406 protein-coding genes, 4 tRNA genes and 10 pseudogenes (1 of these 420 running past the window's edge) are annotated in these 461373 nt (G+C 64.0%); 201 read left to right on the top strand and 219 right to left on the bottom strand.

What is annotated here, in order from left to right; all coding sequences use genetic code 11:
* The first annotated feature begins 334 nt into the window (after positions 1–334).
* Positions 335–1480, top strand: coding sequence for an alpha/beta hydrolase (locus K2U94_RS11720; RefSeq protein ID WP_243067381.1), 1146 nt, complete (start codon positions 335–337; stop codon positions 1478–1480).
* A gap of 145 nt (positions 1481–1625) precedes the next feature.
* Here the strand turns inward: K2U94_RS11720 and K2U94_RS11715 are convergent.
* Positions 1626–1958: pseudogene (locus tag K2U94_RS11715) on the bottom strand (IS66 family transposase); the annotation flags it as partial.
* Between the two features lie 305 nt (positions 1959–2263).
* Between K2U94_RS11715 and K2U94_RS11710 the strand changes: the two are divergent.
* From K2U94_RS11710 to lon, 3 genes are read left to right on the top strand one after another with little or no spacing between them, the layout of a single operon-like run.
* A complete protein-coding gene (locus K2U94_RS11710; RefSeq protein ID WP_243067380.1) occupies positions 2264–3652 on the top strand; it encodes a nicotinate phosphoribosyltransferase in 1389 nt (462 codons plus the stop codon).
* A gap of 59 nt (positions 3653–3711) precedes the next feature.
* Complete coding sequence (locus tag K2U94_RS11705) at positions 3712–4113, top strand: Hsp20/alpha crystallin family protein (protein WP_243067379.1); 402 nt, start codon at positions 3712–3714, stop codon at positions 4111–4113.
* 10 nt (positions 4114–4123) lie between these two features.
* Positions 4124–6529: an endopeptidase La gene (gene lon, locus K2U94_RS11700; RefSeq protein WP_272884857.1), complete on the top strand. Its 2406-nt coding sequence runs from the start codon at positions 4124–4126 to the stop codon at positions 6527–6529.
* Here lon and K2U94_RS11695 read toward each other — a convergent pair.
* The 6 genes from K2U94_RS11695 to K2U94_RS11675 all read right to left on the bottom strand — a co-directional run bounded on the left by K2U94_RS11695 (position 6514) and on the right by K2U94_RS11675 (position 11094).
* Positions 6514–7080 carry a nicotinamidase gene (locus K2U94_RS11695; protein WP_243067378.1) on the bottom strand — a complete coding sequence of 189 codons (567 nt, stop codon included), beginning with the start codon at positions 7078–7080 and terminating at the stop codon, positions 6514–6516. The genes lon and K2U94_RS11695 overlap by 16 nt on opposite strands.
* 71 nt (positions 7081–7151) lie before the next feature.
* Entirely contained in the window at positions 7152–7280 is a 129-nt protein-coding gene (locus tag K2U94_RS20785) for a hypothetical protein (RefSeq protein ID WP_425332520.1), read from the bottom strand.
* Positions 7277–7552, bottom strand: a complete 276-nt coding sequence (locus K2U94_RS20780) for a hypothetical protein (protein ID WP_425332519.1) — start codon at positions 7550–7552, stop codon at positions 7277–7279. The genes K2U94_RS20785 and K2U94_RS20780 overlap by 4 nt, the downstream gene beginning before the upstream one ends.
* A 33-nt stretch (positions 7553–7585) precedes the next feature.
* Entirely contained in the window at positions 7586–9190 is a 1605-nt protein-coding gene (locus K2U94_RS11685; RefSeq protein WP_252393810.1) for an arylsulfatase, read from the bottom strand.
* A 460-nt stretch (positions 9191–9650) separates the two neighbouring features.
* Positions 9651–10667: a TonB-dependent receptor plug domain-containing protein gene (locus tag K2U94_RS11680; protein ID WP_243067377.1), complete on the bottom strand. Its 1017-nt coding sequence runs from the start codon at positions 10665–10667 to the stop codon at positions 9651–9653.
* A gap of 16 nt (positions 10668–10683) precedes the next feature.
* The gene (locus K2U94_RS11675) at positions 10684–11094 is read right to left on the bottom strand and encodes a di-heme oxidoredictase family protein (protein ID WP_243068856.1); all 411 of its coding nucleotides are present in this window, start codon (positions 11092–11094) and stop codon (positions 10684–10686) included.
* A 504-nt stretch (positions 11095–11598) separates the two neighbouring features.
* Here K2U94_RS11675 and K2U94_RS11670 point away from each other — a divergent pair.
* Together K2U94_RS11670 and K2U94_RS11665 are read left to right on the top strand one after the other, a co-directional pair.
* On the top strand, positions 11599–11760 hold the full coding sequence (locus K2U94_RS11670) for a hypothetical protein (protein WP_243067376.1): 162 nt from the start codon (positions 11599–11601) through the stop codon (positions 11758–11760).
* A gap of 120 nt (positions 11761–11880) precedes the next feature.
* Positions 11881–12333 carry a hypothetical protein gene (locus K2U94_RS11665; protein ID WP_243067375.1) on the top strand — a complete coding sequence of 151 codons (453 nt, stop codon included), beginning with the start codon at positions 11881–11883 and terminating at the stop codon, positions 12331–12333.
* Between the two features lie 115 nt (positions 12334–12448).
* On the opposite strand, the gene K2U94_RS11660 is transcribed toward K2U94_RS11665, so the two are convergent.
* From K2U94_RS11660 to ssb, 3 genes are all read right to left on the bottom strand, one after another.
* Positions 12449–13198 carry a class I SAM-dependent methyltransferase gene (locus K2U94_RS11660; RefSeq protein ID WP_243067374.1) on the bottom strand — a complete coding sequence of 250 codons (750 nt, stop codon included), beginning with the start codon at positions 13196–13198 and terminating at the stop codon, positions 12449–12451.
* Between the two features lie 4 nt (positions 13199–13202).
* Positions 13203–15944: a DNA gyrase subunit A gene (gyrA, locus tag K2U94_RS11655; protein ID WP_243067373.1), complete on the bottom strand. Its 2742-nt coding sequence runs from the start codon at positions 15942–15944 to the stop codon at positions 13203–13205.
* A 342-nt stretch (positions 15945–16286) separates the two neighbouring features.
* Complete coding sequence (gene ssb, locus K2U94_RS11650) at positions 16287–16784, bottom strand: single-stranded DNA-binding protein (RefSeq protein ID WP_243067372.1); 498 nt, start codon at positions 16782–16784, stop codon at positions 16287–16289.
* A 200-nt stretch (positions 16785–16984) separates the two neighbouring features.
* Between ssb and uvrA the strand changes: the two genes are divergently transcribed.
* On the top strand, positions 16985–19972 hold the full coding sequence (gene uvrA, locus K2U94_RS11645; RefSeq protein ID WP_243067371.1) for an excinuclease ABC subunit UvrA: 2988 nt from the start codon (positions 16985–16987) through the stop codon (positions 19970–19972).
* Between the two features lie 332 nt (positions 19973–20304).
* On the opposite strand, the gene K2U94_RS11640 is transcribed toward uvrA, so the two are convergent.
* From K2U94_RS11640 to yajC, 4 genes are read right to left on the bottom strand one after another with little or no spacing between them, the layout of a single operon-like run.
* Positions 20305–20694, bottom strand: coding sequence for an Mth938-like domain-containing protein (locus tag K2U94_RS11640; RefSeq protein WP_243067370.1), 390 nt, complete (start codon positions 20692–20694; stop codon positions 20305–20307).
* Positions 20694–21659, bottom strand: coding sequence for a protein translocase subunit SecF (gene secF, locus K2U94_RS11635; RefSeq protein ID WP_243067369.1), 966 nt, complete (start codon positions 21657–21659; stop codon positions 20694–20696). The genes K2U94_RS11640 and secF overlap by 1 nt, the downstream gene beginning before the upstream one ends.
* A 12-nt stretch (positions 21660–21671) precedes the next feature.
* A complete protein-coding gene (gene secD / locus K2U94_RS11630; protein ID WP_243067368.1) occupies positions 21672–23252 on the bottom strand; it encodes a protein translocase subunit SecD in 1581 nt (526 codons plus the stop codon).
* A 27-nt stretch (positions 23253–23279) separates the two neighbouring features.
* On the bottom strand, positions 23280–23621 hold the full coding sequence (gene yajC / locus K2U94_RS11625; RefSeq protein ID WP_243067367.1) for a preprotein translocase subunit YajC: 342 nt from the start codon (positions 23619–23621) through the stop codon (positions 23280–23282).
* Positions 23622–23781: 160 nt separating this feature from the next.
* Here yajC and K2U94_RS11620 point away from each other — a divergent pair, with 160 nt between their 5' ends.
* Positions 23782–24657 carry an ATP-binding protein gene (locus tag K2U94_RS11620; protein WP_243067366.1) on the top strand — a complete coding sequence of 292 codons (876 nt, stop codon included), beginning with the start codon at positions 23782–23784 and terminating at the stop codon, positions 24655–24657.
* On the opposite strand, the gene K2U94_RS11615 is transcribed toward K2U94_RS11620, so the two are convergent.
* The gene (locus K2U94_RS11615) at positions 24654–25067 is read right to left on the bottom strand and encodes a hypothetical protein (protein WP_243067365.1); all 414 of its coding nucleotides are present in this window, start codon (positions 25065–25067) and stop codon (positions 24654–24656) included. The two genes, K2U94_RS11620 and K2U94_RS11615, sit on opposite strands and share 4 nt — an antisense overlap.
* Positions 25068–25343: 276 nt before the next feature.
* Between K2U94_RS11615 and K2U94_RS11610 the strand changes: the two genes are divergently transcribed.
* The 4 genes from K2U94_RS11610 (at position 25344) to K2U94_RS11595 (ending at position 28830) form a co-directional block, all read left to right on the top strand.
* Positions 25344–25419 (top strand) — tRNA-Asn (locus K2U94_RS11610).
* 87 nt (positions 25420–25506) lie between these two features.
* Entirely contained in the window at positions 25507–26409 is a 903-nt protein-coding gene (locus K2U94_RS11605; protein WP_243067364.1) for a class I SAM-dependent methyltransferase, read from the top strand.
* Complete coding sequence (locus tag K2U94_RS11600) at positions 26406–27149, top strand: pseudouridine synthase (RefSeq protein WP_243067363.1); 744 nt, start codon at positions 26406–26408, stop codon at positions 27147–27149. Before K2U94_RS11605 ends, K2U94_RS11600 begins: the two co-directional genes overlap by 4 nt.
* 619 nt (positions 27150–27768) lie before the next feature.
* On the top strand, positions 27769–28830 hold the full coding sequence (locus tag K2U94_RS11595) for a calcium-binding protein (RefSeq protein WP_243067362.1): 1062 nt from the start codon (positions 27769–27771) through the stop codon (positions 28828–28830).
* A 109-nt stretch (positions 28831–28939) separates the two neighbouring features.
* Here K2U94_RS11595 and K2U94_RS20775 read toward each other — a convergent pair whose 3' ends face one another.
* Complete coding sequence (locus K2U94_RS20775) at positions 28940–29413, bottom strand: hypothetical protein (protein WP_425332518.1); 474 nt, start codon at positions 29411–29413, stop codon at positions 28940–28942.
* Positions 29414–29473: 60 nt separating this feature from the next.
* On the opposite strand from K2U94_RS20775, the gene K2U94_RS11585 reads away from it, so the two are divergent.
* Complete coding sequence (locus K2U94_RS11585) at positions 29474–29749, top strand: YiaA/YiaB family inner membrane protein (protein ID WP_243067361.1); 276 nt, start codon at positions 29474–29476, stop codon at positions 29747–29749.
* Between the two features lie 33 nt (positions 29750–29782).
* On the opposite strand, the gene K2U94_RS11580 is transcribed toward K2U94_RS11585, so the two are convergent.
* Entirely contained in the window at positions 29783–30199 is a 417-nt protein-coding gene (locus K2U94_RS11580) for a c-type cytochrome (RefSeq protein WP_243067360.1), read from the bottom strand.
* Between the two features lie 153 nt (positions 30200–30352).
* Between K2U94_RS11580 and K2U94_RS11575 the strand changes: the two genes are divergently transcribed.
* From K2U94_RS11575 to glnA, 5 genes are all read left to right on the top strand, one after another.
* On the top strand, positions 30353–31786 hold the full coding sequence (locus K2U94_RS11575) for a cryptochrome/photolyase family protein (protein WP_243067359.1): 1434 nt from the start codon (positions 30353–30355) through the stop codon (positions 31784–31786).
* Between the two features lie 67 nt (positions 31787–31853).
* Positions 31854–32864 carry a cysteine synthase A gene (locus K2U94_RS11570; protein WP_243067358.1) on the top strand — a complete coding sequence of 337 codons (1011 nt, stop codon included), beginning with the start codon at positions 31854–31856 and terminating at the stop codon, positions 32862–32864.
* A gap of 166 nt (positions 32865–33030) precedes the next feature.
* On the top strand, positions 33031–33897 hold the full coding sequence (gene sseA, locus K2U94_RS11565) for a 3-mercaptopyruvate sulfurtransferase (protein ID WP_243067357.1): 867 nt from the start codon (positions 33031–33033) through the stop codon (positions 33895–33897).
* Between the two features lie 211 nt (positions 33898–34108).
* Positions 34109–34447 carry a P-II family nitrogen regulator gene (locus tag K2U94_RS11560; protein WP_243067356.1) on the top strand — a complete coding sequence of 113 codons (339 nt, stop codon included), beginning with the start codon at positions 34109–34111 and terminating at the stop codon, positions 34445–34447.
* Between the two features lie 59 nt (positions 34448–34506).
* Positions 34507–35916 carry a type I glutamate--ammonia ligase gene (gene glnA, locus K2U94_RS11555; RefSeq protein ID WP_243067355.1) on the top strand — a complete coding sequence of 470 codons (1410 nt, stop codon included), beginning with the start codon at positions 34507–34509 and terminating at the stop codon, positions 35914–35916.
* Positions 35917–36000: 84 nt separating this feature from the next.
* On the opposite strand, the gene K2U94_RS11550 is transcribed toward glnA, so the two are convergent.
* Positions 36001–36228 carry a hypothetical protein gene (locus K2U94_RS11550; protein WP_243067354.1) on the bottom strand — a complete coding sequence of 76 codons (228 nt, stop codon included), beginning with the start codon at positions 36226–36228 and terminating at the stop codon, positions 36001–36003.
* Between the two features lie 105 nt (positions 36229–36333).
* Positions 36334–37542, bottom strand: coding sequence for an MFS transporter (locus tag K2U94_RS11545; protein ID WP_243067353.1), 1209 nt, complete (start codon positions 37540–37542; stop codon positions 36334–36336).
* A 671-nt stretch (positions 37543–38213) separates the two neighbouring features.
* Here K2U94_RS11545 and K2U94_RS11540 point away from each other — a divergent pair.
* Complete coding sequence (locus K2U94_RS11540; RefSeq protein WP_243067352.1) at positions 38214–40895, top strand: PAS domain-containing protein; 2682 nt, start codon at positions 38214–38216, stop codon at positions 40893–40895.
* A gap of 3 nt (positions 40896–40898) precedes the next feature.
* Here K2U94_RS11540 and K2U94_RS11535 read toward each other — a convergent pair whose 3' ends face one another.
* On the bottom strand, positions 40899–41267 hold the full coding sequence (locus K2U94_RS11535) for a response regulator (RefSeq protein WP_243067351.1): 369 nt from the start codon (positions 41265–41267) through the stop codon (positions 40899–40901).
* Positions 41268–41462: 195 nt separating this feature from the next.
* On the opposite strand from K2U94_RS11535, the gene parE reads away from it, so the two are divergent.
* From parE to K2U94_RS11515, 4 genes are all read left to right on the top strand, one after another.
* Complete coding sequence (gene parE / locus K2U94_RS11530) at positions 41463–43529, top strand: DNA topoisomerase IV subunit B (RefSeq protein ID WP_243067350.1); 2067 nt, start codon at positions 41463–41465, stop codon at positions 43527–43529.
* 96 nt (positions 43530–43625) lie between these two features.
* On the top strand, positions 43626–44159 hold the full coding sequence (locus K2U94_RS11525; protein ID WP_243067349.1) for a cytochrome b: 534 nt from the start codon (positions 43626–43628) through the stop codon (positions 44157–44159).
* Positions 44160–44232: 73 nt separating this feature from the next.
* Positions 44233–44496, top strand: coding sequence for a hypothetical protein (locus K2U94_RS11520; RefSeq protein WP_243067348.1), 264 nt, complete (start codon positions 44233–44235; stop codon positions 44494–44496).
* Positions 44497–44838: 342 nt separating this feature from the next.
* A complete protein-coding gene (locus K2U94_RS11515; protein WP_243067347.1) occupies positions 44839–46296 on the top strand; it encodes a DEAD/DEAH box helicase in 1458 nt (485 codons plus the stop codon).
* Between the two features lie 89 nt (positions 46297–46385).
* Here K2U94_RS11515 and K2U94_RS11510 read toward each other — a convergent pair whose 3' ends face one another.
* Together K2U94_RS11510 and K2U94_RS11505 are read right to left on the bottom strand one after the other, a co-directional pair.
* A complete protein-coding gene (locus K2U94_RS11510; protein WP_243067346.1) occupies positions 46386–47069 on the bottom strand; it encodes an HAD-IA family hydrolase in 684 nt (227 codons plus the stop codon).
* Between the two features lie 96 nt (positions 47070–47165).
* Positions 47166–50624 (bottom strand): hypothetical protein, encoded by a 3459-nt coding sequence (locus K2U94_RS11505; protein WP_439329679.1) that lies wholly within the window; start codon positions 50622–50624, stop codon positions 47166–47168.
* Between the two features lie 292 nt (positions 50625–50916).
* Here K2U94_RS11505 and bcp point away from each other — a divergent pair, with 292 nt between their 5' ends.
* Both bcp and K2U94_RS20535 read left to right on the top strand, forming a co-directional pair.
* Positions 50917–51387 (top strand): thioredoxin-dependent thiol peroxidase, encoded by a 471-nt coding sequence (gene bcp, locus K2U94_RS11500; protein WP_243067345.1) that lies wholly within the window; start codon positions 50917–50919, stop codon positions 51385–51387.
* Between the two features lie 90 nt (positions 51388–51477).
* The gene (locus K2U94_RS20535) at positions 51478–52866 is read left to right on the top strand and encodes a M23 family metallopeptidase (RefSeq protein WP_272884855.1); all 1389 of its coding nucleotides are present in this window, start codon (positions 51478–51480) and stop codon (positions 52864–52866) included.
* Positions 52867–52870: 4 nt separating this feature from the next.
* On the opposite strand, the gene K2U94_RS11490 is transcribed toward K2U94_RS20535, so the two are convergent.
* The gene (locus tag K2U94_RS11490) at positions 52871–53095 is read right to left on the bottom strand and encodes a DUF6489 family protein (RefSeq protein WP_243067344.1); all 225 of its coding nucleotides are present in this window, start codon (positions 53093–53095) and stop codon (positions 52871–52873) included.
* Positions 53096–53197: 102 nt separating this feature from the next.
* On the bottom strand, positions 53198–54835 hold the full coding sequence (locus K2U94_RS11485) for an acyl-CoA synthetase (protein ID WP_243067343.1): 1638 nt from the start codon (positions 54833–54835) through the stop codon (positions 53198–53200).
* A gap of 305 nt (positions 54836–55140) precedes the next feature.
* Between K2U94_RS11485 and K2U94_RS11480 the strand changes: the two genes are divergently transcribed.
* The 4 genes from K2U94_RS11480 to K2U94_RS11465 are packed head-to-tail and all read left to right on the top strand — an operon-like array spanning position 55141 to position 61881.
* Positions 55141–56190, top strand: coding sequence for a patatin-like phospholipase family protein (locus K2U94_RS11480; protein WP_243067342.1), 1050 nt, complete (start codon positions 55141–55143; stop codon positions 56188–56190).
* A gap of 20 nt (positions 56191–56210) precedes the next feature.
* On the top strand, positions 56211–57668 hold the full coding sequence (locus tag K2U94_RS11475; protein WP_243068854.1) for a GntP family permease: 1458 nt from the start codon (positions 56211–56213) through the stop codon (positions 57666–57668).
* A gap of 47 nt (positions 57669–57715) precedes the next feature.
* Complete coding sequence (locus K2U94_RS11470; RefSeq protein ID WP_243067341.1) at positions 57716–58828, top strand: efflux RND transporter periplasmic adaptor subunit; 1113 nt, start codon at positions 57716–57718, stop codon at positions 58826–58828.
* Complete coding sequence (locus K2U94_RS11465; protein WP_243067340.1) at positions 58825–61881, top strand: efflux RND transporter permease subunit; 3057 nt, start codon at positions 58825–58827, stop codon at positions 61879–61881. Before K2U94_RS11470 ends, K2U94_RS11465 begins: the two co-directional genes overlap by 4 nt.
* Here K2U94_RS11465 and K2U94_RS11460 read toward each other — a convergent pair.
* From K2U94_RS11460 to K2U94_RS11425, 8 genes are all read right to left on the bottom strand, one after another.
* Positions 61873–63492 (bottom strand): proton-conducting transporter transmembrane domain-containing protein, encoded by a 1620-nt coding sequence (locus K2U94_RS11460; RefSeq protein ID WP_243067339.1) that lies wholly within the window; start codon positions 63490–63492, stop codon positions 61873–61875. The genes K2U94_RS11465 and K2U94_RS11460 overlap by 9 nt on opposite strands.
* Positions 63489–64982: a complex I subunit 5 family protein gene (locus K2U94_RS11455; protein ID WP_243067338.1), complete on the bottom strand. Its 1494-nt coding sequence runs from the start codon at positions 64980–64982 to the stop codon at positions 63489–63491. The genes K2U94_RS11460 and K2U94_RS11455 overlap by 4 nt, the downstream gene beginning before the upstream one ends.
* The gene (locus tag K2U94_RS11450; RefSeq protein ID WP_243067337.1) at positions 64979–65317 is read right to left on the bottom strand and encodes an NADH-quinone oxidoreductase subunit K; all 339 of its coding nucleotides are present in this window, start codon (positions 65315–65317) and stop codon (positions 64979–64981) included. Before K2U94_RS11450 ends, K2U94_RS11455 begins: the two co-directional genes overlap by 4 nt.
* Positions 65314–66267, bottom strand: a complete 954-nt coding sequence (locus tag K2U94_RS11445) for a hydrogenase subunit MbhD domain-containing protein (protein ID WP_243067336.1) — start codon at positions 66265–66267, stop codon at positions 65314–65316. The genes K2U94_RS11450 and K2U94_RS11445 overlap by 4 nt, the downstream gene beginning before the upstream one ends.
* Positions 66264–66551: a cation:proton antiporter gene (locus K2U94_RS11440; protein ID WP_243067335.1), complete on the bottom strand. Its 288-nt coding sequence runs from the start codon at positions 66549–66551 to the stop codon at positions 66264–66266. Before K2U94_RS11440 ends, K2U94_RS11445 begins: the two co-directional genes overlap by 4 nt.
* Positions 66548–66820 (bottom strand): MrpF/PhaF family protein, encoded by a 273-nt coding sequence (locus tag K2U94_RS11435; RefSeq protein WP_243067334.1) that lies wholly within the window; start codon positions 66818–66820, stop codon positions 66548–66550. Before K2U94_RS11435 ends, K2U94_RS11440 begins: the two co-directional genes overlap by 4 nt.
* Complete coding sequence (locus K2U94_RS11430; protein ID WP_243067333.1) at positions 66813–67301, bottom strand: Na+/H+ antiporter subunit E; 489 nt, start codon at positions 67299–67301, stop codon at positions 66813–66815. Before K2U94_RS11430 ends, K2U94_RS11435 begins: the two co-directional genes overlap by 8 nt.
* A gap of 290 nt (positions 67302–67591) precedes the next feature.
* Positions 67592–68059, bottom strand: a complete 468-nt coding sequence (locus K2U94_RS11425) for a YaiI/YqxD family protein (RefSeq protein ID WP_243067332.1) — start codon at positions 68057–68059, stop codon at positions 67592–67594.
* A gap of 304 nt (positions 68060–68363) precedes the next feature.
* On the opposite strand from K2U94_RS11425, the gene K2U94_RS11420 reads away from it, so the two are divergent.
* Positions 68364–69479, top strand: coding sequence for an AI-2E family transporter (locus K2U94_RS11420; protein WP_243067331.1), 1116 nt, complete (start codon positions 68364–68366; stop codon positions 69477–69479).
* A gap of 802 nt (positions 69480–70281) precedes the next feature.
* Here the strand turns inward: K2U94_RS11420 and K2U94_RS11415 are convergent.
* The gene (locus K2U94_RS11415) at positions 70282–70809 is read right to left on the bottom strand and encodes a hypothetical protein (RefSeq protein WP_243067330.1); all 528 of its coding nucleotides are present in this window, start codon (positions 70807–70809) and stop codon (positions 70282–70284) included.
* A gap of 133 nt (positions 70810–70942) precedes the next feature.
* Between K2U94_RS11415 and K2U94_RS11410 the strand changes: the two are divergent.
* Positions 70943–71269 (top strand): annotated as a pseudogene (locus K2U94_RS11410) (transposase); the annotation flags it as partial.
* A 52-nt stretch (positions 71270–71321) separates the two neighbouring features.
* Here the strand turns inward: K2U94_RS11410 and tnpC are convergent.
* The 3 genes from tnpC to tnpA form a co-directional block, all read right to left on the bottom strand.
* The gene (tnpC, locus tag K2U94_RS11405; RefSeq protein ID WP_252393806.1) at positions 71322–72875 is read right to left on the bottom strand and encodes an IS66 family transposase; all 1554 of its coding nucleotides are present in this window, start codon (positions 72873–72875) and stop codon (positions 71322–71324) included.
* Between the two features lie 120 nt (positions 72876–72995).
* Complete coding sequence (tnpB, locus tag K2U94_RS11400) at positions 72996–73343, bottom strand: IS66 family insertion sequence element accessory protein TnpB (RefSeq protein ID WP_243067328.1); 348 nt, start codon at positions 73341–73343, stop codon at positions 72996–72998.
* A complete protein-coding gene (gene tnpA, locus K2U94_RS11395; protein WP_243067327.1) occupies positions 73340–73717 on the bottom strand; it encodes an IS66-like element accessory protein TnpA in 378 nt (125 codons plus the stop codon). Before tnpA ends, tnpB begins: the two co-directional genes overlap by 4 nt.
* A gap of 81 nt (positions 73718–73798) precedes the next feature.
* Here tnpA and K2U94_RS11390 point away from each other — a divergent pair.
* Positions 73799–74716: pseudogene (locus K2U94_RS11390) on the top strand (IS3 family transposase); the annotation flags it as partial.
* Positions 74717–74911: 195 nt separating this feature from the next.
* Positions 74912–75751 (top strand): IS5 family transposase, encoded by an 840-nt coding sequence (locus K2U94_RS11385; protein WP_243065792.1) that lies wholly within the window; start codon positions 74912–74914, stop codon positions 75749–75751.
* Here the strand turns inward: K2U94_RS11385 and K2U94_RS11380 are convergent.
* The 5 genes from K2U94_RS11380 to K2U94_RS11360 form a co-directional block, all read right to left on the bottom strand.
* Positions 75711–76763, bottom strand: coding sequence for a hypothetical protein (locus tag K2U94_RS11380; RefSeq protein ID WP_243067326.1), 1053 nt, complete (start codon positions 76761–76763; stop codon positions 75711–75713). The two genes, K2U94_RS11385 and K2U94_RS11380, sit on opposite strands and share 41 nt — an antisense overlap.
* A 217-nt stretch (positions 76764–76980) precedes the next feature.
* Positions 76981–77056: transfer RNA gene (locus tag K2U94_RS11375), tRNA-Glu, on the bottom strand.
* 97 nt (positions 77057–77153) lie between these two features.
* Positions 77154–78956: a single-stranded-DNA-specific exonuclease RecJ gene (recJ, locus tag K2U94_RS11370; RefSeq protein ID WP_243067325.1), complete on the bottom strand. Its 1803-nt coding sequence runs from the start codon at positions 78954–78956 to the stop codon at positions 77154–77156.
* On the bottom strand, positions 78946–79545 hold the full coding sequence (locus K2U94_RS11365) for a glutathione S-transferase family protein (RefSeq protein ID WP_243067324.1): 600 nt from the start codon (positions 79543–79545) through the stop codon (positions 78946–78948). The genes recJ and K2U94_RS11365 overlap by 11 nt, the downstream gene beginning before the upstream one ends.
* A gap of 66 nt (positions 79546–79611) precedes the next feature.
* Positions 79612–80907 (bottom strand): homoserine dehydrogenase, encoded by a 1296-nt coding sequence (locus K2U94_RS11360; RefSeq protein WP_243067323.1) that lies wholly within the window; start codon positions 80905–80907, stop codon positions 79612–79614.
* A gap of 165 nt (positions 80908–81072) precedes the next feature.
* Between K2U94_RS11360 and K2U94_RS11355 the strand changes: the two genes are divergently transcribed.
* Positions 81073–81408: an EthD family reductase gene (locus K2U94_RS11355; protein ID WP_243067322.1), complete on the top strand. Its 336-nt coding sequence runs from the start codon at positions 81073–81075 to the stop codon at positions 81406–81408.
* A gap of 19 nt (positions 81409–81427) precedes the next feature.
* Here the strand turns inward: K2U94_RS11355 and K2U94_RS11350 are convergent, their stop codons facing one another.
* Positions 81428–82645: a deoxyguanosinetriphosphate triphosphohydrolase gene (locus K2U94_RS11350; protein WP_243067321.1), complete on the bottom strand. Its 1218-nt coding sequence runs from the start codon at positions 82643–82645 to the stop codon at positions 81428–81430.
* A 773-nt stretch (positions 82646–83418) separates the two neighbouring features.
* Here K2U94_RS11350 and K2U94_RS11345 point away from each other — a divergent pair.
* The 12 genes from K2U94_RS11345 (at position 83419) to lpdA (ending at position 100638) form a co-directional block, all read left to right on the top strand.
* Positions 83419–86619 (top strand): type ISP restriction/modification enzyme, encoded by a 3201-nt coding sequence (locus tag K2U94_RS11345; protein ID WP_243067320.1) that lies wholly within the window; start codon positions 83419–83421, stop codon positions 86617–86619.
* Between the two features lie 487 nt (positions 86620–87106).
* Positions 87107–87448 carry a HesB/IscA family protein gene (locus K2U94_RS11340; protein WP_243067319.1) on the top strand — a complete coding sequence of 114 codons (342 nt, stop codon included), beginning with the start codon at positions 87107–87109 and terminating at the stop codon, positions 87446–87448.
* Positions 87449–87576: 128 nt separating this feature from the next.
* Complete coding sequence (locus K2U94_RS11335) at positions 87577–88680, top strand: OpgC family protein (protein ID WP_243067318.1); 1104 nt, start codon at positions 87577–87579, stop codon at positions 88678–88680.
* A complete protein-coding gene (locus K2U94_RS11330; protein WP_243067317.1) occupies positions 88629–89462 on the top strand; it encodes an SGNH/GDSL hydrolase family protein in 834 nt (277 codons plus the stop codon). Before K2U94_RS11335 ends, K2U94_RS11330 begins: the two co-directional genes overlap by 52 nt.
* Positions 89462–91015, top strand: coding sequence for a bifunctional aminoglycoside phosphotransferase/ATP-binding protein (locus K2U94_RS11325; protein WP_243067316.1), 1554 nt, complete (start codon positions 89462–89464; stop codon positions 91013–91015). Before K2U94_RS11330 ends, K2U94_RS11325 begins: the two co-directional genes overlap by 1 nt.
* A 113-nt stretch (positions 91016–91128) precedes the next feature.
* Positions 91129–91899, top strand: a complete 771-nt coding sequence (locus K2U94_RS11320) for an FCD domain-containing protein (protein ID WP_243067315.1) — start codon at positions 91129–91131, stop codon at positions 91897–91899.
* A gap of 79 nt (positions 91900–91978) precedes the next feature.
* On the top strand, positions 91979–92758 hold the full coding sequence (locus tag K2U94_RS11315) for a (Fe-S)-binding protein (protein ID WP_243067314.1): 780 nt from the start codon (positions 91979–91981) through the stop codon (positions 92756–92758).
* On the top strand, positions 92755–94170 hold the full coding sequence (locus K2U94_RS11310; RefSeq protein ID WP_243067313.1) for a lactate utilization protein B: 1416 nt from the start codon (positions 92755–92757) through the stop codon (positions 94168–94170). The genes K2U94_RS11315 and K2U94_RS11310 overlap by 4 nt, the downstream gene beginning before the upstream one ends.
* Positions 94167–94817, top strand: a complete 651-nt coding sequence (locus K2U94_RS11305) for a LutC/YkgG family protein (RefSeq protein WP_243067312.1) — start codon at positions 94167–94169, stop codon at positions 94815–94817. The genes K2U94_RS11310 and K2U94_RS11305 overlap by 4 nt, the downstream gene beginning before the upstream one ends.
* Before the next feature lie 103 nt (positions 94818–94920).
* Positions 94921–97581 carry a pyruvate dehydrogenase (acetyl-transferring), homodimeric type gene (aceE, locus tag K2U94_RS11300; RefSeq protein WP_243067311.1) on the top strand — a complete coding sequence of 887 codons (2661 nt, stop codon included), beginning with the start codon at positions 94921–94923 and terminating at the stop codon, positions 97579–97581.
* A gap of 38 nt (positions 97582–97619) precedes the next feature.
* Positions 97620–98903, top strand: coding sequence for a dihydrolipoyllysine-residue acetyltransferase (aceF, locus tag K2U94_RS11295; protein WP_243067310.1), 1284 nt, complete (start codon positions 97620–97622; stop codon positions 98901–98903).
* A 13-nt stretch (positions 98904–98916) separates the two neighbouring features.
* Positions 98917–100638 (top strand): dihydrolipoyl dehydrogenase, encoded by a 1722-nt coding sequence (lpdA, locus tag K2U94_RS11290; RefSeq protein ID WP_243067309.1) that lies wholly within the window; start codon positions 98917–98919, stop codon positions 100636–100638.
* 7 nt (positions 100639–100645) lie between these two features.
* Here lpdA and K2U94_RS11285 read toward each other — a convergent pair whose 3' ends face one another.
* The 8 genes from K2U94_RS11285 to K2U94_RS11250 form a co-directional block, all read right to left on the bottom strand.
* Entirely contained in the window at positions 100646–101152 is a 507-nt protein-coding gene (locus K2U94_RS11285) for a Rab family GTPase (protein ID WP_243067308.1), read from the bottom strand.
* Positions 101149–102897, bottom strand: a complete 1749-nt coding sequence (locus K2U94_RS20645; RefSeq protein WP_243067307.1) for an OmpA family protein — start codon at positions 102895–102897, stop codon at positions 101149–101151. The genes K2U94_RS11285 and K2U94_RS20645 overlap by 4 nt, the downstream gene beginning before the upstream one ends.
* A 20-nt stretch (positions 102898–102917) precedes the next feature.
* Positions 102918–103975 (bottom strand): IS630 family transposase gene (locus tag K2U94_RS11275; protein ID WP_243066496.1). Its coding sequence is split into 2 segments (ribosomal slippage): positions 102918–103489 and positions 103489–103975, totalling 1059 coding nucleotides; the frame shifts between segments, so codons are not numbered across the junction.
* A gap of 84 nt (positions 103976–104059) precedes the next feature.
* Complete coding sequence (locus tag K2U94_RS11270) at positions 104060–104392, bottom strand: hypothetical protein (protein WP_243067306.1); 333 nt, start codon at positions 104390–104392, stop codon at positions 104060–104062.
* A 154-nt stretch (positions 104393–104546) separates the two neighbouring features.
* Positions 104547–105974: a cytochrome c oxidase accessory protein CcoG gene (ccoG, locus tag K2U94_RS11265; protein WP_243067305.1), complete on the bottom strand. Its 1428-nt coding sequence runs from the start codon at positions 105972–105974 to the stop codon at positions 104547–104549.
* A 187-nt stretch (positions 105975–106161) separates the two neighbouring features.
* On the bottom strand, positions 106162–108900 hold the full coding sequence (locus tag K2U94_RS11260; RefSeq protein ID WP_243068853.1) for a heavy metal translocating P-type ATPase: 2739 nt from the start codon (positions 108898–108900) through the stop codon (positions 106162–106164).
* Positions 108901–108931: 31 nt separating this feature from the next.
* Positions 108932–109348 (bottom strand): hypothetical protein, encoded by a 417-nt coding sequence (locus tag K2U94_RS11255; protein ID WP_243067304.1) that lies wholly within the window; start codon positions 109346–109348, stop codon positions 108932–108934.
* 48 nt (positions 109349–109396) lie between these two features.
* Complete coding sequence (locus K2U94_RS11250) at positions 109397–110134, bottom strand: hypothetical protein (RefSeq protein ID WP_243067303.1); 738 nt, start codon at positions 110132–110134, stop codon at positions 109397–109399.
* 227 nt (positions 110135–110361) lie between these two features.
* Here K2U94_RS11250 and K2U94_RS11245 point away from each other — a divergent pair, with 227 nt between their 5' ends.
* Complete coding sequence (locus tag K2U94_RS11245; RefSeq protein WP_243067302.1) at positions 110362–111099, top strand: amino acid ABC transporter ATP-binding protein; 738 nt, start codon at positions 110362–110364, stop codon at positions 111097–111099.
* A 27-nt stretch (positions 111100–111126) separates the two neighbouring features.
* Here K2U94_RS11245 and K2U94_RS11240 read toward each other — a convergent pair whose 3' ends face one another.
* From K2U94_RS11240 to K2U94_RS11230, 3 genes and pseudogenes are all read right to left on the bottom strand, one after another.
* Positions 111127–111858 (bottom strand): competence/damage-inducible protein A, encoded by a 732-nt coding sequence (locus tag K2U94_RS11240; protein WP_243067301.1) that lies wholly within the window; start codon positions 111856–111858, stop codon positions 111127–111129.
* Positions 111851–112714, bottom strand: coding sequence for an FkbM family methyltransferase (locus K2U94_RS11235; RefSeq protein WP_243067300.1), 864 nt, complete (start codon positions 112712–112714; stop codon positions 111851–111853). Before K2U94_RS11235 ends, K2U94_RS11240 begins: the two co-directional genes overlap by 8 nt.
* A 61-nt stretch (positions 112715–112775) precedes the next feature.
* Positions 112776–113563: pseudogene (locus K2U94_RS11230) on the bottom strand (COG4705 family protein).
* A gap of 167 nt (positions 113564–113730) precedes the next feature.
* Here K2U94_RS11230 and map point away from each other — a divergent pair.
* From map to pcaD, 3 genes are read left to right on the top strand one after another with little or no spacing between them, the layout of a single operon-like run.
* Entirely contained in the window at positions 113731–114561 is an 831-nt protein-coding gene (gene map, locus K2U94_RS11225; RefSeq protein WP_243067299.1) for a type I methionyl aminopeptidase, read from the top strand.
* A gap of 12 nt (positions 114562–114573) precedes the next feature.
* Positions 114574–115266: a RadC family protein gene (gene radC / locus K2U94_RS11220; protein WP_243067298.1), complete on the top strand. Its 693-nt coding sequence runs from the start codon at positions 114574–114576 to the stop codon at positions 115264–115266.
* Between the two features lie 11 nt (positions 115267–115277).
* Positions 115278–116057 carry a 3-oxoadipate enol-lactonase gene (gene pcaD / locus K2U94_RS11215; RefSeq protein WP_243067297.1) on the top strand — a complete coding sequence of 260 codons (780 nt, stop codon included), beginning with the start codon at positions 115278–115280 and terminating at the stop codon, positions 116055–116057.
* Here the strand turns inward: pcaD and K2U94_RS11210 are convergent.
* Entirely contained in the window at positions 116054–116437 is a 384-nt protein-coding gene (locus K2U94_RS11210; RefSeq protein ID WP_243067296.1) for an Hpt domain-containing protein, read from the bottom strand. The genes pcaD and K2U94_RS11210 overlap by 4 nt on opposite strands.
* Before the next feature lie 343 nt (positions 116438–116780).
* Here K2U94_RS11210 and K2U94_RS11205 point away from each other — a divergent pair, with 343 nt between their 5' ends.
* Complete coding sequence (locus tag K2U94_RS11205; protein ID WP_243067295.1) at positions 116781–124151, top strand: apolipoprotein A-IV repeat region-like domain-containing protein; 7371 nt, start codon at positions 116781–116783, stop codon at positions 124149–124151.
* Positions 124152–124237: 86 nt separating this feature from the next.
* Here K2U94_RS11205 and K2U94_RS11200 read toward each other — a convergent pair whose 3' ends face one another.
* The 4 genes from K2U94_RS11200 to K2U94_RS11185 are packed head-to-tail and all read right to left on the bottom strand — an operon-like array spanning position 124238 to position 127790.
* The gene (locus K2U94_RS11200) at positions 124238–124861 is read right to left on the bottom strand and encodes an ABC-type transport auxiliary lipoprotein family protein (protein WP_243067294.1); all 624 of its coding nucleotides are present in this window, start codon (positions 124859–124861) and stop codon (positions 124238–124240) included.
* 43 nt (positions 124862–124904) lie between these two features.
* Positions 124905–125822: an MlaD family protein gene (locus tag K2U94_RS11195; protein WP_243067293.1), complete on the bottom strand. Its 918-nt coding sequence runs from the start codon at positions 125820–125822 to the stop codon at positions 124905–124907.
* A gap of 13 nt (positions 125823–125835) precedes the next feature.
* Positions 125836–126636, bottom strand: a complete 801-nt coding sequence (locus K2U94_RS11190; protein WP_243067292.1) for an ABC transporter ATP-binding protein — start codon at positions 126634–126636, stop codon at positions 125836–125838.
* Between the two features lie 8 nt (positions 126637–126644).
* A complete protein-coding gene (locus K2U94_RS11185) occupies positions 126645–127790 on the bottom strand; it encodes an MlaE family ABC transporter permease (RefSeq protein WP_243067291.1) in 1146 nt (381 codons plus the stop codon).
* A gap of 144 nt (positions 127791–127934) precedes the next feature.
* Here K2U94_RS11185 and dgcA point away from each other — a divergent pair, with 144 nt between their 5' ends.
* The 3 genes from dgcA (at position 127935) to K2U94_RS11170 (ending at position 130964) form a co-directional block, all read left to right on the top strand.
* The gene (dgcA, locus tag K2U94_RS11180) at positions 127935–128930 is read left to right on the top strand and encodes an N-acetyl-D-Glu racemase DgcA (RefSeq protein ID WP_243067290.1); all 996 of its coding nucleotides are present in this window, start codon (positions 127935–127937) and stop codon (positions 128928–128930) included.
* Positions 128931–129007: 77 nt separating this feature from the next.
* A complete protein-coding gene (locus K2U94_RS11175; protein ID WP_243067289.1) occupies positions 129008–129562 on the top strand; it encodes a hypothetical protein in 555 nt (184 codons plus the stop codon).
* Positions 129563–129659: 97 nt separating this feature from the next.
* Positions 129660–130964: a chloride channel protein gene (locus K2U94_RS11170; RefSeq protein ID WP_243067288.1), complete on the top strand. Its 1305-nt coding sequence runs from the start codon at positions 129660–129662 to the stop codon at positions 130962–130964.
* A gap of 205 nt (positions 130965–131169) precedes the next feature.
* Here the strand turns inward: K2U94_RS11170 and K2U94_RS11165 are convergent, their stop codons facing one another.
* The 5 genes from K2U94_RS11165 to K2U94_RS11145 all read right to left on the bottom strand — a co-directional run bounded on the left by K2U94_RS11165 (position 131170) and on the right by K2U94_RS11145 (position 138984).
* Positions 131170–133512 (bottom strand): HAD-IC family P-type ATPase, encoded by a 2343-nt coding sequence (locus K2U94_RS11165; RefSeq protein ID WP_243067287.1) that lies wholly within the window; start codon positions 133510–133512, stop codon positions 131170–131172.
* A 253-nt stretch (positions 133513–133765) separates the two neighbouring features.
* A complete protein-coding gene (locus tag K2U94_RS11160; protein WP_243067286.1) occupies positions 133766–134098 on the bottom strand; it encodes a hypothetical protein in 333 nt (110 codons plus the stop codon).
* A 215-nt stretch (positions 134099–134313) separates the two neighbouring features.
* A complete protein-coding gene (locus tag K2U94_RS11155; RefSeq protein ID WP_243067285.1) occupies positions 134314–137037 on the bottom strand; it encodes a YncE family protein in 2724 nt (907 codons plus the stop codon).
* A 10-nt stretch (positions 137038–137047) separates the two neighbouring features.
* The gene (locus K2U94_RS11150) at positions 137048–138028 is read right to left on the bottom strand and encodes a hypothetical protein (RefSeq protein WP_243067284.1); all 981 of its coding nucleotides are present in this window, start codon (positions 138026–138028) and stop codon (positions 137048–137050) included.
* Positions 138029–138366: 338 nt separating this feature from the next.
* The gene (locus K2U94_RS11145) at positions 138367–138984 is read right to left on the bottom strand and encodes a helix-turn-helix domain-containing protein (RefSeq protein ID WP_243067283.1); all 618 of its coding nucleotides are present in this window, start codon (positions 138982–138984) and stop codon (positions 138367–138369) included.
* 782 nt (positions 138985–139766) lie between these two features.
* Between K2U94_RS11145 and K2U94_RS11140 the strand changes: the two genes are divergently transcribed.
* Positions 139767–140243: a phosphatase PAP2 family protein gene (locus K2U94_RS11140; protein ID WP_243067282.1), complete on the top strand. Its 477-nt coding sequence runs from the start codon at positions 139767–139769 to the stop codon at positions 140241–140243.
* Between the two features lie 412 nt (positions 140244–140655).
* Here the strand turns inward: K2U94_RS11140 and K2U94_RS11135 are convergent, their stop codons facing one another.
* On the bottom strand, positions 140656–141636 hold the full coding sequence (locus K2U94_RS11135; protein WP_243067281.1) for a DMT family transporter: 981 nt from the start codon (positions 141634–141636) through the stop codon (positions 140656–140658).
* Between the two features lie 84 nt (positions 141637–141720).
* Between K2U94_RS11135 and K2U94_RS11130 the strand changes: the two genes are divergently transcribed.
* Entirely contained in the window at positions 141721–142614 is an 894-nt protein-coding gene (locus tag K2U94_RS11130; RefSeq protein WP_243067280.1) for a UDP-2,3-diacylglucosamine diphosphatase, read from the top strand.
* A gap of 176 nt (positions 142615–142790) precedes the next feature.
* Here the strand turns inward: K2U94_RS11130 and K2U94_RS11125 are convergent, their stop codons facing one another.
* A complete protein-coding gene (locus tag K2U94_RS11125; protein WP_243067279.1) occupies positions 142791–143105 on the bottom strand; it encodes a rhodanese-like domain-containing protein in 315 nt (104 codons plus the stop codon).
* 182 nt (positions 143106–143287) lie between these two features.
* Here K2U94_RS11125 and K2U94_RS11120 point away from each other — a divergent pair, with 182 nt between their 5' ends.
* From K2U94_RS11120 to K2U94_RS11105, 4 genes are all read left to right on the top strand, one after another.
* Positions 143288–144559: a hypothetical protein gene (locus tag K2U94_RS11120; RefSeq protein ID WP_243067278.1), complete on the top strand. Its 1272-nt coding sequence runs from the start codon at positions 143288–143290 to the stop codon at positions 144557–144559.
* Between the two features lie 99 nt (positions 144560–144658).
* Positions 144659–146962 (top strand): NADP-dependent malic enzyme, encoded by a 2304-nt coding sequence (locus K2U94_RS11115; RefSeq protein WP_252393675.1) that lies wholly within the window; start codon positions 144659–144661, stop codon positions 146960–146962.
* Between the two features lie 52 nt (positions 146963–147014).
* Positions 147015–148463, top strand: coding sequence for a sensor histidine kinase (locus K2U94_RS11110; protein ID WP_243067277.1), 1449 nt, complete (start codon positions 147015–147017; stop codon positions 148461–148463).
* Positions 148464–148895: 432 nt separating this feature from the next.
* The gene (locus K2U94_RS11105) at positions 148896–149561 is read left to right on the top strand and encodes a response regulator (RefSeq protein WP_243067276.1); all 666 of its coding nucleotides are present in this window, start codon (positions 148896–148898) and stop codon (positions 149559–149561) included.
* A gap of 108 nt (positions 149562–149669) precedes the next feature.
* Here K2U94_RS11105 and K2U94_RS11100 read toward each other — a convergent pair whose 3' ends face one another.
* Entirely contained in the window at positions 149670–152792 is a 3123-nt protein-coding gene (locus K2U94_RS11100) for an Rne/Rng family ribonuclease (protein ID WP_243067275.1), read from the bottom strand.
* 811 nt (positions 152793–153603) lie between these two features.
* On the opposite strand from K2U94_RS11100, the gene K2U94_RS11095 reads away from it, so the two are divergent.
* The 3 genes from K2U94_RS11095 to prfB all read left to right on the top strand — a co-directional run bounded on the left by K2U94_RS11095 (position 153604) and on the right by prfB (position 158680).
* Positions 153604–154926 carry an N-acetylmuramoyl-L-alanine amidase gene (locus tag K2U94_RS11095; protein ID WP_243067274.1) on the top strand — a complete coding sequence of 441 codons (1323 nt, stop codon included), beginning with the start codon at positions 153604–153606 and terminating at the stop codon, positions 154924–154926.
* A 174-nt stretch (positions 154927–155100) separates the two neighbouring features.
* The gene (locus K2U94_RS11090) at positions 155101–157497 is read left to right on the top strand and encodes a penicillin-binding protein 1A (RefSeq protein ID WP_243067273.1); all 2397 of its coding nucleotides are present in this window, start codon (positions 155101–155103) and stop codon (positions 157495–157497) included.
* Positions 157498–157548: 51 nt separating this feature from the next.
* A protein-coding gene (gene prfB / locus K2U94_RS11085) for a peptide chain release factor 2 (RefSeq protein WP_243067272.1) occupies positions 157549–158680 on the top strand; the annotation gives its coding sequence in 2 pieces (ribosomal slippage) (positions 157549–157617 and positions 157619–158680; 1131 coding nt in all).
* A gap of 41 nt (positions 158681–158721) precedes the next feature.
* Here the strand turns inward: prfB and bioD are convergent.
* Positions 158722–159384: a dethiobiotin synthase gene (gene bioD / locus K2U94_RS11080; RefSeq protein ID WP_243067271.1), complete on the bottom strand. Its 663-nt coding sequence runs from the start codon at positions 159382–159384 to the stop codon at positions 158722–158724.
* On the opposite strand from bioD, the gene K2U94_RS11075 reads away from it, so the two are divergent.
* The gene (locus K2U94_RS11075) at positions 159377–160642 is read left to right on the top strand and encodes an adenosylmethionine--8-amino-7-oxononanoate transaminase (RefSeq protein ID WP_243067270.1); all 1266 of its coding nucleotides are present in this window, start codon (positions 159377–159379) and stop codon (positions 160640–160642) included. The genes bioD and K2U94_RS11075 overlap by 8 nt on opposite strands.
* A gap of 17 nt (positions 160643–160659) precedes the next feature.
* Here K2U94_RS11075 and bioB read toward each other — a convergent pair.
* Positions 160660–161640: pseudogene (bioB, locus tag K2U94_RS11070) on the bottom strand (biotin synthase BioB); the annotation flags it as partial.
* Between the two features lie 161 nt (positions 161641–161801).
* On the opposite strand from bioB, the gene K2U94_RS11065 reads away from it, so the two are divergent.
* The 3 genes from K2U94_RS11065 to K2U94_RS11055 are packed head-to-tail and all read left to right on the top strand — an operon-like array spanning position 161802 to position 164351.
* Positions 161802–162995: an aminotransferase class I/II-fold pyridoxal phosphate-dependent enzyme gene (locus K2U94_RS11065; RefSeq protein ID WP_243067268.1), complete on the top strand. Its 1194-nt coding sequence runs from the start codon at positions 161802–161804 to the stop codon at positions 162993–162995.
* A complete protein-coding gene (locus tag K2U94_RS11060; protein ID WP_243067267.1) occupies positions 162992–163618 on the top strand; it encodes an alpha/beta fold hydrolase in 627 nt (208 codons plus the stop codon). Before K2U94_RS11065 ends, K2U94_RS11060 begins: the two co-directional genes overlap by 4 nt.
* A complete protein-coding gene (locus K2U94_RS11055) occupies positions 163608–164351 on the top strand; it encodes a methyltransferase domain-containing protein (RefSeq protein WP_243067266.1) in 744 nt (247 codons plus the stop codon). Before K2U94_RS11060 ends, K2U94_RS11055 begins: the two co-directional genes overlap by 11 nt.
* Before the next feature lie 60 nt (positions 164352–164411).
* On the opposite strand, the gene K2U94_RS11050 is transcribed toward K2U94_RS11055, so the two are convergent.
* Positions 164412–164789, bottom strand: a complete 378-nt coding sequence (locus K2U94_RS11050) for a HesB/IscA family protein (RefSeq protein ID WP_243067265.1) — start codon at positions 164787–164789, stop codon at positions 164412–164414.
* A gap of 338 nt (positions 164790–165127) precedes the next feature.
* On the opposite strand from K2U94_RS11050, the gene K2U94_RS11045 reads away from it, so the two are divergent.
* The 5 genes from K2U94_RS11045 to K2U94_RS11025 all read left to right on the top strand — a co-directional run bounded on the left by K2U94_RS11045 (position 165128) and on the right by K2U94_RS11025 (position 169547).
* Positions 165128–165727 carry an anthranilate synthase component II gene (locus tag K2U94_RS11045; RefSeq protein ID WP_243067264.1) on the top strand — a complete coding sequence of 200 codons (600 nt, stop codon included), beginning with the start codon at positions 165128–165130 and terminating at the stop codon, positions 165725–165727.
* Positions 165728–165822: 95 nt separating this feature from the next.
* Positions 165823–166866: an anthranilate phosphoribosyltransferase gene (gene trpD / locus K2U94_RS11040; RefSeq protein ID WP_243068851.1), complete on the top strand. Its 1044-nt coding sequence runs from the start codon at positions 165823–165825 to the stop codon at positions 166864–166866.
* A 16-nt stretch (positions 166867–166882) separates the two neighbouring features.
* Positions 166883–167695 carry an indole-3-glycerol phosphate synthase TrpC gene (gene trpC / locus K2U94_RS11035; RefSeq protein ID WP_243067263.1) on the top strand — a complete coding sequence of 271 codons (813 nt, stop codon included), beginning with the start codon at positions 166883–166885 and terminating at the stop codon, positions 167693–167695.
* Complete coding sequence (gene moaC, locus K2U94_RS11030) at positions 167692–168180, top strand: cyclic pyranopterin monophosphate synthase MoaC (RefSeq protein ID WP_243067262.1); 489 nt, start codon at positions 167692–167694, stop codon at positions 168178–168180. Before trpC ends, moaC begins: the two co-directional genes overlap by 4 nt.
* A 146-nt stretch (positions 168181–168326) precedes the next feature.
* Entirely contained in the window at positions 168327–169547 is a 1221-nt protein-coding gene (locus K2U94_RS11025; protein ID WP_243067261.1) for a molybdopterin molybdotransferase MoeA, read from the top strand.
* A 93-nt stretch (positions 169548–169640) separates the two neighbouring features.
* Here K2U94_RS11025 and K2U94_RS11020 read toward each other — a convergent pair whose 3' ends face one another.
* The 3 genes from K2U94_RS11020 to surE form a co-directional block, all read right to left on the bottom strand.
* Positions 169641–171230 carry a peptidoglycan DD-metalloendopeptidase family protein gene (locus K2U94_RS11020; RefSeq protein WP_243067260.1) on the bottom strand — a complete coding sequence of 530 codons (1590 nt, stop codon included), beginning with the start codon at positions 171228–171230 and terminating at the stop codon, positions 169641–169643.
* A gap of 112 nt (positions 171231–171342) precedes the next feature.
* Positions 171343–172035: a protein-L-isoaspartate O-methyltransferase family protein gene (locus tag K2U94_RS11015; protein ID WP_243067259.1), complete on the bottom strand. Its 693-nt coding sequence runs from the start codon at positions 172033–172035 to the stop codon at positions 171343–171345.
* A 7-nt stretch (positions 172036–172042) separates the two neighbouring features.
* On the bottom strand, positions 172043–172795 hold the full coding sequence (surE, locus tag K2U94_RS11010; RefSeq protein WP_243067258.1) for a 5'/3'-nucleotidase SurE: 753 nt from the start codon (positions 172793–172795) through the stop codon (positions 172043–172045).
* A 214-nt stretch (positions 172796–173009) separates the two neighbouring features.
* Here surE and K2U94_RS11005 point away from each other — a divergent pair, with 214 nt between their 5' ends.
* From K2U94_RS11005 to K2U94_RS10935, 15 genes are all read left to right on the top strand, one after another.
* Positions 173010–174317 carry a WcaI family glycosyltransferase gene (locus K2U94_RS11005; RefSeq protein ID WP_243067257.1) on the top strand — a complete coding sequence of 436 codons (1308 nt, stop codon included), beginning with the start codon at positions 173010–173012 and terminating at the stop codon, positions 174315–174317.
* A 92-nt stretch (positions 174318–174409) separates the two neighbouring features.
* The gene (locus K2U94_RS11000) at positions 174410–174982 is read left to right on the top strand and encodes a polysaccharide biosynthesis/export family protein (RefSeq protein ID WP_243067256.1); all 573 of its coding nucleotides are present in this window, start codon (positions 174410–174412) and stop codon (positions 174980–174982) included.
* 17 nt (positions 174983–174999) lie between these two features.
* Positions 175000–176334 (top strand): outer membrane beta-barrel protein, encoded by a 1335-nt coding sequence (locus tag K2U94_RS10995; protein WP_243067255.1) that lies wholly within the window; start codon positions 175000–175002, stop codon positions 176332–176334.
* 42 nt (positions 176335–176376) lie between these two features.
* Positions 176377–178605, top strand: a complete 2229-nt coding sequence (locus tag K2U94_RS10990; protein WP_243067254.1) for a GumC family protein — start codon at positions 176377–176379, stop codon at positions 178603–178605.
* A gap of 294 nt (positions 178606–178899) precedes the next feature.
* Positions 178900–179994, top strand: coding sequence for a GDP-mannose 4,6-dehydratase (gene gmd / locus K2U94_RS10985; protein ID WP_243067253.1), 1095 nt, complete (start codon positions 178900–178902; stop codon positions 179992–179994).
* Between the two features lie 8 nt (positions 179995–180002).
* Positions 180003–181319, top strand: coding sequence for a lipopolysaccharide biosynthesis protein (locus K2U94_RS10980; RefSeq protein ID WP_243067252.1), 1317 nt, complete (start codon positions 180003–180005; stop codon positions 181317–181319).
* On the top strand, positions 181316–182431 hold the full coding sequence (locus tag K2U94_RS10975; protein ID WP_243067251.1) for a glycosyltransferase family 4 protein: 1116 nt from the start codon (positions 181316–181318) through the stop codon (positions 182429–182431). Before K2U94_RS10980 ends, K2U94_RS10975 begins: the two co-directional genes overlap by 4 nt.
* Positions 182432–182439: 8 nt before the next feature.
* Positions 182440–183408, top strand: coding sequence for a DUF6625 family protein (locus K2U94_RS10970; RefSeq protein WP_243067250.1), 969 nt, complete (start codon positions 182440–182442; stop codon positions 183406–183408).
* Positions 183405–184493: an acyltransferase family protein gene (locus K2U94_RS10965; protein ID WP_243067249.1), complete on the top strand. Its 1089-nt coding sequence runs from the start codon at positions 183405–183407 to the stop codon at positions 184491–184493. Before K2U94_RS10970 ends, K2U94_RS10965 begins: the two co-directional genes overlap by 4 nt.
* Positions 184490–185539, top strand: coding sequence for a glycosyltransferase (locus K2U94_RS10960; protein WP_243067248.1), 1050 nt, complete (start codon positions 184490–184492; stop codon positions 185537–185539). The genes K2U94_RS10965 and K2U94_RS10960 overlap by 4 nt, the downstream gene beginning before the upstream one ends.
* Positions 185536–186897, top strand: a complete 1362-nt coding sequence (wzy, locus tag K2U94_RS10955) for an O-antigen polysaccharide polymerase Wzy (protein WP_243067247.1) — start codon at positions 185536–185538, stop codon at positions 186895–186897. The genes K2U94_RS10960 and wzy overlap by 4 nt, the downstream gene beginning before the upstream one ends.
* Entirely contained in the window at positions 186894–189209 is a 2316-nt protein-coding gene (locus tag K2U94_RS10950) for a glycosyl hydrolase family 28-related protein (RefSeq protein ID WP_243067246.1), read from the top strand. Before wzy ends, K2U94_RS10950 begins: the two co-directional genes overlap by 4 nt.
* Positions 189206–189787 (top strand): LbetaH domain-containing protein, encoded by a 582-nt coding sequence (locus K2U94_RS10945; protein WP_243067245.1) that lies wholly within the window; start codon positions 189206–189208, stop codon positions 189785–189787. The genes K2U94_RS10950 and K2U94_RS10945 overlap by 4 nt, the downstream gene beginning before the upstream one ends.
* On the top strand, positions 189784–190752 hold the full coding sequence (locus K2U94_RS10940; protein WP_243067244.1) for a glycosyltransferase family 2 protein: 969 nt from the start codon (positions 189784–189786) through the stop codon (positions 190750–190752). The genes K2U94_RS10945 and K2U94_RS10940 overlap by 4 nt, the downstream gene beginning before the upstream one ends.
* Complete coding sequence (locus K2U94_RS10935; protein ID WP_243067243.1) at positions 190749–191990, top strand: glycosyltransferase; 1242 nt, start codon at positions 190749–190751, stop codon at positions 191988–191990. The genes K2U94_RS10940 and K2U94_RS10935 overlap by 4 nt, the downstream gene beginning before the upstream one ends.
* Here K2U94_RS10935 and serS read toward each other — a convergent pair.
* The 4 genes from serS to K2U94_RS10915 form a co-directional block, all read right to left on the bottom strand.
* Positions 191954–193411 (bottom strand): serine--tRNA ligase, encoded by a 1458-nt coding sequence (gene serS, locus K2U94_RS10930; RefSeq protein WP_243067242.1) that lies wholly within the window; start codon positions 193409–193411, stop codon positions 191954–191956. The genes K2U94_RS10935 and serS overlap by 37 nt on opposite strands.
* Positions 193412–193438: 27 nt before the next feature.
* Positions 193439–194209, bottom strand: a complete 771-nt coding sequence (gene tatC, locus K2U94_RS10925; protein WP_243067241.1) for a twin-arginine translocase subunit TatC — start codon at positions 194207–194209, stop codon at positions 193439–193441.
* A complete protein-coding gene (gene tatB / locus K2U94_RS10920) occupies positions 194206–194637 on the bottom strand; it encodes a Sec-independent protein translocase protein TatB (protein ID WP_243067240.1) in 432 nt (143 codons plus the stop codon). The genes tatC and tatB overlap by 4 nt, the downstream gene beginning before the upstream one ends.
* A 104-nt stretch (positions 194638–194741) precedes the next feature.
* Positions 194742–194978, bottom strand: a complete 237-nt coding sequence (locus K2U94_RS10915; RefSeq protein WP_243067239.1) for a twin-arginine translocase TatA/TatE family subunit — start codon at positions 194976–194978, stop codon at positions 194742–194744.
* A gap of 302 nt (positions 194979–195280) precedes the next feature.
* Here K2U94_RS10915 and accB point away from each other — a divergent pair, with 302 nt between their 5' ends.
* From accB to K2U94_RS20765, 5 genes and pseudogenes are all read left to right on the top strand, one after another.
* A complete protein-coding gene (gene accB / locus K2U94_RS10910) occupies positions 195281–195802 on the top strand; it encodes an acetyl-CoA carboxylase biotin carboxyl carrier protein (protein ID WP_243067238.1) in 522 nt (173 codons plus the stop codon).
* Complete coding sequence (accC, locus tag K2U94_RS10905; protein WP_243067237.1) at positions 195802–197163, top strand: acetyl-CoA carboxylase biotin carboxylase subunit; 1362 nt, start codon at positions 195802–195804, stop codon at positions 197161–197163. The genes accB and accC overlap by 1 nt, the downstream gene beginning before the upstream one ends.
* A complete protein-coding gene (locus K2U94_RS10900) occupies positions 197164–197592 on the top strand; it encodes a hypothetical protein (protein WP_243067236.1) in 429 nt (142 codons plus the stop codon).
* 188 nt (positions 197593–197780) lie between these two features.
* Positions 197781–198257 (top strand): annotated as a pseudogene (locus K2U94_RS20770) (pyridoxal-dependent decarboxylase); the annotation flags it as partial.
* 61 nt (positions 198258–198318) lie between these two features.
* A complete protein-coding gene (locus K2U94_RS20765; protein ID WP_425332550.1) occupies positions 198319–199134 on the top strand; it encodes a pyridoxal-dependent decarboxylase in 816 nt (271 codons plus the stop codon).
* Here the strand turns inward: K2U94_RS20765 and K2U94_RS20760 are convergent.
* Entirely contained in the window at positions 199091–199279 is a 189-nt protein-coding gene (locus tag K2U94_RS20760) for a cytochrome P450 (RefSeq protein ID WP_425332549.1), read from the bottom strand. The genes K2U94_RS20765 and K2U94_RS20760 overlap by 44 nt on opposite strands.
* 76 nt (positions 199280–199355) lie before the next feature.
* Positions 199356–200459, bottom strand: a pseudogene (locus K2U94_RS10890) (cytochrome P450); the annotation flags it as partial.
* Between the two features lie 159 nt (positions 200460–200618).
* Between K2U94_RS10890 and K2U94_RS10885 the strand changes: the two are divergent.
* Positions 200619–201299, top strand: coding sequence for a hypothetical protein (locus K2U94_RS10885; RefSeq protein ID WP_243067234.1), 681 nt, complete (start codon positions 200619–200621; stop codon positions 201297–201299).
* Between the two features lie 59 nt (positions 201300–201358).
* On the top strand, positions 201359–202027 hold the full coding sequence (aat, locus tag K2U94_RS10880; protein WP_243067233.1) for a leucyl/phenylalanyl-tRNA--protein transferase: 669 nt from the start codon (positions 201359–201361) through the stop codon (positions 202025–202027).
* A 90-nt stretch (positions 202028–202117) separates the two neighbouring features.
* On the opposite strand, the gene K2U94_RS20755 is transcribed toward aat, so the two are convergent.
* The gene (locus tag K2U94_RS20755; protein WP_425332517.1) at positions 202118–203044 is read right to left on the bottom strand and encodes a DUF2155 domain-containing protein; all 927 of its coding nucleotides are present in this window, start codon (positions 203042–203044) and stop codon (positions 202118–202120) included.
* Between the two features lie 41 nt (positions 203045–203085).
* A complete protein-coding gene (locus tag K2U94_RS10870) occupies positions 203086–203493 on the bottom strand; it encodes an NADH:ubiquinone oxidoreductase subunit NDUFA12 (RefSeq protein WP_243067232.1) in 408 nt (135 codons plus the stop codon).
* Between the two features lie 155 nt (positions 203494–203648).
* Between K2U94_RS10870 and K2U94_RS10865 the strand changes: the two genes are divergently transcribed.
* From K2U94_RS10865 to K2U94_RS10820, 10 genes and pseudogenes are all read left to right on the top strand, one after another.
* Entirely contained in the window at positions 203649–204005 is a 357-nt protein-coding gene (locus K2U94_RS10865; protein WP_243067231.1) for a CidA/LrgA family protein, read from the top strand.
* Positions 204002–204736: an LrgB family protein gene (locus tag K2U94_RS10860; RefSeq protein ID WP_243067230.1), complete on the top strand. Its 735-nt coding sequence runs from the start codon at positions 204002–204004 to the stop codon at positions 204734–204736. The genes K2U94_RS10865 and K2U94_RS10860 overlap by 4 nt, the downstream gene beginning before the upstream one ends.
* A 435-nt stretch (positions 204737–205171) precedes the next feature.
* Positions 205172–208873, top strand: coding sequence for a vitamin B12-dependent ribonucleotide reductase (locus tag K2U94_RS10855; RefSeq protein WP_243067229.1), 3702 nt, complete (start codon positions 205172–205174; stop codon positions 208871–208873).
* Positions 208874–209038: 165 nt separating this feature from the next.
* A protein-coding gene (locus K2U94_RS10850) for an IS3 family transposase (protein ID WP_243065398.1) occupies positions 209039–210297 on the top strand; the annotation gives its coding sequence in 2 pieces (ribosomal slippage) (positions 209039–209378 and positions 209378–210297; 1260 coding nt in all).
* Between the two features lie 285 nt (positions 210298–210582).
* A complete protein-coding gene (locus K2U94_RS10845) occupies positions 210583–211671 on the top strand; it encodes a hypothetical protein (RefSeq protein ID WP_243067228.1) in 1089 nt (362 codons plus the stop codon).
* A 360-nt stretch (positions 211672–212031) separates the two neighbouring features.
* On the top strand, positions 212032–212361 hold the full coding sequence (locus K2U94_RS10840) for a hypothetical protein (protein WP_243067227.1): 330 nt from the start codon (positions 212032–212034) through the stop codon (positions 212359–212361).
* A gap of 432 nt (positions 212362–212793) precedes the next feature.
* Positions 212794–213096, top strand: a complete 303-nt coding sequence (locus K2U94_RS10835; protein ID WP_243067226.1) for a hypothetical protein — start codon at positions 212794–212796, stop codon at positions 213094–213096.
* A gap of 370 nt (positions 213097–213466) precedes the next feature.
* Positions 213467–214075, top strand: coding sequence for a GNAT family N-acetyltransferase (locus K2U94_RS10830; protein ID WP_243067225.1), 609 nt, complete (start codon positions 213467–213469; stop codon positions 214073–214075).
* A 5-nt stretch (positions 214076–214080) separates the two neighbouring features.
* A pseudogene (locus K2U94_RS10825) lies at positions 214081–214668 on the top strand (IS66 family transposase); the annotation flags it as partial.
* 375 nt (positions 214669–215043) lie between these two features.
* On the top strand, positions 215044–220035 hold the full coding sequence (locus K2U94_RS10820; RefSeq protein WP_243067224.1) for an NF038122 family metalloprotease: 4992 nt from the start codon (positions 215044–215046) through the stop codon (positions 220033–220035).
* A gap of 225 nt (positions 220036–220260) precedes the next feature.
* On the opposite strand, the gene K2U94_RS10815 is transcribed toward K2U94_RS10820, so the two are convergent.
* A complete protein-coding gene (locus K2U94_RS10815) occupies positions 220261–220488 on the bottom strand; it encodes a hypothetical protein (protein WP_243067223.1) in 228 nt (75 codons plus the stop codon).
* Positions 220489–220887: 399 nt separating this feature from the next.
* Here K2U94_RS10815 and K2U94_RS10810 point away from each other — a divergent pair, with 399 nt between their 5' ends.
* Together K2U94_RS10810 and K2U94_RS10805 are read left to right on the top strand one after the other, a co-directional pair.
* Entirely contained in the window at positions 220888–222075 is a 1188-nt protein-coding gene (locus K2U94_RS10810; protein ID WP_243067222.1) for a serine hydrolase domain-containing protein, read from the top strand.
* A 146-nt stretch (positions 222076–222221) separates the two neighbouring features.
* Entirely contained in the window at positions 222222–222485 is a 264-nt protein-coding gene (locus K2U94_RS10805) for a hypothetical protein (RefSeq protein WP_243067221.1), read from the top strand.
* 193 nt (positions 222486–222678) lie between these two features.
* Here K2U94_RS10805 and K2U94_RS10800 read toward each other — a convergent pair whose 3' ends face one another.
* Entirely contained in the window at positions 222679–223644 is a 966-nt protein-coding gene (locus K2U94_RS10800; protein ID WP_243067220.1) for a lytic transglycosylase domain-containing protein, read from the bottom strand.
* Between the two features lie 304 nt (positions 223645–223948).
* Here K2U94_RS10800 and K2U94_RS10795 point away from each other — a divergent pair, with 304 nt between their 5' ends.
* Entirely contained in the window at positions 223949–224725 is a 777-nt protein-coding gene (locus K2U94_RS10795; RefSeq protein WP_243067219.1) for a sulfotransferase family protein, read from the top strand.
* Between the two features lie 8 nt (positions 224726–224733).
* Here the strand turns inward: K2U94_RS10795 and hflX are convergent, their stop codons facing one another.
* The 8 genes from hflX to K2U94_RS10755 all read right to left on the bottom strand — a co-directional run bounded on the left by hflX (position 224734) and on the right by K2U94_RS10755 (position 233547).
* Entirely contained in the window at positions 224734–226140 is a 1407-nt protein-coding gene (gene hflX / locus K2U94_RS10790) for a GTPase HflX (RefSeq protein WP_243067218.1), read from the bottom strand.
* 29 nt (positions 226141–226169) lie between these two features.
* Positions 226170–226421, bottom strand: coding sequence for an RNA chaperone Hfq (gene hfq / locus K2U94_RS10785; protein WP_243067217.1), 252 nt, complete (start codon positions 226419–226421; stop codon positions 226170–226172).
* 165 nt (positions 226422–226586) lie between these two features.
* Positions 226587–227447, bottom strand: a complete 861-nt coding sequence (locus tag K2U94_RS10780; RefSeq protein ID WP_243067216.1) for a D-amino-acid transaminase — start codon at positions 227445–227447, stop codon at positions 226587–226589.
* Between the two features lie 91 nt (positions 227448–227538).
* Positions 227539–228078 carry a chromate transporter gene (locus tag K2U94_RS10775; RefSeq protein WP_243067215.1) on the bottom strand — a complete coding sequence of 180 codons (540 nt, stop codon included), beginning with the start codon at positions 228076–228078 and terminating at the stop codon, positions 227539–227541.
* Positions 228075–228596, bottom strand: a complete 522-nt coding sequence (locus K2U94_RS10770) for a chromate transporter (protein ID WP_243067214.1) — start codon at positions 228594–228596, stop codon at positions 228075–228077. Before K2U94_RS10770 ends, K2U94_RS10775 begins: the two co-directional genes overlap by 4 nt.
* Positions 228597–228602: 6 nt before the next feature.
* A complete protein-coding gene (ntrX, locus tag K2U94_RS10765; RefSeq protein ID WP_243067213.1) occupies positions 228603–229970 on the bottom strand; it encodes a nitrogen assimilation response regulator NtrX in 1368 nt (455 codons plus the stop codon).
* A 13-nt stretch (positions 229971–229983) separates the two neighbouring features.
* The gene (locus tag K2U94_RS10760) at positions 229984–232149 is read right to left on the bottom strand and encodes a sensor histidine kinase NtrY-like (protein WP_243067212.1); all 2166 of its coding nucleotides are present in this window, start codon (positions 232147–232149) and stop codon (positions 229984–229986) included.
* A 198-nt stretch (positions 232150–232347) separates the two neighbouring features.
* Positions 232348–233547 (bottom strand): NAD(P)/FAD-dependent oxidoreductase, encoded by a 1200-nt coding sequence (locus K2U94_RS10755; protein ID WP_243067211.1) that lies wholly within the window; start codon positions 233545–233547, stop codon positions 232348–232350.
* Between the two features lie 129 nt (positions 233548–233676).
* Between K2U94_RS10755 and K2U94_RS10750 the strand changes: the two genes are divergently transcribed.
* Positions 233677–234630, top strand: coding sequence for a D-2-hydroxyacid dehydrogenase (locus tag K2U94_RS10750; RefSeq protein WP_243067210.1), 954 nt, complete (start codon positions 233677–233679; stop codon positions 234628–234630).
* Positions 234631–234651: 21 nt separating this feature from the next.
* Here the strand turns inward: K2U94_RS10750 and K2U94_RS10745 are convergent, their stop codons facing one another.
* Positions 234652–235749, bottom strand: coding sequence for a glycosyltransferase family 2 protein (locus K2U94_RS10745; RefSeq protein WP_243067209.1), 1098 nt, complete (start codon positions 235747–235749; stop codon positions 234652–234654).
* Between the two features lie 142 nt (positions 235750–235891).
* Here K2U94_RS10745 and K2U94_RS10740 point away from each other — a divergent pair, with 142 nt between their 5' ends.
* On the top strand, positions 235892–236638 hold the full coding sequence (locus K2U94_RS10740) for a glycosyltransferase family 25 protein (RefSeq protein ID WP_243067208.1): 747 nt from the start codon (positions 235892–235894) through the stop codon (positions 236636–236638).
* Between the two features lie 17 nt (positions 236639–236655).
* Here the strand turns inward: K2U94_RS10740 and K2U94_RS10735 are convergent, their stop codons facing one another.
* Together K2U94_RS10735 and K2U94_RS10730 are read right to left on the bottom strand one after the other, a co-directional pair.
* Positions 236656–236862 carry a hypothetical protein gene (locus tag K2U94_RS10735; protein WP_243067207.1) on the bottom strand — a complete coding sequence of 69 codons (207 nt, stop codon included), beginning with the start codon at positions 236860–236862 and terminating at the stop codon, positions 236656–236658.
* 121 nt (positions 236863–236983) lie between these two features.
* On the bottom strand, positions 236984–237862 hold the full coding sequence (locus tag K2U94_RS10730; RefSeq protein ID WP_243067206.1) for a lysophospholipid acyltransferase family protein: 879 nt from the start codon (positions 237860–237862) through the stop codon (positions 236984–236986).
* A gap of 530 nt (positions 237863–238392) precedes the next feature.
* On the opposite strand from K2U94_RS10730, the gene K2U94_RS10725 reads away from it, so the two are divergent.
* From K2U94_RS10725 to bfr, 12 genes are all read left to right on the top strand, one after another.
* The gene (locus K2U94_RS10725; RefSeq protein WP_243067205.1) at positions 238393–239919 is read left to right on the top strand and encodes an efflux transporter outer membrane subunit; all 1527 of its coding nucleotides are present in this window, start codon (positions 238393–238395) and stop codon (positions 239917–239919) included.
* A 102-nt stretch (positions 239920–240021) separates the two neighbouring features.
* Positions 240022–241365 (top strand): efflux RND transporter periplasmic adaptor subunit, encoded by a 1344-nt coding sequence (locus K2U94_RS10720; protein ID WP_243067204.1) that lies wholly within the window; start codon positions 240022–240024, stop codon positions 241363–241365.
* Positions 241362–244487 (top strand): multidrug efflux RND transporter permease subunit, encoded by a 3126-nt coding sequence (locus K2U94_RS10715; RefSeq protein ID WP_243067203.1) that lies wholly within the window; start codon positions 241362–241364, stop codon positions 244485–244487. Before K2U94_RS10720 ends, K2U94_RS10715 begins: the two co-directional genes overlap by 4 nt.
* A 112-nt stretch (positions 244488–244599) precedes the next feature.
* Positions 244600–247935, top strand: a complete 3336-nt coding sequence (locus K2U94_RS10710; RefSeq protein ID WP_243067202.1) for an efflux RND transporter permease subunit — start codon at positions 244600–244602, stop codon at positions 247933–247935.
* 213 nt (positions 247936–248148) lie between these two features.
* Positions 248149–248637 (top strand): NAD(P)H-dependent oxidoreductase subunit E, encoded by a 489-nt coding sequence (locus K2U94_RS10705; RefSeq protein ID WP_243067201.1) that lies wholly within the window; start codon positions 248149–248151, stop codon positions 248635–248637.
* Positions 248634–250190, top strand: coding sequence for a formate dehydrogenase beta subunit (locus tag K2U94_RS10700; RefSeq protein ID WP_243067200.1), 1557 nt, complete (start codon positions 248634–248636; stop codon positions 250188–250190). The genes K2U94_RS10705 and K2U94_RS10700 overlap by 4 nt, the downstream gene beginning before the upstream one ends.
* Positions 250191–250199: 9 nt before the next feature.
* Complete coding sequence (gene fdhF, locus K2U94_RS10695; RefSeq protein ID WP_243067199.1) at positions 250200–253043, top strand: formate dehydrogenase subunit alpha; 2844 nt, start codon at positions 250200–250202, stop codon at positions 253041–253043.
* Positions 253030–253872: a formate dehydrogenase accessory sulfurtransferase FdhD gene (gene fdhD / locus K2U94_RS10690; RefSeq protein ID WP_243067198.1), complete on the top strand. Its 843-nt coding sequence runs from the start codon at positions 253030–253032 to the stop codon at positions 253870–253872. The genes fdhF and fdhD overlap by 14 nt, the downstream gene beginning before the upstream one ends.
* Positions 253869–254123, top strand: a complete 255-nt coding sequence (locus tag K2U94_RS10685) for a formate dehydrogenase subunit delta (RefSeq protein ID WP_243067197.1) — start codon at positions 253869–253871, stop codon at positions 254121–254123. The genes fdhD and K2U94_RS10685 overlap by 4 nt, the downstream gene beginning before the upstream one ends.
* Positions 254124–254196: 73 nt before the next feature.
* Positions 254197–255840 carry an OFA family MFS transporter gene (locus K2U94_RS10680; RefSeq protein WP_243067196.1) on the top strand — a complete coding sequence of 548 codons (1644 nt, stop codon included), beginning with the start codon at positions 254197–254199 and terminating at the stop codon, positions 255838–255840.
* A 199-nt stretch (positions 255841–256039) separates the two neighbouring features.
* Complete coding sequence (locus K2U94_RS10675) at positions 256040–256222, top strand: hypothetical protein (RefSeq protein ID WP_243067195.1); 183 nt, start codon at positions 256040–256042, stop codon at positions 256220–256222.
* 56 nt (positions 256223–256278) lie between these two features.
* Positions 256279–256758 (top strand): bacterioferritin, encoded by a 480-nt coding sequence (bfr, locus tag K2U94_RS10670; RefSeq protein WP_243067194.1) that lies wholly within the window; start codon positions 256279–256281, stop codon positions 256756–256758.
* A gap of 34 nt (positions 256759–256792) precedes the next feature.
* Here the strand turns inward: bfr and K2U94_RS10665 are convergent, their stop codons facing one another.
* From K2U94_RS10665 to K2U94_RS10655, 3 genes are read right to left on the bottom strand one after another with little or no spacing between them, the layout of a single operon-like run.
* On the bottom strand, positions 256793–257341 hold the full coding sequence (locus tag K2U94_RS10665) for a YceI family protein (protein ID WP_243067193.1): 549 nt from the start codon (positions 257339–257341) through the stop codon (positions 256793–256795).
* Entirely contained in the window at positions 257338–257925 is a 588-nt protein-coding gene (locus tag K2U94_RS10660) for a cytochrome b (RefSeq protein WP_243067192.1), read from the bottom strand. Before K2U94_RS10660 ends, K2U94_RS10665 begins: the two co-directional genes overlap by 4 nt.
* Before the next feature lies 1 nt (position 257926).
* Positions 257927–258541, bottom strand: a complete 615-nt coding sequence (locus K2U94_RS10655; RefSeq protein WP_243067191.1) for a YceI family protein — start codon at positions 258539–258541, stop codon at positions 257927–257929.
* A gap of 136 nt (positions 258542–258677) precedes the next feature.
* Between K2U94_RS10655 and K2U94_RS10650 the strand changes: the two genes are divergently transcribed.
* The 6 genes from K2U94_RS10650 (at position 258678) to K2U94_RS10625 (ending at position 264512) form a co-directional block, all read left to right on the top strand.
* Positions 258678–259577: a LysR family transcriptional regulator gene (locus K2U94_RS10650; RefSeq protein WP_243067190.1), complete on the top strand. Its 900-nt coding sequence runs from the start codon at positions 258678–258680 to the stop codon at positions 259575–259577.
* Positions 259578–259735: 158 nt separating this feature from the next.
* Positions 259736–260632 (top strand): transporter, encoded by an 897-nt coding sequence (locus tag K2U94_RS10645; RefSeq protein ID WP_243067189.1) that lies wholly within the window; start codon positions 259736–259738, stop codon positions 260630–260632.
* A gap of 26 nt (positions 260633–260658) precedes the next feature.
* Positions 260659–260991 carry a cupredoxin domain-containing protein gene (locus K2U94_RS10640; RefSeq protein WP_243067188.1) on the top strand — a complete coding sequence of 111 codons (333 nt, stop codon included), beginning with the start codon at positions 260659–260661 and terminating at the stop codon, positions 260989–260991.
* Between the two features lie 281 nt (positions 260992–261272).
* Positions 261273–261725: a host attachment protein gene (locus tag K2U94_RS10635; protein ID WP_243067187.1), complete on the top strand. Its 453-nt coding sequence runs from the start codon at positions 261273–261275 to the stop codon at positions 261723–261725.
* A gap of 114 nt (positions 261726–261839) precedes the next feature.
* Positions 261840–263543 (top strand): methyl-accepting chemotaxis protein, encoded by a 1704-nt coding sequence (locus K2U94_RS10630; protein ID WP_243067186.1) that lies wholly within the window; start codon positions 261840–261842, stop codon positions 263541–263543.
* A gap of 324 nt (positions 263544–263867) precedes the next feature.
* On the top strand, positions 263868–264512 hold the full coding sequence (locus K2U94_RS10625) for a DsbA family protein (RefSeq protein ID WP_243067185.1): 645 nt from the start codon (positions 263868–263870) through the stop codon (positions 264510–264512).
* A 44-nt stretch (positions 264513–264556) separates the two neighbouring features.
* Here K2U94_RS10625 and K2U94_RS10620 read toward each other — a convergent pair whose 3' ends face one another.
* Together K2U94_RS10620 and dsrA are read right to left on the bottom strand one after the other, a co-directional pair.
* The gene (locus K2U94_RS10620) at positions 264557–265684 is read right to left on the bottom strand and encodes an Mrp/NBP35 family ATP-binding protein (RefSeq protein WP_243067184.1); all 1128 of its coding nucleotides are present in this window, start codon (positions 265682–265684) and stop codon (positions 264557–264559) included.
* A 186-nt stretch (positions 265685–265870) separates the two neighbouring features.
* A complete protein-coding gene (gene dsrA / locus K2U94_RS10615; protein ID WP_243067183.1) occupies positions 265871–267151 on the bottom strand; it encodes a dissimilatory-type sulfite reductase subunit alpha in 1281 nt (426 codons plus the stop codon).
* A 311-nt stretch (positions 267152–267462) separates the two neighbouring features.
* On the opposite strand from dsrA, the gene K2U94_RS10610 reads away from it, so the two are divergent.
* On the top strand, positions 267463–267819 hold the full coding sequence (locus tag K2U94_RS10610) for a gamma-butyrobetaine hydroxylase family protein (protein WP_243067182.1): 357 nt from the start codon (positions 267463–267465) through the stop codon (positions 267817–267819).
* Positions 267820–267927: 108 nt separating this feature from the next.
* Complete coding sequence (locus tag K2U94_RS10605; protein WP_243067181.1) at positions 267928–268746, top strand: DUF2189 domain-containing protein; 819 nt, start codon at positions 267928–267930, stop codon at positions 268744–268746.
* Positions 268747–268881: 135 nt separating this feature from the next.
* On the opposite strand, the gene K2U94_RS10600 is transcribed toward K2U94_RS10605, so the two are convergent.
* From K2U94_RS10600 to K2U94_RS10565, 8 genes are all read right to left on the bottom strand, one after another.
* A complete protein-coding gene (locus K2U94_RS10600) occupies positions 268882–269229 on the bottom strand; it encodes a hypothetical protein (protein WP_243067180.1) in 348 nt (115 codons plus the stop codon).
* Positions 269230–269338: 109 nt separating this feature from the next.
* Positions 269339–271459, bottom strand: coding sequence for a phage tail tape measure protein (locus K2U94_RS10595; RefSeq protein ID WP_243067179.1), 2121 nt, complete (start codon positions 271457–271459; stop codon positions 269339–269341).
* A 16-nt stretch (positions 271460–271475) separates the two neighbouring features.
* A complete protein-coding gene (locus tag K2U94_RS10590) occupies positions 271476–272414 on the bottom strand; it encodes a Mu-like prophage major head subunit gpT family protein (RefSeq protein ID WP_243067178.1) in 939 nt (312 codons plus the stop codon).
* The gene (locus tag K2U94_RS10585) at positions 272411–272824 is read right to left on the bottom strand and encodes a hypothetical protein (RefSeq protein ID WP_243067177.1); all 414 of its coding nucleotides are present in this window, start codon (positions 272822–272824) and stop codon (positions 272411–272413) included. Before K2U94_RS10585 ends, K2U94_RS10590 begins: the two co-directional genes overlap by 4 nt.
* A gap of 329 nt (positions 272825–273153) precedes the next feature.
* On the bottom strand, positions 273154–273501 hold the full coding sequence (locus K2U94_RS10580; protein WP_243067176.1) for a hypothetical protein: 348 nt from the start codon (positions 273499–273501) through the stop codon (positions 273154–273156).
* 43 nt (positions 273502–273544) lie between these two features.
* Positions 273545–274084: a hypothetical protein gene (locus K2U94_RS10575; protein ID WP_243067175.1), complete on the bottom strand. Its 540-nt coding sequence runs from the start codon at positions 274082–274084 to the stop codon at positions 273545–273547.
* Positions 274085–274108: 24 nt separating this feature from the next.
* Positions 274109–274852 carry an AAA family ATPase gene (locus K2U94_RS10570; RefSeq protein ID WP_243067174.1) on the bottom strand — a complete coding sequence of 248 codons (744 nt, stop codon included), beginning with the start codon at positions 274850–274852 and terminating at the stop codon, positions 274109–274111.
* Positions 274852–276843, bottom strand: coding sequence for a hypothetical protein (locus tag K2U94_RS10565; protein ID WP_243067173.1), 1992 nt, complete (start codon positions 276841–276843; stop codon positions 274852–274854). The genes K2U94_RS10570 and K2U94_RS10565 overlap by 1 nt, the downstream gene beginning before the upstream one ends.
* Before the next feature lie 295 nt (positions 276844–277138).
* Between K2U94_RS10565 and K2U94_RS10560 the strand changes: the two genes are divergently transcribed.
* The 3 genes from K2U94_RS10560 (at position 277139) to cynS (ending at position 279392) form a co-directional block, all read left to right on the top strand.
* Positions 277139–277591: a helix-turn-helix domain-containing protein gene (locus K2U94_RS10560; RefSeq protein WP_243067172.1), complete on the top strand. Its 453-nt coding sequence runs from the start codon at positions 277139–277141 to the stop codon at positions 277589–277591.
* 363 nt (positions 277592–277954) lie between these two features.
* Positions 277955–278659, top strand: coding sequence for a transcriptional repressor LexA (lexA, locus tag K2U94_RS10555; protein WP_243067171.1), 705 nt, complete (start codon positions 277955–277957; stop codon positions 278657–278659).
* Positions 278660–278903: 244 nt separating this feature from the next.
* Positions 278904–279392 carry a cyanase gene (gene cynS / locus K2U94_RS10550; protein ID WP_243067170.1) on the top strand — a complete coding sequence of 163 codons (489 nt, stop codon included), beginning with the start codon at positions 278904–278906 and terminating at the stop codon, positions 279390–279392.
* Positions 279393–279401: 9 nt separating this feature from the next.
* Here the strand turns inward: cynS and K2U94_RS10545 are convergent, their stop codons facing one another.
* Positions 279402–281666 (bottom strand): ComEC/Rec2 family competence protein, encoded by a 2265-nt coding sequence (locus tag K2U94_RS10545; protein WP_243067169.1) that lies wholly within the window; start codon positions 281664–281666, stop codon positions 279402–279404.
* Positions 281667–281780: 114 nt separating this feature from the next.
* Here K2U94_RS10545 and gltX point away from each other — a divergent pair, with 114 nt between their 5' ends.
* From gltX to K2U94_RS10530, 3 genes are all read left to right on the top strand, one after another.
* Positions 281781–283229 (top strand): glutamate--tRNA ligase, encoded by a 1449-nt coding sequence (gltX, locus tag K2U94_RS10540; protein ID WP_243067168.1) that lies wholly within the window; start codon positions 281781–281783, stop codon positions 283227–283229.
* A 148-nt stretch (positions 283230–283377) separates the two neighbouring features.
* On the top strand, positions 283378–284664 hold the full coding sequence (gene gltA, locus K2U94_RS10535) for a citrate synthase (protein WP_243067167.1): 1287 nt from the start codon (positions 283378–283380) through the stop codon (positions 284662–284664).
* A gap of 44 nt (positions 284665–284708) precedes the next feature.
* The gene (locus K2U94_RS10530; protein ID WP_243067166.1) at positions 284709–285206 is read left to right on the top strand and encodes a hypothetical protein; all 498 of its coding nucleotides are present in this window, start codon (positions 284709–284711) and stop codon (positions 285204–285206) included.
* Between the two features lie 89 nt (positions 285207–285295).
* Here the strand turns inward: K2U94_RS10530 and lpxB are convergent, their stop codons facing one another.
* From lpxB to pyrH, 12 genes are all read right to left on the bottom strand, one after another.
* On the bottom strand, positions 285296–286426 hold the full coding sequence (gene lpxB / locus K2U94_RS10525; protein WP_243067165.1) for a lipid-A-disaccharide synthase: 1131 nt from the start codon (positions 286424–286426) through the stop codon (positions 285296–285298).
* Positions 286423–287268 (bottom strand): LpxI family protein, encoded by an 846-nt coding sequence (locus tag K2U94_RS20635; protein WP_243067164.1) that lies wholly within the window; start codon positions 287266–287268, stop codon positions 286423–286425. The genes lpxB and K2U94_RS20635 overlap by 4 nt, the downstream gene beginning before the upstream one ends.
* The gene (lpxA, locus tag K2U94_RS10515; protein WP_243067163.1) at positions 287265–288065 is read right to left on the bottom strand and encodes an acyl-ACP--UDP-N-acetylglucosamine O-acyltransferase; all 801 of its coding nucleotides are present in this window, start codon (positions 288063–288065) and stop codon (positions 287265–287267) included. Before lpxA ends, K2U94_RS20635 begins: the two co-directional genes overlap by 4 nt.
* 3 nt (positions 288066–288068) lie before the next feature.
* Positions 288069–288545: a 3-hydroxyacyl-ACP dehydratase FabZ gene (gene fabZ, locus K2U94_RS10510; protein WP_243067162.1), complete on the bottom strand. Its 477-nt coding sequence runs from the start codon at positions 288543–288545 to the stop codon at positions 288069–288071.
* Positions 288546–288677: 132 nt separating this feature from the next.
* Complete coding sequence (lpxD, locus tag K2U94_RS10505) at positions 288678–289724, bottom strand: UDP-3-O-(3-hydroxymyristoyl)glucosamine N-acyltransferase (RefSeq protein ID WP_243067161.1); 1047 nt, start codon at positions 289722–289724, stop codon at positions 288678–288680.
* Positions 289725–289929: 205 nt separating this feature from the next.
* Entirely contained in the window at positions 289930–292386 is a 2457-nt protein-coding gene (gene bamA, locus K2U94_RS10500) for an outer membrane protein assembly factor BamA (protein ID WP_243067160.1), read from the bottom strand.
* Positions 292387–292756: 370 nt separating this feature from the next.
* Positions 292757–293902, bottom strand: a complete 1146-nt coding sequence (locus K2U94_RS10495; RefSeq protein ID WP_243067159.1) for a M50 family metallopeptidase — start codon at positions 293900–293902, stop codon at positions 292757–292759.
* Positions 293903–293974: 72 nt separating this feature from the next.
* Positions 293975–295180: a 1-deoxy-D-xylulose-5-phosphate reductoisomerase gene (dxr, locus tag K2U94_RS10490; RefSeq protein ID WP_243067158.1), complete on the bottom strand. Its 1206-nt coding sequence runs from the start codon at positions 295178–295180 to the stop codon at positions 293975–293977.
* Between the two features lie 6 nt (positions 295181–295186).
* Positions 295187–296077, bottom strand: a complete 891-nt coding sequence (locus tag K2U94_RS10485) for a phosphatidate cytidylyltransferase (RefSeq protein WP_243067157.1) — start codon at positions 296075–296077, stop codon at positions 295187–295189.
* 39 nt (positions 296078–296116) lie between these two features.
* The gene (locus K2U94_RS10480; protein WP_243068850.1) at positions 296117–296887 is read right to left on the bottom strand and encodes an isoprenyl transferase; all 771 of its coding nucleotides are present in this window, start codon (positions 296885–296887) and stop codon (positions 296117–296119) included.
* A gap of 205 nt (positions 296888–297092) precedes the next feature.
* A complete protein-coding gene (frr, locus tag K2U94_RS10475; protein WP_243067156.1) occupies positions 297093–297653 on the bottom strand; it encodes a ribosome recycling factor in 561 nt (186 codons plus the stop codon).
* A 69-nt stretch (positions 297654–297722) separates the two neighbouring features.
* Complete coding sequence (gene pyrH, locus K2U94_RS10470) at positions 297723–298451, bottom strand: UMP kinase (protein ID WP_243067155.1); 729 nt, start codon at positions 298449–298451, stop codon at positions 297723–297725.
* A gap of 153 nt (positions 298452–298604) precedes the next feature.
* Here pyrH and K2U94_RS10465 point away from each other — a divergent pair, with 153 nt between their 5' ends.
* The gene (locus tag K2U94_RS10465) at positions 298605–300068 is read left to right on the top strand and encodes a hypothetical protein (RefSeq protein WP_243067154.1); all 1464 of its coding nucleotides are present in this window, start codon (positions 298605–298607) and stop codon (positions 300066–300068) included.
* Between the two features lie 45 nt (positions 300069–300113).
* Here the strand turns inward: K2U94_RS10465 and tsf are convergent, their stop codons facing one another.
* The 9 genes from tsf to K2U94_RS10420 form a co-directional block, all read right to left on the bottom strand.
* The gene (tsf, locus tag K2U94_RS10460) at positions 300114–301043 is read right to left on the bottom strand and encodes a translation elongation factor Ts (protein WP_243067153.1); all 930 of its coding nucleotides are present in this window, start codon (positions 301041–301043) and stop codon (positions 300114–300116) included.
* Positions 301044–301198: 155 nt separating this feature from the next.
* Complete coding sequence (locus K2U94_RS10455; protein ID WP_243067152.1) at positions 301199–302203, bottom strand: 30S ribosomal protein S2; 1005 nt, start codon at positions 302201–302203, stop codon at positions 301199–301201.
* A gap of 688 nt (positions 302204–302891) precedes the next feature.
* The gene (locus K2U94_RS10450) at positions 302892–303302 is read right to left on the bottom strand and encodes a TusE/DsrC/DsvC family sulfur relay protein (RefSeq protein ID WP_243067151.1); all 411 of its coding nucleotides are present in this window, start codon (positions 303300–303302) and stop codon (positions 302892–302894) included.
* A 249-nt stretch (positions 303303–303551) separates the two neighbouring features.
* Positions 303552–304631 carry a 2-oxo acid dehydrogenase subunit E2 gene (locus K2U94_RS10445; protein ID WP_243067150.1) on the bottom strand — a complete coding sequence of 360 codons (1080 nt, stop codon included), beginning with the start codon at positions 304629–304631 and terminating at the stop codon, positions 303552–303554.
* Positions 304632–304644: 13 nt separating this feature from the next.
* A complete protein-coding gene (locus K2U94_RS10440; protein ID WP_243067149.1) occupies positions 304645–304932 on the bottom strand; it encodes a DUF5076 domain-containing protein in 288 nt (95 codons plus the stop codon).
* 43 nt (positions 304933–304975) lie between these two features.
* A complete protein-coding gene (locus tag K2U94_RS10435; protein ID WP_243067148.1) occupies positions 304976–306268 on the bottom strand; it encodes a pyruvate dehydrogenase complex E1 component subunit beta in 1293 nt (430 codons plus the stop codon).
* A 126-nt stretch (positions 306269–306394) separates the two neighbouring features.
* Positions 306395–307381 carry a pyruvate dehydrogenase (acetyl-transferring) E1 component subunit alpha gene (gene pdhA / locus K2U94_RS10430; RefSeq protein WP_272884853.1) on the bottom strand — a complete coding sequence of 329 codons (987 nt, stop codon included), beginning with the start codon at positions 307379–307381 and terminating at the stop codon, positions 306395–306397.
* Between the two features lie 332 nt (positions 307382–307713).
* Positions 307714–308466 (bottom strand): hypothetical protein, encoded by a 753-nt coding sequence (locus tag K2U94_RS10425; RefSeq protein WP_243067147.1) that lies wholly within the window; start codon positions 308464–308466, stop codon positions 307714–307716.
* Positions 308467–308560: 94 nt separating this feature from the next.
* Positions 308561–308884 (bottom strand): septum formation initiator family protein, encoded by a 324-nt coding sequence (locus tag K2U94_RS10420; RefSeq protein WP_243067146.1) that lies wholly within the window; start codon positions 308882–308884, stop codon positions 308561–308563.
* Between the two features lie 149 nt (positions 308885–309033).
* Here K2U94_RS10420 and K2U94_RS10415 point away from each other — a divergent pair, with 149 nt between their 5' ends.
* The gene (locus K2U94_RS10415; protein ID WP_243067145.1) at positions 309034–309261 is read left to right on the top strand and encodes a hypothetical protein; all 228 of its coding nucleotides are present in this window, start codon (positions 309034–309036) and stop codon (positions 309259–309261) included.
* On the opposite strand, the gene K2U94_RS10410 is transcribed toward K2U94_RS10415, so the two are convergent.
* Both K2U94_RS10410 and eno read right to left on the bottom strand, forming a co-directional pair.
* Complete coding sequence (locus K2U94_RS10410) at positions 309245–310477, bottom strand: anion transporter (protein WP_243067144.1); 1233 nt, start codon at positions 310475–310477, stop codon at positions 309245–309247. The genes K2U94_RS10415 and K2U94_RS10410 overlap by 17 nt on opposite strands.
* Positions 310478–310480: 3 nt before the next feature.
* A complete protein-coding gene (gene eno / locus K2U94_RS10405) occupies positions 310481–311764 on the bottom strand; it encodes a phosphopyruvate hydratase (RefSeq protein WP_243067143.1) in 1284 nt (427 codons plus the stop codon).
* A 172-nt stretch (positions 311765–311936) separates the two neighbouring features.
* Between eno and queF the strand changes: the two genes are divergently transcribed.
* On the top strand, positions 311937–312398 hold the full coding sequence (queF, locus tag K2U94_RS10400) for a preQ(1) synthase (RefSeq protein WP_243067142.1): 462 nt from the start codon (positions 311937–311939) through the stop codon (positions 312396–312398).
* Here queF and K2U94_RS10395 read toward each other — a convergent pair.
* Positions 312380–313576, bottom strand: a complete 1197-nt coding sequence (locus K2U94_RS10395) for an MFS transporter (RefSeq protein WP_243067141.1) — start codon at positions 313574–313576, stop codon at positions 312380–312382. The genes queF and K2U94_RS10395 overlap by 19 nt on opposite strands.
* A gap of 319 nt (positions 313577–313895) precedes the next feature.
* Between K2U94_RS10395 and K2U94_RS10390 the strand changes: the two genes are divergently transcribed.
* Positions 313896–314327, top strand: coding sequence for a hypothetical protein (locus K2U94_RS10390; RefSeq protein WP_243067140.1), 432 nt, complete (start codon positions 313896–313898; stop codon positions 314325–314327).
* 128 nt (positions 314328–314455) lie between these two features.
* Here K2U94_RS10390 and K2U94_RS10385 read toward each other — a convergent pair whose 3' ends face one another.
* From K2U94_RS10385 to rfbD, 4 genes are all read right to left on the bottom strand, one after another.
* Positions 314456–315157 (bottom strand): NUDIX hydrolase, encoded by a 702-nt coding sequence (locus tag K2U94_RS10385; RefSeq protein ID WP_243067139.1) that lies wholly within the window; start codon positions 315155–315157, stop codon positions 314456–314458.
* Positions 315145–315585: a DUF983 domain-containing protein gene (locus K2U94_RS10380; RefSeq protein WP_243067138.1), complete on the bottom strand. Its 441-nt coding sequence runs from the start codon at positions 315583–315585 to the stop codon at positions 315145–315147. The genes K2U94_RS10385 and K2U94_RS10380 overlap by 13 nt, the downstream gene beginning before the upstream one ends.
* Entirely contained in the window at positions 315582–317918 is a 2337-nt protein-coding gene (gene rnr, locus K2U94_RS10375; protein ID WP_243067137.1) for a ribonuclease R, read from the bottom strand. The genes K2U94_RS10380 and rnr overlap by 4 nt, the downstream gene beginning before the upstream one ends.
* Before the next feature lie 100 nt (positions 317919–318018).
* The gene (gene rfbD, locus K2U94_RS10370) at positions 318019–318906 is read right to left on the bottom strand and encodes a dTDP-4-dehydrorhamnose reductase (protein ID WP_243068848.1); all 888 of its coding nucleotides are present in this window, start codon (positions 318904–318906) and stop codon (positions 318019–318021) included.
* Positions 318907–319265: 359 nt separating this feature from the next.
* On the opposite strand from rfbD, the pseudogene K2U94_RS10365 reads away from it, so the two are divergent.
* The 3 genes and pseudogenes from K2U94_RS10365 to K2U94_RS10355 form a co-directional block, all read left to right on the top strand.
* Positions 319266–319808, top strand: a pseudogene (locus tag K2U94_RS10365) (IS21 family transposase); the annotation flags it as partial.
* A 19-nt stretch (positions 319809–319827) separates the two neighbouring features.
* Positions 319828–320091 carry a glycoside hydrolase family 15 protein gene (locus K2U94_RS10360; RefSeq protein WP_243067136.1) on the top strand — a complete coding sequence of 88 codons (264 nt, stop codon included), beginning with the start codon at positions 319828–319830 and terminating at the stop codon, positions 320089–320091.
* A 219-nt stretch (positions 320092–320310) separates the two neighbouring features.
* The gene (locus tag K2U94_RS10355; protein WP_243067135.1) at positions 320311–321441 is read left to right on the top strand and encodes an alpha/beta hydrolase family protein; all 1131 of its coding nucleotides are present in this window, start codon (positions 320311–320313) and stop codon (positions 321439–321441) included.
* Here the strand turns inward: K2U94_RS10355 and K2U94_RS10350 are convergent.
* Positions 321392–322033, bottom strand: coding sequence for a MarC family protein (locus K2U94_RS10350; RefSeq protein ID WP_243067134.1), 642 nt, complete (start codon positions 322031–322033; stop codon positions 321392–321394). The two genes, K2U94_RS10355 and K2U94_RS10350, sit on opposite strands and share 50 nt — an antisense overlap.
* A 137-nt stretch (positions 322034–322170) precedes the next feature.
* On the opposite strand from K2U94_RS10350, the gene amrB reads away from it, so the two are divergent.
* The 5 genes from amrB (at position 322171) to K2U94_RS10325 (ending at position 326430) form a co-directional block, all read left to right on the top strand.
* A complete protein-coding gene (amrB, locus tag K2U94_RS10345) occupies positions 322171–322977 on the top strand; it encodes an AmmeMemoRadiSam system protein B (protein WP_243067133.1) in 807 nt (268 codons plus the stop codon).
* 7 nt (positions 322978–322984) lie between these two features.
* Positions 322985–323548 carry an AmmeMemoRadiSam system protein A gene (gene amrA, locus K2U94_RS10340; RefSeq protein WP_243067132.1) on the top strand — a complete coding sequence of 188 codons (564 nt, stop codon included), beginning with the start codon at positions 322985–322987 and terminating at the stop codon, positions 323546–323548.
* A 2-nt stretch (positions 323549–323550) separates the two neighbouring features.
* A complete protein-coding gene (gene amrS, locus K2U94_RS10335) occupies positions 323551–324624 on the top strand; it encodes an AmmeMemoRadiSam system radical SAM enzyme (protein ID WP_243067131.1) in 1074 nt (357 codons plus the stop codon).
* Between the two features lie 35 nt (positions 324625–324659).
* Complete coding sequence (locus tag K2U94_RS10330; RefSeq protein WP_243067130.1) at positions 324660–325301, top strand: hypothetical protein; 642 nt, start codon at positions 324660–324662, stop codon at positions 325299–325301.
* Between the two features lie 67 nt (positions 325302–325368).
* Entirely contained in the window at positions 325369–326430 is a 1062-nt protein-coding gene (locus K2U94_RS10325) for a hypothetical protein (RefSeq protein WP_243068847.1), read from the top strand.
* 11 nt (positions 326431–326441) lie between these two features.
* On the opposite strand, the gene prs is transcribed toward K2U94_RS10325, so the two are convergent.
* The 13 genes from prs to K2U94_RS10260 form a co-directional block, all read right to left on the bottom strand.
* Positions 326442–327971: a ribose-phosphate diphosphokinase gene (gene prs / locus K2U94_RS10320; protein ID WP_243067129.1), complete on the bottom strand. Its 1530-nt coding sequence runs from the start codon at positions 327969–327971 to the stop codon at positions 326442–326444.
* Positions 327972–327989: 18 nt separating this feature from the next.
* On the bottom strand, positions 327990–329753 hold the full coding sequence (polX, locus tag K2U94_RS10315) for a DNA polymerase/3'-5' exonuclease PolX (protein ID WP_243067128.1): 1764 nt from the start codon (positions 329751–329753) through the stop codon (positions 327990–327992).
* Complete coding sequence (locus tag K2U94_RS10310) at positions 329750–330208, bottom strand: YbhB/YbcL family Raf kinase inhibitor-like protein (RefSeq protein WP_243067127.1); 459 nt, start codon at positions 330206–330208, stop codon at positions 329750–329752. Before K2U94_RS10310 ends, polX begins: the two co-directional genes overlap by 4 nt.
* A 30-nt stretch (positions 330209–330238) precedes the next feature.
* Positions 330239–330802, bottom strand: coding sequence for an HPF/RaiA family ribosome-associated protein (locus tag K2U94_RS10305; RefSeq protein ID WP_243067126.1), 564 nt, complete (start codon positions 330800–330802; stop codon positions 330239–330241).
* Positions 330803–331517: 715 nt separating this feature from the next.
* Positions 331518–331844, bottom strand: coding sequence for a hypothetical protein (locus tag K2U94_RS10300; RefSeq protein ID WP_243067125.1), 327 nt, complete (start codon positions 331842–331844; stop codon positions 331518–331520).
* Entirely contained in the window at positions 331841–332056 is a 216-nt protein-coding gene (locus K2U94_RS10295; protein WP_243067124.1) for a hypothetical protein, read from the bottom strand. Before K2U94_RS10295 ends, K2U94_RS10300 begins: the two co-directional genes overlap by 4 nt.
* Before the next feature lie 199 nt (positions 332057–332255).
* Positions 332256–332333, bottom strand: a tRNA-Pro gene (locus tag K2U94_RS10290).
* A 71-nt stretch (positions 332334–332404) separates the two neighbouring features.
* Positions 332405–332890, bottom strand: a complete 486-nt coding sequence (locus tag K2U94_RS10285) for a MerR family transcriptional regulator (protein ID WP_243067123.1) — start codon at positions 332888–332890, stop codon at positions 332405–332407.
* Between the two features lie 14 nt (positions 332891–332904).
* Positions 332905–333267: an integration host factor subunit alpha gene (locus K2U94_RS10280; RefSeq protein ID WP_243067122.1), complete on the bottom strand. Its 363-nt coding sequence runs from the start codon at positions 333265–333267 to the stop codon at positions 332905–332907.
* Positions 333268–333428: 161 nt separating this feature from the next.
* A complete protein-coding gene (locus K2U94_RS10275) occupies positions 333429–334418 on the bottom strand; it encodes a beta-ketoacyl-ACP synthase III (protein WP_243067121.1) in 990 nt (329 codons plus the stop codon).
* A 22-nt stretch (positions 334419–334440) separates the two neighbouring features.
* Positions 334441–335553 carry a phosphate acyltransferase PlsX gene (gene plsX / locus K2U94_RS10270; protein ID WP_243067120.1) on the bottom strand — a complete coding sequence of 371 codons (1113 nt, stop codon included), beginning with the start codon at positions 335551–335553 and terminating at the stop codon, positions 334441–334443.
* A 157-nt stretch (positions 335554–335710) separates the two neighbouring features.
* Positions 335711–336283: a YceD family protein gene (locus K2U94_RS10265; protein WP_243067119.1), complete on the bottom strand. Its 573-nt coding sequence runs from the start codon at positions 336281–336283 to the stop codon at positions 335711–335713.
* Between the two features lie 96 nt (positions 336284–336379).
* Positions 336380–336898: a ubiquinol-cytochrome C chaperone family protein gene (locus tag K2U94_RS10260; RefSeq protein WP_243067118.1), complete on the bottom strand. Its 519-nt coding sequence runs from the start codon at positions 336896–336898 to the stop codon at positions 336380–336382.
* A 180-nt stretch (positions 336899–337078) separates the two neighbouring features.
* Between K2U94_RS10260 and K2U94_RS10255 the strand changes: the two genes are divergently transcribed.
* The 4 genes from K2U94_RS10255 (at position 337079) to K2U94_RS10240 (ending at position 339114) form a co-directional block, all read left to right on the top strand.
* Positions 337079–337576 (top strand): outer membrane protein assembly factor BamE, encoded by a 498-nt coding sequence (locus K2U94_RS10255; protein ID WP_243067117.1) that lies wholly within the window; start codon positions 337079–337081, stop codon positions 337574–337576.
* A 144-nt stretch (positions 337577–337720) separates the two neighbouring features.
* Positions 337721–338617, top strand: coding sequence for a DnaJ C-terminal domain-containing protein (locus K2U94_RS10250; protein WP_243067116.1), 897 nt, complete (start codon positions 337721–337723; stop codon positions 338615–338617).
* Between the two features lie 2 nt (positions 338618–338619).
* Entirely contained in the window at positions 338620–338907 is a 288-nt protein-coding gene (locus K2U94_RS10245) for a MerR family transcriptional regulator (RefSeq protein ID WP_243067115.1), read from the top strand.
* A gap of 12 nt (positions 338908–338919) precedes the next feature.
* Positions 338920–339114 (top strand): DUF4175 domain-containing protein, encoded by a 195-nt coding sequence (locus K2U94_RS10240; RefSeq protein ID WP_243067114.1) that lies wholly within the window; start codon positions 338920–338922, stop codon positions 339112–339114.
* 68 nt (positions 339115–339182) lie between these two features.
* Here the strand turns inward: K2U94_RS10240 and K2U94_RS10235 are convergent, their stop codons facing one another.
* The 5 genes from K2U94_RS10235 to K2U94_RS10215 form a co-directional block, all read right to left on the bottom strand.
* A complete protein-coding gene (locus K2U94_RS10235; RefSeq protein ID WP_243067113.1) occupies positions 339183–341321 on the bottom strand; it encodes a sodium-translocating pyrophosphatase in 2139 nt (712 codons plus the stop codon).
* Between the two features lie 195 nt (positions 341322–341516).
* The gene (gene thiL / locus K2U94_RS10230; protein WP_425332516.1) at positions 341517–342554 is read right to left on the bottom strand and encodes a thiamine-phosphate kinase; all 1038 of its coding nucleotides are present in this window, start codon (positions 342552–342554) and stop codon (positions 341517–341519) included.
* Entirely contained in the window at positions 342527–342982 is a 456-nt protein-coding gene (gene nusB, locus K2U94_RS10225) for a transcription antitermination factor NusB (RefSeq protein WP_243067111.1), read from the bottom strand. Before nusB ends, thiL begins: the two co-directional genes overlap by 28 nt.
* Positions 342982–343464, bottom strand: coding sequence for a 6,7-dimethyl-8-ribityllumazine synthase (gene ribH, locus K2U94_RS10220; RefSeq protein WP_243067110.1), 483 nt, complete (start codon positions 343462–343464; stop codon positions 342982–342984). Before ribH ends, nusB begins: the two co-directional genes overlap by 1 nt.
* A 135-nt stretch (positions 343465–343599) precedes the next feature.
* Positions 343600–343857 (bottom strand): GlsB/YeaQ/YmgE family stress response membrane protein, encoded by a 258-nt coding sequence (locus K2U94_RS10215; protein WP_243067109.1) that lies wholly within the window; start codon positions 343855–343857, stop codon positions 343600–343602.
* Between the two features lie 186 nt (positions 343858–344043).
* On the opposite strand from K2U94_RS10215, the gene K2U94_RS10210 reads away from it, so the two are divergent.
* A complete protein-coding gene (locus K2U94_RS10210) occupies positions 344044–344577 on the top strand; it encodes a YidB family protein (protein ID WP_243067108.1) in 534 nt (177 codons plus the stop codon).
* Between the two features lie 190 nt (positions 344578–344767).
* Here K2U94_RS10210 and K2U94_RS10205 read toward each other — a convergent pair whose 3' ends face one another.
* The 3 genes from K2U94_RS10205 to nrdR are packed head-to-tail and all read right to left on the bottom strand — an operon-like array spanning position 344768 to position 346976.
* Positions 344768–345388: a riboflavin synthase gene (locus K2U94_RS10205; RefSeq protein ID WP_243067107.1), complete on the bottom strand. Its 621-nt coding sequence runs from the start codon at positions 345386–345388 to the stop codon at positions 344768–344770.
* Positions 345389–346492, bottom strand: coding sequence for a bifunctional diaminohydroxyphosphoribosylaminopyrimidine deaminase/5-amino-6-(5-phosphoribosylamino)uracil reductase RibD (gene ribD, locus K2U94_RS10200; RefSeq protein ID WP_243067106.1), 1104 nt, complete (start codon positions 346490–346492; stop codon positions 345389–345391).
* Between the two features lies 1 nt (position 346493).
* On the bottom strand, positions 346494–346976 hold the full coding sequence (gene nrdR, locus K2U94_RS10195; RefSeq protein ID WP_243067105.1) for a transcriptional regulator NrdR: 483 nt from the start codon (positions 346974–346976) through the stop codon (positions 346494–346496).
* Positions 346977–347190: 214 nt separating this feature from the next.
* Between nrdR and mgtA the strand changes: the two genes are divergently transcribed.
* The 3 genes from mgtA to K2U94_RS10180 all read left to right on the top strand — a co-directional run bounded on the left by mgtA (position 347191) and on the right by K2U94_RS10180 (position 351472).
* Positions 347191–349767 carry a magnesium-translocating P-type ATPase gene (gene mgtA, locus K2U94_RS10190; protein ID WP_243067104.1) on the top strand — a complete coding sequence of 859 codons (2577 nt, stop codon included), beginning with the start codon at positions 347191–347193 and terminating at the stop codon, positions 349765–349767.
* Between the two features lie 163 nt (positions 349768–349930).
* A complete protein-coding gene (locus K2U94_RS10185) occupies positions 349931–350917 on the top strand; it encodes a hypothetical protein (protein WP_243067103.1) in 987 nt (328 codons plus the stop codon).
* 93 nt (positions 350918–351010) lie between these two features.
* Positions 351011–351472 carry a Spy/CpxP family protein refolding chaperone gene (locus K2U94_RS10180; protein WP_243067102.1) on the top strand — a complete coding sequence of 154 codons (462 nt, stop codon included), beginning with the start codon at positions 351011–351013 and terminating at the stop codon, positions 351470–351472.
* A gap of 13 nt (positions 351473–351485) precedes the next feature.
* Here the strand turns inward: K2U94_RS10180 and K2U94_RS10175 are convergent, their stop codons facing one another.
* From K2U94_RS10175 to K2U94_RS10165, 3 genes are read right to left on the bottom strand one after another with little or no spacing between them, the layout of a single operon-like run.
* Positions 351486–351740: a hypothetical protein gene (locus K2U94_RS10175; protein ID WP_243067101.1), complete on the bottom strand. Its 255-nt coding sequence runs from the start codon at positions 351738–351740 to the stop codon at positions 351486–351488.
* Position 351741: 1 nt separating this feature from the next.
* The gene (locus K2U94_RS10170; RefSeq protein ID WP_243067100.1) at positions 351742–352011 is read right to left on the bottom strand and encodes a hypothetical protein; all 270 of its coding nucleotides are present in this window, start codon (positions 352009–352011) and stop codon (positions 351742–351744) included.
* 36 nt (positions 352012–352047) lie between these two features.
* The gene (locus K2U94_RS10165) at positions 352048–352578 is read right to left on the bottom strand and encodes a flavin reductase family protein (protein WP_243068846.1); all 531 of its coding nucleotides are present in this window, start codon (positions 352576–352578) and stop codon (positions 352048–352050) included.
* Between the two features lie 73 nt (positions 352579–352651).
* Between K2U94_RS10165 and chrA the strand changes: the two genes are divergently transcribed.
* The 7 genes from chrA to K2U94_RS10130 all read left to right on the top strand — a co-directional run bounded on the left by chrA (position 352652) and on the right by K2U94_RS10130 (position 363515).
* A complete protein-coding gene (chrA, locus tag K2U94_RS10160; protein WP_425332515.1) occupies positions 352652–353872 on the top strand; it encodes a chromate efflux transporter in 1221 nt (406 codons plus the stop codon).
* Positions 353873–353888: 16 nt separating this feature from the next.
* A complete protein-coding gene (locus K2U94_RS10155) occupies positions 353889–355136 on the top strand; it encodes a NupC/NupG family nucleoside CNT transporter (protein ID WP_243067098.1) in 1248 nt (415 codons plus the stop codon).
* Positions 355137–355312: 176 nt separating this feature from the next.
* Positions 355313–356482, top strand: coding sequence for a patatin-like phospholipase family protein (locus tag K2U94_RS10150; RefSeq protein WP_243067097.1), 1170 nt, complete (start codon positions 355313–355315; stop codon positions 356480–356482).
* A 32-nt stretch (positions 356483–356514) separates the two neighbouring features.
* On the top strand, positions 356515–357252 hold the full coding sequence (locus K2U94_RS10145; protein ID WP_243067096.1) for an acetoacetate decarboxylase: 738 nt from the start codon (positions 356515–356517) through the stop codon (positions 357250–357252).
* 244 nt (positions 357253–357496) lie between these two features.
* On the top strand, positions 357497–359146 hold the full coding sequence (locus K2U94_RS10140) for an efflux transporter outer membrane subunit (RefSeq protein WP_243067095.1): 1650 nt from the start codon (positions 357497–357499) through the stop codon (positions 359144–359146).
* 5 nt (positions 359147–359151) lie between these two features.
* Positions 359152–360318: an efflux RND transporter periplasmic adaptor subunit gene (locus K2U94_RS10135; RefSeq protein ID WP_243067094.1), complete on the top strand. Its 1167-nt coding sequence runs from the start codon at positions 359152–359154 to the stop codon at positions 360316–360318.
* A 20-nt stretch (positions 360319–360338) separates the two neighbouring features.
* Entirely contained in the window at positions 360339–363515 is a 3177-nt protein-coding gene (locus K2U94_RS10130) for an efflux RND transporter permease subunit (RefSeq protein ID WP_243067093.1), read from the top strand.
* Between the two features lies 1 nt (position 363516).
* On the opposite strand, the gene K2U94_RS10125 is transcribed toward K2U94_RS10130, so the two are convergent.
* Positions 363517–364362: a tRNA nucleotidyltransferase/poly(A) polymerase-related protein gene (locus K2U94_RS10125; protein WP_243067092.1), complete on the bottom strand. Its 846-nt coding sequence runs from the start codon at positions 364360–364362 to the stop codon at positions 363517–363519.
* A 130-nt stretch (positions 364363–364492) separates the two neighbouring features.
* Here K2U94_RS10125 and K2U94_RS10120 point away from each other — a divergent pair, with 130 nt between their 5' ends.
* Positions 364493–365176: an ion channel gene (locus K2U94_RS10120; protein WP_243067091.1), complete on the top strand. Its 684-nt coding sequence runs from the start codon at positions 364493–364495 to the stop codon at positions 365174–365176.
* Positions 365177–365232: 56 nt separating this feature from the next.
* Complete coding sequence (locus tag K2U94_RS10115) at positions 365233–366330, top strand: NAD(P)/FAD-dependent oxidoreductase (RefSeq protein ID WP_243067090.1); 1098 nt, start codon at positions 365233–365235, stop codon at positions 366328–366330.
* Positions 366331–366426: 96 nt separating this feature from the next.
* On the opposite strand, the gene K2U94_RS10110 is transcribed toward K2U94_RS10115, so the two are convergent.
* The 3 genes from K2U94_RS10110 to K2U94_RS10100 form a co-directional block, all read right to left on the bottom strand.
* On the bottom strand, positions 366427–367497 hold the full coding sequence (locus K2U94_RS10110; RefSeq protein WP_243067089.1) for a hypothetical protein: 1071 nt from the start codon (positions 367495–367497) through the stop codon (positions 366427–366429).
* Positions 367498–367624: 127 nt separating this feature from the next.
* A protein-coding gene (locus K2U94_RS10105) for an IS3 family transposase (RefSeq protein ID WP_243065398.1) occupies positions 367625–368883 on the bottom strand; the annotation gives its coding sequence in 2 pieces (ribosomal slippage) (positions 367625–368544 and positions 368544–368883; 1260 coding nt in all).
* 42 nt (positions 368884–368925) lie between these two features.
* A complete protein-coding gene (locus K2U94_RS10100) occupies positions 368926–369765 on the bottom strand; it encodes an IS5 family transposase (RefSeq protein WP_243065792.1) in 840 nt (279 codons plus the stop codon).
* Positions 369766–369996: 231 nt separating this feature from the next.
* On the opposite strand from K2U94_RS10100, the gene K2U94_RS10095 reads away from it, so the two are divergent.
* Positions 369997–370971 (top strand): hypothetical protein, encoded by a 975-nt coding sequence (locus tag K2U94_RS10095; RefSeq protein WP_243067088.1) that lies wholly within the window; start codon positions 369997–369999, stop codon positions 370969–370971.
* A gap of 22 nt (positions 370972–370993) precedes the next feature.
* On the opposite strand, the gene K2U94_RS10090 is transcribed toward K2U94_RS10095, so the two are convergent.
* The 12 genes from K2U94_RS10090 to K2U94_RS10035 all read right to left on the bottom strand — a co-directional run bounded on the left by K2U94_RS10090 (position 370994) and on the right by K2U94_RS10035 (position 386442).
* Positions 370994–372988: a glycosyltransferase family 2 protein gene (locus K2U94_RS10090; RefSeq protein ID WP_243067087.1), complete on the bottom strand. Its 1995-nt coding sequence runs from the start codon at positions 372986–372988 to the stop codon at positions 370994–370996.
* 23 nt (positions 372989–373011) lie between these two features.
* Complete coding sequence (locus K2U94_RS10085) at positions 373012–374382, bottom strand: class I SAM-dependent methyltransferase (protein WP_243067086.1); 1371 nt, start codon at positions 374380–374382, stop codon at positions 373012–373014.
* A 19-nt stretch (positions 374383–374401) separates the two neighbouring features.
* Complete coding sequence (locus tag K2U94_RS10080) at positions 374402–375328, bottom strand: NAD-dependent epimerase/dehydratase family protein (protein ID WP_243067085.1); 927 nt, start codon at positions 375326–375328, stop codon at positions 374402–374404.
* Complete coding sequence (gene rfbC, locus K2U94_RS10075; RefSeq protein ID WP_243067084.1) at positions 375325–375891, bottom strand: dTDP-4-dehydrorhamnose 3,5-epimerase; 567 nt, start codon at positions 375889–375891, stop codon at positions 375325–375327. The genes K2U94_RS10080 and rfbC overlap by 4 nt, the downstream gene beginning before the upstream one ends.
* A 74-nt stretch (positions 375892–375965) precedes the next feature.
* Positions 375966–377030, bottom strand: coding sequence for an NAD-dependent epimerase/dehydratase family protein (locus K2U94_RS10070; protein ID WP_243067083.1), 1065 nt, complete (start codon positions 377028–377030; stop codon positions 375966–375968).
* A 42-nt stretch (positions 377031–377072) separates the two neighbouring features.
* Complete coding sequence (gene rfbF / locus K2U94_RS10065) at positions 377073–377843, bottom strand: glucose-1-phosphate cytidylyltransferase (protein WP_243067082.1); 771 nt, start codon at positions 377841–377843, stop codon at positions 377073–377075.
* On the bottom strand, positions 377840–379039 hold the full coding sequence (locus K2U94_RS10060; RefSeq protein ID WP_243067081.1) for a glycosyltransferase: 1200 nt from the start codon (positions 379037–379039) through the stop codon (positions 377840–377842). The genes rfbF and K2U94_RS10060 overlap by 4 nt, the downstream gene beginning before the upstream one ends.
* A gap of 6 nt (positions 379040–379045) precedes the next feature.
* On the bottom strand, positions 379046–382288 hold the full coding sequence (locus K2U94_RS10055; protein ID WP_243067080.1) for a rhamnan synthesis F family protein: 3243 nt from the start codon (positions 382286–382288) through the stop codon (positions 379046–379048).
* Positions 382266–382532 (bottom strand): hypothetical protein, encoded by a 267-nt coding sequence (locus K2U94_RS10050; protein WP_243067079.1) that lies wholly within the window; start codon positions 382530–382532, stop codon positions 382266–382268. Before K2U94_RS10050 ends, K2U94_RS10055 begins: the two co-directional genes overlap by 23 nt.
* Before the next feature lie 13 nt (positions 382533–382545).
* Positions 382546–384972, bottom strand: a complete 2427-nt coding sequence (gene clpA / locus K2U94_RS10045) for an ATP-dependent Clp protease ATP-binding subunit ClpA (RefSeq protein ID WP_243067078.1) — start codon at positions 384970–384972, stop codon at positions 382546–382548.
* 10 nt (positions 384973–384982) lie between these two features.
* Positions 384983–385369, bottom strand: coding sequence for an ATP-dependent Clp protease adapter ClpS (clpS, locus tag K2U94_RS10040; protein WP_425332548.1), 387 nt, complete (start codon positions 385367–385369; stop codon positions 384983–384985).
* Positions 385370–386100: 731 nt separating this feature from the next.
* Complete coding sequence (locus K2U94_RS10035; protein WP_243067076.1) at positions 386101–386442, bottom strand: phasin family protein; 342 nt, start codon at positions 386440–386442, stop codon at positions 386101–386103.
* 256 nt (positions 386443–386698) lie between these two features.
* Between K2U94_RS10035 and K2U94_RS10030 the strand changes: the two genes are divergently transcribed.
* The gene (locus K2U94_RS10030; RefSeq protein ID WP_243067075.1) at positions 386699–388348 is read left to right on the top strand and encodes a D-alanyl-D-alanine carboxypeptidase family protein; all 1650 of its coding nucleotides are present in this window, start codon (positions 386699–386701) and stop codon (positions 388346–388348) included.
* Positions 388349–388422: 74 nt separating this feature from the next.
* Here the strand turns inward: K2U94_RS10030 and K2U94_RS10025 are convergent, their stop codons facing one another.
* The gene (locus K2U94_RS10025) at positions 388423–389139 is read right to left on the bottom strand and encodes a J domain-containing protein (RefSeq protein WP_243067074.1); all 717 of its coding nucleotides are present in this window, start codon (positions 389137–389139) and stop codon (positions 388423–388425) included.
* A gap of 131 nt (positions 389140–389270) precedes the next feature.
* Positions 389271–389987: a VWA domain-containing protein gene (locus tag K2U94_RS10020; protein ID WP_336606158.1), complete on the bottom strand. Its 717-nt coding sequence runs from the start codon at positions 389985–389987 to the stop codon at positions 389271–389273.
* A 92-nt stretch (positions 389988–390079) separates the two neighbouring features.
* Here K2U94_RS10020 and K2U94_RS10015 point away from each other — a divergent pair, with 92 nt between their 5' ends.
* The gene (locus K2U94_RS10015) at positions 390080–390502 is read left to right on the top strand and encodes a DUF1489 family protein (protein ID WP_243067073.1); all 423 of its coding nucleotides are present in this window, start codon (positions 390080–390082) and stop codon (positions 390500–390502) included.
* Between the two features lie 56 nt (positions 390503–390558).
* Here the strand turns inward: K2U94_RS10015 and K2U94_RS10010 are convergent, their stop codons facing one another.
* The 6 genes from K2U94_RS10010 to K2U94_RS09985 form a co-directional block, all read right to left on the bottom strand.
* Complete coding sequence (locus tag K2U94_RS10010; protein WP_243067072.1) at positions 390559–391374, bottom strand: arylamine N-acetyltransferase family protein; 816 nt, start codon at positions 391372–391374, stop codon at positions 390559–390561.
* A gap of 69 nt (positions 391375–391443) precedes the next feature.
* Positions 391444–391857, bottom strand: a complete 414-nt coding sequence (locus K2U94_RS10005) for a globin family protein (protein ID WP_243067071.1) — start codon at positions 391855–391857, stop codon at positions 391444–391446.
* A 53-nt stretch (positions 391858–391910) separates the two neighbouring features.
* Entirely contained in the window at positions 391911–392807 is an 897-nt protein-coding gene (locus K2U94_RS10000; RefSeq protein WP_243067070.1) for an ion channel, read from the bottom strand.
* A complete protein-coding gene (locus tag K2U94_RS09995) occupies positions 392804–393445 on the bottom strand; it encodes a glutathione S-transferase family protein (RefSeq protein ID WP_243067069.1) in 642 nt (213 codons plus the stop codon). Before K2U94_RS09995 ends, K2U94_RS10000 begins: the two co-directional genes overlap by 4 nt.
* A 7-nt stretch (positions 393446–393452) precedes the next feature.
* A complete protein-coding gene (locus K2U94_RS09990; protein ID WP_243067068.1) occupies positions 393453–393872 on the bottom strand; it encodes a rhodanese-like domain-containing protein in 420 nt (139 codons plus the stop codon).
* 222 nt (positions 393873–394094) lie between these two features.
* Entirely contained in the window at positions 394095–395318 is a 1224-nt protein-coding gene (locus tag K2U94_RS09985; protein WP_243067067.1) for a cyclin-dependent kinase inhibitor 3 family protein, read from the bottom strand.
* A 293-nt stretch (positions 395319–395611) separates the two neighbouring features.
* Here K2U94_RS09985 and K2U94_RS09980 point away from each other — a divergent pair, with 293 nt between their 5' ends.
* Both K2U94_RS09980 and K2U94_RS09975 read left to right on the top strand, forming a co-directional pair.
* Entirely contained in the window at positions 395612–395884 is a 273-nt protein-coding gene (locus tag K2U94_RS09980; protein ID WP_243067066.1) for a DUF3253 domain-containing protein, read from the top strand.
* Positions 395885–395913: 29 nt separating this feature from the next.
* Positions 395914–396702 (top strand): YdcF family protein, encoded by a 789-nt coding sequence (locus K2U94_RS09975; protein WP_243067065.1) that lies wholly within the window; start codon positions 395914–395916, stop codon positions 396700–396702.
* 15 nt (positions 396703–396717) lie between these two features.
* On the opposite strand, the gene K2U94_RS09970 is transcribed toward K2U94_RS09975, so the two are convergent.
* Positions 396718–397536 carry a glycoside hydrolase family 25 protein gene (locus K2U94_RS09970; protein ID WP_243067064.1) on the bottom strand — a complete coding sequence of 273 codons (819 nt, stop codon included), beginning with the start codon at positions 397534–397536 and terminating at the stop codon, positions 396718–396720.
* A gap of 205 nt (positions 397537–397741) precedes the next feature.
* On the opposite strand from K2U94_RS09970, the gene K2U94_RS09965 reads away from it, so the two are divergent.
* Positions 397742–398620, top strand: coding sequence for a polysaccharide deacetylase family protein (locus K2U94_RS09965; RefSeq protein ID WP_243067063.1), 879 nt, complete (start codon positions 397742–397744; stop codon positions 398618–398620).
* Between the two features lie 28 nt (positions 398621–398648).
* Here K2U94_RS09965 and K2U94_RS09960 read toward each other — a convergent pair.
* Positions 398649–398735: transfer RNA gene (locus K2U94_RS09960), tRNA-Leu, on the bottom strand.
* 117 nt (positions 398736–398852) lie between these two features.
* Here K2U94_RS09960 and K2U94_RS09955 point away from each other — a divergent pair.
* Positions 398853–399734 carry an alpha/beta hydrolase gene (locus K2U94_RS09955; RefSeq protein ID WP_243067062.1) on the top strand — a complete coding sequence of 294 codons (882 nt, stop codon included), beginning with the start codon at positions 398853–398855 and terminating at the stop codon, positions 399732–399734.
* A gap of 194 nt (positions 399735–399928) precedes the next feature.
* Positions 399929–400651, top strand: a complete 723-nt coding sequence (gene lipB, locus K2U94_RS09950) for a lipoyl(octanoyl) transferase LipB (protein WP_243067061.1) — start codon at positions 399929–399931, stop codon at positions 400649–400651.
* A gap of 2 nt (positions 400652–400653) precedes the next feature.
* Here lipB and K2U94_RS09945 read toward each other — a convergent pair whose 3' ends face one another.
* The 3 genes from K2U94_RS09945 to K2U94_RS09935 form a co-directional block, all read right to left on the bottom strand.
* A complete protein-coding gene (locus K2U94_RS09945) occupies positions 400654–401259 on the bottom strand; it encodes a DUF805 domain-containing protein (protein ID WP_243067060.1) in 606 nt (201 codons plus the stop codon).
* 286 nt (positions 401260–401545) lie between these two features.
* Positions 401546–402400: a pantoate--beta-alanine ligase gene (gene panC / locus K2U94_RS09940; protein WP_243067059.1), complete on the bottom strand. Its 855-nt coding sequence runs from the start codon at positions 402398–402400 to the stop codon at positions 401546–401548.
* Between the two features lie 7 nt (positions 402401–402407).
* Positions 402408–402890 carry a gamma-glutamylcyclotransferase family protein gene (locus tag K2U94_RS09935; RefSeq protein WP_243067058.1) on the bottom strand — a complete coding sequence of 161 codons (483 nt, stop codon included), beginning with the start codon at positions 402888–402890 and terminating at the stop codon, positions 402408–402410.
* 106 nt (positions 402891–402996) lie between these two features.
* Here K2U94_RS09935 and K2U94_RS09930 point away from each other — a divergent pair, with 106 nt between their 5' ends.
* On the top strand, positions 402997–403356 hold the full coding sequence (locus K2U94_RS09930) for a DUF2147 domain-containing protein (RefSeq protein WP_243067057.1): 360 nt from the start codon (positions 402997–402999) through the stop codon (positions 403354–403356).
* 65 nt (positions 403357–403421) lie between these two features.
* Here the strand turns inward: K2U94_RS09930 and K2U94_RS09925 are convergent, their stop codons facing one another.
* The 3 genes from K2U94_RS09925 to K2U94_RS09915 form a co-directional block, all read right to left on the bottom strand.
* Positions 403422–405428 carry an acetyl-CoA carboxylase biotin carboxylase subunit gene (locus K2U94_RS09925; RefSeq protein WP_243067056.1) on the bottom strand — a complete coding sequence of 669 codons (2007 nt, stop codon included), beginning with the start codon at positions 405426–405428 and terminating at the stop codon, positions 403422–403424.
* 130 nt (positions 405429–405558) lie between these two features.
* Positions 405559–406026 carry a hypothetical protein gene (locus K2U94_RS09920; RefSeq protein WP_243067055.1) on the bottom strand — a complete coding sequence of 156 codons (468 nt, stop codon included), beginning with the start codon at positions 406024–406026 and terminating at the stop codon, positions 405559–405561.
* Positions 406027–406126: 100 nt separating this feature from the next.
* A complete protein-coding gene (locus tag K2U94_RS09915; protein WP_243067054.1) occupies positions 406127–406618 on the bottom strand; it encodes a flavin reductase family protein in 492 nt (163 codons plus the stop codon).
* Between the two features lie 418 nt (positions 406619–407036).
* On the opposite strand from K2U94_RS09915, the gene K2U94_RS09910 reads away from it, so the two are divergent.
* The 8 genes from K2U94_RS09910 to K2U94_RS09875 all read left to right on the top strand — a co-directional run bounded on the left by K2U94_RS09910 (position 407037) and on the right by K2U94_RS09875 (position 413725).
* On the top strand, positions 407037–407948 hold the full coding sequence (locus K2U94_RS09910) for a branched-chain amino acid ABC transporter permease (protein ID WP_243067053.1): 912 nt from the start codon (positions 407037–407039) through the stop codon (positions 407946–407948).
* Positions 407949–407951: 3 nt separating this feature from the next.
* On the top strand, positions 407952–409271 hold the full coding sequence (gene livM, locus K2U94_RS09905) for a high-affinity branched-chain amino acid ABC transporter permease LivM (protein WP_243067052.1): 1320 nt from the start codon (positions 407952–407954) through the stop codon (positions 409269–409271).
* 50 nt (positions 409272–409321) lie between these two features.
* Positions 409322–410194, top strand: a complete 873-nt coding sequence (locus tag K2U94_RS09900; RefSeq protein ID WP_243068844.1) for an ABC transporter ATP-binding protein — start codon at positions 409322–409324, stop codon at positions 410192–410194.
* Positions 410191–410913 (top strand): ABC transporter ATP-binding protein, encoded by a 723-nt coding sequence (locus K2U94_RS09895; RefSeq protein ID WP_243067051.1) that lies wholly within the window; start codon positions 410191–410193, stop codon positions 410911–410913. The genes K2U94_RS09900 and K2U94_RS09895 overlap by 4 nt, the downstream gene beginning before the upstream one ends.
* The gene (locus K2U94_RS09890; protein WP_243067050.1) at positions 410910–411218 is read left to right on the top strand and encodes a DUF6867 family protein; all 309 of its coding nucleotides are present in this window, start codon (positions 410910–410912) and stop codon (positions 411216–411218) included. The genes K2U94_RS09895 and K2U94_RS09890 overlap by 4 nt, the downstream gene beginning before the upstream one ends.
* Before the next feature lie 104 nt (positions 411219–411322).
* Positions 411323–411883: a hypothetical protein gene (locus tag K2U94_RS09885; protein WP_243067049.1), complete on the top strand. Its 561-nt coding sequence runs from the start codon at positions 411323–411325 to the stop codon at positions 411881–411883.
* Between the two features lie 158 nt (positions 411884–412041).
* Positions 412042–412470, top strand: coding sequence for a hypothetical protein (locus tag K2U94_RS09880; RefSeq protein ID WP_243067048.1), 429 nt, complete (start codon positions 412042–412044; stop codon positions 412468–412470).
* Positions 412471–412609: 139 nt separating this feature from the next.
* Positions 412610–413725: a branched-chain amino acid ABC transporter substrate-binding protein gene (locus K2U94_RS09875; protein WP_243067047.1), complete on the top strand. Its 1116-nt coding sequence runs from the start codon at positions 412610–412612 to the stop codon at positions 413723–413725.
* Positions 413726–413808: 83 nt separating this feature from the next.
* On the opposite strand, the gene K2U94_RS09870 is transcribed toward K2U94_RS09875, so the two are convergent.
* On the bottom strand, positions 413809–414540 hold the full coding sequence (locus K2U94_RS09870) for a cytochrome c biogenesis CcdA family protein (RefSeq protein WP_243067046.1): 732 nt from the start codon (positions 414538–414540) through the stop codon (positions 413809–413811).
* 113 nt (positions 414541–414653) lie between these two features.
* Between K2U94_RS09870 and K2U94_RS09865 the strand changes: the two genes are divergently transcribed.
* From K2U94_RS09865 to K2U94_RS09855, 3 genes are all read left to right on the top strand, one after another.
* Positions 414654–415643 carry a P1 family peptidase gene (locus K2U94_RS09865; RefSeq protein WP_243067045.1) on the top strand — a complete coding sequence of 330 codons (990 nt, stop codon included), beginning with the start codon at positions 414654–414656 and terminating at the stop codon, positions 415641–415643.
* Between the two features lie 188 nt (positions 415644–415831).
* Positions 415832–416245 (top strand): hypothetical protein, encoded by a 414-nt coding sequence (locus K2U94_RS09860; RefSeq protein ID WP_243067044.1) that lies wholly within the window; start codon positions 415832–415834, stop codon positions 416243–416245.
* A gap of 314 nt (positions 416246–416559) precedes the next feature.
* Positions 416560–417303 (top strand): hypothetical protein, encoded by a 744-nt coding sequence (locus tag K2U94_RS09855; RefSeq protein ID WP_243067043.1) that lies wholly within the window; start codon positions 416560–416562, stop codon positions 417301–417303.
* 27 nt (positions 417304–417330) lie between these two features.
* Here the strand turns inward: K2U94_RS09855 and K2U94_RS09850 are convergent, their stop codons facing one another.
* From K2U94_RS09850 to K2U94_RS09805, 10 genes and pseudogenes are all read right to left on the bottom strand, one after another.
* Positions 417331–417711, bottom strand: a complete 381-nt coding sequence (locus K2U94_RS09850) for a hypothetical protein (protein WP_243067042.1) — start codon at positions 417709–417711, stop codon at positions 417331–417333.
* Positions 417712–417853: 142 nt separating this feature from the next.
* Positions 417854–418222, bottom strand: coding sequence for a cytochrome b5 domain-containing protein (locus K2U94_RS09845; protein ID WP_243067041.1), 369 nt, complete (start codon positions 418220–418222; stop codon positions 417854–417856).
* On the bottom strand, positions 418222–419475 hold the full coding sequence (locus tag K2U94_RS09840) for a ferric reductase-like transmembrane domain-containing protein (RefSeq protein WP_243067040.1): 1254 nt from the start codon (positions 419473–419475) through the stop codon (positions 418222–418224). Before K2U94_RS09840 ends, K2U94_RS09845 begins: the two co-directional genes overlap by 1 nt.
* A 17-nt stretch (positions 419476–419492) precedes the next feature.
* Positions 419493–419807 carry a hypothetical protein gene (locus K2U94_RS09835; protein ID WP_243067039.1) on the bottom strand — a complete coding sequence of 105 codons (315 nt, stop codon included), beginning with the start codon at positions 419805–419807 and terminating at the stop codon, positions 419493–419495.
* Complete coding sequence (locus K2U94_RS09830) at positions 419755–420015, bottom strand: universal stress protein (RefSeq protein ID WP_272884910.1); 261 nt, start codon at positions 420013–420015, stop codon at positions 419755–419757. Before K2U94_RS09830 ends, K2U94_RS09835 begins: the two co-directional genes overlap by 53 nt.
* 6 nt (positions 420016–420021) lie before the next feature.
* A pseudogene (locus K2U94_RS09825) lies at positions 420022–420174 on the bottom strand (IS3 family transposase); the annotation flags it as partial.
* 8 nt (positions 420175–420182) lie between these two features.
* Positions 420183–420815: a transglutaminase-like cysteine peptidase gene (locus K2U94_RS09820; RefSeq protein WP_243067038.1), complete on the bottom strand. Its 633-nt coding sequence runs from the start codon at positions 420813–420815 to the stop codon at positions 420183–420185.
* Between the two features lie 179 nt (positions 420816–420994).
* Positions 420995–421333: a cupin domain-containing protein gene (locus K2U94_RS09815; protein ID WP_243067037.1), complete on the bottom strand. Its 339-nt coding sequence runs from the start codon at positions 421331–421333 to the stop codon at positions 420995–420997.
* Between the two features lie 7 nt (positions 421334–421340).
* Positions 421341–422600 carry an NRAMP family divalent metal transporter gene (locus tag K2U94_RS09810; protein ID WP_243067036.1) on the bottom strand — a complete coding sequence of 420 codons (1260 nt, stop codon included), beginning with the start codon at positions 422598–422600 and terminating at the stop codon, positions 421341–421343.
* Between the two features lie 35 nt (positions 422601–422635).
* Positions 422636–423427 (bottom strand): TOBE domain-containing protein, encoded by a 792-nt coding sequence (locus K2U94_RS09805; RefSeq protein ID WP_243067035.1) that lies wholly within the window; start codon positions 423425–423427, stop codon positions 422636–422638.
* A gap of 722 nt (positions 423428–424149) precedes the next feature.
* Here K2U94_RS09805 and K2U94_RS09800 point away from each other — a divergent pair.
* The 3 genes from K2U94_RS09800 to K2U94_RS09790 all read left to right on the top strand — a co-directional run bounded on the left by K2U94_RS09800 (position 424150) and on the right by K2U94_RS09790 (position 425639).
* Entirely contained in the window at positions 424150–424317 is a 168-nt protein-coding gene (locus K2U94_RS09800) for a Flp family type IVb pilin (RefSeq protein WP_243067034.1), read from the top strand.
* A gap of 774 nt (positions 424318–425091) precedes the next feature.
* On the top strand, positions 425092–425427 hold the full coding sequence (locus K2U94_RS09795) for a YbjQ family protein (protein WP_243067033.1): 336 nt from the start codon (positions 425092–425094) through the stop codon (positions 425425–425427).
* Positions 425424–425639: a hypothetical protein gene (locus K2U94_RS09790; RefSeq protein WP_243067032.1), complete on the top strand. Its 216-nt coding sequence runs from the start codon at positions 425424–425426 to the stop codon at positions 425637–425639. The genes K2U94_RS09795 and K2U94_RS09790 overlap by 4 nt, the downstream gene beginning before the upstream one ends.
* A gap of 81 nt (positions 425640–425720) precedes the next feature.
* Here K2U94_RS09790 and rpsD read toward each other — a convergent pair whose 3' ends face one another.
* Positions 425721–426338, bottom strand: a complete 618-nt coding sequence (gene rpsD / locus K2U94_RS09785; protein ID WP_243067031.1) for a 30S ribosomal protein S4 — start codon at positions 426336–426338, stop codon at positions 425721–425723.
* A 425-nt stretch (positions 426339–426763) separates the two neighbouring features.
* Here rpsD and murI point away from each other — a divergent pair, with 425 nt between their 5' ends.
* Positions 426764–427588 carry a glutamate racemase gene (murI, locus tag K2U94_RS09780; protein ID WP_243067030.1) on the top strand — a complete coding sequence of 275 codons (825 nt, stop codon included), beginning with the start codon at positions 426764–426766 and terminating at the stop codon, positions 427586–427588.
* A gap of 11 nt (positions 427589–427599) precedes the next feature.
* On the opposite strand, the gene K2U94_RS09775 is transcribed toward murI, so the two are convergent.
* Positions 427600–428076, bottom strand: a complete 477-nt coding sequence (locus K2U94_RS09775) for a hypothetical protein (RefSeq protein ID WP_243067029.1) — start codon at positions 428074–428076, stop codon at positions 427600–427602.
* Between the two features lie 85 nt (positions 428077–428161).
* A complete protein-coding gene (gene parC / locus K2U94_RS09770) occupies positions 428162–430408 on the bottom strand; it encodes a DNA topoisomerase IV subunit A (RefSeq protein WP_243067028.1) in 2247 nt (748 codons plus the stop codon).
* A 252-nt stretch (positions 430409–430660) separates the two neighbouring features.
* Here parC and K2U94_RS09765 point away from each other — a divergent pair, with 252 nt between their 5' ends.
* On the top strand, positions 430661–430900 hold the full coding sequence (locus K2U94_RS09765; protein ID WP_243067027.1) for a hypothetical protein: 240 nt from the start codon (positions 430661–430663) through the stop codon (positions 430898–430900).
* A gap of 377 nt (positions 430901–431277) precedes the next feature.
* On the opposite strand, the gene recO is transcribed toward K2U94_RS09765, so the two are convergent.
* The 6 genes from recO to K2U94_RS09735 all read right to left on the bottom strand — a co-directional run bounded on the left by recO (position 431278) and on the right by K2U94_RS09735 (position 435992).
* Positions 431278–431988 carry a DNA repair protein RecO gene (gene recO / locus K2U94_RS09760; RefSeq protein ID WP_243067026.1) on the bottom strand — a complete coding sequence of 237 codons (711 nt, stop codon included), beginning with the start codon at positions 431986–431988 and terminating at the stop codon, positions 431278–431280.
* Between the two features lie 13 nt (positions 431989–432001).
* The gene (era, locus tag K2U94_RS09755; protein ID WP_243067025.1) at positions 432002–432913 is read right to left on the bottom strand and encodes a GTPase Era; all 912 of its coding nucleotides are present in this window, start codon (positions 432911–432913) and stop codon (positions 432002–432004) included.
* Positions 432910–433641 (bottom strand): ribonuclease III, encoded by a 732-nt coding sequence (gene rnc, locus K2U94_RS09750; RefSeq protein ID WP_243067024.1) that lies wholly within the window; start codon positions 433639–433641, stop codon positions 432910–432912. Before rnc ends, era begins: the two co-directional genes overlap by 4 nt.
* Positions 433638–434423: a signal peptidase I gene (gene lepB, locus K2U94_RS09745; RefSeq protein ID WP_243067023.1), complete on the bottom strand. Its 786-nt coding sequence runs from the start codon at positions 434421–434423 to the stop codon at positions 433638–433640. The genes rnc and lepB overlap by 4 nt, the downstream gene beginning before the upstream one ends.
* A 104-nt stretch (positions 434424–434527) precedes the next feature.
* Positions 434528–435358, bottom strand: coding sequence for a nucleoside triphosphate pyrophosphohydrolase (mazG, locus tag K2U94_RS09740; protein WP_243067022.1), 831 nt, complete (start codon positions 435356–435358; stop codon positions 434528–434530).
* 151 nt (positions 435359–435509) lie between these two features.
* The gene (locus K2U94_RS09735; protein ID WP_425332514.1) at positions 435510–435992 is read right to left on the bottom strand and encodes a cold-shock protein; all 483 of its coding nucleotides are present in this window, start codon (positions 435990–435992) and stop codon (positions 435510–435512) included.
* A 676-nt stretch (positions 435993–436668) separates the two neighbouring features.
* Here K2U94_RS09735 and K2U94_RS09730 point away from each other — a divergent pair.
* Both K2U94_RS09730 and K2U94_RS09725 read left to right on the top strand, forming a co-directional pair.
* A complete protein-coding gene (locus K2U94_RS09730; protein ID WP_243067020.1) occupies positions 436669–438621 on the top strand; it encodes an autotransporter assembly complex protein TamA in 1953 nt (650 codons plus the stop codon).
* Positions 438621–442982 (top strand): translocation/assembly module TamB domain-containing protein, encoded by a 4362-nt coding sequence (locus K2U94_RS09725; protein WP_243067019.1) that lies wholly within the window; start codon positions 438621–438623, stop codon positions 442980–442982. The genes K2U94_RS09730 and K2U94_RS09725 overlap by 1 nt, the downstream gene beginning before the upstream one ends.
* Before the next feature lies 1 nt (position 442983).
* Here the strand turns inward: K2U94_RS09725 and K2U94_RS09720 are convergent, their stop codons facing one another.
* The 6 genes from K2U94_RS09720 to K2U94_RS09695 form a co-directional block, all read right to left on the bottom strand.
* Complete coding sequence (locus K2U94_RS09720) at positions 442984–443772, bottom strand: ABC transporter ATP-binding protein (protein WP_243067018.1); 789 nt, start codon at positions 443770–443772, stop codon at positions 442984–442986.
* Positions 443769–444821 (bottom strand): FecCD family ABC transporter permease, encoded by a 1053-nt coding sequence (locus K2U94_RS09715; RefSeq protein ID WP_243067017.1) that lies wholly within the window; start codon positions 444819–444821, stop codon positions 443769–443771. The genes K2U94_RS09720 and K2U94_RS09715 overlap by 4 nt, the downstream gene beginning before the upstream one ends.
* Positions 444799–445824, bottom strand: a complete 1026-nt coding sequence (locus K2U94_RS09710) for an ABC transporter substrate-binding protein (protein WP_243067016.1) — start codon at positions 445822–445824, stop codon at positions 444799–444801. The genes K2U94_RS09715 and K2U94_RS09710 overlap by 23 nt, the downstream gene beginning before the upstream one ends.
* Before the next feature lie 21 nt (positions 445825–445845).
* Complete coding sequence (locus tag K2U94_RS09705; protein ID WP_243067015.1) at positions 445846–446391, bottom strand: DUF2478 domain-containing protein; 546 nt, start codon at positions 446389–446391, stop codon at positions 445846–445848.
* Positions 446388–447257 carry a xanthine dehydrogenase gene (locus K2U94_RS09700; protein ID WP_243067014.1) on the bottom strand — a complete coding sequence of 290 codons (870 nt, stop codon included), beginning with the start codon at positions 447255–447257 and terminating at the stop codon, positions 446388–446390. Before K2U94_RS09700 ends, K2U94_RS09705 begins: the two co-directional genes overlap by 4 nt.
* 204 nt (positions 447258–447461) lie before the next feature.
* Complete coding sequence (locus tag K2U94_RS09695; RefSeq protein ID WP_243067013.1) at positions 447462–448478, bottom strand: AraC family transcriptional regulator; 1017 nt, start codon at positions 448476–448478, stop codon at positions 447462–447464.
* A gap of 265 nt (positions 448479–448743) precedes the next feature.
* Between K2U94_RS09695 and K2U94_RS09690 the strand changes: the two genes are divergently transcribed.
* The 6 genes from K2U94_RS09690 (at position 448744) to K2U94_RS09665 (ending at position 456031) form a co-directional block, all read left to right on the top strand.
* Positions 448744–451245: an arylsulfatase gene (locus K2U94_RS09690; RefSeq protein WP_243067012.1), complete on the top strand. Its 2502-nt coding sequence runs from the start codon at positions 448744–448746 to the stop codon at positions 451243–451245.
* Positions 451246–451365: 120 nt separating this feature from the next.
* The gene (locus K2U94_RS09685; protein ID WP_243067011.1) at positions 451366–451557 is read left to right on the top strand and encodes a hypothetical protein; all 192 of its coding nucleotides are present in this window, start codon (positions 451366–451368) and stop codon (positions 451555–451557) included.
* A gap of 255 nt (positions 451558–451812) precedes the next feature.
* Positions 451813–453318 carry a DUF1254 domain-containing protein gene (locus K2U94_RS09680; protein WP_243067010.1) on the top strand — a complete coding sequence of 502 codons (1506 nt, stop codon included), beginning with the start codon at positions 451813–451815 and terminating at the stop codon, positions 453316–453318.
* A 216-nt stretch (positions 453319–453534) separates the two neighbouring features.
* Positions 453535–454371, top strand: coding sequence for a hypothetical protein (locus tag K2U94_RS09675; protein WP_243067009.1), 837 nt, complete (start codon positions 453535–453537; stop codon positions 454369–454371).
* A gap of 301 nt (positions 454372–454672) precedes the next feature.
* Positions 454673–455464 carry a DUF2092 domain-containing protein gene (locus K2U94_RS09670; RefSeq protein ID WP_243067008.1) on the top strand — a complete coding sequence of 264 codons (792 nt, stop codon included), beginning with the start codon at positions 454673–454675 and terminating at the stop codon, positions 455462–455464.
* A 30-nt stretch (positions 455465–455494) separates the two neighbouring features.
* Entirely contained in the window at positions 455495–456031 is a 537-nt protein-coding gene (locus tag K2U94_RS09665; protein WP_243067007.1) for a hypothetical protein, read from the top strand.
* A gap of 35 nt (positions 456032–456066) precedes the next feature.
* On the opposite strand, the gene K2U94_RS09660 is transcribed toward K2U94_RS09665, so the two are convergent.
* Positions 456067–458256: a putative bifunctional diguanylate cyclase/phosphodiesterase gene (locus K2U94_RS09660; protein ID WP_243067006.1), complete on the bottom strand. Its 2190-nt coding sequence runs from the start codon at positions 458254–458256 to the stop codon at positions 456067–456069.
* 409 nt (positions 458257–458665) lie between these two features.
* Here K2U94_RS09660 and K2U94_RS09655 point away from each other — a divergent pair, with 409 nt between their 5' ends.
* From K2U94_RS09655 to fabI, 4 genes are all read left to right on the top strand, one after another.
* Positions 458666–459334, top strand: coding sequence for a CoA transferase subunit A (locus K2U94_RS09655; protein WP_243067005.1), 669 nt, complete (start codon positions 458666–458668; stop codon positions 459332–459334).
* Entirely contained in the window at positions 459321–459977 is a 657-nt protein-coding gene (locus K2U94_RS09650) for a 3-oxoacid CoA-transferase subunit B (protein WP_243067004.1), read from the top strand. The genes K2U94_RS09655 and K2U94_RS09650 overlap by 14 nt, the downstream gene beginning before the upstream one ends.
* Before the next feature lie 135 nt (positions 459978–460112).
* Positions 460113–460976: a 3-hydroxybutyryl-CoA dehydrogenase gene (locus K2U94_RS09645; RefSeq protein ID WP_243067003.1), complete on the top strand. Its 864-nt coding sequence runs from the start codon at positions 460113–460115 to the stop codon at positions 460974–460976.
* Between the two features lie 32 nt (positions 460977–461008).
* Positions 461009–461373, top strand: partial view of an enoyl-ACP reductase FabI gene (gene fabI, locus K2U94_RS09640; protein ID WP_243067002.1) — the 5' end (the start) only. Its footprint extends 463 nt past the window's final position; 365 of the gene's 828 nt are visible here — the first part of the coding sequence; the start codon lies at positions 461009–461011; its stop codon lies beyond the right edge, outside the window.

Below are 461373 nucleotides of genomic sequence, written 5' to 3'. Positions count from 1 at the left end.
GCCGGGATGCGTCCGGCCGACGAACTCCCGATCAAAACGTAGTTATTTCCGTCGCTTGGATGGGGAGTGGCGGGTGACGCCGCCGCAACGGCAGACGCGGCGCGGCTGCTGTCGCGGCGGCGATTTTGCGGAGGGAATCGGGATGGCGCGGACTTTCGCCGCCACCCCGCCGATGGCGCCGGCCAGGGCATTCGTATAGCTTGAGCCCATCATCTCAGCCGTTGCGAGGGCCGGGGCAGGGGCCCGTATGCGCCGTCCACCCCGGGGAGGAATTGGTTTGCGTCCGACGTCATTGGTTTCAGTTTCGGTTCCGCCGTCGATCGCCTGGCGGCGCATGCGCGCTTACCTCCTTGTCCTGATCCTTCCGGCCCTGCTCGCCGCTTGCGCCCGCCCCGGCGTCGATCCCATGTATCCGCCCGTGGCCGCCCGCGCGCCGGGCGCGACCGACCACACCATTCTCATTGCGACGACGCGCAAGCGTTCGCCCGATCCCGGCGCGATGTTCAGCGGCGAGCGCGGCAAGGGGATCGAATATGCCGAGGCCGTGGTCAGCGTCCCGCCGACCCATGTCTCCGGCAATATCGAATGGCCGTCGCAGCGCCCCGGCAATCCCAACACCGATTTCGTCACCCGCGAATCCTCCTATCTCGACAGCGAAAAGGCCTTCGTCGCGGCGGTCAACCAGCAGTTGGCGCAGCGGCCGCCCGGACATCGCGACGTGATGCTGTTCGTCCACGGCTACAACACCCTGTTTCCGGAAGGCCTTTATCGCCTGGCGCAGGTTGCGCACGATTCCAAGGCGCAGGGCGTGCCCGTCTATTTCAGCTGGGCCTCGCGCGGCGAGCTGGCGGGCTATGTCTATGACCAGAACAGCGCCACCATCGCGCGCGACGCTCTGGAGCATATCCTGGTCCTGCTCGCGAAAAGCAACGCCGAGAAGATCAACGTCCTCGCCCATTCCATGGGGAATTGGGTGACCGTCGAAGCCTTCCGCAACATTGCGATGACGAGGGAGTTTCGTGGTTATGGCCATAAACTCGGCGCGATCATCCTCGCCTCGCCGGACATTGACGTCGATGTGTTCCGCTCGCAGATGGCGCGCATCGGAACGCCGAAAAAGCCCTTCCTCATCGTTTTGTCGCGCGACGACCGCGCGCTTGCCGTGTCCCGCTTCATCGCCGGCGACAAATCGCGGCTGGGCGATTACAAGCACGCCGCCAATCTGACCAAATATAACGCGATCGTCGTCGATCTGAGCGATGTGAAGGGCGAAAATCCCCTTAACCACGATAAATTCGCGGAAATCGCGAAGATCGCGCCCCAGCTCAGGCAGGTGCTCGCCGAGGGGGTCGGCAAGAAGGGTTCAGTGGACCAGCTCAATCCGGTCGAGGATGCGCCCGGCGTCGTCAAGACCGCGCTGACGCTTCCAATCGCCATGGTGGCCGCCCCGATCGTCATCATCGCCCGCCAGGCGCAATAAAGGGCGTTTCGACGCCGGAGCGCGTGTTTACGCCAGATCCGCAAATATAGATCAAGCACTGAGGGCAATTACCCACCTCCGATTTTTGAGCGGGGGCGTTGCGATTTTTGTGGTGTTCAAGTGACTGTGGCGAGGATGACGTTGAAGGGTTGGCGCCTTTGATGCGTGCGGTGTCGACGGTCGTTCGCACGTCCGCTTCAGCTTCGGCGGCCCACATGGCGCGGTAGCCGTTGGTGACTTTTCTTTGGATCACGCATGGGCGGAGTTTTCGCTCCGAGGTGTTGTTCGTGGGGTCGACCTCGCCGGGATAATCGCAAAAGATGAGAAGCTGGCCGCGCGCGCGCCCGATTTTGGCTTGCAGCTCTCGGGCGACATCGCATCTCGTCGGCGCGGCCAGAAGGGCTCCGAGCTGTTTTTCCAACGCTCGCTTTTTTCTCGCCAGGGTTGAAGCCGCGAGGTCCGCTATGCCTCGGGCCAGATCTAACGCCTTTCCCTGGTCATTGCACGACGTTTATTTGTCTGGGATTTGTCGGATATTTTTCTAGCTCGGGCGGGAGTTTGGCGTGAATGGGCTTTTTTAGCAAGGCCGTAGCGCGTTCGCCGGCGGCGCCATGGCGGGGCAGGGCATGGCGACGGCGCGAACCGGTCCGCGACCGAGCGGCGACGGTCAATTTTCCATATCCGAATAGCGCCATGCGCCTTTTCCTGGCCCAGGAGCGCGAAGCGCATTGCCGGCGTCGCGAAAAGCCTCCAAGCTCCAGCCTCTGAACGAGGCGTTTGATCATGCCCCTGCCTGAACCGCAGCCGTCCCGCGAGGGCGGCGGCCTTTTTGCCGACCTTTACGAACTGACTATGATGCGCGCCTATGCGGCGCTCGGCATGGAGGCCGAGGCCGTGTTCAGCGTCTTCGTCCGCAAGCTGCCGAAAGAGCGCAATTTTCTCATCGCCTGCGGGCTCGACGAACTGCTCGACGAGATCGAGCGCTTTCATTTCTCGCCGGACGATATCGTCTATCTTCGCACGCTCAACCTTTTCCCCGAGGATTTTCTCGACGAGCTTCGCCGCTTCCGTTTCGCCGGCGACATTTTCGCGCTGCCCGAAGGAACGCCGTTCTTCGCCGGCGAGCCCATTCTGGAAATCCGCGCGCCGATCGGTCAGGCGCAGGCGCTGGAGACCTTGATCCTCAACCGCATCGGCTTGCAGACGCTGCTCGCGTCGAAAGCCTGGCGGGTCGTCAATGCGGCGGCGGGGCGGCGGGTGATGGATTTCGGCGCCCGCCGCGCCCAGGGCGGCGACGCCGCGCTCCACGGCGCCCGCGCCTTCGCCATCGCCGGGATCGAGGGAACCTCGCTGCTGGAGGCGGGCGCGCGCTATGGGCTCCCGGTGGCGGGAACCATGGCCCATAGTTTCGTCGAAGCTTTTTCGCGCGAGGAGGAGGCTTTCGACGCTTTCGCCACGCTCTATCCGCAAACGGTTCTGCTGGTGGACACTTATGACACGCTGCAGGGCGTGGGCAATGCTGTTCGTCTGGCGCAAAAGCTCGGACCGGAGCGCCGGCCGATGGGAATCCGTCTCGATTCCGGCGACCTGCTCGCCCTTTCGCTTTCGGCGCGGGCCTTGCTGGACGATGCGGGACTGGGCGATATGAAAATCATCGCCAGCGGCGGTCTGGACGAGGCGAAAATCGACGCCTTGGTCAAAGGCGGCGCCCCCATCGACATTTTCGGGGTGGGAACGGACATGAGCGTTTCGGCCGACGCGCCTTCGCTCGATATTTCCTACAAGCTGACTGAATATGCCGGCGCCGGCCGCATGAAGCTCTCCGCGGCCAAGGCGACCTTGCCCGGCCGCAAGCAGGTTTTCCGCCGCGAAGCCGACGGCGTCGTGACGGATGACGTCATCGCCCGCGTCGACGAGCTTTTGCCGGGGACGCCGCTGCTGGTCCAGGTCATGCGCGGCGGCAGGCGGATCGCGCCGCCCGCGGTCGATCTTTCGGTTCTGCGCGCGGCGGCGGCCCGGGCCATCGCCAGGCTGCCGCCGGATCTGCGCGCGCTGTCCCCAGCGCCGAAGCCATTTCCGGTCGCGATATCGCCGCGGCTCGAAGCCGATGCGGACGCCTTGCGCGCCCGCCTGAGCGGCGCCCAGGGATCCGCGCTTCGAACGGCGCTGTAATTTTGCCTCTGGACCTTTTGCAGCGGTCGGCAATAATCCGACCGGCGGAGGGCGTTCCGATGACGACAGACGACCGGATGACCTGGATGTGGTCGGAAGCAATGGCCATTTTTTCCCGCGCCGAGCGGTTGCGCGACGCGGCGCCCGCGCGGCGGAGCGCGGGAAGCGCGACCTGGGAGCCTGCGGTCGACGTCGTTGAAACGGAGGCCGAAGTCCTCGTCCTCGTCGCTCTGCCCGGCGTTCGTGAACAGGACGTCGAGGCCGCGATCGAAGGCTCCTCGCTCGTCGTGCGGGGCCGGCGCGGCTTCCCGCCGGAATTGCGCGCGGCCTTCGTCCACCGCCTGGAACTGCCACGCGGCGCGTTCGAACGGCGCATCTCTTTGCCCGCCAGCCGTTACGAGGCAGTCGTCCGCGCCATGCGCGAGGGGCTGCTGATCGTCAGCCTGCGCAAATCCGTCTGAGGAGGCGAAAATGGCCGACGAATCCGAGCCGACCCCGGTCGCCGCCGAAGCCGGACCCGAAGCGGGAGGGCAGGGCGCCCAGCCCGGGGAACTGATCGTCATACCGGTGCGCGACGTCGTTCTGCTGCCGGGCACGGTGATGCCGATCGGCATCGGGCGCGCGGTTTCGATCGCCGCCGCGCAGCAGGCCGTGCGCGAGGAACGCCAGATCGGCGTGCTGATGCAGCGCGATCCCAAACAGGAGGATCCGACCGCGCTAGACCTGCACCGCACCGGCGCCGTCGCCAATATTCTGCGCTATATCAGCGCCCCCGACGGAACCCATCATATCGTGCTGCAGGGCGAGCAGCGCTTTCGGGTGATCGATTTCGTCTCGGAGCGCCCGGTCATCGTGGCGCGCGTCCAACGCTTCGCCGACCCGGAGACGCTTACCCCGGAAATCGAGGCGCGGTTTCGGTTCCTGCAGCAGCAGGCCGCCGAAGCCTTCCGCCTCATGCCGCAGGCGCCGCGGGAGCTGATCGAGACGGTGGAGTCGATCCCTTCGCCCGGCGCTCTGGCGGATGTGGTCGCCGCTTATCTCGATATTGGGGCCAACGCCCGCCAGGAATTGCTCGAAACTTTCGATGTCGTGGCGCGCATAGAAAAGGTGACCAAACTCCTCGGCGAGCGGCTGGAAGTGCTGCGGCTTACCCATGAAATCGGCCAGCAGACCAAGGCCGCCTTCGACGAGCGCCAGCGCGAGGCCATATTGCGCGAGCAGATGGCGGCGATCCAGCGCCAGCTCGGCGAAGGCGACGGCCGCGCCGACGAGGTCCGCGAGATCGGCGAAAAGATCGCCAGGGCCAACATGCCGAAGGAGGTCGAGGATCAGGCGCGCAAGGAGCTGGCGCGCTACCAGCGCATGTCGGAAGGCTCCGGCGAGGCCGGGCCGCTGCGCACTTATCTCGACTGGCTGACCGAACTGCCCTGGGCCCTGCCCGAACCCAAGCCGATCGATATCGCCGAGGCGCGCCGCATCCTCGACGCCGATCATTTCGGGCTGGCGAAGATCAAGCAGCGGATCGTGGAATATCTCGCGGTGCGCAAGCTCGCGCCGGGCGGCAAGGCGCCGATCCTTTGTTTCGCCGGGCCGCCAGGCGTAGGCAAGACTTCGCTCGGCCAGTCGATCGCGCGGGCGCTCGGGCGCGCCTTCGTGCGGGTGAGCCTTGGCGGCGTCCATGACGAGGCCGAAATCCGCGGCCACCGCCGCACCTATATCGGCGCCATGCCGGGCAATATCATCCAGGCGATCCGCAAGGCTGGATCGCGCGATTGCGTGCTGATGCTCGACGAAATCGACAAGATGGGCGCCGGAATCCATGGCGACCCGGCGGCGGCCATGCTCGAAGTGCTCGATCCCGAACAGAATTTTTCTTTCCGCGACAATTATCTTGGCCAGCCCTTCGATCTCTCCCACGTCGTTTTCATCGCCACCGCCAATATGCTGGAGTCCATTCCCGGCCCCTTGCGCGACCGCATGGAGATCATCACGCTCGCCGGCTATACCGAGGACGAGAAATTCGAGATTGCGCGGCGCTATCTCGTGGCGCGCCAACTCGAAGCCAATGGCCTGACCGCCGAGCAGGTCCGCATCGACGACGAGACGCTGAAGCGCATCATCCGCGATTACACCCGCGAGGCCGGCGTGCGCGGTCTCGAACGCGAGATCGGCCGGGCGTTGCGCCATGCGGCGATGAAGATCGCCGAAGGCAGCGCGGAGCATGTCGAGTTCGGGGCCGGCGATCTGGCGGCGATCCTGGGTCCCGCATTGTTCGAGAACGAAACGGCGATGCGGACCAGCGTGCCGGGCGTGGCGACCGGGCTCGCCTGGACGCCGGTCGGCGGCGACATATTGTTCATCGAGGCGGCGCGCGCGCCGGGTAGGGGCGGCCTGACCCTCACCGGCCAGCTCGGCGAAGTGATGCGGGAGAGCGCCCAGGCCGCTTTGACGCTCGTGAGGAGCCAGGCGGCGTCCTTCGGCGTTGCGCCGGACATTTTCGAAAAAAGCGACATCCATATCCATGTGCCGGCCGGCGCCACGCCCAAGGATGGCCCGAGCGCCGGCGTCGCCATGTTCATTGCGCTCGTCTCGCTGCTGAGCAATCGCACGGTGCGCAGCGACACGGCGATGACCGGGGAGATTTCCCTGCGCGGCCTGGTGCTGCCGGTCGGCGGCATCAAGGAAAAGGTCACGGCGGCGGCGCGCGCGGGGCTCAAGCGCGTGATGCTGCCCGCGCGCAATCGCCGCGATTACGACGATATCCCGGAGGACGCGCGCAAAAGCCTCGAATTCGTCTGGCTGGAGCGTGTCGAGGACGCGGTCGCGGCGGCCTTTGAAAGCGACGTCGCGCCGGAAGCCGCTCACGCTACGAATTGAACGCCCGCGCGCGCCAACTCATCGAGCGCATCCGCTCCGTCTTCGGCAGTGACAGGCGCGGTGGCGGAGGTCACGAGAAGGGTCGGAAATCCGGCGGCGACGCTGTCGAGCGCCGTCGCTTTGACGCAGACATCGAGCGCCAGGCCGCAGACCCAGACGCGCCTCGCCTTGCGCCGCCGCAATTCGTCGGCGAGGCCGGTGCGGTCGAAGGCGGAATATTGATCCGAATCCAGGCGGTCGCCCTTGGTGACGATCATGGTGGAGGCGGGGAGCTTGAGGTCGCGATGGAACGCGGCGCCGCTTTCGTCCTGCAAGCAATGGCGCGGCCACGGCCCGCCGCGGGCGGCAAAGCTCACATGGTCCGCCGGGTGCCAGTCGCGCGAGGCGACGACGAGCGCGCCGGCGCGCGTCGCCTCGTCGATCAACGCATTGACGCGCGGCAGAATGGCGTCGCCGCCGGCAATCGGCAAAGCGCCGCCGGGACAGAAATCGTTCTGAACATCGACGATCAGCAGAACGTCGCCTTGGCCGATATGATTGCCGCCGCTCATGAGGCGTCCCGTTTCCAGATCGGACACAGAACGCCCGGATCCGGAAACGGGTTGCAATGGCGAAGGCGCGTTCAGAAGGTCGCTGAAGCGCCCACGTAGAGGGTGCGGCCGGCGGTGCAGGATTGCTGGCCGCAATAATCGGTGAAGGTCGCCCCTTCATTGGCGATGCGGTCGATGTTGGGCGTGCGGTAGCCCATCATCCAGCGATTTTGTCGGCGCTGATGTTCCGGTAGCCGATGTCGTCAGCCATGATCACGAGAATATTGGGTCTATTGGATTCGGTGGGCTCCGCTTCCGATGGGCCGGAAAATGCGGCAGCGCCGAGGGTCAGACCGATCAATGCGCATTTCAGCATTTGCAACGCCATGTCGCCCTCCCAATCGGAAACAAAGCGATCTGACAGAGCGCATGTTTCTCCTGTATCCGCTGGCGCGGAATCAGCTGAGGAGCGGTGGGAATCCCGGCGCGCCATATTGGCGCGCCGGTCTTGTTGTGCCCGGCGAATTTACTCGCCCGAGTGACTGATAGTGCTGGCCGCCTTGACCTGGGCAATAATCTGATCGAGGTTGTAGCTTTCCGGCGCCTGCAACGGCGGAAACTCTTTGTACGACTCGAGTTCTTTCAGCCACAATTGCTGGCCGATCGGCAGCATGTTCCAATCATATTGGAAGGCAGTGACAGGGCCGCCAAGCGCGCCGCCGAGGGCCATCGCGCTTTTTTGCTCGATGCCGACCGACGTCTCGAATGGATCACGTTTGATGTTCTGGACGAGCGTGAAGTGGAATGGGATGAGCGGCAAGATCCAGCCGGCCGGCCCGGGCTGCGACATCGTATAGTACATCTTCCAGTTCTTGTAGCGCACCGCCGACGGGGTCGCGCCCGAGTAATAGAAGAAGTAATCGCGCGCCGACTTGTCGGACTTGCCTTCGAGGTAGTCGCGCTGATCAAAGCCATCGAGCTTCGTCTTGACGATGCCGGGATATTGGCCGGCTTCGATCTCCTTGTTTAGCCTATCGCCTTTCGCCCCGCCGGCGATGTCGACGAAGGTCGGCAGCCAGTCGAGCGCCGCGAACAGCTGGTTCTTGACCGTGCCTGGCTTGACGTGACCCGGCCAGCGAATGACCAGAGGCGCCCTATAGCCGCCTTCCCAGGCCTCGCCCTTCTGTCCCTTGAAGGGGGTGACGCCGCCGTCCGGGAAAGAAATCGCTTCGGCGCCATTGTCGGTGGTGAAGACCACGATCGTATCGTCGAGCTGGCCCATGTCCTCGAGTTTCTTCAGCACATAGCCGATGTTGTCGTCCAGCTGCTTCATGCCGGCTTCGTTGACGCCCCAGTCCTTGCCGCCTTTCGTGCCCACCATGTCCATGTACTTTGGCGGCAGCACGGTCGTCACGTGCATGCGCGCCGGGTTGTACCAGACAAAGAACGGCTTGTTGGTTTTCTTCGGGTCGTTGCGGTCGAGGAAGTCGATCACCTTGGCCGAGATCTCTTCGTCCACTGTCTTCGACCGCTCCAAAGTCAACGGCCCTTCGTCCTTGCATGTCTGATTCGCCTGCGTTCCGTCCGAGGAGTGGCACCACAAGATCGGGCGCGGCGGGGTCAGGCAGGTTGTGGTCTTGGGGTCGACGGCGCCGGGCACGTCTGGCACGCCGGGAATCAGCGTGTTTTTGCATGGCGGCGCGACGACTTGATCGGTCGGCGTCTTGTTGATGTCGGGGAAGCTCACCCCCTGCATCGCATCGAGATGGTAGAGATAGCCCCAATATTCCTGAAAACCATGCGCCGTCGGCAGCGCTTCCGTGTGGTCGCCGAGATGGTTTTTGCCGAACTCGCCGGTCGTGTAGCCGAGGTCGTGCAGGAATTTGGCGAGCGCCGGGGTGCCAGGCCGCAGATAAGACGGGCTGCCCGGCAATTGCGGCGGGATCAATCCGGTGCGCAGCGGGTACATGCCGGTGAAGAACGCGTTTCGGCCGGAGGTGCAGCTCTGCATGGCGACATAATCCATGAAGATGGCGCCCTCCTGACCAATCCGATCAATGTTGGGAGTCTCGCCGACCATAAGGCCGCGATGGTAAATGCTCGGCTGCATCCAGCCGATGTCGTCGCCCATGATGAACAGGATGTTGGGCTTCTTTTCGTCCGCCGCGGCGGCGCTCGACACCGGCAGCGCCGAAGCTGAAGCGATGAGGGCAAGCGTCCCTCCGATAGACCAAAATTGTCTGCCTAAATGCATTGCAACCTCCTGATTCATCTTAAATGTCGACGACGTGTTGCTTTCCATTCGGTCTTATTCGCCGGGCCGCGAAAACAATTCGCACCACTGGCCTCCATGGCCGATTCGTCAGCGATTGAGGCGCCCCGAGGCGTCGGCCGAAGCCGCGCCTGTCGGCGCCGCCCCCCGAGGGTCGTTGTCATTGTTCCTTCATTGTTCCTTGGCATCAGCAAAAACGGCCCGCCCGCCACGCGTCGTGGATCGACGCGTGGTCGACGCCAGTGAAAACGCGAATGAAGCGTCGCTGTTCCTCGCACCAGCGCAAATGATTTCGCCGAAGGCTTGACCTTGTGACGGTTCAAAGGCTTGTCAGAAATATTATTGTGCCCTGGCTGTTGATATAGGTCGTCTCGTCGAGAACCGTATGGGTGTTGAGGGCGAGGCTCTGCACGTTCCAATATGGCCATACCCAATTGCGCTGCGAGGCGATCGGCCAGGTGACGGAATAGGGGACGCCTTTGGCGACGTCCTGGCGGACGAAATTGATCGAATATTCGTCGGTGGCGTTGGGCGTATAGCCGCCCTTGACGTTCACGCTGGTGTCGGCGGCGTTGGAATGTTTGCGCAGCCCCGATCCCTGTGTGGCGGTGGGCGTGAAGCTTCCGGGAAGGTCGTAGCCGAGAGTGGAATCCCAGACGCCCGAGGCCAGCAGGTAATAGAGGTTCTGTTTCGTGCCGATCATCGCGAAGGAGCGCTGGCCGAGATAGCCGCTCGCCCCCGCGTCGATCTGCGTGCCGATTTCCGCCTGGACCGCCTTGGTCGGCTTGCGGGTCACCAGATTGATTTGGCCGCCCATGCGTCCGGGGCCGTCGAGCACTGAGGAATAGCCTTTGGAAATCTGGATTTCCGAGAGGTCGCCGGTGAGAAAGCGGCCGAAGTCGAGACGATTGTCGGCCGGCAGATAGATGCGCACGCCATCGAGATAGATCGGCGCCTGCCAGCGGTCGAAGCCGTGGACATAGATGTTCTGCTCGTTGCGCGGCCCGGCGAGATTGTCGGAGACGACGCCCGGCGTCAGCTCCGCCGCCTTGTCGAGCGTCGCCTTGTCGAAGGCTTTGATCTTTTGCGAAGTGATCGTGTCGCCGCCGAGCGGCGGCGTCGTCTTGGGCTGAAAGGGAATGCCCGAGGTCGCCGCGTCGTGCGCCGCGCCCCGGCTCGACCGCGCGGTCACGCTGAGCTGGCCGAGGTCATAGACGCCATTGTCCTGCCGCGCGGCCGACGCCTCGGCGCCATTGCCGCCGCTTTGCGCCATTGCGAAACCGGCCGGCGCCACGAGCGCGCCCGTCAGAGTGATCGTCGCCAAAGTCCTGTTCATTCTTACCCCACCAAGTTCAAAGAGAGGAAAGAAAGGCGCGCAGCGCCTCGTGTTGCGCCTTGTCGAGGGCGCGAAAAGCTTCCGCCGAGGCCTCGGCTTCGCCGCCGTGCCTGAGGATCGCCTCGGCGAAGGAGCGGGCGCGGCCATCGTGAAGGAAATTCGCCGTGTCGCCGACCTTGCTGGGGAGGCCCAGGCCCCACAGCGGCGGCGTCCGCCAATCGCGTGGTCCGGCCTCGAAATCGCGACGGCCGTCGGCGAGGCCGTCGCCCATGTCGTGCAGGGCGAGGTCCGTAAAGGGCGCGATCTCGCCGCCGCCCGCGAGGGGAAGCTTTTCGCGATGGCAACGGGCGCAGCCGATCCGCTCGAAAATCTTCTGCCCCGCGAGCGCCTGGGGATCCTCGGCGTTGCGGAGCGGCGGCGGGGCCAGGCTGTCGAGGTAAAAGCGATCGCCTCGAACTGAGCGTCGCTGAGCTCCGGGCTTTTTTCCCGCGCGGCCCGGGCGAGACAGGCTTTACATCGAAACCATCGTGCGGCGTTCGTCCGAGCGGCGGGGTCGTTGGACGGCGCTGGCAAAACGATTCCCGTCCGTCCATGGATTCCGACCACCCTCCAACGAAACGCAGCAATCGGACGGCGCGGCGCTCATCCAATTGTCCGCCAAGATTTTCCGCACTTATGTTCGGCCGATTTGCCGTATGCGGGGGGAAAAGAGATGGAGGCCACATCGAGAGAACCAGCGGCGTCAGCCGCAACCGGCCCATGCGGACCTGATTGCGAGTTCCATAATATTGATTATGCGAATCGCGGATGTGGGCGCAATCGGCAAACCGCGCACCTCTGCCCCGATCCATTATGTTGACTTGCGAATGAATTGGCGCTTCGAGTTCCCGCCTTGAGCGCGGCGGCGCCGCGCGCCAATGGAGGGCCGGTTATGAACGCCAGGATTTTGCGCGCGACGCTCGCGCTTTTCGCCACGTTCGCTTTGGCCCCGGCGCCGGCGGCGGCGGAAGACGCGGTCACGCTGCGGCCTCGACCGGCGATCGCGAATGGTGTTGCGGCCTTTCCGCGCCTCGAGGCCGGCGCGCCGCCCTAGGTCGTCGCCAGGATCAACAAGGCTCTGGACGGTGAAGAGGCCCGCCTGCGCGCGACCCGCAAGGAGTGTTTCGCTCAAGCGAAGGGTCAGGCCGACTGGACGCGCAAGATCGCCGTCACCATGGCCGGGCCCGGCTTCCTCAGCCTGGTCGCGCGCGACGACTATTTCTGCGGCGGCGCCCACCCCGATGGCGGCGCGCTCGCCCTTGTCTTCGACCTGCGCGCAGGCAGGTCGGTCGATCTCGTCAAGCTGCTGCCGGGCCTGAACCTGAAGGGAGGCCTCGATACGGCCGCAGACGGCGCCAGGGTCGGAACCATCGCCTCGGCGGAATTGTCGGCGCTTTATCGCAAAGCGCCCAAGCGCGGTCTCGATCCCGAATGCAAGGGCGCGCTTGACGGCCAAGATCAGACGTTCATCGCCTGGCCGGACGCGCAATCCGGCGGGCTCGTCATCGAGCCGGAAAACCTGCCGCATGTCATTGCCGCCTGCGGCGCCGATGTGACGCTCGACACGGATGCGCTAAAAGCCGCGCAGGCGGCGCCGGAGCTTTCGCAGGCGCTGCGCAGGAAATAGGACCTGCCGAGACAGGCCAATCGGGCGTGCGCAATTGACGAGCCAGGTCGCATTTTGTCTGAGCGCCCTGCCCGACATTTTCGACATCCCTGCAAGCAACTGAAGAATTTTGCGACTATGCCCGGTGGCCGTCCGTTGAAGGCGGCTTGCGAAACAGCGCGCGCCAATGACGGCTGGCCACCAGTCCCGGCGGCAGGTCTTCAAGCTTGTCCAGCACGAGGCCGCATTGAGCGAAGGCTTCAATGCTCGTCCGGGCCAGCGGCCACGGCGGACCGTCGATCTCCTGACCCTCGTCGCGGGCGCGGCTGAGCACGAGCAGCCGTCCGCCCGGCTTGACGAAATGCGCCAGCGCCTGCCGCGCGGCGGGCAGAAGCTCCGACGACAGCGCCTGCAAGGTGTAGGTCTCGTGGACAAAATCAAAAGCCTCGCGCCATTCGGGCGGCGGCGCGAAAAGGTCGGCGACGCGGAAATCGATTTGTTGGCCGGCGAAGCGGCTTCGCGCCCATTCCACCGCGCGCGGCACGAAATCGAAAGCCGTCACCTCGGCGCCCCGATCGGCCAGAGCGGCGGCGTTGTCGCCCAGGCCGCAGCCGACGTCGAGCGCCGTGAGGCCGGCGAGCCCCGGGTCTTGGGCGAGCCATTCCACCAGCAAGGGATGGGCGGCGAGATTGCCCCACGGCACATTGGCGGCGTCGCCATCGGCCGTGGTGTAAACCGCCTCGAACCATTCGCGCCGTTGCGGGTCTTTCAGCGCGCCGCCTTTTTGCCGCGCGGGATCGATGGCGTCGAGGCGTTTGCGAGCGGCGTCGCGGCGGCGGGTGAAATCCTCGTTAAACAGGTCGTTATGCTGCGGTTTTTCAACCATTGTCTCAAATCCCGGCGTCAGGCGCCTCGTCTTCCTCGCCCTCGTCCTCGCCATTCTCGACTTCGCTGACGCGCTCGACCGAGACGACCTTTTCCGTCTCCGCCGTGTTGAATACGATGACGCCCTGCGTTCCACGGCCGACGACGCGGATGCCCTCGACCGGGCAGCGGATGAGCTGGCCGCCGTCGGTCACCAGCATGATCTGGTCCTTGGCCTCAACCGGCATCGAGGCGACGAGTTGGCCGTTGCGGACGTTGACCGCCATGGCGACGATGCCTTTGCCGCCGCGTCCGGTGACCCGATATTCATAAGACGACGTGCGCTTGCCATAGCCGTTCTCGGAAACGGTCAAAATCAGCTGCTCCGCCGCCACCATCTTCTCATAGGCCTCGGCGTCGAGCGGCGCGGCGCTCTCGCCGCCCTCCTCCGTCTCCTCGGCCTCCGGCTCGACCGGCTCGTCCGCGGCGGCGCGGCGCATTTTCAGGAATGCGGCGCGCTCGGCCGGCGTGGCGTCACTGTGGGTCAGGATCGACAGCGCGATGACGCGATCGCCTTCGGCCAGGCTTATGCCGCGCACGCCCATGGAATCGCGGCCCTTGAAGACGCGCACGTCATCGACCCGGAAGCGGATGCACTGGCCCTTGGCCGCGGTCAGCAGCACGTCCTGAGCTTCCGTGCAGATCTGGACGTCCACAATGCCTTCGCCGGGATCGAGCTTCATCGCGATCTTGCCGGCGCGGTTGACCTGGGTAAAATCGGACAATTTGTTGCGCCGGACGGTGCCGCCGGTGGTGGCGAACATCACGTCAAGAGTTTCCCACAGAGCCTCGTCCTCGGGCAGGGCCATGATCGAGGTGATGCGTTCGCCCTGCTCCAGAGGCAGCATATTGACCAGGGCCTTGCCGCGCGACTGCGGCGCGGCGAGCGGCAGCCGCCACACCTTTTCCTTGTAGACCTGACCAAGCGACGAGAAGAACAGCACCGGCGCATGGGTCGAGGCGACGAAAAGCCTTTGGACGAAATCCTCCTCGCGGGTCTGCATGCCGGAGCGGCCCTTCCCGCCCCGCCTCTGCGCCCGATAGGTCGAGAGCGGCACCCGCTTGATATAGCCGGCATGGGAAACCGTGACGACCATCTCCTCGCGCTGGATGAGGTCCTCATCGAGCATATCGCCTTCGACATCGAGGATCTGCGTGCGGCGCGGGACGGCGTGGGCGGCCTTCACGGCGAGCATCTCGTCCTTCACGATACCGAACAATTTTTCGCGGGAGCGAAGGATTTCCAGATATTCGGCGATTTCGCCGGCGAGCTTGTTGAGGTTTTCGGCGATTTCGTCGCGGCCGAGCGCGGTAAGCCGCTGGAGGCGCAAATCCAGAATGGCGCGGGCCTGCGCCTCCGACAGCCGGCAATTGCCGTCCTCGTCGATCGAATGGCGCGGGTCGGCGATCAGGGCGACGAGCGGCGCCATGTCATGAGCCGGCCAGACCCGGCCCATCAAGGCCTCGCGCGCTTCCGTCGCGTCGGCGGAGGTGCGGATCAGGCGGATGACCTCGTCGATATTGGCCACTGCAATGGCGAGGCCGACCTGAATATGCGCGCCGTCGCGCGCCTTGTTCAGCTTGAATTTGGTCCGCCGGCTGACGACCTCCTCGCGGAAGTCAATAAAGGCCTTGAGGCAGTCGATCAGGTTGAGGCTCTCGGGCCGGCCGCCGTTGAGCGCGATCATGTTGACGCCAAACGAGCTTTGCAGCGCGGTGAAGCGGTAGAGCTGGTTCAGGACAACGTCGGCCACGGCGTCGCGCTTGAGCTCGATGACGATGCGCATGCCTTCGCGGTCGGATTCGTCGCGCAGATCCGAGATGCCCTCGATCTTCTTGTCGCGCACCATTTCGGCGATCTTCTCGATCAGCGTCGCCTTGTTCACCTGATAGGGAATCTCGGTGAAGACGATCGCCTCGCGGTCCTTGCGCAGGGTCTCGATGGTCGCGACGCCGCGAATGACGACGGAGCCGCGACTGGTCTCATAGGCCTGCCGGATGCCGGCGCGGCCCATGATCGCGCCGCGTGTGGGGAAATCCGGCCCGGGCACGATCTGCATCAATTCGGAGAGCGTCATGTCGGGCCGGTCGATCAGCGCAACGCAGGCGTCGATGACCTCGCCCAGATTGTGCGGCGGGATATTGGTCGCCATGCCGACGGCGATGCCGCCGGCCCCGTTGACCAGCAGATTGGGAAAGCGCGCCGGCAGAACCGTCGGTTCGCGCTCCTTGCCGTCATAATTGGCCTGGAAATCGACCGTGTCGGAATCGATGTCCTCAATCAGAGCCAGAGCCGGCCTCGCAAGGCGCGATTCGGTGTAGCGCATGGCCGCGGCGCGGTCGCCGTCCACCGAGCCGAAATTGCCCTGCCCGTCGATGAGAGGCAGACTCATCGAGAAAGGCTGCGCCATCCGCACCAGCGCGTCATAGATCGCCGCATCGCCATGCGGATGGTACTTGCCCATCACCTCGCCGACGATGCGGGCCGATTTGACGTAAGGGCGGTCGGGCAGAAAATTGTTTTCCTGCGCCGAATGCAGGATGCGCCGGTGAACGGGCTTCAGGCCATCGCGGACGTCCGGCAGCGCGCGGCTCACGATCACGCTCATCGCATAAGCGAGATAGGAGCTTTTCATCTCCTCCGTGATGGAGACCGGACGGATGTCCGAGGCGGGCGGAACCGGATTGTCGTCGTTTTGATCGGCCAAAATGCGCTCGCGTGCTGGGGAATTGAGCCGGTTCTTTCTAGGCGATTCTTCCCGCAAAAGCCAGCGTCGCCCGGCTTCCAGGCGGCGAAGAAATCATCGTTGTTTCAATGTGTTGATCGATAGTTTCTGCGGGCTGGCGAAAGCTGGGCGATAAATTCGCCATGAAGCCGCCGGTCTGAGCCAACGAAATTGGCGGCCGTGGCGAAAGATGGAGCGCGCATCGCGCGCGTCTCTGCGGGATGGCCGACGTCCTGCGCCGGGTCATGGCGAGCGACCCGCCTCCGGAGTCGCGGGCGTGCATTGCTCCACGCCCGCGACTCCCCGCAATGCGGGGCGAAAGCCTTAAAACGGAATGTCGTCGTCCAGCGTGGCCGACACGCGACCGCCGCCCATGTCGCCAGATGCGGGGGCGCGCTCCATCGGCGACTGGCGGCCGAAGCTTCCGCCAGACGACGCGCCGCCGAAGGCGGCGTCCTCGCCGCCCCTGCCCCGGCTGTCCAGCAGCGTCAGTTCGCCGCGGAAGCGTTGCAGCACGACTTCGGTGGTCTTGCGCTGGTTGCCGTCCTTGTCGGTAAATTCGCGGGTCTGAAGCTGGCCCTCGAGATAGATTTTCGAGCCCTTCTTGCAATATTGCTCGGCGATCTTGCCGAGATTCTCGTTGAAAATCACGATATTATGCCATTCAGTGCGGTCGCGGCGCTCGCCTGTCGCCTTGTCGCGCCAGGATTCGGTCGTCGCCAGCGAGAAGGTCACGACCGGGTCGCCTGAGCCCATGCGGCGAACTTCCGGATCGCGACCCAGATTTCCGACCAAGATCACCTTATTCACGCTGCCCGACATGGCGCCCTGCTCCCGTTTTCTTGCGAAGGCGCATCCTATACGCCCGACCCCGCCCGCGCGCGGCTCAAAATCCCTTATCCACAAGCCCGCGCCTGTTCTATTTATGTTCTAGCGCTTTGGTTCGAATCGTGCAAGGGTTTCGAGGTGAAATTCGGCATGAAGGGCGCTAAATAGGCCTCGATCCGCCGCGGAAAGACAACATGGACTTAAGCCCCGCCAAGCCGAAAAGGCCCAGGAAGACGCCTTCGCCACAACCAGCGCAACCAGCGCGAGAAACGGCGGAAGATTTGGCGCGACGCATCGGCGAGGGGCGCGTCATCGCGTTGCGGGGCGCGCGGGAGCACAATCTCAAGAATATCGATCTGACCATTCCCCGCGACAAGCTCGTCGTGTTCACCGGCCTGTCCGGCTCGGGGAAATCGTCGCTGGCCTTCGACACGATCTATGCCGAGGGCCAGAGGCGCTATGTCGAAAGCCTGTCTGCTTACGCCCGGCAATTTCTGGAAATGATGCAGAAACCGGACGTGGACCATATCGAGGGCCTGTCGCCGGCGATTTCGATCGAACAGAAGACCACCTCTAAGAACCCGCGCTCGACGGTCGGCACGGTCACCGAAATCCATGATTACATGCGCCTTTTATGGGCGCGGGTCGGCATTCCCTACTCGCCCGCCACCGGTCTGCCGATCGAAAGCCAGACCGTGAGCCAGATGGTGGACCGCGTGCTCGCCCTGCCCGAGCGGACGCGGCTCTACCTGCTCGCGCCGATCGCACGCGGCCGCAAGGGTGAATATCGCAAGGAAATCGCCGATTACATGAAACGCGGCTTCCAGCGCCTCAAGGTCGACGGCCAGTTCTACGACATCGCCGACGCGCCGGCGCTCGACAAGAAATTCAAGCACGACATCGACGTCGTCGTCGACCGGATCGTCGTCCGCCCGGACATTTCCGCGCGCCTTGCCGAAAGTTTCGAGACCGCGCTCGATCTCGCCGACGGCGTCGCCGTGATCGAATTCGCCGACAGCGGCGAGGACCAGGAAAAGGCAAAAGATCCGGAGAGAATCGTCTTTTCGGAGAAATTTTCCTGTCCGGTTTCCGGTTTTTCCATCGCCGAGATCGAGCCGCGCCTGTTCTCCTTCAACTCTCCGCATGGCGCCTGCCCGAAATGCGGCGGCATCGGCTCGGAGCAGAAGGTCGACGCCGACCTGATCGTTCCCAACCCCAATCTGACCTTGCGCAAGGGCGCCGTGGCGCCCTGGGCCAAGTCGCCGTCCCCCTATTACGGCCAGACGCTGGAGGCGCTCGGCAAGGCGTTCAAATTCCGCATGGAAGACCGCTGGGCGGACCTGCCCCAAGTGGCGAAGGACATCATCCTTTACGGCTCGGGCGCGCAGGAATTGCTGTTCTCCTATGCCGACGGCGTGCGCTCCTATGAGGTGAAAAAGCCGTTCGAAGGCGTCATCCGCAATCTGGAGCGGCGCTATGTCGAGACCGAGAGCGATTGGGCGCGCGAGGAAATTTCGCGCTTCATGTCGGCGCGGCCGTGCGACGCCTGCGCCGGATTCCGCCTCAAGCCCGAGGCCCTTGCGGTTAAGATCGACCACCGCCACATCGGCGAGATTTCCGAGCTTTCCGTGCGCGAGGCGGCGGCCTGGTTCAAGTGTTTGCCGGAAAAACTCGACGCCAAACGACAGGAGATCGCGGCGCGAGTCTTGCGCGAGATCGACGAGCGTCTGAAATTCCTGGTCGATGTCGGCCTGGATTACCTCACCCTGTCGCGCGGCTCCGGCACGCTTTCGGGCGGTGAGAGCCAGCGCATCCGGCTGGCCTCGCAGATCGGCTCCGGCCTCACCGGCGTGCTTTACGTGCTCGACGAGCCCTCCATCGGCCTGCATCAGCGCGACAACGCCCGTCTGCTCGAAACGCTTCGGCGCCTTCGTGACCTCGGCAATTCGGTGATCGTCGTGGAACACGACGAGGACGCCATCCTCACCGCCGATTATGTGGTCGACGTCGGCCCCGGCGCCGGCATCCATGGCGGCCAGATCGTGGCGCAGGGAACGCCGGGCGACATCATGGCCGCCGAGGAATCCCTCACCGGCGCCTATCTCACCGGCCGCCTGCAGGTCGCGGCGCCGAAGAAGCGCCGCAAGCCGGAAGCGGGGCGACGCTTGCGGCTGGTTGGCGCGCGCGGAAACAATCTGCAAAATGTGAGCGTGGACATCCCGCTCGGGCTCTTCACCTGTATCACCGGCGTTTCGGGCGGCGGCAAATCGACCCTTATCGTCGACACGCTCTACAAAGCGGTGGCGCGGCGGCTCAATGGCGCGCTGGAGCACCCTGCCCCGTTTGACGCGCTCGAAGGGCTGGAGATGATCGACAAGGTCATCGACATCGACCAGTCGCCGATCGGACGCACGCCGCGCTCCAATCCCGCCACCTATATCGGCGCCTTTACCCCGATCCGCGACTGGTTCGCCGGCCTGCCCGAGGCCAAGGCGCGCGGCTATGGGCCCGGCCGTTTCTCCTTCAACGTCAAGGGCGGTCGCTGCGAGGCCTGCCAGGGCGACGGCGTCATCAAGATCGAAATGCATTTTCTGCCCGACGTTTATGTCACCTGCGACGTGTGCAAGGGCAAACGCTACGACCGCGAGACCCTGGAGGTTCGCTACAAGGACAAGAGCATCGCCGACGTGCTCGACATGACGGTGGAAGAGGGCGCCGAACTGTTCAAGGCCGTGCCCGCGATCCGCGACAAGCTTCAAACGCTCGCGCGCGTAGGCCTCGGCTATGTCAAAGTTGGCCAGCAGGCGACGACCTTGTCCGGCGGCGAGGCGCAGCGGGTAAAATTGTCCAAGGAATTGTCGCGCCGTTCGACCGGCGGAACCCTTTATATTCTCGACGAGCCGACCACCGGGCTGCATTTCCATGATGTGAAGAAGCTGCTGGAAGTGCTTCACGCCCTGGTGGAGCAAGGCAACAGCGTCGTGGTCATCGAGCATAATCTCGATGTGATCAAGACCGCGGACTGGATCATCGACCTGGGGCCGGAAGGCGGCGACGGCGGTGGGCGAATCGTCGCGCAGGGACCGCCCGAGGCGATTCTGCGCGAGCCCGCCTCGCATACCGGCAAATTCCTCAAGGAAGCGCTGGAGCGCCGCCCCGCCTCCGGTTCGGCGACGCGATGATTGCGCCGTCCTGGCTTCCCCGTGGATTGACCGAAAAGTACGATCGCCCTTTTTCGTAATCCCGCATAGCCTGATTCGCGAGACTGGCGCGGGAGCCCTGAGCTATGCAAAAACGCATTGCTGCTTTGCAAGAAACGCGGCTTCACTTATGCCGCAACTGCGCACAATATCCGTTCATAGACGAACGACTAATGCCCCCGCGATTAATGTTCCGAAGCGAGATTTTTCGTGTGATTTCAATTAGTTAGCTGAACGGGCGCGGAAAATCCCCCCGTTCAACATTGCGCCCGCCGGTTCCTCCCCCCGGCGGGCGCTTTTTCTTTTTCATGCGCTTACAGCGTGGCGATCAGGGCCGCGCCGACCAGTCGCCGTTCGCCGAGCAGGATGTTGTATGTTTGGCACGCGGCGCCGGTATCCATCGGATCGCAGGAGATTCCCGCTTCCCGCAATTTCATTCGCAGCGCGGGCGGAACCGGCTGAAGCGCCGGGCCGCAGCCGAACAGGATCAACTCGACCGCGCCGCGCGGCAACGCGAAGAGCGGCGCGAGCGAAGAATCGTCGATTTCGGCGAAGCTTGTGGGCGCGAAGGCGTGGATTCCGGACGGCAAGGCCAGAATTGAACCGCGATGCGACATGCCGGCGAACTCGAATCCGCCAGAGCCGTAGCCGTCGATCGAATGGCGGCCCGGCACGAAGCCTTCATATTTCAGTTCGCCCGCCATCACGCGCCCGAAAGGGGCCGCGCGCTGGTTTTGGCGCCGACGCCGGTGACCTCGTCGGCGGCCGCGCGCGCCTCGTTGCGCAGGCCGAGATAGATCAGCGTCGGCGAACAGATGAAGATCGAGGAATAAGTCGCGACGAAAATGCCCCACATCATGGCGAGCGAGAAAGAACGAATCACATGGCCGCCGAATACGACCAGCGACAGCAGCGCCAGAAAGACCGTGGTCGCGGTCATCAAGGTGCGCGGCAGCACCGCGTTGATCGACAGGTCGATCAGCTGGTCTGTCGGCATTTTCTTGTATTTTCGCATATTCTCTCGGATTCGGTCGAGCACGACCACGGTTTCGTTGAGCGAATAGCCGATGATCGTCAGGATCGCCGCGATCGAGGTGGTGTTGAATTCGAGCTGGGTGATCGAAAAAAAGCCGACCGTGAGCAGCAGGTCGTGCATGGTGGCGATGATCGCGGCGATGGCGAACTGCCATTCGAATCGGAACCAGAGATAGGTCAGGACCGCGAAGATCGAGATGACGACGCCCAAAGTGCCCTGCTGCACCAATTGGGCCGAAACGCTCGGGCCGACGACGGCGATGCTGCGGAAGTCGTATGATCCGCCCAAGGCCTGCTTGACCTTCTCGACCGCCGCCTGCTGCGCGGTGTCGCCGCCGGGCTGCATGCCGAATCGGATCGCGGCTTCGGCGGCGTTGCCGAAGCCCTGCACCTGGAGCTCGCCGAGGCCGAGGTGGCTGGACAGGTCGCGGATATAGGAGAGATCGGCCGTTCCGCTCTTCGCCTTGACCTCTATCATGGTGCCGCCGGAGAAGTCGATGCCGAAATTCATGCCGACGAAGAGGAAAAGCACGACCGAAATGATCGAGAGCACGGCCGAAAAGGGATAGGACACGCGCCGGAAGCGCATGAACGGAAATTTGGTGTTTTCGGGCGCGAGGCGCAGCAGTTTCATCGCAAGTCCTCGTCAGATCGGCAGCTTGCTCGGACGCGCGTAGCGGTACCACAGCGCGATCATCATCCGGGTCATGGTGACGGCGGTGACGATGGTGGTCATGATGCCCAGCGCCAGCGAAACCGCGAAGCCGCGCACCGGGCCCGAGCCCAGGAAATAAAGGATCGCCGCGACCACGAACATGGTGACGTTGGAGTCGACGATGGTCGCGAAGGCGCGCTTGAAGCCGGCGTCGAGGGCGGAAATGAGCGATCGGCCGGCGTGGGATTCCTCGCGGATACGCTCATAAATCAGCACGTTGGAGTCGACGGCCATGCCGATGGTCAGCACGATGCCGGCGATTCCGGGCAAGGTCAGGGTCGCGCGCAGCAGCACCAACGCCGCGAAGATGAAGGAAATATGGATCATCAGCGCGATATTGGCGAAGACGCCGAACACGCCATAGGTGATCAGCATATAGGTCAGGACCAGGGCCGCGGCCCAATAGGCGGCGCGTTTGCCCGCATTGATCGAATCCTGTCCCAGACCGGGGCCGACGGTGCGCTCCTCGACGATGCTGAGCTTGGCCGGCAGCGCGCCGGCGCGCAGCAGGATGGCGAGATTGTTGGCCTGCTCAACCGTGAAATGGCCGGAAATCTGGCCCGATCCGCCGGTGATCGGCGTGAGGATGCGCGGCGCGGAAATGACCTTGTTGTCGAGCACGATGGCGAAAGGCCGGCCGACATTGGCGGAGGTCACCTGGCCGAATTTCTGACCGCCGCGGATGTTGAAGCGGAAATTGACGACCGGTTCGCCGGTGCGCTGATCGAAGCCGGGCTGGGCGTCGGTAAGGTCCTCGCCCTCAACCATCACCTGTTTTTCGACCGGCAGCTTGCCTGGCGAGTCGGCCTGGGGAAGCATGTCCACGTCGGCGGAATTGTAGCCGGGTTCGGCGACGAGGCGGAATTCGAGCTTGGCGGTGGTGCCGACGATTTCCTTGAGCCGGTCGGTGTCCTTGAGGCCGGGCACTTCGACCAGGATGCGGTCGGAGCCCTGGCGCTGGATATTGGGCTCGGTGGTGCCGAGGCCGTTGACGCGGCGGTTCAGCACTTCGATCGTCTGCTCGACGGCGCGGGCGATTTTGGAACTGATGGCGGCGTCGGTCAGGTTGAGCTTCAGCAGGCCGTCGCCGGCGTTCACGACGTCGAGGCCGGAGCCGCCGGGCCCGGCGGAAAGCTGCACCAGCCCATAAATCTTGGGCATGATTCGAGTCCGCTCCTCGGCGTTGGGGATGCGGACCTGAACGCCGCGGGCATTGACGCCGATGCCCCCGGAAATTCCGATTTTTTCCTCGCGCAGCTGGCGGCGCAGATCGTCGCGCAGATTGCCGACCATGGTGTGAATGACGTCGGCGCGATCGACCTCATAAAGCAGATAGGCGCCGCCCTGGAGGTCGAGGCCGAGCACGATGGATTCGGGCTGCAGCCAGGACGGCAGGGTTTCCGCCAGTTTCGCGCGATTCGCCGGCCCGATCATGCTCGGAATGCAAATCAGGATCGCCATCAGAGTGGCGGCGAGGGTGAGGGCGATTTTCCAGGGGGCGTAACGCATCATGGCGGGCGGCAGTCCAACCTTTGGCCGTCAGGCGCTTTCCTTGACCGGCTCGCCCTTGGCGCGCACTTCGGCAATGGCCGACCGGCTCTGCCGGACGCGGACATTGGGGGCGATTTCGATCTCGATTTCGCCGTCGTCGATCGTTTTGGTCACCTTGCCGATCAGCCCGCCATTGGTGACCACGGTGTCGCCGCGGCGAATGTTCGAGATCATGTCCTGGTGCGCCTTGGCGCGCTGCTGCTGCGGCCGCAGAATCAGGAAATACATGATGATGAGGATGATGCCGAACGGCGCCATCTGGATGAGGAAGTCGGCGCCGTTCGCGCCGCCCGAGGCCGTTTGCGCAAAGGCCGGGGTGATGAAACTCATGTCTTGTTTCCGCGTGGTGGGCGCAATTCGGTGCGCCGGGTGAAAACGCGGCGGACTATAGCGGCTGAAAATCCGAAAGCAATCGTTGCGGGCTGGAAAGCCTTGAGTCTTTTGCGGCGAAGCCCTAAACGCGCGGCTCAACCAGCCCGGATCGACGCCGATGTCCCAAATAGACGACCTTCAACCCCTGCTGGCGCGCATCGCCGAGGCGCTTGAGCGGATGAGCCCCCCGCCCCCGCCGCCGCCGGACTTTTCCGCGGCGCCGGCCTTCGTCTGGCGCGCGGAGGACCAGCTTCTCGCGCCGGTGAAAAAGGTCAGCCGCGTCGATCTCGCCCTGCTGCGCGGCGTCGATTATCTCCGCGATCAACTCCTCGGCAACACCGAACGTTTCGCTCGCGGCCTGCCGGCCAATAATGTCCTGTTGTGGGGCGCGCGCGGCATGGGCAAATCGTCGCTCGTCAAGGCGGCGCATGCCGACGTCAGCGCGCGCCTCGCGGCAACGCCGGATTTCCAGGGCCTGAAGCTGATCGAAATCCACCGCGAGGACATCGAATCGCTGCCCGCTCTGATGGCTTTGCTGCGCGACGCCGCAGAGCGTTTCATCGTCTTCTGCGACGACCTCTCCTTCGACGGCGGCGACGCCTCTTATAAATCTCTGAAGGCGGCGCTGGAGGGCGGCGTCGAAGGCCGTCCGGCCAATGTGCTGTTCTATGCGACCTCGAACCGCCGCCATCTGCTGCCCCGCGACATGGTCGAGAACGAGCGCTCCACCGCGATCAATCCGGGCGAGGCGGTGGAGGAAAAGGTGTCGCTGTCCGACCGTTTCGGACTGTGGCTGGGCTTCCATAAATGCAGTCAGGACGACTATCTCGCCATGGTCTTCGCCTATGTGAAACATTACGGACTGGAGGCGCCGGAGGCGCAGATTCGCGCCGAGTCGCTGGAATGGGCGATAACCCGGGCGTCGCGCTCCGGTCGCGCCGCATTCCAATATATCCAGGACCTCGCCGGACGGCTCGGCCACAGGCTGGATTAGCGGCTTTTCTCGCCCGTCTTGGGGCGGCCGGGCTGCGGCGGCGCGCTGGCGTTGCGCTCCTTTTCGCGGATCCATTCGAGATCGTTTTGCGCGCGCGCCTCCAGCACCGCCCGCAATTCGCTTTGAATTGTGGGGAGCTCGGCTTTCAGCGCGTCGCGTTCGTCCGCGGTCGCGCCAAGCTCGCCCAGAATATTGTCATAGAAACTGGAGAGACCCTGCAAGACGTTGCTAGGCCCATTCGCGAGAAGCGCTTTGAGTCGCTCGGCTTCGGCCAGACGGGCCTTCACACGCTCGCGATGACGGCGCTGCTTTTCGGCGCCCGTAAGGGGCTGCGGGCCTAGTCTGCGCATGTGGCCCCCTGTATGTTGACTGCCACTATGTTGCCGCAATTGATGCAAAAGGTCAATCAAATGACGTAGGCCCCTGGTCGGCGCGAGTGGCGAGACTCGATTTGGCGAATCGAAGAACCTCTCGGCAGCCAATGGCTTAGGCGCGATGTGCGCCGCCGGTGGCGGCTTTGTGCGGCGCCGGTGCCGGCTTTTTGCGGCGCGAGGGAAATTCCATCAATTTTTTCGCACGGCGATGGCAAGGTTCGCCGCACCTTTCCCGCGCTTGTCGTGAAAAGTTCGTTTTCGGTCTTTTCAATCGGATTCTGCGCTGCTATACGGCCGCCATCGCAAGCGCGATCCCTGATAGCTCAGCCGGTAGAGCAAGCGACTGTTAATCGCTGGGTCGCAGGTTCGAGTCCTGCTCAGGGAGCCACCTCTTCCCCACGATGGCGTCGGTTCTGTCCCGGCTGGCAACGATTTTGCGACGAGGACGCGCCCATACGGATCGTCCGGGATGAGAATGACTTACGACAATTTGTTCGGCGCGCCGCCGCCGGAACTCGCCGAATCCGCGCTCGATTCGCGCCAATTTTCGCCCACATGCCCGGGCGCCGAGGACCTGGCCGCCGTCGCGCCGGGCTCGCTCGCCAATCTCGCCATGCTCGCCCCGCCCGGGGCCATCGAGCGGCGCAGCGCCATCGCCCTCGCTTTGCGGGCCCTGGCGACGGGCGCGCCTTTTCTCGTCATGGCCCCCAAGGACAAGGGCGGCGGCCGCATCGCCAAGGAGCTCGCCGAACTCGCCTGCCCATGCCAGGAAAGCTCCAAACGCCACCATCGCATCTGCGCCGCGAACGCGCAGGGCGACATCGCGGCGATCGAGGCCGCGATCCACGCCGGGGCGCCGCGCTTCTCCGAATCGCTTGGTCTGTGGACCCAGCCCGGGGTCTTTTCCTGGGACCGAATCGACCCCGGCTCGGCGTTTCTGATCCGCCATCTGCCGGAATTTTCCGGCCGGGGCGCCGATTTCGGCTGCGGCTTCGGCCTGATCGCCCATAGAATTCTGGGCTCGCCCCGGGTGAAGTCGCTCCTCATGGTCGATATCGACCGCCGCGCCATCGAGCTTTGCGCCCGCAACGTCGATGATCCGCGCGTGGCGATCCTGTGGGCGGACGTGCGCGCGCTCTCGCTCGGACCGTTCGACTTCATCGCCATGAACCCGCCCTTCCACGAGGCCGGCAGGGAGACCAAGGAACTCGGCCGCAGCTTCATCGCCAGCGCGGCGGCGAATCTGCGGCCTGGCGGCCAGTGCTGGCTGGTGGCCAATCGTCACCTGCCCTATGAGGCCGCGCTGGAGCAAACATTCCGCTCGGTCGCGCCGATCGCGGCGGAGGGCGGCTACAAGGTGATCGAGGCGATCAAGTGAGCGCCAGATCGGCGCGGCTCGACCGCCTGCTCGCCAATCTCGGCTATGGCTCGCGGCGCGAAATCCAGATTCTGGCGCGCACGGGGCGGATTCGCCTCGATGGCGAGGTTTTGCGCGACGTCGAGAAGCGGGTCGTCGCCGACGCCGATCTCGCCGCGCGGCTGACGGTCGACGGCGAGACTCTCGACCCCCTGCCCGGCCTCGTGCTGATGATGAACAAGCCGGTCGGAGTCACCTGCTCCCATAAGGAAGCCGGCCCGCTGGTCCATCGCCTGCTCCCCGAACGCTGGCGCCGGCGCGATCCGGCCATTTCCACGGTCGGACGGCTCGACAAGGACACTTCCGGCCTTTTGCTCCTGACCGACGACGGCGCGCTGCTGCACAGAATCATCTCGCCGCGCTCTTCGCCGCCCAAAACCTATCGCGCCACTCTCGACCGCCCCTTGCGCGGCGACGAGGCGGCGGTTTTCGCCTCCGGAACGCTGATGCTGGAGGGCGAGGACAAGCCGCTGCTGCCGGCGCATATGGAGATCCTTGACGAAGGCGCGGCGCTGCTGACCTTGTCCGAAGGCCGCTACCATCAGGCCCGGCGCATGTTCGCGGCGGTCGGCAATCATGTGACGGCGCTGCATCGCCTCTCGATCGGCGACCTGACGCTGCCCGACGATCTGGCGCCGGGCGCGTTCGCCGTGCTCGACGCGGAGGCAATCGCGCAAATTTTTTGTCGAAAAAATAACTAAGTCGATCGTTCCCGAGGCGAAATCGACGATTTGGCTCTTGAGACAGGCCGCCGAGGCCTGTGGGACGCCGTTTCGTAGCGTCCGACCGCGATTTGGCGCGGCTCCAGGAATTTTCGCGCCTGAATTCGCGGGACAAACCGCCGCCAAATCGTTTCCGCTCTGCCCCGGGACTTGGCCCCGGCGCCGCGACGCGAAACTCGCGCCTCCCGTTATAATGCGCTGCGACAGCGTTTACGGATTTTCGTTCATCGCGACGGTTAAACAGGCGGGCCTTGGTCTATGCCGCGCTTTTCAAAGGCAAAATCACGGCCAAACGCCATAAAACTCGGTAATTTTTAGTTAAATTTCGTGTTTTTTCGGCTATTTATGGCGGTGTTAGCCACTGAAATAGAATAAATATCATTAATATTTTATTTATCCCATTAATATGTAAGCCATTTCGTTACGTCAATATGCAGTCAATCGAGGTTGTAACAAATTCGTCAACCAATCTTCCTCGACGCAACTGCGAAATAATGGTATGCGGTGACCTTGTAGAAAATTTCTGACGTAAGACGCGTGCGTCTTGCAGAAGTCAAGTGTTAGTTCGCATTCGAGACCCGTAAATTCGGAGACATCTATGGCGACCTATAATCTAGACCAGTGCCAATTGGATTCGCTGCTTGATCGCTACGTGTCGCGTGGAACGGAAGACGCGATATTCCAAGCACTGAAAGGCGCCGACCTGCTTCCCCACGGGCATGGAACCCTCGGCGTCGAAACCCAGTCGGACAGCGGCACATATAAAATTCCGATGGGGGACGACTTTTTCCTCGATGTCGGCCAGTCGAATTCAATAATTTTGAAATCGCACGGCGGCGTCGTCATCGGCGCCGGTGACGGCGCGAACTCGATCCTCGACAAGGGTCCGGGCGGCGACACCCTCGTCGGCGGCGCGGGGGCCGAAAAGCTCGAGGTCACGCGGGGCGACAATGTGCTCATCGGCGGCGGCGGCCTCAACACCTTGATCGGCGGGACAGGCGACGACGTCTTGATCGGTGGCGGGAAAAGCCTGCTGGAGGCGGGCTCCGGCGACTCGACGCTGATGGGCGGCTCGAATTTCGATTATTCTCAAGGCGCCGGAGACGATCACGGGCGCCATCACGGCGGCAGTGACGATCATGGGCGCCATCGCGACGGTCGCGGCGGCGACGACGACCGGCGGGGGGGCGACCATGGGCGCGGCGATGACCACCACCAGGGGCAGACCTTCTCGATGGATACGCTGGTGGGTGGTTCCGGCGACGACCTGATGAAGGTTTACCATGGCGACAATGTGATTTACGCCGGGACCGGCCACGACACCATCTACGCGGGCGACGGCTCCGACACGATCTACGGCTCGACCAATCCGACCGCCACCCACGCCATGGACACGATCTACCTTGGGACGGGAGACACGTCGATCCAGGGCGGCGCGGCGGGAGCCGCGACGATTTTCGCCGGAATGCACGGCAACGACACGGTAACCGGATCCGCGCATGGTCAGGCTTTGTCGCTCTATTCGGAGCAATCCACCGCAGGCATCAAATCCATGACCGAAAGCGGCGGCGTGACCACGATCACCTTCAAGGACCATCAGAGCCTGTCGCTCGATCATGTCACGGTCCATTTCTCGAACGGGCCCATTATGAAGGTCTAACGGACGCCCTGCCCGTCCTGGCGGCCAGTTCACGCGCGCGGCCGAAACGCAAAGCCGGAGGTTTCAGCCTCCGGCTTCGCGCTTTTGGGGCTCCCCATGCGCAACGACCTCAATGGGGCCCCGCAGCCTCGATGCCGGCGCAGATCGCGTGGACGAAACGTTCGATCTGCTCGTCCAGACGTTCCGGCGGCACGGCGACGAATTTCCTTTCGAGGCCGAGCGCGACCACGCCGTGGACGGCGCTGAACAGGCTTTGCGCCCAATATTGGCGCTCTTCCTCCGCCGTCTCCGGAATGAGCGCGCGCAAAGGTTCGAGAATGAAACGGAACAAGGCCAACTGATCGGCCGCGGCCGTATCGATCCCGCCTGGCCGCAAGAGGCGACCCTTTCGGAGGCCGAAACCACCCTCGCCCGCCTGCGCCAGCGTCAGACGGAAGCCGTCGCGGCCGAGAAAGCTTTGGACGAAATCGATGCTTCCGTCGCGCCGGCGCGCGTCGCGGAACAGCTCGCGGCCGCCGGCTTCGGCCCGAAAGTTAAGACCACAGCGGACGATGTGCTCGCCCGGCTGAAAGCCAAGACCCAATCCGGCGCGGCGGCGTGACGCCAGGCTTTCCCTTCAATCGAAACGCAATGGAGACTTCACATGAACAATCCGGTCGAAACCCATAGCCAGGCCTGGAAAAGCTTTACCGTCGCGTCCTTCGCCGTCTCCCTGATCATGGTCTGCGGCGGCATCCTTTATCTGCCGGTCGATATCTGGATGAAGGGCTATCTCGCCATGGGCGTGGTGATGCTGGTTCAGACCTGCGTGACGCTGACCAAGACCCAGCGCGACATCCACGAGGCGGCCAAGCTCGTCAACCGCATCGAAGACGCCCGCACCGAGCGGCTGCTGATGGAAGTCGGCAAGGCGGCGTGAGCCGAGCGGGGACGCCTCACTTGGCGAGATTATTCACTTGGGGGCGCCGCCGATGTCGATCTTTTGGCCTTTGGCGATCGATCCGAGATAAGCGGTGATCGCGACCAGCTCGGGACTGCCGAGTTCGGGCGGCGTCCCGCGCAGGCCGTTCTTGATGCAGGACTGCACCTGGCCTTCGAGCGTGACCACCTTGCCGGCGCCGCGGCTGAAGCGGGGATAAATGGCGGCGGCGTTGACCAGGCTGGGCAATTGGCGGTCTCCGATCTGGCCCGGCCCCTTGCCTCCATTCTGGTGGCAGCTTTCACAGGTGTGTCCATTGCCGCCGAAAGTCGCCGTGGCGAACAGATGGGCGCCCGTGGCCACGGCGGAGTCCAGCGGGGTTTCCGCGGCGCCGGCGGATGAGGCGGCGGACAGCAGCAGGGCGGCGGCCAATATGCGGACGGGCGACATCGGAATCTCCTCAAAAGCCAATTTGATCCCCCGGAAGCGAACCTAGCTCAACCGATGTGGCCGAGGAACCCGTAACTGCCGCAACAGATCGCAGTGAACTTGCGCGCTATTTCTGCGTAACAGCAAAGTCGACCTCTCCGCTTCGCCCGCCTTATGCCCCAACCCTGCGCGCTCGTCTGGTTCCGCAACGATCTCCGCGTCTCCGACCATCCGACCCTCGCCATGGCGGCGGCGAGCGGCCTGCCCCTGCTCTGCCTTTATATACTCGACGCCGAAAGCCCGGGCCTGCGCCCGCCCGGCGGCGCCAGCCTTTGGCGGCTGGACCGCGCCCTGGCGGCGCTGGAAAGGGAGCTGGCGTCGCGCGGCGGCGAGTTGCATTTTCTGCGCGGCCCTGCCGAAACGCTGCTTCCGGAAGTCGCGCGCGCCGCAAACGCGCAGCGCATTTTCTGGAGCCGCCGCTATAGCGGCGCGGAAATCGCGCTCGACATCCGGCTGAAACAGGCTCTGCGCGAACAGGGCCGCGAGGCATACAGCTGCAACGCCTCCCTGCTTGCCGAACCGTGGCAGGTCATTTCAAAATCGGGCGGCGCTTTCAAAGTCTTCACCCCGTTCTGGCGCGCGCTGCGCGAAAAGATCGCGCCGCCGCCGCCCCTGCCCGCGCCGGAACGGCTTTCGGCCGCGCCCTGGCCAGCCGGCGCGCCCCAGAGTCTCGCCCGGGAGGCGCTGCGCCTCGCCCCGAGCCGGCCGAACTGGGCGGCAGGCTTTCCCGACCCCGACGCCGGCGAGGCCGGTGCACGGAAAAGGCTCGGCGAATTCCTCGACCATACGGTCGAACATTACGCGACGAATCGCGACCGCCTCGACCGCGACGCCACGTCGCGTCTCTCGGCCCATCTCCATTTCGGCGAGATTTCGCCGCGCCAGATTATTTCCGCCGCCCCGCCGCATCCGGGCGCGGACAAGTTTCTGGCCGAACTCGGCTGGCGCGAATTTTCCTGTCATCTGCTCTATGCCAATCCCGACCTCGCCTGGCGCAATTTCAACCCGCGCTTCGACGGCTTTCCCTATCGCGCGGACGATTCGGCGCAAAAAGACCTCCCGGCGTGGCGGCGCGGCGAAACCGGCTATCCGGTGGTGGACGCCGCCATGCGCGAATTATGGACCACGGGCTTTATGCACAACCGCGCCCGCATGGTCGTGGCCTCTTTTCTCACCAAACACCTGCTGATCGACTGGCGCGAGGGCGAAAGCTGGTTCTGGGACACGCTCATCGACGCCGACGAGGCGAACAACGCCGCGAGCTGGCAATGGGTTGCCGGCTGCGGCGCCGACGCCGCGCCTTATTTCCGCATCTTCAACCCCGTGCTTCAGGGCGAGAAATTCGACCCCGACGGGGCCTATGTCCGGGCTCACTGCCCCGAACTGGCCGGACTTCCGATGTCCTGCCTCCACAAGCCCTGGGCCGCGCCGGCATCTGTGCTCGCCGAAGCCGGCCTGCGGCTCGGCGAGACCTATCCGCGCCCAATCGTCGATCACGACTTCGCCCGCCGCCGCGCGCTCGACGCCTTCACTATGATGACCGCCTGACCGGCGCCACCCTTGCAGGCCGCTCGCCGCGCCGCTAGCTTGGCGACAAAATTTGGTCGGGATTGTCATGAAGGTCACGCAATCGGTTCTCGAAGCCATCGGCGACACGCCGCTTATCAAATTGCGCGCCGCCTCCGAGGCGACCGGATGCGCGATCTACGGCAAGGCGGAATTCATGAATCCTGGCGGCTCGGTCAAGGACCGCGCGGGGCTCGCCATCATCCGCGACGCCATTCAATCCGGCGCGCTCAATCCCGGCGGAACCATTGTCGAGGGCACGGCGGGCAATACCGGCATCGGCCTGGCTCTGGTCGCCAATGCGCTCGGCTATCGCACTGTCATCGTCATTCCCAACACCCAGTCGGAAGAGAAGAAAAGCCTATTGCGCCTGCAAGGCGCCGAGCTGATCGAGGTTCCGGCCGTCCCCTATTCCAACCCCGACAATTACGTGAAATATTCCGGCCGTCTCGCGGCGGAGCTCGCGGAAAAGTCGCCCGGCGGCGCGATCTGGGCCAACCAGTTCGACAATGTCGCGAACCGGCGCGGCCATGAGGAGACCACCGGCCCGGAAATTTACGACCAACTCGGCGGCAAGATCGACGGCTTCATCTGCGCCGTCGGCACGGGCGGGACGCTCGCCGGCGTCGGCCGGGCGCTCAAGGCCCGCAATGCCGACATCAAAATCGGCCTTGCCGACCCGATGGGCGCGGCGCTCTATTCCTATTACACCACGGGCGAGTTGAAATCCTCGGGCTCCTCGATCACCGAGGGGATCGGCCAGGGCCGCGTCACCGCCAATCTTGTCGACGCGCCGATCGACGTCGCCTATCAGATCCCCGACGAGGAGATGCTGCCGATCCTGTTCGACCTCGCCCAGAACGAGGGCCTGCTGCTCGGCGGCTCGTCGGGCGTCAATGTCGCCGGGGCGATCCGCCTCGCCCGCGACCTCGGCCCCGGTAAGACCATCGTGACGGTGCTGTGCGATTCCGGCGCGCGCTACGCCTCGAAACTATACAATCCCGCCTTTCTGCAGGGGAAGGGCCTGCCGGCCCCAGGCTGGCTCGCGCAATCGGCCTGAACAGGGTTTCGGATAAAAATCCTGCTCGCTCAAATGAATCCAAGCCTCGAAAAGCGGGTCGTTGCGAGCGCGGCAATCCGCCCGCGCAACCGGCTCTTTTTCCCGCGGGCGCGGATTGCCATCGTTCGGCCAATGCCTCTAATAAAAGCGCAAATAGGGGGCGCGCATGGCGGGTTTGAACGACAATCATTTCGTCTCCACCGATTGGCTCGCCGAACATCTCGGCGCGCCGGGAATCGCCATCGTGGACGCCTCCTGGCATCTGTCGGCGGCCAATCGCAACGGAGCCGACGAATTTCTCGCGCGCCACATTCCCGGCGCGGTCTATTTTGATATCGACGCCATCGCCGACCGGACCAGCGACCTGCCGCATATGCTGCCCGATCCGGTCGCCTTCTCCAGCGCCATGCGCGCGCTCGGGATCGGCGACGGCATGAGAATCGTCGTCTATGACAGCCTCGGCCTTTTTTCCGCGCCGCGCGTGTGGTGGACCTTCCGCGTCTTCGGCAAGCGTGACGTCGTTATCCTCGACGGCGGCCTGCCCAAATGGATGGCGGAAGGACGTCCACTCGCCGAAGGCGGCGTCACGCCGCAACCGCGCCACTTCACCTGCCGGCTCGATCACACCCTCGTCGCGTCGAGGGACGACATGATGGCGGCGAGCGCAAAGGCCGGGGAAGTCGGCGTTCCGCAGATCCTCGACGCGCGCTCGGCCGCGCGTTTTCGCGGCGACGAGCCGGAAACGCGCCCCGGCTTGCGCGCCGGCCATATTCCCGGCTCGCGCAACCTGCCGTGGGAGTCCCTGCTCGCCGAAGGCCGGCTGAAGCCGGCGCCCGAGCTTGACGCGGCCTTCGCCGAGGCCGGCGTCGATCTTTCCCGGCCGATCGTGACCACCTGCGGCTCGGGCGTCACCGCCTCTCTCCTCGCGCTCGCCCTCGCCGTGCTGGGGCGCGACGCCACGCCAGTTTACGACGGCTCGTGGTGCGATTGGGGCGCCCGCGCCGACCTGCCGCTCGCCCGAGGGCCTGCATGACCTCCCGGCCTGACGCGTTTATCGTGCGTTTACCGCTTTTCGGGTCGACAAAGGTCGAAGTTGCCGCCCGATGAAGCAATTTGACGCCAAATGCGCCGCCTGGACGCTGGCTTGTCTTGCGCCGCAGTGCTAAGAGGCTAATGTTGAGCGCCGACCGGAGGCCACGCCGGCGCGCGCGAGGCCGGAGAAACGTCCGGGGAAACGTCCGAGAATGAAAAAAGTCGAAGCGATCATCAAGCCGTTCAAGCTCGACGAAGTGAAGGAAGCTCTTCAGGAAGCCGGGCTTCATGGCATCACCGTCACCGAAGCCAAGGGGTTCGGAAGGCAAAAGGGCCATACCGAACTTTATCGCGGCGCCGAATATGTCGTGGACTTCCTTCCCAAGGTCAAAATCGAACTGGTGCTGACGGACGACGCCGTAGACCGCGCCGTTGAAGCGATCCGCAAATCCGCTCAGACCGGCCGAATCGGCGACGGCAAGATCTTTATTTCCAATATTGAAGGCGCGATCCGAATCCGCACCGGCGAATCCGGGCCCGACGCGGTCTGACGCCCCCCTTCCCAGCTCTTCCTCGCTTTTAACGTCATCTAAAATCAAGAGGCGCTTCAATGACGACTGCCAAGGACGTTCTGCAAAAGATCAAGGACGAAGACATCAAATATGTCGATCTTCGCTTCACCGACCCGCGCGGCAAATGGCAGCATGTGACCTTCGACATCGCCCTCGTGGACGAGGAGATGTTCTCGGAAGGCACGATGTTCGACGGTTCGTCCATCGCCGGCTGGAAGGCGATCAACGAATCCGACATGAAGCTCATGCCCGATCCGGCCACCGCGACGATCGACCCCTTCTTCTCGGCTTCGACTCTCTCGATCGTCTGCGACGTTCTCGAACCGATGACCGGCGAGCCCTATAACCGCGATCCGCGCGGCATCGCCAAGAAGGCGGAAGCCTATCTCAAGAACACCGGCATCGGCGACACCGCTTTTTTCGGCCCGGAAGCCGAATTCTTCGTCTTCGACGACGTGCGTTTCAAGGCCGACCCCTACAACACCGGCTTCGTCCTCGATTCGGGCGAACTGCCGTCGAATGCCGACACCCCCTATGAAGGCGGCAACCTCGGCCACCGCGTCCGCACCAAGGGCGGCTATTTCCCGGTCCCGCCGGTCGATTCCGCCCAGGACATGCGCGGCGAAATGCTTGCGGCCATGGCGGCGATGGGCGTCAATGTCGAGAAGCACCACCACGAGGTCGCCTCGGCCCAGCACGAACTCGGCATGAAGTTCGGCACCCTGACGACCATGGCCGATCATCTCCAGATCTATAAATACGCCATCCACCAGGTCGCCAATTCCTATGGCAAGACCGCGACCTTCATGCCGAAGCCGGTCTATGGCGACAACGGTTCGGGCATGCATGTCCACCAGTCGATCTGGAAGGCCGGCAAGCCGGTGATGGCGGGCGACAAATACGCCGACCTCAGCCAGGAATGCCTGTACTATATCGGCGGCATCATCAAGCACGCCAAGGCGCTGAACGCCTTCACCAACCCGTCGACCAATTCCTACAAGCGTCTGGTCCCGGGCTTCGAGGCGCCGGTTCTTCTGGCCTATTCGGCCCGCAACCGCTCGGCGTCCTGCCGCATTCCGTGGACCAACAATCCCAAGGCCAAGCGCATCGAGGTTCGCTTCCCCGATCCGACCGCCAATCCCTATCTCGCTTTCTCGGCCATGCTGATGGCCGGCCTCGACGGCATCGTGAACAAGATCGATCCCGGCGCCGCGATGGACAAGGACCTCTACGACCTGCCGCCGCGCGAACTGAAGAAAATCCCGACGGTGTGCGGCTCCTTGCGCGAGGCGCTCGCCAGCCTCGACAAGGACCGCAACTTCCTGAAGGCCGGCGACGTGTTCAACGACGACTTCATCGACAGCTATATCGAGCTGAAGATGCAGGACGTCTATCGCATGGAAATGACGCCGCACCCGGTCGAATTCGACATGTATTATTCCTACTGAGCTAGAGCACAGTAAAAGGAAAGGGCGGCCTCGGGCCGCCCTTTCTTTTTTCGCGACGGACGACGCGACCCTGCTTCGGGCGGCCTATTGCGCGGCGGCGGGCTGCTGCCGCTGTTCCCGCGCCTTCTGCTTGTAGTAATGCCGCGCGGCAAGGCATCCGGCGACTGCGCCCGTGATCGTGTGATGCACCATATGGCCGGCGACGCCGCCCGCGATCGCGCCGCGAATGCAGCCCTTCGCCTCGGCGGCGGGCGCTGCGAGCGCGGCCACGCCGCAAACGGCGAGAACCGCGCCAAAAAATTGCCGTTTCATCAGCCAGCCATCACCCTTGGCCGCGCGGAATTTCGCGCGAACAAGATATGGGAGAGCCGTGCGGCGACGCCAGCGGCAAAAATTCCTTCGTGCTTTTGCCGGGCGTCAGGCCTTTTCGACCCCCGCCTGGACGGCGCCCGTCCGGCTCTTCTGGCGCGGCGCGGGGCCGCGCATGCCGGCAGCAACCGCCAGCCAGATCAGCGCCAGCGCGATGGTCATGGCGAACACGCCGAAAGCGCCCGTCGTCGCGAGCATCCAGCCGCCGGCGGCGCCGCCGACGAAAATTCCGATGAACTGCGCGCTGGAATAGACGCCGGTGGCGGCGCCCTTGGCGGAGGCGGGCGCGAATTTCGTCACCAGCGACGGCAACATGGCCTCCATGGCGTTGAAGGCGGTGAAAAACACGGTCAGAGCGATCACAGCCGCGGCGCCGCTCGACGGGGCCGCGGCGAGCGCCACCAGACTCGCCGTGATCGCCGCGACCGCGGCGACGAAAACCTCTTTCATCCGACCGCGGGTCTCCGCGACGATGATTGCCGGAACCATCAGCGCCATGGCGACGATCATGACCGGCAAATAAAATTTCCACTCGCTTCCGACGTTCAGGCGCAGCGCGTGATCCAAAACCGATGGGATGACCAGGAAGCTCGCCGTCAGAATGGCGTGGAGCGTGAAGACGGCGAAATCGAGCCGCAGCAACTCGCCGTCATGCAGCACCTGCTGGAACGTCGGCCAATTGACGCCGCGCGGAACGGCGTGATCGGGCGTCGGCGCCAGCAGAAGCATGATCGCGATGCCGACGAGGGCGAAGACGGCGGTGAGCCAGAACATGCCGGACAGACCGGCGACCGCGGCGAGCGGCGGACCAACGAGAACGGCGATCGCGAAGGAAAAACCAATGGTGATTCCGACCACGGCCATCGCGCGGGTGCGCGTCTCTTCGCGGGTGAGATCCGCCACCATGGCAAGGATCGAGGAGCCGACGGCGCCGGCTCCCTGCAGGATGCGGCCGAGCAAAACGCCGCCGATGGAGGTGGAAAGAGCCGCCACGACGCTGCCCAGGCCGAACACCACCAGACCGCCGACGATCACTTTCTTGCGGCCGATGTGGTCGGAGAGCAGCCCAAGCGGAATCTGGAGAAGGCCCTGCGTCAGCCCATAAGCCCCAAGCGCCAGGCCGATCGTCCGCGCGTTCGCGCCTGACAGGCCGCGAGCGTAATGCATGAAGATCGGATAGATCATGAACAGGCCAAGCAGCCGCGCGGCGAAGACGGCTGCAAGCGAAATCGTGGCGCGAAACTCGGTCTTATTCATAAGATTGTCCCTATCTGCGCGCGCATTATCGGCTCCGCCTCGGCGATCCGACCGTTGCGCGCCGCCATGAGCGCTCATCGGGAATTCGTCGGCGCGCCAACGACTTCGCACTTACGATTCCGGATTTCAGCGACGCTGGGTTTTAGCGAAATTTTTGTCCGAAAAGCGGCGATCGCTTTACGAAATCTGGCTGGCTTCCTCTCGAACTTTTAGCGCGCAAGCATAGGATTAGGCAAAGGAATTTCCTGTCAATTTTGTCGCACCCCCTTTTCAGGCGCGCGCGTCCGCGTCGCCCGGCCCGGCTACCGCTGGCGGGAACGCGCCGGAACGGCCGAACGGGTCCGACGGCGAGCCTGGCGCCATCCCGCCGTTTGCCACGAAAAAATTCGGCTCCAGCAGGCAATGCGGCGCAGGCCATAAGGAAAATATTGGCTCTCTGGCAAAAGTTTATCGCATTTTCTTGCCCGTGGAGCGACCGATTGGGCTTTGGGCGCGTTTAGTGTAGAAATGGATTTTCCAGGACGATGGGCCGCGCCAATCGCGACATGACGTCTCCCTTCCGGTAGCGCGGCGATTTAAGGCACTTCGGGGGTTGCAACGTGCGGCATGAGGCGCAATCGGAATTCGCCGCCGACGACCGTGACGATTCTGAACCGGCCGCCGCGGATTGGATGTCCGCGACGCGGTCTCTACTCGCCCGGATCGTCGCGCTTCGCCGGCGTTCGCCGCTCGCTTTTCCGTCGGGGGTCGGGCTGCTCGGCGCCGCCGCGGGTCTTGCGGCCCAGGCGGGGCTGATCGCGGCGCAGGCGGCCACTTCGCCCTTTCTCGCCCTTTATCCGGCGACGATCGGCGCCGCGTTGGCCGGCGGCTTCCGCGCCGGGCTCGTCACGCTTGTCCTTGGCGCCGCCGGCGCGGAAGCCATGGCCAATGCGCTGGACGCGCCCTTCGACGGCCCGGCCCTCTTCGTTTTCGTTCTATCGAGCCTCGTCGTCGCCTTCGCGGCGGAAGCGCTGCACCGGTTCTTCGGCGAGCTCCACGCGGCCCAGGCGCGGCTGGAGCTTCAGGCGCGCATTTCCGCGCTCGATGAACACGCCATCGTCGAGGTGACCGACCGCCGCGGCGCGATCACCTACGCCAACGACAAATTCTGCGCCATTTCCCATTATTCGCGCGAGGAACTGCTTGGCCACGACCACCGGATCGTCAATTCGGGCGTTCATTCCAAGGATTTCTTCCGCCAGATGTGGAGCGTGATCGCAAGAGGCGACGTCTGGCGCGGCGAAATCTGCAACGCGGCCCGGGACGGCTCGCATTTCTGGGTGGACACGACGATCGTGCCCTTTCTCGACGAAAAGCGCCGCCCCATGCAATATGTGGCGATCAGCACCGATATTACCGAGCGTAAGCGCGCCGAAATCGCGCTGTTGGAGAGCGACGCGGCCTTGCGGCAAAGCCAGAGGCGCCTGCGCCACGCGGCTGACGCCGGCCGCCTGACCTATGCCGAATTCGAACTGACCGACGGCCGCATCCATGTCGCCGACAATTTCGCTCATGTCGTCGGCTATTGCCCAACGACTCCGCCGGAGGGCGGCCCGATCGAGGACGGCGTCAGCCGGCTGCTCGAGCATGTCCCTTCGGAGGATCGCCACCGGCTCAACCTGGCCATCCAGCAGTGCCTAGGCGGCGCCGCCAACGGCCGCATCGAATATAGGGTGATCGGCGACGACGGTCAGGAGCGCTGGATCGAAAGCGTCTGGAACGCCGAAAACGGCGAGAACGACAGGCCGGAGCGGGTCTTCGTCACCGATCTCGACATCACCCGGTTGCGCGCGGCCGAAAACGCCGTGCGCGAGAGCGAAAAAAACTTCCGCTCGCTCGCCAACGCCATTCCCCAGCTCGCCTGGATCGCCTCGCCCGAGGGCGAAATCACCTGGTTCAACGAACGCTGGTACGACTATACCGGCGCGCCGCTCGACCAGCCTGCCGACATGGGCTGGAAAACCTATATCGATCCCGAGAGCCTGCCCGCGATTTTCGAACGCTGGGCGGATTGCGTCGCGACCGGACAGCCGCTGGACATGACCATTCCCCTGCGCGGCGCCGACGGCGTGTTCCGGCCCTTCCTCACCCGCGTCATGCCGCATCGGGACGCCGAGGGCCGCGTGCTGCAATGGTTCGGCACCGGCACCGAAATCACCGAGCAGAAGGAGATGGAGGAAGCCCTGCGCGCGGCGACCAACGAAGCCGAGCGCGCCAACAAGGCCAAGTCCAAGTTTCTCGCCTCCGCCAGCCACGATCTGCGCCAGCCGGTGCAATCGCTCGTGCTGCTCCTCGCCCTGATCGAACGCCAGGTCGCGACCATTCCCAAGGCGGTGGAGACGGCGCGGATGATGAAACAGGCGCTTGGCGGGCTCAATGGCCTGCTGACGGCGATTCTCGACATCTCGCGCCTCGACGCCGGCGTGGTGGAGCCCGCCATCGATTCGGTCGATCTCACCGCTTTGCTGGACCGCCTGTCGTCCGAATATGAAACCAAGGCCGCGGACAAGGGCCTGGAGCTGCGCGTGGTCAAGCGCTCGCTCTATGCCCTCGCCGATCCGTCCCTGCTCGAGCGCGCCCTGCGCAACCTGATCGAAAACGCCATCCGCTACACCCCGAGCGGCGGCGTGCTGATCGGCCTGCGGCGCCGCGGCACGAAGGTGCGGATCGACGTGGTGGACACCGGCGTCGGCGTGCCGGAGGAAAAACAGAAGGAAATTTTCGAGGAATTCATCCAGCTCAACAATCCGGGCCGCGATCTCGGCAAGGGCCTCGGCCTGGGCCTGGCCATCGTCGCCCGCCTCGCCAATCTGCTCGAAGCCCAGATCGAGGTCAGCTCCCGGGTCGGGCGCGGCTCACGCTTCTCGCTCGCCCTGCCCGCCGCCGAGGCGGCCCAGGCGACCGAAGCGCAGTCGGCGCATCTTGCCGACCCGCGCGGTCGCATCCTCATCATCGAGGACAATCTGATCCTGCGCCGCGGCCTGGAAAGCATTGCGCGCAAATGGGGCTGCAAGACCCTCTCGGCGGCGAGCGGCGAGGAGGCGCTCGATCTGGCCTTGGCGCGGCGCTGGCGCTTCGACGCCGTGGTCAGTGATTACAGGCTCGGCGCGGGCCTGAGCGGCGTCGACGCGGCCAAGGAGATCGCGCGCCGATCGGGACGGGACTACCCGACCCTGATCCTCACCGGCGACACCGCGACCGAACATATTGCGGAGATCGCGGCGAGCGGCTTCGAACTGCTTCACAAACCGGTGAGCGCCGAACAATTGCGCCGCAAGCTCTCGCGCCTGCTGGCGCGCGCGGCGGCGCATTAATCATCATTTGCGACCGCGCACGGCGACAAGGCGGTCGATTATGCGTTGCAAATCGTCGAACTGGAACGGCTTGGTCAGAATCGGCGCCTCGCGGTAGGCCGGCGCGAGGCCGCCGAGCCCATGGCCGGTGACGAAGGCGAAAGGGACGCCATAGAGCGCCAAGGCGTCGGCGACGGGATAGGAATTGCCCCGATCGAGGGCGACATCGAGCAAGGCGGCGTCGAGCGCATCGCGTTCCTTTTCGACCAGATCCAGCGCCGCCTTGACCGTCCGCGCCGGGCCGACGACCTCGCAGCCGCTTTCGCTCAGCCAATCAGCGACGAGAAGGCCGAGCATCGGATCGTCGTCCACGAGCAGCAAACGCACCGCCATCGTACCTCCCATGCGGGATCGCACATTGAAATCGTTAGCAGGCTTTCTCCATCGCGGCCATGCTTTGGCTTCCAATTTCGGTGAAATAAGAAAAATTGTTTTCGTTCTGTTCCCTTCCGGGGTACTTTCATGGTAGTCACACGGGCGACCGCAGCGGACGGCGATTCGTCCATTCCGACAATCTTCAGCAGGTTCATGGCCAAACACGATCTTTTTGGCGCGCCCGAATCGGCGCCGGACAGCAAATCGACGCCGGGCGGGAAAGCCGCCACGACCAAAAAGCCTCAGATTGGCGTGTCCCTGGGATCGACGCCGGGGGAAGCGGGCTATACGGCGGCGTCGATCGAAGTTCTCGAAGGTCTGGAGCCGGTGCGCCGCCGCCCGGGGATGTATATCGGCGGCACGGATGAAACCGCGCTCCATCATCTCTTCGCCGAAGTGCTCGACAATTCCATGGACGAGGCGGTCGCCGGTCACGCCACCCGGATCGAGGTGGCGATGGACGAGGACGGCTACCTGTCGGTTTCCGACAACGGGCGCGGGATTCCGATTGACCCGCATCCCAAATTCCCAGCCAAATCTGCGCTGGAGGTCATCATGACGACGCTCCACGCCGGCGGCAAATTCGATTCCGGCGCCTATCAGACGTCTGGCGGCCTGCATGGCGTCGGCGTGTCGGTGGTCAATGCCTTGGCCGAAAGGCTCGAAGTCGAAGTGGCGCGCGGCCAGACGCTTTACCGTCAGGTTTTTTCGCGCGGGCTGCCGATCACTGGGCTCGAAACGATCGGCCGCGCGCCGAACCGGCGCGGCACCAAGGTCCGGTTCAAGGCCGATCCGCAAATCTTCCGCGATAAGACGACCTTCTCTCCGGCGCGCATTTTCAAAATGGCCCGCGCCAAGGCCTATCTGTTCGGCGGCGTCGAAATCCGATGGAAATGCGCGGAATCCCTGCTTGATGCCGGTGGCAAGACGCCAGCCGAGGCCGTGTTCCATTTTCCCGGCGGGCTCAAGGACTATCTCGCCGCCGACATCGAGGGCAAGACGCTCGTCGCCGAGCAGTTCTTCACCGGCCGTGTGGAAAAGCCGGAGCGCCACGGCTCGCTCGAATGGGCGGTCGCCTGGCTCGCCCACGAAGACGGCGCCGTCCATTCCTATTGCAACACCATTCCGACTCCGGACGGGGGAACCCATGAATCCGGCCTGCGTCTGGCGCTGCTGCGCGGGCTCAAGGACCATGCCGAGCGCATCGGCCAGGGCAAGCGCGCTTCGGCGGTCACAGCCGAGGACCTGATGGCCGGCTGCGCCGCGATGATTTCGGTCTTCATCCGCGAGCCTGAATTCCAGGGGCAGAACAAGAGCCGGCTGATGAGCGTCGAGGCGTCGCGCATCGTCGAAAGCGTGATGCGCGACGCCTTCGATCATTGGCTTGCGGGGTCGCCCGCCCAGGCCAAGGCTCTGGTTGAATGGGCCATAGAGCGCGCCGAGGAGCGCCTGCGCCGCCGCGCCGAAAAGGATGTCGCCCGCAAGAGCGCGACGCGCAAGCTACGCCTGCCCGGAAAGCTCGCGGATTGCACGTATAATTCGGCGCAAGGTTCTGAATTATTTATCGTTGAGGGCGATTCGGCGGGTGGCTCCGCGAAGCAGGCGCGCGACCGCGCCAATCAGGCGGTGCTGCCCCTGCGCGGAAAGATCCTCAATGTCGCCAGTTCGTCGCGCGAGAAAATGGCCGCGAACCAGCAGCTCGGCGATCTGATTCAGGCGCTCGGCGTCGGCACGGGCTCGCATTATCGCGCCGAAGACCTGCGCTACGACAAAGTCGTCATCATGACCGACGCCGACGTGGACGGCGCCCATATCGCATCGCTGCTCATCACCTTCTTCTACCGGCAGATGCCCAAGCTGATCGACCAGGGCCATCTTTATCTCGCCGTGCCGCCGCTCTACAAACTCAGCCAGGGCGCGAAGGTCGCCTATGCGCGCGACGATTTTCATCGCGACGAGCTGCTGGGCAAGGAATTTTCCGGGCGCGGCAAGGTCGAGATCAGTCGATTCAAGGGCTTGGGAGAAATGATGCCGGCCCAGCTCAAGGAAACCACCATGGCGCCCAGCTCGCGCACCCTGCTCCGCGTGGGAATCGTCGAGGAGGATCGCGAGGAGACGGCGGATTCGGTCGAGCGCCTGATGGGAACCAGGCCGGAGGCGCGTTTCGCCTTCCTGCAGGAGCGCGCCGCCTTCGCCGCCGCCGAACTGTTCGATCTCTGACGGAAAGCCGACGGAATCGACGCCTTACGGTCGCAATGCTTTGCCAAACTGAGGCGCCTTTGGGTTCATGCGACGCATTTGAAACTGGAGCCAATCATGTCAAATATTGCGGAAAAGAAGAAATTCGTGGCGCCCGTTATCCTGCTGCACTGGCTCATGGCGCTGATGATTTTCGCTCTTTACGCCGTCGGGCTGAGCGTCGATTCGTTCGACAAGCCATTGCGCCCGTCGATCGTCAACGCCCATGTCATCGTCGGTCTGCTTCTTCTCGTGCTGCTGGTTTTCCGGGTCGTCGCCCGTGTGAGCAACGAAACCCCCGCCTATCCCGCCAGCATGGGGCCGATGTTTCGCCGCGCCGCGGCGGCCGGCCACGGGGTTCTCTACTTGCTGATGCTCGCCACGCCGATCGCCGGCATCGCCACCTTCCTGCCCCGCGGCCGTCCGCTCAGCCTCGGCCTGTTCGAGATTCCCTCGCCCTTCGAGGCCAATCGCGATCTCGCTCATCAGTTCGGCGAAATCCACGAGTTGCTCGCGCATCTGCTGATCGCGACCGTCGTCGCCCATGCGCTCGTCGCGCTCTACCATCAATTCGTGCTTCGCGACGGAATATTGGAGCGGATGAGGCCTTGAATCGCGCGAATATGCTAACCGCCCATTTACCTTGATGATCCATAAGGAAGCCGGGTCAGGTCGGGAGCATCGCATGTCGATCAAGAGATATCTCGGAGAAAGCAATCGTGGGTCGGCCGTCGATAGGCTCGCGCTGTTTTGCGCCGTCGTCTCGGTCGTCAGCGTGCTGGGCGCCCATGGGCTGGACAAGCTGGCGCAGAATGGCGACCTGCCGGTGATCGCCTTCTCCCATTCCGGCGCCCGCCCCGACATCGATTATTCGGCGACAGCCTCGATCCCCAACCGCGCCGCGCGGACCCAGCTCAACCCCTGCGGTCAGACTTTCGAAAATCGCTGACCGTCGGCTGCGCGAGCTTGACGCGGAAAAGCGGAATCCGCTCATCGGAAAAGATCACGCTCAAACACACGGATCGCCAGAAATTCGTTGACTTTAACGCCACTTCGCCTAATGGTCCGGGTGGCGCTTTGGATTCGCGCGCGCCCGCCGTGACAGTTGCAGGTCCGCCAGGCAATGGCGCCATGCTTCCGACGTGGAAAACATGGCTCCGCTTGGGATGGCCCCGCTTCAGATAAACGGCGTCATGATCTGAACGGCGGCGTTGGACCGCCATTCGCTCCGGCGCATTGCCCGGCGCCTATGCCAGACGCGATCCGCCTGAACCCAATTTTGGAACCTTTAATGCAATTTTCTGAACTCGGCCTCAGCGAAAAGGTGCTGCACGCCGTAGAAGACGCCGGTTACAAGACGCCCACGCCCATCCAGGCGCAGGCCATCCCCCATGTGCTCGCCGGCCGCGACGTTCTCGGCATCGCCCAGACCGGCACCGGCAAGACCGCGGCCTTCACCCTTCCCATGCTCTGCCGCCTCGAGCAGGGCCGCGCCCGCGCCCGTATGCCGCGGACCCTCATCCTGGAGCCGACCCGCGAACTTGCCGCCCAGGTCGAGGAGAGCTTCAACAAATATGGCGCGCAGCACAAACTGAACGTGGCCTTGCTGATTGGCGGCGTGGCCTTCGGCGACCAGGAGACCAAGATCATGCGCGGCGCGGACGTGCTGATCGTGACGCCCGGCCGCCTGCTCGACTTTTTCGAACGCGGCAAGCTGCTGCTGAACGGCATCGAAATCCTGGTCATCGACGAAGCCGACCGCATGCTCGACATGGGCTTCATTCCGGATATCGAAAAAATCTGCAAACTGGTGCCCTTCACCCGGCAGACTCTGTTCTTCTCCGCGACCATGCCCCCGGAAATCACCCGGCTGACCGAGCAATTTCTCCACAATCCGGCGCGGGTTGAGGTCGCCCGGGCCGCTACGACCGCGTCGACCATCATCCAGGCCCTGGTCGCCTCGCATGGCGGCGGCGACAAGCGCGAGACCCTGCGGCGCCTGCTGCGCTCCGCCGAGGGCCTGAAGAATGCGATCGTGTTCTGCAACCGCAAGCGCGACGTCGCGATCGTTTACAAGAGCCTGGAAAAGCATGGTTTCCCCGTCGGCGCGCTGCATGGCGACATGGACCAGCAGGCGCGGATGGCCTCGCTCGACGCGTTCAAGAACGGCGCCGTGGACATTCTGGTCTGTTCCGATGTCGCCGCCCGCGGCCTCGACATTCCCGACGTCAGCCACGTCTTCAATTTCGACGTGCCGACCCATTCCGAAGATTACGTCCATCGCATCGGCCGCACCGGCCGGGCCGGCCGCGCCGGCCACGCCTTCACGATCGTGACGGAGCATGACCGGAAATATGTCGCCCAGATCGAGGATCTGATCAAAGAGCAGATAGACTGGGCGGGCCCGCGCCTCGACGAACTGGCGCCGGCCGAATATGTCGAGCGCGACCGCGGCCGCGCGGCCCACGCCGGCGAGCGGTCACGACGCAACACGCGCGGCCGCGCCGAGAGGGACACTGCGGGGCGGCCCGCGCGCGAGCGCAAGCCGAAGGTCGAAGAGGCGGCCCGCGAGACGCGCGAGGCCGCGCCGCGCCAAAGGACCGCGAATCGGTCCATGACTGAAGAGCCTCGGCGCAAAGCCGCCCGCCGGCCTGTCGAGGACGACGCGCCGGTCATCGGCATGGGTGACCACGTCCCAAGCTTCCTGCTCCGCCCGGTGCGGACGAAGAACGTCAAGACAGCCGAGTGAGCCGCGCAAGCGCAAATTCGTCGGCGAGCCGACGAATTCGCAGTTGATATGTTCGAGTTGGCCGGCTTTCGTTCGAAAGCCGGCGTGCTTTAACTGGAAATCCTGCTGAGCAGATCAATGCTCAGCGCCTCGCAGTTCGGCAGTTCGACCGCGGCGCCGCTGAGGTCGTCGTCGCTGGAATAGGTCGAGCGCACCGCGATGACCGGCAGCCCCGCGCTGCGCGCCGCCAGGACGCCGTTACGCGAATCCTCGATCGCCACGCAATGTTCCGGCGGCTTGCCCAATTCGCGGAGGGCGAGTTCATAGACGTCCGGCGCCGGCTTCTTTTTGCTGACCATGTCCCCGGCCCCGACGACGGGAAAAATCTCCCGCCAATTCCCGCCGAGGGTGGAATTGAGCAGCGCCTCGATATTGGGCATTGAGGTGGTCGTCGCAATGGCGAGGGTAATGCCCTGCTTTCGCGCCGCCTCGATGAATTCCTTGATTCCCGGCCGCAGCGGCACGGCGCCCGCATCCACCATCGCGGTATAGATTTCGGTTTTGGCCTTGTGGAGCCTGGCGACGAATTCCGGGTCGGCGACGCCGCCCTGGAGCGTGATGAAATGGGTGATCCGCTCCTTGCCGCCGGTCACTTTTAGCAATTGGCGGTAGAGCGCGACGTCCCAACTCCAGTCCAGGCCGACATCCGAGAAGGCCTGGTTGAAGGCGAGGCGATGAACCTCCTCCGTCTCGGCCAAAGTGCCGTCCATATCGAAAATGACCGTGTCGATCACGTGGGCCTCCTCCAAAGTTTCGGCGAAAGTGACGAAGCCGGGTCGAAAAGGAAATTAAAAAAGGCGCAATGTATGTTAAGATAATGTTTATCGCCCTCAATGCGGCAGGATGCCGAAAATTTTCCGCAAGAATCCGGGGGCGATGGCGGACAGCGGATTGACCGACAGAACCGGCGCGCTCGTCTTGCCGGAAATGCGGTAATTGACCCCGATCAGCCCTTCCTCCTGCCCGCCGCCGAGCACCAGGCCGATGACGGGAAGCTGGCCGAACAGATTGTTGACGCCATAGGCCGGCACGAATGTGCCGGAAAGATCGAGGGTATTCTGGTCGAAATTGATCCAGCCTTCGATGGTCGAGCCGACGCTCGAATTGGCGATGATTCCGTCGCGGACGGTCAGGCGCCCGTCGGACTTCTCAAGCTCCGCGTGCAGTCGGGCGAAGGACACGGAATTGGGGTCCAGCTTCACCTTATTGGCGATTTTTCCGGCGTTGGGCGCGTTGGCGAAGCTTTTCAGCGCCGGCTCGCCCCGCAACATAAAATCCTTAATGTCGAGCGTGCCCGAGAAGCCGCCGTCGGCGAGATGCAGTTCGGCGTCGAGCTGGCCCCTTTCCATATGGCTGTATAGATCGAAAAAGGCGAGCAGCGCGCCGCCATCGGAGGTCTTGAGAGAAAATACGGGCGCCCCGCCGTCGCGGGTCAGAACGCCTTTGACCGGATCGCCGCCGAATTTCCCGGAGAGGCTCAGGGCCTGGTATTGCCCGTTCTTCTTGCGCGCCAGGCGCATTTCGGCGTTGGAGATGATCTGGCGATTGGCGCCGGTCAGGAGAGTGGCGTTGAGGCTCAGATCGAAATCGGTCGAGGGGCCGCTTCCCGAGCCTCCGCCGGTGAGATCGCCCAGGAAGGGACGCGCGTCCACCGCCGCCCCGCGCGCGACGATCTTCATCACATCGCCCGATTTCTCGGCGTCGATGCGCAGGTTGTCGCCGGGCGAGAATTTTACGTCCGACAGCTTCGCCCCGGCAAGACTTCCGTCCGGCGCGAGCTGCAGCACGCCTTTGGCGCTCTGGCCGGCGCCGTCGTAAACGAAATTGTCCAGCGCAGCGGCTCCGCGACCATCCTCGCGATAGGTGAAAGCGGCCTTGGCCGGGCGTCCGGCGGGTTTGTAGAGCCCTGGAACGGGATAGATCAGCCCGGTCTTGGCGAGATCGAGCTCGACCAGCGCCTGGGGATGGGCGGCGCCGACCTCGCCGACAATCTTCACGGCGATGGGTCCGACGACGGTCGAGCCGAAGTTCAGGCCGGCCTTGGCGCGCGCCGCCTCGTCCATCGGGAAGGTTATGACGCCCTTGGGCGGTTCGGTCGCGTTGCGGGTGAATTCGAGCGTGGCCGGGGCGCCGAACAATTTTCCCGTTCCCGTGACATGGGTGACGCCGTTCTGGAGGGTCACGGCGAGAGAGCCCTGCTCCAGACTGGCCTTGCCGACCAGATGCTCGGCCGAGAAATTGGCGACTGTGGCGTTGACCTCGATGCTGGCGAGCTTCGGGTCGTAAACCGGCTGAAGTTTGGTGCGGAAGGTGAAATCGCCCGAGAACTGCCCCTTGGTGGTCTTGGCGTCGAGCGGCAGGCTCGCCACCTTGGCGAAGCCGGGCGTGGCAAGGACCGAGCCCAAAGTGTCGAGCGCGCCCTGGCCATGGGCGCTGATGCTCAGCGCGATCGGCTTGGTCTCCAGATCCGGCATGGAGAGCACGCCGTTCGACAGGTCGATCCGGCGCCCCCCGCTTCCCTCGATATAGCCGGAACTCGCCTCGATGCGCGCCGTGCGGCCGCTGGAATGGCCGACAGCATTCACCCCTCGCACCGGCGGCGCGCCGTCGAGGAAGGTGAAGGCGGCGTCGCGGATCGTGTAGTCCATCGACACGCGGTCGTCCATCGGCGCATGCTGGGCGCGCATCATGCGCAGGTCGAGGTCGTCGAGATCGACCGCCATGCGGAAATTGACCAGGGTTCCGCTGATGAGATGGTCGCCGACCCAGCCGCGCACCGGCGCGCCGAAAGCGTTGGGCCACACGGCGAGCACGCCGGCGGCGGTCATGTTGCCGGCGGACAGACCCATCCGCATATGCAGGCCGTTGACCCAGTCGATCGTCCCTTGCGCGGCGGCCGCCACTTCGGGGCCGACCAGTTCGACACGGTTGATTTTCAGGGTCTTGCTCATAAGATTGAGGGCGAGATCGGCGACGATCTTGTCAAGGGCGACCGATTTCTCGCCCTTGCGATCCGGTCCGACCACGCAGGACTCGACCTGTTTGAAAACGATGCTCCAGGGCGCCGCCTCGTGCTCCGGCGGCGCGATGACGCCGCTGAAGGAACAATGCGAGGCGCCGGAAAAGATCTGCGCCTGATCCACCACCGCGCGGTGGGCCGACGCGTCCCAATGGGCGGCGGCGAAAAATTCGTCGAGGAAGACCGGCGCGAATTCGGGATCGTCGAAGCGCCAGAAGCCCTGCCCCAGGGCGAGGCGGGCGTTGGCGTCGAGCACATGGCCGTCGCCCTGGAACGAGGCCGAGGCCTTGAAGGAAATCGGAATGTCTGAATCGATCGGCAGGCTGGTCTTGCCGGCCATCAGCGCGATCTCGTCGATCGAAAAGCCGCTGCCGCGGATCGCGAGTTCATGCGCCTGATCGCGGGCGCCGCGCGCGACGCCTTCGACAGTCCAGCGTCCGCTGGGGCCTTTCGCCGACATTTTGACGTCGGCGACGCCGCGCTTGCCGGCATTGGAGCGGTCGAGCGAGAATTCGAAGGCCTCGAATTCGCGCTTCTGGCCGGCTTCGCGATCGTCGATGATCAGCCGCCCGTTCCTGATCCCGAAATGATCGAGCACGGCGATCGGGCTGTCGCGGCCCTGGCCGATGTCGAAGATCAAATTGATCGCCCTGGCCGCCTGCCGCAGAACCTTGGCGCGGGTCGCGGGCGGCGGGGCGCTGGTGGGCGCCGCCACGCTCGGCTCGGGCGCCGCATCGGGCGCGATTTGGGGCGCCGCCTGTGGCGCGTTCGGGCCCGGCGCGGGAACGGGCTCGCCGCCGGCCGAGAGGTCGAGCCCGCCGTCAGGTCGCACGCGAAGTTCGACTTTCAGCCGGTCGATATCGACCCGCGACGGCTTGACCTGCCCGGCGAGCAGCGACAACGGATCGAAAATGATGTCGGCCTTGGGCGCGGACAGCAGGCGGCGGCCGTCCGCCCGACGGATCGAGAGGCCGTCCACCGCCAGGGCGACGCCGTGCTCCTGGCGCTCGATCGCGATGGTCGAGATGGCGAGGATGTAGTTCGGGCCAAGCCGGTCCTGGAGCACCGAGACCACCATCGGCTTGAACGCGTCGAGGTTGACCCGGCCGACCGCCAGCGCGACCATGCCCGCGGCCAAAGCGACGAGCACGGCCATCAGGGCGAAGGAAAGCCCCGCGCTCGCGGTTCGTCGCGCCCGGCGGAAGCGTCGCGGCGGCAGCGGCGGCGGCAGCGGCCCTTCGCAAATGTCCGGCTCTCTCATTTCGATCAATGCGGTCGCTTTCCTCGCCGATTCGCGTGTCTGTCGATATGCGACGCGCTCGATCGCCACCGCTTTCGGACGCCACTTTTCGGATTCATGATCAAGCCTGGCGGCTGACCGGCTGGCGAGGCCAACCGAATCGCTATTCTATAGCAAATCCGGGCCCTCTCCGACCAACGGTCAGGGGCCTTCGCCGTCCGTCGATGGCGTGAAAAATGCAGACATTTACGACGGAATTAAGCAAGAATGGCGACATCGCGCGGCCGTGCGGCCGCAAGCTGCTCCCATGAAAGGATTTGCGATGACGGAACGTGTGCAGGCGGGCGATGCGGCGCCGGATTTCACCCTGCCCCGCGACGGCGGCGACCGGATGTCGCTCGCGGATTTCCGGGGCAAGAAGCTGGTGCTTTACTTCTACCCCAAGGACGACACCTCCGGCTGCACCATGGAGGCGCAGGACTTCAACCGGCTGGCGGGCGATTTCGCCGCGGCGGGAGCCGTCGTCGTCGGCGCGTCGCCCGATCCGGTCAAGCAGCACGACAAGTTCCGCGACAAATATGAGCTGACCTTTCCACTCCTGGCCGACGAATCGAAGGAGATTCTCGGAGCCTATGGCGTCTGGGTCGAAAAGAGCATGTATGGCCGCAAATATATGGGGGTCGAACGCTCGACCTTTCTGATCGGCCCGGACGGCAAGATTGCGCAGGTCTGGCGCAAGGTGAAGGTTCCCGGCCACGCCCAGGCGGTCCTCGCGGCGGTCAAGTCGCTGTAACGGAGCCATTTTCAAAACGTTAACCACGTCCGTTTACCTTGACCTGAAATCGGCCGCGCCTTCCCGGCGCGTCCTTTCGGAAGGTAAGACATGCGTGGCGCTTTTTCCGCGAGGGCCCTGAAGCCCGGCCTGACCCTTCACCTGGTTTCCCACATTTCGAGCCGCCAGATTTTCCTGCCCACGCCGCTCGCGGCCGGCCTGTTCGGCGCGGTTCCGCTGCTGCTGCTTGGATGTCTCGCGATCGGCTCCTATTTCATGTTCCGCGACGACATGCTGGCTTCGCTGATGCGGCGGCAGGCGAACATGCAATTCGCCTATGAGGACAGAATCGCCGCCCTGCGCGCGCAAATCGACACGCTCGCCTCGCGGCAGATGATCAACCAGGACACATTCGAGGGCAAGGTGGCCGAACTCGCGGTGCGCCAGGCCCGGCTCGAATCGCGGTCGGCGCTGCTCGCCTCGCTCGCCGCCAAGGTCGATCCGGACATGACCTCGGTCGCGGCGACGCGGCCCGCCGCCGCCGAGGCCTCCCCCCAGATCGCGCCCCAAGCCGCCTCCGGCCCGATCCAAACGCTCGAACCCAAGCCCTCCCTCGCCAAGGACGATTTCAAGCCGGTTCCAGAGGGCTTCGACCTGCGCCGCACCCAGGGCGGCGACGCGCCCGGCCCCAACCTTTCCGACAATTCCGACCCGGCCTCGCCGCAGCAGCGCCTGCACAGTCTCGCCGCGCGTTTCGATCGGGTCGAGCGCCGCCAGATCGCCGTGCTCAACGGTCTGAAGGCGCCCGCCGCCGCCGAGGCGGAGCATCTGCGCGAAGCTTTCGAGGAAGCCGGCCTACCGGTCGATCGCATGATCCGCCACGCCGAATCGCTTGGCCGCTCCGAATCCATTGGCCACGACGAATCCCTTGGCCACGACGAGAGCGGCGTGACCAGGGCCGCCATGGGCGGACCCTTCGTCCCCGCCGACGCGCCCCAGCGCGGCGGCGAATTCGATCGCGCCTACGCGAGCCTCGCCAGTTCGATCGACACGATGAACGAATTGCGCCAGGCCCTGCCCTATGCGCCGGTGCGTCAGCCTCTGCCCGGCCAGCTCGAAGTCACTTCACCATTCGGTTATCGCATCGACCCCTTCTTCGGCCGCCCCGCCCTCCATACGGGAATGGATTTCCATGGCGCCTATGGCGAGCCGGTTCACGCCACCGCCGCCGGGCGGGTGGCCTTTGCCGGGGTCGCCGGCGGCTATGGCAATATGGTGGAAATCGACCACGGCGCCGGCCTCGCCACGCGCTACGGCCATCTGTCGCGGATCGATGTCAGGCAAGGGCAATCGGTCAAGGCGGGAGAGGAAATCGGCGCGATCGGCTCGACCGGCCGCTCGACCGGACCGCATCTGCATTACGAGGTCCGCGTCGACGGCGCGCCGGTAAATCCGAGCCGCTATATCAAGGCGGGACGCCTGCTCAGCGCCGGGCTTTAAATTCCTATTTGCGCCCTTGGCGCAAGATATCCTGGAACCAGCCGGTGTCGAGCGTCGCCGGCTGGAGCCACATTTTCAGCAGGGCTTCAGGCGAATACCGATCCACCGCGTCCATCATGCGCTTTTCGAGTTCCTCCATCGCGCGCTTCTGCATCGGCTCGAAATCCGGCAGGCCCATGAAAGCCCGCGCCTCGGCGGGCGTGCAATCGATGTCCACGGTGATCTTCATGCGCGCGCCTCCGGACGAAATTCACAAATATCCTTCCCAAACATAATGGTGGGACGCCAAAAGGCCAATTCTTTCCGCCCTGACGTTTAAAATTGGCTTTCATCACCCGATGGCCCCGGCCGAGCGCGCCTTTTCGCGCAGGATGAACTTCTGGATCTTGCCGGTGGAGGTTTTGGGCAGCGGGCCGAAGATGAAGGTTTTCGGAACTTTGAAGCGCGCCAGATGCCCGCGGCAATGTTCCAGAAACTCCTCCTGGGATGGGCTCGCGCCCTCGCGCAATTCGATGAAGGCGCAGGGAACCTCGCCCCATTTCTCGTCGGGCGTCGCGACCACCGCCGCCGCCAGCACGTCCTTGTGGCGGTAGAGCACGTCCTCGACTTCGAGCGAGGAAATGTTTTCGCCGCCGGAAATGATGATGTCCTTGGAGCGGTCCTTGATCTTCACATAGCCGTCGGGCTCGATCACCGCGAGGTCGCCGGTGCGGAACCAGCCGCCGGCGAAACATTCCTGTGTCGCCCGCTCGTTCTTGAGATAGCCCTTCATGACGATATTGCCGCGGAAGACGATCTCGCCCATGGTCTGGCCATCGTGGGGCACGGGCTTGAAATCGACCAGATCGACAACGTCGATCGCCTCCTGCAACAGCGACCGCACGCCCTGGCGGGCGTTCAGCTCGGCGCGTTTCGCCAAAGATTCGTTCGCCCATTCGTCCTGCTTGGCGCAGACCGAGGCCGGGCCATAGGTTTCGGTCAGGCCATAGACATGGGTGATCGCGAAGCCCATTTTCTCCATGCCCTCGATGATCGCCGCCGGCGGCGCCGCCCCCGCGACGAGGCCCTCGACCCGGTGGGAAATCCCGGCCCGGTCGGCCGGATCGGCGTTGATGAGCAAACCGTGGACGATCGGCGCGCCGCAAAAATGGGTGACCCCGTGTTCGCGGATCAGGGCAAAGATCGTCTTGGGATCGACGCGGCGCAGGCAGACATTGACCCCGGCGTTGGCGGCCATGGTCCAGGGAAAGCACCAGCCGTTGCAGTGGAACATCGGCAGGGTCCACAGATAGACCGCGTGCGGCGGCATGCCCCAGCTCAGGATGTTGTTGACCGCGTTCAGATAGGCGCCGCGATGGTGATAGACGACGCCCTTGGGGTTGCCGGTGGTGCCGGAGGTGTAATTGAGCGAAATGGCGTCCCATTCGTCTTCGAGCGGCGCGGGGACGAAAGCGGGGTCGCCTTCGGCGAGAAAGGATTCATATTCAATCGCGCCGAGAAAATTTCCGCCCGAAAAGCTCTGGTCGTCCACGTCGATCACCAGCGGCTTTTCGCCCTTCATCAGGTCGAGAGCCTTGGCGATGACTTTGGAATATTCGCGGTCGGTCAGCAGAACTTTCGCCTCGCCATGGTCGAGCATGAAGGCGATGGCCTCGGCGTCCAGCCGGGTATTGAGCGTGTTGAGGACGGCGCCGGCCAGGGGGACGCCGAAATGGGCCTCGAACGTGGCCGGGACATTGGGCAGCATCGCCGCCACGGTGTCGTTCTTGCCGATGCCGCGCCTGGTCAGCGCCGAGGCTAGCCGCCGGCAGCGCTCGGCGGTCTGCGCCCAGGTCAATCGCCGGTCGTTGTATATGGTCGAAAGCTTGTCCGGGTAAACGTCGGCGGCGCGGAAGAGGAAGCCCAAGGGGGTGAGCGGCGCATAATTGGCGCGGTTGCGGTCAAGACCGGTCAGATAAGCGTTCCCCATTGTTACCTCCCACGGCCCGGCGTTCTCGACCGCCGATTCCATGGCGATTCTATACCAAGTCTCGACGATCGCGACTCGTCGCAAATGATTATACAAAGGGAATGGCGGCAAGCAGTTCGCCGGGCGGCCGCGGCTGAGCTGAAGTATTTTCAGTTGACTGTCATCGTAGCGCTTGCGAAATATGCGCGAGCCATGGTGCGGCGCAAACAGCTGCCGGACCCGCGATTTGATTGTGTTTTGACCCGAATTCCTCGACCATTTTCGTCATTTACGGAATTTTCCTCATTCACTGAAATGGAGCGCGTATGGCAGGGAAACCGTCTCGCAAATCCGAGGGCCCGCGCGAAAGCGTTCTCATCGATTTGGCGTTACAGGGCGGCGGCTCGCATGGCGCCTTCACCTGGGGGGTGCTCGACCGGCTGCTCGAAGAATCCTGGCTGAAGATCGAAGCGATTTCCGGCACGTCGGCCGGGGCGATGAACGCCGCCGTCCTGGTCAGCGGCTATATGAAGGGCGGCGCCCCGGGCGCGCGCGAGGCGCTCGACGCCTATTGGGGCCGCGTCGCGGAAGCCGCGCGCTTCAGCCCGATCCAGCGCTCGCCGTTCGACCGCCTGATGGGCCGCTGGTCGCTCGACACCTCGCCCGCCTATATCATGCTGGACATGATGAGCCGGCTGGTGTCGCCTTACAATCTCAATCCGACCGGCCATAATCCGATCCGCAAGATCCTCGAGGACAGCATCGACTTCGCCCATCTCAACGAGGCGGAGATCAAGCTGTTCATCACCGCGACCAATGTCCATACCGGGCGCGGGCGGGTGTTCCGGAACCGGGAGATCACGCCGGAGGTTCTGCTCGCCTCCGCCTGCCTGCCGACCATGTTCCAGGCAATCGAGATCGACGGCGAGCCCTATTGGGACGGCGGCTACGCCGGCAATCCGACCATTTCGCCCCTGGTGCGCGAAAGCGACGCCCATGACGTCATTCTGGTGCAGATCAACCCGCGCGAGCGCCGCCAGACGCCGCGAACGGCCGGCGAAATCCTCGACCGGCTCAACGAAATCTCCTTCAACGCGCCGCTGATGAAGGAATTGCGCATGATCGCCCTGCTGCGGCAGGCGGCCGATCCCGGAACCGGCGAAGGCCGGCGCTGGGCGGAAATGCGCACCCATCGCGTCCTGACCGACAAGCTCGCGGAATTCGGCGCCTCGTCCAAGCTCAACGCCGAAGGGCCATTCCTCGAAATGCTCAAGCGCGAGGGCCGCTTGGCAGCGGAGGCCTTCCTCGCGGAACACGGCGCGGATCTGGGCGTCCGCTCCACCGCCGATCTCGACGTACTTCTTCAGGAGTGCTGACCATGAGCGGTTCCGAACTCATCGGCCTCCTGGGCATCCTCGTTGGCCTGAGCCTGCTGATCTGGCTGGCGTTCAAAGGCTGGAGCGTGCTGCTGCTCGCGCCGATCGCGGCGGTCGTCGCCGCCTTTTTCTCCAGCGAGCCGCTTCTCGCCCACTGGACCCAGACGTTCATGCGCAGCGCCTCGGGTTTTCTGGCGCAATTCTTCCCGATCTTCCTGCTCGGCGCCCTGTTCGGCAAGCTGATGGAGGACACCGGCTCGGTCTCGGCCATCGCCGATTACATGACCGAGAAACTCGGGACAAAGCGCGCCATTCTGGCGGTGGTGCTCGGCGGCGCGGTGGTCACCTATGGCGGCGTCAGCCTGTTCGTCGCCTTTTTCGTGATCGCGCCCATGGCCCAGGGCCTGTTCCGGGCCGCGAGCATTCCCCGCCGGCTGATGCCGGCGGCGATCATGCTCGGCACCTCGACCTTCACCATGTCGGCCATGCCGGGCACGCCGTCGATCCAGAACACCATTCCGATGCCCTTCTTCGGCACCACGCCTTTCGCGGCGCCGGGGCTCGGAATCATCGCCTCCGCCATCATGCTCGCCTTCGGCCTGTGGTGGCTGGCGCGCGAGGAGGCCGCCGCGAAGGCGCGCGGCGAAGGCTTTGGCGACGACGACGCGCTGAAGTCGGCCGCCGATCTGGCCGACGACGAGACTTTGCGCGAGCGCGCGACCGCCTCGCACGAATTCGACCCGGCCGAAATCGCCCATGGCGAAGTCGCCGCGACCCGCCCGCCGTTCTGGTCGGCGGCGGCGCCGATCGTGGTCGTCATTCTCGTCAATCTGATCCTCTCGCTGATCGTTCTGCCTCGCCTCGACCTGAGCTTCCTGTCCAAGCCGGAATGGGGCGGCGTGTCGCCGGCCGCCGTCACCGGCGTGTGGTCCGTGCTGACCGCGCTGACGCTCGCCATCCTCACCGTCCTCGCGCTCAACGGACGGCGCCTGCCCGACCTGCGCGGCACGATGGACGCCGGCGTCAACGCTTCGGCGCTGCCGGCGATCAGCGTCGCGAGCCTCGTCGGCTTCGGCGCGGTGGTCGCGGCGCTTCCGGCCTTCGCCATGGTCCGCGACGCGGTTCTCGGCATCGGCGGCGGCCCTTTGGTTTCGCTGGCGGTGGCGACCAATACGCTGGCCGCGCTCACCGGCTCGGCCTCGGGCGGCCTGACGATCGCGCTCGACGCGCTCGGCTCGACCTATCTGCAGCGCGCGGCCGAGATCGGCATGGATCCGGCCTTGCTGCATCGCGTCGCGGTGATCGGCTCGGGCACGCTCGACAGCCTGCCGCATAATGGCGCCGTGGTGACTTTGCTCGCCGTCTGCGGCTCGACCCACGGCAAGAGCTACAAGGACATTTTCATGGTCGGCATTCTCGGGGCGATCATCGCCCTGGTCGTCGTCATCGTCCTCGGCTCTCTGGTCGGATCGTTCTGAACTTGTCTCGCGGCTTCGCTCGAAGCGCCCAATCCGGGGTTCGCAACTTGTCCTTCAAAGGCTCCCTCCCCCACGCCCCGCGCCTGTCCCGTCTGCTGCTCGCGGCCGCGCCGGCGCTGCTCCTCATCCTTTCGGGCTGCAAGCGCGAAACCGCCGAGGAGCCGCCGCCGCCGCGCCCCGTACGCACCGTCGTCGTCGAAAAGGCGGGGCTGGGGCAGACCATCTCGCTGACCGGCCAGATTCAGGCGGAAAAGGAAGTCGCGCTGGCTTTCCGCATCGGCGGCCGGATCATCGAACGTAAGGTGGACACAGGCGACCACGTGACTCCGGACGAGGTCGTCGCCAAGCTCGATCCCCAGAACGAACTCAACGCCCTGCGCTCGGCCCGCGCCGCCCTTGCCGCCGCCAAGGGCCGTCTTGAGCAGGATTCCAACCATTTCGACCGCCAGCAGACCCTGCTGCGGCAGGGCTGGACGACCCGCGCCAATTTCGATCAGGCCCAGCAAGCCCTGCGCTCCGCGCAAGCGGCGGCGGACGACGCCAAGGCGCAGGTCGAAATCGCCGAGGATCGCGTCAGCTACACCGAACTCAGGGCCGGAGTGATCGGCACGGTGACCCACCGCGCCGCGGAATCGGGCGAGGTGGTCCAGGCCGGACAGACGGTCTTCACGGTCGCGCGCGATCACGGCTGGGACGCCGTCTTCGACGTTCCCGCCCAGGTGCTGCGCACGGCGCCGCCCGACGCCGACGTGATCGTCGCCTTGACCGACGATCCTTCCGTCACCGCCAAAGGCCGGGTGCGTCAGGTCTCCCCCCAGGCCGATCCGGTCACCCGTACCTTCAAGGTCCGGGTCGCGGTCAATAATCCGCCGCCCGCCATGCGTCTCGGCGCCACCGTGACCGGCCGGATGGAGGTCGATCACGGCCATGGCCTGTCGATCCCCGCTAGCGCCCTGACAGCGTCGGGAACCAGTCCGGCGGTCTGGGTGGTCGATCCCAAGAGCCTGACCGTGGCTTTGAAGCCGGTCGAAGTCCTGCGCTACGACCCCGGGACCGTCGTGCTCTCCGGCGGGCTCGACGCCGGGGCGATCGTGGTCACGGCGGGCGTCCAGGCGCTTCATCCCGGCCAGAAGGTGCGGCTGCTCGGAGCCCAGTCATGACGGGGCCCAATCTCTCCGACTGGGCGCTCAAACACCGATCCTTCATCGTCTTCGCAATGATCGCGATCGTCGTCGCCGGTCTGTCGTCCTATTTCGGGCTCGGGCGCAGCGAGGACCCGGCTTTCACTTTCCGCACCATGGTGGTGCAGGCGGCGTGGCCGGGCGCGACCCTCAACGAGACGCTCGATCAGGTGACCGAGCGTCTCGAACGCAAATTGCAGGAGACCAAGGGCCTCGATTTCCTGCGCTCCTATACGAGCCCCGGCCGCGCCACGATCTTCGTCAATTTGAAGGGCTCGACTTCGCCCAAGGACGTGCCGGACATCTGGTATCAGGTGCGCAAGAACATCGGCGACATCAGGCGGACCCTGCCCCAGGGCGTGGTCGGCCCCTTCTTCAACGACGATTTCGGCGACACCTATGGCCTGATCTACGGCTTCACCGCCGACATCGGCTTCAGTCAACGCGAATTGCGCGATTATGTCGAGGACGTGCGCTCCAAGCTGCTCCATGTTCCCGACGTCTCGAAGATCGAGATTCTCGGCGCGCAGGACGAGCAGATCTATGTCGAATTCTCGACCAGCCAGCTTGCGGGGCTCGGGATCGACCGCGCCGCCCTGATCGCCGCGATCCGGGCCCAGAACGCGGTGATTCCCGCCGGGGCGATCCAGACCGGCAACGAGAAGATTTCGATCCGCGTCACCGGCGCGTTCAAATCGGCAAACGACCTCCTCGACGTCAATTTCCTGTCCAACGGCCGCCTGATCCGCCTGCGCGACATCGCCGAGGTTCGCCGGACCCTGGTCGATCCGCCTCAGCCGATGTTCCGCGTGAATGGCAAGCCGGCGATCGGCCTCGCCATCGCCATGCGCGACGGCGGCGACATTCTCGCGCTCGGCAGGAACGTCAAAAAGACGCTCGACGCGGCGGTCGCCGACCTGCCACTCGGCATAAATGTCGCCCTGGTCTCCGACCAGCCGGTGGTGGTCCAGAACGCCATCGGCGAATTCATGGAATCTTTGTGGCAGGCGATCGCGATCATCATGGCGGTGAGCATCGTCAGTCTCGGATTCCGGCCCGGCGCGGTGGTGGCGCTGTCGATCCCGCTGACGGTCGCGATCATTTTCCCGATCATGCAATATTTCGACATCGACCTGCAGCGCATCTCGCTCGGCGCGCTGATCATCGCCCTCGGCCTGCTGGTGGACGACGCCATGACGACGGTCGACGTGATGATCTCGCGCATGGCGGCAGGCGACAGCAAGGAGAAGGCCGCGACTTTCGCCTATGAATCGCTCGCCTTTCCCATGCTCACCGGCTCCTTCATCACCGCCGCCGGCTTCGTGCCGATCGGCTTCGCCAAGTCCTCGGCCGGCGAATATACATTTTCGATCTTCGCGGTGGTGTCGATCGCTCTGATCGTCTCCTGGTTCGTCGCGGTTTTGTTCGCGCCTCTGCTCGGCGTCTGGCTGCTCAAGGCGCCGGAGAAGAAACAGGACGACAAGCCCAGCCGGATCATGGCCGCCTTCCGCTCCCTCCTCCTCCTCGCCATGCGCCGGCGCTGGATGACGGTCGCGGTCACGCTCGCCTGTTTCGTGGCCTCGCTGCTGGCGCTGCCGCTCGTGCCGCGCCAGTTCTTCCCGGCCTCGGACCGGCCGGAACTGGTGGTCGATCTCACCTTGCCGCAGAGCGCCTCGATCTTCGCCACCGACCGCGCGGCGAAAAAGCTCGACGCCATGCTCAAGGGCAATCCCGACGTCGCGAGCTGGAGCACCTATGTCGGGCGCGGCGCGATCCGCTTCTATCTTCCGCTCAACGTGCAGCTCGCCAATGATTTCTTCGCCCAGGCGGTGGTCATCGCCAAGGACGTTGCCGCGCGTGAACGCTTGCATGCGGCGCTGGAAAAGAAGCTGGCCGACGAACTGCCGGGCGTCGTCTCCCGCGTCTCGCCGCTGGAGCTGGGCCCCCCGGTCGGCTGGCCGGTGCAATATCGGGTCAGCGGTCCGGATCTGAGCCAGGTGCGCATGATCGCCCTGCAGCTCGGCGCCATTCTCGGCGCGAACGACGATCTGCGCCGCGTGAATTACGACTGGATGGAGCCCGCGCGCCAGGTTCGCGTGGTGATCGACCAGGATCAGGCGCGGCTGCTGGGCTTGAGCTCGCAAGCGCTGTCCTCCTTCCTCAACACGGTGATGACCGGCGCCCCGATCACCCAGGTTCGCGACGACATCTATCTCGTCGACGTCGTCGCCCGCGCCCAGGACGAGCAAAGGGTTTCGCTCGACACCTTGCAATCCTTGCAGGTTCCGCTGCCGAACGGACGCACCGTGCCGCTTAGCCAGATCGCGCGCTTCGAATATCAGCAGGAATATCCGCTGGTGTGGCGCCGCGATCGCGTCCCGACCCTGACCGTGCAAGCCGACGTCGTTGCCGGGGCCACGCCCGAGGCGGCGGCAGCCGCACTCGCGCCGGCGGTGCAAAAGCTCGGCGCCGGCCTGCCCAAGGGCTATCATATCGCGGTCGGCGGCACGGTCGAGGAAAGCGCCAAGTCGCAGGCCTCGGTTTTCGCCAAGCTCCCGCTGATGCTGTTCCTGATGCTCTTGTTCCTGATGGCGCAGCTCCATAGTTTCAGCCGTCTCGCCATGGTCCTGAGCCTCGTGCCGATGGGCCTCGTCGGCGTCGTCCTCGCTTTGCTGATTTCCGGGCGGCCGCTCGGCTTCGTCGCCATTCTCGGCATATTGGCGCTGATGGGCATGATCGCGCGCAACGCCGTCATCCTGATCGAACAGATCGAGGCGGAGCGCGCGCAGGGCCTCGATCTGTGGAACGCCATCGTCGAAGGCGCGATGTCGCGCTTCAGGCCGATCATGCTGACCGCGATCTCGACGGTTCTCGGCTTCATTCCCATCGCGCCGACGGTGTTCTGGGGACCGATGGCCTTCGCCATCATGGGCGGCCTGTTCGTGGCGACGATCCTGACCCTGCTCGTGCTGCCCGCGCTTTACGTGATCTTCTTCCGCGTCAAGGAGCCGACGAAGACGGTCTCAGCGTAACGCCGCCGCCAGCAGGGCGAGGACGATCAGCAGCAGCGACGCGCCCGCCGCCGGCCATTGCCGCAGGCGGGCGTCGAGCCATTCGAAATCCGGACCCAGGGCCACGAAGCGCGCGAAGGCGCGCTCATAAAGACCGATGCTGTCGCCGGCGGGAATTTGCGGCGCGGAAAGGCCGCTGCGCTGAAAGCCGAAAGCCAGCGCGACGCCGGTCGCGACCGGCCACAGCCCGTCCCAGATTTTGTCGAGTTTCAGCGCTTCGCCGGGATGGGCGGCGAAGAACCAGGGCAGAAGAAGCGCGCCAAGCCCCAGCGCCGGCCAGAAGCGCACGAGAGCGGCAGGCGTTTCTTGAGCCGTATCTCGGGCGCCTTCCGGCGTCGGCGATGCGAGGCGCGTCACGAAATGGGTCATCAGGATCGCACTGCCGATCGAGGAAAGCGCCGCCAGAAAGGCCGGCCAGCCGGTGACGAATTGCGCTTTCGACGCGAGCTTGGCCAGGGCGCCCCCGGTGAAGGGCAGGCCGGCAAGGCTCAAGGCGAGCGCGCCGGCCAGAGCAAGCGGCCAGCCGGACAAGGGCTCCGTTCCCGACTTTTGGCGCGCGGCGAGGGCGCCGATGGTCAGGAACAGAGCTGCTTTCACCAGCAGGTGATTGGCGCCATAGAAGGCCATGTCGCCGGCCGCCGATGGCGCTCCCGCCGCGAGCCCGAGGCCGAGCGCGGCGGCGACGACCCCCATCTGGCTGATGCTCGAATAGGCCAGGATGGTCTTGGGATTGTGCTGGGTCAGGCCAACGGCGACGCCGTAAAAGGCGGACAGGAATCCCAGCGTCGCCAGCGCCTCGCCCATGCCCGCCATCGGAGCGCCGAGCGGCAGAAAGCGGATGAGGCCGATGACGCCGGCCTTGACGCCCGCGCCGCTGAGCACCGCGGCGACGGGGATCGGGGCCGCGCCATAATTGAGCGGCATCCAGCCGTTGAACGGGATGAGGCCCATTTTCATCCCGAAACCGGCAACGATCAGGACGCCGACGGCGTCGCGATAGGGCGAAGACGGCAAAGCCGCCGTGATGTCGGCGATCCGCGCGCTCCCATGTGGCTCGCCCGCCGCAAGGAGAGCGAAAGCCAGCAGCAGCAAAGCCTCGCCGAAAAGCGCGAAGGCCATATAGATCGCGCCCGCGCGCTTCTTTTCCGGATCGTCGGAAAAAGCGAACAGCCCAAAGGCCGGGATACTGACCAGGGCGTAGAGCAAATAGAATGAAACGAGATCGCCGGCGACGAAGACGCCGAGGCTGCCGGTCATGGTCAAAAGCCAGGAAATCCCGAAACGCTCATCGGACGCCTTGTCGCGACGCAGCGCCGCGCCGACGACGATCCACAGCAAAGCGGCAAAGACCAGCAACAGCGCACCGGGAGGATCGAGCCGCAGGGTGACGCCCAGCCACGGCAGATCGAGCGAAACCGGCGCGCCGCGAAGGCCAAGGAGGCCGGCGGCGAGACCCGGCGCGGGCGCCAGAAATTGCCAGGCGAGCGCACGCGGCCGCCAATCCTTGACGAAACAGGCCGCCAACAGCGCCAGAGGCGCGGCGAGGGTCGCGGCAAGGAGGAATTCCGTCAAGGCGCGCCTCCCGCCGCGAGCGGGCGGCCGATTTCGAGGAAATGAAAAAAGCTCTGCGGCGCGAAGGCCAGCGCCAGCGCAATCACGGCGAGGCCAAGGGCGATCGCCTCGCGCGAACGCTGCGGAGGCGCCTTGATTTCGACCGCGCCATCGGCGAGCGCCGGCGCGAGGATGCGATAGACATAGCCCGCCGCGAGCAGCCCGCCGGCGAGGATCGGCAGCGACCATATCCATTGGCCGGACGCGATCGAGGCCCGCAGCATCAGCCATTTGGCTTCGAATCCGCCGCTCGGCGGCAGGCCCGTCAGCGACAGGCCGCCAAGGCCGAGCGTGAGAAAGGTCAGCGGCAGAGCGCGCGCCGCGCCCTTGAATTTCGCGATCTGGTCATGGCCGAGCGCCTCGGCGAGCAGGCCGGCGGAAAGGAACATCGCCGCCTTGGCGAAGGCATGGGCGAGAACCTGCATCATGCCGCCGCTCCATCCGGTCGCGCTCCAGGCATGGCCGCCGGCGGCCAGGGGGAACACGAGAAAGAGATAGCCGATCTGCGCCACCGTCGAATAAGCGACCAACAGTTTCAGCCGCGCCTGCCGGAGCGCGAGGACGCTGCCGACGATGGCGGCGAAAGCCCCGAGCGTCCCGAGAACCGCGCTCGGCGCGGCGGTCGGCAGCGCCGGCAGGACATAGAACCACAGCCGCAAGGCCAGGAAGAAAGAGCCCTTGACGACCAGGCCCGACAGCACGGCGCTGGCGGCGGCCGGCGCATTGGCGTGCGCGGGAGGCAGCCAGATGTGGAGCGGGAACAAGGCCGTTTTAGCGATCAGGCCCGCGGTCATCAGCGCGGCGGCGGTCCAGACGACCGGCGTGGGCGCGACCCGCTGCGCGAGCAGGACAATGTCGAGCGTCCCATAGGCGCCATAGAGCAGCGCGACCCCAAGCAGATAGATGATCGAGCCGAACAAAGCGAACAGCAGGTAGCGCAAGGCGGCGGCGAGCGTTTCCGGGCGGCCGTCGATGCAGACCAGCGGCACGGCCGCGAAAGTCAGAAGCTCCAGCGCGACATAGAGATTGAACAGGTCGCCGCCGAGGAAAATGAGGATCAGCGCCGCCCAGATCGCCTGCAGCATGAGCCAGAAGGTCAACGCGCCGCGGCTTTCCCCCTGCCCTTCCGGCGTGGCGAATTTGGCGCGGGCGTAAAACGCCGCCGCGGCGACGATCACCGCCGCGACGAGCAGCATGACCGCCGATACGCCATCGGCGCGCAGGGCGATTCCGAGCGGCGGCGGCAGGCCCGCGATCGTGTAGACGATCGGCGCGCCGGTCGCCGCGACCTGCATTGCGATGAGCCAGGCCAAAGCGAAACCGAGCGGCGCGAGGGCGAGCGTGACCTTTTCGGCGACGCGGCCGCCGAGCGCGAACGAGACGAGGATTCCCGCAACCGGCAGCAGGACCGCAAGAACGAGCAGCGCGCCGCCCGGGGTGGCCGCCATCATTTCGCGCCGCCGTCGTCCGGCCCGGACCAGGCTTCCGGGTCGAGCGTGACCTTGCCGCTCGCGGCGGCGAGGCGCAGGATGAGCGCGACCGCAAGCGCGCTGGCGGCGAAGGCGACGACGATGCCCGTGATGACCATGGCCTGCGGGACGGGATCGAAGGCGAATCGCGCCGCCGCGCCGCGCCGCGCGACAATCCCGAAAACGAGGAAGACTCCGCTGCCGATGAAATTGAAGGCGAGCAATTTACGCAAGGGATGGGGGTGCAGGATCAGGCCGTAGAGCCCGAGCCCGACCAGCGCGGCGCCGACCAGTCCGGCGAGTATCGACGGGCTCATGGCTCGGAACTCCCGTCCGGCGGGCCGGCGACGAGCATAGGCAAGGCGACTGCGATCGACAGGACCATGAAGGCCTCGATGAAGAGAATCAACGGCTTGGCGAAAGCGGACGGGAATGCGAAGAAATTGCCCGCCAGCAACAGGCCGGCAAGGCCGACGACCAGGAAAACCGCCGGGCCGGCGATCAGCGCCAGACGCAGGATGCGCGAGTCGATGCGCGGCGGCTCGGTCAGACGGGCCATCATCGCGACCATCCACATGGCCGCGAGCAAGGCGCCGCCCTGGAAGGCGCCGCCGGGCGCGTCGGCCCCGACCCAGAAGATGTGAACGCCGATCAGCGCGCCGGCCGGCGCGAGAAGCTGGGCGAGAAAGACCATGGCGCCTTCGGCCTTCGCCTTGCGCAGGGGCGCCGGCGCCGTTCCCCAGGCCTTGTCGGGGCCGACCGACCAGACGCCGAGCACGGCCAGGATCAGCACGACCTTTTCGAGCATGGTGTCGAAGGAGCGGTAGGACATGAGCACCGCGGTGATCGGATTGCCGAGCCCCGCGCCGGGACCGTCGGCGGCCGCGGCGGCCGCCGGCGCCAGACTTGGCGCGGGCGTCGGCAGCGTCACGACGACCCAGGCGAGCGCGCCGGCGACGAGAACCGCGAGCGCGCCGACGAAAATCCTGAGCGCCAGCCCGGGCGGCGCGCCGGTTTCCGCCGCCTTGATGGCGTCGAGCCTCTTGCCCGCCGTGACCAGCAGCACGCCGGTCACGCCGCTGCCGACCGCGGCTTCGGTCAAGGCGATGTCCGGCGCATAAAGCCGGATCCAGACGATGGCGAGCAGCAAGCCATAAGCGACATAGCCGACGACCGAGGCGAAGAGATTCCGGGCGGCGATGGTCCAGGCCGCGACGCCCACGACCAGAAGGGCGAGGCCGAGGTCGAGCGCGGGCAGGACGCTCATTTGCGCCCCCGGCGCAGGGCGCGGCCGATCAGCTGGGCGGTCGAGGCCCCCGACAGCAGGACCAGCGCCCAGACCACGACCAGCTTGAAAGCGGCCAAGGGGTTTTCCGCACGGGGAAGGAGGCCCAGAACGACCAGTCCGAGGCCGAGATTGTCGGCCTTGGACAGAGCGTGCAGGCGCGAGAGCGAATCCGGAAAGCGCAACAATCCGACGGTTCCCGCGAAAAAGAAGAACACGCCCGCGCCGATGGCGGCCAGGCTGAAGAGATCGATCAAAACGCTCACGGCTCCGAGCCCCCTTCCTCGGCGTCGAGGTGGTTCAGGAAGGCCATGGTCGCGAAGGCGGCGAGCAAGGCGAGGCCGAGCGCGACGTCGTCGACGCCGGGAACCTGGGTCGCATAGGCGGTGAGCAGCAGGGCGGCGATGCCGCCCGTGCCCAGAAGCTGGACCGCCATCAGCCGGTCGACATCGTCGGGGCCGCGCAGGATGCGCGCGAGGCCGACGGCGACCGTCAGGACAATGACCCCCGCGGCGCCGAGCAAAAGCTCATTCATGGCCTGTCGCTTTCTTGAAGGCGGCTTCGTCCGCCGCCAGATTGGCGGCGATGGGTTGGGCGATGTCGAGGCCGTGGACGAACAGTCTGCCGCCCTCTTCGCCGGTCGGCAGGGTTCCAGGCTGCAGGCTCTGGTTCAGCGAGAAGGCGTTGCGGGCGACGCCGGGCGCAATCGTCAACGGATAGACGACGAAACCGGGATCGATGTCGAGCTGAGGCGACAGGGCGCGTCGCGCGACGTCGAAGCCCGCGACGACCGACCCGCGCAGAAAACGACCCAATAGCGCGAACAAAGGAAAGATTTGCGGATGGGCGCCGCCGGGGGGCAGCAACAGCAAGCTGACATAACCCGCGCCGCCGGCCGCGAACAAGCCCACCGGCAGGTCTTTGGGGCTCCAGCCCGCGACGACCAGCCACAGCCCGAAAAAAAACGCCGAACGGACCCAGAAATCTCGCTTGCGGTGGGGCGCGTCAGCAAACATCGAAGCCTCAAATTTCGCGCTGCACAACGAAATTAACATCCGAATGCGCAAGAAGCAATTCTCCAGCTTGGGCGCTGTCGACGCCGCGCCGCCATCGATCGTCGATAAAGACAAGAACATAAGAGGCGCGTTAGCGCATAGTCACAAGAAGTTGCAGACTTGTTTGACAATAACACGCGTTAAAACGACGAACTATAGCGTTGTTCCGACCCGGAATGAACGAAAAATACTCAAGTAATTTAGGGACTGTTTACCCTGCGCCGCGTTAAAACTCATCGCGGGCCGACGCCTCAAGTCTCTGGCGTCCTCCTCTTGCGCGCTTGCTGAACGCAGCGCTCCAGGGCCGACAGGAAGGCCGACCGGTCGCGCGGTGAAAATCCCTTCGGCCCCCCGACGATCGCGCCGCCGGAGCGCAAATCCTCCATCAGATTGCGCATTGCCAGCGCCATGCCAATCGACGCATCGTCGAAAATCTTGCCATCGGGCGCCAGCACGAAGGCCCCCGCCTTGACGCAGCGCGCGGCGAGCGGAATATCGGCGGTGACGACGATTTTACCCGCATCGGCGCGCGTGGCGATCCAGTCATCCGCCACATCCGGTCCCTGCGGCACAAGCACGCGCTCGATCATAGGATGGCGCGGCGCTTGCAACAGGCGATTGGCGACCAGAAAGACTTTCAGCTCATGCCGCGCGGCGACTTTGTAGCATTCGTCCTTCACCGGACAGGCGTCGGCGTCGATCAGGATTACCGGGTCCATGCGCCCGCCAGGAGGATGCTAAGGGCCATCGGCCAACGGTTTCGACGGGGTGTTATTTTGCGCATGCGACGACTGTAGCGGCTGAATCGCGCGCTGTCCCAATGTCAGCTTTTTGCCGACCACCATTTTTCGCCTGCTTCCTTCGGCGACCAGCCGAGGCGAAGACGCATTGTTACGCCTGGAATGATCACGCCGCCGCCAGGCCCGGCGCAGTTCAGGCAGACCAACGTGATGTCGGCGCTTCTGGCTCGCCGAATTGTTGTTTGGTAGAGCTATGAGGCCTTCACACCCTGTTGGAGCGAAAATGTCCCTCGATCGCACTGAGGTCGCCAACAGCGACCGGCTTACAGTCACTTGGGTCGAATTGACGATCAGGCTGGGGGTGCTCGGCGTTTTCCTTTATTGGTCATTCCTTCTCATCAGTCCGTTCACAACGATCATGGCGTGGAGCACGGTTCTGACGGTAGCCCTGTATCCCGCATATGATTGGATGGTTCGATTTTTTGGAGGTCGGCGCCGACTCGCGGCCGCGCTTTTGACCGCCGCTTCTCTCCTTGTCGTCGTTGGCCCCGCGACGTCGCTGGTGCTGGGCCTGATAGGCAGCCTGCGAACGCTGTCGACCGAGTTCGATCTGTCAGCAATTACGCTGCCGCCGCCATCCGATGCGGTAAAAAAATGGCCGCTGATTGGCGAAGCGGCATACCAATTCTGGAGCCTCGCCTTCACGAACCTGCGCGCGGCGCTGGTTCAGATCGCGCCACAATTGAAACCGCTCGGCGGCAACCTGTTGCAGATCGCTGCAGGAGGCGGAGCCGCCGCGCTCAAATTCTTCACGGCCATTGTTGTCGCCGGATTTCTGTTTCCGGCGGCGCCCGCGCTGGTTTCGATCCTGAAAATGTTTTCCCGCAGAGTGGCGCCCGGGCGCGGCGAACATTTCCTGGAGCTCGCCGGCGCGACAATTCGTAGCGTATCGAGTGGGGTTGTCGGCGTCGCCATTCTCCAAACCTTGCTCGCCGCGCTCGGGCTTGTCGTCGCCGGCGTGCCCGGAGCCAGTCTCATCAGCATCGCGATTCTCATTCTGGCGATCGTTCAGGTCGGCCCGAGCGTGGTGATCATCCCTGTGATCATCTGGAGCTGGTTCTCGATGGAGCATATGACCGCAATGCTGTTTACGATCTATATGATCCCGGTCAATTTATTCGACAATTTCCTACGGCCGATTCTCATGGCCAGAGGCCTCACGACACCTTTGCTTGTCATTCTCATTGGCGTCGTCGGAGGCGTCATTTCATTCGGAATCACAGGGCTCTTCCTTGGCCCGATCACGCTTTCGGTGTTCTGGGAGCTTTTCATGGCATGGATCAAGGAAAGCGACGACCCCGAGGCGTCTTTCCCTCCAAATTCCGAGGCGCGTCCATAATCGTCACCGATGCCGGGGTCCCAAATGACGCTTTAAAAACACGTCCGTCTGCAGGCGACCACTTCAGGAGCGTCGCAATGAATAGAGGCCGGTCAAAAGCTGAAGCGACCCGCCAATGGGCGAAGGTCACGCCGCATTTTTAGCGCTCAGCAAAGGCTATATTCATCATCGAGATTCATCATCGAGCGGATGCGACTTGACAAGATTTCCGACCACGACATTGAATTGTTCCTTCACTCGTTTGCCGATGCCAGAAAGACTGACGGGGCGACATGGAGGAAAACGCCGATGGCTGAGCCAGCCGACCCCGACCAGGCCTCGCCGCCCATGCTTGACACTTGACGAGTCGCGCAAGCCCCGCGTGTGAGCCGGGCGACAATCGACTGCATGGTTAAGCGCGGCGGCTTTCAAACCGTCCGCGTCGCCAGCCGCCAGCGCGTTTCAGCCAGAGAGATCGCGTGTCTCTCGGGCGACGCTGGCTCCGGCGATCCTCCGGCCCGCCCGCAGCGCTGCCGTGCGTCAATCACAGGCCCGAGACGAAACGCTCAGCGTCCTCCGCGCTCAGCTTGGGGCCTCTCCAATGCCCGGCTCCTGACGCTGAGCCAGGAATTGGCTCGGTTTCAGACCGAACTTACAACCTTGGTGCGGAAATGCGGGATTTGGAGAAGATCGTCTCCAAGGTTTAGCCACGATACCGCCTCCCCTCGACGAGCGGCCGCCACGGATGCGCTGGCGGGCGCATTGCTTAAAAAGATTTACCAAAATCATTCTCCGACTACGCTTCGCGCGGCCAAATGCATCGTTAAATTGCGTTTCTGAGCGAGTCATTCACTTTATTACGCGTAACTAGCAACTTGCTAGCCGCCGTCCAGAAACGTCCAAGCGTAACAACATCATTTGTTGCATCAATCGCGTTCTGCATATTTAATATTGCTTCACAATAGCTATCCAGCGCCTTTTTTTGAGCGTCTCCGACCAAAGGCTTGACAGCGCGCGCCCTTGCATATTGTTCATTTAGATTGGCAAGAAGCGCCCTTTTTGCGTCGACCGGAACTTGTTTCGTGTCCATGAGCTCCATGGCATAAGCCGAAGCGTGAACCTGAAACTGGGTCATGCTGTCGCTGAGCGCGCGCAATTGTTGCACGCGATAGTCATCCGCACGCTTCCAACCATCTGTGATCTGAGTCATCCAGAAGGTCGCCACCATCCCCAATAGCGTCACAACATACGTGTGCCACCGCGGAGTTTGCGTAGTCTCAAAAAATTCTTTGGCCTTGGCAGCAACGGTCTTTTCCGCAGGCGCTGGAGGCGAACTGTCCAACTCGTTCATGACTGCCCCCCATTATCTTGCGGACATCCCCGACTGCACGCGTGTCCTCTCACGAGCTTGTCTTTGAAATAGCCCCGTAAGTCGCCGGACAGGCACTCCCACTTCGCTAAGAGGTAGGAGTAATGTGGTGTTTATGACTGGTGACAATCCGAAGAGTGAGGTCCTGCCGGGCCGAGAACGACGGCGTCGGCGCACGTCGGCGGAGAAATTGGCGATCATTGCCGAGACGATGGAGCCGGGCATGACGGTTAGCCTTGTCGCGCGCCGTCACGGCATCGCCCCCAATCAGCTGTTCACCTGGCGGCGGCTGGCGAACCAAGGCGCCCTGACCGCGACGCAGGCCGAGGAGGACGTCGTTCCGGCGTCCGCCTACAGGGCTTTGGTCGACCAGGTGCGCGAACTGCAGCGCCTGCTCGGCAAGAAGTCGATGGAGGCCGAAATCCTCAAAGAGGCGCTTGAAGGTACGCATCCGACCGGCGCCGCAGCAGCCTCGGATTTGACCGCTTCAGCGATCATGCGGCGACAGTGGCGGCGAGTTGGCGCTCTTTCCATTTCCACGGCAGCAGGTCGTCGATCTGCTTGGCGGGATGATCTGGCAGGCGCGCCAGGACGTCGGCGAGCCAAGCCTGCGGATCAATATCGTTGAGCTTGCACGTCTCGACCAGCGTGAAAACCGCTGCGGCCCGGCGTCCCCCGGCATCGGAACCGGCGAACGTCCAGTTGCGTCGCCCGACCGCTATGCCTCTCAGGGCGCGCTCGGCGGCGTTATTGGTGAGGCAGACTCGGCCTTCGTCAAGGAAACGCGCAAACTCGACCCATCGCGACAGGCCGTAATTGATGTCCTTCGCGAGATCGGTCTTGGCCGACAGTTTCGCGCGCTGTTCGGACAGCCAGACGCGCAAGTCGGCGACGAGCGGCGCAACGGTTTCCTTTCGCAAGGCGACGCGCTCATCGGGCGGTTTGCCGGTGATCGTCCGCTCGCAGGCGAAGATCTCATCCATGCGGCGCACCGCCTCGACCGCGATCGGCGCCTTGCCCGATTTGGCGTGGTCGAACAGTTTGCGCCGCCAGTGCGCCCAGCAGGCCGCCTCCTTGATCGGCGCGGGCTTGCGCGCCGCCTCGTAAAGCGCGTTGTAGCCGGTATAGGCGTCGGCCTGCATGATCCCGGTCCAGCCGGTGAGATGCTTTTGCGGGTGTTCGCCGGCGCGATTGCGCGAGTATTCGAAGAAGGCCGCCGGCGGACCCTTGCCCCCGAACGGCCGGTCGTCGCGGACATAGGTCCATAACCGGCCGGTCACGGTCTTGCCTTTGGCCAGTACGGGAACCGTAGTGTCATCGGCATGGATGCGCGCGCCGCGCAGCACGTGGGCTTTCAGCGCGGCCAGGATCGGATCGAGCGTCACCACGCAGGCGCCGACCCAATCGGCGAGCGTGGAGGTGTCGATTTCGATGCCTTCGCGGGCGTAGGTTGCGCTCTGGCGATTGAGCGGCTGATGCAGCAGGAACTTCGACACCAGGATCATGGCGAGCAGGCTGGGGCCGGCGAAGCCGCGCGCGATCGGATGCGAGGGCGCCGGCGGTTCGGTGATCGCCTCGCAATCGCGGCAGGTAAATTTTTCGCGCACATGCTCGATGATTTTCCAGCGCCGCGGTTCGCTTTCCAGCGACCGGGTCACGACCTCGCCCAGCTTGCGCAACCGCTGACTGCCGCATTTGCCGCAAGCGCAAGGCGCCGGCTCGACAACCCGCTCGACCGGCAGATCGTCCGGCAATTTGCGCGGTCCGCGCAGCGCGCGCCTGTGATTTTCCTTCGTCGCTTCCGGAGCGGCGATCTCGGCTTTGGCTTGTTCGGCGCCTTGCGTTTCCTCCAGATCCTCGATCGCCAGTTCGAGCTGTTCGATCAGCTGCTTGCCGCGCTCCGATGATTGTCCGAACTGTTCACGCCGGGCCTTGGCGAGCAGGAACTTCAGGCGCTCGATCTCCAGCCGGGTGACTTTGACCTCACTCTGCGCGGCGAGATTTTCCGCCTGCTGCTGCGCCAGCTGTTCGCGCTGCACGAGGATCATCGCATGGGCGCTGGCGAGGTCGGAAGGAAGTGGGTCGAAGGCGTTTTCCACGCTCCGATTGAACCATATCTGTCCGCCGAAATCGTCCCAAAACAGCGGCCCGAGTCAATCGGTCGCAGATCACCCCGCCGCCTCCGGACGCCATGTTTTCTGCGGCATGCGCCAGTCGATCCCGGACAGAAGATAGGACAGCTGGGCTGCCGAAATCGTCACCACGCCATCGGCCATGGAAGGCCACAAGAACCGGCCGCGCTCCAGCCTTTTCACGAAAAGGCAGGCCCCTTGGCCATCATGCCAGATCACCTTCAAAAGATCGCCGCGGCGACCGCGGAAACAAAAGAGATTTCCGTTGTGCGGATTGCGTTTCAGCGTTTCCTGTACCCGCAACGCCAGAGAGTTGAAGCCTTTGCGCATGTCGGTGTGGCCCGTCGCCAGCCAGACGCGAACGTCGCTCGACAGCCCGATCACCTCGGCGCCATGACGTTCATGATCCGCCTCAGGGCAACGGGATCAATGTCGGACGCGACAACGAGCCGGACGCCGCTTGGAAGAATGATCTCGACCATTGATGGCGAGCCGCTCGCCTTGGGGGCGGCCTCAACGCAGACGCGAACCATCTGCGGCGGCTCGATGGCGGGCCGTTGCGGCTGAACGCGCAGCTCGCGACGCCAGGTGAATAATTGGCCCGGCGAAATCCCGTGGCGCCGCGCCGTCGCCGAAACCAGGCGAGGACCCGCCATGCTTTCGCTCACGATCCGCAGCTTCTCCTCATCGGACCAACGGCGGCGACGCCCCGTCTCGACGATCGCCAGCTTTTCGACACTGTGAGTATGACTATGCATACGTATAGTGTCTTACCGATCTGCCAGCGAAATCACAGGCGGTCCATGCCGGACGCATACGCTTGAAGTCGCCGTAGGCTCAAAAAAACGGATGTTGCGGTCGTTGTCGCTGCCGACGCTCAATCCACGGGACGGTTCGCGATGAAGGCCGTCTGCGAAACCCTCGGCGTCGCCCGCTCGAATGTCGCCGCGCGCATTGCCGGCGGCGCGGCCAAACGCATGGGCCGACCGCCCCTGCCGGAAGACGATCTGCTCTGCGAGATCAAGGGGATCATCGCCGAACAGCCGTCCTGGGGCTACGCCCGCGTGTGGGCCGACCTGCGCCGCAAAAGACGCGCCGAGGGCGCGGCGCCGGTCAACCGCAAGCGGGTTTATCGGGTGATGAGGGCGCACGGCCTGTTGCTTCAACGTCATGCCGGCGGCGGCGAAAACCGCCGGCATGACGGCAAGATCGCCGTTCTGCGCTCCAACCTGCGTTGGTGTTCCGACGGCTTCGAGATCGCTTGCGACAATGCCGAAAAAGTCCGCGTCGCCTTCGCGCTTGATTGCTGCGACCGGGAAGCCCTCGGCCATGTCGCCACGACGGCGGGCGTCAAGGGCGAGGACATCCGCGACCTGATGGTCAGCGCCGTCGAATATCGCTTTGGCCCGGTCAATCGCCTGCCCAGCCCGATCGAATGGCTGACCGACAACGGGTCTTGCTACATCGCTGGCGACACGAAACATTTTGCCCGCGAAATCGGCCTTGAGCCGCTGACCACGCCGGTCGAAAGCCCCCAATCGAATGGAATGGCCGAAGCCTTCGTCCGCACGATCAAACGCGATTACGCGCGCGTGTCGCCACTGCCGGACGCCGAAACCGTGATCCGCTTGCTGCCGTCGTGGTTCGAGCATTACAACACACGCCATCCGCATCGCGCGCTTGGCTATCGTTCACCCCGCGAGTTCATCGCGGATCGCTTGGCCGCCGAAGCCGGAGAGTGTCTGTCCGAAACTTAAGGGGCTACAACAGTCTTTCAGCTAAGCACATTTCCTTCCAACGAGCGTGGCCCATCATGGCGAGGTCCGCTGCAACCTCACTGGCTATATCATCGACGCAGGCCCGCGAGGGCGCTGAGAGCCTGACCTGAAATTGGTTGACCGGCCTCGCGGCCCTTGATTCCCTTGGTTTGCAACAACTTTGGGAGATTCGCGATGCCGTGGAGCGAGGCCGATCGCGCGAAGTATGAAGTCATTCGGGCGCGCTATTCAAGCGATATGTCGGAGGCCGAACTGGCGCTGATTTCGCCGCTGTTGCCGCCGCCCAAACGGCGCGGACGCAAGCCGACAGATGCCCAGATCATTCTCAACGCCTTGTTTTATTTGATCCGCTGCGGCTGCCCATGGCGATATCTGCCGAAGGATTTTCCGCCGTTCACGACCGTGCAAAACCGCTTCTACGCGTGGCGCGACAGCGGCGTGTGGGCGCAAATCATCAGCGTTCTCGTGATGGACGCCCGCGAAGCGGAAAGCCGTGAGGCCGCGCCGACGGCTGTCGTCGTCGACAGCCAATCTGTCAAGACGACGGAAGCCGGCGGCCCCCGTGGTTTCGATGCGGGCAAGAAGGTCAAGGGGCGCAAGCGCCATCTCGCCGTCGACACGATCGGTCTGCCCATCGAATGCCAGATCACGACCGCCGACGTGCAGGACCGCGACGCTCTCGCGCCGTTGCTGAAGGCCGTGCATCGCAAGAGCCCGTGGGTGAAAATGTCCTTCGTCGACGGGGGTTATCAGGGTGATGAAGCCAAGCGCGCAGCCTTCGAGGCGAGCCGCATTTCCATCACCGTCGTCAAGCGAACCGATAAAGAGGTGAAAGGATTTACGGTGCTGCCGAAACGCTGGGTCGTCGAAAGGACGCTCGGTTGGATCAATCGCGCGCGCCGTCTGTCAAAAGACTTCGAGGCGACCATCGAATCCGCCCTCGCGTGGCTGCAATTGGCCCTGGCTTTCCTTCTCATGCGAAGGCTGGCGAGGGCAAAAGCCAGTCAGAATTGAAATTCGAGTCGGGTTCTGAGTCGTCAATAGTATTAACGATCGTTGGCGGGGTTGGTTGCGTTTGACTCGCCGCCGTTGCGCTGCTCAGGGTCATGAAAACGCCGACCACTAACGGAATGATATTGCGTGCATCCAGAGCGATATATCCGGGAGATTGAATGATTAAGCGCTGTTCTGGTATATCTTCTGAGAATGTAATACCAGATACGACCTCCCAAATTGGCCTATTGGCGACGTCACCGATCGACGCGTCGTGCAAATGTTCATGTAGCGCTGCAACATATAAAAATACCTGATTAATTAGATAGTTATCTAATGCATTAAACTCGCGAGAGGTCGTTTCGAATTTAACTACAAAATGACCATCGTAATAATACCGCTCGTACATTAAATCGAAGATATGCGGTAACTTATCCCGCTCGACTTGCCTAACGGGGTTTGGGGAGGGGATTTTTTTGTCGAGCCAGCGCGGTATCGCCCTTCTCTGAACTTCCCGAACCCATTTTACCTTGCGAGCAAAAATTTTCTCGCCCGCCAAGAGCGAGTCGACTTCAATAAAAGGGTCTGTCTCGTCGACTATTTCCCCGAACAGGACAGGCGAATCCTCATTTGGGCCCGGCACAATGAAAATATCGCCTTTGCGAGGTTGCGAGAAAAAATTACTAATGATTGCGGCGAACTGCTCACGCCATTTTGTGCGACGAAAGTCAGTAATTTTATCTATTTGCCGCTCCGGCTCTTTATCGGCCTCGGCGCCACTTTTATGCCATTCCCGAACGCGATCAGAGACAACAATGCCTCGGATGACCGCTTCCCGATCAGGCAATCGCTCAAGCGCAGCAATGGGAAACCCCGGCAAGTTCAAAAAGACGACAGACTCATTCTGCATTGTCTGAAAATAGCGGTACCCTGGGCCCGGGAAGACCAGGTAGACGCGAGTGTCGTCGGCAATGAAGCGTGTCTTGATATCGATGGTAACTGGCGACGCACTAGGAAAATCGACAAACGTCATTTTTGGTTCCTAAAAATCAAAATCTGGAACACCGGAACGAATTGCGCGAATCGGGAGCGCTACCATAGCAGATCAGCGCTCTTTGGCATTGCCTTCAATGCCGGAACTAAAGTCGCCGCAGTTCACACAATTCCGTCCTTATCCGCCCTCGGATATTGGACATTAAGTCGACAACCGATCTTAAAGTCGACAACCGATCTTAAGTTTTTGATTTTACTGGCGCGCCCAAGGGGACTCGAACCCCTGTTTTCGCCGTGAAAGGGCGACGTCCTAGACCGCTAGACGATGGGCGCTTGGGCGAAGCGGCGGGGCCGTTCGCGAAGTGGGGGGACGTATAAACGCGGCTGTTCATGCTGGCAAGCCTGATCTGCCGCGCCATGGGGATTTTTCCTATCCTCCCGCCCCGGGTTTGCAGAAGGCGAGATCGACCAGCCGCGCGCTCACCTTCGTGCGCCCGCCCCAATGGTCGAGCGTGAGCGAACAGGCAAGATGGGCGCGCTCGCCGCGCCCCTTGGCCAGCGCCGCGCCGAGCGGCGACTGGGCGACGCGGAACGCCGCGATTTCCATGCGCGCGCCGTCGCCTGCCTGGACCCGAAGCCGCAAATGGTCGGCGCCGAAGGGCTGGACGTCGTTGATTCGATGTTCCGGCAGCGCGAAGACCGGTTCGGGATTGGCGGAGCCGAAGGGGCCGGCCTTTTCGATCTCCTCGACCAAAGCCGGAGCGCAGGCGCTGGCCGTGAGCAGGCCGTCGACCGCAAGGCCGGCCTCGGCGCGGGCGCGGGCCACGGGCTCCGCCAGCATCTCCTCGAGAAAGGATTGGAAGCCTTCGATCTGATCGCGGCGCAGGGTCACGCCGGCCGCCATGGCGTGGCCGCCCCCCTTGACGATCAGGCCGCGTTCAACCGCCGCGCGCACGGCGCGGCCAAGATCGACGCCCTGAATCGAGCGCGCCGAGCCGGTGGCGACATCGCCGTCGAGGGCCAGCGCAAAGGCCGGGCGGCCAAAAAGCTCCTTCAGCCGCGCGGCGACGAGGCCGACGATCCCCGGCAGCCAGTCCTCCCCGGCGGTCAGGACGACGGCGCCCTGCTCGGCCGGACCAAGCTGTTTGTAGGCCTCGGCCAGAGCCTCCTGAAGCATCTGCTTTTCAAGGATCTGGCGCTCGCCGTTGAGCCGGTCGAGTTCGGCGGCGATCGCGGCGGCCTCCAATTCGTCGCTGAGCAGCAGCAGTTTCGCGCCCAGCGCCGCATCCCCGATCCTTCCGCCGGCGTTGATGCGCGGCCCGAGCAGAAAGCCGAGGTGAAAGGCGCGCGGCGGGCCGTTGACTCCGGCGACGTCGGCCAGCGCCCGCAGGCCGGCGCGGCCGCGCGATTTCATCAAGGCGAGGCCCTTGACCACAAAGGCGCGGTTGAGTCCGGTGAGCGGCGCGACGTCGGCCACCGTCGCCAACGCCACGAGATCGAGCGACCGCAACAGGTCCGGCTCCAGCCGTTCCCGCCAGAAGCCTCGCTGGCGCAGGGCCCGGTTCAAGGCCACCAGCGCGACGAAGGCCACGCCCGCGGCGCAAAGCGCGCCCTGCCCCGACACGTCGTCCTGACGGTTCGGATTGACCACGATCGCCTCGGGCAGGACTTCCGGCGCCTGGTGATGATCGAGCACGACGACATCCATGCCGAGCCGGCGCGCCTCGGCGAACGGCTCGTGGCTGGTCGTGCCGCAATCGGCCGTGACCAGCAAGGTCGCGCCGCGCGCGGCGAGCGCCCGGATCGCCTCGGCATTGGGGCCATAGCCCTCCGTGATCCGGTCCGGAATATGGATCAGGCGCGGGACGCCGCAATAATCGAAAAACTCCGCGAGTAGCGCCGAGGAACAGGCGCCGTCCACGTCGTAATCGCCGAAAATGGCGATCGTCTCCTGCCTTTCCACCGCCCGGACCAGTCGTTCGGTCGCCTCCTGCATCGCGGTGAGCGAAAAAGGCTCCGGCAGCAGCATCCGCAGCGTCGGATCGAGATAGCCGAGCGCGGTCTCGGGCGCGACGCCCCGCCCCGCCAGCACGCGGGACAACAGGTCCGGCAGACCGGTCTGCTGGGCGATGGCCAGGGCCCGGGCGTCGCCCGCGGCGTCCAGGCGGCTGCGCCACGGGCGGCCAAGAACGCTGGACTCGACGCCGAGCAGGACGCGCCGGTCAAATGCCATCGGAATTGATTTGCGCCGCGCGCGCAAAAGCCGGACGCGACTGGCAGCGCTCCAGATAAGAGGCGAAGACCGGACGCGGCTCCAGCATCTTGAAGATGTTGATCGTGAAATGCAGGTCGGAGGCGATCAGCACGTCGGCGGCGGAAAATTTTTCGCCAAGCAAATAAGGATTAGCTGAAAGAACCTCATCCAGCACATTGAAAACCTTGTCGAACGATCCCCAGCCTGCCGAACCTTCAGGCATCTCGACATTGCCGAATTTCTGGGTGAGCGCGCCCTCGACGCAGGCGCCCGAGAAAAACAGCCATTGCAGATAGCGTCCACGCCTTGCATCTCCGATTGCCGGCGCGAGCCCGGCGTCGGGGAATTTCTCGGCGAGATAAGCGATGATCGCGCCCGATTCCGCGACGCAGGCCTCCCCGTCCTGCAGGGCCGGGACTTTTTCCATCGGATTGACGGCGTGAAAAGCGGGCGTGCGCTGGCCGCCGTTTTTCAAATCCACCAGCACGCGCTCGTAGGGCGCGCCGATTTCCTCCAGCAGCCAGAGAACGCGCAGCGACCGCGTGTTGGGCGCCCAATAAAGCCGCATCGAATCCTCCGCCTGAAATGATGCGAACAAATTAGGAACAAACCGCCACGACGTCAAGCCGGGAAATCATTCCCGCTCGATGCGGATGACTTGCGGCTTGTCGGCGACATGGCCGTCGGCGACGATGGCGGCGAGCGCCTCGCGCACGCTAGCCTCGGTGGTGGCGTAGGTCACCAGCACCACCGGCGCGACGCTCGCGTCGGCGCAGGCCCGGCGCTGGACGATGCTTTCCAGCGAGATCCCATGTTCGGCCATGCGGGTGGCGATGGCGGCGGCGGCGCCGATCTCATTGCGCACCGCGAGGCGAATGTAATAGCCACCTTCGTGGCGCTGCATCGGCGATTTCTCGGGGCTCGCGAGATGATCGACCGGCAGGCCGAAGGGCGCCGAGCGGATTCCGCGCGCGATGTCCGCGATATCGGCCACCACGGCGGAGGCCGTCGCCATGCCGCCGGCGCCGGGGCCGACCAAAGTCAGTTCGTTCACCGCGTCGGCGTCCACCGTGACCGCATTGGTCACGCCCATCACCTGCGCGATCGCCGAAGACAGCGGAACCATGGTCGGATGCACGCGCTGCTCCACGCCATGGGGCGTGCGCTGGGCGACGCCGAGCAGTTTGACGCGGTAGCCGAGTTCGCTCGCAGCCTGGAGATCGGCGAGCGAAATGTCCTGTATGCCCTCGACGCTGATCGCCTCGGCGTCAAGCTTCACGCCAAAGGCCAGCGACGCCAGGATCGCGAGCTTGTGGGCGGTGTCGAAGCCGCCGATGTCGAAGGTCGGGTCGGCCTCGGCATAGCCGAGTTTCTGGGCGTCGGCGAGACATTCCGCAAAGGACAGGCCTTCAAGCTCCATCCGCGACAGGATGTAATTGCAGGTGCCGTTGAGGATGCCATAGACACGCTCGATGCGATTGCCGGCGAGCCCCTCGCGAAGCGTCTTGACGATGGGGATGCCGCCGGCGACCGAGGCCTCGAAGGCGAGCGCGCCATGGTGCGCTTCCGCGAGGCGCGCCAGCGCGATCCCGTGCTTGGCGAGCAGCGCCTTGTTGGCGGTGACCACCGATTTGCCGGCGGCAAGCGCCGCCTCGACGCTCTCACGCGCCGGCCCCTCGTCGCCGCCGATCAGTTCGACGAAGAGGTCGATTTTATCCGAGCGCGCGAGGTCGGTCGGCGCGGAGAACCAGGTTGCGCCCGAAAGATCGATTCCGCGGTCGCGCGCGGGGTCGCGCGCCGAGACGCCGGTCACGACGACTTTCTTGCCGGTGCGGGCGGCGAGGTCGGCGGCCTGCGCGTCAAGGAGGCGGACCACCGCGGCGCCCACCGTCCCCAGGCCGGCGATGCCGACGCGCAAAATCTCACTCATGTCCCGATTCCCGCCCGCTGCGAAGATTTCCCGGACTTTTGCCCGATTTCGCGCGGGGGATCAATGCGCGGCAAATTCTGATTTCTTGCTCAGCTTATGGAACGGACATAGGGTTCCGGCGTTCGATCGGGGCCGGGGCGCCCCGGCCTCAGGAAGGATGAACCCATGACCAATGACGACGATGCGGAAGACGAGGGCGGCATCAAGATCACTGTTCTCTATGGCCAGCCGAAGGACCCCGCCGCCTTCGAACAATACTACGCCGAAACGCATCTGCCCCTGGTCGATGAGGTTGACGATCTCGGACCGGTCGAACTCTCGATGGGCCTTCCCGGACCGGACGGCTCGCCGCCGGAATTCTATCGCATGGCCGAACTCTGGTTCGAGAACGAGGACCATCTGCAAAGCGTCACGGCGACGGCGGAGTGGAAGCGGGTCGTCGAGGACGTGCCGAAATTCGCCACCGGCGGCGCCAAGGTGCTGGTCTCGAAAATCGAATAGACGATAAGGCTTTGGCGCGTCAGGCGAATCCTGAGCCGTCGCCAAGCCATTCCCTGGCCTGCGCCAGGGCATAACGGTCGGTCATGCCGGCGATATAATCCGAAACCACCCTCGCCCGCCCCCCGTCGTCGCAGGGGCGGGCGGCCTGCGTCCACTCGTCCGTCATGGCTTCGGGCTCGGCGAAAAATTTCTCGAACAGGCCCCGGACGATTTTTTGGGCGTTCTTCCACACCGGCAGGACGACGGCGTGGCGATACATCCGGGTGAACAGGAAATCCTTGATCGCCTTCTGCGCTCTTTCCATCTCCGGCGAAAAGGCCACGACCGGCGCCTGCGCGCGGCTTATGTCCTCGATGCTTGCCGGCGCCAGCGCCTCCAGCCGCCGCGCGCTTTCCGTCAGCGCGTCCTCGACGAAACGGGTGATGAGCCGGCGCACCAGTTCATGGATCACGCGGACGCGTTCGAGCCCGGGATAGAGCGCGTCGATCTCGGCGAGCAGGCCGCCGACGAGGCCGACGGGACGAAGATCGTCGAGGCTGAACAGGCCGGCGCGCAGGCCGTCGTCGATGTCATGGGCGTTATAGGCGATGTCGTCGGCGAGCGCCGCGCATTGCGCCTCCGCGGACGCAAAAAGCTCAAGATCGAGCGGAAATATATTATCGAATTCTATGATTTCAAAAGGAATTTCCTTCTTACCCCGACGTCGCGCATATGGCCCGCGCAATGGGCCGTTATGCTTCACCAGCCCTTCGAGCGTCTCGTAACAGAGATTGAGCCCGTCCCAGCCGGCATAGCGCCGCTCCAGCCTGGTGACGATGCGCAGGGCGTGGGCGTTGTGGTCGAACCCGCCGTAAGGCGCCATGCAGGCGTCGAGCACTTCCTCGCCGGCATGGCCGAAACAGGTGTGGCCGAGATCGTGGGCGAGCGCGGTCGCCTCGGCGAGGTCCTCGTCGAGCCTCAGGCCTCGCGCGAGAGCGCGCGAGATTTGCGCGACCTCGATCGTATGAGTCAGCCGGGTGCGGAAATGGTCGCCGTCGAGCGGAATGAAGACTTGGGTCTTGTGGGCGAGGCGGCGGAAGGCGGTCGAATGGATCAGGCGGTCGCGGTCGCGCTGGAATTCGCCGCGCGTCGGCGAGGCCGGCTCGGGGTGCAACCGCCCGCGACTGCGCCGCCAGTCGGCGGCATAAGGCGCGAGCGGCTTGTCGTTGAGAAATTTCGAAACTGGCGCGACGGACAAGGCGAACCTTTTGAGCAGCGGCGACGGGGCGCCCGCTTTCCCGAGGCGATATCACGACGGGCGCGCCGCCGTCGAGGCGAACCCTTGTAAATCGGCGAGACGACATTCCGGCGAAACCGCGAACAAGGCGCCCGGCCGCGCCTTACCGCCTCTCCGAAGCGCGCCGATCCCACACTTTTCGGTGTCGTCGTCATCGCCCCCGCGACTCGCCGCCGTGCGATCCGGAACCGTGCGGCGTCCGCCCGCGCCCGATCAAGGCCGCCTTGCGCTTTCGTTCGGGCGCCGGCTAAATTTCGCACGCCGGAGCGCGATTCATGAACCAGATTTTGATCCAGGATTATTTCAACGAAATCGACCGCCTCAAGAAATTTTCCGGCTCCGCGACCGAAGGGGTGATTTCCGAGGCATTCAAGGACCTGCTGAAAAGCTGGGCGAAGCGGGCCAATCTCATCTTCATCCCGCAATATGAATTCCTGTCGCCGCAGAAGAATCGCATCCGGCCCGACGGGACCATCCTTCACGATCTGCGCGTGCCGCTCGGCTATTGGGAAGCCAAGGATTCTTCGGACGATCTCGACGTCGAAATCCGCAAGAAACTGGCGAAAGGCTATCCGCAGGACAATATCATTTTCGAGAATTCCGAAACCGCCGTCCTGATCCAGAACCGTCAGGAGGTTTTTCGCTGCGACATGCGCGATGTTGCGCAACTCGGCCATCTGGTTTCGCTGTTCTTCGGCTATGAGCGGCAGGAAATCGCCGATTTCCGCAAGGCGGTGGCGCAATTTTCCACCGACCTGCCCGCCGTGCTCGAAGCCCTGCGCGAAAAGATCGACGACGCCTATACGACCAATGCGCCCTTCCGCGAGGCGGCTGCAAAATTTCTCGACCTCGCCCGCCAGACCATCAATCCTTCGGTCTCGGAGGCCGATGTCCGGGAAATGCTGATCCAGCATATCCTGACCGAGGAAATCTTCGCCCATGTCTTCAACGAGGGCGATTTCCACCGCGAAAACAATATCGCCAAGGAGCTTTATGCGCTGGAGGCGAAGTTTTTCACCGGCGCGGTCAAGCGCGACACGCTGAAAAAACTGGAAACCTATTACGCCGCGATCCGCGCCAACGCCGCGCAGATTTCAAACCATTCCGAAAAGCAGACCTTTCTCAAGCTCATCTACGAGCGCTTCTACAAGGTCTATAATCCCAAGGCGGCCGACCGGCTCGGCGTGGTCTATACGCCCAACGAGATCGTGAAATTCATGATCGAGGGGGCCGACTGGCTGTGCTCCAAACATTTCAAGAAAACCCTGATCGATCGCGACGTGGAAATCCTCGATCCGGCCACCGGCACGGGCACCTTCATCTGCGAATTGCTGGAGCATTTTCGCGGCCAGCCGGACAAGCTCACCCATAAATACAAGGAGGAGTTGCACGCCAACGAGGTGGCGATATTGCCCTATTATGTCGCCAATCTGAACATCGAGGCGACTTATGCCGCGATCACCGGCCAGTTCGCCGAATATCCCAACCTCTGTTTTGTCGATACGCTCGACAACACCACGGCCTTGGGCGTGAAAACCGGCCAGCATGTCGGCGACCTGTTCGGCGCGCTGTCGGATGAGAACATCGAGCGTATCAAGCGGCAGAACCGCCGCAAAATCTCGGTCATCATCGGCAACCCACCCTATAACGCCAACCAGCAGAACGAGAACGACAACAACAAGAACCGCACCTATCGCGACATCGACGAGCGGATCAAGAACTCCTACATCAAGGCCTCGACCGCGCAGAAAACCAAGCTCTACGACATGTACGCCCGCTTTTTCCGCTGGGCGTCCGACCGTCTGCACGACGACGGCGTACTGGCCTTCGTGAGCAATAGTAGCTTTATCGACGCCCGAACTTACGATGGATTTCGCAAAATCGTTGCCGAAGAGTTCCACGAAATTTGGCTTGTCGATTTGAAGGGCAACGCCCGAACCAGTGGCGAACGACGTCGGCGCGAAGGAGGAAACGTCTTCGAGGATCAAATCCGCGTCGGCATCGCCATTAGTTTTTTTGTCAAGAAGCGAAAAGCTTCCGGTTGTACAATACGTTATCAAGCCGTAGACGATTATTTAAAAAGCGATGATAAACGCGTGTTTCTTCGTGAGCGCCTTCCAGAGAGAAGGTTTATATTTGTAAAACCAGATGCCAAACAAAACTGGCTTGGGCAGACTGAAAATGATTGGGCTGACCTGATCCCCGTTGCGACGAAAGAGACGAAAGCCGCGACGTCAAAGGCCAAGGAACGTGCTTTATTCAGACTTTTTTCGTTGGGTGTTGTCACAAATCGCGACGAGTGGGTATACGATGACAACGAAGCCCATTTGGCAGACAAGGTTTCATTTCTAATAGATACGTACAATGCTAATTGCGATATAATTCGTCGTCTGTCCGCCAGCGCAACAGATCTAAGCAAACTTAACTCAGCGATAAAGTGGACACGCGCCGTAAAGAGAGATTTGCTAAACGGCATTAGATACGTATTTGACGTAAATAAAATATTTGTAAGCGACTATCGTCCATTTATTCGTAAAAATATTTACTTTAGTCGTAACTTAAATGAGATGCTATATCAGATACCACTGCTTTTTGGCCCTGGCGCAGGCAAAAATGTCGGGATATGTTACGTAGCCGAGGAGCGCGCGAATTTTTCTGTATTTGCAATAGGAAATATCCCGAATAAAGACTTCTTTATGCCGAGCGCGGCGCAGGTACTCGCTCGCTTTTCTTTTTCAGATTCCAATACAGCCATCGACAACATCACCGACTGGGGCCTGAAACAGTTCCGCGCGCATTACGGAAAGGCCGCAACCTCCCCTTCTCCCCTTGCGGGAGAAGGTGTCTCGCTGCGTAGCAGCGAGACGGATGAGGGATTTTCTGGCGAGCGGGGTTCCCCCTCATCCGGGGCGGCTGCGGCCACCCCCTCATCCGGCGCTTCGCGCCACCTTCTCCCGCAAGGGGAGAAGGGAGTCGCCAAGCGCGCGCAGATGCTGAATTTCGCGCGAAAAATGCGAAAAGAGCCGACCGAGGCGGAAAAGACGCTCTGGCATATTCTGCGCGGGCGGCGCTTTTCCGGCTTCAAGTTCCGGCGGCAAGCGCCGATCGGTCCCTATATCGCCGATTTCGTCTGTTTCGAGGCCAGGCTGATTGTCGAGGCGGACGGGTCGCAGCATGCCGAATCCACCGCCGACGCCGAGCGCGACGCCTGGTTCGCCGGACAGGGCTTTCGCGTCCGAAGGTTCTGGAACGCGGAGATTCTGGCGCAAAGAGAGGTGGTTGAGGAGACGCTCTGGCATGATCTGGCGGGGCGGACCCCCTCATCCGGTACTTCGGGCAACCTTCTCTCGCGAGGGGAGAAGGAAAGCGGCAGGACTCGGCGAACGCGCCCGATCACCAAGGATGCGATCTTCCATTACGTCTATGGCGTGCTGCACGATCCAGTTTACCGCGAGAAATACGCGCTCAACCTGAAACGCGATTTTCCGCGCCTGCCGTTCTATCCCGATTTCTGGGCCTGGGCGGATTGGGGCGAAAGGCTGATGGCGCTGCATATCGGCTATGAGAGCGTCGAGGCCTGGCCGATCGTGCGGACCGACACGCCGGACGAAAAGGCCCGCGCGGCCGGCGTCGCGCCAAAGCCGATCCTGAAATCCGACCCGGTGAGCGGAACCATCCGCCTCGACACCGAAACCACATTGTCCGGCATTCCGCCCAAAGCTTTCGACTACCGCCTCGGCAACCGCTCCGGCCTCGACTGGATTCTGGACCAGCACAAGGAAAAGACGCCGAAGGACCCGACCATTCGCGAGAAATTCAACACCTATCGCTTCGCCGATTACAAGGAGAAGGTCATCGACCTGATCGCCCGCGTGACGCGGGTGTCGGTTGAAACGGTCGAAATCGTCGAGGCGATGAAGCGCGCCGACCGCTGATCGCCACCCGCTGAAAATTCAATCTTCGGTTGCGAAATGGGACGAAAATCTGTGAAAAAACGAGCGCTTTTTTGCGGAATCGGGTGATTTTCGTGAACAAAACGATCGATTTCCACCCCATGCAAGCACATGGTTGTAACGGCGTCGCCCGCCGCCAAAAGTTTTTCGCGCGTGGCGAAATCTGCCGGACGCCCACGACCCCGCATCCGCGCCGCAATGAAATTTAGCGTCTGAACAATATGTTAAGCGAAGACACCGGCCTGTTGGGCTGGCTCGTGCCGGCGCGGCGGAGCCCACGAGTGTTTCACATGAAACAAAACAAGAACATTATTTCGCGAAACCGAAGCGTTTTTTCCTGTCCAATCGATTTCCACCCCGCTGTTTTCGGCGCGCGGTTTTCGTCCATTTCGCGCAGCGGCCATGTTCCGCATTGACCAGGCGCCAGAGGGGACTATCTATGCAAGGACATCTTTTTTCGGAGGCATGAATGACTGAACTCACGGCGGAACCGGTCGTCGCCACCGACAGCGCCCTCAAGCGCGTCGCCGAAGTGTTGCGCGGCGAGGCGCCCGGCGCCTTTTTGCGCATTTCGGTCAATGGCGGCGGCTGTTCCGGCTTTCAATATTCCTTCGACATCGTTCCCGCGCCCGACGATGGCGACCTGATTCTCGGCGACGCCGAGGCGCGGCTCGCCGTCGACCCGGTGTCGCTCGATTTCCTGAAGGGCGCGAAAATCGATTTCGTCGACGATCTGATGGGCCAGTCCTTCAAGATCGAAAATCCCAACGCCACCGCCTCCTGCGGCTGCGGGACGAGTTTCGCGATTTGAGGATTTTCGCGTAAGGGTTTATAGCGGTCGCCCGTTTTCGGACGTGAATCGCCCGCCATGACCTTTCGCGCCGCCGCCGCCCTGAACAAGCCTTGCCCGCGCCGCCCCGCGGGCATGGAGAGCGCGCCATGAGGGCGCCGAATGCGGTCGATTTCTGGCGCGGCTTCGCGCTGGCGACGATTTTCATTAACCACATCCCCGGCATTTTTCTCGAACGCTACAGCTTCCGCCATTATTCGCTTTCGGACGCCGCGGAGCTGTTCGTTCTGCTGGCCGGGGTGGCCCTGCGCTATGTCAGCAATTCGCTCGCCAAGGAGCCGATGAGCGCCGCCGTCTACCGGCTGGCGGGGCGGGCGCTCACCATCTATTTCGCCCAGCTCGTCATCACGGCGATCGCCATAGCCATTCTCGCCGGCGGCGCCAAGGCGCTCGACCAGCCCTATATCCTGCAATGGAACAATGCGGCGGCGATATTCGAAGACCCGGTCAACGCCCATATCGGCCTTGCTCTGCTGCGCTACCAACTCGGCTTTTTCGACATTCTGCCGCTTTACGTCGTGCTCATGGCGATGGGGCCGTCGATCGCGATCATCGACCGCTACGCGCCGCGCCTCCTGCTGCCGCTTTCTTTCGCACTTTACGTCTATACCCTCGCGACCGGCCTCAACCTTCCCACCTGGCCGGTCGAAGGCGCGTGGTATTTCAGCCCCTTCGCCTGGCAGTTCATCTTCATCCTCGGCTTCGTGCTGAGCGGGCCGCGCGGCTATCAAAGCTGGTCGCCGCGCGTGAAGAAAATCCTGTTCTGGCTCGCCGGCATCCAGACTTTGGTCGGCGGGGGGCTCGCGCTCGCGGGCATCGCGCCCGATCCGTCCGCGCTGCCCGACCCGAAACTGTTCTTCGTCTTCGACAAGACCTATCTCTCGCCCGCCCTCTGCCTCCACGCGCTGGCGCTGGCCTGTTTCTTCATGGGCGCCTTCAAATATATCGACCGCTTCGCGCGACCGCTGGTCGGCTATCTCGCGCTGCTCGGCCGTAATTCCCTGCATGTGTTCTGCGCCGGGTCGCTGCTGAGCCTTACCGGCCAGATCGTCCGTTATCGGTTCAACGGGCGTTTCGAAATCGACGTCGTCGTGATACTTGTCGGATGGACGGTGATGGGCGTGGTCGCATGGTTGTCGGAATGGCGGAAAAGACATGCCGTAGCGCGCGCCCAGCGCCTGGCTTCGGCCTGACGCTCTGCGCGGTTCTGGGCCTCATGCTCGGCGCGATCGCGGGCCCGGCCTCACACGCTTTCGCCGCGCCGGCGCGGGCGCAGGATATGACGCGGCCCCCCTCGGTCTGCGACGCGCCGGCCGAATCTTTGGCGGCCCCGGCGCCCCTGCCCCATGTCGCCGCGGCGCTGAAGACGGGCCAGAAGCTCAACATCCTGATCATCGGCTCGCCGATCGGCATGAGCAGGAGCCAGCGCAAGCCCTATCCGGCGGCGCTCGAAGCCCTGCTTGAGCACGCGCTCGCGGGCGTGGACGTCGTCATCGACGAGCGTCCGGTTTCCGGCGAGATCGCGGGCACCGCCGTCGAGCGGATGCGCACCGAGGTCGCGCTCGACCGGCCCGACCTCCTGATCTGGCAGGTCGGCGCCAATGACGCGCTCCAGTTCGTCGCGCCCGCCGAATATGAGGACCATCTGCGCGAGGGCGTGCGCTGGGCCAAGGACAATGGCGTCGATGTGCTCCTGGTCGGCTTCGAGGCCAATCGCTGGCTGCACGACCAGAGCGAGGCCAGCGCCATCCGCGACGCGACGCGCCGCGTGGCGCAGTCCGAGAACGTGCTCTATCTGCGCCGCTACGAGGCGATGCAATTCCTGGCGAAGACCCGCAAGAGCGTCGCACAGGGCGAAAATCCTTTTTCCCCGGAAATCGGCTATGACTGCCTGGCGGAACAGGTCGCGCAGGCCCTGGTCGCCAATATGGTCCTGCGCCACACCCGTCCCACCCCGCCCCCGCCCGCCAAATGATGGACCAATCGAAAGTCATCGCTTTCGTCTCGGCGGCGCTGGCGCGCGAAACCGGCGCGCCGGTCGAGACCAAGCAGACCCATGTCTCGCTGCTGTTCCTGTCCGGCGGCCTCGTCTTCAAGCTGAAGCGCGCGATCGTTTTTCCCTATCTCGACTTTTCCAAGCCCCGCTTGCGGGAAAAAGCCTGCCGCGCCGAACTGTCGCTGAATTCGCGCGCCGCGCCGGAGCTTTATCTGGGCTTGCGGCGGATCACCAGCGAGCCGCAGGGCCTTGCCTTCGATGGAAAGGGGCCTCTGGTCGATTGCATCGTCGTCATGCGCCGGTTCGAAGAATCGGGCCTGTTCGACGTCATGGTCCGCGAGGGCCGGCTAACCCCCGCCCATATCGAGGCGCTCGCCACGACCATTGCCGATTTCCACGCCCGCGCCCAGCGCTTCAATGAAGAGAGCGGCTCGGGCGTCTTTGCCCATCTCCTCGATCTGAACGAGGATTCCTTCGCCCATTGCGGCCTTTTCGCGCAGGATGAGCTCGACAGGCTCAACGCCGCCTTTCGCGCCGAATTGAAGGAACTTACGGACCTCATCGACGCCCGCGCCCTCGTCGGATTCGTCCGGCTGTGCCATGGCGATCTCTACTTGCGCAACATCTGTTGGTTCGAGGGGCGGCCGACCATGTTCGACTGCATCGAATTCGACCCCCGGCTGGCGCAGATCGACGTCCTCTATGACGTCGCCTTCACCCTGATGGACCTGTGGCTGCGCGGGCGCCACGACCTCGCCAATCTGCTGTTCAACCGTTATGTCAGCGCTTTGTCGCGCACCGTGCCGGACATGCCGGCCAAGGTGCGCGACGGCTATTCGGCCCTGCCCTTCTTCATGGCCCTGCGCGCCGCGATCCGCGCCCATATCGCCGCGTCGCAGGCCCATTCCGGCGACAGGGAAGCCGACGCCGCGATGGAGCGCGAGGCCCGCGCCTATTTTGCGCTTGCCGAAGAATTGCTCGCGCCGCGCCCCAACGCCATTGTCGCCATCGGCGGCTTAAGCGGCTCGGGAAAATCGACGCTGTCGGTGGCGATCGCCGGCGACATCGGCGCGCCGCCCGGCGCCCGCATGCTCAATTCCGACCGCACCCGCAAGGCAATGCACCGAATCGCGCCGAACGACCGCCTGCCCCCGTCGGCCTATGAATTCACCATTACCGCGGCGGTCTATCTGCGCCTGCTGTCGCGCGCCATGGACGCTTATGCCCAGGGTCACTCTGTCGTCCTCGACGCGGTCTATTCGACCGAGGAAGAGCGCAACGCCGCGGCCAAACTGGCGCGCGACTGCGGCGCGCCCTTCGTCGGCCTGTGGCTCGAAGCGCCGCCCGACGTTCTGCGCCAGCGCGTGCGCGATCGCCCGCACGGCGTCTCCGACGCCAATCTCGACGTGCTCGAAAACCAGCTCAACCGCGATCCCGGCAGGCTTGACTGGATCCGGCTCGACGCTTCCGCCCCCGATCTGCGAGACCGCGCGCTGGAGATCATCCGCGCCGCCATCGCGAAAAAGGCGTGAGTTTTTCCTTCTGGATGACCGGCCCATTTTGTGGTCTAATCATTTGACCCAAGCGAAGGGGACGATCCCTCGCGCCGGGCCGCCAGGTTCAAGGCCGGCAGACAGGACTTTTCATGGACCCGTTGCGGACCCCCAAACTGGCCGACGCGCTCGCCGAGCATCTCGAACAGCTCATCCTCGAAGGGGCGCTGCGGCCGGGCGAAAAGCTCGCGCCTGAACGCGAACTGGCGGCAAAGCTCGACGTCTCCCGCCCTTCGCTGCGCGAGGCGCTCGACAAATTGCAGGCGCGCGGCCTGATCGAGACCAACAAGGCGGGAAATTTCGTCAGCCGCTTCCTCACCCCCATGATCGATCCGCTGACCTCGCTGTTCCAGTCGAGCGACCATGCCTTGAAGGATTACCTGGAATATCGCTGCCTGATCGAAGGCGAAGCCGCGCGGCTTGCAGCCACGCGCGCCACCGACGTCGAGCGCGAAGCCATCGCTCGCTGCCTGCAGAAGCTGCGCCAAGCGCATGAGGCCAACGACATCGCGGCCGAAGCGGAGACCGACGCCGAACTGCACATGCTGATCTATGAGGCGGCGCATAATCTGGTGCTGCTGCACATCATGCGCGCGCTCTATGAAATGCTGCGCAGCGACGCCTTCTACAACCGCAGCGAGCTTTATGCGAAGGCCGGCTCGCGGGATGTGCTGCTCGACCAGCATTTCGCGATCGCCGAGGCCATTCTCGCCCGCGATCCCGAAGCGGCGGCGGCCGCGGCGACCGCCCATATCCGCGGGATCGCCAGCACGCTGAAGGAAATGCGCGAGGAAGAGACCCGCGTCGCCCGGGCGCTCCGCCGCATGGGCCGCTCCGAATTGCTGGCCCGCGCCAGCGACTGATTGGTGGTAAAAACATTTGACCACATAAAATTTCCTCGTTATAAGGCGGCCACGACCTCGCTGAAATGGGCCGGCTCCAATGACGGTAGGTGGAAATGCCCTCGACGGGCCGCGCGTCGGCCTTTTTGTGACTTGCCTGGTCGATTCGATCCGGCCGAATGTCGGCTTCGCCGCCGTCGCCCTGCTTGAGGCCGCCGGCTGCCGGGTCGAAGTTCCTCTGAGCCAGACCTGCTGCGGCCAGCCCGCCTTCAACAGCGGCGCCGACGAGGCGACCAAGCCCATCGCCAAATCCGTAATCGAGACTTTCGAGCCTTACGATTACCTCGTCGCGCCGTCCGGTTCCTGCGCTGGGATGATCAAGGCGCATTATCCCGAGCTTTTCACCGATGATCCGGCCTGGCGCGCGCGCGCGGAGGCGCTCGCCGCCAAGACCCACGAATTGCTGAGCTTCCTCGTCGATCTGCGCGGCTTTCGGCCGCAAAACGTCGCCTGCAAGGCCAGCGCAGCCTATCACGATTCCTGCTCCGGCCTGCGCGAACTCGGCGTCAAGACTCAGCCGCGCGCCTTGCTCGGCGCGGTCGAAGGCCTCGACCTGCGCCCGCTCGAAGGCGAAGAGACCTGCTGCGGCTTCGGCGGGACCTTTTGCGTAAAATATTCCGGGATTTCCGAGGCAATCGTCGGCGAAAAGGCGCAAAATGTCGTCGCGACCGGGGCCGACCTCCTGCTCGGCGGCGATCTCGGCTGCCTGCTGAATATGGCCGGCAAATTACGCCGCGATCGCGCGAAGACGCGAGTCTTCCACGCGGCGGAAGTCCTGGCCGGCATGGCGCAACGCGCCATCGGCGAGGACGCGCCATGACCGCGCCCGCCGGGAATTTCCATGATCGCGTCGAAAAGGCGCTCCACGATCCCCAGCTCAAGATCGCGATCGAGCGTACGACCGGCAACGCCCGGCGCAAACGCGCCGCCGCCGTCGCCGCCTGGCCTGATTTCGAAGCCGCCCGCGCCGCGGCGGCCGCGATCAAGGACCATGCGATCGAGCACATGGCCTTTTACCTGGAAATGTTCGAGCGCAACGCGCTGGCTTCCGGCGCTTTAGTTCATTGGGCGCGCGACGCCGACGAGGCCTGCCGGATCGTCGTGGACCTCTGCAAGGCGGCAGGCGCAAAAACCGTAACGCGCTCGAAAAGCATGCTGGGCGAGGAGATTGGACTGCCCCATGCGCTCGCCGGCGCCGGGTTGCGCCGGGTCGAGACCGATCTCGCCGAACATATCATCCAGCTCGCCGGCGAGACGCCCTCCCATATCATCTGGCCCGCCGCCCATCGCACAGCTGAGGACGTGGCCAAACTCTTTGACCAATATCACCATGAAAAGCCGCCCGCCCACGACGTGGTCAGCATGGTCGGTTCGGCGCGCAAGGAATTGCGCGCGGATTTCTTCGCCGCCGAAGTCGGCATTTCCGGCGCCAATTTCCTGGTCGCCGAGACCGGCGCGATCTGCACCATCACCAATGAGGGCAACGCCGAACTGACCACGACCCCGCCCCGCGTCCATATCGTGACGGCGGGCATAGAAAAAATCGTCGCCAGCACCGAGCATGCGCTGCAATTGACCCGCCTGCTGGTCCGCTCGGCGACGGGCGCCGATCTCACACAATACACCACTTTCCATTGCGGCCCGAAGCGCCCGGGCGACCGCGACGGGCCGGAGCAGTTCCATATCGTGCTGGTCGATCACGGCCGGACGCAAATGCTCGCCGAAATGCCGGACATGCTGCGCTGCCTGCGATGCGGCGCCTGCCTCAACCATTGTGTGGTCTATCGCGCCATTGGCGGCCACGCCTATGGCGGCGCCTATCCCGGCCCGATGGGCTCGGTTCTGACCCCGGTGTTCGACGGGCTCGAGCGGACCCGCGACCTGCCCACCGCCTGCACCCTCAACGGCCAATGCAAGCAGGTCTGCCCGGTGGACATTCCCTTGCCGACACTGCTGCGCCATTGGCGCGCGCGAAGCTGGCGCGCCGGTTACGAGCCGAAAATTTCGAGCGCGGCGGTGAAAGCCTGGGCCTATGTCGCCGCGCGACCGGCGCTTTACCGGCTGGCGCAAGCTTTCGCCTTGCCGGCGATGCGGCTGTTCGCCCGGGAGGGGTGGATTTCGTCGCTGCCGCTCGCCTCGGGCTGGACGGCGTCGCGCGACTTCCCCAAGCCGCCAAGGCAAACATTTCTGACCACGATCAAGAAGGGCGGCAAGGAGAACAGAAAGCCATGAGCGCGCGCGAAAATATTTTCGTCGCGATCCGCAAGGCGCGCCCAAACCGCACCGCCCCGGCCGAGATCGCGGCGCAGGCGCAAGCCTGTTCCGAGGCGATGAAAAAGACGCTGCCGCCGCTGGAAGCCAGCGACCTCGTCGCGTTGTTCACGGCGCGCGCCGGCGCCGAAAAAGTCGGCGCGACGCTTGAGCGCGTCGAAACGCTGGCCGAGCTGCCCGGCGCGGTCGCGCGCTATGTCGCCGCCAACGAGCTTGCGCCGGAATTCTCCCTCCAGCCCGACCCGCGCCTGCAAAAGCTCGACTGGGGCGCGCTGCGCCCCGACGCGCCCTTGCGCCCCGATAGCCCGCTTGCGGTCGGCATCGCGCTCTGCGGCGTGGCCGAAACCGGCTCTCTGGTCTTCCATTCCGGGCGGGAGGCGCCGACGCTCTATGAATTTCTGCCCCTCCATCATCTTGTCGCGCTTAGCGCGCAAAGCCTTGTTCCGCGCATGGAGGATTACGCCGCCCTGGCCAGTGGCCTGCCCGTTCCGCGCAACGTCAATCTGGTCACCGGCGCGAGCGGCACCACGGACATCGAAGGCGTGCTCGCGCGGGGCGCCCATGGGCCGGGGAGGCTGCATATCGTCATCGTCAATTCAGTCATTTGACTATCCGGCCAAATGCTGAGAAGCGGCGGCGCAAAAGCGCGCCTATCATCGACCAAAAACCGGCGTGGGGCCGATCCGGCCGCCGCCCTCAAGGGAGCTAGGCATGGACAAATCGGACGCGGCCGCCGAAACGCGGGAGTGGCTTGAGGCCCTCAATTCGGTGCAGGAATTCGAGGGCGTCGAGCGGGTGGACGGCCTGCTCAGCGATGTGGTTTCGGAGGCGCGCAAGAACGGCGCGAAACTGCCTTTCGCCTGGAACACCGCTTATATCAACACCATTCCCCCGGAACAGCAGCCGCCGCATCCCGGCGTCCGCGAGATCGAGACCAAAATCCGCGCCACGATCCGCTGGAATGCGGCAATGGTGGTGCTCAAGGCCAACAAGACCTCGTCCGAGCTTGGCGGCCATATTGCCAGCTTCCAGTCCGCCGCGACGCTCTATGACGTCGGCTTCATGCATTTCTGGCGCGCGCCGGACGAAAAACACGCCGGCGACCTCGTGTTTTTCCAGGGCCATTCCTCGCCCGGTATCTACGCCCGCGCCTTTGTCGAAGGCCGCCTCTCCGAAGAGCAAATCCTCAATTTCCGTCAGGAGGTGGACGGCAAGGGCATTTCGTCTTATCCGCATCCCTGGCTGATGCCGGATTTCTGGCAATTCCCGACCGTCTCGATGGGCCTCGGACCCCTGATGGCGATTTATCAGGCCCGCTTCATGCGCTATCTCGAAGGGCGCAGCCTGATCGAAACCCATGAAAGAAAAGTCTGGGCCTTCATGGGCGACGGCGAGATGGACGAGCCCGAGTCCCTGGGCGCCATCTCGTTGGCCGGCCGCGAAAAGCTCGACAACCTCATCTTCGTCATCAACTGCAACCTCCAGCGCCTTGACGGCCCGGTGCGCGGCAATGGCAAGATCATCCAGGAACTGGAGGCGGACTTCCGCGGCGCCGGGTGGAACGTCATCAAGTTGATCTGGGGCACGGGCTGGGACGAACTGCTCGCCAGGGACGTCACCGGCCGCCTGCGTCAGTTGATGGAAGAATGCGTCGACGGAGAATATCAGGATTTCAAGTCCAAGAATGGCGCCTATATCCGCGAGAAATTCTTCGGCCGCTATCCCGAGACCGCGGCCATGGTCAAGGAATGGTCCGACGACAAGATCTGGAGCCTGACCCGCGGCGGCCATGACTCGCGCAAGATTTTCGCGGCCTACAAGGCGGCGGTCGAGCATAAGGGACAGCCGACCGTCATTCTCGCGAAGACAGTCAAGGGCTATGGCATGGGCTCGGCCGGCGAAGCCCAGATGATGGCCCACCAGGCCAAGAAAATGAGCCTGGAAGCGCTCAAGCAGTTCCGCGACCGCTTCAAAATTCCGGTCGCCGACAGCGAGATCGAGCATCTGCCCCTGCTGAAATTCCCGGAAGGGTCTGAGGAGATGAATTATCTGCGGGCGCGGCGCGAGGCGCTCGGCGGCTATCTGCCGGCCCGCCGGCGCCAGAGCGAGCCGCTGGTCATCCCGCCGCTGTCGTCGCTCGAAGCCCAGCTCAAATCGACCGAGGGCCGCGAAATCTCCACCACCATGGCTTTCGTCAGGGTGCTGAACCACCTTTTGCGCGACAAGAATATCGGCAAGCGCATCGTGCCGATCGTGCCGGATGAGTCCCGCACCTTCGGCATGGAGGGCATGTTCCGCCAATATGGCATTTTCTCGCAGGTCGGCCAGCTTTACCGCCCGCAGGACGCCGACCAGCTTTCCTATTACAAGGAGGACCGCTCCGGCCAGATGCTCCAGGAGGGCATCAACGAGGCCGGCGCCATGGCCTCATGGATCGCGGCGGCGACGTCCTATTCCCATTCCAACACGCCGATGATCCCGTTCTACATCTATTATTCGATGTTCGGGTTCCAGCGCGTCCACGACCTCGCCTGGGCGGCGGGGGATCTGCGCGCCCGCGGCTTCCTGCTCGGCGGCACCTCGGGCCGCACCACGCTCAACGGCGAGGGCCTCCAGCACGAGGACGGCCACAGCCACATCCTCTCGTCCACCATCCCCAACTGCGTGTCCTATGACGCGACCTTCTCCTATGAAGTCGCGGTCATCGTCCAGCACGGGCTGGAGCGCATGTATGGCAAGGGCGAGGACGTCTATTACTACCTCACTTTGCTCAACGAGAATTACGAACATCCCGCCATGCCGGAGGGCGCGGAAGAGGGCATCGTCAAGGGCATGTATCTCTTCAGGGCCGCGCCGGAAGGCACGCCGAAGGAAAAGAAAGTGACCCTGCTCGGCTCGGGCTCGATTTTGCGCGAGGCGATCGCAGGCGCGGAGCTGCTCGAACGCGATTTCGGCATCCAGGCCGACATTTTCGCCGTGACCAGCTTCACTGAACTGAAGCGCGAAGCCGACGCCTGTGAGCGCTGGAACATGCTGCATCCGATGGAGGAGCCGCGCATTCCCTATGTCACCCAGCTGTTGCAGGCGCGCGGCGACAGTCCCGTGGTGGCCACCAGTGATTACATCCGCGCCTTCGCCGAGCAGATTCGCGGCCATGTGCCGACCCGCTACAGGGTGCTCGGCACCGACGGCTTCGGCCGCTCCGACTATCGCCGCAAGCTGCGTGCCTTCTTCGAGGTGGACCGCCATTACGTCGCCGTCGCGGCGCTGAAGGCGTTGGCGGAGTCGCAATTGCTGCCGGCGAAAAAGGTCGCCGACGCGATCGACCTCTATCGCCTCGATCCCGAAAAGCCCGACCCTCGGCATTCCTGAATCTCGCCCACCGCTCCCTTCTCCCAAGGTTGGAAAAAATGTCCAAGATTGAAGTGAAAGTGCCGGATATCGGCGATTTCCAAGGCGTTCCCGTGATCGAAATCCTGGTCAAGGCCGGCGATTCGATCAAGGCGGAAGACCCGTTGATCGTGCTCGAATCCGACAAGGCCACGATGGAGGTTCCCGCCCCCGAGGCGGGCGTCGTGTCGGAACTGCTCGTCAAGGTCGGCGACAAGGTCTCGGAAGGCTCAGCCATTCTGACGCTGGCCGCGGAAGGGACGCCGGCGCCCGCCCCGACGCCGGCGTCCGCCGCGCCGGAACTCAAGCCGGAGCCGATCGCGGTGACCGATCTCGACGCCGGCAAGACCGGCGGACCGGCGCCTATTCTCGGGCCCCGTACGTCGCTTTCGGATTTTGGCGATATCTTCGCCTCGCCCGCCGTGCGCCGCCTCGCCCGCGAACTCGATATCGACCTGACCCGGGTCCCGGCCACCGGCGACAAGGGCCGCATCACCAAAGAGGACGTGAAGGCTTTTCTGGCTGGCGGCAAGGCCGCGGCCCCGGGCGGCGCGACCGGCGCCGGCATTCCGGAAATCCCCGTCATCGACTTTTCCAAATTCGGGCCGATCGAGGAAAAGCCGCTGTCGCGCATCCGCAAGCTGTCGGGCCCCTTCCTGCATCGTTCCTGGCTCAATGTGCCGGCTGTCACCCAGAATGACGAGGCCGACATCACCGATCTGGAGGATTTCCGTAAAAAGCTCGACGAGGAAGGCAAAAAAGCCAAGGAGTCCTATCGGGTCTCGCTGCTGCCTTTCCTCATCCGCGCCAGCGTCGCGGTGCTGAAACAATATCCGGACTTCAACTCGTCGCTGAGCCCAACCAAGGACTCGCTGATCCACAAGAAATACTGGCACATCGGCTTCGCCTGCGACACGCCGGAAGGCCTGGTCGTGCCGGTGATCAAGGATGCGGACAAGAAGGGCGTCCTGGAGCTTGCGAAGGAACTCGGCGACCTTTCCGCGAAAGCGCGCGCCGGAAAGTTGTCGCCGGCCGAAATGTCGGGGGCGAGTTTCACTATTTCCTCGCTCGGCGGCATTGGCGGCACAAGTTTCTCGCCGATCGTCAACGCGCCGGAAGTGGCGATCCTCGGCGTCGTGCGCTCGAAAATGGCGCCGGTCTGGAACGGCAAGGAATTCGTGCCGCGCCTGATGCTGCCTTTGTCGCTATCCTACGACCATCGCGTGATCGACGGCGCGGCCGCGGCCCGCTTCGCCCGGGCGTTTGCCATCGTGCTCGAAGACATCCGCCGCCTGGCGCTGTGAATTGGGGGCAACCATGACAATTGAAATCAAGGTCCCCGATATCGGCGACTTCAAGGACGTTCCGATCATCGAAATCCTGGTCAAGGCCGGCGATATGATCAAGCCGGAAGACCCGCTGATCGTGCTTGAATCGGACAAGGCCACGATGGAAGTGCCCTCGCCCTCGGCCGGCGTGGTCAAGGAATTGAAGGTCAAGGTCGGCGACAGGGTCGGCGAAGGCGCACTCATCCTGCTGCTGGACGAAGCCGGCGCCGCCGCGGCCGTCCCGGCTCCCGCGCCCGCGGCGGCCCCTGCGCCAGCCCCTTCCGCTGCTGCCGGCGATCTCCACGCCGAAGTGCTGGTGCTCGGCGCTGGCCCCGGCGGCTATACCGCCGCCTTCCGCGCCGCCGATCTCGGCGCCAGGGTCGTGCTGGTCGAACGCTGGCCGGTCTTGGGCGGCGTCTGTCTCAATGTCGGCTGTATTCCGTCCAAGGCCCTGCTCCATGCCGCCAAGGTGATCGAGGAGGCCCATGAAATCGGCGAGAACGGCATCGTCTTCGCCGACCCGACGATCGACCTCGACAAGCTGCGCGGCTGGAAGGAAAGCGTCGTCAAGCTGCTGACCGGGGGCCTCGGCTCGATGGCCAAGCAGCGCAAGGTGACGGTCGTCACCGGCAAGGGCGCCTTCGCCTCGCCCAACAGCATGGAAGTCATCGCCGAGGACGGCTCGAAAAAGCTCGTCACCTTCGACAAGGCCATCATCGCCGCCGGCTCCGAGCCCGTCACTTTGCCCTTCATCCCGCACGATGATTCACGCGTCATCGATTCGACTGGCGCTTTGGCGCTGGCCGACGTCCCGAAGCGCCTGTTGGTGCTCGGCGGCGGCATCATCGGGCTGGAAATGGCGACGGTCTATCACGCGCTCGGCTCGAAAGTGACCGTCGTCGAGCTGATGGACCAGATCATCCCGGGCGCCGACAAGGACATCGTCGCGCCGCTCGCCAAAAGGATTGGCCGAAAATACGAAAAGGTCCTGCTCAAAACCAAGGTGGTCGCTGTCGCGGCCGAGCCCGCCGGCCTGCGCGTGACTTTCGAGGCGGCCGACGGGGCCCAAAGCGAGGACACATTCGACAAACTGTTGGTCGCCGTGGGCCGCAAGCCCAATGGCAAGCTCATCAACGCCGAGGCCGCTGGCCTCAATGTCGACGAGCGCGGCTTCATCGCCGTGGACAAGCAGATGCGGACCAAGGTCCCGCATGTTTTCGCCATCGGCGACATTGTCGGCCAGCCCATGCTCGCCCACAAGGCGACCCATGAGGCCAAGGTGGCGGCGGAAGTCGCCTGCGGCCACAAATCCGTCTTCGACGCCAAGGTCATCCCGTCCGTCGCCTACACCGACCCGGAAGTGGCCTGGGTCGGCGTGACCGAAACCGAAGCCAAAGCCAAAGGCCTGAAGTTCGGCAAGGCGACCTTCCCCTGGGCGGCGTCCGGCCGCGCTCTGTCGCTCGGCCGCGACGAGGGCGCGACCAAGGTGCTGTTCGACGAGGAGACCAAGCGCCTGATCGGCTGCGGCATCGTCGGCGTAAATGCTGGCGACCTGATCGCGGAAGCCGCGCTCGCCATCGAAATGAGCGCAGACGCCGAGGACATCGGCCTCACCATCCACCCCCATCCGACCCTGTCCGAAACCCTCGGCATGGCGGCTGAGCTTTTTGAAGGCACGATCACCGACCTGATCCCGCCCAAGAAGAACTAACCGGGCGCTACAGCCGCCGGTAGATGTCCGTGGCGATGGCGGCGAAGGCCGCCGTCACCCCCTCGCCCGTCTTGGCGCTGGAAAACAACACTTGTTCCGGCGCCAGCCCGCGCCGATCGATATTGGTCAGGTCGGGCGCGACGATATCGGTCTTGTTGATGATGGCGCGCACGGAACGGCCGGGGAGCCGCTCCAGAAAATCGGCCGAGAGATCGAACATTTTCTCGATGGTCGGCGGGCGCGAAGCGTCGGCGACCACCAGCGCGCCCGAGGCGCCGGAGAGATAGACCGACTTGAAAATATGCTGGCCGAAGTCGCCGTCCGTGTCCCAGATCAGCAATTTCGCCTTCACCGGTCCGGAGTCGATGTCGAGGGTCAATTCGTGGGTCAGGATGTCCACGCCGATCGTGGTCTTGTAATCGGCGTCGAATTTGTTGAACATCAGCCGCTTCGCGAGCGACGACTTTCCGACGCCAATATCGCCCAACAGCATGAGTTTGGCGGAAAAATTCAAGGTATCTGCTCCGCTGGGCCGATCACTTCGAAGACGACCCGCCTGTTGCGGCGGCTGTCCGATCCATGTTCGGCGGCGATCGGGGATTCGTCGCCTCGGCCTACAGCAGCAAGTTTACTGGAATCAACGCCTTGTGCAATCAGCGCGGCGACGGCGGCTTCAGCGCGAGCCTGGGAAAGCTTCATGTTTTTCTGGGTCGAGCCCAGACTGTCCGTATAACCCACAACCCGCAGGGACAAACCGCTGCGCTTCATCTCGGCCGCCAGCGCGGCGATTTGCGCGTGGGCTGTCTCGGCTTCGAGAAAATCCGTTCCGTCATCGAACCAGAGCGTCGTCCCCGCGGCGAGGCGCGCCAGCCGGGCGGCTGGCGTCGCCGCGGCGGCCCGCTGCGCCGTCTCTGCGGCTTCAAGCCGAGCGACCTGACCAGACAAAGCCTCCGCGCGGCCCTGCTGCTCCGCAACCGTCGCCTGAATCCGGTCGAGCCGTCCTGCCAGAACGGCGACCGCCTCGCCGCTCGCTTTGTTGTTTTGGCGCGCGGCGGCCTCGACGCTGGCCGGCGTCGCGACCCGCGCGATCCGCATCTCCAGACGATAAGGCGTACCAGCGCCGTCGATAGCGCGCGCCAGGGCGGCGAGATCGGCCGCGGGCGGCGCGAGCCCGGTCAGCGCCGCGCGTTTTTTTCCGGCGTCGACCGTCAATTTCAGCGGAAAGTCGGCGAGGCCCGGCTGCGCCGCCACGGCGCGGGCGAAAGCGTCGTCGAGACGTCGCTCCCACAGGAAATTGCGCGCCGGCCAATAGGCCGCCCCGCCGATCAGCAGCAGCGCCAGCGCCGCCAGAGCGACATTGCGCGCGGCTCCGCTTTTTTTGGGCTCCGCGTCGACGAAATCGGCCGCAATTCGCGCCAAGGCGCCCTCGCCCGGTGGCCCGGGCGAGGTTGAAATCAACGACAGCAGAGCCGAATCCATCCGCGCTTCGTCGTCCGCACGGGGTTCGCCGAAAAATTCGGCGGCGACGATGAGGCGCGCCGAGGCCCGCAGCAGCAGACGGCTCGCGCCCATGTCCAGCGTGCGCAATTCGCCATGCCCGCACGCGAAGGCCTGGGCCGCGAACTGGCTGATCGCGGCGAGCATCCCGCTGACGATTTCGTCCGCGGAATCCGGCGCGCTGTCTTCGGGCCAATGCGCGAGCAGACGGCCGCTGTCGCGCTCCAGAGCGAGAATGCGGCGCACCCGGGGACGCTGAGCGGCTTCGAGCAGGATTTCCGCCAGCGGCCGCCCGGTCAGCAGGCTGCGCAGCCGCAGCCGCCACAGGCGCGTGGACAGCAGCCGGTTGAGCCGGGCGTTGATGTTCTCCACCAATTCGCGGAAGGCGTTCGACACGGCGGCGGCGACCAGCCGGCCGGTAATCGGATAGAGCGCCTCGACCATCATGTCGCGCGAATTGGCGATCTCCGACCGGATCGCCGTAACCACCAGCGGCGCCAAGGCCTCGGACAATTCGCGATGGCCCGAAACTTCCGCGCGCCGCAAGGCGCCGGCGAGGATTTCCGCCGTCGCCGCCTCCAGCCCGGCCTGGTCGCCGAGCCGCGCCGCCAAAGCCTCGGTCTGGGCCTGAATCGCGTCGAGCCGCGACTGCTCGCTGCGAAAGAGCAGCCGTTTCAGCAAGCCGAGTTGGTTGCCCGCCTCGGCGGCGCCCCGCAGCGTCGCGTCTTGCGTCCCAGGGTCCGGCTGCGCCGGGACCGACACCTTATACCAAGTCTCGTTGATCAGAACCCGTGCGCCCAGTCACGCAATCCGATCGACATGATGCGCCACGGCTGATCGATGAGTTTGTTCCAAGCGTGGCAGCAATGATCGACGACGTCGTCGTAGGATTTGAAGACGCGGTTCGACAGCCAGTTGTCGCGCAGGAACTGCCAGACGTTTTCGGCTGGATTGAGTTCGGGGCATTTCGGCGGCAGCGGCAGGATGGTGATGTTGGCTGGAACGGCGAGCTTGTCCGTCGTGTGCCAGCCCGCCTGGTCGAGGATGAGGACGGCATGCGCCCCGGGCGCGACATTTTTGGCGATTTCCTCTAAGTGGAGGTTCATGGCGAAGGTGTCGCACTTGGGCAGGACGAGCGCCGCGCCCTTGCCGTCCTTGGGACAGATCGCGCCGAAAATATAGGTCGAGGCGGTGCGCTGATCATGGGGCGCGCTGGGGCGCGTTCCCTTCTTGGCCCAGCGGCGGGTGATCTTGTTCTTCTGCCCGATCCGGGCCTCGTCCTCGAACCAGACTTCTATTTTGTCGGCGGCGACGCCTTTTTCCCGCGCGATTTCCTCCAGGCGCGCGGGGAAACTTTTTTAAAATCTTCGATCGCGCCCTCGGCCTGGGCGTGATGCTTGGGGCGCGCCGACAGCTTGCGGTAGCCCAACGCCCGCAGCTCCCGGCTCATCGTCTGTTTGGCGATGGTGACGCGGAATTCCTCGAACATCCACTGGCAAAGATCGACGAGGCGCCAGCGCACGACGCCGTGCGCGGCTGGGATCGGCCCGCTTTCGATTGCGGTGGCGAGCGCCGCCCGATGGGCGTCGTTGAGCCGCGAGGGTTGGCCTGGCGCTTTGCGGTTGATCAGGCCCTCAGGGCCGTCCGCGTTGAATCTCACCACCCAATCGCGAACGATCTGGCGCGTGACGCCGCCGATCTCGGCGGCCTTCGAGCGGCTGGCGCCTTCATAAATGGCCGCCAAGGCCAACAAGCGCCGCGCCTGCGCCGCATCCTTCGCGCGTTTGGCCGCAACGCGCATGGAGCGCGCATCAAAATCTGCTCGAAGGGCAATCGGCATGGCGAACCTCCTGGTTCGCCTGTTGAATCAAATAAACGCCGGTTTGGGAATCGCCCGCCGAGTCAGAGTTTCAGGGACTTGGTATTAGCGCGCCTTGCCCGAGGCGCCCATGTTGCGGACGGTCGCGCCGAGATTGGCGATCGCCGCGCCAATATCGTCGATCGAAGTCAGGCGCCTGTTTTCGACATCGCGCGCCAGAGTATCGATGCGATTTTCGAGATCGGTGAATTTGGCGGCGAGGTCGGCGCGCAATTCCGCGACGATCTTCTCGAACTTGTCGTCAATCTGCGCGAGACGCGCGTCGGTGGCGCGCTTGTCGGCGCCGAACAGAAGCTCGCGCACCTGATTGATCGTATCCGCCTCGACCGCCGCGACGACGGCTTCGCCCGCCTCGGCCTTGCCATTGCTGTTCTTCATGCCACCCCCAACCAACGTCGGCGTCCGGCCGAAACCGTGGCGCTTGCGCGCCCTTTCTACGCGGGAAAAAAAGAGCGCGGCAAGAGACCGCGCCCGTTGCTGGAGGTTTTCGCCAGTCTTTCGTCGCTGGCCGGCCCTGTGCGAGAAACGCGGGTCAGCCGTTGGGGAAGAAGTGGTCTTTCGCCGTCGCCGTCGTCTTGCCCGAGGGGTCCGAAGCGGTAAAGGTTACGTCGACCGGCTTGGACGGGACCTCGTCCGGCGGCGCGACGACGATGACGCGTAGTTCCAGCGTCTGGTCGGGACCGACTGTCGCCTGGGTTGGGTTGGGAGCGTCAACGATCTTCAACTTCAGGCCGGGAGCGCCGGAGACCGAGATGTTGATCGGTCGGTCGTTGGGCTCTTTGTTCAGCAGGCGCACGGTGTAGCCGTTGCGCACGCCGCCGTCGGTCATGGGAATCGACATCGGGTTGCGGTCATGCAGGACGTCGATGCCGAGGTCGGAGCGGGTGGCGAGCTTCCACACCATCAACCCGCCCACCATGGCGATGATCACCGGATAGATCAGCGTGCGCGGGCGGATGGGACGGAAAATCGGCGGCAGGCCTTCCAAGCGGCGCTGGATGTTGATGTCGGTGTCATAGGCGATCAGGCGCGGCGGACGGCCGATTTCCTTCATGACATTGTCGCAGGCGTCGATACACAGGCCGCACTGGATGCAGCCAAGCTGCGAGCCGTGGCGGATGTCCACGCCGGTCGGACAGACCGCGATACATTGGTGGCAATCGATGCAATCGCCAGCCGGAAGGCCCTTGGCTTTGGCGGCGGCGGCCTTCTTCACCGACATGCGCGGCTCGCCGCGGGTGCTCTCGTAAGAAACGTTGAGCGCCCATTCGTCGGTCATCGAGGCCTGGATGCGAGGCCAGGGGCACATATAAATGCAGGTCTGCTCGCGCATGTGGCCGGCGAACATATAGGTGGTGAAGGTGAGAATACCGATCCACGTATAGGCGATTCCGGGCGCCTGGAAAGTCAGGAGTTGCTTCACCAGCGTCGGCGCGTCGGCGAAATAGAGGACGAAGGCGCCGCCGGTCCACCAGGCGATGATCAGCCACAGGAAATGCTTCAGCGCCAGCTCATAGGCGTGGCGGATGGTGAAGCCCTTCTTGTCCTTGAGCATGCGCTCGCGGCGGTCGCCCTCGACCCAGCGCTCGACCGCATAGAACAGGTCGGTCCAAACCGTCTGCCAGCACAGATAGCCGCACCACACGCGCCCCGCGACCGCGTTCATCAGGAACAGGGTCATGGCGGCCATGATCAGAAGGCCGGTGAAATAATAGACCTCCTGCGGCCAGATCTGGATGAAGAAGAAATAGAAGCGCCGATGCGCCATGTCGATCAGAACCGCCTGATTGGGCAGGTTCGGGCCGCGATCCCAGCGAATGAAGGGCAGCAGATAATAGACGCCGAGGGTGAGGACCAGCACCGCCCATTTTATGTTGCGGAACGTGCCGTGAGTCGCCTGCGGATAGACCTTCTTGCGCGAGGCGTAGAGCGGGCCAGTGATGAGGGTTTCGTCGTTCATCGGGTTTCACCTGACGCGGAGGCGCGAATTGCGTAAATCCTTTGCTACAGCAGGATTTTTTATCCGATAACCGGAATCCGCCTTTCGGAAATCCTGCCTGTCGAGCGGAGTGTCGCGGCAATCGCGCGGCTCCGCATTGATCCAGCATGAACCCGATATATTCGAATATGGATAAAAGGTCTATTTCCTATCCAAGTTTTTTTTCATGCGCCGGATAGCCGGCGTCGGCGATCGCCGTGGCGACGACCGCGGGATCGGCGGCGGCGGGGGTGACCGTGACGTCTCCCGAGGCCAGATCGACCTCCACTTCCGCGCCCGGCTCAAGGGAAAGCACGGCTTTCTTGACCCGCGCGACGCAATGGCCGCAGGTCATGTCGGAGACGGCGAAAATGGTAGAGGGGGCTTCGGACATGGGCAGATCTCCATCATGACGGGAAGGAACGGCAAATTGTCGCAGGCGCAGGGCGTTGCCCAGCACGAACAGGCTTGACGAAGCCATCGCGGCCGCGCCGAGGCTCGGATTGAGCATGATCGCGAACGCGGGATAAAGCGCGCCCATCGCGACGGGAATCAGAATGATGTTATAGCCGAAGGCCCAGCCCAGATTCTGCTTGATCGTGCGCAGGGTGGCGCGGGACAGGGCGAAGGCCTGGGCGACCTTGGCGAGATCGCTCGACATCAGCGCGACCTGCGCGCTTTCCACGGCGATGTCGGTCCCCGCGCCCATGGCGATGCCGATGTCGGCGGCGGCGAGCGCCGGGGCGTCGTTGATGCCGTCGCCGACGAAAGCGACCGGGCCCGCGAGGCCGAGTTCGCGCAGGGCGGCGACCTTGCCCTCCGGCCTGCGGCCGGCAAAAATCACATCGACGCCGATTTTTTGCCCGACGGCCCGCGCCGTGGCCTCGCGGTCGCCGGTGATCAAAGCGACGCGCAAGCCGAGATCGCGCAGGGCGGCGATAGCCAGCGCGGCTTGAGGGCGCGGCGGGTCGGTGAAGGCGAACAGGCCGGCGGGCTTGCCGTCGACGGCGATGAAGAAGCACGAGGCGCCCTGCCCCGCGAGGTCTTCGGCCGTTTTCGCGAAAATGTCGGGCGAAGCGCCGAGCGCGGCCAGAAGTTCGGCCGAGCCAACCGCAATTCTTGCGCCGCCGACGTCGCCGGTCACGCCAAGGCCGGGCTGGTAGGCGAAATGGGCGACCGCTTCGGCCGCAGGGACCTGACGCGCCCGCGCGGCCTCGACCAGCGCCCGGCCTAAAGGATGTTCCGACCGCGCCTCGACCGCCGCCGCCAGAGCAAGCAATCGCCCGGCCTCGAAACCCTCGCCGGCCACGATCTTCGTCAGCGCCGGCCGGCCTTCGGTGAGGGTGCCGGTCTTGTCGAAGGCGACAGTTTTCACGCCGCACAGGGTCTGCAAGGCGTCGCCCTGGCGGAAGATCACGCCGAGTTCCGCCGCCCGCCCGGTTCCGGTGACGAGCGCCGCCGGCGTCGCGAGGCCCATGGCGCAGGGACAGGCGATGATCAGCACATTGACCGCGCTGACCAGGGCAAGGCTCAGGGCGGAGAGGCCGCCGAAATAGAGCCAGATCGCGAAAGTCGCCAGCGCCGCCGCCAGCACGGCGGGCACGAAAACGGCGGTGACGCGGTCGGCGAGATCCTGGATCGGCAGGCGCGCGCCCTGCGCCGTCTCGACCATGCGGATGACGTCGGCAAGAAAAGTGTCGGCGCCGACCTTGGTCGCGCGGAAAGCGAAGGCGCCGGCGAGATTAACGCTGCCGCCGGTCACCGGATCGCCGGGCTTTTTCGTCACCGGCGCCGCTTCGCCGGTGATGAAACTCTCGTCGACATGGCTCGCGCCTTCGGTCGCCACGCCATCCACCGGAATCGATTCGCCCGGACGCACTTCGATGACGTCGCCGACCACAACCTGCTCGACCGGCAGATCCTGTGCGGCGCCCTCGCGCCGGACATGGGCGATCTTGGGCTGGAGCCGCGCCAGCTTGCCGATGGCGTCTGCGGCGCGGCCGCGCGAGCGGGCCTCCAGCCAGCGGCCGAGCAGGATAAAGGCCACGATGGTCGCGGCGGATTCGAAATAGGAATGACGCGCGCTCTCGGGCAGCATATGCGGCGCGAAAGTCGCCAACAGCGAATAGAGATACGCCGCGCCGGCGCCGAGCGCGACCAAGGCGTTCATGTCGGGCGCGCCGCGCAGCAGCGAAGGAAGGCCGATGGTGAAGAAGCGCCGGCCGGGACCGAACAGGACGATGGTCGTCAGCGCGGCGACCAGAATCATCATATTGTGATGGCCGAGGACGGCGTCGATAAAGGCGCCGAAAACCGCCGACATATGGCCGCCCATTTCCAGAACGACCACGGGCGCGGCGAATAAAGCCGCGAGCAGGAACCGGCGGCGCATGACCTCGGTTTCGGCGGCGCGGCGTGCAAGAGGATCGATTTTCCCGGCTGCTTTTTCCTCGACCGGGCGCGGCTCGTAGCCGGCGCGGCGCACCGCCGCGGCCAGGGCGGCCGCGTCGACCGCGCCTTCGATCCCTTCGACATAGGCTCGTTCGGTCGCGAGATTGACCCGGGCCGAAACCACGCCCGGCGCGGCTTTCAAGGCCTTTTCGACATGGACGACGCAGGAGGCGCAGGTCATGCCGCCGACGCCCAGTTCACTGCGGGTCAGGCGCGGCTCATAGCCGGCCTCCTTGACCCGCGCCGCGATTTCGGCGAGGTCGGCCTCGGGCGCGAGCTTCAGATCGGCGCGCTCGCCGACCAGATTGACATGGGCGTCAAGCACGCCGGGCGCGTCTTTAAGCGCCTTTTCGACGTGACGCACACAGGCGGCGCAGGTCATGCCGCCGACGCCGAGCGCCAGCGCCCCGCCCTCGCCACAGGCGGCGTCTGTTTCCGATTGGGTTTGGACGTTCATGGCGTTCATATGGTCTCGCGCCGAGGCCCGATCAACCGTGGCCGGGATCGTCCGGCAGGCGATGGCGCGGGATCCGCCCGGCCCAGCGGCCGGCGTGAAAGGCGCCGACCTGCGAGACGAAAACGCCGAGGGGCAGAACATTGGCCCAGAGGTCGAAACCCCAGCCCTTGAGCAGCAGGACGAACCACACGATCAGGACGATCGCGGCGAAAACCACGGAGCCGTCGCGCGCTTCGAGATCGCCGACCATGATCGGGCGCGTCTCGCTCACCACGCCGAGGACGAAGGGCACGAAGACGAGAAATAGCAGGTTGCGCCATTTGAAGGGCAGGAAGACCCATGGCGCAAGCGACTTGTTCACCAGAATGGCGAGCAAAGGCGCAATTGTAAGCCCGAGCGCGACGATGAGGACCGGCCAGCGACGCTCGCCCAACTCGTTCCGGAACATGCTCCCCCGCGCCTCGCGTTTAAGCGCATACTGCGCCGTGGCGGCGGGTCAGTAAACCGCCTTCTGCACCGGCTCGGCGTAATAGGTGTTGAGGATCGAGAAGCGCGGCCTGTCGTTGTCCACCGCGATCGATTCGCGCCCGTGCCAACTGGTGTGCAGAAAATCATAGGCCGGATGGATGACGACGAAGGCGCAGCCGCTATTGGGCAGGAAGGGCACGGTCTTTTCCTCGGCGAGGCCGAAATGTTTCCACGAGAACAGACCCTGTGGCGACAGCCGGTAGAGCGTCGTGCCAAGCGCCTTCTGGCTGTCGTCCTCGGGCATATAAATCATCATGGTGATGACTTTTCGCCTGGTGTCGGGATGCGGCTTGATCCGGTAGCCGTCATAATCGCAATAGAGCACGGGCCTGGGATACATCGGGATCGGCCAGCCTTCCTTGCTGGCGTTGGAGCGGATTTTCAAGCCCTCGTCGAGCCGCGTACGCATGGCGGCTTCGAGTTCGGGCGCGGACAGAACGTCGGACGCCAGCTTCCACAAAGCGCGCCGCTCGTCGTCGCCGGCGTCGCAGGAGCCGTCGAACAAAGTGAACTGGCGGCGGGTGTTGGCGCCGTTGAGCTGGAAATAATTCTTTTCCTCCGGCCGCTTCGCGTTCAACTCGCGATAAAAATCCTCGGGCCAGAAATCGCGGAAGATCATGTGCGGATATGGCTTCGACCAGACCTCCGCATCCATGATCGACTTCACCGCATGGGCGACCAGTTCCTCGTAACGGGTATCGGCCATGTTTCGCCTCTGTAGCGCGCTGGGCGCGGGGTGCGCGTTCATAACGCTTTTTTAACCCGCGCGAAAGTGTAGGCCGCAATGGCCTGTTTTGGCGCCGCGCTTGAATGGCCGAATATATGGCCGCATCGGACCCGTAAGTCGTGGCCGTCCAAATATCTCTTGCGCAAAGGGGCCCGCCCATACATGACGCGGCTTCCAGATATTGATTCCTCCGACCGGGCCTCCCCATGACCGAAGCCGCGATTCGCATGATCGGCGTCAATAAATGGTATGGCGAATTCCATGCGCTGCGGGACGTCGATCTCGAAGTCGCGCGGGGCGAGAAGATCGTGTTGTGCGGCCCCTCCGGGTCGGGCAAATCGACCCTCATCCGCTGCGTCAACCGACTGGAGACGCATCAGTCGGGCCGGATCGTGGTGGACGGGGTCGAACTGACCGACGATCTGCGCAGCGTCGAGGAGGTCCGGCGCGAGGTCGGCATGGTCTTCCAGCATTTCAACCTTTTTCCTCACCTGACCGTGCTGGAAAACTGCATGCTGGCGCCGGTCCATGCGCGCAAGCTTCCCAGGACCGAGGCCGAGGCGGTCGCCTTGCATTATTTGGAAAAAGTCAGGATCGCCGAACAGGCGCAAAAATATCCCGCCGGGCTTTCGGGCGGCCAGCAACAGCGTGTGGCCATCGCCCGGGCTTTGTGCATGAAGCCGAAACTCATGCTGTTCGACGAACCGACCTCGGCGCTCGACCCGGAAATGGTCAAGGAAGTGCTCGACACGATGGAGGCGCTGGCGCGCGAGGGCATGACCATGATGGTGGTGACCCATGAAATGGGCTTCGCCCGCCAGGTCGCCGACCGGGTGATATTCATGGACCAGGGCCAGATCGTCGAAATCGGGGCGCCGGAGGCGTTTTTCACGGCGCCCCGCCATGAGCGCACGAAAAGCTTCCTCCAGCAGATTCTGCGCTGACCGAAGACGCGCCGGGCGAACGGCCCTTCAGTCCAGCCCGCGCAGCATGGCGCGGGTCCTTTCCGCCGCCGCCGCCAGGACGTCGCCATCGCGGCCGCGCAGCACGATCTGGTTGAAGAATTTCCCTTCGCGCAGCGAAGGATAGGAGCCGATCGACAATTGCGGAAAAGCCTTCGCCAGATCCATCAGCCCGGCCGCATAGGCGCCTTCCGGAAGACCAAGAGCGTCAATGGTTTCCGACAAGATTTTCACGCCATGGGCGAGCTTGGGCGCGACATCGTCAAGCATGACCTGCATCACCGCCGGCACCCCGGCCATGACGACGACATTACCGATCCAGAAGCCGGGCGCCTTGGAGATCGGATTGGCGACCAGTTCCGCGCCGTCCGGAATCCGGGCCATGCGCCGGCGCGCCGCATTCAAATCCTCGGGCTTGATCCGCTCCAGCAGCAAAGCAAGCGCGCGCGGGTCCTCGGAAATTCCGACGCCAAACGCCTTGGCCACCGCGTCGGCGGTGATGTCGTCATGCGTGGGGCCAATGCCGCCGGTGGTGAAGACATAATCGTAGCGAGACCGCAGGGCGTTGAGCGCGGCGACGATCTCCTCCTCGACATCCGGCACGACGCGGATTTCGCGCGTTTCTATGCCGATCTGAAGCAGGTAATGGGCGATATAGTGGCTGTTGGCGTCGCGGGTCCGGCCAGACAGGATTTCGTCGCCGATCACCAGCACGGCGGCCGTGACGCGCCCTTCAACCATCCGCGCGGCGCCCGCGTTCGTACATCACGTAGACTTTGGTCCGCGCGACCGGGACATAGCCCCGGCTTTCGAGCAGGCCGAGCAGATCGACCTCCCATTTCGCCGGAGAATAAGCGAGCACCAGCGCGTGCGGCCACAGCGACTCGGGCTCGTTGGTGAGGAAAGGCTCCAGCGCCAGATCCTCGGCTCCCTCGACGTCGAGCTTCATCACGTCGATGCGGCGCAGCCCCTCCTCGCGGGCAAGCGTCGCGAGCGATTTGGCCGGCGCAAGGAACGAACCGCCGCTGTTCTCGGCGCTGACGATGCGCATGGAAGTCTCGGCGAGATCGCGCGAATGATAGAACAAGGTCACCGGGCCGTCGACGTCGGCGACCGCGCAATCGAGCGCCTTGACGGTCGCGGCCGGGTTCTGGCGGAGGTTATAAACCAGCCGCTCGAACAGCAGCGGCTGGGGTTCGACCGCGAGAACTCTTGCGCGCGGGCCGGCGCGCAGCGCGACGAACAGGCTGCCGGCGCCGCAGCCCGCGCCGATGTCGAAAAAGGTTATGTCGGGAGAAATCCGCGCGGCAAGGAAGCGGCGCTCCTCGCGGTCGGAGAATTGCGGCGTGAACAGCAGGCGCTTTTCGCAGGCGTTGTTGTATGGATAAAGCCGCATCCGCGCTTTCAGCGTGTCCACCGTCACGTCGACGGGACGGGCGCGCAGCCGGCGCAGGCCGATCCGCCGCACCAGCAGCGCCATGCGCTGGCCGAGCCAATGGGCTCCGGCGCTCTGCGTGAAGCGCAGCAGGCCGCGCAAGGCGCCTTGCGGCCGATATTGCCCGAAAGGAGACAAATCATTGGCGGGAATCGCGCGCATGGAGGGGTTAATACCAGCCCCAGCGCCAGCGGCCAAGACCTTTGGGCCGCCCCGCCCGTCATCATGACGCCTCGCGCGCGGAGGGATGAGCGCCGGCGCGCTGGGGAAAGGTGATGAGCAAGACGAGGATGGCGACGATCAGCACCGCCGAGGCGTAATAGCGGCTCAAGCCCAGCCCTCCGAGCTGATGCGCCTTGTCGAGAAAGTCGCCGACGGTCGCGCCCAGCGGCCGCGTCAGGATGAAGGCCGCACAGAACAGCGCGACACGCGAAATATTCGTGTAATAATAGAACGCGACAAGGCCCGCGAGCGCGGCGCCGAATACGAGCGCGCCGCCGCCGAAGCCCAGATGAACGCCAATGTGGCTGGCGTCGGCCATCCAGTCGCCGAGCGCCGTGCCCAAAGTCTGCGAGAACAGGATCGTCGTCCAGTAGAAAGCCTCGACCCGCGGCGTCGTCACCGTTTCGACCAAAACCGTCCCTTCCGACCAGCGCCAGACGGCGAGCGACGTCGCGAGCAACGCCGCAAGCAGGGCGGAGCCGACCCAATAGCCGATTCCGAGCGAGCGATCGACCAAATCGGCAAAAGTCGTGCCCACAGTGGTGGTTGCGACGATCGTAAGCCATAAAATTAGGGGTGGAACCCGCGCGCCCGCACCTGGACCGCCGCGGCCAGGACGAAAGCGGCGAAGAAGATGATCGTTCCTACGGCATGGCCGAGGTGCATCGACATGGTGACCGCGTCGCCGCCGGTCTCGCCGAGCGTCGTCACGGGAATCTTGACGACCCAGAAGCCGAGCGTGACCTCTGGAACCTTGCTCAGGCGCGGTTTCCGTGATTCGTCCGTCATTGATCTCTGTCTCCTGGAGGGAACGGGCATGGTGAGCGCGTTGGCCCCTTGCGCCGGACAGGGTTTGGGCTAAATCTGGAAAAAGAATATCATACCCTGAAATTTGTCGCGGCCGCGCCCGTCAGGGAGGACGCGAAGTCCGCGTGACGAAAGGACACACCATTTAGATGACCTTCATCGAAGCCGACGCGCTGCCGAGCCGCAAGACCGGCCATATTCGCATTCATGGCCCGGAAGGGTTCGAAGGCATGCGCAAGGCCGGCCGGATCGCGGCTGAAGCACTCGACCTCATGGTCGAGGCCGCCCAGCCCGGCGTCACCACCGACGCGCTGGACAAGCTGGCCTATGAATTCGGCATGGACCACGGCGCTTATCCGGCCCCGCTCGATTATCGCGGCTATCGCAAGTCGATCTGCACCTCGGTCAACCATGTCGTCTGCCACGGCATCCCCGATTCCAAGCCCCTGCGCGATGGCGACATCGTCAATATCGACGTCACCTATATCGTCGACGGCTGGCACGGTGACTCGAGCCGCATGTATTATGTCGGCGAGGTTCCCCGCCGCGCGCAGCGCCTGTGCCAGGTGACCTATGAAGCGCTTTTGCGGGGGATCGCCGTGGTCAAGCCCGGCGCCACCACCGGCGACATCGGCCACGCCATCCAATCTTACGCCGAATCCGAGCGCTGCTCGGTGGTGCGCGAATTCTGCGGCCACGGCCTCGGCCGCCTGTTCCACGACGAGCCCAACATCCTCCATTACGGTAATAAGGGACAGGGCGTGACCCTGCGCGAGGGCATGTTCTTCACCATCGAGCCGATGATCAATGTCGGCAAGCCGCAGGTGAAAATCCTGTCCGACGGCTGGACCGCCGTGACCCGCGACCGCTCGCTCTCCGCCCAGTTCGAACATGCTGTGGGGGTCACCGCCGGGGGCTGCGAAATCTTCACGCTCTCACCGCGCGGGCTGAACTGTCCGCCCTATGTCACGGCGCCCTGACCCGACGCCGTCGTGGACCAGCAGCCGACAAAAGACTCGCTCAACGCCGGCCACCGTGAGCGGCTGCGTGAGCGTTTCCTGAAAGGCGGCGCTGAAGGCCTGCACGATTACGAATTGCTGGAGCTGCTGCTGTTTCGCGCCATTCCGCGCCGCGACGTCAAGCCCATCGCCAAAATGCTGATGCAGCGCTTCGGCTCCTTCGCCGAAGTGATCGCGGCGCCGCCGGCGCGGCTCAAGGAAGTCGATTATGTCGGCGACGCGGTGGTGACGGAACTGAAGATCGTCGAGGCGGCGGCGCTGCGGTTCGCCCGGCAATCCATGAAGAAGCGGCTGGAGCTCGGCTCCTTCGCCCAGGTGCTCGATTATTGCCGCGGCGCCATGGCCTTTCGCGAGACCGAGGAATTCCGCGTTCTATTCCTCGACAAGAAGAACGGCCTGCTCGCCGACGAGGTACAGGGGCGCGGCACGGTCGATCACACGCCCGTCTATCCGCGCGAGGTGATCCGCCGCGCGTTGGAGCTGAACGCCAGCGCGATGATCCTCGTCCACAATCATCCCTCGGGCGACCCGACGCCCTCGACCGCCGACGTGACCATGACCGAGACCATCGCCGCGCTCGCCAAGCCGCTCGGCGTCAAGCTGCACGACCATCTGATCGTTGGCCGCAATGGCCACGCCTCGATGCGCGCGATGAAGCTGATCTGAGGAAATTCGCCATGAGCAAAATGAACATCGGCGCCCTGTCCCTCAATGTCGCGACCGCAGGCGCGCCCGGCGCGCCGACCCTGATCCTCGCTCATCCGCTCGGCGCGAGCCTGAGCGTCTGGGACGAAGTCGCGCCGATTCTCGCCAAAAAATTCTTCGTGGTGCGATTCGACGCCCGGGGCCATGGCGGCTCGGATGTCCCGCCCGGCCCCTATTCCCTCTCCGACCTCGGCGGCGACGTCGTCGCCCTGATGGACGCGCTCGGCCTGGCCCGCGCCCATTTCGTCGGCCTGTCGATGAGCGGCGCGATCGGGCAATGGCTAATGATCCACGCCCCGGACCGGCTCGACAGGGTCGTGCTCTCGAACACCGCCGCCTGGTTTCCCGGTCCCGAAAACTGGAACGCGCGCATTCGCGCGGCGCGCGGCGGCGGCATGGCCGATCTTGCGGCGGCTGTGGTTCAGCGCTGGCTGACCCCGGCCTTCCGCGCAACGGATCCGGAAAGATACCAGCAGATCGAAAAACTGGTGCGCGCCACGCCGCCGCTCGGCTACGCCGCCTGCTGCGCGGCTCTGCGTGACGCCGACCTGCGCGACGCGATTCGCGCGGCGCCGCCGCGCCCGACGCTGGTGATCGTCGGTGACGCCGACGCCTCGACGCCGCCCGCGCTCGGCGAGGCCCTCGCTGGCGCCCTGCCCGACGCGCGCCTCGTCCGCCTGCCGGCCGCCCATCTCTCTTGCGTCGAAGCGGCCCACCCCTTTCTTGCGGCGGTGGAGAAGTTTCTCGTCTAGGCGTCCAGTTCGCGCAAAAAGGCGCGCGCCGCCGCCGTCGCGACAACCAGATGGTCGGCGTCGGCCTGTTTCAGCGCGCCGGCGCGGGCCGCATGTTCATAATGGTCCGCGGCGGCGGCCACGGCGACCGCGCCGATGGCGCGGGCCGAGCCTTTCAGCTTGTGCGCGAGATCGGCGGCCGCCGGGCCGGAAGCTGCGAAGCGCAGCTTTTCGGAAATCTGCTCCGCCTGCCGGTCGAACAGGGCGAGCGCTTCCTTTTCCAATTCGCGGTCGCCCATCGTCTGGCGCGCGAGATGGACAAGATCGATCGGCGAGTCGAAGGGCCCCGGCGCGGCGGAAGGGTTGAGATTATCGCTTTCCCGATGCGCGGCGACGCCCATGATTAACCTCGATCCATGCTTGCGGCGCGACGAGTCGCGGGCCAATTCGCGCCGCTCGGCCGCGATCACTGGTTGCGGATATGAAAAATCCACACGTTTTCCGTGTCCGGAGTCTATGGCGGAGCGCTTCAAGGATCCCTTACTTTTCAGGCTTTTGCGGGTTTTTTTGAAAATATGCCTAATGGTCCGTTAACGACGTTCGCAAAAGCCCCTCACGCGCCCGTTTTCATCGCGGCGGCGCGGGCGTAGAGTACGTCTTGGTTAACTGCCGGAATTTCGGCCGTTTACCGGCGTCGGCGGTTGCTCCGCACGCCGTCCAGTTAGTCGTAGAGGCGATTCCGATATGTCCACACCGAACAAGGCTCAGGATCCGGCGGCAGCCGCTTTGTCGGCCATCGAGGATGCCCTCAGGCTCAATATCGAGCCCGAGGCCTCGACGACGCCCGCGCCCGAACCGGAATCGCCCGCGCAAGCCCCCAAGCTCGATTTCCAGCTGCCGACGCCGCGCTCCGAAGCCCCCGAACCCGCGCCGCGCCTGCCGGAAGTGCCGCCCAACGAGCTGGCGCCTGTCGCCAAACAGCCGGATCCCCAGCGTCCGCCGTCGAGCCCCCGCCCGGCCAACGACGACCGGCCTTCGGTCGGGCAGATTCTCCAGGCCCTTCAAACGAAACCCAGCTCCAGCGCCCTAACCGTCGCAATATTCGCTTCCCTCATCTGGGTCGGCCTGTGGAGCGGCTATGTCCTCGCCAACCACGGCGCCGCTTTCTCCGGCGCGCTGTTCAGCCCGCGGGCCGCGGCCTCCGCCTTCGCTTTGATCGGCCCTGTCATCTTCTTCCTCGCCATGGGCGCCGTGCTGCGCCGCACGCAGGAAATGCGCCACACCGCCCGCTCCATGGCCGAAGTGGCGATCCGCCTCGCCGAGCCTGAAACCATCGCCACCGAACAGGTCGTGACCCTGAGCCAGGCGATCCGCCGCGAAGTGGCCTCGATGGGCGACGGCATAGAGCGCGCGCTCGCCCGCGCCAGCGAGCTCGAAACCATGGTCCGCGCCGAGGTCTCCGCGCTCGAACGAACCTATGGCGACAACGAGCGCCGCATCCGCGTCCTGCTCAACGAACTGGCGAGCGAGCGCGAATCCATCGTCTCCAACGCCGACCAGATTTCCAGCGCCCTCGGCGACGCCCATACGGCGGTCGCGGGCGAACTCGACTCGGCGACGAAACAGCTGACCGAAATGCTCGAGCAGACCGGCGACCGCATCGCGAAATCCATAGAGGGCAAGGGCTCCGCGATCGAAACGGCGTTCCTGCAATCCGGCGAGACGCTTCTGCGCCAGCTCGACGAGCGCGCCCGCAACCTGATTCAGACCTTCAGCCAGTCGAGCGAGGAGACCGCGCGCCTGATCGACGCGCGCGCATCGAAAATCGACGGCGATCTCCGCGGCTTCGCGACGACTTTCCTCGAACAGGCCGAGGAGCGGACGAACGGCATGTCGCAGGGCCTCGACGAGATCGGCGCGCGCCTGGGCGAAACGCTCGGGGCGCGCTCGCGGCAATGGACCGCGAGCCTTACCGAGCAGGCGGCGCGCCTCGAACATCTGGTCGGCGTTCAGGGGCCAGCCTTCCAGCAGGCCCTCGCCCTGACCGGCGACGAGGTCAGCGCCAAGATCGGCCAGCAGTCGGCCGAAGCGCGCAATCAGCTCGCCTCGCTGGGCGACGCCGTCTCCGAAGCGCTCGCCGGCCATCGCCAGCGCGCGGTGGAGGAATTCTCCGCCGCCGCCGCCGCCGCGATCGAGGAAATGACGACCAAGGCCGAGGCCTTCCAGCGCCATGTCGGCGCGACGACGCAGCGGACGATCGAGGATTTCGGCGCCAATGTCGAAGCGGTCGGCGAAGCCTACGCCACCGTCAGCGCCAAGACCACGGAAGAGGTCGCGAGCCAGGCGGCCGCCCTGCGCGAAAACTTCGGCCAGGCGGCGAACGAGACGCTCGCCGCCTTCGCCGGCCATACCCAGGCGTTCAATACGCAATTCGCCCAGGTCGCCGGCGAGACCATCGAATCGGTCTCGGGCCATACCGCCAATCTGCGCGAAATCGTGGATGAGGCGACCCAATCCGCCCTTGCCGCGATCGGCGAAAAGGCCGACACGCTCAAGCAGCGGATCGAAGCCCTCGCCGGGGCGACGATCACGCAGTTCGAAACGCATACGGGCCAGGTCGAAAGCGCGCTGACCCAGAACGTCCAGAATCTGGAACGGACCGTCGGCGGCGCGATGCAGGAGACGCTCGTCGCGCTCGTCGGCCATACGAACGCCTTCCAGGAGCAATTCGCCCAGACGGCGCACAACACCATCGAAGCCGTCGCCGCACAGGGCGAGCGGCTGGAGCATGTGGTCGCCGCCGCGACCCAGGACCAGCTCTCTTCGCTCGCCGGCCATACGGAAAGCTTCGAACGGCTGTTCGGCCAGACCGCGCAGCAGACGGTTGAAGCGATCGTCGCCCAGACCGACCGGCTGGAACATGGCGTCGCTCATGCGGCGGACAGGCAGATCGCCGCGCTTTCGGGCCATGCCGATTCCTTCCAGCAGAAACTGGAGCAGACGACGCAACAGGCCCTCGACGCTCTGGTCGCCCAGGGCGACCGCCTCGAACGCGGCGTCGCGAGCGCGACCGAGAGCCAGCTCGTCGCCCTCACCGGCCATACCGAAGGCTTCGAGCAGCGCTTCGGCGAGACCGCCAGGCAGGCGACCGACGCCATCGTCGCTCACAGCGAGCGGCTGGAGCGCGGCGTCGTCGCCGCGACCGAAACCCATATCGCCGCTCTCGGCAGCCATACCGACGCGGTCGAGCAGCGGTTGGGCGAAGCGACCCAGACCGCTCTGGACGCCATCGGCGCCCATGTCGAGCGTCTCGATCAAAGCGTCGCCGCCGCGACCGAGGCGCCGCTCGCGGCCTTCGTCAGCCAGACCCAGGCCTTCGAGCAGCGCTTCGGCGAAACCGCGCAACAAACCATCCGGGCCATCGTCGCCCAAACCGAACGCCTCGAACATAGCGTCGCCGCCGCGACCGAAGAGCCGCTCGCCGCCTTCGTCAGCCAGACCCAGGCCTTCGAGCAGAAGCTGGAACAGACCGCGCAACAGGCCGTCGACGCTCTCGTCGCCCAGGGCGATCGGATCGAGCGCGGCGTGGCGAGCGCGACCGAGAGTCAGCTCGTCGCCCTCACCGGCCATACCGACGGCTTCGAGCAGCGCTTCGGCGAAACCGCCCGGCAGGCGACCAACGCCATCGTCGCCCACAGCGAGCGCCTGGAGCGCGGCGTCGTCGCCGCGACCGAAACCCATATCGCCGCCCTCGCCAGCCATACTGACGCGGTCGAGCAGCGTCTCGGCGAAGCGACCCAGGCGGCGCTCGACGCCATGGCGGCCCATGTCGAGCGCCTCGATCAAGGCGTCGTTTCGGCGGTCGAGGCGCCCATGACCCATCTGGTCGAGCAGACGGAGGCCGTGGCCCGGCGCTTCGGCGAAACGGCGCAACAGGCGACGGAAGCGATCGCCGCCCAGGCGGAGCGTCTCGAACGGAGCGTCGCGTCCGCGACCGACGCGCCCCTCGCCGCCCTCGTCAGCCAAACGGAGGCGTTCGAGCAGCGCTTCGGCGAGGCCGCGCAGCATACGATCGAGGCGGTCGCCGCCCATACGGAGCGCCTGGAACAGAGCGTCGCCGCTGTCACTGACGCGCCCCTCGCGGCCTTCGTCAGCCAGGCGGAGGCTTTCGCGCAACGCGTCGGCGAAAGCGCGCAGCAGGCGATCGAAGCCGTCGCCGCCCAGGGCGAACGCCTCGAAAGGAGCGTCGCCGCGACAGCCGAAACCCAGCGCTCGGCGCTCGCGCGCCACGCCGAGACCTTCCAGGCCCAGTTCGGCGCCTTCAACGCGCAAACTTCGGAACAGACCGAGCTGCTGCGCCAGGCGCTGGCCGAGATCGGCGGGTCGATCGCGGACGTCCTTGGCGGCAATGTCGCCGCCGCGCAGGCGCGCTTCCAGGAGGCCGCCGACGCAACCGTCTCCGCTTTGCTGGCGCAGACGGCGAATCTCGACCGCAATTTCGCGGCCACCGCTGGGCAGACCGCCGAATCCATTGCCTCGCGGGTCGCCGAAAGCCAGAAGCGTTTCGCCCAGCTCGCCTCGGAGGCGGTCGCGGCGATCGGCGTCCATGGCGAGCGCGTCGCCGAAGCCCTGTCGGAGCGGTTCGACGCCTTCGAACAGGCGATGCTGCGCGGCGGCGAGGACGCCTCGGGCAGCCTCGGCCACCACGCCGCGCGCATGTCGCAGGAAATCGCTTCGCATCTCGAAATCTTCGAGGACCGCATGGCGACCGGCGTCGCCGAGACCCAGGCGCGGCTCAGCGACCACGCCGAACGGCTCAAGGCCGATTTCGTCGGCCAGTTCGCGGCGCTGGATCAGCTCCTGCGTTCGGGCGGCGAAGGCTCGGTGGAGCACATCCGGACGGAAACCGAAGCCCTGCGCGCCATGCTTAGCGAGACGCTGGCGAGTTTCGACAACACCATTTCCGATCTGGGCGCCAGCGCCTCCACGCGGATCGGCGAGCAGTCGGAAGCCCTCGCCGCCGCGATCTCCTCGCGGCTCGCCGCCATCGAAATGGCGATCAACATTCACGGAGCCCAGCTCGAGACGCGCCTCGGCCGCCGCGCCGAAGAGACGGCGAACCTGCTGGAGCAGCAGATCGATCGCTTCGACCATAGAGCCGCCAGCAAGACCGAGGACGTCGCCCGCGTCATGGACGATCTCATCGCCAAGGTGGAGACTGGCCTCTCGACGCGCTCGCGCCAGCTCAACGACGCTTTGGCGGGCCGCGCCATCGATATCGCCAAAGTGCTCGGCGAAGGCGGCCGCGAGGTCGGCAGGGCGCTCGACGCCAAGGCGCGCGAACTCGACGAGATCATCCTCGCGCGCTCGACCGCCCTCACCCAGGAGCTCTCGGCCAAGGCCGAGGAGATCGACGCCACGCTCGGCGGCCGCGCCACCGAGATTTCCGGCCATCTGGGCGGCCATATCGATCTGTTCGAGCGCAATGTCGTCGGCCGCCTCGGAGAGGTCCGCGACACGCTCGAAGCCAAGGGCCGCGAGCTCGACGCGATCATTCTGTCGCGCTCCGACGCCCTCACCCGGGAGCTCTCGGCCAAGGCCGAGGAGATCGACGCCACGCTCGGCGGACGCGCCAGCGAGATCGCCGCCAGCCTCGGCGGTCATATTGCGATGTTCGAGCAGAATGTCGTCGGCCGCCTCGGCGAGGTCCAGGAGACGCTCGACGCCAAGGGCCGCGAACTCGACGCGGCCATTGCGTCGCGCTCCAACGCCCTCTCTCTCGAACTCTCCGCCAAGACCGGGGAACTCGACGCCACGTTGGGCGGACACGCCAGCGAGATCGCCGCGAGCCTCGGCGGCCATATTGCGATGTTCGAGCAGAATGTGGTCGGCCGTCTCGGCGAGGTCCAGGAGACGCTCGACGCCAAGGGCCGCGATCTCGACGCGGTCATTGCGTCGCGCTCCAACGCCCTCGCCCATCAGCTCGCCACGAAGACTAGGGAGCTCGACGCCACGCTCGGCGGCCGCGCCGACGAGATCGCCGCCAGCTTCGACAGCCATGTCGCGACCTTCGAGCAGAAGATCGCCGGTCGCCTTGGCGAGGTCCGCGACACACTCGAGGCCAAGGGCCGCGAGCTCGACGGGATCATTCTCGCCCGCTCCAACGCCGTCGCCCGGCAGCTGTCCGCCAAGACCGATGAAATCGATGCTGCGCTCGGCGGCCGCGCCAATGAGATCGCCGTCAGTCTCAGCGGCCAGATCGACCTGTTCGAGCAGAATGTGGTCGGCCGCCTCGGCCAGGTCGGCGAGGAAATGGACCGCCGCATCGCGCAGATCGAACAGACTGTCGACGGCCGCGGACGGGCGCTCACCGGCGAATTGGGCGCCCGCGTCGCAGAACTGCATGAGTGGTACGATTCGCGCGGGGCGAATCTGGTCGAACTGCTGACCACGCGCGGCGGCGAAGTCGTATCGCAGATCGTCGCTTTCAGCGAGAGCGCGGTCGGCGCGCTCGCCGGGCGTTCGAACGATCTCATCGCGCATCTCGGCCGCCGCCAGGCGGAAATGACCGCGGCGCTCGAAGAGGCGAGCGGCCGCATGAAGCAGGACGTCGGCGGGCTGATCGCCAATATGGCGGAAACCCATCGCGCCCTCCTCGCGACGATCGACAAGGCCGAAACCGGACTGACCCAGGTCGAAGGCGCCCTGGCGCCGCGGATCGGCGCGCTCGGGACCGCCATCGAGAGCCTCCATGGCGAAGTGGACCGTCTCGACTCGGCGGCCCGCCAGACCGAAGAAGGCATTGGCGGCGCCGCGCACGCGATCCACGACCAGATGGAAGCGCTGGAGTCGTCGCTGCGCGAGATGACCACAGCACACGCCACAATCCGCCACGGCTTCGACGCCCGCCTGCAGGAATTGAACCGCGCTCAGGCGCAAGTGGACGAAAGCCTGCAGGCCCGCGTCAACGATGCCGCGGAAGCCCAGGAGGCGATCAACGCCGCGCTCGAGGCGCGCATGCAAAGCCTCCAGGCGCTTTATGACGAGGCCCAGAAGCGTCAGAACGAATATGAAATGCGCCTCAACGGCTTCTCGGCGATGATCGCGCGCACTCTGACCCAGGCCGAGGCGCGCGCCCGCGAGGTCGGCGACTTCCTGTCTTCCGCGACTTCCGCCACGGCGGGCGCGCTCACCAGCCAGTATGACGAATTGCGCGAGAAGACGGCGCGCGAACGCGAGAAGACGGCCGCCGAGCTGAGCGCCGCCTATGAACAGACCCTGGCGCAAATGAACCAGCTGTTCCAACAGACCTCGGAACGTTACAAGGGCGTGTCGCAGGAGCTGCGGGCGATGACCGGCGAAATCCAGCGCGAGCTGGAATCGACCCGGCAGGAGCTGAAGCGCGGCATGGTCGATCTCCCGCGTGAGACCGGTGAACAGGCTGCGACCATGCGCAGGATCGTCACCGAGCAGATGCAGGCCCTGAACGAGCTGACCGAACTGGTCGCCCGCTCGGGCCGGGCCTATGACGTGGTCGAACCCGAACCCGCGCGTCCCCAGCCGGCGCTCGAGCCGCGCAGCGAAACGCCTTCGCGGCGGGAACCCGCCCGCGAGACGCCGCGCTTCGACTCACGACCGCAGGCGGCGCGGCCGGTCGCGGCCGCCGCCTTGCCGGCGCCCGCCCCGGCGGCCCCCGCGGAGCGCGGCGGCTGGATGAGCGACCTGCTCGCGCGCGCCTCGGCCGACGAGCCGGCGGCGCGCCGCCCGGCGGCTCCCGCCGATTCGCTCGACAGCCTGTCGGCGGAAATCGCCCGGGTGGTGGACGAAACGGCGCTGATCGACGCCTGGGACCGCTTCCGCCGCGGCGAGAGCGCGGCGTTCAACCGCCGTCTCTATACGACTCAGGGCCAGAAGACCTTCGACGACGTGCGCCGCCGTTACGGCGAGGATCACGACTTCCGCCTGACGGTCGATCGCTATCTGCAGGAATTCGAGCGTCTGCTCGGCGACGTCAGCCGGCAGGACCGTGACGGCCTGCTGACGCGGTCCTATCTCACGTCGGAAACCGGCAAGGTATACAGCCTGCTCGCCCACGCCTCCGGCCGTCTCGGCTGAGCAAAGGGCAACGACAAAAATCAGCGCCCGGAGCGATCCGGGCGTTTTCTTTTGCGCTTCCGCGCTTCGCGGCGGGTTGTGCGGTCTTATCGCCCCAGGGACGCGGCCCAGGGGATCATGCGGGCGAGCACTATCGAGAGAGCCTGGTCCAGCGCCACAGGCGGCGCGGCGCCCCCGATTTCGGCGACGGGCTCCGAGGCGGAAAACACCTTGGCGGCGACGATCCGGCCGCCGTCTTCGGCAATCAGACGCGCGGTCAGTTCGACTTCGGCCATGTGGGTGGCGGCGTCAATGTCGAAGCGCCGCACTTCGACAGGCAGGGCATATTGCGCGGAATTGCCGAATGGCGCGACCTGCCGGGCGAGTCCGGCGTTTTCGAAAGTCTGGACGATGCGGCCCCGCAGCAGGGAAGGCAAGCGATCCGCCCATTCCGCGCCGGGCGAACGGCTCAGCGCGCCGTCGGCGCTGCGCACCACGATCAGATTGCTGTCCAGAGGATCGTAAGCGGTCGGCGTCGGAACCGCGAAAGTCGCGCTCGAAGGGCGCGCCCGCGCCGACGCCGCGCGAAGGTCGAAGCGTTGCGGCGGCGGGGACAGGCTCGCGCAGCCGGCCAGACCGAAGGCGAACGCCGCGCCAAGCGCCGTAACGGCCGCCGTTTTCCGCCGCGTCCCGCGCGCCCGCCGCGTTTTGGTTCCGGTATTGCTGACCACGCTGTCTGTTTCCCTTCAGGGCCGGCCGGCGCCGATTTTTCGCTTAGCGCCCACGATATTCCGGCAACGCCGGCTTTCGGCCGAAGATGATGCTTTGCGGATCTCTCTCGATGGTCTTGACCGCGTGATCGACGTCCTGGAGCGTCTTGCGGCCGTCAACTGCAAGGCCCTCATATTGACGCAGCCCGGTATTGGCGAAGCGGTTCAGGCTGTCGGCCAGCTTCCTGACCGAGCGCGCCGCGTCGGAAATATCCGAGATCATGCTCTTGCCGCCGGGGCCGCCGAGCAGATTGTTCACCTTGGCCATCGCCTCATCGGTATTTCTCACGATGTTGCGCACCTTGCCCGGCTCGATGCTGTCGAGCGACTGGAGGAAATTGCCGCTCTTGTCGGCGAGCGCCCCCGTCAATTTCTGGATGTTGTTCACCGAGGCGGTAATCCCCGGCCCGCTTTCCTTCAGCAGTCCGTTCAGGCTGGTCAGGGCGCTATCCACCTCCCCCAGCACCTTGTCGGCCTTGACCGAGAGTTTCTCCGCCTTCTGCAACAGGGACTGAAGCGCCGATCCGGAGGCCTCGAGCACGCCGCCCGGCGGCAAAGGCTCGGCGCTCGCGCTGCCGCCCTGCAGCGCCACCCAGGCGACGCCGGTCAGTCCACCGAATTCGAGCGAGGCCTTGGTGTCGGTCTTCACCGGCGTATTGGCGTTGATCGAGATGCGCGCGTAGACCTGACTGGGATTTTCCGGATTGAGTCCAAGTTCGGTGACATCGCCGACCTTGAGGCCATTGAACTGCACCGCGGCGCCGTTGAGCAGGCCGGAGACGGAGCCGTTGAAATGGATCACATAGCTCGTGTGCGCCGTCTGCTGGCCATAGGTCTTGAACCAATAGATGAACCCGAAGGCGCCGATGATCACCGCCAAAGTGAACAGGCCGATCAGCGCATAATTGGCGCGGGTCTCCATGTTTCGGCTCCTCCTAGCTCTGCTCGCCCGCGCCGGCGTGTCCCGGCGCGACGATCGACCGCGCGCGCTTGCCATGGAAATAGGAGCGCAGCCACGGATGATCGGAAGCGAGCATGGTCGCTAGCGGGCCGGAGGCGATCACCTGGCCGTCCGCAAGCGCCGCGATTGTGTCGCATATCGAATAGAGCGAGTCGAGATCGTGCGTGACCATGAAGACGCTTAAGCCCAGCGTCGCGCGCAGGGTCGCGATCAGATCGTCGAAATCCGCCGCGCCGATCGGATCGAGTCCCGAAGTCGGCTCGTCCAGAAAGAGAAGCTCCGGATCGAGCGCCAAAGCGCGGGCGAGCGCGGCGCGCTTGACCATGCCGCCGGAAAGTTCTGAAGGGAATTTGTCCGCGGCGTCTGGCGGCAGGCCGACCAGCTTGATTTTCAGCATAGCCAGTTCGTCCATCACCGCCTGGCTGAGCGCGAGATGTTCCCGCATCGAAATCTGGATGTTCTGCTTCACGGTGAGGGCGGAAAAGAGAGCGCCGCCCTGGAACATCACGCCCCAGCGCCGCTCCAGCGCGCGGTGTTCGGCGGAAGAGAGCTGGCCGATATCCTCGCCAAACACCTCGATGGTCCCCGCCTGTTTCGGAACAAGCCCGAGAATGGCGCGGGTCAGCACGGATTTGCCTTGCCCGGAGCCGCCGACGAAGCCGGTCACCTCGCCCGGATTGACATCGAGGTCGAGCCCCTTGAGGACCAGCTTGGTCCCGAACCCGACTTTCAGCCCACGCACCCGGATGACCGGCTCTACTCGGTTCGACCCCATCGAATTCCTCAGTAATGGATGCCCGCGAAAAAGATAGCGAACAGGCCATCGACGAAAATCACCATGAAGATTGCGTTGACGACCGAAACAGTGACCTGCCGGCCGAGCGACTCGGCCGATCCGACGACGCGAAAGCCTTCGATGCAGGCGATGATGCCAATGACCAGCGCCATGAAGGGCGATTTGATCAGGCCAACGAGAAAAGTGTTGAGACCGATGGCGTCCTGCAGCCGCACCAGGAAGGATTCGACGCTGATGCCGCTGTAAAGATAGGCGGTAATCATGCCGCCGCCGAGGGCCGCCATGTCGGCGATGAAGGTCAGAAGCGGCAGGGAAAAGATCAGCGCCAGCATGCGGGGCATGACCAGCACTTCCGTCGGCGACATGCCCATCACGCGCAAGGCGTCGATTTCCTCGCGCATTTTCATCGAGCCGAGCTCGGCGGTGATCGCCGAACCGGAACGGCCCGCGATCATGATGGAGGTCAGCAGCACGCCCAGTTCGCGAAGGACGAGCACGCCGATCAGATCGATCGCATAGGTCGAGGCGCCGAAGCGACGCAATTGGAATATGCCCTGCTGTTCAACGATGCAACCGACCAGGAAATTGATGGTCGCGACGATCGGCACGGCGCGCAGGGCGAAGTTTTCCATGTGATAGATCATCGACGTCGGGCGGGTGAGCGACGGATTGAGCATCACGCGCAGCGCCACGGCCGCCAGTTCGCCGAGAAAGGACACGCCGGTCATCACATTGCCGCCGATCATAGCGGCCCATTGACCGAGCCGGACCAGCAGATCGACGAGCAAATTGGTCCTTGGCCCCGGTTCGCGCGCGGGCGGGGCATAGGCGGCCTCGCGCAGCAGGATGCTCTGATCCGAATCGAGGCTGTGATATTCGGTCGCGGCGCCGCCCGCGGCCATCTGCGCCCGCGCCTTGTCGATCAGCCAGGCGCCGGCGGTGTCGAGCCGCGCCACCCCGGCGAAGTCGATCGCAACCCGCGCCGCGCCCTTGCCCGCCGCGGCCAGCGCGTTCGCCGTCTTTTCCAACGCCCGCGACGCCGCGATCGTCCACGCCCCTCGCAGGACGAGGCGAACAGTCTCGCCGTCCCTTTCAACCGAAAAGGCCGGCTCGGCGGAAATCGAACTCGGCATCGACGCGCTTCCGCTGTCTGACGGCCAAAGGCCGAACGTTTTACGAGAATCCCTGATCTTGCATACAATTGGCGGGCCGTTTACGCAAAAGCGAAATGCGGACGGAATCTTCGTCCAAGCTGTGGATTGCATTGGCGCAACATTATGACCTCATCCGAAAAACGCCGCCTGTCGCTCGATGTCGTGCGATTCCCGCTTAAAAACCCTTTCGTCATCTCCCGCGGAGCCAAAACCGAGGCGGTGACGGTCGTCGCGACCGTTTCGCAGGGACCCCGGACCGGGCGCGGCGAATGCACGCCCTATTCGCGTTACGGCGAAAGTGTGGATAGCGTGGCCGCCTCGATCGAATCGGCGCGCGACGCGATCGAAGCGGGCGCCGACCGCGCTGCGCTGCAGAAGCTCCTGCCCGCCGGCGCGGCGCGCAATGCGCTGGATTGCGCGCTGTGGGACCTTGAAGCCAAGATCTGCGGCGTCCCGGCCTTTCAAATGGCGGGCCTGCACCGTCTCGCGCCCTGCGTCACGGCCTTCACTTTGTCGGTGGGGACGCCGGAAGACATGGCGCGGGCGGCCGAAGCCGCCGCCAGCCGGCCGGTGCTGAAAGTGAAACTGGCCGGCGAAGGCGACGCCGCCCGCGTCGCCGCCGTCCGCGCCGCCGCGCCGGAATCCGAATTGATCGTGGACGCCAACGAAGCCTGGCGCCCGGAAAACCTTGAGGAAAATTTCGCCGCCTGCGCCGCCGCCGGCGTCGCTTTGGTCGAACAGCCCCTGCCGGCTGGCGCCGATTCCGCCCTCGCCGGCAAAGGCTGGCCGGTCTCGGTCTGCGCCGACGAAAGCGTCCACGACCGCAAGGGACTGGCCGATTTGCGCGACCGCTACGACGTCATCAACATCAAGCTCGACAAGACCGGCGGCCTCACCGAGGCCCTCGCCCTGGCTGACGAGGCAGAAAAGCTCGGCTTCGGCCTTCTCATTGGGTGCATGGTCGCCTCGTCGCTCGCCATGGCCCCGGCCATGCTTCTCGCCAGCCGCGCCCGCTTCGTCGATCTCGACGGCCCCCTCTTGCTGGCCGAGGACCACCCGCACGGCCTGCGCTACGAAGGCTCGACCGTTTTTCCGCCGGAGCGGGTGCTGTGGGGGTGAGCGCGGCAATGGGCGGCGCGTGAAAATTCTGATAAGCCGGTCTTCTGAATATCCCCGCGATCGAGACGAGGCTTGCGATGACCGATGTTGGAAAGCCCGGCCCGGCTGAAGAACGGGGGTGGGCGAGCGCATTCCTGTTCAATAATTGGCCTTTCCTGGTCATGCTGCTGCTGGCGCTGATCGGGGTCGCCATGGAAAGCGTGACGCCCCACCTCATGAGCCCCTATTGGGAGGTGGTCGTGCCGATTTTCGCCATCGCCAGCTATTTCGCGCGCGGCGAGCATGAGGACGGCAGAGTCCGGTTCAGAGCGATCCGGCAGGACGCGGTGCATTGGGTCGCCGTTTTCCTGGCCATGCGCCTGCTGATGTCGCCCCAGATTTTTCAACTGGTCGATACGCTTGCGACCCAGCTGATGCTGCTGACGGTGCTGGCGCTCGGCGTTTTCACATCGGGAAATCTGATCGGATCGTGGCGGATCGGACTGGTCGGGATTCTTCTTGGAGCCGCCGTCCCGGCCGTCGCCTGGATGCAGCGCTCGACCCTCCTCCTTACGCTTACCGTCACCGGCGTCGCCAGTGTAGCCATTCTGATCTGGCTGCATCTCTCGGGGAACAGGGCGTCCAGCCGCTGACAGGGGATCGGCCTTGACCGCCGGAACGACGGACGCGAACGCTGCAAGTCCTGAGCGCGAAGGGGACGTTCCCCGGACCTTGTTCGAGCCGGGCGCGATGCCGTTCTGGATCGCGGTCGTTCTCACCGGCGTCGCCGCTGGCGTCGGCGCGGCGCTGCTGACGGCGCTTCTCATGAAGGTCCAGGACCTTTCCTGGGGCGCCTCCGATCCCGCGGCGCTGACCGAGGCCGCGCGACGCGCCGCCCCCGGGCGGCATGTTCTGCTGCTCCTTGCCGCGGGCCTTCTGACGGGCGCGGGCGGGTGGCTGCTGGCCCGGTTCGTCCCTGGCGGCGAAACCGACATCACCGAGGCGATCTGGTTCCGGGCCGGACGCCTGCCGACGATCAAGACGCTTGGCTCCGCCGCGCTGTCGACCGTCATCGTCGCCATGGGCGCGGCGCTCGGTCGCGAGGGAGCCCCCAAGCACGCCGGCGCCGCCTTCGGCAATCTCGCGTCGGGCCTGCAAAAGCTCTCGGACGAGCAGCGCCGCCTGCTGGTGGCGATCGGCGCGGGCGCCGGCATGGCCGCCGTCTATAGCGTGCCGCTCGGCGGCGCACTCTTCGCGCTCGAAGTGGTGCGCGGGCAACTGGCGCTTCGGCTCCTCCTGCCCGCGCTGACGGCGACGACGATCGCCACCAAGGTCGCGATGTTCGTCATTCCCGACGCGCCGATCTATACGGTTCCGGTCTATCACGTCGGGCTCGCCGATTTCGCATTCGCCGCGCTGGCCGCGCCCATCATCGGCCTCTGGTCGGTCGCCTTCGTCCGCCTGATCGCCTGGGCCGACCGCAGCCGCCCGTCCGGCTGGCGAAGGATCCTGGCGCCTTTCCTGGTTTTCGCCGCGGTCGGACTGGTTTCGATTCCGCTCCCGCAGGTTCTGGGCAATGGGCAGGACGTGGCCCAGGAGCTGTTCCGCCAGCCCCTGCCGCTCTTCGCGCTTCTCGTGCTCGTCCCCGTCAGGCCCTTGTGCACAGTCGCGTCGGTGGCGAGCGGCGCGCCGGGCGGCCTGTTCACCCCCTCGCTCTCCGCGGGCGCGCTGATGGGCGCCGCATTGGGCGTTTTGTGGCTGCATATCGATCCGCAGGGCGATCTGAGCCTTTACGCGATCATCTGCGCGGGCGCGATGCTGGCGGCGACGACCCAGGGCCCGATCTCCTCGCTCGTCATGATGATGGAGCTGACCGGCCACGCCCGCTTTTTTACTTTGCCGATGCTCGTCGCCATCATCATCGCGACGGCGATCGCCCGCACCATCGAACCGCGTTCGATCTACGAGGCGCGCCTTTCCGACCAGCAGGTCGCCGAGCGTTTCAGAGTGCGCGGCGCGCGTCCGACTCCCGCGCGGCCGCGGCGAGCGATCTGACCGGTGGTCGGCGCCGGCGACGAAAAGGCGTGAATTCGTCGGGCGGCCAACGGCTTCGTGCCTGGAGCGCCTTGCTTCGGCGGCTTTTTTCGGAAGATCGGCGTTCGCCGTTCAGTACGCCATTTCAACGTCCGGAAAAAGACTCGGCCGTTCAACAGGAAATCAAAAAATGCGGATGTCGATTGGCGGCGAAATTCTGCGCCGATCAAACGATCCCGAGTCGGCGCAATACTGGCGCCTTCACGGCGTCCAGCAGCAGCGCGAACGCCGCCGCCGCTGCAATGAGCCCAATCAGGGCGCCGACCGGGAGCGCCGGCGTCAGCCAGCCGCTCAGCGAAACAAAAGAGCCGATGCCGAGATCGACGGCGCTCGAAAGGACAACCCAGGCGCCCGGCCACGACGACCATAGCCGCCGGCGTTCGCGGATCACATAGACGGTCGCCTGGGCGTCGACCACCATGGTGAAAAAAGCCAGAGTTCGCAGCGGGCCGATCGACAGACCGAGGCCGAAACGCCCAACCGCCAGCACAGCGGTCGAGAAGGCGAGCTTGACCAGCCCGAGCGCCACCGCCACCGCGGTGATCGGGCCGATCAGCCAGACTTCGGGCCGCGGCGACGGACGGGCCCGATCCGTCGTCAGGGACATGGTTAGAAAATCATTGGTGACAAGCAACAGCGCCATGAGGATCGGCGTCAGCACCGCGTCGCCGGTCATCACGAGGCCGCCGCCGAGAAACAACACCATCTCGATTTTTTTGAGAAGCGCATTAATCGTATAGGTCAGAATGCGTTGGAAGGTGGCGCGTCCTTCCTTGACCGCTGCCACGATCCCGCCAAGGCCTGGTTCGGTCAGCACCAGCCCCGCCGCCGATTTTGCGACATCCGTCGCCGTGGACACCGCGATCCCGATCTGCGCCTGCCGCAATGCCGGCGCATCGTTGGCTCCATCGCCGCACATGCCAACCGTGTGGCCGCTTGTCTGGAAAGCCTTCACCAGTCGGAACTTGTCTTCCGGGAACACGCCGGCGAAAACTCCGAAGTCGGCAGGCGCAACGCGGTCCGGGATGCGCGGGGCGGGGCAAATCGGCCCACTGAGGCCGATAGCGCGGGCGACGGCGCCCGCCGTCGGCGCCGCGTCACCCGTGACCATGACAGTCGCCACCCCAAGTGAAGCAAGCTCACTGATCAACGGAGCGGCGTCGGCGCGCGGCGGATCGCTCAGCGCGATCAGTCCCGCGACGCGGAAATTTTGCGCGGGCCCACAACCGATCGCGAGCACGCGACTGCCGCGCGTGGCAAGTTCATTGGCGCTGCCCGTCGCCTCGGCAGACGTGGCGGCGAGCGCCGCAACCGTCGCAAAAGCGCCCTTGACCACGCGCCATGTCGTTCCATCGCGGGCGATCAGCGCCTCCGAAAATTTGGTCGCGGGATCGAAGGGAACGAAGTTGAGCGCCTGCTCGGGCGCCGCTCCGCGCTCCTCGGCCGCGGCCCGAACCGCAGAGTCGACCGGGTCCTTGCCGCCCTCGCTGCTGGCTGCCGCGGCCAAGGCCAGAACCTCCTGCTCGCTGAAGCCAGAAAAAGCGCGCACTGCGGCCACCTTGAGCGTATTTTGCGTCAGCGTTCCGGTTTTATCCGAACAAAGGACATCCATCGCCGCCGCGTCATGCACAGCGGAAAGCCGGGTCGGCAACACCCCATGACGAATCAGGCGCTGGGCGCCGAGCGCGCTAGCCAGCGTGAAAGTCGCTGGCAGCGCCACCGGAACCGAGGCGAGAATGACGGTCAGCGTGAGCGCAATAAGATGGGTGCCGGACATGTCGTGGGCGCGCGCATATGCAGCCATCAACAGGAGCACGAGGCCGTTGAACATCGCAAGATTGCGGACCACCCTGAGGATTGCCGATTGCTCGGCGCTGGGTCCATGCGCGATACGCACAAGTTCGGCGGCCCTACCGGAGTAAGTGCGAGGGCCGGTCGCGGTCACCACTGCCTCCGCCTCGCCGCGCCTGACCATTGCACCGGCGTAGGTCGCGTCATTGACGCCTGCCTCCGCCGGGAGCGATTCGCCGGTGATCATCGACTGGTCGAGAAGCACGCTGCCGGAAACCAAGCGCACGTCCGCGGGGACAATGGCGCCGAGAGACAGCTTCACCACATCGCCGGGAACGATCTCCCGCGCCGGCAGCATGACCCAGGCACCGTCGCGCCGAACCGACGCGGTAAGCGCGAGTCGCGACTTGAGGGCGGCCAATGCGGCTTCGGCCCGCTTCCCTTGCAGGAAGGAAAGCAAAGCATTGAACGCCAGGAGACCCCCGATCACCGCGGCTTCAAGATATTCTCGGATCAGGACTTGGAGCAGAACCGCGGCTTCGAGCATCCACGGCACCGGCGCCCAGAAATGGCTGAGCAGTGCGGCGGCCGCATTGCGCTTCGCTTCGGCCACTTCGTTGAAGCCATACTCCGCGAGGAGACGGCGGGCGGCCTCCGATGATAATCCGGCCTGATCATGAGCGCCGGAACCGATCGGCTTGGAGGGAACATTTGTCACGGCCGGCCAGGCATCCCATCCGTCGCGCTGACAGCGCAGAAATGACGCCGCTTCGCGGAACGCATTCTCAGGGCAATTCGGATGGCGAAGGATAGAGTAATTTCATTCAATTTACGCCCCTTTTCGCCCGAGAACCGCAAATCGTCGCGGACGAACGGGCCGCGCCCGCTTGATTGATCTCAACGGTCCAAACGGCGACCGTTTTTTTGCACCCCGCTCTATATGCGCCAGCAGCGTCAGCGGTGTCACGCGTTCACTTCGCCGCCGGAGCGGCGGGATGGACTTCGCACTCGATCGTTATCGGCGGCTGCCGGCATCCGTTGATCCAGAACAGGGCATATTGTCCGTTGCTATAGACGCCCTTGAAATTCTGGCCGTTGCAGGCGGCCCGGGGGCTGGCGTGCACGCAAGTCTCTGTCTGAACCGGATAGGGACCCGCCGACCAGTTCCCGCCAAGCTGGCGCCAGAACATCACATAGGGCGCGCGGGACGCTTGCGCCGATGCGGCGTCAGGCATCGCGAACGCCGACAGGCCGAGGCTCAAAAGGGCGAAGGTTTTGCGCACGGCGCGCCGGGGAAATTTCATTCGACGCTCCTTGAACGGCGTGCTGCAGCCTCGTTTGTACAGTCTGGCTCTCACCCTGGCCAGAGCCTGGCTCCCGCGCGAATTGGGCGCGCGTTCGCGTCCTGCGGGCGTTTGTGGGTCGCCAATCGGGGCAAAGAACAGAATGAGCGCCATTGCGACAATTCTGGGGAATGCCCGGCTCGGTCCGCCGCGACGGCGAACCTTGGCCTGAGCCCTCACCGCCCGCGAATGGGGAAGCAACGCATTCCCATCGGCCCGGGCGTCATGCCGGGCGGACATGAAATATGGCGCCCGCCGCCGTGGAATTGGGGCGCGACCGGAGCGCGCCGGGGCGGCCAGCAGCGCCTGCCGAGCGGACCGACAGTCCAGCCGGGAGGGCAGACCATCGGGCGCGCGCCGGCAGACGGCGGCCCGGAAGCCGGTTCGCGCATATGCCGCCGTCCGTGCGGAATGCATGCGCCCGCCCTGTTGCGGCGCTCGCCCGGTCCGCAGGCCTTCGGCGCAGCCGGCGCATGTGGAACGATCGCGGGTGGCGGTTCGACAGGCGGGCGGCTTATGCGCCGCTGTTTGCGCGGGACGCATGCGCCCGCCTTGGTGCGGCGCTCGTTGGGACCGCAGGCTTTTGGCGCGAGCGGCGTCAATGGAACGATCGCGGGCGGAGGAGTGAGAGACTTTTTCTCCGCTTTCCCCGGACAATGTCCGCGATCGTTCGGATCGACCGGCGCCGCGCAGCATAGGCCGCTCGACGTCAGATTGGCGATGGCGCAGCAGGTCCCGCCGCCAGCCGGAACATAGCCCGAGGCGCAGCAAAACGAGAACTTCGGCAAACGATGAAGCGACAGGCACTGGCTGCCGTCCGGAGCCGGCGTCTGTCCGGCCTGACAGCATTTTCCCGATTTGGCGACCTGACTCTGAAGGCAACATGATCCGTTGAGAGACACATAGCCCGGGGCGCAGCAATCTGGGCAGGGCTGCTTCGGTATCTTGGGAATGAGCGGGCTGCATTTGCCGTTGTTCAGCGCGGTCGGGCAGCACAGCTGCTCGCCGCCGGCGCCGGAATAGATATGGTCGTTGTCGCAGCATTCATGCTTGGGGCCGATCGCCGTCTGCGTCGTTCCACACTTCGGCTGGGCTATGCCGGTTGATGGTGTATTGTTGGCGCAGGCGCCGCCCGGCCGCATATCGGCTTTCGCGCAGCACCTGCCATTGATGAGGATTTCCTGCGGCGCGCAGCCCGGAGCGCAGGCGCGGGCGGCAAGGCTCCAGACGTAATTGGGCGGGCAGGCCGGCTGGTCGGGCGCGCAAACGCGGAATTGGCAAAGGAGACGTCCGAGCGGCTTCGGCGGGGCGGCGGGCGGCGCCGCGGCGGGCGGCGGCGGGGCTTCCGCGATAGGCCTGCCAGAGGTGAGAAGCGCGGCTTTCTCCGCGCAGGAGCGCAGGATCGCGACGTCGCCCATATGGCCGCGCGCCAGAGGATCGGGGGATGCATCGGCGTAATCCATGAAATAGCTATGCAGCGGCGGCTCGTCGCCGCGTCGGATGAGCCACACGGGATTGCCCTGCAAGCCGTTGATCGCCGACGCATCCTTTTGGCCAAGCATGGCGGCGAGCTTGGGATCGGAGGCGTCGCGCAGCCGCTCGCCGGTGGCCCAGAGGAATCCGCCGCAGGAGGCGGGGTTCAGATTGCCGTCCAAATCGTAGCTGTAGCCGATCGCCACGCCGCCATTGGCGTTGCGGAAGCGCTCTGGGAATCCGATCGCATATTCGTCCGGCGCGGTCTGCCAGATCGGCTGTTTCGACTCCATGACGCCGATGACGGCGTAGCGCAGCACGCGGCCAATGGGGGGCGTGGAGAGCGCCTCGAAATCCTGGGCGCCGGTCGGCGCCGGACGCTCCGCGAGATAGATGCGGCCAAGATCGTCGAATTTGATCCCGGAAATTTCGGTGGGGCCGGCGGCGGGAGGGACCGCGATTTCGATTCGGGGGTCCGCGCCGAAGGAGCCGTCGGCATTGAGGCCGACGGACCAGATCCGCAAGCCGTCGGCGACGCCGTAATAAAGCCGATGGTCGTGCGTCGCGAGGCCGAATATGCGCTTTTCCGGCGGGGCGTAACCCCAGGTCTCGGGCCGCGCGCTGTCGAAGCGCGGGCTTGAAATATCGACTCCGGACCCGGCGTTCATGGGCGCCGGCGGAAGGCCGACAGCGGCCAACGCGACGGCGCCGTGATCATAGACGCCAAGATCGGCGCCGTTGAGGCCGAACCGATGGATCAGGCCGCTCTCGCGGTCGGCGACGAACAAAGATTTGGTGGCCGCGTCATAGGCCAGGCCGCCGAGGGCGGCGCCCGAATTGGGCTTTCCATTCGTTGCAACATTGGCGAACAGGGACACGCGGCCGGTGGCGCCATCAATTTTCCAGATCGAACCCGGCCCGCCGCCCGGGCCCCATTGCGCCGCCATGAACCGCGCGCCTCCGGCTCCAAACCTCACATGCCGGATTTTTCCGTCCGGCCCCGGCGCGACAATCGACAAGCCATAGGCCGAACTTGCCGCCACATAGATATTGGCGGGCGCATGGTCGTCCAGCGCGACGCCGAACGCCTGGCCGATCCATTTCGCGGGGACGGTGAAGGTTTTCGGCGCGCCGACGAGTTGCGCCTCTGGCGGACCGCCCATGCGTCTGAGATCGACGACGCGCAGCGACGGACCATCGGGGTCGACGAACGTCTGCGCGTCGGGATCCTCTCCGGGCGCAATCTGGACCGGGCGGAGCGCGCCGGAAAAACCGGTGACGGCGGCCTGACCGGCGGCGTAAACGCCCTGCGCCGCCTGCGCCGGCGCCGGGCTGCAGAACCCTTGCGCCAAAGCCAGCGCGACGACGAGCCGCCGCATCGCGCGGGCGGCGGTCGCCAGGGAGGGATATCGGCCAGGCGCCGTCATAGGGGCCGCCTCATTTCGGTGGTTGAGGTCGCGGCTCGCAGGAGCCGGTCTGCGAGTTGGGAAAGGTGTCGAGCGGACAGCATTTGCCGCAGGAACTCATCTGCTTGGGGTCGCAACAACTGCCGTCGAAGGCCATCCCCTGTTTCGGATCGGCGCAGGGCGTCACGCAGGGGCCGTCCCCGCCCATGCGGCTCTGCCCGGCCGGACAGGCCGGCGGCGGGCAAATGCCATGCACGGCAAGGCCGCTGAGCATGGCGGGCTGGTTCGTATTGTCGCAAAGGCAGGAGGAAATTCCGTTCGGCATGACGTCGCCGGGATGCGTGCCCTCCGGGCAATCGCAAGCCAAGACGTAGAATTCACGGTCGGAGCCAGGATTGGGGACATGGACCCAGTTGATTTTCATCGGTGCGGGACAAAAGCAATAGTGAACGCCTCCGCAACCCGTGCCTTCGGCGGTTGGCGGCAATTGTTGAACAAGAGTTCCCTCGGGCGTGGTCGTCACCGACAGGGTCGATTGCCAGGGCTGCATGTACCCGCCCGAATTTTGGCCGTTCGGGTTGGTGTTGAAGATGGAGCCGGAAGCGCCGATGCCTTGACATTCCGGGTACCTCCACCATTCGGTGTACATGACCTTTTCGCATTTCTGGTTGACCGCCGCGCATCTCGCGAGGGCGGGCGGCGGCCGCGTGCAATAGCAGGAGCCGCCTCCGAGCGCTTCTTGAAGCGAGCACAGCGCGTCCTCCATGCATGCGCCGATGTTGGAGCCCAATGAGCCGGCGCCCTGCTCCGTTTCACAGGCGCATTTCACGACCGACGTAATCGAGCCGACGCTGTTCAGCACGCCGGCGAGCTGATCCACCGACGATCCGCCGGCCGATTTCAGAATGCTGATGATCTTGTTGACGTCGGTCTTTCCCTCCGCCTGGCTGCAAAACGAGTTGACCGCGCTCTGCCCCGCTGCCGCGGCGACGCCGGTCAGGACTGATGTCATGAAGCTCGCGGCGCTACAGCCCGCTCCCGTCGCGCAGGCCGATGCACAACTCCCCAGTCCGCTCACCGTCCCTTTGGCGGCGTCGAAGATATCGCTGGCATTGCACCCTGCCCGCGCCGGCGACGCCAACAGAACCATCGCGGTCACAGCGACCGCGCCCCATGTGCGCCAGCTTCGCGAACGCGCCATGATCGCCGCCCCTCGCTCGGCAGTCTCCTGCGAACGGCGAGCCCGCTCTCAGGAAAAAAGGACAGAAACTATAGTCTAGGTGAAATGAGAGCGCTTCACATTGACACGGCTCAATGATCGGGACGGCAATCGATCATGGAAAAAGCCGCTTACTCCATCGCCGCCGCCTTCAAGATGCAGATCATCTCGGCCCGCGCCGGCATTTTCGTGCAGTTGCGGATCACATGCCGCCGGTCGGCGCGGTAGCGCAAGGTCTCGCCGGCGCGGACAATTTCCTTTGCGCCGCCGACTTCGACCTGCAATTCCCCCTGAATCACCGAAAGGCTTTCCACCGCGCCGCGCTGGTGGGCCTCCGACTCCAGCGCGCCGCCGGATTCGGCGAAGAAATCGTAACATTGCAGCCATTCGACCGTCTTGATCCAGCCGGTGACCGCGAGCTTGCACTTGCCGTCGTCGGAGACGAGGATCGGCGTGTCGCCCCGCGACACTTTCTCGATGAAGGGCGAATCGTCGCGGTCCTGCAGCACGCGCTCGATCGGCACATCGAGCGCCTGAGCGAGCCGCCAGATCGTTGCGAGCGTCGGATTGGTGTCGTTGCGCTCGATCTGGCTGATAATTGACTTGGCGACGCCAGATTGTTCGGAAAGTTCGGAAAGGGAAAGGTTATAGGATTTGCGAAGGCGCTGGACCGTCCTTCCCAACTGCCCCGAAAGCGCTATGGCTCCGGCCTCGAGCGCCTTTTGTTTGTCCTTTCCCTCGACGCCCATTTCACCTGTCCGGTCTCCCAGCGTTTGGCATAATATCCGAAATCGTTTGGAATATCGAACGGATTGTCGGGCGGCCGCTGAAGGCGCGTTCGCCCAGCGGAGCAAGCAGGCCAGAGCCGGCGATGGCCGCCGCGCCGACGAACGTCGTGAGGCAGGTGAAATAGAAGACGATGGCCGCGGTATGTTCCGACACGGCCAGGCGCTGGTTCTGGTCCCAAAAGTGCGGCGTCGATAAGGCGGGCGGTCAACGAGGACTGCGTCCAAGCATGAATTCGGTGGCTCGCCAACCAATTAATGCTTTGATTCTCCTATCTTAACACGATTTTTTCCGAAAGCCGGCGAATGCCTTTCGGACAAAAATCCTGCCTAGCTCCGCTGCTCCAACAGCCGAGTCGGTTCGGCTCCGGCGCGCCTGCCTTGCCGCGATCATTGCCCGCATGACAAAATTTGCAAAATTCTTAAGCTACGCTGAGTCGTGGTTGCGCCACAATCTCGACGCCTTCCGGAGCGAATCGTCGATGGCCTTCGTCGCGTGGCGCCCGATTCCGGGCGCGGCTGGGCGCTGAGCGGCAAGCTGCGCTCCGAAATGCAAAGGGATGGCGATGGTAGCACCTGCGTGTCCACAGAAGCGCTCCCTTGAGACCTTCCCAGGAGGTCGTGGCGCGGTTCGAACAGCGTCGACGACCGAGAAACCCCTGCCAACCAGCGTTACCAGGGCCGTTTCCACCTTCGCCGAACGGTTCGTGGCTGCGGAACTGCGAGCGGTCCACAAAGCGTCGCGGATGGCGCAGCCGCCGTTGCTCAGGACGTTGGCGATCGCTTTATCCAAGCTCGGCAACGGCTGGATCTATCCTCTTCTGGGCGCCGCCGTTCTGGCGAAATGGGGGCTTTCCGGCCTTCGCATCATCGCACCAGCGGCGCTCAGCGCTATCCTGCTCCACAGCATTTATCCCTTCATGAAACGTTGGTGCGGACGGCGCCGTCCGTTCCAGACCGCCCCGGAATTGCCAAGCCTGCTGGCGACCTTGGACGCCCATTCGTTCCCGAGCGGACATACGATGACGATTTTCGGCGTGCTGACGCCGATCGTCATGCTGTGGCCCGCGGCGACCGTGTCGGCCGCGGCTATGGCTCTCGGCATTGCCTGGTCGCGGGTGGCGACAGCCCATCATTACCCGAGCGACGTCTTGGCCGGCGCCTTGCTCGGAATCGGCATCGGCTACCCGACGACCGCCTGGATCGTCCATTTGTGGGGTTGAACGCGCCGTCCAGAGCATGTTCCCAAAAAGTTGCAGACTTTTTGGATAAGAATATGCGTTAAAACAATGAACTAGAGCATTCTTCCGATTCGGAACGAACGGAAAATGCTCCGGGTCCTGATCCGCCAAGAGACAGCGTCGGCTCGCGATCGGGCGCGTCGCTCCATCGCCGCTGCCTTCAAAATGCAAATCATTTCCGCGCGGGCTGGCATCTTCGTCAGGTTGCGGATGATGTCGCTGCGGTCGGCGCGCTAGCGCAAGGTCTCGCCGGCGCGGACAATTCCTTTGCGCCGCCGGATTCGGCGAAGAAATCGTAACATTGCAGCCATTCGACCGTCCTGCCCAACTGCCCTGAAAGCGCTATGGCTCCGGCCTCAAACGCTTCTGTTTGTCCCATCCCTCGACGCCCATTTCACCTATCCGGTCTCCCAGCGTTTGGCATAAAATTCGAAATCGTTTGAAATATCGAACGAATTGTCACGCGGCCGGCGAAGGCGCGCTCGCCGAGCAGCGCGAGCAGGCCTGATCCGGCGATGGCCGCCGCGCCGAACATAACCGGCGTCGAAGGCCATTGGCCGAAAAAGACCACGCTGGCGATCACCGCCCAGACCATGGCGAAATAATCATAGGACGCGAGCAGCGAGGCGTCGGCATAGCGATAGGAGGTGGTGACAAAAATCTGAGCGCAGCCTCCCATCAGCCCGGCCCCGATCAAAGCCGCCAGGTCCCGCGCATCGGGCGTGACAAAGGCCTGCGAGGCGATGAGCGAAGGCGCGAAATGCGCGAGAATCAGCGCCGCCGCGCCGGCGAGCGTCGTGAGGCAGGTGAAATAGAAGACGATGGCAGCCGTATGTTCGGACGCGGTCAGACGCCGGGTCTGGATGATCGAAACCGCCGCAAAAGCCGCCCCGGCCAGGGCGACGCCCGCTCCAAGCCCCTGGGCGCCGATATTTTTCGCCAGATGGCCGAGGCCGACATGCTCCGTGAGCATGGCGAGGACGCCGCCAAAGCCGATCAGCACCGCCAGCCAGCGGATCACATGAACATTTTCGCGCAAGCCCCGCGCCGCGATCAGGGTGACGAAGATCGGCGAGGCGTAAAAATAGGCGGTGGCGTCGGCGAGCGGCAGAAGCGTGAGGCTGCCGAAATTGGCGAACATGCCCGCCGCGCCGGTGAGCCCGCGCCCCAGATGGCCGAGCGGGCGCCGGGTCGTGAGATGGCGGGGAAAGCCACCTGTCCACACCAACCACAAAAACAGCAACACAAGCGCCACAATTGAGCGGAAAAACACGATTTCCGCTAGCGGAATGCGTGGCGCCGCGACGCGCACGCCCACGGCCATCGCGGTAAAGGCCAAGGTCGAGAGAATCTTGAGTAGAATTCCAGGCGTCATCCTGGGACTAAGAGCAGTATCGTCATCGTCCCGCAACAATAAGATGGCAGCAACATATTTAAGGACGCATCAGCAGGCACGCCCATGAACGCCCAGTCAGACTTCACCAAGTCAGACGTCAATGTCGAGACACACACGACGCAAAAATACCGCACATTGTTCATTTCGGACGTTCATCTCGGCACCCGGGGCTGTCAGGCCGAGCTGCTGCTCGATTTTCTGAAATATAACGAATCCGAGGAGTTGTTCCTCGTCGGCGACATCATCGACGGCTGGCGGCTCAAAACCGCCTGGTATTGGCCCCAGGCCCATAATGACGTGGTGCAGAAGCTGCTCCGCAAGGTCCGCAAGGGCGCGCGGGTGGTGTTCGTTCCCGGCAATCATGACGAATTCGCCCGGGATTTCATAGGGATGGAGTTCGGGGGCGTCGAGGTGCTCGACCATGTCGTCCACGAGACGGCGGACGGCCGGAAGATGCTGGTGGTTCATGGCGACCAGTTCGACATTGTCGTCAATCACGCCCGCTGGCTCGCCCATCTCGGCGACTGGGCGTATGATTTCGCCATCTGGACCAACACCTGGTTCAATCTCGCCCGCCGCAAGATGGGCCTGCCCTATTGGTCCTTCTCGAAATGGGCCAAGCTCAAGGTCAAGAACGCCGTCAATTTCATCGGCGATTTCGAGGACACACTCGCCGCCGAGGCCCGCAAGCGCAGCGTGGACGGCGTGATCTGCGGCCACATCCACCATGCGGTGATTCGCGACATCGACGGGATTACCTATGTGAATACCGGGGATTTCGTCGAATCTTGCACGGCCATCGCCGAACATTTCGATGGAAGGCTGGAGCTGATCCATTGGAGCCTGCTCGAAAACGAGCGGATCGTGGCCCCGATCGTCACCCTGAACCTGCCCGGCCCGATGACCCTGCCGGAGCCCGAGCCCGCGATCGCCGAACGCGCCGTCGCGCAGGGCTGAGCGTCGGTCATCGACTCAAACGAACATCAAACAGGCTTCCTGACTGTGGAAATGAACGAACGGGCCTGCCCCTCGCCCCGCTTCAGCGGGACAAGGGTCAGGTGAGGGGCAAACCTGAGGTCCGCAACGCCGATCCGACATTGCGAACTGCTTTCAGCGCCGGCCCGAAGCGCGCCTCAGACCTCGACCGGCTCGCCGGCGCGAACCCAATCCAGCATCGAGCCGGCGTAATGGGCGCAGGCGTCGCCGCGGCCGAACAGGCGCGACATTTCGATCGCCTGGAGGGTGCGCTGGCCGGAGCGGCAGCAGAAAACAATGCGTTTGCCAGGGTCGCGCGGTAATTTCGAGGGATCGAACCGCGACAGCGGCATAAGAGTCGCGCCTGCGATATGACCCGCCGCAAATTCGTTCGGCTCGCGCACGTCGATCAGCGTGATCGATCCGTCCGCCAGCCCCGCCTTGACCTCATCCCGGGTGACCACGTCCACCATTCCACTTGCTCCAGCAAATTCCATTCCCGGCTTAAATAGCCGTCGGCGCCGACATTTCCAACTTGTCGCCAGACTTTTGACGCGAGTGTGTAACTCACTAGCAAGCGTCGTTCCAGCCAACCGCCGCCAACGGCTTGGCAAATCCCGCGAATCCGCTGAAACTGCCTGCCGGAGGCCGCTTGATGCCGCAATTTTTTCGCGCCGCTTTTCTCTTTCTAGGCCTGGTCCTCGCCGCCGCGCCGGCGGCGGCGGCCGATCTCGCTATCGGCCAGACTGTGCTCAATGGGCGCACGGGCGAAAAAATCACCTTCAAGAACATCACCCTGAAGGATTGCAACCTCACCGAAGACGAGGCGACCCGCCTGTTCTCCGGGGCCCTGTCGCGCGAGGACGCCGGGGCCATGCTGGGGCGGATGACCGCGAGGGAGCTGCGAATTCCCGAGGCCGACGTCGAGACCGTCAATGGCGATAATTTTACGGTCAAGGACATCGTCGCCCAGAACATCGCCCAGGGCGGCGCGCAGGTTCTGTCCATCGGCTCGACCGACGGCGTGCTGCCCGACGACGCCGGCGACGCGACCCTTCATCTCGGCGCGCTGCGGGTCGAGAAAATCTCCATGCCCGGTCTCGCGGCGGCGCTGCGCGCGGGCGATCCCGGCGGCGCCGCATTTCGCTTTTCACATCTGGCGTGGGAAGGCGGCGAACTCTCCGCCGTGGACAAGGCCACCCCCGCCGGCGCGCCGGGCGGCAACCGGATTCTGCTGCACGTCGGCGCGGCGAAGATCGACCAGAATTTCAACGCCGACGGCGCGCCGCTCGACGGGGCGGCGTCGCTGACCGGCATCACGCTGAAAATGCCGCCGACTTCGCGCATGGGCTCGAACCTCGCCGCCTTCGGCTATTCCCAACTCGACGCCGATTTCGAAGTCGCTGGCGCCTATGACCCCGCAACCAAGGTCTATTCTCTCAAGACCTATGCGCTCGACCTCAAGAAGATCGGCCGGATCGCGCTGAGCGCCAGGATTTCCGGCGTAGGCGAGACCGCCTTCGTCGGCGAAAAGGCGGCGCGCCAGCAGGCGCTGCTTGATTCCACCCTCGATTGGGCGCAGATCGACGTGACCAATTCCGGCCTGTTCGAAAAGATCGTGGCCTTTTTCTCGCTCAGCCAGGGCAAAACGCCCGAAGCGGTCAAGAGCGAATGGCGCGCGATCATCGCACAGGCGCCGATGCTGTTCTCCGGCGCCTCCGCAGTGGACGCCGTCGCCAAGGAGTTGGACCGTTTCATCGCCGATCCGAAAGTGCTGACGCTCCGGATCAAGGGCAAGGGCGCGCCGCTCAAACTGGGCGAATTGGTCCATATTTCCAATACGGCGTCCTTTCTCGACAAATTGGAGGTCACCGGCTCGCAAGGAACGTCCAACTCCGCCAAGCCGGCGCCCGGAACCCGCCTCTGATCCGGGAGAACGGCGCCCGCCGTCCTGCAATGTAACTTGCAAAAATCTGCAGACCGCGCGAACAACCTTCGGGCTGTTCACGCCCTCGGGGATTCCGCGATGACTGAAAAGATTTCGTCCGATCTGCAATCGGGCGCGCTGGTCTACCATGCCCATCCGCGCCCGGGCAAAATGGAGATCCGCGCCACCAAGCCGCTCGGCAACCAGCGCGACCTGGCGCTGGCCTATTCGCCAGGCGTCGCCGCGCCCTGCCTCGAAATCGCCGCCGACCCCGCCAAGGCCGCCGAATACACCGTCCGCCAGAACCTCGTCGCCGTGGTCACCAATGGCACCGCCGTGCTGGGGCTGGGCGATATAGGCCCCCTCGCCGCCAAGCCGGTCATGGAGGGCAAGGCCGTCCTGTTCAAGAAATTCGCCGGCATCGACGTTTTCGATATCGAAATCGCCGCCCATGACGTTGACATGCTGGTGGATGTGATCGCGGCCCTGGAGCCGACCTTCGGCGGGATCAATCTCGAAGACATCAAGGCGCCTGAGTGCTTCGAGGTGGAGAAGCGCCTGCGCGAGCGCCTGACGATCCCGGTCTTCCATGACGACCAGCACGGCACCGCGATCATCGTCGGCGCCGCCGTGCGCAACGGCCTCGATCTCGCCGGCAAGAAGATGGCGGAGGCGAAAATCGTCGCCTCGGGCGCCGGCGCGGCGGCGCTGGCCTGCCTCGAACTGCTGGTCGCGCTCGGCGCGCGGCGGGAAAACATCTTCGTCTCGGACATCGAGGGCGTGGTCTATAAAGGCCGCAACAAGCTCATGGACCCGATCAAGGAAACTTTCGCGCAGGACACCGCCGCGCGTACGCTCGCCGAAATCATCCCCGGAGCCGACGTCTTCCTGGGCCTTTCCGCCGGCGGCGTGCTCAAGCCCGCCATGGTCAAGACCATGGCGCCGACGCCGCTGATCCTGGCTTTGGCCAATCCCAATCCCGAAATCCTGCCCGAGGACGCGCTCGCCGTCCGGCCCGACGCGATGCTGTGCACCGGCCGTTCGGATTATCCCAACCAGGTCAACAACGTCCTCTGTTTCCCCTATATTTTCCGCGGCGCGCTCGACGTCCACGCCACCACCATCAACGAAGCGATGAAACTCGCTTCCGTCGAGGCCATTTCAGCGCTGGCGCGCGAGGCGCCCTCCGACGTGGTGGCCCGCGCCTATAGCGGCGTCGCCCCGGTCTATGGCAAGAATTCGCTGATCCCGTCGCCCTTCGACCCGCGTCTGATCCTGCGCATCGCGCCGGCCGTCGCCCGCGCCGCGATGGACAGCGGCGTCGCCAAAAAGCCGATCGAGGATTTCGACGCCTATCAGGAAAAGCTGGAGCGCACCGTCTATCGCTCCGGCTTCATCATGAAGCCGCTGATGCATGCGGCCAAGGCCCATCCCAAGCGCGTGGTCTATAGCGAAGGCGAGGACGAGCGCGTGCTGCGCGCGGTGCAATCGGTGATCGAGGAAGGCATCGCCAAGCCGATCCTGATCGGCCGGCGCGGCGTGGTCGAGAAGAGGCTCAAAACCTTCGGCCTGTCGATCGCCCCCGACCGCGATTTCGAGCTGATCGATCCGCAGGACGACCCGCGCTACAACGATTATGTCGCTACATTGCTGTCGGTCGCCGGGCGGCGTGGCGTCAACCCCGCAACCGCGCGCACTTTGGTGCGCACCAACGCCACCGTCATCGGCGCGCTGGCGCTGGTCCGTGGCGAGGCCGACGCCTTGCTGTGCGGGCTGGAAGGGCGGTTCGGCGCGCGCCTCGCCTATCTGCGCGACATCGTCGGCGTCGCGCCGGGGATCAGCGATTATTCGTCGATGAGCATGCTCATTACCGGCAAGGGCGCTTTCTTCATGGCGGACACCCATGTCCGGCGCGATCCGACCGCGGCAGAGGTCGCCGAGACCGCCCTGCTCTGCGCGGTCCATGTTCGCCGCTTCGGCGTCGAGCCCAAGATCGCTTTGCTGTCCCATTCGGATTTCGGATCGGACAGTTTTTCGCCAGCGGCGGCGAAGATGCGCGAAGCCATGGAGATCATCCGCCAGCGCGCGCCCGATCTCGAAGTCGACGGCGAAATGGCGGCCGACACTGCCCTCTCGCAGGATGTGCGCAACCTCGTCCTGCCCGGATCGCTGCTCAAAGGCGAGGCCAATGTGCTGATCATGCCGGATCTGTCCTCCGCCAATATCGCCTATCAGATGACGAAAACCCTGACCGACGCCTTGCCCGTCGGCCCGATTCTGCTCGGCGCGGCGAAACCCGCCCATGTCCTGACGCCTTCGATCACCGCGCGCGGCGTGGTGAACATGACCGCGGTCGCGGTCGGCGAGGCGCAACGCCGGGACGATGAGGACGACATGGCTTGACGCAACGCAAAAGGGCGGGACAAAGACGTTAAAAATCATTAAGTTCCAGGGCATGAACGATTCAGACCTCGCCCTCGCCCTGTCCCGCCGCATTTTCGGCTACGCCCGCCTCGACCCCGGGCTCAAGGTGATCGACCGGGTCGGTGCGCTCATGGATTGGGCGCCCCCGCCCGGCGCCCTCATTACGGAATCACCCGTTTTTTTCGCAATGGAGCTGGAATTCGACGCTCTGCGCGAGGGGCGCCGCGTCGCCCTCGACCTGCCCGGCGTGCGGCTTCCGCCCGAAGACTCAACGCCGTTTTCGGTTTCGGTCCTGTACGCGCCCCGACCTGAACGCTTCCTGGTTTTCGTCAACTCTGATTGCGGCGCGCTGGAAGTCGAGCGTCAGTTCGCCCAGGAAAGGCGCGAGGCGCTCCTGCTTGCCGATCAGGCCGCCGCCGCCGGACGGCTGATCCGCGAACAGGCGGCGCTTTATTGCGACATCGTCGAAAGCGCCAACGATCTCGTGTTCCGCCTCTCGACCGATCTGCGGGTCACTTTCGTCAACGCCTTCGCCTGCGCCGTGCTACGCGAGGACGAGCGCTTCCTGCTCGGCCGTGCGATCGACGACGTATTGGGCCATTCGCCCCAGGACGGCTGGCGCGCCCTGCTGGGGCCGGCCGACGACGCCTCCTTCGAACAGGAATTGCAACTCCCCGGCGGCGCTTCGGTATGGATCTGGTGGAGCGTGCACTGGGTCGGGGACAAGAACGGCCCCGGCGAATTCCAGGCTTTGGGCCGCGACGTCACGGATCTTCGCCGTTTGCGCGCGGAGGCCGCGCGCGGCGCCGACGAGGCCCGCCGCGCCGCCGTCATGCGCGAGCGCCTGCGCATCGCCCACGACCTGCACGACACTTTGGTCCAGTCGTTGGTGGCGCTCGCGCCGCAATTGCGGCTGATCCGAAAGGTCGCCGGGCCTGACGCGTCGCCGCGCCTGCTCGAAGAACTGACCCACGCCGACACCGCCGTGCGCGACGGCTTGGCTCGGGCCCGCGCCGCGCTCTCCGACCTGCGAGGCCAGACCGTCGAAAGCCAGGGCCTGGGCGCGGCGCTGGAGGCTTTGGCCGCGCGCTTCTCCTCGCGCACCGGCGTCCATACCCTCGCCGAAATCGACGAGCACGCGCGGCCCGTCAGCGGCGCGGCGGCCGCGGCCCTTTACCGGATCGCGGAAGAAGCATTGCGCAACGTGGAATTGCACGCCAATGCGCGAGGCGTGAGTTTGCGGCTTTCCGCCGACCCGTCACGCGCCGTCGCGCTGATCGTCGCCGATGACGGACAAGGCTTCGAGCCGGTCGAGGTCCAACCCGGCCATTTCGGCCTGATGGGGATGCGCGAGCAGGCCGACATGATCGGCGCGTCTTTCGATCTGCGCGCCGAAAAAGGCGGCGGCGTCCGGATCGAAGTCACGCTCCCCGGCCCGCGAAGCGCAGGGACGGAAACGCCTTTCAGCCATAAGTCTTAACGAAGACTATTCTGTTTAATGGAAGCCGATTCAGCTTCAAGCGCGTGGCGAATTCATCGCCGCCGCGCCTCATTTAGCCCAATTAGATTATAATTTATTGTTTTTAAATGAAATTGCAATTTTCTAAAAAAGCCGTTAAAAGATTTCGCGGAAACTTCATCTGGCTTGGCTCAAGCTCTTACGCCCTTTCTGGCCCGGCGCGCCGTTCCGATCGATCGCGGCTTGCGTCCGGGGCCAAAATACGGGCCTTTTCGCCGGCCGTTGCGGTTTTTCGCGTCAGACGCCTGGCGTCGCTCGCCCGTGCGGACGAAACTGTTTACGAAATTAAAACATGCTGTTGAATCGCACGGCCATGAAGTTTTCGCAAAACTGTTTTCCTCTCATGGGGATTGACAACGAGGCGTCGCGCCTTTTCGCGGCGGGGGAAATTCATTGCGGCCGGACGAACGCATTCGCATTCTGATCGCCGAGGATCAGCCGATGATCCGGAGGGCTTTCGCCTCCATGCTGGCGCTGGAGGCGGATTTCGAAATCGTCGCTCAGGCCGCCGACGGCGTGGAGGCGGTTCAGGCGGCGCGCCGCTACCTGCCCGACGTCGTGCTGCTCGACATCCAGATGCCGCGCCTCAACGGCATCGCCGCGACGCGCCAAATCCTGTGCGACTGCCCCGAAGCGCAGGTGATCATCCTGACCACTTACGACACCGACGACCTGATCTTCGACTCGATCTGCGCCGGCGCCCAGGCCTATCTGCTCAAGGACGCCGACGAGAACGAAATTCTCGACACCATCCGCGCCGTCTCGCGCGGCCAGTCCCGTCTCGCGCCCAATGTCGCGCGCAAATTGCTCGACGAATTCCGCCGCGTCCGGCGCGCCCCGAACCTCGCCGACGGGATCGCCCCGGAAGAGCCGCTGACCGACCGGGAGAACGCGATCCTCCAACTCATCGTCGCGGGCAAGGGCAATCGAGAGATCGCCACGCAACTCCGGCTCGCCGAAGGCACCGTGAAGAATTACGTCAGCCGGATTCTCGAAAAGCTGAACGCGCGAAGCCGCACCGAACTCGCCGTCAAGGCGCTCAACCGCCGTATCGATTGACACGGAATTTCCGAACGGCGTCTCCGTGAAACGCTCGGCGACTCACGGAAACCACAGGAAAAGGACCGCGCTGGCGCGGTCCAGTTCAAATTCCCGCACAAACGGGGCTCAGCGCCCCGTCAGATTGGCCTTGGCCCGCGCCCACCAGCCGGAACGCTTCGGCATGTTGGGATCGGCCGCGGTAATGACCGGCAGTTCCGGCTGGGCCGGCTCCGCCGCGTGAGCGGGCTCGTCGGGGTTGGGCGCCGACGGAACGACCGAAAGCGGGCTCGGGGCCTCCGCCTCTTGGGCAGGCGTCTCTCGGGCAGGCGTCTCTCGGACAAGCGCCTCTTGGACAGGCGTCTCTTGGACAGGCGTCTCGGCCTTCGCTTCCCTTTCGGCCGGGGCTACCGCCTCGTCCGCCGGCGCAACTGCTTCGGGCGTCTCGGCGACAGGATGCGGCTCGGCGTTCCAGGTGGGAAGCGGCGGGAAATCCCGCGTCTCCGCCAGGGTCTCGATCAGCGCGTCGCCGCCTTCATCCGCCGCCGCGGCCTCGTCCGACGTCCCCTCGCCGGATTCCGCGCTCTTGCGCCAGTCGCCCGCGAATTCGACGATTTCCGCGCCCGACCGGCTGCGGTTGCGGCGACGCCACGCGCCGCGTCCGCGGCGGCGTTCTTCGCCGCCCTCACGCGCGCTATTCTCGGCGCCGTCCTCTTCCGCCACGGCCGTAACGAGGTCGCCGGCGATTTCAGCGACCGTCTCCAGCCCTTCATCCGAGGGCTGCGGCGCATTCGCGTCCACGCCCACCGATTCGCGTTCGAAACCGCGCCCACGCCCGCGGCGGCGACGACGGCGGCGGCGCGTGTCTTCGCCCCGCTCATCGGCATTTTCCGCCTCTTGAGCCTCCTGGAACTCTTGAGCCTCGATTTCGGCTTCCTCTTCGAATTCCGCTTCAAGCTCGGCGTCGCCGATCGGTTCGATATCCTCGATAGGCCGGCGCGGATCGAAGCGCCGCGCCGGATCGGACGGGCCGACGGCGGGTTCGCCGCGCTCCAGGGTGTGATAAGCGCCGCCGGTCAGCGAATCGTCGGCGGCGATGGTCACAGAAACGCCGAAGCGCTCCTCGATCAGCCGCAACAATGAGCGCTTGTGGTTCAGTATATAGAGGGCGATGTCCGTGCGGGTGCGCAGGACGATGTTATGCGACGCACTCTTGATCAGCGCGTCCTCCAGAACGCGCATCACATGGACGGCGACGGAGGCTGTCGAGCGCACGGTTCCCGCCCCCGCGCAATGCGGGCAGACGACCGACGAACCTTCCAGCACGCCGGTGCGGATGCGCTGGCGCGACATTTCCAGCAGGCCGAAATGGGAAATGCGGCCGACCTGGATGCGGGCGCGATCGTCCTTCAGCGCTTCCTTGAGCCGGCGCTCGACCGCCCGATTGTTCCGGCTCTCCTCCATGTCAATGAAATCGACGACGATGAGGCCGGCGAGATCGCGCAGCCGGAGCTGGCGCGCCACCTCGTCCGAGGCTTCGAGATTGGTGCGAAGCGCCGTGTCCTCGATATTGTGCTCGCGGGTGGAACGGCCTGAATTGACGTCGATCGCGACGAGGGCCTCGGTCTGGTTGATGACCAGATAGCCGCCGGATTTCAGCGTCACCTGGTTGTGGAACAGGGCGTCGAGCTGCGATTCCGCGCCCCATTTGGCGAAGATCGGCTGGGGATCGCGATAATGATGCACGTTCTTGACGTGCGAGGGCATCAGCAGGCGCATGAAGTCGCGCGCCTCGCGATGGCCGTTCTCGCCCGCGACCACGACCTCGTCTATGTCCTTGTTGTAGAGGTCGCGGATGGCGCGCTTGATCAGCGAGCCCTCCTCATAGACCAGGGCGGGGGCGCTGGAGGTCAGGGTCAGTTCCCGGACCTGTTCCCACATGCGCATAAGATATTCGAAATCGCGCTGAATTTCCTGCTTGGTGCGCGAGGCCCCCGCGGTGCGCAGGATGACGCCCATCCCTTCCGGAACGTCGAGGTCCTGCGCGATCTCCTTGAGGCGCTTGCGGTCGCCCACGTCGGTGATCTTGCGCGAAATGCCGCCGCCGCGCGCGGTGTTGGGCATCAGGACGGAATAGCGGCCGGCGAGCGACAGATAAGTCGTCAATGCCGCGCCCTTGTTGCCGCGCTCCTCCTTGACGACCTGGATCAGCAGCACCTGCCGACGCTTGATGACTTCCTGGATCTTATATTGGCGGCGCAGGCGGGGCGCGCGGTAATGTGTCTCGTCCATGGCGTCGCCGCCAAGCAGTTCGACCGACTCTTCTTCCTCGTGCTCGCCGTTCTCGCCTTCGTTTTCGCGCTCGTTTTCGTTCTCGCCCTGGCTCCTTTTCCTTGCGCGGGTTTCGCGCTCCCGGCCTGCTTCGGAGCCATTCTGCTGCACGAGATCGAGGAAATCGCGGGCGCGCGCCTCGTCGTCCTCGGCGGCCTCGTCCTGCGACTCGCCGTTCTCCTCGCCGTTCTCCACGCGGTCGGCGGCGGCCTGGGGCGCGAGCGCGGCTTCCGCGCTCTCTTCGCCGGATTCGACCACGGCGAAGCCTTCGGGATCGCTGGCCAGTTCATGATCCTCGGGCAGCCATTCCGGCGCCTTTTCGGCCGGCGCTTCCCCGGCCGGAGCCTCCTCCGCCGCGGATTCCCCGGTCGCGGATTGCTGGGCTCGCGCCTCGTCGGCCGGAGCCTCGGCGACGGGCGCTTCGGCCGCGACCGCCTCGGCCGGGACGGGCTCGCCCACTTCCGCGGCCGTTTCGACGGTCTCCTCGTCCGTTTCGACCGCGCCGGCCTGTTCGTCCTCGGCGGCGAATTCGCCGGTCACCCGCTCGTCGTCGTGATTGCGGCGGCGCTCGGCGCCGCGCCGGCTGCGGCGGCTGCGGCGGCGGCTTGAATCTTCCTCGTCCTCCTCGCGATGCGCGCGGATCTCCTCCTCGAGCAGAGCAGCCCGGTCGGCGTGGGGAATCTGGTAATAATCGGGATGGATTTCGGAAAAGGCGAGAAAGCCGTGGCGATTCCCACCATATTCGACGAAAGCCGCCTGCAGAGACGGTTCGACACGGGTGACTTTCGCCAGATAGATATTGCCGCGCAGCTGTTTCTTGGAAGCGGACTCGAAATCGAACTCCTCGACCCTATTTCCACGCAGCACCACCACCCGCGTCTCTTCGGGGTGGGAGGCGTCGATAAGCATTTTGTTGGCCATTGCGAACTCTTTTGGGCAAGGCGCGGCAAAGGGCCGCGTCGGCCTTCGCGCGCGCTCCCGCCGGCGGAATATGCTCCGGCAGGAGAACGCGCGCCGCGACGCGCCCGTTCGGGCGCGCCTTGCGATGTGTGGTTGCGGATGATTGTGGATTGCAGATGGACCGCGCGAAAGCGCGGCGCGAAATGACGGACGCGAGGCCCTGCCGGCGCCTCGGAACGCCGGAGGCCGGCAAACAGGGGCTCGCTAGATCATGTTCCGCCCGAAGATGGGCGTTCGTGCTCTGGATCGCGAAGCGACCGGCGTCGGGAGCCATCCTTTTGATGAACTGACGACGGACGTCTGACGGCATCCTTGGGGGACGCGCCCCCCCACGGCGCGCGAGAGCGCCGAAAATATCCTCGATGCCGGCCTTCACGCGGGCCAAGACACCGGCGTGAAGTCTTTTTGCGAGCACGAACAAATTTCCACCCATCCTCCAGCGCGTCAGCGACGCCGGACAAGATCCGAAACGGCTGACGAGCAGGGCGCGGCGCAAACCCCGTCCGTGCGAATGGGCCCACGATTTCCGGGGTGCGCCGTGGCGGGAAGGCCGTTTCCTCATCGTTCGGCGCGAATCGTCTCGCCCGAACCGGAACACCTCCCTTGTAAACGACAGAAAGCCACTTTGGCAAGTTTCCCACGCCTGTGGCCGTCGAGCAACAGCTAGGGCTCCGGGAACGGCTTATCAAGGTAAACGGTTCTTAATATTTTCATGATCTGACTCGGCTGCCGCCGCCTCGCGGATCGAACAGCAACGTCCCTGGATCGCGACATGCGCCTGGTCATGGCCATCAATCTCCTGAAGCGGGCCGCTTTTGCCGCCGCGGCGGCGCTCGTCTGCGCCGCGCAGCCGACTGCGGCGCGCGCCGAAACCGCCCTGCCGATCGCGATCGCTGCCCACACGGACGTTCGAGGCCGCGAAACCCGCCTGTCCTTCACCCTGCAATCCTGCCTCCCGACTGAGGCCTATCTGCTGGGCAATCCGGCGCGGGCGATTGTCGATCTGCCCGAGGTCAATTTTCAGATCGATCCGGCCCAGGGCGAAGCGCAGCCCGCCAAGAAGCGGCGTCACCGCCATCATGCTGAGCCCGCGCCGAAAGCCGGCCTCATCGCCTCTTATCGTTTCGGGCGACTCGCGCCCGGCAAATCGCGCATCGTCGCCGACCTCACCGGCCCCGCCGCCATCGTTTCCTCGTCCTGCGCGCCGGTTCCGGGCGCAGACGAACTGACGCTCGTCCTCGCCCCCGCGTCCGACGCCGATTTCAAGGCCGCGGCCCGGGCGGGCGCGCGACGTCAAGCCCTCGCCGACGCCCCGCCTCCGCTTCCGCCAGCGCAGCCGCCGTCGGAAAAGCCGGTCGTCGTCATCGATCCGGGCCATGGCGGCGTGGACACCGGCGCGCTTAGCAAGCATCATGCCATCGAGAAATTCATCGTGCTCGATTTCGCCAAGGCGCTCGGCGCGAAATTGACCGCGAGCGGCCATTATCACATCGTGTTCACCCGCACCGACGACACCTTCGTCTCCCTCGGCGAAAGGGTGCGCATCGCCCGCCGGCTCAATGCCGCGCTTTTCGTTTCGGTCCACGCCGACTCGCTGCCAAGCGATGGCGACGAGGTCTCCGGCGCCACCATTTACACCGTTTCCGACCGTGCTTCAGACGCCGAGGCCGCGAAGATCGCCGAACATGAGAACATGGCCGATTCCGCCGCGGGCGAAGAGACGAAAGAAGACGCCGGCGACGTCAACGACATCCTGTTCGATCTCACCCGGCGCGAGACCCGCGCCTATTCCAGCGTCTTCGCGCGCTCCCTCGCCCAATATTTCAAGGTCGCGGCGCGGCTCAACAAAAACCCCAGGCGCTCCGCCGGTTTCGTGGTCCTCAAGTCGCCCGACGTGCCCTCGGTTCTGCTGGAGCTCGGTTATCTTTCCAATGCGCGCGACGTCTCCGACCTGACCTCGCCGGCCTGGCGGGACAAGGCCACGACCCAGGTCGCCAAGGCCATCGACAATTATTTCGCGATGCGCCAGCCAGCCGGCCTTCCCGCGGCCTCGGCCGACGCCGCCCTTAAAGCGACACAAAGCGGCGGCAACTAACTGGCCTGAGAATCGAGCCGGGCCGCCGCGATTTCCGCGGCGTCGCGCCTGCGGGTTTGGCCGGCGTATTTCTGGCCCGCCGGCAAATTCGGTGCTATAGCCGGGCTCGGCTACGCGATCAGATTCAGCGCATGGCAGGCGGCGCGCCGGAGTGACGCCGCGAAAGGTGAATGAATGCGTTTTATCGCCCGGTTCCTCGGCTTTCTCTTCGCAACGGGCACGATCCTTTTCGTCCTGGGCGCGGCGGCGGCCGGCGGCCTCATCTATGTTTATTCCAAAGACCTGCCGGACTATACCCAGCTCAAGAATTACGAGCCGCCGATCATGACCCGCATCCATGCGGGGGACGGCTCTATTCTCGCCGAATACGCTCATGAACGGCGGCTCTACCTGCCCTCCTACGCCATTCCCAAACTGGTGAAGGAAGCCTTCGTCTCGGCCGAGGACAAGAATTTCTATCATCACCACGGCATCGACCCGGAAGGCGTCGTGCGCGCCGTCATGGTTTTGCTCCAGGGCACCCGCCATGTGCAGGGCGCCTCGACCATCACCCAGCAGGTCGCCAAGAACTTCCTCCTGACCAACGAGCGTTCCTTCAACCGCAAGATCAAGGAGGCGCTGCTCAGCTTGCGCATCGAGCAGGCCTATTCCAAGGACCGCATCCTCGAACTCTATCTCAATGAAATCTATCTCGGCCTCGGCAATTACGGCATCGCCGCGGCCGCCCTGAATTATTTCGACAAATCGGTCAACGAGCTGACGCTCGCCGAGGCCGCCTATCTCGCCGGCCTGCCCAAGGGTCCGAACAATTACAATCCCTTCCGCAACCGCGAGGCCGCGATCGCCCGCCGCAATTACGTGATCGAACGCATGGTCGAAAACGGCTATGTCACGCGCAAGGAGGGCGACGCCGCCATGGCCGAGCCCCTGAATGTCAATCCGCGCGTGCTCTCGCCCGATTCGATGGAGGCCGGCTATTTCGCCGAGGAGGTCCGCCGCGAGCTCAACGAACGCTACGGCGACAAGAAGCTCTACGAGGGCGGCCTCTCGGTGCGCACCACCCTCGATCCCAAGATGCAGCTGATGGCGCGCAAGGCGCTGGTCGACGGTCTGGTTCGCTTCGACGAGGCCCATGGCTATCGCGGCCCGATCAAGCAGATCGACATCGGGGCTGACTGGGGCCAGGCGCTAGGGCAGGTTCCCGCGCTGGGCGACGTCGCGCCCTGGCGTCTCGCCGTCGTGCTCGACGTCAACGATTCGGGCGCGCGCATCGGCCTCCAGCCGCCGCGCGAGAAATCAGGCGATCTTTCGCCGCAGCGCGTGACCGGAGTGATTCCGCCGGAAGGCGCCCGCTGGACCCGCAAGCGTCTGCGTCAGGCGCTGACGTCCGGCGACGTCGTCTATGTCGAGCCGATGGACGACAAGCCCGGCATGTACCGCCTGCGCCAGGTCCCCGAGATTTCCGGCGCCCTGATCGCAATGGACCCCTATACTGGCCGCGTCTTCGCCATGGTCGGCGGCTTCTCCTTCGATCAATCGTCGTTCAACCGCGCCACCCAGGCGCTGCGCCAGCCGGGCTCGTCCTTCAAGCCGATCGTCTATTCGGCGGCGCTGGACAATGGCTATACCCCCTCCTCGATCATCCTCGACGAGCCGATCGAGATCGTCCAGCCCAATGGCGACGTCTGGCGGCCGGAGAATTTCGAATCCGGCCATTACGGCCCGCACACCCTGCGCTACGGCGTCGAGCATTCCAAGAATCTGATGACCGTGCGGCTCGCGCGCGACATCGGCATGCCGCTGATCGCCGAATATGCCCGCCGCTTCGGCGTTTACGACGACATGCTGCCGGTTCTCTCCATGTCGCTCGGCGCCGGCGAAACCACGCTGATGCGCATGGTCACCGCCTATTCCATGCTCGACAATGGCGGCAAGCGCCTCAAGCCGACCCTGATCGATCGCATCCAGGACCGCTGGGGCCATACGATCTACCGTCACGACGACCGCGAATGCCTCGGCTGCGACGCGCAGAAATACGAGCCCGGCAACCTGCCAAAGCTCGTGGACCACAGCGAGCAGGTGATCGACCCGCTCACCGCTTATCAGATGACCTCGATCATGGAAGGCGTGATCCAGCGCGGCACCGGCGTTTCGATCAAGGTCCTCAACCGCCATCTCGCCGGTAAGACGGGCACGACCAACGACGCCAAGGATCTCTGGTTCGTGGGCTATTCGCCGGACCTCACGGTCGGCGTCTATCTCGGCTATGACAAGCCGCGCTCGACGGGCGCATCCGCTCAGGCCGCGCTCTATGCCGCGCCCATCTTCCGCGACTTCATGAAAATGGCGCTCACCGGCAAGCCGGACACGCCGTTCCGCGTGCCGCCAGGCATCAAGCTGATCTCGGTCGATCTCCGCACCGGCATGCGCTCGTCCGGCCCCGGCTCGATCCTTGAGGCCTTCAAGCCCGGCACCGCGCCGCCCGAATCGTACAGCGGCGGCGGCGGCGGCGGCGGAGGCGCGGCCGGCACGGACCAGCAGGTCGGCTCGGGAACGGGCGGGCTTTACTGACGGGCAGTTGCCCCTTATCTGTGCCTTTCCTTTCTCGAATCAGGAATCGTCATGCGCGCGGAAGCCGTGTCACTTGTAGAGCAGATCAAGCAGTCGGTCGGGCTGCTGAGGAGGCATCTTTGACGTCGAAACCTCGACGCGCCGCCTCGCCGAACTGAACGCCAAATCCGAAGAGCCCGATTTCTGGAACGACGCCGAAACGGCGCAGAAGCTGATGCGCGAGCGCACCGAGCTTGAGGACCGGCTGGGCTCGCTCGCCCGGTTCGAGAGCGAGCTGGAAGACGCCATCACCCTGGTCGAACTGGGCGAGATGGAAGGCGACACCGCCGCCGAGCAGGAGGGACTCGACCAGCTCAAGGCCATCAAGACCGAGGCCGACCGCCGTCAGGTCGAGGCTTTGCTCTCGGGCGAGGCCGACGCCAATGACACCTTCATCGAAGTCCATTCCGGGGCCGGCGGCACCGAGAGCTGCGACTGGGCGCGGATGCTCTTGCGCATGTACACGCGCTGGGCCGAACGCCACAAGTTCAAGGTCGAACTGATCGAAGAGACGGCGGGCGACGAGGCCGGCATCAAATCGGCGACTATTCTGGTCAAGGGCCACAACGCCCATGGCTGGGCCAAGACCGAATCCGGCGTACACCGCCTGGTGCGTATCTCGCCCTTCGATTCCAACGCAAGGCGCCACACCAGCTTCGCCTCGGCCTGGATCTATCCGGTGATCGACGACAAGATCGACATCCAGATCAACGAAGCCGACTGCCGCATCGACACCTATCGCTCGTCGGGTGCTGGCGGCCAGCACGTCAACACGACCGATTCGGCGATCCGCATCACCCATATCCCGTCGGGCATCGTGGTCGCGTGCCAGATGGAGCGCTCGCAGCACAAGAACCGCGCCACGGCCTGGAACATGCTGCGCGCCCGCCTCTACGAGCAGGAACTGGAGCGCCGCGAGGCCGAGGCGAACAAGATCAATGCGACCAAATCGGAGATCGGCTGGGGCCACCAGATCCGCTCCTATGTGCTGCAGCCCTACCAGATGGTGAAGGACCTGCGCACCGGCGTGGTCTCCGGCACCCCGGACGAAGTTCTCGACGGCGACCTCGACGCCTTCATGGAGGCGGCGCTGGCCCAGCGCGTCCATGGCGGCGGCCCGGAGAAGGTCGAGGATGTGGAATAAGCTCAGCCAGCCGTCCATAGATGACGGTTCTTGAGGCCTGCTCAAGCCAGCAACGGCGCCAAAGCATCGCCGCCGGCGTCACGCCGCAGGCCAAGCACGCGTAACGGCGCGGTCCAGCGCGCGATTTCCGCCAATGTGTCGTCGAACGAGACGGTCGCCTCGCCGCTCTCGCTGACGACAAGGGCGGCAATCTTCACGCCCCTTGCGCGCAAGGCCTCGACTGCCGTGAGCGTGTGGCTGATCGTGCCGAGATAATCGCCGACTACCAGAACGACCGGGGCGCCGGCGGCGACGATCCAGTCGAGCACGGTTTTTTTGTCGTCCAGCGGGACCATCACCCCGCCGACGCCTTCGATCAGAACGAGATCGGCGTTTTCCTGTAAGGCACTGAGTGAAAGGGACAAAATAGCGTCACAATCAAGTGTTTTCCCCTCCGCCCGCGCCGCCATGTTCGGCGCGAGTGGCGCGGCAAAGCGCCAGGGAGAGACGCGCGCGACATTTTCCTCCGTCGGCGCCTCGCCGAGCGCGGCGAGGATTTCTCCCGTATCCGACCCCGCGATTTCCTGCTTGTCGAAGCCCGAGATGACGGGCTTATAGGCGGCGACGCTCATGTTTTTCGAACGCGCCAGCCGGATCAGCGCCGTGGTGACATAGGTCTTGCCGATCCCGGTGCCGGTCGAAGTGATGAAATATTTTATGGCCATGCCCGCGAACGACCTGCTCGAACATCTTTGGCTGCCTTATACCCAGATGAAGACCGCCCGCCAGCCCTTAAAGGCGGTCTCGACCCAAGGCGCGCTGATCCGCATCGCCGACGGCCACGAACTGATAGACGGGATCGCCAGCTGGTGGACCGCCTGCCACGGCTACAACCATCCCCATATTCTGGCGGCGCTCCGCGAGCAACTAGAACGCATGCCGCATGTGATGTTCGGCGGGTTGGTCCACGAACCGGCGCTCAAACTAGCCGCACGGCTGGCGGAAAAGACACCCGGCGACCTGAATCACGTTTTTTTCGTCGACAGCGGCTCGGTGGCGGTCGAAGTAGCGATGAAAATGGCGGTGCAATATTGGCTCAACCAGGGCCGGAGCCGCCCGCGCATGGTTTCGTTCCGCTACGGCTATCACGGCGACACCATGGCCTGCATGTCGGTCTGCGATCCCGACGAATCGATGCACAGCCTGTTCAAGGATTATCTGCCGAAGCAGATTCTCGCCGAACTGCCGGTCGATGAAGCGTCCGAACAGGCCTTCGACGACCTGCTTGCGCGGGAAAAAGAAAAAATCGCAGCGGTGCTGATCGAGCCTCTTGTCCAGGGCGCGGGCGGAATGAAATTCCATGCGCCCGAAACCCTGCGCCGCGTGGCCGACGCCTGCGCCCGCCAAGGCGTGCTGCTGATCGCGGACGAAATTTTTGTCGGCTTCGGCCGCACCGGCACGCTTTTCGCCTGCGAACAGGCTGGCGTGACGCCGGACATTCTCTGTCTCGGCAAGGGCCTGACCGGGGGCGCGCTGTCGCTCGCGGCGACGCTTGCGCGGCCCCATGTTTACGAGGCGTTTCTCTCCGACGATCCGGCTCGCGCCCTGATGCACGGCCCGACCTTCATGGCCAATCCTTTGGCCTGCGCCGCCGCCAACGCCTCGCTCGACCTGTTCGAGATCGAACCACGCCTGGAACAGGTCGCGCGAATCGAGTCGCTTCTGCGCGAGGGGCTCGCGCCCTGCGCCAAAATCCCCGGCGTGCTCGATGTGCGGGTCAAAGGCGCGATTGGCGCCGTGCAATGCGCCACGCTCGGCGATGCGGCGAGCTTAAGAGCGACATTCGCCGAACAGGGCCTCTGGATCCGCCCGTTCGGCGACATCGTCTATCTGACGCCCGCCTTCACCATTGCGGAAGTTCAGCTCGCCGCCCTGACCTCAGGCATTTGTTCGACGCTGCCGGGATGGCTGTCGAGATCGTAATGGGCGTTGCGCTCCTGAATCTCCTGGACTTTGAGCCCTAAGCGGTCGATTAGCGCGCGGTCGGCCTCGGCGTCGTTATTGGCCGTGGTCAAAAGCTTCTCGCCATAGAAGATCGAATTGGCCCCGGCCATGAAGCACAAAGCTTGAGCCTCGGCGCTCATTTCGGCGCGGCCGGCGGAAAGCCGCACCCGCGATTTCGGCATGACGATGCGCGCCACCGCGATCATCCGCACCATGTCGAAGGCGTCCACCTGCGCGCGGCCCTCCATCGGCGTGCCGCGCACTGCGACGAGCGCATTGACCGGCACGCTTTCGGGATGCGGATTCATTTCGGAGAGCACACGCAGCAGTGAGGCGCGGTCGAATTCCTTTTCACCCATGCCGATAATGCCGCCGCAGCAGATTTCGATTCCGGCGGCGCGGACATGGCCCAATGTCTCCAGCCGTTCCCGATAGGTGCGGGTCGAGACGATCTCGCCGTAAAATTCCGGGCTGGTGTCGAGATTGTGGTTATAGGCGGTAAGGCCGGCCTCGGCGAGTTTTTGGGCCTGATGCGGCTGCAACATGCCGAGCGTCACGCAGGCCTCCATGCCCAGAGCCCGCACGCCCTTGACCATATCGACCACGGAATCGAATTCCTTGCCGTCGCGCACCGAGCGCCATGCCGCGCCCATGCAGAAACGCGAGGCGCCGGCTTCCCGGGCGACACGGGCGCGGGCGAGCACGTCCTCGACGTCGAACATGGTCTCCTTGGTCTGCCCTGTCTTTTTGGCGTGATGGGCGCTCTGCGGGCAATAGCCGCAATCCTCCGCGCAGCCGCCGGTCTTGATCGACAGCAGGCTCGCGAGTTGGATGGTGTCGTCGTGATATTGACGGTGAACATTTTGCGCGCGATGCACGAGGTCGAGCAGCGGCAGGGCGAAAAGGGCCTCGATCTCTTCCTGCGTCCAGTCGTGGCGGACCGGAGTCTTCCCGGAAATCTGCGGATTGATCGTCATGACGTTCCCGTGACTTATAATTTTGCCTTTTCTTCCGACCCGCCGGAAGAAAAGGCGCCCGCCGGCGTCAGCCGGCGCCGCGCCAGTCGGCGCGGATGCCATCGCCCTTTTCATAGGCCGCTGGCATTCGTCATCCCGCTGTCTTATCAGAATGACCGCAAATGGCAAAAACTCCTGTTTACCGCGCTTATTGCGACGCCCGAACGGCGCAGAACCGCCTGCGCGCTTTGCGCACGGCCGCCCTCGCGCCCGCGGGCCGCATCGTCCGCGACGGACGCGAACTGGTCAATTTCGCGAGCAACGATTATCTGGGCCTGAGCCAGCATCCGGCCCTGATCGAGGCCGCTTGCGCTTATGCGAAAAAATATGGCGCGGGCGTCGCCGCCTCGCGGCTGGTGACCGGCGAGAACCCCGAATTCGCCGCGCTGGAGGCGCGAATCGCCGCCGCCAAGAACCAGCCCGCGGCTCTGGTCATGGCCGCCGGCTACCAGACCAACCTGACGGCGCTCGCGGCCCTGGCCGACCCGGAGATCACGGGCCGCCCGACAACCATTCTGGCCGACCGCCTCGCCCATCATTCCCTGCTGCAAGGCGCATTGCTGTCCGGCGCGCGGCTGATGCGCTTCCAGCACAATGATTGCGACCATCTCGAAAAACTTCTGCGCGCCCGCACGGCCAAGGGCGAATATTGCGTCATCGTCACCGAAAGCGTGTTCGGCATGGACGGCGACATCGCCGACCTCGCCCGCATCGGCGCTTTGGCGCGGGAATTCGCGGCCCTGCTCTATGTGGACGAAGCCCACGCCACCGGCGTTTTCGGCGCGCGCGGCTATGGGCTATGCGAAGATTTCGCCGATCTGGTCGATGTCGCCATGGGCACCTTCGGCAAGGCGCTAGGCGGCTTCGGCTCCTATCTCGCCTGCGGCGAAGACATCCGCGACTTTCTGATCCAGCGCTGCGGCGGCCTCGTCTATAGCACTGGCCTGCCGCCCGCCACGCTCGGCGCGATCGACGCCGCCCTGACCCTTGTCCCGCAAATGGAGCGGGAGCGCCAGGATCTTCTGGCGCGCGGGCGAAAGCTGCGCGCGGCGCTGCGGGCGCAGGGCTGGAACTGCGGGGCGAGCGCGAGCCAGATCGTGCCGGTGATCGTCGGCGCCGAGGAAGAGACTCTTGCGCTCGGCGGCGAATTGGAGCGGCGCGGCCTGCTGGTCGCCGCCATTCGCCCGCCGACCGTGCCGCAGGGCGCGAGCCGCTTGCGCATTTCATTGAGCGCCGCCCACGCCTTGGAGGAAATTGACGCGCTCATCGCGGCTCTGGCTGAATTCGCGCCCCAATATGGAGGAGCGGCGGCATGAGGCTGGTCTTCATCCATGGCTGGGCCCTTGGCCCGGAAAGCTGGGACGCGCTGGCGCCGCTGCTGCCGGCGCCGCAGATCCGCGTCGATCTCGGCTATTTCGGCGCGCCGGACATTCCGCCTTTGCCGAGCGGCGACATTCTCGTCGGCCATTCCGCCGGCCTGCTCTGGGGCTTGAGGCAAAGAGGCGACTGGGCGGGCCTCGTCGCGATCAATTCCTTCGCCCGTTTCTGCCTCGACGCCGCCGGCGAGGGCTGCGTCGAGCCCGCCGCGCTGCGCGCGATGCGCCAGGCCCTGGAGCGCGACGCCAAAGCCTGCGCCGACAATTTTCGCGCTGCCCTTGGCCTCGCGCCCGCGCCGGGAGAGGCGCAGGAGGAGCGCCTCATGGACGGGCTCGACCTGCTGCGCGACTTCGACGCCACACCGCTCGTCGGCGGCAGGCCGGTTCTCGTGCTCGGCGCCGAGAATGACACGCTCGCGCCGGCCGCCGCGTCCCGTCGGCTGGCGGAAATCTCGGGTGGCGCGCTGGCGCTGCATGAAACCGGCGGCCACGGCCTGCCCTGGACCGCGCCGGAATTCTGCGCCGGACAGATTGCCGCCTTCCTGCGCGCTCATGACTTCTGACGTCCCCCGGAATGCGATCGTCGCGGCCTTCGACGCGGCGGCCGAAACCTATGATTCGGCCACGCCCGTCCAGCGCGAGGTCGCGCGCGCCCTGGTCTCCCGCGCCGCCAGCCTGCTGACGGGGCCGCCGCGCAGCATTCTCGACCTCGGCGCCGGGGCCGGCCATGTCATCGGCTTCGCGCGGACCCAATGGCCCGAAGTGGAGCTGACAGCGCTCGACGCCGCGCCCGCCATGCTGCGCCGGCTGCGGGCCAAATTCCCGGGCGTCACGACGATCGCGCGCGACGCGCGCCAGTTGGAAGACCTGCCGCGCTACGACCTGATCCTGTCGAGCATGATGTTGCATTGGCTCGACGATCCGCGCGCGGCGCTGATCGCGTGGCGGGCGCATCTCGCGCCCGGCGGCCTGCTCTGCGTGGCGGCGCCGGTCGAGGGCAGTCTGCGCGAATGGCGCGAACTGACTCGCGCGGCGGGCATGGAAGATGCGGTCTGGGCCTTTCCACCGCAGGATTTCGCCGAAGGGTTAGGCGCGGAAATTCATTTGTCCGATTTTTCCGCGTCTTATCCGGATGCGCGGGCCTTTCTCCGTGCGCTCAAGGACGCTGGCGCGCAAAAGCACCGACCTGGCGTGAAACCCGCGCCCGCGAGCGCGATGCGACGCATCCTGACGAAGGCTAACAGGAACTTCAACGTGACCTATCGGATAGGCTTTATTGCGCTGGGCGACTCCTGAAACCAACCTGGACGAGGTTTGGCGAGAGCCGGAGTCGGAATTTCGTGAAGTCCTCGAGCGTCAGTTCGCAAACGCCTTGAGGACGCTTTCATCGACCGGCGTCAATGACACCGATTCGCCGCAGCCGCAGGATGCGGTTTCGTTGGGATTGTCGAAAGTGAAGGTCGCGGACAATTTGGTGACGGCGAAATCCATCCTGGCCCCGATCAGGAACAGCAGCGCCTTGGGGTCGATCAGCACTTTCGCGCCCTTGTCCTCGACCAGGGTTTCTCCCGGCCGCACGTCCTCCGCCATTTCCACCGTATAGGACATGCCGGCGCAGCCGCCGTTCTTGACCCCGATACGCAGGCCCACCGCCTTGCCGTCGGCGTTTTCGACCAGTTTGCGGACGCGCTCGGCGGCGGCGTCCGTCAGTTCCATGATTGCGCGACCCGACATCTTGCTCCCTTTCAACCGGTTCAAGCTCCGGCGAAATATTTCGATTTTGCGAATATAACATCGCTCCGGCGCGGATTAAAGGCGCGGTCGCTCCGGCATACGCCAACCGCTCTCATGATTGCGTTTGCTCTGGCGTACGCCAACCGCTCTCATGGCTTTAGTTGCTCCGGCGTACGCCAACCGCTCTCATGGCTGCGGTTGCTCTGGCGTACGCCAACCGCTCTCATGGCTGCGGTTGCTCTGGCGTACGCCAACCGCTCTCATGGCTTGCCATCGTTGACTTCGCCGGGCCTTACGCTCAATAGAGGTTCAACTGCCCCGCCCGGGCCGAGGGTTCCATGACATCCGTCACGCTGATCGACAATTACGATTCCTTCACCTTCAATCTGGTGCATTACCTCGGCGAACTCGGCGCCAGGGTGAAGGTGTTGCGCAACGATCAGGCGAGCGTCGAGGAGATCGCGGGCGAGGAGCCGGATTGCATCGTGCTCTCGCCCGGTCCATGCACGCCGCATGAGGCTGGCGTCTGCCTAGACCTGATCCGCGCGGCCAGCGCGCGCATCCCGATCTTCGGCGTCTGTCTCGGCCATCAGGCGATCGGCGAAGCCTTCGGCGGCGACGTCGTGCGCGCGCCCCAGCCCGTCCACGGCAAGGTCGCCGATATTTTCCATGAGCGCGAGATGGTCTTCCACGGCCTGCCCACCCCGTTCAAGGCCACGCGCTATCATTCGCTCGTCGTGCGCCGCGACTCGCTGCCGACCGAACTGGCCGTCACCGCCCAGACCGGCGACGGGCTGATCATGGGCCTGAGCCATCTCACCCGGCCGACCCATGGCGTGCAGTTCCACCCTGAAAGCATCGCCTCGGAGCACGGCCACGCCATGCTGCGCAATTTCCTCGATCTGGCGAAAGCGTGGAACGCCGCCAAGCGAAAGTGAATCATTTGCCTTTGCTTCTGGCGCAGAAGCAAAGGCGTCAGCCGGCGTCAGCCGGCGCCGCGCTGGTCGGCGCGGATACCGTTGGTTTTATAGCTATGGACGCCTTCAAGCCCTTCCTCGCCAAGCTCGCCTCCGGCGCCCGGCTCAGCCGGGAGGAGGCCGAGGCCGCCTTCGACCTGCTGCTGTCCGGCCAATCGACCCCGGCGCAGACGGGCGCCTTCCTCATGGGCCTGCGCGCGCGCGGCGAGACCTTGGACGAAATGACCGGCGCGGTCGCGACCATGCGCGCCAAAATGCTGAAGGTCCAGGCGCCGGAAGGCGCCATCGATATTGTGGGGACCGGCGGCGACGGCGCCCAGACCTATAATATTTCCACCCTCGCCTCGCTGATCGTCGCGGCCTGCGGCGTGCCCGTCGCCAAGCACGGCAATCGCGCCGCCTCTTCTCTTTCCGGGGCGAGCGACGTTCTGTCCGAACTCGGCGTGCGCATCGGCATCGCGCCGAACATCATCGAGCGCAGCCTGCGCGAGGCTCAGATCGGCTTCATGACGGCGCAGGCCCATCACGCCGCCATGGCCCATGTCGCGCCGGTGCGGCGCGAACTCGGCGCCCGCACCTTGTTCAACCTGCTCGGGCCCTTGTCCAACCCCGCCGGGGTCCGGCGCGCCTTGATCGGCGTCTTTTCGGAAAGCTGGATGGAGCCGATCGCGCAAGTCCTCGACGCGCTCGGCGCCGAGGTGGTGTGGATCGTCCACGGTTCGGATGGGCTCGACGAGGTCACGACCACCGGCCCGACCAAGGTTCTGGCGCTCGAACATGGCGCGCTGCGGCGATTTGAGATCACGCCTGAGGAAGTCGGCGTAAAGCACGCTACCCTCAATGATTTGCGCGGCGGAGATCCCGCCCATAACGCCGCCGCCTTGCGCGCTGTGCTCGACGGCGCCAGGAACGCCTATCGCGACATCGCCGCGCTCAACGCCGCCGCCGCCCTGGTCGTGGCGGGCAAGGCCGCGGACCTCGCGACGGGCTTTCGTCTCGCCGGGGAGGCGCTGGACAGCGGCAGGGCGCGCGCAACCCTGGAGAATCTGATAAGAATTTCCAACGAGGACGAAAACCCAAGTACACAGCCGGCGAAATAGGCGCTAAGGTCGAAAAATGTCGGACATATTGCGAAAAATCGAAGCTTACAAGCGGACGGAAATCTCCGAGGCCAAGGTTCGCATGCCCTTGGCGACTTTGGAGCGCAAGGTTCATGACCGCGACCCTCCGCGCGGCTTCCTTCGCGCGATCGAAGCCAGGGTCGAGGCCGGCCTGCCGGCGCTGATCGCCGAGGTCAAGAAGGCCAGCCCGTCCAAGGGCCTGATCCGGGCGGATTTCGACCCGCCGGCGCTTGCCCGCGCCTATGAGGCGGGCGGCGCGACCTGCCTTTCGGTCCTCACTGACGGCCCCTCGTTCCAGGGCAAGCTCGACGATCTCACCGAGGCCCGCGCCGCGACCCATCTGCCCGCCCTGCGCAAGGACTTCCTGTTCGACCCCTATCAGGTCTATGAGGCGCGCGCCGCCGGCGCCGATTGCATCCTCATCATCATGGCCTGCGTCAAGGACGCGGAAGCCAAGGCGCTCAACGCCGCCGCCCACGACCTCCATATGGACGTGCTGGTCGAGGCCCATGACGAGGCCGAACTCGACCGCGCTTTGGCGCTGGAGACGCGACTCGTCGGCATCAACAACCGCAACCTGCGCGATTTCACCGTTTCGCTCGAAAATTGCGAACGCCTCGCGGCGCGCACGCCCAAAGACCGTCTCATCGTCGCCGAGAGCGGAATTTCCACCCATATGGACATTGCGCGCCTGCAAAAGGCCGGCGTCCACACCTTCCTGGTCGGCGAATCCTTGATGCGACAAACCGATCTGACCGAAGCCACGCGCCGCCTGCTCACCGGCGTCGCCGCCGCCCAGCCGGCATGACCGCGGACGAGCCCCGCCTCACCCACATCAACGAGGCGGGCGAGGCGCATATGGTCGATGTCTCGGCCAAGCCGCGCACGGCGCGCGAGGCATTGGCGCGCGGCGCGGTGGCCATGGCGCCCGAAACCTTGGCTCTCTGCCTTTCCGGGCAAGCGAAGAAGGGCGACGTCTTCGCAACGGCGCGCATCGCCGGGATCATGGCCGCGAAGCGCACCCATGAACTCATTCCGCTCTGCCATCCGCTCAATCTGACCAAGATCGAGGTGGAGATTTCGCCTGACCCTTCCCTGCCCGGCCTTAGGGTCGCGGCGCGGGCCAAGGTCGTCGGCGAAACGGGAGTCGAAATGGAGGCCTTGACCGCCGTCTCGGTCGCCTGCCTGACCATCTACGACATGCTGAAAGCCGCCGATCGCGCCATGCGGATCGAAGGCGTCGTCCTCGCCGAGAAAACCGGCGGCAAATCCGGCGATTATTTTCGAGAATAATAAGAACCGTTACACTCTGTCATTGCGGACGTCGCGAACCAATCCGCCTATCAAACTGGCGAAGGATTGCATGGATTGCTTCCCTTCGCGCGCAATGACGGCGCAGGCGGCGTTCCTGCGCAGAGAACCCGTGAGACCTATCCGCCATGAGCGAAAAAAAGCCGCCCCTCTCCGTCGAAGAGGCCCTCGCCGCCATTCTCGCCGGCGTGGCGCCGCTGGAGATTGAAGACACTCCGCTCGCGCTTTGTTTCGGGCGCACTCTCGCGCGCGACGTCGCCGCGCGGCGCACCCAGCCGCCCAAACCGCTCTCCGCCATGGACGGCTATGCCCTTCGCGCCGAAGACGCCGCCAAGGGGCCTCTCAAAGTGATCGGCGAATCCGCCGCCGGGCGCGGCTTCGAACGCCGCTGCGACCCAGGCGAGGCTGTGCGGATCTTCACCGGCGCGCCGATTCCTCAGGGCGCCGACAGCGTGCTGATCCAGGAAGAGGCCGAACGCGCCGGCGATCATGTCGTCGCCAGGGCGCCCGTCAGGCAGGGCCGCAACATTCGCGCCGCCGGCATCGATTTCCGCGATGGCGAGATCATTCTGCGCGCCGGTCGGCGCCTCAGCCCCGCCGATGTCGCCCTCGCCGCCTCGGCCGACCACGCCCATCTGCCGCTGACGCGCAAGCCGCGCGTCGCCGTGCTCTCAACCGGCGACGAACTCACCCCGCCGGGCGAGGAGCGCGGGCCGGACCAGATCGTCGCCTCCAACGCCTTCGCCGTTCTCGGCCTCGTCGCCGCGGCTGGCGGCGAGGCGATCGATCTCGGCATCGCCACCGACCATCTCGACGACATCGAGGCCGCGATCGGCCGCGCCCGGGTTCAGGCCGCCGACATTCTTGTCACCATCGGCGGCGCTTCGGTCGGCGACCGCGATCTCGTGCGCGGGGCGCTGGCCCGCGAAGGCATGGATCTCCAATTCTGGAAGGTCAACATGAAGCCCGGCAAGCCGCTGATCCATGGCCTTATCGGCCCGATGCGCGTGCTTGGCCTGCCGGGCAATCCGGTTTCCGCCGCCGTGTGCGGGGAATTATTCTTGAGGCCCCTGATCCGCGCCCTATGCGGCGACTCGCTGGCCGGCGCCGACCGCAGCGAGCCGGCTCTCGCCGGCGCCGCGCTGCCGGCTGGCGGCCCCCGCCGCGAATATGTGCGCGCGACTTTGGCTCAGAACGCCGACGGCCGCTTCGTCGCGACGCCCCAGCCGGATCAGGATTCGTCCCTCAATTCCGTTCTCGCTCATTCGCAGGCCCTGATCGTCCGCGCCGAACATGCGCCGCCCTGCGCGGCGGGCGAACTCCTGCGCATCCTGCGCCTGGGAGCCTGACATTCCGGAACGATGTCGGGGCGGCAGGGCCTTTCATTGGACCCCGCCGCCCCATCGCCTTCCCTTCCGTGTCTCGCGGTTGAGGGGAGGAACTTACAATCCGGCCAGATATTTCGAGGGATCGACCGGCTTGGAGCCCTTGCGCAGCTCGAAATGGAGCTGGGGCGAGGCGACATTGCCGCTCTGGCCGGAGAGCGCGATGACCTGTCCGCGCTTGACCGTCTCTCCGCGATGCACCTCCAGCGAGCCATTGTTGGCATAGGCGGTGACGAAGCCATTGGGGTGGCGGATCAGCACGAGATTGCCATAGCCCTTGAGTTCGCTGCCGGCATAGGCGACCACGCCATTTTCCGCCGCCTTGACCTGGGTGCCTTCGGGCACGGCGATATTGATGCCGTCATTGCCGCCCGTGCCGAAGGCTTGGATCACGCGGCCGCGGGCCGGCCAGCGGAATTCGGGATTGGCGGAATCCGCCGAAGCGGAAGCGCTCTGCGGCGGCAGGCTCGCCGTCGGGTTCCTGTCGGCCTTCGGCGCCGGCAAATTTTCGCTTTTGGCGACTTTGGTGGTCTCCTTGATTCCGGCCGGAGTCTGCCGCGCCTGCGCGACCTTGGCCGCCTCGGCGGCTTTCGCTTTGGCTTCGCGCACTTGCGCCTCGCGCGCGGCCCGCGCTTCCTTCGCCGCAAGACGCGCAGCCTCGCGCGCCGCCTTCGCCTCAGCCACCTTTTTCTCGGCTTCGGCGGCGTGCATGCCCCCCCCGGTCCTGGCGAAGCGAGCCTTTTCCTTCTCGGCCTTCATCTGAGCCAGATGCGCCTGAGCCGCCTTTTCCTCGGCGAGCTTGGCCTTCTTGTCGGCGCGGCGGGCCGCTTCGTCCAAATTTCGGGCGTCGGCGGCAGACCGCGTGGCAGTCCGGGCGGGCGCCTTGCCCTTGCTCCAATCCATGCGATCGGCGCGCCTCGTCTGCGCCAGTTCCTCGCCGACGAGCGAATGCGCGCCAAAACGATGGGATTCGGTGGACCGCGCCGGTTCAGGCGCACGATAGGGCGCCGGCGCCTCCGCAACTCGCGCGCCGCGGGCCTGATAAACCGGAATCGTCAACCGCGATCCCGGCTCCAGGCGGGCGCGGGGGGCGTAGCCGTTGAGCGTGAGCAAAGTCGAGACCGGCACGCCATAGCGCTGGGCGAGGATTTCGGCGCTCTCGCCCTGGGCGACGACGATCGGCGTCCCGCCGTCGGCGCTCCAGCCGCCGATAGCGTTGGGATTGGTGCGCAAGGCATAGGTCGGGCGCGGCGCCGGCGCATAGGTCGGAGCAGGCGCGGGATAGCTCGCGACCTGCGACGGCGGAGCAAGAGGCGCGCTGGCGATGGGAGCCGGCGGGATTGGATGATCATAGGCTTGCGCTGGATGCCGAGCGGCGTAATGGCGCCGCTCAGGAGGCGGCGGCGCGGCGGGCTTGTCGCCGAAGGGCCGGAAGGCTTCCTTGAAGAAGCTCGAAACTTGCGACGTTGGCGACTGCGGTTCGTTTACCGAACCTGTCGGCGTCCGATCGACCCTGGCGCTGGCGTATGGCGCCCCGAATGAATTGCCGAACTGGCCGGTCTCGGAACATCCGCCCAACAGGATCGTGGCCACGCCGATCAGGGCCACCCGGATTGCGCCTCCGGAATTCTTCACCCTATCCTTCATCACGCCCACCCACGCTTTAACCAACAGCGTCGATTTAAGCGGAACGGGGTTAAAGGAGCGTTTAAGATGAATCGTTGTTCAGCAAAACACGCTCATTAGCAATCTATTAGCCTTAACGTTCGCTGAACAGGCCGCGCAGCAGGCGCTGGGCGCGCCACGGCCCGAGGCTTTGCGCATCGAGTCCGCCCGTTACGGACCAGGTGAATCGCATGAGTTCACAGGCCTCCTCGCCGGCGCGCCGGCTCGCCGCCGCCATCACCCCGCCCTCCCCGAGGGCGCCCGCAATATTCGCCGGGACCTCGTCGATCGCGCCATGGATGAGAATGCGGTCGAAGAGCCCGTAAGCTGGAGAAATCTCGAAACAATCGGCCCAGACCACGGCCACGTTGGCGACGCCCAGCAATTCCAGCCGGCCGCGCGCGTCGAGCGCCAGCCGCTCGAAACAATCGACGCTGACCACTTCGCGCGCGAGCAGAGACAGGACCTTGGCGGAATAGCCGGAGCCCGCGCCGATTTCGAGGACGCGGCTGTCAGGGCGGGGGTTGAGGGCCGCGATCATCCGCGCCAGCGCCGAGGGCGCCTCCATCGTCTGGCCGAAGGGCAAGGGCACGGCGACGTCGCGCAGGGCAAGATCGGCATAGGCCAGGTCGACGAAATTCTCGCGCGGCGCGGCCTCCATCGCCCGCAGCAAGGCGAGATCGACGTCGCTCCGCGCGCGCAGCCGCATCAGCAATTGGGCCTTGGCTTCCGCCCGCGACTGCGCCGAAACCCCAACCGTGGGAAATGCGCTCTGGGGCGGCTCCATGCAAACCTCAGCCGAACGCGCCGGCGAAATGGGCGAGCGCCGGTTCGTCGGTCAGGTCGAGCCGCAGCGGCGTGACGGAAATGCGGTTCTGCGCCACGGCTTCGAGATCAGTGCCCTCGCCCGCTGTGAACTGCGGGCGCTCGAAGGCGATCCAGTAATAAGGATTGCCGCGCCCGTCGAAACGCGCTTCGATCTTCATCAACTCCTGTTCGCGCCTTCCCTGCCGCGCCAGCGTGACGCCCTGCACCGCCGAAGGTTCGCAGGCGGGGAAATTGATGTTCACCAGCACGCCCGGCGGCAGGCCGCGCGCAACCACGTTGCGGATCAGGCCCGGCGCGTGAGCCTCAGCACATTCAAAGAAGGCGCCCGCCTGCGAATAGCATTGCGACAGCGCCATGGAGGGAATGCCCAGCAGCGTGCCTTCCATCGCCCCGGCGATGGTGCCGGAATAAGTGACGTCCTCGGCGACGTTCTGGCCCCTGTTGACGCCGGAGAGGATCAGATCCGGCGGCGCGTCGATCATCAGCTTGCGCACGCCCATGATCACGCAATCGGTCGGCGTGCCCTTCACCGCAAAATGGCGGTCGGTGATCTTGCGCAGGCGCAGAGGGTCGGACAGCGAAAGCGAATGGGCCACGCCCGACTGGTCGGATTCCGGCGCCACCACCATCACGTCTTCGGCCAGCGCCTTGGCGATTCGCTCCAGCACTTTAAGGCCCGGCGCGTGAATGCCGTCGTCATTGGTGATGAGAATGCGCATCGCCGCCTGTCCGATTCGAAGTCCGCCCGCGTCGCCTTATAGCGCGGGCCTCGACGTGAAACAGCTTTTTTGGGGCCGAAATACAACCCGCGATGACGTAGAAAAAAATCACGCCATGGGGAAGCCTGCTGCGCGGTGGGCGGAAACGAAAATCAGAGGCATACCCTTGGCGCGCATGTGGTTTCCCAATTCTCGAAATTTCAGCGCGCGTCCCTTGCCGGCAAAGGCGCAAGGCGCCGCCCCGCCGGCCGGCGCCTCGAAGATTTTCATCCATGTCGCGAATTTTTATCCGGAAACGATCGGCGTCGGCAAATATGCCGGGGAACTGGCCTTCTCCCTCGCCGGCCAGGGCCACACGGTCGAGGTGGTCGCGGCGCCGCCGCATTATCCCGGCTGGACGGTCGCCGCGCCTTATCACGCGCTGAAATATCAGAGGGAAAACATCCGGGGCGTCGATGTCTGGCGCTGCCCGATTCTCACCAGGGCCCGGGGCGGCGTGTTCTGGCGCGTGGCTGCTCCGCTCACTTTCGCCTTGTTCGCCGCGCCCCTCGTGTTCTTCCGGATTCTCTGGACGCGGCCGGACGTCGTCTTCTGCGTCGAGCCTGCCATGGCCTCGTTCCCCGCCGCGCTGGCGGCGGCGAAGCTGACCGGCGCCCGCGCCATCGCCCATGTCCAGGATCTCGAAATCGACGCCGCCTTCGCCATTCACCTGCGCGGCGAGTTCCTGCGCAAAATCGCGCTGGCGCTGGAAAGCCGGCTGTTGCGCGCCTTCGACCTGACGGCGACCATCTCGCATAAAATGCGGGACGCCCTGCTGCGCAAGGGCGTCGCCGGCGCCAAATGCGTCGTTTTCCGCAATTGGGTCGATCTTGACGCCGTCCGTCCCCTGCCCGACGACGCCCCCAACCCCTACCGCGCGGCGCTGGGACTGGCGCCCGGGACTTTCGTCACGCTCTATAGCGGCCATATCGGCAAGAAACAGGCGCTCGATGTCGTCATCGAGGCGGCGCGGCTCTGCCGCAACGAGGAAAAACTGCATTTCGTCATCGCCGGCGAGGGGCCGGAAAAAGCGCGCATGGTCGAACGGTGCCGCGGCCTCGACAACGTCTCCTTCCTGCCGCTCCAGCCGGCCGAGTTTCTCAACGACCTGCTCAATCTCGCCAATCTTCATGTGCTGCCGCAACTCAGGTCGTCCGCCGATCTCGTGCTGCCGTCGAAACTGGCGGGAATGTTGGCAAGCGGCCGGCCGGTGGCCGCCACCGCCGAACCGGATTCGGAACTGGGCGAAATTTTACGCGACGCCGCCTTCCTCACCCCGCCCGAGGACGCCCCCGCGCTCGCCGACGCGATCAAGACGGCCATGCGCCAGGATTTGCGCGCGCTTTCGGAGCGCAGCCGGGAACTGGCGAAGCTCTTCAGCGCGGAAACCATCCTTGCCGAATTCGAGGCGGCGATCCGCGGCGGGCCGCCGCGTCCGGAGGCCCGCCCGCTGCAGACCGAGTTCCAGACAATGCCCGAATGAACCAAACCGGCGCAGGGGTCTCTGGCTATACGCAAGGGAAGCGTCGGCTTCCCCGCGCCAATCACAAGAATCCGCGTCAAAGCGTGCGTCACATGTTTCAGAAGTTACGAGTTCTTGTCGCGTTTTCCCTGTTCGCCGCGCTCTTGGCCGGATGCGCCAATGACGATGTCATTCCCGGCGATCCCGCGGCCGCGACGCAGGCGCACGCGCGCCTCACGCTCCAGTCCGGCGACAAGCTGCGGATCAATGTCTATGGCGAGGACAAGATTTCCGGCGAATATGTCATCGAACCCTCGGGCGACGTCGCCCTGCCGCTCGCGGGCGCGATCAAGGCGGCAGGCAAGTCGCCCGCCGAATTGCAGCGCGCGTTGACCGCCCGGCTGCGCTCCACGTCGCTGATCGACCCGAGGGTGACGGTGGATGTCCTGTCCTACCGGCCGTTTTACATTCTCGGCGAGGTCCAGAAACCCGGCGATTATCCTTATGTGAGCGGCCTGAACGTGCTGCGGGCGATCGCGGTCGCCGGCGGCCAGACCTATCGCGCCAGCGACAACACGATCATCATCCAGCGCGCGGGAGAAAAGCAGCAGAAATCCTATCCCCTGTCGGCGGACATCCCGGTCTATCCGGGCGATCTCATTCGCGTGCCGGAACGCTATTTCTGAAAAAGCCCGCGCCGGCCATGCCCGCTCCTCCCAAAATCGAAGCGATGAAAAGCGCCCGCGCCGCGCTCCTCGCCGTCGCATTGCTGGCCCTCGCCGGCCGCGCGGCAAACGCCCAGGAAATTCCGACGCCCCTGCCGCTCAGCGTTTCCGTTCCAGACGCCAACGTCTTTCTGGCAAGGCAGGCCAGCCTGCCGGGAAACCCCTTCCTGCCCGCCGCGCAGGATTATCAAGGCCTGCCGGTCGGCGAGTGGCGGCTCTACCCGATGCTCTATTCGGGATTTTCCTTCAACGACAACCTGCTCAACACGAATAATCAAAAAATCGCCGACGGCGCCTGGAACGTCACGCCGACCATCGTGGCCACCCGCGATCAAGGCGTCCAGAACACCGCGATTTACGGAACCCTGACGACGACAAACTATTTCCAGCATCCTGACGCAGATTTCGTCGTCGGGCGCTTGGGTTTTCAGCATTTATGGGAGGCGCGGCGTGACCTCGTCTTCAATTTCGCCGGCGGAATCACGCGCAGCGAGGATCTGTCGAATGGCGGCGGCGCGCTCAACACCGTCACCTTTCTTCCCATCTACGACAATACCTACAAAATCAGCGCGGCGGCGTTCAAATCCTTCGATCGCGTCTTCTCCAATACCACCGTCGCCTTATCGAACAGGCAATATGACAACGCGACCTTGACCGATGGCGCGAGTCTTCCCCAGTCCTATCGCGATTATGCGGAAACGCTGGTCCGGCAGAGGTTCGGGTTCGACATCGGCCCGGTGTTCTATCTTTTCTCGGACACGTCCGTGAACTGGCGGAACACCTATAACTCGCCCGAAAGCGCCTCGCAGGGCTACCGCCAGACCATCGGCCTCGGCAGCCTGCGCTTCGGCCTGACGATGGGCGAAATCTTCGCCGGTTATCAGGCGCAGGATTACAAAAGCCGATTGATCGGCGACGTATCCGACCCGGTGATCGGCGGGCGGCTCGTCTGGTCGCCGCGCGCTTATTTGAGCTTTTCGGGAACGCTCGACGAGACGATCGCGACCCAGGACTTCGTCACGCCGGCAAATCCCCTTCCCTCCGCGGTCAAGACGCTGACGGCGACGCTCGGCGTCCATTACGCCCCGAACCACCGCTGGAGCCTTTCCCTCAACGCCGGCTATGGCCATGACGCTTTTTCCAACAGCACGAGACGCGACGACAGTTTCAACCTCGGCGCGACGCTTAATTATTACATCAGCAGCAAACTGGTCGCCTCGCTCTGCACGCGGCAGGTTGTACTCAACTCATCCTATACGCCCGCGTCCTATGCAAGCAATATCACGTCGATCGGCCTTAGATATCGTTATTGATCTTAGCGCTACACATGCGTTAAGCTTCGCGTACGAAGTCCCATGAACATGCTCGATCTCCAGTTCCTGGATCAAAGCCCTGCCGGCGCGCCGTCGGCGGAGGACGCGCTCGATTTGCGCCGTATTCAGGATTTTCTCAAACGCCGCTGGACGACGATCGTCGCTGTTACGTTCATGACCATGGCCGCGACCCTGGTCGGGCTGCTCACGGTCAAGCCGCTCTATACCGCGACCGCCCAGATTCTGCTCGATCCCGCCGGCCACAAGGCTTTCGGCGAGTCGATCCTGCCGGAGTTCAGCCTGGAGACGGCCAATATCGACAGCCAGATCAGCGTCCTGCGCTCCGTCACCTTGCTGCGTCACGTGGTGGCGGCCGCCGACCTGACGAGGGACCCGGAATTCGGCCGGCCGCACAAGCCCAATATCCTGTCGCGAATGATCAATTTCCTTCGCGGCCCCGACCTTGGGGGCGCCGCGCCGGGGGTGGCGGACGGGGCGGACAAAATTCCGCCCGAGGAGCTGATCGCGATCGGCAATCTGTCGGAAGCCCTCGACGTTCGGCGCTTCAACCACACTTATGTCCTCATCGTTTCGGTCACGGCCGCGACGCCCGATCGCGCTGTACGCGTCGCCAACGCCATCGCCAATGTCTATATTTCGGACCAATTGGCCGCCCGCTACGAAGGCGCGCGCAAGGCTTCGGCCTGGCTTTCCGAGCGCCTGGAGGCGATTTCGCAACAGGTCCGCGCGTCCGACCAGGCCGTTTCCGACTTCCGGCGCAAACACAATCTGATCTCGGCCTCCAGCGACGGCAAGCTCACCATCGGCGAACAGCAGCTCGCCGAAATGAACGCGAAGCTCGCCGAATTGCACACGGAGACCGCCGAAGCGCGCGCCAAATATAATCAGGCGGCGGCGATTATGAAGGAAGGCGGCGATCCCGACACGATTCCCGACGTCGTGAGTTCGACCCTGATTACGCAATTGCGCAGCCAGGAAGCCGACGTCGCCCGGCGCGAGGCGGATCTGCGCGCCCGCTATTCCGGGGGCAATCCGGAGGTTGTCAAAGTGGTGGCCGAACGCGGCGCGATCCGGCTCTCGATCGGGCGCGAAATCAAGCGCATCGTCACCGATCTCAAGAACGATTTCGACATAGCCGCGGCCCGCGAAGCCTCGCTGCGACTGAGCATCCAGAAAGCCGCGGCCGCCAACGGCCTCGACGATTCCGTCGGCCTCCGCCTCCACGAACTCGAGCGCATCAACGCCGCCAACAAGGCGATGTACGACGATTTTCTGACCCGTTCGCGGATCGCGCAGGAACAGTCCAATTTCGAACAGCCCGAGGCGCGCGTGATCTCGCCCGCAGTCGACCCGGTCGTCCCCTCCTTCCCCAAAAAGACCTCATCCGAGGTCTTGGCGATGATCGTCGGCGCCCTGCTCGGAATCGGCGCGGGCGTCGCGCGCGACATGCTCGAGAAAGGCTTCCTCACGCCAGGCGAAATCGAGGACAAGCTCGGCCTTCCGGTGCTGGGCGCGGCGCCGGCGCTCAAGGCGCGCGAGCGCGTCATCGGCGGCAAGGCGCTCGAACCCGCCGCCTATGGCGTCCAGAAACCTTCGTCGCGCTATGCGGAAGCGCTTCGCGCCGTGCGGGTCGGCCTGCGCATGGTCGATCTGGACAATCCGCCGAAAGTCATTCTCGTCACCTCGACCATCCCGCGCGAAGGCAAGACGACGGCGGCTTTGTCGCTGGCCTTTTCCGCCCAGCGCGCCGGCCTGAAGGTCGCGCTGGTGGACGCCGATCTCCGCCATCCCGTCGTGACCAGATTTTTCCAGCTCGCCGACCGCCCCGGCCTCGCCGACTTCCTGCTCGGCAAGGCGAGCGAAGACGAAATCGCGCATGACATCGACGGCGTGACTGTGATCCCGGCGGGAACGAAAACAACCGCATCCCCCGACCTGCTCGGCTCCGAGCGGATGCGGCGATATCTTGCCGGCCTGCGCGAAAATTTCGATTGCGTCTTTCTTGATTCCGCCCCGGTCGCCCCGGTGATCGACGCTAAAGTGCTGGCGCAGCTGGTCGAAAAAATCGTCTATGTCGTGCGCTGGCGCACAACCCAACGCGAAATCGTCGCCCATTGCGTGGACGCCATCCGCGGCGACGGCAAGATCGCCGGCGTGCTGCTGAACCGCATCGAAGAAAGCAAAGCCCCGCAATCAGGTCGCTACGCGCATTTTTCGAGCAAGGGCTACCATAATTATTACGAGAGCTGAGCGGCGGTCGGAAAAATAACGGCGATAGTCGAAAACTTGACGGAGCATTCCCGCTTTCGACAGTCGGAGGCAAAGGCCATCAGCGCGTTTCGTTTCTTCGGCGCAGGATACGCGATCGTCATCTCGGATGAACGCCAGCAGGTTACGAAAATGCAACCGGCGAGTACGTTGCCTGCCGACAAATATTTGTCTTCAAATCGATCCAGCCTGCGGATCGCGAATTTGGGGCTGCGCCCGCCAGGCAAAACGCCAGCTGAAATAATTTAACGAAAATTACCGGGCAGAACGCCGCTCATGCCAAAATCTCACGAAAAAGTCGCGCTCATCACGGGCGTCACGGGGCAGGACGGCGCCTATCTCGCGGAACTGCTCCTCGACAAGGGCTACGTCGTTCACGGCCTCAAACGGCGGTCCTCATCCTTCAATACCGAGCGAATCGAGCATCTCTACCAGGATCCGCACGAAAGCAACCGGCGCTTCGTGCTGCATTACGGCGATCTGACCGACGCGACCAATCTCATCCGCATCGTCCAGGAAATTCAGCCCGACGAAATCTACAATCTCGCCGCCCAGTCGCACGTCCAGGTGAGTTTCGAAACCGCCGAATATACCGCCAACGCCGACGGAATCGGAACGCTGCGGCTCCTGGAGGCGATCAGGCTCCTGGGCCTCTCGCAAAAAACCCGATTCTACCAGGCCTCGACCTCGGAGCTTTACGGCAAGGTTCGGCAGACGCCTCAGAACGAGGGGACGCCGTTCAATCCCCGCTCGCCCTATGCGGCGGCCAAGCTCTACGCCTACTGGATGACGGTGAATTACCGCGAGGCTTACGGGCTCCATGCCTCCAACGGCATATTGTTCAACCACGAAAGCCCCCTGCGCGGCGAGACTTTCGTCACCAGAAAAATCACCCGCGCGGCCGCTGCGATCAAGCTCGGCCTTCAGGACCGCCTCTATATCGGCAATCTCGAAGCCCGGCGCGACTGGGGCCACGCCCGCGATTATGTCGAAGGCATGTGGCGCATGTTGCAACAGTCCGAGCCCGACGATTACGTGCTCGCCACCGGGCGCACGGAAAGCGTGCGCTATTTCGCCGAACTGGCCTTCGCCGCGACCGGCGCCGTGATCGAGTGGCGCGGATCGGGCGCGCGGGAGCAGGGCCTCTGCGCCGACACCGGCCGCGTCCTCGTCGAAGTGGACCCCCATTATTTCCGTCCCACCGAAGTCGATCTGCTGATGGGCGACCCAAGCAAGGCGAAGAGAAAACTTGGCTGGGAGGCGAAGACCGGACTCGAGGACATGATCGTCGAAATGGTGCGCAACGACCTCGACGAGATGAGGGGCGCGAGCCCCCCGGCCCCGGCGCGGGCCTTTCACGCCGTCGGTTGAATCGCTCCATGACGCCCCGGGGCAGGACAACGAACAGCGCGGCCGGCTTCAAGGCTCTGGCCTTTTCCGCCTCCGGCCAGATCGTCGTCGCCGCCACGGCGTTGGCGAGCGTGCGGATCTATACCGAATTGCTCGACAGGGCCGAATTCGGCCTCGCCATGGTGGCGATGGGCGTCGTCGCCTTGCTCGACGGCCTCGTCGTCATGGCCCTGAACCAGACCCTGCTCTCGCTGTGCGTCCCCTTGAGCGATTGCGCGCAGCAGCGCGAAATCGCGACCCGTCTGGGCTGGCTTCTGTTCCGTCCCATCGCCGCCGCCCTGGTCCTGCTCGCGCTTGCGCTTGCCGCCCTCGACCTTTTCCATCCTGTCCAAACGCTCATCCTCGCCGCGCCCTGGCTCGCCCTCGCCTATCTCGCCGAAGAGATCGCCAAGACCACGATGCTGAGCCCGATGATGGCGCGGCGGGAATTTTCGCGCTTTTCGTTCTGGACCGGGGCCGAGGCGATGATCACCCTCGCCTTCACCGCCGCGACGCTCACCTTTCTCCGCGCCGACGCGCTCGGCTTCCTGACCGGCCTCGTCGCCGGGCGGCTGACGACCACCCTCGCTTTCACCGCCCTGATGTGCGGCTTCGGCTATTTCGACGGCGCGACGGCAAAGCCAGCGCCGCGGGAGGTCGCCCAGGCGCTCGAATACGGCCTTGCCGTCAGCGCCATGGCGCCGCTCGGCTGGATCGGCGCCTATCTCGACCGCTATGCGGTCAGCCTGTTCGCCGGCCTCGCCGGCTCCGGCGCCTATAGCGCGGCCGGCGGCCTCCTCAGCCGCCCCTATTCGATCACAACCGCGATCCTGACCAATTATTTCCGGCCGCTGCTGTTTCATCGCCGCGACGCGGAAGATTTTTTGACGCACGCGCGCCGGCGCCTGGCCCAATGGCTGGCGACGGCGGCCGCGATCGGAACGGCCGGCGCCGTCGCCATCGCGCTGCTCGCCAAAACCATCGCCCTGGTCGCGCTCGCGCCCGCCTTTCGCGACGGCGCCGCGCCGATCATGACCATCCTCGCCTTGGCGCAAACCTTTGCGATCATGACCCACGCCGTCGATAACGCCATCCTGGCGACCGGCGCCAGCGCCAGCCTGCTCAAGACGCAGGCCGGGATCGGGGCCGTCGCCCTGGCGCTGGTCCCCGCCGGCGCCTTCTGGGGCGGCGGCTTCGGCGCGGCTTTGGGCCGCGCGGCCGTCGAAGCGGTCAAATTCGCCGCGGCCTTCGCTCTGTCCCGCCGCGCGCTCGCCCCCGCGGCGGCAGTTCTCGCGCCCGCTCAATGAGAATCGCGATCGCCACCACCTCCGGCTTTCACCTGCGCCATCTGGCGCGGGAGCTGATCGCGTCAGGCCATGAGGTCGCCTATCTGACCTATCTGCCGCCGTTCCGGAACCGGCGCGACGGCATTCCCGCAGTCCATGCGCGCAGCTATTTCTGGCGCCTGCTGCCCTGGTCCGCCGCCGCTTTGTTCCGCCACGCCCACAGGCTCCAGGCCCGAGGCGTCCAAAAACTGTTCCGCCGCGCCGACGCGCTTTACGCCGTCGATCTGCCGCCCTGCGACATTTTCATCGGTCTGTCGGCCCTGGCCGATGCTTCGGCCCGCGCCGCCCGCGAAAAATATCGCGCCAAAATCGTGATCGAACGGGGCTCCCGCCATGTGGCAAGCCAGAACGAACTGCTCGTCGCCGGCGGCGGCCAACGCTTGAGCGCCCATTATGTCGCGCGTGAACTGACGAGCTATGAACGCGCCGATTACATCGCTTTGCCCTCGGATCACGCCGTCGAAAGTTTTGTGGAACGCGGCTTCGCGCGGCAAAGACTGTTCAAAAATTCTTATGGCGTCGATCTCGCGCGCTTTGCGCCGACCCCTCGTCCGCCCGGCCCTGCCCGCCTGCTCTTTGTCGGGCAATGGTCGCATCGCAAGGGCTGCGACGTCCTCGCCGAGGTCTTGCGCCGCAACCCCGACCTCCACCTGACCCATATCGGCACGGCCCACGACCTGTCCTTCCCCGCCCTGCCCAATTTCACGACGCTCGGGCACAAGCCCCATCCCGAACTCCACGCCGAAATGGCCCGCCGCCACATGCTGCTGCTGCCCTCGCGCGAGGACGGTTTCGGGATGGTTCTGACCGAAGCGCTGGCCACCGGCCTGCCGGTGATCGGCTCGACGCGCACCGGCGCGCCGGACCTTCGCGAACTGATCGCGAATAGAGAGAGCGTCATCGTGGTTCCGCCCGCCGACGCCGGGGCGCTCGCCACCGCCATCCGCCGCATGGAGAATTTCATTGCGCGCCAGCCGGAGGACCGCGCGATCCTGACGGAAAAGGACAAGTCCAACCTGAGCTGGGCGGCCTATGCGCGCCGCTACAGCGCCTTCCTCCACGCCATTGTGTGAGCGGGGCGATGCGCAGCGACTTCCCCTTCGTCGTCATCCTCGCCGTCTATTTCGGAAAGCTGCCCGCCTGGTTCCCGCTCTGGCTCGACTCCTGCCGCCGCAATCCCGATTTCGACTGGCTGGTCATCGCCGACGCCGATTGCTCAACCTGCGATCTGCCGCCCAATGTGCAGGTCCGGCCGATGACGCTTGCCGCGTTCGGCGCAAAGATGAGCGCCGTCCTCGGCGTCGAGGCGCCGGCGCTCACACCCTATAAAGTCTGTGATTTCCGTCCAGCCTTCTGGGCCCTGCTCGACGACGCCCAGAAATGCGATTTCTGGGGCCATTGCGATCTGGACATGATCTTCGGCGACCTGCGCCGTTTCATCACGCCAGAAATCCTGGCCCGGCACGACAAGATCTTCACCTTCGGCCACCTGACGCTCTACCGTAATGGCGACTTCGCCAACCAAATGTTCCGTCGGCCGCATCCGGCGCTCGACTGGCGGGCCATCCTGTCCGACCCGCGTCCTCGCGGCTTCGACGAACATATCGGCGTCGGCCTGATCTGGGGCGCCTTCCGCGCGCGCCTTTTCAAGGACGAATCGCTCGTTGCCGACATCGACCCGGCGCTCGCGCGTTTCGAGCGGACGGCGCCGTGTCGCAACGACCGCGACCAGTTGTTTTTTTACGACCGGGGCCGGGTCTTTCGCGTCTTCTGGCGGCGCGGCCAAATCGCCTTCGAGGAATTCCTCTACATCCATTTCCAGAAGCGCAGGACTTTCGCCGCTTTCGTTCCGGCCGGGACCGAAAATTATGTCCTCGCGCCGGACGGCTTTTTCGCCTGCACGGAGAGCGAACTGACCCCCGAACTGGCGCGCCGGCTCAATCCGTGGCGGCCGAGCGGAAGGGACGCGCTGCACCGCTGGCGCCGCGCCTTCCGCGCCTTCCGGCGCCGGCGCGGCCTGGTCCGCGATTTGAGGGCCGCCGCACGATGAACCGCGCCGTCCCCAGCCCCCCGTCGCTGATCTCGTCGGCCGCCTCGACCTGGCTCGACGCCCTGCGCGCCTTTCTCGTTGCGCAGGTCGTCCTCGGCCATCTGGCGGCGATCGCCCTGCCGACCCTTCCCGAACTCGCGGGCTGGTCGCCCTTCGCTGTTTGCGCCGTCGCCTTTCGCCTGACGACGCGGTTCGGGCCGCAGGCGGCCTATCTCTTCGTCTTTTTGAGCGGCTTCCTGGTCGGCGGCGCGCTGCTCCGCGACCGCCTCGACGGGCGGCGCCTGAACTTCCGCTCCTTCGCCGCCCGGCGGATGACGAAAATCATGCCCGTTCTGGCCGGCGCGTTGGTCCTTTCAGCCGTGCTCGACCTGACCGGCGCTTTTCTGCTCCACGGCGCGGATCTCTACCGCCGGCAGAATTACGATTATTTCGCGGCGATCACGCCCGTCCGTTTCCTCGGCAATCTCCTCAGCCTCCAGCCAACCCTCGTCGGCGTGTTCGGCTCCAACGGCCCGCTGTGGACGCTCGGCTATATCGTCCAGTTCTATTTCGCCGGTTTCGCCGCGATCCGCTGGCTTTCGCGCCGCAACGCCGCGCCCTTCGCCTTCGCTCTGCTGCTCGCCGCCTGGCTGCGCCCCGAATGGCTGTGCCTTTTCCTGATCTGGACCCTGGGCGCGGCGGCGCGGGTTTCCCCAAATCGCCCGGCTTCCCTTGCAAGCGCGCTCGTCCTCGGCGCTGCTCTTATCGTTCTTGCAAACCGCTTGCCGGTCCTCCCCTCGATCCTGACCTGCGGTTTTGCCGGAATCTTTCTCGTCACCGCCGCCCAGGGCGCGAAGCAGGGCCTTGCCGGAGGCGCCCGCCGCGCCACGCAAGGACTCGCCAGCCTGAGCTTTGAGGTCTACGCCGTCCATTACCCGATCGCCTTTTTCATTTTCGCGTCGCTGGTCAAGACGAAAGCGCAGGCATCCGGGCTGTTCCTCGCCTTCCTCGTCCTCACGATCGCGGCGATTTCCGGCGCCGCGCTGCTGGTCCGGCGCCTCAGCCCCGCGACGTTGCGCCTCGGACCCGCGGGAACACCGGCATGAACAGCCCCAAAGTCAGCGTCCTCATGGCGGTCGATAATGGCGAAAAATTTCTGCGGCCGGCGATGGAAAGCATCCTGTCGCAGACTTTTGGCGATTTCGAATTCCTGATCGTCGACGACGGCAGCGCCGACGCGACAGGGGCGATCGTTCGATCTTACGCGGACCCCCGCATCCGGCTGATCGAGGCCGAGCATGCCGGCCTGACCGCCTCGCTCAATCGCGGCGGCGCGCTCTGCCGCGGCGAATTGATCGCGCGCATGGACGCCGACGACATCGCTAGTCCGGAGCGCTTCGCCCTTCAGGCCGCGTGGCTCGACGCCCACCCGGAGATTTCGCTCGTCTGTTCCAACGCCACGCTGATCGACGAAGGCGGGCGGGTCACCGGCCCTCATCTCATGGGCGACGCATGGAACAGCGACATTCTCCTCCAATTCCTTCTCTACCGGCGGCGGGCCATGCCGATCATTCATCCGAGCGTGATGATGCGGCGCGAGATTTTCGAGCGGCTCGGCGGCTATCGCGATTATTCTTTCGCCGAAGATCATGACTTCTGGCTGCGCGCTCTTGAAACCGGCGCGAAATTCGGCCACATCAACCGGGAACTCATCCATTACCGCCGGCACTGGGGTGGTGTTTCCCGGTCGAAACGCCCTATCCAGGCGTCGAACAGCGTCATGAGCGCCGCCGCCCACCTCGTCCGGTCTCACACGAATATTGATATTTTCGCCAAACGGCCCGAACTTTTCAGCCGCCATCGTGAATCCGTCCGCCGCAGGCTTGAAAGCGAATATTTTCCGGTCGAATACGCCTTCACCGACGCCAAGTGGCGGATTGTTGCGGGCGAGCGTCTGCGGGGCGGCTTAGCGCTCATGCGCGGCGCCCTGCGCCACGGCCCCAGGATTCTCGCCTCGAACCGGCTGAGATTTCTGGAATCGCTCGTCCAATCGACGGCCGAGCGGATCGAAAGCGATTTCCTGTCCATTCCGAACGAAAAAGCCGCAAGCGCGGCGCACGGTTCCGCGCGTTCCGAGCGGGCGCGCCGATGACGAATTCTTTCATCCTCGCTTTGGCCTATGTCGTCACCTGCCTCTGGCTGATGACGCTCATGGCCAGGCGCCGCACCGTAATTTCCGTCCATCTGGGAACAATCGCCCTGTTTTCGCTGGGCTATTATCCCCTTCCGGTGTTGTTCAAGCCTTTATCGTCGCTCGCGCCGATCCCGGACGAGAAGGTCTTTTACGCCTTGCTCATCCATTATCTTTTCCTCTGCGCGCTGGTTATTTCCTGCCTGGGATGCGCGAAACTCACCCGCGCCGTCCCGGTGATGAATTTCGGCGCCCTCGACCATATCGCCCTGCGCCACCTTTATAGGCTCGCCTGGGCGGCCTTCGGCCTCTATCTCGCCTATATCGCAACCACCCCGCGCACCTCTTACGGCACGGAAAATTTCGACGCCTTTTTCGAGCAGAAATCGAATTTCCGCTCGCTCGTCTCTGCGGTCGCAGTCTTCGCCTCGGGCTTCATCTGCATCGCTTATGCGATCGCTTCGGCCCACGGGCGGCGACGCGCCCAGTTCACTTATGGCGCGATGATCGTCCTGCTGGTCGCGCTCGCCTTGCCTTTGGGGCAACGCCTGGCGGCGATCGCACCGATCATGATGCTGTTCGCCGCGATGGCCGTCACCCGCCAGACCGGCCGCGCCTTGCGCATCCTCGCCGCCGCCGTGATCTTCCTGATGGCGGTAAGCCCTTTCGCCGTCTATCTGCGCGAGGCGCGGCGCGACAAATCCGGCGAATTTCTCTCGGCGCCCCAAGTCGCCGGCCATTATCAGGTTTCCAGCAATCCGGCTTTCCAGAGTTTTCAGTCGATCATCGACCGCAGCGATCTGATCTTCAATACCGTGTTCATGAAGGACTATATCGACCGCACCGGCTACGCCAACTGGCTCTATTATTATTCCGTCCTCGTCTCGCCGGTCCCCCGCCTCATCTTTCCGGACAAACCCTATGTGCTCAGTACCGACGGCGCGATCGACGGCGAGATTTCGGTCCAGGCGTGGCGGCTGGCGTTCGGCTCGCTCGGGAGCCTGACCGCTTTCGGCGGCCTCACGGCCTATCGCGAGGGCGGCTGGATCGGCGTGATCCTCGACGGACTGGCGCTCGGCCTGCTGTTCTCGCTGCTGGCGCGCTGGCTGGGCGAAGGCAGTTTTCTGGCGCGGGTCTTTTATATCAATTTCTTCCTGCTGTTCGCGGTCCAAAAAGTCCCACCGGACTTTTTCGAGGCTCTAGCGGGCCTGCTCGGCCATGCGCCGCTCATCCTTGCGCTGCTGATCGTGGCGCTGACGCCGATATTCACCCGGCTTCCGCCCCGTGGGGTTGCGCCGGCGGCGGAGCGCGCATCATGAAGGATCGCCCCCCGCCTATCCTTTCGCGCCGGGCTTCGCTGGCGGGCGCCGCCTTCGCTTCCATGGCGCTCGACAAAGCCGCCGCCGCGCCCGACCAAGGCGATACCAGCGTTTTTCCGATCCGCGCGGCGCTCGCCGCCAATCCGCCGCCGGCTTCGGTCTCTTACGCCCTCGTCCTCGGCGCCTTCGTCGCCGGCTTCGGCGAGGCCCTCTATCGCCGAGTCGGACATGAGCCGTTGCACGCCGGCAAGATCCGCGACAGGCGGGGCGGCTGGTGGGAAATCCTGCCCGGCGAGACCGTTTCCGTCGCCCAGTTCGGCGCCGTGGGCGATGGCCTCGCCGATGACGCGCCCGCGATCCAGGCGGCGATCGACTATGCCCTTTACGGCGAGGGCGCGCCAAAAAAGGTCTTTCTGCCCGCTCGCCGCTATCGCATCGCCGACGCCCTCCAGATCGGCTATGGCGAGCGTTACGTCACGCTCGAATTCTGCGGCGAGCCCGGCCTTTGCCCCAACGGCGAGCCCGCGGGGCTCTATCCGGCCTTCAACGACCGGCCCGGCCTCAACATCCAGGGCGGACGTGGGGTGCGCTTGCGCGGAATTTCGCTTTTCGGCGTCAATCGCGACCATCTGAAACGCAATTACGACCGTCTCAAGGACCGGGGGCGTCGCGAAGCCTGGCTCGGGCCGCAACTGGCCGCGTCGAGTTCGAGCCGCCATGCGCCTTATGCCGGAGTCACGATCGACGCCTTCGCCGGTCCTAGGCCCGACCCGGCTTATCCGGCGCCAACGTTTCCTGAATATGTTTCTAACACAATGCCATATGACAAGAACTTCAGTTCGAACACGATCCTGGAAAACTGCCGGATCGAGGGCTTTTACGTCGCCCTCGCGGTGCAGCCCGGCCAGGTTCCCGACGCCTCGAACGGCGATTTCGTCACCCTGCGCGATTGCGCCTTCCAGTTCAATTGCATCAGCGTCGCCGACGGCCACGCCGATGCCCGCTGCAACAATATCGAAAATTCGCGCCTGCATTTCTGTCATACCGCACTCGACAGCGTGAGCTGCGGCCCGGGCGCCGGCTCCTATCAGGCGCTGATCTGCGGCAGTTCCTTCGACAATGTCTGGCAGATCCTCAACGTCAATCTCGCCGGCTCGAAAGCCCAGGGGCCTTTCCCGATCCGCTTCGAGGGCTGCTATGGCGAAAGCATTTTCCGGCTCGGCTCGGCTTCCGCCGCCGCCGAGCATGTTCCCGGTCTCGCCTTTGAGAGCTGTAAATTCGAGTTTTCGATCAAGAACGAGGAACATTCGCCCAAATCCTTGCTCGATTGCCCGAGCGGCGCGGTCCTGTTCCGCCATTGCGTCCTGTTGGGCGGCAATGGTTTTTCCTTTTTCGACGCCGATGTGAGGTTCGACGGCGTCGCCTTCAGCCGACCGCAAGCCGTAGTTTTCGACCTCCAAACCGCCGCCGGAAGGCTGGCGCAGAGTTTTACCGGCGGCTTCTGGGCGAGAGCCGCCCGCCAAATCCGCCTGTCGCCGCTCGCCTTTTTCGACTTTTCCAGCGCCCATGTCGCCTTCGCGGCGCAAGAAGGCCTTGATGGCGCAGCCTTCGACATCAATCGCGACGCGGCCGCCTTGGGCCGGCCGCTGCCGTGGTGGGTCGAAGCGCTGTCCGACGGCGAATCTTTCTGGCCCATCGGCCGGGCGCCGGTTTTGGTCCTCGACCGCGACCGCCATCCGATCCAATTTGTGCAGCGGAAGGGCGCCGATTATGTGCTCTCGCTCCCGGCCGATTGGCTGCGCGCGTTGGGAGCGCAAGGCTTCGAGCCCGATGTCCTGTTGTTCGGCCCGGGCGACGTCCTGTTCGATCTAGCGGACGGACTGGCGGCCTATGTCGTCGAAAGCTCCACCATGCCCGATGGCTCCGTGCGGCTGGCGGTCAGGCAGGTCAATGGCGTCCGCACCCCGGATTTCGGCAAGAGCTGGGAGATCTGGCAAGAAATCCGGGCCGATTCCGGCCTGCTCGCCTTCCACAACGCGCGCCGCTTCTACCCCGCGGCCCGGCGCGCCACGATCGAAACGGAAAAAGGCGAAAGCGCCGCCCGCCTGCGCCCAGCCGGCGCGCCGGCGCCTTTGTTCGTCGCGCCCGGCGACCACATTCTCGGCCATCCCTCGCGCTCGACGCCCAATGAGCGCCTGTTCCCGCCCGCCGCCGTGCTTGCTGTCGCGCCGGAGGGGGATGTCCGGCTCGACTCCGCCGCATTGCGCGCGTTCTGGGGCGATTGTCCTCCTTTCGTCAAGGCGCGCCCATGATGGAGCCGAAACGCCGCAGTCCGCGTCACGGCGGCCCGACCTTCGCCTTGCGCCATCGCCTCTTCCGCTGTCTCTGGGGGCTGGTCTGGAATGGCCTCGGCGCCTGGACGCCGACCCCATTCTTCCTCTGGCGCCGCGCTTTGGTTCGCCTGTTTGGCGGGAAGATCACCGCTTCGGCGCGGATCTATCCCGGCGTGCAAATCTGGTATCCGCCGCATCTCGAAATGGCCGAATATTCCTGTCTGGCGCGCGGCGTTAACTGCTATTGCATGGCTCCGATACGGCTTGAGCCCTATGCGCTGGCGTCGCAGGGCGCCCATCTCTGCGCCGGGACGCACGACGTGGACGACCCGCATTTCACCCTTCACGCCAGGCCGATCGTCATCGCCGCGCATGCCTGGGTCGCGGCCGAGGCCTTTGTCGGCCCCGGCGTGACGCTCGCCGCGGGCGCGGTTCTTGGCGCGCGCGCGGTCGCTTTCCGCGATCTCGAGTCCTGGACGATCTATGTCGGCAATCCGGCGCGGCGGTCGCGGGCGCGCCGCCGGCCGTTGCGCAAACAAGCGGGACTGAAACCATGATCGATCTGGCGGTCATCATCCTCACATTCAACGAGGAGAAACATGTCGCGCGCGCCATAAGCTCGGTCGCGGGCCTCGCCTCGGAAATTTTTGTGATCGATTCCGGTTCGACCGATCGCACGGCAAACATCGCCAGAGCGCTCGGCGCGACCGTGCTCGAAAACAAATTCGTCAATTACGCCAAACAGTTTCAATGGGCGCTCGATCATGCGCCGATCCATTCAGGCTGGATCATGCGGCTCGACGCCGATGAAATCCTCGAACCGGAGCTGGTCGCCGAAATCGCGGAACGGCTGCCGGCCCTCCCTGCGACGATTGTCGGCGTCAACCTCAGGCGGCGGCACGTCTTCCTGGGCCGCTGGATCAGGCATGGCGGGCGCTACCCCCTGATCTTGCTGCGTATTTTCCGGCGCGGCCGTGGCCGGATCGAGAACCGCTGGATGGACGAGCATCTCATCGTGCGGGGCGGCTCGACGATAGAATTCCGCCATGATTTTTCCGACGCCAACCTCAACGACCTGAGTTTCTTCACCGACAAGCACAACAGATATGCGACGCGGGAGGCGATCGACGTCCTCAATCGCAAATATGGCCTCGACCCTTCAACGGATCTTCTGTCGGTCGAAGGAACGTCCCGGCAGGCTTCGCTCAAGCGCGCGGTCAAGGAGGGCATTTACAATCGCCTGCCGCTCTGGGCGGGGCCGCTGCTTTATTTCCTCTATCGCTATATCGTCCGGTTCGGCTTCCTCGATGGAAGAGAGGGCGCGATCTATCATTTCCTGCAAGGGTTCTGGTATCGCTTCCTGGTCGCCGCCAAGGTCGAGGAATATGAGCGCGCGCTGCGCGGACTGGACAGCCCCGAGGCGAAGCGAAAGACGCTTGAACAGCTGACCGGCCATCGTCTCGAAAGCGCTGCAAATCTTTCGCGGCAAGCCGCGCCCCTGGGCTCGGGGGCGCTCGCATGAAAGTTCTGCACGTCATCGCCACCGCCGACCCGCGCTCGGGCGGACCGATTCATGGCGTGATTGCGGGTTCCGAGATCTGGCGCCGACACGGGTGCGAGCGCCATGTCCTGACCCTCGACCCGCCGACCGCGCCGTGGATCGGCGCCCTGCCGATGAATGTCATTGCGGTCGGCATGGACGGTCCGATGGCGGACTGGATCAGGCGCCATGTTCCGATTTCCCGCTATGGCTACAGTCCCCGCCTTGTCCGCTGGCTGAAGAAAAACGCCGCGAATTACGACGCGATCATCGTCAACGGCCTGTGGAATTATGCTTCGCTCGGCGCATGGCGAGCCTTGCGCGGCGGCGGCGCGCCCTATGTCGTCTTCACCCACGGCATGCTCGACCCCTGGTTCAACCGCGCTTATCCGGTCAAGACCTTGTTCAAGCGGCTCTATTGGCTCCTGTTGGAGCACAGGGTCCTGCGCGACGCGCGCGGCGTCATGTTCACGGCCGAGGAAGAGCGGCGCCTCGCCCGGAACTCCTTCAAGCCCTATGTCGCCAGGGATCATGTGGCCGGCTATGGCGCCCGCCGCGTCGAGGGCGACCCGGAGGCGCAGATCGCCGCTTTTTTCGCGACCGCGCCTGAATTGCGCGGGCGGGGTTTCATCCTGTTTCTGAGCCGCATCGACGAAAAAAAGGGCGTCGATCTGCTGATCCAGGCTTTCGCGCGGGCAGTGGAAGACTTTCCCGACGTCGATATCGTGATCGCCGGGCCGGACCAGTCGGGCTTGAAGGCGCGCCTCGCGGCGCTCGCCAGGGCTATGAACATCGGCGCACGCATCCATTGGCCCGGCATGTTGAGCGGCGACGCCAAATGGGGCGCCTTTCGCGCCGCGAAATTCTTCGTCCTGCCCTCGCATCAGGAGAATTTCGGCATCGTGGTCGCGGAGGCTCTCTCGCTTGGAACGCCCGTGCTGATCACCGACAAGGTCAATATCTGGCGGGAGGTGGAGGCCGACGGCGCGGGAGTCGTCGTCAGCGACGATGTGGATGGCGTCGAACGAGGGCTTCGTCACCTCTGCGGCCTGTCGGCGGCTGAGCGCGAGGCCATGACGCGCGCGGCGCGCGCCTGTTTCGACGCGCGCTTCGACCTCGACGCCAATGCGCTGGACTTTCTCGCATTGATGAAGAGGTTATGCGCGGCGGACAACCACGCCGCTCAGGCCGGCGAAATTTTCTCCAGCCCGCCCATATAGGGCCGCAAAACCTCGGGCACCGTCACCGAGCCGTCCGGATTCTGATAATTCTCCAGCACCGCGACAAGAGCGCGGCCGACCGCGACGCCCGAGCCGTTGAGCGTATGAACGAATCGCGTTCCCTTGCCCTCGGCGGGGCGATAGCGGGCGTTCATGCGCCGCGCCTGGAAATCGCCGCAGACCGAGCAGGACGAAATTTCGCGATAGCGGTCTTGCCCCGGCAGCCAGACTTCGATGTCGTAGGTCTTCTGCGAGGCGAAGCCCATGTCGCCGGTGCAAAGGAGCACCACGCGATAGGGCAATTTCAACCTTTTCAACACTTCCTCGGCGCAAGACGTCATGCGCTCGTGCTCTTCGAGCGATTGCTCCGGCGTCGTGATCGAGACCAGTTCGACCTTGGTGAACTGATGCTGGCGGATGATGCCGCGGGTGTCGCGCCCCGCCGCGCCGGCTTCGGCGCGGAAACAGGCGGTGCCGGCGGTCATGCGCAGAGGAAGCGACGAGTCGTCCAGGATTTGCTCGCGCGCCAGATTGGTTAGCGGCACTTCGGCGGTGGGAATGAGCCAACGCCTTTCCCAATCCATGTTTAGATTAAAATCGACGAACTCAATCACCCCACGCGAAGCGACGTCCTTGAATGTTTCTAGGCCGTGTCGGTCGATGTAATCGACGGCACCCTGCCAATCATTGACAAGCTGAGAGAGACGGAATTGTTCTTCGCTTGCGCCACTGCGAACGTAAAATTGGTCGTCGAAAAATTTCGGCAATTGCGCCGTTCCGAACATTGCTTCATCCCGCACCAGGAGCGGCGGCGCCACTTCCTGATAGCCGTGCTCATCCGCATGCAAATCGAGCATGAACTGCGCGAGCGCGCGCTCCAGCCGCGCCAATCTGCCCTTGAGCACTACGAAACGCGCGCCGGAAATCCGCGCCGCCGCCTCGAAATCCATCATTCCGAGCTTTTCGCCGATCTCGAAATGCTCTTTCGGAGTAAAACCATCGGGGAAGCTCGGCTTCTCGCCAACCTGGCGCTGCTCGACATTGTCGTTTTCGTCGGCGCCCTGCGGAACCTCGGGCAGCGGGCGGTTGGGGATGGCCGCGAGTTCGGTCTCCAGCGCCGTAATCGCGGCGCGCTCTTCCGATTCGATCGCGCCCATGGACAGTTTCAGATCGGCGACTTCCTGCTTCAGCTTCTCCGCCAAAGCCATGTCCTTGGCCTTCATCGCCGCGCCAATTTCCTTCGATGCGGCGTTGCGGCGCTCCTGCGCGGCTTGCGCCTTGGCGATCGCCGCGCGGCGGGCGTCATCGAGCGCGAACAGCCGCTCCAGCAGGGCGTCGGCGGCGGCTTCATCCGGCTTGCGGCGCAGGAGATCGGCGCGAAAACCTTGGGCGTCTTCGCGGATCGATTTGATGTCGTGCATGGGCGGCTCGTTGTGGCGGGCGAAAAATCACGTTTCGGACGCGGCGCGATTCTTCTCGATCAGACCCACCGCGAAAACGGCCCCTTCGTAAAGAAGCACCATGGGAAGGACAAGGGCGCACATGGAAATGAGGTCCGGCGGCGTGAGGATCGCGGCGGCCACTGTGATCAGGACGATCGCATAACGCCTCTTCTCGCGCAGAAAAGCCTGGTCGATGATTCCGACATGGCCGAGCAGGGTCAGGACGACCGGAAGCTGAAAGGCCGCGCCGAAAGCGAAGATCAGAGTCATGATCAGCGACAGATATTCGCTGACCTTGGGCAGAAGCTCAATCGTCGCCTCGCCCTTGACGTTCAATTGCTGGAAGCTCACCGAAAAGCGGATGAGAAAGGGCATCACCGCGAAATAGACGAGCAGCGCCCCCATGAAGAAGAAAAGCGGCGTTGCAAAAAGATAAGGCGCGAAGGCGCGCCGCTCGTGGCCGTATAGACCAGGCGCGACGAATTTATAGATCTGGAGCGCCATCACGGGAAAGGCGATGAAGCCCGCCCCGAACATCGATAATTTCAATTGGGTCAGGAACTGTTCGAGGAAATGGGTCGCAATCAGCTTGGCGTTCTCGGCCCCGACGATCTCGACATAGGGGTTGAGCAACAGATTGTAAATGTGATGCGAGAAGTAGAAACAAACGACAAAGGCGATGAGAAAGGCGACCAGCGCCTTGATCAGGCGCGCCCGCAATTCGATCAGATGGTCGATGAGAGGCGCCTTGGTGGCGTCGATATCGGCTTGGCTCATGACGATTTCCCGGCGCCCGGCGCGGCGGTTTCGGCCGAGGCTGTAGGGGAAGGAGCGGCTTCGGGCGGCGGGGCCGCCAGCGGCTGGTCCTCGACGATGATAAGCCCAGATGAGGGCGGCGCCTCGGCGGCCGCGGCAGTCGTCTGCGCCGTTTTCGCCGCCGGCGTCTCCAGCATGTCGGCGACGCGGGTCAGCGTGCCCTCGACCGAAGCCTTCCGCTTCAGATCATGCAGATCGTCCCGAAGCTGCGACAATTCGGCCTCGCGCAGGGCCTCGCTGAACTGGCCCTGAAAATCGGACGCCATCCGCCGCGCCTGGGCGATCAGTCGGCCCAGCGTGCGCAGGGCGTCCGGCAGATCCTTGGGCGGAATGAAGATCAGGGCCACGACGCCGATCAGCAGAAGCTTGCCCAAATCGAAATCGAACATCGAAGCCTCGCGGGCAATCGCGTCCTGCGCCGGTCGCTCAGGGGTAAAGGCGCGTCAAATCAAAAATTTGACGAAACGTCCCAAAGTCGAGCCCGAACGACAGGTCAGCTCGCCTTGTTGACGTCGCGCGAAGCCTCGACCGGGGTCGCCGGCTGATGCTCGATGGTGTGCGCCGTCTCCGCGGGCTTCGCCGGAGGCGGTTCGTCGGAAAGGCCCTGTTTGAAGGATTTGATGCCTTTCGCCACATCGCCCATGATATCGGAAATTTTGCCTTTGCCGCCGAAAAGAATGAGGACGATGACGCCCAGCAGCAGCAGATGGGGCAAGGAAAAACCGCCCATAACCAAAACCTCCCGAAACCCGGTCGCTCGCGCCCGCAGAAGCGCTCTGTTGGCGCAAACCTAGTGCGCCAAAGGGGCAAAAACAAGCCGCACCTAAAAATGGGGATATGTCTTGCGCCGGGCAAAGCACGATTATGACGCTTCAAAAGCCGTGCTAAACAGATTATGAGCATTCGCCGAGAATCGCCCTGGGGACGAAAGACCCGTGCGAAGCGGCCGCATGATCGCTGCTGGCCGACACGCCGGGAAGGCCGGATTGCCCCGCCGAAGGCGCGTCAAATTTCACCGAGGGCCCATAACATATGAGCAGAACCAGCTCCTCCGTCGCCAAACCCGCCCGCGCCAGCGAAACCGCCGATAAAATCGACGCAGCGCTGGTGCGCGAGATCGCGACCCTGCTGAGCGAGACCGATCTCACTGAAATCGAGGTGGAAAAGGGCGATCTGAGGATCAGGGTCGCGCGCCAGCCGCACGGCCCCGCGCCCGCCGCGATCTATGCGCCGGCGCCCGCGACCCAGCCCGCCCACCCGCAACCCGCCGCCTCGGCGGCTTCCGCAGCGATGGAAGCGCCAGCTGTCGTCATCGACCATGCCGACGCGCTCAAATCGCCCATGGTCGGCACGGTCTATCTGCGTCCCAGCCCGGATTCCAAGCCCTTCATCGAGATCGGCTCGCATGTGACGGAAGGCCATAAGGTGCTTCTGGTCGAGGCGATGAAGACCTTCAACGACATTCTCGCGCACAAGACCGGCACGATCACCGCCATCCTCGTCGAGGACGCGCAGCCGGTCGAATATGGCCAGCCGCTGCTGGTTATCTCCTGATGTTCGAGAAGATCCTCATCGCCAATCGTGGCGAAATCGCCCTTCGCATTTTGCGTGCGGCGAAAGAGCTGGGCATCGCCACTGTCGCCGTCCACTCCACGGCGGATTCCGAAGCCATGCATGTCAAGCTGGCCGACGAATCGGTGTGCATCGGCCCGCCCCCGGCGCGCGAATCCTATCTCAACATTCCAGCCCTGCTCGCGGCTTGCGAGATCACAGGCGCCGACGCCGTCCATCCCGGCTACGGTTTCCTCTCGGAAAACGCCAAATTCGCGGAAATCCTCGTCGATCACAACATCGCCTTCATCGGCCCGAGCCCCGAGCATATCCGGATCATGGGCGACAAGATCGAGGCCAAACGCACGGCCCGCGCCTTGGGGATTCCCTGCGTGCCGGGCTCGGAAGGCGGCGTGACCGATGACGACGAGGCCATGCGCATCGCCGAGGACATCGGCTTTCCAGTGCTGGTCAAGGCGGCGGCCGGAGGTGGAGGACGCGGCATGAAGGTCGCCCGCGCCGCCATAGAACTGCCGGAGGCGCTCGCCGTCGCCCGCGCCGAGGCCAAAGCGGCTTTCGGCGACGACGCCGTCTATCTCGAAAAATATCTCGACAAGCCGCGCCATATCGAAATCCAGATTCTCGGCGACGGCCATGGCAATGCGGTCCATGTCGGCGAGCGCGATTGTTCCCTGCAGCGCCGGCACCAGAAGGTGCTGGAGGAGACGCCCTCGCCGGCGCTGAACCAGGACGAGCGCAATCGCATCGGCGAAATCTGCGCCGAAGCCATGCGCAAGCTGAAATATTCCGGCGCCGGCACAATCGAATTCCTTTATGAAAACGGCGAGTTCTTCTTCATCGAGATGAACACCCGCATTCAGGTCGAGCATCCGATCACCGAGATGATTTCCGGCCTCGACCTGCTGGTCGAGCAGATCAAGATCGCCAGCGGCGCGCCCCTGAGTTTCGCCCAGGCCGATCTCGAATTGCGGGGCCACGCCATCGAATGCCGGATCAATGCCGAAAATCCGGTCACTTTCCGGCCCTCGCCCGGCAAAATCCTTTACTACCACCCCCCCGGCGGGGTGGGCGTGCGCGTCGACGCCGCCGTCTATCAGGGCTATACGATCCCGCCTTATTACGATTCCCTGGTCGGCAAGCTCATCGTTCAGGGGCGCACCAGGATCGAGGCGCTGATGCGCCTGCGCCGCGCGCTGGACGAATTCATCGTGGACGGCGTCGACACCACTCTGCCCCTGTTCCGCGCCCTGGTGCGCAACGCCGACATTCAGGACGGCGCCTATGACATCCATTGGCTGGAAAATTTCCTGGCCAAGGGCGGCATGGACGGCTTGGAATCATAAGTGCGGCTGGCTGCGGCGCTCATTGCTTTCCTGGCGCTCACGGGCGCGGCGATCTGGCTGTTCGACACGCCGGCGCCGGTTCCTGAGCTGATCGCCAGCGTGCGGGCCGACGGCGTTCTGAGCGCGCCCTGCCCGGCGCGCACGCTCGCCGAAGAAAAAGCCCGCCTCAAACAGGGCGCTTCCCCGCCCGGCGCGCTCGGCGAAAAACTGCGAAAACTCTTTCCGCCCGGTTCGGACGCCGGCCCATTGGAGGCGCGGCTGAAGCGGGAAGGTTTTGAGCTTTTCATGGCCTGCCCGAATGACGACGAGGTTGTGGGCGCCCGCTGGCTCGGCCAAAACTGGAGCCAGCCAGACGTTTTCGTCTATTGGCGCGTGGACGGCGCCGGCAAGTTGACCTTTGTGGACGGCAGCGTCAGTGTAACGCGCTGACCGCTGTCGAAAAAGCCTGACCAAGTCCCGACAGGACTTGCAAAGCGAAGCAACACCGGCGGAGACGTTGAGCCTGCACGAACGAGAGCATATTCGCGACGTCGTCATGGACACCGTCTTCGCGCGGCGACAGCGCCAAGCCATTGCCGAAATACAAGTTTCCGCAATCGGAAAACGAGCCTGGAACCGTGTTTCAGATCGTGCAGGACGAACTTTTCCTTGACGGCAACGCCCGCCAGAACCTGGCGACCTTCTGCCAGACCTGGGAGGAGCCGGAGATCCACAGGATCATGGATCACGCGATCGACAAGAACATGATCGACAAGGACGAATATCCCCAGACAGCCGAACTCGAAGCGCGTTGCGTCCATATGCTGGCGGACCTCTGGAACAGCCCGCACGCCGCCAACACCGTGGGAACGTCGGCCGTCGGGTCGAGCGAAGCCGCCATGCTCGGCGGCATGGCGATGAAATAGCGCTGGCGCGCCAGACGGCGGGCGCAGGGGAAGCCTGCCGACAGGCCCAATCTGGTCACCGGCCCGGTCCAGATCTGCTGGCACAAATTCGCGCGCTATTGGGACGTCGAAATCCACGAAGTCCCGATGGAGCATGGGCGCCTGCTGATGAACGCCGAGGAAATGCTCAAAAGGGTCGATGAAAACACCATCGGGGTCGTGCCGACCCTGGGCGTGACCCACACCGGAACCTTCGAGCCGGTCCAGCCCCCTGGCGGAGGCGCTGGACCAGCTTCAGGCCGAACAAGGCCTCGATGTCGATATTCATGTCGATGCGGCATCGGGCGGCTGTCTCGCGCCTTTCTGCGCGCCCGATCTGGTCTGGGACTTCCGCCTGCCCCGCGTGAAATCGATTTCGGCCTCCGGCCACAAATTCGGCCTCGCCCCGCTCGGCGTCGGCTGGATCCTGTGGCGCGACAAGAAAGACTTGCCGGACGATCTTGTTTTCAAAAGCAATTATCTCGGCGGCGAAATGCCGACCTTCGCCATCAATTTCTCGCGCCCCGCCGGCCAGATCAACGCCCAATATGACAATTTCATCCGCCTCGGCCGCGACGGCAATCGCAAGGTCTACATGGACTGCCACCACACCGCGCAATATCTTGCCCATGAGATCGCGAAACTCGGCCCGTTCGACCTGCTGTGCGACGGCGATCCCGAAAAAGGCCTTCCCGCCGTCACCTGGAAGATCAAGGAGGGCGTTGCGCCCGGCTACACCCTGTTTGACCTCGCCGACCGTCTGCGAGTGCGGGGCTGGCAGGTTCCCGCCTATACGCTGCCATCCAATCTGCAGAATGTTCCCGTGCAGCGCATCCTCGTCCGTCAGGGCCTCACCCGCGACCTCGCGCAAATCCTGATCGACGATCTGCGCCGCGCCATCGCCCATTTCGCGAAACACCCCGTCAATGCGCCGATGACCGAGGCGGAGGCCGGGGGGTTCAACCACGGGCGAGGGCCGTCGTTGTGGATTTTCGCGCCAGCGCCTAAACTCGCTCCAATCGGAAAACCGGCTCCCGGCTCGGCCTGATCGTGACCGCCCCGATCGGCAGCACCGGCTTCTCGTCGGACAGCGCAACCCGATAGCGCGACAGGAAATGGGCCAGCACGATCGCCGCTTCCGCGAGCGCGAAGCCCGCGCCGATGCAGATGCGGGGGCCGGCGCCGAAGGGCATGAAGGGCGCGCCCGAATTCCACGGGTTTGTTTTGTCGGCGAAGCGCTCCGGCAAAAACGCCCCCCGGCCGCTCCCAGAAACGGCGATGGCGATGGATGATCCAGGCGCTGAGCCAGATCTGAGCGCCGGGCGCGATCCGCTCGCCGCAAATGACGTCGTCGGCGACCGCCTCGCGCAGCACATGGGGCGCCGGCGGATAAAGCCGCAGGGCTTCGAACATCGCCATCCGCAGGCGCGGCCAATGCCCCAGATCGTCGAGGCTTTGCGCCCGCTCCGGCGGGAAGGCCGCGAATTCGGCGCGGATCCTGTCCTGCTCGTCCGGGTCGAGCGCAAGCAGGTAGCACAGCCAGAACATCAGGCGGGCGGTCGTCTCGAAACCCGCCACCAGCATGGTCGCGCATTGATCGCGGATTTCCACCGTCGAAATTCCCTCGCCCGTTTCGGGATCGCGCACGGCGAGCAGCAGATCGAGCAGGTCGCGCCCCGCGCCCGCCCTCGGCGCCGCGCGCCGCTCCGCGATCAAGGCGTCAACCGCCTCCTGCCATTGCATCCGGAATTTCCACCTGCCGCGCGAAAAGAAAGCGAAAGACACCTCTTCGCGGGCGAAAATATCGAATACCATAGGCCGCCCGACCCCTTCGAGATAGAGTCGCGCCATGGCGCCCAGTTTTTCGCGGCGCTCGGCTTCGGGGAGCGAGAACAGAGCCCGGAACACCGAGTCCAGCGCCGCATCCTGAAAATCGCGCGATAGATTGCGCGCATTCGCGCCCTCGATCCGCCGCAGCATATAATCCGCCGCCGCATGGAAATGCGGAACCAGCAGGCCAACGCTCGCCGGCGTGAACAAAGGCGAGAGCATCTTGCGCTGGCGCCGCCATTGCGCGCCATCGACCAGAAATACGCCCGAGCCGCCGATCGGGCGCAGGGCGCGCGACGCCATGACCGGCCGGCGATATTTGTCCGCCGCCTCGTTCAGCACATGCCGCACTCCAGCGGGGTCGCTGACCACAAGAACATCCGCGCCGAAGAATCGCGAGCGCCGGATCGGCTCCTCGAAGGCCTGGCGCGGCCAGTTCGAGAGATTGTTGCGCACGACCATCCACAAAGCGACGAAGGACGGCAGGCGGTGCGGATGAACTGGCGGGAACGGCGGGACGAGCGGGGCAGAGCCAGAGGTCATTTCGATTGACCCGGCGCAAAATGTCAGGATTGGCGCAAATCAAGCTGCTGCAACGCCCTAAAGTTGTCTGGCGGGATTGTTTCGAAATCCGGCCGCCGCTTTTCGAAAACCCTGGATCATGTCCCGGGCAAAATTAACCTGTTCCTTATCGAGGCGCGAGTGAAACATCGCTTCGTCACCCTGGCCGCGCTGACGGCCGTTTCCGGCGCGCAATTACTGGCCACGCCCGCCCGCGCCTTTGACGGCTGCCTCGGCGCGAAAGTCGTCGCCTGTCTCGACGGGGTCCGACCCTATATCAGCGAGATCGATTATCGAATCGCCGCCGAGACCATCGACAAATATCTCGCCGGCGACATTACCGGCAAACGAAAAGCCAAGAGCAGCCTTTTGCTCTCCTACCACAGCAGATTTTCCGGTCCTTACGATCCCGCCCAATCGCTCGTCATTGACTATTCCGCCTCGCTTGCGACCATCGGGGTCGAAATCGGCTTGCGTCCCGGCGTCCAAACCGCGGAATCCGAAGACGACTATCTTGCGACGCATATGTATGAAGCCGTCCTTTTCGCTCTGGGAACGCGGGCGCATTGCCGCGAGTTGGCGACGCCGCAGGATTTTTATCTGTTCTTTCACACGCATGTCAGACCGAAACTGAAGATGGTGAAAGTTCAGCGCGCGGTGGGCGAGTTCAAGCCGCCGGCCGAATTTTATGCCGATACCGGATGGATCGGCATTTGCGGCAATCAGGTGAACTATATCGTTTCCGCCGCCGCATGGGGCCCGATGCGAGCGGACATGGCACGAAGATACGGTTCCTTCATGGCGTCGCTCGCCTTCCGGTAAACTACGGTACCGCGCGGAAAGACCTTGTTCCGCGCCTTCGCGAAAGCCACAATTGGCGCATGCGCCCTCCGCCCCCCAAGCCTGAGCCGATCACGCCGCGCATCCTGCTGCGCGCTTATGCCGCCGGTCTGTTCCCCATGGCCGAGGACGCGGAGGCCGATTACCTGCATTGGTTCGACCCGCGCGAGCGCGGGATTTTCCCGCTCGATCGCCTGAGCGTCTCGAAAAGCCTCGCCAAAGCGATAAAAGCGAAAAAATTCGACATCCGCATCGACCAGGACTTCGACGCCGTGCTCGCGGGCTGCGCCGAAAGCCGCCCGGGACGGGAAAAAACCTGGATCAACAAGACCATCGCCGCGCTGTTTCGCGAATTGTTCGACATGGGCTTCGCCCACACCGTCGAGGCTTGGCGCGAAGGCGAACTGGTTGGCGGGCTCTATGGTCTGGCGCTGGGGGGCGCCTTTTTCGGCGAAAGCATGTTCCACCACGTCACCGACGCCTCAAAAGTCTGCCTGACCTATCTGGTCGCGCGACTCCGATTCGGCGGCTTTTCCCTGCTCGACGCGCAATTCGTCACGCCGCATCTCGAAAGCCTCGGCGCCATCGAAATCTCCCGCGCCGATTACCGCCGCCGGCTCGACGCCGCGCTGGACCTTCAGGGCGATTTCCGCGCCCTCGACCCGCAGGCTGCGCCCGAGGAGGTGCTGAGCCTCGTGCGCGCGCCATAGAGCGGCGCGCGAAAAGCGGACACTGGGCCTTTTTCACAAAAAGCGAAAGAATCCAGAGCCGTTTGCGATTCAAACGGATCGCAACTGGCTCTAGTGGAAAAAGGGCAGATTTTTGAGCAAATCCTGCGGGCCGGACGGCTGCGAACGCCGCTGCGGCGCCGATTGCGGAATATCCGCCGGCGGAACCGGCGCGTTAGGGTCGGTCTGCTGCCGGCGCCTCGGTTTGGAATGGCGGGCCGGCGGCGGCGCGGCCGGCTGTCCCTCGGGCTGCATGCCCGGCGGCGGCGCGACCTCGATCGGCGCGCCTAGGTCTTCGGGGCTGCCCGGCTGCGGGGCCCTCCTGGTTTCGGGCGCGCGCGGGGCGGGCGTCTCGTCCCCGGGGACCTGGACGTCCGGCGCTTGAGCATCGGGCGCTTGGCCATCGGGCGCTTGTCCATCCGGCGCCTGCGCTCCGGGCGAATCGACGTCGGGCCCGCTCGGCGGCAGGCTGTCCATGGTCGGCTCGACCGGCTCGCGCGGCTCGATAGTGCGGCGCGCCTTGGCGGCGGGCGTTCCTTCCTTGGGCTCCGGCGCGGCGTTGGGCGGCGGCGCCCTGTTGACATCGGCTGCGGCGTTGGGCGGCGAGGGCGTGACTTCCTTGCCGCCGACGCAATCCTTCAGCCAGACGTCAAAGATCGGATGCTCCACGCCATGGAGGCCGGGACTGGCGGCGAACATCCAGCCCGAAAAAACCCGCTTGGCCTTGCCGCTCTCGACGTCGTCCACCTGAACGAAGCCTTCGGTGAGCGGCGCCTCGGTCTGGGGCCGGGTCAGGCAGACGCGGGGCGTGATCTGCAGCGTGCCGAATTGCACCGTCTCGTCGATGGCGACGTCGAAAGTGGTGATGCGTCCGGTGATCTTGTCCAGACCGGCGAAAATCGCTGTCGGATTGTGGATCTCGTCGGCGCGCGCGCCCGCACTTGCCGCGAACGCCCCCAGAGCCCCGAGGGCCGCGGCGAAAAACCGGTTGAATCTCATGATCGCGCCCAAACCCGGGCGTTCGCGGGTCGCGGCACGCGTCACCCTTCGGGCGACCAGGCCTGATAATCGCCGGTGGCCTGCGGCCGGGCGCCGGTGGCGAGGGTCGATCCCGGGGGACGCCAGGCGTTCGGCGTGCCCGTCTGATTCGGGACATAGGGCTTTTCCCACTCACGCGGCTTGTAATTGGTCTCGGTGGGAAGCTCGTCGGTCATGTGGTGGAGCCAGCCATACCAGCCGGGCGGAACTTTGGAGCCCTCGCTCTCGCCCTTGAAGATCACCCAGCGGCGGTTGAAGCCGAGCGCGGGGTCGATCGCGCCATTGCGGTAGCGATAATAGATATTGCCGAACTGGTCCTCGCCGACGCGCTCGCCATAAAGCCAGGTGTAGAGAGCCGTATTGAGCGTCTGCCCGTTCCACCAGGTGAAGAATTGGACGAGCCATTTCATCGCGCTTGATCCCGTATTCGTCCCGCCAACGACAAGTCGCGGCGGACTATGGCCGCGTCGCGACCTTCTGTCCAGTCGTTCCATGTTCTATCGTGGCGCGCCGCAAAGGCAATATGTCGTTTGCCGGCGCTCGCCGGCCCGTTTGGAGAAAAATCATGGTCGCCGCCTTCGCCGGCATATTCGCTTGCCAGCTTCTGGGCGAATTCATCGTCCGCGCCTTCGCGTTGCCCCTGCCCGGCCCGGTGCTCGGCATGTTCCTGCTGTTCCTCGCCCTGGTCGCGCGCGGCGGCAGGGGCGAGAGCGCCGTACCCGGAAATCTCGGCGCCGCCGCCGACGGCCTGCTCGGCCATCTCTCCCTGCTGTTCGTGCCGGCCTCGGTCGGGCTGATGCGCTATTTCGACATCCTCGCCGCCAACGCCGTCACATTGATTTTCGCGGTGGCGGTCTCCACCGTGCTGGCGCAGGCGGCGACCGCCCTCACCTTTCGCCTGCTCGCCCGGACCAATCCATGATCCCGTCGCTGCTCAAGCCCCATCCGGAAGTCTGGGTCTATCTCGCCGCCAGCCCCCTGTCCTGGCTGACCCTGACTCTGGTCGCCTATCTGGTCGCCGACCGCATCTCCATCGCCTTCAACCGCCATCCGGCGGCCAATCTCGTCGCCTTGGCGGCCTTGTTGATCATTCTCGCGCTCAAGGCTACCGGAACCAGCTACGAGACCTATTTCGCCGGCGCCAAATTCATCCATTTCCTGCTCGGTCCGGCGACCGTCGCCCTCGCCGTGCCGCTCTACCGCAACATCGAGCGGGTTCGCGCCACCGCATGGCCGATCGCCGCGTCGCTTGGCGTCGGTTCTCTGGTCGCCATCCTCAGCGCGGTCGGGATCGCCAAAATCCTCGGCGCGTCGCACGAGATCGTGGCGTCGCTGGCGCCGAAATCGGTCACCTCCCCCATCGCCATGGGCCTGTCCGAAAAACTCGGCGGAGCGCCCTTCCTCACCGCCGCCCTGGTGATCGCCACCGGGGTGTTCGGCGCGATCATCCTGACGCCGCTGATGCGCCTGTTGCGAATCAGGGACCCGGCCGCGATCGGCATGGCCGCCGGCCTCGCCTCCCATGGCGTCGGCGCCGCCCGCGCATTCCATATCGATTCGACCGCTGGCGCCTTCGCCGGGATAGCCATGGGCCTGAACGGCGCGCTCACCAGCCTGATCCTGCCCATTCTCAGGCCGTTGCTCGGATTGTGAGGCGGGTCGTCCCCCGCCTGCTCCAACGCGTCGGCGATTGCAAAGGGTTTGTTAAAATTCAGTTGAAATGTCCCCAGAATCCCACAAGCCATAGTGGATTTGCGAAAAATGATCACCACATATTGATGCGGCCTTGACCCACAACGTGGGCCGCACATAATGACCTCATCCCGGCGTCGTCGCCGACAATCGCAAGGTTGCAGAGATCGTCCGATCCGAGCCCTTCGCGGCAGCGGCAAGCGCGGGGGAAACGAGGAGCGCGCGCCCCGAAAGCCGCGATCCTGCGCAGCTTTCAATTCATGGCGTCTGCGTGCCGCGTTGGTCTGGCCGGATCGGGATTTTCGTCCCGGAGTCGGAGGCCTGCGGCTTGTTGCGCTTCGCGCGGGAACGTTTTTCGAGGTCGGGCGTCGGGGCAAGCGGAAACGGGGGGGCTAAATGCGGATCGAGCGGCACTACACCAAGGCGGGACAATCTCCCTATCAAACGATCGAATTCCGGGAGACCAAGAGCGAAATCCGCAATCCCGACGGCTCGACCGTGTTCGCCCAGACTGGGATCGAGGTTCCGGCCGCCTGGAGCCAGGTCGCCTGCGACGTGCTGGCGCAGAAATATTTCCGCAAGGCCGGCGTCCCCGCAAGGCTGAAGCGCGTCGAGGAAAATGACGTCCCCTCCTTCCTGTGGCGCTCGATCCCCGACGAAAAAGCCCTCGCCAAGCTGCCGGAAAAGGAGCGTACGGGAGGCGAAACCTCGGCCAAGCAAGTGTTCGACCGCCTCGCCGGCGCCTGGACCTATTGGGGCTTCAAGGGCGGCTATTTCGACTCCGAAGAAGACGCCCAGACCTTCTTCGACGAAATGCGCTTCATGCTGGCGCGCCAGATCGCCGCGCCCAATTCGCCGCAATGGTTCAACACCGGCCTGCACTGGGCCTATGGCGTCGATGGCCCGGGCCAGGGCCATTTTTACGTCGATTACAAGACCGGCGCGCTGACCGCCTCCGATTCAGCCTACGAACACCCGCAGCCCCACGCCTGTTTCATCCAGTCGGTCCGCGACGATCTGGTCAATGAAGGCGGCATCATGGATCTGTGGGTGCGCGAGGCCCGCCTGTTCAAATATGGCTCCGGCACCGGCGCCAATTTCTCCTCGCTTCGCGCCGAAAACGAAAAGCTCTCCGGCGGCGGCAAGTCCTCCGGCCTGATGTCTTTCCTGAAAATCGGCGACCGCGCCGCCGGCGCGATCAAGTCCGGCGGCACCACCCGCCGCGCCGCCAAAATGGTGGTGGTGGACGCCGACCATCCCGACATCGAAGCCTTCATCAATTGGAAGGTGCGCGAGGAGGAAAAGGTCGCGGCGCTGGTCACAGGCTCGAAAATCCTGCGCAAGCACATGAAGGCGGTGTTCAAGGCCGCGGTGAATTGCGAGGGCCCGGGCGACGATTGCTTCAACCCGGAAAAGAACCCGGCGCTGAAGCGCGAGATCAAACTGGCGCGGCGCGCGAACTGCCCGGACGGCTTCATCAAGCGCGTCATCCAATACGCCAAACAGGGTTTCCGCGACTTCGACCTGGTCGAATATAACACCGACTGGGATTCGGAGGCCTATCTCACCGTCTCGGGCCAGAATTCCAACAATTCGGTGCGCATCACCGATTCCTTCCTCCGCGCGGTCGAGCAGGATGGCGAGTGGAATCTGACGCGCCGCACCGACGGCAAGGTCGCCAAGACGCTTCCCGCCGCCGAGCTGTGGGACAAGATCGGCTATGCCGCCTGGGCCTCGGCCGATCCCGGCCTGCAATTCCACACCACCATCAACGATTGGCACACCTGCCCCGCCGGCGGCGAAATCCGCGCCTCCAATCCGTGCTCGGAATATATGTTTCTCGACGACACGGCCTGCAATCTCGCCTCGCTGAACCTGCTCCAGTTCCGCGATCCGGAAACGAAAATCTTCGACGTCGCGGCTTACGAGCATGCGGTGCGGCTGTGGACGCTGGTGCTGGAAATCTCGGTGCTGATGGCGCAATTCCCCTCGCGCGAGATCGCCCAGCTTTCCTATGACTACCGCACGCTCGGCCTCGGCTTCGCCAATATCGGCGGATTGCTGATGTCCTCCGGCCTCGCCTATGACTCCGCGGAAGGCCGCGCCTATTGCGGCGCGCTCTCCGCGATCATGACCGGCGTGTGCTATGCCACTTCGGCGGAAATGGCGCGCGAGCGCGGCGCCTTCGCGCGCTATGGCGAGAATTCCGAGGCCATGCTGCGGGTCATCCGCAACCATCGCCGCGCCGCCCACGGAATGCCTGAGGGCTATGAGCAGCTCGCGGTTTCGCCCGTGCCGCTCGACGGCGCCTCCTGCCCGGACCAGACTCTCGTCGCCCACGCCCACGCGGCCTGGGACAAGGCGTTGGAGCTGGGCGAGAAGCATGGCTATCGCAACGCCCAGGTCAGCGTGGTCGCCCCCACCGGCACCATCGGCCTGGTGATGGATTGCGACACCACCGGGATCGAGCCCGATTTCGCTTTGGTGAAATTCAAGAAGCTCGCCGGCGGCGGCTATTTCAAGATCATCAACCGCGCCGTGCCGGAAGGATTGCGCGCGCTCGGCTATGGCGAGGCCCAGATCGCCGAGATCGAAGCTTACGCCGTCGGCCACGCCAGCCTGAAACAGGCCCCCGGCGTCAACGAGGCGACTCTCGCCGCCAAGGGCTTCACGCCGGAAAAGCTGGCCGATCTCGCCACGACGCTCGCCGGGGCCTTCGACATCAAATTCGTCTTCAACAAATTCGCGCTCGGCGCGGAATTCCTGGTCAACACCTTGAACGTCCCGGCTGAAAAGCTCGACGACCCCACCTTCGAGCTGCTTCCCTTCCTCGGCTTCACCAAGGCCGAAATCGAGGCCGCCAACATCCATGTCTGCGGCGCGATGACCCTTGAGGGCGCGCCGCATCTGAAAGACGAACATCTGCCGGTGTTCGACTGCGCCAATCCCTGCGGCCGTACGGGAAAGCGCTATCTTTCGGTCGAGAGCCACATCCGCATGATGGCGGCGGCGCAGCCGTTCATTTCCGGTGCGATTTCCAAGACCATCAACATGCCGAACGACGCCACGGTCGAGGAATGCAAGGCGGCCTATCTTTTGTCGTGGCGCCTCGCCCTCAAGGCCAATGCACTCTATCGCGACGGCTCCAAACTGTCGCAGCCGCTCAATTCCCAGCTCATCGCCGATGACGAGGACGACGAAGAAGACGCGACCGAAGCCTTCATCGCGCAAAACCAGCCGGCGCGCGCGACCCAGATCGCCGAGCGCATCGTCGAGCGCGTCATCGAGCGGGTGGAGCGGCGCCGCGAGCGCGAAAAGCTGCCCGACCGCCGCAAGGGCTATACCCAGAAAGCCGTGGTCGGCGGCCACAAGGTTTATTTGCGCACCGGCGAATATCAGGACGGCCGCATCGGCGAAATCTTTATCGACATGCACAAGGAAGGCGCCGCCTTCCGCAGCCTGATGAACAATTTCGCCATCGCCATTTCGGTCGGCCTGCAATATGGCGTGCCGCTCGAAGAATATGTCGACGCCTTCACCTTCACCCGCTTCGAGCCGGCGGGCTTCGTGCAGGGCAATGACGCCATCAAGAACGCGACCTCGATCCTCGACTATGTGTTCCGCGAACTGGCGATTTCCTATCTGGGCCGGAGCGATCTCGCCCATGTCGATCCTTCCGACATCGGCCATGACGCGCTCGGCAAGGGCGACGACCAAAGCCGCGCGCCGCAGGGCAACCAGCCCTCGCCCACCTCGCGCCTCGTCTCGCGCGGCTTCGTGCGCTCCAAGACCGACAAGCTGATGCTGGTCCAGGCCAATACGGAGGCCCCCCGGCCCCCGACGGTCGCAGCCGTCAGCGTCGGCGCCACCGCCCTGAAAAAGGATTCCCTGGTCGAACCCACGGCCCCAAGCCTCCTCGACACGCTGACCTGGACCCCACCGACCAAACTCCCCGACGAAGCCCTCGACAAAAGGGCCGAAGCGCGGATGAAGGGCTATATCGGCGAGGCCTGTCCCGAATGCGCGAATTTTACGCTGGTGCGGAATGGGACCTGTATGAAGTGCGATACGTGTGGGGCGACGACGGGCTGTAGTTGAAGAACCACCTCAAAAGGCGGTGAAAGCCATAGCCTTCTAAAAGGGTATTGATGAACTCAAAAAGGAGCCGCGTGAAATAGCCCCGTAAGTCGCCGGTGAAATAGCCCCGTAAGTCGCCGGACAGGCACTCCCACTTCGCTAAGAGGTAGGAGTAATGTGGTGTTTATGACTGGTGACAATCCGAAGAGTGAGGTCCTGCCGGGCCGAGAACGACGGCGTCGGCGCACGTCGGCGGAGAAATTGGCGATCATTGCCGAGACGATGGAGCCGGGCATGACGGTTAGCCTTGTCGCGCGCCGTCACGGCATCGCCCCCAATCAGCTGTTCACCTGGCGGCGGCTGGCGAACCAAGGCGCCCTGACCGCGACGCAGGCCGAGGAGGACGTCGTTCCGGCGTCCGCCTACAGGGCTTTGGTCGACCAGGTGCGCGAACTGCAGCGCCTGCTCGGCAAGAAGTCGATGGAGGCCGAAATCCTCAAAGAGGCGCTTGAAGTCGCCGTAGGCTCAAAAAAACGGATGTTGCGGTCGTTGTCGCTGCCGACGCTCAATCCACGGGACGGTTCGCGATGAAGGCCGTCTGCGAAACCCTCGGCGTCGCCCGCTCGAATGTCGCCGCGCGCATTGCCGGCGGCGCGGCCAAACGCATGGGCCGACCGCCCCTGCCGGAAGACGATCTGCTCTGCGAGATCAAGGGGATCATCGCCGAACAGCCGTCCTGGGGCTACGCCCGCGTGTGGGCCGACCTGCGCCGCAAAAGACGCGCCGAGGGCGCGGCGCCGGTCAACCGCAAGCGGGTTTATCGGGTGATGAGGGCGCACGGCCTGTTGCTTCAACGTCATGCCGGCGGCGGCGAAAACCGCCGGCATGACGGCAAGATCGCCGTTCTGCGCTCCAACCTGCGTTGGTGTTCCGACGGCTTCGAGATCGCTTGCGACAATGCCGAAAAAGTCCGCGTCGCCTTCGCGCTTGATTGCTGCGACCGGGAAGCCCTCGGCCATGTCGCCACGACGGCGGGCGTCAAGGGCGAGGACATCCGCGACCTGATGGTCAGCGCCGTCGAATATCGCTTTGGCCCGGTCAATCGCCTGCCCAGCCCGATCGAATGGCTGACCGACAACGGGTCTTGCTACATCGCTGGCGACACGAAACATTTTGCCCGCGAAATCGGCCTTGAGCCGCTGACCACGCCGGTCGAAAGCCCCCAATCGAATGGAATGGCCGAAGCCTTCGTCCGCACGATCAAACGCGATTACGCGCGCGTGTCGCCACTGCCGGACGCCGAAACCGTGATCCGCTTGCTGCCGTCGTGGTTCGAGCATTACAACACACGCCATCCGCATCGCGCGCTTGGCTATCGTTCACCCCGCGAGTTCATCGCGGATCGCTTGGCCGCCGAAGCCGGAGAGTGTCTGTCCGAAACTTAAGGGGCTACAACACCGCGCCTCGGCGTGGTTCTTTCTTTTGTATGAAACGAGGATAACCAAAAGGTGGGAGAATGGCGAACTACTTGCCCCATAATCCACCGAGAATGAATACTTATATTGTTTCATAAAATATTGTTTTTAAAGCGACTTTTCGCCATAGTTCAACTTTGCAGAACCTTCGTGCCCGAGCCATTTACACTAAATATGGATTGCAAACAGCAAATCGCGCAATATATATCCTCACAGAGTGATTCGAGTGTCCTGAGTTCAATATCAGGAGCAGAAATGACCGACTCGAAATCGGACAACTATATTGAAATCCCGGAAGAAGCCCGTCGGGTAAAACCGGACTTTGTTATTCGCCCAACTTCGGGTGTTGTGAAAGAAATCAAGCAGCGGATCAAGGACGGAAATCCTCCGTATCTCGACCCGTATCATACCCACACGAAGCCTCTCCCTAATTCCAAACCAATCTATCTCGGCGAGTTCGATCTTCCGGAAAAGGACATCAAAGCTGGGCGTTTGTCTCCTTGTCCGTGCTGTTCGCCAGAACATCCCAAATACGGAAGGAAGGGTAAGATCGCGTGGTTTCCGAGCGAGCACGTTATTCGGCTGCTTGGGCCAGACTGTTTCGGGAAAATGGATAAAGGGGCGCATGAACAAGCTGTTGCGGAGTTCAAGCGGGAACAGCAGCGCGAGCATGACGTTCGCTACCTTCTCGGTAACGAGGCGCGCTTGCGAAGAGCGGAGGCTGCGCTGTTGAAGGGGCAAGAGATGGCTGCGGCGATAGACGCGCTGGGCAAAGACCTCAGGCACAAAATATATGATGTGATGGATATTCCGTTATGGCCTCACATTAAAAAGGGCATGCTTCAGCGTTGGGAACAGCGCACTGAAATGGTGGGATGGACTGGAACGAACAAGGAGATTGATGTTCTTATCGATCATGCGAGATTGCATGGGTATCGGCTTCTCGACCCGGAGGCAAAATCTTTAGCAAATTCGTTTTCTGGTCCAATTCAAGCCTTTCGCATTCTCAATGAACACGCGAATTGGAATGATTTTGTTATTGGTATGACGGACGTGGACCGACATAACTTAGCAGTGCTGTTAAACAACTCCCGTAAAGCCGCTGATAAGGCGCGCGAACACACTGAACAAATGCGGCAACTCATTTCAACGGTTTCGCTGGCGACCCTTCGAGCATGGGGAATGCATCCGGGCTGCCCATGCCCAATCCATGTCGAATTCAACAATGAGAAGATTTTCGTCGGAAAGACGGCATTCATAACCGTCCATTCGGGGATACCGGCGGTTCTCGCCTCTGGCGATCAGGTCCCGTCGATTGATCTTCCTGATATCAAGGTAGCATAGCGTCAGGAATTACCTGGAATTACAGTGATATGATACCAATTGCATAATTTGGCGATCGTGGCGCCGCCTATCTTGCCGATTGCGTGTTTGGCGAGGCTCGGTCGTCATCGCGAGCCTAACGAAGCGATCCTCCTTGCGCGCGAACCGCTTCGTCGCCGGCGCCTCTCGGTTACGGTGACACTGGAATCCAGAAATGTTTCAACGCAATTTGGAATAAATCATTCCGTAAAGCGTCACGCCAATTCGATCCTTGGGGCCGTCGGATTGGGGCCTGATCAACAAAAATAACTATGAAAGCCAAAAATTTCGCCTTCCCGAGAACCTGAGCTATGCTCTTCCTCGTCGAAGAGGGAGAAACCGATGAAAGCGAGAATTTTCGCGTTCGCGCTCGTCGCCGCCGCGGGCCTCGGGCTGTCCGGTTGCGCGTCGGGCGGTTATTGCGATCCGGTCCTCGGCTGTGGCTATGGCTCCGGTTATGTCTATGGCTCCAACTATGGCTATGGCGCCTATCCCGGCTATTATTACAGACCCGGTTATTACTATGGCGGCCATCGCTGGGCTCGTCGCGGCTGGGCTCACGGCGGCTGGGGTCGTGTCCACTACGGCGGACGCGGTGTTTACGCACGCGGTGGCTACGCGCGCGGCGGTTACGCGCGCGGCGGTTTTGCCCACCGCGGCTTCCATCGTTAAGCGCTCTGGAGCGGGGCGGTTCGCGCCGCCCCGTCGCCGCGCCGCAGCTTTGAGAGCGCGTTATGCGCGCACAAAACAGGAATTACGGCGACATCAGTTACGGTGACGCCGTACCAAATCCCTATGCGCCGGGTTGCGGTGACATGATGCCAAATATGCGATCCGGTCGCCGTGTTTCGCTTCCTTTGGATTGCGGCTGACGCCTTGCGATCTACCGACCAATTGCTCGCCGATTAATCACCCGCCCGCGCCACGAATGACGGGATTCCGACAATTCCCGCGCGCCATGGCCTTGCCGAAGCTTTGGTCACCCGTTTTCTCGTCGATCATGCTAAATTTGCCATCTTGGCGCGATGCCAGAGGGCATCAAGCCTCGCGCCTCACAAACGGCCGTCAACGCCAAATCAAATAACGTGCTGTAGGGACAAAGAGATGATCCGCGAGTTTCAATACAAGGGGGAAACCTTCCGGGTAAACGCCCATGGCATTCCCGGTCACGAAGAAGTCTTCATTATGCACCTCGTCGACGGCGAGGAAATGGGCGAAATCTCTATCGACCGTATGACCGAGGAAAACGACACAAGCGCGCCCATCGACGCTATTTGCGTCATGCTTTGCGATAAATTGATCATCGAGCAGGATATCGAAGTGTCCGACGCGACCGGCGCTTTCCAGTGGGTCGAAGGCGAGCGCATTCGCAACGTCCTCCCCAGCACGAGCAGAGCTCACGGCTAATGATTCCTATGCGGGACTTTCGATTCCGATGACCAATTTCGTTGACATGATACAATGACCTTCCGTTCCCGATCGGCTGGTTGGCCATCATGTCATCGTCATTGTATTTTTGTCACGGACAGGCAATGTTGGAAGTAAATCCCGAAATTATGTCGCGCGGTCCCGCGCATAACGCCAGCAGCATTAAGCAATAAGAAAATCCGGCGGAGCAATCCGCCGGTTTTTTCGAATCGAGATGAGAATCCAGGCCGCTGAACCTTCCGCAACAGACTAAAAATTGCCATCGCCCATCTTTTCAAAGTGAATAAAATGCCTGTATGCCCGACCTTGGCGGCCTGACGGCCAAGGTCTCCAAGACGCTGTTCTGCTCATGGTCACGCACATTGCAAGCGCCCCCATAACCTTTCGCGTCGCGCAAGCCGCCGACGCACCCGTTGCAACCGCGCTCATCAACGCGGCCTATCGCGGCGATTCCAGCACCGTCGGCTGGACCACCGAGGCGCATATTCTTGAAGGCCGGCGCATTGACGAAGCCGGACTGGTTCAACTGATGACGGAGCCGGACTCGCTGATATTGCTTTGTCACCTGGGCGACGAGCTGATCGGCTCAGTTCATCTGCAAAAGCGCGCCAATCGGCTGGGTTACCTCGGGATGTTCGTGGTGCGGCCCGATTTGCAGGGCTGCGGCCTCGGCCGGCGCTTCATGCGCGAGGCCGAAACGACCGCCCAGCGGCTTTGGGGCGTGACGCGCATGGCGTTGACCGTGATCAGCCTACGGCGCGAGCTGATCGCTTTTTACGAGCGCTGCGGCTACGCCCTGACCGGCGCGCTGCAACCGTTCCCTTTCGAGGACGGTTTGAGCACGGCTCTGGTCGAGGGCATCGAGCTGGCGATGATGGAAAAGCAATTGCCGGCGCTGGTTCAGCACGGCCATGCAATGACCTCGTCATCGCGAGGTAATTACCCACCCGCATTTTAAGCGGATTGCATCAGCCCGATTATTCGCGCGGCGCGCGCGTCGTGGCCGAGATGATGGACGGGCATGAACCGAAGGTCTGGATTTCGGATCGCTATGCCGCGCAACAAAATCATGGCGCCGCGCAGCAAACCTGTCTGGCGCATCTGGCGCGCGACACGGCTTTTGCGCTGGAGCATGGCTCGGACGATCTGCCGCCGCGGTTCAAGCTATGGTTCGGCAAGGCGTTCGATCTGGCTGCGGACATTGCCGACTTCGCCGCCTCGACCATCGCCAGCAAAAAGCGCGCGCTTGAAAATCAACTCGGCGATATTCACGGCGCGGCGACGGACTGCGACTTGGCCCTCAAGCTGCAAGCCAAAATCGGGCGGGCGAGAGAACAGCTTCTGACCTTTTGCGATTATCCCGGCGAGGTCGAGGCGACGAACAACGGCTCGGAACGAAAGCTGCGGCCCAGCGTGATCCAGCGAAAAGTAACCAACGGCTACCGCGCCATGTGGGCCGCGCAGGCCGAGGCCGATGTCAGGACAACCGTCGACACCGCAAGGCTCAGGGGCGCAAACCCCTTCCAGACAATCCTCGGCACACCGGCTTGACGCCCCAAAAAAATTGCGCCCCAAAATGGCGGTGGGTAATTACGGCCATGACTTCCCCCGCCTCTTGTCAAGGTGAAGCTGAATCGTTAGCCGTTAGTCTAACTCTTGGCATTCTTGCGACTCGGTGAGAGGGGAAAAATGAAGGCCTTTCTGCGTTGGAGGAGCAGGGCTGGCGCCGCCGATTGGAACGACTTCCACGAGACCACTCCCGGACAAACGGACGATGTCGGTTTCGCGAACTGGAACGACGGCTCAGATTTTCCCCAGAACGGATACGGAGGCGCCGCCGGCGCGCCAGGCCTAACCGCCGTCGTGTCGCTCGCTGCCGCCGAATGGTCTTATGGGGCGGAGGCCACGGCCAGGCTGGCCAGAAGCTTGGGCGCTGATGTCAAATCCGCTGCCGTTCGCGTTGGCGGGGCGATCGTCGATACCTCCAACGCGCTATCCGGCTCTGCGCCAAAACCGAGCGGCGGCCAGCTTTCGGCCGGCGCCGTCGGCGCAGCCAGCGGCTCGAGCCAGGCGCCGTCAGCTCCCGCGGCCTCCAGCGGTTCGGTCGCACATCTTGTCATCAACGCTATCTATGACGCCGCCGCCCTCGCGGCGCCAGCCAGTTTCCGGGATGGAATCCAGGCCGCCATCAACATCCTCGAGGCGGCGATCATCGATCCGATTACCCTCAACATCGCTGTCGATTACGGCACATTCGGCGGCCAGGCTTTGCCTAGTCAGAGCACCTCTGAAGGCAATATCGGATTCTCCGGCAACAGCTCGGATATCAGCGGATATACCGATCCGAATGCATCGGGCGTCGGCGTCGCAGAATCCTACACGAACCTCAAGGGCCTGCTGACCGCGAGCGAAGCTTCGACGGCCGATGTCTCATCCGTCGCCTCCCTGCCGAGCAATACGTCTACGACGGATGGCGCGCTGCTCGCGGGGACGAACTTCACGATCGGCACCGCCGAGGCCAAGGCGCTGGGAGTCATCAACGCCAACAGCAATATCATCGACGGCCAGATCGGCATGGGGAGCGGCTTTACGGGCGATACCCTCATTGCGGGCGCACTTCATGAGATCACCCACGCCATGGGCCGGATCGCCGGCTATGCGCTCGATCTGTTTCGTTACAGCGCCCCTGGCTCCCATGTGATAGGGTCTGGTGGATCAACCTCGAACCCAGCGCCGGCGTCCTATTTTTCGATCGACGGCGGCAATACGGATCTGGCCGATTTCGGTCGCACTTCGGATCCCGGCGATTTCCTCAATGCTTCCGGCCAGGGACCCGCCGGAGAAGTCTCGTCCAGCACGCTGACGCCCAATGATCCGTTCAACGAGGTCGTAGGCATTCCTCCGGGCGCGTCGACTGACCCTTCCCAATTTCTTACCTCGGTTGATCTCACGGTTTTGGACGTGCTGGGCTTCAGGCGGGCTTCCGAACTCGGCGCCGGCGCAAGCGTCAGCCTCGGCTCGTCCAGCCTATTTGCGGGGGGCAGCGGCCAGATCTCATTTTCGGTCACGAATAACGGCGCAGGAAGTTCATACGCCTCCACGGCGGGCATTTACATCACGCCCAACGCGACGCTCACGGCGGCCGACATCTCAAGCGGCGTTGCCATATTGATCGGCACAATTTCTGTCGGTTTGGTCGGCTACGGCGAGACGAAGAACTATACCGGGAATTTCACCCTGCCGTCCAGCGTGTTGCCGGGCAATTATCACGCCGGGGTCGTGGTCGATTACAACAACCAGCTCATTGACGCCAACCTGTCGAACAACATATCGGGGACGGCGGCGCTGACCGTTGCGCCGCCCGCTTTCGTATTCACCGGCGCCTTCGGCAATGACTGGAATGGCGATGCGAAGGTGCTCGACGCAAACGGCAATATCACCGCACAGAACTTCAACTGGAACAGCCCTTCCGGCCCGCTCGACGGAAGGCTCTACGCGTCCGATCCGCTGCCAACGACAGCCGACAATGTCCAGATCGCCGCGGCGGGATCCTCTACTGGATTTCAAGTCGTCATCAACGGCAACGACGAATACGGCAATGCCGACGCAGCCGGCACGCTCAGCATCGACAACGGCTCGTCGGTGACCATCAATGGCGGCTCGCTGACAGTCGGCTCCAAAGTGGCAAATAACGGCGTGATCAACGTCAAATCCGCGCCGCTGTATGTCAACGGATCGATCGTCAACGACAATCAGATTATTGTCACGTCTGGTGAAAACGGCAACGGGCTCTATCTCACCGGAACGGTCACGCTCTCAGGCATGGGCACGATCACGCTGGTCGGCCAAGGCGCCTACGGCGCTTATCTCACCGGAACTGGAAATGGTACCGCCACGCTCGAAAATAACGGCACGATCCAAGGCGGCGGCAACATCGTCGCTTCGGGGCTGGGCGCGTACACCCCCGGCGCGGCGATGATCCTCCACAATCACGGCATCATCGACGGGTCTGACGGCGCAAATCAGCTGCTCATTTCGACCTACACGACTGCGGCCGGAGCGTTGACCAACTCCGGAACGATCGAGGACACGAGCACAGCCGGAACGACCATTCTCAGCACGATGGTCAGCCAGACGTCGAGCGGCGCGATCGGCGCCTATGGCGCTGGTTCCGTGGTGACCTTGGCCGGCGTCGATCTGCAAGGCGGATTCATCGATGGCTCCGGCGGCGGCTATGTTCAGACCGGCAATTACTTCGGCAACGGTGGCGGCATCGGCGACACTCTCGACGGCCGCAGCGCGGCGAATGGCGGAACTGGTGCGATCACGATTACGGCTAACGGGATTTTCGTCATCCAACCCCCATCTGACGAGACCGCGCTCGGCACAATCACCAACGAAGGCAAGCTTGAGGTGTACGCCGTCCTCCACGCCGGCGCTGGCGACCTGACCCTAAACGGCGGGGGTCAGGTGACGTTGACCGACGAGATCAGCGGTTGGAGCGCGACCTCGGCCTCCACACTGCACAATATCGACAACACGATTTCCGGCTTCGGTACGATCGGATCCGGCGGCGTGTTCGGCGATAGCTGGAAGTTGGTCCTTGACAACCAGTCGGCCGGCAAGATCGACGCCAACGGCGTTGCGAGCGACGGATCACAGGATTTGACGCTCGACGCGGTGAGCGTGTCCAATGCCGGCGTATTGGAATCCACATCGGGATACGTCGACTCGAGCGGAAATCTCCACGATGGTCTGTACATCGGTCAATATAACGGAGTTAAGACCGCCGTCGATCAGACAAGCACGGGCGTCATCAAGGCGACCGGTGCTAACGCGAACGTTCATTTGCAAAATGCGATCGTCGCGGGTGGGACCCTGGCGACAACCAATGGCGGCGTCATCGTCGTTGATGGCAATGGCGCCACGCTCGACGGCGGCTCCTCCGCTGGCGCCGTCGTAACTCTCGGCGCCCTCCAGGTGACCGGCGCCGACCTGACGCTCAAAGGCTCAATCGTGAATCGGGCGACGATAACCATCGCCGGCCCAGCTATCCATATCGGACTCGGCGACGTGACGCTTTCCGGCGGCGGCGTAATCGACATGGCCGCAAGCGGCTACAACTCAAACGCGATCATGGGGTCCGACCCGACGACTGTCACAACGCTGCACAACATCGACAACAAAATTTCGGGGCAAGGGACGATCGGGGTCGGCCGGCCTTATGACAGCTCAACGAACCGCCTCATTTTGGACAACCAGCAAGCCGGCGTGATCGACGCAACCAGCGCGACGAATTGGCTGACCATCAATACGGGCCTTGCCGTCACCAACAACGGCCTGTTCGAAGCTAACGGCGGAACGTTGAACGTCAGCGACGCGGTGATTGGGTCCGGCTCGGCGGTGGTTGCGGGCGGCGGGACGCTGGCCTTCGCCGCCGCCTTCGGCGAGAATGTCGCCTTCCAGGGCGTCAACGCCGGGACGCTGAAGATAGCGCAGGCCTATTCGGGGACGATTTCCAGTTTCGCCGCGGGCGATACAGTCGATTTGACCGCGCTCGGCTTTTCCTCGTCCTACGAGACCGTATGGACCGCCACGGTTGCGGGCGGGACGCTGAAAATCATCGATACGGCGCAGGCCAACACGGTCGTCGCGAAGCTGAACTTGGTCGGCTCTTTCGCTGGCGAGAGCTTCACGCTCGCGGGCGACGGCGGCTCGGGAACCGATATCGGCGTCGCCGCCGCGCCCTGGGCGAACGTCGCGGTGGGTGACGTGCTCGCCGCCAACGTCCCCGGCCAGAGCTATTCGGCTTATGAAATCCTGCACCAGGCCGGAACCTATGCCGGCACGGATTATTTTTACACCGGGATCACCGGGAAAGCTTACGATGCCTACGCCAACGATTACTCGGCCAGCGGCGCCTTCGTCGGTTCCAAGGTTTTTTATCCCGGCGGGACGGGCAAGAATTACGCTTATGAGGAGGTTGATTGCGATGGGGGCGGCAATCTGTCGCGGGTCGCCTTCACCGGCGTGATGGGGCGGCCCTACTCATCTTACGAATATGATTACGTCGGTGGAATTTTCGCCGGCGCCAAGTACGACGTGACCTCGGTTCCGTCCGGCGCGAGCTATTCCTCCTATGAACTCGACTTCAATTCCGCCGGCGCTCTAGCTGGCGAGAAATTCTTCGTCACCAATGTCGTCGGCCAGCCCTACGCGGCGGAGGAACTGGACTTCGACAAGAACGGCAAGCTGAGCAAAGTTATCCTGTCGGGCGTCCAGAATCAAGCCTATTCGTCCCTAGAATATGATTATAACGCAGGGACTTACGAAGGTTACAAGGCCTTCTACACAGCAATCAAAGGTCAAAGCTTCACCAACGAGGAGGTCGACGTTTCCTCCGGCGGCCAGATTCAGAAAGCGATCTTTTCCGGCATCACGTCCATGCCCTATTCCTCGATCGAGCAAGATTATTCCGCCGGCAAGATCGCGGACGTGATCTACAATTTCACCAGTGTGAGCGGGCAGAATTATTCCGCTTATCACGTCGAAGAAACGGCCGGAGGCGCCGGTCTGCAGGAAACCTTCGATCTCAACAGCGGCGGCCACACCATCCTTGCGCTCGCGTCCAGGCAAACCCTGACGAGCCTCGGCGACGACAAGATGACCGGCGATGGCGCGACCACTTTTGTCTTCGACGCCATTTATGGTGCGGATCTAATCACCAATTTCAACAGCGCCGACACGATCTCGCTGCCAACGGCGGAATTCGCCGATTTCAACACGATGATGAAGAACGCCCAGAACTCGGGCGCCAACACCATCATCACCGCCGCCGACCACGACACGCTGACGCTCAAGAACATGACCATGATGACGCTGGCGGGGATGAGCGGGAATTTTGCGTTCCATGCCTGAAAGGCAGGAACTGATCCGGGAATTGCGGGAATTACCCGGACGCCATACGAAATCCCCAAATCGCGCTCGGAGGAACCAATGCTTTTTCCGGTTCCTCATTGACAACGTTTTAAGAGCCTTCTCTGTCTCATTGCGAGGAGCGCCAGCGACGAGGCAATTCACACTGCGGTTGGCCCGCGTGGTGGGTCGCGCCTCTCAAGCGGAGTCAGACTGAGCTTCCCAGCCTCACACGCCGGCGAGAAATTTGCGCAAACGGGCTTCTTCGGTCCGGGATTTGCCGAGAACGGACGCTGGCCGGGCCGAGGCGCGGAAACGCCTGAGCGCGGCGATCTTGACGCTTTCGAAACGGAACACGCCCTGATGCGGGCCGCGGTACAGCACGGGGCGGCCCGCCGCGACTTTCGTTAGCGCGAGATCGAGATGACTCGTTTCGAACGGCGCGTCGCTGTTCATATCGTCTGCCCGCGTTTGGTCCCTAAAAGTCGTCGCAAGTTCCTGGAAAGCTTAATGCCTGTCGAAAGGCCAGGAAATTCAACGAACTCAATAAAGACGGTTGCATCCGTCTCAATTTGCGTCCCTCTCCTCGGAGGGATATTCTCGGGGGATAAATCTAAGGTCGGCTCCTTCGCCATGCAAACCAATAGTGATCGGCGAGACTTCACATCAGCGTGATGTCTACATAGGAGATTGTCGATCCAGGAATAACAGTGACGTGACACCAATTGCGCTCATTGGCAGCCGTGGCGCCGCCGAGCTTTTGCGGTAGTGTTGCGGCCCGTTCGCGAGCGCGAAGCGATCCAAGGGCGCGGCGCGCGGCTGAGAATGCGAGAGTCCCATCCCTGCGAGGCGCCCATGGTTCGAGTGATTGCCGCCATTGTGATCGCGCTGAGCGCGTGGTCGCCCGCCGCCGCCCAATCGGGCGATGCGGCCTTCCGGCCCGCCCTGCAGCAGGCGCTCGACAATTTTGTCGCGACGCGCAGAGAGCCGGAGCACATTTCCGCGGCGTCCCTGAGCATCAGCCTGAAGGGCGCTGGCGAAAACATCAATCTTGCGGCAGGAACGACGAAATACCCGGAGGCGGGCGAAAAAGTCACGCCGGCCGACCTGTTCGAGATCGGCAGCATCACCAAGTCCTTCACCTCCGTCGCGCTCCTTCACCTTGAAGCCAAGGGCAAGCTGACGATCGAGGACAAACTCGGCAAATGGCTCCCGCAATATCCCGCCTGGAAGAACGTCTCGATCCACCGACTGCTCGACATGACGAGCCCCATTCCCGGCTATGACAATCAGCCGTCCATCGCCAGAATCATGGGCGACGATCCCGGCCACACCTTCACCCCGCAGAAACTGATCGCGGCGTCCTATCCGCATGACGGCGAGCCCAAACCCGTCAGCGGCTGGACCTATTCCAACACGAATTACATCCTGGCCGAGATGATCATCGAAAAGGCCGGCGGCAAACCCTATGCGGAGGTCGTGCGCGACCTTTTCAAACAGGTCGGATTGAAGAACACTTTTTACGAGCCCAACCTTTATCCGGCGTCGATCACGGATCGAATGGTTTCCGGCTATTTTTTCAGCCACGATCCCGACAACAAGCTCCTCGCCCCGCTTCTGGGCCGCGACGTCAAGAACGACAGTGTCTCGTGGATGCAGGGCGCGGGCGGCATCGTCTCGTCGATGGACGACGTCGCGCGCTGGGCGCGCGCGCTCTACGAAGGGCCGCTTCTGGCGGAAAAACAGCGCGGCGAACTCATGACCGTCGTCTCCGACAAGACCGGCAAGCCCATCGCCGGCCCTTCCGAACAGAATCCGGGCGCGTTCGGACTCGGCGTCGGCGCGGGCTACCGGCCGGCGCTCGGCGCCTATTGGTTTTACCAGGGCATGACTTTGGGCTACCGCGTGCTCTATGGGTACTTCCCCAAGAATGGCGCGGTCATCGTCGTGGGCCTCAACAGCCAGCCCGACGAGAAACAGAACCGCAATGGCGCGCTGCTGGAAGAGATTTATGGCCTCTTGCACAAGGCCGGCAAGATCTGACCACGTCCGGCCGCTCCACTCGGCGCCAAAAATATTCGTCAAGCAGCCGCTAACAAGACATTCGTATTGATGTGGGTCATTGACGTTTTCGTAACTCCGCATATCGTTCTATTCATCTGGGATGCCAACACCAACTTGAGGTTCGCGTGAATCATCACGATCGTAAAGTCCTGCACGCTTTCTTCGCTCACCCCGTCACCGCCAACATCGACTTCAAGGACGCCGAACATGCGCTGACCGCGCTCGGCGCTGAACTCGACAGCAAACATGGCAACAAGGTCGAAGTCACTCTTGCAGGCCAGAAAACCATGCTTCACCGCAACCATCACAGCCTGTCCAAGGATGACGTGATGCAGATCCGCAAATTTCTGGAAGGCTGCGGCGTAACCGTGGAAGCCTTCCCGATCTGACCACGGCGCGGCGCCATGATGCGCCTGCGCGGGTCAGGGACGCCCCCAGCGCGCCACCCCATTCTGAAAAGCCAAGCGGTCAGGACGGCTCCGGCGGAGGGACCGCTTCTGGCGCTTCTCGCGCAATCAGGCGCCATTACGGCGACACACGCCTGGCCTGCGCGCCAGCGATGCGCTGCAGGCGAGGCCGCGCCTAATTTGGAATCACAAGGCAGTCGCCGCCGGCCGATTTGAGCCGGGAGCAGAGCGACGCCGCGCTTTGGCGCGTCACTTCCGAGACGCGGATCTGGTACCAGAAGGTGGGCCGGCGCCCGCCAATCCTCCGCGCCACGACCTCCGGCGCGTGGGACCCCAGAATTGTCGGAAAATGTCGGCGCATGGTGGCGTATTGCTGCATGGCGGCCGATTTCGAGCGGTCGCCGATCAATTGCAGCGCCCAGGGCCGCACGCGCGATTTCGGACCCGCGGATCTGGCGTGCTTCCCCTTCTTCCATGCGGCGTCCGGTTCGGCGCTCAGAGCCGTCATGGGGCGGTAGCTTCGCGGCGGGCATTCCATATCATCCAGTCGCGTTTCGACGCTCGCGCTCGCATCCCGCTGTCCGATCCAGTCATCGGCGTTCCGGCCGGTGATCGTGCGCACATAGGCTCGGGTTTCCTCCGGCAGGCCGCCTGCGCCGGCGAGCCAGTCCTGGACGCGGCCGGGGCCGGCGTTATAGGCGGCCGCGGCAAGTCCGAGATTTCCGAACTGCTGGCGCAATTCGCCTAGCCAGCGCCCGGAATGCTCGATCGAGAGCGACCAATCGAACGGATCGTCCAGGCCGCGCCATTGCGCCGTCGCCGGCATGAACTGCGCAATGCCTTGCGCGCCGGCCGGGCTGACGGCCTTGGGATTGAACCGGCTTTCCTGCCAGATCAGCCGCAGCAAAAATTTTTTCGGCAAATGATAGGTTCTGGCGGCGAGAGAGATTTCGTCGCAAACCTTTTTGATGGTGACGATCCGCCGAGCAAGGACGCTCGCCGCCGGCGCGGGCGCGGTATGTTGAGGCGGAAGCGGAACGGCCGCGACGCGATGAATGGCGGACTTTGCTACAGAGGCATATTCGACAGCGTTGGCCGATGTTTCCCCGGCATGGGCGGGGACGACCGCAAGTCCCGTCAATAAGGCGCACGCCCATCCGCTTAACCGCGCCATAAGTTTGCCTAACCTTCCGACGCCAAGGATGAGCAACAATATAAAACGCGATTTAAGAATTTTTGTAGCGCCGCGATCCCGCTCGGCGCTCCCGCCAGAGGAACCGAAGCGGCGGCGCATCGAAGATCGCGCAAGGCCGCTTTTCGAAGCTCGACATCGACGGCGGCTGAGCCCTCAACGCCAAAATCGTCACGTTATTGATAATCTTGTCACAATCGCTTGCTTCCCTGCTCGCGGAAGCAGCGCTTGCGGCCATTATGGAGAGCCTGGAATGGCGAAATATCCCCTGTTCATTGTTGGTTCGCCACGGTCGGGAACCAGCGCGCTGGCCGGGGGCGCATTGAGCGCCGGGTACGAAGGGTTCTTCGAGGGCAATTTTCTGCCCCTCCTGACCACGCTAAAACTTTCAATCGACCGGCATTTCGCGACTTTCGGCCATGACGGCCCCGATGTTCTCGCCTCGGTCGTCGATCGCCAGCGCCTGTCGCAGGATATCGCGAAGATATTTCGCGAGATTTTGGAGCGCCACAACCCTGCCCCGCCCTGGTTCGACAAGAGCGGCAATCCGGAAATGACCGCGGCAATCCCGACCTTGCTCGACCTGTGGCCGGGGAGCGTGTTCATTTTCGCCAAGCGGCGTGGCCTCGAAAATGTCGTTTCCCGGCTGCGCAAATTTCCCTCTTACGGGATCGAGGCGCATTGCCGGAGCTGGGCGAACAATATGAAAAGCTGGCGGGAGGCGCGGGAGCGCCTTGCTCAGGAACAATATCTGGAAATCGACCAGCAGGAACTCATCCGCGACCCGGAAGCGGTGACCAAAAAAATGGCTGGTCTGCTCGATCTCACCGAGGCGCAGGCCGCCGCCGCGACGAACTTCTTTCGCCAGCGCCGCCCGCAGGAAACCGAACCGGGCACGGCCCAGCGCGTGCTCGCGCTGGGGGATTTGTGGGATGACGCCGGCCGAAACGCCTTCGAATCCATCTGCGGGCCCGAAATGAAAGCGTTCGGCTATTCATTCGGCGCCGCTTATTGGGACGGCGCCCGCTGACGCCGCCGCTACGCGGACCAGCCCGCCTGCGCTCCGTCGAGCGCGGGCGGCGCATTGCGCCGCGCGGCCGAGGCGCCGGGGAAGCGGCGGAGGATGCGTTCCTGCTGCTCGGGCGCGACGCGGACTTCGAAAAAGGCGTGGCCTTCATCGTCGTTGGCGCGCGAAATCACCTCGGTATGGGCATAGAGCCAAGCCTGGCCCTCGCCGTCGCCGGCGTCGAGCGGCACGCTCAGCATCGGCCTGCCCCGCGCCAGGCGCGATTCGATCGCCAGCAACAGATCGTCCAGCCCCTCGCCGGTGACGGCTGAAACCACGCAGGGACGCTCGTCCTCCGGACGGCGTGCGGCGCTTGTTCTCAGCCGCGCGCGCTCCTCGACCGGCTCCAGGTCGATCTTGTTCCAAACCTCGATCAGGCGGCCATGGTCATGGGCGTCGACATCGAGTTCGGCCAGAATCTTTTCGACATCGGCGCTCTGCGCCTCGGAATCCTCATGCGAAATGTCGCGCACATGGAGGATGATGTCGGCCTCCCTCACCTCTTCCAGCGTGGCGCGAAAGGCCGAAACCAGCATATGCGGCAGGTCGGAGATGAAGCCCACCGTGTCGGACAGGATCGCCCTGCCGCCATGCGGCAGTTTCAGCCCGCGCAGGGTGGGATCGAGGGTCGCGAACAGCAGGTCCTTGGCGAAGACCTCGGCATTGGTCAGCCGGTTGAAAAGCGTGGATTTCCCGGCGTTGGTGTAGCCGACCAGGGCCACGATCGGGAAAGGAACGTCGCGCCGGCTCTTGCGATGCAAGCCGCGCGTCTTCTTGACCGTTTCGAGGTCGCGCTCGATCCGGTTCATCCGTTCCTGGATCAGGCGGCGGTCGGTTTCGATCTGCGTTTCGCCCGGGCCGCCGAGGAAGCCGAAGCCGCCGCGCTGACGCTCCAGATGGGTCCAGGACCGCACCAGCCGGGATTTCTGATAGGTCAGATGGGCAAGCTCGACCTGCAGGGCGCCCTCCGCCGTGCGGGCGCGCTCGCCGAAGATTTCGAGAATCAGCCCGGTGCGGTCGATGACCTTGGCGCCGAAGGCCTTTTCGAGATTGCGCTGCTGCACCGGCGACAAAGCGCAATCGACCGCCACCAGTTCGACTTCCAGCTCCCCGACCTTTTCGGCCAGTTCCTCGACCTTGCCCTTGCCGAGATAAGTCGCGGGACGAATCTGCGTGAGCGAAACGATCTCCTTCCCGACGATCTCGACGTCGATGGCGCCCGCCAAGCCAACGGCCTCGTCGAGCCGCGCCGCGCGCGAACGAATCGACGCCTCTGGCGCGGCGCGGTCGGTGAGATAGGGGCCGATCACCAGAACGCGGGTCTTGCCCCCGCGTCTCTGGAGCGAAACGCCGTCGATGGGCGCCTTCTTGTCGTTCAAGTCCGTCGTCGAATCCTTGCTGCGCAAATCTATTTGTCCGCCCCTTCTTCCGATGGATCGAACATCTGGATCGGATGGCCCGGCATGATTGTGGATATGGCGTGCTTATAGACCAATTGCGAGTGCCCATCGCGGCGCAAAAGCACACAAAAATTATCGAACCAGCTCACGACGCCCTGCAGTTTGACGCCATTGACGAGAAAGATCGTGAGCGGAACCTTGTTTTTTCGGACGTAATTGAGAAACGTATCCTGGAGATTGGGTGTGCGTTCAACCGCCATGTTTTTTCCTATTCACTTATTCTGCGTCGGCATCGAAGGCGGGCCTTTTGGCCAGAACATCGGGCTGAAGCGGCGCTTTCCCCGCGCTTTTGTCCATTAGAGTCTCAAGCGTCGCGACGAAGCAAGAAATTCTTTTACGAGAGCTATTTCTATAAGCAACCGTCTTCAAGCCGTCGCGGGCGCGAATTCGTGAAACGAAGCGCGCAGGCCCAAAGCGACGGCGCCGGGCGCGCCGGAACCGATATTTTGGCCGTCGATCGCCACGACGGGGAGCACAATCGTGGTCGCCCCGCTGATGAAAGCCTCTTGCGCACGAAAAGCCTCGGCGAGGGTGAAGGGCCTTTCTACGATTTTCAGCCCCCTGGCGGCGGCGATCTTGAGCAGGCGCGCGCGGGTGATTCCCGCAAGTATAGCCGAATCGGCGGGATGGGTGACCAAAACGCCCGCGCTGTCCACGATCCAGGCGTTGCTCGAAGACCCCTCGGTGACGAAGCCGTCGGCGTCGACCAGCCAGGCCTCATAGGCCCCGGCCTCCTTGGCCTGCTGCTTGGCGAGCACGTTGGGCAAAAGGCTTGTGGTCTTGATGTCCGGCCTCTTCCAGCGGATGTCCGGCAGGGAAATCACCTTGATGCCGGCGTGCGCCCGCGCCTCTGCCGCCGCCCGGTCGCCGCGATGGGCGAAGGCGACCACGGTCGAGGGCGTCCCGGGCTTAGGGAAGCCATGGTCGCGCTTTGCCGCGCCGCGCGTGACCTGGAGATAGACATGGCCATCCGTCACACGGTTGCGCGCCACCAGCTCGCGCAAAATCCGCCGCAGCGCCGTCGCCGCCATCGGCAGGGTCAGCCGCAATTGGGCGGCCGACCGCGCGAGCCGCAGAAGATGGCCCTCTTCGTCGATCAATCGGCCGTCGAAAACTTCGATCACTTCATAAATGCCGTCCGCGAACAGGAAGGCGCGGTCATCGATCGAAACGCCGGCGGCGGCGTGGCGGATATAGCGGCCGTTGACGTAAGCGACGCGACTCATTTTTTTCTTCCGCCGCCCTGCGGGCGGCGCCCCTCGCACTTGCTCGGCGTCACTTCGTTCCTAACCATGTCGCCGGGGCGACATGGCGCATTTACAGCAATCCTAATCTGCCCGCGACGACCGCCGTCGCCGCAGCCGCGGCCATGGCCCAGAGCGGGCTGCGCGGCGACAAAGCGACGAAAGCCGCCGAGGCGAGGGTGACGAAGGCGGCGAAAAAACCGGAATCGGCAGCGCGCGCGAGAAGATAGCCGTTCGCCGCCATCAGGCCAATGGCCGCCGGCGTCAACGCCTTTTTGAGCCGCGTCAGCCAGGGCGCCTCGCCGGCCCGGCGCATCGCCCGCGCGGCGGCGAAGGCCAGCAGCGACGCCGGCGCCAATATGCCCAAAGTTGCGACGGCGAGCCCGGCGAGGCCCGCCAGCCGCCATCCGAACAGGCTGAAGACGATGACGTTCGGACCCGGCGAGATTTGCGCGATAGCGAAGTTTTCGGCGAAGGTTTCCGCACTCATCCAATGGGTCTGGGTCACGATCTGCCGCTGCGCCTCGGGCAGCGCCGCCGTCGCGCCGCCCACCGCCAGCAGGGAAATGCCGGCGAAACGCAAAAAGATCTGACCGAGCAGATCGTCCTTCATTCCGCCCAGCCCGCCAAAACGAAGCTTGCCGGGACCACAAGGCCGAGGACGAGAGGAAGGGGCGCGCGCAGCACAACGGAGCCGAGAAAGGCCGCGAAGGCCAGCGCGACTACGCGCGGGCTGGGCCGGATCTTGATCGTCATTTTGACCGCTGTGCCGAGCGCGAGGCCGGCGGCGGCGGCTGTCGCCCCGAATAATGCGGCGCGAACGTCGGCATGATGCGCGAAGGTCGCGAAAAAGCTGGCGACGGCAACCACAATGGCGAGCGGCGCTGCGAGCAGGCCGGCAAGGGCGATGAGCGCCCCGCTCGCGCCGTGGAAACGATCGCCCAGCATGACGGCGAGATTGCAGGTGTTTGCCCCCGGCAGCGCCTGGCACAGCCCGAGTATAGCCGCGAATTCGGAATCGTCGAGCCAGCGCCGGTCATCAACGATGATTGCCCGCGCCAACGGCCCCGTCCCGCCAAAGCCGAGCGCGCCGAGTTTGAAAAAGCCCAGGAACAGCTCGCGCCGGGTCACGGCCGTTCAATCGATCGCCAGCGATTTCAACTTGCGGTGCAGCGCCGAGCGTTCCATGCCGATAAACTCGGCCGTGCGCGAAATATTGCCGCCGAAACGGTTGATCTGGGCGACCAGATATTCGCGCTCGAACACTTCGCGCGCGTCGCGCAAGGGCAGGCTCATCAGCTTCTCGCCGCCCGAGCCGGTCGGGGTCGAGGGCACCAAAGCGCCGATTTCGCGCGGCAGCATTTCGGCGGTGATCTCGGCCTCATGATCCCCGCCGGCGAGGATCATCAGGCGCTCGATATTGTTGCGCAGCTGGCGGATATTGCCCGGCCAGTCGTGGGATTGCAGCACCGCCATGGCGTCGTCGCCGATCTTGCGCCGGGGTAGGCCGGAATTGGCGGCGAGCTGGTCCATGAAGAAATTGATCAGCTCGGGAATGTCCTCGCGTCTCTCGGAGAGCGAGGGCACCCTGACCGGCACGACCGAGAGCCGGTGAAAGAGGTCCTCCCGGAAAGCCCCTTCCTCGATGGCGCGCGGCAGGTCGCGCGCCGAGGAGGAAATCACCCGCACATCGACATGAACCCGGGTCGTGCCCTCGACGCGGGTGAAATTCTGATCGACCAGCACGCGCAGGATCTTGGCCTGGGTTTCGCGCGGCATGTCGGCGACTTCGTCGATATAGAGCGTGCCGCCGTGGGCCTCCTCGAGCGCGCCGGTTTTCCGCGGGCGTCCGTCGCGCGCCTCGACGCCGAACAGCTCCATCTCCATGGTGTCGGCGGCGATCGCGGCGGCGTTGATGACCACGAAAGGCCCGCCGGCGCGGTTGGAGGCCTCGTGAATGGCGCGCGCCGCCAGCTCCTTGCCGACGCCCGGAGCGCCCGTGATGAGAATGCGCGAATTGGCCGGCGCCACGCGCTCGATCAATTGCTTGAGCTGCTGCAAGGCGATCGAATGGCCGACAAGGGTGTTGGAACTGGCCGAGCGCGCCTTCAATTCGGTGACTTCGCGGCGCAGGCGCGAGGTTTCGAGCGCCCTTTCCGCCACCAGCACCAGCCGGTCGGCCTTGAAAGGCTTTTCAATGAAATCATAAGCGCCCTGGCGGATGGCGGTGACCGCCGTCTCGATGGTGCCGTGACCAGAGATCATCACCACCGGCAGGGTTTCATGGTGGCGCTTGATCGATTCGAGCAATTGCAGCCCGTCGAGCTTCGAGCCCTGCATCCAGATGTCGAGGAAAACGAGATGCGGACGACGCGCCTCGATCGCGGCCAAGGCCTCGTCGGAATTGCGCGCGGTGCGCGTGGAATAGCCCTCGTCCTCCAGAATGCCGGAGACGAGTTCGCGAATGTCGGCTTCATCATCGACGATCAGAATATCGTGAGCCATGGTCAACCTTCGCTCAAGCTTTTTCGGCGCTTTCCGCGCCCTCCTCCGCCGCGGGAGCCGCGGCGATCGGGAAATGCAGGCGCACCAGCGCGCCCTGGCCGGAGGCGGCGTCGAGGAGTTCGATGCCGCCGCCGTGATCTTCGAGAATCTTCGCCACGATCGGCAGGCCGAGGCCGGTGCCTTCCGCGCGCGTCGTCATATAGGGTTCGAGCAGCCTCGCCCGGTTTTCGCGCGGGAACCCCTTGCCATTGTCTTCGATGTCGATGACCGCCACGCCGTCCGCGACTCGCAGGCGCACATCGATTTTGGGTTCTCGCCCCGCCATGTCGGCGGCGGCGATGCCTTCGGTCGCGTTCTTCACCACATTGGTCACGGCTTGCGACAGCAGGCGGCGGTCGAAACGGGCGACGATCGGCCCGGGCGGAAAATCTCCGGCAATCGCAATGTCGGAATGGCCGTGACGCATCAGGAACAGCACCTGCTCGATGCAGGCGGTAAGATCGTCGGTGGCGAGCTGCGCCTTGGGCATGCGCGAAAAGGCGGAAAATTCGTCCACCATGCGCTTGATGTCGTCCACCTGCCGGATGATCGTGTCCGTGCATTGGTCGAACACGTCCTTGTCGGAGGTGATGACCTTGCCGTATTTGCGCTTGAGCCGCTCGGCGGAAAGCTGGATCGGCGTCAGCGGATTCTTGATCTCATGGGCGATGCGCCGGGCGACGTCGGCCCAGGCCGCCGTGCGCTGCGCGGAGACGAGATCGGTCATGTCGTCGAGCGTGGCGACGAAGGTGCGTTCGCCGCGATTGAGCGGCCCGTTGGTGATGCGGACGTTGTAGGTTCGCTCGCGGCCGTCGCGATTGAGGGTGATCTGGCGCTGCGTCATGCGCGAATAGCCGGCGCGCGCCTCTTCGATCATCGCCGCAAGCTCCGGGAGGGCCTCTGCCACCGGCTGGCCGATCGCCTTGTCGGCCTTGTCGGCGTCCTGCCCCTCGGCGCCGACCAGCACACGCGCGGACGGGTTCAACACGGTGACGTCGGCCTTGGCGCCAACCCCGATCACCGCCGCCGGAACGCCGAACAGCACGGCCTCGGTGAAGACGCGGCGCTCGTCCATGAGGTGATTGGCGGCGATCAGGCGGCTCTGCTGCTGGCGCAGCTCCGAGGTCATCTTGTTGAAGGTCTGGCCAAGATGGGCGAGGTCGCCCTCGGAGGCGCGCACCGGCACCTGGACATAGAAATTGCCCGCCGAAACCTGATCCGTCGCGGCGATCAGGCGGCGGATCGGCGCGACCAGGGCATTGGTGAAGGCAAGGCCGATCCAGACCGCCGCCAGCAGCATGATCGTCGCGAGCAGGCCGAACATGATGGCGAGAGTCGTCTGGAACTGGCTCCGGTGCTGCTCGAAATTGTCGAACAGATGGTTCAGCGCCGCCGCCTGTTTGGGGAATTCGAGCGTGAAGGGATCGACCGGACGGCTGGTGTAGAGGAACGTGTCCTTGAAGGAGGGCAGCGGCCGCAGGGCGACGAAGGTGCGGCCCTGGTTGAGAATCAGGCAAAGCGGCTCGTTCTTCAGCGAATCATTGAAATCCTGTTCCTGCGGCTTGACGACCGGATCGCGAATCATCGAGCCGGTATCGACCTGCTCGACGATGGAGCCGTCGCGCTTGATCATGGCGGCGGCGGAAAAGCCCAGGAAATGGGCGCGCGAGGTGAAGAACTCCTTGAACAGGCTGCGGTCAGAATCGAACATCGGCTTACCACGGTCGAGGTCGGACGCCGTAAGCTGCGATTCCTGCAACAGCCAGAGGCACTGGTTCTCGCGGAACAGATTGGCGGCCTCGGTCGCCCCGCCGATGAAGCCGCGGACATCGCGCATGAAGGCCGGGTTGAACAATTTGTCGAGCGTCACCGAACCGACGATGGCCATGCTGATCGCCGGCACCGCCGCGATGACCGCGAACAATGCGACGATCCTGATATGGAGGCCCGCCGCCGCCGTCCTGGCCCGCCACGCGCGGATGAGCTGGACCGCCTCGAAAGCGACCAGCGCGGCGAGGATCACCGCGATCGCGGCGTCCACGAAGAAGAGATATTTGACGTTCTGGTCGGTCGGGGTGAGCGGCGTCAGCCCCGCGAAAATCAGAAAGCTGCCGATGGCGCAGAGAATCGCGACAGCCACGACGAAGGGTCCGAGCCGCGACAGGAATCGGCGGTCTCGACGGCGTGATTGTCTCGTTTCGGGCCGGTTTTCCTTGTCTTGCGTCATTGACCGCGAGGCGTTTGGAAATCAGGAGGGAGGTTTACTGGAAGGACAGGCGAGTTGCAATAATGCAACGCTGTTGCATGATTGCGACAAAATTGCGGGGATTTCTTGGCCTCAGCGAAACAGGAGCCGCAAATCCTGCGCGCTGTCGGCGGCCAGCGCCGGATCGGGCGAGAGCCCCGCGTCGAGGAGCTTGCGCGCCAGAAGATGTTCGCCCGGGCGATTGACCGAATCGACCCCGATCAATTGACGGCCCCGATAATAAAACAGCGAAAAGGCGTTGTCGCCAGCCCGCCTTTCAACACAAAGGTCATGGCCATCGCTCAGTCCGGCCATCTGTAGCTTGACGTCAAATTGGTCGGACCAGAACCAGGGCGCGGACGCGAAGGGCTTTTCCCGGCCCAGTAGGGCGGCGGCGGCGGCCTTGGCGCTCTCGACCGCAAAATGCACGTTCTCGAAGCGCCGCAGAACCCCGTCGGGGCACCGCAGGACCGCGCAATCGCCAGCCGCCACGATATTTTTCCGCGAGGTCCGGCCGTAGACGTCCACCACGATTCCGCGCGAAACTTCGAGTCCGGCGGCGGCGGCGAGTTCGTCATTGGGAATCGCGCCAATGCCGAGCACGACGAGATCGGCGGGAAAAGACTTTCCCGACACGGTCGTCACATTCCGCTCGGAAATTGCCGCGACCTGTTCGCCGAAATGCAGTTCGACGCGATGGGCGCGGTGCAGGGCGGAGAAAAAGGCCGAAATCGGCCCTGTCGTCGCGCGGGCCATCAGGCGGTCGAGCGCCTCGATCACCACGGTCGAGCAGCCGCGCTTGCGCGCCGCCGCCGCGACCTCCAGCCCGATGAAGCCGCCGCCGACAATCGCGACATGTTTCGCCGAATTGAGCCGGCGCGATATCTCAAGGGCGTCATCGAGATCGCGCAGCATACGGACGTGAGGAAGCTCGGCCCCCGGCAGATCGGCCCGCCGCGCTCGCGCGCCCGTGGCCAGCGCGAGGCCAGTCCACGACAGCGCCGAGCCGTCGGCGAGGACGACCTTTCGTCCGGCTATGTCGATCTTTTCGACCTCGGCGCCTGTGCGCAGATCGATTTTCCTTGCCGCGAAGAAATCGGGGGCGCGGATCGTGAGGCGGTCGTCCGCGCTCTCGCCGGCGAGCCAGGCCTTCGACAAAGGCGGCCGCTGATAGGGCGCGTGACGCTCCTGGCCCAGGAGCGTCACCTCGCCGTCGAACCCCTCCGCCCGCAGGCTTTCCGCGATTTGCAGGCCGGCCTGGCCGGCGCCGACAATGACGATTTGCCCGCTCATGAAGCCCCCGCTTTCCGTCGAAATCGCTTGACCGGCGCATTTCGCATGAAGCCTTGCGCCGAAGCAATCGGCGCGACTTGATTCAAGCCCCCGCCCGCGCCAGTCTCCGGCGGCCAGGCCGGAGGTTGCATGCACAGAATAGTCTTTCTCGACTCGGCGACACTCGCCGAGGGCGTGGTCCTCCCCCGGCCCCGCTTTCCGCACGAATGGACGAATTTCGCGTCGACCGCGCCGCAAGACATTGTCGCCCGCGCGCAAGGCGCGCAGATCGTCGTCACCAACAAGGTCCCTTTCGACGCCGCGACCATCGCCGCCTTGCCCGATTTGCGGCTGATCGCAATCGCCGCCACCGGCTTCGACCATATCGATCTCGCGGCGGCGCGCGCGGCGGGAATCGCCGTGACCAATATTCGCGGCTACTCGGTAGATTCGGTTCCCGAACATGTCTTAGCGCTGATTCTCGCGCTCAAGCGCCAGATCCTGCCCTATGTCGCCGACGTGCGCGCCGGCGCGTGGCAGACCGCCGGACAGTTCGCCCTCCACACCCATTCCATCAAAGATCTGCGCGGCAAAAGGCTCGGCCTGTTTGGCTCCGGCTCGCTCGGACAAAGGGTCGCCGAACTGGGAAAAGCCTTCGGCATGGAGCCGGTCTTTGCCGGCCGCAAGGGCGCACGCGCACGGCCGGGAACGCTGGAATTCGAGGAGGTCATGGCCACCTCCGACGTCCTCTCGCTGCATTGCCCGCTCAACGCCGAGACGGAGAACATGATCGCCGGGCCGGAGTTCGCGCTGATGCGCAAAAAGCCCCTGCTCATCAACACCGCGCGCGGCGGGCTGGTGGACGAGGCGGCGCTGGAGCGGGCGCTCGACGACGGCCTCGTCTCAGGCGCCGGCATCGACGTCACCCGCCCCGAACCGCCGCCAATGGACAGCGCCATCATGCGGCTGGCGCAAAGGCCGAATGTGCTGGTGACGCCGCATATAGCCTGGGCGAGTCTCGAAGCGCAGCAGACTTTGGCCGACCAACTCGGCGCGGTTCTCGCCGCTTTCGTCAAGGGCGAGCGGATGAACCGGCTGGATTAGCGCCCGATGTCAAAAAGTCGCCTATGCGCGGCGCCCGCCGTCCTGCGACAACTGATAATGCAGCGCCTCGCCGATGAAGGAATAGGCGGCACGCGTGCGAGCGAGAATATAGCCGTCGATCCAATAGAGAAAGACACGGTTGAGGAAGAAAATCCTCAGGAAATAAAGCGGGGGATTGACCACGAGCTTGAGCAGTGACGGCTTCTTGCCGCGCAGAATCCTCTGTTGCGCCTTGAGGCAGGCGTAGGTCGCCTCCTTGAGAATCTGCTCGTCTATGCGCAAGGCGCGATCGTGGCGCAGCAGGCCTCGACTGGCCTCCAGAACCCGGCCGTCGGCCACCAGCCCCTCATGCACCAGCGCGCTTTCGTCGAAACGCACTTTTTCGCGCCGCGCCAGCCTGATGATCCGTTCGGGCTTTGCATCTTTCGGCGGAACGTTCAACTGACCGTAAAACGCCAGCGGGCGACGCAGGCGCCAGCCGACCACTTCATCGGGCGCGGCGAGAAGCGCGGGCAGTTCGCGTCGCAGGTCGTCGTCGAGCCATTCGTCGGAATCGATGCTCAAAACCCAGTCGCGCGTCGCCTGCTCCCAGGCGAATTGCTTCTGCTTCGCATAGCCCAACCAGTCGCGCTCGACGAGCTTGATGGGCCAGCCGCGTGCGATGAAACCGCGCAGAATATCGAGCGTCGCGTCGGTCGAGCCGGAATCCACCACGACGATTTCGGCGAAGCCGTCGAGGCTTGCGACGCATTTTTCGATATAGCCGCCTTCGTTCTTGCAGATGATCGTCGCCGACAGCGGCAGCGTGGCGCCCTGGAAAGCGGGGATATCGGCGGCCGAATTCGGCGCAGGGGAGCGCGCGCCGGTCGCCATCTGGAAATGGGTCGCTTCGGTCAGGAAGGAAGCAAGCTGCGCCGCACGGGCGCGGATATAGCCCCGCGTCCCGCGAAGCAGCCAACCCTCTCCAAGATAAACCCGCAGAAAAACGAGCGACGGATTGAGCGCCAGCCGCATCAGGCTGGGCTTTTTGCCGGCCGCCAGACGCCGTCCGGCTTCCCGTCGCGCGGCGGCGGCGTCCTTCGCGACCTGAGCGTCGAGACGCGGTTGCGAATCATGCATGGAAAGGCCTTTTCGGCATGGCGGGGCTGGCTTCCTCTGGCGCGGCGAAAAAAGAGCCTTTTGAGACGGCTTTGTCAAAGCAAACCGCTGACAGGCCGCGCCGGGAGCGCTAAAAGCGCGGCGGGAAGCCCGCGAAAATTTCATGTCCGAGCCGAAGGCGTTCATCATCCATCTCGAGCGGTCCGCCCAGCGGCGCCCGCAGGTCGAACGCCTGCGCGCCGCTTTGCCCTGCGCCAGCGAAATTCTGGACGCGACTGACGGCGCGCTGCTCGCGCCCAACGAGACGGACCGCGTCTATGGCCGCCGTTGCCATCGGCCGCTCTATCCCTTCGCCCTCAATCGCGGAGAGATCGGCGTTTTCCTCAGCCATCGCGCCGTGTGGCGGCGGATTCTCGCGGAAGGGCTGGATTATGCTTTGGTTTTCGAGGACGACGCCGCCATCGACCCCAATTCCTTCGCCCGAACCTTCGCGCTCGCCCGCGAGACCCGAAAAATCTGGAGCTACGCCCTCGCCCCGTCCGAAAAAACCCCCGTGCGCGGAGAGATATTGGCGCGGGGCGAAGGCGTCGCCCTGATTCGCCCCGAAAATCCGCCGCTGCGGGCCATAGCGCAGTTCGTCTCGGCGGAAGCGGCGCGGCGACTGCTCGCCGTCACGGAAAAGTTCGACCGCCCGGTGGACACTTTTTTGCAAATGTCCTGGGTGACGGGTGTCGAACTGCTGGCTTTCCAGCCCTCGGGCGTGCGCGACGCCTCGGCCGGGATCGGCGGCTCGACCATTCAGGCGAAGAAAAAGCCGCTGCCGCACAGGCTGGCGCGAGAAACCCTGCGTCCGCTCTATCGCGCCCAGGTCCGCCTCTGGCACGCCTTCGCCAGGCGGCCCGGATTTTAGGTTCCCGACCGCTCGCCCTATCGCGGCGCGGCGCGATCGACGATGGCGCGAAAGTTCACGTCGCGCGGCAGCGCGCCATAGAGATGGCGGCGCCCGCTTTCGAGCCTGGAGCGGCAGAAGGCGTCGGCCGTCGCCGCGGGGGCATGCTGGACGAGAAGAGCCGCCTGCAAAGCGCATGACAGCCTGTCGGCAAAATCGCGGGCGCCGCTTTCCAGACCGCTCATATCCTGAACATCGGCTTTCAGGACTTCGCGATGGCGATCGAGCGCGCGGTGTCCGCCGGCGCCTGTTCGACCTCGGCGAGACAGGCGTAACGCCCCAACGGCGTCATCGTTGCGTGCAGCCTCACCGCCACCTGTCGTGGGTCCACATCCATTGGTCGGGATGCTGGCGGATCGAGTTTTCAAGCTCCGCCTGCATCGCCGCGGTCGCGGCGTAGACGTCGGCATTGCGGTCGTCGGTGCGCGGGACTTCGATCGGGGTGATGAACATTTTGAAGCGGACGCCGCGCATGCGATAGCCGTGGATCAGCAGCAAAGGCACGTTGCATTGCCGCGCGATCAGCGCGGGAAAGGGCGTGGTCTGGGCCGGACGGCCGAAAAAGGGCGTCGGCAGGCCCATATAGGCCTGCTGATCGACCAGCACGCCGACCACGCCGCCGGCGCGCGCATGGCGGATCAGGGCGACTGGCGTTTCGGGATCGTGCTTGGCCATCAATCCGCCGGCGTAATATTTGCCGCGCCGCCGCAGCATTTCAGCGTCCACGAAAGGATTGCTCATCGGGCGATAGACCGCCATCGGGCTGAGGCCGAACTTGTTGACGACCGCGCTCGCGCCCTCCCAATTCGCCTGATGGGCTCCGCACAGCACCGCGCCCTTGCCGCTCTTGGCGATTTCAATGAGCAGTTCCGGATTGGCGACCTCGACGCGGTCGCGCACGATGGCGTCGATATGGAAGAATTCTCCGACGACGCGGCCGATATTGCGCCACACGTCATTCGCCAGCTTGTCACGCTCGGCCTGGCTCATTTCGGGAAAGGCGGCGGCGAGATTGCGCATCAGCCGGGGCTGGCGCTTTTTGGAGCGCGGCCCGATCCGCGCCATCAGCGCGCCGGCGACATTGGAGGCCCATTCGACGGGCATGGAGGAAAAGACCGCGCCCAACAGGCGAAAGCCGAGATATTCAATCCAATAACGAAAATTCGGCTCCTTGCGCCCTGCCATCTCATCCAAACCTTGCACTTTAAGACGTACCGCCCGAAGGCCGGCCGAATCCACACGGCGCCAAGCTGAATCGCGCATGAACGGATAGTCACGGCTTCCGGCGCCAGCGATTTCGCCAGATCGCCCTTGCGGCGACGCAAAACCTCTCGCCAGCAGGGGGCGAGCCTTTCCCAGCGCGTCGCCTCCAGCGCCCTACGGGCCGGAAAAGACGGTTCCATTCTTGACCTTGTCGGCAGGCCGTCTAGCCAAGCCCCGCCGCGCCGTCAAGACTCGGGCCCCATGGCGCGGCATCGCATTTCGGCCACAGGTTGGCGATTTTGCCGCGCTGTGGCCCCGCAGCCCTTACCGAAGACGGCGCGAATCGTTAATGAATGGTTCATATGCCGGCGCTCAAAAGCCGGCTGATTGCGTACGGCCTGGCTTGAGCCCGCCCGGCGAAGGAAAACAGGAATGGAAATGTCGGCCAGAAGGCTGCTTGATCGAAGTCGGCGGCGGGAACAGTCCGGCGCGCCGCGCGGAGGGCAGCGCTGATGGCAGGATTTTCGTTCCGCTCGCGCGCCCTGAAAATTCTCCCGGCCCTGAGCGCGCCTGTGATTCTCGCCGCCTGCAGCGTGGGACCGGACTATGTCCGCCCGACCGCGCCGGTTCCAGCGAAATTCAAGGAATCGAAAGACTGGCGCCCTGCCCGGCCGCGCGACGGCGCCGACCGCGGCGCCTGGTGGACGGTCTATCGTGACGCCGAGTTGAACCGCCTTCTGCCGCAGGTCGCGGTCACCAACCAGAACGTCGCCGCCTCGCTCGCATCTTACGAGCAGGCGCGAGCCGTGATCCGCGAAACGCAGGCCAGCCTCCTGCCTGCCATCAACGGCCAATATCCCGTCACCCGCTCCGGGGAGGGCTCGGGCGTCCTTTCCAGCGGCGGCTCCGGGACCACCTCTCTTGGAACGAACACCAGCCACGCCTTCGCCCGCACCCTTTTCTATCCGCAGGGGACCGTCGGCTGGACCATAGACATCTGGGGCAAGATCGGCCGCCAGGTCGAGGGCAATGTCGCTCTCGCGCAGGCGGATTCGGCGTTGCTCGCCAATGCGACGCTCTCCGCCCAGGCCCAGCTCGCCATCGCCTATTTCAACCTGCGCTACCAAGATTCGCTGAAAGATCTGCTCAACCGAACGGTCAAGATCTATCAGGAAACCGAAAAAATCACCCGGAATCAGTACAACAGCGGCACGGTTTCCAAGGCGGATCTCATCACCGCCCAGACCCAGGTCCTGAACACCCAGGCGCAGGCGATCGCGACCGACGTGCTCCGCCAACAATATGAACATGCGATCGCGGCCCTTGTCGGACGGCCGCCGTCCGAATTGACGATCCGCCGCGGCGCCCTGGCCCGCATGCCGCCCGCGACGCCGCCCGGCCTGCCCTCGACCCTTTTGGAGCGCCGGCCCGACATCGCCGCCGCCGAACGCGCCATCGCGGAGCAGAACGCTTTGGTCGGGGTCGCGGTCGGCGCCTATTATCCGACGATCACGCTTTCCGCCGCCGGCGGCTTCGAAGGGGCGAACGCTTTCCCCTTCCTCGCCGCCTATCAGGTCTGGTCGCTGGGCGCCGCCGCCGCGGACCCTCTGTTCGACGGCGGATTGCGGGCCGCGCAGGTGGACGCCGCCAAAGCGGCCTGGCGCCAGTCCGTCGCCAATTACCGCCAGACCGTGCTGACCGCCTTCCAGCAGGTCGAGGACCAGCTCGTCGCCTTGCGCGTCTACGCCAAGGAGCTGCGCGTGCGGGAAAAGGCGCGCGACGCGGCGGCCGAGGCGGTTCGCGTCTATCTCAACCAATATCGCGCCGGCACCGTCGCCTTCACCACGGTCGTGGTCGCCGAAGCGACCCTGCTCGCCGATGAAGAATCGGTGCTGGCGACGCGCCAGGCCTTGTTTACCGCCAATGTAACGCTAATTGAGGCCCTGGGCGGCGGATATGACGCCGAAAGCCTCGCGGCCGAGAAGGCGCCGCCATTGATCGAGGCGGCCGCGCGCTCTCTTCCGGCGCCGCCGCCATAATTTTTACGCTCCGCGCGCATAGTAGGAACGTGGGAAACAATCCCGCTTCCTACATGATCCGTATGATTTGAACGGGGCGCGTTTCCTGGACAACAGAATCCGATGAACGAAAGCGAAATCATCATTTCCCGGCGCGAGGCCGGCCGGGCTCCCGGTTCGACCGAGAGCCCCGCTCACGAGACCGGCGTCGGACGTCCGGGCGGCGGGCGGCCCTGGCTTTTCTGGATCGTCCTGATCCTGCTCGCGGCCGGCGGAGGCTGGGCCTGGCTCTATTACCACAAGCCCGAGCCTGCGGGCCAGACCGCCGCCGACAAGACGCACAAGGGCCGCGCCGATATCGGCGGCAAGCCCCCGGTCGCCGTCGCGATCGTCGCGCCCCGCGACATCCATGTGACGATCGAAGCGCTCGGCACGGTGACGCCGCTCGCCACCGTGACCGTGGTCAGCCAAATTGCGGGCTATCTTCAGGAAGTCGCCTTCAAGGAAGGCCAGCATGTCAAGAAGGGCGATTTCCTCGCCCAGATCGACCCCCGCCCCTATCAGGCGCTGAAAGCCCAATATGAGGGCCAACTCGCACGCGACCAGGGCGCGCTCGACCAGGCCCGGGCCGACATGGCGCGCTACAGTGCGCTGTTGAAGCAGAATTCGATCGCCGCCCAGACCGCGCAGAACCAGAAATTCGTCGTCGAGCAGGCAGAGGGCACGGTCCGCGCCGATCAGGCGCTGATCGCCGCCCAGGACCTCAACATCACCTACGCCCATATCGTGTCGCCGGTGACCGGGCGGATCGGGCTGCGGCTGGTGGACCCGGGCAATTACGTCCAGGCCGGCTCGACGACCGGCATTGCGGTCATCACCCAGATGCAGCCGATGTCCGTGATTTTCACGGTTTCCGAAGACGCGCTCGACAAGATTCTGCCGAAGATCCGCGACGGCGCCAAACTCGTCGCGACCGCTTATGACCGCGCCAATGTCAAGAAACTCGCGACCGGGACGGTCAGCGCGCTTGACAGCCAGATCGACACCTCGACCGGAATGGTGAAACTGCGCGCCGTTTTCGACAATAACGACGAGGCGCTCTTCCCCAATCAGTTCGTCAACGTCCGCCTGCTCGCGGCGACGCTGAAGGACGCCGTCGCCGCGCCGCTCGCCGGCATCCAGCACGGCGCGCCCGGCGATTACGCCTATGTGATCGAGAGCGGCAAGGCCACGGTCCGGGTGGTCAAGCTCGGCGCGACCGACGGGCCCTATGTCCAGATCCTGTCGGGCCTTTCGCCCGGCGACAAGGTGGTGGTGGACGGGGCCGACCGCCTGCGCGAAGGCGCCGAGGTCCGCGTCGTCAGCGACGAGTCCAAAAACGCCTCCAATAACGGCAAACCGGCTCAAAAGGCGGCGGCGCCCAGCGTCGACCCGCCCCCCGCCGCGGGGGAACGCACGCGGCGATGAACGTTTCCGAGCCTTTCATCCGCCGTCCGGTGGCGACCTCGCTGCTGATGGTCGCCATTCTGCTGTCGGGCCTGATGGGTTACCGCTTTCTGCCGCTGGCCACCCTTCCGACGGTGGATTACCCCACGATCCAGGTCCAGACCTTCTATCCCGGCGCGAGCCCTGAGGTGATGACCTCCTCGGTCACCGCGCCGCTGGAGCGCCAGCTCGGCCAGATGCCGGGCCTCGCTGAGATGACCTCGGCGAGTTCCGCCGGCGCCTCGATCATCACGCTGCAATTCGGCCTTTCGCTGTCGCTCGACGTCGCCGAACAGGAGGTCCAGGCCGCGATCAACGCCGCCAACAACCTGCTGCCGTCCGATCTTCCCGCGCCGCCGATCTATTTCAAGGTCAATCCCGCCGACGCGCCGATCCTGACCCTTTCGGTGACCTCCAAGACCCTGCCGCTCACCGAATTGGAGGATTTGAGCGAAACCCGCCTGGCCCAGAAGATTTCGCAGCAGCCGGGCGTCGGCCTCGTCAGCGTGGCGGGCGGCCAGCGGCCCGCCGTCCGCGTCCAGCTCAATCCCACGGCGCTCGCGGCCTATGGCCTGAACATCGACGACGTGCGGACCATTCTCGGCAACGCCAATGTCAATATTCCGAAGGGGAGTTTCGACGGCCCGACGCGCGCCTCGACCATCGCCGCCAACGACCAGCTCACCAGCGCCGAGGGCTATGCCGACCAGATCATCGCCTATCGCAACGGGGCGCCGGTGCGCCTCTCCGACGTCGCCAAGGTCATCAACGGCCCCGAGAACACCAAGATCGCGGCCTGGGCCGGCAAGACGCCGGCGATCATCCTCAACGTCCAGCGCCAGCCGGGCGCCAATGTCATCGCCACCGCCGATTCGGTGCGCAAGCTTCTGCCGAAGCTCCTGGCCGACCTGCCGGCGGCGGTGAATGTCGATGTAATGTCCGACCGCACCGTGACGATCCGGGCCTCGGTCGCGGACGTGAAATTCGAGATGATCGTCGCCATCGTGCTCGTCGTGCTGGTGATCTTCCTTTTCCTGCGCACCCTGCCCGCGACCCTCATTCCCAGCCTTTCGGCGCCCCTGTCGCTCGTCGGCGCCTTCGGGATCATGTATCTGCTCGGCTACAGTCTCGACAATCTGTCGCTGATGGCGCTGACCATCGCGACCGGCTTCGTCGTGGACGACGCCATCGTGATGATCGAGAACATCGCGCGCCATGTCGAGGACGGCATGGAGCCGCTTGCCGCCGCCTTGCAGGGCTCGCGGGAAATCGGCTTCACCATCATCTCGCTCACCGTCTCGCTGATCGCGGTGCTGATCCCGCTCTTGTTCATGGGCGAGGTGGTGGGGCGGCTGTTCCACGAATTCGCGGTGACCTTGGCGGTCACCATCGTCATTTCCGCCTTCGTCTCGCTCACTCTGGTGCCGATGATGTGCGCGCGGCTGATCCGCCATCGCCCGGACAATGAGCGCGGCCGCTTCGATCTCGCCGCCGAGCATGTCTTCAACCGGATCATCGCCGGCTACGCCAAAGCGCTCGACGTGGTGCTGCGCCATCAGGCGCTGACGCTGATCGTCGCCTTGGCGACGCTCGGCCTGACCGCCTGGCTCTACATTATTATCCCCAAGGGCTTCTTTCCGGTGCAGGACACCGGCGTCATCCAGGCAATTTCCGAAGGGCCGCAGGACGCCTCGTTCAGCGAAATGGCGCGCCTTCAGGGCAAGCTGGCCGATGTCCTCCTCAAGGATCGCGACGTCGATACGATCGCCTCCTTCGTCGGCGTGGACGGCTCCAATCTCACCCTCAATTCCGGCCGCTTCCTCATCAATCTCAAGCCGCAGGACCAGCGCAAGGATACGATCAGCGACGTCATCCGCCGGCTCGGCCGCGAGGCGTCCGACATCATGGGCGTCAAGCTCTATATGCAGCCCTCGCAGGACCTGACGATCGACTCCACCGTCACCCGCGCGCAATATAAATTCGTGCTGGAAAACGCCAATTCCGAGCTCTTCAAGGAATGGGCGCCCAAGCTGGTCGAGCGTCTGCGCCAGTCCCCCGAACTCGCCGACGTCAGCAGCGACATGCAGCAGCAGGGAGCGGCGCTCGATATAGTCATCGACCGCGCGACCGCCGCGCGTTTCGGCATCACCCCGGCCTCGGTGGACAATGTCCTCTATGACCTGTTCGGCCAGCGGATCATTTCGACCATCTACACCCAGTCGAACCAATATCGGGTGATTCTCGAAGGCGAGCGCTCGGTGCAGGCGTCGCTCAAGGGACTCGACAAGATCTACCTGCCGTCCAACGCCTCGACGTCCAACGGACAGGTCCCGCTCTCCGCCTTCGTCCATGTCAAAAAGCGCGCCGGCCCGCTGGTGATCACGCATCTCGGCCAGTTCCCGGCGACCACAATTTCCTTCAATCTCGCCAGGGGCGTCTCGCTCGGCGCCGGCGTCGCGGCGATCGAGCGCGCGAAAGCCGAGGTCGGCCTGCCCGATTCCTTCGTCGTCGCCTATCAGGGCGCTGCGGCGGCCTTCCAGGCCTCGCTGACCAACCAACTCCTGCTGATCGCGGCGGCGGTGGTCACGATGTATATCGTGCTCGGCGTGCTCTACGAGAGCTTCATCCATCCGATCACCATTCTCTCGACCCTGCCCTCGGCAAGCGTCGGCGCGCTCCTGACCCTGCTGCTGTTCGGCTATGAACTCGACGTCATCGCGATCATCGGCATCATCCTGCTGATCGGCATCGTCAAGAAAAACGCCATCATGATGATCGACTTCGCGCTCGAAGCCGAGCGCGTCGAAGGCCTTTCCCCCGTCGCGGCGATCCGGCAGGCGTGTCTTCTGCGCTTCCGCCCGATCCTGATGACCACCATGGCCGCCATCCTCGGCGCACTGCCCCTGATGCTCGGCAGCGGCGTCGGCTATGAATTGCGCCAGCCGCTGGGCTACGCCATCGTCGGCGGCCTCGTCGTCAGCCAGATCCTGACCCTGTTCACCACGCCGGTGATCTATCTCTATTTCGACCGCCTCGCCCGGCGCCTGCGCCGGTCAGGCGACCCCGGCCCGATGGCGGGTCCGGAGCCGGAGCCGGCGGAATGAAGCGGTTTTCGCAAGATCGCTTCGCGATCCGCGAAAACGGATCGCGCGGAAATTCCTCTCGCGGAGGGCGGATTTCCGCGCGAGTGGAATGCGCTTTCCATGGGGAAAACGCATGAATATATCCGCGCCCTTCATCCGCCGTCCGGTCGCGACGATCCTGCTGACGCTGGCGATCGCTCTGTCCGGGGCGCTGGCCTTTTTCATGCTGCCGGTGGCGCCGCTGCCCGAGGTCCAGATTCCCTTCGTCACGGTCAATGCGGCCCTGCCCGGCGCGAGCCCAGAGACCGTGGCCAACAGCGTCGCCCAGCCGCTCGAACGCCATCTCGGCCAGATCGCCGACGTGACCGAAATGACCTCGAAGTCGAGCCTCGGCCAGACCCAGATCGTCATGCAGTTCGGCCTCAGCCGCGACATCAACGGCGCGGCGCGCGACGTTCAGGCCGCGATCAACGCCGCCCGCGCCGACCTGCCGACGGCCTTGCGCCAGAACCCCACCTATCGCAAGGTCAATCCGGCCGAGGCGCCGATCCTCATTCTCAGCCTGACCTCGAAAACGCTTACGCGCGGGCAGCTTTACGACGCCGCCAGCAATGTTCTGCAGCAGCGCATTTCCCAGCTTCCGGGAATTGGCCAGGTCATCATCGGCGGCGCGGCGCTGCCGGCTGTGCGGGTCGAACTCAATCCGCAGGCCCTGTTCAAATATGGCATTGGCCTCGAGGACGTGCGCGCGGCGCTCGCCTCGGCCAACGCCAACGCGCCCAAGGGCGCGATCGAGCAGGACAAGCGGCATTTCCAGATCTACACCAACGATCAGGCCTCGCACGCCGAAGATTACAGGCCTTTGGTGATCGCCTATCGCAACGGTTCGCCGGTGCGCCTCTCCGACGTCGCCACGATTGAGGATTCGGTCGAGGATTTGCGCAACGCCGGCTTCGCCGACGGCATCCCTTCCGTGCTGGCGATCCTGTTCCCCGAACCCGGCTCCAACATCATCGAGACGGTCGATGCGGTGAAGGCGGAGCTGCCCTATCTGCAGGCCGCCCTTCAGGGCGACATCAAGCTCAAGACGGTCATCGACCGATCGAGCTCCATCCGCGCTTCGCTGCACGACACCGAAATCACTTTGCTGATCGCCGTCACGCTGGTGACCATGGTGGTCTTTCTCTTTCTCGGCAACGCCCGCGCCACCTTGGCGCCGAGCATCGCCGTGGTGGTTTCCATCGTCGGAACCTTCGGCGCGATGTATCTGCTCGGATACAGCCTCAACCTCCTGTCGCTGATGGCCCTGACCATTTCAACCGGCTTCGTCGTGGACGACGCCATCGTCGTGGTCGAGAACATCGAACGCCATATCGAAGCGGGAATGCCGGCGCGGGAGGCCGCGCTGCGCGGCGCCAAGGAGGTCGGCTTCACCGTTTTCTCCATCACCATGTCGCTGATCGCGGTCTTCACCCCGATCCTGTTCATGGGCGGGCTGATCGGGCGTTTCTTTCGCGAATTCTCGGTGACCATGGCGGTCGCAATCCTGATTTCTCTGGTCATTTCGCTGACCACCACGCCGATGCTCTGCGCCTTGTTCATGCGCAGGAGCCACGGCGTGAAGCGCCAGCATTTTCTCGAAGAGACGTTCGACCGGATTCAGCGAGCCTATGGCCGCAGCCTGTCCTGGAGCCTGCGCCATCCGCCGCTGATCATGGGCGCTCTATTCGCGACCATCGGCCTCATTTTCATTCTCCTGGGCGCCGTCCCGACCGTTTACAAAGGCGTCCAAAAGGGCCTGTTCCCGGAAGAGGACACCGGGCGCATGATGGGAACGCTGGAGGGCGACCAGAGCATTTCTTTCCAGAGCATGAAGAAGAAGCTCGCGGAAATGCTCTCGATCGTCCAAGCCGATCCGGCGGTCGAAACGGTGGTCGGCTTCACCGGCTCGGGCGCGGGACCCGGCGGCGCCACCAACAGCGCGCGCGTCTTCGCGGCGCTTAAGCCGCTGTCGCAGCGCGATGTCAGCGTCAACGAAGTGATCGCCCGGCTGCGCAAGAAGCTTTCCCATGTGCCGGGCGGACGGCTCTATTTCCAGGCTTTTTCGGACTACAAATTCACCGGCCGGCAATCGTCCTCGCAATATCAATATACGCTCTACGCCGACAACACCGCCGAACTCTATGAATGGGCGCAGAAGCTGACCGACGCCCTGATCCGGCGCGGGCGCCTCAAGGACGTCGTCTCCGACCAGAAAATCAAGGCGCTCGAAAGCGACCTCGTCATCGACCGCGACGCCGCCGCGCGCTTCGGGCTGACGGCGGCGATGATCGACAACACGCTCTACGACGCCTTCGGCCAGCGTCAGGTCTCAACGATTTTCGCGGCCATCAACCAATATCACGTCGTCATGGAGATCGACCCGCGCTACACGCAGAGCCCCTCCATGCTCGACCAGATCTATATTTCCACCGCCGGCGGCGCCGCCAACGCCGTCGCTACCTCCAACCTGCCAAGCGGGACGGTGAGCCGGCAGTCGGAAGCCGGCGCGAGCGCCTCCGCCGCCGCAGGCTCGGCGAGCCTCGATTCCGCCAGGAACTCCGCGACCAACGCCCTGGCCGCGTCGGGCAAAAGCTCGGCCTCCGCCGGCGCGGCGGTCAGCACCATCAAGGAGACGATGATCCCGCTTTCCGCGGTGAGCCATTACGAGCGCGGCAACGCCCCGCTCGCGATCAACCACGAAGGCCCCTTCGTGACGACCACGATCTCCTTCAACCTCGACCCCAAGGATTCGCTCAGCGACGCTTTCGCCGAGATTCATGCGGCCGAGGCGGAAATCCACATGCCGGTCAGCGTCCACGGCGGCGCCTCCGGCGCGGCCCTGCTCTTCGTGGGCTCGGTTTCGGCCTTTCCGCTCCTCCTCCTTACGGCCGTTCTGGCGATGTATATCGTGCTCGGCATTCTCTACGAGAGCCTGATCCATCCAATCACCATTCTCTCGACCCTGTTCTCCGCGGCCGTCGGCGCCCTTCTCAGCCTGGCGATCTTCGGCATCGAGTTCGACGTGATTTCGGGCATAGGCGTGATTCTGCTGATCGGCCTCGTCAAAAAGAACGCCATCATGATGGTGGATTTCGCGATCAATGCGAAACGCACCCGCAACGCCAGTTCACGCGATGCGATCTACGAGGCCTGCATGCTGCGCCTGCGCCCGATCCTGATGACGTCCTTCGCCGCCATGCTCGGCGCCCTGCCGCTCGCGCTCTCCTTCGGCGAAGGCGGCGAAATGCGGCGCCCGCTCGGCGTGTCGATCATCGGTGGGCTGATCGTCAGCCAGATCCTGACGCTCTATACGACGCCGGTCGTCTACCTCTATCTCGATCGTTTCAGCATTTGGTTGAAGTCGAGACGCGCCGCGTTGTTCCGAGGCCGCGAAGCGCCGGACAAGCCGGCCGCCGGAAATGTCTGACCGGCCCCCTTGCCTTCGGCAAACGCCTGCTTATTTCAATTAGTTGACTCCTGCCGACGGCGGGAGGAGCCATCGTTCGGCGCCCGGACTTCCCGCCTGCGCAGATAGACGGCGTCTATCAAGACTTTGAAAAAAATAATTTGCGCAAGTCAAAGCGCTGACGCCAGAATGAATTACGCCTGCAACAATAAGAAGCAGGATCTGGAGGAAATCATGTCTGTTCACGTCGCCTGGGACGAGAACCTCGCCCGTGAGCTGATCCACGAGCGTTCGGGGATGGAAGGGGCAATGCTGCCGATCCTCCATGCCTTGCAGAACAAGTTCGGCTATGTGGACGCCCGCGCTGTCGCTATCATCGCCAATTCCTTGAATGTTTCGCGCGCGGAAGTGTTCGGGACGATTTCCTTCTACCACGATTTCAAGCGTCAGCCGCCGATGGGCGGAACGATCAAGCTGTGCCGCGCCGAAGCCTGCCAGGCGCGCGGCGCCGAAGAACTGGCCGCCCATCTCGAAACGACTCACGGCGCCAAGATCGACGGTGGCTATCACAAAGGCGTTAGCGTCGAGACCGCTTATTGCCTCGGCAATTGCGCGCTCGGCCCCAACGCCCTGCATGACGGCGAAATCTACGGCGCGCTAGACCCGCAAAGCCTCGACGAACTCTATGCGGCGGTCGCGCGCGCGGCGGGAGCGCGGCAATGAGCACGAAAATCTATGTTCCCCGCGACGCCGCGGCCCTTTCGGTCGGCGCCAACGCCGTGGTCGACGCCATCCAGCGCGAAGCCAAAGCGCGCGGCGAGGCGGTCGAGATCGTCCGCAACGGCTCGCGCGGCATGTTCTGGCTGGAGCCCCTGGTCGAGGTCGAGACCGCGCAGGGCCGCGTCGGCTATGGCCCGGTCAAGGCGCGCGACGTCGCCTCGCTGTTCGACGCCGGAGCCTTGACGGGCGGCGACCACGCCCTGCGCGTCGGACTGATCGAGGATCTCGACTGGATGAAGCGCCAGCAGCGCCTCACCTTCGCGCGCATCGGCGTGATCGATCCTTTTTCTCTCGCCGATTATTGCGCCCATGGCGGGCTTGAGGGGTTGAAAAAGGCGCTGACCCTGGCGCCGGCGGAAGTCGTCGAACAGGTGCGCCTCTCGGGCCTGCGCGGACGCGGCGGCGCCGGCTTCCCGGCGGGCATCAAGTGGAAGACCGTCCACGACGCGCAAGCCGACCGCAAATATGTCGTCTGCAACGCGGATGAAGGCGACAGCGGCACTTTCGCCGACCGCATGGTCTTCGAGGGCGACCCCTTCATGCTCATCGAGGGCATGGCCATCGCCGCCTATGCGGTGGGCGCGACCAAGGGTTTTATCTATCTGCGTTCGGAATATCCCCACGCGGCCAATGCGATGGAGAGCGCGATCCACCTTGCCCGACAGGCCGGCTGGATCGGCAAGGACGCTTTCGGACGCGAAAAACCGTTCGATCTCGAACTGCGCATCGGCGCCGGCGCCTATATCTGCGGCGAGGAGACCTCGCTGCTTGAAAGTCTCGAAGGCAAGCGCGGCCTGGTGCGGGCAAAGCCGCCTCTGCCGGCGATTTCCGGCCTGTTCGGCAAGCCGACGCTCATCAACAATGTTCTGACGCTCGCCGCCGTGCCCTATATCCTCGCCGAGGGCGGAAAGGCCTATGGGGATTACGGCATGGGACGCTCGCGCGGAACCCTGCCCATCCAGCTCGCCGGCAATGTTTTACGCGGCGGCCTGATCGAACGCGCCTTCGGCGTCACCTTGCGCGAGATCATCGAGGATTTCGGCGGCGGCACGGCGAGCGGGCGCCCGATCCGCGCCGTTCAGGTCGGCGGCCCGCTCGGCGCCTATCTCAGCGAAAAAGAACTCGACCTGCCGCTGGATTATGAAACGCTCGCCGCCAACCGCGCTCTGCTTGGGCATGGCGGCGTTGTGGTGTTCGACGACAGTGTCGACATGGCGAAAATGGCGCGTTTCGCGTTCCATTTCTGCGCCAAGGAAAGCTGCGGCAAATGCACCCCCTGCCGCATCGGCGCGGTGCGCGGCGAAGAAATGATGACAAAGATCATCGCCGGCCGCGACGTCGAAGCCAATATCGCCCTTGTTCGCGATCTCTGCGAGGTCATGACCGACGGTTCGCTGTGCGCCCATGGCGGTCTGACCCCGATGCCCGTCTTGTCCGCGATCGACCGCTTCCCGGAGGACTTCGTCCCCGCCGAGCGCAAGACCGCCGCCGAATAGGAGCTCACGATGAGCCTCATCCAGGAAATCGATTACGGCACGCCAATCCGCGTCGCCGAGGAAAAGATCACCCTCACCATCGACGGCGAACAGGTGACCGTGCCGGTCGGAACGTCGGTGATGGCCGCCGCCATGTCGCGCGGCGTGAAAATTCCCAAACTCTGCGCCACCGACAATCTGGAGCCCTTCGGCTCCTGCCGTCTGTGCCTGGTGGAGATTGAAGGCCGGCGCGGCACGCCCGCCTCCTGCACCACGCCGGCGGAAGCGGGCATGGTGGTCCGCACCCAGACCGAGCGCCTGGCAAGACTGCGCCGCGGCGTAATGGAGCTTTATGTTTCCGATTACCCGCGCGACGTCCTGATCTCCCCCGATGGCGGCGGCGAATTTCGCGACGCCGCCGCCGAAGTCGGCTTGCGCAAGATGCGCTACGGCTTTGACGGCGAAAACCATCTCGACGACGCCAAGGACGAGTCCAATCCCTATTTCGTCTATGATCCCGCCAAATGCATCGTCTGCAGCCGCTGCGTCCGCGCCTGCGAGGAGGTGCAGGGCACATTCGCCCTGACCGTCGAGGGACGCGGCTTCGAATCGCGCATAAAACCCGGACCGACGGATTTCGTCAATTCCGAATGCGTGTCCTGCGGCGCCTGTGTGCAGGCCTGCCCGACCGGGTCGCTGATCGAGAAAAGCGTGGTCGAATACGGCATGCCGGAACATTCGGTCGTCACCACCTGCGCCTATTGCGGCGTCGGTTGCTCCTTCAAGGCGGAAATGCGCGGCGACAAGCTGATCCGCATGATGCCCTATAAGGCCGGGCAGGCCAATGAGGGCCATTCCTGCGTCAAGGGCCGCTTCGCCTATGGCTACGCCACGCACAAGGACCGCATGCTCAAGCCGATGGTCCGCGAGAAGATCACCGACCCCTGGCGCGAGGTGAGCTGGGAGGAGGCGATATCCCATGCCGCCGCCGAGTTCAAACGCATCCAAGCGAAATATGGCCGCGAGTCGATCGGCGCCATCACCTCGTCGCGCTGCACGAATGAGGAAGTCTTCGTCCTGCAGAAGATGGTGCGCGCCGCCTTCCGCAACAACAATGTGGACACCTGCGCCCGCGTCTGCCATTCGCCGACCGGCTATGGCCTCAAGACCACGCTCGGCACCTCGGCCGGCACCCAGGATTTCAAGTCCGTCGATGACGCCGACGTCATTTTCGTCATCGGCGCCAATCCGACCGACGGCCACCCGGTCTTCGCCTCGCGCATGAAGAAGCGCCTGCGCGCAGGCGCCCGGCTGATCGTCGCTGACCCCCGCGCCATCGACCTTGTTCGCACCCCCCATGTGCAGGCCGATTATTATCTTCCGCTCAAGCCGGGGACCAATGTCGCCCTGCTCGATTCGATTGCCCATGTCATCGTCACCGAGGGGCTGGTGCGCGAGGATTATGTCCGTGCGCGCTGCGACCTCGACGAATTCGAATCCTGGGCGCGCTTTGTCGCCTTGCCGGAAAATTCGCCGGAGGAAATGGAGCAATATACCGGCGTTCCGGCCAAGGACGTGCGCGCCGCGGCCCGGCTCTACGCCAGCGTCAAGAATGCGGCGATCTATTACGGGCTCGGCGTCACCGAGCACAGCCAGGGCTCGACGACCGTCATGGCCTTGGCCAATCTCGCGATGGCCACCGGCAATATCGGCCATGTCGGCGCCGGCGTGAACCCGTTGCGCGGCCAGAACAATGTCCAGGGCTCCTGCGACATGGGCTCCTTCCCCCATGAATTCCCAGGCTATCGCCATGTATCGGAGGACGCGACCCGCGAGACCTTCCAGGCCCTGTGGGGCGTCACGCTCGACGACGAGCCCGGCCTGCGCATCCCCAACATGATCGACGAGGCGAGGGAGGGGAATTACAAGGGCCTGTTCGTGCAGGGCGAGGACATCGCCCAGTCCGACCCCAACACCCAGCACATCACATCGGGCCTCGCGGCGATGGAATGCGTGATCGTCCAGGACCTGTTCCTGAACGAAACCGCGAAATACGCCCATATCTTCCTGCCGGGTTGCTCCTTCCTCGAAAAGGACGGCACCTTCACCAACGCCGAGCGCCGCATCAACCGCGTCCGCAAGGTGATGGCGCCGCTGTGCGGCAAGGACGAATGGCGCGTCGCCTGCGAACTCGCCCAGGCCATGGGCTATGACATGAACTACAGCCACCCGTCCGAGATCATGGACGAGGTCGCGGCCCTGACCCCGACCTTCGCCGGCGTGAGCTACAGGAAGCTCGACGAACTCGGCTCGGTGCAATGGCCGTGCAACGACAAGGCGCCGCAGGGCACGCCGCTCATGCATGTGGACCGCTTCGTCGGCGGCAAGGGTCACTTCATGCTGACCGAATATGTGCCGACCCGCGAGCGCAGCGGCCCCCGCTTCCCGCTCATCCTCACCACCGGGCGGATATTGTCGCAATATAATGTCGGCGCCCAGACGCGGCGGACCGAGAACAGCTTCTGGCACAAGGAGGACGAACTCGAGATCCACCCCTTCGACGCCGAACAGCGCGGCGTGATGGACGGCGATCTGGTGTCGCTGGCCAGCCGCGCCGGCGAGACCGCGCTGCGGGCGAGAATTTCGCCGCGCATGCAGCCGGGTGTCGTCTATACGACCTTCCACTATCCCGGTTCGGGCGCCAATGTGGTGACCACCGACAATTCCGACTGGGCGACCAATTGCCCGGAATACAAGGTCACCGCGGTCGAGGTGCGGCGCGTCAACTCGCTGTCCTCCTGGCAGGAGCGTAACGCCGAAGAAGACGTGACCATGCGGAAAGTTCTGGAGGCGGCGCCGGATGCCGCCGAATGACCGCCTTCCCGCATCGCGCCTGACCGAGGCGCTGCGGATCGACGCCGCGAGCGGGATCCCAATCCCCTCGCGGCGCGCGATCGCGAACGAAGTCCCGGTGAGTTTCATCTATGGCGACGCGCCCTATGCGGTGATGATGGCGAGTCCGGGGGACGCTGAGGATTTCGCCTATGGCTTCAGCCTGACCGAGGGGATCGTCCGCTCCGCGAGCGAGATTCGCTCGGTGCGGGCCGCGCCGCAGGAAAAAGGCCTCGAACTTCATATCGAACTGGCGCCCGGGCGGTTCCGGGAGCATCTCGCGCGGCGCCGCGCCCTCACGGGACGCACCTCCTGCGGCCTGTGTGGGGTGGAGACGGTCGAGCAATTGCCTCAGGCCGAGAGGCTCGGCTCCGCCCCGCCCGTGGCGCCGCGCGCGATCTTCGCGGCGCTGGCCAATCTCGACCGCAACCAGCAGCTCAACGCCTTGACCCACGCCGTCCATGGCGCCGCCTTCTGCACGCGCGACGGCGCCATCCGGGCGCTCCGCGAGGACGTCGGCCGCCACAACGCCCTCGACAAGCTCATCGGCGCCCTGATCCGCGAGGGCGTGTCGCCGCGCGAGGGCTTCGTTGTCGTCACCAGCCGCGCCTCGTTCGAAATGGTCGAGAAGACGGCGATATTCGGCGCGCCCGCGCTCGTCGCCATTTCGGCGCCGACGTCGCTGGCTATCGAGCGGGCCCAGGCTTTGGGCCTGTCCCTCGCGGCCATTGCGCGAGCCGACAGCATGATGGTTTTTTCCGGCGCCCTTGCCGCCGACCAAGCAGCCGGACCGGAGGCCGCCGCTTCATGAACCAGGACACGCACACCTTCGCCCACGACGAAAACCAGGCCAGGCTGATTCGCATGGCCAAGGAAATCGCCGACTATTTCCGCGTCTATCCCGAGGAAAAAGCGGTCGAGTCCATCGCGAGCCACATCAACCATTTCTGGACGCCGAAAATGCGCGAGGATTTCCTCGCCGCCGCCTCCGAGCCGGGGCAGGCCCTGCCGCCTCTGGTGGCGGCGGCGCGGGAAAAGATCGCGCGAAAGAAAGCGAAATAGCGCTTTGCTGCCGAATTAACGTTGCGCCAACACAAGCTGCAATCAGCAGGCAACGTCGAAAGGGGAGGAATATATGGCAAGCGCTGCAGGTGTGTCCGCGCCCTCGGCTCCGGGCTGGCTCGACCGTCAGGCGACGGTCGCGAGACCGGGATTCAACCGCTGGCTGGTTCCACCGGCGGCTTTGGCGATCCATTTGTGCATCGGCATGGCCTATGGCTTTTCGGTGTTCTGGCTGCCGATGAGCCGGATGCTGTCAAATACGGACGCCGCCGCCTGCGCCAATATCGGCTTTTTCGGCATGCTCTTCACAAGGTCCTGCAACTGGACCGTGCCGATGGTTACGCCGACCTTCGAGATTTTCATCGCCATGCTCGGCGTCTCGGCGGCCTTGTTCGGCGGCTGGCTCGAACATGCCGGGCCGCGCAAGGCCGCTTTCATCGCAGCCTTGTGTTGGGGCGGCGGGCTGGTCATCGGCGGCTTTGGCGTGATGGTCCACCAGCTCTGGCTGCTGTGGCTCGGCTGCGGCGTGATCGGCGGCGTCGGCCAGGGGCTTGGTTATATTTCCCCGGTCTCGACCCTGATCAAATGGTTCCCCGACCGGCGCGGCATGGCGACCGGCATGGCCATCATGGGCTATGGCGGCGGCGCGATGATCGGCGCCCCGATCGCGGTGGCGCTGATGAAACATTTCAGCGCCTCCGGCGCGACCGAAGCTGTCGCCTGGACGCTGATGGCGATGGGCGTCCTTTATTTTCTGGCCATGTCGGCGGGCGCCTTCGGCTTCCGCGTCGCTCCCACGGGGTGGAAACCCGAGGGCTGGACGCCGCCGCCCAAGGCCGCCAAATCGATGATCTCGCACAAGGACGTGCATCTCAACGAGGCGTGGAAGACGCCGCAGTTCTGGCTGGTCTGGGCGGTGCTGTGCCTGAACGTGACCGCCGGCATCGGCGTCATTTCCATGGCTAGCCCGATGCTGCAGGACATTTTCGGGGGCAGGCTGATCGGCGGCGGCGGCGCAGCCGGTCTCACCGCGGCCCAGAAGGCGGGCGTCGTCGCGGCGGCAGCCGGCCTCGTCGGGCTCATCAGCCTGTTCAACTCCCTCGGCCGCTTCTTCTGGGCGTCGATTTCCGATCACATCGGCCGGAAGACAACCTATTCCGTGTTCTTCATCCTCGGCATGGGCCTCTATTACGTGCTGCCGATCCTCGGACATCATGGCGCGGCCGGCCTGTTCGTCGCCACGATCTGCATCATCCTCACTATGTATGGCGGCGGTTTCTCCACCGTGCCCGCCTATCTGGCCGACCTGTTCGGCACCCAGATGGTCGGCGCGATCCACGGGCGCATCCTCACCGCCTGGTCGGTGGCGGGAATCGTCGGCCCCGCGCTGATCGCCCAATTGCGACAGCAGCAGATCAACGCCGGCGTGCCCCACAATCTGGTCTACGACGGCACCCTGCATATCCTCGTCGGCATGCTTCTGGTTGGCCTGGTCTGCAACCTGCTGATCTTCCCGGTCGCGGACAAGCACCACATGACGGACGAGGAGGTTCTGCGCGAACGTTCGCTCCAGCATGAGGACGTCATCAAGGGCGACGCGGAACACGCCGGTCATGGCAAGTTCGGGTTCAACGGCGTCCTGGCGTGGGTGGCCGTCGGCATACCCTTCCTGATCGGCGTCTATTTCGCGCTGAGCAAGGCCTCGGCCTTGTTCTGAAGCTCTCCGGCCGGCTCGAATCCTCCCCATCGGGCCGGCCGTTTTTTGTCGTTCGACCATGCAGTTTAGAAAACGTCTAACAAGGGCCAATTTGCTTCCGTAAGACTCGCAACGCCTGTTTACTGACGCCATTGAAACCAGCGGCGAGCGCGACATGATCCTTTGCTCCTGCAATATGATAACGGACCAGGACGTGCGGATGAGCGTTAAGCCTTGCGGCGCTTCCGCCGAGCGAGCGCGCGACGTGTTCCGCGCCCAGGGCCGCCTGCCCAAATGCGGCCGCTGCGTGCGCAACATTCAGGCCCTATGCGACCGCGAGGCCTCCGCCAAAGTGGCAGGCCGCGCCCGCGCCAATCCGACCTTGGCTATTGCCGCGGAATGACTTTATCATGATAGTCCCGGGAGCGGCTCGCTCCATGGACGCTAAGGAGAACGGACATGCGCGGCGACGCTACGGTGCTTGAATATCTCAACAAGGCCCTGCGCAGCGAACTGACCGCGATCAACCAATATTGGTTGCACTACCGCATCCTCGACAATTGGGGCTACAAGGACCTCGCCAAGAAATGGCGCAAGGAATCCATCGAGGAAATGGAGCACGCCGACAAGGTGACCGCGCGAATCCTGTTCCTGGAAGGCTTTCCCAACATGCAGGAGCTGAACGGCCTGCGCATCGGCGAGAACATCAAGGAAATCATCGAGGCCGATCTCGCAGCTGAAATGGAGGCCCGCGCGCTCTATCTCGAAGCCGCGGCCTATTGTCTCTCGGTCAACGACCGCGTGACCCAGAACCAGTTCGAGGATCTGGCCCATGACGAGGAGGATCATATCGACTTCCTCGAAACTCAACTCGAACTGATCAAACAGATCGGCGTCGAGCTCTACGCCCAGAAGCACATCGGCGAATTGTCGTCATAACCACCTGCGGCCCGCGCCCTATTCGGCGCGCGCCTCAATCCGTGCGCTCGGCCTTCAGGTCGAAATCGACGCCGACCTTGAGGGCGACCCATTCGTCGCTCGTCCATTGCCCCTGCCCCACGCCGAAAAGGTCGCGGTTCAAATCGAGATGGCCCTTCGCCTCCGCCTTCCGCCCGTCGATAGCCAGGGTGAAGGGCAGATGGATTTCCTTGGTCACGCCGCGCAAAGTCAGGCCCCCCACCGCCTCATAACCCGCGGCGGTGCGGGTCACCTGATGCGACTCGAACCGCGCCTGCGGAAAAGCAGCGGCGTCGAACCAATCCTTGGCCGGGAGCGCCGTATCGCGCTGCAGGTCGCCGGTGGCGGCGCTGGCGACATCCACCGCCACGACAATGCTGGCTTCGGCAAGCTTGTCCGGGTCAAGCGAGATTTTTGCGTCGAACTGGCCGAAATGGCCGGTAAATTTCTCGCCGGCCTGCGAGCCGGTGAAGGTCAGGGCGCTTCCCGGCAGGACTTTCCACGAAGCCGCCTGCGCCGCCGAGGCTGACGCCAGAAGAATGGCAAGAACGGCCGCCCCCCTCACTTCGCGCTCCCCCCGGCCTTGCCGCCGAACAGGCTCATGCGCGACAGCGGCGCGTCGCCCTTGACCGCATGACGCAGGGCGGCGCCGATGTGAACGGCCAGCACCGCGATCAGCACATAGGCGCCATATTTGTGGAACGCCTCCATAACCTCATGAATCGCCGCCTTGTCGGCCGAATCGGCCAGAAACGGCATGGGCGGCCAGACGACCAGTCCGAACAGCACGGTCGGTATGTTGAACCGCGAGGTGGTGACGAGCGCCCAGCCGCTCAAAGGCAGCGCCAGCATGAAGAAATAGAGCGCCGCATGACCGGCATGGGCGGCCTTGCGTTCCAGCGCCGGCAGGACGGAAGGCAGCGCCGGCGGAGCTTGGACCAGCCGCCACGCCAGCCGGACGATCACCAGAAGAAGGATGAGAATTCCGATGGATTTGTGGAGCTGAAAGAGCTGAACCACCTGCGCCTTGGGGATATTCCCATGTTTCATGGTCAGCCCGATGCCGATCAGGGCGAAAATCCCGAGCGCCATCGCCCAATGCAGGACGACGGCGACCGCGCTGTAACGTTCGGGCGACGGCTTGGTCATATCAGGGCTTCAGTTCGAAGGCGCCGTGGATGGTCAGATGGACTGTGTCGCCGATCATCGGCGCATAGGCCGACACGCCGAATTCGGTGCGCTTCAACGCGCCCTCGGCCTCGAAACCCACAGTATAGGCCTTGTCGATCGGGTTGACGCCCACGCCAACCAGATGCGCCTTGAGGGTGAATGGCTTGGTCACGCCGTGAAAAGTGAGATTGCCCTCAATGGTCGCCTGATTGGCCCCGGTCGGGATCACCTTGGTCGAGACGAAACGCGCCTTGGGATATTTGCCGGAGTCGAGCCAATTCTCGCCCCTCAGCTCGTCGGTGAGTTTCTGGACCGGGGTCAGGATTGTCCCGGTATCCAGCGAAACCTCCAGTTTCGAATTGGCGGGATGGGCGGGATCGAGCTTCAGCGAGCCGGAGGCGCCGGTGATCACGCCGGAAAAATTCGACAGACCGAAATGCGAAACCGTGAACAGAGCCTGGGTATGGTAGGGTTCGGCGCTGTACACGCCGGCCTTGACGTTCTTGCCCTCGGTCACGCGCGACTGGGCGAAAGCGGCCACGCCGGCGCCGGCGAAAAGGACCGCGCCAAGGCCCGCGGCAATAATGCTTTTCATGAACAGTTCCTTTCTGCGAGATGACGGGTCCGGCGGCGCGGACCTGCGAAGCTGCGCCCAATCTGGGGCCGTATGCCTCTGGCGTCCGGCCGTTGGTTTGTGATATTTTCCATCTGAATTTCAGATAGAAGAAACCATGCGCGACCGTGTTTCGCTCGACCAGATCCGCACTTTTATCGTCGCCGCGGAGGAAGGCAGTTTTTCGGCAGCCGCCCGCAAGCTGGGGCGGGCGCAGTCGGCTGTGAGCGACCTCGTCCGCCGGCTCGAGGACGAACTCGGCGTCGGTCTGTTCGATCGTTCAGGGCGCGCGCCCCGGCTCACCTCCGCCGGCAAGCTGCTGCTGCGGGACGCCCGCGCCGTCGGCGGCGCCGTCGATTTCCTGAATTTCCGCGCCAAAGGGCTGTCGGAAGGAATCGAGCCGGAGTTATGCGCGGTCATCGACGTCTATTTCCCGTTCCAGGCGATCACCGAGGCGGCCAAGGAATTTCGCCTGCGTTTCCCGGCGACGCCGCTGCGCATTTACGTGGAGGTGCTGGGCGCCTCGACCGAACCGGTGCTCGACGGACGCGCCAGTTTCGCCGTCGTCGGCGGCCCGACGCCGCTGCCGCCGGGCTTAAGCGCCGAGTCGCTCGCGGGCGTCGCCGTGATCATGGTCGCGGCTCCGGACCATCCGCTGGCGGCGCTCAAAGGCGTGATCCCCCAAAGCGAACTGGCCAAACACATCCAGCTCGTCCTCACCGAGCGCGCGAGCCGCTCGACCGAACTGGAATACAGCGTGATGTCGCCGACCACCTGGCGGCTCGCCGATCTCTACGCCAAACATTCCTTCCTGCTCAACGGCATCGGATGGGGCTCAATGCCGCTGCACGCCGTCGAGCGTGACCTCGCCGAAGGGCGGCTGGTTCGGCTCGTCACGCCGGAAATTCCGTCCGCTGGACTGATCGCGCCGATGACCGCCGTCTATCGCACGGCGGCGCCGCCCGGACCGGCCGGACGTTGGCTGATCGAGCGGTTGAAGTCCTGCCCGTCCGTCTGAGCCGCGAAACGTCCGCTCCACGCGGCGCCGACCGCGCGCCCAAACGCGGAAACCGGCGCTAGTTTATATTTATTCTAATGAAAGCCGTTGTTGTTGCGCCAGACGGGGCGGAAGGCAAAACTTGATTCATCCGATCGACATTCTTTGGGAAACGACAAATGACCGCCGCCCGATTGCATCTCATCCTGTCGCTGGTCACCCTCTGCGTCGCCGCGTCAACGTTCGGCGCCAAGGCGGAGAACGTCCCGTCGGACCGTTACCATGACATCGAGACCAAGTATCTTTTTGGCTTCACCGAAGGCACGGACATCGGCGCCGAGGGCGAGAAGGAGCTCGAATCCGAAACCACCGCGAATGCGGGCATGCGAGGAGGCAGTTTCAGGTCCATCGAGCAGGAGCTGGAGTTCGAGCATGTTCCGTCCCAGTTCTGGTCTTACGAAGTCGCCGTGCGAGGCCTGTGGAGCGATATCCACAACGTTGACGGCCTCGATAATCGCGACAGCGCCAATTATTCGGGCTTCTCGTTCAAGCCGAAATTCCTGCTGATCGGACGGGGTCCCGGCAACCCGATCGGCCTGTCGCTGTCCGTCGAGCCCGAATGGGGCCGGATCGACGGGACCGGCGGCGGTCGCGAGAGCAGCTTCGCGATGGAGGCGCGCCTTGCCGCCGACACGGAGCTGATCGCCAACCGGCTCTTTGCCGCCCTGAATCTGATCTACGAGCCGGAAGCCGCACGCGCCCCCGGCGACTCAGGTTGGAGCCGCGCCTCGGGCTTCGGCGCCACCGCGGCAATGGCGTTCCGTGTCACGCCAAAGGTCGCATTGGGCGGCGAAGCGGAGTTCTATCGATCCTTTCAGGGATACGGCTTCAACACTCTCGATGGTTCGGCCTTCTATCTCGGGCCGACGCTCTACGTGCAGTTCACGCCGAAAATCTTCCTGGCGGCCGCCTGGTCGACCCAGGTCTCCGGCCACGCCGAGGGCGCGCCCGGCGGTCTCGACCTGGCCGATTTTACGCAGCAGCGCGCCCGCCTCAAACTCGGCGTCGAATTCTGACCCGCCACCAAATTATGGAGCCAACCATGAAGACCGCCCACCTCTTCGCCGCAATCGTCCTGCTCGGCCCGATCGCCGCGCCCGCTGTCGCGCAACAGGCGACTGTCCGCATTGCGATCAAGAACCATAAGTTCGCGCCCGTCGCGCCGCGCGCGCCCGCGAACCAGCCTTTCACGCTGGTCGTCAGGAATCTGGATTCCACGCCCGCCGAATTCGAAAGCAAGAGCCTGCGGGTCGAACGAATCGTCGCGGCGGGGGGTGAAGTCGCGATCCAAATGCGCGCGCTCAACGCGGGTCGCTACGCCTTCTTCGACGATTTCCATATCGACACGACCGAAGGCGAACTCATCGTCCAATGAGCTTGGAACGCCGTGGATTTAGCTCCGCGCGCCGAATCTGACGAACTTTTTTCACCGTTAATCGCGCCTTCGCGCTTCGCCCCCCCGTTTGTCGAGCGCAAGCTTGACTTGAGCAAATTGACACGCGTCATGGCGCCGAACGGGGTTTCCCCCTATTTATGATTCCAGGAGGAAAACCTGGCCCTGCCGAAAGAGGGCGGGAGCGTCGGCCCGAGCGGCCCGCTCCATCCGCCAGCGCCGTGCGGCAAGCGGCGCCTAACCCGAAAATCGGGAGTAAGATCGTGAACAAAATCGCACTTCCCCATGACGCTTTCGTTTTTGTTGGCGACGGCCGCAAGGCTTTGTTCCTGCGCAACGAGGGAGACGAGAAATACGCCAATCTGGTGACCGAGCGCGTTCTGGCCGGCGAGGACAATCCGCCGAGCCGCGATCAGGGCACGGACAAGCCCGGACGCGCCTTCATGGGGGCGAATTCCACGGCGCGCAGCGCGGTCGAGCCGACCGACTGGCATGAGATCGAGGAACATCGGTTCGCCGAGCGCGCCGCCGAGGCGCTGGAGACCATCGTGCGCGAGCGCGCCGCGACCGCGGTGGTGATCGCGGCGCCCGCCAGGACGCTGGCCGACCTGCGCCGCTGCCTGCACAACGACGTGAAAAGCAAGGTGCTCGCCGAGATCGACAAGGATTTCACCAATCTGCCCATCTGGGACATCGAAAAACATATCGTCGGCTGACGCCGCCCGCGCCGCCCCTCTCCTCCGGGCGGCGCGACCCTTCCCGCAAGATTGAGGCAAACTTGCGCCGCTAATTTCGCGCTCACCCCACCGCCCGCGGCAACGGAGAGCCCGATGAAATTGTGGCGCGATTTGAGCATTCGAACCAAAATCCTCATTGCCTTTTCCAGCATGTTCGTCGCGCTGGCCGCGCTCGGCGCGCTGGCGATGACGCGCATGGCGGGGATGGCGGAGCAATCCGCGACGATCCGCAACGACTGGATGCCGGCGGGTAAGAAGATCGGCTCCCTGCGCAAGGCGGTGAATCACTACCATCTGGCGGAGACCGAGGCTCTGCTGGCGATCGCTTCCAACACGGGCGCCGAGGGGATCGAGGACGCGATGGCCGCCGCCGCCGCCCAGGTCGAGAAGTCGTACAACGATTTTAAGCCTCTGATCGTCGCCGGCAGCGAGACCGCCAGGCTCATGGCCGATTTCGGCCGCGAATGGCCGGCCTACCGGCAAGCGGCGCTGGACACGGTGATGAGCGCGCGCGGCGGCAATCTCGCCGGCGCGATGAACGCCTACGCCGACGCCGACGCCAACGCCAACGCCAACGCCAGGATCGTGGATCTGCTCAACCACAACATCGCGCTGAACGACAAAGGCGGCGCCGACGCCGCCGAAGAAGTCGAAAAGGGCTATCGCAACGGACGGTGGCTTCTGCTGCTGGGCATCGGCGCGAGCGTGGCTCTCGGCGCGCTGATGAGCGCGGGACTCGTTTTCGGCATGGTCGCGCCGCTGCTGCAGGCCACGAACGCGCTCGACCGGCTGGCGCGCGGCGATCTCGACGTCGATGTGGACGGGGCGGCGCGCCGCGACGAAATCGGCGCGCTGGCGCGCGGACTCGAAATCTTCAAGGGCGGCATGCGTCGGGCGCGCGAGCTGGAAGCCGAGGCGGCCGGCGCCCGCGCCAGCCAGGACGCCCAGAAGCGCGCCATGGCCGCGCAAATGGCCGACCAGTTCGAAGGCAAGGTCCGCGCGATCCTCATCGACGTCCTGCGGGCGTCCGAGGATTTCCGCCATTCCGCGCGCATCATGAGCGACGCGGCGGTCGAAGCCGCCGCCCAGGCCAAAACCGTGGCAGAAGCCTCGGAGGCGTCGTCGAGCAATATCTCCTCCGTCGCCTCGGCGACCGAACAGCTCACCTATTCGGTGAAGGAAATCGACGCCCAGGCCCGCGAATCGCGTGAGATCGCCGGCGATTCGGCCAATCAGGCCGAGGGCGCCGACCAACAGATGAGCGAACTGGCGATGGCAGCCGAACGCATCGGCGGAATCGTCAACATGATCGCCGACATTGCCGGCCAGACCAACATGCTGGCGCTCAACGCCACGATCGAAGCCGCCCGCGCGGGCGAGGCCGGCCGCGGCTTCGCCGTGGTCGCGCAGGAAGTCAAAACGCTGGCCGAGCAGACGAGCAAGGCGACGGCGGAGGTGGGCGCCCAGATCAACGACATTCAGGCGACCACCCAGCGTGCGGCGGAAAACATTTCCACCATCGTGCGGACCACGGAACGCGCCAACACCATCGCTCAGGCCATCGCCGAAGCGGTCTATCAGCAGGGCGAGGCGACCAAGGAGATCGCGTCGAACGTGCAACACGCCTCCCACGGCGCCTATCAGGTCGCCGAAAATATCGGCGGCGTGCTCGAAGCGGCGCAAAGCTCCTCCACCGCCTCAGGCCGCATGCTCGGCGCCGCCGACGACCTTTCCCGACAGGCCGAAGCGCTACGGAGCGAGGTCGACAACTTCCTCGGCGCGCTTCGCGCGGCCTGAGCTCATCACCCTTCGAAGGTTTTCGCCGCCCCCCCCGGGGGCGGCTAATCGTTTTGGCGCCACGCCTTGCGTGTCTGGCGCGGAGGGCCAGGGTTCCGCCGGAGGTCGTCAACGACAGACTATGGTGGCGATATCAAAATTGAAGCCGCCGTCGTCGCTCCGATATTGAGCGCGCTGTTGGCCGTTGACGTTGACAATCGCTGGCGCCTTCGCGGTCAGGCGCCTTGAGGACATTCCCCACACCCAAGGAATATCCTCTTTTTTTCGACATTCTCATTTCATAAGAGCAGACGACGCGAAAATTCCAGCGCCTGACGGAGCACCATGCTGACGAACCGCAGAACTGTCCTTCTCGCCGCCCTGGCGTCCAGCCCCCTCCTGGCCTCCGGCTTCGTGCGGCGCGCCAAGGCGCAACAAATGACCCTCGAATCGATCGCGAACGATCCGGACGCGCCGACAGCGGGCAATCCCAAAGGCGACGTCACAATCGTCGCCTTCCTCGATTACAACTGCCCCTATTGCAAGAAATCGGCGCCGACGCTCGATGGAATCCTGCAAACCGACAGCGGCGTCAGGCTGGTCTACAAGGATTGTCCCGTCCTATCCGAAGCCTCGGTCTTCGGCGCGCGCATGGCGCTGGCGGCGAATTATCAGGGCGCGTACCAAAGGGTCCACGCCGCCCTGATGCGCATTCCAGGCCGGAGAAATCCGCAATCCACGATGGAGGAGGCGATCGCGTCCTCCGGCGCAGACCTCGCGCGGCTCAAGAGCGACCTGATCGCCCATGGCGACGACATCGACCGGCTCATCAGACGCAATATCGCGCAAGCCGAGGCGCTTGGCTTCGACGGCGTGCCGAATTTCCTGATCGGGCCATACAAGGCCCATGGCTATATCGACTTTGACGCCATGAAATCGGCCGTCGCGCAGGCCCGAGCCTTGACGGCGGCCAAACCCGAGGCCCTTTGACGAAAACGCCCGCCGTTTGAGGCGGCGGGCGGTTTACTTTCCCCTCACTCGACGGCGATTTTGGGGGCTTTTTTGGCTGGGGCCTGGTTGAGGGCGTCTCGGACTTTTTCGGCGAGGGCGAGATAGGGTTTGGCCTGGGGGCTTTCGGGGTCCTTGGCGACGACGGGGAGGCCGGCGTCGGAGGTTTCGCGCACCATGGCGTCGAGCGGGGCGTCGCCGAGGAAGGGCACGTCCATCTTTTCGGCTTCGGCCCTGGCTCCGCCATGGGCGAAAATCTCGGTGCGGCCGCCGCAATGCGGGCACAGGAAATAGCTCATGTTCTCGAACAGGCCGATGATCGGCACGTGAACCTGGTTGAACATGGCGATGCCGCGCCGCGCGTCGATCAAGGCGAGGTCCTGCGGCGTCGAGACGATCACCGCGCCCGCGAGCCCGACATTCTGCGCCATGGTGAGCTGGGTGTCGCCGGTGCCGGGCGGCATGTCCACCACCAGCACGTCGAGTTCTCCCCAAGAGACGTCGCGCAGCAATTGGGTCAGGGCCGACATCACCATCGGCCCGCGCCATACGATCGCCGCGTCGTCGGGAACGAGGAAGCCGATCGACATCACCTTGACGCCGAACTTCTCCATCGGCACGAGCGCGCCGCCCTCGGCCAGGTCCGGGCGTCCGGAAAGGCCGAACAGCCGCGGCTGGGACGGGCCGAACAGGTCGGCGTCGAGCAGGCCGACCTTCAAGCCGAGCCGGGCGAGGCCGATCGCCAGATTGGCCGAGGTCGTGGACTTGCCGACGCCGCCCTTGCCCGAGGCCACCGCGACGATCTTCTTGATTCCCTCGACGCCCGAGCCTTGGCTCGCGCCGCGCGGCGCGTGGCCATGGCCGCCTCTGGGCGCATTTTGCGGCGCGGCCTGCGGCGCGCTTTGCGGCGCGCGCTCCGAGGTCAGCACCGCCAGCGCGCCCTTGGCGCCGGGCAAAGCCTTGAGCGCCTCTTCCGCGGCCAGCCGCATCGGCTCGCAATGGGGAGCCTGCTCCGGCGTCACCGAAATCGACAGGAAAACCTTGCCCTCGCGGATGCTGACGCCCGAGATCGCGCCGGACTGCGGCAGCGGCGTCTTGCCGTCCGGCCCCGCAACATTGTTCAAAGCCGCAAGAATGTCGTCGTTGTTGAACATGAACTTAACCCTTTTCGCGCGCTTCGCCCCGAGCGCGTCGGCGTTTCCAAAATGTGTGATTGTTCCGAGCGCTTGTCCAGCCTCCGCCGCGCCGACTGACCCTCCCCGCAAGGCGGAGGGAGCCGCGCGCCAAAAAGCGCAAAGGCCCCGCCATGCGGGCGGGGCCTGATTGGCGTTGCGCTGGTCTCAGTCGGCGGCGACGTCGAGGCCGGCTTCGCGGGCCTTGCGCTCGAAATATTTCTCCGCCTCGTCGGTGAAGTCGTCGGTGCGCACATAGCAGGACGTGCGCGGATGATTGACCATGTTCGGGTCCGGCTCGATCTCCATCGCCTCGAGGAACATCGGCAGGCCGATGCGGTCGATGGTCTCGCCGATGCGCTCGTGCTCCAGCGCGTTGTCGGCGAAGAAGTCCAGCATCCGGCGGGCCAGCGCCACCAGATTCTCGTAATCCTCGTCGCTCTCGAGCTTGACGAAGGGAATGAGCATCGTGCCCATCAGGTCGCCGACCTTGAGCGCGCGCTTGCCGCCGACCAGGATCGAGGCGCCCTTGTCGTCGCCCGGCGCCAGCGCCTTGTTCATCACGTTCAGGCAGTGCATGCAGCGCACGCAGCTCTTGTTGTCGACATCGAGCGTGTCGTCGTCGTTGAGCGACAGCGCGCGGGTCGGACACATGGCGATGACATGGTCGATCGCATATTTGCGCCCGACCCGGCCGACATAGGCCTTCACCTCGTCCTGATTGACCTTCATGTCGTCGCGCCAGGTGCCGATCACCGCGAAATCGGCGCGATGGATGGCGTTGACGCAATCATTGCCGCAGCCCGAGAACTTGAACTTGAACTTGTAGGGCAGCGCCGGACGATGCATCTCGTCCAGAAACTCGTTGATCACCGAGCGATGCGCCTTGACCTCGTCATAGCAGGACATCTCGCAGCGGGCGTGGCCGACGCAGCTCATCGAGGTGCGCAGCGCCGGGCCGGCGCCGCCGAGGTCGAAGCCGATCTCGTTCAATTCGTCGAAGGCCGGCTGGACGTTCTCGCTCGAACAGCCCTGGAACATGATGTCGCCCGACTGGCCGTGGAAGGCGATCAGGCCCGAGCCGTGCTTCTCCCAGATGTCGCAGAGCTGGCGCAGGACATTGGTGTCGTAATGCATGCCGGCCGGGGGCTGGACGCGCAGGGTGTGGAATTCTTTCGAAGCCGGATATTTGTCGGCGACTTCTGAAAAGCGTGGAATGACGCCGCCGCCATAGCCGAACACCGAAACCGTGCCGCCCTTCCAGAAGCCGAGCCGCTCCTCATAGGAATGTTCGAGCTGGCCGAGCAGGTCGTTCATCATCGGCGCATATTGCGCGTCGGCGTTGTCGCGCAGACGCTTCAGCCCCGACACGAAGCTCGGCCACGGACCGCTCTCAAGCTCGTCGAGCATCGGCGTGGGATGATGGGCTTTGGATTCTTCCTGTGACATCGATGTCCTCCAGATACGGGCGCCGCGCAAGTGCGGCGCCGATCGTTGGTTCTCGCGTGAGCTTCGCAAATCTCTCCCGCCGGGAGTTGGTTCCCCGGGCCGCATTTTTGTGATTTTGGCGCATCATAACATGGATTATGAATATGAAAACGGACTTGCCCGGCAAAATTGGAATTTTTCTCAAAACCCGATAACAGAGCTGTGAATCAGCCGGTTAGGCCCTATCTGTCAAATTCCTCCCCCTCGCGGGGAGGGTGGCGGACGCAAAGTGAGCCGGGCGCGGACAGCCGGCGCGATCAGGGAGGACGAACATGAGCGACGCGAAATGGCCGAGCGAATTGAAGCTCGCCGACAAGGGCAGGACGTTGAAAGTGACCTTCGAGAACGGCGAAGCCTTCGCCCTTCCCGCCGAACTGCTGCGGGTCGAAAGCCCCAGCGCCGAAGTCCAGGGCCATTCGCCCGAAGAGCGCAAGACCGTCGCGGGCAAACGCGACGTCGCGATCACCGCGATCGAGCCGGTCGGCAATTACGCCGCAAAACTGGAATTCGACGACACGCACTCAACCGGCATCTACACCTGGGACTATCTCTACGACCTCGGAGCCAGACAAGAAATCATCTGGCAAAGCTACCTCAACGAACTCAAGGATAAGGGATTGTCCCGCTAAGGGGCGCTACCCGATTCGCCTATTGCGGCTTTCGTCCGCCTGGATCAATCTCATGAGAGAAAAGACCCGCAAAAGCGGGCGTTCGCATGAGTCGTCAAGGGCGGAAAAATGCAGCACAGCGTCAAGCCGGCCGACGCCGGGGCACAGCCGCGCGCGCGGCGCGCGGTCGTCATTCGCAAACTGCAGAAGGATGACATTTACCACGCCCTCGTCGCGGGCCTGAACGACTTCAGGACCGCGCCGCGCTATGGCCTGGTCGTCGGCGGCCTACACACTTTGTTCGGCTGGGTGGCGATCTATTTCGCCGAGTTTTCCGGCCTGCGTTATTTCGCTTATCCGCTCCTCACCGGCGTGGCGCTGGTCTCGCCTTTCTCGGCGGCCGTGCTGTATGAGGTGAGCCGGAGACTCGAAACAGGCGCGCCGCTGTCGTGGGGCGCCGTGCTGCGCTCCGTCAGGATGAGCGGCGGCCGCGATCTCGGCTGGATGTGCCTCGTGTCGCTGTTCGGCTTCATCATCTGGATCGATTATTCCTTCGTCCTCTATCTGATGTTCTATGGCCTCGACATGCCGGACCCCGCTCAGTTCATCCATCACGCGCTCACCACGCCCAAGGGCATCGTCTTCGTTCTCGTGGGCAATCTTTTCGGCGGCATGATCGCTTTCGCCGTGTTTGCGGTCACCGTCGTCTCCTACCCGCTTCTGCTCGACCGCGACGTCGATTTCGTCACCGCGATGATCTCGTCGGTGAAGGCGGTGCTGACCAACCCTTGGCCACTGCTCGCCTGGGCGCTGGTCATCGCCCTGTTCCTGGCCTTCGGCCTGCTGTCGGCCCTGCTCGGACTGACCCTGGTGCTGCCGCTGCTCGGCCACGCCTCGTGGCACGTTTACCGGAAGCTGGTCGAACCGGAGAGCCCCGCCGCCGCCTGAAGTCACGGCGCCAAATCCGTTCGTGATTTCGAACGGCCACACACAATTTCTCGCACGCAGTGGGGACGAAATAAATAAATGCACACGGGTATAGCTAATTGCGGGTTTAGCCGGAATTAGCTTAGATTTCGCGGGTCAACTCGTGCTCCCGCCCGCGTAGCCGACACCTCGGCGCAGCCTTTGGAAGTAACGACAAATGGAAGAGCGACTGGGGGCGCCGGGGCCAAAGATGCGGCGACACTCTGCCGCAATTTGCGATAATTCCATTTTTCCGCGGCGTTCACGAATGAATGCGGCCAAACGCGGGTCGCGCTCGATTGGAGAGCGCGGAAATCCACTCACAAGATTTGTGTCGTCAGCCAATTGCCGCTTTTGAGCACCCAGAAGCGCGACATATTCGGCAAGTGGAATCGTCACAACTTCGACGCCGCGAATGTTCTTGACGGTTTTTGAGCGCTTCGAACGGCGATCAGATTGGCTCATTTGAAACCTCGCGACGGTTGTGGCATCACAGTTCAGCGGCGGTCCGAAATCGGTAGGTGGCGGATCAAGATGTCCGGGGAGGGGGTCACGTCCTCCCCCGCCGCGCCGTTCATCCCATGCCTCCAACGTCCATGTCATGGAGGGCCGAGGCGCGCTCGCTCGATGTATCGTGATCGAGGCGCGCGGCGAGCTGGCGATGGAGGCTGCCTATATCCTGGACGCCGTGGAAATGGGCCTGCCCGATATGGACGCTCTTATCGACGATCTGGGCGTGTTTCTGCGGCGCGGCGGCGCCGGCCGCGGGCGACGAGGGCGCGAGGCGCGGCTGGATCGTCGGCGTCGCAGTGAATTCGAACGTGGCCTTGATTTTCGCCGCGATCGCCTCGGCTGCGGCGATTGCCGTTGCGCCGGCCGCGGTGATCGCGGCGGCGTAATTCGTCATAGTCTGTTCGCCGGCCGGCTTCATGTCCGCCGAGGCCGCGCCCTTGGCGACGGCGTCAGCCGCTTTTTTGCCAGCGTCGGTCGCGTTCGCGTCGTTCTGTTGCTTAAACCAGTCGGGCGCGACGCCTTTGAACTGGTCCGGCGTCATGACCCGCGAGCCGTGCGAGAAGAAGCTCGCCAGCACGCTGATCCAGAAGGCGTTGGTCAAGCCCGCGCCGACCGCGCCGCCGAACTTTTCGGCGATTGGATGTTCCGGGGCGCCCTCGACGGCCGACGGTTTCGCCGCATCGGAGGGCGCCCCCTTGGGCGTTTCAGGCGCCGCACCGCCGCGCCCATTGCGCCAGACATGGAATTTGCTCGCGCCCCATTGTATGGCGAGCAGGGCGGTCGCGAGGCCGGCAATCGACGATCCGATACCGCCGAGTGTCGAAAAGGTACTTCCTACTGCGCTCTCGCCGGTTGCCAGCACGGCGGTGAGCGCCGGGAAATGCTTAGCGAACCAGATTATTCCCTCGGCGCCCTTCTCCTCGATCGACGCCACGCCCTTGGTGACGCCAACTTGTGACTCCCCGGTGCGGATGCGAGCCTCCTCGGCGGCGATCGCCAGGCGCTCGAGCGATGCAGCGGCAGTGTCCGTCGAGGCGGCAAAATCGGCCATTGTGGTCTTATTTGCCTCGTCCGGCGTCGGCATGTATTCTTTTATGTCATCGCGCATTTTCATAAAGGCCTCGAGCGCGGCGCGAAAATGATAATCGCGGCCGATCTCGCCGAGCTTTTTAGGGTCGTTTCCGAGTTCCTTGAATTTGTCGGCGATGGCGTTCAAAACGGCGAAGAGTTGATCCTTGCCCTGGGCTGCCGCCTCCTTGCGGATTGCATAAATGTCGAGGCCGAGAGCCTTATATATTCTCTTCGCCTCGCCCGGGTCGGAGAGTTTCATCATAGCGTGCCGCGCAAGCGTTTCGGCCTGACTCGCCGATCCCGTTTGTTTGCGAAGCACCTCAAGGAGTGCGACGAGATCGGTCGCGACCTGCTGGTTGGACATATATTCCTGGCCGAGATGAATGAGGCGCGGCATTTGTTCGGCGAGGTCCTTAAGCTCCAGTGCTCCTTTTTTGCCCTGCACATAATTGACCTGGGCCGCCGATAGCGCCTGTTCGGGGGTCATTTTGAGCAGATGCATATAATGATAAATCAGATTGTAGAGGTCTTCCGGATTTGCCTCCGATGCATTGATCAATTGCGCCAGGCGATCGCGGATGCCGCCGATTTTGCCGAGGTAATCGCCGCCGCCGAGGGCCACGATCTGGCGTTCGCCGCGCGCCAGTTCCTCCCATGAGATATTGCCCGCCTTAGCCGCGTGGAGGATAGCCTCGCCGATCTGGCGCTGGGCGGCGATCATGCCGCCGGCCTTGGCGATCGACTGGATTCGCTTCTCGAATTCGACCGCCGCGCCGGTGGCGTCCTCGATCGGCTTCTTCAGATTGTCGCCCAGCCGGCCGACTTCGAAGAAGGCCCATTGCATCTGGCCGATTTCCGCCATCTTGCGCTCAAGGTGGCGGAAATGGTCGTCGATCGCCTTTTGAGCGCCCTTGCGCGCTTCTTCGGCCTCCTTGGCGCGCCGCTGATTTTCCACCCATGCGGAAGCGGAGATTTTCTGGCCGGAGGCCTGCGCCCGATTGATCTTTTCCGTTTCCGCCTCGACCCTTTTCAGGTCATTGATCGCGCCGGCGACGCCGCTAGAGAGCATGTTAATCAGCCGCAGCCGGAGCGAAACGTCGAGGTCGGCCACGGAGATCGCGCCCCCGTCAGGCTACGAAAGGCGTGACGATCAAGTCCGCACTTTCGAACCAGATATTCGTGACCGGGACCGCCGGAATGGACAGGTTGGTACTGTCATAGGTCGAGACGCTGGAAGCTTTGAGAAGCGTGCGCCCCGCTGCCTCAAGCGCGGGAGGCACGACAAGAAGCGTCGGCGAGACGCCGAGCAAGCCGCCCTGGTCGCCTCGCAGCATTTGCATAGCGGCGCGCGCCGCGGCGTAGTTGTCGAAGGTGAGCGGCGCCTGCGAGCCGAAGGCCATATGCCAAAGGCCGAAGCCCGCGTTGACCCTGGCGCGGATGCCATAGCTATATTCGTCCCTCAAGAAGACGCGCGAATCCGTGTCGCTCACGACCGATTGAAAATCGTAGGGAAGGCGTTCCTGAAAAATTAGCGGCTTCACCGCCTGCTTTGCGTCCAGAAGAAACCAGGCCGGTCCCGAATATCCGGCCGGCGCCGGCTGCATGTTCGACGCGGTGATCGGCGCGCCATTCTCGTCGAACGCCGGATGAGCTTCGTCGAAAAACGGCAGACCATCAAAACAAAAGGAGTTGAAACCGTTTTTGAGCAATCCGAAGACGAGTTGATCAGGATGAAGACGCGCGACCCGCCCCATATTCCTGAACATCGGCGCAAACACGCCATATTGATCGTCCTCGATACTCTCCCGTTTGACGGTGACGGTTGACTCAAACTTCAAATTGTCGATGAAGAACCCTTGCGTCTCGACGGATTTGATATGCCTATCACCGACCCATTCGCGGAGCTGAGGGAACTGGCCCAGCCAAGGGTAAGCCTCGCGCGAGGTTCCCGAACTCGTCTTCATCGCGATGTCAAAAGCGTGTGTGGGCGTTTGCGCCCAGGCGTCGTTGAACACCGCTTTGAAGCCCGTAAACAAGAGCTTCATGGTGTCGGGAGTGATAATCATAGATTTCGATCCTTTTCCGAATTGCCTTCACGCGTCTGGGACATCTTTCGAGCGAGTTTCGCCACCCGAACCGTCCTATCCGTGCAGCCCAAAGTCCTGACGATCGTTCGCGCACTCTTGCCTTCGTCCAGAAGACGCCAAATTTCGCGACGAAGTTCCTTGTCGCGCGCGGCGGGTCCGAACGGAATTTCGATGTGGAGGCCGCGCGCGCCCGCGCAAGCGGCGGCGATCTTGCGGGCGGCGTCCAGACCAACCAGGCGCGCCAACCAATGGCCGTCCTCGGCGCACTTCTGGAGCGTCAAGATGCCGGGCATATAAACGCGCGTTCCCCCGTGCGCCCGCGCCAAAGACATCGCCGCTTCCTCGCCCGCAGCGACCGCGATTTCCGCAAGGATGCCCGTTAGCTTCATGCCGCCGCCCAAATTTCCGGATGTCGCGGGCGCGGCGCTCAAAGACGAAAGGCGCCGCGCCCGCCGGGTGAGAACCCAAACGCCCCCGAAGCGCCGACAAGGCCATCAATAGATGAGGCGGAGCGGAAACATGATGGGGAAAGGTTTCCTCCGGGCAGCGAGCGCCAACGCGCGAGACGCGATGGCGTCCGAGAATAAACAGTCCAAAAGGCCTAATTTGAAGTCGTGCGCCGATCGCGCTCAGGACGGCTCAGGAGCCCTATTGAACGCGGAGGCTTCGTCTCTTAGCCGCCGCGTTGCCTCTGCCGTCCAAGCCGTTAAATGGTGCTTCAAATTTGATTTTGAGGCCCGGAGTCAGAGGGGAGAGAAGCTTTGATGTTTTGGATCGCCTCGTCGGTCTTGACGGCGGCTTGATCGGCGAGCCGATACAGTGTCCGGTGAATGAACTCCAATGCGACGCCGGGCTCAAGATAAAACTGTCCACCGCTCTCCCGGACCGATTTCCTCCGGCGGCCATTGATGTAGGCTCTTACGAAATCCGCAAGCACCAAGAGGTCGCTACAGCTCTCCTGCGCCATTTCGAGGTGGCGAATAATCTCGATCTTTTCGCGCATTTGGGCCGCGTCGATCGCTGGCGCTTCCTGCGGCTCGACTCTTTTCAAAGCGGGTTTTGCCATGGTCCGTCCTCCGTTGGGCAAATTGCGCGCCAGGATTGCGCGGTCAATGGATGCTCTCCGACGTTTCGAAGCCGCCGAGGATCCGGCAGATTTCGAAGGCCGAGGTGGCAGTGAGCCCGTTTTGCTTCTCGGACCATTCGTTGATGAGATCGCGCGGATTGGCCGCCGGCGCGGAGGGAGAAAGCTTCTCGGCAAACTCGCGGTTAAGGGCGAGGCGCGCTTGAATGACTAAAAGCGCGTGGTTGACCAGATCGGCGACCGAGCTCGTGGTGAGGAACGGCACCTTCCCCGAACTGACGCCGAGGACGGCCCACACGTCTTCGTCGCTCCAACCTTCGGTCGTGGCAGGAACTTCCCCCGACGGCGGCACGACTTGCGTTTCGTCAACCCACGCCGTTATTCGGGAAAGCTCGCCGAACCATGCGCTGAGCAGCGCGGTCGGACGGGCGGACCCGTTGTAGCCGTCGAGGGCGCGGATAAAGTTGTTATTCGTCTCGATAATTGCGCTATTCGTCGCAATGCATTGGCGCCAGAAATCGCGCAATTCGGATTTGGAGGGGAAGTTGAGATTGATGGTTTTCATAGTCTTTCCTGGTTAAAATGCCAATTACGCGGCGGGGGACAAAAGCTTGAGGGCTTGGGAGCCGCCTTTGGTGTTGACGGCCGTTTGGCGAAGATCGTTCAGTCTAATCGGCCCGCTTGCGACGAACGTCCTGGCGTCCTCAAGAAGTTGGACGAGTTCGCGGATTGACGTGTTTTGCCCATAGGAAACGGCCGCCGCGCGCGCGTCGGCACCGTAAACGTCGAAATCGAGCGCAATCGCGACGAGGTCTTCGTCCAATGGCGCTTTCAAAACCAGCCGCTTGGAGCAGCGGCTGACGATTTGTTCATAGGCGCCGCGATCGACCTTCGTTCTCTTGAGAAGGTCTGGGTTCCCGCAGACGACAACGGGAAAGCCGAAACGCGACGGCAAATCGACCAGCTCTTTGAGGACGTTCAAATCAAGTTGCTGCGCCTCGTCTATGAGCAGATATTCGCCCTGTTTCCAGGATCCGGACGTGTCAAAGCGGTCCTCCAGGGCGCGCCAAATCGAGTCCGTGCTCTCGCGCCCTCCCCTCGCCACGCCCATGGCGTCGCCCAGAAGCCTAAATGCCGCCTTGCCCGTTCCCTGCGTCGCCGAAATACGCAAGTAGATCGCTTTTCGATCGTTCGCATAAAGGCGTTCCAGCGCGACCGTTTTTCCGATCCCCGGCGGTCCAATGATCGCGGCAGCGCGCAGGGTCGCACGCGAGTACGTAACGGTCTCGTCGATGCCGCGAGAAATCGACGTTTCGACAAAGCGAAAAGCCATCAGCGAGCGTCCCTCTTATTCGCAAGAAGACGTTGCATGAACGCCTGGTGATCTTCGGCGGAGCGTTTCAGTTCGGCCTGCTCGCGCGCGCGTCGTTCCTTTGGCGTTTCAGTCAAGCCGGAAGCGATGGCCCGCGCCTCGGCGGACGGGCCAATGTGCGCGCCGATCGGCGCATGCGGTTCACGCGGAAGAACTGACGCGAGTTGGATAATCTCCGCTTCCGCATCGATCGTTGGAATAGACCGACATAGCGCCTTGGCCGCCTTCACGCGACGCGCGCCGCGCGAGGCGGCCTCGCGCGCGCCGGATGGATCAAGGGGATGAAATTCCGCGTCGCGCTGCGCCAACCCCAGGAGGCGCCCTTTGTCGTCACGGATCGGAAGACGATCCCATGCTTGATATTTTGGCACCAGAACAATGACATAATCGCCCAAATAGCTTTGCAGCTCGTCGCAGGTCCATGATGCGCCGGAGAATTGAATTCTTCCCCCGCTGACGCTGCGTCGCTCTTCGGTCGAAAAGGCCGTGATGAAGGCTAATGGGTCGATTTCCGTTTTGGACCAGCCGGCCGCAATCGCTTTTTTGTACGCCTCAAAAGGCGGCAGACCCTTGAGTTTCCGACCCTTTTGGGGCCGATTATGATAAATTATGAGTTGTGCCTCGATCATCCTGACGAATTGGCCGAAATCTCCGCCGTATGGTGTCGGGGCCTTCCCGACATTCGAGGTTTTCGACTTCATCCGGTCGCCGCCGACCCAGCCGGGGATTTGCGCCAGATAATGCCGTTCAAACCGGCCGAAAAAGCCCTCGATTTCCTTGGCGCGGGCGTTATACGGCTTGGCGTTCACGACATTGCTTTCGCGGCCGAAAACGACCCTGTGGCCGAGAAGCTTCATTGCGTCGTCGACGAATTCGGCCCAATTATATTCGGACCCGTTGTCGAGGTAGAGCGTTCCCGGCATCCCCCAGGCCGTGGCCATGCGCAGAAAGCTCTCGATGACGTGGGCGTTGGTTACGCCTTTGCCTTCCTCCAGGATGACGACATCGAGCCACGCCCTTTGGGTCCCCGCGTCGAACCATGCGATAAATTTCGCGTGACGTTGGAAACCCTCAATTTTGGGCAAGAGCACGTCGGCGCTATGCACGTCGCCGTAGATCACGTCGCACGGCGCCAAGCCGCTCACGCCGCGAAGAATGCCCGGCAAATCGTCTTGGAACGCCTTGCGATCGCGGAGGAAGACGCCGGCTTTGCGCGCGATCCGTTCCGCCTTGATGAAATTGTCGGGCAACGCGCAAATGTCGGCCGATGCTTGAAAGCCGGCGGCGCGGCTAAGCTCTATGAGTTTCCGCTCAGCCATCAGGCGGATGTGGCCGAAGGAAGCCAGGTTCTTGTGCTCTCCCCGGATGTAAAGCCGCAATTCAGAGGCGATGCGTTTCTTGACTTCATCGTCAAAAGGAACGGAGCTGTCCCATTTTTGGGTTAGGATGACACGCTTTTGGCCTGCGTCCGAACGCTTTCGCCGCGCCAAACCGGCTTCAGCTTGGTCTTCATGGCGTTTGACCCAACGCATGATCGTGGCGACGGAAACATATTCCATCCGGCCGGTGCGCGGGTTAAGGAGTCGTCGTTGCGCCTCTTCGCGTGCCGCTTTCGCCCTCCCTTCCGACCCCTTAGGATGGGTAACAACCCGCATGACCAGGTCGTAGCGAATGTCGCGCTCTATTCGCGTAATGTCGCCGGGCGCTGGAGCTGCAACCGCGGTTGAAACACGCTTTAAACGCTCTTGAATGTAGGCGGGCAGGCTATCGACTTTGACTTCGTATTGACGCCCGCCGCGGCCGCCGCGCCCGGCGACTTCCCGGACAACCAAGCGCGCGCCGTTCCAAGTCGCCGACGGGTTCTTGCTGGCCCGCATGATGGCGCGTTCAATCGCCCGGCTCGATATGGCTGCTGCGTCGGCGATGACGGCGATGGGAAGGAAGTCCCTCACGCTACTTTCTCGGGGAACAGTTCTGCAAGGAGACGCTGACGAAGTTCGTCCGCACGTCGGCTGTGGCGTGCTCCTTTCAACGCCTTTTCCGCGGTTTGCCTGTTAACGCCGGCTGCATTACACCAAGCATTGAGGCTGGAATTTCGCGCGACTAATGCCGCGCGGACGGTCTGATACAGATCGTCTGACCCGGCAATTGTAATTACGAGAGGGAGGGTGCGAACGATTTTGGGCATTGCGCCGCCTAATGTCTTATTTCGGTGCATTTTGTTCAGAATAACGCACATTTCGGTATATGGCAAGCGACTACGACGATGCCAGACTGGCGGAGGCGCTACGCGCCGTGATAAAGAAAAAGCGAGTCTCAATGAAACTAATTTCGGAGAAATTAGGGATTTCGTATCGCACTGTTCAGAATTACATAAATGGTGAAAACCGTATTCCTGCCGATTTTTTCTTGCGTCTGGCACATTTGTTGCGCATAGACGCGGACTATTTTATATATGGCGACTTTCGACCGCACCATTCCGATCTTTATGACGCTGTTTGCGGATCGCTTATTGAGCTTGGCCTTATGCCATCTTTGGGGCCTGAGACGCCTCAGCACGAGCGCGAAAAGGCATTAACACTGGCGGCCCGAATGACAGCCGATTTGGAGGCCCGATATGATCGCTTTCGGGCAGAAGGCGCGTTCGGTCCCTTCGTCTCGCACCTTTCGTTTGGGCGCCGCGAAACCAAGACCGGTTGATGTTCGGCAAAATGTTCGCCAATCGTGGGATTTGGCGTAGCATGTTCGCCAATCCTTTTTGAAAATGTATAGAAAAATCAACAGCATCGCACATACGGAAAATCAGCCGAGTGTTCGCCAATCCGGTTTGGCGAACACTACACACCTACAAGGTTGTTATTAAAGAGATTTTCGAGTCCCGGCGTGCAATTACCGAATTCCGGGATTTGCAATTAATTTTACGCGCTCCAGCAGCAACCATCTCACATCTTTTCGATTGCAGAACCAAGCGCGAACATCTATCTTCCGTTCATGATTTGTATTGGCGTGATTCTGAAGCGCCAAAGCAACGCCGGATGCGGCAAGATTAGACAGGGCGCGGCCATGCTGACCAGGAAACAAAGCGAATTGCTTCGTTATATTCATGAGCGCCTGAAAGAGACCGGCGTGCCTCCATCCTTCGACGAAATGAAGGACGCGCTCGACCTGCGCTCGAAGTCCGGCATTCATCGCCTCATCATGGCGCTGGAGGAGCGCGGCTTCATCCGGCGCCTGCCAAATCGCGCCCGGGCGCTGGAAGTTTTGCGGCTGCCCGAGTCGTCAACCCCGGCGGCGCCGCGCGGCGGACGTTTCGCGCCAAGCGTCATCGAAGGCAATCTCGGCAAGACCCGGCCAGTCGTCGCGGGCGACCCCTCCGATTCGAGCCAGAACGTCGCCATCCCCGTCATGGGCCGCATCGCGGCCGGCACGCCGATATCGGCGCTGCAAACACGGTCCCACAGCATCGCCCTCCCCCCGGACCTGTTGTCCAACGGCGAACATTACGCGCTCGAAGTCCGGGGCGATTCGATGATCGAGGCCGGCATTCTCGACGGCGACACGGTGGTCATCAAGAAGCAGGAATCCGCCGAGTCGGGTGAAATCGTGGTCGCCTTGATCGACGACGAGGAGGCGACCTTGAAGCGCTTGCGCAAGCGCGGCGCCTCGATCGCGCTGGAAGCCGCCAATCCGGCCTATGAAACGCGGATCTTTGGGCCGGACCGGGTCCGCATCCAGGGCAAGCTGGTGAGCCTCGTGCGCAAATATTGAGCGGAGTTTTCGCGGACGACGGGAAAAGCGACGAAGAAACTCATGCATTATTTCAATATGTTAGATGGTTAATTGTTTCCCGTCGCGCCTTTAGCTCACGGTCGCAGTGACAGCCGGAAGGGTCGCTGCGCTGAATTTCTGGCGTTATTCCATGGACAAATTTTGAGCTCAGTTCTCTGGCGGGCCGGGGAATTGACGCTTAACCTCTGTGAAGGCGTTTTGTCCCTGGCAAAGGAGTATGCGCATGACCCGCGATCAACTCACCGAACGCATTCTCGACATCAAGCGCGAAAAACGCCTGACATGGCAGCAGATCGTCGAAGCGACCGGCGAAATGGCGGATGTGCTGATCGTCGGCGCGCTGCTCGGCCAGATGCGCCTTCCCGAGGCGCTCGCGGCCAAGTCTGCCGCTTTTCTCGGCCTGACCAAGTCGGAAGAGCGGATGCTGACCGAGGTTCCGATGCGCGGCCAGAATTCGCCGATGCCGCCGACCGACCCCCTGCTCTATCGCTTTTACGAACTGCTCATGGTCAATGGACCGGCGATGAAGGAACTGATCCAGGAGGAATTCGGCGACGGCATCATGTCGGCGATCGATTTCGACATGGCGATCGAGCGCCAGCCCGACCCCAAGGGCGACCGGGTCAAGATTTCCATGTCCGGCAAATTCCTGCCCTACAAATATTACGGCGCCGGCCCCGGCGTGCCGCCGAATGGCGCCAAGAACGGATAATCAATCCCGCTATTCCCGCGAATCGTCCTTCGTCGCGGGCGACTCCGGCGCGGCGGCGGGACGCAATGGCGCAAGCGCCCGGCGGCGCGGCGCGCGTGACCAGGGGCGATCCTCGCCTGGCGCGCGGGTTGTGCGCCATTCCATGCCTTTCGGGCCGAAAGCCAGTGTCACCGCCCCGGTTTCCCGGAGCTTGCGGCGGTCGAGCAGAATTTTTGGCGTGCAATAGCTCGGCGCATAGAGCGGCGAAATGACGACCTGCGCCCGGGCGCAATCCTCATGGAAGGCTTCGCCGTCGAGCACCAGGGCCGCCGCTTCGCCATTGCGCATTACGCCGACGCAACCGAGCGTGTCGCAACGGCCGGCGGCTTCGGCTTCGGACGCCGGGCGCAGGTCGGCGTCGGCGCGCAGCCATTGTTCGGCGGCAAAGGAATCGCGCCTTTTGCCGAGAAGCGCGAGGCGCCCTCCGGCGTCGCGCAAAGCCGCATATTCCCCGGTCGGCGCCACGGCGAGATCGAAGCGCTGTCCGCTCGCCGCCCCCAACAGGCCCAGGCCGACCAGCGGCAGCGCCGTAAGCTTCATCAGCCGCGTCCGCCACAAGACGGCGGAGAGAACCGCGAGCGTCAGGCAGGCGATCGACCAGGGCGCGAAAGCCGGCAGGGCGATAGTCGCGCCCGGCGCCGACCCGATCCAACGCGCGATCGTCATGATCATGCCGACGCCCGCGCCGAGATAGGACCAAACCAAACCGTCCGCGCCGAAAGGCGCGAGCAACGCGCCGAGCAACGCCGCCGGCACCGCGAAAAGCTCGATCATCGCGAGCGTCAGCGGATTGCCGATGAGCACATAGGGATTCAATTCATGAAAGTCATAGGCCATGAAAGAGGCCGTCGCGGAGGTCGCGCAGAAGGTGGCGGCCAGTGCGCCGAACACGCGCAGGCGGCTGATTTCCCCCATATGGTCGGCGAGCCCCCGCGCTTCGCGCTCGGCCTCGGTCCCGACCGCCTTGGGCGCGGGATTTGGCCTCCCGCTCGCCGCGCCGCGCGATTCGTAAACCGCAATCAGCGCGGCGACGGCCGCGAAGGATAGCTGGAAACTCGCGCCAAGCAGCGCCTCCGGCTCCCAAGCGATCACCGCCAGCGCCGCGAAAGCGAGATTGCGCATGGAAAGCGCCGGCCGTTCGGCGATGACCGCGCCGAGCAGAATCAGGGTCATGAACAAAGCGCGTTCCGAGCCGACGCGCGAGCCGGTGAACAGGCCATAGGCCAGCGCCCCGAGCATGGCGAGCGCGGCCGACCATTTCTTGATCGGATAGTTCAGCGCGAGAGCGGGGAAGAGCGCCAGAAAACCGCGAAAGCCGACGAAGAAGATGCCCGCGACCAGGGTCATCTGGACGCCGGAAATGGTGATGATATGAAAAATCCCCGCCTTGGCGATGGTTTCCCGCGCCGCTTCCGAAAGGAGGTCGCGCTTGCCGGTGACCATCGCGGCGGCGATCGCGCCATTGTCGCCGCCTATGCGATCATAGACCCTCAACGCCAGCGCGTTGCGCGCGCGGTCCACCGCCGCATAGAGGCGCGGCCGCCAGTCCGCCGTCCGGGGCGCGGGAAGAGCCTCCGCCTTGCCCAGCACATTGCCGACGGCGCCGATGCGCTGAAAATAAGCGTCGCGCGCAAAATCATAGCCGCCCGGCAGCGCCGCGCGCGCCGGCGGCAGCAGCCGCGCCTTGATGGTCAGGAAATCTCCCGCGGCGAAAGCAGGAACGCCGCGCATGGTCAAGCGCACGCGATAAGGCGTCTGCTCCGGCGCGAGACGCTCGGCCTCGGTGACGCGCAGCAGGAAACGCGCGCCCTGGGGCCGGAAATCGACCTCTTCGACGAAGCCGGCAAGCTCACCGATGTAAATGCGATCCAGCACTGGCGCATCCACCCGCGCCGCGCGCCAGCCACCGGAGAACTCGCCCGCGGCCAGCGCCGCGAGGATGACAAACACGGCCGAAAGCGTACGCTGCTCGTGCGCAAGAAAAGCCAGCGCAGCAAACAGAACCGCCGTCGCCCCGACGACCCAAAGAACCGGCTCGGTCGGCGCGACGAGATAATAGATCGCGCCGGCGCCCGCCGCCGCCGGCAACCACAGGAAAGGCCGGCGCAGATCCCATTCCTGCTCCAAAGCGGCGGCAAAATACAGGCGCAGGGCGGCGAGCGCGGCGCCGGGCGAGAGGCGCAGCGCCGCAAGGCTACCAACCCTGTCCGTCAGCCCCTTGGGAGCGGACGCCATGCGATTGCCCCTTTTTCTGGCGACGAAGCCCATGCTACACGAACGCGCTGCGGCAAGACCACTCCCTTGGCCTCTCCCTCGGCCATTCCCCGCGCCGCCTCAGGTTTCATCGCAATGTCTCATTCCGTCGTCACGCGTTTCGCACCCTCGCCCACTGGCTATCTCCACATCGGCGGCGCGCGCACCGCTCTCTTCAACTGGCTCCTCGCCCGCCAGACCGGCGGCAGGATGCTGCTGCGAATCGAGGATACCGACCGCGAACGCTCGACAGATTCGGCGATCGCCGCGATCATCGACGGGATGAAATGGCTCGGCCTCGACTGGGATGGCGAGACCATCTACCAGTTCGCGCGCGCGGGACGCCATCGCGAGGTCGCCGAGGAAATGCTCGCCAGGGGCGCGGCCTATAAATGCTACGCGACGCCGGAAGAGCTCGACGAGATGCGCGAACTCGCACGCAAGGAGGGCCGCCCGCCGCGCTATGATGGGCGCTGGCGCGACCTCGGCGGCACCGAAGCCGAAAGCGACGCGATCGCGCAAGGCCGCAAGCCGGTGGTCCGCCTCAAGGCGCCGCGCGAGGGCGAAACGATCATCGAGGACAAGGTCCAGGGAATTGTCACCTTCCCCAACAAGGACCTCGACGACCTCATCCTGCTGCGCTCCGACGGCACGCCGACCTATATGCTCGCGGTGGTGGTGGACGACCACGACATGGGCGTGACCCAGATCATCCGCGGCGACGACCATCTGACCAACGCCGCGCGCCAGACCCACATCTATCAGGCGATGGGCTGGGACATTCCCGCCTTCGCCCATATCCCCCTCATTCACGGGCCAGACGGCGCGAAAATGTCCAAGCGCCACGGCGCCCTCGGCGTGGACGCCTATCGCGCCTTGGGCTATCTGCCGGAAGCCCTGCGCAATTATCTGGCCCGTCTCGGCTGGAGCCAGGGCGACCGCGAGTTTTTCTCGACCGACGAGCTGACCGAGGCCTTTTCGCTCGCCCAGGTGCATCGCTCGCCCGCGCGGTTCGACTATGCGAAGCTCGAAAACATGAACGGCCATTACATGCGGGCTATGGACGATTCCGCTTTGCTGGCGCAGTTCATCGTCGCCCTGCCCTATCTGCCCAATGGCGAGGAGATTGTGGCGAAGCTCGACGACGCCAAGCGAGCGCAGCTCGCCAAGGCCATGCCGGGCCTGAAGGAGCGCGCCAAGACCCTGATCGAGCTGGCGGACGGCGCGCGCTTCCTCTTCGCCGAGCGTCCGCTCGAATATGACGAAAAGGCGCGTTCCCTGCTCAATGAGGCCGGTCGCGCCCATCTGGCCGCGCTCGCGCCGAAGCTCGCCGCGCTGCCGGAATGGACGGCGCCGGCCGCCGAAGCGGCGGTGCGCGCCTATGTAGGAGAAACGGGAGCCAAGCTCGGCCAGGTCGCGCAACCCCTGCGCGCCGCGCTCACCGGCCGCGCGACGTCGCCGGGCATTTTCGATGTCCTGGAGACGCTTGGCTGCGACGAAAGTCTTGGCCGGATCACCGACGCCGCAGGCGCCTCTATCGTTTAAGATGCTGTCATCTTGAACCTGCCCGGACAATAAGCTACTCATTCGCAGTGCACAATATTAACGCGATTTTGCCGCTTTGCGTCCCGCGAATAGTGTTGCGGGGACGCGGCGGCGCGCCGTTTGCGGCGTCAGCGAAAAGGCGAACCTCATGAGCGAAACGGGTAAGTTTACATTCGGCGACAAGACCGTCGAAATGCCGATCAAGCACGGCTCGATCGGCCCGGCGGTCACCGATATCGCCAAGCTGTACAGCCAGACCGGCATGTTCACTTACGACCCCGGCTTCACTTCGACCGCAAGCTGCGAATCCAAGATCACCTATATCGACGGCGACGAGGGTGTCCTTCTCTACCGCGGCTATCCGATCGAACAACTCGCCGAGCACGGCGACTTCCTCGAAACCTGCTATGTCTTGCTTTATGGCGAATTGCCGACGGCCAAGCAGAAGGCGGATTTCGACTATCGCATAACGCGCCACACCATGGTTCACGAGCAGATGGCGCGCTTCTTCTCCGGCTTCCGCCGCGACGCCCATCCGATGGCGGTCATGGTGGCTTCGGTCGGCGCGCTCTCGGCCTTCTATCACGACTCGACCGACATTTCCGACCCGCAGCAGCGGGTGATCGCGACCATGCGCATCATCGCCAAGATGCCGACGCTGGCCGCCATGGCCTATAAGTACAGCATCGGCCAGCCCTTCATCTATCCGAAGAACGACCTCGACTATACGTCGAACTTCCTGCGCATGTGCTTTGCCGTTCCTTGCGAGGAATATAAGGTCAATCCGATCGTCTCTCGCGCGCTCGACCGTATCTTCATCCTGCACGCCGACCACGAGCAAAACGCCTCGACCTCGACTGTCCGTCTCGCCGGTTCCTCGGGCGCCAATCCCTTCGCCTGCATCGCCGCCGGCATCGCCTGCCTGTGGGGCCCGGCCCATGGCGGCGCCAACGAGGCGGCGCTGAAGATGCTGACGGAAATCGGCTCGGTCGAGAATATTCCGAAATATATCGCCAAGGCCAAGGACAAGAACGATCCCTTCCGCCTCATGGGCTTCGGTCATCGCGTGTACAAGAATTACGATCCGCGCGCCAAGATCATGGCCAAGACCTGCCATGAAGTCCTCAACGATCTCGGCATCAAGGACGATCCTTTGCTCGATGTCGCGGTCGAACTGGAGCGCATCGCGCTTCACGACGACTATTTCATCGAGAAGAAGCTTTATCCGAACATCGACTTCTATTCCGGCATCACGCTGAAGGCGATGGGCTTCCCGGTTTCCATGTTCACGGTGCTGTTCGCGCTCGCCCGCACGGTCGGCTGGATCGCCCAGTGGAAGGAAATGATCGAGGACCCGAGCCAGAAGATCGGCCGTCCGCGCCAGCTCTATACCGGCGAACCCAGCCGCGACTATGTGATGATGGGGTCGCGTTGAGTTCTTCCCGCTTTAACCGCGGCGCGGCTTGCCGCGCCGCCGGCTTGGCTGCGCTCCTCTGGCTTGGCCAGGGGAGCGCTCAAGTCTTCGCGCAAGCCAACTCGCTGGAGGAAGGCGGCCTCGTCGAACAGAGCGGCGACCCCACGCCCATCAACGACAAGGCTTTCGATTGCGGGGTCTTCCGCCGTCTCATCGCGGCGGCGCCCGATGGCTTCAAGGCCTTGCGCGGGCCGACGCAGAAAGAAGGCGAGGCGGTGACGACCTATGGCGTGACCGAGAATCTGTTCGGGGCCTGCCAGATCATCGACAAGAAAAAGATCGGCGAGATCATTTATTCCTGTCAGGCTGGCAAGATCGATCTGGCTGACATCAAGGCGACCGTCGAGGCTTGCCTCGGCCAAAACGCCTTCGGCTATGCGGGAAACGAAAATCCGCATACGCCTTTCTTGAAATACGAGCCGCGACTTGGCGACGCCAGGGCGCGTGTTCTGGTGCTGAAGACTTTCGGCAAGCAAACGCTGGCGATCATGAATATGCGTTAAGCCTTTTCGTGCTTCGCCGTCATTGCGATCCATGGGACGCACCTACCGCGCCCATGCATCGCAATGATGTTTTCAATTTATTTTCAAAACTATAAACGAATTATCTGACAAATCGCTTCCGCCGCCTTTTCGCTCGGGCGCTTGCCGTCCGTGATCGCGAGCCGGTCCTCGATCCGGCCCATCGCCTCGATCTGGCGGCGCCGCTCGGACCCGTCGTCGAGGATTTCCGCGAGGCGTTCGGCCAGCCACGGCCCGTTGGCCTCGTCCTGAAGCAATTCCGGGAAGGCCTTTTCGCCCAGAATGATGTTCGGCTGCGCCACCATGCTCACCTGGATCAGGCGGCGCGCGAAAAACTCCTCGATCTTGGGAACTCTATAGGCGACGATCGTCGGCGTCCGCGACAAGGCGAGTTCGAGAGTGACTGTCCCCGAGGCCGCCAAGGCCGCGCGCGCGGCCCGAAAGGCGGCATATTTCTCGTCATCGCCCACGACGACGCGCGGCTTGACGCGCCACTGCGCGATCATCTCCCCCACCCGCGCCGCCAAGCCGCGAGAGGTCGGCAGAACATAGTCCAGGCCGGGATACGCCGCGTCCAGTCGGGCGATGGCGTCGCCGAAGGCGTCGCCCATGCGCTGGACGACCGAGGCGCGCGATCCGGGCAGCACAAGAATCGGCCCCTTCTTCTTGGCCTCGTCATCGCCCCGCAGCGCGTCCCGCCGCTCGATCAAAGGATGGCCGATATAGACGCAGCGCGGGCCGCCGAGCCGCACGTGAACCTCGGGTTCGAAAGGAAAGATCGCCAGAATCAGATCGACATAGGCGCGCATTTTTTTCGCCCGCCCCGGCCGCCACGCCCAGACCGTCGGCCCGACATAATTGACGATCTTCATGTTGGGCAGGATTTTGCGCACCCGCCGCGCCACGCGATGGTTGAAATCCGGGCTGTCGATCAGGACCAGAACGTCCGGCCGCGCAGCGATCACGGCGCGGGCCGTCTGGTCGATCCGCCGCAGCACATTGCGCAGATTGGCGAGCACCGGCAGCACGCCCATCAGCGAAATCTCATGCATCGGAAACAGGCTGACGAAATTCTCGGACGTCATGGCGTCGCCGCCGACGCCCATGATCTCGACGCCAGGAACCCGTTCCCGCAAGGCGCGGATCAGGCCCTGCCCGAGCAAATCGCCCGAGGGCTCACCCGCGATCACGAAAATTTTCAAACCTGCGTCTCCCGCGAAAAACCGTAAAGAAACAGGCCGGCTTTTTCCGCCTGCGCCGCCACCGCCGCGCGGTCGAGAATCAGCACCCTGCCCGCTTCGACCGCAATGCCCATCAGCCCGGCCTTCGCCGCCGAGGCCACCGTCTCGGGCCCCATGGCCGGCAGATCGACGCGCAAATCCTGACCCTTTTTCGGCGCCTTGATCAGCATTCCGGCGGGTCCCTTCGCCCGCCAGCGTCCCTTTTCGCGTAATTCGGCGACCCGCAGCAGCATGGCGTCAGTGCCTTCGGCGGCTTCGAGCGCGACAATCCGGCGTTTTGCAAGCACGAGGGCCTGGCCGCAGTCGAAGGCCGAGAGCGCTGCGAGGCAGTCATGGCCGAAGGCGAGGTCTTCCGCCATCTCGGCGGGAAAGGCGAGCCGGTTCATTTCGCCCGGGGCGGCGACCAGTTCCGGCGCCAGGGTCTCGACGCCAATCACGCGCAGGCCCTCGCTCTCGAACAGCTTTATGACACCCTTGAGCGCATGATCGTCGCCGCCTTTCAACAACCGGAAAATGTCCGGCAGGCGCTTGATTGCGCCCCAATCGGGACGAAGATCGGCGAATTCGGGTCGGCCGAGACCGCCGATGAAACAGATGTCCTTGATCCCGCGCGCCTCGATCTCGCGCAAGGCCGCGCCAAGCTGGCCGACGCCGAGCCAGACATGGGGGAAATTCGCGACTCCTTCGCTCGCTATGCCCTTGAGGGCGAGAAGGAAGACCTCCTGCCCGCGAACCTCCGCGGCGCGCGCTGCGACAAGGGGAAACTGGCCCGCGCCGCAGATGAGCGCGACCTTTCCACTCACAGCGCGACGCGCTCCAATTCCGGCATGCACAGGGCGCGATCGCCGCCCGAGCGGATGAAGTCGACGATCATCATGACCTCGGCGTTCTCGGAGAATTCCTCGGCGACGTCCTCGACGCGCTCCTTCAGCGTGCCTTCCGCCGCGAACAAGGCGCGATAGGCGCGGCGCAGGTCATGGATCGCGTCGCGCCCGAAATTGCGGCGTTTCAGCCCGACCAGATTGAGGCCCATCAGGAAGCCGCGGCTGCCGAACGCCAATCCGAAAGGGATGAGATCGGCGCCGATGCCGGTCATGCCGCTGACGAAGGCGTGCGCGCCAACCCGCGCATATTGCACGATGGCCGAACCGCCGCCGCAGATCACCCAGTCGTCGATGGTGACATGGCCGGCGATCATGACATTGTTGGAAAAGACGCAATCGTTGCCGATGCGGCTGTCATGCCCGACATGGGAATTGGCGAGAAAAAAGCAGCGATCGCCGATCACGGTTGCCGCCCGGCCCGCGGCGGTGCCCGGATTCATGGTGACGCCCTCGCGGATCACGCAATCCTCGCCAACCGACAGAATCGTGTCCTCGCCGCGATATTTGAGGTCCTGCGGCTCATAGCCGATCGACGCGAAAGGATAGATGGTTGTTCTCGGACCAATCGTCGTGTGGCCGTTGACGACCGCATGGGATTTCAGCACCACGCCGTCGCCGAGCGTCACCTTGGGACCGATATGGCAGAAGGGGCCGATTTCGACGCCGTCACCCAGTTTTGCGCCGTCCTCGACGAGGGAGGTGGGATGGATGGCCATGGATCAGCCCTGCTTGTCTGTGTCGGTGATGATCATGGCGCTGATCTCGGCCTCAGCGACCAAAGCGCCGTCAACCATCGCCTTGCCCTCATACCACCAGATGTTTCGGCGCTGATTGATGCGCTTCATGTGGAATTCCACCCGATCCCCCGGCACGACCGGCTTGCGGAATTTCGCCTTGTCGATCGTCATGAAATAGACCAGGGGCGGCTTGGCCCCGCCGAGCTTGGCGTTGACGCAGAGCGCGCCCGCCGTCTGGGCCATGCCCTCGATCAGCAGCACGCCGGGAAAAACCGGCCGATCCGGAAAATGGCCGGTGAATTGCGGCTCGTTGACAGTGACATTCTTGATGCCGACGCCAAATTCGTCCCCGTGCGCCTGAACGATGCGGTCCACCAGGAGAAAAGGATAGCGATGCGGCAATAATTGCATCAGCCTCTGAATATCGATCGTTTCCAAGGTCTCGACCTGATCCGACATATTCCGTTCCACAATCATCGAATGTTAGGCGTTAACAGCCCGCATTAACGACACATTGGCGCCGAAGGCCAGACCCAAAATCGCTTTTGGGCTGGCGCAGCGCGCTCTGACTGCGCCAAAAGCTCGTTGGCTTCAATCATCCCGCCCCTTTCGCCTGACCATGCGATCGAGCGCGGCGACGCCCTTCAACCAGAGGCGCGCGTCACGCGCCGGCGAACCGCCCATTTTGGCTCCCGGCGCGACATCGGCCATGACGCCGGACTGCGCGGCGATCTGCGCACCCATGCCGATCTTCAAATGGCCGGTGATTCCCGCCTGACCGCCGGCGACGACGAAATCGCCGAGTTCTGTCGAACCCGAAATCCCGACCTGGCTGACGATGACGCAATGGCGGCCGACGACGACGTTGTGGGCGATCTGCACCAGATTATCGATCTTGGCGCCTTCGCCAATGATTGTGTCGCGATTGGCGCCGCGGTCGATCGTGCTGTTGGCGCCGATTTCGACATCGTCCTGAATGATGACCCGGCCGACCTGCGGCGCCTTGAGATGGCCGCGCGGGCTCATGGCGAAGCCGAAACCATCCTGGCCGATGCGAACGCCGGGATGGATGATGACACGGTCCCCGATCAGGGCGTTGGCGACGGTCGCCCCCGCTCCGACCGTGCTGCCGCGGCCGACGCGGACATGGGGGCCGATCACCGAATTGGGGCCGATCACCGCATCCGCGCCGATCTCGGCATGGGGACCGACGACCGCGCCCGGATCAACGATCACGCCCGGCTCCAGCCGCGCCAGCGGATGGACATTGGCGCCGGGCGAGACGCCATGGCTGTCGAACCAGGAACCCGGCCGCGCCGCCTCGGGATAGATTCGGGCTGTGACCATGGCGCAGGCGCGATAGGGTTCGCGCACCACCAGCGCAGCCACGCCGGCCGGCGCGCGATCGGCGTAACGCTCCGAGACGAGACAGGCCGTCGCGCGGGTTTGCGCCAGCTGATCGGCATATTTGGGATTGTCTAGAAAAACGAGATCGCCCGGGCGGGCGCGGTCGAGCGGCGCCACGTCGAAGATTTTGACGTTGAGATCGACTTCGCCGGCTGGCTTGGCGCCGGTCCATTCCACGATTTCCGCGAGGGTCGGCGCGACCGCGCGGCGAAAGAACTTCATTTCTTCCAAGAATCGCTCCCTAGAAAAGTGACGCGCCCGCTCCGCATGCCGCGGCCTGCCGCGTCGCGCGTTGATTGATCATGATCTCTCCGGAAAACCGGGGGCCACTTTTCAGGATCATGATCCGGGCGCGGGCGCGGGGAGCCCCGAAACATCGACCAAGAAGAAAGGGCGCGGCTGACTGCCGCGCCCCTTGCATTCGCGCATGAATCGCTCAGAACGTCGTGCCGCCGCTGAAGCTGAACTGCTGTTCGATGTCGTACTGCGATTTCGACAGGACGAAGGAATAATTGAAGCGGATCGGCCCCATCGGCGACGCCCAAATCAGGCCGAGGCCAACCGAGGAACGGACGATCATATTGTTGCTGCCGACGGCGATACAAGGCTGTTGCTGGACCGGCCAGCCATTGATGAAGGTGACCTTGGACGACCCGTTCGGATTGTAGTTGTTCATATAGGTGCAGGACGACGCCTGCGCCGCGGAATAGCCCAGATAGGTGCCGAAATTGGTCATGCCCTGGTAGTTCCAGAGGCTGCCCGCGTCGGCATAGACCGCACCCTTGAGGCCGATATCCTTGGGCAGGTAGGGAATCGGGAACTGGGCTTCAAGCGAAGCGCCCCAATAATCCGTGCCGCCCAGCGCGTTGCCGTTGTTATTGGTCGTCGCGTTGGTGATGTCGCGCGGGCCGATGCCGCCCGGCGCGAAGCCGCGCACCAGGCTCGGGCCGAGGTTGAAATTGTCAACCACGCGTAGCTCACTGTTGCCGGTTTTCACGAGATTGCCGGCCTGGAGATGGACGAGGCCGACGACATTATCGAAATAAAGGTTGTGATAGCCGCGAATATCGACCGTCGACCGCAGGAAGTTCGAATTGCCGCCGACACCGGCGAAATCCTGTTTCAGCTCGGCGCGAATGCCCGAATGGGGGTCGCGCGGATTGTCGACCGTATTATAGCTCAGCGTATAGCCGATCATCGACGTCAGCCAGTTGCCCACAGCCTGTTTCAGCGCGAGCGAGGCTTCGCCATTGGTCAGACAGCTGTTGACTGGCGAGACCGGGAAGCCGTTATAGGGCGGCGTGACCCACAAAGGATAAGTACAGTCGTTGAATGGTTCGCTCGAGTTATTGGGGACCGTCAGCTGCGAGTTATAGAGCGTGTAGCGCGGCGCGATCGACAGATCGTCCGTCAGCGGGATTCCGAGACGGAGCGTGCCGCCGGTCACCCAATTCGAATAATAGGCCCAGGTCGAAGCCATGGTCATTTTCGAATAGAGGTCGAAGCCCGCCGCCAGGCGGTTATCCATGAAGAAGGGCTCGGTATAGTTGAGTTCGACGCCGCTGCTGTACTGGCCGGCCGAGACCGAACCGCGAATATATTCGCCCCTGCCAAGGAAGTTGCTCTGGGTGACCGAAACCTCCGCGATGAAGCCCTGGACCGTCGAATAGCCGCCGGAAATCGCGAACGACCCGGTGGACTGCTCCTCGACGTCCACATCGAGGATGACGCGGTCCGGCGCGGAACCCGGTTCGTTGGTGACCTTGACCTTCTTGAAGAAGCCGAGCGCGTTCAGGCGGCGCTCCGCCCTGTCGATCAGCACCTTGTTGTAGGGGTCGCCCTCGCCGATGTCGAATTCGCGGCGGATGACATAGTCGCGCGTCGCGGTGTTGCCACGAATGTTGATCCGCTCGACATAGACCCGCGGGCCCTGCTCGATGACGAAGCCGATTGACACGGTATGATTCGCCGGATCCTTGTCGCCGGTTGGGCGGACCTGCGCGAAGGCGTAGCCCAGCTTCTGGACTTCCTTCGTCAGACGAACCGTGGTGTTCTGGACCGCATCGCCATCGTAGATATCGCCAGCGTGAATATCGAGCGCTGATTTCAGGACCCCGTCGGACAGGCCGGGGATCTGGGAATCGATCCGCACCGCACTGACGCGATAGACCGACCCCTCCTCCATGCTGATCGTGACGACATAGCCGCCCGCCGCCGGGTCATAGACCGGATCGACGCCGATGATGCGGAAATCGGCATAGCCGTTCTTGAGATAATAGCGGCGGATCGCCTCGGCGTCTTTCGCCAGACGATCAGGATCGTAGACATCGGAGGTTTTGAAGAACGACAGGAGATTCATTTCCGTCGATTCCATCAGCCCCTTCAACTTGCCGTCGGAATAGGCGTGGTTGCCGACGAAGCGGATCTCCTTGATGCCGGTCTTGTCGCCTTCGTTGACGTCGAAGACCACATCGACCGTGCCATTGGGAACCTGGACAGTTCGCACGCTCACCGTCGCGGCGTTGCGACCCGCGCGGCGATAGACGTCGAGGATGCGCTGGACGTCGGCGTCAGCGACCGCCTGACTATAGGCGCCGCGGCTCTTGAGCTGAACCTCTTTCTGGAGATCTTCGGACTTGACCTTTGAATTGCCGACGAAAACGACGTGATTGATCATCGTCGAATTCTCGACCACGCGCACGACGAGCGTGCCCCCCCGACGATTGACCTGAACGTCGGAGAAATAGCCGGTGCTGTATAGCTTCTTGATCGCGTCGTTGCTGTCGCCGCCGACGAAATAGGACCGGATCGTTTCCGAATCAACACGATGGTTGCCTTCGACGACGATGTTTTCGGCCAGCGCACGAGTCGGCGCCGTGAGCGAACCGACCATCAGCGCAACCGCCAACGCGGTCCGACCCATAAGACCTTGGCGAAACGTCATTGAAACCCGGTCTCCGTGACTCCTGACCCGCCATGAAACTTTGTTCCGCGGCGGGGGCCGAACCACGAGCGATCCGACCGCAAACTCCAGACTACGAATGGATAGCACAAACCAAGCCTGTCCATTTCGATTCTGCTTCTACAAGGTTTATGGAATCCTGCAAATGCTCTCGGTCCCGCGTCCCGTTTTTTTACGACGCCGTGGCCGGCAAGCCACGTTTTCCATACATATTTCCGCCGCATTTCGCGATTTGCGGCAAAATTCCGGTCGTCACGGGGCGCGACGGCCGCGGCGGAGGGACGGGGCGGGAGGCCCACCCTCAACCGAGTTTGAGCCATTGGCGGGTGATCCGCACGAGGTCGTTATAGGTGGCGACCAGCATCAGGACGGCGACGAAGGCGAGGCCGATCCGGAAGCCGAATTCCTGCGCGCGTTGCGTCAGCGCCCGGCCGCGCGCGGCCTCGTAGGCGTAATAGAGCAGATGGCCGCCGTCGAGCAGGGGAATGGGCAGGAGATTCAGCAGGCCGATCGAGATCGAGAGAATCGCCGCGAGATTGAACAATGGCCAGATGCCGGCCCTCGCCACCTCGCCGGACACTTCGGCGATGCGAATCGGCCCCGACAATTGCTTGGGCGACTCCCGCCCGATCACCACCCCGCCCAGATAGGCGGCCGTGCGGTCGATCACGAACCAGGTCTCGCGCGCCGCTTCGACCGCAGCCCGCGGAACATTATAGGTTTCCTTGCGCCAATCCTCCGCCGCGCCGCCCGCCGAGACCCCGAGCATGCCACTGCGCGCGGTTCCGAAGGGCGTGACCACATCCTTTTCCGCCGGCGTCGCCTCCAACTGGACCTGCTTGCCGTCGCGCTGGACTACGAACTGGAGCCTGACGTCGCCGGAGGCCGAGACGATGCGCTGCATGTCGGCGAAGCTTCTGATCGGCTGACCGCCGATCGACAGCACGAGATCGCCCTTCTGGAAGCCTGCCGCCGCCGCCGGACTGCCGGCGACGACGCCCGCTATGCGGGGAATCAGAACCTCGCGGCCCTGGAAATAGAACAGGCCCGTGAAGATCAGGATGGCGAGGACGAAATTGGCGAATGGGCCGGCCGCGACCACCGCGGCGCGCTTCCACACCTTCTGCGCGAAGAAGGACACTTTGCGCTCCTCCTCCGGCATCTTGGAGGCGGCTGTGAAATCCGGCTCGCTCGCGCCATTGGCGTCGCCATGGAAACGAACGTAGCCGCCGAGCGGCAGAGCAGCGAGGCGCCAGCGGGTGCCATGGCGGTCGATGTAATGGGCCAGTTCCGGCCCGAAGCCCAGGGAGAAGGCGTCAACCTTGACCCCGCAGAGACGGCCGACCAGGAAATGGCCGAACTCGTGGAAGAAGACGACGAGGCTTAGGACGAAAAGGAAGGGCACAAGATAGGACCCCAGTGTCCAGAGCGAATGGAACAGCGACATGTCGCATCCTTGCTCGGCGGCGTCGAAAACCGCGCGATTGGTTACCAGATCGTTACCTTGCCGTATCGGCGGTTAACGGCCAAGCCCCCCGAGCCGCGCACTCGATCTTTCTCGCACAATATGGTCAACGGCGAGCGCGGACTCAATATCTAGCGGGGTCCGCGCCACCCCTTCCTTCTCGAACACCTCACAAATCGCTTCTACATTCCTGGCTATATCATTGAAACCAATCTTGTTGTCGAGGAAGGCCGCAACCATGACCTCATTGGCTGCGTTGAGAATCGTCGGCATGGCGCCGCCGGCCGCGAGCGCGTCCATCGCCACCCGCAGGGCGGGGAAGCGCTCAAAATCCGGCTTCTCAAAAGTTAACGACCCGATCTGGGCCAGATCGAGGCGACGCGCCTGCGTCGGCACACGATCCGGCCAGCCGAGGCAATGGGCGATCGGGACCTTCATGTCGGGAACGGCCATGCCGGCGGTCACAGCGCCGTCGGCGAAGGAGACGAGGCCGTGAACGATCGATTGAGGATGGACGAGGACATCCAGCTTGCGCGCCTCGACGCCGAAAATATGCAGCGCCTCGATCAACTCGAGGCCCTTGTTCATCAAACTCGCGGAATCGACCGTCACTTTGGGGCCCATCGCCCAATTGGGGTGGGCGAGCGCCTGCTCCGGGGTCGCGGCGGCGATTCTTTCGGCGCTCCACGAGCGGAACGGCCCGCCCGAGGCGGTCAGCCACATCTTTTCGATCGTTTTCGGACTTTCGCCGCCGAGCGCCTGGAAAATGGCGTTGTGCTCGGAATCCATCGGCAGCACGCGCACGCCCTTCTCGCGCGCCTTGCGCATGAATGGCTCGCCGGCGCAGACGAGGCATTCCTTGTTGGCGAGCGCCACGTCGCGCCCCGCCTCGACCGCGGCGAAGGTCGGAACCACCCCGGCCGCCCCGGCGATCGCCCCGATGACGAGGTCGGCGTCCATGTACGCGGCTTCCTTGAGCGCCTCCGGGCCCGCCCCCGCCCTGATCCCGGACCCGGCCAGCTCTGATTTCAGCGCCGCGTAAGCGGCGACGTCGGCGACCGCCGCGAATCTCGCGCCCAGGGTCCGGGCGACGCGGGCCAGATTGGCGGCGTCGCGCCCGCTCGCGACAGCAACGGTCTCGAAAGACCCCGGCGCGCCGAGGATCACCGCCTCGGTCGAACTGCCGATCGAACCGGTGGCGCCGAGAATGGTGATCTTGCGGGGACGGGCATGGGGAATGGGCGCCGGCGCGAAAGTCATGTCTGCCTACTGCCAATAAAAAAGGCCGGCCGCCGCGCTGGGCGGGACGGCGCGCCAAAGGCCGAACAACGCGGCGAAAATCGCCGCGGCGATGAAGCCGTCGATCCGGTCCATGACGCCGCCATGGCCCGGAATGAGATGGCTCGAATCCTTGACGCCGAAACGGCGCTTGACCCAGGATTCGAACAGGTCCCCGGCCTGCGCCAGCGCGCCGGCGACGAGCCCCAGGAGGAAGACGGGGATCAGGGGCGCCTGCGCATTGGGCCACATATGAGCGACTACCGCCCCCAGGGCCGCGCCGCACGAAACGCCGACCAGAAACCCGGACCAGGTCTTGCCGGGCGATATCCGCATAGCAAGTTTCGGGCCGCCGATCAGCCGACCCGCGAAATAGGCGCAGATATCCGTGCCCCAGACCACGGCGAACAGCCAGGCGATGGCGCAGGCGCCGAAAAACGGGTCGTGGCGCAGGGACAGCACGGAGAGCAGCAGCCCGCCGGCATAGAACAGGCCGAAACCAGCCCAAAGCCGGAATCCCGGCCCCGCCGCCCAGGCGGCGAAACCCGCCGCGAGCGGCGCCAGCAGAAAGACGAACTCGGTCTGCCTGAAGCGAAAGAGAATGGTGGCGGCGCAAAGGACGCCGGCGCCGACGAACATGCGCAGCCAGGGCAGCGGGGCGCCGATCAGGCGCTGCCATTCCCAGTTCACGGCGAGCGCCGCGACCAGCCAGAACAAGGCGAAGATCCAGCCGCCGACCGCAAGCGAGCCCGCGGCGGCCGCCGCCAGGACCAACGCCGAGGCCGTGCGCGTCGAGAGATCTTCGAGATGATGGCGCGCCATCACGCCCTGCGCGCCATTCGCCTTGCCGGGGTGCGGCGGCGAGTCTGTCTTATTCATGAGAGCGCCGGAATGAAGTCATGACGCGAACGCGAGCATTCATGACGCGGACGCAACTTTAGCGACGGGGGCCGGGCCGACGCCGCCGAAACGCCGCTCGCGCGAGCGAAAGCTGACGATCGCCTGTTCGAAGGCAGCCCGGTCGAAATCCGGCCAGAACACCGGCAGGAAAACCAACTCGCTATAGGCCGCTTGCCACATCAGGAAATTGGACAGGCGCATCTCCCCGGAGGTGCGGATGATGAGGTCGGGATCGGGCGCGCCGGCGGTGCAAAGCCGCGCGGCGAAAGCAGCCTCGTCGATGTCTTCCGGATTCAGCCGTCCGGCGGCGACGTCGCGCGCCAGAGCGCGCGCGGCTTCCACGATCTCCTGGCGCGCGCCGTAATTGAAGGCGACGATGAGGTCGAGCTTGGTGTTGCGCCGCGTGCGGTTTTCGGCCTCTTCGAGCAAAGCGACGATCTCGGGCTTGAGATTGTCGCGCTCGCCGATGATCCGCACCCGCACCCCGGCCTCTTCCAGCGTGTGGAGGTCGCTGCGGATGAACAGTTTGAGCAGCCCCATCAGATCGGCGATTTCCTGCGGCGGGCGCGCCCAGTTTTCGCTGGAGAAGCTATAGACGGTGAGATAGCGGACGCCGAGTTCGTTCGCCGCGCGCACCGTGCGCCGGAGCGCCTCGACGCCGCGCCGATGGCCCTCGAAGCGGGGCAGGCCGCGCGCCGCCGCCCAGCGGCCGTTGCCGTCCATGATGATTCCGACATGCAGGCCAGCGCCGTCGGCCGGGTGCTTCATCCCGGCGACGCCGTCGATCATCTGCTTTTCGCTCATCGAGTCCGTCCGCTGCCCCTGAGCCCGCGCCGTTCGCCGGCGCTCTCGCTATATCATCCTGCGCCAATCGCGACTTGCGACCAACGGCTTGATCGCATCCCTTCGGCGCCCCCCAAAGGCTTTACCATAAAACCATGAACGAAACGACGCCAACTGCGTGGCGGAGCGACTTCTTCCCGGTCGCGCCCGCTCAGACCTGCATGATTTCCTTTTCCTTGGCCGCCAGCACCGTATCGATTTCGGAAATCGTCGCGTCGGTGGCCTTCTGCACCTCGGTCTCGTGGCGCTTTTCCTCGTCTTCGCTGATCGCCTTGTCCTTGACCTGCTTTTTCAGCACATCCATGCCGTCGCGGCGAACATGACGAACGGCGACGCGCGATTCCTCTGCATATTTGTGCGCGAGCTTGACGAGCTCCTTGCGGCGCTGCTCGTTGAGTTCGGGAATGCGGATGCGCAGAATCTGGCCCTCGACGGTCGGCGACAGGCCGAGATTGGCGTCGCGGATCGCCCGGTCGACCGCGCCGACCATGCCCTTGTCCCACACCTGAACGGCGAGCGCCCGCGATTCCGGCACCGAAATGGTCGCGACCTGGTTGATCGGCATGGACTGGCCATAGGCGTCGACCATGACCGGCTCCAGCAGGGCGGCCGAGGCGCGGCCGGTGCGCAGGCCGCCCAGTTCGTGCTTGAGCGCCTGGATCGCGCCTTGCATGCGCCGCTTGATTTCACCGAGATCGAATTGAGCGCTCATGAATCACCTGTCCTGACCGGCGCCGGCGCGCCGCCTGTTCTTTTCATTGGTCGCCGGAGCGGGCGTCCGTCAAGGCGCAACCAGCGTCGCCCTGCCCTGCCCCGACAGCGCCGCTGTGATGGCGCACGGCTCCGCGATGGAAAAGACGATTATCGGAATACGGTTCTCTCTCGCAAGAGCAAAGGCCGCCGTATCCATGACGGCGAGATTTTTGGCGATGGCCTCGTCCTGGGTCACGCGTTCGTAGCGGATCGCATTTGGGTCCTTCTTGGGGTCGGCGGAATAGACGCCGTCCACCTGGGTCGCCTTGAGGATGGCGTCGCAGGACAGTTCCGCGCCGCGCAGCGCGGCGCCGGTGTCGGTGGTGAAGAAGGGATTGCCTGTGCCCCCGGCGAGAATCACGATCCGGCGCTTGGCGAGATGATGCAGCGCCGCCTGGCGCGAATAGGGCTCGCACAGCGAGGGCATCGGCACGGCGGAGAGCGCGCGCGCCGCCCGGCCTCGCTTCTCGATGGCGTATTCGATCGCCAGCGCGTTCATGACGGTCGCGAGCATGCCGATGGAATCGGCCCGCGCCCGCTCGATGCCCTTGTCCGCGCCCTGGATGCCGCGAAAGAAATTCCCCCCGCCGACCACGACCGCGATCTCCGTCCCAAGGTCGGCCGCCGCGACGAGATCGTCGGCGATGCGGTCGAGCGTGGCGGAATCGAGGCCATGGGTCTGTCCGCCCTGCAGGGCCTCGCCCGACAATTTCACGACCACGCGTTTCCATTTCGGGCTGAGGGGCGAGGCGCTCATGGTGACTCCTTCGGCGGCCGCGATTCGTGGCGGCCGCGTCTTGCTTCTAGGTGCAAAACCCAATGGCCGCAATCGGCACTCCGTCCCCGACTGACAGGCTTTTTTTACCGCGGCGCGTTAAGTTCGGACCATCGTCTCTGGGAACGCAGCCTCATGACTTTCGCGCCTGACGCTCTTGCTGTCGCTCCGGCCGCCTCCATCCGACGTGCCGAATCGGCGCCCGCCTTGGCGGCATTGCTGCTTTTCGGACTGACGCTATTCTCGCCCGCGGTGCTCAACGACGGCGACACCTTCTGGCACATCACGGCCGGACAATGGATCCTCGCTCACCGCTCGGCGCCCTCGGTCGATCCCTTCAGCTTCACTTTCGCTGGCGCGCCCTGGACCGCCCATGAATGGCTATCTGAGGTCCTGCTCGCAGGCGCCTTTGCTGCCGTGCGCTGGAGTGGCGTCGTCATTCTCACCGGCGCCGCGATGGCCGCGACCGCCTATATACTTATTCGCCGTCTCATTCGCGATCTTGACGGCCTCGCGCTGGTCAGCGTCGCGGTTCTGGGCCTCGGCTTGCAACTCGGCAGTCTGCTGGTCCGCCCCCATATTCTCGCCTTGCCTTTGCTGACCGCCTGGGTCGTGGGGCTCTTCGTCGCGCGCGACGAAGAGCGCGCGCCTTCGTTCGTCCTGCTGCCGCTCATGACGCTCTGGGCTAACATGCATGGCAGTTTCCTGTTCGGCCTCGCGCTGGTGGCGCCCTTGGCGCTGGAAGCTTTCCTGGCCGCCCCCGCGGAGAAAAAATTCTCCGCGGCGCGGCAATGGGTGTTTTTTGGGCTCCTTGCGCTCGGCGCCGCCCTGCTTAATCCACGAGGAATCGAGACCCTTATCTTTCCAATTCGCCTGATGGGGCTGAAGAGTCTGTCAGGCGTGAAGGAATGGCAGCCGGTGTCATTCGATCATGTCGGAGGTTTGGAGCTTTCGCTATTCGCGCTGCTCGGCTTCACATTGCGGCGGCCCGTCCACGTCAGCCTGTTACGGGTCGTCGTCCTGATTGGATTGATCTACCTGGCCTTGCAACATAGCCGCCACAGCATGCTCCTGGGTCTTGTCGCGCCGATGATACTCGCCCGGCCCATAGCCAAGGCGATCGGTCAGCCGAAGCTCGCCCCCTCCCGCCTCAGCCGGCCGCAAATCGCAGTCTTTTCGTCGCTTTTTCTAATTTGCGCCGGAATTCGGCTCGCGGCGCCAATCCAGCGCGAAAACGCCCCAATGTCGCCAGTCGCAGCCATCGCAACAGTTCCTGCTCAATTGCGCGACAAAGCAGTATTCAACGATTATAGTTTCGGTGGTTTCATGATCTTTTTAGGCATCAAGCCTTTTATCGATGGACGCGCCGATATGTATGGCGACGCGTTTCTTGATGAATACGACCGCATCGTCAATGGCGATGCGATGGCATTGGACAACGCCCTATCCAAATATGGTATCGTCTGGAGCATCGTTCGGCCCACAGATCCTGTTGCAAAACTATTCGACACTCGTCCGGGCTGGATCCGCGTCTACAAAGACGACATCGCGGTCATTCACGCCCGCAAGGACGGACTGGCTCCTGGAACTCATCAATGAAAACAGGCGGCCCGAAGGCCGCCAGTCTCGCGCGATCTTGAAGGATCAGGCCTGGCCGGAAGCGGCGGCCGCGACTTCGGCCGCGAAATCGGCTTCCTGCTTCTCGACGCCCTCGCCCAGCACGAATTTGACGAAGCCCTTGAGCGCCACCGGCGCGCCAACAGTCTTGGCCGATTCCGCCACGGCTTGCGCGACCGTCTTGGAATTGTCGTGAATGAAGAGCTGCTCGACCAGGGTGACTTCCTTGTAATAGGTCTTCAGGCCCGATTCGACGATCTTTTCCAGCACATGGGCGGGCTTGCCGGCGTTCTTCTCGCGCAGCACGTTCTTCTCGCGCTCGACGGTGGCCGGATCGAGACCAGAGGCGTCCAGCGCCAGCGGGCTGGCGGCGGCGACATGCATGGCGATCTTGCGGCCGAGTTCGGTGAGCTGGTCCTTGTCGCCGGTCGATTCCAGCGCGACGATCACGCCGATCTTGCCGACGCCGTCGCTGACGGAATTATGCACATATTGGCCGATGACGCCGTGCGGGACGCTCAAGCTGGCGACCCGGCGCAGGGTCATGTTCTCGCCGATGGTGGCGATGGCGTTGGAGATCGCGTCGGCCACCGTTCCGGCGCCGCCCGGATAATGCTGCTTCTTGAGCTCCTCGACGTCCGATTCGCCCTTTTCGACCGCCACCAGCGCGATGGATTTGACCAGCGCCTGGAATTCCTCGTTGCGAGCGACGAAGTCAGTCTCCGAATTGACCTCGACCACCACGCCGTTTTCGCCGTGCACCGCAACGCCGACCAGACCTTCCGCCGCGACGCGGTCGGATTTCTTCGCCGCCTTGGACAGGCCCTTCTTGCGCAACCAATCGACGGCCGCTTCGATGTCGCCGCCGGTTTCGTTGAGGGCGCCCTTGCAGTCCATCATGCCCGCGCCGGTCATTTCGCGCAGTTCTTTCACCATCGCGGCGGTGATATTGGCCATGGAGCTTTCCTTTTAGGGTTTGGGCCGGCGATTCCGCGCCTCGGCCCGAATGTAAAGACGGGGAATTGTGAAGAATGGAAGACGGAAGCCGGAAATGACACGGCGCGCCAGTTTCAGCCGACGCGCCGCGAAAATCCCAGGCCGAGAGCCTTCACTCAGCCGGCGATGAGGCCGCGCGCCTGATCGACCCAGCCGCCGACCTTGCCGTTCAGCTTGAGGTCGCCATCGACCTTGCCGGCGTCCTCGCCGGTCATCGCCGCGAACTGCCAGTAATGGAACAGCCCGGCGTCGTTGAGCTTCTTTTCGAGCTGCGGGCCGACGCCCGCGAGCTTGGAGAGATCGTCCGGGGCGCCGCGCGGCGCCGCCAGCAGTTCAAAATGCTCGCTGGCCGCCTCGGCGAGTTCGGTCTCGGTCGGGAGTTCGACGACGGTCGGCTCCTCGGAGGCGCCCATATCCATTCCCATCGAGCCCTGGCTGCGGGAAATGCCGTCGAGCGCGGCGCGGGCGATCAGCTCGCAATAGAGCGCGATGGCGCGGCCGGCGTCGTCATTGCCGGGGATCGGATAAGTGATGCCGTCCGGATCGCAATTGGTGTCGAGGATCGCCGCGACCGGGATGTGAAGGCGGGCCGCCTCCTTGATCGCGAGCTGCTCCTTGTTGGTGTCGATGACGAAGATCAGGTCCGGGACGCCGCCCATGTCCTTGATGCCGCCGAGCGCCTTTTCCAGCTTTTCGCGCTCGCGCGACAGCATCAGGCGCTCTTTCTTGGTCAGGCCCGAGGCGCCGGCGCCGAGCTGGTCGTCAAGCTTGCGCAGGCGTTGGATCGAGGCGGAAATCGTCTTCCAGTTGGTCAGCATGCCGCCGAGCCAGCGGGAATTGATGTAATATTGCGCGCAGCGCTTGGCGGCGTCGGCGATCTGCTCCTGCGCCTGACGCTTGGTGCCGACGAACAGCACGCGGCCGCCCTTGGCCACCGTGTCCGACACCGCCTTCAACGCCTGATGAAGCAGCGGAACGGTCTGGGCGAGGTCGATGACGTGGATATTGTTGCGGACGCCGAAAATATAGGGGGCCATTTTCGGGTTCCAGCGATGCGACTGGTGGCCGAAATGGGCGCCGGACTCAAGCAGGCCGCGCATGGTGAAATCGGGAAGCGCCATGTTATATTTCTCCGGTTGAGCCTCCGCGAACCTTTTGGGCCGGAACTCCGGCCACCGGAGCGACGCCTTGAATCAGGCGGCGCGACAGTTCGCGTGTGGGATGGGCGGCCCTCATACACCGGAAGGGCTGCTTTGGCAAGGTTTTTGTGCAGGAAATGACGCGGAGACTTAGCCGGCATAATCGTCCGCGTGCCTGACCCGAAGTTTTGTTCCGGTCATCCACACCAAGCCGGCGCCCGAGCGCCAATCGCCCGCTGCTCCCTTGGCGTAGGATCCCCGCCAGAATAGGCGAGCGCAGCGACGCCGTCTAACGACGGCTATGCGCTGGCCGGATAACATTTTTCAGCAAAGTCGAATTCACGCGTTTAGCGCCCCACTCCGATGACAAGGTTCGGTTCAAAGCGGTAATAGCCGCGCTCGCCGACGATGGTCTCAAATTGACCCCGAGCCGTCGATCGCTGCCGAATTGAAGGCGTTTCAGGGCATGCCCAAGCAGGTCATGATGGAATTTGCCCGACGATTTCGCGGGATGGATCGACAGTCGCGTATGGCTTCTGACAGCATCGCCGCCGCCGCACACGCCGATCCAGACATCTAAGCCATCTGCGCAAAACTTCCCTGTGCGATGCAATTTTGCGTCGCCTGCCATCAAACCTATTGTTTTACTGTTTAGTCCTGACGCGAAAAATTACACGCAACCCGTTGGTTTGGGCAGGCCGCCATATTTGGTAATCGGCTTCATCGGCCCGGTTTGCCACAGTTCGAAGAGGTCTTTGTTGGCCATGCCGATATAGGAGGCGAATTTGCGGATTGGCGGAACCGACTGGGCGTCGTCGAAATATTCACGCGCCTTGAGCACTTGTTCCCATTTTTGGTCTGTCATCTCGAAGCCGTCGGCTTCGGCCATCGCCTTGCCGATTTCCGGCGTCCAGGCGTCCATGTCGAGTAGATAGCCGTCTCCGTCACGCTTGGGCAAATCCATATCAGGCTCCTCGATCGGCCAAATGGCCAAGTTCAAATCATCATATTCGAATATTTTTCGAAACTCCAATCTATAGTGTTGGAGCACCAGTTCAAGAGTGTTGGAGCGCCAGTTCAAGGACTGGACGTCTCCCGCCGAATTGATTCGTAGCGCAGCAGCGGTGTCCGGTCCTCCGCTCAAATTTTCACGACATCGCCGCCGACGCCTGACCATTGCGAATTCCCGGTTTTGGCGCCGAGCGGTCCTTGCGCGCGGCTCCTTCGGCCTTCTTCTTCCCGCCTTTTTGAGCCATTTGCAGGGGGAAACCGATCGTCAGTTTGCGATCGCCAGATCAACCCCACCAACCCGCCCCGTGCGAATTCCGCGTCACACCTCCGCCAGTCCCTCCGGGCGCTCGATCAAAGCCTTGAAGGCGGCGAGCAAGGCGCCGGCGGCGGGTTCGTCCATGGCGCGGCGGTCGATCGCCAGAGCGACGGCCAGAACCGTCGCGACCGCCGGCGCGCCCTGCTCCACCACGATGCGCTGCTCCGCCGCGCCGACGCCGAGCACGCTGGTCCAGGGCGGAACCACCGCTGGCAGGATGCGGCGGACGCCGAAGGCGCCGAGATTGGCGATGAGGCTCACGCCGCCGATGAAGGCGTTGGGTGAAAAGCGACCCGCCAGGAATGCGGCGCGGGCTGCGGCGATCTGGTCCAGCGACATCGCCTCCGCCCCCGGCAAGGCCGGGGCGACGATCTCGCTGCCGAGGCTGAGCGCGATCGCGACATCGGCGCGCGCCGCCAGTTCAAAACCCTCCCCCGCCCGCGCGACATTCGCCCGCGGCGCCTGGATCAAAGCGAGGGCGAGCGCCTTGACCAGGCAATCGAGCAGCGAGACCCTGGTCGTGAATTTTCCGCGCGCGGCATTGAGCCGCGCCCGAAACGCCTCCAGAGCGTCGATCCGGCAATCCACTTCGAGATGGACCTGCGGCGTCCATTCGGCGGATTCGATCAGCGGACGCATCCGCCCGCCGGCGGCCGCGCGCGCCGCGTGGCGGAGGACGTCTTGGCGCGGCGCGCCACGTTCGAGCGCGGCGCGCACGTCGGCCTCGATAATCCGTCCATTGGGCCCCCCGCCCGAAACCCGCGACAGATCGAAGCCGGCCTCATGGGCGAGCCGTCGCGCCCGGGGCGAGGCCAGGATGCGCGTGGACAAATGCGGCGCCGGCCCCGGCTCGATTTGGCCGATCTCGGCATCGACCGCGACGTCCTCGGCGCCTGCGGGCACGAAGATGCGCGTCAAAACCCCGGTCCGCGGCGCCTCGACATCCATGGCGCCGTGCGGGCAGGCGATTTCCGCGACGACATCGCCGGCCTCGACGAAATCGCCCTCCCGGCGGAGCCAGCGCGTCAGCCGGCCCACCTTCATGGACGGTTCGATAGAGGGCATGAGGATCGCGGTCGCCATGGCCGAGAAAACCTCAGTTCTTCGGCCGCAGCCCGGATTCGATCTGATCCAGCGCGGAATCGAGGGCGATGCGAATGTCGCCCAAGGCCTCGGCGGCGGAGACCTCCGTCTCCCGCTCGTAAAGCGACGCCGCCTGCTGCGCCAGTTCTCCCAGCAGGCGCCCCCAGGCCTCGGGCTCGGCGAAGGCCCGCTGCATCGACAGCGACAAGGCGCCCGAGGAAATGAACAGGCGCAGGATTTCCGTGCCGCCATTGGCTTCGACATCGGGCGGGATCGACAATTCGCGTTTCACTTCGGCCATGCCATTCCCCTCTCCACCCCCAGGTCCGGTGCGAATCAAAATCTTACAGTTTCAGATAGAGCGCCTTCCTCGTCGCCGCCACAATATCGGCTTCGGACGGCAGGGAGAGCCGTTCGAGATTGGCGGCATAGGGCATGGGAATGTCGCGGCCCGTCACCCGAGCGACCGGAGCGTCAAGATCGTCGAACGCCTCCTCCATCAGCCGGGCCGAGATTTCGGCGGCGATCCCGCCCTGCGGCCAGCCCTCGTCCACAAGCACGCAGCGCCCGGTCTTGGCGACCGAACCCAGGATCGTGGCCATGTCCAGCGGACGCAGCGTGCGCAGGTCGATGACCTCGGCCTCGATTTCCTCCTCGGCCAGCCGCTCGGCCGCCTTCAGCGCGAGGCCGACGCCGTGCGAATAAGCGACGATGGTGATCTCCCGCCCGGCCCGCGCGATATTGGCGGCGCCGATCGGAACCAGATGGTCTTTTTCGCGCGGCGCGGGGAAGCTCTGGCCATAGAGCTTCTCATGTTCGAGGAAGATCACCGGATTGGGGTCGCGGATCGCGGCTTTCAGCAGGCCCTTGGCGTCGGCCGCGCTATAGGGCGCGACGACCTTGAGGCCGGGAATATGGGCGAACCAGGCGGAAAAATCCTGGGCGTGCTGGGCCCCGACCCGCGCCCGCGCGCCGTTGGGGCCGCGAAACACGATCGGAATGTTGAGCGCGCCGCCGGACATATAGAGCGTCTTGGCCGCCGAATTGACGATGTGATCCATCGCCTGAAGGGCGAAATTGAAGCTCATGAACTCGATCACCGGGCGCAGGCCGGCCATGGCGGCGCCGACGCCGAGCCCGGCGAAGGCGTGTTCGGAGATCGGCGCGTCCACCACCCGCCGCGCGCCGAATTCCTGCAGCAGGCCCTGCGTGACCTTGGGCGCGCCCTGGGCTTCCCCGACCTCCTCGCCGAGCACGAAAACGGAAGGGTCGCGGCGCATTTCCTCGGCGAGCGCCTCGCGCAGCGCCTCGCGCACGCTGATGTGGAGAGGCGCGAAGGCTTCCTCCTCCGCCGGAGCCGGCGCGGCCGAACCCGCCGGCGTCTCAGGCCGCGCCTCCGCCGGGACGATGATGGCGATGGGCGCGTTGACCGCGACCTTATCCGCGCCCTCGGGCGCCAGAATGCGCTCCAGCACGCCGGATTCGACGGCCTCGACCTCCATGGTCGCCTTCTCCGTCTCGATCTCGGCGAGAACGTCGCCCGCCTCGACGTAATCGCCCTCGCGTTTCAGCCAGCGCGTCAGCTTGCCGAATTTCATTTCGGGCGAAAGCGAAGGCATCAGCACTTGGGTCGCCATTCATTTCCCCCTAAGCAGGATTTCCGAAAAGCAGCCGCCGGTTTTCGGACAGAAATCCTGCTAAAACAAATGACTCCAAGCATAAATGCGTTGGCGCGCCAACGCATTTATGCTTGGACCGCGCCGTCATATCAGCACGTCGGCGGTCAGATCCGCCGCGCCGGGCTCCGGGCTCTGCGCGGCGTAATCGGCGGCTTCATTAACGATGGCGCGCAATTCCGCGTCGATGCGCTTGAGGAAAGCCTCGTCGGCCTGGCCGGAATTCAGGATCAGCTCGCGCTGGCGCTCGATCGGGTCGGGCGCATGGCTTGCCCGCTGTTCGTCCTTGCGCCTGTATTTGGCGGGATCGGCGAGCGAATGGCCGCGATAGCGTTCGGTGCGCATTTCGAGAACGGTCGGACCGTCGCCGGCGCGCGCCCGTTCGATGGCGCGCTCCCCCGCCTCGCGCACCGCCTCGACATCCATCCCGTCGATCGATTCGCCGGGAATGTCGAAAGCGGCCCCGCGCCGGGCAAGATCGCCTTCCGCCCCCGGCATGGCGCGGTTGTTCTCGATACAAAAGACAATGGGCAGGCGCCAGCGCGCCGTCATGTTGAAACTTTCCGCGACCTGGCCCTGGTCGGCCGCGCCGTCGCCGAAGAAACAGACGCAGACCCGCCCGTCGCGGCGATAGGAATTGGCGAAGGCGAGGCCGGCGCCGAGAGAGGCCTGGGCGCCGACGATGCCATGGCCGCCGTAATAATCGAGCTCCGGCGCGAACATATGCATCGACCCGCCCTTGCCGCCGGAAAGCCCGCCGCGTCGGCCGGTCATTTCCGCAAGAACCGTGCGCGGATCGGCCCCGCAGGCGAGCAGGTGGCCATGGTGGCGATAGGAGGCGATGAACTGGTCGGTCTCGCGCGCGGCGAGACGCATCCCGACCACGATCGCCTCCTGCCCGATATAGAGATGGCAGAAGCCGCCGATCAGGCCCATGCCGAACAATTGGCCAGCCTTTTCCTCGAAGCGGCGAATGAGCAGCATGGCGCGATAGACCGAAATGTCGTCGCCATCGCCGAGAAAGGCGGCCAGACGCGAATCGCCGCCTTCCGGCGGCCCAAAGGAAGCGGCCATTGTTCCCCTGCGCCTGAATTCGAGCAACCCGCGCCCTCGCCGCGCGGCGGCCGGGAATCGCGAGCAATGGAGGGGAAAGCTAGCCCGAAGCGGGTGAAAAAGCGAGACGCCCCGCAACAGCCCCAGGAGGAATCGCCCTTGGCCTTCGGTTGCGCGCCTCCTCGTCTAAACGAGCGCGACCGACGCTATTCACGCGGCGTCATTGCTTCGCGCCGCTCGCAATGACGGTCACAACGATACGTTGTTCTATGTATTCGCGTCGTCAACGTTCAGTAAGCAAGCCGTTTCGAACACAAGGATCTCTAAACGAGAAACCCGCGATTTCGCGCCGCCTAGGCGGCGTTAAGGTGCAAAACAAGTTCGGCGACCTGCTCCGGACGCTTGAGAATGACTGCTTCCGTAAGGCGGCAAAGCCGCTTGGCGCCGTCCATTCCCCAATATTCGACGGAATATCGACCCCGGCTCAGGGACTGGCCTATTGGATCGGTATGATAGAGTACGGAATTCCACAAACTCGCCCTCGGCGTAGCCTGGCCGGGATCAAGGCACAGGATATGAGTCAAGCAACGGGGTTCGGAATAATCCAGTTGACGGCTTTGATGGCCGACAGCAAGCATCCAATGCCCCCCGCCGCCGAGCCAATCGATGCGAATGATTGCTGCGCCTCCCTCGTCAGTGGCTTTCGCGACTTCCAAAGCAATCCGCCTTTTCGTTCGCGCCGACGATATTTCGACTTGGAGATCTCTATTCCTGTATCCGTCGGCCAACCATTTCAGGTCATCGATATCGACGCCTTCCGAGAAGAGAGGATCGAAGGCCCATAACTTCTCGGTGAATTTTCCCGACAATGTGCGCCGATCGGGGCAGACCGCGCTCATGGCTTCAGCGCGCGTGATCAAGCCCATCGCGATCAACGCCATTGTCAGGGAATATGGTCCGCAAGCGCCGTCCATGTCGCCCTGACGAAGGTGCACTTGATCGTTCGCCTCCGTTAACAACGCAACAGGACCACGGTCGTGCGTCAACTCCAAAAGCTGTGTTACGGAAATCGAGGTCCTGGCGTCGAAGCGAGGGGTCTCGCGCATGAAAAGATGCTCCCAATAAGTCGGAACGACGACTTAATGCTGAAGCATTCCATATTGATGCGCTTTTAAAATATTAAATTGCTATTGAAACAACCTAGTCTTTTTCCTCGGGCAGTATGACGACAAGATCGTCCTTGCGGACCCGGTTGAGGAGGTCCCGCGCCTCCTCGTCGAGAAGGTCGCGATCGACGACGGGACCACGCAGCAGCGCGATTTTCTTCTCCCACTCCGCCCTTTCGGCGTGAACGTCCCGCAGCTGGGCTTCGATCTTGGCCATCTCGCGGCGGGTTTCGAGGTCGGCCGCCACACCGCGGTCGCCGTGAAAGGCGTGCCAGACGAAAAAGCCGCCCACCGCCCCGGAAACGAGGTGGAAGAGCAGAGGGATGGCGATGGAGGTGAAGCGCGTGCGGACGACCATGGCGCGAGCATCGCCCGCAAAGGTTAGATCACGGTTAATTTTGCTCAAATCGGCGTGGCGCCGATCTTGTCGCATTGGCGGACGAGGCCGCTCCATGGCGCCAATCCGGCGCGGAAACGGCCGAAATGCTTCATTTTGGGACAGGGACCATGGCCAATCTGGGATTCTCGATGGACACCGACTTCAAGGCTCGCCCGGATCGGCGCCACCGGGTCGGAACCGGCGTCCCGAACGTCGAGTCGCTCATCATGGACGCGCCAAGACGCGCGCCGATCGAAATTTACATCGGCCTCGCCGTCATTGGCGCCGCTATCGCCACCATGCTCTTTCCGGACCGCGCGGCGCTGCTGCTGAGCCAGCTCAAGGCGCTGCTGTGAGCCGCGCGGCGAGAAACCAGGCGCCGAAAGCCAGCGACAGCAAGGTCGCCGGAAAGCCGACGACCAGAAAGTCGCGGAAGGTCACCGGTTCGCCGGCGCGGCGCGCGATTTCCGCAACGATGAGATTGGCCGCCGAACCGAGCAGCGTGAGATTGCCGGCAAGCGTCGTCGCCATCGCGACCACCAGCCAGCTTTCGCGTGGAAGCTGGGCGACAAAGGGCTTTAGCGCCAGCACCGCCGGGACATTGCTGATGAGATTGGACAGCGTCGCCGCGACCGCGGTCATCGTCCAGGCGTTGTCGAGCCCCCAGAATTGCGCTCGCCGCAGAATTTCCGGAGTCAGAAAGGTCTTTTCGCCCGCCGCCGCGACGATGAACAGGCCTGCGAACATCAGCAGCAATCCGCCGTCGATCCGGCGATAGACCTTCTGCGGCTTGACCGCGGGCGTCATCAGCAACAGGCCCGCGCCGGCGAGCGCCGCCTCAGGGGCCGGGACGCCGAGGAAAAAGGCGACGACCACGCCCAGCGCGACGAGAGCCGTGCGCAGGATCAGCGCGCGATGGGGCCGTGCGGGACCCAGATCCGGCTCGCCCAAAAGCCGCCCACGCAAAACGCCGCGATGGACGAAGGCCGTGAAGGCGAAAACCAGCAGGAGCGCGACGCCGGCCACGGGCGTCAGGGCGGCGGCGAAGGGGCCATAGCCGATATGCGAGGAGGCGCCGATGATCATGTTCTGGGGATTGCCGGTAATCGTCGCCGCGCCGCCGGCATTGGAGGCGAGCGCCACACCGAGCAAATAGGGTTTCGGATCGAGTCGAAGCGCCCGGGTCGCGCGCAGGATCAGCGGGGCCATGACCAGGCACACCGCGTCATTGACCAGAAAGGCTGAAAACACGCCCGTGACCGCCACTGTGCCGGCGAGCAGCGCCCATTGCGAATGGGCGCGGCGGGCGGCGAACAGGCTCGCGGCGCGGAAGAAGCCGGCAAGCTCCAGTTCGGCGACGATCGCCATCATGCCGAAAAGCAGGGCGAGCGCCCCGAGGTCGATGGATTTGAACGCCTCTTCGGTCGTGACGGCGCCGCAAACGATCATCGCCGCGGCGCCGACCAGCGCAATCCCCGCGCGGTCGAGCCGGGTGAACGGCAACCGCCCGAGGGCGACGCCGCCATAAGTCGCGAGAAAAATGGTGGCGACGAGAATCTTGTGTACGGGCAAGACTCAGGCGATCGCCTTGAGCGCCTCGCGGCCGAGGTAGACCGCTTGATTTCCCAGTTCCTCCTCGATGCGGATGAGCTGGTTATATTTGGCCAGACGGTCGGAGCGGGCAAGCGAGCCGGTCTTGATCTGCCCGCAATTGGTCGCCACCGCGAGATCGGCGATGGTCGAATCCTCGGTCTCGCCCGAACGGTGCGACATGACCGCCGTATAGCCCGCGCGCTGGGCCATATCGACCGCGTTGAGGGTCTCGGTGAGCGTGCCGATCTGGTTGACCTTGATGAGGACAGAGTTCGCGACGCCCTTTTTGATGCCTTCGCTCAGAATGGCGACATTGGTGACGAAAATGTCGTCGCCGACGAGCTGGACCCGCTTGCCGATGAGATCGGTGGTGATCTTCCACCCTTCCCAATCGTCTTCGGCATTGCCGTCCTCGACGCTCACGATCGGATAGGCGTCGCACAGCTTTTTCAGGTATTCCGCCTGTTCCTGGATCGAGCGCACCTTGCCCTCGCCCTTGTAATGATAGGCGCCGTCCTTGAAGAATTCGCTCGAAGCGGGGTCGAGAGCGAGCGCGATGTCGTCGCCGAGCTTGAAGCCCGCTGTCTCGATCGCGTTGGAGATGAAGTCGAGCGCCGCTTCGGCCGATGGCAGATTGGGAGCAAAGCCGCCCTCGTCGCCGACATTGGTGTTGAGGCCGGCCTTTTTCAGCGCCGATTTCAGGCTGTGGAACACTTCCGCGCCCCAGCGCACCGCCTCGCGCACGCTGTCGGCGCCGACGGGCATGATCATGAATTCCTGGAAATCGATCGGATTGTCGGCGTGGACGCCGCCATTGACGATATTCATCATCGGGGTCGGCAAAACGCGGGCCTGCGTGCCGCCGACATAGCGGTAGAGCTGCAGCCTGGAGGACTCGGCGGCGGCCTTGGCGACCGCGAGCGAAACGCCGAGAATGGCGTTGGCGCCGAGGCGGGCCTTGTTGGGCGTGCCGTCAAGCTCGATCATCGCCATGTCGATAGCGACCTGATCCTCGGCGTCGAGCCCGGAAATGGCGTCGAAAATCTCGCCATTGACCGTTTCAACCGCCTTGAGCACGCCTTTGCCGAGATAGCGCGCCTTGTCGCCGTCGCGCAGCTCGACCGCTTCACGGGCGCCGGTCGAGGCGCCGGAGGGCACGGCCGCGCGGCCGAACGAGCCGTCTTCGAGGGTCACATCGACCTCGACCGTGGGATTGCCGCGCGAATCGAGGATTTCACGGGCGGCGATGTCGATAATCTCAGTCATGGGCCTTCCTCTGCGCGGCTTATTGATTCACGAACGCGGGCCTTCTACGCCCGTTGGGTGAAATTAAAAAGATGGTCCATGGCCGCAGCAAAGCTTTCGCGCCCGATTTCTGTCCGCCGCGTCATTGCTCCACACTTTCATCGCGCTTAAATCCGACCGAAAGGATTTTCTCATGGTCAAGACCCACGACGGCGCGGGCCTCCTCGGCGCGCAGGCCAAAACTCCGCAAAGCCCGGACGAGGCGGTGCTCGACCGCGTGCCCAATCCACATCCGGATGTGGATTATGTCGCGCGCTTCACCCAGCCCGAATTCACTTCGCTGTGCCCGGTCACCGGCCAGCCCGATTTCGCCCATCTCGTGATAGATTACGTTCCTGACAAATTTCTTGTTGAATCAAAGTCGTTTAAGCTTTATCTCACCTCGTTTCGTAACCATGGCGCCTTTCACGAAGCCTGCACCATCCGCATCGCCAAGGATCTCGCTGCGGCGCTTGAACCGCGCTGGCTGCGCATCGGCGGCTATTGGTATCCGCGCGGCGGCATGCCGATCGACGTATTCTGGCAGACCGGCGAACCGCCAAAGGGTCTGTGGCTGCCCGATCAGGGCGTCCCGCCCTATCGGGGGCGGGGCTGAAGACGAAACGGCCCGGTCAGAACGACAACCAAAGCCAGATAGGCCATGAACATCAGAGCGAGGGCGTCGAACAGGCCGCGCGGCGACGCCAGATCGAGGCCGACGCCGAGCGCCGGCGGCCCGACGATCATGCCGAGCGAATACATCATGATATAGGCGGCGTTGGCGGCGCCGAGCCGCGCACCCTGGAATTTCTCGGCCAGGATGGCGAGGCCGACGGTATAGAGCCCGCCGACTATCCCGCCCCAGACGAACAATGCGATTCCATAGGCGGTCCGGTCGGCGGCGAAGCCCGGCAGGGCGAGCGCTCCGGCGAAACCGCACAGGGCGAGAACGCCGAGCAGCCGGCTTTTCCGCGTCCGGTCGGCGATCATGCCGATGGGGACCGGAAAAACCACATTGCCGAAGGCGACGAGGGTGAGTTGAAAGGTCGCCCAGGCCGGGGGAAAGCCCGCGCGCAGGCCGAAGACCGGCAGCAGGCCGTTGAGCCCGGTCTCGAAGGCGCCGTAAAGCAGGCCGGCGGCGAGCGCGAGCGGCGCCGCGGTGAAAATCGCGCGCAAATTCGGCCAGCCCGGGCCCTCCATCTTCACCGCGCCCTCGGCGCCCGCGAGGGCGACCGGAACGGCGGCGGCGGCGACGAGACCTGCCGCGACGAGAAAGGGCAACAGCCCCTTCGCCCCCGTCAGGCTCAGAAGAGCGGGGCCGATGGCGAAGCCGACCGCCAGCACCGTCGCGTAAAGACCCAGCGCCATGCCGCGCTGCGCGGGCGGCGCGGCGGCGCTGATCCAATATTCGCTGACTACGAAAATCACCGTGAGCGACAGGCCGAAAACAGCCCTTATCGCGAGCCAGATGCGATAATCGTCGCAAAAGGCGAAGCCCAGAAGCGCGACCGCGCCGAGCGCGATGGCCGCGAAAAGCAAAGGGCGTACGCCAAAAACGCGCGCCAGCGCGGGCGTCAGCGGCGCGCCGACGAGGGTCGCAAGCCCGCTCACGGCAATATGCAGCCCATTGTCATGCGCCGGAAAGCCGGCGGCCTCCAAGCGCAGCGCGAGCAGCGGAATGACCAGGGAAAGGCCGATGCCGACAATGGAGATGCATGAGATCGATGCGGCCAGGGCCCTGCGGGTTTTCGAATCGAAGGCGGAGAACATGCCGGTCTTTAGGCCATTTTTCATGTCGGGCGAAAGTCGCTCGCTTCCGCGCCGCGCGGCCTTGCGCGCTGCCCGAAAAGGCGGCAGGATGCAAATTCTCGACATGCAGGGTTGCTCCGGTCCCTGCCGGCCGCCAAAACCATAATCAAAAGGCCGAAAAAATAAGCCGAGTTTCAGCGATGCGTTTTTTTGATTTGGATCATTGACAAATATTCATATATTCATATTATTGCAAACGGAATGCGGCGACCATTGGTCGCAAAACTTAGCGTAAATCCCAATAACCCAGTGCAAGGGGCGCCAAGCTCCAGCTGGCGCCAATAGTCGAAACCGGGAGGGTTTCATGAAAAATTTGGTTAGGACGGCTGCTTTGGCAGCCGGATTGAGCATGCTTGCCGGCGTCGCTCTGGCCGAAAACGCGCAGACCCCCGCGCCGGCGGCCCAGCAGCCCGCCGCCCAACAGCCTGCCGCCGCGCCGCCGGCCTATCCGCCGCCGCCGCCGCCTCCGGGCTATGGCCCCTATGGCTATTATCCGCCGCAATATGGCTACGGCCCCTACGGCTATAATGATCGCTATTATGACGATTATTATGGTCGCGGTTATGGCTATGGGCGCGGCTATGGCCGGGGTCACGGCCGTGGCAACTTCAACTTCAACATGGGCGGCGACACCGATATGACCGGCGACGGCTGGGGCAACGGCTGGGGCAACAATTACGGTCCCGGACGTCGTGGCGGCTGGGGCCGTCGTGGCTGGGGTCCGTGGGACTGGTGAGAACCAGACCGCTCAGGCGGCTCGAAGGGTAAGCCGCGTGTTGGTTGCGTAAGCGTAACGGGCGGCGACGCCCTTCGACCAGGACTGATGAAAGCCGCTCGTTTCGGGCGGCTTTTGTTTTGATCGCCTCAAAGCTCGTCCCGCCGCCATTTCCCCCGGCTGAAATGAAAAAAGGGGGCCGGCAGGAAAGGGCTCATGCCGGCGTCGAGCCGGGCGCGCAATTCGCCGAGCACGCGGCGGGTGACGCCCGGCAGATCGAGCTTTTCCGTCCCGTCGAGGGGCGCCCACACCAGTTCCACGAGTTCCGCGTCCTCATGGGCGACGCCTTCGAGCGTCGCCGCCACCGCGCCGAAGTCCGCGGCAAAAAATCGGGTGTCGTAACGCTTGGGCAGGAATGGCGGGGTGATCGCACGCGCGATGAAATGAAGCGCCTGCAAATCGGGCATGCACCGATGGCAGGCATAGGGGCGCCAGGCGGCGGGCGGCCTTTCCGGCCCGCCATAATCGCTTAAGCCCACTACATGGCCGGTTTCCTCAAAAGTCTCGCGAATGGCGGCCAGAGCGAGGGCGCGGGCGAAGATCGGGTCCTGACCGGCGCGGCCCTTGAGCAGCCGCGCCTCCACGCGCGGGTCGAGCGGCCCGGCGATATTCATGCTGCGATCGCCCGGCTCCAGCCGTCCCCCGGGAAAAACGAACTTATCCGGCATGAACTTCAGCCCGGCATGGCGCCGGCCGAGCAGGATCTTGGGATTTTTGCGGCCCATGCCATCGATCAGGATCAAGGCCGCCGCATTGCGCGGTCGCGCGGGCCGCGACTTCACGGCGGCCACGAGCCGTCCCCGGCGAAGCCGCGGTCATCGTCGACCTCCGGCCCGAAACCGTGCATGCGCAAAGCCCATTGATAGGCGATCAGCGCGCCTTTCACTTTTGGCAGCAGCCACAGGCTCAAGCCCAGGGCGACCAGCGGCCAGACGATCATCTGCGGCCAGTCGGGCATATCGGGGAAAATGTCCTGCCCGAGAATGATCCCCGCCACCACGAAATGGCCGGTGATGACCATGGTGACATAGGGCGGCATGTCGTCGGCGCGCTGGTGGAAAAGCTCCTCCCCGCAATGCGGGCAAAGGTCGTTGACCTTGAGGTAGGCGTAAAAGATCCGCCCCTTGCCACAGGCGGGGCACAGGCCGCGCAGGCCGTCCCTGAGCGCGGGCCAGACGGGGCGCACGGGCAGCACGAGATCGGCGGGCGGCGCGCTCATGCCGGCGCCCTCCGCCGCGAGGCCTTCGCGGAAGGTTTCACGGTTCGCGCGCGCGAAACCTTGGATTTGATCGCGGTGGCGCGGCCGATCCGGGGCTTGCCCTCGCTCAGCATTTCGAAGCGCAGGGCCCCAGCGAAGGGCGCGGCCTCGACGAGGCGCACCGTCACCGCGTCGCCGAGTTGAAAGGTTTCGCCGGAACGCGAGCCGATCAGCGCCAGATGAGCCGCTTCGAAACGGAAGAAATCGTTCCCCAGGGTGGACGCCGGCACGAAGCCGTCGGCGCCGGTATCGGCGAGCTTCACGAACAGGCCGGAGGGCGTGACGCCGGCGATGCGGCCCTCGAAGCTCGCGCCGATCTTGTCGGCGAGAAAAACCGCGATCAACCGGTCGGTGGTCTCGCGCTCGGCGGCCATGGCGCGGCGCTCGGCGGCCGAAATGCGCGCGGCGATTTCGGCGAGATGTTCCCGGCCCATTTCGGGCAGGCCGCCGGGGCCGAGATCGAGCGCCCGCACCAAAGCGCGATGCACGATGAGATCGGCATAGCGCCGGATCGGCGAGGTGAAATGGGCGTAACGGCGCAGATGCAGGCCGAAATGGCCGTAATTTTCCGCGACGTATTCGGCCTGGGCCTGGGTGCGCAGCACGATCTCGTTGACGACGTTTTCGTGCTCCGTCCCGCGCACCTTGGCGAGAATGGCGTTGAACTGCATGGGCTTCAGAACCTGGCCCTTGGCCAGCTTGATGCCGATGGTGGCGAGAAATTCCGAGAGCGCGTTGAGCTTTTCGAGCGAAGGCTCGTCATGGGCGCGGTAGATCAGATGCGACTTCTCCGCCTCCAGCGTCTCGGCGGCCGAGACATTGGCGAGGATCATGAATTCCTCGATCAATTTATGGGCGTCGAGCCTTGGCGGCGTCAGAACCCGGTCCACCGTTCCGTCGGGCTTCAGCAAAATCTTGCGCTCGGGCAGGTCGAGATCGAGCGGCGAGCGTTTTTCGCGCGCGATCCTCGTCGCCTCATGCGCGCGCCACAACGGCCGCAGCGCCTCGTCGAGCAATGGCCTCGTCGTCTCGTCCGGGCGCCCGTCGATGGCGTCCTGCGCCTGTTGGTAGGAAAGCTTTGCGGCCGAGCGCATCATCACGCGATGAAAGCTGTGATCGAGCTTGTGGCCATCCTTGCCGATCCGCATCCGGCACGCCAATGCGGGCCGGTCCTCGCCCTGGCGCAGGGAGCAAAGGTCGTTCGAGATGCGCTCGGGCAGCATGGGCACGACGCGGTCGGGAAAATAGACCGAATTGCCGCGATCAAGCGCCTCGCGGTCGAGCGCGCTCGTCGACCGGACATACCAGCTCACATCGGCGATGGCGACGGTGACGATAAAACCTTCCGGATTGTCCGGGGCGTCGTCGGGCGCGGCGTGGACGGCGTCGTCATGATCCTTGGCGTCGGGCGGATCGATGGTGACGAGCGGCAGCGAGCGCCAGTCCTCGCGGCGAAAACCCTCCGCCTCCATCCGCGCCGGCCTGGCGTGTTCGCTGGCCTCCAGCGTCTCCGGCCGGAAAATGTCCGGGATGCCATGGACGTTGATGGCGATGAGACTGATCGCCTTTTCGCTGTTCATCGAGCCCAGCCGCTCGCGCACTTTGGCCACGGGCAGGCCGAGCCGCCCACGCGAAAGCGTTTCGACGCTGACGAGATCGCCGTCGCGCGCCTCGCCGCGATCGGCCTCGGCGACGCGGAATTCCTTGTCGCGCAGCTTCTTGTCCACCGGAACGATGCGCCCGCCGCCGCCGCGCGGGTCGTCGCGGAAAATCCCCAGCACGCGCTTGGCCGCGCGCGACAATAGCTTGACCACTCGGCCGGAATAGGCCGGCCCGCCGGTTTCGTGCGTCGGCGTGACGCGAACCAGGGCGCGATCGCCGATCCCCGCGGCCGGGGCGCCCGGACGCGCGCCAAATCGCGGCTTCTTCGGCGAAAAAATCACGATGCGCGGCGTGGGACCGAGCTCCTCCTCCCATTCGGCGGGCGTGGCGATGAGGTCGCCGTCGCGGTCGCGGGAAATGATGTCGGCGAGCACGATCTGCGGCAGGGCACCTTTCTCGTGCAGGCCTTTGCGCGAGCGTTTGATTTCGCCCTCGATCTCCAGCTCTTTCAAAATTTTCTTCAGCAGAATCTTGTCGTCGCCGCGAATGCCGAAGGCGCGGGCGATTTCGCGCTTGCCGATCTTTTCGGGAATCGCCGCTCCCGCCTCCGCCGCCGCAGCGCGCTCGCGGGCGATGAAGGCGAGAATATCCTCGCGGCTGGGGATGGGAGCGGGTTTTTTCGGCACAGCCAAAACATAGGGGCTGTTGGCGTCGGCGTCATCTGCGAACTTGCTTCTCCCCGTTTTGAGCAGTGTGGCGAGCGCAGGCGAGCCGGGTGGAGCCCGACGAAAATCAGACGGTCTCTGTCGCGAGCAGCCGCGTGATGCATGGCGCCAGGGATTGGCGCCAGGGCGGCAGCGCAACGCCATGAACGCGGAGGAGTTTCCCGCCATCAAGCCGCGAATTGGCGGGTCGGGGCGCGGGCGTCGGATATTCCGCCGTGCCGATTTTCCTCACGCGCACAGGCGGGCGTCCGTGCTTTTCAGCCTCGGCGAAAATCGCTTCGGCGAAGGCCGCCCAGGACGCTTCGCCGGCGCCGGCCATATGGAACACGCCCCGCAGGGCCGGCGTTGAATCGGCGACGACGCGTCGCGCGATGGTCAACAGGGCGTCGGCGATGTCGAGGGCGGAGGTCGGATTGCCAAGCTGATCGGCGACGACGCCGATCTCATCGCGGCTTTGCCCGAGACGCAGCATGGTGCGGACGAAATTCGTTCCGGACGGGCCATAGACCCAGGCCGTCCGCAGAATGACGTGATTGGCGTGGATTCGCGCGATTCGCTGCTCGCCGACGAGTTTCGAACGGCCATAGGCGCCGGCCGGATTGGTCGCGTCTTCCTCGCGATAGGGCCGGTCCAGCTTGCCGTCGAAGACGTAATCCGTGGAAAGATGCAAAAGCGGCGTGCGCAGCTCGGCGGCGATTTCGGCGACGTAGCCCGCGCCGTCGCCATTCACGCGCATGGCGACATCCGGCTCGCTTTCCGCCCTGTCCACGGCGGTATAGGCGGCGGCGTTGATGATCACGTCGCAGCGGGTGGTCCGCAGCGCCGCCAAAACCGCGTCGCGCACCGAAAGGTCGAGGCGTGGCCGGCCGAGCGCGATCAATTCGACATCGCGCGGCGCCCTTTCGATGAGCGCGCTGACCACCTGGCCAGTCAATCCGGTGACCACGATGCGCATGGTGCTCAAGGTGAATCCGATCCAAAAAAAACTCGCGCGCGACACAATTGACCTGGCGCGAAACGCTTGCTGCAACGTTTGCGCAAAAAGGTTCATGCGGGCAAGTGCGCAATACCCCGTTTTATGCATCAAGGTGCGCAACGCGGATGAAAACTCACATCCACTGCCGCGCGACAATGAGCATGAGGCAATGCGGGACGACGCGTCAATCAGGATGAGAATCGCCGTTGGGCTGTGACGGAGGGAGGGCGTAGCCTGACCGGAGGCACAGCCCAACGGCGAAGCGTTTTTTCTGAAGCCTTCTGGCGATCGCGGCCAGCGGGGTAATCGGGGATTTTCCGCATAGGAGGAATCGCCTTGTGCCCGGCCGCCACGTTACCGACCACCAGATGAGGCTTTTCATGAAGTTGCGTCAGACCGAGCCAGTCGCCGTCGGAGCGGCCAAGGCGTCGTTCAGCGCCGCCACGGCCTATCGCATCGAACAAGATCCCCGTCTGCCGTCAGCAAACAGAGAGCCACGAGAACGGCGGCGACCCGATCCGCTCAGCGCCGTTTTCGAGCAGGAGGTCGTGCCGATGCTGGCGGCGGCGCCCAGCCTTCGGCCAATTGCGATCTTCGAGGAGATGGTTCGGCGTCACCCTGAACTCGGGCATGGAATCCGCCGGACGTTGGAACGGCGGATCCGCGCCTGGCGCGCCTTGCACGGAGCCGAACGCGAGGTGATTTTCCGCCAGACGCATGAACCCGGGCGAATGGGCCTGTCCGACTTCACCGACATGGGCGCCTTCGCCGTCACCATCGGCGGCGCCGCTCTCGATCACCGGCTCTACCACTTCCGCCTCGTCTATTCCGGCTTCGAACACGCCCATGTCGTGCTCGGCGGCGAAAGCTTCGTGGCTTTGGCGGAATGATCTTGCCGAAATGTTGGGCGAGGAAGATTCGGCGCTGGGAGAGGAGGCGCTGCGGCGGCAATTCCGCGCAAGGCTGGCGCGGATCCTCATCGAACGCAGCCACGCCGTCATGGCCACGGCGCGGCGGTTTGCGCCGGAATCGGGCGTTCTCGCGGAGCAGTTTTCCCATATCGACGGCGCGCCGACTTCGGCTTTGAACCTGACCTGGAGCTACGCCTCCTTCATCATCGCCTTCGCCTGCCGCGGGCAGGCCTTGCGCGCCACAAGCGCTTGACGCCTCGATCCAACGTCGTCCGGAAACGGAGAACGCTGAAACTCAGCATCCCGCGCCTAACAACGTCATGCAGGCGGGCGGGCGGCGAAGAAATTCTCGGCGCCAACCGGAAACGCTATGTCACTCGGGGCGAGGCGGGTATCATCGACCCCGCCGATGTCCTGCGCATCGCCCCGGAAACGTCGTTTCCACGCCGATCTCAGCGCAGCGGAGAGGGCAATGGCCGCCGGCGCGGAACTGTCAGAAGCCCGGGAAATCAGACGCGCGGACATCCTTCGCGCGGCGAGAAAGCCGTTCAGGATTTCCTCGGTTCGGTCCGACGACAAGATCTTCGCCGTCGAGGAGACGGCCTTGCTCGATCTGCCTTTTGCTTCACTCACGGTTTTTACGCGCGGGAAGGCTGGCGCCGACAGGAAGTTTCTGGTCGTTCCGCCGCTTGCAGGCGCCTTTCCGGCGCTGATGCGCGATCTGGTCGTCGCGCTGCTGCGTCATGCCGACAAAGTCGCCGTCGCCGATTGGCTGGACCCGCGGTTCGTCCCGCTCGACGCCGGGCGGTTCGGCTTTAGCGAAAACGTCCTGAGCCTGGTCGAAATGATCCGCGCCTGCGGACGCGATGCGCATGTCGTCGCGGTGTGCCAGGCGGCTTCGCCGGCGCTTGCCGCGACAGCCTTGCTGGCGGCTGACGAGCCAGACGCCGTTCCCCGCTCGCTGACACTGATCGGAGGGCCGATCGACCCTGCCGCCAATCCATCGGGGGTCGCGCAGGCGTTAGGGGCGCGCTCGCTGGACTGGATCCGCGACAATCTGATCGAACCGGCGCCGCCCGGATATCCCGGAAGCGGTCGTCGCGTCTATGCGAGGGAACGCCAATTCCGAAGCTTTCTCACCTATCTTGAGCGGCATCTGCTTCGACAGGGAGAATTGTTCTGGAAGCTGCTGTTCGACGATGGCGAGGCGCCGCTGCGTTTCCCGTTCTGGACCTTGATCTCGACATTGATGGATCTGACGGAGGAATTTGTGCTGGAAGACGTTCAGGCGGTGTTCCACGAACGGGCGCTGGCGCGTGGCGCGCTGATCGTGGGCGGGCGCCGCGTCGATCCGCGCGCGATCGTGTCGACTTCCGTGCTGGCGATCGAAGGCGGCGCCGACGATCTTGCGCCGCCGGGCCAGACCCGCGCCGCGCTCGATCTCGTCGGCCACGCCGCTGCCGAACGCCGCCGCCATGTCCTGATCGAAAATTGCGGTCACTTTTCCTTGTTCCATGGCCATATCTGCCGCCAGAAAATCGTTCCGGCGATCGTCAGCCTGGCGGATTCCGCAAAACGGCCACTGTCGAAACGCCGTCGATGACGAATTGCGCGGCGAGGGCGGAGAGGATCACGCCGAGCATCCGGCTGAGGACGATCCGGCCGGTGGCGCCGAGGAGCCGTCCAAACCAATCCGCGAAGAGGAAGGCGAGAAAGGTGATCGCCATGATCGAAGCGATGACGGCGGCGAGAGCGAAAAATAGGGACCAATGATTGTCCGCGCGTTCCGCGAGCAAAATCGTCGCGGTGATTGAGCCCGGCCCCGCGAGCAAGGGGATGGCGAGGGGAAAGGCCGCGATATTGCTGATATGGTCATGCGTGATGGCCTGGCTGGCGAAATCCTTTTTGTTGCGCTCCTCACGTCCGAAAACCATTTCCACTGCGATATGGAAAAGCAGCAAACCGCCCGCGATTTGGAAAGCCGCGATCGAAATGCCGAGAAGATTGAGGATCGGACGCCCCGCAAAAGCGAACAGGACCAAAACGGCGAAAGCGATGCTGATGGCGCGCAAAGCGACCTCGCGCCGCGCCTGAAAACTCATCCCCGCCGTCAGCGCCAGGAACACCGACGCGACGCCGGGAGGATCGATCGTGACGAGGAGCGTGGTAAAGGCCGCTTTCAGCGTTTCGAACATGGTGCGGCGGTCCTTTCGTCCTTGAACAAGGCCTCGCCCGACGCCGGAAATTAACATAGGCACTAAAAAAACGCCCGCTCGTTCCTAAATGGGATGCAATGGAGAAGCATGGGCTTCTCATGGGAGAATCAACATCCATGGTTCGTGAACCCGCCGCTGCGGGGATGTTCTATCCGGCTGACGCCGCAATCCTTCGGCAGACGGTGGCGCAGCTTCTGAAATCGCCGGAGGCCTCGATCGAGGCCGGACCGGTGAAGGCTTTGATCGCGCCACATGCCGGCTATGTCTATTCAGGCCCGGTCGCCGGACCGGCCTATGCCCAACTGGCCGCGCAGGCCGGGACCATCCGGCGGGTGATTTTGCTTGGCCCCGCGCATCGGGCGCCGGTTCGCGGCTTGGCGCTGCCCGAGGCGGAAAGTTTCGCGACGCCGCTCGGCGAGGTCCCCATCGACCGGGACGCCATTCGCGCGCTGGCGGATATGCCCCAAGTGGTCGTGAGCGGCGCCGCGCATGCGCAGGAGCATTCGCTGGAAGTGCAACTGCCTTTCCTGCAAAGCGTCCTGCGCGATTTTACCCTGGTCCCGCTTGCCGTCGGCGACGCCACGGCCAAGGAGGTCGCCGATGTCCTCGAAGTCTTATGGGGAGGTCCGGAAACTTTGATCGTCATCAGCTCCGATCTGTCGCATTACCTCCCCTATGCCGCCGCCAGACAAGCGGATCAGGAGACGGTCGAGCGAATCCTTGGCTACCGGCTGCTCGACAGTTTTGAACAGGCCTGCGGCGCCTTGCCGATCAACGGGCTGTTGCTGGCGGCAAACCGCCATAGGCTGGCGCCAAAGCTCGTGTCCCTTTGCAACTCGGGAGACACAGCTGGAGACCGGCGGCGAGTCGTCGGCTACGCCGCCATCGAATTTATGGAAAGCCAAGACTCACACGATGACTGACGCCGCCATGAATGAAAATCGCGGACCGGTTCTGCTCGGTCTCGCGCGGGCCTCGATTGCGAGCGCCTTTGCCCCGGCCGCTTGCGCCGATCAAACGGCTTCTTGGCTCCGCGACAACGGCGCCTGTTTCGTCACCTTGATGCAGGACGGCGATTTGCGCGGCTGCATTGGCAGCATCGAGGCCTATCGCCCCTTGCTGGAGGATGTGACGGCCAATGCGCGCGCATCCGCTTTTCGCGACCCGCGCTTTCCGCCGCTCGGCGCCGATGAGCTGGACAGCACCCGCATCGAGGTTTCCCTGCTTTCGGCGCGGGAGCCCCTGCCGGCGCGCTCGGAGGCCGAGGCGCTGGAACGGATCAGGCCCCATGTCGATGGAATCGTGCTGGAATGGGGTCGCCATCGTGGAACCTTCCTGCCGCAGGTCTGGGAAGCACTCCCCGACGGCCGCGATTTCCTCGGCCATCTCAAGCTGAAAGCGAGGTTGCCGAAAGATTTCTGGTCGGACGAAATCCGGCTTTATCGATATCAGGTCGCCAAATGGAGCGAGCCCGAAGCTGGGCGGACGGCGTAATCATGTCGGAACATCATCCCACCCATTACTGGCATAGGATCGAGGACGGACGAATCCAATGCGACGTCTGCCCGCGCGACTGCAAATTGCATGAAGGGCAGCGCGGCGCCTGTTTCGTCCGGATGCGCGAGGGCGATGAAATCGTTCTGACGACCTATGGGCGCTCGTCGGGCTTTTGTATCGACCCTATCGAGAAAAAGCCGCTCAATCATTTCTACCCGGGTTCCAGTGTCCTGTCCTTCGGGACCGCCGGCTGCAATCTCGCCTGCCGGTTCTGCCAGAACTCGGACATCAGCAAGACGCGCGACATGGACGCGCTCATGGATCAGGCCTCGCCCGAGGCCATAGCCGCCGCCGCCGCGCGGCACGGCTGCCGCAGCGTCGCCTTCACCTATAACGATCCTGTCATCTTCCTCGAATACGCCATGGATGTGGCCGACGCCTGCCATGCCCACAACATCAAGACGGTCGCGGTGTCGGCCGGCTATATGCACGAAAAGGCGAGGCGTGATTTTTACTCGAAGATCGACGCCGCCAATATCGATCTCAAGGGCTTCACCGACGACTTTTATTTCAAGCTGACAGCCGCCCATCTGCAGCCCGTGCTCGATACGCTGCTCTATCTGAAGCACGAAACCGATGTCTGGCTGGAGATCACCACGCTCCTGATTCCGGGGAAAAATGACTCGGACGAGGAGCTGACGGCGCTGTCGAACTGGGTGGCGCGGGAGCTGGGGCGCGATGTGCCGCTCCATTTTTCGGCCTTCCATCCCGCCCACAAAATGCTCGACACGCCGCGGACGCCGCCCGAAACGCTTTCGCGCGCCCGAAAAATCGCGATGAAAGCGGGCCTTGACTATGTTTACCTCGGCAATGTTCACGACGCGGCCGGCGATACGACCTTTTGCCCGCATTGCCATGAGCCGTTGATCGAGCGCGACTGGTACGACATCAAACGTCACGCGCTGGCGCAGGGCGGCTTCTGTCCCGGTTGCGGCGCGGCGATCGCTGGCCGTTTCGAGGATGGAATCGGGAATTTCGGCTGTCGCAGGGTCCCGGTGACGATCGGACAATGATGTTCATGCGCCTGTCAGGCTGAGGAAAACGCGACATGGGCCTCGGCGAAGGCGCGGCAAAAAAATCGGCGCCCCATGCGGATCGCGTGAATTCGCCGCCGCGCTGGGAATGGCGAACCTTCGGTCCCGACCTTGCTGAAATTGGCGCGAAGTTCGGGTTGGCGTTCGAGGCTCCAGCCCATTGCGGCGAGGAGCTTTACCTGGCGCATGTCCGTTCGCCTCACAACGCCAAGATCCGCGATGGCCTGCTTGACGTGAAGCGGCTGAAAGCGACTGCGGCGAGCGGGCTTGAGCTTTGGGAAGTCGCCTTAAAACAAGGCTTTCCGCTGTCCGCAACGAATATTCGTGATTTTTTCGAAGTTCTGGATCTGGCGCCTCCTGTTGCGCGTCGCCCGTCGTACGATTTGGAAGATTTCCTGGAAAGGATCGTGGGCCGCGACCCTGCGTTTCGAGCCGTGCCGGTGAAAAAGTCGCGCCGATCCTTCTTGACCGGCGCATGTCGCGCGGAACTTGTCCGGCTCGAGATCGCCGGCGCGGTTTGGATGAGCTTTTGCGTCGAGAATGAAAGCCTTGATCGGGTCGAGGCCGCGCTTCGGAAACTCGACCTGGACACCGTCGCAAACATCAGCTTTCCGAAATTCCTCAGGTCCCTTCCGCTTTGGAGCGCGGAGACCTAGAGCCCTTGTCCGATGGCGGCGGGCGGTGGAGAATGCGGCGTTTTCTCGCGGAGTTCAGGTCTTGGCTGTGGGTTTTTCGAAGACGGGCGCCGACGTCCCGGCGCGAGAAATCGGACTTGCGGAAAAGCTCCGGTTCCTGAGCGACCCGTCTTCCTATGGCGTCGCGGGAGCGAAGGTTGAGGTCGTTGAAACGCATATGTCTTTTGTCTTCCTGGTCGGCGACCGGGTTTACAAATTCAAGAAGCCCATCGAAACTCCCGTCCTGAATTTTACGACGCTTGACGCCCGGAAGACGAATTGCCTTGCGGAAGTGGCTCTCAACCGGCGTCTGGCGCCCGACGTCTATTTTGGCGTCAAGGCTCTGACGCTATCGCCAGGCGGAAGCCTGAGCCTCGGCGCAGAAGGGCAGGTTGTCGAATGGCTGGTCGTGATGCGGCGCTTGCCTGAGGAGCTTATGCTCGATCGGCTGCTCGCGTCCGGCCCGCTCGCGCAGGATAAAGTTGGACGTCTCGCCTCCCGTCTCGCCGACTTTTTCCGCGGCGCGACGCGCGGCGAAATTTCGGGTTCCGCCTATTTCGAGAGACTGTGCATCGAACAGGTCGAGAATCAACGGATTCTGACGCGCCGCCGCTTCGCGGTCGACCATGGCCGCGTGCCCGTCATTCTCCAGCGGATGGACGCCGCCCTGAGCGGCGCAAGAGCGCTGCTAGAGGCGCGGGCGAACGAACGGCAGTTGATCGACGGGCACGGCGACCTTCGTCCCGAACATATCTGCTTCACCGACGGCATCGACATTTTCGACTGCCTCGAATTCAGCGCCGATCTGCGTCTGACCGATCCGGTCGAGGAAATCGCCTTTCTCGGGCTCGAATGCGAGTTGCTCGGCGCGCTGACTTTGGGACCGGACTTATTCGCGCGGATCATGAGCGAAATGGGCGAAGCCCCGCCGCAGCGGCTGTTCCATCTCCATTACGCCCGCAAGGGACTGCTGCGCGTGCGGCTGTCGCTTGCTCATTTGCTCGATCCCAAGCCACGTCAGCCGGAAAAATGGGAGCCGCTGGCGGCGCGATATCTCGCGCTGGCCGAAAAGGGGCTCGATCGTTTCGACGCCTCGGGCGCGGCGCCGTAGCAGGGCCATGGTCAGGCGCCCGGGAAGGGGCTGACCGCGTGTTCCTGTAGATCGTTGATCGATCCGCCGGAATGGAGCGCGTGAATCACGTCGGCGAGCAAAGGCGCGGTCGCGACGATGCGCAGCTTGCCTTGCGCGATCGCGTCCTTCGTCAAAGCCGGAAGCGGCAGGCTGTCCGCGACCCAAATCCGGTCGATCGACGGGTCGCGCAGAAAATTTTCCGCGCCGGGGCTGAACAAGCCATGCGCGGCGGCGGCGATAACCCGCCTGGCGCCGTGGCGGCGGCAGGCCAGCGCCGCCCGGCTCATCGTGCCGCCCGTGCCGATCATGTCATCGATGATGATCGCGGTTCGATCGGCGACGTCGCCGGCGAACAGATCGCCGGTCACCTTTCCCATGCTGCGCTTCTTGTCCACCAGCGCTTTGGTCACCGGCGCGTCGAGGATGCGTTCGAGCGTTTCGCGAAAAAGCTCCGCCCGTTTCTCGCCGCCGGGATCGGGCGTGACGACCGCAACCTCTTCGCCCCGGAGATGCGGCGCGAGCGTGCGCGCGAAAAGCGCGTGAAAATCGAGATGTTCCGTTTCACGACGGAACGCATTCTGGAAAGCCGCCAGGTCATGCGCCGCAATGGTGATGACGCAATCGCATCCCACTGCTTCGAACATTTGCGCGAGATAACGCGTCGCAACCGGATCGCGCGGCTTGGTCTGGCGCTCCTTGCGGCCATAGCAAAGATAGGGCGCGATGACATTCACCCGCGCAGCCGCCGATTGTTTGAGCGCGCCAATGAAGAACAGGAGCTTGCAAAGCTTGTCGTTGACGCTTTCGCCGCCGGAGGAGCCGAGATCGGCGAAGACGTAAGCGTCGCGGTTGCGGACGCAGACTAAAGGCCTGATCTTGTGCTCGCCGTCTTCGAAACGGCGTTCTTCGTGCGCCGAGACCGTCGTTCCGAGAGAATGGGCGACCGTTTCGGCCAAAGCGGCCATTCGCGACAGCGCGAAAATAACGGGTTCGTCGATGCGCGCGGCGTGGCGCCGGAGCGGCGGTTCGCCGCCGAGAGAGCGGCGCAATTCGCAACCGCCAAGGATTCCGACGATCCGGCCATCGGAGGAAGCGAGCGGCGCCGCCAGAAGATCGACGACGAGACCGGCTTCTTCGTGGGTTTCGGCCGAAAATTCGGCGAGCACCGGCTCTCCCGTATTGAGGACGGTTTCGAACAACCGTCGCAGCCTCACGGCGTGGCGAGGCTCGGGCGACGCGCTCAGCCGGGCGCCCGCCTCGGTTAAGCCGGTCAGACGTTCAAGGCCAATCGACGCGCGCCGCAAAAGAAAATCACGCTCGCTGTCATCTCTGGCGAAGACGAAGCCATTGGCCGGAACTGTTTCTTCCGCCGCCGCCAAAGCCGGCGCGACGGCGCCGGCGCGCAGCGCCTCCCAGTTCGCCAGGAGCTCGGACAGGCCTTGCTGAACCGGTCGAGGCGCGAAGTCGAGACGCGAGAACAGCCGCCGCAGAGGCGGATCGACAATGGCCAAGGTCGTCATTCTATCCGTCCTTCCAAATCAACGCGAAGCCGCGATGAGCGCCTTCAATTCGCTGACCGGCAGCGCATTGACGATGTCGCCCGCCTCGAGCCAGCCGCGCCGCGCCTGCGCGACAGCATATTCCAGATTTATAAAATCGCGGGCGCCATGGGCGTCGGAATCGACGCTTAGCCGAACCCCTTCGCTTTTCGCCATGCGGCAATATGCGTCGTTGATATCGAGACGATCGGGCTGTCCGTTGATTTCGAGGCAGCTCCCACGCGCATGGGCGGCGCGCAGCACTCGCGCCATGTCGATATCGTAAGCGTCGCGCTCAAACAGCAGGCGGCCCGTGGGATGGGCGAGAATGAAGACAAAACGATTGTCCAGCGCCCGCAGGATCCGTTCCGTCTGCTTCTCGCGAGGCAGGCCGAAATCGGAGTGAATGGCCGCGACGACCAGATCGAGACGGTGCAAAAGATCGTCAGCGAGATCGAGCGCTCCATCCGGCAAAATATCGACCTCGGCGCCCTTGAGCACTTTAAACCCAGGATTTTCCGCATTAAAATGGTCGACCGCGTCGATTTGCGCGAGAAGCCTTTCGCGGTTCAGCCCATGCGCGATGCGCATGCTCTGGGAATGGTCGGTGACGGCGATATAGTCCAGCCCGCGCTCGCGCGCGGCCTGAACCATTTCGCTCAAGGAATTGGCGCCGTCGCTGACGTTGGTGTGGACGTGCAGGTCGCCCTTCACGTCGGAGAGGCGGACGAGGCGCGGCAGGGCGCCGCGCGCGGCGGCTTCGATTTCGCCGCTGTCCTCGCGCAATTCAGGCGGGACATAGGCAAGGTCGAAAAGCCGGTAGATCTCGGCCTCGTCCGCGCCGACCAGACGCTCCTTGCCGCGAAACACCCCATATTCATTGATCTTCAGTCCGCGCTGCTGCGCCAGGCGGCGCAATGCGATGTTATGCGCCTTCGAGCCGGTGAAATAGAGCATCGCCGCGCCAAAATTTTCGCGAGCCACGGCGCGCAGATCGACCTGGACGCCGCTTTTCAAAACGACGCTGGCCTTGGTCCGGCCTTCGGCGAGGACATGATCGACATTTGGCGCCGCGACAAAATTCTTCGTCACCCGCGCCGGCGTTTCCGACACGGCGATAAGGTCGAGATCGCCGACCGTTTCCTTACCCCTTCGGTAGCTGCCCGCGACTTCAGCCGCCTCCACGGAAGGGTCGGCGCGCAGGCGCTCCACCAGAGCCTCAGCATAGGGCCGGACGCTCGCGCGCTTGAAACGCTTGTCCTGCCGCCGCTCTGCCTGCAGCCTTTCGACAAGCTTTTGCTCGCTCAGCGCCCCGAACCCCGGCAAGGCCCGCACCTTTCCGTCAAGACCAGCCGCGAGAACGTCATCGAGCGTCCGCGGCCGGGGCTTCAGACCCTCGCACAGGTCCATCGCCCGGCGCGGGCCGACGCCGGGGACGTGGCTGAGTTCCAGCGCGAGCGCCGGAACTTCCGGGCGCAGCCGATCGAGCCGCGACAAACGCCCGCTTGCGACCATTTCGCCGATTTGCGCCGCGAGATCCTTGCCGATGCCAGGGAGGTCGTCGGGATCGCCGCCACGTGCGATCATGTCGGCGACCTCTTCGCGCGCGCCGCGCAGGGTGCGCGCCGCATTTCGATAGGCGCGGACGCGGAAGGGATTGTCGTTTTCCAGATCGAGGAGTTCGGCGACCTCGTCAAATGCGCGCGCAATGTCCTCGTTACGGACTTTTTCAGGCGAGGCCGGACTTTTTGGCGCACGGGTCATCGCCGATAAAGGCCGACGAGAGACGCATGAGCGAGAATATGCCCGTCGAGCGCATGTTCGACATCGCGACAGGTCGCGTCGGGGCGTAGATCCAGCTTCTCTATGGAAAGCGCCAGTACGCGGAAATGATAATGATGCGTCCCATGCCCATGCGGCGGGCAGGGCCCGCCATAGGCCGCGTCGCCGAAATCATTCACGCCCTGCTTAAGCCTGGACCCGCCGCCGCCTTTCGCGGCGCCTTCGGGCAGCGCCAAACAATCGGCGGGAAGGTCGTAAACAGCCCAGTGCCGCCACATCCCCCGCGGCGCGTCGGGATCGTCGCAGAGCAGGACGAAGCTGCGCGTGCCGGTCGGGGCTCCACTCCACGCCAGCGGCGGCGACAGATTCTCGCCGTCGCAAGTGTGGCGCGGGGGCACGTCCTGGTCATCGCGAAAGGCGCTTGAACTGAGTTTCATGACCGGCCTCCGGACTTGAACCCGTCCTCGTCACGGGAGGTGATGCTTGCCGATGACGCGAACGGTGCTGGCCTGAGCCCCCTTCTCGCCGATCTCCTCGACGAAGCGGACTTCCGAGCCGGTTTCGAGCTTGTCGAAATCGCCCTCGACGACCGAATTGCGGTGAAAATAGATTTCTCGTCCGTCCGGCGTTTCGATGAAGCCGCAATTCTCGCCGGCGAGGAAACGCGCCACCCGGCCATGCGCCGGCGCTTCGTGCAGCTTCACCTTGTCGCGCAGATCGCGCATGGCGTCCTCGATCTGGCGGATCGCGGCGTCGAAGGCGTCGCGTACCGCCACGAGGGCATGCTCATGTTCGGGCGCGTCGCCATGCGACTTGTCCACGACAATATCCTTGCGACCCGGCATGGCGACGCGCAACGCGACATGGAAGAGATCGCCGTGCTGACGCCGGGCGTTCTTGGTGACGGCGAAGTGACAGGAGGTGATGCGGTCGCTAAATTTTTCGAGTCTTTCGAGCTGCCGCGCGACCTCGGCGCGCACGGCGTCCGACGGCTCGAAGTGATGAAAAGCAACTTCCGGCGGCGTCTGCATGGCTTGGCCTCATGGTGAAACGCGACGGCGGCCCGGCGCCGCCCGCTGGCGGCGCGACTGCGACGCCAGTCACGCCGAAAGGCTTATTCGGGCGCCGTTCGCCGTTAAATCCAATATTGGAGCTCCGACGTGACAACGAAAGCCGCCAGCGGATCCGTACAATTACGGAAAACTTGCGTGAATTGAGAAAAGTTGCGCCTTTGCCTCGACCATGCCCTGAAGGCGGGGGGAGTTTCTATCTTGCGCAATGAGACGAGGTCTTGACGCCGGCGCCGCTCGATCGGCCGATTAGCGGCGACGGGATAACATTTGCAGTTGGCTTCCCATGACCCTCCCACGGCCTTCCTCGGCATGACCCTGACGCCGGTTGCTGGGGCATTATGCGCACCGGAAGAGGATGCGAATGACAGCCGGCTCCGATCTGGCTTTCGGGCCGGATACGATCCGCCGACAGGCCACGATCTCCTTCTGATGCACGTCCAGTCCCGCGCATCGGCGATGCTATGTCTCCATCGCGCTCCTCCCATGAAAGGGCGGCCGGCTCGGGAAACCTACGTGGCTACGGGGCGGTTACTGCGGAGAGAAATCAACCGACTTTCCGCGAAAAGCTGAAGCCGAGAGAACGCCCGCCGGCATGGACGCCGCCGCCCAGGCGCGCGCCAAGCGTCGGAAAAAGGCCAAAACGAAAAAGGCCAAAACCGACTGACCAGCGGCCTCAAACGATAGACAATTCCTCCGCGAACGCCTCAGCGTTCTCCTTGTCCATCTGGATAATTATAGGCCGCATCTTGTTGGGTAAAAACGCAAAAACCGTTTGCCCGGCGTCGGTTCGCCTGATCTCGAAACGCGGATTGTGCAGCGACATCATTTGCACATGATCGAACAACGACCCAGAGATTTCAGTTTCGACACAACCGATCATGGCGGCGCCAACTTGAATCGCCGCATCCGCCGGGAACTTTAATGTGAAAGGCTCCCCGCTAGGATTTTCAATCTTTAGCTCGACGAAATCCCCGATCCGGCTCACGTCTATATTCGTCATCGGGACAAGGTCCGGTTGGCTTCCGAGTCCAGCCCGAGTTTGACGATGAACTTGTTGATTGTCCGCAGATCGCGCTCGAACAAGCGCGCGTCGGCATCACGCCCCGTTCGGGTCGCTTCCTCAAAATTACGTTGCAAATCACCCCGCGCGGCGAGCGCGCCGGGGCCGAACTGCATGGCTCGGTGCTGCTTTTCGGTTAGGCGAACGATCATTGCGAAGCCCCCTGCTTTCCGCCGGGCGTATCACGGAAATCGTCGTAGGCCAGCGGCGGAACGGGCCACGAACAAACTTCTGGAAAACTTCGGGACTTTTTGCGCCGGTTTCGGGACTTTGGGGCTGTTTTGTTCCATTTCAGCAAAAAACCGCGCCATTGCGGACGCGGCTTTTTTGTAACCACTTCAAGCGGTTAAATGGTCGGAGTGGCGGGATTCGAACCCACGACCCCTAGTCCCCCAGACTAGTGCGCTAACCGGGCTGCGCTACACTCCGACTCCCCGCCTTATAGAGAAGGCTTTTCGGGCTGGCAACGCCGGGCCGACAAAAAAGCGTGGCGGGAGCTGTCAGCGCCGCCGCGCTTCCTCCAGGATGCGCGCGCCCTCGTCGAGTTCGACAAGAATGGCCTCCAGGCGGCAGCGATCCTGCGGCGATAGAGAGGTCCCGCCTTCGGCCGCGGCGTCGGCGGCGCCCTCGAAGGCGGGCTCCGTCGGCTGGGCGCGCTCGTCCTGCGCCGCGCCGTCGGCGTCTTCCGTGGGCGCCGGCGGCAATTCGCGCCCATTGGCCCGCGACGCCGCGATCAGCGCCCGGACGCCCTGCTCCTTCAGGATGCGCTGGACGCCCCGAATCGTATAGCCCTCGCTATACAGAAGGATGCGAATCGCCGCGACGAGCTGCACATCCTCCGGGCGGTAATAACGCCGCCCCCCGACCCGTTTCACCGGGCGGATCTGGTTGAACTTGGTCTCCCAGAATCGAAGGACATGCTGTGGAAGATCTAGCTCCTCAGCGACTTCGCCGATCGTGCGAAAGGCGTCCTGGGTCTTGTCCATCGCCTGCTCCGGCGTCAATCCTGGTTGATGCGGTCCCGCATGATGTGGGAGGCCTTGAACACCAGGACCTTGCGCGGCGAAATCGTCGCCTCGACGCCGGTCTTCGGATTGCGGCCGACGCGCTCGCGCTTGGAGCGCTGAATGAAGGTGCCGAAGCCAGAGAGCTTCACATTTTCGCCACGCAACACCGCGTCGCTGATCTCGTCGATCACCATTTCGACCAGTTGCGCCGATTCCAGCCGCGACAGACCGATCCGGCGAAACACCGCGTCGGCGAGATCGGACCGGGTCACGGTTTGCTTGCGTTCTTCCACCGGAACCCCCGCCGCCGGGGCGGGCGTTGTTATCTTTTTCGTTTCCAAAACCTGTGTCGCCATTCAATCAGCTCCCGGAAAAGATCGCGCTCTTGGTATCCCAGCCGCCCGGGCTAACGTCCTATTGACGCACTTATGCGCTTTTGGATCAAGGCCTTCCAACGTGATGGCCATTGCGGATTGTACGTAGACCGCACGAACGGCCCCCTAGATCCGGCGCTTTCTCACCACCGGATCAGGGCCGCGCCCCAGGCGAATCCGCCACCGATCGCCTCGATCATCACGAGGTCGCCGGGCTTGATTCGACCATCCTCGCAGGCAACGCTGAGCGCGAGCGGAATCGAGGCTGCCGAGGTATTGCCGTGCCATTGCACCGTCTTCACCACCTTGGCCGGGGCAATGCCGAGCTTTTGCGCCGAGGCGTCGATGATTCGCTGGTTGGCCTGATGCGGCACGAACCAGTCGAGGTCTTCCACCGTCAGACCGGCCTCGCTGAAGGCGTCGGTCATCACGTCGGTGACATGGCCCACGGCGAAGCGGAATACTTCCTTGCCCTCCATGCGCAAATGGCCGGCGGTCTGCGTCGTCGAAGGGCCGCCATCGACATAGAGTTTCGATTTGTAGCGGCCATCCGAGCGCAACTTGCTTGAGAGCACGCCACGATCGGCGTTGGTCCCCTCGCCTTCCCGCGCCTCCAGCACCAGCGCGCCGGCGCCGTCGCCGAACAGGACGCAGGTAGTGCGGTCCTGCCAGTCCATGATCCGCGAAAAGGTCTCGGCGCCGATGATGAGAGCGCGTTTGTGCGAGCCGGACGTGAGGAATTTGTCCGCCGTCGCGACGGCGAAGACAAATCCGGCGCAGACCGCCTGGACATCGAAGGCGACGCCGCCGAGGACGCCCAACTCCGCCTGGATCATGGTCGCGACCGAGGGAAAGGTGAGGTCCGGCGTGGAGGTGGCGCAGATGATGAGGTCTATGTCCTCCGGCGCGCAGCCCGCCTTGGCCATCGCCGCCCGCGCCGCCGCGGCGCCCAGGCTCGACGTCGTCTCGCCCTCGCCCGCGATATAGCGCTGCGTGATGCCGGTGCGCTGGACGATCCATTCGTCCGAGGTGTCGACCTGGCCCTCCAGCTCCCGATTGGTGACGCAGCGGCGCGGCAGCGCGGAGCCGACGCCTGTCACGACCGAGCGCAGTCTTTTTACTTCTTGCGTCAATTGGGGATTTCCGATCCTCGTCTCATGCCGCGTCAGGCGGCGGCGCATTCGTCACAGCCTCTTGCGCCTCGGCGGCGGGCGCCGTTTCGGCGAGGCCTTCCAGCGCGGCGGCGTGTTCGTTGGCGAGCGACATCATGTCGCCGATCTTCTGCAGCAGCCCGTGGCGGACCATGTAGCAGCCAATCTCGATGGCGCCCGAGAAAGCGTTGGCGTCCCCGCCGCCATGGGCCTTGATGACCACGCCGTCGAGCCCGAGAAAGACGCCGCCATTGGCGTCGCGCGGCGACAGTTTCGCTTTCAAGTCTTCAAAAGCCTCGCGCGCGAGAAGGGCGCCGAGCTTGTTCTTCCAATTGGCGGACAATGAATGCTTGAGATAGGCGCGGATCTGCTTGGCGGTGCCTTCGGCGGTCTTGAGGGCGATGTTGCCGGTAAAACCTTCGGTCACCACCACGTCAACCGTCCCGCGCCCGATGTCGTCGCCCTCGACGAAGCCGCGATAATCGAGCAGCGGCGAGTCGATTGCCTGGAGCAGGCGCGAGGCGGCCTTGACCTCCTCGATGCCCTTGACCTCCTCGACCCCGACGTTGAGCAGGCCGACGGTCGGCCGCTCGACGTCGAGCAGGCTGCGGGCCATGGCCGCGCCCATGATGGCGAGATCGACATAATGCTGGGCGTCGGCCCCGATGGTCGCGCCGACGTCGAGAACGATGGAGCGGCCGCGCAAAGTGGGCCACAGAGCGGCGAGCGCGGGGCGGTCGATCTGCGCCATGCTGCGCAGGCAGACCTTCGACATGGCCATGAGCGCGCCGGTGTTGCCGGCTGAAACCGCGCAGTCGGCCGCGCCGTCGCGGACCGCCTCGATCGCCATCCACATCGAGGAACTGCGCCGGGTCGCGCGCAGGGCCTGGCTCGGCTTGTCGGCCATGCCCACCGCGACGCTGGTGTGGCGCACCTCGGTCGCTTCCGCGAGCCGGGGATGGGCTCTCAGAAAGGGTGCGATCTTCTCGCGATCGCCGAACATCAGAAAGCGGGTGTGGGAACAGCGCTCAAGAAACATGGCGGCGCCAGGAACGACGACGGAGGGGCCGAAATCCCCGCCCATGGCGTCGAGCGCGATCCGCACAGGCTTTTCCATTCCCGTCAAACTCCGATTTCGGCTCGGTCGAAGGTCTTCGTTTCAGCATGATCCCGAAAAGTGGGTCCCGCTTTTGGGGATCATGCTCCAGGAGGGCGGGACAATAGACGTTGCGCGGCGCTTGGCAAGCCCTGCCCGGCCTTTGCGGGCACGGCCCTCATTCCTTTTTCAGCTTCGCCAGAGCGGCGAAGGGCGAGGGCTCTTCGCCGGCGTCCTCGATCAGGGGGGCGAATTGTACGCCGGGTTTGCGCGGATAGGGATCGAGCCCGAGCGCGAGGAATTCCGCCGCCAGCGCGCCGAGATCGATACGGCCCCCGATGATCGGGTCGGGCGGATCGGGCTGCGCGGCGAGCGCCGCCGCCTTGTCGTGAGCGGCCTCGATCGCGGCCATGGCCTGGGCATAGGCCGCCTCGGCTTCGGCTTCCGGCGCGAATTCCACCTCGAATTCTTCGTCGATTTCCGAGTCGAACGGCTCCAGGGAGACCACGCAACTCTGGGTTACAATGGCCCCTACGCGCCCCCTGACGAGCAGCCGGTCGCGTCCGCGGCGCGTCACGTCGGCCTCGACCCGCAGCCTGCGGATGGCGATGAGGCCGTCCTGAGCAGCGAGGGCCGCGCATTCCGCCTCGCTCGCCTCCAGATCGAGGCGCAGGCCGTTCTCCCCGACCGATTCGACGGCCAGTGGCCGGAAAAAGGGCGGCGCGCCCGTTGAATCATGGGCTTCAATCATCGCTTCCCTCCTTAGTTTCTCTGTCGGCGCCTCGCATGGACTTGCGGCCGGAGCACAATCCTTCGGTAAACCGGGTCAGGCCTTGGGTAAACCGGGTCAGGGCGGCGGAAAAGGAGCCTCGCCGCGCAAAAAGACTTCCAGGGGCGTCTCGTCGAGCGTCGCCCTGACCCGCAGGAAATAGGCGGCGAGCGGCGCGCCGTCGCCGTTCCCGTCCAGAACGTTGCGGGCGAGCGCCGCCGCCAGCGCCTCCTCGCCCTCGGCGGAAGCCTGCGCATAGGCGTTCCCCCGCCCCATGAAAGCCCGGGCGAGCTTCTTCATTTTCTTCGGCACCCCGACGTCCGATACGCCGACCTCGCGCAAGGCGTCGTCGAAACCGGAGAAAATGGCGTTGGCCAAGGATTGCGCAAGCGCCGGCCCCGGCTCGGGCAGGAGACTCAGGCGCCCCAACAGCAGGCCGGCGTTGAGGGTGACAATCTCGAAACGTCCCTCGAATGTGTCCGCGACGTCATAGGGCGGCAGGAAAAAAGCCGCCAGACGCGATTGGGAGATGACCGCGCGATGCAGCCGCGCGACCTGATCTTCCAGCGGGTCTTTACGGAAAAGACCGAAAATCATGCTGTTCGTTCCCGTGACAATTCGCCTGGCGCGCCGCGCGCCGTCGGAGCCTTGGCCTTGCTTTTGCCCTCGCCGGGGGGTAGGCGTGTGCGCGATGGGATGCAAGGGTAAAATTGCGGGAGGGTCTGGCGCACGCCAGAGCGAACGCGATAAACTTGCGGGAAAATGCGGAGAGTCTGGATGCGGGCGAAGATGAATTGGCGCAAGGATCGGGTTCATCCGCGCCGGATCCTCGCCGGCGGCGCTCTTGCCCTCGCCATTGCGCTGCCTCTCGCCTCGCTTTCGGGCTGCTCCACGCTCGACGACACCGTCATCCATCGCGGCTATATATTCGACGACCAGACCGTCGCGCAGATCCGCCCCGGCATGCCCGCCGAACAGGTGCTGGTTCTGCTCGGCACGCCTTCCACCACCTCCACCGTGGGCCTGGAGGCCTGGTATTATATCAGCCAGCGGGTCGAGCGCATGATTCCGGCCATGCCCGCGAAGGTCACCAAACAACGGGTGTTCGCGGTCTATTTCGACAGCGGCAAGAAGGTCGTCCGCACCGCCAATTACGGGCTGAAGGATGGCAGGGTGGTCGATTTCACCACCAATAAGACGGTCACCGGCGGCGGCGAAAACCGCCTGCTCCAGACCCTTCTCGGCCAGATGGGCAAGTTCCAGTACAAGCTCTGACAATCGATCGCGGCAATCAGCGACTTTGGCGAGCCCGCGCCGTGCGGCGAGCGCCCGCGCGCTGACGCGTCCCGTCAGTTGCCTTTCGAGCCGGCTTCGAACTAAGCTTGGCGTCCCTTGTTCTCATCGTGACGGGAGGCCCGCTTGTCCGCGGATCCGTACCTCACTTTAGGCGTCGAAAAATCGGCCTCCCAGGACGAAATCCAGAAAGCCTACCGGCGGCTCGCGAAGAAGCTGCACCCGGACCTAAATCCCGGGAACGACAAGGCCGAGGAGCGCTTCAAGGAGGTCACCGCCGCCTACGACATTCTGGGCGATCCGGAAAAACGCGCCCGATTCGATCGCGGCGAGATCGACGCGTCGGGCGCCGAGCGGCCGGCGCATCATTATTATCGCGATTTCTCGGATCGCGCCTCTCCCTACGCCAGCGACGCCGGATATGAGGATTTCGGCGACGCCGAAGACATTCTCTCGCAGGTGTTCAGCCGCGCGGGCCGGGCCCGCGCCCATATGCGGGGAGCCGACATTCGATATCGGCTCGAACTGGATTTTCTCGAGGCCATCAACGGAGGCGAAAGGCAGATCGTGCTCCCGGACGGCTCCGCGCTCGACGTCAGAATCCCTGAGGGCACGAACGAAGGCCAGATTCTGCGGCTTCGCGGCAAGGGAAGGCCGGGGCTCGGCAATGGGCCTCCCGGCGACGCCTTGATCGAAATCCAGGTCCGTCCGCACCGCATTTTCACCCGCAAGGGCGACGACATCCATCTCGAACTGCCGATCTCGCTGAGCGAGGCGGTTCTCGGGGGAGAGGTCGTCGTGCCGACCCCGACCGGCAAGGTCATGATGAAAGTGCCGAAATGGACGAATACGGGCGCGGTGCTGCGGCTGAGGGGCAAAGGCGCGCGGCGGCTCGACCGAACCAGCGGCGACGAATTCGTCACACTGAAGATCATGTTGCCGGAAAAACCTGATCCGGAACTTGAAAAATTCGTCGCCGGCTGGCGCGGAGAATATAGCCCCCGCCAGACCACGGAGACATGACGATGCAGAGCCGCACATTCATTCTTCAGGCGCGGATCGAAGCGGAAGAACTCGAAATTTGGTGTGCGGAAGGCTGGCTCCTGCCGCGCGAAACCGAAGCCGGACGCGATTTTTCGGACGTCGACCTCGCAAGGGCGCATTTCATCCGCGACCTGCGAAACCTCGGCGTCAATCGCGAGGGCATTCCGATCGTTCTCGATCTCGTCGATCAGCTCCACGGCTTGCGGCGCGTCACACGCGACCTGATGGAGGCGGTCAAGGCGCTCCGAGAGGAGCGCCCTTCGAAATGAGGCGGCGACGCCATGGGTATCGAAGACCAGCCAGATTTTCCGCGCTTCAATTCGGCCTCAACTTTGCTCAGGGACGCCGAGGAACGGCTGCTTCAGGCGCTCAAGAGCGGCAATGAAGCCGAAATCACCGAGGCGAAACTTGCCCTCAGGGCCGCGCTCGACGAATACAGCAGAATTGCCGGCGCCATTTGCGACGATCGCGCATAACCGACGACAAACCCCACGGAAGCGATCCGCGGGGTCCTTAAGCCGAGCTCTCCGAAGCGCCGCGGCGATCACATCCCCTGATGGGCGAGGATGGCGAGCAGCAGCAGCGCGACGATATTGGTGATCTTGATCGCGGGGTTCACCGCCGGGCCGGCGGTGTCCTTGTAAGGGTCGCCGACGGTGTCGCCGGTCACTGAGGCCTTGTGCGCCTCGCTGCCCTTGAAGTGCTTGACGCCATCCTTGTCGATGAAGCCGTCCTCAAAGCTCTTCTTGGCGTTGTCCCAGGCGCCGCCGCCGGAAGTCATCGAAATGGCGACGAACAAGCCGTTGACGATGACGCCGAGGAGCGAGGCGCCGAGCGCCGCGAAGGCCGAGGCCTTGCTGCCGGAAATCAACAGCACGCCGAAATAGACCACCAGAGGCGCCAGCACCGGCAGCAGCGACGGAATGATCATCTCGCGAATCGCCGCCTTGGTCAGCATGTCCACCGCGCGGCCATAGTCCGGCCGGGTCGTGCCTTCCATGATGCCGGGCATTTCCTTGAACTGGCGTCGGACTTCCTGGACCACCGACCCCGCCGCCCGGCCCACCGCGGTCATTGCGATGCCGCCGAACAGATAAGGGATCAGGCCGCCGAAGATCAGGCCCGCCACGACATAGGGGTTGGACAGGTCGAAGTTGACGTTGCCGACATCCTTGAAATAGGGCAGGCCCTGGTCGATGAACGCGCGCAGGTCGTTGGTATAGGCCGCGAACAGCACCAGGGCGCCAAGGCCGGCCGAACCGATGGCGTAGCCCTTGGTCACCGCCTTGGTGGTGTTGCCGACGGCGTCGAGCGCGTCGGTGGACTGGCGCACTTCCTTGGGCAGCCCTGCCATTTCGGCAATGCCGCCAGCATTGTCGGTGACCGGGCCGAAGGCGTCGAGCGCCACGATCATGCCGGCGAGGCCGAGCATGGTGGTGACCGCGATGGCGGTGCCGAACAGGCCGGCGAGCTGAAAAGTCGAGATGATGCCCGCGACGATGACCAGAGCCGGCAGCGCCGTCGATTCCAGCGACACGGCGAGGCCCTGGATGACATTGGTGCCGTGGCCGGTGACCGAGGCTTGGGCGATCGAGACGACCGGGCGCTTGCCGGTGCCGGTGTAATATTCGGTGATATAGACGATGGCGCCGGTCACCGCGAGGCCGACCAGGCCGCAGAAGAACAGATTGGCGCCGGTGACCGCATGGCCCGCGACCTCGCCGATCGAGCCCCAGCCGGGCAGCAGAGTGGTCGCGATGGCGAGGCCGACCACCGACAGCGCGCCGGTGACGATCAGGCCCTTGTAGAGCGCGCCCATGATCGAACCATTGGCGCCGAGCTTGACGAAATAGGCGCCGGCGATCGAAGTCACGATACAGGTCGCGCAGATCGCCAAGGGATAAAGCATGGCCGCTTCCAGCGAACCCGAACCCTTGAAGAAGATCGCCGCCAGAACCATGGTCGCGACGACCGTCACCGCATAGGTCTCGAACAGGTCGGCCGCCATGCCCGCGCAGTCGCCGACATTGTCGCCGACATTGTCGGCGATGGTCGCCGGATTGCGCGGGTCGTCCTCGGGGATTCCCGCCTCGACCTTGCCGACGAGATCGGCGCCGACGTCGGCGCCCTTGGTGAAGATGCCGCCGCCAAGACGCGCGAAGATCGAAATCAGCGAGGCGCCGAAGCCGAGCGCCACCAGCGAATCGATGACTTCGCGATTATTGACGGAAAGCCCCATCGGGCCGGTCAGAACCCAGAAATAGACCGACACGCCGAGCAAAGCGAGGCCCGCGACCAGCAGGCCGGTCACCGCGCCCGCCTTGAAGGCGATGTCGAGGCCGCCGGCCAGCGATTTGGTCGCGGCCTGGGCGGTGCGCACATTGGCGCGGACCGAGACGTTCATGCCGATGAAGCCGGCGGAGCCGGAGAGGACCGCGCCGATCAGGAAGCCGATCGCCGTTTTCACGCCGAGCAGAAACATGAGAATGATGAAGATCACCACGCCAACGGCGGCGATGGTCGCATATTGCCGTTTCAAATAGGCCTGCGCGCCTTCCGCGATCGCGGCCGAAATTTCCTGCATTCGCGCCGAGCCCGCGTCCGCCGCCATCACCTTCTGAATGGTGACGACGCCATAGACGACGGACAGAAGCCCGCACAGAATGATGAGCCAAATTGCCATTCGTTCCGCCCCTTTTTCATCAATTCACCCTGGCCGGGCAAAAGCTGACGCATCCTCCCCGGCGCTGGCAATGTCCGGGATCAATTTTTGTTGCGCGCAATCTTCCACAAAGCTTGCGCGCCCGCAACGCCGGCCAAGGCCCCGCCAGATCAAAACCGCTCCGTCGTTGGTCGAATAGGCCGGCTTTGGAAAGAATCAGAAGTGGCTGTAGCGGTCCCGCGCGAAATTCAGCTTATCGCCGTCTGGCCCGAGGAAGACGGCGCCTGCGGAAGCCGGCCCGACCTCGCCGATCGCCGTGACGGCGCCCCCGGCCAGCGCCTCGAAACGCACGGCCTGCTCCGGCGCCGCCGCGCATAAAATTTCGTAGTCGTCGCCGCTGGAGAACAGGATCTCGAACAGGCCGGGATCGGCCCGCAGGGCGGCGGCGGCGGCCGGCGAAAGCGGCGCCTCGCGCAGATCGACGCGCGCGCCAACGCCGGACGCGCGCAAAAGGGCGCTCAGGTCGCCGGCGAGGCCGTCGGAAACGTCCATCGCCGCGCTGGCGCAGGCGCGCAAGGCTGGCGTCAGGGCGAGCCTTGGCTCAGGGACCAGATAGCGGCGGACGAGATGCGCCTTTTGCGCGGCGTCGAGCGCATCCACCCATGGCGGGGCCGGCGCGCCCTCCAGCTCGGCCCGGCGCAGGGCAAGACCCAAAGCCGCGTCGCCGATCGTTCCCGAAACATAAAGACGGTCGCCAGGCTTCGCCCCCGCGCGCCGAATCATCCGTCCGGCCGGGACCGATCCCAGCGCCGTGATCGACAAGGTCAGCGGCCCGGGCGTCGCCACCGTATCGCCGCCGAGCAGCGGACAGCGCGATTCGCGCGCCAGATCGCCCAGGCCCTTGGCGAAGACTTCAAGCCATTGCGGCGTCCAGTCGCCCGGCAGGGCGATGGTGAGCAGGAATCCGAGCGGATCGGCCGCCTTGGCGGCGAGGTCGGAGAGATTGACCGCGAGCGCCTTGGCCGCGATCGCCTCCGGCGGATCGCCCGCGAAGAAATGCACGCCCGCGACCAAAGCGTCGGCGGTGAGCACGATTTCCGCCCCCGCCGGCGGCGCGACAAGCGCCGCGTCGTCGCGCAACCCAAGCCCCCCCGGCCCCGCCAAAGGCGCGAAATAACGGGCGATGAGGTCAGCTTCGTCCAAGAAACCTCCCCCTTGGTCTTGCGTCAGGCCGAAAATTCCTCGGCGCGGCATTTGCGCGCCAAGGCGTCGAGCACGGCGTTGATCATGCCGGCTTCGTCGCGCGCGAAGAATGCCCCGGCGACATCGACATATTCCTTGATCGCCACCCGCGCCGGAATATCGGCGCGGCGCATCAGTTCGAAGGCCCCGGCGCGCAGAATGGCGCGCATAAGCGCCTCGACCCGGCGCAAAGGCCAGCCCTCGGCGAGCGTCCGGTCCACCGCGCGGTCGATCTCGACTTGATTTTCCAGCACGCCGGCGACGATCGAGCGGAAAAAGGCGATTTCCGCCGGCTTGTACTGTTCGCCCTCGACCTCGCGTCCGATCCACCAGGTCTCGAATTCGGCGAAAATCTCGTTCAGCCCCTTGCCGGTCAGCTCCATCTGGTAAAGCGCCTGGGCGGCGGCGAGCCGCGCGGCGGAGCGATTTTCGGCCGCCATCAGTGCGCTCCCTCTCTCAGACGATACATGGCGAGCGCGGCGCGGGCGGCGTCCCCGCCCTTGTCGAGTTTTTTCCGGTCGGCGCGTTCGACGGCCTGATCCTCGTTCTCGGTGGTGAGAATCCCGTTGCCGAGCGGAATTTTCCGCGCGACCGCGAGGTCCATGAGCGCCCGCGCGCTTTCGCCCGCGACGATCTCGAAATGGTAAGTCTCGCCGCGCACCACGCAGCCGAGCGCGACAGCGCCGGCATAGGGCGCGCCCGCCTTTTCAGCGGCGTCGAGCAGGATGGCGATCGCGGCCGGAATTTCGAGCGCGCCTGGCGCGCGCGCGACCGTCCAACGCGCCTTGGCCTCGTCCAGGGCCCGCGTCGCGCCGTCGAGCAGCAATTCGCCGATGGAATCGTAGAACCGCGCTTCGACAATCAGAAAATGCGCGCCCGCGACGGATGTCCGCGCTTCGGGCGCTCGGCTTGGCTCTGCCATGGGTTCCTGTGCTCTACTCGACTTGCCGGAGAGGCGCCGTTGAGTAGTACGCCCGCCGCGGCCGCGCAACAGGAAAGGCGCCGGCGCGAACCCGGGCGGCGCATTTCGCCGGAAGACGCTGGGACGAAGGTTTCGTTACAGCCTGCTGCTGCCGGTGAAGGCGCGATAGATCACCTGCACCACCACGGCTCCGCCGATCGCGATGATCAGGCTATAGATGTTGAAGCCGTTGACGCCGCCCATGCCGAGCAAAGTGGCGATGTAACCGCCGACGACCGCGCCGAGGATACCGAGCACGATGTTCATCAACATGCCCTGGCCTTCCTTATTGACCAGCTTGCTGCCGATGAAGCCGGCGATGAGGCCGAAAATGATCCAGCTCAGAATGCCCATGACCTGTCTCCTCGAACGCAGGCTTCGAATGTCCGCGGCACGCCCGGAATTGGGGTAAACGCGCCTTAGTTGAGCGCAGACTCGACCTCTATAAAAGAGAAATTCGTCACTTGCGCGAAAGTTTCGGGAAAGACAGACTGCGCCGGCCGTCAGATGTGACGGAGCGCCTCTCTTGAGGAGGAAATCATGGGTTTACTCGACGACGCCGTCAGCGAAACCAATAAGGCTGTCCCCGGCGGCGATTTCACCAAGCCCCTGCTGATCGCGGCCGGCGCCTTGATTCTCGGCCATTTCTTCGGCCGCGGCAAACAAGACGCGCCCGTTCCCGCGCCGGAGCCGGCGCCACAGCAACAGCCGCCGGCCTCCGGCGGCGGCCTGTTCGGCCAGCTCGGCGGCATGTTGAGCGGCGTCGCCAACAGCCAACTCGGCGGCGCGCTCGCCGGCGCGGCCTCAGGCGCCGCCGTTTCCGGCGGCCTTGGTTCGCTTCTGGAGCAGTTCCGCAACGCCGGCCTCGGCCAGCAGGCGAATTCCTGGGTTGGCACGGGGCAGAACCAGCCGATCACCGCCGATCAGATCAATTCGGTCATCGGCCAGGGCAAGATCGCGGAAATTGCCCAGCAGGCCGGCATCGACCCGGCCCAGATGTCACAGCTTCTGGCCCAGGCCCTGCCCCATCTGATCGACAAGCTGACGCCCGGCGGACAGCTTCCTCAGAGCTGAGAGACCGTCAGGCCATGCCCGTCGTGGATCGTTCCGGGACGGGCGCACATCCTTCGACGCCGGCAACGCGCGGCCGCCGCGACCTCCGCCGGCGCCGCGAGGATATGGACGCCCGGTTTTCCTGACTGCTGGACGCAATCCTGGCGCAAGGATAAGCGCCTCCCCATGGCTCGAAAGCGGAACCCGAGCCTTACTCACCCGCCGCCTCGGCGAGCCGCGCGGCGTAACGCGCCATCGTGTCCACTTCGATATTGATTTTGTCGCCGGCCATGCGGCCGCCCCAATTGGTCACTTCCAGCGTGTGCGGAATGAGCAGAATGGTGAAGCGGGTTTTCTCCACCTTGTTCACCGTGAGGGAGGTTCCATCCAGCGCCACGGAGCCTTTTTCGGCGATGAATTTCGCCAGAGCCTTCGGCGCCTCGATCTCGAAATGCGCCATATTGTCAAAATCGCGCCGCGACGCGATGGTCGCGACGCCGTCCACATGGCCCGACACCAAATGGCCGCCGAGTTCGTCGCCGATCCGCAGCGCCCGCTCCAGATTGATCTTTTCGCCCGGCGCCCAGGCGCCCGCGGTGGTCACAGCCAAGGTCTCCGCCGCGGCGTCCGCCTCGTGCCAGCTGACATAGGAGTCGCCCTCGGCGCGCGGGCCGAAGCCGACGAGCGTCATGCAGACGCCGTTATGGGCGACCGAGGCGCCCATCGCGAGACTGTCATGCGGATAATGCGACGCGATCCTGAGCCGCTTGAGGTCGCCGCGCGGCTCAACCGACAGGAGCGTTCCGACGTCGCTGATGAGGCCAGTGAACATTCAGTTTCTTTCGTAATGGATGAAACGGTCGGCGCCGAGCAATCCCTGTTCCATAATGCGATAGACGCCCGGGTCCGCCAGTGTCTCGCGCGCCTGCGGCGACAGCGACTCCACACCCTCGCGCCCAAGCGGTTTCGGAGCCGTGAACAGAATCATTTCATCGGCGAGCGCCTGCGCGATCAGAGCGGCGCCGACACGCGGCCCGCCTTCGGAAAAAACCCGGGTGATCCCGCGCGCGCCAAGCTGGCGCAAAGCGGCGCCGAGGTCGATCCGGCCATCGGTCAATGTGCAGGTCGCGATTTCGACGCCGTGATCTTCCAGCGCGACGCGGCGCGCCGGCGCGGCCTCGGCGCCGCAGAAGACGAGCGTCGGAAAATCCCGCGCGCCGACGACCAGCCGAGAACGCAAAGGCAGGTCGAGCCGGGCGTCGAGCACCACGCGCAAGGGCTTGCGATTGCAGCCCGGCAGGCGCACGGTCATCAGCGGATCGTCGCCGAGCGCCGTGCCGACCCCGACCATGATCGCGTCGTGCAGCGCGCGCAGGACATGGGTGCGCAGATTGGCCGCAGCGCCGGTGATCGCAAGGCGACGATCGTGCGGGCCGCCCGCCGCCTGCCCATCCGCCGTCTCGGCGATCTTCAGCGTCACCATCGGCCGGCCCTCGGTCGCTCGCAGGATGTGGCCGCGATGGGCGCGCCGCCCCTCCTCCGGCAGAACGTCGGCCTCGACCTCGAGTCCCGCGCGCCGCAGCAGACCATAGCCTTCGCCCGCCACCCGGTCGTCGGGGTCGGTAGGGCCGCCGACGACGCGCGCTATTCCCGCAGCTGCCACGGCTTCGGCGCAGGGCGGCGTCTTGCCGTGATGGGCGCAGGGCTCCAACGTCACATAAAGCGTCGCCCCTCTCGCCAGATCGCCGGCCTGAGCGAGCGCCTGGGTCTCGGCGTGCGGACGCCCGCCAGGCGCCGTCCAGCCGCGACCCACCACCACGCCGTCGCGCACGACCAGCGCGCCGACCGCCGGATTGGGCGCGGTCGCGCCGAGATTGCGCCGGCCTAACGCGAGCGCGGCGCGAAAAAAGCGCATGTCCTGCTCCGACAGCGCCATTTCAGGCGTCCTCCTCCTTGCGGCGCGCGGCCTCCTCATCGGCGATTTCGTCGAGCAGCGGGCCGAAATCGCGCGCCTCCCGGAAATTGCGATAGACCGAGGCGAAACGCACATAGGCGACTTCATCGAGCGTTTTGAGCCCCTGCATCACCAATTCGCCAATGGTTTCGGAGGGAATTTCCGCCTCGCCCTGGTTTTCGAGCTGGCGCACCAGGCCGTTGATCATGCGGTCCACCCGCTCGGGGTCCACCGGGCGCTTGCGCAAGGCGATCTGCACCGAGCGCGCCAGTTTGTCGCGGTCGAAAGGCGCGCGGCGGCCGGATTTCTTGATCACGGTCAGTTCGCGCAACTGCACGCGCTCGAAAGTGGTGAAACGCCCGCCGCAATCCGGACAGACGCGGCGCCTGCGGATCGAGGACGAATCGTCGGTCGGTCGCGAATCCTTCACCTGAGTGTCGAGACTGCCGCAATAGGGACAGCGCATCAGAAAGTCCCCTTCCGCCGCATCAGAAGGGCGCCGCGAATCGAATCCGGGCGCGCTTGCGAGCGGCATTTTGCCGCTTCGGGCAGGCGGGAACAAGCGTAGGCCCGAACGGCCGAAGGACGGAGCCGGATTCCGTGTTGCCGTCGGCGGCGGCGAAGGCTAGCTTCGGCGCGGCCGAGGACAGGCTCCAACGCATTTTGCGCCGGGAGGAACCATGAATCGCCCGAATCCAATGACGTCCTCCGCGAAACGACAAGCCGACCGCGCCACGCCGGAAATTTCAAAGACCGCTGTCCAGCCGATCGCCGATCTGCTGCGCGCGCTGAACAGCGACGAAAACGGCCTGAGCGCCGCAGGCGCGGCGGCGGCGTTGCGAGCCTCCGGGCCGAATCAGGTCGAATCCGCCAAACGGAAGCGGCTGTTGTTCGACTTCCTCGGACGCTTCGCCAATCCGCTGGTCCTCATCCTGCTTTTCGCCGCCGCCGTGTCCGCCTTCACCGGCGACATCGCGAGCTTCGCCATCATCAGCGCGATCGTCCTGGTGTCGGTCATCCTCGACGTGGCGCAGGATTATCAGGCGCAGAACGCCGCCGAACGCCTGCGGGCGCAGGTGTCGCTCAAGGCGACGGCGTTGCGCGACGGGCGGCAGGTCGAGATCGCCGCGACCGAAATCGCGCCCGGCGACGTCCTCTTGCTCGGGGCTGGCGATCTAGTTCCCGCAGACGCCCGTCTGCTTGAGTCGAAAGATCTCTATGTCGACGAGGCGCTCCTCACCGGCGAAGCCTATCCGGCGGAAAAGGAGGCGAATCCGCCCGCGACGGCGCCGGAAATAGCGTTGCCGCCCAATCTCGTCTTCATGGGAAGCTCGGTCGTGAGCGGAGCGGCCCGGGCCGTGGTCTTCGCGACCGGCCGCGCCACCCAGATCGGCGCCATCGCCCGCGCATTGCAAAAGCCGCCGCCGCCGACCGCTTTTGCGGTGGGAATCCAGAAATTCGGGATGATGATCGTTCGTGCGACCATCTTTCTCGTCCTTTTCGTCGTCCTGATCAATCTTCTGTTCCACAGGAAGGCGCTCGAATCCTTCATGTTCGCCCTGGCGCTCGCAGTGGGCCTGACCCCGGAACTGCTGCCGATGATCGTCTCGGTGACGCTTGCCCGCGGAGCGCTGCGGATGGCGAAAAAGGGCGTGATCGTCAAGCGCCAGACGGCGATCGACGATCTGGGAAGCATGAACGTCTTTTGCAGCGACAAGACCGGCACCTTGACCGAAGCGCGCATCAAGCTCATCCGCGAAGTGGACCTCGCCGGGCGCGACAGCGGCAATGTCATGCATCTGGCGCAGATCAACGCCGCCTTCGAGACCGGGATCAAGAGCCCTCTGGACGAGGCCATCCTCGCGGTGGAAGCGCCCCATCTCGCGCAATGGCGCAAGATCGACGAGCAGCCGTTCGATTTCGAGCGGCGGCGGGTCTCCGTCCTGGTCGAAGGCGAAGGAAGGCGGATGATCGTCGTCAAGGGCGCGCCGGAGGACGTGCTTCGCTTGTCGCAAACCTACGACGACGGAGGGACATGCAGGCCGCTCGACGCCGGCGCGCGCAAACAAGCCGAGGAAACGTTCAATCGGCTGAGCGCGGAAGGTTTCCGCCTTCTCGGGGTCGCCTCGCGCGAGGTCGAGCCCGATCGCCGGCACGCGAGCGTCGCCGACGAAACCGAACTGACCTTCGCGGGATTTCTGGCCTTTCTCGATCCGCCGAAGGAGGGCGCCCGCGAGGCGCTGGCTTCGCTTGCGAGTCTTGGCGTCGCCGTCAAGGTGGTGACCGGGGACAACGAACTCGTCACCCGCCATGTTTGCGGCGAACTCGGCGTCGACGTGACCGGGACGCTGACCGGACCGGAGATCGCAGAGCTGACGGACGCGGCGCTGATGGCGCGGATCGACGACACGATTTTGTTCTGCCGGGTGACGCCGCCGCAAAAGGCGCGGATCATCTCGACCCTGCGGCGCAAGGGCCATGTCGTCGGCTATATGGGCGACGGCATCAACGACGGGCCGCCGCTGCACGCGGCGGATGTCGGCTTTTCGGTGGACACTGCCGTCGATGTCGCCAAGGAGGCGGCGTCGATGATCCTGCTGCGCAAGGATCTCAACGTGCTCGCCGACGGCGTGCGCGAAGGCCGGCGGACCTTCGCAAATATTCTCAAATATATCATGATGGGCACGAGCTCGAATTTCGGCAATATGTTCTCGATGGCGGGCGCCGTGCTTTTCGTGCCATTTCTGCCGATGCTTCCAACGCAGATTTTGCTGAATAATCTGCTTTATGACCTTTCCGAGACGGCGATCCCGCTGGACAGGGTCAGCGAGTCCATGGTGGCGCAGCCGCACCGCTGGGACTTCGACACCGTCCGCAAGTTCATGCTGATCTTCGGGCCGCTGAGCTCGGTTTTCGACTATGTCACCTTCGCTTTGCTGCTATGGGCTTTCAAGACCAATGAATCGCTGTTCCATACCGGCTGGTTCGTCGAATCCATGGCCACCCAGGTCATGGTGATCTTTTTGATTCGCACCACGGATCCGCTGCGCGACAGGCCGCATCCGGCGCTCGTGGCGACCACGATGAGCGCCTTCCTGGCCGCGCTCGCCCTGCCCTTTTCGCCGCTGGCGTCATGGCTGGGATTCGTTCCCCTGCCCGGCCCCCTCCTGGCGGCGCTCGCGGCGGTCACCGCCGCCTATCTCCTCGCGGTTTATTTCGTCAAACGCTGGTTTTTCGCGCGGCATCGGATCATTTAGGGCTCGTTCTTGTCCGCATTTTGCAGATCGTCTCGCCAGGCTGGCAAGCAATTTCTGACGTCGAACAATACACGGAGCCGCCGCCGAACCCTGATCCCCGCCTTCATGAAAATGCCCGTTTTATGCCTCCTACATGCCCGCCTCCGCGCCAAAGAGAGGACCAATGAAGCTGTCAATAAAACGCATTCTCACCCTGCTTTCGACCACAGCCCTGAGCATCGCGGTGGGATTGGCGAATCCTGCGGCGGCGGTCGCCGCGGGTTTCGGCCGAGGCGGCTTTCATGGCGGGGGGGGTGGAGGCTTTCACGGCTTCCACGGAGGCTATGGCGGCAGGGGGTTTGGAGGTTTCCACGGCGGATTCCGAAGCGGAAGTTTCGGCGCGCGCGCCTATCATGGCGGGGGCGGCGGCTTCCGAAGCCGCAGTTTCAGCGCCCGCGCCTATCATGGCGGAGGCGGCGGCTTCCGAAGCCGAAGTTTCGGCGCCCGCGCCTATCATGGAGGAGGCGGCGGCTTCCGAAGCCGAAGTTTCGGCGCGCGCGCTTATCGTGGCGGGGTCGGCGGTTACCGCGGCGGCTTTGGCGGCGCGGGACGCGGCAATATCGGCCGACTGCAGAACCGCGGCGGCCTGACCGGCGCCCAAGTTCGATATGGCAATTTCACCAATGGCGTAGCTGGCGCCAATCGATTCTATAATCCGGGCTGGGGCGGCTACCCCGGTTGGGGATGGGGCGCTGGTTACGGCTCCGGATTCGGGCTTGCGCTCGGCTTGGGTCTCGTTGGCGGCGCGCTATGGTATTCCACCCTGGCCCAGGGATACCCGCTCGATCCCTATCTTTACGATCCATATTTTGGCTTGGGCTATCCGTTCTATGCTTACGGATATCCCCCTTACGGCTTCGGCGATCCATTCTATGGCTTTGGATATCCATTCTATGCTTATGACCTATACCCACGCCCATTCTACTGGTTTCCGCCACCCGTATATAGCTATGCCTATTATTCTGAGCCAGAATACGTATACAGCTATACTTATCGCCCTCGACGGATTGCCCATAGGACCCACACATGCGCAATCTGCATTTGCCCAACGGTTTCTTCTCCAACTTATTCGTCGGTCACCTATGTATCGCCACAGGTCGCTCTCTGGTGAGGCTTCCGTGCAATTCCAGCGATGTGGACGACCGATTTCATGCACGAGCGCTGATTTAAGCTCTGTCGAACAACCCTGGGGCCAAGAGAAAAGATGATGAAGCTGCTGAAAGTAGGCATTACCGTCATGACTATTCTAGCGACTGCCGACGCGGCGATGGCGCAAGAGGCTGGCATGGCTCGACCAGCCGGTCCGGGCGCAGCTTATCCGGCAATGGCGTGCCAAGCCGACCAGCATGTCGATGGTCAACTGGCCTTTATCAAAGCAGAACTGAACATAACTCAAGAGCAAGAACCGGCCTGGGGTGTTTTCGCCGAATCCTTCCGCGCCGACAAACAGAAAAAGATGTCTTCCTGCCTCTCAGATCAAGAACAAGCTCGAAGATTGGCCTCGGCAAATCTTCTTGACTCCATGAAGGTGATGGAGATGCGGCTGTCGGACCAACTCAATTCCCTTCGCGGGATGGAGGCGGCCATTCAACCGCTCTACGGCGTGTTGTCAAAGGAACAGAAGAAAAAAGCCGATGAAATTCTGAAGGGCGCGCCCGGCATGTAACGACCGCGCCGGCTTATTTCTTCGAGTTCCGGCACAAGGTCTCGCCCGGCTGGCAGGCGATGCCGGGCGTCGAGCAATGCGGGGCGTCGGCGCCCCGCACGCAGATCACGCAGCCGTCGGTCCATTCCGCGCAATCAGGATGGGAGGCGCCGAAGGCGACAACGGCCTCGGACGGCGCCGAAGGCCTGTCCTCGGCGCCGGCGGGAAGGGCCAGAGCGAGGAGCATCGCGGCCGCGGCCATCGAGCGCATGGCGATCCCGGCTTGCATGTCAATCCGAAACCGGGCTGCCATCCTCGCGGATGACCTCGCCGGGATCGGGATAAGTCATCGTCGGCTCCTCGACGCAGTTGGTGACGCGCTCGTCCTTCCAGGGCGAGACGGCGCCGGGCTCGGCCAGCTTGGCGAAGCCGGTCTTGGCGGCGACGATGTCGCGCGCCTCGTCCGGTGTCGACGCGCAAGTCCAGACATGGGCCTTCTCGATCGAATATTTCCACGACGGATCGTCGCGGCGCTGAGGCGAAAGGCGATAAACCCTCATTTGCTCCCCCTGCTCCCGATGGAAATGCCCGCGTGATCAGGCCTTGGCGGATCGCAGCCGCAGTTCCTCGCCGTCGAGCAAGAAACGGCCGTAGCCGCAATGATGCAACGTTTTCGCTTTGGCGCGCCCGGGATCGATCCAGGCCTTCACCGCTTCGAGAATGAACAGGTTATAGCGCGCAACAAGCTGGCGATCCACGACCCTGCATTCGATATTGACGATACATTGCGTGATACGCGGCGCCGCGACCTCATGTCCGGGCGCCGCCGTCAGGCCGAAACGCGCAAATTTATCGACCTCGCGGCCCGAGCAATTGCCGATGGCGACGACCGTCTCCGCCATATCGGCGGGCGGGATCGCGATCACGCATTCGCCGGTTTTTGTCAGCGCCCGGTGAGAAAAATTGGCCTCGCTAACGACACAGGCGATCAGCGGCGGATTGAACTCCACCATCATGTGCCACGACATGGTCATGACATTGGCGCGCCCGCCTTCCGCCGTCGCCACCAGCACGACGGGTCCGGGTTCGAGCTTCTGATAGACCTTGCCGAGTTCGAGGGCGCGCATGGCCGAAATTTGCGCGCGCGTGACGAGAAGCGCAAGCGCCGCCGCCGATTTGCGCCCACGCCGCGCCCGGGCCATGATCCCGGCGTCATTGGCCGGGATTCGCACTTTGGAGAAAAAAAACGGCGCCTGTCTTGAGGTTTTCTGGGCCTTTCTCCGCCTCGGACTGACCAGTTTCGGCGGCCCGGTCGCGCATCTGTCCTATTTTCGCGCCGAATTCGTGGAACGGCGCCAATGGCTCGACGAGGCTTCTTATGCCGATCTCGTCGCGCTCTGCCAGTTCCTGCCCGGCCCGGCGTCGAGCCAGGTCGGCTTCGCGCTCGGCCTGCGTCGCGCCGGCCTGTGCGGCGGCTTCGTCGCCTGGACGGCTTTCACCCTGCCCTCGGCCCTCGCGCTCGTCGCTTTCGCCTATGGCCTGTCAGGGCTCGGAGACCTCGCCCGCCAACCCTGGCTGCACGGGCTGAAGATCGTCGCATTGGCCGTCGTCGCCCAGGCGGTGTGGACGATGGCCAAGAACCTGTGCCCCGATCGAATCCGCGCGACTTTGGCCGTCTGCGCCGCCGCTTTGGTTCTCGCTTTGCCCTCGGCGGGCGGGCAGATCGCCGCCATCGCCGCCGGCGGCCTGTTCGGCCTTTTCTTCCTCGCCGGACCCGCCGCCCCGGCGCCGGCGCTCAGGATCGAGGGCCATCGCGGCGCGCTGGCCGCCGCCCTCGCCTTTCTCGCGCTCCTGTTCGGCCTGCCGCTCGCGGCGGCGGCGACGCAGAGCCATGGCGTGGCCCTGTTCGCCTCCTTCTACCGCGCCGGCGCGCTGGTCTTCGGCGGCGGCCATGTCGTCCTGCCCCTGCTTCAGCAGGCGGTCGTTCCGCCCGGCTGGATCGACAACAGCGTGTTCCTTGCGGGTTACGGCGCGGCGCAGGCCGTGCCCGGGCCATTGTTCGCCTTTGCCGCCTTTCTCGGCGCCGCGATGCGCGAGGCGCCCAATGGCGCGGCGGGCGCCCTGCTCTGCCTCGTCGCGATCTACCTGCCGTCTTTCCTGCTGGTGCTCGCCGTCCTGCCCTTCTGGCGCGCCCTGCGCGCGCGGCCCAAGGCGCAGGGCGCGCTCAAAGGCGTCAACGCCGCCGTGGTCGGCCTGCTGCTCGCGGCGCTCTATAATCCCGTCTGGACCAGCGCGATCTTTTCGCCGAGCGACTTCGCCCTCGCCGTCCTGGCCTTTCTGTTGCTTGCGGCGTGGAAAGTCCCTCCCTGGGCGGTGGTGATCCTCGGCGCCATCGGCGCGACCTTCGCAGCCTCCATTTGAAAACTCCGGTCCCGCGATGCATTTCCTGCACGGAATTTTCGGTCTCGCCTGCCTGCTCGGCCTCGCCTTTCTCTTCAGCGAGGACCGCCGCGCCATTCCCTGGCGCGTGGTCGCGGCCGGCGTCGCTTTGCAGATCGCGCTCGCCGTCCTGCTGGTGAAATTCCCGCCGGCCAGCGCCTTCATGGCGGGCCTCGCCGCCGCTGTCGGCGCGCTCGATCGCGCGACCGAGGCGGGAACGAGCTTCGTCTTCGGATATATCGGCGGAGCGCCTCTGCCCTTTGCGCCCGATGGCAAGGGCTCGCCCCTGGTGCTGGCGTTCCAGGTCTTTCCGCTCATCCTGGTGATCGCCGCGCTGTCGTCCCTGCTGTTCCATTGGGGGATCATGCAGAAAATCGTCGCCGGCATGGCCTTCGTCCTGCGCCGCTCGGTCGGGATCGGGGGCGCGCTCGGCACCGGGGCGGCGGTGAATTTCTTCGTCGGCATGGTGGAATCGCCGATCCTGATCCGCCCCTATCTCGCGCAGATGCAGCGCGGCGAACTGTTCGCGCTGATGAGCGCCGGCATGGCGGGCATAGCCGGCTCGGTCATGGTGATCTACGGCCATATCCTGAGCGCCGTCATTCCCGAAGCCTTCGGCCATGTCCTGACCGCCGCCCTGATCTCAGCCCCGGCGGCCATCGCCGTCGCCGCCATCCTCATTCCCTTCGCGCCGCGCGCCGCGGGTGACGCCCAGATCGTGATCGAGGACCCGCCGCTCAATGCGCTGGAGGCTCTGGCGCGCGGCACGAATGACGGCGTGGTCATTCTCGTCAATGTGCTGGCGCATATCATCGTGCTGCTGGCTCTGGCGGCGCTGGTCAATTCCATCCTCGGCGCCTTGCCCGACATTTTCGGCGCGCCCCTGAGCCTGCAGCGCATATTCGCGTGGATTTTCCGGCCGCTCGCTTATCTCATCGGGATCGACACGCCCGACCTCGACGCGGCGGCGCGGCTGCTCGGCGTGAAAACCACGCTCAACGAATTCATCGCCTATGTCGATCTCGCCGCGACGCCGGCCAGCGCTTTGAGCCCGCGCTCGCGCCTCATCCTGCTCTACGCCTTGTGCGGCTTCGCCAATTTCGGCTCGGTCGGCATATTGGTCGGGGGCTTGAGCGCCATGGCGCCGGAGCGCAGGCACGACATTATCGCGCTGGGCTTCCGCGCGCTTGCCGCGGGAACGCTGGCCTCGCTGATGGGCGGCGCCACGATCGGCGCACTCAGCTGAGGGGCCCGCCGGCCGGCCTGGATCGCTATGGCGGACAGGCGGCGCCGCGGCGCGAAAAAGGCGCTGCAACGCGCAAATTCTCGTCTTGCCTCGACCTCCGATCCGGGCGAGTTTGTTCGAAAGCGCGCCGAGCGAATCCGATTCCCGGCGCGCCGCGCTTTTTCGAAGGAGCTTCCATGACGGAGCAAATCCCGCGCCCAGCGGCAACGGAATCCGGCGGAGACCTGTTCAAGTGCATCGCCCTTGTCCTTCAGGGCGGCGGCGCGCTCGGCTCCTATCAGGCGGGCGTTTATGAGGCGCTGGCCGAGGCGAATATTCATCCCGATTGGGTCGCCGGCATTTCCATCGGCTCCATCAATTCGGCGCTGATCGCGGGCAATCCGCCCGAGAAGCGGGTGGAAAAGCTGCGTGAATTCTGGGAGACGGTGACCGAACCGCCGCTCGGGCCGTTCGGTCTGCCCTACAATCCCCACGCCAAACATATCAACGAAAACCTTCACCGCGCCCTCAACCAGTTTCGCGCCTTCGGCGCGGCGGCCCTCGGCGCGACCGGATTTTTCAAGCCGCGCGTCCCCTCGCCGCTCGTCTGGCCGGAGCACAACCCCAGCGCGCTCGGCTATTACGATGTTTCGCCGCTCAAAAGCACCCTGGAGCGCCTGGTCGATTTCGACCGGATCAATTCCGGCGCGACGCGCCTCAGCGTCGGCGCGGTGAATGTCCGCACCGGCAATTTCACCTATTTCGATACCAAGACCCATCGCATCGACTTCCGTCACATCATGGCGAGCGGTTCGCTGCCGCCGGGCTTCCCGGCGACCGAGATCGACGGCGAATTTTATTGGGACGGCGGCATCGTCTCCAACACGCCGCTGCAATGGGTGCTCGAATCGCACCCGCGCCGCGACACGCTCACCTTCCAGGTCGATCTGTGGAGCGCCACCGGCGACTTGCCGCGCGACCTCGCCGAGGTGGAAACGCGGCAGAAGGACATTCAATATTCAAGCCGCACCCGCGAAGCGACCCATCAGGTCATCAACATGCAACGCCTGCGACGTATCTTCCGCCGTGTTTACGAGCACTTGCCGGAAGAAATCCGCGCTTTGCCCGAAGTCGAGTATCTGGCGAAGGAATCGAACGAATCCGTCTACAACATCGTCCATCTGATCTATCACGCCAAGAGCTACGAGGGCGTGGTCAAGGATTTCGAATTTTCCCGCCGCACGATGGAGGAGCACTGGAGCGCCGGCTATTCGGCCGCCCGCAAGGCGCTGGGGCATCCGGAAGTGCTGCGACGGCCCCACAATCGCGAAGGATTCTGCGTTTTCGATTTCTCTCACGAAGCCTGACGCCCGCCATACGCCCCTTGAAGGAGCAAGACATGAAAGAAGACGACGTCCGTCGGCAGGCTTTCGCCATGCCTTTGACGAGCCCGGCCTATCCGATCGGGCCTTATCGCTTCGTCAATCGCGAATATATGATCATCACCTATCGCACCGATCCGGCCAAGCTGCGCGAAGTCGTGCCGGAACCGCTGCAGGTGGAAGAACCGCTGGTCAAATACGAGTTCATCCGAATGCCGGACTCCACCGGCTTCGGCGACTATACCGAGACCGGACAGGTCATTCCGGTCACGTTCGAGGGCCGCAAGGGCGGCTACACCCATTGCATGTTCCTCAATGACCATCCGCCGATCGCCGGCGGTCGCGAATTGTGGGGCTTTCCGAAAAAACTGGCCAAGCCGCGCCTTCATGTCGAAATCGACACTCTGGTCGGCCATTTGCATTACGGGCCGGTGGAAGTCGCCGTCGGGACCATGGGCTACAAGCACAAGCAGGCGGATCTCGCCGCGGTGAAGGCCTCGATGGAGGCGCCCAACTTCCTGCTCAAAATCATTCCGCATGTCGATGGAACGCCGCGCATTTGCGAAATCGTCGAGTACAAGCTCATCGACGTGAACCTCAAAGGCGCCTGGACGGGGCCGGCGACGCTCGACCTGTTTTCCCATGCGCTTGCGCCGGTCGCGGAACTGCCGGTGCTCGAAGTGGTGTCCGCCGTTCATATTCTCGCCGACCTGACGCTCGATCTCGGCAAGGTCGTTCACGACTATCTGGCCTGACCGCCGGAAGCTCGACGCGCGAGTGATCCGCCCCGCCCGAGCGGGGCGGCAATCGAGCTTTGCCGAGAAGCTTTGCCGACGAAGAACGCTGTCTGTTGCGGCAATACAACGCGGCGACGGAAACAAGCGCAAAGCCTCCGCTCCGCTTGATCGTCCAAACAGCGGAACATAGCATTCGGCAGAATCATGGCATTAACGCGCAGTTTGTTTAAGGCGCGGTAAACACGCCGGGAACGGATATTTGATGAACCAGTATCGCGGCATGTCCCGGCCCTCGCGCCGACGGTCCGGCGCGCCGCCCTGCCGCCGGTTCGCTCGGCTTCCCGCCCTGCTCCTGCTCGCGCCGCTCGCCGCCTGTTCGGTCGGGCCGAAATTCGTCGCGCCGGACGCGCCGCTCGGCCTGAAATGGCGCGAGGCGCGCAATCCTGCCGTGAAAACCCGCCGCGAGGACTACCGCAACTGGTGGACGGCCTTCCGCGACCCGACCCTGAACCGCCTGGTCCTGATCGCCTATGACCAGAACCTGACGCTGATGGAGACCGGCGCCCGCGTGCTCAAGGCCCGCGCGATTTTGGGCCAGGCCATCGGCGAGGTCTATCCGCAAAGCCAGCAACTCAACGGCTCGGGCGATTACATCAAGCTTCCGCGCACGGACGCCTCCACCAACCCCAGCAATGCGATCGGCAACAATTTCTGGCGCGTCGATCTCGGCGGCCAGGTCGCGTGGGAGATCGACCTTTGGGGCAAGTTCCGGCACGGGGTCGAATCGGCCGACGCCGCCTATCTCGCCTCGATCGCTACTTACGACGACGTGCTGGTTACTTTGATCGGCGACGTCGCCAATGATTATATCGCGGTCCGCACCCTGCAGGCGCAGATCGCCATCGCCAAGGCGAACGTAATCAAGCAAAGGGAGGCGCTGGACATAGCGCAGGCCCGCTACAAGGGCGGCGCCACTTCCGAACTCGACGTCTTCCAGGCCAAAAACGTCCTCGCGCAGACCGAGGCCGCGATACCGCAATACAGCGCCCAATTGCAGAAGCAGGAGAACGCCCTGTGCGTCCTGCTCGGCGAGCCGCCGCAGACCATTGACAGTCTGCTCAACCGCTCGCGCGGGATTCCCGCGCCGCCCGCGACCGTCGCGGTCGGCATTCCGGCCGATCTCCTGCGCCGCCGCCCGGACGTGCGCGCGGCCGAGCTGAAGGCGGTCGCGCAAGGAGCGCAGGTCGGCATCGCCGAGGCGGATCTCTATCCCGCCTTCACCCTGGGCGGCGCGTTCGGCACGCTCGCGAGCACCGCGAACGGCGCAACCCTCAAGCCCTTGTTCACCCAGCCGAGCCTCACCTTCGCCTTCGGCCCGTCCTTCAGCTGGCCGATCCTGAATTACGGCCAGATCACCAACAACGTCCGCGCCCAGGACGCCGAATTGCAGGCGCTGCTGATCAATTACAAGAACACCGTGCTCAAGGCGCAGCGCGAGGTCGAGGATGGATTGAGCGGCTTCCTCCAGGGCCGCCATCAGGTCGTCCTGCTCAAACAGAGCGTCGCGGCCGCCAGCAGCGCCCTCACCGTGGCGCTCGCCCAGTACCAGCTCGGCACGCGCGACTTCACCACCGTGCTGACAGCCGAGCAGAATCTCTATCAGGCGCAGAACAATCTGGTCGCGGCCGAAGGCAATGTTTCGGTCAGCCTGACCATGGCCTATCGCGCGCTCGGCGGCGGCTGGCAGATCCGCTGGGGCCGCGATTTCGTCACCGCCTCGGTCGCCAACGAAATGCGCTCCCGCACCAATTGGGGCGAACTGCTCCCGCCCGCCGGCAAAAAGGCGCCGGCGACGCCCGGGCTTCCCGGCCCGTCTGACCTCGGACCGACTGTGAGGCCGCCGCAATGGTGATCGCGATGAAAGACGTCTTCCGCTTCTCCGCGCGCCGCGGACTTGCGCCTTTGTGGCTCGCAGCCGCCCTTGCCCTCTTCGCCGCCGCGGCGGCGCCCGCCGCCCAAGCGCAGGCGCAATCGGCGCCGCCGCAAATTCCGGTGATGCTGCCGAAGATGCAGACTGTCAGCGACACTCTGGAGATCGTCGGCAACGCAGCGGCGATCAACCAGGTCAAGCTGGTCGCGCGCGTGCCCGGCTATCTGGAGCAGATTCATTTCGAGGACGGCGCGATCGTCAAGAAGGGCGACCTGCTCTTCACCGTCCAGCAGGACCAGTACAAGGCCCAGCTCCAGCAGGCCCAGGCCCAACTCGAAGCGCAGGTCGTGGCGCGCGACCACGCCAAGCTGGAAGTCGGGCGCTACACCGCGCTGCTGGCGAAACACGCGACCTCGCAGGTCGAGGTCGATCATTGGGTGTTCCAGGAGAAGACCGCCGAGGCGAATATCAAGGCGGCGCAGGCGCAGGTCGCGATCGCCCAGCTCAATCTCAGCTACACGGAAGTGCGCGCGCCGTTCGACGGCCAGATGGGCAAGCACCTGATCGATGCCGGCAATATGGTCGGCGCCAGCGCCCAAACGGCCGTGCTCGCCGAGATCACCCAGCTCAATCCGATCTATGTCGTCGCCAATATCAGCTCGCAGCAGGCGTTGCAGATCCGCGCCAATCTCGACCAGCGCCGTCTGACCCTCGCCGAACTGCACAAGGTTCCGATCGAGGCCCAACTCTCCGACGAAAAAGGATTCCCGCACAAGGGAACGGTGGAATATGTCGCGCCCGCGATCGATCCCACCACCGGCACGCTCTATGTCCGCGGCGTTCTCCCCAATCCGACGCGGACCTTCCTGCCGGGCATGTTCGTCAAGATTCGCCTGCCGATGGGCAAAATCGAAAAGAGCGCCCTGCTGGTCCCGCAGACGGCTTTGCAGGAGGATCAGGGCGGCCGTTATCTGCTCATCGTCAATGACGGCAATGTCGTCGAAAAGCGTTATGTCCAGCTTGGCCAGACGGTCGGCGCGATGCAGACGATCAGCGACGGCCTCAACCGCACCGACCGCATCGTGGTCGGCGAATTGTGGCGCGTCTCGGCGGGCATGACGGTGACGCCGAAATTAACGACGGCCGCGCAATAGCCGGAACAGGAAACAAGCCGATGATGTCAAAATTCTTCATCGAGCGTCCGGTGCTGGCCAATGTGCTGGCGATCGTGCTCGTCGTCATCGGCGCGGTGGCGCTCTACCGCCTGCCAGTCTCCGAATATCCCAATGTCGTCCCGCCCACGGTGCAGGTGACGGCGAGCTATCCCGGCGCCAGCGCCCAGACCGTGCTGAACACCATCGCGCTGCCGATCGAGAACCAGGTCAATGGCGTCGACCATATGCTTTATATGGAATCGACCAGCGCGCCGGACGGCACCTATGTCCTGACCATAACCTTCGCCATCGGCACCGATCCGAACATCGACCAGGTTCTGGTGCAGAACCGCGTCCAGCTCGCCTTGGCCTCGCTGCCGGAGCCGGTCCAGGCCCAGGGCGTCAACGTCCAGAAGAAGAACACCTCGATCCTGCAGTTCGTGACGCTAAGTTCGCCGGACAACAAATATGACGCGCTTTTCCTGAGCAATTACGCGACGATCAATCTCGTCGACGCCCTCGCCCGCCTGCCCGGCGTCGGCAATGTCAAGGTTATCGGCGCCGGCGAATATGCCATGCGCATCTGGATGGATCCGGGCAAGCTGCAGAGCTTCAACCTCGATCCGTCGGACGTGATCAAGGCGATCCGTGAGCAGAATCAGAATATCGCCGCCGGCCAGGTTGGCGCGCCGCCCGCGCCGAAAGACGTCGAATTCCAATATACGATCGACGTCAAGTCGCGCCTCGACCAGCCGGAGGAATTCGGCAGCATCGTCATCAAGGACCAGACCGCGCAGGGCGGAAGGCTGATCCATCTCAGCGACGTCGCGCGGATCGAACTCGGCTCGCAGACCTACTCCCAGGAGTTCCGCCTCAACGGCAAGCCCGCGGCGGGCATAGCCATCTACCAGACGCCGGATTCGAACTCGCTGCAGGTCGGCAAGGAAGTCAAGGCGCTGATGGACCAGATGGCCAAGCGCTTCCCCCAAGGCCTCCAATATTCAATCCCCTACGACACGACCATTTTCGTCCGGGACTCGATCGCCGAGGTCTACAAGACGCTTTATCAGGCCGGCATCCTCGTCCTGATCGTGATCCTGGTCTTCCTGCAAAATTTCCGCGCAACCCTGGTTCCGGCGACGACCGTCCCGGTCACGATCATCGGCGCCTTCGCCGGCATGGCGGCGCTCGGCTTCACCGTCAATCTGTCCACTCTGTTCGGCATCGTGCTGGCCATCGGCATCGTGGTGGACGACGCCATCGTCATCGTCGAGGGCGTGACCAAATATATCGAACAGGGCATGCCCGGCGTCCCGGCCGCGATCAAGGCAATGGACGAATTGTTCGGCCCGATCATGGGCATCACCCTCGTCCTGATGTCGGTGTTCCTGCCCGCGGCCTTCGTGCCCGGCCTCACCGGCAATATGTTCGCGCAATTCGCGCTGGTGATCGCAGCCACCGCGCTGATCTCCGCCATCAACGCCGCCACCCTCAAGCCGACCCAATGCGCGCTCTGGCTGCGTACGCCTGTCCCGCCGGAAAAGCGCAATTTCTTCTTTCGCGCCTTCAACGCCATCTACGATCCGATGGAGCGCGGCTACGCCAATTTCATCGGCAAAATGGTCCATCGCAGCGGGCTGATGGTCATCATCGCCCTGATCGTCTCCGGCCTCGGCTTCTGGGGTCTGACCCGCATTCCCACCGCCTTCATTCCGATCGACGACCAGGGCTATCTGCTGGTCTCGCTGCAATTGCCCGAAGGCGCCGCCATGGGCCGCACCAGCGAGGCGTTGCAGAAGACGGCCGAACTTGCCCGCAAAATTCCGGGCGTCGATCGCGTGATCAGCGTCACCGGCATGTCCCTGCTCGACAACAGCGCTGACCTGTTCAACGCCGGCGCCGCCTGGGTCATGCTCAAACCCTTCGACGAGAGGCTCAAGGCCAAGGACGAGGATCTGCTCTCGCTTTACAAAAAACTGTCGGCCGCCCTCGCCAATCTTCCCGACGGTCAGGCCCGCGTCTTGCCGCCGCCCGCGATCCAGGGCATCGGCAACGCCGGCGGCTTCCAGATGCAGCTCGAACTGCTCGGCGGCAACACCAATTATGAAAAGCTCGGCAAACTCACCGATGCGATCGTCGCCGCGGCCGCCAAAGAGCCCTCGCTGCAGAATGTCCTGACCACTTATCGCAACGATGCGCCGCGCGTGACCCTCACCGTTGACCGCGACCGCGCGCAGCAGCTCCGGGTCCCGGTCGGCGACGTCTTCTCGACGCTCACCGATTATGTCGGCTCGACCTATGTCAACCAGTTCAACAAATTCGGGCTGTCGCTGCAGGTCTATGCCCAGGCGGATTCGCAATTCCGCCTGCGTCCCGACAACCTGCTGAACCTTTTTGTCCGCAGCCAGGACGGCAACATGGTGCCGCTCGGCGCGGTCGCCCATCTGGGCACGGCGGTCGGCCCGGCCCTCAATACGCTTTATAATCTTTACCCGTCCTCGACCATCGTGGGCGGACCCGCGCGCGGCTTCAGCTCCGGCCAGGCTTTGGCCACGATGGAGGCCATCGCCAAGAAAATCCTGCCCAGCGACGTCAGCTTTGAATGGACCGGGATGTCGTATCAGGAGAAGATCACCGGCAACCAGCTCTATTATGTCTTCGGCCTGTCGCTGCTGCTGGTCTATCTCGTTCTCGCTGGCCAATATGAGAGCTGGATCCTGCCGCTTGCCGTGCTTTCGGCGGTGCCGCTCGCCCTGCTCGGCCCCGTCATCGCCCTCACCAGCCTTGGCGTCGCCAACAATCTCTATACCCAGATCGGCCTGATGCTGCTGATCGCGCTGTCAGCCAAGAACGGCATCCTGATCGTCGAAGTCGCGCGCGAGAACCGGCTGTTGCACGGCATGTCGATCCTCGACGCCGCCAAGGAAGCGTCCCGCGCCCGCTTCCGCCCGATCCTGATGACCTCCTTCGCCTTCATTCTCGGCGTGCTGCCGCTGGTGCTCGCTACCGGCGCCGGCGCCAATGCGCGGCGCTCGCTCGGCATCAGCGTGTTCAGCGGCATGATCGCCTCGACCTGCCTCGCCGTGCTGTTCGTGCCGTCGTTCTTTGCCGTGCTGCAGCGCTTCGAGGAATCGCGCAAGGCGAAGAAACAGCCCGCCCCCGCCGCTCCGGCCGAGCCGGCGGCGAAGGAAGGTTGAATCAGTCCTCGTCCGCCCAGCGCAGCGATTGAAAGGCCCGCGCAATGGCGATGGCGCGGGCCTCGCGCGTCGCCTCGGTCCCGTCGTCCCTGATGTCGGCGCAGGCGGCGCGGGCGGTCTCCAGCAGCGCGGCCTTGGGATATGGCGCGCGCGTGCGACCGGGAAAGGCGCGATAATCGCAGGCGCAGACCGTCATCAGCCGCGCGAAGACGTCCGGCGCGTCGAAGGCGCCGAGCCGCTCCAGCATCAGGGCGACCGGGCCGGCGCGCATTTTCGACACGCGATGCACCCTTTCGCTTTCCGCCAGCGCCGTCAGCGCCAGTTCGCGGCAGTCCGCCGGCGCGGCGAAGCGCGCGGCGATCGCCTCGACGCGCGGACAACCGCGCTCGATGTGCTTGTAATGGACGGGAAGATGCTCCTTCGGCGAATCGGCCTTGCCGACATGCATCGTCAGCAAGGCGAAGCGCACGGCGAGCGGCGCCTCACAAAAAGAAGCTTCATCCAGCGACGCGAGAACGTGTTCGCCGAGATCGACCTCGCCCGGCTGGTCGGACAGCAAGGGCACGCCAAACAGAGCCTCGACCTCCGGCAAGATTTGCTCCAGCGCGCCGCATTCGCGCAAATTGCCCAACATTTTCGCCGGCGCGGACCCCATCAACCCGCGCGCCAGTTCCGGCCAGACTCGCGCCGGCGCAAGGTCGAGCAGAAATCCGGCGTCGGTCTGCCTGTAGAGCAGGTCGAGTTCCTCGTCATCCGGGGCGCCTTCGGCTTCCGCGAGCAGCGCGGCGTGCCGCAGAATGCCGAGCGCGGGGTCAGTCTGGACAATTTCATTCAAGAGCGGGGGCATGTCGTCTTCGGCCATGGCGGTCACTTCACAGGTTCGCTCCACCCAAGCAAGGGCCTTGCCAGCCCTGCAACGAGACGCAAAATGTCGCGACGGCGCCATCCTTGAACTCGACGGCGTTAAGGGAGGGCCAATGAACCACCAGGAAAAATTCCACGAATTCCGCAAGTACTACAGCGATCCGACGCTGAGCGTCCTGACCGTGCTTCTGGCGCTCCTGCTTTTTGTGGCCGCGCCACTCCAGGCGACGCTCGGCTTCTCTTTCCTGCCGCTCGGCGTGGCGATCATTCTGGTGATGGGGGCCGGCGTTTATATTCTCTCGGGGCGCTGGATCATTCTCATTCCCCTCGCGATCGCCGCCGTCCTGCGCTTCGCGTTGACGCTTCGGCGCGAAGTGCAGGACCTGCAGCATTCCCATGTCTATCTCATTGCGAGCCTGTGGCTGACCCTCTCGGTCACCTTCGCGGTCGTCGTCGCCCGCGCCGTTTACGCGGCCGGCACGATCACGGTCCATCGGATCGTCGGCGCCATTCTGGTCTATCTGCTGATCTCGCTCGTCTTCGCCTCGCTCTATCTCTTCGTCGGCGCAACCTTTCCCGGCGCCTTCGACAATCTGACCATAGCCGACACGCCGGAACTCGGCGCCAACGTGATCTATTTCAGCCTGACGACCCTCACCTCGGTCGGCTTCGGCGATATCACCCCCGTCCATCCGATCGCCCGCAGCCTGTGCAATCTCGAATCGATCTGCGGCCAGCTCTACCCGGCGATTCTGCTGGCGCGGCTGGTCTCGCTTCATCTGGAACAAACAAAATAGGCGGCTCTGGCCTTGCGGCGCGTTTGGCCGTAAAGAGCCCGCGAGGAGTTCGATTCATGGATTTCGATGCGGTCGTCATAGGCGCCGGCGTGGTCGGGCTCGCGGTCGCCCGCCAATTCGCGGATGCGGGACGCGAGGCTCTCGTCCTCGAAGCGGAAAAGACCATCGGCGTCCATACCTCGTCGCGCAATTCCGAAGTCATCCACGCCGGCCTCTATTATCCCGAGAACAGCCTCAAGGCGCGCCTATGCGTCGAGGGTCGCAAGATGCTTTACGCTTTTTGCGCCGAGCGCGGCGTTCCGGCGCAGCGCCTCGGCAAGCTCATCGTCGCGACCGACGAAAGACAGATTCCCAAGCTCGAAGCCCTGCATCGGCGCGGAATCGCCAATGGCGTGGACGATCTCGTCCCGCTCAGCCGGGAGGAGGCCCGCCGCCTCGAACCCGAGGTCGAATGCGTCGCCGCTTTGCTGTCACCTTCGACCGGAATCGTCGACAGCCACGCCCTGATGCTGGCGCTGCAAGGCGACGCTGAAGCGAAGGGCGCGCAATTCGTCTTTCAGACCCGTGTGACCGGGATCGCGCCGCAGGGGGACGGCTATCAGGTCCGAACGGCGGGCGGCGACACGGTCTCTTGCGCTGCCGTCGTCAATTGCGCCGGCCACGGCGCCCATGAGATCGCGCGGCGGATCGAGACCTATCCCGCGGACCTGATTCCGCCGCGCTTCATGGCCAAGGGCAATTATTTCACGGTATCCGGCCGCACGCCCTTCTCACACCTCATCTATCCCATGCCAGTCGAGGGCGGCCTCGGCGTGCATGTGACCCTCGATCTCGGCGGACGGATGCGCCTTGGCCCCGATGTCCAGTGGGTGGACGAACTGGACTACACGCCGATGTCCGGCCAGGAAGAGGAATTTCGCGAGGCGGTGATGCGCTACTGGCCGGGAATCGAAAAACGCGAAATCGCCAGCGCCTATTGCGGCATCCGCCCCAAGATCACCGGCCCCGGCGCCGACAACGCCGACTTCCGCATCGACGGCCCGGAGTTGCACGGCATGGCGAATCTGGTGAACTTCTTCGGCATCGAATCCCCCGGTTTGACGTCCTCGCTGGCGCTTGCGGAACACGCGGCCAATCGCTTGTTTGAGCGATGATCGACCTAGCATGCGTATCTGATTGCCGACAGGACGCAGCCTATCAGACGCGGTTTAAGCGATTTGCCGCATATCCATCACTGTCTTAGGGATCGCTCACTTCCGATTATCAATCCAAAGATGGGCCGCAATACGCACCGCATCCTCCACCGACAGTTCCCGATCTGAGCTAGCCGCAGAACCCCAATCTTCAGGGAAAGCTTGTCCGTTCTGGCGACCGAGATATTTCCTCGCGACGTAAGCGTTCGAATCGCGGAATCTTTCAAGGAATTCGCGCCCTGCTTGCTCGTCTTGCGGCCCATCATCCTTACCCGAAATCGATTCCAAACATTTCATAATATTCCCACGTTGTTCATTAAGCCTTCCATCCACCAGATAAGGGACATATTTATTAAATAAGCGCAGGAACTCCAGCGTCTTTCCATCGAGAGAGCGATTCGTTACAGACTCTCCAAGCAGCAACGGACCAAATAAATCCGCAAGCCCAGCGGTCGCCAAGAAATCATGAACAACATCACCACCGTTAAGAATAACATCGTCGTAGCTTCTGACATGAATGTTTTTAACACAGAATACTTCGCTCCAACGATCAAGAAGCGTCTTGAAATTAAGAAGAGGTGAATTTATATCATTTGGATAAACAAACTCTCTGACGTTTCCAGACTTCAGAGAAGTTGAATACATACTCCATAATAATTTGTCTTGCCTCCTTATATAGACAATAACGTCAATATTCTCAGAAAAATTTAGTAATAGGCGCTTCAATGCGCCAATCTGATCGAGCTCAGGAAGCCGAGAAGAACAGTGCTCGTTAGACAATATGATGGTATGATAGGCGCTTTCTGCTATTTCAGCAGCAAAATCAGACAGAAAATGTTCTATCTTTGTATCAACGTCAGGCACTGTTGCACGCAAGTCTTCAACGTTCGATCTACGCACGCAGAGAGTTAGTAATTTGTGATTCGGTTCACTGGCATTTCCTGCCGGGACACGAGGAAATAAAATGCCTTTCGACATTAGAAAGTCGCGTTCACGCGAGAGGAATTGCTGAATGCTTGTCGTTCCGGTTTTCTCGCAGCCGATATGCAGAACTATCCTTGGCATCCTATCTAACATTTTTGAAACCTTACTGCGAAGCGGCAGAAGAAAAAACTCCCAAATCTTCACCAACCGCCGACCAGAATTGCCTCACTTCCATCGGATCCCCCAACGAAAATATCGCGTCGCAGAGGCTACGTTAGTCAGAGGTCCGCCGCAAGCGAGTGACTGGATCGACGGCCCGTGTTGTAGCCCCTTAAGTTTCGGACAGACACTCTCCGGCTTCGGCGGCCAAGCGATCCGCGATGAACTCGCGGGGTGAACGATAGCCAAGCGCGCGATGCGGATGGCGTGTGTTGTAATGCTCGAACCACGACGGCAGCAAGCGGATCACGGTTTCGGCGTCCGGCAGTGGCGACACGCGCGCGTAATCGCGTTTGATCGTGCGGACGAAGGCTTCGGCCATTCCATTCGATTGGGGGCTTTCGACCGGCGTGGTCAGCGGCTCAAGGCCGATTTCGCGGGCAAAATGTTTCGTGTCGCCAGCGATGTAGCAAGACCCGTTGTCGGTCAGCCATTCGATCGGGCTGGGCAGGCGATTGACCGGGCCAAAGCGATATTCGACGGCGCTGACCATCAGGTCGCGGATGTCCTCGCCCTTGACGCCCGCCGTCGTGGCGACATGGCCGAGGGCTTCCCGGTCGCAGCAATCAAGCGCGAAGGCGACGCGGACTTTTTCGGCATTGTCGCAAGCGATCTCGAAGCCGTCGGAACACCAACGCAGGTTGGAGCGCAGAACGGCGATCTTGCCGTCATGCCGGCGGTTTTCGCCGCCGCCGGCATGACGTTGAAGCAACAGGCCGTGCGCCCTCATCACCCGATAAACCCGCTTGCGGTTGACCGGCGCCGCGCCCTCGGCGCGTCTTTTGCGGCGCAGGTCGGCCCACACGCGGGCGTAGCCCCAGGACGGCTGTTCGGCGATGATCCCCTTGATCTCGCAGAGCAGATCGTCTTCCGGCAGGGGCGGTCGGCCCATGCGTTTGGCCGCGCCGCCGGCAATGCGCGCGGCGACATTCGAGCGGGCGACGCCGAGGGTTTCGCAGACGGCCTTCATCGCGAACCGTCCCGTGGATTGAGCGTCGGCAGCGACAACGACCGCAACATCCGTTTTTTTGAGCCTACGGCGACTTCAAGCGCCTCTTTGAGGATTTCGGCCTCCATCGACTTCTTGCCGAGCAGGCGCTGCAGTTCGCGCACCTGGTCGACCAAAGCCCTGTAGGCGGACGCCGGAACGACGTCCTCCTCGGCCTGCGTCGCGGTCAGGGCGCCTTGGTTCGCCAGCCGCCGCCAGGTGAACAGCTGATTGGGGGCGATGCCGTGACGGCGCGCGACAAGGCTAACCGTCATGCCCGGCTCCATCGTCTCGGCAATGATCGCCAATTTCTCCGCCGACGTGCGCCGACGCCGTCGTTCTCGGCCCGGCAGGACCTCACTCTTCGGATTGTCACCAGTCATAAACACCACATTACTCCTACCTCTTAGAACCCGACTCGAATTTCAATTCTGACTGGCTTTTGCCCTCGCCAGCCTTCGCATGAGAAGGAAAGCCAGGGCCAATTGCAGCCACGCGAGGGCGGATTCGATGGTCGCCTCGAAGTCTTTTGACAGACGGCGCGCGCGATTGATCCAACCGAGCGTCCTTTCGACGACCCAGCGTTTCGGCAGCACCGTAAATCCTTTCACCTCTTTATCGGTTCGCTTGACGACGGTGATGGAAATGCGGCTCGCCTCGAAGGCTGCGCGCTTGGCTTCATCACCCTGATAACCCCCGTCGACGAAGGACATTTTCACCCACGGGCTCTTGCGATGCACGGCCTTCAGCAACGGCGCGAGAGCGTCGCGGTCCTGCACGTCGGCGGTCGTGATCTGGCATTCGATGGGCAGACCGATCGTGTCGACGGCGAGATGGCGCTTGCGCCCCTTGACCTTCTTGCCCGCATCGAAACCACGGGGGCCGCCGGCTTCCGTCGTCTTGACAGATTGGCTGTCGACGACGACAGCCGTCGGCGCGGCCTCACGGCTTTCCGCTTCGCGGGCGTCCATCACGAGAACGCTGATGATTTGCGCCCACACGCCGCTGTCGCGCCACGCGTAGAAGCGGTTTTGCACGGTCGTGAACGGCGGAAAATCCTTCGGCAGATATCGCCATGGGCAGCCGCAGCGGATCAAATAAAACAAGGCGTTGAGAATGATCTGGGCATCTGTCGGCTTGCGTCCGCGCCGTTTGGGCGGCGGCAACAGCGGCGAAATCAGCGCCAGTTCGGCCTCCGACATATCGCTTGAATAGCGCGCCCGAATGACTTCATACTTCGCGCGATCGGCCTCGCTCCACGGCATCGCGAATCTCCCAAAGTTGTTGCAAACCAAGGGAATCAAGGGCCGCGAGGCCGGTCAACCAATTTCAGGTCAGGCTCTTAGCGAAGTGGGAGTGCCTGTCCGGCGACTTACGGGGCTATTTCAACCCGTTGATGATATTGCCACATTAATCCTGCACAGTTAGACTCTAGCAACGTGATAAAAAGCCGCTCTCTTTGCGGGAATCCTAACCCTCTCAGAGAGGATATGCTCATGCAAAGCGGGAGCCTCCGCCTTTTCGCCGCTGCTGCAGCTATATTGACGACACTTCTGTTGGAGCCGTCCTGGGCCGCGTCCCGTCCCGAAATCTGGTTCGCGCCCGCCCCGGGGCATACGGACCCCGCGAGCGGCAATTCCGCGGGCGTCTCCGATTATCAAAAGCTGTTCGACCCCAACGCCGATTGGCGGCGCGCCGCCTCAAATGTCCGTCTTTTCCAGTTCGGTGTGAACTACACGCGAAAGGCTTCGGATGACAACTTCCGCCAAGCGATAGCATTCCTGAAACAGCACCACATCGCCCTCGCCATCGGGATCGGGTTGTTGCCCTCTGCGGCGCCCTGCCCCCACCTTGAAGGCTTCGATACCGACCAATTAAGAATTGCGCGGCATATCGAGAGCTTGGGCGGACAAATCGATTATGTTGTGGCGGACGCGCCCCTTTTAGGAGGTTACGAAAGCAGTCCGAAGCCCGGCTGCAACCAGCCAATTGATGTCCTCGCGCGCCGAGCGGCCGAAACCGCAAAGGCGATCCGCTCTGTGTTCCCCAATGTAAAATTCGTCGACGTCGAGGCAGTTTCAAACTTCAAGGATCCGAATACCGCTAAACTGATTTCGGACTGGCATGCTGCGTTCGCATCGGCGTTTGGGGAGCCTTTTGCCGCCTTCGAATTCGATGTCAACTGGCACAGCCTTTGGCAAGCTCGCGTTCGCTCGGTGTTCGCACAAATGCGACGCGATCACATGCCCGTCGGAGTGATCTGCGACGGCAGCCAGGAAGACGGCGCAGACGCCGCCTGGCTCGCAAGCGCCCAAGCGCATTGTTCCGAATTTCCACAAGCGGTCGGCAGCCAGCCCGACATCGTCATTTTTCAATCCTGGTTCCCGCACCCAACCCGCGCTCTCCCGGAGAGCGACCCAACCAGTTTCACACACCTAATCCTGGATTATGCGGCGCATCAGCATCATTGAAACATGCGCCGATATTACTACGTCAGGCCCGCACATCAGCGCCGGCGGCGGAAAGCCAAATCTGTTTCAGGTCGTCCGGCATGATTTCGGCGGGCAGAGCCCTGAATGCATCGACGGCGAGTTTTATTCCCGCGCCCGCATATTCGATCACCGCATCATGAGCCGCCCGAATCGCAGGATCGGATAACAAGCGCACCATTTCCTGGTCGACCAAAACAGCGCGCTCAAGCGCCCGTTCGTCGGGAACTTGGCCTGTCTCGCGGATTAGATTGAGGGCGTTCGAGAAGCTGATCTGCAAGCGACCTTCCTTCAATCCGAAATCGGCGAACAAATGCTCTCTATTTGCGATCCGATCGCCATAGCCGCGCGCCTTCTTCCAAATGAATTCTCCCGCGGACCTCGTATAATAATGGTTGATCCACGCATGTGTCGCGCTTGGAAAATCGCAAATAGAAGGATCCCGAGACACGCTGTAAATATGCGGAGATCGGCATTCATTGACGAAGTTTATGTTCTCATTGGCCATTGCAATGGGATAATGACAATGGGAATTCAAAAATTTGTTTGACCTGAAAATCGTCTTTATATGCCGATTCGTTTCCGCTTGCCGCGAGACGAATCGGCGGACGGTTAGTTCATCGGCCCACGTCTGTTGTCCATTGGCCCCGAAAAAATTCCAGTTCAAGGCGATGGCGTCGGGAGCGACCTCTTCCTGCCAAGCCAAATAGGCACCAAGAGACTTATAGGCGTCGAAATCGAGCATAATGAATTCATCAGCGTCGATAATCGCCGCCCATCGGTAGTTGAGGATTTGCGGCAAGACGGAAAGAGCATGTCCATAGGCTTTGAACTGGGGCGGCGTCGCGCCGTGTTCGCTATTCTCAAGCCACGTGATCAGGCCTGCGTGCGCCAATGCGGCGAGCAGGGAATCGGAATTGTCCGTATTGTCATTGCTATAGACAAAAACGTCTTCAATTCCGAGGCAGCGATGCCAGGCGAGCCACTCCAGAAGATAGGGCCCCTCGTTGCGAACCGTCGCGATCAGACAGATTTCCTTCGACGGTTCCACATTCCGGCGCGTGACCGCGTTGAGCACGAAGGGCAGCGAAGCCGCGCTGATCGCCATGTCGCGCGTGGCGACCGGGTCGAAATCAGCCGTAACGCGCTCGAACCTCGGCCATTTCCCGCGCTCGGTCGGCGACTCACGCAGCCAGTTCGTGAGTCGCGGCAAAGCGTGATGAGCCCAGGGATCGCGCGGATATAGATTCGGCAGGCCCTGGCGCCAATCGTCGGATTTGACGAGCCAGTCGCTGAGGGCAGCGAGCTGTTCCGGTTGGATTTCGGCGACAGAAAAGGATTTGACAACTGCGCCGAGATTTCCGGCCGGCGCGCGGAACGCCGTCTTGATGGCGTCCGCCGAGATCAGATCGCCCTCGTTTCGCGCGAGCAATTCAACAATTTCACGTGTCGGGGCGGAAATCGTCTCCGGCGCGAGCGCCTCCAGGCGAAAGCTTTCCCATTCGCGGGCTTCGAGACGATTGATCTGGACGGGCTCCGCCGCATTCCCTTTGCGAGGAAAAGCGCACAAATAGCGCCCGGTGCTCGGATGGCGCAGATGAAAAAGCCCGCCCTCGAGCGTCTCCAGCGTCAGCCAGGCCATCCCTTGCGCGAATCGTTCTGCCCCGATGCTGAACTCGCGTGCTGGTTGTTCGGCAATCAAAACAATCTTGCCAGGACGGCTTTCGAATATGCAACCATAAAGGGGAACGAACTGGGCGGTCGGCGAAATTTCGGCCGGGACCACGAGCGCGGACCTCTCGGCCCGCGACACTACGACATAAGTGCCGTGAAAGGAAACAATGCTAAAGTAACCCACTGGCGTACGTGTCGCAGAATCGATCCGCACTCCCTCATTGGTCATCGGGCGTTCCGGTCCTGGATGAGCTTCAAGGGAGGTCATCAGTGCGGCTTTCAATATCCCTGACGCGCATGAACTCAAACTCTTGCAGAAATACATGCTCCTTCCGCATCTTAGACGACCTATTTTGCTCTCATCACGATATAATCCTGCACCCCGACGTTAGCCGATGTATAGCACGCCAAAATATCGAAATATTTACTCCACTTTTCTAAAATATATTTTCGCCCGTGAAATGTTGAACGGTAATAGGTTTGCGCTTCCAGCTTCGAACCCAGGTTCGTGTCGATCAGACTATCACTGAATCCAAACTTCGACACTTCCAACAAAACATCACCCCTTGAACGAGATACGTCAAAAAGCGCCATCTCGCTGTGTACTGTCATAATCACTGGCGAGCCAGTCTTGACGACCCGCCGCAATTCTTCAAGCCAAGCGAATTGGACGCCTTCGGTCAGGTGGGTGAAAACGGAAATTCCATAAACCGTGTCGAACAATTGATCCGCGAAAGGCAAGGGAGGCAAGAGCCGCGAGCGAACGAATTCAAGCTCCGGGTAGCTCTTTTGTCCGAATTCGATGTTGAAATCGTCAATGTCTGTCCCCACTAACCTTAGGTCGGGAGCAAAGTAATGTTTGATCGGAAGAGCGACGCGCCCCGCACCGATGCCCCAATCCAGGCAATTTTTGAAATCACGAAATTCTTTCCTGAAATGAGCTTTCAGGATTTCATTTAACCGGTAAGCCGTATTGAAGCCGCTCACTGCAAATTGTTCAATCGTACTGGTCGGCCCCGATACCCTGGTCACATTCTCAACGGTCATGGAAGTTATGTAACTAGGAATTTTTGCGGGAACGGCCACACTGCAAACAGCCTTGCAACGATTGGCGAGCTCAGAATCGTCCGTCAGCTTCAGGACGACATAACGAACGTTTGCTTCAGGCGTCAATACGATCTTGACGGTCCATTCCTGTAATCCCAGCGCCGACCAATAGGGGCTGCGCTCCGAAGAAACCTTGAACTCGTTGATTTCAGCGCCGGTACAGACGATATCGAACTTGAAATCGGCGGGCCCGATGACCCGCGGCCATATCGTCCACACCCCATCCTTCACAAACCCATCCCGAAGCCTTATATTTACAAAGTTTTTATCGAAACCGAAAAAGCTTTCTTTCCCATCAGTATTTGCGCTGATAACCGACGGAAGTCTTACATTGGTCTGCCTGACGCCGATACCGGTGTCTCGATCCTCAACACGAATATCATGACCGACAAGCGGATCGAGAGGCCGAGGAAAAATAAAACGAAATCCTGAATTGCCGTCTGAGATCTTCTTATCCTTTAGATCCTGCCGAAAATTACGTGCAATTGCAGTCCCAATTTCTGCATTGTCGACGAATATCCTGACGAAACGGCTTTCCCCAAATTCTTCGCCCGCAAGCCATCCCGCGACCTGGGTGTTGTCGGCAATATCTATGGCCCCAATAACCTTCATCTTAGCGCTCCGCGACAGATCAAGAATGCAAATAACTTTCCGCCATCGCATCCCACGCCGCGCCCTCGTCCCAGCCGTAGGCGGCGGGGTCGATGAGGTCGGTGTTGATGCGGGCCAGGGGCTCGGAGAAGTCGGTTTGGGTCAGCAGGCGGACGCCGCATTCGAGTCCCAGGCGCGGCCCGAGTTCCGCCGCCACCCTCTGGGCGAAGGCGCCCTGGGTTTCGACATAGCCGCAGGGGCCGAAGCGCCGCCCTTCCCGCTTCTCCACGCATTCCGCGACGAAGCCGGCATAGGCCAGAGCCAGCAGATCGACATGGATATTGTCGCGCAAATAGCGCGGGGTGCGGACCTCGGCCGTCTCGCCCTTGCGCCAGGTGTTGACCAGATAGGCGCCGAAACGCGGCTCCTCGAACGGGCCGAACGGATTGGCGATGACGAATTTGCCGAGGGGCAGGCCGACAATCGTGCACCAATATCTGATGACCTGCCAGGTCAGACCTTTCGAGAGGCCGTAAGGCGAAAAGGCGCGCATTGGCGCATTGCCCGCGCCTTCGTCCTGCTCGAACACGCTGCCCGTCGCGATCACCGCCTTCAGGCCGTTTTTGGCCAGGCCTTCGAGCACGGCGCGCAGGTTGCGGGTGTTGGCCGCGACCGCCCCAACCACGTCGAAATCCATGCTGCGGTAATCCGCGACATGGGCCGCGTGATGGCATAGAGCGTCGAACGGCGTCGAGGCGACGAGATCCATGAATTTCTCGTCGCCAAAGGCGCATTCCGGCACGATTTCGGCGAATTGCCGCAGACGCTCGACCCTTTTGCCGCGCACCCCGGAATAGCTGTCCGGAGCCCCCCGCAACGGCGCCACCACCCTGGCGCCCCGCGCGGCGAGCTTTTCGGCCATCCACATTCCGGAAAAAGAACTGGCGCCGGTCAACAAAACCTTCATTTCAGGCCCCGCAGACGCTCCGGCTGGTGGAAGGCCTCATTGAAATCGGGCCAGTTGGCGTCCTTGGGCGACAATTCCACCGGCTGGATCGGCCATTCGACGCCGAATTTAGGGTCGTTCCAGCGCACGCCGCGTTCGGCCTCGGGCGCGTAGAAGCTCGAAACCAGATAAAGCGCCTCGGTGTCCGGCTCCAGGGTCAGGATGGCGTGGGCAAAACCGCGCGGCACATACATCATCAGGCGATTGTCGGCGCTCAGCGTCTCGCCGAACCATTTGCCGAAAGTCGGCGAATCCGGGCGCAGGTCGACGATCGCGTCCCACAGCGCGCCGCGCACGCAGCGCACCACCTTGACTTCCGCCGCGTCGCCAAGCTGGTAATGCATGCCGCGCAGGGTGCCCTTGGCGCCCGACAGCGAATTATTCACGTTGACGAAGCGGGTTTCCAAACCTGCCGTGGAAAACTCCTTTTCGCAGAACATGCGGGCGAAAAAGCCGCGGTCGTCGCCGCGCTTTTCCAGTTCGATCACCCGCGCGTCCTTCAAGGGCGTTTCGTGAAAAATCATCTCATTTCCTCGTTAAGGCGGGCATCTGAAGAGGCCACATGGCCCGTCAATAAGACGTGCGTCCAAAGGCGCCCTTATACCCTTTCCAGGAATTCTTCGTTCCAGCGCAGATCGGGGGTGAGCCGCCCCGCCTCGATATGGGCCTGCAGCATCTTCAGCCGCATGAACGGCGAGCTGCGAAACTCGGCGTCGGCGAAGCCCATGCCCGCCAGCCCCTCGCGCAACAGCTCGATCGAGCGCGCCAGCGTGATCTGGGGCTGGTGGTCGGGCGCGAGCGAGCGGAACAGCGCGAAATCGACCTTGTAGGAGCGGGTGTCGGGCTGAGCCTGGGTGTTGATCGAGACGGTCGTCCCCGGCACGGCGGCGGCGACCGCGTTGGCGAGGTCCTTGACCTGATAGTTCCACTCGTCCGAGCCGATATTGATCCGCAGCAGCTGCCCGCCCTTGGCGCTGTCGCGGGTCAGCGCCCATTCGATCGCCCGCGACATGTCGCGCACGTCGATCAGCGGCCGCCATGGCGTGCCGTCGGACAGCACGGTGATCTTGCCCGAGGCGATGGCCCCGGCCACGAAATCGTTCAGCACCAGATCGAGGCGCAGGCGGTCCGACATGCCGCAGGCGGTGGCGAAGCGCAGCGAGGTCGTGATCATGCCCTTCAGGTCCATTTCCGCCAAGGCGTTCTCGGTGTCGATTTTCGAACGGGCGTAGGCGGTCTGCGGATTGAGCGAATCCTCCTCGCGCCGCGCGCCGCCGGGGGCGAAGCCATAGACGCTGCAACTCGACGCGAAGACGAAATGCTTGACGCCGGCGTCCGCCGCGAGCCGGGCGATGCGCACCGCGCTGCCGCGATTGACCTGATCGGTCACCTCCGCGAAATTCGCGCCCATCGGATCGTTGGAAATGGCGGCGAGTTGCACCACGCCATCGACGCCTTCGAGCACATTGGCCGGCAAGTCGCGCACGTCGCCGTTGATCTGCTCGTCATAGACGCGCTCGGGCCAGACCTTGGCGTTGGTGGTGGAAAGCGCGAAATAGCCCGTGTCGTAGCCGATGAGATGGGCGTCGGGCCAGACCCGGCGCAGATGACGGCCGAGGATCGGCCCGATGTAACCCTGGTTACCGGTGACAAGAATTTTCATGGACACACCAGATTGTTTCGGAGGGAGCGGCCGGAAATCCGGTCACCAGACTTTCCAGGGCGCCTTGCCGGCCGCCCACAGCTCTTCGAGATGCCGGCGGTCGCGCAAAGTGTCCATCGGCTGCCAGAAGCCATGGTGGAAATGCACGCCAAGCTGCCCCTCGCCGGCGAGGCGCTCCAGCGGCTCGCGCTCCCAGACGGTTTTGTCGCCCTCGATATAGTCTCCCACTTTGGGAGAGCAGACGAAAAAGCCGCCATTGATCCAGCCGCCGTCGCCGACCGGCTTTTCCTCGAAGCCGGCGACCTTGTCGCCCTCGAAGCGCAAGGCGCCGAAACGGCCCGGCGGCTGGGTCGCGGTGACCGTCGCAAGGCGGCCGCTGCGGCGATGCAGGTCGATCACCGCCGTAATGTCCACGTCGCCAACGCCGTCGCCATAGGTCAGGCAGAAGGCTTCGTCGTCCTTGACATAGGGCAGGATGCGCTTGATGCGCCCGCCGATCTGGGTCTCCTCGCCGGTCTCGACCAGGGTCACCGACCACGGCTCGGCGTCCGCGCGATGCAGCACCATTTCATTGGTGGCGAGATGAAAAGTCACGTCCGAGGAATGGAGGAAGTAGTTTTTGAACCATTCCTTGATGACGTAGCCTTTGTAGCCGAGGCAGACGACGAATTCGTTCACGCCATGCGCGGCGTAGATTTTCATGATGTGCCACAGGATCGGACGGCCGCCGACCTCGACCATCGGTTTCGGCTTGACCGTCGTCTCTTCGGAAAGGCGCGTGCCAAGCCCGCCGGCGAGCAGGACCGCCTTCACGACGCCGAATCCGCGGCGGCAATTTCGACCTCGGCGGAGATCTCGAGCGACAAGGCTTCGTCCGCCGCACGAATATTTTCGATCAGATCCATGATATCTCTCATTTTTTCCTTGAGATCGAAGGATGAAATCCATGGGTCGGACAGCGCGCGGAACGCCTCTGACCGGAGATGTTCGGGCGCGCAGGCCTTGATGACCCGGGTGGCGTCCTCGACATTGGGCAGGCCGTGGCAGAGGATCGCGCTGCGGCCGAGCCGGTTGGCGACCGCCGTCGTCTTCGAGAAACAGAGTAGCGGCACGCGCAAAGCCATGGCCTCGGCGAGAACCAGCGGATTGGGGTCCTCGCGCGAAGACAGGAAGAACAGGTCCATCTGGCCGATATGGGCGTAGGGATTGTCGACCGCGCCCGCGACATAGAGATTCGGCGGCTTTTTCGCGACGAAATCCTCATAGGCCAGATTTTCGATCGATTCCTCGGGCGACCAGCCGCCAACCCAGAGAAAGTCGCAATCGGGCGCCGCCTCGGCGACGCCGAGAAAGATATCCGACCCCTTGCGCGGCGAAGCGTGACCGCACATCCCGACCACCAGACGCTCGCCCTTGGCGAAAGGCTCGCCGGCGGCGTTGAGCGCCGGCGTCGGCGTCTCCGCCGCCTGTTCGCGAACTGCGTCGATATCGATGGCTATGCCGAAATCGACGGTTTTCGCCGGAATCATGCCGAAAACATCGAGGACGTCGCGGAACAGGTCCCCGGCGGCGAGCACCGCGCCGTCGGCCACCGACATGACCTCGATCTTGGTCAGGACATGCCGCATCAAATGGACGATTTCGTCGGCCTTCTCGTGAACATGGATGACGGCGCGGCGCCCCGCGGCCTTGGCGGCGAGCACGAAAACGGAAGCCGCGAGCGAGTTCACATAGACCAGATCGTCCGGGCGCTTCTCCAGAAGCGCGGCGGCCGCCGCGAGCCGCTCCTCGAAAGGAACGCGAAACTCGAATTCCGCGCCGTCGAGCACGGTCAGGCGCTCGTCGCCAAGCAGGTCGCGCAGCCAGGGCGTCAGCGGGCCGTCCTTGAGGACGATGACATGGACGTCTTCGGCCTTGGCGAGTTCCTTGGCGAGTTCCTTGGCGATCAGCCCGCCGACTCGCGGCGCGCCTGTCCGCGTGGCTTCGTGCAGAACCAGGGTGATCGACATGGCGGCCTACCGATAGAGGACTTTGTAGCCCATGTGACGAACGAGGGCCGGCACGGCTCTTTCGACGCCATGTGCGATCTGTCCGTCGATATGAAAATCGACGCCCTTGTCGCCGCCAAATTCCCATTCCTGATGCTTCAGAATGGAATGAAGGCGTTTCACGATGTCGCCGCGGATCAAAAACATGAAGCCGCTGAGGTAGTCAAGCTCGCGATTGGCGCCGGTGATTTCGAGCAGGTCGAGCAGCCGCTCATATTCATCGATATTCTTGCCCATGTCGGAAGAGCGCCATTCCTTCGCGCCGATCATGCCGACGCTCGGATCATCCAGCATCAGATCGACGCATTCGTCGGCGACTTCGGGGCTGCCGGCGAAGGCGCGCAGCAGGGTGCGCCGCCAATGGTCGGCGCGCTCGATCGCAATATGCGGGCTCTTCTTGGTGTGCATGAAGGCGAAGAGGTCGTAGCGATCGATATCGACATTGTCGAGCAGACGGGTGAAGCCGCCGATGTCGCGCCCGGCGTCGTTCGAGAGCTGCAGGAAGGCGCCCGGGCACAGGCTGTGGATTTCCTCATGCAGTTCCGGCGTCCATGACAGATCCACCAGATTGATGAAAATATCGAAGCTGCGGTTGCGGAAATTCTGGGCGAAGGCCGCCAACTCCTGCCAGATGTCCGGATAGAAGGCGTGGATCAGCACGCAGACATTGATTCGCTCCTGGGGCGGCGCGATGCGCAAAGGCGCCGCGGTCGTCGGCAGGTCGATCCTGATGTCGTCGAAGAAGAACTGCCACCGCCCGTACATGCGGTCGCGCTCGCTGCGGCCGCAGACCAGGAAATGGCAGAAGGCCGCGAGGAAATCGCCGCTAAGATGAGCGAGGTCGGGATTGAGCGCGACATATTCCTCGGCGAAGAAGCCCAACGGAATGTCGCGAATGCGCATGCCGGTCCGCTTCAACAGCGACAGCGGCGAGCCGAAACGCCCTTCCGGCGCGCCGTGATGGCGCCAATGGGCGATGAGTGGCTCGTCCTCCAGTTCCGCGAGGTCGGGGTTGACGCGGCGATAGAATTCAAGGTCGAAATCGTCGCGGCAGTCCAGAAGTTCGTCGAAGAATGCGAGAAGGCGCGGGTCGAGCGGCGTTTTCATGCGGCGATCCGAACGCAGCATGGTTTGCGGCGATTGCATCGCATGTTCGATCGCCGTCGTCGCGTCGAGCGCCTCGCCGCGCTCCTCATTGTAGATTTTCGCAGAGAAGAACGGATGGCAGACGAGTCCGGCAGCGTCGCCCTCGCGCAGATAATGCATGAGCGCCGGCTCGTGGAGGTCAATCTCGTTGCGCGTCCGGTAAAAGGCCGGATCGAAGAACAGGTTCGGCAGGAGCGTCTCGTCCAGGCAGCCGTGGCCGAGATAATGGGCGACCGGCGGATCGAACAGCTTCTCGCCGCGCTCGGTTTCGATCTGATAGCGATAGAGCCGCGGATCGAAAGCGGGAACCATCGCGAGATCGTGCCGCTTGCGATTGGTGACGAAAGCCTCCAGCGGGCAAAGGATCGCATCGGCGTCGGGCGCCGAAGCCAGGAAAGCCTCGGTGTCGAATACCGGCGACGGATCGAACCGCGCCGGCCCGCCGATCGTCAGGTAATGCAGCAGCGGATTGGTCGCTTCCTCCGCCTCGCTCATATAGGTCGCGCGGTAGAAATCGGTGTCGAACAAAGGATAGGGATCGAGCCCGGCCGCCGCGCCGTCCAGAACATAATGCAGGAGCGGGTCGCCTTGCGCGCCGCCCATCTGCCGCCGGTAGAAGATGCCGTCGAGCAGCGGATGGGGACGCAGCCCCGCACGCCAGCCGATCAGGACATAATGCAGCAGCGGATTGTCGATTTCCGAGACGCGTTCGCCATAAAAGGCCTTGTAGAAATCCGGATCGAACAGATCGGCGATGGCCAAAGCGTGGCTCTTGACGCGGTCGGACAGGATCGCCAGCCCGCGGATTTCCTCGATCATGGAGCAGGCGCGCCAGCGCCGCATCGAGAGATCGGCCTGCCGCGCCCCCGCGCGCAGGGTCTGCCCGTCGCCCGTGCCCTGCCCGAGCGCGTCGAGAATCTGGCGGCGCTCATCGGAAAGCATCCGCGCCAGCCAGACCATCTGGTTGCGGTCCTGCGGCGCGGCGGCGGAGGCCGGCGCGGGCATGGCGGCGCGGGCGGCTTGCGAGGCTTGGGACGCGGCGAGCTTCGCCGCCTCCGCCCGGCGGCCGCCGAGAATTTTAGCGATCTGACCGGCGAGATCGCCATCGCTGACGCCGAACTGGCCAAGCCCGATCGTCGCCGGGCCGTCGCCAAGGGCGAGGATCAGCCGGCAGGCGTTGGCGGACGGGCGTCCCGGCGTCTCGGCGATCCGCCGCTCCAGCTGCTGGAGCCTTTCATTTGGCCAGGCCCGCAGATCGAAGGAAAAGCCGGCGACATTCTTCGGCAGAAGCTCGAAAAGGTCTGGCCGGGGCTGCGATGTGAGAGCGCGATCGAGTTCCGCGCCGTCCGCGACAAGCGCAATCTTCAAAGACGCCTGCGGCCGAATCAGATCGGCCGCCCAGCCTTTGAGCACGCCGTCCGCAAAATAATCCAGCCCGACGCGGTAGCGCGCCCCCGAGAAAGGACTATCGAGACCTGGCCCCGCCGAATTGACCAAATTCAAGGCGGGCTGCGCAGGCGCATGGAAGGGGGCGGGGGCGGGCGCGAGCGGATGCTCGAACGACGCGGCCAGCGCGGCGGCAAGCTGATCCCGCAGGGAGCGGTTGGTCAGCCCCAGCGCCAAGGTTTCGATTCGCGATTGCCGGCCGGCGAAGACCACGGAAAGGTCGCCCGGCGCCGACAAAGCCGCCTCATCCATATTCCGCAATTTTTCGAGCGCCGCAAGCGGTTGTTCGAGACCCCATTGGGTCAGGGCGACGTCGAATCCGGCGACGTTGCCGGGAAGATCGCTTTCGAGATCGGGCCGGAAAAGCCCCGTCTGTATTTCGCCGAACGGAATTCCCGCAACGGACAGCTCCAGATGAACCGGGTCGCGCGGCCTGTCCACGCGGAGCGCCCAGCCACGCATCCGGCCGGCGGTGAGAAAGTCGATTTCGCCACGAAAAAGCGAACCGCCGCCGCGCCATTCCAGTGAGGAAGGGGCGAATTCGCTGATGATGAAATTCCGGGGCGGTGGCGCGTCGGCGCGCATGGAAAAGCCTTTAGCGCTCACTTTTTTGTTCAATGACGCCCCCTGCGGCCTCGGGCGAAGCCAAAAACGTATAAGAAACCGATCTATCGGCGCGCTGGCGGCGCGAAACGACGCCATGACGAACGCCCGCGGCCGGGAAGACCTGAGGGGAGGTCCTGCAAGCCGCTGCGACTTTAGCGTTTTTTTCGCGGGCGCCAACAAGAAGCGGCGACAAAACACCACCGCCGGCGGCGGGAAAGAAAACGGCGGCCGGAGGGCCGCCGCGATTTTCGTTCAAAGGCGTGGAGCCGTCATTCCGGTGTGCCGGCCGGCTCCGGCGCTGCTTTCGGCTTGCGGTTGCGGGCGCGCACTTCCGGCTCCGGACGCACCTTCTTGCGCCGCGCCTCGACGATTTCCTTGGCGGGACGCGGCAGAACCGGGCCGTCCGGGAAGACGAAAGCGAGTTTCGATTCGGCGCCGGCGCCCGCCGTCACCACCCGCACGGTGCCGCCGTTCTTGAGGCGTCCGAACAGGACCTCATCAGCCAGCGGCGTCTTGATGTGGGTCTGGATGACCCGCGCCATCGGCCGCGCGCCCATCGCCTGGTCATAGCCACGCTCGACCAGCCAGGCGCGCGCCTCGTCCGACAGTTCGATCGAAACATTGCGATCTGCGAGCTGCCCCTCGAGCTGCATGATGAACTTGTCCACCACCTTGGCGATGACCTCGGTCGGCAGGTGCGCGAAGGTCACGACAGCGTCGAGCCGGTTGCGGAATTCCGGCGCGAACATGCGGTTGATCGCCTCGACGTCGTCGCCCTCGCGTTTGCTGCGGGTGAAGCCGAAAGCCGGCTTGGCGAGATCGGACGCGCCCGCATTGGTCGTCATCACCAGGATGACGTTGCGGAACGAGATCTGCTTGCCGTTGTGGTCGGTGAGCTTGCCGTGATCCATGACCTGCAACAGGATGTTGTAGAGGTCCGGATGCGCCTTCTCGATCTCGTCGAGGAGGAGCACGCAATGCGGATGCTGGTCGATGGCGTCGGTCAGCAGCCCGCCCTGCTCGAAGCCGACATATCCGGGAGGCGCGCCGATCAGACGGCTAACGGTGTGGCGCTCCATATATTCCGACATGTCGAAGCGCACCATCTCGACGCCGAGCGCCTTGGCGAGCTGGTTCGCCACCTCGGTCTTGCCGACGCCGGTCGGGCCGGAGAAGAGATAGCAGCCGATCGGCTTTTCGGCGTCGCGCAGCCCGGCGCGCGCCAGCTTGATCGCGGAGGCCAAAGCCCCAATCGCCTCGTCCTGGCCATAAACCACGCGGCGCAGGGTCGTATCGAGGTGTTGCAGCACCTCGGCGTCGTCCTTGGACACGGTCTTCGGCGGGATTCGCGCCATGGTCGCGATGGTGGCCTCGATCTCCTTCACGCCGATCGTCCGCTTGCGCTTCGATTCGGGCGTCAGCATCTGCGAGGCGCCGGTCTCGTCGATCACGTCGATCGCCTTGTCGGGCAGCTTGCGGTCGTGAATGTAACGCGCCGACAGCTCGACCGCCGCCTTGATGGCGTCATTGGTGTAGCGCAGCTTGTGGAATTCCTCGAAATAGGGCTTCAGGCCTTTCAGGATTTCGATCGTGTCCGGGACCGTCGGCTCATTGACGTCGATCTTCTGGAAGCGCCGAACGAGCGCCCGGTCCTTCTCGAAATATTGGCGGAATTCCTTGTAGGTGGTCGAGCCGATGCAGCGCAGACCGCCTTGGGCAAGCGCGGGTTTCAGCAGGTTGGAGGCGTCCATGGAGCCGCCCGAGGTCGCGCCGGCGCCAATGACGGTGTGGATTTCGTCGATGAACAGGATCGCCTTCTTGTGCTGCTCGATCTCCTTCATCACTTGCTTGAGGCGCTCTTCGAAATCGCCGCGATAGCGGGTGCCGGCGAGCAGCGCGCCCATGTCGAGGGCATAGACGGTCGCGCCCTTGAGCACTTCCGGCGTTTCGCCGCGCACGATCTTGCGGGCGAGGCCCTCGGCGATCGCGGTCTTGCCGACGCCCGGGTCGCCGACGAGCAGCGGATTGTTCTTGTGGCGGCGGCACAGGACCTGGATCGTGCGCAGCACTTCGGCCTCGCGCCCGATCAAAGGATCGATGCGGCCATCCTTCGCCTTCTGGTTGAGATTAATGCAATAAGCATCGAGCGCGGTTTCCTTTTTCTTGGAATCCTGCTCCTTGCCTTCGCGCGCCGATTCGGCGCGCTCGGGATCCTCTTCCATGCCGCGCGGAGCTTTGCCCGCGTCCGAGTGGCCCGGCCGCTTGGCGATGCCATGGCTGATATAATTGACCGCGTCGTAGCGGGTCATTTCCTGCTCCTGCAGGAAATAGGCGGCGTGGCTCTCGCGCTCGGCGAAAATCGCCACGAGCACGTTTGCGCCGGTGACCTCCTCGCGACCGGAGGACTGCACATGGATCACAGCGCGCTGGATGACGCGCTGGAAGCCGGAGGTCGGCTTGGGGTCTTCGTGCAGTTCGGTGACGAGATTGTCCAGTTCATGCTCGATATAGCCGACAAGGCTCTTTCGCAACGCGTCGAGATCGACCGAACAGGCGCGCATGACGGCTGCGGCTTCCGCGTCGTCCAGCAGACTGAGCAACAGATGCTCCAGCGTCGCATATTCATGCCGGCGCTCGGAGGCGGCGGCAAGAGCGCGATGTAGGGTCTGTTCGAGGTTGCGAGAGAATGACGGCATTATATCAACCTCATTTCTTTTCCATGACGCATTGCAGCGGATGCTGATGCTTGCGGGCGTGGTCCATCACCTGGGTCACCTTGGTGTCGGCGACCTCGTATGTATAGACCCCGCATTCGCCGACGCCGTTATTATGGACCTGCCACATAATACGGTTGGCGTCGTCGAAATTCTTGTGAAAGAAGGTGCAAAGCACGCCGATCACGAAATCCATCGGCGTGTAATCGTCGTTCAAGAGCAGAACGCGATACATGGAGGGGCGTTGGGTCTGTGGCTTGGTCCGCGCGATCACCGCCGTTCCGGTTCCCTGACCGGGACCGTCGGCCGACGACTTGCGTCCGCCCTTCCCCGCCGCTGCTGGCGGCGTCGGGAAAGCGTCGCGCGGAAAATGCGTCACATCCGTGTTACGCGCCGCCGCATTGCGGCTCCGATCGATCCAACCTGGATTGCTCTCTCGCGTGAACAAGGCCGTCCTCTCCTCAACTGCCATGCCTGACCCGGTCCTGATCCTCGAACACTCCCATTTAACGCGGCGATTCCGGCATTAGTTCAGGCGCCCGAAGGATCGGATGGCGCATTGCGCTTAATGCAATTTATGCGCCGCCTGCCCCGCCCGCCAGATCCGTCCAAAAGATTTTAGCCGGATCGAAAGTCTGCGCCTCAATTCTTGCCCGAAACATGAAACGCGGCGCGAGAATTTTCATGTGCCGCGCGCGCGGCCATTTGCCGCCCATGCGGTGAAATGTCGGACTTCGAACTAGCGACCATCCGACAGCCGGCGAGATCGCCCGGCCCGCCCGGCGCCGCTATGGCGCGAAGCACTTGGCATGGTGTACTGCTTTCACGCCGGCGCAAAGCGATTTTCGCACAAATTGCGCGGCAGTCCCATCCAGTTGCGCTCAAAATTTTGGCTTTTTGCCCGAGTCGCGCGCCGAGAGGCGAGGCGCCTCCCGCGAGAACAGCAAATCCAAAAAGAAAAGCCCGACCGGGCGGATGGGCTTTCTTATTTCAACACGGGGAACGCTACTCGACGCGGGGAACGCTACGCTACGCAACCCGAACGCGACCCCGGAACGCAAACGCCCGACCCGGGGCATTTCAAACGATAGCGGCGCAGTCCCGGCTAACTCAGTTCGCCGAAGTCTTGACCTTGGCGATCGCGCCTTCGACCGGCTTGAACGCTTCCTTGGCGACGCTGGCGTACATCTCGCCGAGCTTGGACATTTCAGCGACGAAGCCTTCATAGGAAGACTTGGCGTAGTCCTGCTGCAGAGCGATGGCCTGGTCGAACTTGGTCACGCCAAGGAGCTTTTCGACGAAGGCCGAGCCGCTCTCGAGCGAACGCTTGGAAAAATCGGTCGTCTCCGCGGCGATCGCCTGGAGCTGCTTGGAGACCTCGGTCGCGGCGGCCTGAACGGCCTCAAAATGCTCCTTGCCGAATTTCTGATATTCCTCGAAGTTGATGGCCATTTTAACACCTATCCTGATGGCCGCTGGTCGGCCTGAACCCTGAGCACACGCTATTCTCGGCGCCCATGACCGTAACTTATATGCAGCGCACAAAAAGTCAATCGCTTTTTGTTGCATCGCAGCATTTTTTTGATCATTTCCTTATCTTCGCCTTAACGGCCGGGTAACCGCGTTCCCTTAAAGTTTGGTCACGTTCACGTCACGACGCCTCGTTTCGCGTCGGAAACCGATCAATCGGGATCATCGGGACTGAAGTATGTTCAAGCGTAATATTCGCGATCGCTTCCTGGCCAAGGCGGCCATTTCCGCTCTCGTAGCCGCCTTGATCGGCGGAGCTTTCACGACCCCGGCGCAAGCCCGGCGTCATCATCATCATCATCGTCACGCCCATCACCAGAGCGCCGTCCATCGCGGCCACGGTCACGCCCATTTCGCCGCCCACAGGCGCCATCACGGCGCGACCGCGCCGATCTCGACCAACGCCGCCATTGTCGTGGACGGCGCGACCGGACGCGTCATCTGGGGAATAGACGAAAACGCGCCGCGCCATCCCGCCTCGATCACCAAGGTCATGACGCTCTACCTGCTGTTCGAGCAGATGGAAAAAGGCCACGTCACCCCCAACGACCAAATCCCGATTTCGGCCCATGCCGCGGCCCAGGCGCCGACGAAGCTTGGCCTGCGCCCGGGCTCGACGATAAGAGTCTCGGACGCGATCAAGGCCATCGTCACCAGATCGGCCAACGACATAGCCGTCGCTGTCGCCGAATATGTCGGCGGCTCCGAGAACCATTTCGCCGAGGAAATGACGGCGAAGGCCCATGCGCTCGGCATGGCCCACACCTATTACGTCAACGCCTCCGGCCTGCCCAACAACGCCCAGCTCACCACGGCCTATGACCTCGCCATTCTCGGCCGTGCGATCCAGTCGCGCTTCCCGGAATATTACCATTTCTTCTCGCTGCGCGAATTCGACTATCACGGCCAGCACATCCGCAACCACAATCATCTGATGGATCGCGTCGCCGGCATGGACGGGATCAAGACCGGCTATACCGCGGCCTCGGGCTTCAACCTGCTCAGCTCGGTGAAACACGACGGCCATTCGATCGTCGCCGTCGTCATGGGCGGCCGCTCCGCGCGCTCGCGCGACAATTACATGGCGGCGCTGATCAACAGATATCTCGACAAAGGAGGCTCGCCGCGCGCCGAATCCCGCGTCGCGGAACACGAGGAGCCCGCGCGGCGCGAAGAGGCCGCCGCGCCCGCGGCGCCGGTCGATTCCAACCCGCGCCCGCGTCCCGCCTTCGTGTCGGCGCCGGCCGCAAATCTTCACGAGAACAGCGATGGGCGGCTTTACACCGCCTCGATTCCCCATCGCCACGCGGAAGCGCGCGCCGCAACCACCGCCGAAGCCGCCAGCGCGCCGACGCCGGTGAGCCGCTGGATCGTGGGCCCCCCGGGCATCAATCTGCGCGCCGCTACCCGCTTCCGTTCCGAGGACGACGGCGTCCAATCGCGAACCTCCACGCGCGAGGCCCGGCGCGAGGCCCAAGCCGCCGCCAAGGTCCAAGCCGCCGCCAAGGCCGAGCGCGCCGCCAAGGCCGAGGACGAGGCGAATGACGCCCCCGCCCCGAAGCCGCTGCCCGGCAAGCCGCCGGCGTCCGGCTGGATGATCCAGATCGGCGCCACCGACGACGCCGACAAGGCCGCCGCTTTGCTCGACAAGGCCAAGGCCAAGCGCCACACCCTGCTCGCCTCCGCCAAGCCTTTCACGGAAAAGGTCCAGAAGGGCCACGGAACGATCTACCGCGCCCGTTTCGCCGGCCTTGAGGAAGACGAAGCCCAGGCCGCCTGCAAGGCCCTCAAGAATTCCGGCTTCCACTGTTTCGCCATCCGGAATTAAGCGGGGACGCGGCGCTCCGTCGCCGCATCTTCGGAAAATGAGTTCGTCGCGTGTTCTGAGTTGTGGGGAGCTTGTCAGTGTTGACGACGCATCAGCCGATCCTTGGCCTGATTGAGGCGGGCCGCATCATCCGTCGTCCCCCCGTGGTCGGGATGGCGTTCCTTCATGAGGCGCCGGTGCGCCCGAACGATCTCCTCGGCGCGCGCGCCCGGACGAAGACCCAGCGTCTGATAAGCCTCCTGCTCGCTCATTTCGCCGTTCCGGCTTCGCTCCGACCCTCGCCGCCCCGCGTTCGGGTCACGCTCGCCTGCCGCGCTCCCTCCGGGAAAGCGGCGGTCGAGATAATTATCCAGCAATAGAGCCGAATCGGGATCGAGCGCGGCGCAATCCGCGCGCAGCCGCAGGATTTCCTCGCGCGACATGGCGCTCAGCTTCATCCCGGCGAAAGCGCCTTCGAGCACGGTTCCGTCAACGATTCCGCTGGCGTGGTCGAGGATCATTTCCAGATAAAAGGTGCGGATCTGCGACCGCGCCCGCCCCGGGCTGCGGCGGGCGAAGAATTTGTCCCAGGAAAAGCGGTTCCGTGAGAACAGATAGAGCGACAGCCCGCCCAAACCCAGCGCGAGGCTCAGCCCGCCGCGCAGCAGCACGAGCAGCGCCGCCGCCGCCGCGAGGACGCCGCTGCCGGTCCTGACATTGGCCGCGACCCGCGCGGGTGAAGCGCGCCCGAGTTCACGCAGAAGATAAACGCCGACGATCAGCGTCAAGAGCCCGATCAGCAGAAAAGGCATGAGGTCTCCATATCATACGGTTTCCGCAAGATTGCTGCGCAATCCACGGAAAGGCCACGGCGCGAAAATCCCCTGAACGGCGAGCGGATTTTCGCGCCGGAGGAACAGGAATGCCGAATTCGGAATACGTATCACCGCATTTGCGACAGCAACTGGCGCGCCTCGGCCTCGCCCGCGTTGGCGCGGTCGCGCAAGGCCTGGTAACCGCCCGCCGCATAGGCCGCCGCCGCCCGCAACAGCGCGGCGAGGCGCCCGGGGGCGCGGGAATCGAACACGGCATAGGCGCCGCCGCTGAGCCGCGCCAGATCCTTGAAGACGGCGGCCGCCTTGGTGTCGCCGCCCTCATGGAAAAAGAAACCCTTGACGCCGAGCAGGCCCAGCTCCCCGGCGATGCGGCCGAGATCGTCGGCTTTCTCTTCCATGCTGTCGCCGACATAGACGAAAGCGCCGAGCGGCGCCTCGCCCCGCTCCGTGCGAATATGGCGCAGCACGCGACCGATCTGAGTCTGGCCGCTCATCACCGAAATCTTGCTCATGGCCCTGCCGAGCCCGGCGCCGTCGCGCATGAAGCCCGAAGCGCGGCATTCGTTCAGGCCGCGAAAATAGACGAGCTGGATGTCGAGACCTCCGCAAGCGGCGGCGACCGCGAACATCTGCCCCTGAACCTGCTGCGCCAGATCCCAGGTCGGCTGGCGGCTCATGGTGGCGTCGAGCGCGAAGACCAGCCGCCCGCGGCCCGACGCCGGCTGCGCCGACGCTTTCGCCGGAGCCTGCCGCATCGCCTCCGCGAAAGCCTCGACTTCGTCCCGGCCCGCCGGCGTCACCGGATTCCTGCCCTCGCTCCCCACTTCATCCTCCCCCTGCTCCCGATAAGATGGATGACGCGGCGGCAAAGGCAAGACGGGGCTTGCGCCGTGCCCGCGCCGGACTACAACAAATCATGCCCCTCCATCTTCTCAAACTCTGCGTCGGCGCGGATTCGGTCGCCGACCTGCGCGCCTGGACCCGGATGCGCCGCGAGCGCCAGTCCGGCGTCCACGCCCATGTCACCCGCATGTTTCCCAAACGCGCCGAAGAATTGCTCGACGGCGGCTCGCTCTATTGGGTGATCAAGGGGCAGATCTGCGCTCGGCAGAAGCTGATCGGCATCGAGCCCTTCGTCGATTCCGCCGGAATAAAACGCTGCGCCTTGCAACTCGACGACGAGGTGGTCGCGCTTCGTCCGCGCCCCCATCGCGCTTTTCAAGGCTGGCGTTATTTCGAGCCGGCCGAGGCCCCGCCCGATCTCGACGCCACATCGAGCGGCCTCGCCGAAATGCCGGAGGCGTTACGCCGCCAATTGTCCGAACTGGGGCTGATCTGAACGGCGCTTCGGCGTCCTTGCATTGAGCGTCGTTCGGCGGCCTGGGGCGCTGGGCCTTAGGCGCCGATCCGAGCAAGGATTTCCTCCGCCGGCGCCGGAGGCTCCATGCCGAAATGGGTCCGCATGGTCTCCGCAAGGCTCGCCGCGTCGGCGATGTCGCGCTCTACCGCCACCTCCCCGTCGCGCGCCTCCGTGACGAGGCGGCGGTTCACGATCTTCCAGCGTCGGTCGCCGACGATGTGCTCCATTGTCAGATTTTTCGTGAACGGCGCGAGCGGGCTCGTCGAAGTGAACCAGTTGCCCAGCATGTAGTCGGAGGGAAGTTGCGCTTCAAGCGTGAAGACATACATGCTGCGCCAGCCTTGTGGCTGCTTCGCCCGCAATTCATATATCCCCTCGGACTCAAGAAGCAGAAAGGTCCCCATAGTCGTGCGCTGCTCGACGCCGGTCGCAAAGCGCAGCGGCGCGTCGATCAGGCAGGCGCCAAAGCCGACGTCGGCGAGATGCGGACCCTCGGGCGCATCGACTTTAAGGAGCATATGCGTGCGCGGACCGAGCGGCGCGCCGGGCGGCGACATCCAGCGCACCCGCCCGGCGAGTCCGACGACATTGAACCCGACACGCTCCAATATGGCCTTGAAAAGGAGGTTTTGTTCGAAGCAATAGCCGCCGCGCCGGCCTGCGACGAGCTTGTCGTGGATCACCGGCAGATCGAGCGACACCGGCCTCCCGAGCAGCGGATCGATCGCCTCGAAGGGAATCGCCCGCACATGGGCGTCATGCAGCGTGGCCAGCGTCGCCAAATCCGGCGCAAGCGGTCCCTCATGACCAATCCGCGCCAGATAGGCGTCGAGCCCGATGCCGTCGTTCATGCGCGATTCTCCCCGTTACGGCGAAAGACCGCTGGCGGCGCGGCCCGTCCGACCCGCCGCGGCCTTTCGTCAGGCCTCATCCAGGACCACCGCCGCCATGACCTTGGCCATTTCTCCATAGGCGGCCTCCCAGGCCTCGCGCGTCTCGGGCGAAAAATCCTCGCCGAGCGACTCCGCCAGGGTCCAGATCAGGGCCTCGCCGAGCGGCGCGAAATGTTCTGGACGCACACCGAAACGGAGATGCTGGCGGGCGAGAGCCTCCAGACCCGGCTTCAGCCGGTCGAAATTCTCCAGGCCCGACAAGGTGACGGTCAGTGTCGCCATGAATTTGCGCCCCTGCGCGTCGATCTCGCCCTTGAATAAAGGCCGGACCTGCGGCGCGATCTCGAACAGCCGCTGATAGAACATTTGCGCCGCACGGTCCGCGACCGGGGCGACCCTGCCAAAACTTTCCTGAATCAACGCGATCTGATGCGGAGTCATGGGCGCTCCCGAAATGCCGGGCGCGACGATAGCGCAAATTTACCCTGGCGGCTTCAATCTTCGCCATCTGTCTCCTGCGGCTCGGTGGCGCTCAATCGGCGATAGTCGATCTGCGGCACCCCGTTTTCGCCGACCGAGAGAATATCGGCAAAAACCTCGCCGAACTTGACGTCGCGCCACGAATAGCCCTGGCGGACATTGACATTTTGGCCGGAAACGTCGTCGAGGCCGACGAAGACGACCATGAAATAGGCGTCCATCGCCTCCAGCTGTTCGCGGCCGTGACCGAAGATCGGGCTGTTCTCGTCCACCTCATGAAAAAGGGTCCAGGAAAAGACGAAGATCGGATTGCGCGGCTGTTTGAGGGCGAGATGGCGGAACCGGCGGAAGCCGACGCCCTCGGCGGTGGTGTCGGTATAGACGAACCAGAGTTCCGCTCGCGCTTCATTGACCGAGCTGCGGCGGGCGTTGGCGAACCGCGCCATCAGCGTGGCCTGGCCGTCATGCTGGGCGAACGTCATGGAATCGGCAAAAATCACCCGCGCGCGGGGCCGCGAGAAGCGCGCGAAAATCAGGCCGGTGAACACTGCGAGAGTGGACATGCCGGTAAAGATTTCCATGGTGGCGATCGAATGGCCGTAGATATTCTGCGGGTGCATGTCGCCATAGCCGACCGTCGCCAGGGTCTCGATCGAAAAGAAGAAAAGATCGACGAATGAGTCCGACCGCGCATTGGCGATGCAATCGCCGCCGAGCCAGAACAGGAAGGCGAACAGCAGGTTCATCGTCAGGAAATAGAGCGCGAAGCCTCCGAAGAACAAAGGCCAGGACACGCTCATGCTGTTGTGGAAGGCGTCGGTCCAGAAGGACTGGTCTAGGCCGCGGGTCAGGAACTCGCGGTCGCCGATGCGCACCAAATGGTCGCGGTCGGATTGGCGACGGCGGATCAAAGGTCTTCCCACCTGTCGATGACCCAGCTCTCGGCCTTTGCGTCCTCGCGCCATTGGCGAAAGGCCGGCAAGGCCAGAATCCTGTCGCAATAGGCCCGCGCGGCCGGTTCCAGCTCCAGCGCATAGGTGTCGAGCCGGGAGACGACGGGCGCGAAAAAAGCGTCGGCGGCGCAAAAATCCCCGAACAGAAAGGATTTCCCGGCTTGCGCAAAGATCGCCTGAACCCGGGCGAGATCGGCGCGCGCCGCCTCCTCCAGGCCCAGGGGCGCGGCGCGGCGCGCACGGCGGAAATTGGTTGGGCAGGCCTGCCGCAGCGCCTGGAAGCCCGAATGCATTTCCGCGCATAGCGAGCGCGCCCGCGCGCGGTTTTCCTTGCCGCGCGGCCAGATGTTCTTGTCGGGGAAAGCCTCGGCCAGATATTCGACAATGGCGAGCGAGTCCCACACCGCGAAATCGCCGGCGCGCAGCACCGGAACCTTTCCCGTCGGCGCCTCCCGCAGCATTCGTTCGCGCGAGCCGTCGACATAGAGCGGCGTGACCACTTCCGTAAACGGAATGTCGAGCGCGCGCATCAGGAGCCAGGGCCGCAGCGACCAGGACGAATAGGCCTTGTTGCCGATGAACAGGGTAAGGGACATGGCTTTCTCAGAACTTCTTCGCCGCCGGCTCGCGCGGCGGCTCGTGTGGGGCGCCCGCCTTTTTCCACGCGCCGAAGCCGCCCTCGATATGGGCGACCGGGCCAAGGCCCATGCGCTGCGCCAGATGTGCGGCGAGCGCCGAGCGCAGGCCGCCGGCGCAGAAGAAGACGAAAGTCTTGTCCTCCTGGAACTGCGGCTTGGCGTAGGGGCTCGCCGGGTCGATCCAGAATTCCAGCATCCCGCGCGGGCAATGGAAGGCGCCGGTGATTCTGCCCTCGCGGTCCAATTCGCGCGGGTCGCGCAGGTCGACGAAAAGCACGTCGTCGCGGCCAAGCAGGTCCTGGGCCTCAGCCACTTTCAGCGTCCGCACCGCCGCATTGGCCTCGGCCAGCATCTGTTGAATACCATAACCAATCTTGCTCGGCATGACGCGACTCCCTGCCCGGGATTGGACCGCAGGGAACGCAGCGCGTCAACATGGGGCCGCCTCGCAAAGCGGGCATGGCGAATGATATAGGCCTCCGGCGCCGGCAGTTGCCGCTGCGATGCGCTATCCCGCGTCCATCTGATCTTGCTCGAAGCAAAGGCGCTTCACCCCGTGGCTCGCGCCGGGTGATGAAGTTCGCGGCGCGAGGAGGCGCTCGCAGATTCAAGCCGGGCGTTTGGCCATATCGGCTTTGCGCGCGATCATCTTCTCGGCAAGCGCCTCGCCGCCGCCGTTTTCGGCGACGACCCTGCGTATCGCGGTTTCCGGAATTCGCGTCACCGCCGCGATGGCCTCATTGATCTCGGCGGGGCTCATGTCGGCGAAAAGCTTGACCGCGTGAGGGTTACCCTCGTCCGAGCGCAAAGTGTCGAGTTCGCGCACGCAGGCGCCGAATGCCTTGCCCTTCGGATCCCCCTGCGCCCGAAACTCCAGCGCCCCTCCGAGGTCGAGCGTCATCACCACTTCGGCCACGACGCCCTGATTATCGCCGTGGAAGCCGGCGGCATCCCAATTGGCGGCCCATGCGTGCACTCCGAGCCAGCGCCGCGCCTGTTTCAGCTCGTCGCCGTTGAAATTGGCGATATGCGTCTTTTCGAGTTCGACGAATTCGGTCGCGACCTGAGTGGAGTCCTTCGCGCGCACATAAGTCAGCGTCGGCGCGCCGGCTAATTGATAGAGCTTCGCCGCCAGGATTTCGTTGCGCGCGTGCGCCGCAGATTCGAGGGTCTTCACATAGAAGCGCCGACCGTTCTCGTCCTGATAGACGCCGCCGGGATTGCTTCCCAACTGGCGGCCAACGTTTTGCAGGGTCGCCGTATCGATCGCTTCGACGTCGATGATGGGCGACGTCCGTCGGACCAGTGCGAGTTGCGCCGGCGTCTCGATCGCGCCTTTGCGGGCGCGGCGGACTTCCTTGATCGCCTCCTCGGGGTTCACGCCCAATTCGACGAGCAGCCGGGCGGCTATCATGCCGGCCCGACCAAGTCCGCCTTTGCAATGCACCACTATATCGCCCCCGCGGCGAAGCAGCGTACGGATGTCGCGGCCATGCGTTCGCCATTGCCTCTCGAACGCTTCGCCAGGGACCGAATAATCGGCAATGGGCAGGTGTCGCCAATCGAGTCCGCGACTCAGGACTTCCACGCCGAGTTGGGGCGTTTGGAGCGCGTCGAGTTCGGCCGGCTCGTTAAGCGTCAGCACCAGACGCGCGCCCCAGTCGGCGATGGCGTCGAGATCCATCGAAAGGTCCCGCGCCCACGCCCCCGTGCTCGCGGCCCTGTCGTGCTTGCCGGGGCAGAAGGTAATCCCGATCCGGCCGTGCGAGGGGCTGGCGCGCACTTGCGCGATCTCAAGCGGGTGGGTCAGGCTCGTCCGCGGCTTCGTCACTTTGCAGTCTCGAGAACAAAAGGCTTTCCGAACCGAAACTATCGCAATCCTCCGTCTTCCGCCACGCTGCGCCAACAGGTTCAACACGGGTCGCCTTATCGCGACGGAAGTCGTCTCTACGTTGCTGAAAAATAGCTCTTGCAGGGCTTACGGTTCCTTGGTGGACCTCGACCTTCACGGCTCGGCCTCGTCGGCCATCATCGATGGGCCGAGGTCGACCCATGGCGTGAGCTCAAACCGAGGCGCGGTTTCACGAATCTTGACCTGGCCTCGACTTTTTCCGACAAGCGCGCATGCTCGACGACGATCCCATCGCCCAGACGATTCTCGCGCTCTGCGCCGACGCCGGCCCTGCCAGGTCGATCTGCCCGACCGACGCGGCCAAGGCTTTTGCCCGTGCGCGCGAACAGGACGACCTCGCCTGGCGCGGCCACCTGACCCAGGTCCGCGCCCGCGCCATCGCCCTTGCCCGCGCCGGGCGGCTGGTGATCTATCGTAAGGGCAAGCCGGCCGACCCGGACGATTTTCGCGGCGTCTATCGCGTCGGCCTGCCGCGCGCGGATTGAGCGCGACGGGCCTGGCCAAGGGAGGGGAAATGTTTTTCGTCGCCTCGAAAATCTTCTGGCTCCTCGCCTCGCCCCTGCATTTGCTGCTGATCCTGCTGCTTGCCGGGCTCATTTTAGCGCCGCGCTGGCGCCCCGGCCGGATGCTGGCGCTCGCCGCCGCCATCGTCCTGGCGCTGATCGTGTTTTCGCCCGCCAGCGCCCTACTGATCCGCCCGCTCGAGGACCGTTTCCCGGAACGATCCGCGGTCATGACGCCGCCCAAGGGAATCATCGTGCTCGGCGGCGCCGTGGACGAGGGGCTCACGCTCGCCCGCAATCAGGTCGCGCTGAACGAGGCGGCCGAGCGCATGACCGAAGGCGCCGCGCTGGCTCGCCTCTATCCCCAGGCGATGCTGGTCTTTTCCGGCGGTTCGAGCGCGCTGATCGACAATTCGGCGAAAGAGGCGAATGTCGCCCGCCGGCTGTGGCGCGAACTGGGCGTTCCAGAAAGCCAGATGCGTTTCGAGGATCGCTCGCGCAACACTTTCGAGAACGCCGCCTTCACCAAAAGGCTGGTGAACCCGCAAAAGGGCGAAAAATGGCTGCTGGTGACCTCGGCCTATCACATGCCGCGCGCCATGGGCGTCTTCCGCGCCCAGGGCATGGACCCCGAAGCCTTCCCGGTCGATTACCGCACTTTCGGCAACGCCCGGGATAACCGGCCGCCGGGCGACGGCGCGCGCGCCGTCGTCATTTTCGAGACGGCGGCGCGGGAATGGGTTGGTTTGCTGGTCTATCGGTTGACCGGAAAGACCAACGCCCTGTTCCCGGCGCCCTGACGAAATGGCCCGGCGTCACTCCGACGCCGACTGCCTGCGCACGACGCCATTGGCCTTGAGGAAACTCCGCCAGTCCTGCTCGTCGCCATAAAAGGCGTTGCGATCCACCCGCGTCGGAATGCCCCGCACCCAGGCGTCGGACTGATATTGCCAGAAGCGCCAGGCGCGATCGCCATATCTCGCCGAGGGGCGGTGCTTGGTCGAGCGAATCCAGATCGGATAATCGGTCAGCGAGCCCTGGATGATCGACTGGTAGAAATCGACCGTGGTGTAGACGATCGGCTTCTTGCCGTAATAGCGCTCCATCTCGGCCAGCATGGCGCGGATTTCGTGCAAAGTGGAATCGCGTTCGAGACGGCGCCGGCAGGTCGGCGAATCGGGCGTCGCCTCGACGTCGAGCACCGGCGGCAAAGCGGTCGGGTCGGGAGGAACGTTCCGCTCGAACCAGGCCATATTATCCTGCCACGGTCGGCACCAATAGACGAAATGATAAGCGCCGCGCGGCAGGCCAGCGGCCTTGGCGCCCTGCCAGTTCTGGACGAATTTCGGATCGATGCGGTCGCCGCCTTCGGTCGCCTTGATATAGGCGAACTGCACGCCGCCGTCATGCACCGCGTCCCAATCGACATTGCCCTGATATTTGGACACGTCGACGCCATGGACGGTAAAATGCCGGGCGAGCTTGGTCGCCTCGGTCTCTTTGTAATGGCCCGCCCGGGCGCCGACCAGCGGCCGCTCCGGAAAGGCGGACGGTCCCTCTCCACATGCGGAGAGCGTGAGGAGAAGGCCTGGGAGCGCCAGACGCGCGATGATTTTCAAGGAAAAACCACACATGCGGGCAGATTACCTCGATTGGGGTAACGAGTCCTTAATCCACATCACGCCTCGGTGATGACAGAGTTGAACCGCAATTCACGATTTTGACAAGAGCGGACCATAGGCAAGCCCCGTTTTTCCTGCGATTCCACGGGCGCGCTGCGGCGCCGTCCGGCCGCCGGGCGGGCTCGGGGGCCGGTTCTCGCGCAGAGGCATTTTGAAAATGTGGGTAAAAAGAGAATTAATCGCGGCGGCCCTGACCTTCGCCCTGTGCGGCGCGGCGCGGGCCGAATCCTGCGGTCCCCGGACGCTCGGGGTGTCGCGAACCATCGCGGTCGGCGCGCCCGCCCATCTTGGCCTCAAAACCTATCCGCAGACGCTCGACCTCAAGGATCACGAGGTCGTCCTGACCTTCGACGACGGCCCCGCCCCGACCACCCGCCGCGTGCTCGAAGCGCTGGAGGCGCAATGCGCCAGGGCGACCTTCTTCCTGATCGGCCGCAACGCCGCCGCCATGCCGCAGATCGTGCGCCGCGAGATCGCGGATGGCGACACGGTGGGGAGCCATTCCAACACCCATTCGATGCTCCGCAGCCTGCCCTTCGACAAGGCCACGGCCGATATCGACGCCGGCGCCGCCGCCGTGGACAAGGCCTCCAGCGGCAATGCGTCGAAGTTTTTCCGCTTCCCAGGCTTCGCCGATTCGCCCGCTCTCCTCGCCGCGCTCGATCAGAGGAAAATGCCGGTGTTCGGCGCCGATCTCTGGGCCTCGGACTGGAACGTCATGACGCCGAAGGAAGAACTGGAGCTGCTCATGGGCCGGCTGCGCCGCGCCAAAAGCGGGATCGTCCTGCTTCACGACACCAAGAAGCAGACGGCGGAAATGCTGCCCGCCTTTCTCGCCGAGCTGAAAGCCGAAGGCTTTCAGCTCGTCCAGATCGTCCCCGGCGACGCGCCGCCGTCGCAGAAACAGGCGCCGGCCGGCTGGAAATCCGAAACCGAGGCGACTTTGAAGAAAATGGGGATCAGGGGGCCGAAGACGGCCTCGCCCAAGGTCGGCCTTCCGCTCCAGGAGCAGAAGGATCCGGCGCCTCGAATGTGAGAGGAAAAATCCAAGCCTTCGTTAGGCTTGGTGCGGCCAAGAGGACTCGAACCTCCACCCCCGTTAAAGGACTAGCACCTCAAGCTAGCGCGTCTACCAGTTCCGCCATGGCCGCAAGATTATCGGGCCGTGGGCCCGAGCAATCGGTAGGCGCGTCGTCTAACAAATCGGTTCTCGCGTTGCAAGCTGTTCGCCACCTTTTTTCATCCGCGACCGCCGCCGGAGAAGAAACATGATCGCCACCCTCGCCGGAGCCGCCGCCCTCCTCCTCGCCGGAAGCTGGTTCGCAGGCGAAATCACGGTCCGCCTGCGGCGAAAGCCGCCCGATCTCCAGCCCGGCGCGCCGGCACGCGACCTGTTGCTGCGGGCCACCGACGGAACGGCGATCGCCACGACTTTCTGGCCCGGCGCCGAGGCCGGCGCGCCCGCCGTCCTGCTGCTGCATGGCCTCTACGACTCGCGAGCCGATTTCGTCGACCACGCGCGCTGGCTGACGGATGAGGGTTTTGCCGTGATGGCGATCGACTTTCGCGGGCATGGGCGCTCCGGCGCCGCGCCCCATTCCTTCGGCTGGAGCGAGGCGCTCGACGCGCGCGCCGCTTTCGACTGGCTGCGGCGCGAGCAACGACGCGCCCCGATCGGCGTGCTCGGCGTCTCACTCGGCGGCGCGGCCGCCCTGCTCGGCCCCGAGGGGCCTCTGCCCTGCGACGCGCTCGCCCTCCAGGCGGTCTATCCCGATATAAGGCGCGCCGCGCGCAATCGCGTCGCCGCATTCCTGTCCCGGCCGGTCGCCGTTCTGCTCGAACCTTTGCTGTCCTATCAATCGATCTGGCGTTTCGGCGTTCGCCCGGAACGGCTCGCGCCGATCGAGGCCCTGGCGCGATTCAATCGGCCCGTCCTCATTGTCGGCGGCGGCGCCGACCGCTTCACACCGCCCGAGGAAACGCGCGAAATGTACGATGCGGCGCCGGGGCCGAAAGAACTGCTGATTCTGGAAGGCCTGGACCATGATGAGACCTCGCATGTGACGACGGACGGCTATCGCAATGCGATTTTGCATTTTTTCCGCTCGACGCTGGGCGCCGCGCCGCGGCGGCAAAAGCAGACCACGTAAGCAGCGAAAACATCCGCCACATATCCCTTGGCGCGGCGAGTGGCCGGGCGGTTGGCGTCAAAGTTGATCGCATTTGAAAAAGCGGCTTTAAAGCCTTTGCCCCAACCCCTCGCCCCAGCCCTCTCCCCGCACAGGGCGTCCGTGGGGACGCCCGTCTTTCGACGGGCCATGCGGGAGAGGAAGATGACGCCGCCATGACCCAGACTTGCGAAAAGCCCTCAGCCTCTTTCGTTCCCGCGGCCGGCGCCCCGGCGGTCGAATGGCGCGTTTCCGGGGGCTTGACCGAATACGCCTTTGCGGTCGCGGAAATGGAGGCGCGCGCCAGCGCCATCGCCGAAGGCGCGGCGCGCGAGCTGGTCTGGCTGGTCGAGCACCCGCCGCTCTATACTTCGGGAACCTCGGCGCAGCCGGAAGACCTGCTCGACGCGCGATTCCCGATCCACGCCACGGGGCGCGGCGGCCAGTTCACTTATCATGGTCCCGGCCAGAGGGTGGCCTATGTCATGCTCGACCTCAACCGCCGCTCGCGCGACGTGCGCGCTTATGTCTGCGCGCTCGAAAAATGGCTCATCGCGGCGCTGGAGCTTTTCAATATCAAGGGCGAGATTCGCGATGGGCGGGTCGGCGTGTGGGTGCGGCGGCCGGACAAGCCGCCCGGCCCGCAAGGCGAGATCGCCGAGGACAAGATCGCGGCGATCGGCGTGCGGATGCGGCGCTGGGTGTCGTTCCACGGCGTCGCGCTCAATGTCGAGCCGGACCTGACGCATTTTTCCGGCATCGTGCCCTGCGGCATCGCCGAGCCTCATCTCGGCGTCACCAGCCTGGTCGATCTCGGCCTGCCGGTGACCATGCACGACGTGGACGTGGCGCTTCAGCGCAGTTTCGAAGAGATTTTCGGGCCGATCGCGCCGGCCTGAAATCAGGCGCGGACGCCGCGGCGGCCGAAGCCCTGAGCAGGTGGACGCTCGGGATGAAATTCCGACGGCTCCGCATGCGCCGCCCCGGGCTCGACGTCGAAGCGCGGGCGAAGGCGTGAGCCAGGCGCCCGCGGATGGCCGTTTTCGCCCGTGTCGCCACGCCGGAAGAACATCATCGTCGTAAGGAACAGGCCGCCGATCACTGTCATGCTGACCGTGACGCCAAGCACAAGCGCGCCGACGACGCGGAGATGAACCAGGAAAAACGGCAGGCTGGCCACCAGGCCCGCGAGCGTCAAGCCCACCGGCCCCAGGAGCCACCAGCCGCTCCAGCCGAAATCATGCAGCCGCTTGATATAGTTCGCGAACGAAACCCAGCAGGACACGATGGCAAGAAAGCACAGCACGGCGGCGACCTGCGGCGGCGCGTGGAGCGCCATCCGGATCTTGTGCGTCGCCGCGTCAAGCGTCGGAACCATATAGCGATTTAGGACAAAAAACTGGAAGACCGCACCCAGGACGAACTGAGCGAAAAAAATCTTCGCGAAAGTCGCGCGGTTAATGCGCCCTTCAAACGAAAACAACAGCCAAAGAAAACGGTCGGTCATGACCCATCCTCGCCAGTTGATACGGCTTCCGCGAGATTGCTGCGCAATCCGCAAAGTCGCGCAGGCGCGAAGATCATTGAAATCGCGAACGGATTTTCGCGCCGACGGAATACGAATTCCCCATGATTCATGCGAGATTCGTACGGGAGGAGCGCAGCCTGACCCGACAAAATCAAGAGAGCCCTAAGGCAAAGCCGTCTAAAATATTAATTCTCCGAAAGATTTTGCAACAAAAAGGAAAAGATTTCCGCAGCACAAACGAAAGGAAAAATTCTTTCGCGCAATTTTATTCAACGGGCCAATTGTCGATCAGCCGAGTCCGGCCCAGCCGCGCCGCGACCAGCAGCCGGATCGGCCCTTCGGCGAGCCCAGCGATCGGCGCAAGGCTTTGTGCCTGGCGCGCCTCGAAATAATCGAGCGCGAAACCGGCCGCCGTGATCTCCCTGCCCGCCCGCGCGACAACGTCAACAACCGGCGCGCCGGCCCTGATCGCCTTGGCGCTGTCGCGCAGCACGCGCGAAAGGGTCACGGCCTGCGCCCGCTCCTGCGCCGACAGATAGACATTGCGCGACGACATCGCCAGGCCGTCCGGCTCGCGCAGGGTCGGAACGCCGAAAATTGCGGTCGGAATGTCGAGATCGGCGGCCATGCGGCGAATCACCGCGAGTTGCTGGAAATCCTTCTCGCCGAAAAAGGCGCAATCGGCCTGGGACTGGTTGAGCAATTTGGCGACCACCTGGGCCATGCCGGCGAAATGATCGGGCCGGAACCTGTCCTCCAGCCCGGCGAGCGCCGGGCCGCCGGGAAGGATTTTGGTCGAGAAGCCCTCCGGATACATTTCCGAAGCCATCGGGGCGAAACAGCCGTCGCAGCCCGCTTCCGCGAGTTTGGCGAGATCGGCCTCGAAGGTGCGCGGATAGGCGGAAAAATCCTCGTTGGGCGCGAATTGGGTCGGATTGACGAAGATCGACACAATGGCGCGGCGGGCGTTTTCGCGCGAGGCTTTGATCAGCGAAATATGGCCGGCGTGGAGCGCGCCCATAGTAGGGATCAGGGCGACGGCCTCGCCCGCGGCGCGCCATTGCGCGACGGCGCGGCGCATCACGGCGATGTTGCGGAAAATCAGCGGCTGTTCGGTCATCCGGGGCTCACAGGAAAGAAAGATTCTTGATGGCGCGAAATTTCGTCGGCGCCTCGGGGACGTCCTCGCCGCCGACGCGGCGCAGGTAATCGACATAATCGCTCGAAAGGCCCTGGGCGCGGGCGGCCACGACGATCTGCCGCATGTAATCGGCTGGCGCACGGCCAAGGCTCTTGCCCGGGGCGCCGATATAGACCAGGGCGCGGATCGGCGAAGCGCCCTCGCGCAGGATCGGCTGCGAAATCTTGAGATAGGCGCCCTGCGCCACCCCCTCATAGCGGTCAAGCGCGGCGAGATCGCCGAAACCCAGTTCCCACAGCACCCCCGCGACCATGGCGGCGGGGTCGCGGACGATGGTGGCGAAGCCGTCCGGCATCAGGTCGAAGCGGTGGCGCGGCAGGAAGGCCCGCCCGAGCGCACGCGCGCCGGGGCAGCGCCGCGCCATGGCGGCGGCGTCCATGTTGGAGCCATAGGCGAAATTCAACGGCATGGGAGCGCCTTACCCATATTGATATTGACGTATTTGAATGTGATGATCGCTCGGGCGCGGAAATTGCGCCGAACCGGCACATAAAAGCCGAAACGGGAGGAAACAAATGAAATTTGCAAAATGGGCTGTCGCCATTGCATTCACCGCCGGAATGATCGGCCAGGCCGCGGCGGGCGACGTCGCCGGCTCTTATGCGCGGCCGAATGGCGACAAGGTCAAGGTGTCGGTCGTCGGCGGCAAGCTTTACTGCAAGATCGTCTCCGGCCGCCAGGCGGGTTTCGAAATGTGCCATGGCATGAGCCATGTCGGCGGCTCGATCTGGAAAGGCTCGGACATGAAGCACCCCTCCATGCCCGGCATGATGACCTTCAACGGCACCGTCACCGTTTCCGGCGGCGGCCTGACCATCAAGGGCTGCGCCGTCGGCGAATCGATGTGCGATTCCGAAAGCTGGAAGCGCATCTGATTTCCTGAGCCTTTCCGCATCAAGACTCCCGGCCTTCCCGCCGGGAGTTTCGATTCAGCCGACGCTCAGGCGAATTCCATGATCACCGCATCGACGGCGAGCGAATCGCCTTCCTTGCATTTCAGCGCCTTGACGGTCACGTCGCGCTCGGCGCGCAGCACGTTCTCCATCTTCATCGCCTCGACCATGGCGAGCGGGTCGCCGGCCTTCAGCTCCTGGCCTTCCTTGACGTAAATCGCCTTGACGAGGCCCGGCATCGGACAGAGCAGCACCTTGGAAGTGTCAGCGACCGTCTTCTCCGGCATGATCGCATAGAATTCCGCCTCGCGGCGGGTGAAGACGCGGGCCTCGACGCTCACGCCGGCATGGGCGATGTCGAAGCCGTTGAGGATCGGACGGACCTGGACCGCAGTTTTTTCCCCGTCGATCAGGCCGTTCCAGACCGGCTCGCCCGGAACCCAGTCGGATTCCAGCCGATGGGCGTGGCCGCCCTCGGCGAAACGCACGAGAAGCGCGCCTTCGCCCGCGTCGATCTCGATGTCGTAATGATCCTTGTCTAGGGTCACCGTGCGCTCGGTCTTGAATTTCACCGGCTTCTGCGTCTGCATCTGGCCGGAAATCTGGCGCTTGCGCTCGTTGTAAAGGTTGTCGACGAAGGCCGCGACCGCCGCCATGCGATGGGCGATCTCGCCCTTCGGCTTCAGAGGAGAGAAACCGTCGGGATATTCCTCGGCGATGAAGCCGGTCGATATATGGCCCGAACGCCAGCGCTCGTGCTGCATCAGCGACGACAGGAAGGGGATGTTGTGGCGGATGCCGTCGATGACGAAGCCGTCGAGCGCGCGCGACTGCGCGTCGATCGCGGTGAGGCGGTCGCCGGCGTGGGTCACGAGCTTGGCGATCATCGGATCGTAATAGATCGAGATTTCGCCGCCTTCATAGACGCCGGTGTCGTTGCGCACGGTGACGCCTTCCGCGCGGCCCTCGTCCGGCGGACGATATTTGACCAGCCGCCCGGTGGACGGCAGGAAGTTGCGGGTCGGGTCCTCGGCGTAGATGCGGCTCTCGACCGCCCAGCCCTTCAGATGAACGTCGCTCTGCTTGATCGCGAGCGGCTCGCCGGCGGCGACGCGGATCATCTGCTCGACTAGATCGACGCCGGTGACCAACTCGGTCACCGGATGCTCGACCTGCAGGCGGGTGTTCATTTCGAGGAAGTAGAAGCTCTTGTCCTGCCCGGCGACGAATTCGACCGTGCCGGCGGAATCGTAATTGACCGCCTTGGCGAGCGCTATCGCCTGCTCGCCCATCTTGCGGCGGGTCTCCTCGTCGAGCAGCGGCGACGGCGCCTCCTCGATCACCTTCTGGTTGCGGCGCTGAATCGAACATTCGCGCTCGCCGAGATAGATGACATTGCCGTGCTTGTCGCCCAGCACCTGGATTTCGATATGGCGCGGATTGACGATGAATTTTTCGACGAAGACGCGGTCGTCGCCAAACGAGCTCTTGGCTTCCGATTTGGCGCGGGCAAAACCTTCGGCCACTTCCTCGCGGGTTTGGGCGATGCGCATGCCCTTGCCGCCGCCGCCGGCCGAGGCTTTCAAAATCACCGGATAGCCGATGCCGTCGGCGATCTTCACCGCCTCCTCGGGCGTTTCGATCACGCCGAGGAAGCCGGGCACGGTGCTGACCTTGGCGGCGTTGGCGAATTTCTTCGATTCAATCTTGTCGCCCATCGCCTCGATCGCCCCGACATTGGGGCCGATGAAGACGATATTGTTGCTTTTGAGAGCCTCGGCGAAGGCGGCGCGCTCGGAGAGGAAACCATAGCCGGGATGGACGGCCTCGGCGCCGGTCTTCTTGCAGGCGTCGATGATTTTCTCGATGATCAGATAGGATTCCGCGGCGGGGGGCGCGCCGATATGGACGCCTTCATCGGCCATTTCGACGTGGAGGGCGTCCTTGTCGGCGTCGGAATAGACGGCGACCGTCTTGATGCCCATCCGCCGCGCGGTCTTGATGACGCGGCAGGCGATTTCGCCACGATTGGCGATCAAAATTTTCTTGAACATTCAGGCCCCGGAGCGGAACGAACCCGGCCTTGCGGCGGCAAGGCCCATGCTGACGATTGGATCGAACCGCTTTTATGGGAAGTCGCCGCCCTCGTCCAGCAGCCAAAGGACTAGGAGCGGCTTGACTTTTTCAGGCCTCCCGGGCGAGCTCCGCCTGAATTTCGGGCATCTGGACGCGGGCGCGGACGGCGGCGACCAGCCAGGGCGGCGCGCGATGGGCTTCGGCCAGCACATTGGCGAGCAAAGCGACGCCGGTGACCGGACGGCAGCGGTCCGCCTCCCGGACGAGCCATTCGGCGTCGCCGTCCGAAACGATTCCGGTGGGCCGGCATTGCCAGACCGCATGGTCGGTCAGGCATTCGACGAAAAATTCGGTCCATTCGGCGCAAGGCGCGTCCTGGACGCGGTCGAGGTCGAACAGGGCCTGAGCCTCGTCGCGGCTCACGCCCTCGTCCTCGAACAGGGCGCGGCGCAGCTGGCGCACCTCGGCCGGGGCGAGATTTCGGCCGGCCTGGGCCAGCGAGGAAATCATGGCGCGGCGCTCATCCAGCGCCTCCACGCCATAAAGGGTAATTTTCGCGGCGCTTGCTTGTCTCATGGTCGGCCTCTCCGTCATGTCCAGAGGCTAACGCGCGCCGAATTGCTCGAAGCTAAAGGATTAGAGTCAACAGGTGGAAAGGTTAACCCGTTCTTCTCTTTCACAGTTCGTCGTCGCTGCGCCGGTAGGCGCGGCGGTGATAGAGCAGGCCCGCGCCTTCGTCGCGGCGGGCGACGGCCACGACCTCGCCGATCAGAATGTGATGCGTGCCGACGTCCTTCGCCTCAATCAGGCGGCAGTCGAAATTGGCCAGCGCGCCTTCGAGCAGCGGCGCGCCGGTCGCACCCTTGCGCCATAAGCCATGGGTGAATTTTTCGGCAAAATGCTCGTCGGTGCGGCCGGCGAAAATATCTGCGAGCTTCTGGTCCGCGGCGCCAAGCGAATTCACGCTGAACGCCTTGTTCTTGAGGAAGCGCGGCGCGGAGGGCGATTGGCGGTTGACGCAGACCAGCAAAGTCGCGGGCTGATCGGTGACGGACGCAAGCGCGGTCACGGTCATGCCGGCGAGTCCCGCTGGTCCGTCGGTGGCGATGATATGCACAGGCGAGGCGATTTCGCTCATCGCGTCGCGATAGGCCTTGGGATCGAGCATCAAACTTCCTTCGAGCATCCGCCGTGATTAGCACTATCCGCGCGCCGCGGGAAAGCCGCCCGGTCGATGGGGCGTTCCGTTCCGGCGCCGGAAAAGCCATCGGCCGCCGGCGTCAGGCTTGCGAAGATCGCCCAGATCACTCAATACGCGATTATTCCGATCCCGAGGTGTGGAGCTTTCCGGCCTGGTCGCTCGATGACAAATGACAAGTGGCTGTGGCTGGGGGCTGTGGCTGGGCGCGCGTTTCGCCGGCGTCGCCCGGGCCTGCGACAATCCGGATTGGGCCGTGCTCCCCTGGCCGGCGTTGGCGAAGCTCTCACATAACACGCGCTGAGCCGCGCCGCGTCAGGACGAAATATTGCGACCCGGCGCCGGCCTTGCTAGCGTGACATGAGTGGCGGGCGATTCCGGGGCGCGAATGGAAGTTTTTCTGCAACAGCTCATCAACGGCGTCACCCTCGGCTCGATCTACGGGCTGATCGCCATCGGCTATACGATGGTCTATGGCATTATCGGCATGGTGAATTTCGCCCATGGCGACGTCTTCATGCTCTCGGCCTTCATCGCGCTGCTGCTGCTGCTGTTGATGAAATCCGCCGGCCTGCCCTCGGGCGTCCTCTTCATCCTCGTGTTGTTCGGCTCGATGTGCATCACCGCCTTGTGGAATTTCGTGATCGAGCGCGTCGCCTATCGCCGCCTGCGCGGCTCGTTCCGGCTGGCGCCGCTGATCTCGGCGATCGGCATGTCCACCTTCCTTTCCAATTTCGTCACCGTCACCCAGGGACCGAACAACAAGTCCATTCCGCCGCTGCTCGAAAAGGTCATCCTGCTGACCCACGACAATTCCTATGACGTGACGCTCTCCTACAAGCAGATATTGATCGTCACGGTCACGGCGGTCCTGCTCGCCGCCTTCTGGTTCGTGGTGCAGAAGACGCCGCTCGGGCGGGCGCAGCGCGCCTGCGAGCAGGACGCCAAAATGGCCGCTTTGCTCGGCGTGGACGTCGATCGCACCATCGCCTTGACCTTCGTGATCGGGGCGGCGCTGGCGGCGGTCGCCGGATTCCTGTTCCTGCTGCAATATGGCGTGGTCAAATCCACCGACGGCTTCGTCCCCGGCGTGAAGGCTTTTACCGCGGCTGTCCTTGGCGGCATCGGATCGCTGCCCGGCGCGGTCCTCGGCGGGCTCGCCATCGGCCTGATCGAAACCTTGTGGGGCCAGTATTTTTCCAGCGACTACAAGGACGTCGCCGCCTTTTCCATCCTCGCCGTCACCCTCATCTTCATGCCCTCCGGCCTGCTCGGGCGGCCCGACGTCGAAAAGGTCTGACGTTTGAGCGCGCAGCCGTCCCTCCTCTCCCGCGCCTTCCGGGAAGCGAGCGTCGCGGCGCTGGTGGTGGCGGTCCTCGGCTTCCCCATCCTCGCCTACCGCGCCGCGCCCGATTTCAACAATGTGCTGACTCTGCGCGCGCGCTGGCCCCTCTATTTCACTTTCTGCGCGCTCGGCTTCGCCCTGCGCTTCGTGCTCACCCTATGGAACGGGCGGCCGAGGACCCTGAAAGCGGAAGTCGCGGCGGCGAAACCGGCGGTGAAAAGGCCGTGGCTCGCCTGGCTCGGCGTGGCGGCGCTGATCGCCTATCCGCTGGCGGTGACAGCCCTGCTCGGGCCTCGCCCGGCGCTGAAATGGGTGGACACGTTCGGCGTCCAGATTTTGCTTTATGTCCTGCTCGGCTGGGGCCTGAACATCACCGTCGGCCTCGCCGGCCTGCTCGATCTCGGCTATGCCGCCTTCTACGCCGTCGGGGCCTATGCCTATGCCCTGCTTGCCCCGCTCACCGGCCTATCGTTCTGGTCCCTGCTCCCCGTCTGCGGCATGCTCGCGGCGCTGTGGGGGGTCTGTATCGGCTTCCCGATCCTGCGCCTGCGCGGCGACTATCTCGCCATCGTCACTTTGGCCTTCGCCGAGATCGTCCGCATGGTGCTGATCAACTGGGACGTGGTGACCCATGGCGAACAGGGCCTGTTCAACTTCCCCCACATCACCTTTTTCGGCCTGCCCTTCATCCCCGGCCCGCGCGGCTTCGACGCCCATTTCGGCCTGCATTTCGCCGCCGTCCACAAGCTGATCTTCCTTTATTTCGTGGTGCTGGCGCTGGCTTTGCTCGCCAATGTCGTCTCGATTCGCCTGCGCCGCCTGCCGCTCGGTCGCGCCTGGGAGGCCCTGCGCGAGGATGAGATCGCCTGCCGGGCGCTCGGCCTCGACACCGCCAATATCAAACTCACCGCCTTTGCGCTCGGCGCCTTTTTCGCGGGAATCGCCGGCTGCCTGTTCGCGCTCCGGCAGGGCGTGGTGTCGCCTTCGAGCTTCACCTTCAACGAGAGCGCGACCATCCTCGCCATCGTCGTGCTGGGCGGGCGCGGCTCGCAATGGGGCGTGGCGCTCGCCGCCGTGCTGATCGTCGGCGCGTCGGAGCTGCTGCGCCAGCTCAATTTCCTGAAAATGGTCTTCGGACCGGATTTCGACCCGGCGCAATATCGCATGCTGCTGGTCGGCCTCGCCATGGTGGCGATGATGAATTTCCGCCCGCGCGGCATTGTTTCCGCGCGCGAGCCCACCATCAAGCTCCTCCCGGTCGCGGAGGCGGCGGAGTGACCGCGTCGCGCTGGATCGCCGATCCACTGCTGCGGGTCGATTCGCTGACCATGCGCTTCGGCGGCCTCGTCGCGGTCAATGACGTGTCCTTCGCGGTCGGGCGCGGCGACATCACCGCGCTGATCGGCCCCAATGGCGCCGGCAAGACCACCTTGTTCAACTGCCTGACCGGCTTCTACAAGCCGACGGCCGGGCGCATCGCCTTTTCCCCGAAGGGCCCGCTGTGGGACGACCGCATCGAGGCGCTCACCGCCTCGGCCCGGCGTTTTTCGCGCGGCGGCGAGAACCTTTTCCTGCTGGAGCGCATGCCCGATTACGAGATCGCCAAAAAGGCGCGGGTCGCGCGGACTTTTCAGAACATCCGCCTCTTCCCGGGCATGAGCGCGCTGGAAAATCTCATCATCGCCCAGCATGTCGCGCTGACGCCGGCGTCGGGCTATGGGTTCTTCGGCCTGCTGGGCCTTCCGATTTACCGCCGCGCGGAAGAAAAGGCGGTCGCCAAGGCGAAAGACTGGCTGGAGCGGATCGGCTTGCGCGCCCGCGCCAACGATCCGGCCGGCGAATTGCCCTATGGCGACCAGCGTCGGCTGGAAATCGCCCGCGCCATGTGCACGGACCCCTATCTTTTGTGCCTCGACGAGCCGGCCGCCGGCCTCAACGGCCACGAATCCGCAGAATTAGCAAAACTATTACGTGAAATTCGCGATTTGGACGGTGTTTCTCTTCTTCTGATCGAACATGACATGGCGGTGGTCATGGCGATTTCCGACCATATCGTCGTGCTCGACTACGGCCAGAAAATCGCCGACGGCTCGCCGGCCGAAATACGCGAAGACCCGGCGGTGATCGCCGCCTATCTCGGCGTCGCCGAAGAGGAAGCCGAAACGGCGGAGCACGCGCTGGAACGCGGGGCGGACCAATGAGCGCCCTGCTCTCCATTCGCGGCGCCGCCGCCTTCTATGGCGCGGTTCAGGCGCTCAAGGGCGTCGATCTCGACGTCAACAAAGGCGAGATCGTCGCCCTGATCGGCGCCAATGGCGCGGGCAAATCGACCCTGATGATGAGCGTATTCGGCGCGCCGCGCCTGCGCAGCGGCAAAATCCTGTATGACGGCCAGGACATCACCGACCTGCCGACCCATGAGATCGCGCGGCTGTCGATCGCGCAATCGCCGGAAGGCCGGCGCATCTTTTCGCGCATGACGGTTTTCGAAAATCTCCAGATGGGCGCGTCGGTGACGAAGTTCGATCGCTTCGCCGAAAATCTCGAACGGGTTTACGCCATTTTCCCGCGGCTGAAAGAGCGCGCCGGCCAGCGCGGCGGCACGCTTTCCGGTGGCGAGCAGCAGATGCTGGCCATCGCACGCGCCCTGATGAGCCGGCCCAAGCTGCTGCTGCTCGACGAGCCTTCGCTCGGGCTCGCGCCGCTGATCTGCCGCCAGATTTTCGACGTGGTCCGGCGGTTGAACCAGGAAGAGGGCATTTCCGTCTTTCTCGTCGAGCAGGACGCCCATCACGCGCTGAAACTCGCCCATCGCGGCTATGTCCTGGTCAATGGCGCCATCGCCATGCAGGGCTCGGGCACGGAATTGTTGCGCGACCCGAAAATCCGCGCCGCCTATCTCGAAGGAGGCGGCCATTGAACGCCAGCTTCGTCATCGGCGACCCGCGCGTCTTCTTCGGCGTCACGATCGTTCTCGGCGGCCTCGCCTCCTTCGCCGCCGGCCGCGCGGTGGCTTTGACCTGGCGGCCGTTGTGGCTGCTGGCGCTTTACGGCCTGCCGCTCGCCTTCGCCATGCGCTTCCTGCAATGGTCACTCTTTGGCGAACCGCTCGCCGCGCCGCTTGCCGCGCTCGTCGCCTATGGCTGGTCGCTCGCGGTCCAGGGCTTTTCGTGGCGCCTGGCGCGCGAAGCGCTGATTCGCCGCCAATATCCCTGGCGAACTTAGGTAATTGCCGCTTTTTCGTGATTTTTTGGCTGCTTCGCTGGCGACCCTCCCGCCGCGAGGCCATTTGGTTGTCATGGCCCGATCCGTTTTCAGGGAGACGTCCAATGGCCCGCATGATCGCCGTTCTTCTCGCGGCTTCATTGGCCGGCGCGAATTTCGCCGGCGCCGAAGCCGCGCCGATCTCGCCTTCGACCCTACGCGGCCCGGCGCCGCTCCCGGTCGAGCAGATCGCCTATAAACATCCGGTTCACCACGCTTATCGCCACCGCCACGTTTACCGCCATCGCGTTTACCGCCATCGCGTTTACCGACGCCATTATGTTTACCACCGCCGCTATTACCGGCGCTATTACGGCTATGATCCCGGCGCGGCGATCTTCGGCGCGGTCGTCGGCGGCCTTTTGGCCAATCCCTGCCTCTATGGCGGCTGTTATAATTATGGCTACTATGGCCCTTACGTCTATAGCGGTCCCGGCTGGGGCGGCGGCTATTATGGCGGCGGCTGGGGCGGGCGCGGTTTCTATCGCGGCGGGTTCCATGGCGGAGGGTTCCATGGCGGAGGGTTCCATGGCGGAGGGTTCCACGGCGGAGGCTTCCATCACGGAGGTTTCCATGGCGGAGGTTTCCATGGCGGAGGTTTCCACGGCCGCGGTTTCCATCGGTAAACCGGCAAACCTGGGCGCCTGATTCCACGGGCGAGGGAGCTTTTCCTGCTCCCGGCCAGGGGCGCCGCCTTCCTGTGATTTTAGCGGCATTGCAGGTGACCTCCCGGGCGCGGGGCGATATAAGTCAAAAAGGCTGGAACTCTTGAAGGAGACGCCTGATGCGCCGCCTGTCCAACATTTTGCTCGCGACTTGTCTGATCTGCGGCGGATTCGCCGGCGCCCAAGCCGCGCCGATGAAAAAGGCCAGCCATTGGCGCCATCAATATGACGGCCATTATGAAACCCTCTATGACGGCCGTTACTGGCCGGCCTCCCCATCGCCAGCCCGTAGCGTCGGATTTGCCGCGACATCCGTCGTCGGCATCGTCGGCGGCGTTCTGACCAATCCCTGCTATCTGGGCGGCTGCCTTGCCGACCCTCGCGACGCGTGCCGTCCGGGAAGCTCCTGCAGCGGAAGCTGGGGCGGCGTGACCGCGGCGGATGAGCGCTCCACCACGGCGGCTTACCAGGCGCTTTCGAGGAAGGCGTCCGAAATGGCCGCCAAAGGCCAGGTGTCGCCCGTCACCATCGATACGGGAAGCAAATGAGGCGGGACAGGTGCGCCATGGCGCGCGCCAAAGGGCGCTTCATCGGCGCCTTGCCCGCGGCCCAGAACAATTTTAAGCATTGTTGACGAAGAGGCCGCCCATGCGCGGGCCTTGCCGCCTGGGCGCAAGGGAGTTCGATATGCGGGTAGGACTGTTGGCGGCTCTGCTGGCCGCCGCGTTTTTTTCCGGCGCCGCCCGCGCTGAGATCAAAATGGGCGTCGGCGCGCCGATCACCGGATCCGACGCGGCGTTTGGCGCGCAGCTCAAGAACGGCGCCGAACAGGCGGTCGCCGACATCAACGCCGCCGGCGGCATTCTCGGCCAGAAGGTGACGCTCGAAGTCGGCGACGACGCCGCCGACGCCAAGCAGGGCCGCTCGGTCGCCAACCAGTTCATCGGCGACGGCGTGTCCTTCGTCATCGGCCATTTCAACTCGTCCGTCACCATGCCGGCCTCGGACGCCTATAACGAGGCGGGCGTGCTGGAGATCACCCCGGGCTCGACCAATCCGCAGATCACCGAGCGCGGCATCCCCATGCTGTTTCGCACCTGCGGACGCGACGACCAGCAGGGCGCGGTGGCGGCGGCCTATCTGATCGCCCACGCCAAGGGCAAAAGAATAGCGATCATCCACGACAAATCGACCTATGGCAAAGGCCTCGCCGACGAGACCCGCAAGAGGCTCCACGCCGCGGGCGTCCAGGAAGTGCTGTATGAGGGCCTCAATCCCGGCGAGAAGGACTATTCCAGCATCGTCTCCAAGATCAAATCGGTCGACGCCGACATCGTGTTTTTCGGCGGCGTCCATACCGAGGGCGGTCTGCTGGTGCGCCAGATGCGCGACCAGGGCGTCGAGGCGACCCTGATGGGCGGCGACGGCATCGCCTCCCAGGAGTTCGCGGCCATCGCTGGGCCCGGCGTGGTCGGCACGCTGATGACCTTCCCGCCCGACCCGCGCCTGCGCCCGGAAGCCGCCGCCGTGGTCAAGGAATTCGAGGCCAGGCACTATAATCCGGAGACCTACACGCTTTACAGCTACGCCGCCGTCCAGGTCATCGCCCAGGCCATCGAAAAGGCCAAGTCGACCGACCCGACCGCGGTCGCCAAGGTTCTGCACGACGACGGCCCGTTCAAGACCGTGGTTGGCGATCTCTCCTTCGACGCCAAGGGCGACGTGAAGCGCGCGGACTACGTCGTCTACCAATGGCGCAAGGGCCCGGACGGCAAGATCACTTATTTCCAGCTGGATAAGTAAGTAAGCGGGCCGCCACCCCCTCTTCGCGCAATGGGCAGACCCTGCGGACGCCCTAATGCGCGGAAAGGCGAGAAGGCTCTCCTTCACCCCAGATTCGCCAACCCCGGAAAGGTCTGAAGCAGCCAGAAGCTCACGTTCTGGATGCCGCCGGTGAGGAACAGCACGCCGGTAGCCACCAGCAGCACGCCGACCAGCCGCTCCACTTTCCCGAAATGGGCCTTGAACCGCCGCAGGAAATGGACGAAGGGCTCCATCGCCAGCGCCGCGAGCAGGAAGGGAATGCCGAGGCCGAGGGAATAGGCCGCGAGCAGGACGGCGCCCTGCGTGACCGTCTGTTCCGACGAAGCCACCGCGAGAATGGCGGCGAGAATCGGCCCGATGCACGGCGTCCAGCCGAAGGCGAAAGCGAGGCCCATCACATAGGCGCCCCAGAGCCCCACCGGCTTTTCGACGCTCACGCGCTTCTCGCGATAAAGCAGGCTCAGCTTGAACACGCCCAGGAAGTGCAGGCCCATGGCGATGATGACGAGACCGGCGAGCGTCGAAAACAATGGCAGATGGGCGCGCACGGTCTGGCCCACCGCCGAGGCCGTCGCGCCGAGAACGACGAAAACCGTGGAAAAACCGAGCACGAACAGCACGGCCGCGATCAAAGTGTCGCGCCGCGCCCGCCTTTCGCCGCCTTCGACCAGTTCCTCCAGCCCCGTGCCGGCGATGAAGGTGAGATAGGGCGGCACCAGAGGGAGCACGCAGGGGCTCAGGAACGACAGCAGGCCAGCCACGCCCGCCGCGGAAATCGTCACATTGCTCGTCATGTCTTCCCCGTTTCCGCCCCCGCGCGATCAGGTCGCGCATTGTCGCAAGACCTCGATCTCCGCTGCTTATACGCTAGAATTCGAACGATGTTTCAAGCACGAAGAGGCAAGGCATGCGCAACCTGATCACCGATGTCGCCGGCGTCAAGGTCGGCTCGGCCCATGACGGGAAACTCGCCTCCGGCGTCACCGCCCTCGTTTTCGACGCGCCTGCGACCGCTTCGCTCGCCATTTCCGGCGGCGCGCCGGGCCTGCGCGATGCGGCTTTGCTCGAAGCCGACATGACGGTGCAACAAATTGACGCACTTGTCCTCTCTGGCGGCTCGGCCTTCGGGCTCGACGCCGTCGGCGGCGTCCAGTCGGCTTTGCGCGAGATCGGGCGCGGCTTCGAGGTCGCCGGCCAGTTCGTGCCGATCGTCCCCGGCGCGATATTGTTCGATCTCGCCAACGGCGGAGACAAAAGCTTCTGGGGCGAACCGGCCTATTGGCGACTCGGGAAAGCAGCGGCGCGGGCGGCGGCAGCGGATTTCGCGCTCGGCAGCCATGGCGCGGGGCTTGGCGCGACGCTCGTCGATCTCAAGGGCGGACTTGGCTCGGCCAGCGCCCGGACGCCGGAGGGATTCGTCGTCGGCGCATTGGTCGCGGCCAACGCCGTCGGTCAGGCGACCATCGGCGAGACGCCGCATTTCTGGGCCGCGCCCTATGAGCAAGGCGACGAATTCGGCGGCCTCGGCTGGCCCGCCCAACTGCCTGCAGGCGCATTGACGCTGAAAATGAAGGGCGCGGCGCCGCAAAACACCAATATCGCCATTGTCGCCACCGACGCCACGCTGACCAAGGCGCAGGCCAAGCGCATGGCGGTGATGGCGCAGGACGGTCTGGCGCGGGCCTTGCGGCCCGTCCACGCGGCCATGGACGGCGACACGGTCTTTTCCGCCGCCACCGGGCGGGCGAAAGGCAACGTGGACGCTCTCGCGTTGACGACCATCGGCGCCGTAGCCGCCGATTGCCTCGCCCGCGCCGTGGCGCGGGCCGTTTACGAGGCTACGTCCCTGCCCTTCGCCGGCGCTCTGCCGGGCTGGCGGGAGAAGTTCGCGTCTTAGCGAGGCGTTTGCAGATCCGTGCCGCGGGTTTCCTCAAAACGACACGGATGATAATATTTTCATGCGACGTTTTGTCTTTTCCCGCGCGCGCGGGAGGAAGGCATGATGTCTCAGTTGGGCAAGGGCGGTCGCCAGAAACCATCCATAATCCGGACGCCGCTCTGCCGAATAAGCAACAGGGGAGAGTCATGGGCGAACTGAATTTCCCACGATTGAGTTCCATTGCCTTGGCGGCGGGGATAAGCATTCTGGCGACGGCCGCGGTCGCCGAACAGCCGGCGGCTCAGTCCGGCGCTTCTCCGCCGCCGGCGACTGCGCAACAGGCGCCCGCCGAGCATCGCGCCAATCCCTACGCCGGCCATGCCTATCCCTATGCCGGCTACGCCTATCCCTATGCGGGTTACCGCTATCCCTATTACGGCGGCTACAACTATCCCTATTACGGCTACGGCTATCCCTATTACGGCGGCTACGGCTATCCCGCTTATGGCTATTACGATCCCTATTATGGCCCCTATGGCGACCGAGACTGGGGTCCGTGGGGCCGTCGCGGTTGGGGCCCGTGGGACCGCGGCAGCTGGTGGCCCTGGGACTGGTGGTGATCCGCGCGGGCGTCAAGCCGGCTTCCCTGAACGGACAGAATTCGCTGGCCGCCTCACGAGGCGCCCTGCCTTTCAGCCCCATGGCTACGCCAATTTTGCGGCTTGAGCAGGTCGAGGGTGACCCATTCGGCGCGACGGCAAACGCGGGCGCATCGCCGGTCTGGCGGTCCGACTCTCGTAAACGCATCGCCTGTTTCCAGCCATAAACCGATGCGATAACGCTACGGTCAAGCGATTGTCCCTAACGATATCGCAATTGATGTGTTGGCTTTTCGGTCACATCCTTTGAAGTTCTTGCGCGCCAGGGAAGAGAAATGCACCGCGTCAAATTCCGTTTGATTGAGCCGCGTCTTGAACCCCGGCGCATCAGGATGCCTGTGCCTGGCTGGGCGGGCGACCCTCAGCCGCGGGCGGACGGTTCGCAGGAACAGCCCTGGCACTGCACGCCGTTTTCCGAAATGGCGAAATACAGCGTTGAAATTCTTTATCCTTACGACCACGAAATTCGCGTTTCGACGCGGAGCGGACGTTTCGCTTTCGAGGGCGATTTCGGTCCTCCGCCTGACGATGAGCGCGCATGGCCGCCGTTTCGCTCGTTCGGAGACGGCTTTTACACCTTTCAGCTCCTGCTGGATTTAAAGCCGGAACTCGGATTCGCCACGAGAATCGATCCCCATCCTCGCTATTTCACCGATCCGACGGATACGACTCCTCTGGCCGTGCCAGCGTTGATTCGTAACTGGTGGCCGATGATTTATTTTATTGTCTTCAAGGCGCCTCCGGAGGGACGAACCCATATTTTCCGACCGGGCGAGCCAATGGCGCAATTCAGTTTCGTTCCCGAAGACCCGGATTTCGTCCTTGAGCCTATGACGGAAGACGAAGCGGCCGAACGGGAATTGCAGTCGCGACGCATTTACGAGAGCAGATCCACGCTCGGCGCCGACAGCCAGTGGCTCTCATCGACAAACACTGTCTTTGACGCCACCTATCGCCGCCTGCACGGCGCAATGCGCGGCGATAGGTCGAAGCGCCCGGATGACGAGGATCTGGGATGAAGTCTGGCGGATAGACGCGCCGGATTCCTATTGGCCCTCCCATCCACCTCCCTGCCAATGGTGGTGATGGTGGTGATGATGATGGTGGTGGTGGGGATACCACGGCGTCTGCGGATAATAATCGTGATGATGGTGGTGATGATGATGACGGGGGTAGTAGTAATAGCCGTCACCGCCGTCATAATAATATTGGGCCAGTTGAACGTTCGCTTCCGCTTTCCGCCGCTCGCCCTGGTCACGCGCGACTGCATCGGCCGCTTTGAGCTGCTCCACGGCATTGGGAATGGGTTTCAGCAGCTCGGCATAGGCATTGGCGCGCGAAATCGTTTGCGCGGGAACCGCAGCATGAGCCGCCGCCAAGGAAGTGACCGCCAGAACGCCGGCTAATCCGGCAGCTTTTTTGTCCATTTTGCACCCTTGCCTGCCGCGGCTACCGAATCGTCGCCGCACTTTGCGATTGTAACGCCTGATATTCGTGGCGCGTATTTTGGGCTGATTTGTGGCTCTGGCCACGCTCCCTTCGGCGCGATGCGCGAATGGGCGAGGCGCGCTATGGCGCTGTCGGCTTCAGATCGCCGATGAAATAACGTTCCAGCAGCCGATCGGCCGCCTCGGAATGACGGCGGCCCTTGGTCTTGGTGTCGTAAGCCTTCGACGCTTCCTTGCCGCACCAGCCTTCGATCACTTCAGGCCGCGACGGATGGTCGGGCAGATAGGGCGTCACGTCATAGACTTTTCCGTGAATGGCCATCCAGCAATTGCCTGGGGACGCATGAGTGGCGACTTCTGTGAGAGAAAAGCTCTTCCTGGCGGACGCATCGGTTTCCGCCAGCGTCTTTGGCGCGAAAATTCCAGCCAGCCATAACCCACCGACGAGAATCCAGAATGTGGCCGTCGAAACCATATAAATCTTGCGCATCAAAGTGGTCCGAAGTTTTCGAAATGCATCCGGCGATTGGCTATTCCGCGCCGGCGAAGGAAACGCGTGAAGGCTTCTATCATTGGCGGCGGACCGCAAAGCCAGAATTCTCCCCTCGCGACATCGTCGCCGGCGGGAAAAACGCTCCCGGGTTCGACAGGATTGTCGCCGGTCGCGACGAGCCGCAACGTCAGTTTTGGCAGGCTCGCGGCAATGGCGCGCAGATCATTGACAAAAAGCGCGTCGCCTTCCGAAGGAAAAAGGTAGATCAGAATGGTCGGCCTGTCCAACCGGCCGGCGCGGAGCAAAGCCAGGAAAGGCGTGATTCCCATGCCGCCGGCGATCCAGAACTGAGGGGTCGAAGCGGGATCGTCGAGAAAATCGCCGAATGCTCCCTGGACGCGCGCCGGAACGCCGGGCTCGATGGATTGTATATTGCGCGTGCAGTCGCCAAGCGCTTTCACCGCTATGCGGAAGCCCGAAACGCCGTCGGTTGAGCTCACGGTAAAGGGGTGGAATTCGTTGCAGCCCTTGAAACGCCGGCCGGATTGAAAGGCGACGAGGGCGAATTGCCCTGGCTGCGCCGCGATCGACTCGCCGAGAGGCGCAAGACTGACTTCGACCACATTGGCTGAGACGCGGGCGACCGAGCGGACGACATAGGGAAGCGCGCCGAGGCCCCAATCTTCACGAACGAGGCGGCAAGCGAGCAAAACGAGGCTCACGAGCAGGATCGGCAGGACCGGCTCGTCAATGCCCAATAAAATCAGGTGGATCAAACCGACTGGGACGGCAAGTCCGAGCGCCGCATGGATCGGACGGCGAATGCGGTAGGCGAGACGACCGGAAACGGTCGCGCCGAGGCCGGCCATCAGCACCAGCAGCGAAAGCCATCCGGTCCAAACCGGCCAGCTTTCGCTGAAGGGCGAGAGAAGCTCCCATGCTTCTCGCGGCGCCTTTGGCAGAGAGGCGCCGGCGAGGAGCAGCGGATGGGCCAGCAGCGCGACATAGGCCGCCATGCCAAGGCGGTGATGCCACCGATACATAGTTTCCAGGCCGCCCAGCACGGCGGCCAGGCGCGCCTCGCGCAGAACCAGAAAGAGGCTGACGAGAAGCATGCCGCAACCCGTCCATCCCAGGACGATGCCGATCTGTCGAGCCAGCGCTCCGCCTTCGGGATAAGCCCAAAAAACGAGGCCTGCCACAAAGGAAAGGCTCAGGATGGGAACCGACAATTTAGCCAGGTTTCGCATGAAGTCCGCCAGCGCGATCAATTGCGAGGATCGGGCGACGGACGCAAATGCGCGCATGCGTCTCGTCCGCGTTCGGGCAGTTTCAGTCCCAGCTGCGCGGCTCTCTCCTGCATCAGCCGGTGATGCGCGAGCTGATAGGCGTGGCAGTCCTCGTAATTGGTGAAGCCCCTAATCTTCGCCTGATGCGCGATCCGTTCCTCCGGCGACATGAGCATCCAGCCGCGCGTGTTTTCCTGGTTTGCGCGCCAGGGTCCGGCGGCCAGCGCCACGCCGTTCGCCTCAAGAAGAAACAAAGAAGCGGCCAGTGCTGCTGTGGTTGCTCGCAATTTCACTGTCCTCCCTGCTCCCGCGCAGCAAATCTTGTGCGGTCGTCGTCAATAGGACCGGGACCGTCGCGTCCGCGAGCACCTTTTCCGTTACGCCGCCAAGCGCCAGCGTCACGAAACCGCAGCGGCCATGCGAGCCCATAACGATCAGATCGCAAGCTTGCGCTGCGGCGATGGCGAGGATTGGCCCACCGCCCGTTTCATGGACAGTCAGTTAAGCTCATTTCACCTTCCATTCGAACTCAACCGGGCTGAGATAGCCGATGGTCGAGCGCCGCCGGACAGTGTTGTATATACGCTCCATGTAATCGAATACGTCCGCCGTGGCCTCGTCAAGCGTCCGAAAGACTCGTCTGGCGATGGGCTCGGTTTTTTCGATTTTCACCGATAGTTGATCCGCGCCACCCCGGCGCGCGACACCACCGGCGCGGCGCCGGCGAAGGACACCCAGACATTGGGGTCCTCCTGCGACTGGCGCTTGAGGAAGCGATAGCCCGTCGCGGTCCAGGGGCGGATTTTATTGGTCAGATTGTCGAGAATGAAATCGCCGTGATCGGTCTTCACGGTGAGGATGGCGTGGCCCTCGCCTTCGTGGTCGCGGACGATGGTCATGAGCAGCGCCTGACGGGGAAAGCCGCGGTCGATCAGAAGCTTGCGCTTATAGAGCGCATAGATCTTGCAATCGCCCTTGCCGTCGGTCGGATAATCCCAATGATCGAGCATTGTGCCCCAATGATCGTAATTTGAGACCGGCTCGATCGCCGCGTTGACTTGGGCGTTGATATGGTTGAGCGCGCGCCAGGTCGCGGCGTCGAGCTTCACGTCGCGGGAGGGCAGAACCGGCTGGGAACATTCCTGCGGCTGGCGCTGGCAGAAGTCGATCCAGCCATAGGGGATCGAGGTTTCGCCGCCGACGACGGCGAAGCTGCTGGTCGGCAGGCCGCCGCTCGCCTCCGCCGCCCCGCCGGCGAAAACGAGCGCGGCCGAAAGGAAGAACGCTGCAATTCTCGACATGGCCCGCATCCCGCTGCGACGGAGCCGAACCATCCGTCTTGTCGGGATCGAGCATCGGGCGCGGCGGGTTGCGGGCCGCGAAAAGGAAAGCCGCGCATTTTAATCAAATACCGCCCGGCGCGCGCTGATTTTGGTCATGTTTTACAATGCGTAAGGCGATTGCACTGTTTTTCGCGCGATCAGGCAGGGATTCGTTCACCATGCACCGCCAGCCAGATGGTCGGCTGCCCAGCCTCGGTCCATTCGACACGATGGCGAACGTGGGCGGGAATTTCCAGAAAATCACCGGGCCGCAAAGCGCGCGGCGCGTCCTCGCCCTCGATCAGCAGGCCGGCCCCGCCCGAAAGCACGACCACCCATTCGGTCCAGGCCTGATCGTACCAGAAGCCGGGCGGACTCGCCTGCCCCAGCGACACAATCCGTTCGACCCGCGCGCCGGGAAAGGCGGCGAGAATCTGGGTCGCCTCGCCCTCGCTCGCGTCGGGAAGATCGGCGAAGAAATTGCCGGCCTTGGGCATGGCGGCCTCAGGACACGGCGGCGGCTGCGCCGATCACGCCGATCACCGCCACGCTGGCCGCGAGAAAGATCATGACCGCGAGCCGCAACCCGCGCAGGCGCAACGGCGGCGCCAGCGCCTTGGCCGCCAGAGCGATCAGCAACCCGACGATCAGCGGAAACAGCAGGGCATTGCCGACCTGGGTCGCGATATTGAGCCAGACCAGATCGTGCGAAAAGCCCACCAGCGCCGCCGCAGCGCCGACGCTCACGACATAAAGCGCCATGTAGCGACGCGAGTCGAAAAGGCCGGCGCCCTCGGCGCCTGCATCGATTCTCCTGGCTGAAAACACTTCGGCGACGCCCCAGGACAAGGCGAGCGAGGCGACGATCGCCGCCGCGAAAGACGCCCCCAGCACCCCGAGACTATAGACCAGCATCCCGCTGTCGCGCCCGAGCGCGGCGGTCAGCGCCTCCCCGACCTGCCCGATGCTGTCGAGGCTGTGGCCCTTGTCCCCGGTGTAAAGCGCCGCCGCCGCCGCGATCAAAACGGCGCCCGTCAAGGCCTGGGTGAGGACCGCGCCTGCGGCGGTATCGGCGCGCACGACGGAGAATTCCTCCGGATCGATCTTGCGCCGCGCCGTCGCGGCCTGCTGGTAAAACACCATCCAGGGATTGAAGACCGAACCGACGATGGCGGCGGCGAGGAACAGAAAGCTTCGGTCGGTGAGCGGCGCGTGAAAGAAATCGCGGACCACGGCCAACGGATGGGGGCGCGCCTTCCAGGCGACGACCAGAAAGGCGAATTCGAACAGGCCGACGCTGAGAGCGGCCTGCTCCACCTTGCGGTAGGACCCGGTCGCGGCGACCGCAAGCAAAGCAAAGGCCGTCGCCGGGAGCGAGATGTCGCGCGAGACGCCATAAAGCTCGCCGACGCCGGCGACGCCGGTGAATTCCGTGACCAGGGTGCCGAAGGCCGCGAGCGCAAGGCCGGCGAGCGCCAGCAGAGCCGCGGTCTTGCCAAAGCGCGCGCGGATCATTTCGCCGAAGCCCGCGCGCCCGAACAGGCCGAGACGCGCCGCCAGTTCCTGCACCAGATAGAGCGCCGGGATCAGCGCGAAGATCAGCGGCAGCAGGCGAAAGTTCCACTGCGCTCCGGCCTGGGCGGCGGTCACGACATTGCCGGCGTCGGTGTCGGCGAGCATCACCAGCAGGCCAGGTCCCCAGGCCGCGAGATGATGAAGAAAGGAATGCCCCCTCGCGGCGGCGCCGCCCGCTTGTGAATCCATCCGGAGCTTTCGCTTGTATTGCAGATTTCCGCGCGTCAGTTGACGGCCAATATCACCTGGCTCGGATCGAAAGTCGCTGCGGCCTTTGCGCCCACCTCCAGGCCGAGGTCTTCCGCCGTCTGACGCGGCACAACGGCGTGTAACGTCTTGCCGTGGCCAATGTCCAGCCGAATTTCGGTGTTGCGCTCGGCGTCGGTGCGGTCGGTGACTTCGCCGATGAAGGCGTTGCGGTCGTCCCGCGGCGCGTTCTGCGGCGCATAGAGCCGAATGAAGGAGGATTTTACCAGCGCCAGCGCTTTCTTGCCTACCGCGAGTTCGAGGTCGTCGGCGGCCTCATTGGTGACGATCGCCAGGAATTTCTGGCCTTCGGCGAATTTCAGGGTGATCTCGACGTCCACCGGCCAGCGTTTGACATGGCTGACCTCGGTCTGGAAAACGTTGCGCGCCGAGATACGGGCGCCAAGCGTCCAAAGGAAGGCCTCCTCCTGTCCTTCAAGCCCTTCTTCGGCGATCAGATTGGAAATGCGCGAGAGCTTCTCTTCGAGCCTGTGAAAGGTCGCGATGAGCCGGCGGCCCTCCTCGGTGACCTCCGCGCCGCCGCCTGAGCGCCCACCAGGCCTGGTAAGGAAGGCCGGCGTCGGCAGGAGGTTATTGACCGCATTGACCGAATCCCACGCGGTCTTGTAGCTGAAGCCGGTCGCCTTCGCCGCCTTGGCGATGCTGCCGAGTTCCGCCACCTTTTCGAGCAGCTTGACGCGCTCATGGCCGACCAGAAAACGCCCTTCGCTGTGCAACGCGAGAAGAGCGTTGATTTTGTTGCCTGTCATGTCCGACCCGCCAGAACCGCGCGACGCGCGGAAATTATACTTGCCACAAGACCATTTTAGACTTAGTCTTACGGCAATATGAAACCTCAATAAACTACGATGCGCCGCCAGTTTCCCCGATTGGCGTCACGAACGTCCATACTAATCGCCGCGCGCCGAGGCGTCAGCCCCGTGCGTGGAAATTCAGGCCTCGTCCCGCCCAAGGCGGCGGGTCATCGTCTTGTCCGGGCCGCGGTCCCCATCTCCCGCGTTTCGGACTGGCGGCTCCGGCGCCGCTCTGCCCTCTCCGGCGCCGGAGCCGCCGCTTTTGCTGGCCTTGCCGGAGGCGGCGCCATCTGTCCATCCGCCCAGCAGATTCTAATGGCCGTTAACCCGCGCAACGCGTTCGTCACAAGGGTGTGGCGACGCTAGGTTTAGTTACACGCCAAAAAAGGCCGCTCAAACGCATTGTGCGCCCTCGCCGTTAAGGTTCTTCACAGCTTTCGACGCCAATTTGTTCTGGTCGGACGGCCCAAGACGGGCGCCGCCGACCGAAAAGGACGCCCGACGATGAATGCGCGAATCGAGTTCGAAGTTTGCGCAGGAAATCGAACGGCGGCCCGAGAGGAAAAGGCGCAACCCTGAGCAGGCGACGCCGCATTAATCAACCTGTGGTTATTTTCGGCCACATTCGTAAACGTTTCGCAACCCGGTGTCACCCACCCAAACAAGGACTCGCAGCGATGCGAAAACTGATTCTGGAATTCCTTGGCGCTAAATCGGGGGCGACGTCCATCGAATACGCTTTCATCGCGTCCCTGATCGCCGTGGCCTGCGTTGCCGCCATGGGCATTGTCGGAACGAGTTTGACGACCAAATTCACCTCGGTGGCGAACGACCTGGCCAACTGACGCCGCGACGTCATGCCGCGCAAGGCGCGCGAAACCGCGAGGAACAGAGGCGGACGACGCCGCTGTGTCGCCATTTTCGCGGCAAAGTTCGCGGAGGATCGATGACGCAATCGTGAAATAATCTATTGACGCTGGAAAAAAAGGCGCCAAACTCAACGTGTTGCAGCCTTGATCGAAAGACGTGCGTAGCCGCTTTAAGATCAAGGAGATCGTCGACGGGCTACGAACCCGTTTGGCGGGCAACAACCCGATCGAATCCAGCCATAACGTGACAAGACTTAAAATGCCTTGATCCCTTAGGCTGTTCGACCATTCGGTATCGCATGCAGGCCGCCGATACGGGCATGGCTCGCAATCCGGGCGCGCTTGCGATGAGAATTGGAAAACGGGGAAAGATGACTCCACCTCAGCGCGCCTCTTCCGGCAATTCCCGCCTCGGCACGGCGTTTTGACGTCACTGCAGGGCGGAAGTGTTCGGAATTGGCTTTTTTGACGGGAGACGCCAATCATCGCAACATTTCGAATTTCATAGCGGCACAGGCCGCCTCAGCTTCTGATAGTCATCGGAATTCGCTTCGAGCGAATAAAAGGCCCCGTACGCAGCATGCGACGGGGCCGTTCTCGTGCAGCCCCGCAAGAATGGCCGCCGACGGACGCCCGCCACTGCGCCGAAACTTTTTCTCCATAAAAGCCTGTACGACGTCCCGCGGACAAATCCTTTGCGCTGGCGCCACAAACCGCCGGCCTCTATGATCGCATGCCGGGGGAAAAATCATGCAGCCCAATATGGTCACGACCGGCCTCGAACTGCCTGGCTACCGTGCGACCCGCAATATCGGCGTCGTGCGCGGCATTGTCGTGCGCTCGCGCTCGCTCGTCGGCAATGTCGCCGGCGTTCTGCAGACCCTGTTCGGCGGCAATATCACCGTTTATACCAATCTGTGCGAGCGCACCCGCACCCAATCCTACGAGATGATGTGCGATCACGCCGAGGCCAACGGCGCCAACGCCATCGTGATGATGCGCTATGACGCCAATGAAATCATGAACGGCGTCACCGAAGTCATCTGTTACGGGACCGCCGTGGTCGTGGAAGAGGCGCGTTCATGAGCTGGACGTTGGCGGCAGGCTTTGGGCTGTTCCTCGCCGGCGCCGCGGTCGTGCTGGCACAGCTCTGGCTCCAGCCATGGCCCCCTGAAACCTTCGCCAAAATCATGATCACCGACGGCGTCCTTCTCGCCGTGGTCGTCGTCTGGCACATGATCCAGCGCGAAAGGTGCGACACCGCTCAATTGCGCGAACGCAAGCGGCTCGACCCGTAACGCCCAACGAAAAAGCCGCCCCAAAAGGAGCGGCCTTCGCATGTTTGACGGATAAGTCGCGACCGCTCGAGCGGGCGGACGTCACCGCGAATAGAATTCGATGACCAGATTCGGCTCCATCTGGACCGGATAAGGCACTTCGCTCGGCAGCGGAATGCGGGTCAGCTTGGCGGTCATCTTGGAATGATCGACCTCGTAATATTCCGGCACGTCGCGCTCGGCCAGGCCGACCGATTCGAGCACCAGCACCAGCTGGCGAGAGGCTTCCTTGACCTCGACCACGTCGCCCGGCTTGACGAGATAGGACGGGATGTTGACGCGGCGGCCATTGACCTTGACATGGCCGTGGTTGACGAACTGGCGCGCGGCGAACACGGTCGGCACGAATTTGGCGCGATAGACGACGGCATCGAGGCGGCGCTCCAAAAGGCCGATCATGTTGTCGCCCGAGTCGCCCTTCATGCGGATCGCCTCGGCGTAATATTTGCGGAACTGCTTTTCCGAAATATTGCCATAATAGCCCTTGAGCTTCTGCTTGGCCTTGAGCTGGGTGCCGAAGTCGGACAGCTTGCCCTTGCGGCGCTGGCCGTGCTGGCCCGGACCATATTCGCGGCGGTTGACCGGGCTCTTCGGGCGACCCCAGATATTCTGGCCCATACGGCGGTCGATTTTATATTTTGCTTCGGAACGCTTGGTCATTTCTGTCCTCAATGAAGCAGCATGAGGACAGCCCGCCGCCGCGAAAACGGCGCGAAAAGCGTCCCCCCGCCGCGCGGGTGGAACACGCCCTCCTCTACCTGCTATTGCAGATCGACAGACAGCTCACTTTGAAAGGAGCAGTCACGGGTGCGAAAAACTTTCGCGCCTGTCAGGCAAGCGCGAATGAAGGGCATCCGTACAATCGCCGGGAGCAAGCGTCAAGCCCCCCGACGCTGCTGTCTGACATGAACGTCGGCGGCGCCCATCCGGCGGACGTAAATCCGAGATCTGACTTTCAGGCTAAGACTGGAATCCGCCCAAAGCCGGAATTCGAATGGCGACATGAGGAATGCGCAGTTTGCGCTTAACCCTTTGTTCAGCTTAAAAGCGTGTTCTCGCTCTGGAAACTCCTGCTTTCGCCCTTAATGAATCGCGCGCCAAGAATCCTCGTCTTCGATTCCGGCCTCGGCGGGCTCACCGTATTCCGGGCGCTCGCCGCGCAGCGGCCGGACGCGGATTATGTCTATGCCGCCGACGACCTCGGTTTTCCCTATGGCTTGAAGAGCGAGGAGGACGTCAAGGCGCTGGTCCTGAGCGCCGTCGAGAGGCTGATCGCGGATCATGCGCCCGATTGCGTGGTCATCGCATGCAACACCGCTTCGACCCTTGTTCTGCCGCTTCTGCGCGCGCGCTGGCCGGAGATTCCCTTTGTGGGGACGGTGCCGGCGATCAAGCCGGCGGCGGAACTGTCGCAGTCACGGTTGATTTCGGTCCTCGCCACGCCCGGCACCGTGGCGCGCGACTATACCCGCGACCTGATCGAGAAATTCGCCAGCGCTTGCGAGGTGGCCCTGGTCGGCTCGACACATCTCGCGGAACTCGCCGAGGCCTATATGCAGGGGGAGAGCGTCGCCGACGACGCGATTGCGCGCGAAATCGCCCCCTGTTTCGCGAGCCATGACGGGCGTCGCACCGACGCCGTCGTGCTCGCCTGCACCCATTATCCGCTGTTGCAGGATTTCTTCACCCGCCTTGCACCCTGGCCCGTCCGCTGGATCGACCCGGCCCCGGCGATCGCGCGCCGCGCCGACCAGGTGCTGTCGGACCGCTTCCCCGCGCACGCCGTGCGCGACGCCGGTTTCACTTTCGTCTTCACCAGCGGCGCGGCCCCCGCGCCGCGTCTGCTCAAGACCATCGACATTTTGCGCCAAAAGATCGCGCGCGAACCCCGCGCCCGCGCCTCGGGCTGAACATCAAGGCTTTACTTCGCCGCGGCGTAATCACATTGCGCGCCGCCGCCCCCGCGGCCGACGACTTCGGCAGGGGCGATCCTGCAATCGACCGCGCCGATCGCTTCGTAAATCGAGCCGGCGGCGCCGTCGCCGGGGACGCCGTTTTCGACCAGCGTCGCGTAGATTTCATGCGCGGCCCGGCCTTTGAGCGCGACTTTCCTGCCCGCAAAAGTCAGATCGCAGGAATGGAAGGTGATGTCGACATTGCTGATACGACAGGTCACCGCATCGGCCTTGACGGAAACGGTCTTGCCTTTCGGCGCTTTCGCCTCCGCCTCGCCGTTCAGATATTTCAGCAGCAGGCGTTTCTCGGCTTTGCTCAGATGCGGCGAATGCTGGCCGAGCAAAGCAGCGAAAGACAGCGCGCCATTGCCGCTCATGGTTCCGGCTGTCGCCGGCTGTCCCGCGAACAGCAAAGCGGCGGAGACAAAAATGGCCTTCGTCATGACCCATCTCCCGTCGGTTGCGGCTGAAACCGCGCCGCCTCGCAAGCCTGGCCGCGAATGGCGCCCGCGCCCAGACGCGCCACGTTCAATTAAACTTGTTCGCCTTGGGAAAGCCCTTCGGCGGCAGACGACCGGCGTCGGCGCGATGGCCGAGCCATTCGATCAGGGCGTCAGCCGCGACATTGAAGACGCGGCCGGCCGGATCGGTCCAGCTCAGGCCCTCGGCGAGCGTAAAAGTCTTGATGTCGGAAAGGCCGCCGTCCTTGTAGCGTTGCAGGCGCACGCCCTTGCCGCGGGTCATTTCCGGCAGTTCGGACAGTGGGAAGCAGAGCAGCTTTCGGTTTTCGCCGATGACCGCGACATGGTCGCCCTCGGCCGGGACGACGAAACGCGACTTGGCTGACGCGTCCACGCCCAGAAACATCTTGCCCTTGCGGGTGTTGCCGATCATGTCGTCCTGCGCAGCCAGAAAACCGCGCCCGTCGGTCGTCGCGACGATCGTCTTGGCGCCCGGCGCATAGACGAAGACCGCGGCGACGTCCTCGTTGTCATCAATGTCGGCGAGCAGGCGGATCGGCTCGCCCGCCCCGCGCCCGCCCGGCAGTTTCGACGCCTCCAGCGTAAAAATCTTGCCGTCGGTGGAGAGGACAAGAATCTTCGAGGTCGTCTCGGCGAAAAAGGACAGGCGCAGCGAATCGTCGCCCTTGAACTGCAGGCTGGAGAGGTCCGCGACCTGGCCTTTCAGCGCCCGGATCCAGCCTTTCTGGCTGACGACGACGGTAATCGGTTCGCGCTCGACCAGAACGTCGGCAAGGTCGAAATTTTCCGCGCGCTCGGTCAGCGTCTCGAAAGTGGTGCGGCGCTTGCCGATCGCCGTCATCGCCCCCCACTTCTTCTTGATCTCGCGAATCTGCGCCGTAATCGTCTTCCATTGCCGCTGCTCGCCGCCGAGCAAATCCTCGATGTCGGCCTTTTCGGTCAGGAGGTCGGCGTGCTCGCGGCGCAACTCCATTTCCTCCAGCCGCCGCAGAGAGCGCAGGCGGGTGTCGAGGATGTAATTGGCCTGGTTGTCGGTCAGCGCGAAGGTCGTCTTCAGCAAGTCCTTGGGCTCGTCCTCCTCGCGGATGATGCGGATCACCTCGTCGAGATTGAGGAAGGCGACGATCATGCCGGCGAGGAGTTCGAGCCGGCGCTCGATCTCGGCCAGACGGAAGCGCGAGCGCCGGATCAGCACATTGCGGCGATGGTCGAGCCATTGCCGCAAAGCCTCGGGCAGCGACAGCACGCGCGGGACGACGCCATCGACCAGGACGTTCATGTTCATCGCGAAGCGGCTTTCCAGCTCGCTCATGCGGAACAGGCTTTCCATCATCACGCCCGCGTCCACATTCCGCGCGCGCGGCTCCAGCACGATTCGCACGTCCTCGGCCGATTCGTCGCGCACGTCGGCGAGCAGCGGCAGCTTCTTCTCGTTGACCAGCTCCGCCAGTTTCTCGATCAGCCTCGATTTCTGAACGCCATAGGGAATTTCGGTGACGACCGCATTCCACTGGCCTCGCGCGGATTCTTCCTTCACCCAGCGCGCGCGGATGCGGAACGAGCCGCGCCCGGTGCGATAGGTGTCGGCGATGGCTTCGCGGGAATCGACGATCACGCCGCCGGTCGGGAAATCCGGCCCCGGCACGAAAGTCATGAGCTGGTCGGCGTCGGCTTTGGGATTGGCGATGAGATAGAGCGCGGCGTCGCACAATTCCGAGACATTATGGGGCGGGATCGATGTCGCCATGCCCACCGCAATGCCCTGGGCGCCATTGGCGAGGAGATTGGGAAAGGCGGCCGGAAGGACCACCGGCTCCTTGAGATCGCCCGAATAATTCTCGCGGAAATCGACGGCGTCCTCGTCGATGCCTTCGAGCAGGGCGCGCGCAATGTCGGTCATGCGTGCTTCGGTGTAACGATAGGCCGCCGCGCCGTCGCCATCGATATTGCCGAAATTGCCCTGCCCGTCGACGAGCGGGAAGCGCGAGGAAAAGTCCTGCGCCAAACGCACCAGAGCGTCATAGATCGCCTGGTCGCCATGAGGGTGGAAGGAGCCCATCACGTCGCCGACGATTTTCGCGCATTTCTTGAACGGCGAGCCGGGGTCGAGCCGCAGGATATGCATACCGTAAAGAATCCGGCGGTGGACGGGCTTCAGCCCGTCGCGCGCGTCCGGCAGCGCCCGGCCCATGATGGTCGAGAGCGCATATTGGAGATAGCGCTCTTCCAGCGCATCGCGCAGATTGATCGGCTGGTTGTTCTCGCCGGGCGGCGGCAGATGCGGTCGGGCCATGGGTCCTGCCATAAAGCAGCCGCGCCGCGTGTTCAAGTTCCCTGTTTGTACTGGACGACTTTAACGAAATATGTTGCCTTTTGGCACTAGCATGGATGCGTCAGCGGGTTTAGAAGTCCGACAAAATTGTAGCTTCAGCGGAACTTCCATCCCCCTGAAATGTTGAAAATCCCGGCGGCTGAATCCTTGTTCGCGAAAGATGAATCGTCTGTTCGCAGCGTTTTGGCGTCGGGTTCGATGACTGAGGCAGTTATGAGATCGTCCATTCATCTGATGCCTACGTTGTTTTTGCTGGCTCTTCTCGGTTTTTTCGCTCTCTCCTATCTTTCGCCCGCCAGCCAGGTGCTGGCGGAAAGCGGCGCGCGCATCATCGGCGCCGCTGAACAGGCCGACGCCGAAACGCCACAGAGCCCGCAGTGCGAATTCCGCGAGGTCGAGGCCGACGAGGGCTATGGCGTCTCGCACAAGGAAATCCGCCGCATCTGTCGTTGAACGGCGCCGCCTGCGGTGAAAAAAGCGGCCCTCGTGGCCGCTTTTAGTTTTTCGCGCATATCGGATCGGCGGTAGACTTGGGCATGTTTTGAGCATGTTTGGGTCTGGAGCGGGACCGATGAAAATTTTCCTCAGCGGCGGAACGGGATTCATTGGTCAGGCGACCGTCGCCGCAATCAGGCGGCGCGGCTGGGAATTGAGCGTCCTGGTCCGAAAACCCTCAACCCGAGGACATGTGGGCGCGAATCATCCGTCGCGAACGGGAGTTGATGGCGGTTCGGCAAGGTGTCCTGGCGAAGCTGAAGCACGTTCCCGTCGTTCCGTAACCTCCCGCTTCGTCGCGGAGAAGGGGCCGCAATCGCGGCTTTTTCGGACGATCAGAAACGCGCGATGAAGGCCGCGCGCGAATCGGGCGCCGTTAGCCCGCGCGGCGCGAAAACGTCACGGACGAGAAAATATTCAGTCAGGCGGAAACCTTCGCGGACTTTTTCCCGTTCGACCGCCGCGCCCGGCGTCTCCAGCACGAAAGCCGGCAGCGGCAGCAGCCGCGCGGCCCAGGGGGCGCCCGCTTCGCGGCTCACCGCGCGGCCGGATTTCGGCGAGACGTAGATCAGATCGTCGCGCCTGCCTGTCGCCGCGCATTGCTCGAGATCGAGGCCGAAGCCGAGTTCGGCGAGCAGGGCCAGTTCGAAATGAACGAAGAGCGCCGGGGCGAGCGGCGTCGTCAGATGTTCGAACAGCACCTGCGCGCGATCGTAGAGGCCGGGATGGGGGTCGCGCTCGGGCAGCAGGCGCAGCAGGCCGCCCAACCAGTTCACGCCATGAAGGCCCTGCGGGCTCGAAAGCAGAAGATCGGTGCGCAGGGCGGCCGCCTCAACGGCGTAAAGGCCGAGATGCTCCTCCAGCCGCGCCCGCCAGACCGCCGCGACCTCGTTGCCGGGCTGGAGCACCGGCTGCATGGATTTGGAGCGTCCGCCGCGCACGACGCCGAGGTGACGACCATGCGCGCGCGTCATCAGTTCCAGGATGACGCTGGTCTCGCCATGCTTCTTCAGGCCAAGGATCAGGCCGCGCTCCGACCATTCCATGGCCGCAGGCCCCTCAATGTTTCGGAAAGTCCAGACCCATTTCGCGATAACGCTCGGGGTCGTCGCCCCAATTCTCGCGCACTTTCACGAACAGGAACAGATGGACGTTCTGTTCCGCCGCCTCGATGATCTCCTTGCGCGCCGCCTGGCCGATGGCCTTGATGGTGCGCCCGCCCTCTCCGATCACGATCTTCTTCTGGCCGTCGCGGGTCACAAAAATGGTTTGTTCGACCCGCGCGGAGCCGTCCTTCTGGTCCTTCCACGAAGTGGTCTCGACCGTGGACTGATAGGGCAATTCGTCGTGCAGGCGCTCGAACAATTTTTCGCGGGTGATTTCAGCGGCGAGCGCGCGCAGGGGCGCGGCGGAAATCTGGTCCTCGGGATAAAGCCACGGCCCTTCCGGCATGTATCCGGCGAGTTTTTCGCGGAATTTCGCCACGCCATGGCCTTTCAGCGCCGAGATCATGAAAGTGTCGGCGAAAGGCAGCCGCGCGTTGAGGTCGGCGGCCAGGCTGAGCAGCTTTTCGTGCTCGATCGTGTCGATCTTGTTCAGCACCAATATCTTCGGCGCCTTGACCTGCGGCAGCTTGTCAAGGATCGCCTCGACCTCCTCGTCCACGCCCTTGCGCGCATCGATCAGCAGGCAGACGACGTCGGCGTCGCCCGCCCCGCCCCATGCGGAGGTCACCATGGCGCGGTCGAGCCGGCGCCTGGGCGCGAAAATGCCAGGCGTATCGACGAAAACGATCTGGGCCGGACCGTCCAGCGCGATGCCGCGCACCAAAGCGCGGGTGGTCTGCACTTTTCGCGAGACGATCGAGACTTTGGCGCCGACAAGCTGGTTGAGCAGCGTCGATTTCCCGGCGTTGGGCGCGCCGATCAGGGCGGCGAAGCCGCAACGCGGTGGCAGCGCGGCCTCGCTCAAGCGCCCTCCTCCCACACGCCTTCGCGCGTCAAAAACTTCTGGGCGCTGGCCTGTTCGGCGAAACGCTTGGAGCTGCCCTGCGCCCCGACCGGTTCGAAGCCGGCAACCGCGACCTCTATGATGAAAACCGGCGCGTGGTCCGGCCCGATGCGCCCGGACTGGCGATAGGACGGCGGCGGCAGGCCGCGCGCCTGGGCCCATTCCTGCAAGGCGGTCTTGGGATCGCGCAAGGGCCTGACCGGATTGAGCATCTTGTCGTGGAAGAAGCGCCGCACCGTCGCCCGCGCCGCCGCGAAGCCGCCGTCAAGGAAAATGGCGCCGAGAATGGATTCGCAGACGTCGCCAAGGATCGCGGCCTTGGCCGCGCCGCCGGTCTGCGCCTCGCCATCGCCGAGCCGCACGACCTCGCCGACGCTCCAGCCGCGCGCGACATCGGCGCAGGTCTCCTTGCGCACGAGATCGGCGAGTCGGCGCGACAATTCGCCTTCCTCGGCCTCGGGGAATTGCTCGAACAGCATTTCCGACACCGCGAGGCCGAGCACGCGGTCGCCCAGAAACTCAAGCCGTTGATAGGATTCAACGCGCCGTTGCGCCTGGGCGGCCGGCAAGGCGCTGACATGGGTCAGGGCGCGCGTGAGCAGGGCCGGGTCGCCGAAACGGTGCCCGACGCGCTCCTGCAGGGCGGCGAGCGCGTCCGAATCCAGTCCTTGCGCCGGCCTGGGCTTCATCGGACCACTTTGAAAATGCGATTGACGCGCAAGGTCCACGGCCAGCGCCAGAATTCCCACGCCGGCGCGCCGTCGCCGACCGAGAAGAAGATCAGCTCCGCCCGGCCCTCGAGATTTGCGAACGGCACATAGCCGACGCCGCCCTGATCCTCGGGAACGCGCGAATCGGTGGAATTGTCGCGGTTGTCGCCCATCATGAAATAATGGTTCGGGGGCACGAGAAACGGTCCGGCATTGTCGTTGAAGCCATCGTCGCCCTGGATTTCGATGATCCTGTGCTTGACCCCGTTGGGCAGGGTTTCGATATAGGTCGGAACCGGGCCGTAATGGCCGTAAAGATCGAAGCTATCGACCTCCTTGGTCGGCGCGCGCAGAACTTCCTTGTCGTTGATGAAGAGCCGGCCCTTCTTCATCTCGATCTTGTCGCCGGGCAGGCCGATCACCCGCTTGATGTAATCGGTCTCGTTGTCGCGCGGCAGCTTGAACACCACCACGTCGCCGCGCCGCGGCGGCGAGGCGAAGACGCGGCCCTTGAAGGGGGGAATGCCGAAGGGGAAGGAATAGCGCGAATAGCCGTAGCTATATTTCGAGACGAAGAGATAGTCGCCAATGTCCAGCGTCGGGATCATCGAGCCCGAGGGAATATTGAAGGGCTGGAACAGGAAGGTGCGAACGACGAGCGCAATCGCCAGCGCCTGCAGGATCACAATGATCGTTTCGCCGAGCCCGCCCTCGGATTTCTTGGCGGCGGGCGGCGCGGAGTCGCTCATGTATTCGCTCATGTCTGTTTCCGTTGCTGGGCGCCGGTTGTCGACGTTTTCTCAATCCCGCGCAAGGCCGTCGCGCAAATTGCAGGCGAATTTTTGACCGCGCCCGGCGCAAGACTTCAAGCCGCGCCTTCCCTCGCCTTGGCCACATCCCACAAGGCGTCCATTTCGGAGAGCGTAGCTTCGCCCAGTTTCTTGCCTTGGCGCTCCAGTTCTTTTTCGATGAAATGGAAGCGGCGTTCGAATTTGGCGTTGCAGGCGCGCAGCGCGGCCTCGGGGTCGGTGCGGGCGTGACGGGCGAGATTGGCCACCGCGAACAAAACGTCGCCGATTTCCTCTGCGACATGGGCCATGTCGCCGCGATCGAGCGCCTCCTCGACCTCGTCGCATTCCTCGCGGATTTTCGCCAACACCAGCCGCGCGTCGTTCCAATCGAAGCCGACCTTGGACGCCTTTTCCTGCAATTTGATCGCGCGGGTCAGCGCCGGCAGCACCGCCGGAACGTCGGAGAGATGGCCTTGCCGCGCCTGTTCCGGCAGACCGGCCGCGCGCCGCGCCGCCGCCTTTTCCGCCTTTTCCTGCGCCTTGATCTCGGCCCAGACGCCCTCCACAGCCTCCGGCGTGCGCTGCGCCGGCTCGCCGAACACATGCGGATGACGGCGGATCATCTTGGTCGTGACCGCCTCGACCACGCCGCCGAAATCGAACAGATCGCGCTCGCCCGCCATCTGCGCGTGAAAGACCACCTGCAGCAGCAGGTCGCCGAGCTCGTCACGCAGATCGACGAAATCCTCGCGCTCGATGGCGTCGACGACCTCGCAGGCTTCCTCGATCGCATAGGGCGCAATGGTTTTGAAATCCTGCGCGAGATCCCAGGAGCAGCCGGTTTTCGGCGTGCGCAGCGCGGCCATGATTTCAAGAAGGCGCTCGATGTCGCGCGATGGCTGCATGACTTTTCCCGTTTAAGACGAGCAGGGCAAGCCCTGCTCTGCCGTTCCCATTCCTGTTTGAGACGAGCAGGGCAAGCCCTGCTCTATTGTCCCAAACGAAAAGAGCAGGGCTCAAGCCCTGCTCTGGATGACTTCAGATTCGCGCCACGGCTCAGTCGAGCGAAATGGCGACCGCCTCGCGGCCCTTCTGGGTGTCCACGACCTTCATCGTCACCGGCTGCCCCTCGGGAAGCTGGGAGATGCCGGCCTGGCCGAGGATGGAGATATGGACGAAAACGTCCTTTCCTCCGTCGCTGGCCTGGACGAAGCCGAAACCCTTGGCGCCGTCGAACCACTTCACCGCGCCCTGAACTTCCACCGCATTGGCGAGGTCGGGCTGGCGGCGCGGCGGCGGTCGCGACGAATCGAAACTGCGCTGCGGCGCGCGCTCGGCGGCGCCGGCCGTATCGACCTCCAGCACCCGCGTCACCTGCTGGCCCTTGACGCCATTGGCGACCAGGACCTTCAATTTCGCGCCCGGAGGAACGGACTCGTAGCCCGCCGATTGCAAGGCGCCAATATGCAGGAAGGCGTCGCCGCTGCCGTTCGACAGTTCGACAAAGCCGAAGCCTTTGTCGCCCTTAAACCATTTCACGACCGCGTCGACGGAATTTGCGGCGCTGGCGCCCTGAACCGGAGAAGGCGCGAATTCGCCCCCGAATCCGCCGCCCATGGGCTGACGGTCGAAGGAGCGAGGCTGGCGAAACTGGCGCGGACTGTCGTAAGGAGAGGGCCCGTCGTCATCAAAACCGCGCTTACGGGGTCCTCGGAAATCTCTACCTTTGCTCATGTGCGCCTTTAATTCTCCGCCTCATTTCAATCCGGTCATGCAGCCCCAGAGTGAAGCCGCACAACGCCCTGCCCCCGCGGCAGCCGAAATTGACCGCCCGGAAACGCCAGCCGATGGTGTGTTTTCCTAGTCCAGAGCCCGCGCAATAGCCTTTTAGCAGCAAAGCCCCCCATCTGGCTAGATTCATTCAGCCGCAATTCGCATCATTATCGATCAAAATCCCGGCTTTCCGGCGGGTTTTGCCGATTGCGCTTTGTTTGACGGCAAATATTTCCTTGGGATCACAATTTCGTGAAGTCTGGATCGCGCAGACATCAAGCGGATCGGCAAATGATTCGCGCCGCCGTCGTCCTTTCCCTCCCCGCGGCCGGCCCGGGGAAAAACAAGGCCGCGCGCTTTCGGCGAAAGAAACGTTTCATTATAGTCGGATAAATTTCTCCTTATGGTGTGTGGATTTGGCGTTTCGTTCTATCGCAGGTCAATGAACCGTTTGCCCGAAGCCCTCTTACTTGGCCTCCTGACGGGCGCGGCTCTGGTCTCGCAACCTGCGCGCGCGGATTGGTTCTTCGGCCTGTTCGGCGATTCCGACCCTGCGCCCGCGCCCAAGCCGGGCGTCGCCGCCTATCAAATCGAGATCGTCACGCCGAAGGCTTCCCTCAAGGATACGCTGCAGGCCTCGTCCAATCTCTACCGGCTCCGCCATCAGCCGCCCGACAATGGCGAGGGCCTCGCCCGCCGCGCCCAGGCCGATCTGCCGCGTCTCGTCGATACGCTATGGGCCGAGGGCTATTATGACGCTTCTGTCCGCGCCACCCTCGACGGCCACGCCATCACGATGGACGGGACCGGACTCGACGCCGCTGCCCAGGAGGCCAACGCCGATATCGGCCGCCGCGTCGTCCGTGCGCGCCTCATCGTCTCGTCCGGCCAGCTCTATCACATCGGCGCAATCCGCGTCATCGACGCCAGGACCGGCGCGCCGGTCGATCCCGACCTGACCCAGCCGCGCGTCCTCAAGCTCGCGAGCGGCGATCCGGCCACGGCCGGCAGCATTCGCGCGATGCAGGCGCGTCTCGCGCAAGCCGTCCGCCGCAAGTCTTTTCCGCTCGCCAAGGTCGATCTCGCTCAGGCCACGGTGATTCATCCCGAAAAGCGGGTCGATCTGCTGGTCACGGTCGATTCCGGACCCAAGGCCGGCTTCGGCAAGGTGACGATCACCGGAACGCGCGACCTCGACCCGCGCGTCGTCCGCTCCTTCATCTATGTCGAGCCCGGCGACCCATATTCGCCCGACAAGATCGCCGCCATGCGCAAATCGATGGGGCAGATCGAGGCCATCGGCTCGACCCGCATCCTTGAATCCGACCATCTCGACCCCGACGGCAATCTGCCCATCACCGTGCAGGTTGACGAGCGCAAGAAATATGCGGTGAGCGCGGCCGCGCAATATTCCACCGTGGACGGGCCTTCGGCGCGGGCGGACTGGACCGCGCGCAACCTGTTCGGCGGCGGCGAAAGGCTGCGGCTCTCGGGCGTGGTTGGCTATTCGCAGAACACCACCTACGACACGGTCCGGAACAAAAGCTGGTTCGATCCCAACCGCATGCTGGGGCGGCTCAACGCCAATTTCATCAAACCGGCGCTCGGCGGCTCGCGCAACGACTATCTCGCCGACGTCACTTTGGCCCGCGAGGTCACGAACTCCTATCAGGCGCAATATTTCAACGTCAGCCAATATATCCGCCACCGCTTCAGCGAAGAATTCTGGTTCCAGGCCGGCTGGGAGATCGAGCGCGGCCAGTCCCAGGATTCCTTCGGCAAGACCAATTATTTCCTGTCCGGCGTCTCCGTCGCCCTGCGTTACGACACCACCGACAACGAACTCGACCCCCATCGCGGCGTGCGCGTGATCGCGACCGGCAGCGCCGATCCGAAATTCTTCGGCTCGTCGATGAATTTCTACCAGGGCAAGGCCCAGGCCTCGACCTATTATTCGATCGACGACGACGGCCGCTATGTACTCGCCGGACGGGTCGCGCTCGGCGCCGGCGGCGGCGCCTATATCCTCGACATTCCCGACAACCGCCGCTTTTTCGCGGGCGGCGGCGGTTCGGTGCGCGGCTATCCCTGGCGCTCGCTGAGCCCGCTCGGCGCCAATGGCGAGCCGATGGGCGGCCAGAGCCTGTTCGAGGCCTCGGCCGAGGCGCGCATCAAGATCACCGACACGATCGGAATCGTTCCCTTCGTGGACGCGGGCCAGGCCTATGCGACCTCCTTCCCCAATTTCGAGCAATATATCTGCTATTCCGTCGGCCTCGGCCTGCGCTACTATACCGGCTTCGGACCGTTCCGCGTCGACGTCGCCTTCCCGCTCGAGCGCCAGTCGGGAGATCCGTCCGTGGCTGTTTATTTCGGCGTAGGGCAGGCCTTCTGATGGCGCGCGCGTTGCGATATCTCGGCCTCGCCGCCGTGCTCCTCGCCCTGATCGGCGGCGGGATTTACGCGGGGCTCGTCTATTATGCGGGGCCGACCGGGCCCACCGCCGCCGGCGCGCCCCCGGGCGACCAGAAAGGCCTTCTCGCCTCGGTGATTGAAAAGGCGCTGTCCACGCCCGACATGAAAATCTCGATCGGCGCGGTGGACGGGGCGTTGTCCTCGGACGCGACTATCCGCGACGTTGAGATTTCCGACGCCAAGGGCCCCTGGCTCAAGCTCGATCGCGCCAGGATCGTGTGGACCCAATCGGCGCTTCTTTTCGGCAAACTGCTCGTCAACAACCTCGAGATCGGCCATCTCGAAATCCTGCGCAGGCCCATTCCCTCCCAGGCCAAGCCGGCGGAATCGGGATCCGAAGCGCCCGCCGGGGCGCCCTCCGCGCCGAATCTGCCGATCAAGGTTGTGGTCGGCGCCTTTTCCCTCGCCCAGCTCGATCTCGGCCAGCCCGTGATCGGCGTCGCCGCCCGTCTCGAAGCCCAGGGCCACGCCAGCCTCGGTCGCGCCTCCGACGGGCTCGATCTCGTCTTCGACCTGAAAAGACAGGACGCGCCCGGCGCGCTGGCCTTGAATCTCGCCTACAAGCCAACGTCGACCATGCTCAAGCTTGGGGCTTCCGTCCACGAGCCGGCGGGCGGCCTGATCGCCCATGCCGCCAAGCTCGACGGCCTGCCCCCGATCGATCTCGACCTCCATGGCGAGGGGCCGCTCGACGGCTTCCAGGCGCAGTTGAAATTCGTCGCCGGCCCACTGGCGACGGTGAGCGGCGACGCGCGCCTGAACCGCGCCGCCGCCGCCCGCGCCTTGACGCTCAATCTCAATGGCGCGGTCGAAAAACTGCTGCCGCCGTGGCTCGGCCCGGTCTTCCAGGGCGACACCAAGGTTTCCGGCGCGATCCTGTTCGGCGACGACGGCTTCTACGGCCTCGACGCCTTCCGCATTGCCGCCAGCGAGGCGCAACTCGACGCCAGCGGAAAGTTCTCCGCCGACCGGAATGTGGACGCCCATGTGAAGCTCGCCGCGCTGGCCGACGAGAGCGGCGCCGTCCGCGCCGGCGACGTCCGCATCGGCGCGCTCGAATTCCGGCTCGACGCCCAGGGGCCGATGCTGGCGCCCGATATGGATCTCAATCTCCACGTCGCCGACGCCGCCGCGCCCGCCGGAAAGATCGGCCGGCTCGACGCCAAGGTGACCGCGCGGCCCGACGGCCCCGCGACCGACGCCAAGACAAGGGTCGATGTCGCCGCCGACGCTTCGGGCGAGGGCCTGTCCTTCCGCGACAAAAGCCTGAACGACGCTATTGGCGCAAGCTTCACCTTGACGCTGCGCGCCCGCGCCGCGCCGAGCGGCGACGCCGACGTGTCGACGGCGAAACTGAGCACCGCAGCCGGCGAGGTCGCCGCGACCGGCGCCTTCGGCCTCCACCGGCTCAACGGCCATGTCGATTTCGGCGCGCCGGATCTGCGCCGCTTCGCCGCTTTGGCGCAGATGGCGCTGGCCGGTTCGGTCAAGGGCGGCGTCGATCTGTCCGGCGCCCCGGCCAAGGGGCGGATCGACGCCAAACTTGCGATCAAGGCTGAGAAGCTGGCGACGGGAATCGCCGCCGCCGATGGTCTGATCGGCGGCAAGGCGGACATTGCCGGCGCCTTGGGCAAGAGCAAAGACGGCTTCCATTTCGATGGTCTGACCCTGACGACCCCCGGCCTTACAGCGCGGATCGACGGCCGCGCGACCCGTGAAGCCGCCGACGTCGATTTCACCGCCACGGCAGGCGACCTCGCCCGGATCGCCAAGGATTTTGCCGGCAAGGCGGAAGCGAAAGGCAAACTGACCGGCTCGCTCGAACATCCCGACGCGACCCTGACGCTGGCGCTGACCAATGTCCGTTCGATGGGCCGCTCGATTCCGCGCCTGACTTTCGACATATCGGGCAAGGACCTGATCGCAGCGCCGCAAGCGCGGATCGCGCTCGACGGCCAGATCGGCTCCAAACCCGCCAAGGGCGCGCTGGACATTTCGCGCGACGCCGCCCAGGTTTGGCGCTTCGCCGCCGACAAGCTGAGCATCGGCTCGGTGTTCCTGTCCGGCTCTGGCGCGCTGTCGCCCAAGAATTTGCTGGACGGAACTTTAAAACTCCGCGCGGATAACCTCGACGACGTCTCGCCCCTCGCCCTGCAGAAACTCGCCGGCAAGCTCGACGCCGATCTCACCTTCAGCGCCGCGGACGGCCGCCAGTCGGGCGCCGCCCGGGTCACGGCCACCGGCCTGAAGGCGGCGCAGGCAAGCGTCGAAAAACTGGATGTCGATCTGCGCGGCTCGGACCTGTTCGGGGCGCCGACGCTCGACGGAACGGCCTCGATCGACCGCGCCCGCATCGCTGGCGAATCCATCCCGCGCCTGCGCCTCGTCGCCAAATCCGGCGCCGGCGCCAGCGATTTGACCCTCTCCACCGAAGCGCGCGGAAACACGGTCGAAAGCAAGGGCCGGCTGTTCGCCCAGAAGCCGATCAAGCTCGAACTCTCCGCCTTCGAGGCGAAGGGCGCGGGCCAGAGAATATCCCTCGCGGGTCCGGCGCGTTTCGCCTACCCGCCCGGCGGGGTGGAAATCCGCGGCCTGTCGCTCGCCTCCGGCGCCGGGCGGCTGAATGTCGACGGGACGGCGGGCGACAAACTGGACCTGCGTGTTTCGGCCAAATCGCTCCCGCTCGCCCTCGCCAGACTGGCCTCGCCCGATCTCGCTCTGGAGGGAACGCTCGACGTTGCGGCCAAAATCGCCGGCAAGCCTTCGGCGCCCACGGGCGACTGGCGGCTGGAGCTGGCGCGGCTCTCCACGCCGCAGACCCGCTCCGCCAGCCTGCCGGCGATCGGCGCGCGCGCCTCCGGCCGGCTGCAGGGAAAGCGGACCAGCCTTGACGCCACGATCGGCCTGCCGCGCGGCGGAACGGCTCAAATCACCGGATTCGCCCCACTCGATCCCGCCGGCGCGCTCGACCTGACGATCCGCGCCGCGATCGACGCCAGCCTCGCCAACACCATGCTCGCGGCTGGCGGCCAGAGCGTCTCCGGCAAGCTGTCAATCGACGCCAAGGCGCAGGGGCCGGCAAACAAGCCGCAACTCGCCGGCTCCGCCAGCCTCGCCAACGGCTCCTTCGACGACCCGCTCGCGGGCGTGCGGTTCGACCATGTCAACGCCATGCTGCGGGCGCGCGGCGACAGAATCGCGATCGAGCGCTTCACCGCCGCGACCCGCAACAGCGGCACGATCGCGATGACCGGCGACGTGCGCGTCGCGCCGGACGCCGGCTTCCCCGCCTCCCTGCGCATCACGGGCCAGAAGGCCGAACTCGTCTCCAACGATTACGTCACCGCGATCGCCAATCTCGCCCTCGATCTCAGCGGCCCGCTGGCGCGGCGTCCGCGCATCAGCGGCAAGGTCGATTTCGACAGCATCGACGTGCGCGTTCCGGACAGCATTCCTGTTTCGAGCCAGCCGCTCGCCAACATCCGCCAGGTCGATCCGACGGCCGCCGCGCGCGCCCGGATGGCGCTGGCCGCCAAACGCAAGGCGCAACAGGCGAAACGGAAGAAAAGCCAGCCCGCCTTCAACGCCGATCTCAATGTCGCGGTCAGCGCGCCCTCGCGCATTTTCGTGCGCGGCCACGGCATCAACGCCGAACTCGGCGGCCATCTCAACATCGCCGGCGACCTCACCGCGCCGTCCAGCCACGGCTCGTTCGACCTGCGGGGCGGCGCCATGTCGCTGGGCGGCAAGACCTTCGACTTCACCCGCGGCAATATCGTCTTCACCGGCGGCCCCATCCCGCAACTCGATTTCCTGACCGAGGTCGCGGCGGGCGACATCACCGCCCGGATCGCGGTCACCGGCCCCGCCGACGAACCCGCCTTCGCCTTCTCGTCAATCCCCTCGCTGCCGCAGGACGAGGTGATTTCGCGCCTGCTGTTCAATTCCGCCTCGGGCGGGCTCACCACGATCCAGGCGCTGCAACTGGCCCAGACCATCGCGGAATTTTCCGGCCAGCGCGGACCGGGCGTGATGAACAAGATGCGGCGCGCCCTCGGCGTCGATACGCTCAATGTCGGAGTCGGACCCGACGGCAGCCCGCAGGTCGGCGCCAGCCGCTATATTTCGAAAAACGTCAATGTCGGCGTGCGCACCGGCGCCAAGCCCGCCGACAATGCCGTGACCCTCGGCGTGGACATCACCAAGCGCCTGCGCGTCCAGGGCACCGCCGACGCCGACGGCAGCGCCTCATTGGGCGTGGCGACCCAGTGGGAATATTGAATCACCAGGAGCCGTGCTCGCGCGGCCCGAAAAGCCTTCGGCCCGTATCCGTTTCCAGCGTGTCGACCTTCACGCCATAAAGCCGCTCGATCGCGGCCGCCGTAAGCACTTCGTCCGGCGGGCCCTGTTCGGCGATCCGGCCTTTCTCCAGAAAGGCCACGCGGTCGCTGGCCCAATGGGCGTGTTCGGGATGGTGGGTGGTCATGACGATTCCCCTGGCCTCTGCCGCCAGACCGCGCAGCAGCGCGATCAGGCGCAATTGCGCGCCATAGTCGAGGCCAGTCATCGGCTCGTCCAGCACCAGTATTTCCGCCCCCTGCGCGAGCGCGCGGCCGAGCATCGCGAGTTGCCGCTCGCCCCCGGAAATTTCGGTATAGGGACGGTCGGCGAGGTGGGAAATCCTGAGGCGGCGCAGGGCCTCGTCCACATGAGGCTCCTCATGCGCGCTCGCGCCGGGACGCCAGCCGCTGTGCGGCAGGCGCCCGAGCGCCACGACGTCGCGCACGAGATAGGGAAAGGGCGCGGCATGGTTCTGCGCGACATAGGCGATTTTCCGCGCGATCGCCCGCCGGCCGAGCTTTTCGATCGGCGCGCCGTCGAGCAGGACGCGCCCGCCCGCCGGCGCCAGAAATCCCATCAGGATTCGCAGCAAAGTGGTCTTGCCGGAGCCGTTGGCGCCGAGCAGCGCGACAATTTCGCCCGACCAGATCGCGAGCGACGCGCCGGCGAGCGCGTCGCGCGCGCCGCGCCGATAGGCGATGTCCATGCCGACGAGCGAGGCGGCGCTCATGTCCAGCCCCTCCGGCTACGCCGCAACACCAGCAGGAAGGCGGGAATGCCGATCAGTTCAGTGACGATGCCGACGGGAATTTCGGCCCGGCCCATCGACCGGGCGAGGCTGTCGGCGCCGATGAGGAAAATGGCGCCGATCAGCGCCGCCGCCGGAACCAGGACGCTGTTGTGCGGCCCGACCAGAATGCGGGCGAGATGGGGCGCGAAAAGGCCGATCCAGCCAATCATGCCGGCGAGCGACACCCCGAGCGCGGTGATCAGCGTCGCGGCGGCGATCGCCCCGTAGCGGACCGCCCCGACGGGCACGCCGAGCGAGCGCGCCTCGTCCTCGCCCATGGCGAGCGCGTCCATCGGCCGCGCCAGCGCGACCAGGACGAGAATGCCCGCCAATATGGCCGGCGCGGCGATCATGGCCTGCGACAGGGTGACGCCCGAAAGGCTGCCCATGAGCCAATAGACGATGCTCGGCAATTGATCGTAGGGATCCGCGAGATATTTCAGGATCGACAGCAGGGCGGTGAAAAAGGCGCCGGAAATCATGCCGCCGAGAATGAGCGTGATGGTGGAGGCGGCGCCGAAGGCATTGGCGACGCCCACCCCAAGCGTCACCGCGGCCACGCCGAACACGAAGGAAATCCCCTGAACCGCCGCCCAGCCGACGCCGAGAAGAAGGCCGAGCGCGGCGCCGAAACTCGCGCCGCCCAGCGCGCCGAGCATGGCGGGCGACGCCAGCGGATTGCGAAAGACCGATTGGTAGGACGCCCCCGCGACGCTCATCGCGGCGCCGATGAGCGCCGCCGAAAGCACCCGCGGCGCCCGAACCTCCAGGATCACATTGCGCAGCAGGTCGTCCCGATGAGGCGCGAGCGTCGCGAGATGAAGCCGGACGCCAAGAAATTCGAATATATCACGCAGCGAAACCGGATAGCGCCCAAGCGTCAGCGCCCCGAGCACGGCGAAAACCAGCAGCGCGGACAGCAGCGACAGGACTCCGGGGGTCGAGCGCCGTCGCGCCACGGTCGCTTCAGCGCATGATGCGTTCGACATCGGCATCGCTCAGATCGACATGGAAGAACAATTTATAGAATTTCTTCGTCTCCGCCGTCATGTCGACCGGATACAATTCGGGATAGAACAAATGGGCCAGCCATTGCGCACCGAGCGCCCGCATGAAGCCCGGCGGCCGGTCCAGCCAGTTGAAAGGCATCCGGGGAACCGTCGCGATCCGATCCCTGGCCACGGCTTCGACATTGCGCCAGCGCGCCGAGTCCTTTGCCTTTTGCCTGAAACCCGGCGTCAACGCGATGATCAAGTTCGGCTGTCCGACCATGACCTGCTCAAGACTTATCCGCTCCATGCCGATATGGTTCGATTGCCGGCATTGGTCGATATTATAGCCGCCGGCGAGACGCATCGCCTCGACATGGAAGGAGTTGGAACATTCGGTCGCGAGGCCGTCCGGCCCCTCCGCATAATAATAGCGGACCTTCTTGTCATCCGGCGCCGAGGCGACCGCCTTTTCGACCCTGGCGATCGCCTTCGAAATATAATCGGCGAGTTCCGTCGCGCGCTCGCGCCGGTCGAGCAATTCGCCCAGAAATTTCAGCGCGGGAGGGTAATCCGTGATTGAATCGAGCTGGATATAGGCGATGCGCAGTCCGGTGCGCCCGAAATTGCGGTCGGTCACGCCGCGATCGTGCATCGGCTCCAGCCAGGCGACGATCAGATCGGGCTTCAGCGCCATGACTTCTTCGGGATTGGCGGCCGGCCCGCGCATCGGCCTGCCGCCGGAAGCCGGCAATTTGCCGATCACGGGCGGCAGGAATTTCAACTGCCGCCCATTGGGCGGGACATTGACCGCGACAAGCAGATCGGGCGCCAGCACATAGAGCAGGACCGTGAGCGGATAGGAGGCCGAATAAACCCGCGTGATCTTGTCGGGAACATCGATCCTGCGTCCCGCCATATCGACAATCTCGCGGGCCTCGCTGGAAGACACGCCAAAGACTGCAACCAGCGTGAGGGCGACGGCGAAGCAGCGCGCGATCATGATATTCTCCGAACAAGAGCGTCAGGCGGAGGCGACGGTCGTGGCCAGCCCCCGCCACCAGATTTCGAGGGCGTCGAGGCTCGGCGGCAGTTCGTCGGAAAGAGACCCCGCGAAAAGCGCCCAGTCCGGCCGCATCAACGGCTTGAGCGTTGTCAGGACGGGCGTTTCAGCCGCCACGGCGGCCCCGAAGGCGTCGCACAACCCGCCATGTCCCGCCTCCAGCTTGCCGAACTTGCTCAACACCACGAGGTCGGCGCCGGATTCGATCGCGCGCTGGGCCGCGGCGCAGGCGAGCGCGACGCCGCCGGGATCGAGATTGCAGGCGGTCGAGCCGGGACCGAGATCCTGCGAAAGCGCGAAGCGCGCGCCGGTCGCGAGGTCCAGCGCGTCATGGGCGCCGCAGGCGCAGGTTCCGGCGGGCGCCGGAACCTCTGCCACGCCGGCGACGCGCAGACCTTCCAGGCGGCGGCGCGCGACGAATTGCAGCAGCAGCGTCTGCTTTCCAGCGCCGTCCTCTCCGACGACGACGCCGATGCGGGCGGCGCGCGGCAGGCCCGGCGCGCTCATCGTCGCTCTCCCACCGCCGTCTCGGCCAAGGCTTCGCGCCGGGCCGTCTCGATCTTCACCGCCTTCATGGTCGCCGAGGCGATGACCCGGCAGCGCTCGTCGGCGTCCTTGAACCCCTCGGCGCGGGTGCGCGGGTCGATCTCGACCAGTTTCACGCCCTCCGGCGCGAAGGTCGAATCGCGCGCGACCCCGCGCAGAAAGCCGTCCATCGGCGCGAAGACGGCGACATCCTCATGGCGACCGATGAGAAAGCCCTTTGGAACCCACATGCCGATATCGACCGGCGTGCGCCACACGCCCGAGCGCCCGGAATAGACGAAGCGTTCGCGGCCAACGCCGCCAAGCAGGCGGGAAACGCCGTCCGCCTCCTCCGTCGCCCCTTTGCGAATCAGGCCGCCAACACGGTCGGGGCGGGTTTCGACCGCAATGTCGCAATTTTCGCCGACGACGAATTTCGGCCCGAGGCCGACGGTAACCCGCGCGAGGCCGCGAAAATCGGGCGTGATCCGGCTCTTCTGCATCCGCGCGTCCACCAGCACGTCGGTCCTGCGCAGCGCCAGCAGATCGGTGAGCGAGAGCGGGGTCACCGCCACGCTTTTCCTGCGCGCGGTGACCGAGGCGATTTCCAGCAGGCTTTCGGCGCGGCGCCCGACAACGCCGCCGAGTTCGACAAAATCGTCGTAGAGAGCGTCGTGGAAGGCCATGCCGCGGCGGATCACCGGCGGATAGGAATCGTGGCTCAGAACGGTCGGATAACCGGCGCGGTTGAGGGCGACGGCGATCGCCGACGCGATTTCGTTCGTTCCCATCACCACGGCGAGACGCCGGCTCTGAAAGGCAAGTAGGTTTTGGCTTGCATTGGACATCGGCGACCCCAAGCGACGCTGCTAGCTATGTCAATGCAATACATAGGCCACGACATCAGAGCGCCGGATTTTTACATCAACTCATTATATAATGTAATTATATATATCGTACGGTCGCCGCCCTCCGTCGCTCCCGCGACGCGAGTGAAGGGTTGCGGCCAAAACCTGACAATTCTTACCGCGGCTACGAGCGATCCGGCGCGGTCAGCCCTGCGTTTCCTCGCTGCGCATTCTGCCCGCGCGCCAACGGCCCGGCGTCTGACCGGACCATTTGACGAAGGCCCGGTTGAAGGCGCTGGCGTCGGCGAAGCCGAGCTCACCGGCGATCGCGCGCTGTTCCCGGCCGGACGCCAGCATCTGGCGGGCAAGCTCGAATTTGACCTCCTCGGCGAGATCGCTGAACGTCGCGTCCGCCTCGGCCAGTCGCGCGACCAGCACATGCTCGCTCATTCCCATCGCCTGGGCGACGCGCGCGCGGGTCAGCCGTCCACCTCCGACCTGCGCCTTGAGCACCGCCTTGACGGTCAGGATCAGATCGCCCCGCGCCCCGGCCAGCGCCGCGTCGAACAAGGGCGTGAGAATGTCGATATAATGCGGATTGTGCGTGACGATCTGTCGATCGAGAACGGAGGCGTCGCAAACCATCCGCGCGGCGGGCGCCTCGAATTCGACCGGCGCGCCGAAAAACTGTCGGTAGCACCTGAAATCGCGCGGCGTCCCGCGCGGCAGGAACACCCGTTCCGGGCTCCAGCCCGGCCCGCAGAACTGGCGCAAGGTGTTGCAGGCGATCGCCATGGCGGCGTCCACGATCTGCTCGGGGCGCTCCACGCCGGTCTCGATCACCGCATAGCTGAGAGAGGCCACGCCGCCGCGCGCCTCGAAAGAGAATACGCCGCCGGTGTCGCTGGCGCGAAGGCCCACGGCAATATAGCCAAGGGCCTCGCCAACCTTCATGGCGTGAAGCGAGAGGAGCCCTGTCAGCCCCATCGCCGTGGCGTCCTCCCGCTGGCCGGCGCGAAAGCCGAAGTCGTCACGGTCGGTCAAACGCGCGCATTCCGCCAGCAGGCGTCCGGCGTCCGAATAGAGCACCACGGTTTCGCGATTCGCGAAAAGGTTCGGATCAAGTCCGACGTTTTTCAGCGCCGCCGCCGGTTCGACGCCGAAAAATTCGAGGACGTCCTTCACCGCGAAGAAATTACGAACCTTGATCGTCGCTACCATCTGTCCTCGCCTTCGGCGCTGGAAACAAGGGGGTTTCCGGCGATTGACGCAAGTCCGCCCCGTCGCGGCGAAGCGCTGAATAGTCAATTCTACCACGACAATGCTAATGACAGCCATTGGCCGCCTGTTGAATATTCCGGCCCGGACGGCAGGTAGACGCGGTTCGGCCGTACCAGTTGTTTTTGCCAATTCAAAATTTTGAGGGAGGACGCTAATGAATGCGTTCCTGAATGATTTCGCCGGAAGCCTGAGGCGACCAAGCGCAATGAAGCTCGCCGGATTCGCGCTGGTCCTCACCCTGGGAATCGCCGGAAGCGACGCCCGCGCCCAGCAGATCAACGGGACGCCCGGCGCACCCGACGCCACGACGACCATCGACGGCCGCTATCTGCCGCCGCCGCCACAGCCGTTCCATGGCCAGATCGAGCTCAACGCCGCGCAGTCGAAGCCTGGCTGGCCGGCCCGCGTCGTGCCGCCGAAGGGCGCCCCCAACATCCTTCTCATCATGACCGACGACGTCGGCTTCGCCGCCCCCTCCACCTTCGGCGGCGTCATCCCGACGCCGGCGCTTGACCGCATCGCCGCCGACGGCCTGCGCTATACCAATTTCCATTCCACCTCTTTGTGCTCGCCGACCCGCGCCGCGCTCATCACCGGCCGCAACCATCATTCGGTCGGCTTCGGCGTCGTCTCCGAGGCGGCGACGGGATTTCCGGGCTATGACAGCATCATCGGCAAGGACAACGCCACCATCGGCCGAATCCTGCAGGAGAACGGCTACCGCACGTCGTGGTTCGGCAAGGACCACAACACGCCGACCTGGCAAACGAGCCAGGCCGGGCCGTTCGATCAATGGCCGACCGGAATGGGCTTCGACTATTTCTACGGTTTCGTCGGCGGCGACGCCAGCCAGTGGGAGCCCAACCTCTTCCGCAACACCACCGCGATCTATCCCTATGTCGGAAAGCAGGGGAAGTGGAACCTGACCACGGCGATGGCTGACGACGCCATCCATTGGTTGACCCAGCTCAAGGACATCAATCCGTCCCAGCCGTGGTTCGTCTATTATGTTCCCGGCGGCACGCACTCTCCGCATCAGCCGACGCCGGAATGGATCAAGAAGATCAGCGACATGCACCTGTTCGACAAGGGCTGGAACGCCCTGCGCGACCAGATCTTCGCTAACCAGAAGAAGCTTGGCGTGATCCCGCAGGACGCCGAGCTGACGTCCTGGCCCGCAAAACTCCTGAAAACGTGGGACCAGACGACCCCCGAGGAGAGAAAGCTCTATATCCGCCAGGCCGACGTCTATGCGGCTTATCTGGCTTACACCGACCACGAGATCGGCCGGGTGATCCAGGCGGTCCAGGACCTCGGTGAATTGGACAATACGCTGATCATCTATATCAGCGGCGACAACGGCGCCTCCGCCGAGGGCTCGCCCAATGGCACCCCGAGCGAGGTGCTGCAGTTCAACGGCATCGAACTGCCGGTCAAGGACCAGATGAAGTTCTACGACGCCTGGGGCAGCCAGTTCGCCTATAGCCACATGGCGGTGCCGTGGGCGTGGGCCTTCGACACGCCCTTCAAGTGGACCAAGCAGGTTCCGTCCTTCTTCGGCGGAACGCGTCAGGGCATGGCGATCTCCTGGCCGGGCCACATCACCGACAAGGGCGGAATCCGCTGGCAGTTCCATCATGTGATCGACATCGTGCCGACGATCCTCGAGGCCACGGGCATCCCCGCCCCCGTCATGGTCGATGGGATCGCCCAGAAGCCGATCGAAGGCGTGAGCATGGCCTATACGTTCGACAAGGCCAACGCCGCCGCGCCTTCGACGCACAAGATCCAGTATTTCGAAATGATGGGCGTGCAAGGACTCTACAACGACGGCTGGATGCTCAGCGCCGTCCCGGTTCGTCCGCCGTGGGAGCTGCTCGGCAAGGCGATCGAGGATCCGGCCTCGGCTTATAAGTTCGAGCTTTACGACGTGCGCCACGACTGGACGCAATATACCGACGTCGCGGCGCAGAACCCCGCGAAGGTCAAGGAGATGACCGACCTGATGTTCGCCCAATTCGCGCAATATCAGGTGCTGCCGCTCGACGCTGCGGTGGCCACGCGCATGGTGAGCCCGCGTCCGTCCATGAACGGCGACCGCAAGGTATTCACCTATAGCGGCGAGCCGATCGCCGGCCTGCCGCGTGGGACCGGCCCGGACCTGCTCAACACGTCCTATACGATCACTGCCGACATCGACGTCCTCGACGGCGGCGCCGATGGCATGATCGTGACCCGCGGCGGGCGTTTCGGCGGCTACGGCCTCTATCTGCTCAAGGGAAAGCCAGTCTTCACCTGGAACCTGCTCGACCTGAAGCGGGTGAAATGGCAGGCGCCGGAGGCGCTCACGCCGGGCAAGCACACGCTCGTCTATGACTTCAAATATGACGGGCTGGGCTTCGCGACGCTCGCCTTCAACAATATCAGCGGCCTCGGCCGTGGCGGCACGGGAACGTTCAGCGTGGACGGCAAGGTGGTGGCGACCGAGAAGCTCGACCACACCGTGCCGCTGACCTTGCCTTGGGACGAAACCTTCGACATCGGCTCGGACACCGGCACGCCGGTCGACGACGGCGATTATCAGGTTCCCTTCGCCTTCACCGGCAAGATCGACAAGCTGACCATTGCGGTCGCGCCGCCGGTCCTGACCGACGCGGACAAGAAGAAGCTGCTGGAGGCGGAGCACGCGGTGCAGGACGCGAACTAGACCGCGCCAAAGCCTGAGCGCCTTCTAACCGTCGGGCGAAAAAAGCGCCCGACGGGCAACCACGACAAATTCATTAACCGGAATCGGCCGCGCGTCTGCGGCCTGTTGGAGGAGGAAAGCATGAAGAAATTTCTTTTCGCTCTCGGCGCGATCGCGCTTCTCGCCGAACCCGTCGTGGCGATGCCGATTCAGATGTCGACGCAGGACGCCGTCGTCGGGATCCAGCCGACCCAGACGGCGACCCGCGCCGGCGTCGCGCACCGCTCGACGCGCCGCACCTCGCGGCGCGTCAACCGCCGCCATGGCTATTGAGACTGGCAGCGGACGAATTAAGGCCACATGGAGCGGCGCATGCCGGAATGTTCCCAGCCCGGCGTGGAAGTGCTATCCCAGACCCACTGCATGAGTGAGCCTTTCCGAATTCCGTCGTCTTCGTCGGCGAGGTCAAGCCGATCGACCTCTCGCAAGCCGTCGGCGTTGACGAAGGAAACCCTTTGCGGCCCGGCCCAGCGCCGAGGCGCGCCGCGAGGAACCGAACTCCCCGCGTGCGAAAACAACGAGGTGAAGATGAAAATTGGCGCGTCTATTTTCGCCGTCCTGTGGGCCGCATCCCTGGCCTTCCCAGCGGGAGCGGAGCAAGTCAATGAATTTTCGACGCCGACGCCTCCCGGCGTCGCCATTCCAGACCAGCTGAAAACCCGACTCGGGACCTTGCGCTTTTTCGGCGGCTTCCCGGACGCGGCGACGACCGAAAAGCTTTACGACAATCTCGATTTCCAGCGCGCGGTGCAGGCCTATCTGCTCGCTTTGCCCGTGGTGAGCCAGGCCGCGAACCGCGACAATATCCTCACCCTCGGGCCGGCCAATGTGACCGTGGCGATCTGGGAGAAAATGGTCGACGCGAAGACGACCGAACTCACCGCCAACAACAACACGCCCTATACTTGGTTCTGGCTCGATCTGCGCGACGGTCCCATCGTCGTCGAAGCGCCGCCCAAGGTGCTCGGGCTCGCCGACGACATCTGGTACAACTGGGTCGGCGACATCGGCGTCACCGGGCCGGACAAGGGGCTGGGCGGCAAATATCTTTTCCTGCCGCCTGGATATGCGGGCGCGATTCCGCAAGGCTATTTCATCGTCCGGCCACATTCCAATTCGGTCTGGATCGCCTGGCGCAGCTTCCTGGTTGACGGCGACCCCAAGCCGGGCGTGGACTTGGTCAAGAAAAACCTGAAGATTTACAAGCTTGGCGAGAACGACCCGCCGAAGTTCAACTTCGTCGATATGTCGGGCAAGCCCTTCAACATGGTCGCCCCGGCGGATTTCCGCTTCTGGGAAATGCTCGCCAAGGTCGTTCAGGATGAGCCGACCGACTCGCTGGACGCGACCACACTCGGTTTCTGGAACGCCCTCGGCATCGCCAAGGGGAAGCCTTTCGCGCCCGACGCGCGGATGAAGAAGATCATGACCGAGGCGGCCGAGGTGGGCGACGCCACGGCGCGCGCGATCATGTATCGCTGGCGCGGCTCGGACGGCTATTGGTATCCCGACGACCCCAAGAGCCATTGGCGGCTCGGCTTCATCGGCGGCTACAAATTCGAGGACGGCGGCGCCCGCCTGCTCGACGCCTATTCCGGCTTCTTCTTCTACGCCACCGGCGTGACGCCGGCGATGGATTCGAAGATTGTCGGCGAAGGCTCGCAATATATGTTGATGTTCGTCGACTCGAAGGGCAACGTCCTCGACGGCGGCAAAAACTACAAATTGCACCTGCCGAAGGACATTCCGGTCAAGAATTTCTGGTCGGTCATCGTCTATGACAACCAGACCCGCTCGATGGCCCAGACCGACCAGCAGTTCCCGAGCGTCAGCAGTCAGACCAAGGGCCTGAAGGTGAATGACGACGGCTCTGTCGACGTTTATTTCGGACCCAAACCGCCGGCCGGGCTCGAATCGAACTGGGCGCAGACGGTTCCGGGCCGGAGCTGGAACATATTGCTGCGCCTCTATGGTCCGGAAAAGGCGTTTTTCGACAAGAGCTGGCGGCCGGGCGAAATCGAACTCCAGCATTGACAGGTTTTCACCGCCGCCCCTCCCGCAATCCAGCGATTGCCGGAGGGGCGCAAACTTGTTCAACACCGGCATATTGAACAAGTTTTGGGCGTTTGTCGTAATTGTGCAACAACGGTTTGAATTGAGAATTACGTTCTTCATATAGAAGTTTTATTCGGCCGTGCGTTTTGCAATAATGTAACGAATGAACAACCGGCGTGATCTGGGAGGACGGCCATGAGGAAAATCGTGAGGCGCGGCGCAATAGTCCTGGCCTTTAGCGTCACGGTCCCGGCTCCGGTCCTCGCGGCCGATCTTCCGACGCTCAAGGAAGCGCCAGCCCCTGCTCCGGCGCCGATCCCCAGCGGCTGGCGTTTCGAGGCGACGATCAACGGCTGGGCGCCAAGCTCGATCGCCAATGCCGGCGTGGGTCATTTGCCGACCGTTTCCAGCAATCTCGGCTTTTTCACGCTTTTGCGCCATCTCAACGGCGTGGTTCCGCTGGCCTTCACCGCGAAAAACGAAAATTTCATCCTCGGCCTGGATCTTTACTGGTCCGCCGTTTCAGCAGGCGCGCATGTTCGCGCGTCCAACACGGCGCTCGGGCCCTATGGCGGCCTCAATGGCAGCCTGCGTCTCAGCGAGACCTTCCTGATGGGCTACGCGGGCGTGCGGCTCCCGATTCAAATAGCCAATCTCGCCGCTTATGGCATCGCCGGCGCCCGTTTTTCCAATGTGAACACCACAATCGACCTGAACACATTCATTCCCGGCATCGGCCTCTCGGGGGCGCAGAGCGAGAACTGGACGGACCCGATCATCGGGTTCACGGCCAATTACGCATTCAACGACAAATGGTTTTTGACCACCGAGGCGGATATCGGCGGAACCGGCAACAGCGCGACCTGGCAGGCCTTTGGCGCGCTCGGCTATAATTGGACGCCCCGGATTTCCTCCACCGTCGGCTTTCGCGCGCTTTATGTCGATTACCGGAAGTGGAACGGCGACGGCGGGAGCTTCCGCTTCCAGCAGACCTTGCTGGGCCCACAGGCGACCATCAGCTACGCCTTTTGAGAGTACGGCGTCCTGCCTCGGCAAAACCCGCCCGCATGAGATTTTTCTGTCGCAAACGGGCGTTCAGATAGCGCGCGGGCGCGTAGGTTCTCTGTTCCGCGCAGTCCCGCAATGTTAGGCTCACGTTCGTTCCTGGAGCAGCGTGCGAAAAAGTGGATGCCGGTTTTTCGCAAAAACGCTGCGAAAACAAAGGACTCCAGCGCCTGATTCACCCGGTTTTCGCGGCGATTGCCCACTAGCCGAAACAAGGGAGCAACGCAGAAATGTCGACGAAACAGACGATCGGCTTTGTCTGGGCCTGATGGTCGCCGCCGCGCCCGCGGCATTGGCCCAGAACGCGCCGCCCCCGATGGCCGCGCCGGCGCCCGCCGCGCCCGCGCATCCCGCGATCGAGCCCAAGGCCGTCGATTTGCTCAAGGCGGCGAGCGCGGCGCTTGCCAGCGCGCAGACACTGTCCTTCCACGCCGTCACGACCTATGAGCACGCGGCGGCCAACGGCCAACCGCTGTTCTTCAGCACCGTCAGCGACGTCACCATGCAGCGCCCCGACAAGCTGCGCGTAATCACGATCGGCGACCGCACGCCGGACGAATTCTACTATGACGGCAAGACGATAATGGCCTATATCCCATCCGCCGACCTCGTCGCCATTGCCGACGCCCCGCCGACGGTGGACCAGCTTCTTGACGATGTCTGGGACAAGGCCGCGATCTACTTCCCCTTCTCGGATGTCCTCGCGTCCGACCCTTATGCTGAACTTTCCCAGAACCTCCATTCGGCGTTCTATGTCGGCCAGTCGATCGCGGTCGGCGGCGTGAAGACCGACATGGTCGCGATCGCCGGCGACGAAGCCGCGGGCGAAATCTGGCTCGGCGCGGAGGATCATCTGCCGCGCATGATCAAGGTCGTTTATGCGCATGAGCCGGCGCATGCGCTGTATCAGGTCGATTTTTCCAATTGGAAACTCGGGGAAAAGGTCGAGCCGGCGGCGTTCACGTCGGAAAAGGCCGCCAAGGCCAAGCACATCCCGTTCGCGACGCCGGATGATCCCTCGCCGCTCCCCTCCCTGGCGCCACCCACCGAAAAGAAATAGCCCGCTCCATCAGGCGCAGGAGTTCTCGCGATGAAAAAATCATTCCTTGCCATCACGACCGCGCTGGGTCTGGCGCTCACGCTGCAGCCGGCCAACGCCTTCTTTCGCGCCGGCGGATTCCACGGCGGCTGGGGCGGCGGATTCGCGCACGGCACTGTCGCCGGACCGCGCGGCGTCGCCCATGTCAGCGACGCCGGCGGCTTCTGGCATGGCACGGCCGTCGGCCGTGGCGGCGCCTGGCACGGCGGCGCTTATGGCGGCGCTTGGCACGACGGCGTTTGGCACGGCGGCGCCTATTATCATTCGCCGGTGGTGGTGCACAGCTATGGCGGCTGCGTCGGATGCTGGGGCGCGGGCGCGGTGGCGGCGGGCGCGATCGCCGGCGCAGCGGTCGCCACGGCGGCGGCGGCCAGCGCCTGGCCTGTCGGCGGGACCTATGGCTATCTGCCCACCGGCTGCGTCTATGATTATGTCGGCGGGATGGCCTATTATCATTGCCCGTTGGGTTGGCTGCGCCCGGCCTATGGCGCCAACGGCGTCTATTATCGGGTCGTCGCCACTCCCTGAGGCGCCCGTCTGACGCCCATCGGCCATGATGGGCGTCAGTTCAAGCTTTGGGCGACGGAGGGATTGACTCGCTCGAAGGATTTCGCCCAGGGCGGGGACTCCTCGGTCATCAAATTGCGCCCGCGCACCAGTTGCGCCGGGTCGGAGACGAGGCGAGCGATTTCCTGCGCCGGGCGGGGCTTGCTGAACAGATAACCCTGGGCCTCGTCGGCGCCGTTGGCGCGCAGGATTTCGAACTGCTCCATCGTTTCGACGCCTTCGACCAGCATGTCGATGCCAAGCTCCGCCACAATGGCCTTCACCGCCTTGATGATCGCAAGCGAAGTCCCATTCTTGTCCATGTCGCGGACGAAACTCTGGTCGATCTTGACCTTGTCGGGGCGGAAGCGGCTGAGATAAGCGAGCGACGAATAGCCCGTGCCGAAATCGTCGAGCGCGACGCGCAGGCCCATGCCGCGCAATTCGTCGATGGTCGTGAGCACGGAATCGGCGTCGTGCATCAGCACCGATTCCGTGATCTCCAATTCAAGCCGCGCGGCGGGAAACTTGGTCTCCTTGAGGACGCGGCGCACCATTTCGACCAAATTGCCGCGGGTGAACTGGATTGCCGAAAAATTTACGGCCAGCCTTACGTCGCGCGGCCAGGCCTTGGCGTCGATGCAGGCCTGGCGCAGCACCCATTCGCCAAGCTGCACGACAATGCCGGAATCCTCGGCGATTTCCATGAATTCGCCCGGCGAGACCATGCCGAGCGCGGGATGGCGCCAGCGCACGAGGGCCTCGCAGGCGGAAATGCGCCTTCTGCCAAGGCTGACGATCGGCTGGTAGAAGACCTCGAGCTCGTTGCGGCCGATGCCGACGCGGAGGTCGCGCTCGATTTCCTGCTTGCGGAGGGCGTCCTCGGCCATGCTCTTGTCGAAGAAGCGAAAGGCGCCGCGCCCCGCGTCCTTGGCGGCGTAGAGCGCCATGTCGGCCGATTTCATCAGTTCGCTCGCATTCGAGCCACTGTCCGGCGCCATGGCGATTCCGATCGAAGCGCCGATGATCAATTTGGCGCTATCGACATGATAGGGCTCGCTCAGAGTCTCGACCGCATGCGCCGCGAATTGCGCCGCCTCCTCGCGCAAGCAAGGACGCAGAAAGACGAATTCGTCGCCGCCGAGCCGCGCCACGACGTCGCCCTCCTCCGCCATTTCCTGCAACCGCTTCGCGACCCGCTGCAAAAGCTTGTCGCCGACCGGATGGCCGAGGGAATCGTTGACGTGCTTGAAGCGGTCGAGATCGATCAGCATCACAGCGAAAGGGGGAGTTCCTTCGCCGACGACCGCGGTCGCGCTTTCGAGCTCCTCGCGGAAACGGGTGCGGTTGGAAAGGCCCGTCAGGTCATCGAGCCGCGCCATCCGCTCGATGCGCAACTCGGAGGCCCGGCGCGCCGTGCAATCCTCGATCAGCAGGGAAAATCCCTGGGGCGCGGGCTGGAAGGTGAATTCCATGCAGCGGTCGTCGGTGAGATCGACGGATTCGACATGGCGCGTATGACGCTTCGCGACGGCCTGCGCCGCCTCGCACAGGGCTTTCACGCTCTGCGCGGCCTTGGGCCGGACGCCGAGCTTCTTGGTGAGCAGCTCCTCGGCCTCCATCCCGCGCGCATTGTGCCCGGCGAGGCGGAACATGCGCAGGAACTCGCTGTTGCCGGCGATCAGGCGACCGGAGGAATCGAACATGCCGACGCATTGGCTCATGCCATTCAGCGCCGCCGAGAACCGGCGCTGCGCCTCCAGCGCCTTGGCGTTGTGGCGAGCGCGCCGTCGCGTCGCCATGAAGAGGGAAAAGCCGACGCTGAGGGCCGCGGCAAGCGCGATCGGGGCATGAAGGTCCCATTTGATCGCCAGTCCCGCCGCGAACAGGCCGAAGGCGCCGACCGCCTGGAGACCGACGAAATGGGGCGGCGCGCCGTCGCGTTCGGCGGTCAGAACCACATAGCCGAAAGTGCAAATGACCGCCGCCGTGCGGAAGGTAGGGGGCGCGTCCGCGAGATAAGACGCCAGAGTCACGAAGCCCAGCGCCGCAGCCATGGCGATGCCGGCGAAGCCCTGCGCAAGGCGGCCCGTTCCAGGTTCGTCGCCCGATCTGTTCTGGAGGATCTGCAGCGCGATCTTCACGGCCGCCGTCGCCATCAGCGTCCAGGCCGCCGCGCTGGCCAGGGCGCCGAAATCGTTTCCCAAGATGGCGCCGCCCAGGATCAGGGCTGGTGCGGCGTCGAGAAGCAGCGTTCCGTCGGCGAAGCCTCTCCCAATGCGCGGTGACGACGCCGGATCCATATTCGCGGAACGCGATGGGGCTGAAACTGACGTCAACGCTGCACCTCAACCGGAACGGACCGCCTTGCACCACGACGGCGGCACGCTCGCGGACATTAACCGCGCGAGGTAAACAACATTTCAATCACCGGTTGTTTCATTGCATGACAACACTTTATGCGTGTATCGCCCACTCAAATGCCGCGCCCCGGGCGCGGCGAACAGGCCGGAAGAGTCGTCATGGGGCTGTCGAAAAGCCTGCTTAATTATGCTTTCATTGCGCCGCGTTTCCGCCCGACCAGGAGGGCGCGTCGCATCGGAGAAGGAACGGCTGATGAAAAAGGCCTTGTCGCCGCACGAAGCCGCTGAAATGATCCCCGACGGCGCCAGTCTGATGATTGGCGGGTTCATGGGCGTCGGCAGCCCTCACCGCGTCATCCAGGCCTTGGCGGAGGCGGGGCGCAAGGACCTCACGATCATCGGCAATGACGCCGGCCGCGCCAATTACGGCATTGGCCGCCTGATCCACGAGCGCGCCGTGCGCAAGATCATCGCCTCCCATATCGGTCTCAATCCCGAAGTCCAGACTGGCATGCTCGACGGCTCGATCGAAGTCGAACTCGTTCCGCAGGGCACGCTCGCCGAACGAATCCGCGCCGCGGGCTTCGGCCTCGGGGGCGTGCTCACCAAGACCGCGCTCGGCACCATCGCCGCGAAAGACCAGAAAGTGATCGACATAGACGGCGAGGAATGGCTCTACGCCCCGCCACTGCGCGCCGATTTCGCTTTGCTCCATGCCGATCGCGCCGATTACAACGGCAATCTCGTCTATCAGCTCACCGCGACCAATTTCAATCCGGTCATGGCGACGGCGGCGAAGACCGTGATCTGCGAATCGCGTGAAATCGTCCCGGTCGGCATAATCTCGCCCGATAACGTCAACACCCCCGGCGTGCTGGTCGATTATCTCATTCGCAGGGAGCTGCCCCATGACCCCCGATGAAATCATCCAGCGACGGGTGGCGCGCGAACTCCATCCCGGGACGCTCGTCAATCTCGGCATCGGCCTGCCGACCGGGGTGGCGCAATATATCGATCCCAACGCCGGAATTCTGTTCCAGTCGGAAAACGGCATCGTCGGCATGGGCTCCCGCCCGCCGGAAGGCATGGAGGACGAGGAACTGACCGACGCCGGCGGCATTTTCACCACCGCCGTGCCGGGCGCCGCGACGGTCGACAGCACCTTTTCCTTCGGCCTCATCCGCGGCGGCCATCTCGACGCCACCGTGCTCGGAGGCCTCGAAGTGGACGAGCACGGCCATCTCGCCAACTGGGTCGTGCCGGGCAAGATGGTTCCCGGCATGGGCGGCGCCATGGACCTCGTCTCCGGCGCGCGCCGGGTGATCGTCGCCATGCAGCACACCGCCAAGGGCCGCCCGAAAATCGTGCCCGAATGCAAGCTGCCGCTGACCTCGACCCGGCGCGTCACCCTCATCGTCACCGATATGGCGGTGATCGAGCCGACCGATCTGGGACTGATCCTGCTGGAGCGCGCGCCGGGGGTCGAGGTGGGGCAAATCGTCGCCGCGACCAGCGCCAGGCTCGGCGTTCCGGACTATGTGCCGGAAATGGCCTTCGCCGGCTGAACCGCGCGGGCGCGCGGTCCGCAAGCTGTCGTCCGCGCCAAAGCCGATGTAAGAACGACCCCGCCGGCAAGGATTCCGGCCGCCCGGGACGGGCGAACGCGCGGGACTTTCCGCGCGCTGACAAGCGAGGCTGCCATGACCATGAAAATTCAGAAAATCGGCGTCGTCGGCGCCGGCACGATGGGCTCCGGGATCGCCCAGGCTTTCGCCGTCTCCGGCTTCGACGTCGTGGTGCGCGATATCGCCCAAGGCGCGCTCGACCACGCCAAATCGGCGGTGCGTCGCAGCCTGGACCGGCTCGTTTCCAAGAACAAGCTGGAAGCCGCCGCCGCCGAGGCGGCGCTCGCCCGCATCCGGATGACGCTGGCAATCGAGGATTTCGCCGATTGCGACCTCGTCGTCGAGGCGATCGTCGAGAAATTCGAGGTGAAAAAGGCGATCTTCGCCGAACTCGACCGCGTCTGTCGCCAGGACGCGATCCTCGCCTCCAACACCTCGTCGATCTCGCTCACCAAGATCGCGGCGGCGACGAAAATCCCGCCGCGGGTGATCGGCATGCATTTCTTCAATCCCGTGCCGATGATGCCGCTCGTCGAGATCATCCGCGCCTTGCAGACCAGCGACGAGGTCGCGGCCGCCGTCACCGCATTGTGCGGGGCGATCGGCAAGGACGCGCGCGTCGCCCGCGACTCTTATGGCTTCGTGGTCAATCGCGTGCTGATCCCGATGATCAACGAGGCGATCAATTGCGTCTATGAAAATATCGCCAGCGCGGAAGACGTGGACGCGATGATGAAGCTCGGCGCCGCTCATCCCATGGGTCCGCTGTCGCTCGGCGACCTGATCGGCCTCGACATCGTGCTCGACGTGATGGAGACGCTCTACGCCGGCTTCAACGATCCCAAATTCCGCCCGAGCCCCCTGCTCAAGCAGATGTGCGACGCCGGCTATCTCGGCCGCAAGACCGGACGCGGCTTCTTCACTTATTCCGCGGCATGATTTCCTCGGCGGCGCCGGGAACGGAGGGAAAAATGGACGAACAGGCCCTCAAGATCGTTCCCCTGCCCAAGGTCTGGGACCCGGAACTGAAAATCGGGGAAATGCTGAAGGGCAAACGCGGCCTCGTCGTCGGCGTCAGCAACGAAAACTCCATCGCCTACGGCTGCGCCACCAAATTGCGCGGCTTCGGCGCCGAACTGGCGCTGACCTATCTCAACGAGCAGGCCAGACCCTATGTCCAGCCGCTGGCCGAGCAGATCGAGGCGAGCATGCTGCTCCCGCTCGACGTGCGGAAGCCCGGCGAGATGACGGCTTTGTTCGAGGAGATCGGCAGACAATGGGGACAGCTCGATTTCGTCATCCATTCGATCGCCTTCGCCCCGCGCCAGGATCTCCA

It is taken from the genome of Candidatus Rhodoblastus alkanivorans (assembly GCF_022760755.1).
Lineage (GTDB): Bacteria > Pseudomonadota > Alphaproteobacteria > Rhizobiales > Beijerinckiaceae > Rhodoblastus > Rhodoblastus alkanivorans.
This window is presented reverse-complemented; position numbering and strand designations above follow the sequence as displayed.

What these genes read in the sequence shown, in the direction of transcription:
- rfbD (WP_243068848.1), bottom strand. Translation starts at nt 318,906, where the DNA reads ATGCGCATCGTGGTCACCGGATTGACTGGCCAGGTGGTCAGCGCGCTC.
- K2U94_RS09875 (WP_243067047.1), top strand. Translation starts at nt 412,610, where the DNA reads ATGCGGGTAGGACTGTTGGCGGCTCTGCTGGCCGCCGCGTTTTTTTCC.
- K2U94_RS09790 (WP_243067032.1), top strand. Translation starts at nt 425,424, where the DNA reads ATGAGCTGGACGTTGGCGGCAGGCTTTGGGCTGTTCCTCGCCGGCGCC.
- K2U94_RS10100 (WP_243065792.1), bottom strand. Translation starts at nt 369,765, where the DNA reads ATGCCGTGGAGCGAGGCCGATCGCGCGAAGTATGAAGTCATTCGGGCG.
- K2U94_RS10035 (WP_243067076.1), bottom strand. Translation starts at nt 386,442, where the DNA reads ATGGCCATCAACTTCGAGGAATATCAGAAATTCGGCAAGGAGCATTTT.
- K2U94_RS09675 (WP_243067009.1), top strand. Translation starts at nt 453,535, where the DNA reads ATGAGGAAAATCGTGAGGCGCGGCGCAATAGTCCTGGCCTTTAGCGTC.
- K2U94_RS11095 (WP_243067274.1), top strand. Translation starts at nt 153,604, where the DNA reads ATGCGCCTGGTCATGGCCATCAATCTCCTGAAGCGGGCCGCTTTTGCC.
- K2U94_RS10710 (WP_243067202.1), top strand. Translation starts at nt 244,600, where the DNA reads ATGAATATATCCGCGCCCTTCATCCGCCGTCCGGTCGCGACGATCCTG.
- K2U94_RS10570 (WP_243067174.1), bottom strand. Translation starts at nt 274,852, where the DNA reads ATGGCTTTTCGCTTTGTCGAAACGTCGATTTCTCGCGGCATCGACGAG.
- K2U94_RS10435 (WP_243067148.1), bottom strand. Translation starts at nt 306,268, where the DNA reads ATGGCGACCCAAGTGCTGATGCCTTCGCTTTCGCCCGAAATGAAATTC.
- K2U94_RS09820 (WP_243067038.1), bottom strand. Translation starts at nt 420,815, where the DNA reads ATGTCGAGAATTGCAGCGTTCTTCCTTTCGGCCGCGCTCGTTTTCGCC.
- K2U94_RS11125 (WP_243067279.1), bottom strand. Translation starts at nt 143,105, where the DNA reads ATGGTGGACGTGGTCACCCGGGATGAGGTCAAGGCGGGGCTGGCGGAC.
- dxr (WP_243067158.1), bottom strand. Translation starts at nt 295,180, where the DNA reads ATGACTTTCGCGCCGGCGCCCATTCCCCATGCCCGTCCCCGCAAGATC.
- K2U94_RS11055 (WP_243067266.1), top strand. Translation starts at nt 163,608, where the DNA reads ATGACTTCTGACGTCCCCCGGAATGCGATCGTCGCGGCCTTCGACGCG.
- K2U94_RS11620 (WP_243067366.1), top strand. Translation starts at nt 23,782, where the DNA reads ATGTCCCAAATAGACGACCTTCAACCCCTGCTGGCGCGCATCGCCGAG.
- K2U94_RS09845 (WP_243067041.1), bottom strand. Translation starts at nt 418,222, where the DNA reads ATGCGCAAGATTTATATGGTTTCGACGGCCACATTCTGGATTCTCGTC.
- K2U94_RS11480 (WP_243067342.1), top strand. Translation starts at nt 55,141, where the DNA reads ATGGCAGGGAAACCGTCTCGCAAATCCGAGGGCCCGCGCGAAAGCGTT.
- K2U94_RS09880 (WP_243067048.1), top strand. Translation starts at nt 412,042, where the DNA reads ATGCGCCGCCTGTCCAACATTTTGCTCGCGACTTGTCTGATCTGCGGC.
- K2U94_RS10115 (WP_243067090.1), top strand. Translation starts at nt 365,233, where the DNA reads ATGGATTTCGATGCGGTCGTCATAGGCGCCGGCGTGGTCGGGCTCGCG.
- nrdR (WP_243067105.1), bottom strand. Translation starts at nt 346,976, where the DNA reads ATGCGCTGTCCCTATTGCGGCAGTCTCGACACTCAGGTGAAGGATTCG.
- tatC (WP_243067241.1), bottom strand. Translation starts at nt 194,209, where the DNA reads ATGAGCCAAGCCGATATCGACGCCACCAAGGCGCCTCTCATCGACCAT.
- K2U94_RS11075 (WP_243067270.1), top strand. Translation starts at nt 159,377, where the DNA reads ATGGCCATGCCCGCGAACGACCTGCTCGAACATCTTTGGCTGCCTTAT.
- K2U94_RS09695 (WP_243067013.1), bottom strand. Translation starts at nt 448,478, where the DNA reads ATGGTAGCGACGATCAAGGTTCGTAATTTCTTCGCGGTGAAGGACGTC.
- K2U94_RS10125 (WP_243067092.1), bottom strand. Translation starts at nt 364,362, where the DNA reads ATGCCCCCGCTCTTGAATGAAATTGTCCAGACTGACCCCGCGCTCGGC.
- secD (WP_243067368.1), bottom strand. Translation starts at nt 23,252, where the DNA reads ATGATGCGTTACGCCCCCTGGAAAATCGCCCTCACCCTCGCCGCCACT.
- K2U94_RS11235 (WP_243067300.1), bottom strand. Translation starts at nt 112,714, where the DNA reads ATGCGCGCGATTCCCGCCAATGATTTGTCTCCTTTCGGGCAATATCGG.
- K2U94_RS11575 (WP_243067359.1), top strand. Translation starts at nt 30,353, where the DNA reads ATGCCCCAACCCTGCGCGCTCGTCTGGTTCCGCAACGATCTCCGCGTC.
- K2U94_RS09690 (WP_243067012.1), top strand. Translation starts at nt 448,744, where the DNA reads ATGAAGCTCGCCGGATTCGCGCTGGTCCTCACCCTGGGAATCGCCGGA.
- K2U94_RS09665 (WP_243067007.1), top strand. Translation starts at nt 455,495, where the DNA reads ATGAAAAAATCATTCCTTGCCATCACGACCGCGCTGGGTCTGGCGCTC.
- K2U94_RS10590 (WP_243067178.1), bottom strand. Translation starts at nt 272,414, where the DNA reads ATGATTATCACTCCCGACACCATGAAGCTCTTGTTTACGGGCTTCAAA.
- K2U94_RS10950 (WP_243067246.1), top strand. Translation starts at nt 186,894, where the DNA reads ATGAAGGATCGCCCCCCGCCTATCCTTTCGCGCCGGGCTTCGCTGGCG.
- K2U94_RS10330 (WP_243067130.1), top strand. Translation starts at nt 324,660, where the DNA reads ATGGGCCTCGGCGAAGGCGCGGCAAAAAAATCGGCGCCCCATGCGGAT.
- K2U94_RS11020 (WP_243067260.1), bottom strand. Translation starts at nt 171,230, where the DNA reads ATGAAGGATAGGGTGAAGAATTCCGGAGGCGCAATCCGGGTGGCCCTG.
- K2U94_RS10780 (WP_243067216.1), bottom strand. Translation starts at nt 227,447, where the DNA reads ATGAGTCGCGTCGCTTACGTCAACGGCCGCTATATCCGCCACGCCGCC.
- K2U94_RS10865 (WP_243067231.1), top strand. Translation starts at nt 203,649, where the DNA reads ATGGTCGCCGCCTTCGCCGGCATATTCGCTTGCCAGCTTCTGGGCGAA.
- uvrA (WP_243067371.1), top strand. Translation starts at nt 16,985, where the DNA reads ATGGACTTAAGCCCCGCCAAGCCGAAAAGGCCCAGGAAGACGCCTTCG.
- bfr (WP_243067194.1), top strand. Translation starts at nt 256,279, where the DNA reads ATGCGCGGCGACGCTACGGTGCTTGAATATCTCAACAAGGCCCTGCGC.
- parE (WP_243067350.1), top strand. Translation starts at nt 41,463, where the DNA reads ATGGCCAAACACGATCTTTTTGGCGCGCCCGAATCGGCGCCGGACAGC.
- K2U94_RS10755 (WP_243067211.1), bottom strand. Translation starts at nt 233,547, where the DNA reads ATGAGCGGGCAAATCGTCATTGTCGGCGCCGGCCAGGCCGGCCTGCAA.
- K2U94_RS11145 (WP_243067283.1), bottom strand. Translation starts at nt 138,984, where the DNA reads ATGGGCGTCGAGGGAAAGGACAAACAAAAGGCGCTCGAGGCCGGAGCC.
- ribD (WP_243067106.1), bottom strand. Translation starts at nt 346,492, where the DNA reads ATGGCGCTGTCGGAGCAGGACATGCGCTTTTTTCGCGCCGCGCTCGCG.
- K2U94_RS09645 (WP_243067003.1), top strand. Translation starts at nt 460,113, where the DNA reads ATGACCATGAAAATTCAGAAAATCGGCGTCGTCGGCGCCGGCACGATG.
- K2U94_RS10660 (WP_243067192.1), bottom strand. Translation starts at nt 257,925, where the DNA reads ATGACCAAGCCGTCGCCCGAACGTTACAGCGCGGTCGCCGTCGTCCTG.
- K2U94_RS09895 (WP_243067051.1), top strand. Translation starts at nt 410,191, where the DNA reads ATGAGCGCCCTGCTCTCCATTCGCGGCGCCGCCGCCTTCTATGGCGCG.
- K2U94_RS09935 (WP_243067058.1), bottom strand. Translation starts at nt 402,890, where the DNA reads ATGCCGTTGAATTTCGCCTATGGCTCCAACATGGACGCCGCCGCCATG.
- K2U94_RS10445 (WP_243067150.1), bottom strand. Translation starts at nt 304,631, where the DNA reads ATGGCGACCGCGATCCTCATGCCCTCTATCGAACCGTCCATGAAGGTG.
- K2U94_RS10720 (WP_243067204.1), top strand. Translation starts at nt 240,022, where the DNA reads ATGAACGAAAGCGAAATCATCATTTCCCGGCGCGAGGCCGGCCGGGCT.
- K2U94_RS11680 (WP_243067377.1), bottom strand. Translation starts at nt 10,667, where the DNA reads ATGAACAGGACTTTGGCGACGATCACTCTGACGGGCGCGCTCGTGGCG.
- K2U94_RS11060 (WP_243067267.1), top strand. Translation starts at nt 162,992, where the DNA reads ATGAGGCTGGTCTTCATCCATGGCTGGGCCCTTGGCCCGGAAAGCTGG.
- lexA (WP_243067171.1), top strand. Translation starts at nt 277,955, where the DNA reads ATGCTGACCAGGAAACAAAGCGAATTGCTTCGTTATATTCATGAGCGC.
- K2U94_RS10620 (WP_243067184.1), bottom strand. Translation starts at nt 265,684, where the DNA reads ATGTTCAACAACGACGACATTCTTGCGGCTTTGAACAATGTTGCGGGG.
- aceF (WP_243067310.1), top strand. Translation starts at nt 97,620, where the DNA reads ATGTCCAAGATTGAAGTGAAAGTGCCGGATATCGGCGATTTCCAAGGC.
- K2U94_RS09720 (WP_243067018.1), bottom strand. Translation starts at nt 443,772, where the DNA reads ATGAGCGCCGCCTCGCTCGTCGGCATGGACATCGCCTATCGGCGCGGC.
- K2U94_RS11195 (WP_243067293.1), bottom strand. Translation starts at nt 125,822, where the DNA reads ATGGAGACCCGCGCCAATTATGCGCTGATCGGCCTGTTCACTTTGGCG.
- K2U94_RS11115 (WP_252393675.1), top strand. Translation starts at nt 144,659, where the DNA reads ATGACTGAAAAGATTTCGTCCGATCTGCAATCGGGCGCGCTGGTCTAC.
- K2U94_RS10655 (WP_243067191.1), bottom strand. Translation starts at nt 258,541, where the DNA reads ATGAAAAGCATTATTGCCGCGGGCCTTGGCGCGGTCCTTTTCGCCGGC.
- K2U94_RS10495 (WP_243067159.1), bottom strand. Translation starts at nt 293,902, where the DNA reads ATGTCGCTGTTCCATTCGCTCTGGACACTGGGGTCCTATCTTGTGCCC.
- K2U94_RS10130 (WP_243067093.1), top strand. Translation starts at nt 360,339, where the DNA reads ATGATGTCAAAATTCTTCATCGAGCGTCCGGTGCTGGCCAATGTGCTG.
- K2U94_RS11485 (WP_243067343.1), bottom strand. Translation starts at nt 54,835, where the DNA reads ATGGGGAACGCTTATCTGACCGGTCTTGACCGCAACCGCGCCAATTAT.
- K2U94_RS10260 (WP_243067118.1), bottom strand. Translation starts at nt 336,898, where the DNA reads ATGATTTTCGGTCTTTTCCGTAAAGACCCGCTGGAAGATCAGGTCGCG.
- K2U94_RS10425 (WP_243067147.1), bottom strand. Translation starts at nt 308,466, where the DNA reads ATGCGCGAGACCCCTCGCTTCGACGCCAGGACCTCGATTTCCGTAACA.
- K2U94_RS11100 (WP_243067275.1), bottom strand. Translation starts at nt 152,792, where the DNA reads ATGGCCAACAAAATGCTTATCGACGCCTCCCACCCCGAAGAGACGCGG.
- K2U94_RS09945 (WP_243067060.1), bottom strand. Translation starts at nt 401,259, where the DNA reads ATGACCGACCGTTTTCTTTGGCTGTTGTTTTCGTTTGAAGGGCGCATT.
- K2U94_RS10705 (WP_243067201.1), top strand. Translation starts at nt 248,149, where the DNA reads ATGTCTGTTCACGTCGCCTGGGACGAGAACCTCGCCCGTGAGCTGATC.
- K2U94_RS11320 (WP_243067315.1), top strand. Translation starts at nt 91,129, where the DNA reads ATGGACCCGTTGCGGACCCCCAAACTGGCCGACGCGCTCGCCGAGCAT.
- gltA (WP_243067167.1), top strand. Translation starts at nt 283,378, where the DNA reads ATGAGCGAAACGGGTAAGTTTACATTCGGCGACAAGACCGTCGAAATG.
- K2U94_RS09955 (WP_243067062.1), top strand. Translation starts at nt 398,853, where the DNA reads ATGATCGCCACCCTCGCCGGAGCCGCCGCCCTCCTCCTCGCCGGAAGC.
- glnA (WP_243067355.1), top strand. Translation starts at nt 34,507, where the DNA reads ATGACGACTGCCAAGGACGTTCTGCAAAAGATCAAGGACGAAGACATC.
- K2U94_RS10870 (WP_243067232.1), bottom strand. Translation starts at nt 203,493, where the DNA reads ATGAAATGGCTCGTCCAATTCTTCACCTGGTGGAACGGGCAGACGCTC.
- tnpA (WP_243067327.1), bottom strand. Translation starts at nt 73,717, where the DNA reads ATGCATAGTCATACTCACAGTGTCGAAAAGCTGGCGATCGTCGAGACG.
- accC (WP_243067237.1), top strand. Translation starts at nt 195,802, where the DNA reads ATGTTCGAGAAGATCCTCATCGCCAATCGTGGCGAAATCGCCCTTCGC.
- prs (WP_243067129.1), bottom strand. Translation starts at nt 327,971, where the DNA reads ATGACGACCTTGGCCATTGTCGATCCGCCTCTGCGGCGGCTGTTCTCG.
- K2U94_RS10280 (WP_243067122.1), bottom strand. Translation starts at nt 333,267, where the DNA reads ATGGCGACACAGGTTTTGGAAACGAAAAAGATAACAACGCCCGCCCCG.
- K2U94_RS10175 (WP_243067101.1), bottom strand. Translation starts at nt 351,740, where the DNA reads ATGCAAGCCGGGATCGCCATGCGCTCGATGGCCGCGGCCGCGATGCTC.
- K2U94_RS09810 (WP_243067036.1), bottom strand. Translation starts at nt 422,600, where the DNA reads ATGGATTCACAAGCGGGCGGCGCCGCCGCGAGGGGGCATTCCTTTCTT.
- K2U94_RS11045 (WP_243067264.1), top strand. Translation starts at nt 165,128, where the DNA reads ATGACATCCGTCACGCTGATCGACAATTACGATTCCTTCACCTTCAAT.
- K2U94_RS11450 (WP_243067337.1), bottom strand. Translation starts at nt 65,317, where the DNA reads ATGAGCCCGTCGATACTCGCCGGACTGGTCGGCGCCGCGCTGGTCGGG.
- K2U94_RS09670 (WP_243067008.1), top strand. Translation starts at nt 454,673, where the DNA reads ATGGTCGCCGCCGCGCCCGCGGCATTGGCCCAGAACGCGCCGCCCCCG.
- K2U94_RS11515 (WP_243067347.1), top strand. Translation starts at nt 44,839, where the DNA reads ATGCAATTTTCTGAACTCGGCCTCAGCGAAAAGGTGCTGCACGCCGTA.
- K2U94_RS11090 (WP_243067273.1), top strand. Translation starts at nt 155,101, where the DNA reads ATGCGTTTTATCGCCCGGTTCCTCGGCTTTCTCTTCGCAACGGGCACG.
- K2U94_RS10350 (WP_243067134.1), bottom strand. Translation starts at nt 322,033, where the DNA reads ATGTTCGAAACGCTGAAAGCGGCCTTTACCACGCTCCTCGTCACGATC.
- K2U94_RS10150 (WP_243067097.1), top strand. Translation starts at nt 355,313, where the DNA reads ATGACGGAGCAAATCCCGCGCCCAGCGGCAACGGAATCCGGCGGAGAC.
- K2U94_RS11365 (WP_243067324.1), bottom strand. Translation starts at nt 79,545, where the DNA reads ATGCGGCTTTATTGGGCGCCCAACACGCGGTCGCTGCGCGTTCTCTGG.
- K2U94_RS10715 (WP_243067203.1), top strand. Translation starts at nt 241,362, where the DNA reads ATGAACGTTTCCGAGCCTTTCATCCGCCGTCCGGTGGCGACCTCGCTG.
- K2U94_RS11305 (WP_243067312.1), top strand. Translation starts at nt 94,167, where the DNA reads ATGAGCGCGCGCGAAAATATTTTCGTCGCGATCCGCAAGGCGCGCCCA.
- K2U94_RS09705 (WP_243067015.1), bottom strand. Translation starts at nt 446,391, where the DNA reads ATGAGCGCGCCGGGCCTGCCGCGCGCCGCCCGCATCGGCGTCGTCGTC.
- K2U94_RS09980 (WP_243067066.1), top strand. Translation starts at nt 395,612, where the DNA reads ATGCTCGACGACGATCCCATCGCCCAGACGATTCTCGCGCTCTGCGCC.
- K2U94_RS10835 (WP_243067226.1), top strand. Translation starts at nt 212,794, where the DNA reads ATGATCCGCGAGTTTCAATACAAGGGGGAAACCTTCCGGGTAAACGCC.
- K2U94_RS10010 (WP_243067072.1), bottom strand. Translation starts at nt 391,374, where the DNA reads ATGAACGACGGCATCGGGCTCGACGCCTATCTGGCGCGGATTGGTCAT.
- K2U94_RS11340 (WP_243067319.1), top strand. Translation starts at nt 87,107, where the DNA reads ATGACTGAACTCACGGCGGAACCGGTCGTCGCCACCGACAGCGCCCTC.
- K2U94_RS11550 (WP_243067354.1), bottom strand. Translation starts at nt 36,228, where the DNA reads ATGAAACGGCAATTTTTTGGCGCGGTTCTCGCCGTTTGCGGCGTGGCC.
- K2U94_RS11640 (WP_243067370.1), bottom strand. Translation starts at nt 20,694, where the DNA reads ATGGCGGGCGAACTGAAATATGAAGGCTTCGTGCCGGGCCGCCATTCG.
- K2U94_RS10415 (WP_243067145.1), top strand. Translation starts at nt 309,034, where the DNA reads ATGGCCAATCTGGGATTCTCGATGGACACCGACTTCAAGGCTCGCCCG.
- K2U94_RS09710 (WP_243067016.1), bottom strand. Translation starts at nt 445,824, where the DNA reads ATGATCGCGCGCTGCTTCGCCGTCGCCCTCACGCTGGTTGCAGTCTTT.
- K2U94_RS11240 (WP_243067301.1), bottom strand. Translation starts at nt 111,858, where the DNA reads ATGGTTGAAGGGCGCGTCACGGCCGCCGTGCTGGTGATCGGCGACGAA.
- K2U94_RS10140 (WP_243067095.1), top strand. Translation starts at nt 357,497, where the DNA reads ATGAACCAGTATCGCGGCATGTCCCGGCCCTCGCGCCGACGGTCCGGC.
- sseA (WP_243067357.1), top strand. Translation starts at nt 33,031, where the DNA reads ATGGCGGGTTTGAACGACAATCATTTCGTCTCCACCGATTGGCTCGCC.
- K2U94_RS09700 (WP_243067014.1), bottom strand. Translation starts at nt 447,257, where the DNA reads ATGTCCAATGCAAGCCAAAACCTACTTGCCTTTCAGAGCCGGCGTCTC.
- murI (WP_243067030.1), top strand. Translation starts at nt 426,764, where the DNA reads ATGAATCGCGCGCCAAGAATCCTCGTCTTCGATTCCGGCCTCGGCGGG.
- K2U94_RS11335 (WP_243067318.1), top strand. Translation starts at nt 87,577, where the DNA reads ATGAGGGCGCCGAATGCGGTCGATTTCTGGCGCGGCTTCGCGCTGGCG.
- K2U94_RS10485 (WP_243067157.1), bottom strand. Translation starts at nt 296,077, where the DNA reads ATGAATAAGACAGACTCGCCGCCGCACCCCGGCAAGGCGAATGGCGCG.
- K2U94_RS11250 (WP_243067303.1), bottom strand. Translation starts at nt 110,134, where the DNA reads ATGGCCGATACCCGTTACGAGGAACTGGTCGCCCATGCGGTGAAGTCG.
- K2U94_RS11540 (WP_243067352.1), top strand. Translation starts at nt 38,214, where the DNA reads ATGTCCGCGACGCGGTCTCTACTCGCCCGGATCGTCGCGCTTCGCCGG.
- K2U94_RS10085 (WP_243067086.1), bottom strand. Translation starts at nt 374,382, where the DNA reads ATGAAGGTTATTGGGGCCATAGATATTGCCGACAACACCCAGGTCGCG.
- mgtA (WP_243067104.1), top strand. Translation starts at nt 347,191, where the DNA reads ATGAATCGCCCGAATCCAATGACGTCCTCCGCGAAACGACAAGCCGAC.
- K2U94_RS09885 (WP_243067049.1), top strand. Translation starts at nt 411,323, where the DNA reads ATGGCCCGCATGATCGCCGTTCTTCTCGCGGCTTCATTGGCCGGCGCG.
- tsf (WP_243067153.1), bottom strand. Translation starts at nt 301,043, where the DNA reads ATGGCCAATATCACCGCCGCGATGGTGAAAGAACTGCGCGAAATGACC.
- trpD (WP_243068851.1), top strand. Translation starts at nt 165,823, where the DNA reads ATGGACGCCTTCAAGCCCTTCCTCGCCAAGCTCGCCTCCGGCGCCCGG.
- K2U94_RS10245 (WP_243067115.1), top strand. Translation starts at nt 338,620, where the DNA reads ATGCAGAGCCGCACATTCATTCTTCAGGCGCGGATCGAAGCGGAAGAA.
- K2U94_RS11310 (WP_243067313.1), top strand. Translation starts at nt 92,755, where the DNA reads ATGACCGCGCCCGCCGGGAATTTCCATGATCGCGTCGAAAAGGCGCTC.
- cynS (WP_243067170.1), top strand. Translation starts at nt 278,904, where the DNA reads ATGACCCGCGATCAACTCACCGAACGCATTCTCGACATCAAGCGCGAA.
- ribH (WP_243067110.1), bottom strand. Translation starts at nt 343,464, where the DNA reads ATGGCAGAGCCAAGCCGAGCGCCCGAAGCGCGGACATCCGTCGCGGGC.
- K2U94_RS11430 (WP_243067333.1), bottom strand. Translation starts at nt 67,301, where the DNA reads ATGTTTGCTGACGCGCCCCACCGCAAGCGAGATTTCTGGGTCCGTTCG.
- K2U94_RS10120 (WP_243067091.1), top strand. Translation starts at nt 364,493, where the DNA reads ATGAACCACCAGGAAAAATTCCACGAATTCCGCAAGTACTACAGCGAT.
- thiL (WP_425332516.1), bottom strand. Translation starts at nt 342,554, where the DNA reads ATGCCGCGCCGAGGAATTTTCGGCCTGACGCAAGACCAAGGGGGAGGT.
- accB (WP_243067238.1), top strand. Translation starts at nt 195,281, where the DNA reads ATGAGCAGAACCAGCTCCTCCGTCGCCAAACCCGCCCGCGCCAGCGAA.
- K2U94_RS09650 (WP_243067004.1), top strand. Translation starts at nt 459,321, where the DNA reads ATGACCCCCGATGAAATCATCCAGCGACGGGTGGCGCGCGAACTCCAT.
- K2U94_RS10630 (WP_243067186.1), top strand. Translation starts at nt 261,840, where the DNA reads ATGAAATTGTGGCGCGATTTGAGCATTCGAACCAAAATCCTCATTGCC.
- K2U94_RS11720 (WP_243067381.1), top strand. Translation starts at nt 335, where the DNA reads ATGCGCGCTTACCTCCTTGTCCTGATCCTTCCGGCCCTGCTCGCCGCT.
- K2U94_RS11580 (WP_243067360.1), bottom strand. Translation starts at nt 30,199, where the DNA reads ATGTCGCCCGTCCGCATATTGGCCGCCGCCCTGCTGCTGTCCGCCGCC.
- K2U94_RS10355 (WP_243067135.1), top strand. Translation starts at nt 320,311, where the DNA reads ATGGCCGCCGGCGCGGAACTGTCAGAAGCCCGGGAAATCAGACGCGCG.
- K2U94_RS10300 (WP_243067125.1), bottom strand. Translation starts at nt 331,844, where the DNA reads ATGACGAATATAGACGTGAGCCGGATCGGGGATTTCGTCGAGCTAAAG.
- K2U94_RS11695 (WP_243067378.1), bottom strand. Translation starts at nt 7,080, where the DNA reads ATGAGCGGCGGCAATCATATCGGCCAAGGCGACGTTCTGCTGATCGTC.
- K2U94_RS10135 (WP_243067094.1), top strand. Translation starts at nt 359,152, where the DNA reads ATGAAAGACGTCTTCCGCTTCTCCGCGCGCCGCGGACTTGCGCCTTTG.
- K2U94_RS10830 (WP_243067225.1), top strand. Translation starts at nt 213,467, where the DNA reads ATGGTCACGCACATTGCAAGCGCCCCCATAACCTTTCGCGTCGCGCAA.
- K2U94_RS10935 (WP_243067243.1), top strand. Translation starts at nt 190,749, where the DNA reads ATGAAAGTTCTGCACGTCATCGCCACCGCCGACCCGCGCTCGGGCGGA.
- K2U94_RS09965 (WP_243067063.1), top strand. Translation starts at nt 397,742, where the DNA reads ATGTGGGTAAAAAGAGAATTAATCGCGGCGGCCCTGACCTTCGCCCTG.
- K2U94_RS11245 (WP_243067302.1), top strand. Translation starts at nt 110,362, where the DNA reads ATGACCGAAGCCGCGATTCGCATGATCGGCGTCAATAAATGGTATGGC.
- K2U94_RS10480 (WP_243068850.1), bottom strand. Translation starts at nt 296,887, where the DNA reads ATGATCGACGGCGTCGCCGGGATGAAGCACCCGGCCGACGGCGCTGGC.
- K2U94_RS10080 (WP_243067085.1), bottom strand. Translation starts at nt 375,328, where the DNA reads ATGAAGGTTTTGTTGACCGGCGCCAGTTCTTTTTCCGGAATGTGGATG.
- K2U94_RS11385 (WP_243065792.1), top strand. Translation starts at nt 74,912, where the DNA reads ATGCCGTGGAGCGAGGCCGATCGCGCGAAGTATGAAGTCATTCGGGCG.
- K2U94_RS11050 (WP_243067265.1), bottom strand. Translation starts at nt 164,789, where the DNA reads ATGTCGGGTCGCGCAATCATGGAACTGACGGACGCCGCCGCCGAGCGC.
- K2U94_RS10970 (WP_243067250.1), top strand. Translation starts at nt 182,440, where the DNA reads ATGCGCAGCGACTTCCCCTTCGTCGTCATCCTCGCCGTCTATTTCGGA.
- gmd (WP_243067253.1), top strand. Translation starts at nt 178,900, where the DNA reads ATGCCAAAATCTCACGAAAAAGTCGCGCTCATCACGGGCGTCACGGGG.
- K2U94_RS10235 (WP_243067113.1), bottom strand. Translation starts at nt 341,321, where the DNA reads ATGGCAATTTGGCTCATCATTCTGTGCGGGCTTCTGTCCGTCGTCTAT.
- K2U94_RS11255 (WP_243067304.1), bottom strand. Translation starts at nt 109,348, where the DNA reads ATGTTCCGGAACGAGTTGGGCGAGCGTCGCTGGCCGGTCCTCATCGTC.
- K2U94_RS11260 (WP_243068853.1), bottom strand. Translation starts at nt 108,900, where the DNA reads ATGAACGTCCAAACCCAATCGGAAACAGACGCCGCCTGTGGCGAGGGC.
- dsrA (WP_243067183.1), bottom strand. Translation starts at nt 267,151, where the DNA reads ATGTCACAGGAAGAATCCAAAGCCCATCATCCCACGCCGATGCTCGAC.
- K2U94_RS10600 (WP_243067180.1), bottom strand. Translation starts at nt 269,229, where the DNA reads ATGAGCCAATCTGATCGCCGTTCGAAGCGCTCAAAAACCGTCAAGAAC.
- K2U94_RS11065 (WP_243067268.1), top strand. Translation starts at nt 161,802, where the DNA reads ATGGCAAAAACTCCTGTTTACCGCGCTTATTGCGACGCCCGAACGGCG.
- K2U94_RS11595 (WP_243067362.1), top strand. Translation starts at nt 27,769, where the DNA reads ATGGCGACCTATAATCTAGACCAGTGCCAATTGGATTCGCTGCTTGAT.
- K2U94_RS09775 (WP_243067029.1), bottom strand. Translation starts at nt 428,076, where the DNA reads ATGACGAAGGCCATTTTTGTCTCCGCCGCTTTGCTGTTCGCGGGACAG.
- lpdA (WP_243067309.1), top strand. Translation starts at nt 98,917, where the DNA reads ATGACAATTGAAATCAAGGTCCCCGATATCGGCGACTTCAAGGACGTT.
- K2U94_RS11545 (WP_243067353.1), bottom strand. Translation starts at nt 37,542, where the DNA reads ATGAATAAGACCGAGTTTCGCGCCACGATTTCGCTTGCAGCCGTCTTC.
- eno (WP_243067143.1), bottom strand. Translation starts at nt 311,764, where the DNA reads ATGACTGAGATTATCGACATCGCCGCCCGTGAAATCCTCGATTCGCGC.
- K2U94_RS10840 (WP_243067227.1), top strand. Translation starts at nt 212,032, where the DNA reads ATGAAAGCGAGAATTTTCGCGTTCGCGCTCGTCGCCGCCGCGGGCCTC.
- K2U94_RS11660 (WP_243067374.1), bottom strand. Translation starts at nt 13,198, where the DNA reads ATGGTTGAAAAACCGCAGCATAACGACCTGTTTAACGAGGATTTCACC.
- rnc (WP_243067024.1), bottom strand. Translation starts at nt 433,641, where the DNA reads ATGAAGCCCAGGCCGGCGCAAGGACTGGATTCGGACGCGCTCGCCGCC.
- K2U94_RS10750 (WP_243067210.1), top strand. Translation starts at nt 233,677, where the DNA reads ATGCACAGAATAGTCTTTCTCGACTCGGCGACACTCGCCGAGGGCGTG.
- K2U94_RS11135 (WP_243067281.1), bottom strand. Translation starts at nt 141,636, where the DNA reads ATGACGCCTGGAATTCTACTCAAGATTCTCTCGACCTTGGCCTTTACC.
- K2U94_RS10240 (WP_243067114.1), top strand. Translation starts at nt 338,920, where the DNA reads ATGGGTATCGAAGACCAGCCAGATTTTCCGCGCTTCAATTCGGCCTCA.
- K2U94_RS10180 (WP_243067102.1), top strand. Translation starts at nt 351,011, where the DNA reads ATGATGAAGCTGCTGAAAGTAGGCATTACCGTCATGACTATTCTAGCG.
- K2U94_RS10640 (WP_243067188.1), top strand. Translation starts at nt 260,659, where the DNA reads ATGAAGACCGCCCACCTCTTCGCCGCAATCGTCCTGCTCGGCCCGATC.
- recJ (WP_243067325.1), bottom strand. Translation starts at nt 78,956, where the DNA reads ATGGCATTTGACCGGCGCGTCCTGCTCGGCGTCGAGTCCAGCGTTCTT.
- chrA (WP_425332515.1), top strand. Translation starts at nt 352,652, where the DNA reads ATGATCCCGGCGTCATTGGCCGGGATTCGCACTTTGGAGAAAAAAAAC.
- mazG (WP_243067022.1), bottom strand. Translation starts at nt 435,358, where the DNA reads ATGCAGCCATCGCGCGACATCGAGCGCCTTCTTGAAATCATGGCCGCG.
- queF (WP_243067142.1), top strand. Translation starts at nt 311,937, where the DNA reads ATGGTCAAGACCCACGACGGCGCGGGCCTCCTCGGCGCGCAGGCCAAA.
- moaC (WP_243067262.1), top strand. Translation starts at nt 167,692, where the DNA reads ATGACCGCGGACGAGCCCCGCCTCACCCACATCAACGAGGCGGGCGAG.
- amrB (WP_243067133.1), top strand. Translation starts at nt 322,171, where the DNA reads ATGGTTCGTGAACCCGCCGCTGCGGGGATGTTCTATCCGGCTGACGCC.
- K2U94_RS09915 (WP_243067054.1), bottom strand. Translation starts at nt 406,618, where the DNA reads ATGCTCGATCCCAAGGCCTATCGCGACGCGATGAGCGAAATCGCCTCG.
- K2U94_RS11435 (WP_243067334.1), bottom strand. Translation starts at nt 66,820, where the DNA reads ATGAATGAGCTTTTGCTCGGCGCCGCGGGGGTCATTGTCCTGACGGTC.
- K2U94_RS11170 (WP_243067288.1), top strand. Translation starts at nt 129,660, where the DNA reads ATGCCGTTCTGGATCGCGGTCGTTCTCACCGGCGTCGCCGCTGGCGTC.
- K2U94_RS20785 (WP_425332520.1), bottom strand. Translation starts at nt 7,280, where the DNA reads ATGATGGGCTACCGCACGCCCAACATCGACCGCATCGCCAATGAAGGG.
- K2U94_RS11025 (WP_243067261.1), top strand. Translation starts at nt 168,327, where the DNA reads ATGAGCGAAAAAAAGCCGCCCCTCTCCGTCGAAGAGGCCCTCGCCGCC.
- K2U94_RS10625 (WP_243067185.1), top strand. Translation starts at nt 263,868, where the DNA reads ATGCTGACGAACCGCAGAACTGTCCTTCTCGCCGCCCTGGCGTCCAGC.
- trpC (WP_243067263.1), top strand. Translation starts at nt 166,883, where the DNA reads ATGTCGGACATATTGCGAAAAATCGAAGCTTACAAGCGGACGGAAATC.
- K2U94_RS10740 (WP_243067208.1), top strand. Translation starts at nt 235,892, where the DNA reads ATGTCCGAGCCGAAGGCGTTCATCATCCATCTCGAGCGGTCCGCCCAG.
- K2U94_RS10975 (WP_243067251.1), top strand. Translation starts at nt 181,316, where the DNA reads ATGAGAATCGCGATCGCCACCACCTCCGGCTTTCACCTGCGCCATCTG.
- K2U94_RS11150 (WP_243067284.1), bottom strand. Translation starts at nt 138,028, where the DNA reads ATGACATCAGTCCTGACCGGCGTCGCCGCGGCAGCGGGGCAGAGCGCG.
- K2U94_RS10680 (WP_243067196.1), top strand. Translation starts at nt 254,197, where the DNA reads ATGGCAAGCGCTGCAGGTGTGTCCGCGCCCTCGGCTCCGGGCTGGCTC.
- K2U94_RS20535 (WP_272884855.1), top strand. Translation starts at nt 51,478, where the DNA reads ATGCGTGGCGCTTTTTCCGCGAGGGCCCTGAAGCCCGGCCTGACCCTT.
- serS (WP_243067242.1), bottom strand. Translation starts at nt 193,411, where the DNA reads ATGCACGACATCAAATCGATCCGCGAAGACGCCCAAGGTTTTCGCGCC.
- K2U94_RS11535 (WP_243067351.1), bottom strand. Translation starts at nt 41,267, where the DNA reads ATGGCGGTGCGTTTGCTGCTCGTGGACGACGATCCGATGCTCGGCCTT.
- K2U94_RS11465 (WP_243067340.1), top strand. Translation starts at nt 58,825, where the DNA reads ATGACGGGGCCCAATCTCTCCGACTGGGCGCTCAAACACCGATCCTTC.
- plsX (WP_243067120.1), bottom strand. Translation starts at nt 335,553, where the DNA reads ATGGAAAAGCCTGTGCGGATCGCGCTCGACGCCATGGGCGGGGATTTC.
- K2U94_RS09800 (WP_243067034.1), top strand. Translation starts at nt 424,150, where the DNA reads ATGCGAAAACTGATTCTGGAATTCCTTGGCGCTAAATCGGGGGCGACG.
- K2U94_RS09995 (WP_243067069.1), bottom strand. Translation starts at nt 393,445, where the DNA reads ATGTCCCTTACCCTGTTCATCGGCAACAAGGCCTATTCGTCCTGGTCG.
- K2U94_RS09990 (WP_243067068.1), bottom strand. Translation starts at nt 393,872, where the DNA reads ATGCCGAGCAAGATTGGTTATGGTATTCAACAGATGCTGGCCGAGGCC.
- K2U94_RS10585 (WP_243067177.1), bottom strand. Translation starts at nt 272,824, where the DNA reads ATGAAGCTAACGGGCATCCTTGCGGAAATCGCGGTCGCTGCGGGCGAG.
- lpxA (WP_243067163.1), bottom strand. Translation starts at nt 288,065, where the DNA reads ATGGCCATCCATCCCACCTCCCTCGTCGAGGACGGCGCAAAACTGGGT.
- K2U94_RS09715 (WP_243067017.1), bottom strand. Translation starts at nt 444,821, where the DNA reads ATGTCGAACGCATCATGCGCTGAAGCGACCGTGGCGCGACGGCGCTCG.
- K2U94_RS11205 (WP_243067295.1), top strand. Translation starts at nt 116,781, where the DNA reads ATGTCCACACCGAACAAGGCTCAGGATCCGGCGGCAGCCGCTTTGTCG.
- K2U94_RS10165 (WP_243068846.1), bottom strand. Translation starts at nt 352,578, where the DNA reads ATGCGCGCCCTCGAACTCGGCAAGGTCTATCAGAAGCTCGAACCCGGA.
- K2U94_RS09725 (WP_243067019.1), top strand. Translation starts at nt 438,621, where the DNA reads ATGGCGCGCGCGTTGCGATATCTCGGCCTCGCCGCCGTGCTCCTCGCC.
- K2U94_RS10990 (WP_243067254.1), top strand. Translation starts at nt 176,377, where the DNA reads ATGAACATGCTCGATCTCCAGTTCCTGGATCAAAGCCCTGCCGGCGCG.
- K2U94_RS09925 (WP_243067056.1), bottom strand. Translation starts at nt 405,428, where the DNA reads ATGTTCAAGAAAATTTTGATCGCCAATCGTGGCGAAATCGCCTGCCGC.
- K2U94_RS10855 (WP_243067229.1), top strand. Translation starts at nt 205,172, where the DNA reads ATGCGGATCGAGCGGCACTACACCAAGGCGGGACAATCTCCCTATCAA.
- K2U94_RS09860 (WP_243067044.1), top strand. Translation starts at nt 415,832, where the DNA reads ATGGGCGAACTGAATTTCCCACGATTGAGTTCCATTGCCTTGGCGGCG.
- panC (WP_243067059.1), bottom strand. Translation starts at nt 402,400, where the DNA reads ATGACCGAACAGCCGCTGATTTTCCGCAACATCGCCGTGATGCGCCGC.
- rfbC (WP_243067084.1), bottom strand. Translation starts at nt 375,891, where the DNA reads ATGATTTTTCACGAAACGCCCTTGAAGGACGCGCGGGTGATCGAACTG.
- amrS (WP_243067131.1), top strand. Translation starts at nt 323,551, where the DNA reads ATGTCGGAACATCATCCCACCCATTACTGGCATAGGATCGAGGACGGA.
- K2U94_RS11110 (WP_243067277.1), top strand. Translation starts at nt 147,015, where the DNA reads ATGAACGATTCAGACCTCGCCCTCGCCCTGTCCCGCCGCATTTTCGGC.
- K2U94_RS11355 (WP_243067322.1), top strand. Translation starts at nt 81,073, where the DNA reads ATGACCAATGACGACGATGCGGAAGACGAGGGCGGCATCAAGATCACT.
- K2U94_RS10310 (WP_243067127.1), bottom strand. Translation starts at nt 330,208, where the DNA reads ATGAAACTCAGTTCAAGCGCCTTTCGCGATGACCAGGACGTGCCCCCG.
- K2U94_RS20760 (WP_425332549.1), bottom strand. Translation starts at nt 199,279, where the DNA reads ATGCCCTTCGGCGCCGGCCCCCGCATCTGCATCGGCGCGGGCTTCGCG.
- K2U94_RS09930 (WP_243067057.1), top strand. Translation starts at nt 402,997, where the DNA reads ATGAAATTTGCAAAATGGGCTGTCGCCATTGCATTCACCGCCGGAATG.
- K2U94_RS09970 (WP_243067064.1), bottom strand. Translation starts at nt 397,536, where the DNA reads ATGTGTGGTTTTTCCTTGAAAATCATCGCGCGTCTGGCGCTCCCAGGC.
- K2U94_RS10730 (WP_243067206.1), bottom strand. Translation starts at nt 237,862, where the DNA reads ATGGCAGGGCGCAAGGAGCCGAATTTTCGTTATTGGATTGAATATCTC.
- K2U94_RS11705 (WP_243067379.1), top strand. Translation starts at nt 3,712, where the DNA reads ATGACGACAGACGACCGGATGACCTGGATGTGGTCGGAAGCAATGGCC.
- secF (WP_243067369.1), bottom strand. Translation starts at nt 21,659, where the DNA reads ATGAAACTGCTGCGCCTCGCGCCCGAAAACACCAAATTTCCGTTCATG.
- K2U94_RS11710 (WP_243067380.1), top strand. Translation starts at nt 2,264, where the DNA reads ATGCCCCTGCCTGAACCGCAGCCGTCCCGCGAGGGCGGCGGCCTTTTT.
- lipB (WP_243067061.1), top strand. Translation starts at nt 399,929, where the DNA reads ATGACCCAGACTTGCGAAAAGCCCTCAGCCTCTTTCGTTCCCGCGGCC.
- K2U94_RS10095 (WP_243067088.1), top strand. Translation starts at nt 369,997, where the DNA reads ATGCAAAGCGGGAGCCTCCGCCTTTTCGCCGCTGCTGCAGCTATATTG.
- K2U94_RS11155 (WP_243067285.1), bottom strand. Translation starts at nt 137,037, where the DNA reads ATGACGGCGCCTGGCCGATATCCCTCCCTGGCGACCGCCGCCCGCGCG.
- K2U94_RS09815 (WP_243067037.1), bottom strand. Translation starts at nt 421,333, where the DNA reads ATGCCCAAGGCCGGCAATTTCTTCGCCGATCTTCCCGACGCGAGCGAG.
- K2U94_RS10185 (WP_243067103.1), top strand. Translation starts at nt 349,931, where the DNA reads ATGAAGCTGTCAATAAAACGCATTCTCACCCTGCTTTCGACCACAGCC.
- K2U94_RS09900 (WP_243068844.1), top strand. Translation starts at nt 409,322, where the DNA reads ATGCGCTTCGGCGGCCTCGTCGCGGTCAATGACGTGTCCTTCGCGGTC.
- K2U94_RS10685 (WP_243067197.1), top strand. Translation starts at nt 253,869, where the DNA reads ATGAACCAGGACACGCACACCTTCGCCCACGACGAAAACCAGGCCAGG.
- K2U94_RS11425 (WP_243067332.1), bottom strand. Translation starts at nt 68,059, where the DNA reads ATGGACCCGGTAATCCTGATCGACGCCGACGCCTGTCCGGTGAAGGAC.
- nusB (WP_243067111.1), bottom strand. Translation starts at nt 342,982, where the DNA reads ATGGCGGCCGAAAATCGCTCCGCCGCGCGGCTCGCCGCCGCCCAGGCG.
- K2U94_RS11420 (WP_243067331.1), top strand. Translation starts at nt 68,364, where the DNA reads ATGTCCCTCGATCGCACTGAGGTCGCCAACAGCGACCGGCTTACAGTC.
- wzy (WP_243067247.1), top strand. Translation starts at nt 185,536, where the DNA reads ATGACGAATTCTTTCATCCTCGCTTTGGCCTATGTCGTCACCTGCCTC.
- ccoG (WP_243067305.1), bottom strand. Translation starts at nt 105,974, where the DNA reads ATGAACGACGAAACCCTCATCACTGGCCCGCTCTACGCCTCGCGCAAG.
- K2U94_RS10745 (WP_243067209.1), bottom strand. Translation starts at nt 235,749, where the DNA reads ATGCATGATTCGCAACCGCGTCTCGACGCTCAGGTCGCGAAGGACGCC.
- K2U94_RS09850 (WP_243067042.1), bottom strand. Translation starts at nt 417,711, where the DNA reads ATGGACAAAAAAGCTGCCGGATTAGCCGGCGTTCTGGCGGTCACTTCC.
- K2U94_RS10575 (WP_243067175.1), bottom strand. Translation starts at nt 274,084, where the DNA reads ATGAAAACCATCAATCTCAACTTCCCCTCCAAATCCGAATTGCGCGAT.
- K2U94_RS11585 (WP_243067361.1), top strand. Translation starts at nt 29,474, where the DNA reads ATGAACAATCCGGTCGAAACCCATAGCCAGGCCTGGAAAAGCTTTACC.
- K2U94_RS10650 (WP_243067190.1), top strand. Translation starts at nt 258,678, where the DNA reads ATGCGCGACCGTGTTTCGCTCGACCAGATCCGCACTTTTATCGTCGCC.
- K2U94_RS10735 (WP_243067207.1), bottom strand. Translation starts at nt 236,862, where the DNA reads ATGAGCGGTCTGGAAAGCGGCGCCCGCGATTTTGCCGACAGGCTGTCA.
- bamA (WP_243067160.1), bottom strand. Translation starts at nt 292,386, where the DNA reads ATGGTCGGTTCGCTCACGGCGCCGACTCGTGCGCTGGCCGAAAACATC.
- K2U94_RS10265 (WP_243067119.1), bottom strand. Translation starts at nt 336,283, where the DNA reads ATGATTGAAGCCCATGATTCAACGGGCGCGCCGCCCTTTTTCCGGCCA.
- K2U94_RS11685 (WP_252393810.1), bottom strand. Translation starts at nt 9,190, where the DNA reads ATGGGCGACGACATCGGCTGGATGCAGCCGAGCATTTACCATCGCGGC.
- K2U94_RS10775 (WP_243067215.1), bottom strand. Translation starts at nt 228,078, where the DNA reads ATGAAGGACGATCTGCTCGGTCAGATCTTTTTGCGTTTCGCCGGCATT.
- K2U94_RS11520 (WP_243067348.1), top strand. Translation starts at nt 44,233, where the DNA reads ATGTCGATCAAGAGATATCTCGGAGAAAGCAATCGTGGGTCGGCCGTC.
- K2U94_RS09855 (WP_243067043.1), top strand. Translation starts at nt 416,560, where the DNA reads ATGCACCGCGTCAAATTCCGTTTGATTGAGCCGCGTCTTGAACCCCGG.
- K2U94_RS11210 (WP_243067296.1), bottom strand. Translation starts at nt 116,437, where the DNA reads ATGGGCGTCGCCGCGCATCGGGAAAGCGATAATCTCAACCCTTCCGCC.
- K2U94_RS09910 (WP_243067053.1), top strand. Translation starts at nt 407,037, where the DNA reads ATGGAAGTTTTTCTGCAACAGCTCATCAACGGCGTCACCCTCGGCTCG.
- K2U94_RS10725 (WP_243067205.1), top strand. Translation starts at nt 238,393, where the DNA reads ATGGCAGGATTTTCGTTCCGCTCGCGCGCCCTGAAAATTCTCCCGGCC.
- K2U94_RS10145 (WP_243067096.1), top strand. Translation starts at nt 356,515, where the DNA reads ATGAAAGAAGACGACGTCCGTCGGCAGGCTTTCGCCATGCCTTTGACG.
- K2U94_RS10285 (WP_243067123.1), bottom strand. Translation starts at nt 332,890, where the DNA reads ATGGACAAGACCCAGGACGCCTTTCGCACGATCGGCGAAGTCGCTGAG.
- aat (WP_243067233.1), top strand. Translation starts at nt 201,359, where the DNA reads ATGCGCCCTCCGCCCCCCAAGCCTGAGCCGATCACGCCGCGCATCCTG.
- frr (WP_243067156.1), bottom strand. Translation starts at nt 297,653, where the DNA reads ATGAGCGCTCAATTCGATCTCGGTGAAATCAAGCGGCGCATGCAAGGC.
- bioD (WP_243067271.1), bottom strand. Translation starts at nt 159,384, where the DNA reads ATGGCCATAAAATATTTCATCACTTCGACCGGCACCGGGATCGGCAAG.
- K2U94_RS11270 (WP_243067306.1), bottom strand. Translation starts at nt 104,392, where the DNA reads ATGAAGAACAGCAATGGCAAGGCCGAGGCGGGCGAAGCCGTCGTCGCG.
- K2U94_RS10815 (WP_243067223.1), bottom strand. Translation starts at nt 220,488, where the DNA reads ATGAACAGCGACGCGCCGTTCGAAACGAGTCATCTCGATCTCGCGCTA.
- K2U94_RS11015 (WP_243067259.1), bottom strand. Translation starts at nt 172,035, where the DNA reads ATGGAGCCGCCCCAGAGCGCATTTCCCACGGTTGGGGTTTCGGCGCAG.
- K2U94_RS20755 (WP_425332517.1), bottom strand. Translation starts at nt 203,044, where the DNA reads ATGAGATTCAACCGGTTTTTCGCCGCGGCCCTCGGGGCTCTGGGGGCG.
- K2U94_RS11160 (WP_243067286.1), bottom strand. Translation starts at nt 134,098, where the DNA reads ATGAAATTTCCCCGGCGCGCCGTGCGCAAAACCTTCGCCCTTTTGAGC.
- K2U94_RS10390 (WP_243067140.1), top strand. Translation starts at nt 313,896, where the DNA reads ATGAAAAATTTGGTTAGGACGGCTGCTTTGGCAGCCGGATTGAGCATG.
- K2U94_RS09805 (WP_243067035.1), bottom strand. Translation starts at nt 423,427, where the DNA reads ATGACAGGCAACAAAATCAACGCTCTTCTCGCGTTGCACAGCGAAGGG.
- K2U94_RS10965 (WP_243067249.1), top strand. Translation starts at nt 183,405, where the DNA reads ATGAACCGCGCCGTCCCCAGCCCCCCGTCGCTGATCTCGTCGGCCGCC.
- lon (WP_272884857.1), top strand. Translation starts at nt 4,124, where the DNA reads ATGGCCGACGAATCCGAGCCGACCCCGGTCGCCGCCGAAGCCGGACCC.
- K2U94_RS10170 (WP_243067100.1), bottom strand. Translation starts at nt 352,011, where the DNA reads ATGAGGGTTTATCGCCTTTCGCCTCAGCGCCGCGACGATCCGTCGTGG.
- K2U94_RS10090 (WP_243067087.1), bottom strand. Translation starts at nt 372,988, where the DNA reads ATGTATTTCTGCAAGAGTTTGAGTTCATGCGCGTCAGGGATATTGAAA.
- K2U94_RS09685 (WP_243067011.1), top strand. Translation starts at nt 451,366, where the DNA reads ATGAAGAAATTTCTTTTCGCTCTCGGCGCGATCGCGCTTCTCGCCGAA.
- K2U94_RS11445 (WP_243067336.1), bottom strand. Translation starts at nt 66,267, where the DNA reads ATGAGCGTCCTGCCCGCGCTCGACCTCGGCCTCGCCCTTCTGGTCGTG.
- tnpC (WP_252393806.1), bottom strand. Translation starts at nt 72,875, where the DNA reads ATGATCCTCGTGCAGCGCGAACAGCTGGCGCAGCAGCAGGCGGAAAAT.
- K2U94_RS09920 (WP_243067055.1), bottom strand. Translation starts at nt 406,026, where the DNA reads ATGAGACAAGCAAGCGCCGCGAAAATTACCCTTTATGGCGTGGAGGCG.
- K2U94_RS11670 (WP_243067376.1), top strand. Translation starts at nt 11,599, where the DNA reads ATGAACGCCAGGATTTTGCGCGCGACGCTCGCGCTTTTCGCCACGTTC.
- K2U94_RS10605 (WP_243067181.1), top strand. Translation starts at nt 267,928, where the DNA reads ATGCAGCACAGCGTCAAGCCGGCCGACGCCGGGGCACAGCCGCGCGCG.
- K2U94_RS11560 (WP_243067356.1), top strand. Translation starts at nt 34,109, where the DNA reads ATGAAAAAAGTCGAAGCGATCATCAAGCCGTTCAAGCTCGACGAAGTG.
- surE (WP_243067258.1), bottom strand. Translation starts at nt 172,795, where the DNA reads ATGCGCATTCTCATCACCAATGACGACGGCATTCACGCGCCGGGCCTT.
- K2U94_RS11190 (WP_243067292.1), bottom strand. Translation starts at nt 126,636, where the DNA reads ATGGGGTCGAACCGAGTAGAGCCGGTCATCCGGGTGCGTGGGCTGAAA.
- K2U94_RS10295 (WP_243067124.1), bottom strand. Translation starts at nt 332,056, where the DNA reads ATGATCGTTCGCCTAACCGAAAAGCAGCACCGAGCCATGCAGTTCGGC.
- K2U94_RS10005 (WP_243067071.1), bottom strand. Translation starts at nt 391,857, where the DNA reads ATGACTCCGCATCAGATCGCGTTGATTCAGGAAAGTTTTGGCAGGGTC.
- K2U94_RS11120 (WP_243067278.1), top strand. Translation starts at nt 143,288, where the DNA reads ATGCCGCAATTTTTTCGCGCCGCTTTTCTCTTTCTAGGCCTGGTCCTC.
- ntrX (WP_243067213.1), bottom strand. Translation starts at nt 229,970, where the DNA reads ATGGCTCACGATATTCTGATCGTCGATGATGAAGCCGACATTCGCGAA.
- K2U94_RS11570 (WP_243067358.1), top strand. Translation starts at nt 31,854, where the DNA reads ATGAAGGTCACGCAATCGGTTCTCGAAGCCATCGGCGACACGCCGCTT.
- fdhD (WP_243067198.1), top strand. Translation starts at nt 253,030, where the DNA reads ATGCCGCCGAATGACCGCCTTCCCGCATCGCGCCTGACCGAGGCGCTG.
- K2U94_RS10255 (WP_243067117.1), top strand. Translation starts at nt 337,079, where the DNA reads ATGCGGGCGAAGATGAATTGGCGCAAGGATCGGGTTCATCCGCGCCGG.
- parC (WP_243067028.1), bottom strand. Translation starts at nt 430,408, where the DNA reads ATGGCCCGACCGCATCTGCCGCCGCCCGGCGAGAACAACCAGCCGATC.
- K2U94_RS09865 (WP_243067045.1), top strand. Translation starts at nt 414,654, where the DNA reads ATGCGCAACCTGATCACCGATGTCGCCGGCGTCAAGGTCGGCTCGGCC.
- ssb (WP_243067372.1), bottom strand. Translation starts at nt 16,784, where the DNA reads ATGTCGGGCAGCGTGAATAAGGTGATCTTGGTCGGAAATCTGGGTCGC.
- K2U94_RS10030 (WP_243067075.1), top strand. Translation starts at nt 386,699, where the DNA reads ATGTTCAAGCGTAATATTCGCGATCGCTTCCTGGCCAAGGCGGCCATT.
- K2U94_RS11380 (WP_243067326.1), bottom strand. Translation starts at nt 76,763, where the DNA reads ATGACGTTTGTCGATTTTCCTAGTGCGTCGCCAGTTACCATCGATATC.
- hfq (WP_243067217.1), bottom strand. Translation starts at nt 226,421, where the DNA reads ATGGCGGTTGAACGCACACCCAATCTCCAGGATACGTTTCTCAATTAC.
- lepB (WP_243067023.1), bottom strand. Translation starts at nt 434,423, where the DNA reads ATGAGCGAATACATGAGCGACTCCGCGCCGCCCGCCGCCAAGAAATCC.
- K2U94_RS10915 (WP_243067239.1), bottom strand. Translation starts at nt 194,978, where the DNA reads ATGGGCGGTTTTTCCTTGCCCCATCTGCTGCTGCTGGGCGTCATCGTC.
- K2U94_RS10455 (WP_243067152.1), bottom strand. Translation starts at nt 302,203, where the DNA reads ATGGCGCTTCCCGATTTCACCATGCGCGGCCTGCTTGAGTCCGGCGCC.
- bcp (WP_243067345.1), top strand. Translation starts at nt 50,917, where the DNA reads ATGACGGAACGTGTGCAGGCGGGCGATGCGGCGCCGGATTTCACCCTG.
- K2U94_RS10210 (WP_243067108.1), top strand. Translation starts at nt 344,044, where the DNA reads ATGGGTTTACTCGACGACGCCGTCAGCGAAACCAATAAGGCTGTCCCC.
- K2U94_RS10995 (WP_243067255.1), top strand. Translation starts at nt 175,000, where the DNA reads ATGCCCGCTCCTCCCAAAATCGAAGCGATGAAAAGCGCCCGCGCCGCG.
- K2U94_RS10420 (WP_243067146.1), bottom strand. Translation starts at nt 308,884, where the DNA reads ATGGTCGTCCGCACGCGCTTCACCTCCATCGCCATCCCTCTGCTCTTC.
- pcaD (WP_243067297.1), top strand. Translation starts at nt 115,278, where the DNA reads ATGAGCAAAATGAACATCGGCGCCCTGTCCCTCAATGTCGCGACCGCA.
- K2U94_RS11525 (WP_243067349.1), top strand. Translation starts at nt 43,626, where the DNA reads ATGTCAAATATTGCGGAAAAGAAGAAATTCGTGGCGCCCGTTATCCTG.
- K2U94_RS11455 (WP_243067338.1), bottom strand. Translation starts at nt 64,982, where the DNA reads ATGATGGCGGCCACCCCGGGCGGCGCGCTGCTCGTTCTTGCGGTCCTG.
- K2U94_RS10215 (WP_243067109.1), bottom strand. Translation starts at nt 343,857, where the DNA reads ATGGGCATTCTGAGCTGGATCATTTTCGGCCTCATCGCCGGCTTCATC.
- K2U94_RS11140 (WP_243067282.1), top strand. Translation starts at nt 139,767, where the DNA reads ATGGCGCAGCCGCCGTTGCTCAGGACGTTGGCGATCGCTTTATCCAAG.
- pdhA (WP_272884853.1), bottom strand. Translation starts at nt 307,381, where the DNA reads ATGGCCGCTTCCTTTGGGCCGCCGGAAGGCGGCGATTCGCGTCTGGCC.
- K2U94_RS10545 (WP_243067169.1), bottom strand. Translation starts at nt 281,666, where the DNA reads ATGGCGTCCGCTCCCAAGGGGCTGACGGACAGGGTTGGTAGCCTTGCG.
- fabZ (WP_243067162.1), bottom strand. Translation starts at nt 288,545, where the DNA reads ATGTCGGATCAGGTCGAGACCTTGGAAACGATCGATATTCAGAGGCTG.
- K2U94_RS10560 (WP_243067172.1), top strand. Translation starts at nt 277,139, where the DNA reads ATGGCAAGCGACTACGACGATGCCAGACTGGCGGAGGCGCTACGCGCC.
- K2U94_RS10580 (WP_243067176.1), bottom strand. Translation starts at nt 273,501, where the DNA reads ATGGCAAAACCCGCTTTGAAAAGAGTCGAGCCGCAGGAAGCGCCAGCG.
- yajC (WP_243067367.1), bottom strand. Translation starts at nt 23,621, where the DNA reads ATGAGTTTCATCACCCCGGCCTTTGCGCAAACGGCCTCGGGCGGCGCG.
- K2U94_RS09795 (WP_243067033.1), top strand. Translation starts at nt 425,092, where the DNA reads ATGCAGCCCAATATGGTCACGACCGGCCTCGAACTGCCTGGCTACCGT.
- K2U94_RS11360 (WP_243067323.1), bottom strand. Translation starts at nt 80,907, where the DNA reads ATGAGTGAGATTTTGCGCGTCGGCATCGCCGGCCTGGGGACGGTGGGC.
- recO (WP_243067026.1), bottom strand. Translation starts at nt 431,988, where the DNA reads ATGGAATGGTCGGAGCGCGGCCTGATCCTTGGCCTGAAGAAGCATGGC.
- K2U94_RS10070 (WP_243067083.1), bottom strand. Translation starts at nt 377,030, where the DNA reads ATGAAAATTCTTGTCACCGGTAACCAGGGTTACATCGGGCCGATCCTC.
- K2U94_RS10155 (WP_243067098.1), top strand. Translation starts at nt 353,889, where the DNA reads ATGCATTTCCTGCACGGAATTTTCGGTCTCGCCTGCCTGCTCGGCCTC.
- K2U94_RS10980 (WP_243067252.1), top strand. Translation starts at nt 180,003, where the DNA reads ATGACGCCCCGGGGCAGGACAACGAACAGCGCGGCCGGCTTCAAGGCT.
- K2U94_RS11665 (WP_243067375.1), top strand. Translation starts at nt 11,881, where the DNA reads ATGGCCGGGCCCGGCTTCCTCAGCCTGGTCGCGCGCGACGACTATTTC.
- K2U94_RS10305 (WP_243067126.1), bottom strand. Translation starts at nt 330,802, where the DNA reads ATGCAGACGCCGCCGGAAGTTGCTTTTCATCACTTCGAGCCGTCGGAC.
- K2U94_RS10845 (WP_243067228.1), top strand. Translation starts at nt 210,583, where the DNA reads ATGACCGACTCGAAATCGGACAACTATATTGAAATCCCGGAAGAAGCC.
- K2U94_RS11130 (WP_243067280.1), top strand. Translation starts at nt 141,721, where the DNA reads ATGAACGCCCAGTCAGACTTCACCAAGTCAGACGTCAATGTCGAGACA.
- K2U94_RS11185 (WP_243067291.1), bottom strand. Translation starts at nt 127,790, where the DNA reads ATGCCGAGTTCGATTTCCGCCGAGCCGGCCTTTTCGGTTGAAAGGGAC.
- amrA (WP_243067132.1), top strand. Translation starts at nt 322,985, where the DNA reads ATGAATGAAAATCGCGGACCGGTTCTGCTCGGTCTCGCGCGGGCCTCG.
- K2U94_RS10700 (WP_243067200.1), top strand. Translation starts at nt 248,634, where the DNA reads ATGAGCACGAAAATCTATGTTCCCCGCGACGCCGCGGCCCTTTCGGTC.
- polX (WP_243067128.1), bottom strand. Translation starts at nt 329,753, where the DNA reads ATGACCCGTGCGCCAAAAAGTCCGGCCTCGCCTGAAAAAGTCCGTAAC.
- K2U94_RS10610 (WP_243067182.1), top strand. Translation starts at nt 267,463, where the DNA reads ATGAGCGACGCGAAATGGCCGAGCGAATTGAAGCTCGCCGACAAGGGC.
- K2U94_RS09975 (WP_243067065.1), top strand. Translation starts at nt 395,914, where the DNA reads ATGTTTTTCGTCGCCTCGAAAATCTTCTGGCTCCTCGCCTCGCCCCTG.
- K2U94_RS11315 (WP_243067314.1), top strand. Translation starts at nt 91,979, where the DNA reads ATGACGGTAGGTGGAAATGCCCTCGACGGGCCGCGCGTCGGCCTTTTT.
- K2U94_RS10645 (WP_243067189.1), top strand. Translation starts at nt 259,736, where the DNA reads ATGACCGCCGCCCGATTGCATCTCATCCTGTCGCTGGTCACCCTCTGC.
- clpA (WP_243067078.1), bottom strand. Translation starts at nt 384,972, where the DNA reads ATGCCGTCATTCTCTCGCAACCTCGAACAGACCCTACATCGCGCTCTT.
- K2U94_RS11000 (WP_243067256.1), top strand. Translation starts at nt 174,410, where the DNA reads ATGTTTCAGAAGTTACGAGTTCTTGTCGCGTTTTCCCTGTTCGCCGCG.
- K2U94_RS10060 (WP_243067081.1), bottom strand. Translation starts at nt 379,039, where the DNA reads ATGTCGATCACCCTGGTTCTGCACGAAGCCACGCGGACAGGCGCGCCG.
- dgcA (WP_243067290.1), top strand. Translation starts at nt 127,935, where the DNA reads ATGACCTCATCCGAAAAACGCCGCCTGTCGCTCGATGTCGTGCGATTC.
- K2U94_RS11175 (WP_243067289.1), top strand. Translation starts at nt 129,008, where the DNA reads ATGACCGATGTTGGAAAGCCCGGCCCGGCTGAAGAACGGGGGTGGGCG.
- map (WP_243067299.1), top strand. Translation starts at nt 113,731, where the DNA reads ATGACCTTCATCGAAGCCGACGCGCTGCCGAGCCGCAAGACCGGCCAT.
- K2U94_RS10795 (WP_243067219.1), top strand. Translation starts at nt 223,949, where the DNA reads ATGGCGAAATATCCCCTGTTCATTGTTGGTTCGCCACGGTCGGGAACC.
- K2U94_RS11490 (WP_243067344.1), bottom strand. Translation starts at nt 53,095, where the DNA reads ATGAAGATCACCGTGGACATCGATTGCACGCCCGCCGAGGCGCGGGCT.
- K2U94_RS11415 (WP_243067330.1), bottom strand. Translation starts at nt 70,809, where the DNA reads ATGAACGAGTTGGACAGTTCGCCTCCAGCGCCTGCGGAAAAGACCGTT.
- K2U94_RS09730 (WP_243067020.1), top strand. Translation starts at nt 436,669, where the DNA reads ATGAACCGTTTGCCCGAAGCCCTCTTACTTGGCCTCCTGACGGGCGCG.
- K2U94_RS10015 (WP_243067073.1), top strand. Translation starts at nt 390,080, where the DNA reads ATGCCCCTCCATCTTCTCAAACTCTGCGTCGGCGCGGATTCGGTCGCC.
- K2U94_RS10380 (WP_243067138.1), bottom strand. Translation starts at nt 315,585, where the DNA reads ATGAGCGCGCCGCCCGCCGATCTCGTGCTGCCCGTGCGCCCCGTCTGG.
- K2U94_RS09655 (WP_243067005.1), top strand. Translation starts at nt 458,666, where the DNA reads ATGAAAAAGGCCTTGTCGCCGCACGAAGCCGCTGAAATGATCCCCGAC.
- fdhF (WP_243067199.1), top strand. Translation starts at nt 250,200, where the DNA reads ATGAGCCTCATCCAGGAAATCGATTACGGCACGCCAATCCGCGTCGCC.
- K2U94_RS10465 (WP_243067154.1), top strand. Translation starts at nt 298,605, where the DNA reads ATGACTTTCGCGCCTGACGCTCTTGCTGTCGCTCCGGCCGCCTCCATC.
- K2U94_RS09870 (WP_243067046.1), bottom strand. Translation starts at nt 414,540, where the DNA reads ATGACGAGCAATGTGACGATTTCCGCGGCGGGCGTGGCTGGCCTGCTG.
- aceE (WP_243067311.1), top strand. Translation starts at nt 94,921, where the DNA reads ATGGACAAATCGGACGCGGCCGCCGAAACGCGGGAGTGGCTTGAGGCC.
- K2U94_RS10940 (WP_243067244.1), top strand. Translation starts at nt 189,784, where the DNA reads ATGATCGATCTGGCGGTCATCATCCTCACATTCAACGAGGAGAAACAT.
- K2U94_RS11605 (WP_243067364.1), top strand. Translation starts at nt 25,507, where the DNA reads ATGACTTACGACAATTTGTTCGGCGCGCCGCCGCCGGAACTCGCCGAA.
- rpsD (WP_243067031.1), bottom strand. Translation starts at nt 426,338, where the DNA reads ATGACCAAGCGTTCCGAAGCAAAATATAAAATCGACCGCCGTATGGGC.
- pyrH (WP_243067155.1), bottom strand. Translation starts at nt 298,451, where the DNA reads ATGAGCGCCTCGCCCCTCAGCCCGAAATGGAAACGCGTGGTCGTGAAA.
- K2U94_RS10675 (WP_243067195.1), top strand. Translation starts at nt 256,040, where the DNA reads ATGAGCGTTAAGCCTTGCGGCGCTTCCGCCGAGCGAGCGCGCGACGTG.
- gltX (WP_243067168.1), top strand. Translation starts at nt 281,781, where the DNA reads ATGTCTCATTCCGTCGTCACGCGTTTCGCACCCTCGCCCACTGGCTAT.
- K2U94_RS10860 (WP_243067230.1), top strand. Translation starts at nt 204,002, where the DNA reads ATGATCCCGTCGCTGCTCAAGCCCCATCCGGAAGTCTGGGTCTATCTC.
- K2U94_RS09765 (WP_243067027.1), top strand. Translation starts at nt 430,661, where the DNA reads ATGAGATCGTCCATTCATCTGATGCCTACGTTGTTTTTGCTGGCTCTT.
- K2U94_RS11330 (WP_243067317.1), top strand. Translation starts at nt 88,629, where the DNA reads ATGGCGGAAAAGACATGCCGTAGCGCGCGCCCAGCGCCTGGCTTCGGC.
- K2U94_RS10205 (WP_243067107.1), bottom strand. Translation starts at nt 345,388, where the DNA reads ATGTTCACTGGCCTCATCAGCGACGTCGGAACGCTCCTGTCGGTTGAG.
- K2U94_RS09840 (WP_243067040.1), bottom strand. Translation starts at nt 419,475, where the DNA reads ATGCGAAACCTGGCTAAATTGTCGGTTCCCATCCTGAGCCTTTCCTTT.
- K2U94_RS10945 (WP_243067245.1), top strand. Translation starts at nt 189,206, where the DNA reads ATGATGGAGCCGAAACGCCGCAGTCCGCGTCACGGCGGCCCGACCTTC.
- K2U94_RS10395 (WP_243067141.1), bottom strand. Translation starts at nt 313,576, where the DNA reads ATGAAAAATGGCCTAAAGACCGGCATGTTCTCCGCCTTCGATTCGAAA.
- K2U94_RS10440 (WP_243067149.1), bottom strand. Translation starts at nt 304,932, where the DNA reads ATGGCCGAAGTGAAACGCGAATTGTCGATCCCGCCCGATGTCGAAGCC.
- K2U94_RS10810 (WP_243067222.1), top strand. Translation starts at nt 220,888, where the DNA reads ATGGTTCGAGTGATTGCCGCCATTGTGATCGCGCTGAGCGCGTGGTCG.
- K2U94_RS10960 (WP_243067248.1), top strand. Translation starts at nt 184,490, where the DNA reads ATGAACAGCCCCAAAGTCAGCGTCCTCATGGCGGTCGATAATGGCGAA.
- K2U94_RS09680 (WP_243067010.1), top strand. Translation starts at nt 451,813, where the DNA reads ATGAAAATTGGCGCGTCTATTTTCGCCGTCCTGTGGGCCGCATCCCTG.
- K2U94_RS10025 (WP_243067074.1), bottom strand. Translation starts at nt 389,139, where the DNA reads ATGCCTTTTCTGCTGATCGGGCTCTTGACGCTGATCGTCGGCGTTTAT.
- K2U94_RS20780 (WP_425332519.1), bottom strand. Translation starts at nt 7,552, where the DNA reads ATGGCGCGCCGGGATTCCCACCGCTCCTCAGCTGATTCCGCGCCAGCG.
- K2U94_RS11325 (WP_243067316.1), top strand. Translation starts at nt 89,462, where the DNA reads ATGGACCAATCGAAAGTCATCGCTTTCGTCTCGGCGGCGCTGGCGCGC.
- tatB (WP_243067240.1), bottom strand. Translation starts at nt 194,637, where the DNA reads ATGTTCGATTTCGATTTGGGCAAGCTTCTGCTGATCGGCGTCGTGGCC.
- K2U94_RS10360 (WP_243067136.1), top strand. Translation starts at nt 319,828, where the DNA reads ATGTTGGGCGAGGAAGATTCGGCGCTGGGAGAGGAGGCGCTGCGGCGG.